This is a genomic window from Maribacter sp. BPC-D8, from assembly GCF_035207705.1.
Lineage (GTDB): Bacteria > Bacteroidota > Bacteroidia > Flavobacteriales > Flavobacteriaceae > Maribacter.
The window spans coordinates 2767983-3229355 of the sequence record NZ_CP128187.1 but is presented as its reverse complement, the minus strand read 5'-3'; the positions used below and the strand labels follow the sequence as shown (position 1 = coordinate 3229355).

Sequence of the window (461373 nt, the reverse complement as noted above, 5' to 3'; positions counted from 1 at the left end):
AACTACGTTCTTACCTTGTACATCACCAATTAACTCCATATGTGAAATTATATTGGCTTTCGCTCTTTGTTTGTAACAAACAACAACATCGCTATCTAATGCTTTAGAATATGCGTAGGCTCTTTTTGAACCACCCATATCTGGTGAAGCTATAGTAAGGTCTTTTAAGCCTAAGTTTTTTAGGTATGGTAAAAATAACGTAGATGCGAAAAGATGATCAACAGGTTTTTCAAAGAACCCTTGTATCTGATCAGCATGTAAATCCATTGTAATAATTCTAGTAGCACCTGCTGTTTCTAGCATTTTAGCAACTAATTTTGCTGCAATAGGTACTCTGGGTTTATCTTTTCTATCTTGTCTAGCCCAACCAAAGTATGGCATAACTGCTGTAATGTGACGTGCAGATGCTCTTTTTGCGGCATCTATCATTAACAACATTTCCATCAAATTTTCAGGACCAGGGTGTGTAGAACCGATAATAAAGATTCGCGTTCCGCGAATAGATTCTTCGAACGATGGCTGAAACTCCCCGTCACTGTATCGGGAAAAAGATATTTTACCTATTTCTGCACCGTAAGCCTTAGCGATTTTCTCGCCTAAGATTTTACTTTGTGTACAAGCAAATATTTTCGGTTGTGGAACTTGGTATGGCATGTCTTTCTTGTTGTTTTCCAAACAGTTGCTTCAATAAAGTATTGAGGTCTTTGTTTTTAAGGAGGTGCAAATTTAAAAATTAAATTCGGTTGCTAATGCATAAATCTTGATATTTTTGGTGTTGGAAAGAAAATAATTATTTAGTTTTGCAGTCCTGTTTTACAGGATGCCGTTTCTTAACGGTAAAATATGCTCGAGTGGCGGAACTGGTAGACGCGCTGGATTCAAAATCCAGTTCTTCGGAGTGCGGGTTCGATTCCCGCCTCGAGTACTTCTAAAATCCCTAATAATCTAATATATAGATTGTTAGGGATTTTTAATTTGAATTTACCACAAAAAATATTCTAGTTTTGATTAGCGTTATTTTTTATTTTTTTTACTTAAAGGTCTAGTGTCAATCAATTTATGATCTGCTATGAATATAATATTGTTATATCAAGTTTGAGGTTTATAGAATCAATAGAATTGTTAAAATAGTACCAGCCGTATTGTTTTAATTATTAATATTGCACTAAATGAAGAAGTTAGCTCACAAATTTGTATCTGTTTTAATGGCAGTTGTAGTTCTTTTGACTACAATGTCATTCAGTGTAGATATGCACTATTGTGGCGATATGTTGGTAGATTTTTCAATCGTTGAGCAGGTTAAGTCATGCGGAATGGAAAAAGTAGAGACTGACTGTGAGAATTTAAATATCACGCAGAAGTCTTGTTGTACAGATACACAATTAATTGTGGAAGGTGCCGATAACATGAAAGTTTCGTTTGATCAACTTTCTTTTGATCAACAGATATTTATTACTTCATTTACATATTCTTATTTAAATCTTTTTAAAGGAGTAGCTTCTAAAAAGATTTCTTTTAAGGATTACCCCCCTCCGTTTGTCAAACAAGATGTGCAAGTGCTGCACCAGACTTTTTTAATTTGATTTATTAAATAGTTCCGATCTCTATCGGAAATTGAGCCCAGCAGGTTATCTGTTTTGGGCAAGTTTTGTTGTTTTAGTTTTAAACCTCAAAACTTTTCATTCAACTATTTAATATCAATGATATATGCTAAATAAAAGCATTAAATTTCTCATAGAAAATAAATTGGTTGCTGTACTGTTACTCTCACTTTTTGTGTGTTGGGGTATAGTAAGTACTCCTTTTAATTGGAATACCGGCATTCTACCGTCTAATCCGGTTGCTGTAGATGCAATACCAGATATAGGTGAAAACCAACAAATAGTTTTTAGCAAATGGGCAGGTAGGTCTCCGCAAGATATAGAAGACCAAATCACCTATCCTTTAACAACCACCCTTTTGGGAATACCTGGTGTTAAAACTATTCGTAGTTCATCTATGTTCGGCTTTTCTAGTATTTATATCATTTTCGAGGAAGATGTTGAATTTTACTGGACTCGAAGCCGCATTCTAGAAAAAATAAATTCCTTGCCAAGTGGTTTGCTACCCGATGGTGTAAACCCCACATTAGGACCTGACGCTACAGGATTAGGGCAAATTTACTGGTATACTTTAGAAGGTCGAGATAAGGATGGTAATGTCACCGGAGGATGGGATTTACAAGAACTTAGAAGTATTCAAGATTACTATGTAAAGTATGGGTTGGCTTCTGCTGGTGGTGTTTCTGAGGTAGCGTCTATTGGCGGGTATGTTCAAGAATATCAAATAGATGTTGAGCCAGAAAAAATGCGTCAATATGGTATTGGCTTAGGCGATGTCGTTAAGGCTGTTAAGCAGTCTAATCAAGATATTGGTGTACAGACTCTAGAAATGAATCAAGCGGAATATTTGGTTCGTGGCTTAGGTTATGTAAAATCTATTTCAGATTTAGAAGATGCTGTGGTTACTTCAAAGGACTATACTTCTATACATATCAAGGATATTGCAAATGTTCATTTAGGTCCTCAAACAAGAAGAGGTCTTTTAGATAAAGAAGGTGCTGAAGTTGTAGGTGGCGTTGTGGTTGCTAGATATGGTGCCAATCCATTAGAGGTAATTAATAATGTAAAAGAACAGATTGTAGAAATTTCATCGGGTCTACCCTCAAAAGTTTTGAAAGATGGACGTACATCTCAGTTAACGATTGTCCCTTTTTATGATCGAACAGAACTTATTCAAGAAACCTTACACACGTTAAACGAAGCGCTTACGCTAGAAATTCTTATTACTATTCTTGTAATTATAGTCATGGTGTTCAATCTACGTGCATCTATACTTATTTCGGGTTTATTACCTGTAGCGGTATTGATGGTTTTTATTGCCATGAAACTGTTTAATGTAGACGCTAATATTGTCGCATTATCTGGAATTGCAATCGCCATAGGTACTATGGTAGATGTTGGGGTAATACTCGCAGAGAATATGATTCGGCATCTAGAAGATGAGAAATTGTGCTTTCAAGCAAATGGTGTAGAATATACAACCAATGAAATTATATATAACGCAACCGCCGAAGTTTCTGGGGCAATATTGACAGCTGTTCTAACTACGATCATTAGTTTTTTACCTGTATTTACAATGGTAGGTGCAGAAGGTAAACTTTTTCGTCCGCTAGCATTTACCAAAACCATGGCGTTAACGGCATCTTTGGTAATTGCACTTTTCTTAATACCACCAATCGCTGCATTTCTTTTTAGAAAGAGAAATTTAAAAGCAGCTACGACATATGTTATTAATGGATTATTAATAATTCTAGGTTGTATTGCCATTCTTTATGGCTATTGGTTGGGTTTATTGTTAATTGCTTTTGGTGCTGTGGCTTTTTTAAAGATCAGGTCTTTTATTTCATCGAAACAAGCGAATTTGATAAACATCGTACTATCAACGTTAGCGATTGTAGTCTTACTTGCAGAATATTGGAGACCCCTAGGGTTTAATCGAAGTATAATCATGAATTTGATTTTTGTTTCTATTATTTGCTTTGGTCTATTGGGTGTATTTACAGTTTTTAAAAAGTATTATGACCAAATTCTTCGTTGGGCTTTAGAGAACCGACTTCTGTTTCTAACAATACCTACGGTTGTTTTAATACTGGGCGTTCTTATTATGAGAAATACTGGGAAAGAATTTATGCCTGCTCTTAATGAAGGCTCCTTTCTTTTAATGCCTACTTCTTTACCGCATGCTGGTGTTGAAGAAAATAAGCGTGTACTACAACAACTAGATATGGCTGTTGCGAGTATTCCAGAAATAGAGACTGTGGTTGGTAAATCTGGTAGAACAGAATCTGCACTTGACCCAGCTCCTTTATCTATGTATGAAAACATGATTCAGTATAAGTCTGAATATATGAGAAATAGTAATGGAGAAAGACAACGTTACAAGGTAAACGATGACGGATTGTTTGTTCTTAAGCATGACAAGTACATCATTAACCCGAACAATGATATAGATGATGATGTAAATTATGAACCTTCAAAATTAAAAACAATAGCCACTAATAGGGATTTAATTGCTGATGACGACGGAGAATATTATCGAAACTGGCGACCAGAAATAAACAGTCCAGATGATATTTGGAATGAAATAGTTAGGGTAACCAAATTTCCAGGAGTTACATCTGCTCCAAAATTACAACCTATTGAAACTAGACTTGTAATGTTACAGACCGGTATGCGAGCTCCTATGGGTATTAAGGTTAAAGGTCCCGACTTAAAAACTATTGAAGATTTTGGATTACAATTGGAAACCATTTTAAAAGAGGTTCATGGTGTAAAAAAACAAGCTGTTTTTGCAGATCGTATCGTTGGTAAGCCATATCTGCTTATTGACATTAAAAGAAAGCAATTAGCCCGTTATGGATTAACAGTAATGGACGTTCAAGATGTTTTACAAGTAGCTGTTGGCGGTATGTCTCTTACGCAAACAGTAGAAGGTAGAGAACGTTACGGAGTAAGAGTTCGTTACCCCAGAGAATTAAGGTCGAACCCAGAAGATTTGAAAAATATATATGTTCCAATTAATAATGGAACACAAGTACCTCTGGGAGATCTTGTAGATATAAGATATGAACAAGGACCACAGGTTATTAAAAGTGAGGACACTTTCTTAATAGGTTATGTCTTGTTTGATAAATTGGATGGTTTTGCTGAAGTTAATGTCGTAGAAAGTGCACAAGCTCGAATTGAGCAAAAAATTGAAAACGGTAGTTTAATAGTTCCGCAGGGCATCAGTTATCGCTTTACCGGAACCTATGAGAATCAACTAAGGGCAGAGAAAACACTTTCAATAGTAGTGCCTATGGCCCTGTTAATTATTTTCTTGATTTTATATTTTCAGTTTAAATCGGTAGCCACATCATTAATGGTGTTTACAGGAATCTCTGTTGCCTTTGCAGGTGGTTTTATTATGATCTGGTTATATGGACAAGATTGGTTTTTTAATTTTAGTTTATTCGGAGAAAATCTACGGACACTTTTTAATATGAAGACCATTAACCTAAGTGTAGCTGTCTGGGTTGGTTTTATTGCGCTGTTTGGCATTGCTACTGACGATGGTGTAGTTATGGCCACCTATCTCACCCAAACATTTGATAGGGAAAACCCTACTGATAAAACAGGAGTTCGACTAGCAACTTTAGAAGCTGCAGGTAAACGTATTCGTCCTTGTTTAATGACTACCGTAACTACCATATTGGCACTACTGCCTGTACTAACATCTACGGGAAAGGGAAGTGATATTATGATACCGATGGCTATTCCCATATTTGGAGGAATGATCATAGATATAACCTCTTATTTCTTAGTTCCTGTTCTGTATAGCTGGAAAAAAGAGTACGAACTTAAAAAAGTGAACAAATGAAAAATTTAAGTCTAATTATAAGCTTATTCTTTCTAACTGCATTTGTTAATGCTCAAGAGTTACAATCGTTGATTGAAGAGGCTATTCAAAATAATCCGGAAGTACGGTCATTCGACATTAAATATGCTATTGCTGAAGAGAAGATTAAGGAGGCTAATTGGCTTCCAAATACAGAGTTTAGTTTAGGTTATTTCGTAAGTGAAACAGAAACTAGGGTTGGTGCCCAACGTGCAAGAATAGGGGTAAAGCAAATGTTGCCTTGGTTTGGTACGCTAAGCGCACGCGAAAATTATGCTAGCTCAATGGCTGAAGCGGAATATATTGAAGTTACAATTGCGAAAAGAAAATTGGGATTATCAGTAGCTCAATCTTACTACAATTTATATGAGTCAAGCACCAAACAACTAATTTTAGAAGAGAATATTCAACTTTTAAAAACTTATGAGCGCTTGGCTTTAACATCTGTAGAAACAGGTAAAGCATCTGCGGTTGATGTCTTACGTTTACAAATTCGCCAGAATGAATTAAAACAGCAAAAAGAGATATTGTCAGAAATATTTGAAGCAGAAAAAGTAGCTTTTAATAATTTGCTTAATAGAGATATCAATTTTGAAATTAGTTCGGTAGTTCATTTAGAATTGCCAGAAGAAAATGAAGTCTTTGATATAGATGTACTTTCCTTAAATCCAGAATTATTAAAATATAATAAACTGTATGAATCTATAGTTCAATCAGAAATGGTGAATAAGCGAGAAAGTTTACCTACAATTGGTATTGGGCTAGATTATTTGCCAGTAAGTGAGCGCGCAGATATGGTAATTGCAGATAATGGTAAAGATGTTATAATGCCTATGGTCTCCGTTTCTATTCCCCTATTTAATAGCAAATACACTTCAATCTCTAAACAGAACGAGCTTCGACAAAAAGAAATAGAGTTTCAAAAAAATCAACGGTACAATATACTAAATACTACTTTTTCTAAAGCGCTTTCTCAACGTAACCAAGCTCAAATAAAGTATAGAACCCAGTCTAAAAATTTAAAACAGGCTAGGGATGCAGAAGATATTTTAATTAAAAATTATGAAACGGGAACTATTGATTTTAATGACCTGTTGGATATACAAGAGTTACAGTTAAAATTTCAATTAAATCAAATAGAATCAATTCGATCTTTTTATACCCAACAATCAATTCTTAACTATCTAATTCAATAATAGAAATTAAAAAACTACATAAAAAATAAAAATATGAAATCAGTAAATAAAAGTATAGCTACGATTGCATTAACTACCATGATGATAGTGACAATCTCTTGTAAAGATGAGAAAAAAGGTAACGAAGTTTCCTCAGAAGAGATAGAAATGAATGATGCAAAAAAAATGTCTATGAGTGCTTCAGAAAAAGTAAAGGTAGAAACTATTCTTTCAGATTACTTTAACCTTAAAGATGCATTAGTAGATGATGATAACGATAAAGCCAAAACTTTAGGCAATACACTTGCTAAATCATTAGGTAGTCTTGATCAGTCAAAGTATTCAGAAAATAAACTAGAGAAATTAGCAGGTATTATAGCAGATGCAACGGTACAATCTAAGCATATTTCAGAAACTGATATAGTAAAACAGCGAGAGCACTTTAAAATTTTAAGTAAAGACTTAACTAATATGGTAGCGTTTACAGGAACAGAAAACACTTTATACCAACAGTTTTGCCCAATGTATGATGGTGGTAGTGCTTGGTTGAGTAAAAGCAATAATATTAAAAACCCGTATTACGGCAGTAAAATGCTTACCTGTGGGAAAGTGCAAAAGGAAATCAATTAAATAGTATTGTTGAAACGATTTGTAATTAAAAATATGATGAGTTTAAAAGATACTACAGACTAAAGTCCTGATGTAGGAAGTAGAGTTATATGTTAATGGTTAGTGTTTAACCACTTCCTTACTCAGGCTTTTATTGTAGGCGATATTTTATGGGTGAAAGCAATGATTGCATATCATTCAATTGCCATTTTAACAAGTGAACGAGCAGATATACAAGATCCTAAAGTAAAAAAAAATGGCTAACGATATTATTAAAGCTCAGAAACGTAAAATTGAAGAAATGAAGGTGTTGATTCAACACTTCGAAAACCAAAAATAGTATGAAAAAGAATATTCTTTACTTAGGTATTGCAGCGGTCTTAGGGCTACTGTGTGGTTATTTGATATTCCACAATAATTCAGATTCTATCAATGCAGAAGTGACAAATGATCATAACCATTCGGAGGTTTCAATTAATGAAATGTGGACGTGCTCAATGCATCCACAGATTATGTTGCCAGAGTTTGGTAATTGCCCTATTTGCGGGATGGATTTGATTCTTGCTGATGTTGGTGGGGAAGTTCTTGCTGTCAATGAAATAAAGATGACCGCGAATGCAATGGCATTAGCAAATATTGAAACTACCATTGTAGGAAATCTTGCAGACGGTGACAGCGATAGAATTATTTCACTTTCAGGAAAAATTGCTGTAAACAAAGAGACCAATGCTGTTCAAGCAAGCTATTTTGATGGTCGTTTAGAGCGTTTGAATGTCAACTACGAGGGACAAAAAGTAAAGCGAGGTCAATTATTAGCAACAATTTACGCACCTAACCTCGTTGCGGCGCAACAAGAGCTTCTTACTACAGCATCATTAAAAGAATCTCAACCAGCATTGTATAATGCGGTTAGAAATAAATTGAAACTTTGGAAGCTTTCAGAGAGTCAAATAAACGCTATAGAATCTTCTGGAAAAGTTCGCGATAATTTTTCCATTTACGCTACAGTTTCAGGAACAGTCTCAGAAGTAATGGCAAAAGAGGGAGACTATGTAAAGCAGGGTCAACCAATTTTAGAAGTAACCAATTTAAATTCTGTTTGGGCGGAGTTTGATGCTTACGAAAATCAAATTTCTAATTTAAAAGTTGGTCAGAAAATTAAGGTATTAAGTAATGCCTATACTAAAGAATTTGAAGCGACAATATCATTTATAGACCCTATGCTGAACAATGCAAAACGTACGGTGACAGTAAGAGCTATTCTTAAAAATACAGAAGGCTTGTTCAAGCCTGGCATGTTTGTAACGGGTAAACTTACTAGAAAAGTGGACATTAATGATGAAATGATAAGCGTTCCTGCAAGTGCTGTGATGTGGACAGGAGAAAGATCATTGGTTTATGTAAGAACAAATCCAAATGAGCCAGTTTTTGAAATGCGAGAAGTAACTATTGGTAACCGAAACGGTGAAAATTTTACGATTTCAAAAGGTTTGCAAAATGGAGAGGAGATTGTTACTAATGGTACGTTTACCATGGATGCTGCAGCACAGCTACAGGGTAAAAAATCTATGATGAATAAAACGGGAGGCAAGATAATGACTGGTCATGAACATCATATGGGCTTAGAGTCAACAAATGATGAAATGGAATCATCTTATAGTATGAAGATGGAATTGCCAGAAACTTTTCAAAATAATTTTTCAAAATCATTAAATGAATATTTGAAAATGAAAGATGCCTTTGTGGCGGGTAATACAACACAAGTTGCATCATTAGCAAAAGTGGCAAGTTCCAAATTCAAGACATTATTAGTAAAAGACTTAGGAGAAATGGAGAAAGCGCATTTACAAAAAAGTATAGAAATGTTTAATGCTATTGGCAATAGTGTAGACATAGGCGAACAAAGAAATTACCTAGTGATTTTGAATGAGAATGTTGTTGCTATTGCAATGAATCTTCAATCGTCTTCAGAACCGATATATGTTCAAGAATGCCCAATGGCTAATGAAAATAAAGGTGCTAGATGGCTAAGTATGGAAAAAGAAATTAGGAATCCATATTATGACAGTGGTATGTTGACTTGTGGTAGTGTTGTAAGTGTAATTGAGTAATCTTTCAAAAAAATAAAATTAGAATCGCTAATGCGATAGCATACTAGTAGATGAAAAAAATAATTAAAGAATTTATTGGAGCATTTTTGGTTAAGTTACAACCCGAAAAAGTGGAAACATTAATAAAAAAAGGTATAAGCTTTAATGTCAAAAATGAACTTAGTTTAAGTGAACGTTTCATGCGTTCGGCACTTTTGAAAAATGCTGAAAAAAATCAAGATTTCAACATGTTGGCAGAGTATCATGAAAATTTTTGGAAAGAAACAGGTAGAAAATATTTTTCTGAGAAAGAGAATGTATTAAAAGATTTTTTTCTTCCCAATTGTTTACCTGTATTTGAGAAGCTTCATGATATATTAAAAGATACTCATAAAGAGTTTCATACCATGGTTGAAATTGGCACAGGAAATGGGGATGTTTTGGATTACTTGAGCTCTAAATTTCCACAGATTGAAAGATTTGTTGGAATTGACTTAAGCGTTGAGCAAATTAATTTCAATCAAAAACTGTATGATGAAAACATTAAAATTGAATTTGTAGCGGCAGATGGATTTGAATGGATTAAAGAAAATGGAACCAATAACATGATAATCTTTACCTCAGGTGGTGTCCTTGAATATTTTTCAGAACAACGATTACAGAAATTCTTTTCTTATTTAAACGAATTAGGATTTTCCATCTTTATTGCTATTGAGCCCATTGGAGCAAATATTGATTTCACAAAGAATCCAAATTCTCAACCTTATGGTGTGGAGCGATCATTTTCTCATGATTATTTACGACTTTTTAAAAATGCGGGTTTTAGTTTATGGCACGAGTCTAAGGCGCCAGGTAAAATTCATGAAGATCATTTTGGAATTTTCGGAGTAATGAATACTTGAGCGTTATTGTTTAAAATAACATGGAGGTTGGTGCTTAATATATAATGATAGTTCAAATAACTATAATGTGTTGTGAAAAACAATGATAAAACTATCTTAGCAAGTAATTCTTTGATCAAGCGATTAACTCATAATAATAGGTAACAAGTACCAAACTAGAATTAGAAATTTACTGATGATTACAAAAATGATTAATTTTTTAAAAAAGTACGAAATATGGGTGTTTTTAGCACTCGCGCCTTTACTTAATTTTGTTATTACTTATTTGAAAAGTAAGGGGGTTATAGAATTTTTTCCATATACAAACGGTCGCTTTTACGCACTAATGTTCTTATTGCTTTTTATTGTAAAAATTACAAAAGGTAATGAAGGTATAAAGAATTTGTTTAGACCTATGCTAGTTTGGAAAGTGCACCCAAAGTGGTATCTATTTAGCTTACTATTCGCATTTACCATAGGTTTAATGACATTGGTAATTGTAGCTTTTTATAATGGAGACATGTCCATTCTAGATTTCGAAATTTATATACCTAGCTTAAAATTCACTTTGTTTCTTTTGTCTTGGGCATTTCTAGGTGAAGTGGTATGGATAGGTTATGCATTTCGTGAACTTTCGAAAATCACTAAACCATTTTACGCAACTCAGGTTATCGGCTTTGTATGGTCTTTATGGTGGTTACCTTCCGTTTTTATTAATGTCGGAGTAATAGAAGATTTGCCAGTATGGCCATTATTTTTAAATATGATGGGAGCTGCTGGTATGTGCGCTATTGTATACTCAAAAACTAAAAGTGGAATATGTGTGTTGGTAATACAATCGATGTTAAATATGTCTCTTGTTTTGTTGCCGATTTCACCAGATGCGGGTGACTATACTTATACTGTATTTGCAGTTCTTTATTTTGTGGTCATGTTGATTTTCATGTATTTTATGCCGCCGAAGTTAAATTTTGAATCGTCGAATAAATTAAATAAGGCTTAAAAAATAAATTACCTGCCTATATATTATCTAGACAGGTAATTTATCAGCTTTTGTATTTTGCTTCTTTTTTAATTTATCATTAGCCTTTAATTGCTTCATAATACTCTCAGCTAAAAACTTCGCTAAGTTAACGGGTACTGCGTTACCGATCATTTTATAGCCGGCCGCTACTTTTTTGTAGTGAAAGGTAAAATCATTGGGAAAAGTCTGTATTCTAGCACATTCTCGTACGCTTAACCTTCTGTATAAATCTTCTTTACCTGGTACAAATACGCGAACATCCTTTTCAATAAGCTTCATCTTTGGTGCCTGCGGATGTATAGGCGCATGTCTGCCACCTGCTTGTATGGTGAATGATTGTTCGTCCCAATTACGAACACGATTTCTAGACATGTACATGGTTGAAAAACCACCGATCATATACTCGTGATTGGGAATAGTACACTTTTTGCCGTTCGTATTATTGAATTCTAGCGCAGGTATTGCCGCATCCTTTAAGTCTGAAATGGCTGTTTCAAGAGTGATTTTAGGGAAAGTCTCAGTCGGGAATTCATATTTAAAATTCAAGTCTTTTCTAATGCCTATAAAGAAAACTCTCTTTCTGTCTTGTGGCACATTGTAGTCAGATGCATTTAGCATTTGAAAAGAAAGGTCATAACCTGTACCAGCGTTTTTTAAAAGATTCTTAATACCATCAAGTGCTGTACTGTGTTTGCCAATAAGCATTCCGCTTACGTTTTCTGCTAAAAAGAATTTGGGCTGCTTTGCTTCCAGTATTCTAATAAAATCATAGAATAGCTGTCCTCTTTTATCTTGAATACCTCTAGCTGCACCAGCGGCGCTCCAACTTTGACATGGTGGTCCGCCAATGATTCCGTCACAATCGGGTACATCATCCGCAGGTATATCAACAATACTTCTTTTGTCGAATGTAGTATTGGGGTGATTCTTTTCATAAGTCTCCCAAATATCTTTATCATATTCGTTTGCCCAAATCACATTAAAACCAGCTTGTTCAAAACCAAGATCTAGTCCGCCTGCTCCAGCAAAAAAGGATACTATATTCATTTTTTTACGCTATTCTATATTATTTAAATTCTCTGAAAGTTTTTAGAAAACACATCACATGAAGGCAAAAATACATTTTAGAATTTCAAATTGCTTTTAAATCAATCATCTATTTTACTCGATAATTGAGATTTAAATGCTCAGATGCGTACGTCTAAATATTAATTATGTCTTCAAGTTAATACCTCGTTGGCTTGCCCCGAAGTTAATTACTTGTATGGTTTCCTTCTTACGTTTAATACTGGCGACATTTTTTTCAAAAGCCTTTATGGTACTTTCATCTTTAATGACAAGATGCATACCTACTTCGCAATGTATTCCGCTATAGCTTAAATCTGGCATATTCGTAAATTGAGTGATATTCACGTTGTCTAGATAAATAAATTGAGTGGGAGTGAAATTATAAGAACAGTAAATTAGCATATTATCAATGAGTATGAATTTTGAATGAATGTGCTCATTTACAAAGTACTCAATATTCTCAGAACGCTTGACCTGACTGTAGAATTGCTGAAAACTATTTGTGTTCGCAGGTCTTCTAAATTTCATCTCTTTAAATTTCTCTGCATCTTCGGTTAAAGGTGCAAAAGTCTGTGATAAAAAAGTGACTTCTATCCCTTTGTTCGCCATGGTAATTACATCGCCTAATATACCTTTTCGAATTTCACTTTTATTGATAGTAGCATGATGCTTAGCATTGAATTTGTAATTAAACGCTGCCAAATGCTGGGCGCAAACTATAATTCTTTCTTTTGCTGCTACTATATATTCTGATAATGTTTTTTCTAGAATATTGGCAGAATTGTCATAAAATGGTGCAGTAATAAATGCCGAATTTGAAAACTTATATTCAAGTTTCTTACATGTATTACATGTGGTGTTTAAAGACGTTTTGTAATCTTTAATAGCAACTGAATTACTGATCAAATTCTTGTAAAACGCTTTTATGTTTCCCTCATAATTTGGTTCGTCTTCTATACAAATCATAGATTCGTTTTTTACCAAATCTCGTACTGCTAAATTTGACGAACTCATTAAAGCTATATAGCCACTTTTCTTTTTAATGTAAGCCGATTTAATATGTAAAGAATAGGGTAGAGAGCCTCTTGAGAATTTTTTTACGCGGGCACTGCGTACATATAAATGAGGGAACATATATAAATTAAAGTTTTCGTGCGATGTTGATCTGTACATCTCCCCATAAATTTTTCTTGCTAAATTATACTTGGTCACACTTTTGTCTGACTTTTCTCCTGTTGCAAGATTTTCTAGAAATTTAGGTTTGTTATTATCATAGCCTTCTAAGGGTATTGTAATAACATTTACGATAATGCCATCTGCTGCTACCTGTTTCAAATAGTCATGCAAATGTTGGTTGTTGTACAAATACCAAGAAATATTGATTTCTTCAATATCACCTCTTTGCCCCTCAATAGTTTCTATAAACTTTTTAAGCAATAGTGGTGAGCCGCCTTGCTCATAAAAATCAAATCGATTCTTATAATTATCAGGTTCATCAAAGAAAGTTTTAAATGGCATTTATGCTAATAATGGTTAAGCTACCTAATCGTGTTTGTTTTAGGTTGTGCTTTAAAGATAGGCATCTGTTTCTTTTAATGCTCATGTTTTGAACAATTGAGGTGGGTGTAAGTAAATTATCAAATCATTTTTTACAGTAGAAAAAGGGACTGATAAATAGTTCATAAAATAAAATGGGCGCATCAATTTTAGTACTACTTTCGGCCTTTATTTTTTAAAGGGTAATGCATTGATTGTTAGTGGTAAAAAAGACTATATATCAAAATTATAAATGGATCAATATATTTTTTATTTAGGTTTTATTGTAGCAGCATATGCTGTGATCGCTAATGATGTTATACAGACCTTAGGTACGTTTATGACATCTAACGCAAATGTGAAATGGTGGCTTTTATGGGGTTTTGCAGGCTCTATTTTAACGGTTACTTTGGTTTATGGCTGGTATATTAATGGTGGTGATGTTTCTTATGGTAGGTTGTCGAATATTCCGCTACCTGATCCAATGCCATGGTGGTATTTATTAGCACCGATCTCTTTAATGGTAATTACCCGGTTCGGTATACCTGCGAGTACTACGTTTATGATTTTAAGTGTTTTTTCATCGAGTCAATTGATAGAAAAAATGATTCTTAAATCGGTATTCGGATATGCACTAGCCTTCGTTGCCGCATTTGTGTTGTATCTGTTTTTGACGAAAAAGTTTGAATCTCCGGCTTCTATTCGATTAATGGATAAGAAAAAGCAGCGTCCTTATTGGATCGTTGCGCAATGGTTTTCAACAGGTTTTCTTTGGTCGCAGTGGTTAATACAAGATTTTGCCAATATTTTTGTATTTCTGCCGAGGCAATTATCACTTTACGAATTAGTATTTTCCTTAGCGCTCATTTTGCTTATTATGGCATATATATTTAATTCGAAAGGAGGCAAGATTCAAGGTATAGTCAATCAAAAATCGAATACGCAACATATTCGTTCGGCAACTATAATAGATGCTTGTTATGCGTTGTTATTGTTCTTTTTTACATCAGTGAACACCATACCTATGAGTACCACGTGGGCGTTTATTGGAATTTTGGCGGGTAGAGAAATTGCTATAAGCTACCGCCTAAAGAAAGGTGAATTGAAGAAAACCTATAAAATGTTGGTCAATGATTTTGCCAAAGTAAATATGGGTCTTTTCGTGAGTATTCTAATTGCTTATCTAATTCAGTTTATGAAAGGATAAATTACTTTACACTAATCAATACCGCCTCGCAACTTTTTAGGTCGGAGTTCAAAACAATATTTTCAGATTTTTCACCATCAGATATTTCTACCGAAACCGTATTTGGTGGCGAATCGCCTAAATTATGGGCGTAAAGGAATAAATCATTAGATTTTGTCGGGTCAAGTTTAATCTTGAATTCCTTTTTCCAATAGGTTAAGTAGTACTTTTTAATTACTTGAACGCCGTTCAGATAAATAGATACAATATCGCCATCTTGTCTGCCGTGATCCCATATTTTTATAACAATATCTTCAGAGCTGAACTCGAATTCTTTGGTGTATGAAATTTTTCTACCATCGAAGCTATCTCTAACTTCAGGTTTGCTTTCAGTTGTAGGTTCAGGCTTGTTTTCGGCTTGGGCGATTGCAGTTCGCTTAGGTGCTATTTTCTCTTTTGCTTTTTTCTTTGCTTTCGACCTAGACTTCTTATTTTTCGGGGTTACTGTGTTGGCATTTGCCAATTGCTGTTTTTTCTTTCTTTCGTCAGATGCTACGTTTATAATCGAAAAGAACGGAGTTGCCTTTTTAGCAATATTGAATTTGTCATCGGGGAATAATTCTATGGCAACTACTTGGTATCTATTGCCAGAGCCAATGTTTTTTGCCAATTCTATTCCGTCTTCAAAACCATCATTCTTAAAAGAACCAAGCTCTTGCACTACCATTTCATTACGTACTAGAAAAAAACGAATGGACTTGCTAGTATCTATTTTTACGGTATTCCACTGCAAAGCAATTTTGTCGGGAATATTCCAGACAGTACTTTCGTTTGGGGAAACGATATTTATGGTAGCAATATCTTGCGCAAAACTAATAGTAGATACTAGCAATAGGGCAGATAAAAATATAAAATGAATTTGGCGCATGTGTACTGTATTATCTTAAAGATAGTATTAAACGATTCTTGTTTAAGACCTCTATAATCTACAAGATATATGACACTAAACGAAAATTTATGCCATTTTAATATAATAGCAAGAGCCTTTTAATTCATTTAGGTCATATTAATTTTTTTTCAAGAGCTGTTTTACTAATTATATAATACTTAGGGCTATTATTTTTTAATGTTAAAAAATGGAAATAATCCTAATAAATGGAAATATTCCATAATTTAGCTATCCCGATTTTTCAGAGGGATAGTTATGAGCAAGACAATACTTCATATAGATTTAGATACTTTTTATGTATCAGTAGAACGACTCAATAATCGTGAGTTGCAGAATAAGCCTTTATTGGTAGGCGGTACGGGAGACCGTGGCGTGGTAGCGGCATGTAGTTATGAAACCCGCGGATTCGGAGTGCATTCGGGTATGCCCATGAAAATGGCGCGCGAACTGTGTCCCGATGCTGTTGTAATTCGAGGTAATGCGGGTGACTATAGTAAGCACTCAGATGTGGTGACGGAAATTATAAAAGAGTACGTACCGGTATTCGAAAAATCGAGTATCGATGAGTTCTATGCAGATCTTACCGGCATGGATCGCTTTTTTGGCTGCTACCAGTATGCTTCTCAAATGCGAAAGAAGATTATTCGAGAAACGGGACTCCCCATTTCCTTCGGATTATCAGCGAATAAAGTGGTGTCTAAAGTAGCCACGAACGAGGCGAAACCAAACAATCAGTTGAAGATAGATGAGGGATTGGAGAAACCTTTTTTAGCACCATTATCGATTAAAAAAATACCGATGGTGGGTGATAAAACCTATCAGACCTTACGGAATCTTGGTTTACGACAAGTGCGTAGCGTGCAAGAGATGCCTATGGAGGTCATGCAGCGGGTTTTGGGCGCTAATGGCGGAGTAATATGGAAACGTGCCAATGGGATAGATAATACACCTGTGATTCCGTTTTGCGAACGAAAATCTATCTCTACCGAACGAACTTTTAATAAAGATACGATTGATGTAAATAGACTACGTGGTATTCTCATTGCTATGACCGAAAACCTGGCATATCAATTACGACGTGGAGATAAGCTAACTGCTTGTATTTCAGTAAAGATTCGATATTCAGATTTTAATACCTACTCAAAGCAAATGCGGATTCCTTATACTAGCGGAGACCATATTCTAATACCTAAAATTCTAGACCTGTTCAAGACCTTATATAACCGTAGGTTATTAGTGAGGCTAATTGGTATACGTTTTAGTCATTTGGTATCTGGTAATTATCAAATCAACCTTTTTGATGATACCGAAGAAATTCTAAGCCTCTATAATGCAATGGATAATATTAGAAAACGCTACGGAGAAAAAAGTGTATTACGAGCATCGGGCATGGGAGCAAAAACAATTGGTAGAATGCATAACCCTTTCAACGGATTACCACCTGTTGTGTTGGCGCATAGGAAGATGTAATCCCCCTAGCCCCCGAAGGGGGAATGAAATGTTGTTGGTTGTTCGTTGTTGGTTGTTGGTTGATGGTTGTCAGTTGTTGGTTGTTTGTTAAGGATGAAAAACGCTTAGGGTATAAACGTCTTCACGAGGAGGCAAGACGAAGTGATCTGTTGAATCGGGGTAACAATGATAATCCTTAGTACTCATTTTCGGCAGATTGCTTCGGTGAAAAAACCTCGCAAAGACGAGATCCGTTCACTGAGGGTAGCGGAAGTGAATTACTGAGTTAGAAAAGAGAATATAGAAAATAGAGAAGAGAGAAAAACGCATCGCGCCGAGCGCCACACGCGAAGCGCAAAAAAAATAGCGTATAGCGCGTAGCGTCAAGCGAACAGCGTACTGTGCAAAAAAAAACGAACAACCGACAACCATCAACTGACAACCAACAACGAACAACCAAAAAGAGGAGGCAAGACGAAGTGATCTGTTGAATCGGGGTAACAATGATAATCCTTAGTACTCATTTTCGGCAGATTGCTTCGGTGAAAAAACCTCGCAAAGACGAGATCCGTTCACTGAGGGTAGCGGAAGTGAATTACTGAGTTAGAAAAGAGAATATAGAAAATAGAGAAGAGAGAAAAACGCATCGCGCCGAGCGCCACACGCGAAGCGCAAAAAACAAACAATAAAAAAGCGCACTGCGCATAGCGAACAGCGTGTCGCGCCCAACGCCACATGCGAAGCGCAAACACGAACAACCAACAACCAAAGACAAAGCGTATAGCGCGTAGCGTCAAGCGTTCAGCGCAAAAAACCAACAACCAACAACGAAAAAAGTGTACCTAAACAACCACACATACTACAGCCTTCGCTACGGGACTTTCTCCGAGATAGAGCTTTTGCAATTAGCGAAGGCACATGGGGTAACGCAATTGGTATTGACAGACATTAATAATACATCGGCTTGTTTAAACTTTGTTCGTAAAGCACCTGAATATGATGTGCGACCTATTTTAGGTATCGATTTTCGAAACGGAGTAGAGCCTTGCTTTGTAGGGGTAGCAAAGAATAATGAGGGATTTCTAGAACTCAATAATTTCTTATCGCATCACATTCATCAAGACAAGAAAATACCAGATACCGCTCCAGATTTTAAAGAGGTGTTTGTTATTTATCCCTTCGAGAAAGTGTTGGAGAGTGAAAAGAAAGTCTTTGCTGAACATGAGTTTATAGGGGTTTCTGTAAATGAGCTAAAACGACTCCGGTTTTCAAAATTGTTAGAGCAGCGCGATAAAATTGTATTGCTACAGCCAGTCACGTTCAGGAACAAGCGCGATTTTAATGCACATCGATTACTGCGTGCCATAGATAACAACACCTTATTGAGTATGTTATCGGTTACCGAACAGGCACGTGATGATGAACATATGTATGCGATACCAAACTTGGCGGCGCATTTTTCTGAACATAGTTTTATTCTAGAAAATACCCAGCAGTTGATGGATGCCTGTTCCATTCATTTCGATTTTACTACAGGGCGAAAACCTCAGAATTTAAGTAAGTATTTAGGCAGTACCAAAGAGGATGAGGTTTTTCTAGAGCAGTTATGTCAAGAGGGATTGCCCAAGCGTTACCCAGAAATTGACCAGGCTGTATTGGATCGCTTAGCGAAAGAGCTGTATCTCATTAAAGAGATGAATTTTGTCTCTTACTTTCTTATCAATTGGGATATTGTCACCTATGCCCGAAAACAGAATTTCTTTTATGTGGGTAGGGGTAGTGGTGCCAATAGCATTGTGGCATACCTGCTTTTTATTACCGATGTAGACCCTATGGAGCTCGACTTGTATTTTGAGCGATTTATTAATCTGTACCGTGTGAATCCGCCCGATTTTGATATTGATTTCTCGCATCGGGACAGACCTGTAATGACGGAATATATTTTTAATCGTTTCGAAAATGTGGCACTGTTGGGTACCTACGTTACTTTCCAATCTCGGGGTGTAATTCGTGAGCTTGGTAAGGTTTTCGGTCTGCCAAAAGATGAAATAGATTTGTTGTGCGATGGTAATATTCAGGAAAGCAGGTTAGATACTATTTCAACTTTAGTATTGAAATACACACAGCTGCTACATGGTATGCCTAATTACCTGAGTATACATGCAGGCGGAATTCTAATTACCGAGAAACCTATTCACTGGTTTTCGGCGACCAATATGCCTCCAAAGGGATTCCCCACCACGCAGTTCGATATGATTATCGCTGAAGATGTCGGTATTTTTAAGTTCGATATTCTTGCCCAACGCGGACTCTCGAAAATAAAGGAGACGCTTGATATTTTAGAACGTGACCGTCCCGAGGAATTTGCCAAGTTTGATATTCATGATATCAAGGCGTTTAAGAGAGACCCTAAAATCAATAATTTGGTGAAAACGGCGCAGTGTATGGGTTGTTTTTATGTGGAGTCTCCCGCCATGCGGATGTTATTGAAGAAGCTGGAAGTTGATACCTATTTGGGTTTGGTAGCTGCAAGTTCTATTATTCGCCCGGGAGTGTCTAAAAGCGGAATGATGCGCGAGTATATTCTTCGCCATCGTAACAAGGGTAGGGCAGAGGAGCTGGCACACCCAGTGATGCTAGAAATTATGCCAGAGACTTACGGAGTAATGGTCTATCAAGAAGATGTAATAAAAGTAGCCCACCATTTTGCAGACCTAGATTTAGGAGAAGCTGATGTATTACGACGCGGTATGAGTGGTAAGTTCCGTTCGCGAGAGGAGTTTCAGAAAGTGCAAGACAAGTTTATGGATAATTGCCGTAAAAAAGGATATGCCGAGAAACTCATTACCGAGATTTGGGACCAAGTAGCGAGTTTTGCAGGCTATGCTTTTGCTAAAGGGCATTCTGCATCGTATGCCGTAGAAAGTTACCAGAGTTTGTTTTTGCGTGCCTACTATCCGTTAGAATATATGGTGGCGGTGCTTAATAATGGTGGCGGATTTTATAGACCCGAATTCTACGTACACGAAGCCCGTATGTTGGGTGCAACAATTCATCCACCATGCGTAAATAGAAGTAATTCGGGAAATCGTATTTATGGTAAGGATTTGTATTTAGGATTAGGCTATTTGCGGGAATTAGAACAAAGGGTGATGGAGCGTATTTTAAAAGACCGCTTCGTGAAAGGTGATTTTATATCGTTGGAAGATTTTTTGGACAGACTGATAATCTCCATAGAGCAAATCAGTATTTTAATACGGATTGATGCATTCCGATTTACGGATACCAACAAACACGAACTCCTCTGGAAAGCACATTTGTTCTTAAACAAAACCAAAAAAATAGACCACCCAAAATTGTTCGTACCAAAACAACAACATTTTGAAATTCCGTCATTATACAGCACTAATTTAGAAGTTGCTTTTACGCAGTTAGAATTGTTTGGTTTCAGTTTATGTAGTCCGTTTGAACTTTTAGAAGAGGTGCCATTTAATAGTTCCGGCAGTAAAGATTTCGAAAAGTATCTGAATAAAAATATCGATATCTACGGATATTTGATTACCGTAAAAAGCACGAAGACCCATAAAGGCAAAGCAATGTACTTTGCGACATTGTTAGACCAACAAGGGCAAGTTTTTGATGCCGTACTATTTCCGCCAGTAGCAGAGAAATATATGTTTAGGGGAAGAGGAATTTATCGGTTCTACGGTAAAGTGGTCAGTGAATTCGGTTTTTTAAGTATAGAGGTTATTAAACTAATAAAACAAGACTTCATTCAAGATCCAAGGTATGCTGATATGAAGACTAGTGCAAAGGTTTTTGATAAAAAGAGAACTGGAGAGAAGAAAATAGAAAATAGAAGTTAGAGAATAGATAAAAGAACAACAGAAAATAGGGTATAGAAAATAAAGAAGAGAGAAACTGCTATGCGCAATGCGCAATGAGCTTTGCGCAGATTACACGCTCAGTGCGATAACCATTAACCGACAGCCAACACTTGTGCTGAGCGTAGCCGAAGTAACCAACAACCAAAAAGCGTATAGCGTCCAGCGTTTAGCGCACAGCGCAAAAACCAACACTTGTGCTGAGCGTAGCCGAAGTAACCAACATCAAAAAGCATCAAGTACATAACCTAATATCCAAAATAGCAGTAAGAACACAAAAAAGGTTCCAATACAACCACATTTACCTCCGCCTATTTTCTTTGCACCGTACCAGGCACCAAAGAATTGTATTAATTTTTTCATGATGGCAATTTACGAGTTTGTTTGGTTGTTATTGGAGAGAAAAGTAGCTCATAAAGTAGTGTTGGTGTTTAACCGTCAAAATATGAGAGTAACTACTAATTAATGTTTTTATATATAATACGAACTGAAATAATATTCAAACACATTTTTATTAAAAAAATACAAGATCGCATATCTAAATTACTCTAAATATTAACTGCTAAAATTTTTGAATATGAGTTTTGTTTTAGTTGATTCATGTATGGTAATTCTTCTCAAGTGCCTTATATAGCTATAAAAGTCTCAGTAAGTGGTTAGTTTTAAAGTAAGTTTAATCTTGTTAAAATAATATTTTAATGCAGTATTTCGTATTAATCATGCAGTTTGTCGAATACAAACAATAAAGATGGTTGTTGCGTTAAGAAAAAGAAAAAATAAAGAATACTTTTGTGTTAGAACACTAACAAAACCATTAAGTATTAACCCTCTTTTTTAAAGATGGTTATAGTATTTTGTATTCAATATCTAAATGCACTTGTGTTTTTGGTCTAGTTGTTTATGCCCTTCCCTCGGGGGGATGATAATAGACAAAATAACGATTATGATTTACGATTTATTTAGCAACATTTACTTTTTAGCATTCTTTTCAATTGTTTTCTCACTTTTAGTGTCAATGCGAATATATCCGGTAATTATATATTTAGCACATAAAAAGAAATTGATGGACGATCCTATTGAACGAAGTGGTCATGTTAATAAAACAGCAACACTTGGCGGTATAGGTATGTTTATAACCTTTTCATTAGCTATTATTTTACTTGGTATTCTTACCAAGCTTAATCAAGAAGATTTAATAAAGTTATTATCGATATTAGGTGGTATAATTATACTTTTATTTCTTGGTATAAAAGATGATTTATTAAATCTCTCCCCTAAAAAGAAATTTGTTGGGCAAATATTTTCTGCTGCGCTAGTTGTTTTATGTACAGATGTTCGAATAGAGAGCTTTTATGGAATGTTTGGTGTGGGTGATTTGCACTATGTGTTTTCGGTAGTTTTCTCCATATTTATATTTGTGTTTATAATTAACGCCTTTAATTTAATAGACGGCATAGATGGTTTGGCATCTTCTGTAGCTATTATTGTGAATACCTCCTTTGGTGTTTATTTTGCAATGAACAAAGAATACTTATTTGTATTGGTCAGTTTTAGTTTAATTGGTGTATTACTGGGTTTTTTACGATATAATTTGTCTCGTTCACGTAAATTATTCATGGGAGATTCTGGGTCTTTGTTTCTTGGTTTTCTGTTGGCATATCAAGCCATATCATTTTTAAGTGTTAATGAAATGGAACAAACAGCATATACTGTCTCTAATGCTCCTATTATGGTTTTAGCAATATTGGCGTATCCAATTTTAGATACGGTTAGGGTATTTATTATACGAATAAATAATGGTAAAAGTCCATTTTCAGCAGACCGAAATCATATACATCACCGTCTTTTGGATAATGGTTTTTCACATATTAAATCGACCTTAATAGTCGCTATTTGTAATATTTTTGTAATTCAAATAGCATTTGTTTTAAGCGATTTGTATTTAACAGTACAACTATATATAATTAGTGTAGTATTGCCACTTATTTGTTTATTTCCATTCTTACTGGTACAACGCAACGGTAAAATTAAAATAGAGATTCCTAAATTATAATTTTATATATCAAAGTTATCTTATTTATAGTATTTCAAAATTAATGTGTAGAGTTAAAGAACGAAATTAAAGTTTTGGAAAAATCAAAATCATCATTATTTAGTAGGTTCGGAATTAATTCTGATAGGACAAAGAATATTGTCAAACATATGGGGTGGTCTACTCTATATAAAGTTGGAGGTATTGTTTCTGGATTTTTAATAGTTCCCTTAACGATGAATTATTTAGATAAAGAAAATTATGGTGTCTGGCTTACGTTAAGTTCATTTGTAATTTGGTTTTCTTTTTTTGATATTGGTTTAGGTAGTGGTCTTAGAAATAAATTTGCAGAGGCAAAAGCAAAAGGTGACTTGGAATTGGCTAAGACCTATGTTAGTTGTGCATATTTTACCATTGGTTTCATTAGCTTATGCTTAATTGTTTTATTTATAATTTGTAATTTTTTTATCAAATGGTCTACTGTTTTTAATACTACTACGGAATTGGATGATGATTTGAGTATTTTAATGCCAGTAGTTTTTGTTTTTTTTGGACTGCAATTGGTAGTTAAGTTAATTAATACTATTTATGCTGCGGATCAACATCATTCAATTTATCATAAAATAGAATTTGCTACAAAAGTTTTGTCACTTTTAATGGTTTGGGTGCTTCTTAATTTTCAACCAGGTTCACTTTTATTATATGGTGTTATTTTTTCAGCTATTCCTGTGTTGATTTTATTGACACTTAATTTTATTTCTTTTTCATCAACTTATAATAAATATAAGCCATCATATAAATACTTTAAACTAGAATATTTAAAGGAAATTACTGGGATTGGTTTAAACTTTTTTATTATTCAGATTGCTTTTATGGTTCTTATGTCAACTGATAATTTTGTTATCACTCAAATTTTTGGACCTGAGGAAGTGGTCCCTTACAGTATTGCTCAAAAATATTTTTCCATACTTTTTGTTGCTCATACGGTTTTAGTATCTCCTTATTGGTCATCTATTACAGAAGCCTATGTTAATAATGATATAAAGTGGATAAGAAACTCTGTGAAAAATGTTCAAAGAATTTGGTTGATGTTCCCTGTTTTGATGTTGATTATGGTTTTATTATCAAATTGGTTTTATAAAATATGGGTTGGGGATGAAGTTGTTGTTCCCATAGAGTTGTCATGTTCTATGGCGTTGTTTGTTTTGTTATTAACATATCAGTCTATTTATATTCAATTTTTGAATGGAACAGGCAAGATTCGCCTGCAAACTTATATTAGTTTTGTAACTATGACCTTAAACATACCGTTAAGTATATTTTTAGCTAAAACTTTAAACTTTGGATTAAGTGGGGTGGTCCTAGCTTCTTGTGTGATGCTAACTATTCCACTCATATTTTATCAAATACAGTATGAAAAAATTATTTTAAATAGAGCCAAAGGGATTTGGAATCAATAGAAAAATAGCAGAATTTTTACACCATTAAAATATGGTGATAAACTCAAAGATTTTATGGAATTTTATCAAAGTTATAAAGCTAAATATCATTTTTCATTAAATTTTTATAGCCTTTTTTTATTGATAACCTTTATTCCTGATTTTATAGGGCTGCCTGCTTCTTTATTTACTAATGGAATTTGGTTAATAAGGGCAGTTATGGGGTTTTGGTTAATTCATAAGTTTAAAAAGAAAATCTTTATACTTAACTGGGGAGAGAAGTTGTTTTTATTCGTGACATTCGTTTATTTTCTGAATATAGCTATTGATGTTTTTTTGCAAAATTACCCAATTGATCTAGGTAGTCCAATCGATTTGATAGGTTTCTTTTTATGTGTTTTAGTTGCGTTTTCATTTAGATATGAAGATTCTTTTTCAACAAAATCATCTTATTACTTCTTTTTATTTACACTTGCCTTAGGCTTACTAATTGCTTTTTTTGTTGCCATACCTAGTCCACCACCATTAATTGGTCGTTTCGATGCAAATTCAACTGTAAATACAATTAATTATGGTAAAATGGGATGTTCAATGGCTATTGTGGCTATTTATGGATACAAAAATTATAAGTTTAAGTTTAGTTTGTTGATATATCCTCTTTTGGTTTTACTAGGGATAGTTTCTATTATGCGTTCAGGGTCTCGTTCGCCTGTGGTGGTGCTATTGTTAGTTGTTGTTTTCTATGTTCTTTCCGATTATAGTTTTTTAAAAGGTTTGTTCATAGTCTTTTGCTCTTTTCTAATTCTATGGTTCTCTATTGGCGTTATAATTCAATTATCAGAAATGATAGAAAGTGATATAGTGACAAGACTATTGGCTTCAATAGAGAGTGGAGATTCAAGTGGTAGAGATGGGATATATTTAAACGTTTTAGGTAAAATTAAAGATTCTCCGATTTTTGGAAGTTTCTATTTAATCTCGTCAGGAATAGGAAAGGGCTCTTATCCACATAATTATTTTCTGGAGGTATTTATGACTACAGGATTGATTGGAGGTATTCCATTTATAGTTATGGCATTATTATCATTAATAAAATGTTTTCAACTTTTACGATATAAACATGCTGCTGGTTGGATAATATTATTATTTCTTCAATCTTTTTTTTACGGGATGTTCTCGTCAAATTTATTTAGTGCAGAAGATTTTTGGGGTTTATGTTTTCTTGTGTTGTCGATAGATTTAATAACAGCTAGAAATAACTTTAAGGTGAATAATAAAGTAAAAATAATTTGAAAACTTTAATTGAAATTTTAATTAAGGTTTTGTTTTAAATTTTAGTTCAATATGAAAGTAAAAGAAAGTTTCGTTTTTCAAACTGACTCAGAAGAGATTAAATCTGTTTATGAAAATAATAATAATTACGTAATAGAAATTGATGAATCACAACCAAAAGAATATTGTATAATTTATTTCAGTAGTAATAATATTTACTATCCTAATACTCAAGAGGTATTTGATAAAGAAATTGTTGATAATAATAAATTTGAGTGGTATGGAACCAGAATAAAAAAAGGGCACAAACATATTTTGTTGAGGGATATTAAAAAGCAATGGTATTTAACTGGTGTAAACAGTAAAGTAAATAACCCTGTTGCTTTATTAGATTTTTTAAAAGAGGAAACCAAGGGATATTCTGTAATAACAATAGGCAGTTCTTCTGGAGGTTTTGCTGCCGTATTATATGGTCAGCAATTGGGGGCAGATATTATATATTCATTTAATGGGCAGTTTGAAGTAAATTCTCTTTTAAAAAGGTCTAGTGAAATGATTGACCCTATAGTTTTTAGAGAGAATGAAAATAATTTTTTAAATTCTTATTATGATGTGCTTCCTTTCATTAAAAACCCTAACACCATACATTATTTTTGTTCTAGAAATAGTTCTTGGGATAATGAACAATTTTTGCATATAAGCCAACTACCATTAAATATTTACCATTTTAAAACAGGTCATCATGGAATACCTTTCGTCAAATCTATATTACCAGTTATTTTAAACTTGCCTGTTGAAAAATATGATTCGTACATAGGTAAAAAAATGAATCCAGTTCTTTTTTCGATTCGAGTTGGAGGATTAAAACTGACTTTAAAAGGTTTGTGGCAGATTGTCAAACAAGTTATTCAAAGGAAATTTAAAGCTTAATTGCCATTAAAAAAATATAATTTAAGAGTCATTATGAATGAAATCAGTCCTGTGCTTCTATTTTCTTATAATCGTTTAAATGAATTAAAAGCAACTGTTAATAATCTTAAATCTGCAAAATTAGCCAATGAAACAATTCTTTATTTGTTTTCAGATGGTCCCAGATCTTTTAAAGACAGTGAGTCTGTTGAACAGGTTAGAGATTTTTTAAAATCTATAGATGGTTTTAAAAAGGTCATTTATAAATTTTCAGAATCTAATAAAGGGTTAGCATCTTCAATACTAGATGGTGTTTCTGAAGTTTTAGAAACTCATAATACAGTTATTGTTTTGGAAGATGATTTATTGGTTAGCTCGAATTTTCTTGAATACATGAATAAGGCGTTAAATTATTATGAACATAACGAAAACATTTCTTCCATTTGTGGTTTTAATAATACTATAAGTGTAAGAAAATCTAAAGAATATCCGTACGATATGTTTTTTGCAAAAAGAAGTTCATCTTGGGGATGGGGAACATGGAAAAAGAAATGGATTGGGATAGATTGGGAAGTTAAAGACTTCAGTGAATTCTCTCAAAATAAACCAGAAATTAAAGAATTTAATAGCTGGGGTAGTGATATGTATAGTATGCTTAAACGTCAACAAAATGGTGAGGTTGATTCTTGGGCTATTCGTTATAGCTACCATCAGCATAAGAATAAATTATGGAGTGTTTTTCCATTGGTTTCAAAAGTTAAGAATATTGGTTTTAATGATAATGCGACAAATACAAAACAATCTAATAAGAGGTATGATGTGCATTTAGATATAACTTCTGAAATCGATTTTAATTTTATGAAAGAGATAAAATTAAATCAAAATATCATTGCTGAATTTAAAGCTTTGAATAGTATTAAAAATAGAGTGAAATATAAAGTGTTAAACTTTTTTCGATTTCAATAAACTAAAAACAACTCATTATTTTATTTAAAATATGCGACAGAATAATTCTAATACTATCGAGAAACAGTTAATAAAGCCTTCGATACTTTTTATTATGCATTTACCACCGCCTATACACGGTGCGGCTGTTGTTGGTAAAATGATAAAAGATAGTGAATTGATTAATGGTCCGATAAAAGCAACATATATAAACTTATCAACTTCAAACACTTTAGAAGAAATAGGGCACAAGATATGGTCGTCGACTTTGTGGTTCTTAAGTATTGTTTTTAAGATAATTAAACATCTTATTTTTAATAAGACGGACTTATGTTATATAACATTAAACGCTAAAGGACTGGGTTTCTATAAAGATTTTATCATTGTTATTTTTCTAAAGTTATTTAGAAAAAAAATTCTCTTCCATTTTCATAACAAGGGGGTAAGTGAATATGAAAATCGCCGAATTGACAGGTTTTTATATAAAATATGTTTTAAAAACACAAAAAGCATTTTGTTAACACCTTTGTTGTATCATGATTTGGCTTCTTTTGTAGATGAGAAAGATGTTTTCTATTGCCCAAATGGTATCCCTGAAATTTATAGTAATAATATACCTACAAAGTTTAAGAATAACCAACCGTGTACATTTCTTTGGTTATCTAATATGATGATTAATAAAGGTGTCGTAACCCAATTAAAATCTTGTCGTATATTAAAGGAAAAAGGAGTTGATTTTAAGTTTCATTTTGTAGGTGCCTGGTCAGATTTTACAGAAGATATGTTTAATGAAACTGTTAAAGAATTTGATTTAGAAGGAATGGTGTTCGCTCACGGTAAAAAATATAATGAAGATAAAATAGATTTTTTCTTGAATGCAGATGTTTTTGTATTTCCGACCTATAATGACACCTTCGGTTTGGTTATTCTAGAAGCTATGCAAGCAAGTTTGCCAGTTATCACCACTTTTGAAGGTGGTATACCAGATGTAGTTGAAGATGGAGTAACAGCTTTTTTAGTTCCAAAAAAGAATGAAGAGGATTTAGCGAAAAAAATGGAATTATTAGCAAATAATCCAGAATTACGTCAACAAATGGGTAATGCTGGTAGAGTGAGGTATGATAAAAATTTCACACTTGAGGTTTTTGAAAAGAGATTTTCAAAAATTTTAAAAAGTGCAAATAAATAGATTATAGTTGTCAATATGAATATAGTAGAAAGATATTACTGTAAAAGAAAATTTTATCCGATGATGATTTTCTTGTTTAATTAAAATTATCCTAACTAAGATTTAAGATAAAATAAGAAATAATAAGAATTGAAAATGAAAAATGCTCCCGTTGAACTAGAATTTGATTCAGAAAATAAGGAATTGACATTTAAAAATTTACTTAAAAGATATATTAATTTTTGGCCTTGGTTTTTGGTAAGCTTTATACTTTGCTTGTCGTTAGCTTTTTTATATCTACGTTATGCCAACGTAATTTATTATTCTTTTGCGAAAATTAAAATCACAGATGAAACTAAAGAACTTAATGTTTCGGCAGATGCATTGTCTATGCTTGGTAGTAATTCTAAAATAAATATTGACAATGAAACTGAAGTACTGAAATCATTTAGAATTCTTAGTCAAGTTGTAAATGAGTTAAATTTAGATGTTCTTTATTTTAAAAAAGGACATCTTAAAAATAATCGAAGCTCGGAACCTGCCTTTAGTATAATTAAGGATATTTCTGAAGACAGTTTAAAAAGACCAGTGTTGTTTAATATTCATATTGATACTGATGAAATAGAGGTAACAAATGATGATGATTTTAAACGGCACATTTCTTTTTCTAACTTAGATTCTGCATTAGTTGGACTGCCATTTCGTATAAAGTTATCTTCTGGTTTGAACTATGAAGATTTTGAAAATACCACGTATAGGGTAGAACTGCATTCTAAAAAAGAAACTGTTTTAAGTTTAGCTAGAGATTTACAAGTGGCAAGAACTTCAAAGGATAGTGATATTATTGAATTAGCCTTAAAAGGGCAAAATCCAGAACTTTCTGAAGCAATTTTAAATACTGTAATAGCTAAGTTTAATCAAGATGGTATTTTAGATCGTCAACAAATATCACGCAGAACAATTGACTTTATAGATGAACGATTTTTATACCTCTCGACTGAATTGGACTCTATTGAAGGTGGGAAACAAGATTTTAAACAGGAGAATAATTTATCTTATATAGAGGCGGATGCTGAAGTATCTTTAGACCGGAAATCCGAAACTGAAAACAATGTAGCTAATTTGGAAACTCAAATTTCACTTTCAGCGCTATTAAAAAGATCTGTTATAAACCAAGGAGCATTTGAGTTATTGCCCGTGGATGTAGGTTTGGAAAATTCTGGTCTTAATAATATTGTAAGTCGATATAATGATTTAGTACTTCAAAGAAATAAATTAAAAGAAAATGTAGGTGAGCAACATCCCAGTCTTATGACTATATCCGCACAATTAGACAACGCTAAGGTGAATGTTATAAAAACTTTAGATATTTATGATACTCAATTACGAACTTCATTAAAGCAACTGAATCTAGAACAAAGTAGGGTAAATAGTGTTTTTGCTCGATTACCAGAAAAAGAGAAAAAACTTCGTTCTATTGAGCGTCAGCAAAGTATTAAAGAAAACCTTTTTCTATTGCTATTACAAAAACGGGAGGAAGCAGCTATAAATTTAGCAGTTACCGAACCTTCCATAAAAGTTGTAGATTATGGATTAACAAATAGTATTCCTGTTTCGCCAAATAAAATCATACTACTAGGGGTTTCCGGCTTGTTAGGTTTGTTTTTGCCTTTTGCCTTTTTATATGTGCGATTTGCTATTGATAGTAAAATTCGTAACCGACAGGATATTAAATATGTATTACCTAATATTCCTTTTTTAGTTGAAATACCACATTTTAAAGTAGAAAAATTATTTAATGGAATAAACGATCGTTCTCCTTTGGCTGAGTCTTATCGTATTTTGGCAACAAATATTAATTATTTGTTGCCAAGGGAAAAAAATATATCAAGTAATGTCATCTATGTGACTTCCGCCGTTTCAGGAGAAGGTAAAAGTCTTTTATCTTATAACCTTTCTGTAGCATATGCTAGTGTTAATAAAAAGGTGTTATTGGTTGGTGCAGATTTACGAAACCCTGAACTACATAATTATTTAGGAATGAACATTAATTCAGTTGGTCTTACTGATTATTTATTGGACGCTAAAATGAATTGGAAAGATTATATACACTCTGGTGTGCAAAAGACCACTAATCATCATGTTTTATTAAGTGGAAGTATCCCTCCAAATGCTCCTCAATTATTATCTAGTGATGCTTTTGCAGATTTTATAACAGATGCCAAAAAAGTTTTTGATATAATAATTGTTGACACAGCTCCTATTATTCCTGTAACTGATACTTTGCTAATATCGAATTTTGCAGATGTAACCTTGTTTGTTACACGAGCAGGATTTACTGAAAAAGAAATTTTGCAAGAGGCAGTAGAACTTAATAGAAATGGAAAACTTAAGAATATGGCTTTTGTACTAAATGATGTCAAATTCGATTTGCGAAAAAATTATAATTATAATTATTCTGGAACATCTAAAAATTAAATTAAATGGAAATGTTTTTTAGTTTACGAAATGTGTTTCTTGTTTTGATTGCTGTTTTATGGAGCAATCTAGCTTACACTCAGATTAAAATAGGTGATAATTTACAAAACCTAAATTCATCTTCTCTCTTGGAACTTGAAAGCTCTACTAAGGTATTTGTAATTAATAGAATGAATACAACTCAAATGGAGCTTTTAATACCATTAGAAGGCGCAATAGTTTATAATACAGATATAAAATGCCTACACTATTTTAATGGGACTAATTGGAATAACTTGTGCCATGACTCTAACAATAGTTCCCTTTCAATTACAGATAATGGTAATGGTACTTTTACGGTTGACAATGGAGAGAATCTTCCGTTTAGTTTTGACGGCGCTAGTGAATCAATAACAACATTAGGTTCAAATGGAGACAATACCTATACTTATGTCAATGAATTAGGCGTTGAAACTATCATTGATTTGAATATATCTCAAACTACCTTACTCTCTACCTTAGAAAATAATGGTGATGGTACATACACTTATACTGATGAAGAGGGTAATCTAACAATTATTGATTTAAATGGGTCACAATCTTCCATAATCTCTACATTAGTAAATAATGGTGATGGCACTTACACTTATACTGACGAAATAGATAATCAAACCACCATAGATTTAAATAATAATCAATCATCTGTAATTTCTACTTTGGTAGATAATGGAGATGATACTTATACGTATACCGATGAACAAGATATTGAAACTACTTTTGACTTGAGTAATAATCAATCTACTGTGGTTTCTACTCTAACGGATAATGGTGATGGGACTTATACTTATACAGATGAAGAAAATACCCCTACTACCTTTTTTGTAGGAAATATTAATGGACGTCATTTTGGAGATGCTGGCTCTATTTTTTTTGCGAATGATACTACCGGTGACCCTACTCAAGATAACAATAATTTATTTTGGGATAACCAAAATAAAAGACTTGGAGTTGGCGTTTCAGCCCCTTTGAGTACCTTACATGTTAATGGTACTACAAGGACAAATAGAATTAATAATGGTATTGGTACTGCTAGTTTTCCTGGATATCACTTTAGTGTAGCCTTTAACTCTGGAATGTTTGCATTGTTATCTGGTGAGGTAGGGTTTTCTGTATCAGGTAATGAATTAATGAGGCTAGGTCAAAATCAACGAGTAGGTATTAATGTTCAGGCACCACAAGCAACACTTCATGTAGGTGGCAATTTGATAGTAGATGGTACAATTACTACTTCGAGTGGTACATATAAAAATAATGCAGAATCTAATGTAAATACAATTCGAAAATTGATCAAGAAAAAGGAGGCAGTTTCAATAGTAGATAACACATTAATAATAACTTCAACCGTTGAGCAATTAGTCATGCCAAGTGCCTTAGCTTCAAATCTAGGACATATTTTTATGTTTAAGAATTTAAAAAATATTCCCGTTCGGATTAATCTACAGTATGTAGATATGAAAGGTAATAAATTAAGCTTTATACCTAATAATGATGTTATATGGTTACAAAGTGACGGAAGTGAATGGCAACAAATTAACTGATTTTTATTTGGTTGATTTATCTAAGAATTGAATATAACAGATTAAAAGCTGTTTAAGATTTAAATAAATAATAACCATTTGGTTTTTAATTATATAAGAAACACTAAGCTTGCAGGTGAAATAAAATGTGAAAGATTTAATAATTTACTACAGTTAGCTTAAATTAATGTTCAACAGCGCAGCTTATTCGCATATCGGCGCTTATTAAAAGACCCCCTAATGAGAATTTTAGATTATAATATTGTTACCAAATTACCTAAATTACCTTTACACAACAAAGTTGTTATTAATACAATAAATCCTCATAGTTATTGTGTAGCAGAAAAAGACCCTTCTTTTAAAAGTGCATTATTAGCCTCTGATTTTTTGTTGCCAGATGGAATTGGTATTGTGTGGGCAGGTAAAATGTTGAAAAATAAAAAATTCAATAAAATTGCTGGCTATGATATTTTTGTACACTTGCTTGCTTATTTAGAAAAAACGAAAGGAACATGCTTTTTTCTTGGTGCATCAAATGAAACTCTTAGTTTGATTGATGCAAAAGCGAAAATTGAATATCCAAATATTAGAATAGGTTCTTATTCTCCGCCTTTCAAATCAGAATTTACTGTTGATGATAGTTTGGAAATGTGTAACCAAGTTAATGAGTTTGGTCCTGATGTATTATTTGTTGGTATGACGGCACCAAAACAGGAAAAATGGGTAGCTGACAATAAAAATGATCTTGATGTACAAATTACATGTTGTATAGGAGCTGTATTTGATTTTTATGCTGGTACAGTAAAAAGACCTTCTCAGTTTTGGATTAATATAGGTTTAGAATGGTTGCCTCGTTTTTTAAAAGACCCTAAGAGGTTAGCGAGCAGAAATTTAGTTTCTACACCTAAATTTATTGTTGAAGTTCTTAGTTTAAAATATTTTGGTAAGCATTTTATTAACTAATGTTGATTAAACTTTAAAGTTTTTGTATTTCTAATTCTGCCATTTCACCAAATTTATTGCGTTTTTTAGTCTGTAAGCTTTATTGCTCGTACAGTCGGTATACTAAATCTCTAAATCTTAAAAGTGTGCTAAGCCAGTAGAAATGTATCTTAAGTCAACATTAGCTTGGATAGAATTCTGAATTATGTTCTGTTTGAATTATTTTTGATTAAAATTATAAATATATGGCTTCAGGTTTTTTTGCAATTTTAGATGATGTAGCAGCACTTTTAGATGACGTTGCTGCTATGAGTAAAATAGCCACTAAGAAGACGGCTGGTATTTTAGGTGACGACTTAGCCGTAAATGCAGAAAAAGCTTCAGGTTTCGTTTCTCAGCGCGAATTACCGGTATTATGGGCCATAACCAAAGGGTCGTTGCTCAATAAAATTATAATTCTGCCTATCGCCTTTCTATTAAGTGCTTTTCTACCCTGGGCAGTAACTGTAGTTTTGGTGCTTGGTGGAATTTACCTTGCTTTTGAAGGTGCTGAAAAAATTCATGAATTCTTTGTGCCTCACGAGCATGCACATATCTCTTTGGAAGAGAAGGTTTATACTGAAGAAGAAATTCTGGCACTAGAAAAGACCAAAGTGAAATCTGCTATAGTTACCGATTTTATATTATCCATAGAAATAGTAATCATCGCTTTAGGTGCTGTTATAAAGGAGCCTTTAGTTACCCAGATTGCTGTTGTATCGGTTGTGGCCTTACTAGCTACGGTAGGTGTATATGGCATTGTTGCCCTAATTGTACGTATGGATGAGTTTGGTACACGGTTAATTAACCTAAACGAAGAAGAGAATAGTATTTCTGATAAAATAGGAAGGTTCTTTGTTAATGCACTACCTAAAGTAATTAAAGCATTATCGGTTATAGGAACAATAGCGTTACTATTAGTTTCGGGCGGAATATTTGTCCATAATATAGACTTCTTTCATCACCTGCTTCCGAATGTTCCTAGTATGTTGGTAGAGTTTGTAGTGGGGCTAATTGTAGGTTTCGTGGCACTATTACTTTTTAATGGCGTTAAAAAGCTTTTTAAAAAGAAGTAATTAATATGCTCTAGCCTCGCCTTTTATTGCGTTATAAATTGTTAAGAATACAATTTTGGCATCTAAAGCAAGCGACCATTTTTCCATATAAAAAATATCATATCGTACTCTATTAACGATATCTGATCGATCAACAATTTCACCTCTGCAGCCTTGTATTTGTGCTAAGCCCGTAATGCCTGGTTTTAGAAAATGGCGAACTAAATATTTATCTACCGACCCTTCATATTCTTGGGTGTGAATTACCATGTGTGGTCTTGGACCAACAACACTCATATCCCCCATTAAAACATTGAAAAATTGAGGTAACTCATCTATACTGGTTTTTCTTAAAATTTTGCCCAATTTAGTAACTCTGACATCACCTTTGGTAGCCATTTGAGTATCGCTCGTAGTACTTTTGGTCATAGATCTAAACTTATAACACCAAAACACATCTCTATTGACCCCGTGGCGTTGTTGTTTAAAGAACAAAGGTCCTTTAGATTCAATTTTCATGAAAATATAGACTATCGGTGTTAACCATGACAGCACAAATACAATCGCAAAGCTTGAGACCAGAATATCGAAAATGCGTTTTATTAAATTTGAGTAGTCTAAATCTAATGGTGAAGCCCTTAAGTTCAAAATAGGGACACCTCCATATAATTCTAACGACATAGCTTTTGAAAAAAGCTCTTTATTATCTGGAATGATTTTTATTCGTTTAAGACTATTATCGGCAATTTTCATTACATACTGTATTTCAGCCTTAGATAATTTAGAAGCCATACAGTAGACTTCTTCTACATTGTTTTCGAAAATATAGTTGAAAGAGCTTTCTATATCCCCTAAACAAGTAGGGTGATCTGATTTTACATTATCAAAATAGCCCATATACCGATACCCGTATTCTGGATTATCGAAAATGTGTTTTAATTTTTGCAGGTTTTTGTCTTTACCAATAACAACAACTCTAGTACTATTAAATCCTTTCGCTCTATATAATTTTTTAGACCAATAAAATAATACCCTAAACAAAGTCAGTAGAAAACAGATTTGCATATATACCAATGATAGGTAGACAGGTGTGTACGAGTGCATGCCCAAAAACACGAAAGAGGTGAAATAGACCAAACCATAAATAACAAACAATACAACAAAAGTTTTAAGATTGGTCATAAAACCATCTCTTCTAGCCGTAGGATAGAAGTTTAAGCTATACGTGGTTATAAGCCATGTAAGATTATAATAAAGTATGCTATAACCATTAAAATAGGTATCGGGTATATAGGCATATAGTGTTATGTTAATTAACAGTATATGCACCACAAATGATAATGGTATTATGAAATTCGATCTCTTCATTTAAGCTTTTAGTAATGGTTGGTCAAAGAGCTAATGATAGGTTATTAATGTTGACCTATAGCTTTACAGCTGCAGGTCAACGTTAAATTTAAGGTTGATAGAAATCTGTAGGTAAATAACTAATTAATTCTTAGCGGTATACCAAGAATATACTTGTTCTATTCCTTGTGATAAAGAAACGGTGTGTTTCCATCCAAGGTCATGTAATTTTGAGGGATCTGTTAATTTTTTTAGTGTACCATCTGGTTTTTCGGTGTTAAAATATAATTCACCTCTAAAACTGATTTTCTGCTGTATAAGTTCTGCTAAATCTTTAATAGTGATATCTACTCCGGTACCAATGTTGATGTGTGTATTGCGTACTTCTTTGGTGTCTTGTGAATAGCAATCTTTGAAATCTCGCTGTTCCATTAAGAAGACACAGGCGTCTGCCATGTCTTCGCTCCATAAAAACTCTCGCATCGGTTTACCTGATCCCCAAATTTCCAAGTAAATTGTGTCATCTTTTCGTTTAATACCGTACTTGTCTAAAACAGCAAGTATTTCTTTTTCAGATGAATTTCCATTCACTCCTTCAATAGGCAAAGCATTTAAATCTTCAGCAATGGCATTCCAATCATTATTTTCCAAAGCCTTACCTAAATGCATCTTTCTAATTAATGCCGGTAATACATGCGACTTTTCTAAATCGAAATTATCATTAGGACCATACAGATTGGTAGGCATCACAGAAATAAAGTTTGTGCCGTACTGTAAATTGTAACTCTCGCACATTTTTATACCTGCTATTTTAGCAATGGCATAAGGTTCATTCGTATACTCCAAAACATCGGTCAACAAATAATCTTCTTTCATCGGTTGCGGACAATTTTTAGGATAAATACAAGTACTACCTAAAAAGAGTAATTTTTGCACCCCATGAACATAACTTTGATGAATAACATTATTTTGAATCATTAGATTCTCATAAATGAAATCTGCCCTATAGGTGTTATTCGCAACGATACCGCCAACTTTGGCAGCTGCAAGAATAACATAAGATGGTTTTTCAACCTCAAAAAAGGTTGCAACATCTGTGGGGTTAGTCAAATCTAATTCTTTATGAGTTCGGTAAACTAAATTCGAATACCCTCTACTTTCAAGATTCTTAACTATTGCACTACCCACAAGACCACGGTGACCCGCGATATATATTTTAGCTTCTTTATTTAACATTTGGTATTATTTACCTATGATTATAAGAATTGATATTGACAATTATTTATTCAAAATAATTATAGGTTACATAACCACCTTTTTTCAAATATTGATCTTTTTGCATCAATTTTAAATCATTTGTCATCATGTCTTTTACCAAACCTTGTAAGTCATATTCAGGGATCCAGCCTAATTTAGTATTTGCTTTTGTTGCATCACCAATTAATAATTCAACCTCTGTTGGTCTAAAGTATTTAGGGTCAACAGCAAGAATTTCTTTTCCGATTTCAACTTGTATATCTGGGTTAGAACATGATTTAATATATCCTTTCTCTTCAACACCTTCACCTTTAAACTCTAGTTCAATACCCATTTCTGCAAACGCCATTCTTACGAATTCACGAACAGGAGTAGTTTTACCAGTTGCAATTACCCAATCTTCTGCCTCTTCAGCTTGAAGAATCATCCACATCATGCGAACATAATCTTTAGCATGACCCCAATCTCGTTGTGCATCTAAATTACCTAGGTATACTTTATCTTGTAAGCCTAAACCAATTCTTGCAGCTGCTCTTGTTATTTTTCTAGTAACAAAAGTTTCTCCTCTAATAGGCGATTCATGGTTAAAAAGAATACCATTACATGCGAACATGTCGTAAGCCTCTCTATAGTTTACTGTAATCCAGAATGCATACATTTTTGCAACTGCATAAGGGCTACGTGGGTAAAACGGAGTAGTCTCTGATTGAGGCACCTCTTGCACTTTACCGTATAATTCTGAAGTGGATGCTTGGTAAATTCTAGTCTTTTTCTCTAAACCTAATAAACGTACGGCATCTAAAATTCTAAGTGTACCCAAACCATCTGCATTACCAGTATATTCTGGAACTTCGAATGAGACCTGAACGTGGCTCATAGCCGCTAAGTTGTAAATCTCATCTGGCTGAATTTCTTGTATTAATCTAATAAGATTAGTACTGTCTGTCATATCACCATAATGAAGTACAAAATTTCTGTTCTCAATATGTGGGTCTTGATAAAGATGATCAATTCTGTCCGTATTGAACATAGACGCTCTTCTTTTAAGACCGTGTACTTGATATCCTTTTTTTAATAAAAATTCGCTTAAATAAGCGCCGTCTTGACCTGTGACTCCAGTGATTAATGCTACTTTCATACTATTGTAAAATGGATTTATAAATGTTTTTTTTTCAATTTCAATTTTAACTATTACCAAGTATCATAGTTTTATACAATACTCTAAATAATAGCGTAATAGTTTACAAAATTAAACGATTTTTTCTTAATTAGTATAACTAGATTATTGAAGGCAAAAGCTCAATTTTACCATTAACGAGATAACAATAATTAAAGTATCAGAAGTCATTAAGATTAAATGTAAATATTCTTAATCTTGTAACTATGGTTAATGGTTGTGCTGCAAATTTAGGACATTATTTATGTATTACAGATCAATGCAAACAAACCTTAGACCAATTAATGATATAATCGTTGAACTGTGTTTTTGATCTATTTTCATAATTGTAAAGTGTTGTAATCTTACTATATATGGGATTTTCTGGTTGATGATTTATTAAGTTAATGTGTGGTATTATTACTCCTTTATTTTTTTAGGTCATAGGATGTGGCTGATTTTAGTTGCCAAGTAATCGCTTTGTAGCCTTCGTCTTACTTGGTCACGTGGTAATTGTTGAATTTAACTAATTAACAAAGTCAATGGATTATTTATGGTTGAAGGGATTGAAAATTTACGGTTCTAAATGAACTTGTAGATTGTATAACAAGGAGCTTCTTTAAATTGGAATCTGTAAAGTCAAATAATCATTTTGATATTATCATTTTAAAAGAAATTTTGTTAAATTTTAGTAAAATTCATACAAAAGTGGTGTAGATATTAATATTTATATTAAGTTTATTTAATCAAAGCTTAATGAATAATTTTAGTCTATTTGAAATAGTACTTGAGCTCTGATTTATAATATTTATTGTTTTTCCCCGTTATTTTGTCAACTTAAACCACCATACGATGATATCTAACATTTTAAACGGGAAGCTAACATTTCCTTATCAGAAGAAAAAGTTAGTTTCTCTTGAAGATTGCTACATGCACCTTAAGCCTTATTTTAGCTTAAAGAAAAGTGCGAAGAGTAACGAAACCGATAACGTATTGGTTCGTGAAAAATCTAAGAGTGCACAAGTTAAAAATGCATTCAACGCCATTGAGCAAAATCAAATTTTGTACGCCAAAATTATGACCGAAAGGTTGTTGAAAGTTTAGGTGATTAGAAGATGAGAATGTTTTCTTTATGAAAGTGTTTTCTATTTTAAACAAGTAGTGCTCAATTGGTACTTAATATAAAGTGTAGTAATGAATTTTATTGATTCATTACTATACTTTTTGTGTTTTAAAATTAAATGTAATGGCTATTAAAGTTTGCCATTTTTAGCCAATCGGTACACGTCTAAAAGTTTAAAAATCACCATAAAATTTTGATTTTTTCTTCCAATTTAAACACACATCTAATATTCGCTACAGATCAGCGAAACTAAATTTCTATTCTATAGATTAATAATATATTTATAGCACAATGTTATAATTGTAAATTTTTAATCGCAGCCATGATGATGATCGTTTAATGAATTCAACATCTTTAATTTGTTTTTAAATAAGTAGTAAATACTTGATTAAAAGGAATAAAGAAACTTTAAATTATAAGATCTTTGTGACTGTTGGTTCCCCTAAATTTTGAATTGCATTAACCTATATTATTTAAAAAACTTGGAAGTACTAACACATTTTAACCCTTTTGAAGGTCCAGAGATAAAGCATATTCTGCACACTACAGATGCGCAAGAAGAGATTTGGTATTCTTGTTATTTTGGTGGTGACGATGCGAATAAAGCGTATAACCTCTCATTGACTATTGAGTTTGAAGGTAATTTAGATATTACCGCCTTGCAATGGTCTGTTGACATGCTTATTAGTAGGCACGAAGCTTTACGTTCTGTATTTAGTCCCGATGGAAAATTTATTAATGTATTTGCTTCCATCATAGCAAACTTAGACTTACAAGATTACTCAAGTCTGTCGGCTGAAGAGAAGGAAGCTGCCATAAAAAACTATACCAAGAACGATACTGGTAAAGCATTTGACCTAACCAAAGAACCCTTAATACGATTTGCCGTTCTTAGAACTGAATCGGATAAATTTCAGTTTATAATGACTACACATCATATTGTATGTGATGGTTGGTCTTTAGGTATTATCATGCAAGAATTAGGCGCTTTGTATTCTGCAAAGGTCAAAAATGTAGCTCATAATCTTCCTGATGCTGTACCATATACTGAATATGTGGCGCATCAAAATGAAATAAAAATAAGTCCTGAATTCAATCAAACCGAACAATACTGGTTGAATGTCTTTCAAAACGATATTCCGATAACTAATCTTCCGACAGATTTTAAACAGATAACGAAGAGAACCTATAACGGTGCGCGTATCAATCAGTTATTAGATAAAAATGTAGTAAAAGGTATTAAGCAAACCGGAATTAAAGGTAACTCTAGTTTGGTACTTACCTTAATGGCGGCTTTTGAAATTTTGCTATATAAAATTACCGAACAAGAAGGTATTGTGCTTGGGTTGCCTGTTGCAGGGCAATCATCAATGGGGGCAAAGCATCTTGTTGGGCATTGTGTGAAGTTGTTACCGATGAAAAGTAATCTAGATATTAACGACAGTTTTATAGATTATTTAAAGAAAAGAAAATCTGCCAATTTTGATGCTTTCGAAAATCAAGAATTGTCATTTGGTAGTTTATTGAAGAAGCTTAACATTCCTAGAACTCCTGGTAGAGTGCCATTGGTGCCGGTAGTTTTTAATGTGGATATGGATTTGGACGATGGCGTTACTTTTGAAGGACTTTCATATCAATACCATAGTAATGAACGAGAATATGAAACCTTCGAATTATTCTTAAATGCAACAGGGTCGAAAGATAATATAGTGTTGGAGTGGTCGTATAATACCAACTTATTTAAAGAAAGTACTATACAGGCTATGGGCGAAACGTTCAATACTATTTTAAATAAATTGATTGAACAGCCTAATGCTAAATTATCTGAAATACTAAATAGATCGAACGAAGATAGTATCGTAACGGGAGTGTCATTAGATTATCCAAACACTACGCTTCATGAGTTGTTATATAAGCAGGCTACAAGCACACCAACTGCAATTGCATTAGAATTTAAAAACGAGAAGGTTACCTATGCAGAGTTGCAGCGAAAAATAAATAGTACTGCTGTGTACCTGTGGGAAAAAGGCATAAGAACCGGAGATACAGTTGCTATTTCATTGGATAGATCACCTGAGTTAATTGCGACGTTATTTGCAATTCTTCAATGTGGAGCTAGATATGTGCCTATAGATACCGGCTACCCTGATAATCGAACCTTATTGATGATTTCAGATGCTAAATCGACGTTCTTTATTTGTGACAAATCAAAACAAGCACTTGAGCATGGTGTCAAAACGATTTTCATTGAAGAATTAAGAATCAAAACAAACGAAACTAGTGAAACCATAATTGATGTAAATGTGCCTTCTGATGCAGGAGCATACATTATATATACTTCTGGATCTACCGGTAAGCCAAAAGGAGTTCAGGTAACACATAATAATGTTGTGAATCTGTTGTTTTCGATGGGCAAAGAGCCAGGTATTACACCAAATGATAAGATATTCGCAACTACCACTATCTCTTTTGATGCCATGGTGATGGAGATTTTCTTGCCATTGGTTCACGGTGCAAGTGTGGTATTGGTCGATGAAGAAACACGAAAAGATGGACACCTTTTATTACAAAAGGCAATTGAAGATAACATTACGGTAATTTGGGGAACACCAACCATCTGGCAAATTTTATTAGATTCTGGTTGGAAAAAACCATTGCATATAAAAGCACTTATTGGTGGTGAACCAGTTTCTAAAGCACTTTCATTAAAGTTATTAGAAAAGGTTGATGAAGTTTGGAATATTTACGGACCTACGGAAACCACGGTGTGCTGTATACTTACAAAAATTTCAGATCAAGATGATCCGATTACCATAGGGAGACCTATTGCAAATACCAATATTTATATTCTAGATACCAACGGTAAACCAGTGAGAACTGGTGAAGTTGGAGAAATCGTAATTGCTGGCGATGGTGTAACCAATGGGTATTTAGGTCAACAAGAACTTACCAATGAACGTTTCGTCAACAATACTTTTAAAGCGGAAACGACCACTAAAATGTATTTATCGGGAGATCTAGGTAAACTTTTACCTAATGGTCAAATTGAATGTTTAGGTCGTAAAGATGGACAGGTTAAAGTTCGCGGACATAGAATTGAACTTGGCGAAATTGAGCATTCTTTAAATAAACTGAAAGGAATTCAATCAGCTGCTACCGATGTTAGAAATAATGCTTTAAAAGCATATATAGTTTATAATGGTAACGAATGGGATACAGATGTTGCGCTTTGGAAAAAGCAATTAGCGGCGGAGTTACCCGTTTTTATGCTACCTCATGACTATATTAAATTAGATAAACTGCCCGTAACGATCAACGGTAAATTAAATAGAAAAAGTCTACCAGATGATACGCATATCATCACTACTAAAGAGGAGCGTGTTCAACCTTTTACCAAAGCCGAAAAATTAGTTTCAGAGGTTTGGAAAGAGTGTTTGTTTTTAGACAACGTTAATCTAAACGATGATTTCTTTGAATTAGGTGGGCATTCGTTAATTGCTGCAAAAGTAATGACTAGGCTAGAAGAGAAATCTGGTCAGCGATTACCTTTATCTTCTTTGTTCGAATATTCGACGGTTAAAAGTCTGGCTAGTTTATTAAAAATTGAGGAGCATACCGTAACCTGGGATTCTTTAGTGCCAATTCAAAAAAACGGATCTAAAACACCGCTATTTATAGTTCACGGTGCAGGGTTAAATATACTTTCTTTTAAAACTTTAAAGGATCACATGGATGCTGATCAGCCTATTTACGCTTTTCAGGCGAAAGGACTAGACGGTAAAGAAGATTTGTTACAGACGGTCGAAGAAATAGCAGCACATTATAATGAAGCTCTTTTGGCAACACAGCCAAAAGGACCCTATAAGTTGGCGGGTTATTCTTCTGGGGGTATTATCGCCTATGAAATGGCAAAACAATTAATGGCAAAAGGAGAAGAGATTTCTGCTTTAGCACTTTTAGATACCTACGCATATGCCCATTATGGCAAGAGTACCAGTTTAGGCAAAAAGATGGCTTATTTTAATTATTTAGCGAATAAGACCCTACATGTTTTAAAGCAATTATCAAGTGTAGAAGGATTTAAATATAGAATTGGAGTCACTAAAGCTAACTTGAAGAAATTGTATTTAAGAGTAAAGAAAGATAAAGCTGCAGTATCCAAAACGGATTATGATTGGGAGTACGAAAGCCGAATTATTGAGCATAATAAGGTTGTCGATAAATATCATTTACAACCATTGGCTATAAAGGTCGACTTATTTAGAATTGAAGATGTTATTGATTATACGCACGATAGCGTAAATCTTGGCTGGAAATCTTTTGCAGAAAACGGAATTGAGCTACATTATGTACCAGGTGACCACCTGAGTATGTTTTATCCGCCAAATGATAAAGTCTTGGCTACAACGCTGCAAAAGGTTCTTGATGACAATAGTAAGGGCTAATATTGTAATTAGTCAAAGTTTAAGCATTTATACCGAAGTAAAAATTACTTCGGTATAAATGCTTTTATGCATATAGTAAGAGAACAATTTCTGCTATTTTTTGACGAAGAAAACTGCTTCTCATCTACCAATAATTACCGGTATTTTTAAAATTTATTTTGGTATCGAAGAACGTTATTTTTTTCTCGACGAAATTTTAGAACAGAAAAAAATATTGAATGGCATAATTAATAACAGTTTTTGTTGTATAAAACTGAAAACCAGTTAATTAACTTATTTTTATATTCAGAGTTCTACTTTTTTGCTACTTGTTTGAAACAGAAATGTTTATGATATTTAGTAATTTTACTGCATTGTTTATTTACATTATTTTATACAGGAACTTTAATTGAAAGTATTCGTAAAACATTAATGAATTAAAATTTTTATTTAATTATTAAGTTATTCATATAGCGTTTTAAAACGATTATGATATTCCTTTTGAAAAACAAGTAAATAACAACCCTACAAGTCTATACCTAATTATCATTTTATAATGGAAGCCAAAAAAGTGAATTTAATAACCGATTCTACAAAAGCCTATTGGAAGAATGTTTTATTAGATGATGTAAAATTACTAGACCTGCCGAGTAGAAAGCTTACTGTAAAGAATAGCGATGGTCAAGGGTCGTTGTTGCGTACCCGATTTTCTGCTGATGTCACTAGTAAAGTAAAGGTTAGTTTAGCTGACGATAATAAGATTGAAGTATTTTTAATTACGGCATTAAGTGTTCTTTTACAGCGATACACGAATCAAATTGATATTGCATTTGGTTTAACTATCGATGATAACGACAATGCTCATAATAAGCTATCGCTATTTAGAAATAGCATAGATCCTACTGCAGACTTTACTACTTTAAATAATCAAACAAAAGAGATACTTGCTTTACATAAAGCGAATCCATACCCGACCGATAAATTTTTAAAAGATTTTAATCTAGTAAAGGACAATGGTGAAAATGCAGTTTTAGATTTTGTATTAGCGATAAATTCTAAAAAAGACGCGGCTGCTGTTTCAAAAGACAACGATGCTACAGATTCCATTAAGTTTATAGGTACGGTTGAAACTGATTCTAATATTAAGCTTGTATTGAATATTGCTGATGAGCATATCAAATTCGACCTCGTTTTTAATGAGAATGTTTTCGAAAAAGATTTGATTGAACAGTTTATGGTGCATTACAAGCAAATTGTGCCGCTTTTAATTGAACAACCATCAACAGCAGTAGGTAGTATTAATATTCTTTCAGAAAAAGAGCAATCTATAGTATTGAATGAATTTAATACCCCTTATGCGACATACCCAAAAGAGAAAACTATTGTTGATCTTTTAAATGAACAAGCAGTTGAAACTCCGAATAACATAGCGGTTGTTTACGAAGAAAATTCGTTAACCTATGATGAGCTTCATAAACTATCGAATCAATTTGCCGACTATCTTATTAAAAAACATGGCGCAACCAAAGGTGATTTTGCTTGTTTAATACTGGAGCGTAGCGAATGGTTGATTGTAAGTATGATGGGTATTATAAAGGCAGGGGCTGTATATGTACCTGTAGATCCAAATTACCCAGAGGAGCGAATCGATTACATTAAAGAAGATAGTAATTGCGATTTCACGATTGATGCAGCGGCAATAGAAGAATTTAAGGCAACTCGCGATACCTATTCTACTGAAGAGATTAAAGACATCACACTAGAGCCAAACGATTTAATATATATCATTTACACTTCTGGTACTACGGGTAAGCCTAAAGGTGTACAATTAGAGCATAGAAATATTGTAAGTCTGTTCGTTAATGATGATCAGTTTTATGATTTTAATGAGAACGATGTGTGGACCATGTTCCATTCGTATTGTTTTGATTTCTCGGTTTGGGAAATGTATGGGGCATTGTTATTTGGGGGTAAGCTAATCATTCCTTCAAAAGAGGTGATTAAAGATCCTTATGAATTTATGTCTTTAGTGATAAAGGAAAAGGTGACGATTTTAAATCAAACACCATCTTCCTTTTTGAATATTATGGGTAGTCTGCCTTCAGGTGCTATCGATTTAAACTTACGATATGTCATTTTTGGCGGTGAGGCACTATTTCCTAAGTATCTAGAAAAATGGTATCGCAAATTTCCAAGTATTCAGTTTGTAAATGGATATGGTATTACAGAAACGACCATATTTACAACCTTTAATATTATTGATGATGAAGATATCAAAACCAATATTTCTAATATTGGTAACTGTATATCAACATTATCTTCTCATGTTGTAAATACCAATAACCAATTGCAACCTATAGGTGTTATAGGCGAATTATGTATTTCTGGGCATGGTCTCGCAAGAGGTTATTTGAATAGACCAGAACTGACCGCTCAGAAGTTTATAGATAATCCTTTTGCGCATGGAGAAAAAATGTACCGTTCTGGGGATTTAGTAAAAAGACTTTCTGATGGTACTTTAGAGTATATCGGTAGAATAGATCACCAAGTTAAGATCCGTGGGCATAGAGTAGAATTAGGGGAAATTGAATCTTCTATTGATGCTATTGCAGGGATAAAACGTACGGTGGTATTGCCTAATACAAATGAAGAAGGTGAAACCAGGTTGGTTGCCTATCTTTTAGCTGACGGTGAAAAACCTGAAATAAGTAGTATTAAGCAAGAACTTTTTGATACACTACCAGAATTTATGATGCCTACATTTTTCATGTGGGTAGATGAGTTTCCGACTAATTCAAACGGTAAAATCGATAAAGAAAAATTACCAGAGCCAGAGTATCTTAGGTCATCATCTGATGTAATTTTTAGAAAACCTCGTACTAAGACTGAAAAAGGTCTTGCCAGTATTTGGGAAAAAGAACTAAAAGTATCGGGTATAGGTTTAGACGATAACTTCTTTGAAATGGGCGGTACTTCTATTGTAGCGCAAAAAGTGGTCAACGCCATTATGAAAACGCTTCAAGTTAGAATACCGGTAACCAAATTATATCAGCATACTACGATTTCTACGCTTTCAGAATTTATGGGCGGAGATAAGAAAACAGTATTGTTTTCTAGTAAGCGAAAAGTAAAAAATAAGTCTAACGATGTTGCCATTATTGGTATGGCAGGTAGGTTTCCTGGTGTCAATACCATTGATGAATTTTGGGATGTCTTAAAAAATGGAAAAGAAACGATTTCATTTTTCACGAAAGAAGAATTAGATCAAAGTATTCCAGCATCTTTACGAAATGATCCTTTATATGTTGCTGCAAGGGGTGTTGTGCCATCTGCAAAAATGTTCGACGCCCGTTTCTTTGGTTTAACGCCTAAATTGGCAGAAGCTATGGATCCCCAACAACGTCTATTTTTAGAATTGGCTTGGGAGGCTCTTGAAGAATCTGGTCACTTGCCAGAACATTATACAGGTAGAGTAGGGGTTTATGCTGGTGCAGGTACAAATACCTATTATAAAAAGAATGTACTGCCAAATAGTGAAGTTGTAGAAACCATTGGCCAGCTACAGTTAGATACTGTGAACGAGAAAGATTATGTGGCTTCAAGAACTGCGTATCAATTAAATCTAAAAGGTCCGGCAGTTAGTGTGCATTCGGCATGTTCTACATCATTATTGGCGATTGCCGAAGCAGCAGAATCTATACGAAACGGTCATTGCGAAGTTGCCCTAGCGGGTGGTTCTAGTATTACCGCTCCTATTAATAGCGGACACCTTTATCAAGAGGGTTCGATGCTAAGTACAGATGGTCATTGTAGACCTTTTGATGCTCAAGCAATGGGAACTGTTTTTAGTGATGGCGCTGGTGTAATCGTTTTAAAGAATTTAGAGGAAGCTAAAAACGACGGAGATATTATTTATGGTGTCATTAAAGGCGTAGGTATAAATAACGATGGTGGTGGCAAAGGTAGTTTTACGGCACCAAGTGCAGAAGGTCAAGCAAATGCTATTAAAAGTGCTATCGACGATGCCAATATTTCACCTGATACCATTAGCTATGTAGAAGCACATGGTACGGCGACTCCATTAGGGGACCCTATAGAAATAGAAGGTCTTAATCTCGCTTTCGGTGAGCAGTCAAAAAAGAATTTTTGTGGCCTAGGTTCTGTAAAGAGTAATATGGGGCACATGACTGCAGCAGCAGGTGTTGCCGGTCTAATAAAAACAATTTTAGCCTTTAATCATAAAGTAATTCCACCTTCATTAGGTTTTGATAAACCTAACCCTGTAATTGATTTTGAAAATAGTCCTTTTTACGTCACCAATACATTAACTCCGTGGGAAGTTGAAGGTCCGAGAAGAGCAGGTATAAGTTCATTCGGTGTAGGTGGTACCAATGTACATGTTGTGGTTGAGGAATATGAAATGGAGGCGAAGACTTCTAAATTTCAACGTCCTTTACAATTATTGCCTATTTCTGCAAAAACAGAAACTAGTTTAGCCGGATTCGAAACCGTACTTAAAAAACATATCGATGCTAAACTAGATCTTAATTTAGCTGATGTTGCGTCTACCTTAAGTACTACAAAAGCTAGTTTTAGCCATCGTAGATTTATTTTAGCGAGTGATACAAAAGACGCTTCTGCGTTTTTGATTGATAACAATCTAAAGGCTACACAGTCATCGGTTGTAAAAAACGTACCGAGTGAGATTGTATTCTTACTTCCTGGTCAGGGTTCCCAGTATTTAAATATGGGTAAAGACTTATATGAAGGGGAAAGCGTTTTTAGAGAGGCTGTTGATATTTGTTCCGATTTACTGTTAGATACTATAAAGGTAGATATTAGAGAAATCATTTTTCAGGATGCAAGTTCTGAAGATGCAGAAAACAAATTACGTGATACCCGTTATACACAACCTGCATTATTTACCATAGAATATGCGCTTGCACAATTGTGGATGAGTTGGGGAATTCAGCCTACCGTTTTATGCGGACATAGCCTAGGGGAATTTGTAGGTGCCCATTTAGCAGGAGTTTTCAGTTTAGAAGATGCATTGAAATTGGTTTCAATGAGAGGTATTTTGGTAAGCGGACTTCCAAAAGGGAGTATGCTAACCGTTAGAATAGATCAAGAGTCTCTTGAGCAAATGCTACCAGATACATTATCTATTGCTGCTGTAAATTCTGCAAAGCTTTGTGTGGTTTCTGGCGAAGATGATGAGATCACGAAATTCAGTGAGCTTTTAAAAGAGCAGAGTTTACCATACCGTTTAATTGCTACCAGTCATGCCTTTCATTCATCTATGATGGATCCTATTTTAGAGGAATTTGGTGATGTGGTTAAAAAAATTAATTTAAACATTCCTGAATTACCAATAATATCTACCGTTACAGGCACTTGGCTTACGAATGAAGAAGCTGTAGATCCTGTATACTGGACAAACCATTTAAGAGATACCGTACGTTTTTCAGATGCTATGGATACCATAGTAAAGTTAGAAGACGTTGTATTGTTAGAAGTTGGTCCTGGAAATACGCTTACCACTTTAAGTCGTCAGAACAAAGGCGCAAAAAATATAAAATCTTTAGCTTCTTTACCTATCCCGAAAAAAGATGAGAATTCTTATCACGGGGTATTGAAAGCTTTAGGTCAATTATGGCTAACTGGTCTTACTGTAGATTGGAATGCCTTATACATAAACCAAGAAAGGCAAAAACTTAGATTACCAACTTATGTTTTTGACCGCAAACCATGCTGGATCGACCCGGTGGTATCTATTCCTAAAGAAAGAACCCATTTGAATGCCGATCAGCCGATAACTAGAATAATAGAAAAACCAAAAAGTGCCGCACCAATGAGAAACGTCTCTATTTTAAATAAAATTTCAGAGCTAATTTCAAATTCATACGGAATTGAGCTTGAAGTTGCCGACAAAGACAGCAGCTTTCTAGAATTAGGATTAGATTCTTTGATTCTAACACAAATGGCAATTACTTGTAAAAAAGAATTTAAGATTCCGATTACATTTAGACAGCTAAATGAAGATATCAATACGCCTGAGCTTTTGGCGAATTACTTAGATAAGAATTTGCCAGCAGAGTTTATGGCGCCACAACCGGTTGCAGAAGCAGCTCCTCAACCAGTTGCCGCTTTTAATCAAATGCAACAAGTTGTTCCTGCTAATTATAATACTTCGGCTACGAACCAAACGGCTATTGGCTTAATAGGTGAGCAGCTTAACTTATTAAGTCGTCAACTTCAGTTATTACAAGGTAATACTGTAGCTCAAGCTCCACAACCTGTTGCTGTTCAAAAGCCTGTGCCAGCAAAAGTGGTGAACGGGTCAGCTAGTTTAGATGCTCGTTCAGAACAAGAAAAGCTTGAACATAAAAAACCGTTCGGTGCTTCACCAAGAATTGAGAAGAAATCAACTGGTTTAGATCAGGCACAATCGCAGTATTTAAAGGACCTTACAATAAAGTACAATACCAAAACTATTGGTAGTAAAAATTACGCTCAAGATAATAGAGCAAAAATGGCAGATCCTAGAGTAGTATCTGGTTTTAAGCCATTAACCAAAGAATTAGTGTATCCCGTAGTGATCGGTAAATCTTCGGGTAACCGCTTATGGGATGTAGATGGTAATGAATATATAGACGCTTTAAACGGATTTGGGTCTTGCTTTTTTGGATATCAGCCCGATTTCATTAAAAAAGCGATGCATGACCAAATTGAGTTGGGTTATGAAGTTGGACCACAACACCCATTAGCGGGTGAGGTTTGTGAACTTCTATGTGAATTTACAGGTCATGATAGAGCTGCATTATGTAACACAGGGTCTGAAGCGGTTCTTGGTGCTATGCGTATTGCACGTACGGTAACAGGGCGCTCGCTTATTGTTGCATTTACAGGTGCTTACCATGGTATTAACGATGAAGGTATTGTAAGAGGTTCTCAAAAGAAAAAAACATTCCCAGCTGCTGCGGGTATACTTCCTGAAGCAGTTCAAAATATGTTAATTCTTGATTATGGAACAGACGAAAGTTTGCAGATCATAAAAGAAAGAGCACATGAAATTGCTGGAGTGCTTATAGAACCTGTTCAAAGTCGTAGACCAGATTTTCAACCCGTAGAATTTATAAAGAATGTTAGAGAAGTAACAACTGCTGAAGATATTCCATTTATTTTCGATGAGGTTATTACCGGTTTCAGAATGCATCCAGGTGGTGCGCAGGCATTATTTGATGTAAAAGCCGATTTAGCAACTTACGGTAAAGTTATTGGTGGCGGAGTTTCCATTGGTGCTATTGTAGGTAAAAAAGAGTATATGGATGCGCTTGATGGCGGATTTTGGCAATATGGTGATGACTCATACCCTGAGGTTGGGGTTACCTATTTTGCAGGTACTTTTGTTCGTCATCCTTTAGCATTGGCTTCTGCAAAGGCAGTCTTGCTTCACATGAAAGAACAAGGTCCAAGTCTGCAGGCAAATGTATCTGCTATGACAGAACGTATGGCAAAAAGCTTGAATGCTACTATTGAAAAAGACGGACTCCCAATAGAAATTACTTATTTTGGTTCTCTATGGAGATTGAAATTCAAGAAAGAGATACCGCATTCAGAATTGCTATTCGTTAGTATGCGTGAAAAAGGAATTCATATTTGGGACGGTTTCCCTTGCTTCTTGACCACTGCATATACGAGTGATGACGTTGATTTCTTAATGAAAACACTATTGTCTTCAATAGACGAATTGGTGGCTGTAGGTATACTTACTAAAGAAGGTATAAATGGTAATCACGTGGTTAGCTCGCAATCTTCTTTTGATAAACTAAATACGCCTCCGGTACCTGGTGCACGTTTGGGTAGGGATGAAAAAGGCCAACCAGCTTGGTATGTAGCAGATGCTAGCCAAGAAAGTGGGTATATGAAAATTGATATTTAAAATAATAAAATTTTAAAGCTGAGATTGCCTCTATAAATGACACATCTATTATTTACGTATTTAACCGATGACGGTAACGATGCTTTTTTTGCGGATGCAGAGCATATGTTCTCGGAGGAGTTTGTACGTAAATATTCAAAATATAAACGTTGGCAAGATGCGAAATCGACCATATTGGGTAGGTTGCTTTTAGCTTACGGATTAAAGAATTTATATCAATTAGATATAGATAACCTCAAGATGAATTTCTCAAAAGATAAAAAGCCCTTTTTAGAAAACTCATCTATTCAATTCAACATTTCACACGCTAATGATGTAATTGTTTGCGCAATTACATCGGTGGGTGATATTGGTGTTGATGTAGAGAAAATCAATGCTATCCCTATTGAAGATTTTAAAGATCAATTCTCACCATCAGAATATAAAACTATACTTGGCGCGCCAAAAGTATTAGAGCAGTTCTATACCTATTGGACCCAAAAAGAAGCTGTAGTCAAATCTAACGGGTCTGGCTTGCATATACCTTTACAATCCTTTGAAATCAGCAATCAATCTACATTCATCGCTGACCAGCCCTATTATCTAAATGAAATCAGTATAGATGTTGACTACAAGTGTCATATAGCAACACAAAGCTTAATTCATGAAGAAGATGTCACGACAATAAGCTTAAAATCCGCATTACTTACCGATTTTGGGTCAGTAAATAGCTTAAAGTCTTTTCGATAACGGCGGTAAACATCGTATGTGGCCGATAAAGTGTTCTCCTCTTTATTTAATCTACACACTGATACGGTTATAATTACGTTATTTCTTTATTACGACGATTTTATAAACTAGGATATCGGAATTAAGATGAAACAGATTTTTGTTTGAAGTAATTTTGAACCTTACCATGTTTAATAACTATAAGCGTCAAATTATTTTATTTATGAAAGCTATTTTTTCCCCATTTAACCTAAAAAAGACAAGAGTAAACATACTTAAATACTCTTTGTTAGTATTAGTTGCAGTACAAATATCGTCTTGTGGTAGTGCTAAGAAGTCTTCTTACTTCAATGAAGTAGGTAACAATTCTTTTGCCACTTATTTTGAACCACTAGAACCGATATTACAGAAGAACGATTTGTTAAGCATAAACATTACGAGTTTAAATGCAGAGGTAACAGAGATGTTTAATCTAGCCAATAACGCTGGTGGTGCACAATCTACAGGGTATTTAATCGATCAAGATGGTTTTATACGTTTCCCGGTCTTGGGTAAAATAGAAGTTTCTGGGTTGACCAAAAAAGAACTAAGAGAATATATTCGAGAAGAATTGATTTCGAAAAAATTATTAATGGAGCCGATTGTAGATATTCGATTTTTGAATTTCAAGGTTTCCGTATTAGGTGAAGTAAATCAGCCTGCAGTATTTACCATTCCGAATGAGAAAGTAACTTTATTGGAAGCTTTAGGTATGGCTGGTGATATGACTATTTATGCACAGAGAAACAACGTATTGTTGATCAGTGAAGAAGACGGAGTTAAGAGTACAAAAAGAATTGATTTGACATCAGACGAATTATTTACTTCTCCGAATTACTACTTGAGACCAAATGACATTGTTTATGTTCAGCCTAATGATAGAAAAGTAAGAAACACGTCTAACGCTGCCCAATGGTTTTCAGTTATACTAGGTTCTTTATCATTAGCGGTAATCTCTATTTCTACTTTCAAGTAAACGCAACAATATATCCTTATAAAAAAGAGTTTACTTAAAACTTAAGGTGATATAACCAATCTAGATTGGTTGTGTGTACTGTAGCTTAATTACCATATAAAACTGAATGTAATGACTGAAAAGGAATATTTCGATTCACAAATGTCTTCTAAAGAAAACGGAGAAAATTTTGATTTGAAAGCACTGTTGACCAAATACCTTAAATCATGGAAATTTTTTCTAATTTCTTTGATCGTATTTTTGGCTTTAGCTGTGGCTGCCTTGCAATTTGTACGTACATCTTATGATGTTACTAGCAAAATACTATTAAAGAACGAAACAACGACTATTGATGCATCGGGTAATAACTTGGTGAACAATAATCCGTTTAGTAACTCTGAAAAGGTAAATAACGAAATAGAAGTACTTACTTCTGTGCATTTAATGCGTTCTGTGTTAGATAGTTTGTCGTTACAAGCCAAGGTCATAGCTCCTGATGTTTTTCCTGAGACAGAATTATATGGTTCAGAACTGCCTTTTAAGATCGTTGTTGACACCTTATTTCCACTTGCTTATAAAACTACTTTAAAAATCAAAATTGAAGGTGCAGATAGCTTTAGTATTACCGAAGAATTCGAAGATGCTTTAACAGATTCTAGTTCTTCAAGTTCTTATGGCTATAACACCTATAATTATGGTTATAAAATTGAAAAACCATACGGCATTTTTCATGTTGTTAAGAATGTAGAAACAACTTCAAAAGATGTTGAGTTTGTTGCCGAATTTAGAGATATTGATGAATTGGCACATGACTATGTGAAAAAGGTATTAAATATTTATGTAGTAAATAAAGATGCTTCGGTTATAAATATTGAATTGAAAGAATCGAACCCAGAGAAGGGTGAAGATATTATCAATGGTCTAGTTGAAATGTACGGTTATAAAGCATTTGTAGAAAAGAATGCTGTAGCATTAGAAAATGTAAAATTTATTGATAATCGTTTAAATACACTTTCTACAGAGCTTAGTGAAGTAGAAATGAATGTGGCACAGTTTAAAACAGAAAATGAACTTGCCAATGTTGAGTTAGATGCGAATTCTTTTTCAGAACAAGAAATTGATTATGATCGCAAATTAGCAGACTCTGAAATTGAGTTGAAAGTACTGAGTTCAATAGAACGTAATTTAAAGAGGGGCGATAATGAATCGACTATAAACTCTTTAAATGTTTCAAGTTCTAACCTTACGTATTTAATTGATAGTTATAACAAATTACAGATCGATAGAAAAAGTTTGCAACGAACAGTGCCAGAGAATAACCCTAGAATGGTCGATATTAGAGATCAATTATCGCAATTAAAGCGTAATATTCTGGGTAGCCTTTCTACATCTAAACAAAGCCTACGTAGTACTATTGGTAGTATTAAAAATAGGTCTGATCAATTTGCGGAAAAGAAACAAAGAATACCTGCAATGCAGCAACAATTACTTGAAATAAGTAGAGAACAAGGAATTAAAGAAAACTTGTTTTTATACCTACTTCAAAAACGAGAAGAGGCAGCATTAATGGTAGGTGCGAAGCAAGATAATTTTACCGTTATCGATAAAGCGATTACCGATTACGAATCTGGTTCGCCAAGTAAAAAACTATTTGTATTAATAGCCTTATTAATGGCTTTAGCCTTACCTATAGCTATTATTCACTTAAGAGACATTTTGAACACTAAAGTGAAAGGCAAGAACGATATTGAGAAAAGAACAAGTGTACCTGTAATAGGTGAAATTGCCCATAATACATCTGGTAAAAATTTAATAGAAAAAGGAGAAGAGGTAAGTGCCTTGGCTCAAGGTTTTCGAATGATGAGAATGAATTTAGATTTTATTCTTTCGAAAAAGAAGGTGCAGACTGTTTTAGTTACCTCTGCAATTAAAGGAGAAGGTAAAACATTCTTTTCTTCTAATATGGGAGTAGCCTTAGCATCATCAAACTCTAAAGTGGTCATTTTAGAATTAGATAAGCACAATCCAGAATTAATAGCCACGCTTGGTGAAACCAAAAAGGAATACGGAGTTACTAATTATCTTAATCAACCTTTTAATACGATTACCGTAAATGATCTTTTGATTCCGGTGAAAGACAATGAGAACTTATTTGCCATTGGTTTGGGTTCAGAACAGGTTGACGGACTAGAATCATTCAATTCTAAGAAAATGGAAACTTTGATGGCTCAGTTGAGACAAGAGTTCGATTACATTCTAATCGATTCTGCACCAATTGGCAAGTTGGCAGATACCCTTGCGCTTTCAAAGTATACAGATTGCTGTCTTTATATGGTACGTGCAAAACACTCTAAACTAGAAGACTTAAGTATAATAGAAGACGTTAGAATAAATAAAAAGTTCAAGAATCCGATGGTGGTGATGAATGATATTTCTACTAAATAAATAGTAGTAAATCTATTGCCATAAGCACACGTAAAAAACCAGAATGAATTTATACTACCTTGTAGTTTTACTTTTCCTGCTATTTTCTTCTAAAGCCAATTTTTTAGTTGAATCTAATGTTGCATGGTTTGGTCTAGAGGTGTTTATGATATTTGTTGCCTTTCATTTAAAAAGGTTCAAGAAAAAAGATGTTCAGTTTTTTCTAGTCAGTGCTGGTATCTTTTTTATTTATATTTTGGTTCGGTTTAAGTTGAACAAATTACCATCTGATTATTTTACTAGTGATGTATTTTACTTTTTTAAGTACGTATTAACATCGTATTTGTTTTGTGTTATATTAAGAGAGAAGGCGCTGTACTATTTGGTAAAAGTGATTTCACACCTAGCTATTGTTTCTCTTGTTTTTTACGCACTTCAAATGTTCCAAAATGGTGCTATTGTTAAAGCAATCGGTACTGCCTTTGAAAGTATTACGGTGAATGATGGGTCTTTTAGGTATACTAATTTTATATTCTTCACTTTTGATGATATTCATTATTATAGAAATTCAGGCTTCTGTTGGGAACCTGGTGCTTTCGGTTCATTTTTGACTTTAGCGTTATTATTCAATTTCTTAATAAATGACTTTAAGTTGAATAAAGAGGCGTTTATAATCACATTGGCGATTTTAACGACAGTATCAACTACAGCATATTTAGGTGTATTTCTTTTATTTTTCTTAAGATATAGAGTATTGAACAAGGGAAGTAAAATGGCTATCATCATATTTGCAGTCATATTTGCACTTGCTATACCGAATGTGCCATTTTTAGGTGAGAAAATAGTTGAAATTTATGATCAAGATATTAGAGATTTAAAAGAGCTTGAGCAACTATCAAAATATTATGATAATGTAGAGAGACAAATTCCATTAAATAGATTTGCCAGTGTTATTTTTCTTTACGAGCAATTCGATTGGAAATTGTTTTTAGGGGTAAGTAACCAGTACGACGAGTATTATATTAATGAATATAATGTCAATATTTCTAATGGAATAATGGATTTCATTACCAAGTTCGGAGTCGTAGGCCTTTTTGTTTTGTTGTATCGTTTTGGAACGGTTTGCAAGGTCTATCTACGAAAAACTGAATATGTTGCCTATTCCATATTGATATTGCTTATTCTAAGTTTTGGTGAGCCTATATTAATGTTGCCAATTTGCGTCATATTTATATTTTTGCCAACATTTAAAAATCAAGATTTTTCAGTTTTATCCTTTAATTACAGATCAAAATATTTAGAATTGCAAAAACCTAATAATATATAATGATAAAAAGGTTTAATTCCATAAGGGTAATTATTCAATCTTATTTCCAAGGAAATTCTAGGACTAATCTGTTGATTAAGAATGTTTTCTCCTCGTTGATATTAAGAGGTTTGGGTACGGCTATAAACTTTTTGTTTGTACCCTTGGTTATAAATTTTGTAAATGCTGAACGTTACGGTATTTGGTTAACCTTAAGTTCTGTATTAACCTGGTTTACCTTGTTAGATATAGGTTTTGGTAACGGATTGCGAAATAAGTTTTCTGAAGCTGTAGCCATTGATGATATTAAAGAACAACGAAAATTAATACATACTACGGCAGCAGTATTAATATTAATTTCCACCATCATATTTATCTTAAATGTAGTATTTACGGATCAAATAAAATGGGATGAATTTCTAGGTGTAGATGCGTCATACCGAGTTGAACTACAACAGTTGATTTTTCTTTTAATATCCTTCTTTAGTTTACAATTTATATTTCAAATTTATAACCCTATACAGTTTGCCCTTCAAAAACCGGCAATGATTGCGCGAACTATCTTATTAGGTAATGTGCTTGGGTTAATAGGTATTCTTTATTTAAGAGAATTTTCTGAGCCTTCATTATTCAATTTAGGTTTTGTAGTAATGGGTAGTAATGTACTTTCTATATTTTTATTTACTGCATATTTCTTTTTGGTTCAAAGACGAGATTTAATACAAAAAATAGAAAGACCTACTACAGATACTTTAAGCTCTATATTTTCTCTTGGTATTAAATTTTTCTTTTTGAACATTGCATATATGGTGCAGTTTCAAACTAGTAATTTTTTAATAAGTAAATACTTCTCACCAGAGAAGGTAACGGAGTTTAATATTGCTTTTAAGCTGTTTAGCGTTGCTTCTTTAGTATTTGGTATCATATTGAGCCCCGTGTGGAGTTCGGTTACCAATGCCCAAGTAAATAATGATTATAGGTGGATACGGAAACTAATAAATAAGCTGCTATTAATTTGGGCTGTTATTGCTGTTGGTAGTCTCATCGTATTATACTTTGCACCAACTATTTATAATTTATGGATTGGTGATATTATTACCATACCATTTATAACCTCATTAGGGGTTCTGTTAATCGTATTATCTAATTGCTTTTCATCAATATTTATTAGTATTCTAAACGGTATGGGTAAGGTGAATCTGCAATTTTATATATCCATATTTATAATCATATTCTTTGTGCCGTTAGCGTATTATTTGTCGGTAGACATGGGTTACGGTATTTTTGGAATATGTATGGCAATTGTAGTAACCAATGTCAATGGGCTAATAGTAGCACCATACCAAGTGTATGTTGAAATGAAAAAAAATCGAAAGTTACCAGCTTAGTAAGTTGAAATAAATTATAGATGATGTCAATTAAAGAAAAAAAAATAATAACTGTTTTGCTTACGTGCCACAATCGTAAGATGAAAACTTATAGCTGTTTACAAGCACTTTTTAATTGCCCTTTAGAAGATGGTTTTGAATTAAAGGTATTCTTGGTAGATGATGGTAGTACCGATGGTACAACTGAATATTTAAAAGGAAAATTTAATAACCTTAACATAATGCAAGGTTCAGGAAATCTTTTTTGGGCCGGTGGTATGCGAGCTGCCTGGAAATTTGCCAATGAAAACGAAAAAAATACAGATTATTATTTACTATTAAATGATGATACGATTGTTTTTGATGATGCTTTGACAATATTGTTTAATGACTTAAAAATAATCAATGAGCCTAATAGTATTATTGTGGGATCTACTCAAAATCCAGATACTAAAAAAATAACATATGGAGGTCATAAGATTTTAAACAGGTTACTTTTTAAAGGAAGAATGGTTATACCTAATAACAAATTTCCGCAGAGATGTGAATTGGGGAATGCCAATATTATGTTGGTTCCTAATGTGGTTTATGAGCAAGTAGGTTCTCTGTCAGAAAATTTTATTCATGGTATAGCAGATTATGATTACACTTTGCGAGCTTTGCGCAAAGGTATTTATACTTATGTTTCTAGTCAGGTTATTGGGTATTGTAAATATGATCATGGGGTGAATTGGTTGACTCAGAAAAGTACCCTTAAAGAAAGGATAGCTTATTTGTATAGTCCTAAGGGATTATCCTATAAAGAATATTTACGATTTGTAAAGAAACACCTGCCATTTCATTTCCCTATTGCTTTTGTATTGTTGTGGATTAAAACATTGTTTCCTATTATATGGCAATTATTTAAAAATAAAGACTATTTAAAATGAAAATGACCACACCACAAGCACCCGTACTTTTTATCATTTTTAATAGGCCTGAGCAAACACAAAAGGTTTTTGAAATGATACGAAAGGCGCAACCTAAAAAACTTTATGTTGCGGCCGATGGACCACGAAATAATGGTAAAGACGATCAACGTTGTAAAGAAACTAGAGCGATTATAGGTTTAGTGGATTGGGACTGTGAGGTCAAAACACTGTTTAGAGATGAAAACATAGGTTGTGGCTTAGGACCAAAAAGAGCAATCGATTGGTTCTTTGAAAATGAAGGAGAAGGCATTATACTAGAAGATGATTGCTTGCCATCAGAAAGCTTTTTTAAATTCAGTTCAGAGCTGTTAGAAAAGTATCGAGATAATAGCCAGATAATGCATATTGGAGGTTCTAATTTTCAGAACGGATGGGTTTCTGATTCAGATTACTCGTATTACTTCTCTAATTTCAGTCATGAGTGGGGTTGGGCTAGCTGGAGAAGAGCTTGGAAACATTATGATTATGAGGTGTCAACGTATCCAGAGTTAAAAAAGAAAGGGTACTTTGATAAGTACTTTTCTAATTTCATTGAGAAAAAATACAGACTTAGCAAGGTTGAAAAAACAATCAATGCAGAAGAAGTTACATGGTGGGATTATCAATGGGATTATACCAAATTGATCAATTCAGGATTATCAATTATTCCGCATAAAAACATGATTCAAAATTTAGGTTTTGGGGAAGATGCCACACATACAACAAGTGCAAATGATAAAAGGCAAGAGAATAAAGCATCTGATATTAGTTTTCCACTAGCCCATCCTAATTTTATTATAAGAGATGGTAAAGCTGATAGAAGATATTTTAAAAAGTTTTTTATAACAACTATTCTACGTAGAAAAATATTTGCTTATCTCAGAGTACCTGGTTATACAAATTGGGGTTAATGTTTATGAAATGGATTAATTACCTGAAGTACAGCCAAAATCAAGAACAATAGGGTCTCTCGGTTCGAAATCGATATCGTCCCTGTAGTCAACAACTTCAAAGCTATATTCTGGCCAAATAATATTTGTAGGGTTACATGACTCATAAACCAGGCAGTCAATTATTTTATTACCACCAGTAGTTTCAAAAGCTGCAAATATTAATGAGTTAGATTCTGGTAGGCCTCTGCCTTGACCTAATTCGCCACATATAATTTGCTTCGCACGTAATCTATTAAAGGTTACATTGCCAGAACCTTCAACAGAAGATGCAACACCGTTGCCCATCTCTAAAAAGTCAACATCTTCAACAAGTCCGCCCGTGCCACCACGTGCACCTTCGGTATTCTGATCTTCGAACATTACACCAACACCCCTAGGGCTATTGTTACCGACAATCAAACCTTTTTTGATCTGTTGTCCGGCACTTTTGTAAATACTAATGTTGTCTTCGGTCCAAGCAACATCACGGTCGTTGATTACCGAAAAATTCTCTAATAATCCTCCAATACATTTATCGTATTGCACTAATTGCCCTCTAGGAAAAGGACCTCTCATATTGTGACCTTCAATATAGGTCAATACAGATGCATCGCATTGATCTAACCGAATACCTGTAGAGCCATCTTCTACTTTTACATGTGTAATTACTAAATTCTCAGTATCAAATCCTTCAATACAATTTCTAGTGGCATCAGGTAAAGGACCACTAGAAGGAGCATTTGTATATTTTATGGAACAGTTTTCAATAGTTAAATTATCTGCCTCAGCGAATTTAATACCCATATAGGCGCCAGTGTATTCAATAATGCAATTTGATATGACGACACCGGTAAAGCCATTAATTTCTATACCATGTTGATTAGATGTTTTTATATGGAGGTTTTCTATTCGCTGGTTATTTTCAGTGACAATTATCGGACCTGATTCTTGACGATTGCTAGCACACGGGGTTTCTTCAATTTCGGGTTCTACAATCTCAGTTTCAGCAATGGTTGGTACTACAGTATAGTTTTCTTCTGCTCCATTTTCAGAAGTTACAGTATAGGTAACTTCTCCACTAAAATCTTGTGGAGTATCTGTATCGGGTACGACCGTTGTAGCCGAATCAACGGTAATGTTAGGTTTAAGTTGAAGCGTAGATATGTTATTGGTATCAATTTCAACATATATAAGATTTGTTTCTTCATCGATAACACCTATAATATCTGAGGTCAAACCTATATTATCAATTGATTGTATGCTAAAATTAGTAATTTGAAGAACTGGAATAAAAATAGATTCTTCTGTAGCCGCATCTTTAATAATAGATTCGCTAAGAATATCGTGATCCGACGAACAAGATCCCAATTGCAGTAAAGGGAGTACTAATACCATTAAAAAAAGTATTGAAGTATTGAAGTACATAGGTTGAAGTCTAGTTTTAGCCATAATTCTAATTTTTTCACCAAACCATGAATACATAAATTCTAGTTTAGTTTGAATGCCTACTCCTTTTAGATAACTAGGTTTTTTATTTTATGTTGTCTTTCATATTGTAAGTTCGATTAACGGCTTATTATTGTAAATAGGTCACGTACAATATTTTCTTGTACAGTTTAAGTATTTCGTAAGAAAACACATCAAATAATTATAATTAGATATTTAAATATGGTATTTTATGGTCATATGTCTTTATTTTACACCATGTTATCGTAAGTAATCTATAATTTTGAGTTAATTATTTTATTTTTGTAGAACCATTAACCCCCGTGGTAATTACTATTTTTTTTGTGGAACATTTTTTCAATTTGTTCTATTCAAAACTATAGATTCAATTACTGTTTTTTAGAAAATTATGAGTAGTACAGCAGTTGATTCAGAAGTATTATGCCTAGGTTATCCGGTTTACAATTCTACATTAGAGAATTTACCGGTTAAATCCAAGTTATTGGTAAGTACTATAAATCAATACTCCTTCTGTATATCAGAAGAAGACGCTGTATTCAAAAATGCTTTGTTAGAAAGCGATGTTATACTGCCAGATGGTGTCGGTATTGTCGCTGCCGCTAAATGGCTTAACGGGGCTTCCGTTAAAAAAATAGCTGGTGCAGATTTTCATGATTTTCAATTAAAGAGATTAAATGAAATACATGGTTCTTGTTTCTATTTAGGAGCATCAGACGAAACACTTTCAAAAATTGGGGAAAGATTAAAAAAAGAATACCCGAATGTTAGCTTTGCGAGCTACTCTCCACCATATAAGCCAACCTTTACAGATGAAGATACAGCGGCAATGATCGAAGCTGTAAACAGTTTTAAGCCAGATGTCTTGTTCGTGGGTATGACAGCACCAAAACAAGAAAAATGGAGTCATGCCAATAAAGAAAATCTAGATGCTAAAATAATATGCTCAATAGGGGCTGTATTTGATTTCTATGCTGGTACTGTAGAAAGACCAAATAAAATTTGGCAAGATTTAGGGCTAGAGTGGTTAGGTCGTCTACTAAAAGAACCTAAGCGTATGGCGAATAGATATATTTACTATGGTGCCGTATTTACTAAATATTTGGTGAAAGCTAAGTTTGCGCCAGAGAAGGAAATTGGAGCTACGGTTCAATAATAATTAGTAATTATTTTCTACTATTTTATCGAATGAAGTAATGATGTAATTTGCTGCAGTTATTTTGCTGCTTTATAATACATGGTTAGCTGCGTATTATTCTTGAAACGGAGTAATGCATTATTTCGTTCTTCTCTAATATTCTTAAATCTTTTTTCTTTAGACCATGCCACTATCATTATTTTTTAAGTGGTGATTCAGTATTTGTTTGTCTTTTGTATAATATTTTGGCTATAAAATTGAAGTAATGAGAAAAGTGTATGCATGTAGTCTAAAAAGCTATAGATAACGTATTAATTGTATTAGTTTAATCGTTTAGATTAAAATTTCAATTAATTAAGTTAATTGCATTCATAATATTACCCTTCAATGAAATGTAGTCAGATACTATCTATACGCTCCTTTATTGTGATTTATGCTATATTTTTACAAATATCTTGCGCAAAAGATGCTGATTTATTGTCGGAGTACGTGATTAATGATATTGCTGAAAATTCAGAAAACCAGATTCCAAAGGACACTATAAAAATACCTAGCAATTTTGATTGGAACAACATACCTGATGATTACGCAAACTCGGTATTTGAAATTAATGACCACTTTGATTTAAATGGTGAAGTTATTGAGCTACCTGCTAATGTAACTTTGTATTTTGATGAAGGACAACTTGAAAATGGTACAGTAGAAGGAGATGATACACTTATTGCTTCTAGTTCGAGTGAACCTATTATAGAAGAGGTAATTTTAACTGGTACTTACGGTAATGAATATGTTAGGCCCCATTGGTTTGGAGCAGTAATGGATGGTGTTACAGATGATAGAGATGCTTTTGTAGAAACCTTAGCTTATGCAGATTCTTTAGGGCTAAAGGTTTTAATAGATAAAGATATTTTTTTAGATGTTGAGGAAACAGGGACAAAATCTATTTTTCTAGAAGATAATACCTGGATTGAAGGCGCAAATGATGCTCGTATTATTGTTAATAATTTGCTTTCACCGGCGTTCATAATCGCCTTAGCAGAAAATATTACCATTAAAAATATCACTATTTTCTATGATCAAAGTTATGATGCTAATTTTGGGTATGATAATCAAATGACTATAGCGAATACTACACAACTTAAAAATTATCTAGTACAGAATCGTGGATTAGTTTTTAATAATCAAAGTCCTATTTGGCGAGGTCCAGTAAACTTTAGGTATACTGTATTACTAGACGCAGCAAGAAACGTTTTATTCGAGAATGTAAACATGTTATCAAAAGGAACCACTGCTAATACTTTTATGGTCGGTGCAATAAAATTGAAGGAAGAATATAGTGCCAATCAGAATATTTCAAATAATTCAGACCCAACATCAATTTGTAGTAATATCAATTTAAAAAATTTGGTAATTGATGGGGCGATTATGGGTATACAGGGTATAGTAGATAATTTAACTTTAGATGGTTTAAAGGGTTATAGATATTCAGATGTACAAACTTTTAATGGCGTTTTGGTGGGGGGACTTGATTATTGGATGCCACCACCGCATTTAATTTATTTAAACAGTGATAATTCAGAAAATCATATATGTAAGAACCTAACGATACTAAATACCACTGACTATGGCAATTACGTTGGGACTTCAAATGTTAGAGAAGAAATAAGTGGTTACTGCAACTCTTTAAAATTAGTTGATTTTATTGAAAATGTGGTTGTAGATAATTATTCTTCTTATAGAAGAGATGGTTTGGGTGATTGGGGAGGTATTACTAATGGTGTTTTTAGTAATATATATGCAGAAAGTACGATTGATATCTTTAATCCTAATTTCAAGTTTAATTCTTTAAGATATTTAGGTCCATTGAATAATATTTCAATTAATAATATGACCATAAAAGATAATTCAGAATCTATTGAAATATATCCAATGGATTATGCTGTTGGCGATTACGTTTCAATGGATGGTGTACATGTAGTAGTTAAGGGGTTAAATAATGAGGAAGCTGGTCTTTTTGGAATTAGCGGCTCAAATAATACAGTCGCGAATTCTACATTAACTATTGAAAAACATACAAGTATAAATGATTATAGTGCTGTGGTCTTTCATGATTTAAACACGCTGAACGAAGGAAGTGATAATTTTTATGATATTCAAGTAAATGGGTGGAGGGAATTGGAGTCAAGTCCAATGAAAAGAAGTGTTCAGGTCATACTTGCCAATAGTGTCAACCTTAATAATAATTATGCTAAAATTACTGATATTAATAATAATTATATTATTGAACAAACCAACTCTTTAAGAAAAGATATTTGGACACTAAGTGAAACTATAATACTTGGTTCAGGAAATAGCCTAATGTTGAATATGACAATACCAGGTGGGTATTCGTTAGATAAATTGGTTGTTCATACTTTAGAGGATTTAGCAATTGGCACCAAGATATCTATGGGAACAAGAAGTTCAAATAAAGAAGATTTAATAACATTAATTTCTGAAAAAGTTGGTGTTGTTTCGGTAGATATTGATGATGCAAATTCATTTGAAGGTAGTAGTAATATCTATTTATTTGCTAACCAAGATTTTAATAATACAGGTAAAATACAAGTCACAATTAATTTGGTTCGTTCAACGCAGTATTAATCTAACGTTTGGTTAAAACTTAATTATTTTAATATAATTCATACGCTTTGGGATTAGCTATTACAAGTTATTTTTTTGAGAAAAAATATATTAAGGATTTACTATAGTTTTCAATTCACTTATCATTATTTCAGCTAGCTTTTTCTGACCGCTATTACTTAAATGTATAGCATCTCTATAATCAGCATCTATAAAATTATAATCTAGTTCCTTTAGTATTTTTACGTCGTTCTTATTAGCCCATTCTAAAATTAAATTTCCTTGAGTATTATACTTTTTATTTTGTAATTCTGATTTTTCGGCATGTAAATAAATTGTTAATGGCAAGTCTAAATTTATTGAAATTAACTTTAATTGGTCGAAGCCAGGATTAAAATTAAATCCATTTTTTTTAATGCCTTGAGTAGCTTGTTCATCTGGATCTAATTTCGTCTTTTTAGAAAAAATTTTGGAAATTCTTGGATTGATATAACGGTCTAAAAGTTCTCCCCAAGCTAATTTATATTGTTGTTCTGGGTAAGAGATGTGATTACCGACTACTGGTTGAAAATCCATAACGTCAAATGCATCATGGCTGCTAACTACTAAAAGCATAGCTTTTGCGTTAAATGTGCCGTATTTTTCTAGATATGCCGAACAATTGTCTGGTCCCCAACTACCCGATGATATATTTAATATTTGTAGGTTTGGAAGCTTCTCGCTCACTATTGAAGTAGCAATACTATCTTGATCAGACTGTACTCCACCAAAAATTACAGAATCACCCAAACCTAATATTTTGGTTTTATTAGGATTTATTTCTTCACTACGTTGAGAAAAAGTATTGAAACTATATGTATTTCCGAATCTTTTTCCGCTTTGATTTGGTGCCGCAATGTATTCAAAAGATTCATCTGAGATATATAGGGGTGCATCGCAAAAACCTAAGAAAAACCGCAAGCTAAATTCAATAGTTATACCAATGATGATAGAAATAAAAATTATTTTGTATAATTTTTTCATTTGAGTTTAAAATTAAATTCATGAAATAATCGGATTTGAAAAGGAATAGATTTTTAATAGTTTACAAGTTTCAAATGCTACTACCTTAAATTATTAGTATAGTATTAAATTTGATTTTTCTATTTCCATCGATTATTATTGTTATTTGTTGGCCGATGCGTAACTACTTTTTTTGACTCTAAATCATTAACGATTATAGAGCCAACGGTAACTACTGTATCTATTCCAATAGTAATGTTAGGCCCAATAAAACAACACGCCCCGATCCAGCATCCATCTTTTAGTTCAATAGGGCCATTACGGTATGGCATATCTGGCTTTCTATAATCATGATTTCCTCCGCATAGAAAACTGCGTTGCGAAATACATACATTGTTGCCAATTTTAAGTTGTTCAAAATTTAAAAGAAAAGCCTCCTCGCCTATCCAAACATTATCCCCAATTTCTAATTTCCATGGAAAATGAATATTTACTCTAGGTTTTATAACTACACCCTTACCTATTTTAGCACCAAATAATTTTAAAAGTGATACCTTAAAAGAACTGGGGTAAGGTAAAGCAGATAAAAAAAAGGATACCTTGATTAAATACCAAATAATTTCTTTTATTTTGCTCGCACCGCGTTCTAAGCCAATACTAGCGTCGAAATCGTTTAATCTAACCTTTGATTTACTAACTTCCATATTTTCTTTAAGAAATTGAATCATGAAGTTTTTTAGCAGCCTGCTTTATAGTGTAATGCTTTGAAAATACATTTTCAGCATTTTGAGACATTTTATCTTTTTCACTAACACTTAATTGAAACCATTTCTTTAATAAATCATAAGTTTCTTTACCTGTATCCTCTTTTACAATGCCTCCATTACCGTTTTTAATTTCGCGCCAAATATTTACTTTGTTACTTATTAATACCGGTTTTGAACAAGCCAAAGCTTCAACCACCGCAATACCGAAATTTTCTTGATGACTAGGTAGAACAAACACTTCACTTGTGTAGAAAGCACCCCATTTAGCATCTCCACTTAACATGCCAGGGAACAAAATGTTTTTTGATTTAGAAGCAAGTTTCTGCATTGCTATGCCATAAGATTCTTCTCGACCTGGACCTGCAATAATTAGTTGTGGAATACTCTCTATTTCGTGTTCTAATTGCAAATAGGCCTCAATTAATAAATCGACTCCTTTCTTTGTATGAATCCTACTTAAAAAAAGCAAAAAAGGCTTACCGTTCCAATTCGGTACTTTCGAAGCAAAAGTTTCACGCATTGTTGGTTTAAAATTTGGAGGCGATTGAATGCCATAACCAACATTGAGTTCTTGTTTAGGTAGATAATTAGGAAAGGTTGTTTTTGCTAGTAATAATTCTTCTTCACAGGTAAATAGAACTCCATCGGCGCTATTGATGACATTCTTTTCAAAAAACTTCCAATAGAAATCGTTGCGTAATGCTTTTAATTTACGGGATTCTGCTTTTTGAAAATAAGGGTCTAACATACCATGTGGCATTACGTATAGATTTGGTGTCTCTTTTCTTGCTTTTTTAAATTCTATAAAGACTTTTATTGCCGCATAACTATGATAAGACCAAAGACCATGAACTATTATTTTATCATAGTTTTTAAAATTAATATTGAGCCAAGATAATAAGTCTTTATTATATTTCCATGCAGTTTTAGCCTCACCCAAAGCGTATATAGGAAAACAATCCTTGCCAAGGTAATCTGAATTAGGATTGTCTAAACAAATTACATCATTGGTGATTCCTAGTTTTTGTAATTCAGGTATGGTATTTCGTATACCTTGGCACATGCCTCCATTCTCTGGTTGCATACTAGATATAATTTGAAGAATTTTCATATTTCGTTCAAGTTTCTATATAATGTTATGTATTGTTGACTAATATTCTCAATAGAAAATCGTTTTACATTTTCTAAACCTTTTATAATTAACTCGTTTTGTAAATCATAATCTTTCAAAACTTTAGAATAAGCATCTCTCATGGAATTAACATCCCACGGATTGAGAAATACTGCGGCATTACCAGCGATTTCTATAATTGGTTCTATATTTGAAGTGATAACTACCCTTCCTGTTTGTTGACCTTCAATCACAGGCATACCAAAACCCTCATATACAGATGGAAAATTTACAATATCACATTTCAAATATTCCTCCCTAATTTCTTCATCAGTAAGGTCGTATTGGTTAGAATAGTCAATATTGTATTTCGTTAAAAGTTTGATTTGGTTATCTTTTAATTTTTCGATAACTCTTAAGTGGCAACTAATACCTTCCAAAGCTTCAATTGTTCTTTCTAAATTTTTATTCCAGCCAGTACCAATATGAAGAATGATAGGTTTTTCAGAATTGAATGGTTTTTTTGAACAAGTAAAAATCGGGTCAATTGCATTGTGAATAACAATAATTTTGTCCGTATTAATTTTACTAAGTATATTTTTCTTCGTTTGGTTGGAAATACAAACTACTTTATCAGCTATTTTTATTGGTAAATAGAGCCAAAAAAGCCATTTGTAAAAGTGTTTGACAGGGTTTTTTACATTGTCTAAAAATACTAAATCATGTATGGTTAATACTGTTTTCACCCCTATCAAAGCCATCAACACATCATGTATATGACCTGTAATGTGATGTATGGTATGCTTGTTTCTTTTTCTATAAACAAAAAGATTATTTTTAATTACATCCCACGGCATAGAACCTTTGTTCGGAACTTCAATTATGGTGGTATCTTCCGTTTTAGAAATTTCCGTAATGATTGTTCTAAATACACGGTGTATTGAATGACCTACATGAGGATGTCTGAAAAAATATTGAATCTTCATTAGGGTTTTAAGTTTTTTGTGCTAATTGTGTATTTGTTATTTTTATTTTATCCCAATTAAGATCACTAAAACAAGGACCTTGGGTCGCTTCTGAAAACTTAATGTCATTACTATAGCCATTCCATTCCATTACCACAGGTTGATTGTTGCTGTCTATTATAACATCCCAGCCTATTGCTTTTACCATGGGCATTTTTTTATGTAGTGATAAAACTAAATTAACACAGGTTTCAAAGTTCGGTATTTCTTTGTCTGAAAAAGTAGTTTTGCTATCAGGATAAGTTTTAATCTGATGCCAATTAGGTAAATACCCTAATTCGTAAAGTTTACCATCTATCATTTCAATAGGTATTCTAATATGATTAACAGATTGCACATGGGTATCACCACTTCTTCCTAATCTTAAATACGCTGCTCTTAGACTGATATCGCCACTTATTTCAACTACCGTGGTTAAACGAATAGTTGCTACAGATTTAGATGTATAGCTGTTAAAAAACTCATGTTGTTTAATAAATTTTTGAATTACAAAATCACCTAATTTATTGAGCTTGGAAATATTAAATTTATATTTAGTGAGTACATAAATACCCTTACCTTGATAGGTTGTATCTAGCTTAACAATGACTATGTCAGTATCAGCAAAAAATATTTTTTGAATATCGGTTTCTGGAATTTGGGAATAATTTGTGTCAAACCAAGTACCATTAATAAAATAACCAAGATCTGGACTTATGTTCTTGTCAAATAAGCGATTTGTTAACGGTTTTAACATAGAAACTCTCCCATAGGCACCCTGTATTTTTGGTATAACAACCTTACCATAAAAATTATCAGGAATCCAGCCTTCCTTAAATTCCCCTGTAAAATGGCTATACACGTAAAGCCATGGTGCAAAGCCTTTCCACCCCAATACTTCTATAGCATAGTTGTCAGCTTTTTTTTTAAGTTCAATGGGGAAGTTGCCTTTTTCTTCCTTTAAGCTGGTAAGTATGTCATAAGCTATCTTAGTAGAAATTTTATGGTAACGTAAATTCTCTAATTTTTTAATACTTGTGGCAGCTATTTGTTTAATTAAGGTCACAAAATTTTTATTTTAGGTCGCTAATGATAAGAGGGAATTTTTTACCGATCTGTTGTACTCTCTCTACTTTTTCAGTACTGACTTTTATTTCTTTTCTAGAACGTTCTGTTAAAAGTTGAGCCATATTTTTTATTTCTTCAACATGTGTAAATTGCTCTCTAGGCACATATTTTATACAAACAGCGTAATCTAAATTTTGGTGTAATTGAATTTCCTTAAAGTGTTTCATAAAACTATTGAACATAGCCATTAAATGCTCCCCTTTAATATTTAAGCCTGTTGGGGTTTGAATGTGTACAGCTCTACGGCCTTGAACATTTTGCATTAAGGGGAAAGGTTTGGTACAACTACATTTTTCGATTAAATATTTTCCTTCATCTCCTATTTCATATCGTATGAGTGGGAATGCATAATTGGTTAGGTCAGTTAATAGAATTCTACCAGAGGTATTAGATGGCACTGGTTGGTTGTTGGCATCGACAAATTCTATATGAACGGTGTCTTGCATTATATGTAGCCCATTTTGCTCAGGACATTCTGCCGCAATGAGCATAATTTCAGTATTACCATATTGGTCACATACGGGTGCGCCAAAAGCTTTTTCCATTAGTTCACGCTGAGCCTCAAAAAGAGGTGCTGAGGTGACCCAAACCATTTTTGGTGGATGAATCTTTATATTATTATCAAGAAGATACAAAGCAAATTCAAAAACTACATCAACATAACCTTGGATTAAAGTAGGCTTTATTTTGTTGAGTTGAGTAACGAATTTTTCTAATTGCTTTTTACTTGGGTTTGCTGCAGCTAAGAAAACTCTTTTTGTAGGCCACCACATGATGGTATTTGTGAAACGTTCCCATAACGGTTTTTTAAACCGATAGATAAAGGCTTGATTCTCCCATGGTTTAATCCCCCACCATTCCAAAATTCGCCATCTAATCGGTGTTTCTGGGTGTCTTTTGTCATGTAAAATAGTTAAAGATGGTCCAGTACTACCAGAAGTGCTAACTTTTTTACACTTGCTTAAGGTTATGTTGTCAGCCTTAATATGTTTGAAATTAAATTGTATTTCTTCTCGTGTCAATGGAGGCAATTGTAAGAAATCAGTTGTCGTTTGTAGCCCTGTTTTTAAATTTTCTAAATGCGCATACTTCTCTTTGTAAAAACTAGAATTTTCTATGGCATGTTTAACGAGTGCTTGTCGTTTTTCGAAATTATAATTTTCAAGGTCATTTTCTTCTAAAGCTTTTACCGTTTGCTTGTATAAGCTAGCTAACCTAGGGTTTAAAATCTTGGTTTTTAGAGAGAAAATTATTTTAGAAAAACTATTTCGCATAGTATTAATATTTATAATACAACCTGTTAATTATAGAGATTTAAAGGGGGAGTTATGAGGTTTAAAATAGTATAAATCAATACTTATAATGCTAAACTTCTTAATTATTAAAAGTAATTTAACAGCATCTAAAATATATTATTAATTATGCACTTAGCATAGTTAATCGATGAAATACATTATTTAATGATTTTTTAAGCAGTAATTTTTTTATTGAAATTGTTCATAACAGTATCAATGGCTAAAAACTGTTCTGCATATGTACGAGCAGCTCTTTTAATATCTTGATTATCTAGCTCTCCCAGACCTATTAAAATACCGGTATCTAAAGCTTCTTGATTTTCTGGAGCAACTAAAATACCCATCCCATGTTTACTAACCACTCGGTGTAGGCTAGAGTTAGGGTTTGCTGTTATTAAAGACAAACCACCTACGGCAAGTATCGTGGTTAATTTTGAAGGCATTACCAAATCACTTGCTTTTTCTTTCTGAATGACTAAATGTAGATCGGCAATATTTAAAAATTTATTAAAACATTCTTTGGGCTGTAATGGTGTGAAATGAACATTGTTTAAGTTCAAGCTTTCGGCTTTTTCTTTTAGAACCTCTTTATAAGGTCCTGTTCCACAAATTATAAATTGCAATTGATGATGAGATGCTAGATTTTTAGCAGAAGTTAATATGGCATCTAAACCTTGTTTTTCTCCTATTCCTCCAGAATATAGCACAATATAGTCTGTAGATTTAAATCCGAATTCTTCTTTTATTTTAGAGGTATCCTCAATAGGGTAAAAGTTTTTAGTTTCTGTCCAATTCGGGAAAAATGAAATTGGTTTTTGTGCTTTACGTTCAATTCTTTCGATCATACCATCAGAGATGCTGCTAATCATATCTGTATTTCGGTAAATATATTTTTCAATTTCGTATAAAGCTTTTAAAAGTTTTGGAGACTTTATCATACCAAGATCTTGTGCGGCTTCAATTTGCATATCTTGAATATGGTGTATATGCATGGCGCCTTTAATTTTCTTATAGAAAACACCCAATAAACCAAATTGAAAAGAAGGAGCAACTGTAATGATTTTGCTATATTTTTTGGTAAATAAAAGTGGAATACCCACTAAAAAAGCAGAAAGTGAGAATGAGGTGTCTAATAGCATTCGTTTAGCGCCACTCGGCTTGTTAGGTACATACATGGGGCAACGAATTACTTTTAGCTTACCACCAGATTCGAAATGTGTGACCTCTTTCTTATACCAAAAACGATTTTTTCGATAAGGCTCTTGAATTTTCCAATACGGATAATAGGGGTAAGAAGTAAGAACAGTACATTCATGTCCTTTTTCAGCTAACCAATGCATCATTTCCCCAGAATATTTTCCAATCCCGGTCAGTTCGGGAGAAAAATTATAACCAACAAATAAAATACGTTTTGTATTAGGTTCTTTCATGATAGGTTTTTAAAATTTTTGTCACGGGTACTAGGTCTAGTTAAATTTTCATCTGCCTAGATCTTTGATTATTGAAAGATTCGATTTGTAATTAAAGGGTATGGATCTTTATTTTTATAAAAAAGTATGGCGCTAGGGAACTAAGCTGTAATACTTTTGTAGAATGTTTCTATTTGATTTAGAATCAAGTTTCTACTAAATTTTTCGACCTGATTTAAGCCTTTATTTATGATACTATTATTTTCTTTTTCGGTTAAATTTAAACTCGACTCTATTACCTTAGCCGATTCGATTGCCCACGGCAGAACGCTTTCTGGTGCCGGGCAACGTTCAATATAAATTGCAGCATCGCCACCAACTTCATTCATGGGGGCTTCATTAGTAGTAATTACGAGACAGCCAGAGGCCATGGCTTCTGCAACAGGCCATCCAAAACCTTCCGTGAGAGAAGGAAAAAGGAATAAACTACAACCTTGGTAAGCTTTTAAAAGCAATTCATTTTCAACTCTAATTAAAAAGTGAATGTCTTGTTTATACGGTGATAGTTGATATTTTTTAAGGATTATCTCAGATGGCTCGTAACCAATCATCAATAGCGGTTGTGATTTTTTTGTTTGTTTTCGCCAGGCGTCATATAATGTGATAACACCAGTTCTATTTTTGTAAAAATCATTACCCCCAACATGCATTAAATACCCATTAGTAACATCGACATCTAAAAACTGACTCACATAATTTCTAGCCTCTAATACATTTCCAGTTTTGAACATTGGGTCAAGGGCATTATATACTTGTTCAATGTTTTTCGGTGTTTTATGTAAAAAATAAGTTAATTCTTTCTGCGTATTTTTCGAGATGCAGATAAAATTATCTGCTTTTGAAAATCCCTTGCGAATTAGGTTTTGATATATTTTACCTGTCCAACTTATTGGGTTTTCTTTCATTAATCCCAAAGAAGATTTTAAAGCGATAAAATCATGGCAGTGTACTATATGATTTTTTTTTTTAAAAATGGCATCCACATACCCAAGGCTTGATCTGTAACTACATATAGGGTGGATTTTGGTTGGCTATTAATTTTTTTTTTAAGGTAAATAGGAAATAAGATAAATGTATCTACATACCTAAACCATTTTTTGATTTGTTTGGGTAAATTACTTTTACCTAAAATGCTTTTTGGCGCCCAGACATCAACAGTATGACCTTTTGATTTAAAGCCATGACTTAAAAAATTAGTATAACGGTGTATGCTATACCCTCTAAATTCTTTATGGTGGGTTAAAAATATGATTTTCATTTAAGTGATATGGCGTTTATCAAAATATAGATTTTATAAGAGTTCAATTTGTCAGGCTTTTCTATTAGTTAACCCTACTTCTTATTCTTGATATATTTGCGTCAAAAAATTTAAGTGCTAACTTGATGATATAAAAAATCAGTAAATAAGTGATTATGCCTTGTAAAAAATCTCTTAAAATAAACATAAAATCCGCATATATTCCTTGAGCATTTCTAAACATGCCGAGAAAATTAAAAACCCCTATTAAGGCAAAGGGAGCATATTTTATAGATGAAGTTGTGAAATATACATAACAGTTCAGGAGTTTGAATACAACTAAAAAGGCTAAAAATTGAATTGGAAAATACCAGAAACCAAAAGTTGCTAACCCATCTCCCACATGACTAGTTACTCGATACCAGCCAAATCCGCTACCATATAGAAGATCACCTCTGGAGAATTCTTTTTTGGTTTTATCTATGTACAACCCAAAATATTGGAGAACTGGTGTTGGTAGTAAGGCCAATAAACTTTCTTTAAGACCAATTTGCATTTGTTTATTGTTATACCCTCGTTTTTCTGCGTAATACAATGTTTCGTCAGTAATACGCATATTAGCGTAACGTGCTAACATAAAATTATCAACATACATTTCTGTCCAACCTTGTTGGTAAGTAATAAACTGTTGACCTTCTTCCTTATCTTTATTAGCTTTTAATCTTGACATCAACTCATCATCAAATACGGTGTCTATAGTTCTTTGAAAAAGTTCCAATTTATTCACCTTTGATCTAATATTTCTATTATAAAGCATGGCTAATGAGATATTGGAAAGTAAGTTTAAAATCGAGAATAAAATAATACCAAAAACTACAATTTTGGTTTTTGAAAGGTACTGGGTAAACTTTAAATTTTTTGAGATTAAAAACAAGAAGAATAATAAAGCGACAATAGCCATTGGCGTTATAATCGCTTGTCTACTGTTTGATGCAATATTGATAATGAATATCGCCCCCAAATAAAGCCATAAACTTTTTTTACTGTTATATTCCAAATTTGTAAGTGATGGAAAAATTAAACAAAGGGGAGCGTACATAAGATAATTTAAACCTAATAGGAACTTACCGCCAACATCACCGTATTCTGTACTTTCATTTAAATTATAGATTCTGATTATTACACCGATTATACCCATTACCCAAAGGGTAGCTGGCGTTGTTTCGAAGAATTTTAATCGATACAAACTTTTTTGAATAATATTATTTTCAGGATTCTTTAATGTAGGCTGACAAGCCAAATAAAAGGCTAGTGATGAAATAGAAAATAAAATAATTTCGTAAATAAAGGTTTGAAAAGGTCGTTCGAAACCATAAGATATTGGCTTTCCTTCTGCAATTGTTGCTATTATTGGTAAATACCGATACATAAACATGGAGAAATACATGCAAAATGCAAATGGAAATAAACGGATATATTTCTCTTTTAAAAAAAAAGAAAAGATCCAAAAACTTATTATTGCCATGACACATCCATAGAAATTTGCCAAAGTTGGAAAGAATATAATTTCTCCAATTATGGCAATAGCCAATATTACTGCTAGACTTTTTTTTAACTGTCTTAAAATATGTATAGGTTGACTACCCATTAATATTTATTATCTCTAACATTTTTTTAATAGTATTTTCATTTGAATAACCAGAAGTTAAACACCTCTTTAAGCCGGCATCGGCTATCATTTTTCGTTCATTTTCATTAGATAAGTAAAAATTACATAATTTCAAAAGTTCTTTATCTGACGAAAAGTAAACTGCTTCTTTATTTTCTTTAAATAATTCTAAATGCTCTTCAGTACGTTCTGCGGCCATAAAACCTCCACAAGCAGGTATTTCCATAGTACGTGTGGTTTGTTGATCAAAATTCATTTTTCGTAAAAAACATAAGGATATTTTGAAAGCACCTAATGCCTTAGAGTAATCCTCAGAAAATATGCTCGGTAAAATGATAAGATTACTTGAGGCATTTTTATAATCATTCCACTTGCCATCCCCAAATACTTTAACTTCTATACCATTCTTAGCTAAGTATAATATACTGTTGCAACGTTCTTCTTCCCAAGAACCGACAAAACCGACATCTCCACCTAATCGGTCAAAATCTTTTGAGGTTAATTTTCTTGGGTAATGAAAAGTATCTTCATACATATTGTGGATGAACTGAATGTTTTTTGCGCCCAGCTGCTTCATATCATTTAAGATGTACGACTTGTTGGTGAAAATAAAATCATAATATGGAATACATTGGAGATAATTTCTACTTTGATTATGGCGTAAAGCCATATTGTCAGGAGAGTAACTTACAATTTTTGTGTTTGGAGAATATTCCTTTATGAACTGCAAAGTGTTTTTGTTAATTGTAACTCCTTTGTCTATCCAGACTACGTCATAGGATTTTTTAGACACTAACTCCATTATTTTTTTATTTGCCTGGGTGCCGTCAGGTAAATTGATTGGTAGACCTTTTTGAAATAAATGATAAGCGATTCGAAAAAGAAGATTAATTTTTTTTGTTCCAGCTTCTACTTTATCGATTTCATCTGCATATTTATCCAATGCCCAATGACGATGTAAAGAAGTATTGCTAATATTTTGAAACCAACCAACAGATAATATTTTCATATAAGTTAGTTGTTAAGCTTTGTTAAAGATGATTCTATATCATTTAATACATCAATACTTAAGCTTAAATCCCCATTTAAAAAAGTATTATATATCTTGTCTTCTAAATTAAGATCATATATTCTACGTATATTTTTTGCCAATATTTTAGCTGGTTGACCAGCTAAAATCATATAATCTTCATTTATCGCACTATAATTTTTGTTAGTAATTGATGAATTTGCAATTATTGTAAACGGCTTAGTAATTGTACCCTTAGAAATAGTAGTTCTGTTTCCAATCCAATTATAATTACCAATTATAATATCCTCGTCTCTAATATTTAAATTCTTTTTTTCTATGTTATATGTGTAATGAAAATTTGAATCAATAACCTGTGATTCAAACCCAATTCTTGAATAGTCTCCTATTAATATCTTTTTAATAGATACTAATTTAACAGAGGCTCCAAAAAAAGTTTCTTTCCCAATAATTAATTCTGCACCGAGACCTGTTCTTACTAAAAAATCACAGCTAAATTCGCTATTACCTTTAAAAATTAATCTCGAGTTAAGTTCTAAAATAATAAGAGAAGCACCTTTAACGGTACTTAAGTATTCCTTATTCATACCCATTTTAACCATTCCCCTTTTTATTTCACAGTTCTTGAATTCAACATTTCCTTTTAATATATAAGTATCTACCCTTCCATAGATGAAAACTGGTAATTTAATAGCAATTTTGAAAGGCATAGTTCTAAAATTAAACACTAAGGTTTTAATAAGATTAAGTTTAGAGTACTCAAGCTTGTAAAGAACGCTGTCAAATAAATTTATCAGAATATTCATGACTTATTAATTATTTTTTGTGAATTTTTATTTGACAACCAGTTTTAAATAAATGTTTCTTATATCCTTTAAGCCGAAAACCACTAATTCTTTTACAGTCAAATGCATAACTCTGCAACTGTTTGGTAAAACCCATAAGAGTAGAATTAGATCTAATGATACAGTTCCTATAGCTGCACCAATTAAACCATAATAATTGGCAAAAATATAAGTCAAAATAACCGATACTATAGATGTAATTAAACCAAATATTGCTATTTTTTTCGGTTTATTAACTGCGCCATATACCATTTCTGCTGTCCACCATATAGCGTTAAATAGCATGCCGGAAATAAATATATACCACAATGTATTAGAAATTTCTAGTTGGTTATGCGTCCAAATATTATAAAACCAACGACCAAAAAACAAAAGGAATATAAATCCTATAAATGACATTATGAAGACACTTAAGATTGCAACTCTAAAAATCTTTTGAGCTATTTTCCAATTTTCCTGACCAAGTTCAAATTGTAATTCAGGGTAAACTGTTCCTTTAATCATAAAAAATATTTGATTTAATGATCGGCTCAATGTTCTAACTGTATTGAAAATAGCAACTGATTCTGGTCCTAAAACTATACGCACTACAAAAGTGGTTCCTTGAAAATATATTACTTGCCACACAGGTGACATTAAGTAACTTAGTCCTTTTTGAATAATTTCTTTTTTTATTGAGTTATCATAAATACCATGGTATTCATGAGCTAAACTGAGTATTTGTTTTCCTTTTAAATAATAAAAAATGTTAAAAAAGAATATAACTATGAGTTGAGATAAAGCGAATTCTATAACACCATAGCCAAGAAGTAAAACTATTAACCCTAGCCCCAAATTTAGACTTGCTTTAATCGTTAATAAGTTTATACTTAATGATGCTCTTTGAACAGATCTATAATATGCTTCAATTAATTGAGTATAAAAATTTAATAGACGAGCTAAAATTAAAATGGTGACAGCAATAATTGCTTCGTGCTTATTTATTAAAGATTTTTCAAATACTTGAAAATAGTTTAAGACAAAGATTACCAAACCGCTAATTAACATGGCGCTAATTACCATTATGCTTATAATAGTCATCCCGGTTCTATTAATGTTTGATGCTACTTGCTTTTTTCCAGCGGCATAATTTAAAACAAAACTATTAGCAGAGGCGGTGCCGAAACCTAAGTCAGAAAAAGCAATAACGGACGGGATTATGGTAAGAGTAAGCCATTCTCCGTAATAGGCTGCTCCCCATGCAGTAATGAAAAAAGGGACTAAAAATAATTGCTCTAAGACCCTGATCAACTTTTGTAAAATCGATGCTAAGCCATTACTTAGAATTCTATTTTTTAAGGACATTTATAACTTTTATATATGCTAAGATTTCATTTAAGGCCTGATTGTTCTTTGCTAGTTATAAGTTTCTTTGGGCTCGGTCTCATTCAATAAAATCATACAGTTGTTAAGCTTCTTATTTTTATAAATGTTATCTACAATACCAATATGCTCTTTTTTAGTAAAATCTTTACGAACAACATAAATGGTGCAATCTACAAATGGGTTTAAAGCATAAGCATCAGATACTAGACCAATTGGTGCGGTGTCTATTATAATTCTGTCAAATTCATTTTTTAACTCATTAATTAAACCACCTACGCGCTCATGTAATAAGATTGTGCTGATTTGGCCTATAACGATGCCAGACCCCATTAATTTTAAATTTTCAATACCGTTATAGTTTTGAAATAATGAATTTTTATCGATACCTTTTTTAATAATGAAATCGGTGACTCCAATTTTTTCATCCAAATTAAAACAACTCATTAAAGTGGGTTTTCTTAAATCGAATGAAAGTAAGGCAACTTTCTCGCCGATGGAAGCTAGTGATAAAGCTAAATTGGAAGCAATAAAAGTTTTTCCCTCACCCTTTACGGATGACGTTATCAATATAGTCTGAATCTTTTGGTCTTTTTTCGGATATTCTAGATTAAATCGTAGAAGCCTGAACAATTCTAAAGTGTGCGATTGCTTTTCTCGTTCTTCTTGTTTGGCTACAATTAATTTAGAACCTGTGTGTTTAGAAATTTCTCCAACTACAGGTGTTACCGTAAGATTGTTGATTTCTTCAATGGAAGTAATTTTCGTGTTGAACGCATTTTTAAAATATATCGTGGAAATCGGTAAAAAAAGACCTAGTAACAAACCTGCCAAATAGGTTAACTTTTTATTTGGACTTATTGGGTAGATACCAGATTTTGGGCGATTAACGACCCTTGTTGAAGATGCTGGCACTGCCAATGACAAAACCTCTTCCTCTCTTTTTTGCAAAAGATAAAGATATAACCCCTCTTTAGTACTTTTGTCTCGACTAATATCTAACAATTGTTTTTCCATGCCGGGTACTCTTGCTAATTGCGCGTCATACCTATTTGCATTATCTTGTAAATTACGCTTAGCCAAAGAAAGACCGTTTTTTGAACTTTGAACATTTCTTAATATAGACTGGCGAAGATTTGAGAGATTGGCATCAAGTTTTACAATCATTGGGTTAGAGATAACCGCAGATTGGGATAAATTTTGTCGTTCTACTAGCGTAGAATTGTAAGTGCCTATTTGGTCGGTAAGTGTTCTGTCATTAATTGAAAATCCGCCGCCAATAGAATTTTCAATGGTACTGTTTAATAATGTTTGTTCAATTTGACTTAAAATGTTTATTTGACTCTGATAGTCGGAAGCTTTTTCTTTATAATCATTTGCTTGCTTTATATAAGTATCTGCATTACTAGCAACGTCTGTAACTTCATTTTGAGTTTTAAAATCTACCACCGATTTTTCAACATTTTCAATTTCACCAGATAATAGTTTTAACCGGTTGTCAATAATTTGAATAGTATTTTCTGCTAGTTCATTCTCGTATTTTATAGTCCTTTTTATATAGGTGTCAATTAATTTTGAAAGAATGTCTTCGCCTTTTCTTTTATGTGAAGAAACAAAGGTCATTCGAAGTAAACTGCCCGTATCATTATCTGGATAAACACTTAGATTTTTTAGGAATAAATTGACCAACTCTTCTGTATCTAACAATACAAATTTTAAGGTACTAAAATCTTTTAAACTTCTAACTTCAGATTTTTTTAAAACTGTAAATGTGCCGTAATTGGTAGTAACGGTTTCACCAAAAGTATGTGTACTGCTAATTTTTTGTTTTTCAAATTCGGTACTTAACTCATAGGTTGTTTCGTCAATGAAATTTAAATCAATGAATAGGTTATAAGGTATTATTTCGGCATTTTCATCGACCAATATTTGTACAGGTACATCTTTACCATATATTTCTACATCTTTAACGCTCCCTTTATGATAAAAATTAATATTAAAAAAATTATCTGTTATAACCTCTTCCATGATACCAGAAGAAGTGATAATCCCAATTTCATCTTCTAAACTTTGAGAAGTTTTAATTAAACCAAAATCTCTAAAGCTTTCAATATCCCCAGTGTTTTTCCCAGCACTGCTGTTTTTAAGGAAAATGGTACTGTTAATTTCATATTGGTTTACTGCTTTATATCTTAAGTACAGAAAAACAATTGCCAAACAGGTGATAATTGAAATGGTAATTAGAAGCCAGTATTTGGAATAGGATTTAAAAACTTGACCTAAATTGTTATTCTCAGAAGTTTTTAAATCAAAATTGATATCATTCATCTTTATGGGTATGTCTTTTATAGTTGCTTTTTAATGCAAACTTAGAATTTGTGTTGGTATAATGCAGAAACTAGTTTTTATGCATTAGTTATTTGTAGATAATAAATGTACTGAAGTTTTGAGTAATTCTAATACGCATTCTTATCAGCAACAAAGATATTGGTAACGGTGCGAATTATTATTTGAATATCTAATAGAATAGACCATTTTTCCATATAAAATATGTCGTAACGAACTCTATTTACAATATCAGATTTATGTATAATTTCTCCTCGATATCCTTTTACTTGTGCCAAACCGGTAATACCAGGTTTTAAGAAGTGGCGTACTAAATATTTTTCTACGGATGTTTCGTATTGTTTGGTATGTACCTCCATATGGGGTCTTGGACCTACAATACTCATGTCTCCCTTTAAAACATTAAAAAATTGAGGTAGCTCATCGATACTGGTCTTTCTTAAAATTCTACCCAGTTTGGTAATACGCATGTCATTTTTTGTAGCCATTTTGGTGTCACTATCCTCGTTTTTAGCCATGGATCTAAACTTGTAGCACCAAAAGGTATTCTTGTTTACGCCGTGTCTTTTTTGCTTAAATAATAACGGTCCTTTTGAATCTAACTTCATTAAAATAAATATGATTGGAACCAACCAAGACAGCACAAAAATTATGGCAAAAGAAGAAAATATGATATCAAAAATTCGTTTGAGAAGGTTTGAGTATTCTAAATCTAATGGAGATGCCCTTAAGTTTAAAACAGGTACAGAATCATATAACTCAATAGACATAGCCCTTGAGAACAACTCTTTATTATCTGGTATTATTTTTATTCTTTTTAAGCTATTATCAGCGATATTCATGAGGTGTTTAATCTCGTCTTTACTTAAGCGAGAGGCTAAACAATACACTTCTTCGACATTATTCTCAAAAATATAATCATAACTATTTTCTATACTGCCCAAATACGTGGGACTGTTAGATGCCGAGTTGTCAAAATACCCCATGTATCTATACCCATACTCGGGAATATCAAAAATGCGTCTTATTTTCTTCAGGTTTTTATCTCTGCCAATAACGACAGCTCTTGTAGTTACATATTGTTTACGGCGTATGATATTTCTAGACCAGTAAAACAAAACTCTAAAAACGGTCAGTAATAAACAGATGGTCAAAAAAACCTGTACTAAATAACGAGCAGAATAGGGGTAAGGCGCTAGAAAAACAAATGAGCTAAAATAGATTAATCCAAATAATAAAAACAAGGTTAAAAAATTCTTGAGATTAATACTGAAATTCTCTCTTCGTGCTGTAGGATAAAAATCTAGGGCATAGGTAATACAGAACCATGAAATATTATAATATAGAATACTGTATATATTAAAATAGGTTAGCGGTGTAAGCACATATAGCGTGATATTAATAATTAATATGTGCGCTATAAACGATAAGGGAATTACAAAAAATGATTTTTTCATTACACTTTTTTGTTATGATAATTGGTGGTTAAATTAGAAAGTTGATTTCTTAAAAAGAGATTAAAATGTGTTGCAAAATTTTATTCAGCAATACGACTTATTTAAAATGAAAATCTAACTCGTTTTAATAATTTATACGCAACTGAGCTTAGAAATTGAAATAGCGCTCCGCATGGTCAGCCACATTATACAGGACTAACTTCAGGTTTAAAATCAAAAATCGACGCCTACCTAAGACATCTAAAAATTTATACGGGGGAGGTAATATTCTATAGCAAACATAGGTTGCTAAAAGTTGCATTCCAAAATTTAATGTTAACGAATCAATAAATTATGAATTACTTAAATTAATGTGAAATATAAGTAATTATTTATATTAATAGTAGGCGGCAATTATGGTCTTCTAATTTGAATTATTAAAAAGCAAAGAAGCGTATTAGAGAATATTGTGCTGGTTGATGGTTTTATGGAAGAAGAGCATGTGAATTTTATATAAAAAAGTCGTCGTAGGAATAATATGATGCAAAATGAAGTAGGCTATTATAGCAATCGTTTTTAAATAAGAGGTAGTTATTTTGTGATTTAAGGTTAGACGAGGTCTTTTATCTTCATGTTAAGAACTACACCCATACCTTCTAAAACTAATCGAACTCTTTTCTTTCCTATTTCAATAATCTCTGCCTTTTGGTCTTTAAGAGTTCCATATTTTATAGAGACTCGGTCTCCGGTTTCTAATTTACTAAGGGTATAATTTTCTACCTCATCATTAGTTAACCACTTTTTTAAAGTTTCCATCTCAATATCACGCACTACGGCAGGTTTGCCTAGCCAGTAAAGATATCGTACAACTCCGGGTACATCAAAAACTTGTTGTCTATCCGATTCTGAAATATTTACAAATACGTACGATTTAAATAAGGGTACTTCAATCGTCTTTTTGCGATCGCTCCATTGCTTTACTTCTTTGATCATTGGGCAATAGACATCTACCTGATAAGTCGATAACCTTTCGGCTACCTTCTTTTCATTTTTTGGTTTAACATAAAGTACATACCAATTCTTTGACATTGGGTCTAAAAGTAGATTCTGTAATAAGGTAACACTCTTTTTGCTTTTCTAGTATTTACAAGTACCCTAAAATATGAATATCATAAAGGTTTACCGCGTTTTTATAGCTTAAAATGTTATGCCTTTGTTGTTTTAATCGGAATAAAGAAATCGTCATTTTATTTTTATGTAAGAAAAATATTACTTAATTTATACTATTATTACATTTCGGTCGTTTTATATTAAACCTCAAAATCTTATCGCCTTATGTTTTTAAACCTATTTAAGTCTAGTTCTAACGAGAAGAATACACAGTCTCTTTCTAAAAGTTCTGTTTCTAACGAATTGAATTCTTTATTGAATGATTTAACGATAGATAGTACAAATAAACATGATCATAAGAAAGTGGTTAGTGCTGTAAAAGAAAAAGCTACAGCCGTAGTTTCTTCATTAGAAAGACAAATTGAAGAAAATCAGATTATTTATGCTAAAATAATGCAAGAACGAATGATGAGGACCCGAAGAAAATTGGTCTAAATAAATACAGACAAATAATTAAAACATCTTTTTTTAATGTAACTATTTAAATTATAGTCAATTAATAGTTATTAATAATTTTAATACAACTAAGGGAATATAAATTTCAAAATTTCATTGGATTTTTAAATGCGTTTTTTACAAAATGCATAATTAAATGCGTCAAATGGGCAAATTTAATCGATGAAAAACTACAAATAGTCGCAAATAACAACAGAATACCCCGCATCTCACAACAATTATATTGATATAAGACATTAAAAGTTAAATTTTGCTAGATAGTGATTGAACTTATTTACGAAAGCTTTTTAAGTATTTAAGAATAAATGAAATCATTAGAGCAAAGTATAACTCAATGATGTCCAAACTTACTAAACTACTTTTTTCATTATTCCTGTTGATGGGCTTGACTAGCTTTTCAACTGCTAATGATATATATATTAATAGCATTTTAACGCATACGGTTTTAGATGAAACCTATGATGATGCTTTAGATGTACCTCCTACTTTTTCAAATTGCCCTCCTTCAGATGTGATCGTCTCATATACTGTAGATGAATGTGGTGCCGTTGTAACTTGGACACCCCCAACTGCTTCTGCAGATGCAGTAAGTGTTACTAGTAATTATAGTCCGGGTGATTCTTTTCTACCTGGTACAACAGCCGTTATTTATAGAGCAGAGGATGCTACCGGTAATGTTACGGTATGTACTTTTAATGTTATTGTTGAAGATGATCAAGATCCTGTTTTTGAAACTTTTCCAAGTGATGTAACCTTAACTGCTGATCCAAATACGTGTACAGCTGCTCATACTTGGGCAGAGCCTACGGCTTCAGATAACTGTCCGGCTGGTGAAGGTGAAGCTCCGGTACTACAAGATTTTGAAAACGCCATTAACCAATGTTACACTTTTACTCGTTCTTCAATTGAAGGTGGCGGTGTAATAAACGGATCAAGAAATTTAGTTTCTACAGGTATTTCTAGCGGTACTTTTTTTGCTAGTTCAATGACTACCCCTGTTTTTTACTTTAACGGATTTGGAGAAATTACTTTTTCGCATAGTATATCAAGTACTAACAATTCTCCTTCTATTCATTTGGACGTTTTAGATGAAAATGGAACTACAATCACTTCTAGCTACTTTTCGAAAACATATACCACAACAGGTGTACAACAAGAAATCATCCCGTTTAATCTAGTAGGTAATTATCAAATTAAGATTCGATATTCTTCTACTTCTTTATTTAACTCAGGAATGGAGGCTTATTTAGATGATTTGCTTATCCCTGGAACTATTGTGACCAACATTAACGATACCAGTTGTGAAATTGCGGATTATGTAATTTTTAGAACTGATGGTACGGGACTTGATAGTGGTGATCAATTTGATATTGGTACTACTACGATACGTTATACGGTTAGGGATGCTTCTGGAAATTTCGTGGAAAGATCTTTTAATATCACTGTAGAGAATGATGTTAACCCGCCTTCAGGTACAACTGAATATATGTATTGTGAAGGAGATACACCTCCTGAAATGTCGGTATCTGTTGATGTTGCAGGTGGAGAAACGGCTAACTGGTACGATGAATATGGTACTTTGGTAGCCACAGGTGTTACTACATATACGGCACCTGCTACAGGTGAATTTTATAGAAATTATCTAGTGTATTCACAAAATGCCAATGGGTGTACAAGTGAAAACTTTTTGTCAATAGATTTATATCAGATACCTAAACCACCTACTCCGGTGGCTGATGGTCCAATAGAATATTGTGTTGGTGAAACGGCGACAGCTCTTACAGCTACAGCATTATCTAATCATACTTTAAACTGGTATACGGTTGCAACGGGTGGTACTGCTGCTGCAACGGAACCTACACCGAGTACAGCTGCTGCTGGCACAACATCTTATTATGTAAGTCAAACAGATGATTCTACTTCTTGCGAAAGTGACCGTACACAAATAGATGTTATTGTTTATGCCATACCAACGGCTCCTGTAGTGAATTCTCCTGTTGACTACTGTATTGGTGATAAGGCTGGTGAGTTGAATTCTCATGCTACGGGTACAAATTTAAGATGGTATGATGCTGCAACTGGTGGAAACGAAATCGCAGGTACTACTATTCCAGATACTTCAACTGTAGGGCAACAATCTTTCTGGGTAACGCAATCAACGGTTAATGGAACGGCTAATTGTGAAGGTGGTAGAACCAGATTACTTGTAAATGTTTATGATGCACCTGTTGTAACCACGCAACCTACAAATGAGGCTGTTTGTGAAGGAGGTTCGGTTACGTTTGATGTAGCGGCTTCTGGTTCTGGTGTAATTCAATGGCAACTTTTTGATGGCACTAATTGGAATGATTTAACGAATACGGCTCCACATAGCGGAGTAACGACAAATACACTTACGGTAGCAAATGTAACTCTTGCAATGAGCGGTAACAGATATCGTGCAATAGCTAGCAGTCCGGCAGCAAGTTGTTCTGATGCTACTTCAGACGAAGCTATTTTGACAGTGAATACAGCACCACCTGTACCAACAAGTGGCGGCGACATTACGGAATGTGAGCAAGATCCTATACAGACTTTAACTGCCACGGCAACACCACCATCAGGAGCGAGTATTATTTGGTACGATGCCCTTACAGGAGGAAATGTAGTGGCGAGTCCGACATTGCATGCTGTTGGAACAGTAACTTATTATGCAGAAAGTAATGATACCGTAAACGGATGTCCAAGTGTGGGTAGAACTGCGGTGATCTTAACTATACAACCTGCACCTGTAGCACCAACTAGTGGCGGCGATATTACAGAATGTGAGCAAGATCCGATACAAACACTGACGGCAACGGCAACGGTGCCTTCTGGTTCTACTTTAGTATGGTACGATGCTGCCTCTGGCGGAAATGTAGTTGCTAATCCAGAATGGAGTAGTGTCGGAACAGAAATTTATTATGCCGAAAGTCAAGATGATGTAACTAGCTGTCCTAGTGTAACGAGAACAGCAGTTTCGCTAACCATTCAACCAGCACCAGCTGCACCAACTAGTGGAGGGGATATCACGGAATGTGAACAAAATCCTATTCAAACATTGACTGCAACGGCTTCGGTACCTTCAGGTTTTACAATGACTTGGTATGATGCCGCTAATGGTGGAAATGTAGTTGCTAGTCCGGAATGGAGTGCTGTTGGTTCAGTAACCTATTATGCAGAAAGTCAAAACAATACTTCAGCTTGTATTTCGCTTTCAAGAACCCCAGTAACATTAACCATTGATGCGATACCTGATGCTCCAATTAGTGGAGGTGATCAAATAGAATGTGAAGGTAATCCAACACAAACCATGACCGCTACGGCAACGGCACCGGCAGGTTTAACTGTTGATTGGTATACGGCGGCAACTGGCGGGAGTATAGTTGGTAGCCCTACTTTAAATGCAGTGGGTACGGTAACTTATTATGCGGAAAGTAGAACTACGAGTAGTGGTTGTATAAGTGAGACAAGAACAGCAGTGGTATTAACCATGAATTCAACTCCGACGATTGCAATTACCCCAAGTTCGCAAACCTGTTCTGCAGATTTAACGACCTATTCGGTTTCTGTTGATGTCAATAGAGGTACGGTGACTTCTACGGAAGGAACGGTAACTGATAATGGAGGGAATAACTGGACAATATCGGGAGTAACTTCTGGAAATAATATTACTGTTACAGTAACCGATGCAAATACTTGCTCGGAAACTATCAGTATAAATGCACCAAATTGTGCCTGCCCAACAGTAAACGCACCAACTAGTGGTGGTGATCAAACGGAATGTGAGCAAGACCCTATACAGACATTAACTGCTATGGCAACACCACCTGCGGGTGCAAGTGTTGTGTGGTATGATGCTGCTTCGGGTGGAAATATGGTTGCAAGTCCTACATGGAACACCGTTGGTTCAATTACGTATTACGCAGAAAGTGTTGACGATGTAAATGCATGTACAAGTACAACAAGAACAGCTGTTAACCTTACAATACAAGTAGCTCCTACTGCTCCAATAAGTGGTGGAGATCAAACAGAATGTGAAGCTTCACCAACGCAAACTTTAACAGCAACAGCAACCTGTGCGGCTGGAACTTCAATTGTATGGTACGATGCGGCAACTGGTGGTAACGTTGTTGCGAATCCGGAATGGAGTACTATAGGAACTGAAATATTTTATGCCGAAAGTCAAGATGATGCAACAAGTTGTGTAAGCCATTCACGTACTGCGGTAAGTTTAACTATTAATCCTATCCCGACTGCTCCAATTAGTGGAGGAGATATAACGCAATGTAAAACATCGCCAATTCAGACTTTAACCGCTATGGCAACTGCCCCTGCAGGTTCAAATGTAGTTTGGTACGATGCTGCTACTGGCGGAAGTGTGGTTGCAAGTCCGACGTGGAATACCGTAGGAAGTGTTACTTATTATGCCGAGAGTGAAAATTCGACCACTTCATGTGTGAGCGAAAATAGAACACCGGTACACTTGACCATTCAAGATACTCCGGATATTACAATAGCAACAGCTGCAACTTGTGCAGCGGATCTATTGACCTATTCAGTTTCAGTAGATGTTAGCGAAGGCACGGTAACTTCCACAGAAGGTACGGTTACAGATAATGGTGGAAATAATTGGACGATTTCAAATATTACTTCTGGTACCGATATTACATTGACGGTGACGGCACCAAATACATGTGTACAAACTTTAGATATTACTGCTCCTGATTGTGCTTGTCCGGTAGTCGATGCTCCAGTAAGTGGAGGAAATCAAACGGAATGTGAAGAAAATTCGATTCAGACATTAACAGCTACGGCAACACCACCAACAGGTGCAACTGTAGTTTGGTATGATGCCGCAACTGGCGGAAATGTTGTTGCTAGCCCGACACTAAATGCTGTAAATTCAGTTACATATTATGCTGAAAGTCGTGATAATGTAACAAACTGTGTAAGCGGAACAAGAGCGGAAGTTGTTTTGACTATAAATGCTACACCAACCGCTCCAATTAGTGGAGGAGATATAACGGAATGTGAATCATCACCTATTCAGACTTTGATCGCTACAGCAACTGCCTCTGCAGGTTCAAATTTAGTTTGGTACGATGCTGCTGCTGGCGGAAACGTAATAGCTAGTCCGATTTTAGATACTGTTGGTTCGGTAACCTATTATGCGGAAAGTGAAGATAACACAAGCTCTTGTACAAGTTTTACAAGAACACCGGTACATTTGACTATTCAAGATACTCCTGATATTACAATCGCAACTGCAGCAACTTGTTCGGTAGATCTATTGACCTATTCAGTTTCTGTAGATGTTAGTGAGGGCACGGTTACCTCGACAGAAGGTACGGTTACTGATAACGGTGGAAATAACTGGACGATATCAAATATTACTTCTGGGAACGATATTACATTGACGGTTACGGCACCGAATACTTGTGCACAAACTTTAGATATTACGGCTCCTGATTGTGCTTGTCCGGTAGTTGATGCTCCGGTAAGTGGAGGTGATCAAACGGAATGTGAAGAAAATCCGATTCAGACATTAACAGCAATGGCAACACCTCCAACTGGTGCTACGGTAGTATGGTACGATGCCGCTACTGGCGGAAATATCGTTGCTAGTCCGACACTAAATGCTGTAAATACGGTTACATATTATGCTGAAAGCCGTGATAATGTAACGAATTGTGTTAGCGGAACAAGAACCGCAGTGATGTTGACTATAAATGCTACACCGACTGCTCCTGTAAGTGGAGGAGATATAACAGAATGTGAAACATCACCGATACAAAGCTTGACTGCTACAGCAACTGCTCCGGCAGGTTCAAGTGTAGTTTGGTTTGATGCCGCAACTGGCGGAAGTGTAGTTGCTAGTCCGATTTTAAATACTGTTGGTTCGGTAACTTATTATGCGGAAAGTGAAGATAATACCAGTGCTTGTCCAAGTTTTACAAGAACACCGGTAAGCTTGACTATTCAAGATACTCCTGATATTACAATCGCCACTGCAGCAACTTGTGCAGCAGATCTATTGACTTATTCAGTTTCTGTAGATGTAAGTGAAGGCACGGTAACTTCAACAGAAGGTACGGTTACAGATAATGGTGGAAATAATTGGACGATTTCAAATATTACTTCAGGGAACGATATTACATTGACGGTTACGGCACCAAATACATGTACGCAAACTATGGCAGTTACAGCACCTGATTGTGCTTGCCCTGTAGTTGATGCTCCAATAAGCGGAGGAGATATAACGGAATGTGAAGAAAATCCGATTCAGACATTAACAGCTACAGCAACACCACCAGCGGGCGCTACTGTAGTATGGTATGATGCTGTAACTGGCGGAAATGTAGTGGCCGACCCTTCTTTAAATACAACAGGTACAGCAACATATTATGCTGAAAGTCGTGATAATGTAACAAACTGTGTAAGCGGAACTAGAACGGCAGTAATGTTGACTATAAATGCGACACCTACTGCTCCGATTAGTGGAGGAGATATAACGGAATGTGAAACATCACCAGTACAGACATTAACTGCTACGGCAACATCCTCGGTAGGTTCAAGCGTTGTATGGTATGATGCCGCTACCGGCGGGAATGTAGTCGCTAGTCCGATTTTAAATACTGTTGGTTCGGTAACTTATTATGCGGAAAGTGAAGATAACACAAGCTCTTGTACAAGTTTTACAAGAACAGCGGTAAGCTTGACCATTCAAGATACTCCTGATATTACAATCGCCACTGCAGCAACTTGTGCAGCAGATCTATTGACTTATTCAGTTTCTGTAGATGTTAGCGAAGGTACGGTGACTTCGACTGAAGGTACGGTTACTGATAACGGTGGAAATAACTGGACGATATCAAATATTACTTCGGGTACCGATATCACATTGACGGTTACGGCACCAAACACATGTACACAAACTTTAGATATTACTGCTCCAGACTGTGCCTGTCCTGTAGTCGATGCTCCTACAAGTGGAGGAAATCAAACGGAATGTGAAGAGAATCCGATTCAGACATTGACCGCTACGGCGACACCACCAGCGGGTGCTACGGTAGTATGGTATGATGCTTCAACTGGCGGAAGTATAGTAGCCGATCCATCTTTAAATACAACAGGTACAGCAACTTATTACGCCGAAAGTCGTGATAATGTAACGAATTGTTTAAGTAGTACTAGAACGGCAGTTGTTTTAACTATTGAAGCTGCTCCAACAGCTCCAACTAGTGGCGGTGATCAGGTAGCATGTGAGCAAAATCCTATTCAGACATTGACTGCAACAGCGACTGCTATTGCAGGTTCAAATGTAGTTTGGTATGATGCTGCAACTGGCGGGAATATTGTTGCAAGTCCTACGCTTAATACAGTGGGTACAACCATCTATTTTGCACAAAGTGAAAATACTACAACATCTTGTACTAGTTTGTCTAGAACAGCAGTTTCCTTAACTATTGAGGCAGCACCGACTGCTCCAGTTAGTGGAGGAGATATAACGGAATGTGAAACTTCTCCAATCCAAACTTTAACGGCAACAGCATCTGCTCCTGCAGGTTCAAGCGTAGTTTGGTACGATGCCGCTACGGGAGGAAATGTAGTTGCTAGTCCGATTTTAAATACTGTAGGTTCGGCAACCTACTATGCGGAAAGTGAAAATAATACAAGCTCTTGTACAAGTCTTGCAAGAACACAGGTAAACTTGACGATTCAAGATACTCCGGATATTACAATCGCTACGGCAGCGACATGTGCTCCAGATTTATTGACCTATTCAGTTTCTGTAGATGTTAGCGAAGGTACAGTAACTTCTAGCGAAGGTACTGTAGTTGACAACGGCGGAAATAATTGGACGATATCAGATATTACATCAGGAAATAATATAACATTGACCGTTACGGCACCAAATACATGTACACAAACTATGTCGGTTACGGCACCTGATTGTGCTTGCCCTGTAGTTGATGCGCCAATAAGTGGTGGCAATCAAACGGAATGTGAAGAAAATCCTATTCAGACATTGACCGCTACGGCAACACCTCCCGCAGATGCAACTATAGTATGGTATGATGCGGCAACTGGAGGAAATATAGTTGCTGACCCATCTCTGAATACGGTAGGCATGGTATCTTATTTTGCCGAAAGTGTGCAGAATGTGACCAACTGTTTAAGTAGTACAAGAACTGAAGTGGTCTTAACCATTCAAGCAACTCCGCCTGCACCAATTAGCGGAGGTGACCAAACGGAATGTGAACAGAGTCCGATGCAAACACTTACGGCAACTGCAACTGCGCCATCTGGTTATAGTATTGTTTGGTACGATGCTGCAACTGGCGGAAGTGTAGTCGCTAGTCCGATTTTAAATGCTGTAGGTTCAGTAACTTATTATGCTGAAAAAGTAGATGATGCTAGTTCTTGTACAAGTTTTACTAGAACGCCTGTTAGCTTAACGATAAATGCTTTGCCAAATGTAATAGCTAATGCATCGATTACTACTATAAATGCTGGTGAACCAGTTACCTTAAGCGGGTCTGGTGCTACATCATACGTTTGGGATAATAGTGTTACCGATGGAGATACTGTTTATCCTTTAGTAACTACAACATACACGGTTATCGGTACAGATGGCAATACTTGTGAAAATACTGATAGTGTAACTATAACTGTGAATGCTACTTCAGATATTGAAATAGTGCATTCGGTAGATGTTACAAATCCTAATGTGGGCGATACTGTTACGTTTACCTTAACTGCGACCAACAACGGACCTAGTGATGATACGGGCGGAACTGTAATTAACGATTTGCTTCCCGCAGGATATACTTATGTTGGCGATACAGGTAGTGCTGCTAATGGTATCTATGATTCTGCAACTGGAAACTGGACTTTACCTAGTTTGTCTAACGGTGCAAGTGTATCGGTAGAAATAGCGGTTACAGTGAATGCCCCTACGGGTGCGACAAACGAATATCTGAATATTGCACAAGTAACTTCGGCAACAAATTACGATTCTGATTCTGTACCTAATAATGATGACGGAGATCAAAGTGAAGATGATGAAGCATCGGCATCTATTGTGCCTCAGGTGGCAGATTTAGAAGTGACAAATACAATTTCACAACCAAGTGCAAATCCTGGTGATGCATTGATAATTATTGTTGATGTTCTTAATAATGGTCCTGATGATGTAACCAATGTCAGTATAGAAAATGTTGTTCCGGTAGGCTTTACGGTTACAGGAATAAACGACGGTGGTACGCAAAGCGGAAACAATATTACTTGGTCCGGATTAACGATTGCAAATGGAACAACCGCTACAATGACCTTTAATGTTGATGTAAACAATCCTGTAAATACTACTGATGAATACTTAAATACGGTACAGGTTATTGCAGTGGATCAGTTTGATAATGATTCTACTCCTAATAATGATGATGGTGATCAAAGTGAAGATGATGAGGATAATGTGGAGTTAAGATTACAATCAACAGATTTAGAAATTATAAATACTGTTACACCAGGTACAGGTAACCCAGGTGATGTGTTAACGTTTACTGTTGAGGTTGTCAATAATGGAACCGATGATGCCACGAATGTTGAGGTATCTAATATGATACCTTCCGGATTTACAGTGGTAAATGTAAATGACGGCGGAGTGCAAACGGGTAATGAAATTTTATGGACAGTGTTGAATGTTCCTAACGGTACAACTACCACATTAACATTTGAAGCTTCTATTAATGTACCAACAAATACCGCAGATGAATATTTAAATACGGTTCAAATTGTAAATGTAGATCAGTTAGATCCAGATTCTACACCGAATAATGATGATGGTGATCAAAGTGAAGATGATGAAGATAATGCTGAAATCGTTTTAATTCCGGCAGATTTAAGTTTGGATAAAGCATTAAGTTCAGCATCTAATCCTGCTCCGAATTCTGGAGATACGGTGACTTTTGAATTGACCTTAACAAATGACGGACCTGGTATTGCTACAAATGTGAGTATTGAAGATACTTTACCTAGTGGTTATACTTTGGGTACAGTAAATAACGGTGGTAGCGTTTCTGGAAATGTGATTACATGGAATTTTGCAAACGTGCCTGTAGGTATACAAGTGGTGAGCTATGAGGTGACTTTAAACACACCTAACAATGTTGTAGATGAGTATACCAATATCGCACAAGTAATTTCATCTGATCAATTTGATCCGAACTCAACTCCTAATAATGATGACGGAGATCAAAGTGAAGATGATGAGGTTAGCCATATGATAAATGCGCCAACGGTAGATCTAGAAATAATGAAGTCCGTAGATAAAGAAGAAACTTTCTTTGAAGATACAGTGGTATTTACAGTAACTGTTATGAATAACAGTACTTACGCAGCTACCAATATCGGAGTAGAAGATGTGCTTCCGTCAGGTTATGAGTTTATTGCTGCGACAGCTACCGATGGTGACTATAGTGAAACAACTTCCACTTGGGATATTCCTAGTATAGCAATTGGTGCAACAGCATCTTTAGAAATGACGGTTAACGTAACAGATGTTGATGATTATACCAATGTAGCAGAGTTAATTTATGTGGATCAAGTAGATCTTAATATAGATAACGATAGGGCAGAAGCAACACCATTAGTCACTCAGGCAAAATGCTTTACCGTTTTCAACAAGTTTACACCGAATAACGATGGTTTTAATGACGTGTTTTTTATAGAGTGTATTGAGAATTACCCGAATAACAATGTAAAAGTGTTTAATAGATGGGGTAACCAAGTATTTGAAATGGATAACTATGATAATACATGGGATGGCACCTCTATGGGTAGAGCAACGGTTAGTGCATCAGAAAAACTACCTGTAGGTACATATTTCTATCTAATCGATTTCGGTGATGGTTCAGAGCCAAAAACAGGTTGGTTATACATAACAAGATAAAATTTTAAAATAGGTATGAAGCTTAGCTTATACATAACGATAATAATAGTAGTTCTAATTGGTACTGCAGAAGGATTCGCTCAACAGGATCCGCAGTATACCCATTATAACTATAATACAATGACCGTTAATTCGGCATATACTGGGTCTAGAGGTAATCTAGCTATAATTTCATTATATCGAAATCAATGGGTAGGTGTCGAAGGTGCTCCAAAAACACTGACCTTCGGTATAGATTCCCCAATTGGTAAATATGATGGTGTCGGACTATCAATCGTACAGGATGAAATCGGACCATCATCTGAAACCTATATAGATGGTAATTATGCTCATCAACTAGTTGTAAACAGAAAGGGAGATAAACTTGCTTTCGGTTTAAAAGCCGGTGTTCGATTTTTAAGTATAGATTGGAGTAAAGGATTGTATAGAGATGAGGGTGATGTATTTTTAAACGAAAATGTAAACGGAAAGCTGTTACCGTCTATTGGTGCAGGGGCTTTTTATTACACTAGAAATGCTTATATAGGGCTATCTACGCCAAATATTTTAACAAACACGCATTATGATGAAATACAAGAAGCAGAGTCTGTAGAGCGTATTCATATATTCTTAATAGGTGGTTACGTATTTGATTTAAATCCTTTTTTGAAGTTCAAACCTTCATTTTTTGTAAAACATGTTGTAGGTGCACCACTTTCTGCAGATGTATCGGCAAACTTCTTAATGAACGAAAAATTAACCCTTGGTGTAAACTATAGATGGGATGATAGTGTAAGTGCACTTTTTGGATTGCAAATTACACCACAGTTAAATATGGGTTATGCCTATGATTTTTCTACCACCCAATTAACGGCATATAATTCTGGTACGCACGAAATCTTTTTAAGATTCATGCTGAAATCTAGTAATAGAATAATTAAGTCACCAAGATTCTTTTAAACTATACAGTGTAAATTAAGAAAAGCTCTCAAGAAATTGAGAGCTTTTTGTGTTTAGTGTCTAGCCTTTGGCGAGACAGGTATTCTAAGCTATTTTTTAAAGTTCGTTTTTTGACTAAAAAGCCAAATTAAATACTGCCGATTTTGTCTTTTTCAATATTTCTCTTTTATAAGAGCTTCTTTTTTTGAATCTAATTTTTCTGCATATACCAGTTTCCATGGTCCTTTGTTTTTGGTGTATGTTGTTTTGCCTTGATTATGTTGTTCCAGTCGCATTATATAATCTGTAGAATACCCTTTGTAATAGACGTCATGTGAAGAAGAATAAATAATGTATACGTAGTGATTAATCATAAAACAAGAAAAACTCTATAAACGAAAAAAGCTCTCAATTTCTTGAGAGCTTTTAGCGGTCTGGCTCTCGGCTGAGCCGAGACAGGCAGTTACTCGAACCCGCGACCCTCTCGGCTGAGCCGAGACATGTATTCTAAGCTATTTTATATAATTCGCTTTTTCACTAAAAAGCCAAAGTAAATACTGCCGATGTTGCCTTTTTAGCATTTTCTCTTTTATGAGCGCTTCTTTTTTTGAATCTAATTTTTCTGCATAGACCAGTTTCCATGGTCCTTTGTTTTTGGTGTATGTTGTTTTGCCTTGATTATGTTGTTCTAATCTTAGTATATAATCTGTAGAATATCCTTTGTAATAGACATCGTGTGAAGAAGAATAAATAATGTATACGTAGTGATAAGTCATAAAACAGGAAAAACTCTATAAATGAAAAAAGCTCTCAATTTCTTGAGAGCTTTTAGCGGTCTGGCTCTCGGCTGAGCCGATACAGGCAGTTACTCGAACCCGCGACCCTCTCGGCTGAGCCGAGACAGGTATTCTATGTTATTTTATAAGGTTCGAGTTTTGATTGAAAAGCCAAAGTAGATACTGTCGATGTTGTCTTTTCAACATTTTCTCTTTTATTAGAGCTTCTTTTTTAGAGGCTAGTTTTTCTGCATATACCAATTTCCATGGTCCTTTGTTTTTAGTGTATGTTGTTTTGCCTTGATTATGTTGTTCCAATCTCAGTATATAATCTGTAGAATACCCTTTGTAATAGACATCGTGCGAAGTAGAATAAATAATGTATACGTAGTGATAAGTCATAAAACAGAAAAAAGTTTATAAACGAAAAAAGCTCTCAATTTCTTGAGAGCTTTTAGCGGTCTGGACGGGACTCGAACCCGCGACCCCCTGCGTGACAGGCAGGTATTCTAACCAACTGAACTACCAGACCGTGGCGTTTAGCGAGTGCAAATATATGTAGTTATTTGTATTGCGCAAACATTTTTTTTACTTTTTTTTCAATCTAGAGAAATTTATTTCTTTCTACGAGAAAAGTATTGAGCACCGTTGAGAAATCTCGGTGTATATCGATGTCCACATATTTAATTTTATACTGGGCGCATTTCATTTTTATGTCAGATAAATAAGCGGTAATACGTTCATTATAAGCTTCTTTAATATTGTCTGCATATAAGTCTAAATGTTCGCCGGTTTCTACATCGACAAATCTCTTCGGTGTATTTTCAAAATTGAAGAATAATTCACGCTGTTTATCCATCGGGTGAAAAAGTACGACATCATGCTTATTATATTTCAAATGACGGAGCGCTTCGAACAATTCATCATCATTTTTTTCGGTTTGAAACATATCTGTAAATAGAAAAATGAGACTTCTGCGCTTAATATTTTCTGCGATTTGATGTAAATAGGTATAAGTATTTGTCTCTTTTGGCGGATTTTTAGCCATACCAACCGCGCTTAATTGAGCTAATAACATTTGAAAATGACGCTCGCTTCCTTTTTCTGGTGCGTAATAATTATAACTATCAGAATAAATACTCAACCCAACGGCATCACGCTGCCTTTTAAGCACGTTCATTAACGCAGCAATTGCTAAGACGCTAAATCCTATTTTGTTTAAAGAATCGATGCTTAAATTATCTACCTGCGGATAATACATAGATGCAGAATTATCTAAGATCATGTGACACCTTAAATTCGTCTCTTCTTCATATCGTTTCGTATAGAGCTTATCCGTCTTTGCAAAAAGCTTCCAGTCTATATGTTTGGTGCTTTCGCCATTGTTGTAGATTTTGTGTTCGGCAAACTCCGCAGAGAACCCATGAAACGGACTCCTGTGTATTCCGCTAATAAAACCTTCTACCACTTGGTTAGCGAGAAGCTCTAGGTTAGAGAATAAAGATGATTTATTTAATTCTGATTGTAGATTCACACTTCTAAAGATACTAAAGACGGTTAAACTTTATGGATGCGAGGAATTAAAATTATCCCAAATAAAAAATCCTGCTAAAAGCAGGATTTTTTAAATTTTATATTCCCCCTTTGGGGGTTAGGGGGCTTTTACAAAGCTGCGTCAATAGCATCTGTATAAACTTTCTTAGGTGATACACCTACTTGTCTGCTTACAATTTCACCGCCTTTAAAAACTAATACAGTAGGTATATTACGTACCCCGTACTTGGCTGCGAATTCTTGATTTGCATCAACATCAACTTTACCAACAACAGCTTTGCCGTCATATTCAGTACTAACTTCGTCGATGATAGGACCTACCATACGACAAGGACCGCACCATGCTGCCCAAAAATCTACTACTACTGGTTTATCGCTTTTTAAAACTACCTCGTCAAAAGTAGCATCTGTTATTTCTAATGCCATCTTAATATCTTTTATTGATTATGCAAATTTAGTCAATTATTCTTCTGTTTCCTTACAGGCTAACAATTCGTTTTGCCTATTCAGGTATCAAGCTAATTTATCAATTTATATAGTTCATTTCTTACATTGTAACGCTAAATAAAAGTTAAGCTTAACTACCGTCTAATGCAAAAACTACTTTTTCACTCGTTATAAATGATGTAAACTGCTTTAATTCAGTTTAAAGTGAACGTCTTGTTTTTCTAAAAGTTGTAATAACTCGGTCGAAATATTTACTTTTTGTTTTCTACTATTTAAAGTTACCTTAATTTTTTCTTGCATTTCATAAACGATAAAGTTGACATTGTGCTCTCCTTTATGATTGGTAAAGGTGTCTTTTAATGTGCGCACATTCTCTTCTTTTAGATTTGCAATGTTCAATTTTATGGTAAGTTTTTTGGCATATGTTTCCATAACTTCTTGTAATAGCATGAAGCTATTGAACTGCACTCTCGGGTCTCCTTTTTTACCGGTATCCTTATTCATCCATCCGTCACGAACAAATAATTTCACGTAGGCAAAGGAATTGATCATTAAGAAATGTCTGAATTTTAAATACTCCTCACCAAAAATCCGGAATTCATAAGAGTCCGTATAATCTTCCATGGTAAATGCTGCCCATCCTTTTCCGTTTTTAGAAACTCTATGCTGCACATCTGTAATTACAGCGGCAAACGTAAGTTCTCTGTTTACGTAGGAAGGTAAATCATGCACACAAGCTATATTGGCATTACAAAATGCCTTTACTTCGGTTTTGAAATCATCTAACGGGTGACCAGAAATGTAAATACCTACTACTTCTTTCTCGCGACGTAGTTTTTCCATAGTGCCCCATTCTTCACAAGGTGGTACCTCAGGTTCTGGTATTTGTACTTCGCTGGCATCGCCAAATAGACTTACCTGGCTAGAATTCTCGCTTTCTTGAAATTTAGCACCATACTTAATAGTCTTCTCTAAAAAGGTGACTCCGTCTCCTTCATTATGAAAATACTGTGCTCTATGCGTATCACCGAAAGAATCAAAGCCACCGGCAACTGCTAAACTTTCAAATGCTTTTTTATTGGCGGCACGAAGGTCTATACGTTTCGCAAAATCAAAAACCGATTTATATTCTCCTTCTTCTTTTCTGTTTTCGACTATGGTTTCAACAGCACCACGACCAACACCTTTTACGGCACCCATTCCGAAACGGACAGCACCAGCATCGTTCACGGCAAATTTGTAATACGATTCATTTACATCTGGTCCCAATACCTCTAAGCCCATTCGCTTACATTCTTCCATGAAGAAGGTAACCTGTTTAATATCATTCATATTATTACTCAATACCGCAGCCATATATTCGGCAGGGTAGTGGGCTTTACAATATGCGGTTTGGTATGCAATCCAAGCGTAGCAGGTAGAGTGAGATTTGTTAAAGGCGTAGGCTGCGAATGCTTCCCAATCTTTCCAAATTTTCTCCAGTTTATCAACGGCATGTCCTTTAGCTGAAGCTTGTTCAATGAACTTAGGCTTCATCTTATCTAATACATGCTTTTGTTTTTTACCCATCGCCTTACGCAAGACATCGGCTTCACCTTTTGTAAAGTCCGCCAACTTTTGCGATAACAGCATCACTTGCTCTTGGTATACTGTAATACCATAAGTTTCTGCTAGGTATTCTTCGTTAGCATCAAGGTCATATACAATTTCTTCGGTACCATGTTTACGGGCAATGAAACTTGGTATATATTCCATCGGACCAGGACGATACAAGGCGTTCATGGCAATTAAATCTGCAAAAACGGTGGGTTTTAACGCCCTCATGTGTTTCTGCATTCCGGGAGATTCATATTGGAACACCCCAACTGTTTCCCCTCTTTGGAAGAGTTCGTATGTTTTTATATCATCTAGCGGAAAATTCTCTGGGTCTAATTCAACACCGTGTTTCGCTTTCACGATTTTAACGGTATCCTTAATTAAGGTCAGTGTTTTTAATCCCAAGAAATCCATCTTCAACAATCCTGCATCTTCCACAACCGAGTTATCGAACTGAGTACAGTACATCTCAGAATCTTTGGCAAGTGCTACGGGTACGAATTTGGTAATATCATCGGGAGTAATAATAACCCCACAGGCATGAATACCGGTATTACGTACAGATCCTTCTAGAATATAAGCTTGGTTTAAGGTTTCTGCTTCGAGACCATCGCCCTCAGAAATTGCTAAAAGCTCATTTATTTTTTCTAAATCTTCTGACCTAAATTTTGATTTTAATATCTTTTCATCGACCCCAATAATCTTTTTTAGCTTAGACATATCGGGTATCAACTTCGCCATGCGATCGGAATCTTGCAAAGGCAAATCTAAAGCACGAGCCGTGTCTCTAATGGCGGACTTGGCAGCCATGGTACCATAAGTGATAATCTGTGCTACTTGATTTGAACCGTATTTGTTGATCACATAGTCCATTACACGACCACGCCCTTCATCATCAAAGTCAATATCAATATCGGGCATACTTACACGATCCGGATTTAAGAAACGCTCAAAAAGTAAGTCGTACTTAATAGGGTCTAAATTCGTGATCCATAAACAGTAGGCAACGGCAGATCCCGCAGCAGATCCACGACCGGGACCTACGGAAACATCCATAGCTCTTGCTGCTCTAATAAAATCTTCCACAATTAAGAAGTAACCTGGGTAACCAGTTTTCTCAATTACTTTAAGCTCAAAGTCTAGTCGCTCATCAATAGATGGTGTTATTTCGCCATATCTTTTCTTGGCGCCTTCATAGGTGATATGACGTAGAAATTTATTCTCACCACGTTTACCGTTATCTAGTTTATCTTCTTTAAACTGAAATTCTTCTGGAATATCGAAAGCAGGTAACAATACATCACGAGCTAATGTAAAGGTGTCTACTTTGTCTACAATTTCTTGAATATTGATGATAGCTTCAGGAATATCCTTAAAAAGCTCTTTCATCTCATCAGATGATTTAAAGTAGTATTCTTGGTTCGGTAGTCCGTAGCGATAGCCGCGACCACGACCTATTGGTGTAGCTTGCTTTTCGCCATCTTTTACACATAAAAGGATATCATGTGCATGTGCATTTTCTTTCTCTGCGTAATAAGTGTTGTTGGTGGCTACTAGTTTTACATTGTGCTTTTTTGCAAACTGAATTAATACTTGGTTTACACGATCTTCATCTTCTTGACCGTGGCGCATGATCTCAATGTATAAGTCATCGCCAAAAGTCTCTTTCCACCAAATCAACGCCTCTTCTGCTTGATTTTCACCAACGTTCAATACTTTGCTCGGTACCTCACCATATAAGTTACCTGTCAATACCATGACATCTTCTTTGTACTGCTCAATAACTTTCTTATCGATACGAGGTACATAATACTTACCCGAAACGAATGCTATAGAAGACATTTTTGCAAGGTTCAAATACCCTTGTTTGGTCTTGGCAAGCATTACTATCTGATACCCGTTGTCTTTTTGCGATTTGTTGGTGTGATCTTCACAGACTTGAAATTCGCAACCTATAATAGGTGTTATTTCTTGTTCAGGTTCCGGTAGTTCAGTTAAAGGTTCTTGCCCTTCTTCTAAAGTGCCGTTTTGTGTAGCTTCGAATAGTTTTTGGTTTGCTTCATTTCTAGATACTACACCTTTGTTATGGTTTAGTACTCCGTTTACGAAATGGAAAGCACCCATCATATTCGCATGATCCGTCATGGCAACTGCTGGCATTTTAGCTTTTGCGGCAGCAGCAACTAAAGCAGGTACACTTATAGTTGATTGAAGGATGGAAAACTGGGTGTGATTATGTAAATGTGAAAAATTTGCGTTTTCTAATGTCGCTAAATTCTCTTCTATTTCTTCTTGAGAAACTCCGCCAGTATCTTTGGCCCAAAGTGCATCGGCTATTTTCTTCGATGCCTTTTTTAGGTTAATATGTTTAAGACCGATAAGTTCAATTTCTTTCGGATTCGCCTCAGAGAAATTCTTAAAATAATCTGGCTGAACATCTAACTGTTCTTTTGTATACTGTTGCTTACGAATAAGCTCTAGAAAACAACGGGTAGTTGCTTCAACATCGGCAGTTGCATTATGCGCTTCGCCAAATGGCTCACCAAATAAATATTGATGCAGTTCTGTTAATGTAGGTAGCTTGAATTTACCACCTCTACCACCAGGAATTTGACAAAGTTTTGCGGTGTGCTCTGTACAAGTATCTAAAATGGGTAATTCTTGTAGCGGATTTTCAACACCTAAACGGTGAAATTCAGCACCCATAATATTTAAATCGAACCCTACATTCTGCCCAACCACAAATTTTGTTTTAGACATGGCAATGTTGAATTTCTCTAACACCTCAGATAGAGAAATACCTTTTTGCTCTGCTAGCTCAGTAGAGATGCCGTGAATTTGTTCAGCATCATAGGGAATGTTGAATCCGTCTGGGCGAACCAGATAATCTTCATGCTCAATGCATTTTCCCATTTCGTCATGCAACTGCCAGGCTATCTGAATACAACGCGGCCAGTTGTCAGTGTCGGTAATAGGGGCATTCCATTTTTTTGGAAGACCGGTGGTTTCGGTATCAAAGATGAGGTACATAGCGAATTTTCTGTGTGTTAAAAAGCGGTCAGTTACTTGACCTAAAAAGTGCATATAAAATTACAAAAAAGGAGGTGTTTGAAAAAGTAGAATTGCAAAGAGTTATTAACGGGTGAATTTATAGGCATATATTAGTGTATACTTTATTAGATTCTATTTTTTGTAAAAAAGGGGTGAGTAGCTTTAGTTGTTAGTATTCGCTGAGGTTTTGAGAGTGTTTCTTTATTTTTGCATCGGAATTGAAATGAAATCTTTTTATGGTTATTTAAATAACTATTATTCATGATTGTCATTTCGGTATTTTAAATTATATTTGCAGCCGCTTTCAGATTAGCTTTGCTCACTGAGTGCGAAAGAGTTAAAAAACTAGAATTAATAATCAAGGGTCGGGCACCCTACAAATTAATGTGATATGCCAGTAAAAATTAGATTACAAAGACACGGTAAAAAAGGAAAACCATTCTATTGGGTAGTTGCTGCAGATGCAAGAGCTAAAAGAGATGGTAAATTCTTAGAGAAATTAGGTATCTACAATCCTAATACAAACCCTGCAACAATCGAACTTAATATCGATAATACAGTACAGTGGTTGCAAAATGGTGCACAACCTACAGATACAGCTAAAGCTATTCTTTCTTATAGAGGTGTTCTTTTAAAGCATCACTTATTAGGTGGTGTTCGTAAAGGTGCATTAACTGAAGAGCAAGCTGAAGAAAAATTCAATGCTTGGGTTGTTGAAAAAGAAGCTTCTATTGCTAACAAAGTTGGTGGTTTAGATAAAGTAAAAGCTGATGAAAGAGCTGCTGCTTTGAAATTAGAAAAAGAAGTAAACGATAAGCGTGCTGCTGATGCTGCCGCTGCTGCTTTACCAGAAGTTGCTGAAGGTGAAAACGCTGAAGCTGAGGTAGAAGCTGTTGAAGCTGCTGGCGAGCCAGAGCAAGTTGTTGAAACTCCAGAAGCTCCGGCTGCTGAAGAAGATAAAGCTTAATTTTTAAGAAACGATGCGAAAGGAAGAATGTTTCTACCTAGGTAATATCGTTTCAAAATATAGTTTCAAAGGTGAGGTGCTAGTAAAACTAGATACCGATGACCCCGAGATATACGAAAACATGGAATCAGTATTCGTTTCTTTAGGAAACAATCTGGTTCCATTTTTTATTAAAAAATGCCGACTTCATAAATCGAACTTACTACGTATAGATTTTGAAGAAGTGAAATCAGAATCTGATGCTGATCGCATTATGAAATCTGGACTCTATTTACCCCTTACCATGTTACCCAAACTTACGGGTACCAAGTTTTATTATCACGAAGTTATTGGCTTTACAATGATTGATGCTGTTCATGGTGATATTGGTATTGTACAAAGTGTAAACGATACTACTGCTCAAGCTTTGTTCGAAGTTGAAAAAGAAGATTTCCAATTGCTTATACCTGTAAGTGATGATATCATTACCAAAATAGATCGCGAGAATAAAAGTATTTTCGTGAAGACCCCAGAGGGCCTTGTAGATTTATACCTTTCGTAAATTACCTGCTATATTCATTGTTAATTTAATAGGTACAACCTTTATATTTTATCATTATGATAAATTTTGTTTTCATTTTTATGAATTCTAGTAGTATCTAGCTTCTTTACTTCGTTATTGGTCGAATTTTAACTGTTATTATATGGTAAAGTTTGTAAGTTCAATGCAGTTATTAAAAACCTGCACCAATGACCAAGAACTCCATCAGTAACTCACTCGGTTTTATCACTATAGCACTTGCTTGCTGTGTATTGTTGAGTTGTTCGTCTAAATCTGAAAAAACAATCGCATTAAACGATAGTGCCGGTCTAAACAGTGTTCCCGAAAAAATCGATTTTACGTTTCATGTAAAACCAATATTATCTGACCGTTGTTTTATATGTCACGGTCCAGATAAAGACGCTGTTGAAGGAGACTTTTCGCTTCATTCTCCCGAAGAAGCTTATCGAGCTTTAGGGGATCTTAAAGATCACTTTGCTATAGTGCCAGGCGATGTTTCTAAAAGTGGATTAATTGAACGAATTAATTCAGATGACTCGAATCTCATAATGCCTCCGCCAGAATCTAATTTGGTATTAGAAGATTTTGAAAAGAAGATTCTAGAAAAATGGATAGAGCAAGGCGCGGAATATAAAACACATTGGGCATTTATTCCACCAGCACCACAAGAAGTGCCGGAAAATGATATGGAATGGGGGAATAATGAAATTGATGCTTTCGTTTTAAATAAGTTGACCGAAAAGAATATGACCCCTAGTGATCGGGCGAGTAGCGAGAAATTGTTGCGTAGAATTACATTCGATTTAACTGGACTTCCACCAACTTTAAATCAATTAGAGAGATTTGCTGCTGATCCTTCTCAAAAGAGGTATGAAGGAATTATAGATTCATTATTGTTATCTGTAGACTATGCAGAAAACATGGCAGCAGAATGGATGGATATTGCGCGGTATGCCGATACGCATGGGTATCAAGATGATTTTGAGCGTACCATGTGGCCTTGGCGAGATTGGGTAATTCATGCGTTCAAAGAAAATATGCCGTATGACCAATTTGTCACTTATCAACTAGCGGGAGATTTATTGCCAAATGCGAATTTAGAACAAATATTAGCTACCGGTTTTAACAGAAATCATAAAATTACAGCTGAAGGCGGAGTGATTCCGGAAGAATATCGGGTTGAATATGTTGAAGATAGAAATACTACATTGGGTACAGCATTTTTGGGGCTTACCCTTGAATGCGCGCGTTGTCATGATCACAAATATGACCCTATCAGTCAAAAAGAACATTTTCAATTCTATAGCTTCTTTAACAATATTCCTGAGAAAGGGTTGTTGGCAAACGCTGCAGAATTACCAGAACCATATATAAAAGTTACTTCGAAAGAAGTTGATGACATCCTCGGCTTCATTAATCTTGAAAGTAGTGATATGAAAGAGGTGCCAGTAATGGTGATGAAAGAAATGGACCAGCCGAGGTCTACCTTTATATTGAAAAGAGGTATTTATGATCAATATGGTGATGAAGTTTTTCCTGATACTCCTTCGTCTATTCTTCCCTTTGATGATTATCCGAAGAATAGATTAGGATTGGCACAATGGCTTTTTGAAGATAAACATCCACTTACGGCAAGGGTTGCAGTCAATAGGTTGTGGCAGCGAATGTTCGGTAGTGGTATTGTGGCATCTTCGTTTGATTTTGGTAATCAAGGGTCGTTACCTACACACCCAGAGTTGTTAGATTTTTTAGCTATTAAATACAAAAATGAAGGTTGGAATACGAGAGAGATGCTAAAATACATAGCCATGTCTGAAGCGTATCAACAAGAGACAAAATCAACAAAAGAGAAATTAGAACAAGATCCGGAGAATAAGTATTTGGCACGTGCATCGCGATTACGTTTATCATCTGAAGCGATTCGTGATCAAGCTTTAGCATTTAGCGGATTGTTGAATAAAGAAGTTGGTGGACCAAGTGTAAAGCCCTATCAGCCTGAAGGTATTTGGGAAGAAACCACCGGTGGTGGTGGTGGAAGTACCGCATCATATACTTTAAGTGAAGGTAAAGATGTCTATAGAAAAAGTATTTATACATTCTGGAAACGTACCGTTCCACCACCAAGTATGATGACTTTTGACAGTAGCTCTAGAGATTATTGTTCTGTAAAAAGACAAGAAACTAACACTCCGCTACAGGCTTTGGTATTACTTAATGATCCTCAAATAGTAGAAGCGGCAAGAGTGGCAGCGGTAGGTGAAATGACTGCGCACCCCAATTCTGAAAATGAGCAGATAAAGACCTTATTCTATAAAGCAACCTCGCGATTACCAAATGAAGTTGAGGAGCAGTCGCTAGTTGATTACTATACCGAAATGTTGGGTAAAGTAGAGAGCGGCGAAATCTCGGTAAGTGAATATTTAAGTATCGGTAGAAGTGAAGTGCCTGCAGAACTGAATAAAGAGAAACTGGCGGCAATGACTTTAACGGCACACACAATTTTAAATTTAGACGAAACTATAAATAGAGGCTAATTATGAGCGAGAAGAAAATAGTTGAGGAACGTTCTCTAATTTTAAACAGACGATCTTTTTTAGGAAAGGCAGCAATGGGAGTCGGTGGAATAGGCTTAGCATCATTAATTGGTAATAATCTATTTAGAAAAGGAGAAAACGGATTGTATACTGCCGATAGCGGACCAGCTGGAGTAAAAGGAGTATTAGATTCTTTGCATCATCCATCGAAAATAAAAAGAGTTATTTATCTTTTTCAAAGTGGTGGACCATCGCAATTAGAATTGTTCGATTATAAACCTCTTTTAAATCAGCGTAGAGGTGAAGATTTACCAGAGTCTATTCGAAACGGGCAACGTTTAACGGGTATGACTTCCGGTCAAGATAAATTCCCGCTTGTAGGTTCTAATTTCGGATTTCAAAGGCATGGTAAAAACGGCACGTATATTAGTGACCTTTTGCCTTATACTGCTAAAGTTGTAGATGATATTTGTATAGTAAAATCGATGTATACCGAAGCGATAAATCATGATCCCGCAGTTACTTTCTTTCAGACAGGTTCTCAACAACCGGGTAGACCAAGTATTGGTTCATGGTTAAGTTATGGTCTTGGTAGTGAGAATGAAAACTTGCCGGCATTCACGGTTTTATTATCAAGAGGTTCGGGTAGACCAAACGGACAGCCATTATACACCAGACTTTGGGGTAACGGATTCTTACATTCCCTTCACCAAGGTGTGCAGTTTAGAGCGGCAAAAGATCCTGTTTTATATTTAAATGACCCAAAGGGGACTACGGCAGATGTCAAAAGGTCTATGCTAGATAAATTGGCTGAACTGAACGATCAGCATTATCAAGAATCTAATGACCCAGAAATACAAAGTAGAATTGCTCAATACGAAATGGCATATAGAATGCAGACTTCGGTACCAGATGTAATGAATACCGAAGGTGAGCCAGATTATATTTATAAAATGTACGGGTCAGATGCCAAGATTCCGGGTACGTTTGCGGCAAATTGTTTGTTAGCTAGACGTTTAGCAGAAAAGGATGTCCGCTTTATTCAATTGTACCATATGGGTTGGGATCAACACGATAATTTACCCGGTGCTATTCAAAAACAAGCAAAAGATGTAGATCAAGCTTCGGCAGCTTTGGTTGCCGATTTAAAACAACGCGGTATGCTAGAAGATACTTTAGTTGTTTGGGGCGGAGAGTTCGGAAGAACAAACTATTCTCAAGGTTTGCTTACCGATACCACCTACGGTAGAGATCACCACCCGAGATGCTTTACCATGTGGATGGCCGGTGGTGGTATTAAACCTGGTATTGTTTACGGTGAAACTGATGAATTTGGATATAATATCACTGAAAACCCAGTGCACGTGCATGATTTTCAAGCAACGATGCTGCATCAATTAGGTATTGATCACGAGAAATTTACCTATAAATATCAAGGTAGACGTTTTAGATTAACCGATGTAGAAGGCAAAGTAATCAAAGATATTTTATCTTAATGGAGAGAAGAACTTTTATAAAAAATACTGCAGCAGCGTCAGCAGGCTTATTGACCTGCTCTTCTGTGGGTGCAAATTTATTAGCATATAAAGATGCCATTATTGGGCATGGTAGTCATCAGTATAAGATTGATTTAAATTGGGGTGCGCTAAATCCGAATTACTACCCGGTGAACGATTGCCATGAAATGGTACAAGATTCTAAAGGGCGAATTTTATTATTAACGAACCACACCAAAAATAACATCATCGTTTATGACCGTTCAGGCAAGTTATTAGAAACTTGGGGTACTGATTATCCGGGGGCTCACGGGTTGACATTGAATGTTGAAAATGGCGAAGATTTCCTTTATATATCAGATAATACGCGTCATGAAGTTATTAAAACAACTATAGATGGTAGGGTCGTACAGGTTTTTACCTATCCGAAGGAATCAGGAAAATATACCTCTAAAGACCAATACATACCTACCGAAACTACCATTGCCGAAAACGGAGATGTGTATATCGCCGATGGTTATGGTGCACAATATATAATGCGTTACAATGCTAAAGGCGAGTTGTTACAAACTTTTGGTGGTAAAGGAGATGCAGACCACCTTTTTAATAATGCCCACGGAATTTGTATTGATACGAGAGGAGGGAAAAGTCCGGAGCTATTAATAACTGCCAGACAACAGAATAAGTTGAAACGCTTTACTATGGATGGGAAATTTATTGAAAGTATAAATTTGCCGGGAGCATTTATTTGTAGACCTGTAATAAAGGGTGATAACGTGTATTTGGCAACCATTTGGTCTGGCGATGGATCTGATGGCACTGGCTTTATTTCCATTTTAGATAAAGACAATAAATTGATTTCTGCACCAGGTGGATGCACTCCTGTTTATGAGAATAATGTGTTGAAGCCAATGTATCAATCTATCAAAATATTTACGCATCCACATGATGTGTGCGTAGACGATGATGATAATTTATATGTAGCGCAGTGGAACTCAGGAAAAACATATCCTATAAAATTGAATAGAATATGATGAAGCGAACTATTTTTTCTCTTTTTACAATGTTGTTGAGTCAAATAGTAATATCTCAAAATGCAGCAACAGAAATGTTTCAGTTGGCTTCACCGAAAATGATTGTTTCCGCTGTTTTTTTCGATTCATTTACGACACTCGAAATTACCAAAGACTTACCTAATTCGGTTATAAAATATTCGTTGGATGGAAGCGGAGTGAATCAAGACTCTAAAGTTTATAATGAGCCATTAAGAATTGATAAGAGTGTTGTAATAAAGGCTGTCATGTATCATCCTGATTATTTAGAAAGTGACGAGGTGCAATTAGAAGTAGTTAAAATTGCCAAGAAAAGTGCGATTAAATCACTTGTATTGAATCAGCAACCTAGTGAAAAGTATTCTGGCTTGGGAGCTGCAGGGTTAATGGATTTAAAGAAGGGAAGTGCGCAATTTGGCGGAGATAAACAATGGTTGGGTTACCAAACTGATAGTGTTTCGGCTATGCTTCAATTAGAAAGAAATAGTGAGGTGTCACAAGTAGTGCTTAGCGCTTTGACCAATCAATCGAACTGGATTTTCGCTCCCGGTAGAATTGAAGTTTTTTATGATGGAAAATTAATTGGAACTGAAACCTATTCTAAGAGTGAAATAGAAGCTTCAAATGGGGCTACTTTTTTGACTGTGCCTGTAATGAAAGGGACGTACAATACTCTTAATGTGGTAATATACCCACTAAGCGGAATTCCAGAATGGCATCAAGGTAAAGGCACTACGCCGTGGTTGTTTATAGACGAAATTATAATTCAATAGCATGATTCAATTAGGAATACAAATAGGGCACCTACATCCGCTTTTTGTTCATTTGCCCATCGGTATTATTATGATGGCATTTTTGCTTGAAGTATATAGTCGATTTATTGCAAAAAAATCGTTCGATGAAATCATTGAATTTACATTATTGGTAGCAGGTGCTACGGCGATATTGTCATTGGGCACGGGTTGGCTATTGGGTGAAGAAAGTGGGTATGATGTAGATTCTCTTTTTCTGCACCGTTGGATGGCAGTATCTTTTACAGTAACTACAGTTTTACTATATTTCGTAAAACGGAGTAAAATTACCTGGTTGAGTAAATCTTATATTTCGTTGTTTCTTGTTGTTTTAGGCTTAATAAGTTTAACAGGACATTTTGGAGGTAATATGACCCATGGCGAAGATTATTTGTTCTTGGAAGAAAAGGAAGAACTAGTAATTACAAATATTCAAGAAGCGAAGGTATATGCCCAAATAGTACAACCAATTTTTGATGATAAATGCGTGAGCTGCCATAATGCAAACAAAGCAAAAGGTGGTTTGGTAATGAATTCTCCCAATGAGCTATTGAAAGGTGGTGATAATGGCGGATTTTTAGATACGATCGCAGGTCAAGAGCGATCTATGTTTTTAGAGCGTGTGCATTTGCCTTTAGAAAATGAAGACCACATGCCACCGAAAGGGAAGGTTCAATTAACAGATAACGAGAAGATACTGTTGGAATGGTGGCTGGAAAATAAAAATTGTTTTGAATGCAAGGTGAACGAGCTGCCAAGAGAAGGAAAATTAGCTGCAATACTAACTTCTCTTGAGCAAGATACTTCTGCATTGGCTGTTCTAGCCAAAGACGCCGTAGAGATACCAAAAGAGTGGTTGCAAAATATTAGGGGTGCGGGTATACCAGTACAGACTCTATCTGGAAAAAATCATTTATTGGCGGTGAATATGTCGAGTATGGATTCTATTACGGAAGACATGTTAGAGGCTCTAGAGGAATACGCTCCTAATATTGTAGAAATGGATTTCGGATTTAGCAATTTCAGCGATGAGTTAATGTCGCAATTAAAACCTTTTAAAAATTTACTGAAATTGAAGCTACAGCATACTAATGTAACTGATGCTATTGCCGATGATTTGTCTGATTTTGAACTATTAGAATCACTGAATCTTTATGGTACAGCAGTGACCGACAAGTTAGTTCTTGAACTTAAAAAGAATAAAAAACTTCAGAGTATTTATTTATGGAATACAAGTGTTTCTACAGATGGTTTAACGCAACTTCAAACAAATAACCCTGGGTTAACCATACAGCAAATTGGGGCAGATGTCTTTGAAGCAACTATTTTAGACCCACCTACGATAATAAGTGATGTTAGTTTTTTTAGTGATCATCTCACTATTTCAATTGAAAGCCTTTTTGAGGGCACCGAAATATACTATACCATTGATGGCTCTACACCAACAGAAGCTTCTTTGAAATACGATGCTGAAATTACTTTGCAAACCACTGCTAATGTAAAAGCAATTGCTGTAAAAAAGGAGTGGAAGCCAAGTGTGATAGCCGAGCGTACGTTCATTAAGAATAACATCGCTTATAATAATGTCAATTTACTGACCATACCAAATGAGAAATATGCTGGTCAAAAAGGTAAAACTTTAATCGATCAAAAACGGGGTTCTACTAACTTTGTTGATGGCAATTGGCTAGGTTTTGAAGGTAAGCACCTCAATGCAATTGTTGAGTTAAAGGAACAGAATAAAATATCAAAAGTATCAATTGGTGCTTTATCGGCACCCGCAAGTTGGATATTCTATCCTAAGACATTAGTAGTGTCAGCCTCTAAAGACGGAGTGAATTATAAAGAAATTGGAAGAAAAGAATTGGGTGAAGAAGAACCGAATGCAGAGGTGAAGCTTACTTTTTTCGATTTAGAGGTTGCACCTACTAACGCTAAATATGTAAAATTACAAATACAGAGTCCGTTGAAAAACCCAGCTTGGCATACAGATCCAGGTGGTAAAAGCTGGATTTTCATTGATGAAGTAGTGCTTAATTAATCGCCTTTGCAAATATTTTTTTATTGTTAATTCAGATAGCTAAAAAAACCATATGACTTCTAAATTGAACTACTTGCTGTTGTTATCTTGTTTGATAGGTCAATATATCATTGGTCAAGAAATTGAAGTCAAAGAAGAAGTTTCTCCGAATATTATATTAATTTTTACTGATGACCAGGGTTATAATGATGTTGGTGTTTTTGGAGCCGATGATATTGATACTCCCAATCTTGACCAAATGGCTAGAGATGGAGCAATGCTGACTAATTTTTATGCGGCTCAGGCGGTTTGTTCAGCTTCAAGAGCTGCGATACTTACCGGTAGTTATCCTAATCGTATCGGTATTCATAATGCGTTTATGCCTAATAGTAAAAAGGGTTTGAATCCAAAGGAAACTACACTTGCAGAAATGCTAAAAGCTAAAGGCTATGCCACGGCAATTTTTGGTAAATGGCATTTAGGTGATGCAAAGGAGTTTATGCCAAACAAACAAGGTTTCGATGAGTACTTCGGAATTCCGTATTCGAACGATATGTGGCCATTGCATCCACAACAAGGACCTATTTTCGATTTTGGTCCATTGCCGCTATATGAAAATGAAAAGGTGATTGATACACTTACCGATCAAACGAACTTAACGACAGAAATTACCGAACGAAGTGTTGATTTTATTGAACGAAATAAGAACAATCCGTTTTTTCTATATGTACCACATCCACAACCTCATGTGCCTTTGTATGTATCTGATAAATTTAAAGGAAAATCGAATAGGGGACTTTATGGTGATGTTATTATGGAATTAGATTGGTCTGTTGGTGAGATCATAAAGGCAGTTGAAAAGAATGGATTGACGGAAAATACCATTATTATTTTTACTTCGGATAATGGACCTTGGTTGGCTTATGGAAATCATTCTGGTAGTGCATATCCGTTTCGTGAAGGAAAAGGAACCGGATGGGAAGGCGGTCAGCGAGAACCTTTTATTATTAAGTACCCAAAAGAGATTAAAAGCGGGATAACTATTGATGCGCCACTTATGGCAATTGATATTTTACCTTCTTTGGCAGAGGTTACCAATGCAAAACTACCTGATGAAATAATTGACGGTAAAAGTGGTTGGTCTTTATTTACGGGTAAAACAGATGAGAGTCCGCAAGAAGCTTATTTCTTTTACTACAGGGTAAACGAGTTATTCGGTGTACGCTATGGTAAATGGAAATTGTATTTTCCACATCGGTACAGAACCATGAACGGTCAAGAACCTGGTAAAGATGGTTTGCCTGGTGAGTATAAAATGGTGGATTTAGCTGAGATCGAATTATACGATTTAGAATCTGACGAAAGCGAAACAACCAATGTTGCAGCAAGTAACCCTAAGGTGGTCGCTACTATTCAAAAGTTAGTAGATGAAATGCGAGTACGACTGGGTGATTCTTTAAAAGACATGGAGGGACTGGAAACTAGAGCTCCTGGAATTATTGATTAGTTATAATTTTTAAATGAGAATGAAATCACTTCTTGTTTAATTCAAAAAACTGAAGCGCATCATTATTGTTACCTACTAAAATATATTCTTTTTTGCCATTTGATAAAGGTGTTATCTTTTTGGCATCCTTAGCAGCATAAAACCCTATTTCAGAACCGCGTTGAGCGGTAAAAGCACCTTTTCCATTGCCGAGTAAAAGAATACCTGTTCCTGCGTCGTTTCTCGGGGTTTCTATTTCTGAAACATATAGATTGCCTATTCCTAATATATCAAGTGCTCCATCACCGTTAAAATCCCTAATAAGCATATCGTTGAGGTTAGATAGCTGTGCTAAATTTGGTAGGTTGCTGATTTTAAATTGACCGTTTCCGGTATTCTCAATATAAACTGAAGCAAATGTATCTGTGTAGTAGTGAAGTGAGTTCTTCAATTTTTCCTCTCCGTAAACATCTTTCAGCTCCATAGATGCAAACGCATCGTACTTGATAATTTTTTTCTTCAGATCTGGCACTTGTTCCGAAGAACACGAAAACCCTCGTAGCGGGTAATGTTTTTCTTTGTTGTAATACCCCAGAACGATATCGCTGTTGCCGTTGGCATCAAAATCATTATAATAGACATCAAAAGGTTTGTCTGTGCTCGTTTTGTACTTGTAATTAAGACCTAGATTACCTGCGATGTAATCCATGTCGCCATCATTGTCAAAATCACCTTGTTCTATACTAAACCACCAGCCGTTTGTTGCGTCGAAATCTCCAACATCAATTTTGGTGAATTTTCCATCATTATTCTCAAAAACGGTTATCGGCATCCATTCGCCAACAACAATTAAATCTAAATCTTGGTCGCCATCATAATCACTCCAAATGGCGTCTGTAATCATACCAATATTTAATAATTGCGGAGATAGTGATTCTGTATTGTTTGATAATTGTCCGTTGTCATTTATAAGCAACATACTAGAAGACGGATTCGGGTATTGCTGTGGCGTATGTCTTCCGCCAACAAATAAATCGATATCACCATCACCATCATAATCTGCAGCTTTTACAACTGACCCACTAATTCTATCGGCATTGAGTATCGCACCTTTTTTAAAGGTGCCATTACCTTCATTTAAATAGATTCTGTCCGTATAATGGAAATCATTTTTTGGGTATTCATTACCGCCACTTACTACATACAAATCTTTGAATCCGTCGTTATTGATGTCAACAAACAGCGCATCAACATCTTCATAGCCTGCTTCTTTTTGCCAGAAAGCAGTCTGACTTTCTTTAAAATTACCATCTTTTTGTTGTACGAATAGGACAGGAGCTTGGTTTGCTGCACCACCAATATAAAAATCATTTAGACCATCGTTATTAATATCTCCAGTAGTTAATGCCGGACCAAATTGCGATAGTTTGTGTGGAAGTAAAACTTGCTTTTCAAAATCATCAAAGCTATTTTCTTGATGTTTAAATTGAGCAGGGAAAGTCGTTGTTCTATCTGCAAAAAGATAGGTGTCAGATTTTTCAGTTTTAAGCGTAGTAGATTCAGAATCATTAGAAGAAATTTCTAAAAACTGATTTGCTTTAATATTCTTTTTAATAGTAGTATTTCCGTTAGGCCACAGAATGCTAATGCTATCTACTTTTGTTAATGAGTTTAGGCCAAAATGAAGAGCAGATTCACTTGTTGAATAAATGCCACGTACGTTTGTAGATTCTAAAGTTTGAACACCTTGTTTAGTGTAAATGTTTACTCTAGCGCCAAAAGTTGGTTTGTTAGCTTCATCTTTTAAAGTGATTCTTAGAAAGTTCTTATCTGATTGAATTTCTGAATTGTTACGATATAGGAAAGCCTCGTTGTTAATGTTATTGGTAACTAAGTCTAAATCGCCATCATTATCAAAATCAGCATAAGCAGAACCGTTAGAAAAAGACTCATCATCTAAGCCCCATTCATTGGAACTGTTTTCAAATTCTAAGTCGCCTTTGTTCTTATAAGCATAATTTTTTAATGGTTGGGAAGGAACCATGTTAACTGCTTTTTCAAGATTGACGATATCCCAAATGCTTTTTACATTTTGAGCGTTCGGATTCTTTTGAAGCCATTGAGCTCTGGTCGTATTTATGTAGTTCGCCACATTTTTATCGGCATCGGTATTTCTAATATCTCTTAGGAGTCCGTTAGTGACATAGGTATCTTTAAGTCCGTCATTATCAAAATCAGCAATAAGGTTAGACCAGCTCCAATCGGTTGCTGCCATACCTGTAAATTGAGCTATGTTGCTAAATGTTTCATTACCATTATTCAATTGTAGTGTGTTGTACATATACTGGAAACCACCACCATCTTCGACCACTTTCCAGAAAGAGCCGATATTCATTCCGCTCATGTTCGATTTTAGTCTAAAGTTGTCTTCAGAAACCATATCTAAAACAAATATGTCTAAGTTTTGGTCATTGTTTATATCAGCAATATCAACACCCATACTATAATATGAGGTTTGTTTTAAGGCGCTTTTTTCAATGCTTGAAAATGTTCCATCTTGATTGTTTAGAAATAGAAAATCTGGAGCATAAAAATCATTTGCAACATAAAGGTCTGGCCACCCATCATTATTTATATCGCTAGCTGAAACTGCATTTGGGAATCCGGTTTTATTAATTCCTGCCTCTTCCGAAACATCTTGAAATGTATCTCCGTTATTTTTATAAAGTTTTAAAGAATATTCAGGTATTAGAAGATTGTTGGCATCATGATATTTAGATAGACTACCTGGGTTTGGTGGTTGAGTTAATAGGAAAAGATCTAATAATCCGTCTTTATCATAGTCTAAGAAAGTAGCATGCCGTGTTCTTTCTGTATTTGCTATCAGAAATTCTTCAGCCTTTTCTTCAAAAGTGCCATCACCCTTATTGATGTATAGTAAGTTTCTACGCCATTCGGGATTTTCATCATAAAGCTCTCTGCTTACATAAATATCTAAATGACCATCATTATTAATATCTGCCACAGTTACCCCTGTAGACCAACCATCGAAATTTTTAATTCCAGCTTTTTCTGTGATATCCTCAAAAGTTAAATTGCCTTTATTAAGGTATAATTTATCGGGAACCATATTGCCTGCAAAGAAAATATCATCTAGTCCGTCATTATTGAAATCACCAACACCAACACCGGCACCGCCATAGAAATTTGCATAAGCGAATATATTCTTATCCTTGTCGTCTTTAATAATATTATTGAAATCAATACCAGTTACATCTGATTTAAGTAGCGTAAATAGTGTGTTGTTGTTCTCAATCTTTTTAGGCGCTTTTTCGCAACATAAAAACAGTAATGCACAGAAGTAAAATAAATGCCTGATTTTCATAATTACAAGATACTATTTTAAACAAAAAAAAGGAGAGTTTCCTCTCCTTTTCAAACTCAATAAAAATTAACTCAACTATTATGAGAGGTTTCACTCAAAAACCAAACTTAATTATTGTTACTGCACATCCCACCAAACTCGTGTGGTAAGAACATCAGGACCTTGTATAGCGATTGCAGCCGCATAGTTATCCGGATTTGTGCTTTGCTCATTTTCAGAATATGTAAGTCTTCTCGGTATAGTACCGTTGGTAACGTTACCAGGGTAATTTACAGGTGTAAGAACAGGGAAACCAGTTCTTCTCCAGTTAGAGAATGTTTCATATTCATTTAAGAATGTAGCAGCCCAATATTGGGTGTTTATTTGTTCTAAGGCGTTAGTAGAATCATAAGGATTAGCCGTTAGGTAATCTGCGATATCAACATCAGCGATAGTGCCATCAGCACCATAAAGCGATAAATGCTTCATCGCTGCAGTAACACCATTATTGTAGTGTGCTTCTGCATCACCTGCAAGACCCCATCTTACATTAGCCTCTGCTAACATGAATTCTACTTCAGCATAGGTTTGAAAGATCATAGGTGCAATTTCAGACGTGATCAATAATCTATTTGGTTCTGAGTATGCTTGAACATTTTCTTCGCCAGTTAAATCATTCAGTAAATCTGAATCTAATCCATTTGGTAGACCAGCTTGATTGGCTGGGTCAAGTCTTTCTGCCGGAGTTCTTAAAATTGCATTTCCTTCAGCATCTTCTTCGCCTGTATTTTCTGGTAAAGAAGCTAGCACTGTAAGTCTTGGGTCACCTGCATCTTTTAAGAAATTAATGAATGTATCACTCATTCTTGGGTTGCTGTCTGCAGTAAAAACTTCACCTATACCATTTTTGTTATCAGCATCATGTTGAAGATAAAAGATGTCTTCGTTAGAAGTCATAACACCACCAGCGATTGCTTTTGCTGCCCAAGCTTGAGAAGCCGTTGGGTCAACTTTAATCAATCTAAGACCTAAGCGCAACATCAATGAGTTTGCTAGTTTTTTCCATTTTGCTTGGTCACCGTTATAGATAACATCAGCAGCACCAAAATCAGATGTTCCTGTACCTAGAGCAGCAGAAGCTTCTTCCAATTGATTTAATAAATCAGGATATATTTCACTTTGCAAATCATACTTAGGTAGATAAATACCTTCGATAACTGCTTTTCCTGCTTCGCTATAAGGAACATCACCATAAAGATCTGTAATTCTTGCATATGTAAAAACACGTAAGATTTTTACAATAGCTTTCATCTCTTCAGGAGCTTCTTCCTCTTCTAGCTGTAATGTTAAATCTTCAATTGATTTTACAGCATTACCATAATATCTATCAAGTAATGAAGAAGCGTATCCTTTGTTCCAAGTATACTTGTCGCCACTCCAATAACCTGCAGTTGTAGCAACATGTTGCATCATTGTAGATTGATAGATCATTCCTGCTCTCCAGTTATCATATCTTTCGCTAGAGATAAACTTCATTACCGCAGTTAGCTTGTTGCCAGCTGCAACTTGAGTAGGCTTGGTAGGATTGACATTTAATTCTTCAAAGCCGTCGTCACATGCACCAACAGAAAGTAGTGCGAACAGTAGTATGTATATTGATTTTTTCATAGTTCTCTTTTAAAACTTTACATTGATAGTTAGACCGTAACTTCTAGCAGACGGAACCCCGAAATATTCTAAACCTTGCGAGTTTCCTGCAGTGTACGCACTTTCTGGGTCAATATTATCAACACTTTTTTTGATGTAAAATAAGTTTGATGCAATCAGCGATACGTTAACATTGGTTAAGAATACATTTTCCAAAGCTTTCTGAGGTAATGAATACCCAATGCTTAATTGTCTGAATTTGATATAATCAGAATCTTCAACGAACTCTTCTGCGATATCGTTTATTTCACCGTAGTATGTTGAAAGGTTTTCTGGAGCTACAGTAGTTGTAAATGGCTGACCAGTTGCTTGGTCAATACCAGAAACAGTTAAGCCACTTTCTCTACCTTCTAAAGTGTTTTTATGTAAACCTGATCCATAAAGAATGGTGTTGGTACCAGAGAATATCTGACCTCCAAATTTACCATCGATCAAGAAGTTCAAATTGAAGTTCTTATAATTAAATGAATTTGTAAAACCAAGAGTTAATGGAGGTACACCTTCGCCTAGTATTTTACGTTCACCTTCTACTGCTCTAGGAACCCCGTCTCCATCAATTTCATAAACGATAGTACCATTATCATCACGCTCGTAAGATACGCCAACGATAGTTCCATAAGTTTCACCAACGATATGTGTAATTCTAACGTTCTGTGTTCTTGGTTCATCTAAATTAACATCAGAATTAACATCATCAGTTGCTTCAACTAAACCTCGATTGTAGGCACCATTAATTGTCGTATTCCATGTAAAGTCATTTGTTTTGATAGGAGAACCACTAATTAAAAATTCAACACCTTCATTTGAAACCTTACCTAAGTTGGCACTTGCTCCAGAAAATCCTGAATAAGATGAAGTTGCTACATCAACAATATCATTAGTCGTTTCATTACTGTAGTAAGCAACGTCAAGTGAAAGTCTGTTGTTGAAGAATCTCATATCTAAACCTATTTCAGTTTCACTTTTACTAAAGGCTACTAAATTAGCATTTGGTACTGTGCTTCCTGAAATCCTTCCTAATGGTTGACCTGCAATAGGGTTTCCGAAAATCTCGTAAGTTAAAGCTAAAGAGTAAGGGTTTTGTGCACCACCTGCAACTTCAGAATAACCACCTCTAAGTTTTAAGAAACTTACAAATGAAGGTAGGTTAAGTGCGTCTGATAGAATTAAACTACCATTAACAGAAGGGTAAAAGTCATCGTTTGGCGTAGTTTTTCCAGGGAAAGATAAGGTTGAGAACCAGTCATTTCTGCCAGTAAAAGTTACATATGCCCAGCGATCGTAAGATAATTCTAGTGAACCATATACTGATCCAATTTTTCTTTCTGAATATTCTCTACTACGAGACTGACTAACTGTATTGCCTATATCTTCTAAACCAGGAACAATAAAATCATTACCACCTAAGAAAAGGTTTTCAGATTTAACGTGGTTATTGTTGGCACCAACAAGAGCAGAAATAGCAAATTTGTCTGTGATATCTTTTTCAGCAGCTAATATTAAATCCGCATCAACTTGATTGTATCTTCTTTCTTCTTCATTGATACCACCTAAAGGTTTGTATGCAGTACCAAATGGTTCTGCAGATGTTCTTCTAATAACATCATGATCAATACCGATTCTACCGGTTAAAGAAAGCCAGTCTAAAATGTCATAACGTAATGATGTAGATGCTATAATTCTATTTCTTACATCTTCATTATTGAAATTATTTGCTGCGAAATATGGATTGGTAGAAAATGTATTCGTGCTAAAACCTCTTTCAGAACCATCAGGATTTGTTGCTGGTTGTAATGTTGTTACATCTATGTTACCTGGTAATAATGCAACAGAGAAATTGGCGTTACCTGGAGAATCTGAAAGTCTAGGTCTATTTTTAACCTTTTCTATAATGTATTTTGCATTTACGCTACTAGTCAATTTTTCAGCTAAAATTGCGCTTGAATTTATAGAGAATGATTTTCTGTTTAATCCTGCATTTGGCAGAACGTCTTCATTCGTTAAGTCTGAAGCAGACAATCTATAGGTCATGTTTTCAGAAGCATTTGTTATTGCGACTGTATTAATGAATGTAGAACCTGTTCTGTAGAATTTATCTACATTGTTTCCAGTATAAGAGTATGGTCTAGAAACGCCATCAAATTGTATAGAGTTTGCTCCGTCAAAAGCTTCACCCCAAGAAGAACTACCTGCGTCTAAAGCAGCAGTTTGTGTTGCTGGTCTTTCGCCTCTAATACCTTGACCGTAATCTTGTTGAAAATCTTGTAAATCTGTGTTTACTCTATCAAAAGTTACAGAACTACTAAATTCAACTCCGAAACCTTCTTGGTCTTTACCGGATTTAGTAGTCACTATAATTACTCCACCTGCGGCACGAGAGCCGTAAAGCGCAGATGCTGCACCACCTTTAAGAACAGAAATAGATTCGATGTCATCTGGGTTCAAACTAGAAATACCATCACCACCATCAGATCCACCCCATAAACTGGCAGAACCATTATTTCCGTTACCTATAGGAATACCATCAACTACATAAAGTGGTTGGTTGTTACCGGATAATGAACTTGCACCTCTAATTACAACTCTACTAGAACCAGCAGCACCTGTTGCATTTTGTGAAATGTTTACACCAGCTATTTTACCCTGTAACGAGTTAATTGCATTTGGTGTTTTAATTGTTGCGATTTCGTCAGCATCAACCTCTGTTAATGAATACCCTAATGCTTTGGTTTCTTTACGAATACCTAAAGCAGTTACAACTACTTCATCTAATTCGCTAGCATCTTCGTCAATTGAAGCGTTTACTGTTGATCTACCATTGACAGCAACTTCTTTAGTTTTATACCCTAAAGATGAAAATACTAAAGTTGCATTTGTGTCAACGTTAATTACGTAATTACCATCAAAATCGGTAGAAGTACCATTCGATGTGCCTTTTTCAACAACGTTTACACCCGGCAAAGGTGATCCTGTATCGTCTGTGACAATACCAGATACGTTTTTATCTTGACCGGTTACTCCTTGAAAAAACAGCAGTAACGTAATGGTCAAAAAACTTAAGAATTTTTTGTTCATAAATGATTGAGTTTAGTTAGTTGAATATAATAAGGTATCAAGTTGATCTATAATCTGTTGAATGATGAAAAATTTCGACAAATAACTATTGTGAAAAGCTTAACAACGTGTTAACAAAAAGTAAAACTTTAGAAATGAAACAATAATTAAGGTTTTTGTGAAGCTTTAATTACTTGCCATTGTTCGTCGGTTATAGCTGGTCCGTCAAAGAATGATACTCCGTTTGCACCATTGCTTTTTGCTTGATGAATAGCTTCTGTTAATTGCTCAACGGTCATTTCTGGCACATAAATACCGGTATGTAATTCTGTATTTCTGCCTTCTAAATCTTCAACTCCTTGTTTAGTGGCGTACCCGATCCAATCAATTTCTTCGTTATAGAAAACATTATAGATCATCGGTAATACAGCATCTACCTGCCATTTATCCCATCTTTGGCGAACCATATGATCTGCCATCTCTGGATAAGGAAATACAGCCGCAGTTAATAATTTACCATTTTCATGGGTAATTTTATAAGCTTCGTCTACAATCGCTTTGACCTTATTTAATCTGAAATTTTTCCACTCCATATCAATCGCAGGATTACTAAAGTCATTCGGATTTTTATGATGTTCTTTTTCGAATTCAGCCGTACATACATCGCAATAGCAGAAGTCATATTCTGGTAGTTCAGTTTCTTGTTTCAAATCATATTTTGGTAACAGCCCAATAGGTAAAAAGATGTCTGAGTATCTGATATAATCTAAATGAAAACTAGCTACACCTTCAACTTTGGATAATCCTTCTATTAAGCCTAGAATGTGTTCGCGAGATTCTTTTCTAGTTGGGCAAAGCCACTTGTAATAACCTACATAAGGTGGTTCGTCAAAGCAAGATTTACCATCTCTACTTACCGCGTACCATTCTGGGTGCTGTTCTGCGACTTTATCACCAGGGCGATTCATGGTAAACATCCAAGCGTGAACTTCTAGATTATGTTTTTTGGCAATTGGTACAAGTCTAGCTAATAGTTCTGGGTCGCCGTATGTGTTAATTAAAATTGCATCTAATCCGTTATCGCCATACTTTTTAAATTCCTCGTCAAATGAGGCATCGGTTCTGGTTTTTTCAGCAGTGATCCAAGTCCAGAGTTTAAATTTCCCTTCTTTAGAAATAGAGTTATCATTGGTAGTTTCGGTAGCTGTTTCTTTCTTCGTTTCACATGAAATAATAAAGGCGAAAATGAAAAAAATTAAAAATTTAGTTGGTTTTATCATGGTAGGTTTCAAATTTTCCGTCGGTATGTATGATTAATTTATTGTTCGTGAACGGACTTTTTACCCAAAGGTCAAAGCCGAAATTATTCTCTTCTAAAACAGCAGCTATTGCCTTTTTTGCTATTGTTTTAGGCTCGTGTTGTAGCTGTCCGTTTTTTAAAGTCCACTTCTTTTTGTCGCTATTTTCATTCTTAAGATTTCTATACAATTCATACATGTACCACTTAATATGTTCATCTTCAGGTATTATATATTCGGTGATATTAGAGTCTTTGTTGAAATAAACATAACCCCATCGTTCTGGTTCGTGCATATTTATGACTTCTTGCGGTGACCATACCCAGTTATATTCTGGTAGAAATTTACCTGCACTATCTCTTTTTCGAGAATACTTGCCGTTTTGCACTTCGAAATCCCAATTCACTCTCGAAAAATTTATTCTCCAAGATTCATTTTCTGGTACATGAGGTTTTCCGCCAGGTGCAGTGGTGAACGACCATGGTATTGCGATTTCTATAGACCAACCTTCATCAATATCAGAAACATTGTTTAAGGTGCCGTTTACCTGTACTGCTGTTTTTATTCCTTTAAAATCCCATCCATCAGTTATATGTCCGTTGTTTCTGTAAGGTTTAGATAGGTAAAGATCCCATATGGTATTTAAGGCGTTCATTTCAAATTCGTAGTAATTATGAGTGTCACCATCTGGGTCAATAAAGATTTCAAAATCATTATTGTAAAATATTATGGTGTCTTTTTGTTTTAAAGTTCCCCAAACATGTGGTTCTTTTAATTCAGCAAAAAAATAGATATTGGTATCGTCCCAAAGCATTTTGAATTTGGTTTCATAAGTTGGCTTTTTAATACCTTCAATATCTATAAAGTTGCTGGACCAAGATGTTTTTTGCCATGAAGACTCATCCATTTTTCCATCTACTGTAATGTTTTCTGTAGTATTTTGTGCTACGTAAGTAAGAGGTGTTTTCTGAGCTGCCATTGATATGGCACCTAGGTATAGTAAAAACAATAATAGGGCAACTGCTTTTTTTGACTTTATTGATTTCTTATTGACAATTGCCATAATCTTATTTTTAATGTAGTAATTAAATTTTTGCTAACATTCGCTATATCAATTATTGCGATATTTAGATTTAAAGGATATTAGGTAAGTCAATCCTTTTACTTTAATTTGTTCTACCCTTTGGGTGTTTTTAATATTATAAGTCGATTCGAATTGGCTATTAATCTCATTTTAAAGTGAAATCATGCTCTTGTTGTTTTTAAGTACATTTAGCAACGATTAATATTTACCTATTCGAAACAGTCACGTTGAATATTTTCAAAATAATGGTTAATCCGAATAATTTTAGCCTAACAACTAAAGATTGATGCTCAACGTCAAATTAAGTCAATAAAGCAGAAGTGTATTTAGCCTATGGATATTAGATTGAGAAAGTTTTTAAATAGGCCTAAATTCTTCGGAACCAGTGAAATTAAACCCTGGCACCACATTTTATTTTGGTCGGTCTACTTCGGATTTAATACTTTTCGTTGGACCTTCATTCACGACGATTTTCTACTTTCTTTACGTACCAATTTAATAGGTTTTCCTATACACATGTTTTTGGCTTATTTGAATGCCTACTACTTAATGCCAAAGTTCATTTATACTAAAAAATACGTTCAGTATACGATATATATATTATTGGCTTTACTCGTAATGCTCTTATTCAAATATAACCTTACCTATTATTTGGTGAGTACAGATGTTATGCCAGAAGCAAACGAAATTATAGATACACTTACTATTGGCTACGCAGTACAAACTATGATAGGTGAGGTGTATGTAATATCTTTTTTTACAGCGATTAAACTTACGGTCGATTGGCTTAGAGAAAGTAGTAAACTACATGATTTAGAAAAGAGACAATTAAAAACAGAACTCCGTTTTTTACGTTCTCAGGTTTCTCCACATTTCTTTTTTAATACCTTAAATAACATATATTCTTTAACGCTAGAAAAATCTGACCAGGCGCCCGAGGTTATTTTAAAATTGTCTGAGCTAATGCGTTATTTATTGTATGCAACAAAAAAGCAACGACAAGATTTAACTAGCGAAATTAATTGTATTAGAAATTACATAGATTTGGAACGTATTCGTTTCGATGACTCTTTGAAGATTGATATGAATATTTCAGGCGATCTTGTTAATTGTAAAATACCGCCAATGTTGCTTATTCCTCTTATAGAAAATTGCTTTAAGCATGGGGCAAGTAAGAATATTGGGGAAATGAAGATAAAAATTGATATAAAGGTGGAAGATGGTTTTATGGACTTTAAAGTGTCCAATTCTATACCTAATGTTAATAAAGAGTATGTTTATCCTGTAAAAAGAGGTGGTATCGGTCTCTCGAATGTGAAAAAGCGTTTAGAGTTAGGGTATGGTAAAAATGATTATGATTTACAGATATTCGAAGAGGATAAAATGTTCAATGTTTTTTTAAAGCTTAAGGTGATATGATTTTGAAAGTGATAGTTGTAGATGATGAACCGTTAGCAGTAAAGGTGCTTAAAAACTATATAGAGAGAGTTAAAGAATTGCAGTTAGAAGGCACCTTTTCAAACGCCTTGGATGCATCAACTTTTTTAAGAGACCACCAAGTTGATATCATGTTCTTAGATATTAATATGCCCTTTCTTGACGGATTGGAATTCTTGAGTACGTTACATAAAAAGCCATTTGTTATTATGACTACGGCACATGAAGAGCATGCATTAAAAAGTTTTGAGCTTGAGGCGATAGATTATTTGGTGAAGCCTATTTCATTACCTAGATTCTTTAAATCTGTAGACCGTGTAATTGGTTTAAAGAAAGGTTCAGATAATGGTTCGTCAGATAAAGACGAGAAACCATCAATTTTCGTGAAGGTCGATAAAAAGAAGCTTCAGAAAATATACCTTGAGGAGATAATGGTCATAGAGAGCTTAAAAGATTATATAAGAATTATTACCCCAACCGCTAAATATATCATCCATAGAACACTAAGTAGTTTTACAGATGAACTACCAGGCGATAATTTTCTTAGAATTCATAGGTCTTACACTATTGCCGTAGATAAGGTTAGTGTTGTTGAAGGTAATAGTGTTGAAATTGGTGGTATTAGATATACTATTGGTAGAAGCTACTTGGCAGATGCCAAAAGTAGAATATTAAATGATTTAACGGATTAGGATTTTTACTGTGAGCGAGCCTTTTAAATTTAAACAGTTCAGTGTCAACCAAGATCGCTGCGCCATGAAAATTGGTACAGACGGAGTTCTTTTAGGTGCTTGGGCAAATGTCGAAAACAACCCAGAATCTATTCTTGATATTGGTGCTGGTACAGGTGTTATTTCTTTAATGTTGGCACAACGTTGCTTTGCAGAGGTAATGGATGCCATAGAGATTGATGCAGATGCCTATGAGCAATGTGTAGAGAATTTTGAGTTATCGCCATGGGGCGATCGATTATACTGCTACCATGCCGGTTTAGATGAATTCGTTGATGAAATCGAAGACCAATATGAATTGATTGTTTGTAACCCACCTTTTTATGCTGAGACGGTAACTTCGGGTAATCTACAGCGAGATCAAGCACGACAAAATGAGTTTCTTCCCTTTAATGAACTTTTAGAGGGTGTTTCGAAATTACTAACCGAAAACGGACAATTCGCTACAATTATTCCTTTTAAAGAAAAAGAGGCATTTGTACATATGGCAGCAGACTTAGGTTTGTTTCCAAAAGAATGTCTTCATGTAAAAGGGAACCCGACTTCAGAAATAAAACGTGTGTTATTGGCGTTCTCTAGAGAAGAACAAAAATGTAAGACTACCGAGTTGGTGATTGAAACAGAACGGCATGTCTATACTGCTGAGTATGTGGACTTGACTAAAGAGTTTTATTTAAAAATGTAACTTTAGTCTTGCATATTGTTATATTTCTTTATTTATCTTTGATAAAAGCATTGTTATGAGACCAGATTTATTTGAAGCACCAGATTATTACAATTTAGATGATTTACTTTCTGAAGAACATCTGTTAATTCGCGATGCCGCACGCCAATGGGTGAAGCGCGATGTATCTCCAATTATTGAAGAATATGCTCAAAAAGCAGAATTCCCAAAGCAGATTATAAAAGGTCTTGCTGAAATAGGTGCTTTTGGTCCATATATTCCTGAGGAATATGGTGGTGCAGGTCTTGATCAAATCAGTTACGGACTCATCATGCAAGAAATTGAGAGAGGCGATAGTGGTGTTCGTTCTACGGCATCGGTACAATCGTCTTTAGTGATGTACCCTATTTTTACATACGGTACAGAAGAACAACGTAAAAAATACTTACCAAAATTAGCATCTGGTGAATGGATGGGTTCTTTCGGGTTAACCGAACCTAACCACGGTTCTAACCCTAGTGGTATGGAGACCAAGTATAAAGATATGGGTGATCATTATCTTTTGAACGGAGCTAAACTTTGGATATCAAATTCACCTTTCTGTGATATTGCCGTTGTTTGGGCAAAGAATGAAGAAGGACGTATTCATGGTTTAATCGTAGAGCGTGGGATGGAAGGCTTCACAACGCCAGAAACGCATAATAAATGGTCTTTAAGAGCTTCTGCAACAGGAGAATTGATTTTTGATAACGTAAAAGTTCCGAAAGAAAACCTTTTGCCAAATAAATCGGGATTAGGGGCGCCGTTAGGTTGTTTAGATTCTGCAAGATTCGGTATTGCTTGGGGTGCGATCGGTGCAGCGATGGATTGTTATGATACGGCATTAAGATATGCAAAAGAGCGTGTGCAATTCGGTAAGCCTATTGCAGCTACACAATTGCAACAAAAGAAATTGGCAGAAATGATTACCGAAATTACCAAGGCGCAATTATTAGCGTTTAGATTAGGGCAGTTAAAGAATCAAGGTAAAGCGACTACTGCTCAAATATCAATGGCGAAAAGAAATAATGTTGAGATGGCTATTAATATAGCTCGTGAAGCAAGACAGGTATTAGGTGGTATGGGTATTACCGGTGAATACAGTATTATGCGCCATATGATGAACTTAGAAAGTGTAATTACCTATGAAGGTACTCATGATATTCATTTATTGATTACGGGTGCAGATATTACAGGAATGCCGGCTTTTCAATAAGGTAACATTTTGATATAATTTTCTTAACATAGAATAAAGAACGTACATATACCTTTGAACAGCGCGAGTAAGATGTGTGCATGTTTTTTGGATAAAAGCTTAAGCCGATGGGAGCATCGGCTTTTTTATGCGCTTAATTCTTGTGAGATAAAAACTGAGAAAACCATCTCCCCGATTCTTTCATCGTTCTCTTTAGTGTTTTAAAGTCGATATGTACCAATCCGAATCTTGGATGGTAACCTTCTGCCCATTCGAAGTTATCTGTAAATGTCCACACGAAATATCCGTGAATATTTAAGCCTTCTTGTTTTGCTTTTAGTACTTCGCTTAAATAACGTTGTAGAAAATTTAATCGGTCTGTGTCAGTTATAATTTCTCCTTCAATGGTGTCTTTAAAAGCAGCGCCATTCTCTGTGATGATTATTTTTTTAATCTGCGGATACTCCCCGAATTTCTTGATCATATTGTAAATACTTGGTGGGTACACCTCCCAATCCATCAAGGTGGTTTCTACATTTCGTTTGCTAGCTTTTACAATCTTAGCTTTTATGTAGGGTACCAAAAGACTGTATTTTACTTTTTCGCGAGTATAATTTTGAATTCCGATAAAATCAAAATCGAATATGCAATCTTCCATATCGGTCGGTTGAATGTAAGGTTTTAGTTTTTTTAGAATCGGTGCTTCATTTGTGGGGTAGCCTAAGCCTAGAGCTGGTTCTATAAATAAACGATTGAGTAATGCATCGACCATTATTGCAGTTTTTTGATCTCGCTTATTCTGTCTGTACGGGGTAATTTGCGAGCATGAAAATGTAGTACCTATTTGAGCATCAGGCACTAATTTTCGAAGTATTCGACCGCCTGCTGCTTGACAAAGAACTGCGTGGTGTGCGGCGGGTAGAAAATTCTTTAGTCCTTTCTTGCTGGGCGCATGCACACCTAAAAAATATCCAGCTCCTGTAAATACCATTGGTTCGTTCAAGACCATCCAATGTTTTACTCGGTCGCCAAAAGCATTGGCACAGACTTGCGTGAATTCTGAAAACCAGGTTATGATTTCCCTATTTGTCCATCCTCCTTTATTTTCTAGTATCTGAGGTAGATCCCAATGATATACGGTCACCCAAGGGGTGATTTCGTTTTCTAGGCAAAAGTCGATCACCTTATTATAAAAATCTACACCTGCGGCATTTATGGTTCCGACGCCATAAGGTAAAATTCTGGTCCATGATATTGAGAAACGGTAATTATCAATATTCATGGACTTCATTAAAAGAATATCTTCTTTGTACTTATTATAAAAGTCGCAAGAGACATTTGCGTGGTCTCCGTTATGAATCATTTTCGGGGTTTCGGTAAACTTGTCCCAAATGGATCGACCTTTGCCGTCTGCATCATGACCGCCTTCAATTTGATATGCTGCAGTCGATACGCCCCATGTGAAATCTTCACCAAAATCTGATGCATTCAAAAGGGGCTCTTTTTGTTCTTTCAATTGAATTGGGCTTTTTTAGCGAATTACTAGAGATGCTTCTAGAAGTTTTGAAACGATTTTATCTGTAATGTCTGGGTAATCTACTGGGATAGTAGTATCAGTATTCAGCCAATGTTTCAGTTTAGCCAAGTGCTTTTTTTTGAGCGATTTAATTACAGGCACTCCCATTTTTGACAATGCTGCGGCATTACATTGCTGTTCGTATTGCCCTTTCATGGGTATTACCAGCAGTTTCTTTTGCATGAAAAGACTTTCTGCAGGGGTTTCAAAACCGGCTCCACATAAGACACCTTTACTTGATGCCATGCTTTTTACAAAGGCTTCATTGGTAATGGGTTTTATATGAATATTATTGCTGAAATATTCATAAGTGCTGTGCTTTGAAAAAACCTCCCATTTTACTCTTTTCATCTTGCTTAAAAAGCGCAATAATTTTTCATCACTATATGAGGGTAAATAGACTGTATAATGCTCGCCGTTTGATACTGTAGCAGAACGAATATCGTTTCTTATTATAGGTGTGTATATGTTTGCTTCGTACGATTTAAAATGAAGTCCGAATTGATGGCTTGTAGGGGCATAATTATTTAATATCCATTTTCCTAAGCTATCATTTTTTTTGGGTTTTGGTGCTTTGCTAGATATAACGGCAGCTTGGTGACTAAAACTATAGCAAGGTTTATTTTTTAACTTACATGCCCATGCCGTTACGGGTTCAAAATCATTTATGATGAGGTCGTATTCTTCTACAGGTATGCTTTTAATTTCTTTCTGTAAACGAAGGGAGTTTGCTCTGTAATAGGTTTTCCAGACATCTACACCTCCTTTTTTGCCGAAGATGAAACTTAGTCCTTTTAATTGATATTTAATAGGGTAGGGCAGCTTAATGTCTGCTTGTATGCCACTCACCAAAATATCTAAAGAAATATTGTGTTTCAAAAGCGCAGGGATAACGTCTCGTGCTCTGCTTAAATGTCCGTTGCCGGTACCTTGTATTGCGTATAGTACTTTCATTTGGTCTGTTGGGTCATTCCACTAATTCTAAACTCTTCTAATAGGCTTTCAAAAAGCTCTGCCTTTTCTAAGACAAAGGTTTCTTCTTTACTATCTTCTTGATGGTCAATTACGAGTTGGTCTTCTAGGTAAGAATATAGTTTCCACTTTCCTTTGTGGTATTCAAGTGCTGTTAAATTTTCAATCCAGTCTCCTGAATTTAAATAGGTGACCTCACCCTTATCAGTTTTTATTTTACGAATTTCTGGTTGGTGAATATGTCCGCATATCACATAATCATAACCATTTTCTATAGCGATATCGGCAGCAATCTGCTCAAAGTCGTTAATAAACTTAACGGCAGATTTTACACTGTTTTTTATCTTTTTAGACATAGAAATGGGACCTCTACCTATTTTCTTGCTAATGAAGTTAATACCTCTATTTAGTAGAATTAAAGAGTCGTACCCTTTCGCACCAAGCTTGGCAACCCATTTACTATGTTGCATGGTAACATCAAAAACATCACCATGAAAAATCCATGCTTTTTTCTCGTCAAGCGGAATCACTATTTTATTGACAATACTTAATGACCCCATGTTATTACCAGAAAATTTACGCAACAGTTCATCATGGTTACCTGTAATATAATGTACAGGTACACCTTTGGCAACCCACTCTAATAAAAGCTTAATTACCTTCATGTGAGATTTTGGAAAATAACGTTTGCTAAATTGCCAAATGTCAACAATATCACCATTAAGAATTACTTCTTTTGGCTTTATAGATTTCATGTATTTTAAAAGCTCTTTAGCGTGGCAGCCGTATGTTCCTAAATGAACATCAGAAATGACTACAATGTCAACTGGTCTTTTTTTCATAAAATGATTGGAGGTTTTTATCTGAAGATTTTGAAATATTAAATAGGGGTAGATTGACCTCCAACTTGTCATTATATGCAAGAAGGACATTTGAGAAAACGGTCAATTCAATAGATTTCATGTACTGAAACATATGACCGTAAAGTTTCAAAAAATAAGAGAATAACAAGGTTACTGCTAACTTATTTTTGAGTTACCAGATTGTTAAGTATTTGAATGTCAGTGAAATATTAGTTAACTATTTCTTTACCAATCTCACCTTAACTGACTTGCTGATAGGTGTTTTGCTTCGGTCAGCAAAATGATTGTAAGGCACTAATACATTGGTTTCAGGAAAATAAGATGCCAAATTACCTGATGGTATATTGTAAGGTACTACCTTAAAGTTATGAGCAGTTCTAATCTGATCATCATACGTGCTGGTCATATCAACTACATCTAGTTTTTTGAGTCCGATGGCTTTCATGTCATCAATATTCATAAAAATCACCCGTCTTGCATTGTATACACCTCTATAGCGATCATCTAAGCCATAAATGGTCGTATTGAATTGATCATGTGAGCGTATGGTCATTAACATGTACTCATCTTTAGCCAATTGGTGACCTGGTAATTTATTGACCGAAAACTGTGCTTTTCCGTTAGGTAGCATGCTAAAATCTAACTCACGTACATTGTTTGGTAAGTAGTAACCTGCACCTACAGAACGTTCTTCTGTTTTGCTAAACCCTTTGGCAACTTGATCTATCTGTGTTCTGATCAATTCATAGTCATTACCAAGAGCCTTCCAATTCATAGAATGACCTTCACCGAAATATGCATGTCCCATATTGGCAATAATCTCTGGCTCGCTCATTATAGTATCAGCAGCGGGTTTTAGAATTCCTTTAGAGCGTTTTACACGGCCCATGCTGTTTTCTACCGTAAAATGACGTGGTTTGCCATCTTTCATGTCTTTCTCTGATCTACCTATGGTAGGGAGAATAAGGGCTGTTTTACCAGTAATTAAGTGTGTACGATTCAATTTGGTACTTACCTGTACCGTAAGGTCGCAATTTTGAATACCCTTGGCGGTATATTCAGTGTCAGAAGCTGCCATTAAAAAGTTACCGCCTAAACACATAAATACTTTAGCCTTGCCTTCATACATAGCTTTCAGCGTGCCTACTACATCTAAACCTTCGTGGTCTGGCGGTGTAAAACCTAAATGTTCTTTAATACGTTCGTTCATTGCCGTGTCAACAAAATGCTGAATACCAACACTACGATCGCCTTGTACATTACTATGACCACGTACTGGGCATGTGCCAGCATTTGGTTTGCCAATGGCACCTTTAAGTAATAGAAGATTTATATATTCTCTAATATTTTCTACTCCATTTTTATGCTGTGTAAGACCCATTGCCCAACACACAATAATTTTAGATTTGCTAGCTAATAATGCTACAGTTTCATTAATTTTTTCTTCGGATACGCCAGTTTGCGCCAATAGTTCTTCGGATGAATAATTTTTAAGGTCGGCAATTAAAGACTCATAACCATCTGTATATTTTTCAATAAAAGCGTGGTCAAAAACATCTTTTGATTGTTCATCTAAAGCAACCAATTTCTTTAAGATCAATTTCACCAAAGGGATGTCTTGATTGATATTGACCGGCAAATGAATATCTGCCATATCTTCGCCACCACCGATCCATCCGCCAAGATGCTGCGGATTTTTAAAATTTACTAATCCAGATTCCTCAAGCGGATTTATACTAATTACCTTACCGCCATTCTTCTTGCATTTTTCTAACGCAGATAACATTCTAGGGTGATTGGTGCCTGGGTTTTGACCAGCTATTAAAATAACCTCAGCTTCGTATAGATCTTCTAGAGTTGTAGATCCTTTACCAATACCTAAAGTTTCACCTAAGGCAACGCCACTACTTTCATGGCACATGTTAGAGCAGTCGGGTAAATTATTGGTACCTAAAGCACGGGCAAACATACCATATATGAATGCTGCTTCATTACTTGATCTTCCTGAAGTGTAGAAAATAGCCTCGTCTGGGTTATTTAATTTTTTTAATTCTGATGCGATTAAATCAAAAGCTGCTTGCCAAGAGATAGGTTCGTAATGAACACTGCCAGGTTTTAAAATCAAAGGTTCTACTAAACGCCCAAATTTGTTTAGTTCGTAATCAGTTAATTGAGACAATTCTTCAACTGAGTTCTTTTGAAAGAAACTTGCGCCGATTTTTTCTGTAGTAGCTTCATCGCCTAAGGCCTTAGCCCCATTTTCGCAATATTCAGCTACAGGAGATGGATGTTCTGGATCTGGCCATGCACAACTAGGGCAATCAAAACCGTCTTTCTGATTCATGCTCAGTAATGTGCGCATGGATCGTAAAACGCCCATTTCTTTAAATGTATGTTTTAAAGCTTCACGAACACCGAGATAGCCTGCGGCATGTGTAATCGGGTCTTTTATTTCAATATCAAAAAATTCTTCTGACCCTCTAAATGAGACGTTGCGTTCGGTTTTTGCATCCATACACTAAACTTAGTAAATGTATAAGAAACCACAGCAATCAAATTCATTAAAACTACCTTAAAATTGATGAGAAATATTAGATTTTAGCTCAACTTAGGGTTTGGGTAATTATCAGATTGATCTTCAATTGTATTATCAAGACAGGTGAAATCTTTTTCTAATAGTAAGTAAAGTTCGTTGCCAGAAGTTGTTTTTATAGTATGGTCATAGGTGATGATATCATTTTCAAACCAAACCTTACCTGTTGTTTCTGGCATTTCTAAAGTAACTCGATTGTTCTCAAAGCTAATTCGTAATTGATTGGTGTTACTTTTTAGAATAACTCCGTAACTGAAGACTTGACTTCCAAAATTAGTACTGTCGTAAATCTCGCCGTTTGTAGAGAGCGATTTCACTTCTGATTGGGTTAGTCGAAACCTAACAGAATCACCTTTTATTCTAATTTTCATAGCTATAAATTGAGTTCACAACAAAAATAGACCATCTCACAACAAAAAATGAGTAGTTGACATCAATTTGTTTCTAATAGTTAACCTTACCTGTACATTTACAGTGTTATTAAAAACGAATTAAAAATTTTTCATTTTCATATAGTGTTCTCGTAAAAGAGTCCGGTCTGTTAAGATCGGACTCTTTTTAGTTTATGTCGTTTTTGAACATAAAAAAACCCATTAAATAAATATCTAATAGGTCTTACTTTATAATAATGAAAGTCTTATTTCCAAATAGGAGCAGGGTATTTACCTGAATCAGATTTTTCTTTTAAACTACTCATTGCTTTTTCTTTATCACTTGCATACGTAACACCAAACCAGTCTCCACCAGAAGGTATACATTTTACTTCGATCTCTTTTGCTTGAAGCATTTCTTGTATCATTAAAGGAATGTACAATTCGCTTTTAGCAATACGGTCATCGTCTTTCAAGAAAATTCTGAATTCAGATTCTATTTTATCAAAGATAGAAGGTCTGCATACCCAAAAATTCATACTAGCTTGTTCATCACCAGTAAATTCTAGGTTAGTATCCTCATCAAGAATATTGTTCTCCTTTTGAACCAATTTTAAACGCTCTTGAACGGAAACTAAATTATCTCCGTTTACTTCACACACACCTCTAGAAACAGAACCGTGCTCAGATAAAGTGTCTTTTAAAGTGTACCCTAAAAGTGCATAAGCTTCATCATTAGATTTCATGAAGTCAGCAGCTTTTTTGTAGGCAGATTGTCCGTAAAAATCATCAGCGTTAATAACTACAAATGGTCCGTCGATTACTTTTCTTGCGGTCCAAACTGCATGTGCCGTACCCCATGGTTTCTTACGCTCACCAGTAAACGTAACTCCGTCAGGTAAATCTGTAAGTTCTTGGGCAAGAACATTTAACTTTATAGTACTTGGTATTCTTTTAGAAAGATGCTCTTCTAAAAAAGAAACGTTCTCTTTTTTGGTGATAACTACAATTTGCTCGAAATTATTTTGGATGGCGTCATAAATGGCAAACTCCATTAAAAACTCACCATTAGGACCTAAATCATCAAATTGTTTAAGCTTTCCATATCTACTACCGCTACCGGCAGCCATTAAAAGTAATGTCATAATTTTCTGTATTTACAGCGCAAAAGTAGCGAATGTGATTAAAATTCGTACAAATTATCGGTTGTAACCTCATTATAATTGATGATAAGTTAATATGGGTCAGTAAGTTTTTATAAATTCAGAGTTCATAAAATTCACATCACATGGCATCAAGAAGAAATTTTATTAAGAATACATCAATAGCTGGTATGGGGCTATTTGCAGTACCTGGTTTTGCCCATAATAGTTTTAGTGCTGCCGATAAACTTAATGTTGGTCTAATAGGTGTAGGCTTGAGAGGTACAAACCATTTACAGAACCTGTTGCTTAGAAAAGATGTGAATGTTACCGCTATTTGTGATGTTGATACCGATAGAATAACTATTGCTAAAAATCATATTGCCGATGCTAAGGGTAAAGCCCCAAAAGTATTTGGAGCAAATGAATTAGATTATAAGAACCTTTTGGCTTTAGCAGATGTAGATGCCGTAATTATTGCTACACCTTGGTTATGGCATACCCGTATGACGGTCGATGCTATGGAAGCTGGTAAATATGCTGGTGTAGAAGTATCTGCATCCAATACTTTAGAAGAATGCTGGGATCTGGTGAATACCCATGAGCGTACAGGTACACATATGATGATTTTAGAAAATGTGAATTATCGTAGAGATGTTTTGGCGGTGCTGAATATGGTAAAGCAAAATATATTTGGAGAAATGGTGCATTATAGATGTGGCTATCAGCATGATTTGCGACATGTAAAATTCAATGATGGTAAAACCGCTTATGGAAAAGGGGTGGAGTTTGGTGAGAAAGGAATATCGGAGTCTAAATGGCGTACCGAGCATTCAGTAAAACGAAATGCAGATGTATACCCAACCCATGGATTAGGACCTATTGCAGTGATGGCAGATGTCAACCGTGGTAATCGTTTTATGTCAATGACATCGCATGCATCAAAAGGTATTGGGTTGCATAATTATATAGTGAGGGAAGGTGGTGAACAGCACCCGAATGCAAAAGTGAAGTTTAAACAGGGTGATGTTATTACCTCCACTATTGATACTGCCAACGGAGAAACGATCATCATTACCCATGATTGTAATTTGCCAAGACCTTATTCTTTAGGATTTCGAGCGCAAGGTGCCAACGGACTCTGGGAAGTAGACGGTAGTCGAATTTATGTGGAAGGAAAATCTGAACCACATCAATGGGATGATGCACAGCCCTGGCTTGATACCTACGACCACCCACTTTGGAAAAAATATGGGGAATATGCCTTAAATGCCGGTCATGGCGGAATGGACTTTTTTGTATTGAATTCGTTTGTAGAATCAGCAAAGCCAAACATTGCTCCGCCATTAGATGCTTATGATGCTGCGGCATGGAGTGCGGTAACACCACTTTCAGAACTTTCTATTGCGAATAATGGTGAGCCTCAAGATTTCCCTGATTTTACTCGGGGTCTTTGGATGAAAAGAACACCTTATAATTGGATGAAAGAAACCTATTAAGGCTTAGCTTGCTTTGGCTTCGTTTAAGGTTTTCTCTTCTTCGTAGTTGCCCTTTGCAATGGTCATATTAGATTTTCTTTTTAATAATTTAAGTGAAATCTTACGTTCTCTATCTGCTCTAAAACTGGTAGCTTTAAGAATGTCTGGGGCAAAGGAGATTGCTAAAATAATTGAGCCTAAACCAAGTAACGTAACCGGATTTATAAAGTAATCGCTAAAAGAGAAAATGCCTATAATTAGTAGCGTTGAAAAGGGTAGTGAACATGCTAAAATGTTTAATCCGAAGTTAACATCAAAAGTAGGGTTGGGTTGTTCGTCCTTATCTTCTATTGACTGAATTGCACTCATATGGGCAAATGGCCAGAAGCTACATGCGCTTTGAGGAAATACCACTAATAGTAAAATCATTGCCGGAGTCAAAGCGGGTATGGCGTAAGCAAAAAGTCCGCTCAATAAAAATGCAAGTCCCATTCTACGAAAGAGCATAGAAATTATCAACTTGAACTCTCCTTTGTTTATTCTAACGGCCATACCAATAAATAGCAGTACTAACGGCGTCATTAAATCTTTAATGCTTAAAGCGGTGTTTTGAAAGAAGGTGGGTAAAGAGGAAAGGTCCAGACCGAAGCCTAACATTAGTAAACCTACTACGATTACGATGTTTATAGGTTCATTGATCAGAGAAATAAAAAGTCCTTTTAATTTGGCAGAAGAAGATTCCTGTTTCTCTACAACAGCATTTTTTCGATACCAGTGCATGGCTAGCATGTAAAGAAGTATCAGAACAAATATTTTATTTCCAATATCTGCAAGTGCGGCTAAAGCTAAGGTATCATCACCTAAGTAAGCCACAATAAAAGGAAAGCATGAAAGACCAGGTGCAGTAGATGGTAAAAGCATCATCAAGGTCCGTTTTTTACTTTTTTCCTCGGTATGTAAAGACGCTGCCAAAAAGTATTTGGTCGCCAATAACATCAAAAGATTAAAAGTTAATGCTGCTAATGGAAAAACTAATAAGGTTCCATTAAGTTCTATTTTTAAAAGGGCTACGAATATAGTAGCTGGTAACGCCACACTTAGAATAAGGACTTTAACACCTTTTAAATCTTGCTTGGCTACCTTCTTTTGTAATAATACACCAAGACCAATAATTAGTATTAATTCGAGGGTTTTTTGTAGTGCAAAATTCATTCTTAGAGTAGTTTCTTATTTCTAAATGGCAGTAAAGAATCATTGTATAGTCGCTAGGAGTTGAAGTCAGAGTTATTGTGTCAAGGCAATTATCTAATCTTTCAACTCCTGGACTAATTCAATTTTATACGAGCACTTTTTCTAGTGCAGTTGTAAATAGTTTCATTTCATCCATAGTACCCATACTTACACGACACCAGTTTTTTCCGTAGATTTCAAATGCTCTTACGCCAACACCTTCAGATGTCATTTTTTCTAAGAAAGGTTTACCGTCCATTTCAATTGGGAAAATGATAAAACTTGTAGAGGAAGGCACATATTCGAAACCTAATCGATCTAGATTTTCATATACATACTCTCTACACTCTTTATTTAGTTTTCTAGTTTTATCTTTAAAGGCAACATCTTCCATGCTAGCCATTGCAGCATATACAGATGGTAGTGAGATACCCATGCCGCCACGGGTAATTTTCTGGATGATATCTAATGTTTCTGTTTGTGCAACTACATAACCGACACGTAAACCAGCCATACCTTGAATTTTAGAAAAAGTACGTGCAATGATTACATTTTTACCTTCGTTGATAAGTGAAACCATACTCTTTTCTGCAGCATCGTCTAAAAAACCAAGATAGGCTTCATCAATAAAAATCGGAGTCTTTTCAGATACACGAGAACAGAAATCAATGAGTTCTGCATGATCCGTCATACTACCTGTTGGATTATTAGGGTTACAGATATAAATCAATTTCGTATCATCATCAACGGCAGCTTCCATTGCTGCTAAATCATGAGACCAATCTTTTTTAAGTGGAATGGGTTTCCATGTTGCGCCTGTAGCTTCCGCGACTTTAATCAGTGACATGTATGCCGGGTCTGCAGAAACAATATTTCCTCCATTTTGAAAGAAGACCATGGCTGTTTTTTCTAGTAAATCAGATGACCCAGGACCCATCATAATATTCTCTTGCTTGACACCTTCTTCAACTGCAATTTTATCCATCAACTGATACAACTCTTTCCAAGCATAACGGTTTCCTTTTGGTGCATATTCTTGCATAGCAGAAACGGCCATAGGTGATGGTCCGTATGGGTTTTCGTTTGCGTTTAATTTCGCCGCAAGCTCTAGAGGCTGCGTTGGTACATATGGTAAATACTCTTTGAAAAACGGAGTGTAAGGAATGTTTCCTTTTGCATCTACCGTAATAGGTTGCGACGGAAAAGCTCCATAGGTTAAATAAGGAGCTGCCATTACACCTGCTGCGGTAAGAACACCTCTTTTAAGCCAATTTCTTCTGTTTACTGTAGTTTTCATATGTGTTTAAGTTTGAAATGTTGGAAAAGGAATACTTCTAAAAAGAATAAAAGACGATTTAACAGCGATCTTTTTTATTCGTAGAACACCTTTATTTTACTGCTTTAAATATTGGTATTACTGTATAGACAATATTATCGATTGTTGAAGAATTATAAAAATGAGACTGTATTATAAGGGGTTATAGATGAGATGGTTAAAGGTTTATTTATTGAAATATCACCATTATTAAATTAAAAAAATGGTGATATTTCAATTTTTTATAAGCCTTGATTGGTTATTATGGTGATGTGTTATTATTTCAATGAAAACTACTTTTTATACTATTGATAATTTGATTAGCAAATAATAAACAATACTTCATTTTTTGGTTATTTTATTGCCATATTATTACTAAAAATTAGATAAGTATAAATTAAATTTGTTAAAAAGGGTTAAATCCCTACAATAGTTCAATGAAAATTCAACTTTTATTGAAATAGTCATTTAAACGATAAGCACAAATGAGGAATAAATTAGACCAAGTTGATTTTAATATTTTAAACATTTTAGCTGAAAATGCGCAGACTCCATATACAGACGTAGCCAAGAAATTGATAGTTTCTCCGGGTACGGTACATATGCGAATGCGAAAGATGCGAGAGATGGGTTTAATTACTGGAGCGACCTTAAGTTTAGATTATGCTAAAATGGGTTGGAAGATGACTATTTTCTTAGGAATATTCTTGAGTGAAATTAGCCTGTTCAAAAAGGTGATGAAGCGGTTAAACGAAATTGAAGAGGTGGTTAAAATACACCACGTAACCGGTAAGTACGACATCTTTATAAAAATGCATGCTAGAGATAGTTTTCACTACAAGCAAGTGTATCAAGATGAAATTCTTAGTATTTCAGGTATACGTGGTATAGAATCTTTTATATCAATTGAAGAGAATTTGGAACGCCACATTCAATTCGTAGAAGTAGAAGAAGATTAATTATAGTAATTTCATTTCGGTCGGATTCCAGTCTACGGGCTGTTTTCTTGAATAACTCTCATTTGCCAATAGTGCCGCACCTGCAGCTCTTAATCCGAATTTTGGATCTTGTATTACTTTCCCATTATTTCTTATACTCGTAAAGAAATTAAAGAAGTGATCATAATGTGCTCCTTTATAATCCCTCGGTGCTTGCCAAGTAGTTGTACCTGTAGCTAAGCTACTTGCTCTAGTATCTAATTTTTTAGAAGCGTATTCCGCTCTTATTTTAGCTTGCATGTCTTCTGTAAATGATATCATAGAATATCCGCTAGGTTCCATACCTAATTTAGAGCGATTTACAGTAACCGAATTCTGACCTATTTCCATTTCGCCTTCGGTGCCAATTAATTTGAATCCGCCACCACCGCCACTACCTGCGATGAAATTGATACGAAAAGCGGCATTAAAAGGAGCATGGGTTGCTGTTTTTGGATAATCATAAAGTGTAATGGAAACATCGGGTACGTCTCTACCGTCTTTCCAATAACGGAGTCCACCAGTTGCCAAAGCTCTGTTCGGTCCGTCTGAACTTATTACATAGTTTAGGGTAGAGAATGCATGTACGAATAAATCTCCGGCAACACCGGTACCATAATCTTGATAGTTTCTCCATCTAAAAAACCGATTGTTATCAAATGGTACTTTTGGTGCGCTCCCCAAAAAGGTATCAAAATCAACAGTCTTAGAATTGGCATCTGTAGGTATTGGATATTGCCAAGCACCTTCCGCAGAATATCGATCATTGTACATATCTAACATCACAATATCGCCAATTGCTCCATCTTCATAAAGTGCTTTGGCTTTTTCATTACCGAGCGATGACATTCCTTGACTACCAATTTGACATATTTTACCTGAATCTTTTTGAGCTTTAATAATCTCTTGACCTTCATTGAAGTTTTGAACCATTGGCTTTTCACAATACACATGCTTGCCTGCTTTTAGAGCAGCTACGGTTATAGTTTGGTGCCAATGATCTGGTGTTGCTATTAAAACGGCATCAATATCTTTTCTATTTAAAATTTCTCGGAAATCTCTTGTTACAAAAATATCTTGTCCCCAAAGCTCTTTTGCTCGGTCAAGTCTGCCTGTATATAAATCACATGCGGCTACTAATTTTATACCAGCAACTTGTAAAGCTGCTTGTGTGTCATAAATACCTTGAATACCTGTGCCTATAAGAGCTATGTTAATTTGGTCATTTATGCCAAAGTCTTGAAAAGAATAATTTCTATGTAAGAGCTGAGTTTCATTTTTTGATGCTGCAAGAAGAAATGGAGTTGTACTTAATGCGGCAGAGGTAATTGAAGCTCGTTTAATAAACGACCTTCTAGAATTCTTTTTTGTCATGATGGGTAAGCGTTGAAATTAGTTGTTGTTGTAAGCTATTAAAAATACCAATTAATTATGGTCTTAGGTATATGCAGTTGAAGCATAATCTTAGAATCTCTTAATTCCTAAAGTCGACGCTACATAATTTATGGTCATTCACCTGTATAATTGACCAATTGGCAACATTTATGATTTAAATGGCACTAAATTTTTCTAGAACAACGTAATTTTGCATTCGCTTAAAAAAACAAAATTGTTGAAAGATATACTTATAGCAGCACTTTGGAGTATCTCCCCATTAGGAGAGGCTAAAGTTGGTATACCCTATGGTCTTCTACAGGGTGGTAATATTTATGTGGTCTTTATAGTTTGTTTTTTAGCTAATGTTATGGTGTTTCCTATCATGATGTTTTTCTTAAACACCGTAAATAGGTATTTACTTAGGTGGCATTTTTATAAGAAGAATGCATTATTCGTTGCAAGACGAGCAAAAACAGGTTCTGGGAATCAGATTAAAAAATACGGATTTTACGGACTCATTTTTTTCGTAATGTTACCCGTACCAGGTACTGGTGTATACGCTGGTAGTATTGCTAGTTATCTTTTTAAGATAGAAAGAAAAAAAGCCTTTTTAGCAAATACCATTGGTATATTTTTATCTTCTTTAATTGTTTGGGCAACTACTTTGTTGACCATGAAGGGTATGGCGTAATAACTGAACGCAAATTTTTTTATCCTTTTTTTTTGTGAATAACTATACCCGTAAAAAATTTCATTAATAAGCTTTGCCTTTTAAATTTGTAGCTTTTTGAAGCTATGGATACCCTTAATATTGGTGATAAATTATATAATGTCGAGCAGAATGGTTTTAACGATTTTGCCAGATATTCTTTCTCTGAAGTTGTTCGACTTACCGAAACCCTAGCGGTTTTGAAAAACGGAGTACGTCTTATTAATAGACCAAAACAATCGTACATTATAGAAGATGTTGGCTATTCTGTGAATAGAAATAAGGGGTCGCATTGGCATATTGTTTCTTTAAAAGCAATTAGAAACGCCCAGATAGAAAATGAAAAAATAAGAATTCATGACTGGTTTGAAGAGAAACAATTTACCCTGAAAGAAAAGCAACATATCTATAAGATGTTCAAAACTGAAGAAGGTCAATAATATTCAGAAAGACTTTAGTTGTTACAAGAAATGAACAGACCGTTTTTTTATTTGAAAAGCTTTATTACCTTTACAGCGTTGTGTTGTGTCTCAGAGAAATTTGAGGCAATTGTGTTTATCGAATTTAATCGATAGAACCCAATGAAAGGCTTTCCATTAAGGGAGGCTTTTTTTGTTTTTACCCTATAGCTTATGAATTACGTAATGAACCAAAGAGGCAGCTAGTTTTGCAGTCTGGTCATCAATATCATAATTAGGGTTTAATTCTACTACATCTAAACCAAGTAGTTTACCCGACTCAATGATCAATTTCAAACTTTCTAAAACAACATCTGGATAGAAACCCATTGGCGATGCCGCACTTACACCTGGTGCAAAGGCAGATGAAAATCCGTCAAGGTCTATTGTTGTGTATATATAATCTACATCTTCCATAAATTGAATAAGCCGTAGTTGCACGTGCTCTAAATAATTTATGCTGAAATGTTCTTGAAGTAGATAGTTTACTTTTTTTGATTCGGCAAAGTCAAACAATTCTTTAGTGTTCGCATCTTTTCGAATACCCAGAGCCATATACTTTATTTCCTCATTTTTGGCTTCTTGTTCTACTGCAATTTGATAAAAAGGTGTGCCTGAATTATTGCCATTGGTATTTGCTCTTAAATCGAAATGGGCATCGAAATTTATGATGCCTAGTTTTTCGCCACTTTTTAAATGAGTAGCTAGACCGTTATAATTTCCGTAGGCAAGATCATGACTGCCGCCTAGTATAATAGGGATGGTTTTATTTTCAATCAAAGTGCTTACGCTCGAAGATAAGTCTGCTTGTAATTTTTCTAGATTTTCATCTTTACATTCTAAATTTCCGAAATCTATTAATTGGGTATTAGGTTTAAGGTGATTAGCCATTTTGCCCAATTGCTTACGAATAGCATCAGGACCCATAGCTGCGCCAACCCTGCCTAAATTTCTCTTCACCCCTTCATCACTGCTATAGCCTAATAAAGCAATGGTTTTGGTGTCTGAAGTTATAACAGGCTCGTAAATGCTTGAGAATTGTACTTTCTCGTGTAAATAGAGCTGCTTCTTAGAAGAACGTCCTTTCCAATTTTCTTTATTCGCTAACTTATAGTTTGGCATATAATCCTTAAAATTTAATGGAATTATAAAATCTTGAATTTCTTAAAATTCGGGGGAACATTAAGATTTTACATTATTCTGATAACAGAACGAAAAAGTAATACTAATCTTACATTTTTGAAATGTTAAAAAGTGATTGAGTTAATTTTTAAATCTACAATACAATTATAACCATCTTAAAATAAGTCATCTAAAAGCTTGTTGTCAACCAAATTTGGTATGGTAACTTTTAATGTTTTTGTTCGCTCCATTTCGCGTTGTAAGGCAAACATTGCCTCTTTATTCCTCGCCCAGCTACGTCTTGCAATTCCGTTGTTTACATCATAGAAAAGCATATTTTTCAATTTTCTTTCGGCATCTTTAGATCCGTCTAGAACCATTCCGAATCCACCATTGGTGACTTCTCCCCAGCCAACTCCGCCACCGTTGTGTATAGAAACCCAGGTTGCACCTCTAAAACTGTCGCCAATAACATTATGTATAGCCATATCTGCAGTAAATTTACTTCCGTCGTAGATGTTGCTTGTTTCGCGGTAAGGTGAATCTGTACCACTTACATCATGGTGGTCTCTACCTAATATGATGGCATCACTTAATGCTCCATTTTCGATTGCCTCATTGAATGCCAGTGCTATTTTTGCCCTGCCTTCTGCATCGGCATATAAAATTCTAGCTTTTGAACCTACGACCAATCTATTTTGTTCGGCTTCAGATATCCATTTTATATTATCTGATAGTTGTTGCTGAATTTCAGCCGGAGCATCTTTTTTAATTTCCTTTAGAACACGTAATGCAATGGCATCTGTTTTCTGTAAATCTTCTATTTTTCCTGAAGAGCATACCCAACGAAATGGTCCGAAGCCGTAATCGAAACACATGGGGCCTAAAATATCTTGTACATAAGAAGGATACTTGAAATCTATTTTGTTTTCTGCCATAACATCGGCACCTGCTCTTGAAGCTTCCAACAAAAAGGCATTTCCGTAATCAAAGAAATAAGTCCCTTTTTTGGTATGTAGGTTTATAGTATCGGCATGTCTGCGTAACGATTCTTGAACTTTTGTCTTGAAAGCTTCCGGATTCTGATTCATCAGTGTATTCGATTCCTCAAAAGATAATCCGGCAGGGTAATAGCCGCCTGCCCAGGGGTTGTGTAATGAGGTTTGATCAGAACCGAGGTGAATGAATATGTCCTCCTTAAAGAAACGTTCCCAAACATCAACCACATTGCCTATAAATGCAAGTGATACCACTTCGTTTTTAGATGTGGCTTCTTTTGTTCTTACTACTAAAACATCTATATCATTAATCAATTCATCTACCCACCCTTGTTCATGTCTTTTCTTTGCCGCAAGCGGATTCACCTCTACGCAAATAGTAATGCATCCGGCAATGTTACCAGCTTTTGGTTGTGCACCGCTCATTCCGCCTAAACCTGCAGTTAAGAATATTTTTCCATTGGGATTTTCATCCGTTTTTAACACCTTTCTAAAAGCGTTCATAACTGTAATCGCTGTGCCATGAACAATACCTTGCGGACCAATGTACATATAAGAACCCGCAGTCATTTGACCATATTGGGTTACGCCAAGCGCATTGTACTTTTCCCAATCGTCTTGTTTTGAGTAATTCGGAATCATCATTCCGTTCGTTACCACAACTCTTGGAGCTTCTTTTGATGAGGGAAACAACCCCATAGGATGACCAGAGTAGATATGTAAGGTCTGCTCGTTAGTCATTTCTGACAAGTACTGCATGGTCAACAGATATTGCGCCCAATTCTGAAATACAGCACCATTACCACCATAAGTAATGAGTTCTTGTGGATGCTGTGCAACGGCAGGATCCAGATTATTTTGAATCATGAGCATAATTGCCGCAGCGTGACTCGTTTGTGCGGGATATGCTGATATAGCTCTTGCATGCATCTCATAAGAGGGTTGAAAGCGATACATATAAATTCTACCATACGTCTGTAGCTCTTCGGCAAATTCAGGAGCCAAAACAGCATGCCAGTCCGCCGGAAAATAGCGCAACGCATTTCTAATCGCCAATTGCTTCTCTTCTTTAGAAAGTATCTGCTTTCGGTTTGGCGCGTGACTAACCGCTGAAGAACGTTCCTTTTTTAGAGGCAATTCAGTAGGTATCCCAATCTGTATTTGTGCTTTAAAATCCATCTTTAATTTTTAAATAAATTAATTTGATTTTGGATATAGAAGTTTATTTTCCAACAACCAACAACCAACAACCAACAACCAACAACCAACAACGAACAACTACTTATGTCTATCAAAAACCAACTCCCCATTTTTCCAAACCATACATGGCTTTAGATTCCCTTGATTGTATAATATATCTTGATAGTTATCTGAATGAAATACGGCTAGGTCAGCTAGTAATCCCGCTTCTAATTTTCCTCGGTCGGTCAATTTCAAAGCTGCTGCTGCTCTAAAAGTGATTCCTGCTAGAATCTCGGCATTACTCAGTTTTTGAAATGTTCCAAGAATACTAGCTTGTGTCAATAAATCACCCATAGGTGCAGATCCAGGGTTATGATCACTCGCGATTGCAAGTGCCGCACCTGCATCTAGCAATTTACGTGCTGGAGTAAAATCGCATCCTAAACCGATTGAAGCACCTGGTAGTGCAACAGATATAGTATCGCTTTGTGCTAATAATGCTATTTCTGTATCTCCGCTTGCCTCTAAATGGTCTGCACTGATTGCATTAAAATCAACTGCTACTTTACTGCCACCTGCAGAAAATTGGTCTGCATGCACGGTAATATCAAAATTCATGTCGGTAGCTTTTGAAAAATATGCCTGTATATCATCTGCAGAAAAAGCGCTTTGTTCAATGAACGCATCAATACGGTGTGTTAGGTTTTCTTCTTTAAGAATGGGGAATAACTCCTCACTTATCATTTTTAAATACTCATTCTCTGTTCCCTCAAAATCTTTAGGTAACATATGCGCTGCAAGGCAAGTAGAAATCAATTCTGGTAATGCTTGTTCATTGGCTTCTTTAATTGCGCGAAGCATTTTCAACTCTTCATCGACAGTTAATCCGTAACCACTTTTAACCTCTATTGTTGTTGTTCCGTTTTTAAGATGACGATTAGCTCTTTTTATGGTATTTTTAGTCAGTTCTTCTATTGTGGATTTTCTGGTTTGGGTAACAGTATCCCAAATACCACCTCCGGCATGTGCAATTTCTAAATATGATTTTCCTGCATTTCGCATGGCGTAATCTTTAGCACGAGATCCACCAAAACAAATATGTGTATGAGCATCAACGAAACCGGGTACACAAACATGGTTGCCATTTAATAGGGTAATATCTACATCAGGATATTTTAATTTTAAGTCCTCAAAATTACCTGTGGCTGCGATGAGGTTGTCTTCGATTAAAATTCCGCCGTCAACAATCACTTCAAGTTCATGATCAGAAATGGCTCCTTTAAGCTTTATTCCCGTCATGGGTATGATCTGTACAAACGGACCTATAAGTGTTCTTTTTGTCATTAGATTAGTAGTTTTCGAACTCTTCTGAGTGTTTTGTCTTTAAAGATATGTTATGTTCTGCTTGTACACGGTCTATAACTTTTAGTATTGTTTGATTTTTAATCATGGCAATACCCTTTTCAATATCATCAGAAAATACACGGTCTTTACTAGCGAAAGGCACTTGCTCACGTACTGCATTATGTACTTCGTCTAAATAAATACCCGATTTTAAAGGTTTTCTAAATTCAAAAGCTTGGGCAGCGGTCAGTAATTCAATTGCCAATATCTTCTCAACATTACCAATAACCTGTAACGCCTTTCTACCACCAATAGACCCCATACTTACATGGTCTTCTTGACCTAAAGATGTAGGAATACTATCTGCGCTTGACGGAAAACAAAGTCCCTTATTTTCACTTGCCAAAGCTGCGGTGGTATACTGCAAAATCATGTATCCGGAATTGATACCAGTATCGTTCATGAGTAGTTTTGGTACACCGGGACTATTACCTTCTAAGGATAAATAAATGCGACGGTCAGATATATTACCGATTTCAGATGCCGCTAAACAAGCATAATCCAAAGCCATTGCTAATGGCTGACCGTGAAAATTACCACCACTAATGGTCAATTCTTCATCAATAATTACTGGATTGTCGGTAACCGAGTTTAATTCAACTTCTAATAATTCTTTAAGGTGTAACCATGCTGTTCTTGAAGCACCATGAACTTGCGGAATACAACGAATGGAGTAGGGGTCTTGTACTTTTTCGCAATCTACATGGGCTTCCATGATTTCAGAGCCTTTCAATAATTTTTTTACGCGTTTTGCTACATGTACATTCCCTTTAAAAGGGCGCAGTGCATGAAGCTCGTTATAAAATGGTTTTACAGAACCTTGCAAACCTTCTATCATCATAGCGCCAATGACATCTGCCTGAGCTAGAATAGAATGTAATTGAGCTACCACTTTTACGGCATGTGCTGCTATAAATTGGGTGCCGTTTATAAGTGCTAGACCTTCTTTTGGTCCAAGAGCGATTGGTGTTAATCCTGTTAGTTCAAAAAGTGTTTTCGTGGTTATGGTTTCATTCTTGTATTCTACCTTACCTAAACCAATAAGTGGTAGAAATAAATGGGAAAGCGGAGCCAGATCACCAGATGCACCAACCGATCCTTGCGATGGTACTACAGGTATAGCATCATTATCGATATGCCAAATAATTCTTTTTAAAGTGTTCAGGGCAATGCCCGAATAACCTTTTGCCAATGATTGTGCTTTAAGAATGAGCATCAATTTTGCAATGTCTTTAGCGATTGGGTCACCAACGCCTACACTGTGACTTTGAAGTATATTGGTCTGTAGAATATTAGTTTCTGACTTAGAAATCTTGGTTGTACATAACGGACCGAACCCTGTATTTATACCATAAACAGGATCACCTTTATCTACAATGTTCTGTACAATTTTCCAGCTTTTAGTTATTTTGTCCTCTGTAGCTTTAGACAATATGGGGATAATTTCACCATGAACAATTTGCATTGCTTTACCGGCCGTTAGCCAATCTTCACCCAATTTAAACGTCTGTTTACTCATAGCTTTCTGTCTTGAATATTCTAATTAAAATTAATACCTATTTTTGATACTTGGTAATATCAATTTTGTCATTAATCGATAACTATGAGTAATCAAATAGAATTACGTCATTTAACCTACTTTCTAGCGGTAGCGCAAGAACTGCACTTTAGAAAGGCTGCGGAGAAGTTGTTTATTTCTCAACCGGGACTCAGTAGACAGATAAAGCAGATGGAAGAGATTCTAGAAACTCAACTGTTTGAGCGAAATAAGAAAAAAGTTGCTTTAACTCCTGCAGGGCACTATTTAAAAATGGAGGTGGAATATATTTTTAATCATCTTGAAAAAGTTGAGCGCCAATTGAAATTGGTGGGCGATGGTAGTAGCGGCGAGTTGCGAATCGGATTTTTAGGTTCGGCTATGCAGCAAGTGATTCCAGAATTATTATTGGGAATAAAAGAGAAATATCCGAAGGTGAAAACATCTTTAGAAGAGCTATCAAATTTTGCCCAAGTAGATGCAGTATTAAATGATCAATTAGATATGGGTTTTGTACGTGTGTCTAGAGTACCGAGTACCTTAGAAATGAAAACGGTTTTTACCGATACCTTTTCTTTAGTGCTACCAGAAAGATACCCGATGCTGACAAGGGAGTTTGACGGAATGCAGCGATTTGCGAATGAAGATTTTATTTTATTCAGTCAGGCATATAGTCCGCTGTATTATGAAACGATCATGAGTATTTGTCAAGATGCAGGTTTTGCACCTAAAATCTCACATAAATCTGTTCATGCACATACCATATTTAAGTTGGTAGAAAATCATATGGGTATTGCCATTGTGCCTACATCATTGCAAAACGGATTTCAAATGCGAGTGAAGTTTGTGGAGTTAAAAGATATACCCCAGCGAGCAGAATTATCTGTTATTTGGAAAAAGGAACATACCAACCCTGTTCTCAAGAATTGTATGGAGTTGTTGTTAGAGGATAAGTTTTAATACTTGTCTAACATAGAATGAGGTTTTCAAATCTTAATTTTACTTTGATTTAGAAAAGAGAGAATAGAAAAGAGAGAATAGAAAATAGAATAGAGAAAATAGAGCCTGCTGCGCTTAGCGTATTGCGCACAGCGAACAAACGAAAATTATGATATTAGATATAATTAAAAAGAGACGCTCGGTATTTCCGGTTCAATATAATGATACTCCAATTGCGAAGGCAGATATAGAAAAGGTTTTAGAAGCGGCTAACTGGGCACCTAACCATAAGTGTACAGAGCCATGGCGTTTTAAGGTGATTCAAGGTGAAGCAAAAGGTAGGCTAGGTAATTTCTTATCTAAAAAATATGAAGAGCTTGATCCTAAGCCAAAAGCAATGAAGATTAAAAAATTACAGGAAAACCCAAAAATGGCGGGTGCAATTATTGCCATTTGTATGCAACGAGACCTAAAAGAATCTATACCAGAATGGGAAGAGGTTGCAGCAGTAGCTATGGCTGTTCAGAATATGTGGTTACAATGCACCGAAATGGGTATTGGGTCGTATTGGTCTTCACCGGGACTCATAAAACACATGGGTGAGTTTTTAAGCTTAGCCGATGGTGAAAAATGTTTAGGATTTTTCTACATGGGTAATTTCGATGGTGAATTGACCGACGGTAAACGCGAGCCTATTACAACTAAAACCGAATGGATAACGGAGTAATTACTCCATTAATTAAAGAAAGGAAATAGGGCGCTACTATGCTCCCAAGCTTTTGAAATGAATAGTCCGAAATAGACAATAGCGACCATAAATTTCAAAAAAGTACCTGTTAAGAATCCTAAAAAAGAACCAAAAGCCGCTTTCGTAGCGGTTTTTTTATCCGCCTTATTCAGTAATTCTCCAACTAAAGCACCCACAAAAGGCCATATGATAATTCCGAATGGTCCTAGAATAGGGAATATTAAGGCAACTAATAAACCAACTGTAGTACCGATAACTCCCCATTTTGTACCGCCAAATTTTTTGGTACCTATGGCAGGTATAACGTAATCTAATCCAAAAACTATTAAAGCTATAGCTAGTGTAATACCTAGAAACGTCCAATTCATGGTAATGGCGCTGGTAGAATATAATAATAGTAAACCTACCCAACTAATTGGTGGTCCGGGTAAAATAGGTAAGAAGCTCCCTAAAATGCCCACGAGCATTAAAATGAATCCTAGTACTAATAAAAATATATCCATTGTAAATAGTAAGTGTTGCTTATAAGACTAATATAGGTTGCATTTGTTACATGAGCAGATATCTAAATTAATTTTTTTCAACTATAAAATTAGTTTAAACTAAATATTTAGTTATATTTGACCGTAGAACTAAAAGATTAGTTGAATGAAACAGTTGACAAAAGCAGAGGAAGAAGTAATGATTGTGTTATGGGAATTACAGAAATGTAATGTAGCATCGATCATTGAGAAATTACCTGAACCAAAACCGGCATATAATACCGTTTCTACAATTGTTCGAATTTTAGAAAGCAAGGGTTTTGTGGATCATGAGCAAGTAGGTAAAGGGTATTTATATTTCTCTTTGGTGAAGAAATCAGATTACAGCAATCAGTCCATCAACAAATTAGTAGACGGCTATTTTCAAGGTTCATTTAAAAGTATGGTGTCATTTTTTATGAAGAAGAATGATATGAGCCTGTCGGAATTGGAATCGGTATTAAATGAAATTAAAAAGGAAAAACCATGATACAATACATTTTGGAGTGCATCGCCTTTCAACTTCTTTTCTTGGTTATTTATGACTTTTTTCTAAAGAAAGAGACCTTTTTTCAATGGAATCGGGTGTATTTAATCGGAACATTTGTTTTGTCTTTGATATTACCTTGGATAAAAATAGAAGCTTTTAAGCAGCAAGTGCCACCAACGTTTGCCCAATACCCGGAGTATTTATGGGGATTACAAAATACAGATGTAGTAGTACAGGTTCAAAAATCAACGGGTTGGAATGTTACTTGGCAAGAAGGAGTGCTGTATGGCGGAATGCTAGTGGCATTGTTGTTATTCGGATTAAAAATCAGACAATTATACCTATTAAGAAAAAGCGGAGAAAAGATTTCTTACCCTTTATTTACTCAGGTTGTTATAGCAAACAGCAATATTGCTTTTTCATTCTTTAAATCCATTTTTATTGGAGATAAAGTATTGAAGATGAAGCACGATACCATAATCGCCCATGAATTGGTGCATATAAAACAAAGGCATACGTACGACTTGTTATTTTTTGAGTTTATGAGAATTGTAGGCTGGTTTAATCCGTTAGTGTACGTATATCAAAATCGTATTTCAGAATTACATGAATTTATTGCCGATGCTCAAGTATCAAAAGAACATAAAACGGATCATTATGAGCAGTTATTGGCTCAGGTTTTTCAGACCGAACATATATCATTCATCAATCAATTTTTTACACAATCATTAATCAAAAAACGAATAATCATGTTACAAAAATCAAAATCAAAAAAAGTCTGGCAGTTGAAGTATTTACTATTATTGCCAATGGTACTGGGGATGTTGTTGTATAGTTCGTGTGAAATGTATAAAAATACTTCTGACGGTCAAGGAATCACAAGAAATGATGAGCTTTTAATTGCAGAGGTAAAGGCTAAAATAGAAGAGGATGATTTGGGTATGCATTATTTATATAATTCTAGTTTAGCTGAAAAACGTCGGGATATGAATCAAACTTTTACTAAGAATGAATACTTTCTTTATGAGGTCTTGCAGAATAAAATTTTAGAAGAAGAATTGAAAAGTTATATTAAAAAAAATCCTGATGAATCTATAAAATTAGCATTGGTTCAACCCTCTACAGAGCTGTATAATGATTTTGTAAATCAAAGAAAAGCGTACAAATTAATTGATGTTAACCTAAAAGCATCAGTTAAAGCATTTGAGAAAGGTATTTTTTATTATAATAATAATTTTAAGGTGTATCCATCAGATTATTTAGAGTTTAAAGTAAAAAATACCGCAGAATTAAGTTCTAATGAATTACAAAAATTTAATGAATTGTTGATTGGTTTAGAAAATGAATCGTATCATTTAACGAACATTATACTTCATGATGATCAGAATTCATTTTTAATAAAGACCAATATTAAAGATTTAATGAAAAGTAAAGAATCATCTGATATTCAGTTTGTATCTGAAGAAGGTTTTAGCGATTTCGATAATGTAGATGTTCCTTTTGCCGTAGTTGATGAAGTTCCGGTTTTTCCTGGTTGTGAAGATGCAGATGATAAACGTGCTTGTTTCAATGAAAAAATGCAGCAACATATTGGAAAACATTTCAGTTATCCGCAGGCTGCTCAAGATGCTAATATACAGGGGCGAGTAAGTACTATGTTCATCATTTCTTCAGAAGGTACTATTGAAAATATTAAAATGCGTGGTCCGGATAAGCTATTAGAAGACGAAGTGGCTCGTATCATAAAAAGTTTACCAAAGATGATTCCTGGTAAACAATCTGGTAAAGCTGTAAATGTTCCTTTTTCTATTCCTATTCAATTCAAATTAGATGATAGTGATAGTTCTTCATTAGATGAAAAAACATACATGAATGAGAATGATGTTCCTTTCGCTGTAGTTGATGAGGTTCCGATTTTTCCTGGTTGTGAAGATGCAGATGATAATCGTGCTTGCTTTAATGAAAAAATGCAACAACATATTGGTAAATATTTTAATTATCCAAAAGCAGCTAGAGATGCGAATATAGAGGGTAGAGTTAGTGCTATGTTTTTAATTACTTCAGAAGGCGCTATTGAAAATATTAAAATGCGTGGTCCAGATAAATTATTAGAAGATGAGGTAGAACGCATAATAAAAAGGTTGCCAAAGATGATTCCTGGCAAACAATCTGGTAAAGCAGTAAATGTTCCTTTTTCCATTCCTGTTAATTTTAAGTTGAAAAGTGAAAGTACTAATGAAAAGGCTATTAATTTAAATAGTAATGATAGTAAGGGGTCTATTTATTTAATTAACGGAGAAGTGGTGGAAAAGCATGAATATGACAAAATGGATGCTGATAAAAATTCAATTGAAAGGATTTTACATTTGGGACCCGAAGCTTCCATTAAAAAATATGGTAAAGTTGCCGAAAATGGATCTTATGAAATTATAACTAAAAACAATAATAGTACAGCCAACATGGTTTCTGAAATTTCGAAAGAAAGTGAGTTAGAACCTATGTATTATGTTGATGATATAAAAATAACTAAACTAGAAATGGAAGCTATTGATCCAAATACAATAGAAAGTATTTTTATTTTAAAAGATGAAAAAGCTATTGAAAAGTATGGTGAAGTGGGTGAAAATGGAGTAGTTGAAATTAGAATTAAAAAAGAATAATTGAAACTATTTTTTATTTCAATACTACTATTAGTACTGTTTAAAGCCGAAGCGCAATCTTCGGCTTTAGCTGTTGCCGATAGTTTATACACTATTGGTAATTATTCAAAAGCGATTAATGAGTACTCTAAAGTAGGCGGAGTCTCTTCTGCGCTACAAATTGCAAGAAGTTATAATGCTGTTGGTAATTATGAGAAGGCAATTACTCAATATCAATACGTGGTCGATGAAGATGTTGAAAATCAACTCGCGCAATTTGAACTTGGGAAATTATTGCTGAAAGTAAATAAGTTTGAAGAGGCAAAATCTGTGTTTAAAAATTTGTCTAATCTCAATACGACTAACCCTGAGTTTCAGTTTTATTTGGGGGAAGTCAATCGTCATCTAGATATAACAGATGAAAGTATAAAGCAATACAAAAAAGCAATTAAATTAGATAGTACGCATCTTAGAAGCCTGTTTCAGCTCGCTAAATATTACACCATAAAACAAGAGCGCGACAACGCATTAACGTATATTTTAAAGGGATTGAATTATTATGAGAATGACGTATCCTTAATAAATTTACATGCATTGGTGCTATTCAACGATGCTCAATTTGAGAAGGCGATTCCGTTATTTGAACGCGTCTTAGAACTTGGGGAAGATAAAAACTACGTCTATGAAAAACTAGGAATTTCTTATAACAAGAATTGGGAATTCAAAAAAGCTAAAGAAGCTTATGCTATTTTATTGAAAAGAGATGATACTAATTCACAAACCTATTTTGATTTAGCCAGTGTTTATCAAAAAGAAAGCAAATTAGATAGTGCCAAGATTTTCATTCATAAGGCAATGGCTGTCCAAAAACCTATTTTTGCGAATGGCTATAATCAATTGGCATATATCGCCCGTGAGCAAAAAGATTATATAACAGCATTCAAATTCTTTGAAATGGCTCACCAAGAAGATGTGTCAAATGCTCGTATCTATTACAATATAGCCACTACTTATGATCAATTTGGTACTGATTTGCAGAAGAAATTAGGTTATTATGAGAATTTCTTAAAGCACTATCCGAACGAGCATCCTTTCTATTACGAAACTGCGAGAAAACGAATCTCAGAGTTAAAGGAGGAAATCCATTTTGCTAAAGAATAAACTCATCAAAAAAATCGTAATTTCACCAGTAGAATAGGTGTAATGAAACGAGTTGTATTTTTTCTTTTGATGCTGCTGATAAGTTCATGTTCGTTCTTTGAGTCTAAACAAAAAAGAACACAAGAGCTTATTGATGAAGAATTACGCCATATCGATTGGAACAGTGTAGATTCTTATCCGTTTTTCTATACTTGCGATGAAGCGGTTACTAAAGAGCAACAGAAAATTTGCTTCGAAGAAACCCTAATTTCCCATTTTCAAGAAACCTTAAATGATTTTGAATTTACCTTGACCGATAAGGAAAGTGAAACGGTTGATGTTATTTTTGTGATAGATACCCTAGGCAGAATTAATGTAGCTACTATTGAAAAGAACGCATTGGTTTTAAATCAAATGCCAGAATTTGATGGTGTAATTACGCAAAGCTTAAAGAATCTTCCTAAACTTGCACCCGCTTTAAAAAGAGGAATTCCTGTGAATACTAAATATCGAATTCCGGTTCAATTAAATACAAACTAAGCATTTTGGCGAACGAGAAAATAATTTTGGGTATTGACCCAGGCACAACTATTATGGGTTTCGGACTCATAAAAGTGGTGGGTAAAAAGATGGAGTTTCTTCAAATGAACGAATTGCTTCTTCAAAAATATAACGACCCATACACAAAACTAAAGCTCATTTTTGAGCGTACCATAGAATTGATAGATACCTATCACCCAGATGAGATTGCTATTGAGGCTCCTTTCTTTGGTAAGAATGTACAGTCTATGCTAAAGCTTGGTCGTGCACAAGGTGTTGCCATGGCAGCGGGATTATCACGTCAAATACCTATTACAGAATACTTGCCCAAAAAAATTAAAATGGCAGTCACTGGAAACGGAAATGCCAGCAAAGAACAAGTTGCTAGAATGCTACAAAGTGTATTAGGGTTAAAAACACTACCAAAAAACCTAGATAGCACTGACGGATTAGCTGCTGCCGTATGCCATTTTTACAACCAAGGTAGAATTGACGTAGTCGGTAAAAGCTACTCTGGTTGGGATGCTTTTGTAAAGCAGAATGAGAAAAGAGTGAAAAAGTAATGTTCAATAAACATTAAACAATTACCAATAAACAATAATTAATTAGCAATGAATAATGAAAATCCTCTTTTGAGTAAATCTTATGATTTTGCTTTGCAAATTGTTAAATTATATCAAGAACTAACGAAGAATAAAAGAGAGTATGTTCTATCGAAACAACTATTGAGAGCAGGAACTTCTGTAGGTGCGAATATAGCAGAAGCTAATGGTGCGATATCAAAAGCAGATTTTTCTGCTAAGATTTCAATAGCTTATAAAGAAAGTTTAGAGACTAAATATTGGTTAAACCTTTTAAAGGATTCAGGATATATTGAATTGTCAATTGCGAATGGTTTAATAGAAAAAGCTGATGAACTTTCTAAAATTATGTTCGCTATACTTAAATCCACAAGAATTAAAAAACAAGCATAATTGTTAACTGATTATTGCTAATTGCTAATTGAACTCATGAGCGGAATCTACATCCACATCCCATTTTGTAAACAAGCTTGTCACTATTGTGATTTTCATTTTTCGACCACAATGGGGAAGAAAGATGCGATGGTAAATGCATTGTGTAAAGAACTGGAGCTGCGCAAAACGGAGTTTTCTGGGGAAACTGTTGCTACGATATATTTTGGCGGCGGTACGCCGTCCGTTTTGGAGATTAAGGAGATTGAGCAGTTGATAAGTACGGTTAGTGAACATTATGATGTTGTAGATAATCCGGAGATTACCTTAGAGGCGAATCCTGATGATTTATCCGAAGAGAAAATACTGCAACTGGTAGCTAGTCCGATAAACCGATTGAGTATCGGAATTCAATCTTTTTTTGAGGAAGATTTAAAGCTGATGAACAGGGCACATAATGCTCTGGAAGCCGAGAAGTGTTTGCAATTGGCGAGTCAGCATTTCGATAATATTTCTATCGATTTAATTTATGGAATGCCAAACATGACCTTAGAACGCTGGAAGCAAAATATTGATAAGGCACTTGGGTTTGGTATTCCGCATATCTCTAGTTATGCTCTTACAGTTGAACCAAAAACGGCACTTGCCAAATTTGTGGAAAATGGATTGATTACTCCCGCTACCGACGAAGAAACACAGGAGCATTTTAACCATTTGAACAAGACTTTATTGGCAGCAGGCTTCGATTGTTATGAGATTTCCAATTTTGGGAAGCCTGGGTATTACTCCAAAAATAACTCCGCCTATTGGCAGCAGAAAAAATATATAGGTATTGGTCCATCTGCACATTCATTTGATGGTGTACGCAGAGGATGGAATATTAATAACAATCCGAAATACATAAAATCCATAGCACAAAATATTTTACCTATGGAAGTTGAGGTACTTTCTGCTACCGACAAATACAACGAGTATATAATGACGGGCTTACGGACTATTTGGGGAGTTTCATTATCTAGAATTTCTGATGAATTCGGACCTAAATACAAAGAATATGCACTAATGCAAGCCGACAAATTTATAGAAGAGCATTTGCTTTTTGTAGATGGTGATATTCTAAAAACCACCAAAAAAGGCATGTTTTTAGCCGACGGCATCGCCGCAGATTTGTTTATGCTGAATTTGAAATAACGAACTGTCTGAGTTAAATTAAAACGTGCTGTCAGTTCGAGTGATTTTTCATTGAAGAGAAACGGAAATGAAAAATTGTATCGAGAACAGGTTTGGAACACGCAAGCTTCTCGATACAAATGTCCTCGTGCCTCAAAAATTCATTAGAAGTGACATGAGTACTTGTAATAATCTATCTGCCAGAGTTAAAGTAAAACGGACTGTCAGTTGGAGTGATTTTTTATTGAAGTGGAACGGAAATATAAAATTGTATCGAGAACAGGTTTGGAACACGAATACCTCTCACTTCTACAATCTTTAATTATAACCGCCCAAAAAGTTGTAATTTTCTTATCTCAAAGCTACCATGTAAATTGAGTGTAAATACAATGAAAACTACCATAACCCATAATTCTAAAGAGTACAAGATAGACCTATCTAAACCCTTAGACATTTCTATAGCCATTACCAATAAAGACGATAATGTAAACGCTTGGTATGTTAAAGCCCCGACTATAGAGCCTCATAGAGAAGCCAATTTTACTGGGAGTATAGCAGCTGGGTCAAGTACTAATTTTTATGATATTTCTTTCAATCCGCATTCGCATGGTACGCATACGGAGTGTGTTGGGCATATATCTGCTGAGCATCAGTCTGTAAACCAAAATCTACAACAGTTTTTCTTTTTGGCTAAGGTGATAACTATTACTCCATCCGAGGAAAATGGAGATGCAGTAATCACGAAAAAACAACTTCAAAATGCCATAGGTAATCAAACTCCGACAGCGTTAGTTATACGAACCTTACCTAATGCTTCGTCAAAACGAAATAGACAGTATTCACATACGAATCCGCCATACATATTAAAAGACGCTATGGTGTTTATAAGGGAATTGGGTGTAGAACATTTGTTGATAGACCTACCTTCTGTCGACAAAGAAAAAGATGATGGTAAGCTTTTGGCGCACAAGGCATTTTGGAATATCAACGGCGATGTTCGACTTGGTGCAACTATCACAGAGTTTATTTATGTGCCAGATGCGATTGTTGATGGTTCGTACTTTTTAAACTTACAAGTAGCACCTTTTGAGAATGATGCTAGCCCAAGTAGACCGGTACTTTATAAAATAGAATAATCATGAAAAATGTTTTGAAATTAGAAGAGCTAGCCTTAATGATTCTTGGCATTTTTATGTTCGGCTTATTAGGCTACCAATGGTGGTGGTTGCCTGTTTTAATACTGGCTCCAGATATTTCTATGTTGGGTTATTTACTAGGTTCAAAATTCGGTGCAGTTTGTTATAACATCTTTCATCACAGAGGTATAGCCATACTTTTATACTTTGTTGGTATCTGTTTTATGTTGCCTATAATGCAATTAATAGGTACAATTCTTTTTATACATATAGCCATGGACCGTATCTTTGGCTACGGACTTAAATATGATAAAGGGTTTAAGTTTACTCATTTAGGAGAAATAGGAAATAAAAATGGATAATATTTTTGATACCATTCTTGGTTTAGTTTTAGGTGCAATAGGCATGTATTGGCTTTTCAATTTTTTTAAAGGAAAGAAAAGTAAAGAGATAACAACGCACCAGTCTACCGTGTTATTAGAAAAAATGAAAAGCGTTTGCAAGTTGATCTCCGTAGAAGGTGAGTTTGCCGAAATCTACAAGTATGAAAATGTAAAAGATTTTCTAAGCATTGTAAGTAGCAAAAAGAAAGCGCTGGTGGTTATAAAGGCGAAAGCGCATATTGGTTATGATTTAAGTAAGCTTTTAATGCATACCGATGAAAGTAAGAAGATAATTATACTAGATAATTTTCCGCAGCCAGAAGTATTGAGTATTGAACCTGAGCTGGAATTTTACGATGTAAAAAGCGGATTTTTTAACTTTTTCGCTCCAGATGATCTTACGAAATTAAATGCAGAGGCTAAAGCACATATACGTGAAAAAATTCCGGAAAGCGGCTTGATGGATACAGCTAGAAAAGAAGCTTTACAGACCGTTTTGATTATGGAGAAAATAGTAGAAACTATTGGGTGGAAACTCGATTATTCTGCACTTAAAATTCCGCAAAAACAAATTGAGGTACTTGAAAAATAACAATAAACAACTCAAAATAGAAAATGAAAAACGTAATTTGTATCCTTGTATTAACACTAATGACCGCAGTAACTTTTGGTCAAAATGATAAAGAAATGACTGAATTCGATTCTAATTATTCTCATACCGTATTTTTCTGGTTGAAAAACCCAGATAATCAAGCAGACCGTACCACTTTTGAAACCTCTTTACGTAAGTTTTTAGATAACTCTGCGTATGCTAAAACACAATTTATAGGGAAGCCACCAAAGGCTAGTAGAGACGTTGTTGATGGTTCATTTACGTATTCTTTGATTGTAAGTTTTGACTCTGCAGAATCTCAGCAGGCATACCAAGACGAAGCTCCGCATAAAGTTTTTATTGAAGAGTCAAGTGCCCTTTGGACTAAAGTAATCGTCTACGATTCTACCAGTATCTAAAGAATACCATGATTTTTTTAAAAGGTACTTTTAATGATATTGAACGAATTGCCAATTTACACACGGTAAGCTGTCAACAGAATTACCGCGCGTCTTTTAGTGCCGATTATTTAAAGCCATAAGTATGAACGTTGAAGAATACCGGGAATATTGTATTTCTAAAAAAGGAGTAACAGAATCCTTTCCTTTTGATGAGGTTACCTTGGTATTTAAGGTGATGGGCAAAATGTTCGCTTTATGCGGATTAGAAAATGTGCCGTTACGCGTTAACCTAAAATGCGACCCAGAAAGAGCCATCGAACTACGTGAAGAACATGATGGTATTATAGAGGGTTGGCACATGAGTAAAAAGCATTGGAATACCGTATATCTTGAGCAAATTTCTAAAGACCTCACAAAAGAGCTTATTGACCATTCGTATGATTTGGTGGTTTCTAAATTGACTAAGAAGGTGAAGGCGGAGTTGGAAGCACTATAGTACTAGGTATCTAAAACCTTGTATAATTAATAAGAAAAGTCTGTTCCCTCACTCAAAACCACCATTCACTCATTCTAACTTTTCTTTAGCGGTCAAATTTCAGTACTTAATAGTGTCTAAAACCACTATTCATGAAAAACCACAGATCTCCTCAAGAAGTAAATGCCGGTTCTATGGCAGATATTGCTTTTCTATTACTCATTTTTTTCTTGGTTACCACATCTATAGAAAATGATGCGGGACTAAACCGTATAATGCCTCCTGAAAATAACGATGTCATTGTCGATATCAAAGAGCGAAACCTTTTTGAAATTAGTATAAATGACGCTGACTTAATAATGGCAGAAGGTGATGTTATAGATTCTAAAAATCTTCGAGAGAAAGTAATTGCATTTATCGATAACGGCGGGTTTTTAATGCAAGAAGAAGGGTATTGCAATTATTGTAAAGGAAATAGGTTGACAGATTCATCTGAAAATCCTGAAAAAGCCATCATTTCTATAAAGGCACAACGAAATACAAGCTATCCGGTTTATGTAGCTGTACAAAATGAAGTGATTGCAGCTTATAACGACTTGCGTAATAGAGAAAGCTTACGATTGTTCGATACCCCTTATGAAACTATTTATTCTGATTATTATAATGAAGAGATTAGTGAGGACCAAAAAGTGCAATTAAAAGAACGTCTTGAAATTATAAGAGCACTTTATCCGCAGAAAATTCTAGAACCAGAAACCGTAAATAACTAAGACCATGATAAAATTCAACAAGTATCGATCTAGTAAAAGCTTGCCGCCCGTATCAACAGCATCATTACCTGATATCGTTTTTATACTGCTCTTTTTCTTTATGACGGTTACCGTTATGAAGAACCAAAACTTATTGGTAGAGAATACTTTGCCAACCGCAACTGAAACTGAAAAATTGGATAAGAAAGACCGAGTTATAGAAATTTATGTGGGTAAGCCTACTGCTGAAGCCAAGACCAATTTAGGCGATGAACCCAGAATTCAAATGGATAATAAATTTATTACCGTAGATGAAGTCGGCGATTATGCCTTGCAAGCATTATCATCAATGCCAGAGCATTTAAAAAGTGTGGCAACAGTTTCTATTAAAGCAGATGTGGGAGTGAAAATGGGTATTATAGAAGACCTTAAAAGCGAACTTCGTTTGGTGAATTTGTTGAAAATAAACTATACCACTTATGAAGGTGCTGCTGTAGATAATTTATAGAATGAAATGAGTGTTTTTAAATCTGCTTTCCATTTATAGAAACCACTTTCTAAGGTTATCTTTGCCTTTTCTATAATAGGTTGATATTCATGAATAATTTAGAGGAATTTTATACCCAACGCGTACAAAAGTTTGATGCGCTTATTGAAGCTTTAAATAAGAAACTCTTTTTATTTAGCACGCTACGGTTACTGATATTTTTAGGTACTATCGCTGCACTTTATTTTGCTTCAGTAAATGCAAAATATGTGGTTGCCGTGCTATTTGTAGGTATACCATTATTCTTATTTTTAGTAAGTAAGTACACGAATCTAAAACTACAAAAAGCTAAAATTGAAGAATTAAGAAATATCAATACGGTAGAGCTGCAAGTACTAAAAAGAGACTTTTCTAAATTACCTAATGGAAAAGAATTTGCCGATGACATTCATTTTTTCAGTCAAGATATAGACTTGTTTGGTGAAGGATCTTTTTATCAAATTTCAAATAGGACAAAACTTGCCGAGGGAAGCCTTTTATTAGCCGATATCTATAAAGAGAATACCATAAACGACATTAAAGAAAAACAAGAAGCTATCGCCGAGATAGGAGAGAAGGTTGATTGGAGACAAGAGTTTTCTGCGATGGCGGCACTGACCGAAACAGAGACTTCTACTCATACTATTGCTAAATGGTTAAAGAATTACGAGTCTTTTGTGCCAAAGGCAATGAAGTTTATTCCTCTTGTATTTTCAATTATTTCAGTGGCTATCTTTGTGGCTTACTTTTTAGATTACCTACCAGAATCTGTGTTGATTACGTGGTTAGTTCTAGGTATGATAATTGTTGGGTTATTCACTAAAAAAGTGACAAATTTAGGACAGAGTGCTACCAAAATGAAATCTACCTTTGACCAGTACAATCAGCTATTGGCAATGATAGAAACGACTGATTTTACATCAGATCTATTAAAAAAACAAAAGGCTAACATTTTAAGTAATGGCGAGCATAATTCTAAGGTTCTAAAGAAATTCGCATCACTTTTAAGTAACCTTGATCGAAATAATAATCTTCTCTATTTAATTTTTGCAAACGGATTTTTCCTTCGCTCATTAACCGATTGCCTAGCCATTGAAAAATGGATTGAGGCGCATGGTAAGAGTGTAGAGATTTGGTTTAATACTATCGCATTTTTTGACGCTTATAGTAGTTTAGGGAATTTTGCTTTTAACCATCCGAATTTTACATATCCGACGATTACTAATGACGGCGTGGTATTGAAATCTAAAAATGCAGGTCACCCGTTATTAGATCCTGCGAAAAGTATATTGAATGATATTACTATTGATGGCGGACAGTTCTTTATAATTACTGGTGCAAATATGGCTGGTAAGAGTACTTTTTTAAGAACGGTATCGCTGCAGATAATGATGGCAAATGTTGGGCTTCCTGTTTGTGCAGAATCGGTCAGTTATTCGCCTATAAAGTTAATTACCAGTATGCGTACCACAGATTCATTGACAGATGATGAATCGTACTTCTTTTCAGAATTAAAACGACTTCGGTATATCGTAGATGAAATTCAGACGGATCGTTATTTTATTGTTTTGGATGAAATCTTAAAAGGAACAAATAGTACCGATAAGGCGTTAGGTTCGAGAAAATTTGTAGAACGCCTAGTGAAAAGTAAATCTACCGGAATAATTGCTACGCATGATCTTAGTCTTTGTGAAGTTGCCGATGAATACGAAGCGGTTAAAAACCATTATTTTGACGCAGAGATTATAGACAACGAACTGCATTTCGATTATACGTTTAAAAACGGAATTTGCCAGAATATGAACGCTTCTTTTCTCTTAAAAAAGATGGGGATTATTGAATAAAACTTTTTTATTCTTAGATTTAAGGTTGTAATCATTTTCCGTCTTTTTTATGCATAGAATTTCGCTTTTATTCTTCATACTGTTTTCTAATATTCTTCTTGTTCAAACTGAATTTGGCGACAATTTCGTTAAGGATAAATTCTTAAAATATTTTGAATTACCTCGAGAGTCTGTATTTCTTCATACTAATAAAACGACTTATATAGCTAATGAAGAAGTATGGTTAAAAGGTTATGTGTATAATAGGCATAATAGTAAACCATTTAGTCAAACTACTACGGTTCACGTGGGGTTGTATAATGTTGATGGTAAGAAATTTAATGACTATCATTTTAAAGCTGAAGATGGTTATTTTAAAGGGAATATCGCCGTAGATTCAATGCTTTCAAGTGGTGAATACTATCTTCGTACAAGCACAAATTGGATGAAGAATTTTAAAGAAGATGATTCCTTTGTACAGAAGATTACCATTTTAAATGAAAAGTCAATTGAAAAGGGAAAATCTGTAAAAGAATATGATATTCAATTTCTGCCAGAAGGCGGTAATTTAGTTGAAGATGCGCCTGGGGTGATGGGTGTGAAAGTAACAGATATTAACGGTTATGGCGTAAGAATCGTAGAAGGGTCTGTATTTGATACTGATAATGCACAGGTGGCAAGATTTTACACTTCAATTTTTGGTTTAGGGAAATTCAACTTTAATCCGAAAGCGGGTACGACTTATGTTGCAAAAATCGAATTTAGCGATGGTAGTGTGCAAACCACTACACTACAAAAACCTTCTAAAGCAGGTGTCTCTTTTAGCGTAAAAAATGTCGATGATAATCGGTTTATTATTAGCTTAACGACCAATGCTGCGACAAAAGAGGTAATTAAAGAACAACAGTTTTATTTATTGATACATAAAGATGGTCATGCAAATAGAATACCCATTACTTTCCCCAAGAACAAACTATTTGTATCGAAGGTTTTAAATAAAGAAGTGCTCAATAAGGGGATGAATATTTTAACGCTGTTTAATCCAGATGGTAAGCCGATAGCAGAGCGATTAATATTTAATCATTCAGACCTTTTAGATTCACAATTAGAAGTTAGTAAGTTATCTACTGAAGAAGATTCGTTGAGTATTCAAGTTAAACTTCTTGATGCTAGTAAAGGGTTACAAAACTTAAGTGTATCTGTATTGCCAGAAAAAACAATTTCGAACAATAATCAAAACTCAATTTATAGCGCATTCTATTTAAAACCTTATGTAAGAGGATTCATTGAAAACCCTAGATATTATTTTAGAGATGTTACTGAAAAAAAAGAGAATGACTTAGACTTATTGTTAATGACCCAAGGTTGGTCTAAATATGATTGGAACGATATTTTTAAAGGACCTCCTGGTCAATTTTATGAATTTGAAAACGGAATAGATTTAGAAGGAACTATTTACAGTAAAGGGGTTACATCTGAAGATAAACTCTTAGTTAGTTTTCCAGATGGGCGAAGTAGGTATTTAGACATTTTAGACAATAGATTTTTGATTCAGAAGAATTTTCCAATAAAGGGTGAGGGCTTAGATTTTACGCTCATTGTTAAGAATGGAAAATTGGCGAAACCAAATATTGGTTTGAATATGAAGTTAGGGGCAATCCCCGATGCAATGGATGCTATTTGGAAAGAAAAAGTAAAATTTGAAAATGACGATGGTTCTAACGAAGTCAATGCGCCAGATTTAATTTCTACTGATAATACCATAAGTTTAAATGAGGTTACTGTTGTTGAAGATAAGATAAAAGCAACGGTAGAAAGCAATGTATTTATTCCTAAGTACTTAAGAGGTAAGATGACCGAGGTTACTGAAGATATAGAGTTTAGTTTTCCGTTAATAACTGAGATTATAGCTTCAAGAGGGTATTACGTAAGAGAAGAGTTGAGTTTTGGTAGTACAGATCGACTTATCATTAGAGCAAGAACAGTACAATCTTTCATCTCAGGTAACGCGCTACCAGTTCCTGTTATTTATTTAGATAATGTAAGATTGACGACTCTCGATATTTTATATCGAATGCCTACAAAAGATGTAGAAAGTTTTTTAATTGATAAAACAGGGGCAGGTGAGGGAGCAAGAGGCGCTGGTGGTGTAATTCGTATTTACACCAGAAGATTACCAAGAGATTACAATGATCAGTATGGTAAAGATGAAAATGTTTTTAAGTATATATTAAAGGAAGGATTTGAACCTGTTAAGAAATTTTATACCCCTAAATACACTTCATATCTTTCTAATGAATTTGAAAATTTTGGAACTATACATTGGGTGCCTGAATTGAAAACCAATGAAAATGGTATCGCTACTTTTAAAATACTGAACACCCTGCAGAATAATATCAATTTTTATATTGAAGGCATGAGTGCAGAGGGAAATTTAATTTCAGCAGAGCAAAGTCTTATAATCGAATGATATTTTAAATGGATTCATTAACACAAATTGTACTTGGCGCAGCCGTTGGCGAAGCAGTTCTTGGTAAAAAGGTCGGTAACAAGGCAATGCTTTATGGGGCTATTGCTGGTACTATACCCGATTTAGATGTCATAACACGTTATTTTCTTGATACGGTTACAGCTACGGAATGGCATAGAGGTTTTAGTCACTCCATTTTCTTTTCTGTACTCTTCGCTCCTGTATTTGGGTGGTTGGTTTGGAAGATTAATAAGAAAGAATCGGCTACTTGGAAAGAGTGGTCTTGGTTAATGTTCTGGGGATTATTTACGCACCCGTTATTAGATGCTTTTACTACGTGGGGTACGCAATTGTTTTGGCCCTTTAAAACAAGATTGGCGTTTCAAAGTGTTTTTGTGATAGATCCTTTGTATACGGTTCCGTTTATTATCTTCTTGATACTGGCTATGTTTCAAAAACGCACTGCTGTAAAACGTAGAAAATATGTGCAATTGGGTCTGGTCATTAGTAGTGCTTATTTACTGTTGACCTTGGTCCTAAAAGGAATCGCTTTTCAGAAATTTGAGAAGGCGCTTGATGAGCAAGGTATTTCGTATACTGAAATGAATACAAGACCTGCGCCTTTGAATACTGTGCTGTGGATGGCTAATATAGACACTGAAGATGCCTATTTAATGGGCGATTATTCTTTTTTTGATAGCCAACCAATTTCATTTATATCATATCCTAAAAATCATGACTTATTAGGGAGATGGGCTACGAATGATAAAATTGAACGACTGATAAAAATAACCGAAGGCTGGTATACCATTACCGAAAAAGAGGGGCAACTGTATTTTAATGACCTAAGATTCGGACTCATTAGCTTAAACGAAAATGAAAGCCAATTTGCATTCAGTTATAAGTTAGTGCCAGATGGTGATGATTTAATTGTAGAAGAAAGACCGAAGTTTAAAAGAGATGCAAAACGGTTAATGGCTGCTCTGTGGCAACGTATGTGGGGGAATTAATGAATGGAGGTTTTGACTGCGCTCAACCAAACATTCAAATTTCTTTAAATTGTAATCTAAGTAGCTATACAACGTTAGCTTAGTTTCTTAAAATGGATAACCGATAGCAAAGTTCAGCGTCATGTTGTTATCTGCATTTCCGAAGAATGGCACATTCCAACGTTCGTTTTTGTCCAAGTATGGTATACGTAATGGAGAAGCCAAATCTAAACGAATTACAAAACTTTGAATATCTAATCGCACACCAAAACCTACACCTGCTGCTACTTCACTTAGCCAATCTTTCTCAAATTTGCCATCTGTAAAAAGTGCTTCAGACGAAGTACTAATAGATTCGTCATTTAAAAGGTCAGAATAATCTCCCGTTAGCCATACGTTTCCTGCATCAACAAAAAAGGCACCTTTTAAATAAGAGAATAACGGAAAACGATATTCCACATTAGCTTCTAATTTTAAGTTACCAGATTGGTCATAATAGTCTGTGGTGTCATCTTCTGTATCCGGATAAAAATTACCAGGTCCTATAGATCTAATATCAAAGGCGCGTACACTGTATGGACCGCCAGAATAAAATTGCTTAACGAAAGGTAAGGTGGTGCTATTGCCATAAGGTACACCCCAACCGGCGTATAGTCTAGATACCAAAGTGCGTTCATTTTTCCATCTTAAGTAAAGCCGTAAATCGGCATCTACTTTTGCATACTGCGCATATTCCGAGCCAAAAATAGTATTTGAACCACCACTGAATAAGCTTAAGGCATTTCCTGCCAAATCAAAATTTGTAGAAAAATAAATGGGTTTTTCTTTATTTAGATTAGATACTTCGTCATAGGTGAAACTATATAACAGACCTGCTATAAAGCGCTGTTCAAAACTTTGACTTAAATATTCATTATCATCTAAAATTGCCTGAAATTCATTGGTCACATTAGATAGTCTAGAATAGTTGATACTGATTGGATCTAATGTATGATATACATATTCGTTTTCTTTCCAGGTGTACCCAAAGCTACTATTTACAGAACTTAGGGTAAACAAATCACTACGCTGTAAAAAATCAACCCCAACAGATATTTTAGTTTTAGGTACCGCGTATTTAAATCTTTTTGGAGAGAATGGTATGGATCTCGGTATAATCAAATCGGCACTTAAACCACCTGCAATACTACTTAAATTAGAATCGCTGTTAGATAGCTGTAATTCATAAGAAAAATCTGCCGAGACACTGAAGGTTTCACCACCGTTGAAAACATTTCTGTTGGTATGACTCAATAAAATACCAGGACCGGTGTAACCGTTAGATCTAGAAACGGCTTGTATTTCTGCTCTTATGGATCGCTTGGTTAATGGGGCTAAATAGATTTCTGCTGCTAAAGAACCGGCATTACCGTCCGTTGCAGTGGTGTCAAGTTCCGTGTATTGTATATTTACGTACTTATAACTACCTAAAGCAGATAATCTACTACTAGTTAGTTTAGAATTATTGGCATTGTAAAGATGACCTTCATTAATTAATAGATAAGATTTTAATAATTTTGGTTTGAAATAAAACCTGTCCTGTATGAAATCTATACTGCCAATTTGGGTAACATTCTCTTTCGTTAAAGGTATACTGTCCGCTTCTATACTATAATTTGGATATACTGAAATGGAATCGATTCTATAGGGTATAGAGGCACGCAATGGTACTTCTTTTTTGAGTCTAAGGAATAAATCAAACTTTCTATTCTTGTATTGGTTGGTATCTGCTTCAAAGATTAACAGGTCTTCTTGACTGTTGTAAAAGCCTTTTTGCTTTAACCCATTATTTAGGCGTACTCTTTCGGCTTTTAATAAATCCAAATCAAAACGGTCTCCTTTTTTTAATGCTGTTTTCGGCAGCATTTTTATTATTTCCTTATACATTGGTAAGGTGTCAGATTCCAATTTATAATTTTCAAGAACGTAGGGTGCCGGTAATTTGGCAGAATAATGAACAGATGCAAATTTATCCTCAATTACCGTTTCAGATTCAGATTGACTATAGAAAAACCCGTTATTATCAAGTCTGTTCAATATTAATTCTTCTACGCGGTCAGGGTTTACATCTGAAAAGTATACAGGTTCTTCACCGAAAGATTTATTGAGAAATTTATATAAGAACCCTGGTTTTTCTCGCTGTGCTTTATAATGAAAAAACAAGGCAGGTTTCATACCCAAAAACTTGGTGTTTGGGCTGGGCTCAATGAGATTAAGTAATGCTGATTTTACTTCTTTTTCGTCTTTAAGTTCACTTTCAGAATTTAATTCAAGGGTAGCTCCAGTATACAATTGCTCGCCTTCTGGTATATATTTTTCTATACCACAAGAATAGGCGAATACTAATGCTGCGCAAAGTATAGCACGATATGTAAATTTTCTATTTTTCAATGTCCTCTTCTTTCTTATCTTTTTTTGACCCTTCTTTGTTAGAATGTTTTTTTCTTAACGGATTGAACAGTTGACTGAATTTGTTGAATTCACGATTAAAAATAAAGGCAATTCCGGTAATGATCAATTGCCCGTCTATAATATTTTGATACTCTTGTTTTCTAAAACCTTTAAGCCTATAGGTACCTTTTTCGTTAAGCAAATACTCTAATGTTACATTGCCAATTAATGGTGTTTCGGTCTCACTAGATGAGGCACTACCTTCTACATCTACGGCACTACCAGCTGTAACTATCAACCTGTCATTAAATAGCTTTTTACTAGCGCTAATGTTTAGCTGCGTTCTACTTTCTGCAGTACCACTTTCATAATCTTCAAAACTGTCCAAATCAAAACCAAGCTCAAAACCGGTATTGCCCAGTAGTTTACTGGAGATGGAAGTTAGCTCATTTGATAGTACTTTGTTTACATTGTTCTTGGCAATAGATATAGCGCCGCCGCTACTACCATCACTACCTGAAGTTGGGTAAAAACGGTTCAGGACCAAAAGCGAGAATACCTGTTTGTTCAATTCAGATTCCTGTTCGTTCAATTGTTGTACTCTACTATATACGGCACCACCATTATTACCTTGTTCGCTCTCGGGCATGTCTAAAGCAAATGATATTTCGGGTTGTGTTAGCTGTCCGTCAATATTGAGGTAAACCAAAAAATCTGCTGCCTGTTGGTATGTGCCAGAAACACTGCTGTCCGAACCATAACTTATAGATGACATTAACGAAGAGGCAGAAGTTTCTATTTCATAAATAGCGGTAACATCCATTTTAGCGTCATAAGGATCACCGCTCCAAATAATACTACTTCCTTTCTGTAATTGAAACTCGCGGCTCACTAGATTATATAAGCTTGTTCTGTAGAACCCAGAGGTTAATTCTAATCTGCCCGAAAGGCGAATATCTTGATTGGGGTCTATATTTAAATTCAGTGTTGCACTACCAGATGCCTGTAGTTTATCTTGTGTTTTTTCATCAAGAACAATAGTAAATTTAGCTTCGTCACCAATTTCTAATATGGTATTGATATCCATACCTGCGAAAAAGGAATTGGTTGCTTCCTCATCCGATCTTGTTCGGATAGCATCAGGGTTTTCTCTATTTACAAAAATGACTACACCATCACGTTCCTGAATATCCAATTGATCTTGAGGTACTATGTAGGTGAGGTCGGTAACATCTCGTACACGTAGTTTTCCGTCTATAACCGGTAATTTCAAATCTCCTTTTACGGTAACGTCTGCCTGAATACTGGCAGTACCATATACCAGTTCATCATCTCCTCTTTTAGAATCTAACACCCTAAATTGATCGGTTTTTACCGAAAGATCAAAACCTGGGTTCGCAAAGCTTTCGGTAATGATATTGCCGTCTACAGTTAATGTACTCTGGTTGATGTCGCTTATAGTAAATGAATTGAAAGTGATGTCATTTTGATCAATATCTATAGATTGATTGTCGATGGTAAAGGCAGATTTGTAGGCGTTTAAGCTTAAACCGAATTCATTAAAATTTATTCTACCAGAATATTTAGGCTCGGCAAGAGAACCTTTTACCAATAAGCTTCCATCTAAATACCCTTTGGCATTTGTTAATTGTTCATTAGAAAACCCTTGAAGGATACTGGCTTGCAGCTTTTGAATATCAAGTTCCATATTTAAATATGCGGTATTCTCTTTAGAAGTATAGTCTCCTGTTAAGGTAAGATTGGCACCACCATCTTTCATTGCCAAATCAAAATCATATTCTGATAAGGATTTAGAAGATGCGTCTAAGGTTAAGGTGCCTAACGAATTTTGAAGTACTTGAAAATCTTTGATATTTATATTTGCAACCAGGCCAGAGGCTGTATACGGATTAAGAATGACAAGGTCACCTTCTACTTTGCCACTAGCCAATGCTTCATCTGGATTGAAAAAGCTAAGAAAAGTCTGCAACTGAAAGTGTTCAAATAGAACGGCAATATGTTCCCTCTTTATTTTCGGAAACTTGTTTGATATTTCTAATTTTTGAGCATTTCTGGTCAAGACAACATTTTCAAAGTCCGAATATGCATCAGCTATGACTATGTTATTTTCCTCAGGTATTTCCCATTGCTTTTTATTTAATATCAAATTTTCAGGGTCAATATGAAGTTTTATAGTATCCCTTTCAAATGTCAATCCCGATCCTATGTGCATTACCTGTACAGTGTCGTTCTTAGAAGTAAAGTCTAGTTGTAATTCTTTATTTTTAAGGCTTCCTTCTAAATACGTCTGCTTTAAATGTATGGGTTCATAAATTAAATCTGCCAAACCAGCAGAGAACTTTAGGTCTACCGAATCACCTTTTATATAAGCGTTTAAACTGTCAACAGAACTACCTGCGTATGCAATGTGCGGTACTTTTACTTCGGCAGATATCTTTCGCTTTTTAGAATTGAAACTAGCATCTATATTTACGGAGTCTAAGTCTTTAACTCCATTAAAAAACACTTTAGATAAAACGGGAGTAGGTATAATGGCAAGTGACAGTTTTGCATCGATATCGTCCTCAGCTTCAAACGTAGTATCATCTGTTGAGAAATAATGCTCTAGTTGTTTTTTTAAGGCAGCGTTAATACGATTTGGAGATGCATTAGATGCCAATAGTCCGTTCAAGAAATTGCTTTGTATAGAAACGTCAGTAATTGAATCTTCAATATGGGCTTTTAAGGCAATGGTAGAAATTTGATATTGTTTGTTATTTGCAATTGTAATGCCGTCTTCAATAGTCGTATTTATAGTAAAATTAGATGGCGAGCCTTTGTAGTCTCCAATAATATTTGCTGCAATTTTTATGTTTTGTTTTGTAATAGCAAGCTGTTGTAAATCTGCACCAATGATATTTGAAGTAAACGTAATGTCATTTTCTTGTGATGAAAGAGCCATAGTGGCATTTGCTTTCATATTCAAATTTGGGTCGTTGATATTTGCTGTTATATTACCATTTCCATCTTTCAAAATACCGTTAATGACAACCTCTTTATAATCATATCCGCCATAATTAAATTGAGAAATATTGCCATTAATCGTAGCATCGATATTACCAACTTCAGTACCTGACCCATTACCTTTTACGTTTAATGATATTTCACCTAATTGGTCATTTTGTAACAGCTTTCCTAATTGCAGACTATCAACAGAAATTTGACCATTAAATTTCATGGTGTCATCAAAATTTACAAGAGCATTTATCGTTGCAGATCCTTCTGGTATTTTAATATTAATATCAGGCTTTACCCACGTTGTACCTCCAGATAAATTACCCGCTGCGAGTATAGTTTCTGGGATGGAAATTCCTAATTCTTTAGACGATATTATTTTGTCAATAGCCGATTTAGTGCTGTTAAGGCTAATATTGTTCAAATTGTAGGTTAGCGAATCTATATTGGTAAGATTGCTGATACTACCTTTTGCAGTCAGTTTTGTATCTTTTCCCCATTGTAGATTTGTATTAAAATCATTGACTTTATCTAGGCTACCGATAGCCTTTAGGTTGCCGGTAATAGGTTTTGCAGCCAAAGAATCTAAATACTGATTTTGAGCAAGCTCTGGGAGTAACTTCAGTACATCTTCTAACTCTAGGTTAAGATTAGATATCTCTGCTGATAAGTTAGTTTTTTCGGGGTTTTTTATTGCCCCTTTTAAGGAGTTAAATTGAATAGCTAAGTTGGCATTCGCTGAGCTTTGGTTCATATGAAAAACAAGATCCTGAAGAGATGCTTCGGTATCTGATAAACCTACCTTAAAAGCCAATTGATTTAAGCGAATACCACTCGGTTCTGAAAAAGAAAACTTAGAAACATCGGCATTAAATTTCTCTGGTTGGTATGTTAGATTTTTAGCTAACAGTTCAAAGTTTTGAATTTTAAATGCATCAGGATTGAAAGTATCTGAATTACTAACATTGCCATTTAAAGAGTAACTAAATGTGTTTTTCGCAATGTTAATATCGTTCGCTGCAATGATAAATTCTGGCCATTCAAAAGCTGAATTCTCGGTTGTGTCGTCTTGTACAACTTCTTCACTTTTTATTTGAATAGCAATCTGCGAATCTTGAAATAAAAGGTCATCTGTTTCATATCTGTTTTTAGAAACATCAGCGAGTATATCTGTTAGTTCAATAGTGCCTAATTTTAATTGAGTTTGTAAGCCATCTGGTTGGCTGTTGTAGTTGACAGCTACATTTTCAACTTTAAAATCTTCTACCTTTATAAATGGTAGCGCAGTACTTGTAGTATCTTCTGTAACCGGAAATGGGTGTGTTTGATTATAGGTGAATTGGGTATTGTTTAGATTTAATTCATCCAAAGAAAACTTCATTTTTTCTAAATCAAATTCAGAAACAGCTACATCTAGTTTACCAAGTAGGAGGTTTATATCCGTTCCTAAATAAGTATCGTTATACTTCAGCTTCCAATCGGTCAAGTCTAAATTACCTACATCAATATTCATGGCTTCTGAAGCAGGTGCTGTACTATCTGTTGGCGTCGTTAATGCATCAATAAGAAAAGTGAAATTAAATTCGTCGGGATTATCGTCTCTACTGATATTGGCAACCACACCGTTTGAGGTAACATCATCTATCGATAATGAATTTTTAAAAACAATGGGGTAAATAGGAATATCTGCTTGAAGGGATTTTGAATAGAATAAAGTATCACCTTTTTTGTCTTCTAGAAATACATTTTCTACTTGAATGTCGCCTGAGAATGTAAGATACAATTTGCCAACTGCTACCTTAGTATTCGTTTTGTCTGCTATATAATTAGTGACTTTAGTTACAATGAAGTTTTGAGCCCAGGGAGTTCGAACTACTAAAATCAAAATAAAAAACAGCAATAACACACCAAGGATAATTTTACCCAGGAGCTTTAAATACTTTTTGAATTTTGAATTTGTGTGGGTCATATGGTAAACACTAAAGGATTGAATTCTAACGTTCAATTTTCAACTGAAATGTTACCATTCTAGTTGTGCCATAAAACCTGTAGCAATTATAATTAACAATACGATTATGATAACGAGGTTGTAAAACCTTCTTTTCTTTTTCTTGGATTCTTTAAATGATGCCATTAATATGCAAAGTTAAGACTACCAATGTATAAATTTAGCTTATTTGCTACGAAGATTATCGGTAAAAAACATAATGTATTATATGTTATAGGGTTCTAAAGCCTAGAATTTAAAAGATGAAAACAGTTCGTCTATACACTTTGTTATTTGGTCTATACATATTAGCGCTTAGTCAATATCTATAAATTTAAAAAGCTTTAACTAAATACCTTTGAAGTGTAATTAACGATTAGCAAACAATATCATTTAAACTGAATCTTATGAAAACTGTTTCAAATTTTAAAAAATGTTTAGGTTATTTTGAATCAGCGAACCAAGATGAAATTTTTGAAATCAACAATTTTAATATTACAAATTCAGAATTGATACTAGAAGCTATGGCAAAATAATAGTGTTCAGGTAGTTCCCCCAAATCACCAAAGACCAATAGAAATATTGGTCTTTTTCTATTTTAACCCTTTGGTCTGAATTCTATGAAAACTATCTGCTTGCAGACGTAGCAGTTCTTCTGCCTTTTTCTTTTTGTAGCCGAATAGCTCTTCTTCTCCTTTTAAGTCTTCATATATTTTCTGATTGATTTCACTATCAGTTGACGCAATTAGTTTTCGTTGCGCCAGTTTTTGCTCGACCCAAGTAGAAAGAATGCTTTCTTCCTCTTCTAACTTAATATCATATTCCCCTTTAGGGGCAAGTAGCTTAGCTATTATTGGTGAAGTTTCTATAGCTAAAAACAACAGGAATATAAAGAACGATGGTAGCCATGGTAATTCGTCTAAGGCAGTAATTCTAGCCATTAATCCGTCGAAACCGTCTATTATAGGTTGCGAATTTTTAACCACTTCGGCATATTCATTATCTAATACGGCAATTTGAGATTCTATCGCCGATACTTTTTCATTATTTGTAGTTTTTAGTGCTTGTAATTCCGCAAGTGCAGCATCATGCTTATCTCGTTTTTCGGCATAAACAGGACCTTTGCCTAATAACTTTGTGCCGGCAGTACCTTCCGCTTCATTGATGTAAATATCATAAAGTGCATTCGTCTCTGTTTCCTTTATTGAAACTTCATATTTTAATGCAGCAATGTCATTATTTAATTGTTCTACTTTCGGAGTGTATTGCAGTGCAAGTTGGTCTTTATTGGCTAAGGTCAGTTCATTCTTTTGCTCTAATAATACCTGATTGATTTCTTTCTCGAAAATTTTCATTTCCAAAGGTTTTGAAATCACAATGGCAATAATAACCGCAAGAATAATACGCGGAGTAGCCTGTAAAAATTCTTGACCAAAGTTGTTTCTCTTTTTAATAGTAGCAACAATAAAACGGTCTAAATTGAATATCAATAATCCCCAAATGAAACCAAAAAATACCGCAGCATAAACATTATCAAAAACAGTAAAAAGTGCATAGCTACTAGCAATAAATGCCATAACTGCAGTAAAAAATACGGTAGCACCTATGCCAGCATACTTGTTTTGCTCACCTTTAGAGCATGTTTTTAAAAGTTCGGAGTCTGCTCCTGAGCAGAGAATAAAGAAGTCTTGTATCATGATGATTGATTTGATTCTTACACACTTAATAGTGTATAAGTTGATGATGATGTATACTGGGTGAACGTAACTTTTTCACTTTTGGTACGCAAAAAGCCCTCGTAAAGAGGGCTTTAACATATGTTTGACGTTGTTGTCATTCGATTGTTACAGGTTCTTTGGTAATTCTTACTTCTGCCTGCCCATTTTTCTCTCTAGATTCTATATTTAACTCTTTATTATTTTTTAGTAAATCAATGGCGCTATCAGAAGAGATTTCATTTCCTTCGAATAAAAATGTAGCTCCTTTTTTTGCCATGCTAATAGCATAATCTAATGGTGAAGGTGGAGTAGGAGGTGAGGGTGCAATCGCACTTGAAGGTTTTACTAACGTGTATTGAGTATGCGTTGTTGATGGGATACCATTTATCGCTTTAGTGTCAAGAGTTATGTGGTCATATGGATCCTGATTTTTAATTATTTCTTTAAGTTGGTTACTAGCATAGTTAGTCGTGTTTAGTGTTTTTGGTGCATCGGGTGAGCGAGGCGGTGCAGGGAAATTTAATGATGACTCTATAAGTGTTTCTGGTTCTTTTGGCGCTGGTGGTGGAGGAATGTTACTTTTTTCTCCTTTTGCCACTTTAGGTGCCATTGGAGCAGGTGGTGGCTCCGGGAAATCAGGGAATGGGGCTGCGGAGGTTTTTTGTTTAGCAGACATTAATCCGTAGATATATGTTAGCTGATCAACATCAGATTTCATGATGCGAATATTTCCTCCCTCAGATATCATGTTGTTATAACTTGTTGCAAGGGAATTGTATTTTGATATTTGAACCGAAGTTGCTGTACGCGCTACTTTATTGGTTTTAGGGTTGTATTCCTGTATATCAATAGTAGCTGCTCCGTATGCAATTAATTCTTGCTCTACTTTTGATATGACTTCTTTAGGGCTGTCAGGTACAACCTTTATTATAGTTTTTACAAATTGCTTTCTCTCGTTGATAGTTAAATGAGAGTTTATTTTAGATAAATAGTTCTGTAATTTTTTTAATTCAACCAGATCATCTTGTACAAGTAATTTTCCTTCTTTATTGATGTTTACTGTTATCTTAGGTATGGTAGTTAGCTGTTTCTCTTTTTTGGTATAATGATTTCCTCTTGAGTCAACTAATTGATTATTTTCAATTCTAAACGACCAATCTTCATAACCATAGGTGAAATAATAACTGTTTCCGCGTTTTTTAGGATAATAACGAACAGGTTTTTTGTTTCCTTTTAAGAGATCAAAAACCATATAAATATCTTGTTCGGAAACAATTAGTTTAGTGTTATTTTCTTCGTTTATCCAAGTGCCATTTAATTTATTTCTTAAGCTTTTTTCTTTACGGATATACTTTTTGTCATCAAAGCTGATAGTTCCTTTTGCTGAGCTTAATTCAACCTTTGTTTTATTGTCACTGACATTAGGGATATAGTAATAATTATCATTTATTTTTTCAAAATAAACTGTGTTATTCTGCGCTAACCCCCAATATAGATTGTCTTTTTCTTTTTTGATATTAAATATTTCTAACTCGTTATCTGCATTTAACCAATCTCCTTGTAAAGTAAAAGCTTCGTTATTATTTACAGGTTTGTCCATGAAAACAGTAATACTTTTCGTGTTTAGCTTTCTCAATTCTTTTGTAACAATATCTGTGAATTCTGAATTGATATTCTCTGTAGAATAAATTTGCGCTGATAATTTGTTGTTCTTAACCGCCAATGGAAATTCTGCCTTTATCTTTTCATTTAGTTGTGACAATTGAACTTGTTGGTCATTGAACCAAATTTGGTTTTCATTCTTTACTTCTATCCACACTATTTCTAGTAATGGTTCATGGTTATCATCGGTTTTAAGCTCATTAAAAACATTATTCCTTCTTATTCTTTGTGCCTCATCTATAGTTTTACCATGATATTCACTTGGTTCAAATCCGTTTTTACCAAGAATATTTGTAGTTCTTTCACTAAAATGTTCAATGTTAGAAATTCCGATTGCCTTTAATTGTGACTCAACTTCCTCAATTAATTTATACTGATTTTCGTCATAAAGAATATGAGCTGTCAGATAGTTTTTAGTAATATATGGACCTGAATTTTGATTGATTCTTACTACTTCTGTAGAAAGGTTTTTTAATGTTGCTGGTTTATCGTTGATTAATAAATCTCCAGTTTTTGTGATTTCAATATTAATGTCTTTAATCGTGTTTTGCGATACCACATTTTTTTGACTAAATCCGTAGAGCATTAAAGCTAATACTGGCAGTAGCAATAAGCTTCGTAACAGGATACTCTTTTTTGATGTTTGTTTTTTCATGATGATGAATCGTTTTTTGACCTGCCCGTATGGGTTACCAATATTGAAGGTTTTTCCAAATACGGTCAGGCGAGTTGATGAATAATTTATGGCATTTGCGATACCAACTGATTGATGGGTGTTAAAGCTGTCGTTTGATAAGTACGACAGTAATGTATTTTGATAGTTTAAATGGTCTTCTTGACCATTAAGTACGGCACTATCTGCTAAGAATTCATGGTTTAGTTTAATTGTTTTTTTAAATGCATAGATTAACGGATTGAACCAAAATACCACTTGCAATACTTCAAGAAAAAGTACATCTAAACTATGCCTTTGTATAGCATGGGTTTCTTCATGCAGTAGTACAGAATTAGGTATACTGTTGGTCTCAAGTTTTTGCTTGTTTAGAAAAATATATCGTAAAAAAGTATGCGGAGGCAGTTGTTCTTTTAATAGTATTCTATAGATAGCACTATGTTTGGTTTTTGGGTTGTTACGAATACGTTTCCAGATTTTAAATAGGTTAAACATAAAACGAAATCCGAATCCGGCGGCTCCTAATCCGTAGAGAGTCCATAGTATTAAAGACCAATTCATGGGTGATTCTTTGACAACTTGAACTACAGGTGAAATTTCTGTTTGTTGACCAATGGTTACAACTTGAGTAACTGCAGTGGTGGGTTTTATTTCAACATATTCCGTAAAAACTATTTGAGGTATTATAAAAGAAGTGATGACGGCGGTTAATAGAAAATATCTTTTAAAATGGTGCATGCTTTCTTTCTCCAATAGGAGTTTGTAGAAGAGCAGAAATATGCTCATACATGCGGCGGATTTTAAAAGGTAAATTACCATAATTACTTCTTTTCGATTTCTACGTCTATTAGCTTTTTCAATTCTTCTAACTCAGCTTTACTTAAGTTGGTTTCTTGAGTAAAAAACGATGCGAACTGACTAGCGCTATCATTAAAAAAGTTTTTAATGAGTCCGTTAACGTGTTTAGAGAAATAGTCTTTCTTTTTTACTAGCGGAAAGTATTCTCTACTTCTGCCAAAGCTTTTATAATCAATAAACTTTTTGTCTGCCATTCTTTTTAATAAAGTGGCAACAGTCGTCGTCGCGGGTTTTGGCTCTGGGTAAGCATCGAGCAAATCTTTCATGAACGCCTTTTTTTGCTTCCATAGAATATTCATTAATTCTTCTTCCGATTTGGATAGTTGCATTTTCTATAAGTTTAGAGTATGTTCTACAAACATAGAGCAAATATTTTAATTCTACAAATGTAGAGTAAGTTTTGTATTTTTGCCTTAGGGATGGTAATGAAAAGCCAGCATTTGCTTTTTAGCAAAGCGTACTTGTAATGTATAGCCCGACCCCAATTCTTTGGGGAAAGGTCCAATTGACCCACTTAAAAGATGTAAATTCGTATTATAAAAATAATGAATAATGAGTGTATTAGCTGATTTGGAAGCACGTAGTGGCTCCACTTGCGAATTATGTACGGGAACCAATAATTTAGAAGTTTTTGAAGTAGAACCAGTTTCTATTAGCGGAGTCGATTCTAGTATTTTAGCATGCGAAACATGCCGAACGCAAATTGAAGATCCTGAGCAAATGGATGCAAACCACTGGCGTTGTCTTAATGACAGTATGTGGAGTGAGTATGATTCTGTGAAAGTTGTGGCTTGGAGAATGTTATCTAGATTAAAATCTGAAGGTTGGCCTAAAGATTTATTAGATATGATTTATTTAGAGCCTGAGGCTTTGGTGTGGGCAAAAGCAACAGGCGAAGGTTTAGCTGAGGCTGACAAGATTATTCACCGCGATGTAAACGGAGTAATTTTAGAAAATGGCGATAGCGTTGTTTTAGTAAAAGATTTGAAAATTAAAGGATCTAGCCAAGTTGCTAAACAAGGTACTGCAGTACGAAGAATTTCATTAGATCGTGAAAACGCAGAATATATAGAAGGTAAAGTAGGACCTACAATGACGGTTATAATTACCAAGTACGTTAAGAAATTATAGTTGTTAGTTGGTGGTTCTTGGAATCAATTTATCATCAACAAATTTTCTTTATATAATAAAACAAACGTCTTTGCTCGCAAAGACGTTTGTTTTTTAATTTATAGTCAACTGTCAACTGTCAACTGTCAACTGTCAACTGTCAACTGTCAACTGTCAACTGTCAACTGTCAACTACTTCTTAGTCATTTCTGTAAAATACTCATAGAAATAAGGGATGGTCTCAATTCCTTTAAAGTAGTTCCATACGCCGAAATGTTCGTTAGGGGAGTGTATGGCATCACTATCTAATCCAAAGCCCATAAGTATGGTTTTGCTTTTTAGCTCTTGCTCAAATAAAGAAACAATAGGAATACTACCACCACTACGTTGCGGAATCGGTTTTTTACCAAAGGTAGTTTCATAAGCTTTTGAAGCTGCTTTGTAAGCAATGGTATCAATAGGGGTTACATATCCTTGTCCGCCATGATGAGGTTTTACGACCACTTTTACACCCTTTGGAGCAATAGCTTCAAAATGTGTTTTGAATAAATCGGTAATTTCTTTCCAATCTTGATTAGGAACCAATCGCATAGATATTTTTGCAAATGCCTTACTAGCTATAACCGTTTTTGCACCTTCGCCAGTGTATCCGCCCCAAATACCATTAACATCTAATGTTGGTCTAATGGAGTTACGCTCATTGGTAGAATATCCTTTTTCGCCGTAAACAGAATCAATATCTAAAGCCTCTTGGTATTTTTCAATACTAAAAGGTGCTTTTGCCATTTCTGCGCGTTCTTCAGCAGAAAGTTCTTCTACCTTATCATAAAAACCAGGTATGGTAATATGATTGTTCTCGTCATGTAGACTGGCAATCATTTTAGTTAAGATGTTGATAGGGTTTGCAACAGCGCCACCATATAATCCGGAATGTAAATCACGATTTGGTCCTGTAACTTCTACTTCAACATAACTTAGTCCGCGTAAACCTGTAGTTATCGACGGTACATCATTGGCGATCATACCTGTATCTGATATTAAAATAACATCGTTTGCCAACTTTTCTCTGTTTTCAGCGACGTAGATGGCGAGGTTATTACTACCAACTTCCTCTTCACCTTCAATCATGAATTTTACATTACATGGTAGTTGATTGGTTTTTACCATCAGCTCCAATGCTTTTACATGCATGTACATTTGACCTTTATCGTCGCAAGCTCCACGGGCGAATATGGCACCTTCTGGGTGTTTCTCTGTTTTTTTAATTACAGGTTCGAATGGTGGTGAATGCCAAAGATCAATTGGATCAGCCGGTTGAACGTCATAATGACCGTATACAAGTATGGTCGGTAAATCAGTATTTATAATTTTTTCACCATAAACGATTGGGTAACCTGCGGTTTCATGAATTTCAACAATATCGCAACCTGCTTCCTCTAATCTGGTTTTAACCGTTTCGGCTGTATCTAACACGTCTTGAGAAAAGGCGGGGTCTGCGCTAACAGACGGGATCTTAAGTAGTTCGATAAGCTCATTTAAAAATCGGTCTTTATTTTCCGATAGATAATTCTTTACGTTTTTCATGTACTATTTTGTGTAACTTTTGATAAAAGTACAAAAAGCGTAATTTTTAAATAGCTAAAATTTAGAGAATTGATTTTTTGCGTTATATTTGCAGCCCGATAATCACATATCGTGATTTAGGAAAGTATGCAGGCGTGGTGGAATTGGTAGACACGCTAGACTTAGGATCTAGTGCCTTGCGGTGTGAGAGTTCGAGTCTCTCCGCCTGTACAACGAGAAGCCTCTTGAGAAATCAAGAGGCTTTTTTTATGGAGTAAATCTATTGAAGATTCTATTCGGAGAGATGAGAAGTTTATCTTGAGCGCAGTCGAAGGGAGTCTCTCCGCTTGTACAACGAGAAGCCTTTTGAGGAATCAAGAGGCTTTTTTTATGGAGAATTTTTAATGAATGTTATTTTACGGAGAGATGAGAAGTTTATCCTGAGTGAAGCTAAAGGGTCTTTTCTAGATTTGCAATAACGAACCTTAAATTTTATATATTTCGTAATAAATGTCGAGTATATTTATTATATTATAATTTTAAACAGGATACTACAGGATACTTGTAAGTTTTGAAACTGATAGTTTAGCTAATAGAACAAACGTGTCAATTAAAATAGTCTTGTTAAACGATGCTAATTTTTAAACTACTAAATAGCATCAACTGTTGAGTTATTATTAATACAATCACCACTTGTTTTATAATTATTATGTTACCCGGTTTATATTCAGGAGCTAGTAATGAACTTAAAAATTTGAATAACTAACAACTTAAAACTTAATTAATTATGACTAAACTCAAAATGACATTCATTGCATTGATTGCAATGTTAGGGCAATTTGCCTACTCACAAACATCGACCGTAAGCGGTGTTGTTTCTGATGAAACCGGAGCCCCCCTTCCAGGAGCCTCAGTGGTGGTATCAGGTACGACAAACGGTTCTCAAACCGATTTTGATGGAAACTTTGCACTAGCTAATGTTCCTTCAGACGGTACTTTAACTATTAGCTACATCGGTTATCAAACACAAAAGGTGCAAGTAAATGGTCAATCATCGATCAATATAGCTATGGAAATAGATGCTCAGGCTTTAGACGAGGTTGTGGTCGTTGGTTATGGTGCTCAAAGTAGGGCTGCGGTAACCGGTGCAATATCCAGTGTTAAATCTGAAGATCTCAATGCAGTGCCGGTTGCAAATGCTACCGAAGCATTACAAGGTAGAGCTGCAGGTGTATCTGTAGTAAATACAGGCGCACCAGGTTCTGAACCTTCTATTACGATTAGAGGTCTAGGTACTTTCGGTAACAACTCACCATTATTTGTTGTTGACGGGGTTATCGTAGGTAACCTTTCCGGTATCAACCAAAACGATATTGAAACTATCAACGTACTTAAAGATGCCTCTACCACTGCAGTATATGGCGCACAAGGTTCTAACGGGGTTATTCTCGTCACTACTAAAAAAGGTAAAAGCGGTAAGACTCAATTATCGTTCAATGCCCATACTGGTTTTCAACAGAATACACAACGATATGATGTGTTGAATACCGAACAATATCTGCAATATGCTAATGAAGCTTTTGGTATCGTACCAAACACTCCATCGTCTACATCTGGTGTGAACACGAACTGGCAAGATGAAATTTATACTTCGGGACTTATTAGAAGCTACGATATGGCTGCTTCTGGTGGTAGTGATACTAGTAACTTTAGAATATCTGGTGGATATTTTGAAAGAGAAGGTATCATTATTGAAACAGGGTTTCAGAGATATTCTTTTAGAGCTAATAGCGATTTTACTTTCGGTAAATTGAAATTGGGACAGAACTTATCCGTTAATTTCAACAAACAGAACCCAGATCCAACAGGTGGTGTAGGTGATCGTTCATTGTTAGAGCATGCGATCAAAGCCGCTCCGTATTTATCAGTATACAACCCTAACAACCTAGGCGGTTTTCAAGGACCTAACAGTGCCGGTGACGGACAAGATGCCGAAAACCCTGTTAGAATATTAAAGCATGGCAATGCCATTAATAATACTTTTGCATTAGTAGGTAACATTTTTGCCGAATATGCTATCATAGATGGCCTAACATTTAAATCGCAAGTAGGTCTAGACTATTATAAAGGTACCAGCGATAGATTTATACCATCTTATAACGACGATAGCTTAGGTGGTACGCACCAACAGGCTTTTGCATCTATTACCAAAAACACTTCTGCAGGTCAGACAATAATTTTCACCAATAGTTTAACCTATAACAAAACTATAGCGGATGTTCATAATTTTGAGGCTTTATTATTAGCTGAAAAATTTGAAAGTCAGGGTACTAGTTTAAACGGAAGCAGTAGAAATACAGTCTCCGATAATATAGATGAACTATCTAATGAAGATTCTAATTTACAAAGTACATCGTTCGAGTATAACAGATTGGGTTTCTTAGGAAGGTTAAACTACAACTATGATGACAAATACATCGCGGCGGTATCTTTAAGACGTGATGCTTCTTCTAAATTCGGTACCAACAACCGTTGGGGCTGGTTTTCTTCTTATGCATTAGGTTGGAACATTGCCAAAGAAAATTTCTTGGTTGATTCTAACGTAAGTACCTTGAAATTAAGAGGTAGTTTAGGGTATTCTGGAAATGATAGAATCTCTAACTATTTATATAGTGCAACATTGGTCAATGATTTCCTTTACCCGATCGCCGGTTCTAATGCCGTTGGTACTACTGCATTCGGTTTGGCAAATCCTGACTTAAAATGGGAGGAAACAAGACAATTGAATGTTGGTCTTGATTTTGGGTTTGCAAACGATAAATTCACAGCTGCCCTTGAATACTACGAAAACCAAAGTGATGATTTATTAATTAGGGTACCTACTTCTACCTCTTTAGGTATTAACGAAGGTAGCCAAGTTAGAAACGTAGGTTCCGTAGAAACAACTGGTTTTGAATTAAGCTTAGGCTACAATGATTTCGAAGGAGATTTTAAATGGTCCGCTAATTTAAACTTATCTACAAGTTCAAACGAAGCTATTTCTTTGGGTGGTGTTGATGAACTAAATGGAGGAACCTTTGAATCACAACAAATTACAAGAGTTACCGAAGGCGAATCGTTATTTCACTTTTTCGGATTAGTTACCGATGGTATCTATCAAAATCAAGCTGAAGTAGACGCGGTGTTTACAGCGAATCCTGGTCAAACTACGGTACAGCCTGGTGATATTAGATTTAAGGATTTAAACAATGATGGCGACATTACTTCTGAAGATAGAGATATCATCGGTAATCCGTTACCAGATTTTACGTATGGTCTAAACCTAAGTGCAGATTACAAAAACTGGGATTTCAATATGTTCTGGACAGGTATCTATGGTAGAGATCTTTACAATACCAATATCTATGATTTAGAAGGTATGCCTAGATTATTCAACGCAGGTGTTGCCGTATTGGATAGGTGGACACCAACTAACCCGTCCACTACAGTACCAAGAGCTGGTGGAGCGCCACAGAACATTCAATTATCCGATCGTTTTGTAGAAGATGGTTCTTTCTCTAGACTTAAAAACCTAACTATTGGGTACACACTACCAAATGATGCTTTTGGTCAAGAACTATTCTCTAAATTCAGAATATATGTTAGTGGCCAGAACTTGATTACCATTACAGATTACTCTGGTTTAGATCCTGAAGTAGGTAATGGCGATTTATTCGAATTTGGTATCGATAGAGGTGCCTACCCTCAGCCTAAGACCTATTTAATGGGGTTACAAGTATCATTTTAATTGCTAAAAAGAAAAGAAAGATGAAAACAACAAAAATAATTTTTTCAATGTTTACGCTCTTCACCGCCATGGTGATCATAAACGGGTGTAGTGAAAATGACCTGGAGCTAGTCAATCCTAACGGATTGTCTCCAGAGACATTTTTCAAGACAGAAGCTCAGGTGCAGTCATCGGTAAATGCTGCATATGCAAACTTGCAGACCAGAGGTCTGTACTCTAGGCACATGTTCTTCTCACAAGATAATATGTCTCATGAGAATGATGGGAACCCTCAACTAGAGGCTGATAAAAGACAGTATTTAGACTTCTCTTTTGATTCTAGTCACGGACCAATTGCCGATTACTGGGAAAGTTGCTATAGAGGTATCAATAAAGCGAATTTTGTTATTGGTAACGAAGAAGCGATCAACGAAATTGAAGAAGCGACAATGAGCAATGCTACCAAACAAAAGTTTTTGGGCGAGGCCAAATTTTTACGTGCGCTATACAACTTCCTATTGGTTACCAGGTTTGGTGATATGCCTTTGATTACAGAAATACCGACCACCACAGAAGGTATCGCCAAATCGCCTGCATCAGAAGTCTATGCATTGATTATTTCAGATCTACAAGCTGCTTCTACAAGCTTATTGAATAAAAGCAATGAAGATAACGGTAGAGCTACCAAAGGTGCCGCAATCGCCCTATTAGGTAAAGTATATCTGTTTTTAGGAGAGCATTCCTTGGCCTTGGCCGAGTTCAATAAACTATCTGGGTACTCATTGGAGCCTAACTATTTTGACAACTTCACAGAAGAAACGGAACATGGTGTAGAATCTATATTTGAAATCGAATATGACGATGCTCTCGGGGCAGGTGCAAAATGGAACTCATCCGTTACAGGTGCAGGTCCGAACGAAGCGACTTTTAGAGGTCAGGAATATGGCTTTAACGATTGGTTCAATGTTTTTCCTTCAGATGATCTTTTAGATGAGTTCGAAGCTGGCGACGCTAGATATGCCGATAGCTTTTATTCTGTTGGCGACACCTTCGGTGGTGGCACGGTAACCGCAGAAATGCTAACAGCAGGAGATGAGAGACGCGCAGGCTGGAAAAAGTATCAGAACTACTACAAAGATGCCAATGAAGATCAAGAGTCCGGTATCAACTTTAAATACTTACGTTATGCCGATGTTCTTTTAATGATGGCCGAATGTGAAAATGAGGTAGGTACGCAAGATGATGCCGTAGACCTTATCAATGAAGTTCGTGAAAGAGCTAGTCTTACCGACCTGCCAAACGGACTTTCTAAAGCTGCAGTTTTTGAAGCTATCGTTCATGAAAGAAAAGTTGAATTAGCTGGTGAGCAAGTTCGTTACAACGATATTTTAAGATGGAACTTAGTATCTACCGAATTAGCGGGTACTAATTTTCAAGTTGGTAAAAACGAATTATGGCCAATACCGGATAGAGAAATAACCTCTAATGAAAATGTATCGGCTGCAGACCAGAACCCTGGTTTTTAAGATAATATTGTTAAGTTAGTTTAGTTGAATTTCAAAAAGCAGCATATTTACATATGCTGCTTTTTTTTAATACATAATACAAACTTTTTAAAGCTTTCAAAATTGTCCTGTTCATTAATATTTATTATGAACGTTTCCAAGGCAAAGTATTAGAGGGGTAAAAAGGCGCGGATAATGATTATTACGCAACTGGTATACCTTGATTTTGCTTGATTAAGAATATTCTCTTATCACTTCTTCATCAGTATCTACAAAATAGTCAATCGTCTTTACTTACTATTCTACAATAAAAATGATTTTTAAAAACCATAATTTAAGGATTTAAAGAGGCCTCATTATTTATTATTCTGATTGAAAATCAAGAGATTTCCTTTATTTTGAGTCACTAGAAATAGATTTTTATTATTGCTGTTTTTTATTGTAGTAATATTTTTTGCATCCTCAGTAGCTAAAAACCCACTCTTTTCAGTTGGAATAATTTTAAAACTTCCCTTTCCGTCACCTTTTAAAAACACTCCATTTAAGGCGTCTAAACGTCCAATAAAAATTTCATTTCCATAATCATTTCCTACCAGTATCATATCTTTTAAACCGTCGAAATCAAAGTCTCCAGCTAACATATCATTTATTGGAGCAAATTGTGCCTCAATAGGTAGCTCGGATATTTTAAATTTTAAATCACCTAAATTTTCAATATAAATACTCCTATCATAGTTGCCTGTTAATTGCATAACCCCTTCAAGTTCTTTTGAAGTAAACATGTTTTCTTTTGTAGCTTTTGAAAAATCTTTATAAAAATTAAATTTTGACCTAAACAATGGACTTTGCTTTGATAAATCTCCCCAAAAGTTTGCTGGGTATGATTTATAGTCACCCTCTTTATTTAATAAGTATGTAAATAAAACAGGGTCTATACTACCATTTGCATCAAAGTCTTTGGCTATTAAATTAACCGGCTTTTCTTTTGTAGGCTGAAAGAAGTTATTTCTACCCACATTACCAACTACCAAATCATCATCACCATCGTTGTCAAAGTCAGCGACCAGTATGCTCTCCCACCAACCATACAAACCTTTGAAATCAGGGATTTCCTGTTTTACAAATCCGTCGTTTGTATTCCTAAATAGAAATATTTCAGTTAATTCTCCAACAACTATTAAATCTAGTAACCCATCTTTATCTACGTCGGTCCAAACTGCATCGGTTATCATACCTAAGTTATCAATTTCGGGCAGTAGGCTTTGCGTAACATCAACTAAAGTTCCGTTTTGGTTTTGCAAAAGATAACTATCATCCGAAAGTGGAAACTTACCCGCAGGAGTTCTTCCTCCAACAAATAAATCTTGATAACCATCATTATTAAAATCGGCAGTTATTGCCACAGAGCCATTACTGGTAACTAATGGAGATTTATTGATCGACAAGCTAAAATTACCTTTTCCGTCATTTATATATAATTGATTATTATACCTACTCAAATCTCCAGAAAACTCATAACTGCCACCAACTAGATACAAGTCTAAATCTCCATCATTTTCTAAATCAAACAATACCAGATCCTCTTCTTCTCTCATTTTATCTGCAATCTCTTTAAAGAGAGGTCTATTCGTAAAAGTACCATTGCTTTGTTGTTCAAAAATAATTGGGGAATAACGGGAAGAACTTCCTATTATAAAATCTTGATAACCATTACCATTAATATCTCCTGTAACTATACTTGGTCCATTTTGAGATAATTTATGCGGCAAAGTTCGTTGAATACTATAATCATTGATATCATATTCTTCATGCACATATTTAACACCAAGGCTATCACTAATTTCACTGAATAGTTTTTTAGAACTCTCTTTCATAAATGGAAATCCTATAGCTACATCTGGACTAGCTTTTGTATCAGCATAATCAATCTCAACTAAGGTATCTTCAGTCAGGTTCATAATCTCCTGCAATTTACCATCGGGCCATAATACAGTTATTGCCTTAACTTTGGCTGGACCTAAACCAAAGTGAATTTTAGGATCTACAGAAGACATATATCCGCGTGTTAAATGATGTTCGTAAAATTGAAATTCACCATTGGTAAGTGAAACTTTAATTTTTGTTCCAATACCTTGAGAATTATTTTTAGGTCCATTTAGCTTTAGTTGAATACTATTTGTTTTTTGAATTGTATTTTCAAAAACAAATGCTTCATCATTTATATTATTAACTACATAATCTAAATCACCATCATTATCTAAATCTACAAATGCGGCACCATTTGAAAATGATGGTATTTTAAGACCCCAATCTTCACTTACATTATCAAAGGTTAAATCTGCATTATTTTTATATGCATAATTAGTGACTTTAACAATAGGAATGGAGTCTAGCATTTTTATCTCATCGAGAAACTGCGACATCTCTAATCTAAATTCTCCAAAATCCATATCCGTAATGTCTCTTGGAAAACCATTTGTTATAAGTAAATCTTTATTACCATCATTATCAATATCGGCAAATAAAGGCGACCAACTCCAATCTGTTTTTGAAATTCCTGCAAGCATCCCGATCTCGCTAAAAGGGGTTGAAGAACCATTCCCCAATTGTAACATATTTCTACTATATTGATATTCAAACCCAAACCGCTCGTTGAAAAGGTAGTTCATGTAATTATTACTAGCGTTGTTGGTTTTCATACGCTCATTAGTTTCGCCAAGCATATCTAATGTTAAGATATCTAAGTAGCCATCATTATTGAAGTCTGAAATATCTGACCCCATACTAAACTTACTTTGATGCTTTATATGATGTTTTATATCATTTGTAAACGTACCGTCTTGATTGTTTATATATAATAAATCGTTGGTTAAATAATCATTAGTTACATAAATATCTGGCCAACCATCATAATTTAAATCAGAAATTGCGACACTTAAACCATAACCTTCAAAACGAATACCTGCAGCTAAAGTTTTGTCTGTAAAACTGCCATCGCCATTATTATGATATAATCTGTCGTTACTTATTGCCGTTCCATCTTCAATTTTTTTTCTATAGGTGTTTGGTTGATTATGGGCCTCTTCATTATTTACTATGTATAGGTCTAAATAGCCATCTTTATCATAATCAAAAAATGTCGCTCCCATGGCATTACCAGTATCTGCTATTCCATATTCTTTAGCACGTTCTTCAAAATTTAGTTCGCCCTTATCATTAAGCCCATTATTAATAAAAAGTAGGTTTGCCTTTCTTTCTATTGGATTCTCCATTGCAGAACACACATAGATATCTAACCAACCATCAGCATTAATATCTACGACGGCTACAGCGGTATTCCATTTGTTTTTCGCCTCTATATTCGCGCTAGCAGACACATCGGTAAATTTAAAGTTTCCGGAATTTAAATAGAGTTTATTTGTTACTTGATTACCTGTAAAAAATAGATCAGGTAGCCCATTATTATCAAAATCTCCTACAGCTACGCCACCACCGTTAAAAAGGTATTCTTCGGTAATGATATTAAAACTATCTGTTTCTACGATTGTATTATTAAACGTAATACCTGTTGTTACTGAAGGTAATTGCTTAAAAAGTGTTTCTGACTTTTTGGTATTACAAGAAGATATTGTAAAAAGTATAATTAAGGAAAGCGCAAATGAGTTTTTCATATAAAATATTAAGATAATAATTATACTGATTTAATAGAATCAACGTAACATAATAAAATTACAACCTTAAATTTTAAATAAGGATGTAGAGAACCAATATAAAACAGCGTATTTAGATACATTAGAGCGTTTTTATTTATTTCTAGAAAGTGAAATAATTCATCAACAACTCTTAGTATTAAGTAGGAATGTAACTTAGGACTTAATGCTCTACTTTAAAGATAATTTGTTCAGAAATTTTCGGGCATAATCCTTCTGATATTTTATAAATTACCTTTCTTCAATAATATTTCGCCGTTGTCGGGTACAGCTTTTACCAAAGCATATTTGTTGCTATTGTATTGTATGATTTCACTTTCGATTTCGTTTCCGTTCTGGGTTGTAGATAGCGATACCCAATTATTCGCTAAACGAACTTTTACAGTTAATGGGTAGTTGTAAATATCATCTCTCATTTCATCTTTTAATGTGATATGAATTTGAGTTTCAGAAACGGAATTTACATTAATAGAATGTGTTGCATATTCTTGAGCATATTTTGCAATATCAGGAAAGGTTCCTATCCATAACTTATCCTCTTTTTCTTTTAGGTAATTGAGAAATTCTACTGTTTTGATTTGAGATTCTTTAGTAGAGACTTCATGAAAATGAGTGCTGCCCCAACCTCTGTAATAATTTTTATTCTCTAATGTTGATGTCTTGTTTAAGAGCGGTAAAATATAATGGTTGCGCGTACTGTCGTTTTGATAAATATGGGGATTTGAAATACTTCTTACTTGTTTGAAATTAATTTGATTTGCAGTGTTCAACCTGCCAATAACCCCTCTGCTAGCTATAAAGTGCTTACTAGCTTCATTTTCATTGCCTTCACCCCAAGGGTATGCGTACGTCAAGCATTCTTGATTTTCAATATGCTCTTCAATTTTTGTTTTTGTTCGATTTAATCTGTCATTGTACTCTTTTAAAGAAGGGAAATCAATGCCTTTGGTTTTGTCTTCATACCAGTTTCTATCATCATGACCTTGAATAGCATTTCCTGTTTTTGCAAGCTCATTGAATAATGTCCAATTCTTTACATTGTATTTTTCTTCAGCTTCTGTTATAACGAACCATGTGAAATTAAATGAGAATTTTTTCTGTTGTTCGATCCAAAAAGGAATATCCTTTTCATAGTTATCGTCAATGGTAATGCTAAACGCACTTAGTTTATCATCATTCCATAGAGAAACAGATGCATCGCCAATATTTTGTGCCCAAATTTTATCGGTTAGATTGAATCTAGGTGTAGTTGCTTCTTCAAGAATAAAATTATCTTGACCATGAGATGTTATTACAAGTAATAAAAAGACAAATAGCGGTGCTGTATTTTTGATTTTCATTTCTGCTCTCCGTATTTAATTCAACGTTGAAATTATAGGCTGTTTCCTATACCAATTAATAGTGTGGATAAAATGATTACAGAAAGGCCGAGCCATAAAGTACGCATGGTTTTTTTAGAGACACCTTCCCACTCTTTGAAATAAACCCCCCAAAGTGTGCTGAAAATGATGATGAATGCCATGTGTAAAGACCAACTTGCAAATTCATATTTTTCGCCTAAAAATGTAGTGCCCATACCATAGAAGAAAAACTGAAAATACCAAGTAACACCACCAGCTATAGCTAGCAAATAGTTTTTGGGTTTGTTAGGTATATTTTCGTCTGTAAGTTGACCAAAAGTTTTATTCTTAATACCTAAAACAACTGTCCAAACGATATTAGTTAATAAACCACCCCAAAGGATCCAGACAATAACAGGATTGTTTTGAAATATATTCTGGACTCCGACTTTTAAAGCCTCATCTGCAATTGGTTTGCCTGCGGCGAGACCAAAAGCAAAACAAGCACTCAAAATACCTGAGATGATAGCAATGACAATACCTTTAGAAAGATTGAATTCTGCAACAGCAGCCTGTTGTTGTTCTATATTTAAATTTTTCTCTTTTAAAATTCCGGCTTTTCCCGCAATTGCAATGCCGAAAAGTGTTACTAATACCCCTATCAATACCATAATACCGCCGGGTGTTTCTAATAACTGAAAAAATGTACCAGAATAGATTGGTGGTATTAATGTGCCAAATGCTGCGGTGAAGCCTAAGACAACGGCCATACCTAAGCCTATGCCTAAATAACGCATAGATAAACCAAAGGTTAATGCTCCAATACCCCAAAGAACTCCAAAAACGAAGGTGTAAAGTTTAGTTTCAAAATCTGCAGCAAACAAAACATCAAATAAATTTGGGACAGTAAACCAAGCCATTAGTATTGGTGCTATTAGCCATGCAGCAATACCTAATACAAACCAAGAAGTTTCCCAACTCCACTTTTTTATTAATTTAAAAGGAATGTAAAAACTACCTGCGGCAAAACCACCAATTGCATGTAAAATTAAACCTAGTAATGCGCCCATAGTTTTTTAATTTTTATGCCGCTTCATAATTTTTGTTCAAAACTGTCTTAGCTTTTTGTAATTCTTCTTTTGTAAAAGAATCAGCTTTCGAAGCAGATACGGCACCTTCAAGTTCATGAATGTTTTTTGCGCCAGATAAAGTAGTGGTTACACCATTTTGGTCTAAAACCCATCGTAGTGCAGCTTCTGGCATATTATGAATATCGTTCTTAATTAAGAATTTAAAAGCTTCAACTTGGTCAATTCTTTCAGCAAGTTGCTCACGAGAATAACGAGCATTTAAAGTACCTTCTTTAAAAATGGTGTCTTTTTTAAATGCACCAGATAAAAAACCATTGGCAAGACATTCTCTAGCGAAAACGCCAATATTAGCTTCGTGTAATTCATTAATTAGCTTTTGTGATTCTCTGTTCATTAAGCTAAGTACAACTTGTACAACATCTATTTTATTTTCATTTGCCCATTGTCTGGCCATATTTTCGGTTTGTTCGAACATTGAAACTGAATGTCCCATAAAGCGAACTTTGCCTTGCTTTTTTACATGTTCGACACCTTCCCAAACATCATCATTTATTTCATCGGAAGAGAAAGGAGAATGAAAAAAAAGTACATCTATATGGTCGGTCTGCAAACGTTTTAAACTTTCATCAACAGAATCTATAATTCGTGATTTGTAAAATTGCGAAGCACCATTTTTAATACAAGGATTTCTGCCAAATTTTGATGATATGAAAACTTTATCCCTTTTGCCTTTCAAGGCTTTTCCTAATACGATTTCAGCAACACCATCTTGCTTGTCTGTTCCATATTGTGGTGCTGTATCAAATAGATTAATGCCCATGTCAATGCCAGCATGAATTGTTGCGATACCATCTTTTTCGGCAACGCCACCGTAAACATTGTTTCCGAAAGCCCAGGTACCCAAACCAATCTCACTTACATTTAATCCAGTACGACCTAATATTCTTTTTTTCATTTTAACAATATGTTTGCTTTAAGTCTTCTATTTTTTTTGATGCGTTCAAAACAAAGGTTTTTGCTATTTGCTCACCAAGTTTTTTATTAGCTAATCTTGGATCTTTACCAGATACGGCATCGTGCTCTAAAGTTACCTCTCTGTCTTTCGGTAAATTATCAAGAGCTACTGTCTGCGGTTCGTAATACAATTGTAAAGATGTCTCGCCTAAAGCAGAATGATTTGCCTCTAGTAACTCATTAGGCAATATGTCAAACTCTGCCAATGCCCAGATATAGCAATCTGTTTGCTTTTTATTATACTTTTCGGCTACATCTTTTAAAATATCTAGATGAGGCTGACCGGCATGACCAGATAGTAACACAACTATTTTGAATTCTTGAGAGATTAATTGTTCTAGATATTCTTCGCAAATAGAGCGTATTAATTGCTCAGAAAACTCAATAGAATGTTTAGGGAAATTTACACCCGGATATGACTTTATTAAATTAGCGGCTAAACTTATAGGCGGAAAAACTAAACCGCCAGAATCCTTTGCCAAATCAACACATAAATGATATGCTTTATGGGTGTCCAACCCTGTAGGATTGTGATTGCCATGATATTCTATTGCCCCCCAAGGTATATACGCAATTGGAGATTTTTTGAATATGGCTTCTATTTGTATAGGCAGCATTCTATCAAAATGCCCCCAATTCGCATCGTCCATTTTTAATCTCTGTTTTTATGATATATTAATGGGTTCTGCTCTTCGTTATTTAAAATATCCCCAATTTTTAATGACTTGAAATAATCGTCTGGTAATACATTTTGTTTTCCATTAAAAACAGCGCCATCTGGCATATATGCACACGTCATTGCTTTTCTTGTTCTTGGCGTCATGTTTACACCTGCCGCATGTATTGTTAAGCCGTTATGAAAAGTGCAACTACCAGCTTTTATTACCGCAGGTTGCGGGTCTTTTGATCCGTATTTAGGGTACGAGTTAAAAACATCGCCCATATTAGAACCAATGCCAGGTTCTACAAGCTCGGTGTCTTTATTGGAGCCAGGCATAAAATATAAACACCCATTTTGTAATGTTACATCTTCTAAAGCTACCCAAATGCTTAATGCTTCTCTGTCATTAAAAGACCAAAACGGAGTATCTAAATGCCAAGAGGTAGGGTTACCCCAAGGTTGTTTTACTAGAGATTGGTCATGCCATATACGAATACCATCTGCTTGCGAAAGATCTGCCGCCATCTTACCTAGTCGCTTGTCGAGCATCAAATTTTTAACACCTTCATCTGTCATCCATAAGTTGATGATTTGGTCAAAAACTTTACCAAAGTATTCTGCATCTTTATTGATTCCGTCAGAATCGCCGGTTTTCACTTCTGAATGAGGAAATTTTCGACCTTGTCTTTTCGTGATGGCCAAATCAATAGTGTCTTTCCATAATTTTACTTCATCTTCATTTAAAAAGTCATCAACGATTAAAAATCCGTCTGTGCGATAACTTGAAATTTCTTCTGCCGTTAAATTATATCTCATAACTCGGTAATTTTGGAATTTTAAATATTGGTTCTGGTTTGTTAAACAATACTAGAATAATTTAGTAGTTGCTTCATCCTGTGCTATCCTGTAATATTTTAAACAATTTAGATTACATAGAGTTGCGGTCAATTAGGTTAAATGGGTTTTTAATTTTACTCACTTTAGATTCTAAAATCAACTGAGCAGCCGATTTTCCCATATTTTCAAAATCGGTAGATATTACTGTTATTCCTAAAAGTTCTTTTAAAGGAGTGTCATTATATGAGATGATGCCAATATCTTCTCCGATAGACATATGGTCTTCGCGAACTTGATGAACCAAATTCACCAAATCGGTTTCTTCAATTGTTATATAGAGATCTCCCTTTTTTAATATCATGTCGTCATAAATCTCATTTAATATTTCAAAATCAAGATTATTCTCTGCACAGAATTTTCTAAATCCAAAAACAATGCGTTTTGGGTAGGGGTATTCTATTTTTTCAGGGTATACCAATAAAAGTTTTTTATACTTTTTAATTTTATCAATTCCATCGTTTAATGCATTGTAAATGTCGTTTTCAAAATCTTGATATACCTCAGAATAATCACCCTTAAGAGCGATTTTATTATTATCCATTATTATTAATTTCTTCTTTGGTATATCGTTTAATTTATTAATTATAGATTCAGAAAAACTTTTGTGTTTAAGTTGGTCAGATTTAAAATGAGGCATAACCAGATAGTAATCGTACGCACCCTGGCTTTTGTCTAGTAAATTCAAGAACAAAGATTCGTTACAGTGGTAAATAAATAAGTCTGTGTGTACATCGCTGCCCAAAGAGTTTATAAATGAGTTGTAAATTTTCATTTTATAAGCGCTCATTTTGTTGGTAAGAAATAGCACATTAATTTTAGAGATTAACTGTGTTCTTGATACAAAGTAACCTTTGCCTCTAACAGAGGTTATAATTTTTCTTTCTTTTAAAATTTTGTATGCTTTTTCAACGGTATCTCTTGATAAAAGAAACTCTTCACTAAACATATTTATAGATGGTAACTGTTCGTCTATAACTATAGATCCAGTAGCAATACCATCAATTATTGAATCAACAATTTGTCTATATTTAGGTTTTCTTGACTTTCTGTCAATTACTATTTTTCTAAATGTTATCATGAAAATGGGGTTGTCGAATTATTGTTTACAGAGGGTAATTTAGCTGACAGTATTACTAACTAAAGCAATTATTCATTTAAAATACGCAATGATTTTGCTTAAACAAGGGTAAAATAAATATTTAAAACAAGAGTGCTAATTTACAGTATAGTACAGGATGCTATATTGGTTACTAACTTTTAGCTTAGCTAGCTAATCTAACGATAATACTAATTATTTAAGTAAAATTCATGAGTCATATATCTGAGAATTTAAAGTATGTTGATTATTTATGGGACCACAAGAAAGCCGCCGAATTAGGTGATGATCAAGTTGCCTTATTCCTTTACCGTTCAAATATTTTAGGTGCAGATTTAAGAATAACGAACTACGGTGGCGGAAATACAAGTTGTAAAACCATTGAAAAAGATCCGTTGACAAATGAAGAAGCTGAAGTAATGTGGATTAAAGGTTCTGGTGGCGATATCGGTACCTTGACTAAAGCTGGCATAGCAGGTCTTTATACAGAGAGACTGCGAAATTTAAAGAATGTATATGGTGGCCTAGAAGATGAAGATCGTATGGTTGGTCTATTCAATCATTGTATTTATGATCTAGAAAGTAAAGCACCATCTATTGATACGCCTTTGCATGGCTTATTGCCATTTAAGCATATAGACCACCTACATCCAGATGCTTTGATTGCGGTTGCTGCAGCAAAGGATAGTGAAAAGGTGACCAAAGAAATATGGGGAGATACCATGGGGTGGGTGCCTTGGCAAAGACCTGGATTTGATTTAGGGCTTCAACTAGAAAAATGTCTGAACGACAACCCCGGAATTCGTGGAATTGTATTAGGTAGTCATGGACTTTTTACATGGGGCGATACTTCTTATGAATGTTATATAAACAGTCTTGAAGTTATTGAAATGGCTTCTGAATACATAGAGAAAAAGATCGCCGATAACGGTAGCGTATTTGGTGGTCAAAAGATAAAAAGCCTTGCCAAAGAAGATCGATTAGAAAAAGCAGCGCAATTAATGCCCATGCTTAGGGGACTTTGTTCTTCTGAAAATAGAATGATTGGTCATTTTAATGATAGTGATGTTGTTTTAGAATTTATAAATAGTAATGATTTGGAGCGTTTGGCGCCAATGGGTACCTCATGTCCTGATCATTTTCTTAGAACTAAAATACAGCCCTTAGTATTGAAACTGGATCTTAATGAAGATTTTTCAAATACAGCTGGGGTACTCGCGAAATTACACCCGGCATTTGAGCAATATAGAAAAGAATATAATTCTTATTATGAGAACCATAAGCGCGAAAATAGCCCTGCTGTTAGAGATGCAAATCCGGTTATAATAATTTATCCTGGTGTTGGTATGTTCAGTTTTGCGAAAAATAAACAGACTACCCGTGTAGCTAATGAGTTTTATGTAAATGCTATAAATGTAATGCGCGGTGCAGAGGCACTTACGGCGTATACATCCTTACCAAGACAAGAAGCTTTTGATATTGAATATTGGTTGTTAGAAGAAGCAAAATTACAGCGTATGCCAAAAGAACAGCCTTTATCGCGTAAAGTAGCTCTGGTTACTGGTGCAGGTGGCGGTATTGGTAAAGCTATTGCTGATAAATTAGCTCAAGAAGGCGCTAACGTAGTGTTGACTGATATTGCGGAAGATAGACTGAAAGAAGGCGTTGCAACGTATGCTAAAGATGTAGCAAGCTATACGGTTTGTGATGTAACAAAAAGTGAATCTATAGCTGAAGCTTATAAAAAAGCATGTTTAGAGTTTGGTGGTGTAGATATCGTTGTTCATAGTGCAGGTCTTGCTATTTCAAAACCTTTAGAAGAAACTACAGATAAAGATTGGGATATACTACAAAACGTACTGGTAAAAGGTCAGTTCGAACTTGCAAAACAAGCTGTAGGTATTATGCGAAAACAAAGCTTAGGAGGCGATTTTGTTAGTATTGCCAGTAAAAACGGTCTGGTTTCAGGTCCAAATAACGTTGCTTATGGAACAGCAAAAGCAGCCCAACAACATATGGCAAGGTTATTAGCAGCTGAATTAGGTGGTGATAAAATACGTGTAAATACGGTAAATCCTGATGGGGTTATTGTAGGTAGCAAAATATGGGAAGGTGATTGGGCAGAAGGTAGAGCGAAAGCTTACGGAATTACCGTAGATGAGCTACCGGCGCATTATGCTAAAAGAAATCTTTTAAATGAAATTATTTACCCTAAAGATATTGCAAATGGTGTATTTGCATGCGTAGGTATTTTAGATAAAACTACCGGAAATATTATTAATGTAGATGGTGGTATGAGTAATGCCTTCGTAAGATAATTTAGTTTGTTCTTACTTCCATGGGTCATTAGGGTTAATTCGCTCATGGAAGTATTTTTTCAAAATCAAGAAGTTTATGAGAATAGATAAAAATCAACTTGGTGATGTAAATAGAAAAGACATCATTGAGCATAATGAGCATTTCGATTTTTTAGCTAATAAATTGACTAAAAATGGTACCAATGTTGATGCTATAATTAAAAAAATTGAAGAATTTCAGATAGCGATACCGAGCTGGGCATTAGGTGCTGGTGGTACTCGTTTTGGTCGTTTTGGTTTTCAAGGCGAACCATCTAGCCTAGAGTTGAAAATTGATGATGTCGGTATTATTCATTCTCTCACGCAAAGTGCAGGTGCCATATCATTACATATTCCTTGGGATGTTCCTCAAGATTATAATGCAATAAAAGACTTGGCTAAATCTCACGACATCATATTTGATGCCGTCAATTCCAATACTTTTCAAGACCAAAAAGATTCAAAAGAAAGTTATAAGTTCGGGTCACTGAGTAACACAAGCAAAGCTGCACGCGAACAGGCAATAGCACACAATATTGAAGTTATAAAAATCGGCGACAAACTAGGCTCAAAAAGTTTAACCGTTTGGTTGGCAGATGGGGCTAATTTTCCTGGTCAGAGTAATTTTCAATCTGCATTGCAAAATACGGAAGATAGTTTAAAGGATATTTACAAAACACTACCTGATGATTGGAAAATGTTTATTGAATACAAACCTTACGAGCCTAATTTTTATAGTACGGTAATTCAAGATTGGGGTACCTCATTTATGCTTGCAAATGCCTGTGGAGAAAAGGCATATACCTTAGTTGATCTAGGGCATCATTTACCGAATACCAATATTGAGCAAATAGTTTCTACCTTAATGTTAAAAGGAAAATTAGGTGGTTTTCATTTTAATGATAGTAAGTATGGCGATGATGACCTTACTGTTGGCAGTGTTAAGCCTTACGCCTTATTTTTAATTTTTAATGCCTTAGTTTATGGGATGGAGAATAATCCTCAAAATCCATATCCTGCATGGATGATAGATGCTAGTCATAATATTAAAGATCCTTTAGAAGATTTAATTCAGTCTTTAGAAGCTATAAAAGAAGCATATGCAAAAGCGTTGCTTGTAGACCAGAAGCTTTTAACGACCGCACAATTAAATAATGATGTTGTAAAATGTCAAGAGATACTTCAAGCTGCCTACCGCACAGATGTGCGACCATTACTTGAGAAGGCTAGGCTAAATAAAGAAGGTGCGTTAGATCCTTTAAACGCTTATAGGTCATTGCAGGTAAGAGAAAATTTAATTAAAGAAAGAGGTGCTGATTCAGTGGCGTCAGGACTGTAATTATACTCTAATGAAAATAAAGGTAACGGCTGTATTCGATATTGGAAAAACGAACAAAAAGTTCTTTCTTTTCGACGAATCTTTCAGAGAGATTCATCGCGAGTATATACGTTTTGATGAAATTGAAGATGAAGACGGTTATCCTACCGAAAACCTAGAAGCTTTGAAAAATTGGGCTGTCGCCATTTTTGATAAAATGCTAGATTCTAAAGAATATGAGATTCAAGCTTTAAATTTTTCTTGTTATGGGGCTAGTTTGGTGCATATTGATGAAAACGGCAAGCCACTTACACATCTTTACAATTACCTGAAGCCTTTAAAAGATGGGGTTTTAGATTCTTTTTATGAAACTCACGGTACAGAAACTCAAATTTCTAAAGTAACTGGGTCACCAAAATTAGGAATGCTAAATGCAGGAATACAATTATATTGGCTAAAGTTAGCCCAGGCAGAGGTCTTTGAAAAAATTCAATATTCGTTACATCTACCCCAATATTTAAGCTACTTATTTACAGGTATTCCCGTAAGTGAGTATACAAGTATAGGCTGTCATACCATGTTATGGAATTTTGAACAAAAAGACTATCACGATTGGGTATACAAAGAAGGTATTGATAAGAAATTGCCTCCTATTCAATCTTCTTGTAAAACAACATTGGTTAATTATAAAGGACATCAAATTAATATAGGTAGTGGTATTCATGATAGCTCATCGGCACTAGTACCATATAATCGTAGTATTACCAAACCATTTTTATTGGTTTCTACAGGTACATGGAGCATTTCTATTAACCCTTTTAATGAGGGGATGTTAAGCTTAAATGATATTGAAAATCGTTCGCTTTTTAACATGCGAGTAGACGGAAGTGCTGTTAAAGTTTCGCGACTATTTTTAGGTAATGAGTACAAGGTCCAAGTCAAAGTATTATCTGATTATTATAATGTGCCTTATGACTGTCATAAAAAAGTAAAATTCGATCAAGATATCTTTTTAGAAATCAATAGAAATTTTACTCATATGTTCAAGTGGTTTACAATGTATTCAGAACATATGCCTAATAAAACTACAATTTCATACGATAGCTATGAATATGCTTACCATCAATTACTTTTAGAATTGGTTTTACTTCAAGAGAAAAGTATTAAAGCTGCTATTGGAAAATCTAAAATCAAAAAACTTTATATTGACGGTGGTTTTAGTGATAATGAAGTGTATATACAAATGCTTTCACAGTCTATGAATAAAATGAAGCTTAGAACTGCAAATTCTTCGCTTGGTTCTGCCCTAGGTGCTGCAATCGTTATTTCAGACAAGATGTTAGAGCCTAAATTTCTTAAAAATAATTACGCTGTTAAAAAACACGTGCCACTCAATTTAAAATAGAATTAGTTATGGCTATGAATTTCAACTCAGACTATCCGTCAGTAGACGATTTGCGGTCTAAGGCAAAATCAAGAATTCCGAAGTTCGCTTTTGAATATTTAGATGGCGGCTGTAATGAAGATGTAAGTCTTACTAGAAACACATCTGATATTCGAAAGGTTCAGTTACAACCACGGTATCTTAGAAATAATGGTACCTCTAGTTTAAAGACGAAAATAATGGGGATGGAGTTCGATGCTCCTTTTGGTATAGCCCCCGTCGGACTTCAAGGTCTCATGTGGCCGAATACTCCGGCTATTCTTGCTGAAGCAGCACATAATCACAATATTCCGTTTATACTAAGTACAGTTACAACCATGGATATTGAAAAAGCAAGCGAGCTCACAGAGGGCAATGCTTGGTTTCAATTATATAACCCCGTAGATGACGCTATAAGAGATGATATTATCGATCGTGCCGAAGCTGCAGGTTGCCCTGTTCTTGTTTTATTATGTGATGTACCTACTTTTGGGTATCGCCCGCGCGATTTTAGAAATGGGTTGGCACTACCACCAAAAATGTCAATAGCAAATATTCTTCAAATTTTAGGAAAACCAAGTTGGGCATATAATACCTTAAAATATGGTCAACCTACTTTTGAGACATTGAAACCATATACGCCAGAAGGGCTAGATTTAAAGCAGCTAGGTGCTTTTATGGATAAAACTTTTTCAGGTAGATTGAATGAAGAGAAAATAAAACCGATTAGAGATAAATGGAAAGGAAAACTAGTTTTGAAAGGAGTTGCTTCTGAACAAGATACTCAAGATGCCATACGTATGGGTTTTGATGGGATAATCGTTTCTAATCATGGGGGAAGGCAGTTAGATGCAGCTCAATCGACAATAAATTCGCTTCAAGAAATTACAGCTAAATATAGCGATCAAATAGAGATTATGATGGACAGTGGCTTGCGCTCTGGCCCTGATATTGCGCGTGCCATAGCTAGTGGTGCTAAGTTTACCTTTATGGGTCGTTCTTTCGTTTATGGAACTGGTGCGTTAGGTGACAAAGGCGGTGATCATACTATCGGTATGCTAAAAACACAGTTTAAACAGGTTATGGATCAGTTATGTTGTGAGCGTGTTGAAGATTTACCAAAACATCTTATATAACTTTGCTTCTATAATGAATTATAAAAGAGAAGCCTCTTGAGAAATCAAGGGGCTTTTTTTTATGGTTTAGATTTAATCAACTTTCGTCTTTACTAAATAACACAGTCATTATTTCTTAGCCTTGTAAGTTTTTAGTATTATTTACATCTAATGCAATGGTAATGCTAACAGTATAGAAAAAAAATAATATGGGCTTCGAAAAAGTAACTTTTACAAATTCTCAAGGTAAACAATTGGCTGCACGGTTAGAGTTGCCTACTAATCAAGAAGCGCACAGTTATGCGATTTTTGCACATTGTTTTACCTGTAATAAAAACTTTTCTGCAGTTCGTAATATCTCAAGGGCATTAGTAAATAAAGGTATCGCCGTACTTCGGTTCGATTTTACGGGTTTAGGTGATAGTGAAGGTGATTTTGAAGAAACCAATTTTTCATCTAATGTTTCTGATCTAATACAGGCAGCTAAATTTTTAGAAGATAATTATAAGGCTCCTTCTTTGTTGGTTGGGCATTCATTAGGTGGTGCTGCAGTTATTTTTGCCGCTTCGAAATTAGAATCGGTATTGGCTGTCGCAACTGTTGGGGCACCATCTTCTCCTGCTCATGTGCAGCATTTATTTAAATCTAGTGTTGAAGAAATTAATGCGAACGGTAAAGCAAAAGTGAATATTGGTGGTAGAGATTTTACCATTAATAAAGATTTTATAGATGATATTGAGTCAAAACCTATGGAGTCTGTGCTTAAGAACATGAGAAAACCTTTCTTAGTTATTCATTCGCCACAAGATGCCATAGTCGGTATCGAAAATGCGAAAGAATTATACAGCTATGCACATCATCCTAAAAGCTTTGTGTCTATTGATAGGGCAGACCATCTATTAATGAATAGTGCGGATTCTACTTATGTTGGAAATGTAATATCTGGTTGGGCAGAACGTTATTTAGATATTCCGAAGAAAGCGGTTTTAAAGACTTCTCATCAAGTGGCGGTAAGTATCGGTAATGAAGGCTTTACTTCTGAAATTGTTTCGGGTAATCATTTGTTAATAGCTGATGAGCCAATAGATTTTGGCGGTAATGATTTCGGACCATCACCCTATGATTATTTGGCTTCTGGTTTAGGTGCTTGTTCGGCAATGACCTTAAGAATGTATGCGACCCGTAAAAAATGGGATTTGCAAAAAGTAATCGTGCATGTAGACCATGGCAAGGATCATGCGCCAGATTCGGAAAATGTTTCATCTGACGGAAAAAAAATTGATACTTTTAAAAGGGAAATAGAAATATTCGGAAACTTAGATGATAAGCAACGACAAAGGTTGTTGGAGATAGCCGATAAATGTCCTGTACATAAAACGCTTTCGAAAGGTGCTTTGATTATGACAGAATTAATATAAGATGATTAAAAATTAGAACTATGAAACAAGCAATTTGGAATAATAAGGTAATAGCAGAAAGTGATGCAACTGTTGTAATAGAAGGGAATCATTATTTTCCGCCTAGCGATATTAAAAAAGAGTTTTTTAAAAGTACAGAAACTCATAGTATGTGCCCTTGGAAAGGAATTGCTTCTTATTACGATGTAGAAGTAAGCGGTGAAGTAAATAAAGATGCGGCATGGTATTACCCAGAAGTTTCAGAATTAGCAAAAGGTATTAAAGGTTATGTTGCATTTTGGAAAGGTGTTGAAGTGAAATAGAATATTAGTTTTAGATTTAAAAAGGGTCAGCCAATAGCTGACCCTTTTTTGTGTTTATTAATGATATGATAATCAATCTAAAATTCTTTGATAGTTTTAATCCAAGTTTATCTATACCTGTAACAAAACTATTACTCGCATTAAATACCTTATATTTAAATCCAACAAATTTTGATGTTCCTTTAAATGATATTGAAATCTTTATATACTTTAATTTTTCTTTTTACCCTTAGTCTTTCGGCACAAGAACTACCGCCTATTCAAAATTTTACCCCAATAGAATATAATGCAGGTAATCAGAATTGGGGAATAGGTCAATCTGAAAATCAAACATTATATATTGCTAATAATAGTGGTCTACTAGAATTTAATGGTACATCTTGGCAGTTGTATCAGGCTCCGTTAGGGACACCTGTTAAATCAGTAGTTTCTATAAAAGATAAGGTTTATACTGGTAGTTATATGGAATTTGGTTACTGGAGTAGAAATCAATCTAGTGTTTTAAATTACAACTCGCTCTCATCAAAATTACCAATACCACTTATTGAAGATGAAGATTTTTGGAATATTACTCCATATAAAGATTGGGTGTTGTTCCAATCTTTAGACAGAATATATATTTATAATTCCAACTCCGGTTCTTTTGAGATTATAGAAGCAAAAACTACAAGCGCAAAAATCTTTGAAATACGGGGTAGAATATTTTTTCAAATAAAAAATAAGGGGCTTTTCACTCTCGAAAATGGGCAACCGGTTTTAGTATCAGATGATGTTATTTTTCTTAATACTGGTATAGTTGGCGCATTTTCTTTGGGCGATAAAATTTTAGTAATTACTGATCAAGGGGAGTTCTTTTATCTTAATGGGAGCAATGTTGAAAAATGGAATATCGCCGCAGATGTTGATTTATCTTCAACAAAAATATACAGCAGTTTACTTTTAGATGATGGTTCATTTGTATTAGGAACAATTTCAAAAGGTATTTATCATTTCAATAAAAATGGGGAATTAATAAGGCGTATTAATCAAGAAAAGGGACTGAACAATAATACCGTATTGTCAATATATCAAGATTTTGACCATAATCTTTGGCTTGGTTTGGACAATGGCTTAAGCGTATTGAATTTAGATTCTCCATTTAAAGAGTACACTGACCATTTGGGCACTTTAGGAGTAGTCTATACCGCTAAAAAAATGGCTGGTAAATTATATTTAGGAACAAATCAAGGATTGTTTCTTAAAAACAATGCTGGTGATACAGATTTTAAATTGGTAGCGGGTACAGAGGGACAGGTGTGGATGTTGAAAGAAATTGACGGTACTTTATTCTGTGGTCATCATAATGGCACTTATGTAATCGAAGATGATAAAGCAACCCATATATCAAAATACCCGGGTACATGGGATATTCAACCCTTAAAATCAAACAGAGAACTTTTGATACAGGGTAATTATGAGGGCTTAAGTGTGCTAGAACGAAAAAATGGTACTTGGAATTATAGAAATAATATTGAAGGATTCGACAGCTCTAGTAGGTTTTTTGAATTTGTAGATGAACACCAAGTGCTAATAAATCATGATTTCAAAGGAATTTTTGATGTTACCATAGATAGTGCCTACACTAAGGTTTTGAATATGAATCAAATTGAATCAAAAGGTATCGGTTCGAGCTTATTAAAGTATCATGAAGATATTGTTTATGCCACTATTAATGGAGTGTTTAAGTACTTGCCTAAAGAACGCACTTTTAATAAAGACTCATTACTCACTACTAATTTTTTCACAGGTAATGATAGCATTGTTGGTATACTTCAATCTACCAATAATACAGAAAGGCTGTGGGGTTTTACAAATGATAATATTATAAGTCTATCTACAGGACTTTTAAGTGAAAAACCATTAAAGACAGAGGTATCAATACCAAAATTTTTTAGACGTAGTATGGGCGTTCTGGGTTTTGAATCTGTTGTTCATTTAGAGAATGAACTTTATTTAATTGGTATATCCAATGGTTATATCACTTTAGATTTAGGTAAAATCACACAAAGAGAATATCAAATTAGTTTAAACGAGGTGTCAATAAAATCATATGATACACCTAAAGCTCCTGTTATTCTGCAAGATGATGATGAGTTTAAATATTCTCAAAATAGTTTAGGCTTTGATTATAACGTTACTGAATACAATAAGTATACAGAGGTTTATTATCAATATAAGTTAGATGGTCTTTATGGGGATTGGAGTAATTGGTCTACCTCTTCTGAGATTTCTTTTGATAATTTACCATATGGTCATTATAATTTTCAGGTAAGGGGAAAAGTTGGTAATGAACTTACAAGTAATGTAGAAACGTATAATTTTATAATTCAACGACCTTGGTATATTTCATATTGGGCAATTATAAGTTATATAATATTAGGGTTTTTACTTTCAATTCTAATTCACAGAATTTATAGAAATTATTATAAAAAACAGCAAGCACAACTTATAAAGGATAACAGCAAACGTTTAAAACGTAAAAAATTAAAAAACCAAAGAAAGATAGTTCAGATAAAAAATGATCAATTACAAGAACTTATAGATAGTAAAAACAGAGAATTAGCAATCTCTACGATGAGTATTATTAAGAAGAATGAATTTTTAAATGCTATTAAAGACAAGTTGAAGTCCAGTGGTGGTATTCCAGAAATAAAAGCAGTAATCAGAACAATCGATAGAAATATTAATAACGTTGATGATTGGAAGTTTTTTGAGAATGCATTTAATAATGCAGATAAAGATTTTTTGAAAAAGGTAAAAGATAAGCATCCAGAATTATCAGCAAATGATTTGCGATTATGTGCATACTTGAGATTAAATTTATCTTCTAAAGAAATTGCGCCACTTTTAAATATTTCGGTAAGAAGTGTAGAAGTGAAAAGATATCGTCTACGTAAAAAAATGAATCTTTCTCGTGAAGCTGGTTTAACCGACTATATCATTAACCTTTAAGTTCCACTACATCTATTTCATTTACCACAACATTACCACAACATTCTTAAATTTCATTACTAGTTAACAAATTTCATCATGCTATTGATAAATTTAGGTAACCCTATATTTTATTACGATAATCTCTTTTATTACACGATTTTTTTGAATTGTATGTTTTTTGTAGGGGTAATAATTTAGAAATTCATAATGTTCTGATTTATATTGCGATAACGATTATTCTTATCTGAACACAACAAAGAGAAGGTGTAAGGTTAAGGGTAGTTTCTAAATCAAATAATTAACTCTAACAAAAAATTTAACTATGAAAAAATTAAAGTACATCATGGTATCCCTATTTGCAGTTTTAATGAGCTGTGACGGAGATGACATCGATATTCCTGCATCAGTACTACCTTCTAATCTTACGGTTAGTGCTCAAAATATGGGTGGTGGTGTTGTAAACTTTACGGCATCTGCTACAAATGCCAATTATTATCATTTTGATTTTGGTGATGGTAGTTCTGCATTGGATACTTCTGGTGAAGCATCAAAAACTTATGACATGATTGGTGACAATACGTATACCGTTACTGTTACTGCTGGTTCTACCGAGGGAAAGAAAATTTCAGAGACTATAGATGTATCTGTTTCTATTGCCTTTTCTGATCCTGAAACGGTAGCTTTTTTAACCAACGATAGTTCTAAAACTTGGTTTTTGGCGGCAGCACAACCTGGGCATTTAGGATTAGGTCCTGCAAGAGAAGGTATTGATGGTGATTGGTGGTACCCAAAATGGTATTCAGCTTCAGCATTTGAAAAATGTGGTTCTGATGATTCTGATTGTTTATGTGATGATGAACTTACATTTTCTGTAGATGCTACCGGTGTGTTATCTTATACCTTGGATAATAAGGGGCAAACTTATTTTAATGTGGGACATAAAGCAGTCGTAGGTGGTGCTGCAGATATGGATTTCTGTTATGATTTTGATACTACTGGGTCAAAGTCTGTAGTTCTTTCAGAAGTTACAGGAAATGTGCCTGAAGATCAAACTACGGGAATTCAAATGAGTTTTTCAGATGGTGGATTTATGGGATACTATGTAGGGTCATCTACGTATGAAATACTTTCTATTAGCGATACCGAATTATATGTTAGAACTTATGATACAGAAAATGCTGATTTGGCATGGTACCATAAATTTAACGCTACAGCAGCTGTTGAGGGTGGCGATGAAAGTTTAGAGACCATTTATACCAACTTGGTTTGGTCAGATGAGTTTGATGTAGACGGTGCTCCAAACCCTGCTAATTGGGGTTATGATCTTGGCGCTGGTGGCTGGGGTAACGGTGAAGCACAAGAGTATACTGATGCTGCTGATAATGTTATTGTAGAAGATGGTGTATTGAAAATTACTGCTAGAGGTTCTGGTGCAGTTGGTGGTGCGGTTCATTATTATGATGATATTACTTTGATCGCTACTGGTGGTGAAACTTTATCGGTACAGGATTTTGAAAGTAATGTACCGGTATTTACAGATTTTGGTGGAGCTTCAACTGCTGTAATTGACAATCCTGATGCATCGGGTGTAAATACTTCTGATACAGTAGCGGAGTCTACAAAGAATAGTGGAGCCGAAGTTTGGGCAGGTTCGTTCTTTGATATTACCGCTCCTTTAGACTTAGCAACATATTCAAGTATGAATATTAATACTTGGTCTCCTGCCACTGGTGCAGTGGTTAGATTGAAAATCGAAAATCAAGCAAATTCGGATGAGTTTTTTGAAGTAGATGCAACTACATCTGTGGCAGAGTCTTGGGAGACATTATCTTTTGACCTTAGTGGAGCTCCGGCATTCAATTATGATAGAGTAGTACTATTCTTTGATTTCGGAGTTAGTCCTACAGGAGGTGCGGCATATACGTCTGCTAGAATCAAATCTGAGAATCTATTTGAGTTTGCATACGGTAGAGTTGAAATAAGAGCTAAACTGCCGTCAGCAGGTGGTACATGGCCTGCATTATGGGCATTAGGAGCTAACTTCGATGAAGTTGGATGGCCTGCAACTGGTGAAATTGATATTATGGAGCACGTTGGTAATAATAACAATACGGTAAGTAGTGCTTTGCATTATCCTGGTAATTCCGGTGGTAATGCGGTTGTAGGTACAACACCAGTTGAAACTGCCACTTCTGAATTCCATAACTATACGGTTGAATGGACACCTGAAAGTATCAAATTTGTTGTTGATGATCAACTAATTCATAATAGTTTTGTGAACAATGCGACAACTCCTTTTAATAGTGATTTCTTCTTGATTATGAATGTGGCAATGGGCGGTACACTTGGCGGTGCTATCGATCCAGCATTTACAGAAGATACCATGGAAGTGGATTATGTAAGGGTTTACCAATAAAATAATTATAGATTAAAAGAAGCCGTCAAATTTATTTTTGACGGCTTCTTTTGTTTATATTTTATAACGTTAGGAGTAAAATAATTTACTGAACTGTAATTAATTATAATGTAAGAGAAGATTTAAGTTAATTCAGCATAGAAACTTGAGAATATCCATGTTTTGCATTGATCTACTTTAGATAACCTTTGTATTATAAAATTGTTAATTATCTAAAGAATGAAAAATAATAAGGTTTATCCAACCATATGGCAAACAATGCCGTTTTTACTTGATGTTCTGGATATTAGGAAAAGAAGGAAAAAGGCAAAATCAAGATTAATCAAGTGAAAATATTTAATGATGTAATCGTATAACTTTATAAAACAAAAAATGCCCCTTTTTAAAGGGGCATTTTTTTAAAGTAATTTTTTTTCAATAAGGGTTTTGGTATTAAAAGATTAGACAATCCCCAAAAGGGCTAAAAAAGCTCCAACAACAACAACTGCTAAAAATGCATGCATTGCAATTACGAGCACGGATAGATAAGTTTCTACTCCGGTTTTAAATGATAAATTGTTCATAACATTACCTACTTTAAAGTTACACTACTAAAGTTAGTTGAATTAAGCAACAATTCCATATAAAATGTTGTAAAACTCTCGTAATTAGCTGTATAATCCTACTTCTTAGTGGTTTAGGGTTTTTAAAATGTGTATTTCAACCTTGAAAAAGGTATCTTGTCGATATCTGAAATTCAACACTTCGTAAACCTTCACTATCCATTGTAGCATTTGTCGGTAATATTATAGTAGGATCTATTTAATTAGATTAAACCAATCTGCTACTCCTGCTAAGGGTACTGATAAAAGTATTATTACCAAGCAGGTAATCATTAATTTAAGAAATCCGTTGAGTATTTTAACTCCTGAAGTTAGTTCTTGTTCCATAATCATTGTTCTATTGTTCTGTTGTCAATATGGTAGATCTAACCTAAAGTGCTGTCAAATAGGAGTATAAAATCGATTAACGTATAGAAAATATCTGTATAAAGTATGTTTTCTATACAATAACTGATAGTTATGAAAATGATTTATTAAATAATATAGCAGGGGTTAACTGATAATTATTCAATTATTTAAGGTTAAAACTGAATTTAATTCAGAAATAATACGTTTGGTTGCGCCGGCCTTTTCTTTGATGTAGTCTGTATTGATTTGCCCGATTTTTAATCTGTAGTCATGATGCTTAAAGCACTTGTCTACAAGCTCTTGAAATTCACTATTGTTTTTTACAGAAATGACTCCGCCTAGTTGTACTAATTCTTCCGCCTCGGCAAACCCTTTAAACTGCGGACCGATAATTACGGGTATACCAAAAACCGCAGGCTCTAATGTATTGTGTAGGCCTGTAGCAAAACCGCCACCTACATATGCGATATCTGCATAGCTGTAAATTTTGGTTAAAAGACCAATGGTGTCAATGATTAAGACATCACTATCTTCTAAACTGCTATGTTCTAATTCTGTAAAACGAACAACCTTTTTATTTATAGATTGAATTATTTCTTGAATATGATTGTCTTTAATAGTGTGCGGCGCTATAACAAACTTGATTGGGTGTATATTGTTATTGATGTATTCTATGATTATTTTTTCGTCTTCCGCCCATGTGCTTCCGGCAACAAAGCAAAATTGGTTATTCTTAAAACGCTTCATGAAATCTAATTCATTGTCACGTTCTACTATTTCACTTACTCTGTCAAAACGAGTATCTCCGGCAATGGTTACATTAGTATATCCTACGGAATTTAATAATGTTTTTGATTTTTCATTCTGTACAAAAAAGTGTGAGAAGTTCTGTAATGCGCTGCGCATAAAACCACCATACCACTTAAAATAAGTTTGGTTTTCTTTGAATATTGCTGAGATTAAAAATGTGGGTGTATCAGCTTTTTTTAACGCATTTAAGTAGTTGGGCCATATTTCATATTTAATAAAAATGGCGATATCGGGGTGTGCAGCCGTTAAAAAAGAATTTACTTTCCTCTTCGTGTCCATAGGTAGGTAGCAAATAACATCAGCAATTTTGCTATTCTTTTTTACTTCGTACCCTGAAGGGGAGAAAAAGGTAAGTACTATTTTATATGTAGGGTGATGAATTTTTAATTGTTCAATAACAGGCAAGCCTTGCTCGTATTCACCTAACGATGCTGCATGAATCCAAATAACTTTATCTTCTATTGAAATAGATTTATTAATTAAAGAAATAGTTTCTTTTCTTCCATTTACAAATAACGATAGTTTAGAATTCACCAATGCCAATACCTTTAAAATGGCAGATGCGCTTATGACGATAAGGTTATAAAGAAAGTACAAACTGATGCTTTTGGGCTAAATTACGTTTCTTCCATAAAATTAGTGTCGTCTGTTTCGTATTTTTGTATGACTTCATGTAATTACAACAGATGAAAAAAATACAAATGGTAGACCTAGGTGGTCAATACCAAGAAATTAAAGATCAAGTAAATACTTCTATAACTCAAATTTTAGAAACGTCGGCATTTATAAACGGACCAGAGGTTCATGCTTTTCAAAAAGAGTTGGAAGATTATCTTCAGGTTAAGCATGTGATACCATGTGCCAATGGTACCGATGCCTTGCAAATTGCAATGATGGGTTTAGGTTTGAAACCAGGCGATGAGGTTATTACGGCAGATTTTACTTTTGCTGCAACAGTAGAAGTTATTGCATTGTTACAATTGACTCCGGTTTTGGTAGATGTTTATCCAGATACCTTTAATATTGATATAGAAGCTATAGAAAAAGCGATAACACCAAAAACGAAAGCTATAGTTCCCGTTCATCTTTTTGGTCAATGTGCCAATATGGATGCGATACTTGAGTTGGCTAAAAAACACGATTTGTTTGTTATTGAAGATAACGCTCAGGCGATTGGAGCAAAATATCTTTCTAAAGATGGTTCAAAACATATGGCAGGTAGTATGGGTCATGTTGGTGCTACATCTTTTTTTCCTTCTAAAAATTTAGGGTGTTATGGCGATGGTGGTGCAATTTTTACCAATGATGATGAGCTAGCACATACTTTACGTGGTATTGTTAATCATGGTATGTACGAACGTTACCACCATGATGTAGTTGGTGTAAATTCAAGATTAGATTCTATACAGGCAGCAGTGTTACGAGCTAAATTGCCGAAGTTAGATGGGTATTGCGATGCAAGAAGAAATGCTGCCCGTGCATATTCAAAAGCATTTGAGGGTCAGGAACATATTATTACTCCGGTAACGGTAAATAATTGTGAAGGCATTTGCGATGTCTGCGATTGTCATGTTTTTCATCAATATACTTTGAGAATTACAAATGGTAAAAGAGATGAACTAGGACAATTTTTAGCTAAAAATGAAGTTCCTTTTGGTGTCTACTACCCAATTCCGTTACACAAGCAGAAAGCTTATCTAGATGATCGTTACAAAGAAGAAGATTTTCCGGTAACGAATCAATTGGTGACAGAAGTACTGTCTTTACCGATGCATACAGAATTAGATGAAGAACAGATTAACTATATAACGGAGTTAATTATCGGGTTTGTTAATGGGTAGTGGTGTATTTTTTTAAATTTGATAACGTTCAAACAGCATTATAAATGAAAGTATTAGTAACAGGCGGATTAGGTTTTATAGGCTCGCACACAGTAGTGGAGCTTCAGAACAAAGGGTTCGAAGTGGTCATTATAGATGATTGCTCTAACTCTGATGAAAATGTACTTGATGGTATTGAAGCTATCACGGGTAAAAAGCCGCTTTATGAAAAGTTAGATTTAAAAGAAAAACATAAGGTTGAAGACTTTTTTCAACGCTATCAAGATGTTGCAGGTGTTATACATTTTGCTGCATCTAAGGCTGTAGGTGAAAGTGTTGAGAAACCATTGTTATATTATGAGAACAATATTGGTACGTTGGTCTATGTATTAAAAGAGCTTTGTAAAAAGAACAAGGCTAGTTTTATTTTTAGTTCTTCTTGTACGGTTTATGGTCAGGCAGATAAAATGCCGATTACAGAAGATGCACCTGTTAAGGTTGCAGAATCGCCATATGGTAATACCAAGCAAATGGGCGAAGAGATTATTGCAGATACCTGTAAAGTTACTCCTAGTTTAAATGCAATTGCATTACGTTATTTTAACCCAATGGGTGCACACCCAAGTGGAGAGATTGGTGAATTGCCAATAGGTGTTCCGCAAAACTTGGTGCCATTTATTACCCAAACTGGTATTGGATTAAGAGATCAGTTATCTGTTTTTGGTGATGATTACCCTACACCAGATGGCACATGTATAAGAGATTATATCTATGTAGTAGATTTGGCTAAAGCCCATGTGGTTGCTCTAGAGCGTTTGCTGAACGGAAAAAACGAATCTAATTTTGAAGTTTTTAATGTAGGTACCGGTACTGGTAGTTCTGTATTAGAGGCTATAAAAAGTTTTGAAAAAGTTTCTGGCAGAAAATTGAATTATAAAATAGTTGATAGAAGACCTGGTGATATCACTAGTGCTTACGCAGATACAACAAAGGCTAATAAAGTGTTAGGCTGGAAAGCAGAATATACTTTAGAAGAAGCCATGAATTACGCGTGGATCTGGGAACAGAAAATACGTGACTGATTTTTTCAGGTTTAACGATATAAATAAGGGGAAATATAGCTATATTTCCCCTTATTCAATTTAAAGACCACCTCTTATGAAAAAATCATTATTTCTTCTTATGCTTCTGTCTTTTACAGTAGCTACAGCTCAAAATACATATCTTCAATGCGGTAAAATTGTTGATGTGGAATCAGGTAAAATAATGTCTGAGAAAACAATCATTATTTCAGGTAATAAGATTACAGAAATTAAAAATGGTTATGTAGTTGGTAGTGAACAAGATCAGGTGGTAGATTTAAAATCTAAGACCGTTTTACCAGGTTTTATAGATATGCATGTTCATATTGAAAGCGAATCAAGTCCGTCAAGATATTTAGAGGCTTTTACCATGAATGAAGCCGATATTGCATTTGAATCTACAGTTTATGCAAAAAGAACATTAATGGCCGGCTTTACAACCGTGCGTGATTTAGGTGGTTCGGGGGTAAATATTGCACTTAGAAATGCTATTAATAAAGGTATTGTAGTTGGTCCGCGTATTTTTACAGCGGGTAAAGCACTTGCTTCTACAGGTGGTCATGCAGATCCAACTAACGGTAGAAGTAATGAGTTAATGGGTGATCCAGGACCAAAAGAAGGAGTTGTTAATTCTCCGGAGGATGGTAGAAAAGCCGTTCGTCAACGTTATAAAGAAGGTGCAGATGTTATTAAAATAACGGCTACTGGCGGGGTTTTAAGTGTTGCGAAAAGCGGTCAAAATCCGCAGTTTACTATCGAAGAAATAAAAGCTATTACTGAAACAGCTAATGATTATGGTATGCTTACGGCAGCTCATGCACATGGTGATGAAGGTATGCAAAGAGCAATTTTAGGAGGAATTAAAACTATTGAGCACGGTACATTAATGTCTGAGGAAACGATGGAGTTAATGATTAAGCATAATACCTTTATGGTGCCTACAATATCTGCAGGTCAAGAAGCAGCTAGATTGGCGAAAATACCTAACTACTTGCCACCTGTAGTAGCTAAGAAAGCTTTGGAAATCGGACCTAAATTAAAAGCAACATTCGAAAAGGCATATAAAAAAGGTGTGAGCATGGCTTTTGGTACAGACTCTGGGGTATCACCTCACGGAGATAATGCAAAAGAGTTTGTTTATATGCACAAAGCAGGTATGCCTATTATAGAGGCATTACGTTCTGCTACAATTACAAATGCAATGCTTTTAGGTGAAAAGGAATTAGGTCAAATTAAAGAGGGCTATATAGCTGATATTGTTGCTGTAAATGAAAATCCTTTAGATAATGTAGAAACATTGACAGATGTAGTTTTTGTTATGAAAGAGGGGGTTGTGTATAAGCAATAATATCTCAAATTACTTTCTGTTTGGTGGAGTAAAGAATGTAGGTGTGACATGAAGTTAAATGTTGATAATAGTGAGCAATTAATGCAGGTTGCTATTGGTGATTCTCTTTTTGATAAATTGAAACATCAGGTAGAGAAAGATTTTGTTCTTGCTAATATTCCCCTGCAAATACCTGAAACAATTGGGCATTCTGAGTTTATAACGCTTATTCGTGAGAAGGTATATTATTTAATGATGGAGCATTTTGCTGAATATCTAAACTTAATGTACATCATAGATATTCCAGAAAGTGCATTTCATAATATTGAAATCACCGATACTGTTGATGTAGCGGATCAGATTACATTATTAATTTTAAAGCGAGAGTATAAAAAAGTGTGGTATCGCAATCGATATCAATAATGTTGTTCTACACTTTTATATATACTCCTTTTTTATCCATAATATAGCCAACAAGCCAGCAGGTAAGCATAATCCATAAGGCAAATAGCAGCGAGCCGAAATAGTCTCCTGCTGTGGCGATGAATATATTGTCTGCAATCCAATTATAAGCGTTTGTGCCTTTCATAGTGATCTCTGCCAAACTGATAATGAACAGTTCTGATAATAAATAAATGAATAGCGTATTTCTGCCAAATACTTCAAAGAAATAAGTCCATTTTCCGGGTTTAGACATATCTAATAGATAGATTAAAACAGCTATTACAAATATGTCAATTCCACTAGTTAACAATACAAAAGAGCTTGACCATAGTTTTTTGTTGAATGGGAATATTAAATCCCAAGCAAATCCTACGATAATTAAAAGACCGGCAGCCATAATGAGTTTGGCAATGGTTTCGAAATTCTGACCACTCTTTTGAATGAATTTACCAGTAAAGTAGCCGGCAATAACATTTACTATGGCAGGTAAGGTGCTTAGTAATCCTTCAGGGTCAAAAGCAACACCGCCATTACCATGGTACATATGGTCTGCGCCAATAAGAAATTCGTCAAGTTTTAATACTGCATTACCTGTCAACGACAAGTCGCCAAAAACCAATAATATAATATGATACCCCACTAAAGCCAGGGCGCTAAAAATTAGAACAGATTTTGTTTTAAAATAATGAAGTAGAATTGATGCAAATAAGTAGCATAATGCAATTCGTTGTAATACTCCAAATATTCTGGTTTCGGCAATTGGTTTTAATCCGCCATCTTCAAAAAATGGAAACCAATACATTAAAAAACCTAGTAAGAAAATTATAGAAAAACGTTTAAAGACCTTCTTTAAAAAGGCACCACTACCTTCAGCTTCGTATTTTTTCATACTAAAGCTCATGGCATTACCGACTACGAACAAGAAAGTAGGGAAGACTAAATCGGTAAGTGTGAATCCGTTCCAGACAGCATGTTTTAAAATTCCAAAACTGGTATCGCCATTTCCGGGGGAGTTAACAATAATCATTAGGGCGACATCCATCCCTCTAAAGACATCCAGCGAAAGATATCTATTTTTAAGTGTACTCATTGTGGTTGGTTTGGTACTATGAAAGGTAGTGAATTTTAGAAATAAACACGTACAAACGGCATTAGTGCATTACCATAAATACTTTTATTATCATTATAGAGTAAATCGTATCGAAGACCAACTGTTACATTTCTTGTGCTATAACCGGCACCTATAAAGAATGCTGGTAACCAATAATTATCTTCTACGTCGATTGTTTGGGTGGCAATTGTTCTGTTAATTCTTAGTTGCTCAAATTCGGCTGACATTTGAATTTGTGGTATGGGGTTAAAAAGAGATAGAACACTACCGCCATAAGCCAAAAATTTGTCTTCATCGAACTTTGCGTAATTGAAGCTTAAACTTGCGCCAGATGCAAATTGGTCATTAAATTGATATATCGCACTTGGCGAAATTGAACCATTGAAGCCATTATTTGTGAATCCTAAGCCAATACTTCCGCCAAATCTAACGTTATCCAAAAAAGCAGAAGTATTATTTGACGATTGAGCTAGTGCTAAAGTGATATTAAATGTTGCTAACCCTATAAAAATTAATTTTTTTAAGCTCATATGATAATTTTGTTTTAAAGTTTCATTTTTTTCAATAATACATGGCATTCTATCGTTAGATATTGTAAATGTTGTATTTTTGTTAGAAATTTATTCTAAAGATACAGAAAGTAATTCATGGATAAATATTCCTTTTTGAATACCGCTCATACCTCTTTTTTTTCAGAGATATACGATAAGTATTTAGTGAATCCGGATAGTGTAGAGCCAAGTTGGAGAGCCTTTTTTCAAGGTTTTGACTTTGGTATGGAAAGTTCAATTGATGAACTTGAAATTGATGAGAATCGAACTACAGTTTTAGTAAACGGCAACAAAAGTGAAATGCCAGAATCTCTACAAAAAGAGTTTCAGGTAATTCGTTTAATTGACGGTTATAGAAGCAGAGGTCACTTATTTACGAAAACTAACCCGGTACGTGAGCGAAGACATTATGAGCCTACATTAGAGATTGAAAATTTCGGACTTTCAACGTCTGATCTTGAAACAGTGTTTAATGCTGGTGATATAATTGGTATAGGTCCAAATTCGTTAAGAGAGATTGTTAGGCATTTACAAAGTATCTATTGCGATGCTATTGGTGTTGAGTATATGTATATACGAAAGCCAGAGCGTGTAAAGTGGATACAAGATTGGATCAATGTCAACGATAATCATCCGAATTTTGAGGCTGATAGAAAAAAACATATTCTTAAGAAGTTAAATCATGCTATTTCTTTTGAAACCTTTCTACATACTAAATATGTAGGGCAAAAAAGGTTTTCATTAGAAGGTAATGAATCTTTGATACCTGCCTTAGATGTAATTGTTGAACGCGCAGCAGAAATGGGTGTTAAGCAATTTGTTATGGGTATGGCTCACCGTGGTAGATTGAATGTGCTGACCAATATTTTTGGTAAATCTGCAAAAGATATCTTTAGTGAGTTCGATGGTAAAGATTATGAGCAAGAGATTTTTGACGGTGACGTTAAATATCACTTAGGCTGGACCTCTGATAGAAAATCTGACAACGGTAATAAAATCAAAATGAACATTGCTCCAAACCCTTCTCACTTAGAGACTGTTGGTGCAGTAGTTGAAGGTATAGCTAGGGCTAAACAAGATGCGCATTATTATGATGATTTTTCTAAAGTATTACCTATTGTAGTACACGGTGATGCTGCTATTGCTGGTCAAGGTTTGGTCTACGAAGTAGTTCAAATGGCAGGTTTAGACGGTTATAAAACTGGTGGTACCATACATATAGTGGTGAACAATCAAATAGGTTTTACTACAAACTATTTAGATGCTAGAACATCTACCTATTGTACAGATGTTGCCAAGGTAACATTGAGTCCGGTATTACATGTAAATGCTGATGATGCAGAAGCGGTAGTTCATGCGTCTCTTTTTGCATTAGAATATAGAATGCGATTTGAAAGTGATGTATTTATAGATTTACTTGGATATAGAAAGTATGGGCATAACGAAGGTGATGAGCCACGTTTTACTCAGCCAAAATTATATAAAGCAATTTCAAAGCATAAGAATCCTAGAGATATTTATGCAGAGAAATTGATGCAAGAAGGTGTTATTGATAATACCTATGTTGCTCAATTAGAAAAACAATACAAGGACTCTCTAGAAGAGAAATTGGAAGATTCTCGAAAAGAAGACAAAACTGTAATTACACCGTTCATGGCAGATGAATGGAAAGGTTTTGAAAATGTTCGTGAATGGGAAATGATGGATCCTATAAAGACCACATTTGCTAAAACAAAACTTGATAAAATTGCCAAAGTAATTACAGCTTTACCTACAAACAAGAAGTTTTTGCGTAAAGTTGAAAAACTGGTTAAGGATCGCTACAATATGTACTTTGAAGCGGATAAACTTGACTGGGCTATGGGAGAGCTACTGGCTTATGGTAGTTTGTTAGAAGAAGGTTTCGCGGTACGTATGTCTGGACAAGATGTTGAACGTGGTACTTTTTCTCACCGTCATGCGGTAATGAAAGTAGAAGAAAGTGAAGAAGAGGTTATTTTGCTAAATCAGTTATCTGAAAAGCAAGCTAAATTTCAGATTTATAATTCACTTTTGTCAGAATATGGTGTGGTAGGTTTTGATTATGGTTATGCCATGGCAAGCCCTAATACATTAACTATTTGGGAAGCGCAATTTGGAGATTTCAGTAATGGAGCTCAAATTATGATCGACCAATATATTTCTGCTGCTGAGGATAAGTGGAAACTTCAAAACGGACTGGTAATGTTATTGCCACACGGGTATGAAGGTCAGGGTGCTGAGCACTCTTCTGCTAGAATGGAGCGTTACTTACAATTGTGTGCGAAAGATAACATGTACATAGCAGATGTAACTACACCTGCACAAATGTTCCATATTCTTCGTAGACAAATGAAAGCTAATTTTAGAAAGCCGCTTATCATTTTTACTCCTAAAAGTTTATTGAGACACCCTAAAGCTGTATCTAAAGTATCAGATTTAACTAATGGTGGATTTCAAGAGGTGATAGATGATGAAGCTGCGGATCCTAAGAAAGTAAAAAGCTTAGTTTTCTGTACAGGTAAATTCTATTATGATCTTTTAGCAGTACAAGAAGAAAATAAAAGAGAAGATGTAGCTTTGGTAAGAGTGGAGCAATTGTTTCCTGTGCCAGAAGAGAAAATGAAGGCAGCAATTGCGAAATATAAAAATGCAGATGATATTGTATGGGCACAAGAAGAACCTAGAAATATGGGTGCTTGGAGTCATATGTTAATGCATTTTAGTGAAACTCAGAAATTCAGAGTTGCATCTAGGCGTTTTTACGCCGCACCTGCAGCTGGTAGTTCTGTTCGTTCTAAAGCGCGTCATCAGCAAGTTATAGATTACGTTTTTGACAAGACAAAGGACAATATGTCCAAACCTAAAAAATAATATAACATATCAAATTATAGAAAGAATGATTCTAGAAATGAAAGTCCCTTCGCCGGGAGAGTCTATCACAGAGGTGGAAATTGCGGAATGGTTAGTTGAAGATGGGGATTATGTAGAAAAAGATCAGGCAATTGCCGAAGTGGATTCAGATAAAGCTACTTTAGAATTGCCGGCAGAAGAAAGCGGTATAATTACACTAAAAGCAGAAGAAGGTGATGCTGTTGCGGTAGGTGCTGTTGTTTGTTTAATAGATACAAGTGCTGCTAAACCAGCAGGTGCGACAGATGCATCTAGTGCTCCGAAAGAAGAGAAGAAAGAATCGCCTAAGACAGAGAAAGCTCCTCAACCTGCTAAAGCAAAAGAAACTTATGCATCTGGTGTTCCTTCGCCAGCGGCAAAGAAAATATTGGATGAAAAAGGAGTAGATAGTAAATCTGTTTCTGGTTCTGGTCGTGATGGTAGAATTACTAAAGAAGATGCAGTTAGTGCTGTGCCTTCTATGGGGTCGCCAACTGGCGGTAACCGTGGTGAGTCTCGCTCAAAACTATCAATGTTGCGTAGAAAAGTTGCCGAAAGATTAGTGGCTGCAAAGAACGAAACTGCAATGTTGACTACTTTTAATGAAGTAGATATGAGTGCTGTTTTTGAACTTAGAAATAAGTACAAAGAGGACTTTAAAAGTAAGCATGGTGTTGGACTAGGATTTATGTCCTTTTTTACAAAGGCTGTGGTTAGAGCATTAGAGATGTATCCTGCTGTTAATTCTATGATTGACGGTAAAGAAATGGTTTCTTATGATTTCTGTGATATTAGTATCGCGGTTTCTGGACCAAAAGGATTAATGGTGCCCGTTATTCGTAACGCTGAAAACTTAACATTTAGAGGTGTTGAAGCTGAGGTTAAAAGATTAGCGATTAGAGCACGTGAAGGTGAAATTACTGTTGATGAAATGACAGGTGGTACATTTACTATTACTAATGGTGGTGTATTCGGTTCTATGTTATCTACACCAATTATCAATCCGCCACAAAGTGCTATTTTAGGTATGCATAATATTGTTGAAAGACCAATTGCTCGTGATGGAGCTATTGCGATCGCACCTATTATGTATGTTGCAGTTTCTTATGATCACCGAATAATTGACGGTAAAGAATCTGTTGGTTTCTTGGTAGCTATAAAAGAAGCTTTAGAAAATCCTGAAGAATTGTTGATGGATAATAATGTAAAGAAAGCTTTAGAAATGTAAATTTTCTAATTTTTGATATATGTGAAAAGCGTTGGGTAATCTCAACGCTTTTTCTTTTTTAAATAGATGCACTTTTTATTGTAATCTATAATTGCCTTCGATTTTTTAAGAATATCAGCTCCTATTATTCCGTCTACTGGTTCTGCATGATGTGCAGTTAAAGCCTCATTAACATGTTTTAAGTCGAATAATACAATCTCTAGCTTTTTATACCGCCAAGAGTTTAGTGTAATCGTATTCTTTTTGGAGACCAGCGTCTCCATATTGGTTGCACCCGCGCCTGCAGCTTTGATTATAGATTCTTCAGAAATTAGTTTAAAATGGTCAATGCGGTCCATGCCAATACAAGTATTAGAAGCTCCTGTATCTAAAATAAACCGTCCAGGTACAGAATTTATCTCTGCATATATTTCAAAATGGTCGGTAGCAGTTAAAACTAAGGGTATGCGCACGTAATCTTTATCCTTCAAAAATTTTTTGAGGGTACTCATAATTCATTTTTTTCAAAGATAAGCCTATTTTTGTGGCATGATAATAACCGATACGCATACACATTTATATAGCGAAGCTTTCGATGATGACCGAAAAGAAGCAATACAGAAAGCCATTGATTTAGGAGTAGAACGTTTTTTTATTCCTGCTATAGACTCTACCTATACAGAAAGTATGTTGGCTTTAGAAAAAGAATTTCCGGGTCATATGTTCTTAATGACAGGCTTGCATCCCACGCATGTGAAAGAAAATTTTGAAGATGAGCTAGCGCATGTTGAAGAAATGTTGGGTAAGCATACCTATTATGCGATTGGAGAAATAGGGATTGATCTGTATTGGGAAAAGAAGTATTTGAAAGAACAGCAAATTGCTTTTAGAAAACAAATACAAATAGCGAAGAAGCATAAATTGCCTATCGTTATTCATTGTCGAGATGCTTTTGATGAGGTTTTTGAAATACTAGAGGAGGAGAAAGGAGATGATTTAAGAGGAATTTTTCATTGCTTTACTGGTAAATATGAGCAGGCAGAAAAAGCGATATCATATAATATGAAGTTGGGTATTGGTGGTGTAGTGACTTTTAAGAATGGTAAAATCGATACATTTTTAAAAGAAATAGATCTTAAGCATATTGTACTAGAAACCGATTCGCCGTATTTGGCACCTGCTCCTTATAGAGGTAAGAGAAATGAAAGTGCTTATATCGTTAATGTGCTTGAGAAGTTGGCAGACATTCATGGTGTACCCAATGAGCAAATAGCTATAGAGACTACGAAGAACTCTAAAGAAGTTTTCGGAATTTAATAATCAACTTAAAGTCAAAGGTTTGAGCATAGATAAAAGAGATATCTTATTAATATACACAGGTGGTACTATTGGTATGATGAAAGATTATACCTCAGGAGCTTTAAAAGCCTTTGATTTTTCGCAATTGTTGAAAAATATACCTGAGCTAAATCAATTAGACTGTACCATATCTAGTTTTTCTTTCGAGCACCCCATAGATTCATCTAATATGAATCCTACGCATTGGGTGACAATAGCTGATATTATTACGGAGAAATATAATGAGTATGATGGTTTTGTAGTATTACATGGTAGTGATACTATGAGTTATACAGCTTCTGCTTTAAGCTTTTTACTTGAAAATTTAACAAAACCTGTAATATTGACTGGTTCGCAATTACCAATTGGAGATTTGAGAACCGATGCCAAAGAAAATTTAATAACTGCCATACAAATTGCTGCTTTGTATAAAAAAGGTAAGCCAGTTATACAAGAAGTCGGACTCTATTTTGAGTATAAATTGTATCGTGGTAATAGAACTACGAAGATAAATGCAGAGCAATTTCAAGCTTTTGCGTCATTAAATTACCCTCATTTAATTGAATCGGGAGTGCATTTGACCGTTTTTAATGAATATTTATTCCCTCAAAAAAGAAAATTAACGTTAAAATCTCACAGAAATATGGACGATAATGTGGCTATTTTGAAAATATTTCCGGGAATTAACAAAAATGTTATCGATGCAATTTTGCAAACTGAAAATTTAAAAGCGTTAGTTTTGGAGACATATGGTTCTGGAAATGCGCCGATGGAAGAATGGTTTTTAAAGAAATTAAATAATGCAATAAATAAAGGTATACATATTATTAATGTAACTCAGTGTTCTGGCGGTGCCGTTATGATGGGGCATTATGAAACCAGTTCTAGACTTAAGAAAATGCAAGTTATTAACGGTAAGGATATTACAACTGAGGCTGCTATTACAAAGGCAATGTACTTGCTTGGTAGTGGTGTCTCTCATGAGTTGTTCAAAACTGTTTTTGAGACTTCTTTACGAGGAGAGATGGTGTAAATTTAACAGTGGTTTAATTTTTTAAACTAATATTTTTTTTGTTATTTGCCCACCCTTAAAAAAGGTATCTTAGAGAGGTGGCCGAGTGGTCGAAGGCGCACGCCTGGAAAGTGTGTATACCCCAAAAGGGTATCGAGGGTTCGAATCCCTTCCTCTCTGCAAGTAAGTTTTACTTTTTTTATATTGTTTTTTTTTTATCTTTAACCCTATTAACTAACTAATTTAAGTTCAGAAAAATGAAAAAATTATTCCCAAGCCTAGCAATTGCTGGGGCATTTGTAGCAGGTACAAATATGGCAAGCGCTAAAGTAGCCGCAGTAGCTTTATTACTTCAAGACGCAACTCCAGAAGCAGAGAGAGGTTTTACTCAAATGTTAAAAGAAATGTTTATTACTGGTGGTGCCGGCTTTATGGGTATCGTTCTTTTATGTTTGATTCTTGGTTTAGCAGTTGCTATTGAAAGAATTATCTATTTAAACATGGCAAGTACTAATACTGCTAAGTTGAAACAACAAGTTGAAGACGCATTGGCATCTGGTGGTGTTGAAGCTGCAAAAGAAGTTTGTAGAAATACAAAAGGTCCTGTTGCTTCTATTTACTATCAAGGTTTAGATAGAGCTGGTGAGAGCATCGAGTCTGCTGAAAAAGCGGTTGTTGCTTATGGTGGTGTTCAAATGGGTCAATTAGAGAAAAACGTTTCTTGGTTGTCTTTATTTATCGCTATTGCTCCAATGCTTGGTTTCATGGGTACGGTAATCGGTATGATTCAGGCTTTCCAAAAGATTGCTGCAGTTGGTAACTTAAGTGCATCTCTTATTGCAGGTGATATTCAGGTTGCATTATTAACAACTGTATTTGGTCTTATTACGGCTATTATCCTTCAAATTTTCTATAATTATATCATTGCTAAAATTGATAGCATCGTTAATGATATGGAAGACTCTTCGATTACTTTAATCGATATGTTGGTGGATCACAAAAAATAAGTATCACTTTTAATACCTAAAATATTATGCAAAAAATTGTAAAAATAGCATTGGTAGTAATAGGATTACTTGGTGCAGTACTGTGGTTCATGCTTCCTGAAAGGGATATGCCTGCTGCTGAAGCAGCTCAAAGTGGTGCTATGAACTTTATGTTTATGATAACTTACTTCCTTTTGGCTGTTGCCGTTATAGTAAGTTTAGTCTTCACCTTAAAAAACCTATTCTCTAACCCTCAAGGTTTGAAAAAAACTTTGTTTGTTGTTGGTGGTCTTTTATTGGTAGTTGGTATTTCTTATGTTATGTCAAGCGGAACGGACGTTGCTCCTGAATTTGCTTCAATGACAGATGAAAGTACAGTGAAGAATATAGGAATGGGATTAAATGTATTTTTTATCCTTACTATAATTGCAGTATTATCTTTGATAGTGCCAGCTGTAAAAAACATGTTTAGTAAATAATAAAATAAAGAACTATGGCTAGAAGAGCAGGAGCACCAGAAGTTAGTGCGGGTTCAATGGCGGACATAGCTTTCCTTTTACTTATCTTTTTCTTAGTAACAACTACTATTGAAACAGATGCAGGTTTGGATCGTATGTTACCACCAATGGAGCCACCTACGGAAGCACCACCAATTATTAAGCAAAAGAACATTTTTACGGTTAATATTAACCGAAATGGTCAGTTGTTGGTGGAAGATGAGATTCTTTCAATAGATAAATTGCGTGAAAGAGCAATGGCGTTTTTAGATAACGGTGGAGCACCGTCAGGAAGTCCTGATTATTGTAGCTACTGTAAAGGAAAGCGTATTGCTGAATCTTCGGATAATCCGACAAAGGCAATTATCTCTTTAAAGAATGATCGTGAAACAAAGTATGGTACTTACATCACAGTTCAAAATGAATTGGTAGGGGCATATAACGATCTTAGAAATAGAGAAGCTAAGCGTTTATTTGGTAAAGATTATGTGGCTATGGAAGCTGAGTATTTAAATCCTGAAACTGAAGATTCTGTTAAAGAAGAATTGAAAGAAAAGGTACAAAAAATACAAGGTTTGTTTCCACAGAAATTATCTGAAGCTGAAACTTCAAGCGAATAATTAATAAATTAAAAGTAACACTATGTCAAAATTTGCAAAGAAAAAAGATGGAGAGATACCAGCGGTATCAACAGCTTCCCTTCCTGACATTGTATTTATGCTTTTGTTTTTCTTTATGACGGTAACCGTTATGAAGGATAGTTCCTTGAAAGTTGAAAACGTACTTCCGAACGCTAGTGAAGTTAAGAAATTGGAAAAGAAAGATCGTGTAATCTATATTTATGTTGGTAAGCCAACTAAAGAGTTCGAGAAAACTTTTGGTACTGAACCAAAAATCCAATTAAATGACAAATTCTCTAGTCCTTCAGAAGTTGGTGATTATATTTTGATGGAAAGAGCTAAAAAGCCTCAAGAAATTCAGAATGTATTGACCACGGCACTTAAGGTTGATAAGAACGCTAGTATGGGATTGATATCCGATATTAAACAAGAGTTAAGAAAGGTAAACGCTTTAAAGGTAAATTATACTACCTATGAAGGTGATGCTTTCAATAATCTACAATAGTTAGTTAAGTAGAATATTACATTTTCAAAACGCTTCAAATTTATTTGAAGCGTTTTTTATTTCATTAACTTTACTTCATGCGTTTTGCCATTTTATTTTTATTAGTAGTTCTGCAATCTAATGCTCAAGTAGTTTCAGATAGTATTTCAGATACACGGTATTTTGAAGATCAGTTTTATGTTGGTCTATCGTATAACTTTATATTGAATCATCCTGAAGGTTCTAATCAACGTAACCTCTCTTATGGTCTACAAGCGGGTGTAATAAAAGATATTCCTTTAAACAGAGCAGGAACAAAGGCTATAGGTATTGGAGCAGGCTTGGCCTTGAATAGTTATTATTCAAACTTAGTTGCCGATATATCTGGTGATGATATTACGTATAGTATAAATGATGATATTACTAGAAGTAAGTTAGAGACACACCTAGTTGAGTTTCCTTTAGAATTTAGATGGCGAAATTCCACTGCAGAAGATTATAAATTCTGGCGTGTCTATGGTGGTATTAAGGCTGCTTATATTGTAGGAGCTCGTTCAAAATATGATTTAGGTGATATTAGTGAGGGATTCAAAAATACAGACTTAACTAAATTTCAATACGGGCTTACTTTAAGTTTTGGTTATAATACTTTTAATCTTCATGCGTATTATGCCTTAACTGAGCTTTTCGATGGTAATGCTTCGGTAAATGGTGAGGTATTGCAATACACACCATTGCGTATAGGTCTTATTTTCTATATTCTATAACCAGAATCTTACAGTTAACAACTGAGATAATAGTCCTATAAAAAGACCGATTACAACTTCAATACCGGTATGTGCTTTTAGATATAGTCTGGCAGTTATGATACTTCCTGTACATACAATAAGCAAACTGATGGCAATAATAAGATTGATTTCAAAATGTATGCTTAAATTAATGAGATACATTAAAAGACCACTTATACCAACGGTATGTAGGCTAGTTTTAAAATTGAATAATAGTAATAGTATACAGGCTACAGTTGCGCCTAATAACCCTGTAAAGTAAAAATAAAGCTCACTTACGTAATTGTTTGGAATGACTTTATAAAGGATTAAAAGAAGTATTGATGCGTGAATATAAAGCGGGTATTTTCTTTCTTGAATGGAGTCTAGCGTAATGGAGTGTACCAAGCCCAAATTCTTCAATATTAAAAAGGTTATTATCGGAATAATAACGGTTAATATAAAAATGGGTAATATACTCGCGCTTTGAATTTCTAATGGGGTAAATTTTGGAGTGATTAGAAAATAGGCAACAGTACCACCTATAGGAATAAATAGCGGGTGAAATAAGTAGGAGATAAGATTAGAGAAAATCTTCATTAAATTTCTTTTCTCATACGTGCAACAGGTATACTTAGCTGCTCTCTGTATTTAGCTACTGTTCTTCTAGCAATAGGATATCCTTTTTCCTTTAAAATAGCAGCAAGTTTGTCATCTGTTAAAGGCTTTTTCTTTGTCTCGTTTTGAATAACTGTTTCTAAAATCTTCTTTATTTCTTTTGTAGAAACATCTTCTCCTTGTTCATTTTTCATTGACTCAGAAAAATATTCTTTTATCAACTTGGTTCCATAAGGGGTATCTACATATTTGCTATTTGCTACCCTAGATACTGTTGAAACATCCATTCCTATTTCATCTGCAATATCTTTTAGAATCATAGGTCTCAAATTACGCTCATCTCCTGTCAGAAAATATTCTTTTTGATATTGCATAATTGAGTTCATTGTAATAAACAGGGTTTGTTGGCGCTGTCTTATAGCATCAATAAACCATTTAGCAGCGTCTAACTTCTGCTTAATAAACATCACGGTGTCTTTTTGGGACTTAGACTTATCTTTAGCTTCTTTGTAGCCTTTAAGCATATTACTATACTCTCTAGATACATGTAGCTCTGGTGCATTTCTACCATTTAGTGTAAGCTCCAATTCGCCTTCGGTAATTCTAATGGCAAAATCAGGTACTACATGCTCTACAATTCTGTTGTTTCCAGAATACGAACCACCTGGTTTTGGATTTAATTTTTCAATTTCTCCAATTGCAGCTTTTAACTCGTCTTCGGTAATATTATGCTTCTGAATTAATTTTTGATAGTGCTTTTTAGTAAAGTGTTCAAAAGACTTTTTAAGAATTGCGGTGGCAAGCTCAATACTTGGGGTAATTTCTTTACGCTCTAGTTGTATGATTAAACACTCTTCTAAAGATCTAGCGCCCACACCAGGTGGGTCTAACTCTTGAACTATAGAAAGTATTTTTGTAATTGTTTTTTCATCAGTGTAAATGTTTTGGGTAAAAGCCAAATCATCCATAATATCGGCGATAGGTCTACGTATATATCCGCTTTCATCTATACTGCCTACTAGAAACTCGGCAATGTTCCACTCGTCATCTGTAAGATAAACGGTATTCAGTTGATTTATTAGATACTGATTGAAAGAAGTACCTGCGGCGTAAGGCACACTTTTTTCTTCATCATCTGTGCTATAATTATTCGCTTTGGTGCGATAATCAGGAATTTCATCATCACTTAAATAATCATCGATATTGATGTCTTCAGTGTTAATGGTTTCGTTGTCAGCTGCTTCATCGTAAACTTCATCATACTCATCATTCGTATTTTCTAAGTCTTCTTTACCTGTTTCTAAAGCCGGATTTTCCTCTAATTCTTGATTGAGACGTTGTTCAAAAGCCTGCGTAGGCAATTGAATCAGCTTCATCAATTGAATTTGCTGTGGAGATAACTTTTGAGATAATTTAAATGATAGGTGTTGTTTCAGCATTACTTTATTCTAGTACTGGTAAAAGTAACTAAATCCGCTTAGAATTCGGCATTCTGTGGCGTTCTTGGAAACGGAATTACATCTCTAATATTACCCATACCAGTTGCGAAAAGAACTAATCGTTCAAAACCAAGACCAAAACCACTATGTTCTGCAGTTCCGAATTTTCTTAAATCTAGGTACCACCATAGTTCTTTCTCGTCTATACCCAATTCTTTGATTTTCTCTTTCAAGACATCTAAGCGCTCTTCTCTTTGTGATCCACCAACGATTTCACCTATGCCTGGAAATAAAATATCCATAGCTCTTACGGTTTTTCCGTCTTCGTTTAATCGCATGTAGAAAGCTTTAATTTTTGCTGGGTAATCAAATAATATTACCGGACATTTAAAATGCTTTTCTACTAAGTAACGCTCATGCTCGCTTTGTAGATCTGTACCCCACTCTTCAATTGGGTAAGTAAATTGTTTCTTTTTATTAGGCTTACAGTTTTTAAGAATATCAATAGCTTCAGTATAACTCACTCTTTTAAAGTTGTTATCTGCCACGAATTTTAATTTTTCAATTAAAGGCATGTCGCTACGTTGCGCCTGTGGTTTGCTTTTTTCCTCGTCTATCAATCTCTTTTCTAAAAACTCTAAATCTTCTTGACAATGCGTCAATGTATAAGAAATAACGTTTTTAATAAAGTCTTCTGCAAGGTCCATATTGGCATCTAAATCGAAGAAAGCCATTTCTGGTTCGATCATCCAAAATTCAGCTAAATGTCTAGATGTATTTGAATTTTCGGCTCTAAATGTAGGTCCGAATGTATAAACTTTACCTAATGCCATTGCATAAGCCTCTGCTTCTAATTGACCAGAAACTGTTAAGTTGGTTTCTTTTCCGAAGAAATCTTCTTTGTAATTTACATCCCCATCTTCTGTAAGTGGAGGATTTTTCTCATCTAATGTAGTAACACGAAACATTTCTCCTGCACCTTCAGCATCTGATCCCGTAATAATAGGAGCGTGGAAGTAGTTGAAACCGTTTTCTCTAAAATAGCTGTGAATAGCAAAAGATAGGGTAGACCTAACACGCATAATTGCAGCAAAAGTGTTAGTTCTAATTCTTAAATGTGCCTTTTCTCTCAAAAACTCTAAAGAGTGCTTTTTTGGTTGAATAGGATATTCTTCTGGATCAGCAACGCCCAATACTTCTAAAGCGCTTACTTGAATTTCTACAGATTGACCACGACCTTGACTTTCAACAAGTGTACCTGTGATTTTTAATGCAGCACCAGTATTTACTTTTTTTAATAATTCTTCATCAAAATTTTCAAAATCAACTACACATTGAATAGTGCCTAAAGTAGATCCATCGTTTAATGCTATAAAACGATTGCTTCTAAAGGTTCTTACCCATCCTTTAATAGTTACTTCTTGTAGTAAGTTTTTACTTGCTAGTAATTCTTTTATTGTTGCTAAACGCATGATGTTGAATTGAAAATTAAAGTCCCAAAGATAGGATTTTGTTAAAAAATAGAGGGTTTAAAAAGCGATATAAACAAGGGTTAAATAATTTTATTGGTTATTATTTTCATCTTGTGGTAAAATATCTATTTGCGGCTTTTTAAGTGTTTGCTTATTTGCTATACTTTTTTCTAATGATAATAGTAAAGAAGGTAACAGAATTAAATTAGCCAACATCGCAAGTAATAGCGTTGCAGAAACTAGTGAACCTAGTGCGACCGTACCACCGAAATTAGAGATTACAAAGACAGAGAAGCCGAAGAATAATACTATAGAGGTATAGAACATACTTACGCCAGTTTCTCTTAGTGCATTGTAAACCGATTTTTCTATTCGCCAGTTATTTGCCGTAAGTTCTTGCCTATACTTCGCGAGAAAGTGTATGGTGTCATCGACCGAAATACCAAATGCAATACTAAAAACTAATATAGTAGATGGTTTTATAGGTACGCCTACAAAGCCCATTATACCAGCGGTTATGACTAAGGGCAATAGATTAGGTATCAATGAAATAACAATCATTCTGAATGACCTAAATAAATAAGCCATGAATAATGCAATTAGGCCGATCGCCAAAGCAAGAGACATAATTAGATTTTTAACAAGATACTTTGTTCCTTTTAAGAATAACAAAGCACTACCAGTCATGTAAACGTTGTAACGCTCTGCAGGGAATATTTTCGTGATATTCTCTTGTAACCGCTGTTCTATTTCTTCCATGCGGCTGGTGTTGACATCTCGCATGAAGGTGGTTATTCTAGCTGTTTGGCCAGTGCTGTCAACAAATGATTTTAATAAATCTCCATTATCACCAGATTTACGGGCAACATCCATAATGAATGTATTTTCTTGACTAGTGGGTAATTGATAATATTTTGGAATTCCATTATAGAACGCCTGCTTAGAATACTTTACCAAATTCACGACAGATACGGGAGTTGAAAGTTCTGGTATTTCTTCTATAACCTCCCCAAGCTGATTCATACGCTTTAGAGTCACAGGTTTTAAAACACCTTTTGGAGCTTTTGTATCTACAACGATTTCAACGGGCATAATACCTTTGAACTCTTTTTCAAAAAAGCGAATGTCATGAAAAAATTCAGCATTCTTCGGCATATCTTCAATAGGGCTGCCTGATATTCTTATCTGATAAATACCAATAATACTTATAACAAGTAGAGAAATAGAAACAATATAAACAGTAATTCTTCTATGTCTTACAATACGTTCCATCCATTGAACAAAGGCATCGATCCATTTTTTGTTTAAGTGTTTTAAATGCTTTGTTTTTGGTAGCGGCATAAAGCTATAAACAATAGGGATGATAAGTAACGATAATACAAATATGCCTAAGATATTAATAGAGGCAACAATACCAAATTCTTTTAATAACGTACTATCGGTTACAATGAAAGTAGCAAAACCCGATGCTGTTGTAATATTTGTCATCAACGTCGCATTTCCAATTTTAGAAATAACGCGTTGTAATGAAAGTGCCTGATTACCGTGTTTCTTTACTTCTTGTTGGTATTTATTTATTAAGAAGATGCAGTTGGGTATGCCTATAACAATAATTAGAGGCGGTATAAGTGCTGTAAGAACCGTAATTTCATATTGTAATAACCCAAGCAAACCAAAAGCCCACATTACGCCAATTATCACTACACACATAGAGATGATTGTAGCTCGAATACTTCTAAAGAAAAAGAAGAAAATTAATGAGGTAACACCAAGAGCGGCCAGAATAAATTTACCGATTTCATCAATAATATTCTGAGAATTCATTGTCCTTACATAGGGCATGCCAGATATGTGAACATCTAAATTTGTCTCTTCTTCAAACTTTTTAACTAGGGTATTTACATCTTGTAAAATAAAGTCTTTTCTGACCGAGGTATTGACGATGTCCTTATCTAGATTAACAATAGTTCTTATTGTTTTGCTTTCTTTATTATATAGAAGGTTGTCGTAGAAAGGGAGGTCGTTAAATAAATGATTGGTGATACTGTCTATTTCCTTTTTAGTCTTTAGTTCGCCGTTTATTAAGGGGCGCATTACAAACTCTTGCTTTTCGTTATCTTTAATTAACTCTTTTAAATTGTCGGTTGAGATAACAAATTCTACCTCTGGAAATGCAGCAAGTTGTTTACTTAATTTATTCCAACGGTTAAAATTTTCAGGTGTAAATAGAGCACTGTCACGTACGGCAAAAACGACTGCATTACCTTCTTCACCAAATTTGCTAAGAAAATCTTGATATTGAATATTTACAGGGTGGTCATCTGGTAGTAGGTTTGTCTGCGAGCTTGAAAAACGCATATATTGCCATTGCCATCCCATGAAAATGGTAAATGCGGCAATCAAGAGTAAAATTAGGATTCTATTTCGTAGAATTATGTTTGCCGTTTTAGGCCAAAATCCCTTCGTTAGTTTAGCTACCATAACTGTTTTTGCAGGTCGCAAAGGTAACTATTAGCTACATCTGTTCCTAAATTGAAAAGTTTAAATTTTTTACAAAAAAATAAAGCTACCTATCTAGGGTAGCTTTATATGATAATTATAAATCTTTCGATTATACTTTCATTATTTCCGCCTCTTTTTTATCCAAGAAATCTTCAATTTTTTTTGAAAAAATATCAGTTAAATCTTGTACATCGGCAGTGGCATTTTTTTGAAGGTCTTCAGAAATATCTAAATCCTTAATTTCTTTATTTGCGTCTTGTCTTGCACTTCGTACGCCAACTTTTGCATGTTCTGCTTCTGCCTTAGCTTGTTTTGTAAGCTGTATTCTACGCTCTTCGGTCAATGGTGGAACGTTGATGATAATCAGATCGCCATTGTTCATAGGGTTAAAACCTAGGTTCGCGTTCATTATCGCTTTTTCAATTTCTTGAAGCATGTTTTTTTCCCATGGTTGAACAGAAATAGTTCTACCGTCTGGGGTGTTCACATTAGCTACCTGAGATAACGGAGTTTGTGATCCATAATAATCAACCATTACAGCTGATAACATTGCAGGGCTAGCTTTACCGGCTCTAATCTTTAAAAATGCGCGTTCTAAGTGAGCTATAGCGGCGTTCATGCCTTCTTTTGTAGCGTCTAAAACAAATTCTACTTCTTCGTTCATATAATAAGTATATTACTATCGCAATAACATAAACTATACCAATATTTATAGGTTGACCGTTGTTCCAATATTTTGGCCGTCAACAATTTTTAGTAAGTTTCCTTTTTTGTTCATATCAAAAACTACGATAGGTAGTTCATTTTCTTGGCTAAGGGTAAAAGCTGTGGTGTCCATAACCTTTAGTCCTTTTTTAAGTACTTCTGAAAAAGATATAGTATCAAATTTCGTAGCGCTTTTATCTTTTTCTGGATCAGCAGTGTAAATACCATCTACACGTGTACCTTTAAGTATTACATCAGCTTCTATTTCAATAGCGCGTAATACGGCTGCAGAATCTGTTGTGAAATATGGGTTACCAGTTCCTCCACCAAAGATAACAACTCTTCCTTTTTCCAAATGCCTCATCGCTTTTCTTCTAATGAAAGGCTCGGCAACTTCGTTGATTTTAATGGCAGATTGTAATCTGGTTTGTACACCAGTCATTTCTAAAGCACTTTGTAATGCTAAGCCGTTAATAACCGTTGCTAGCATACCCATGTGGTCACCTTGAACTCTGTCCATGCCAGTCGAAGCAGCTGCTAAGCCACGAAAGATATTTCCTCCGCCGATAACAATGGCTACTTCTATGCCTTTTTCAACTACTTCTTTAATTTCTTCTGCATACTCGTTTAGACGATTAGAGTCTATTCCGTATTGCTTTTCACCCATTAGGGCTTCACCGCTTAGTTTTAGAAGAATTCTTTTGTAGTGCATCTTAATTTTTTATTTGCCATCAAAAATAATGAAAATATTTGATGGGTACGTTCAATATTTAATTGAACCATTACTTAATTCGCTAAGTTTGGGTCGTAACATATTATCTATCTTTGATATCATTGATGTTTAAATATTCACTTATGAAGTTTTTTATGAAGAAAAATGTTTTAATTATTGCTTTTGCCCTAATATTAAATGCCTGTGGGGCAGGTAAGGCGCTTTTGTCGGTAGAAAATAGCCCAGTTGTTACTTCTATAGATTTGGTAAATGTTGTTGACGACAAGGTTCAGGTGGTTGTAAACCCTGGTGCGTTTACTACTTCTACGGTGTTATTCAGAATACCTAAAACTGTCCCGGGTACGTATAGTTCAGATAATTATGGACAATATATTGATGATTTTGAGGCTCTTGATTATAAGGGTAATTTATTAAATAGCACGAAACTTGATGATAACACTTGGAGTATCACTGGCGCCGTTCAATTAGAAAAGGTGCAATATTGGGTTAATGATACTTATGACACTGAGAATGATGTTGAAGATGCGGTTTTTTCGCCTGCAGGTACTAACATTGCCGAGGGAAGTAATTTTATGCTTAACCTTCACGGATTTGTGGGTTATTTTGACGGATTTAAAGAAATACCGTATACTATACAAATTAAAAAGCCAGCTGATTTAATTGCTACTACGACACTTTCAAGTGAGGTAGGTGAAAAGATTGATCCGCTTTTAGATGCTTTTACTGCTAAGCGTTATTTTGAAGTGATCGACAACCCTATAATGTATGCTAAACCAAATACAGAAACTTTTGAGATTAATGGTATTACAGTAACACTTAGTCTGTATTCTCCGACTGGCGTTTATAAAGCGGCAGATTTAAAAGATAGAATGGTTGCTATGATGGGTGCTCAAAAGAAGTTTTTGGGTGATGTCGATAGTACAAAAGAATATAATATTTTATTATATATGTCTGATGTTAATATACCAGATGCTCATGGTTATGGAGCTTTAGAGCATCATACTTCTACAGTGGTTATATTGCCAGAGGCAATGGATGTTGGTCGATTAGAACAAGCTATGGTAGATGTGGTTTCTCATGAGTTTTTTCATATTGTTACTCCGCTATCCGTTCATTCTAAAGAGATTCAGTATTTCGATTTCAATGATCCAAAAATGTCAGAACACTTATGGATGTATGAGGGTACTACAGAATATTTCGCCAACCTGTTTCAGATTCAGCAAGGTCTAATTTCTGAGGAAGATTTTTATGAGCGTATGCTAGGTAAAATCACTAATTCTAAATTTTATGATGATAGTATGTCTTTTACTGTAATGAGTAAAAATATATTAGAACAGCCTTATGAGCCTAATTATGCCAATGTATATGAGAAGGGCGCTTTAATTAATATGTGTCTTGATATTATTTTAAGAGAAAAAAGTAATGGTGAAAAAGGGATGCTTTGGTTAATGAAAGAATTATCTAAAAAATACGGTACCGATATTCCTTTTGAAGATGAAGCTTTGTTTCCTGAAATCGTTTCTATGACCTATCCAGAAGTAGATGTGTTCTTTAAGGAACATGTAATTGGTACTACGCCTATTGATTATGATGCCTTTTTTGCTAAGGTTGGTTTAGCTATTAAAGATGTTGAGGAGCCTACTGGTTACTTTTTTGATGGTCAAGTGCCATATATGGATGTGGATGTTCAAAATGATAGTGTCGTGTTTATTCGTGAAAATATTGAATTGAATTCTTTCTTCAATGATTTAAAATTAAAAGGCGGTGATATTTTTAGAACTATAAATGAACAAGAAATTAATTTAGAAACACTTCGTCCTATAATAGGGGAGAGTTTTGGTTGGACTCCAGAAAGTGTTGTTAGTATGACTGTTGAAAGAGATGGTGAAATGATTTCTGTTGCTGGACCTGTTGGTCAACCGGTAAAGCAGGTTAAGAAGATAGTTGCTTTAGAAGGCGTTACTGAAGAAACAATAGCCTTGCGAAATGCCTGGTTGAAGAATTAGGTAATAGCTAAAATATAATGAAATAAAAAAACCGTCTACTTTTTACAGTAAGACGGTTTTTTATTGAGTTAGTTGTATTGTAATTAACCTACGCTTACACGTTTAAAATCTAAAACAGAAACATCACCATGAGATTCAACATATTTAGCTACGTTGATTTTCTCATCTTTAATGAAGTTTTGGTCTAATAAACATTGTTCTTGGTCCAAAGTAGTATTGTCAGATATGAATCTTTCTAATTTACCAGGAAGAATTTTATCCCAAATTTGCTCTGGTTTACCTTCTGCTTTTAACTGCGCCTTAGCATCTTCTTCAGCTTGTGCAATAACTTCTGGAGTTAATTGCGCCATAGAAATGTACTGAGGTACGTTTTTAAGCGTCTTGCCTAAACGACCTAGTTCTTCGTTATCTTTTTCAATAACAGCAATTCTAGCTTCTGTTTCAGCTGCAACAAATGCAGGATCAAAATCTTTATAAGATAATGTAGTTGCGCCCATTGATGCAACCTGCATAGAAACGTCTTTTGCTAATACATCAGCAGTTTCAACTTTTGCAGAAAGACCAACTAAAGCAGCAATCTTGTTAATGTGAACGTAAGAACCAACATAAGGTGCTTCTAATTTTTCAAAAGCTGTGATTTCTAATTTTTCACCAATAACACCAGTTTGCTCAACTAATTTTTCAGCAACTGTCATACCTCCAAAATCAGCAGCTAAAAGCTCTTCTTTAGAGTTGCAGTTAAGTGCTTTTTCAGCTAATTGGTTAGCAAGAGTAATAAAGTTCTCGTTTTTACCAACGAAATCGGTTTCACAACCAAGTACTATAGCAACACCAACAGTTTCGTCAGAATTTAACTTAGCAATAGCAGCACCTTCAGAAGAATCTCTGTCTGCTCTTTTTGCTGCTACTTTCTGTCCTTTTTTACGAAGCACTTCAATAGCTTTGTCAAAATCACCTTCGGCCTCAACCAAAGCGTTTTTACAATCCATCATTCCAGCGCCAGTCGCCTTTCTTAATTTATTTACTTCTGCGGCGGTAATTTTTGCCATTTTATTTTCTTTTAGTATACCCGTTTTAATGGGTTGTTCTTAGATTTATTTATATCAAAAATAGAATAACTTATTCTACACCACCTTTAGTGTTGTCTTGCCACTCTTTAAGCTCATCCCATTTACCATCAGCAGCCATTTTAGCTTGTTTTGGCCAAGAAGTAGGATCTAAATGAGCCATTCTTGAACTTGCTTCTGTTAAGATTTCTTTGATTTTTTCAGCTTCTCCTTTAGAAAGGTCAGCGAAAGTAGTAATACCTGCAGCAACTAATGCTTCAGCAGCTTTAGGTCCGATACCTTCAACTTTAGTTAAATCGTCAGCTTCAACTTTAGCAGCTTTAGCAACTACTGGTTCAGCCTTAACTTCTGGCTCAGCTATCACTTCTGGTTCAGCTTTTTCTGGAGTTGGTTCTGGCTTTTCAGCAGTAACCTTTTTCTTTGGAGCTTTATCTTTTTTCTCAGATTTACCTTCAGATGCGTCACCTTTTTCAGCCTTACGTTCAGCAAGACCTTCAGCAACTGCATTTGTAACTTCTGTCATAATGATGTCAATTGACTTAGAAGCATCATCATTAGAAGGTATAAGGTAATCTACATCTCTAGGGTCACAGTTGGTATCTACCATTGCGAAAATAGGAATGTTTAATTTTTGAGCTTCTTTAACTGCAATGTGTTCTCTCATTGTATCAACGATGAACAATGCACCTGGTAAACGAGTCATTTCAGAAATAGAACCTAAGTTTTTTTCTAATTTTGCACGCAAACGGTCAACTTGCAATCTTTCTTTTTTAGATAGTGTAAGGAAAGTACCATCTTTCTTCATACGATCGATAGTAGCCATTTTCTTAACAGCTTTACGAATTGTAACGAAGTTTGTTAACATACCACCTGGCCATCTTTCTGTGATGTAAGGCATGTTTACTGCTGCTGCTTTTTCGGCAACGATATCTTTTGCTTGTTTTTTGGTAGCTACGAAAAGTATTTTTCTACCTGATGCTGCAATTTTGCTAAGAGCCTCATTGGTCTCGTCTAATTTTGCAACAGTTTTGTAAAGGTTGATTACGTGAATACCATTACGCTCCATGTAGATGTAAGGAGCCATGTTCGGATTCCACTTTCTTGTTAGGTGACCAAAATGTACACCTGCTTCTAATAATTGTTTTACTTCGACTCTCGCCATTTTAAATTTAGTTTACGTTCTTATGAATTAGCAATGATAAAGTGGTATTTGCATGAGCAAAAGCCTTCATCATTTAGATGCTAAACTAATCTTACCCTTAATTTTAAGTGATTAAAGGATTTTTAATTGTCCCCAAAAGGACTTTCAATGAACTTGTTAATACTCTGGATTATCCAGTTTGATAAAATATAAAAATAGGCACCCAAAAAGGATGCCTATTAATCTTGTAACTCGAATTAACGTTTCGAGAATTGGAATTTTTTACGTGCTTTCTTCTGACCGAATTTCTTACGTTCAACCATTCTTGGATCTCTAGTTAAAAGACCTTCTGGCTTCAAAATAATTCTGTTCTCAGCATCAATCTCACACATTGCTCTAGATAAAGCAAGACGAATAGCCTCTGCTTGACCAGTAATACCACCACCGTAAACATTTACTTTTACGTCGTAAGTATCTAAGCTTTCAGTTAAAGTGAAAGGTTGTTTTACTTTGTATTGAAGTGTTGCAGTTGGAAAGTATACACTTAAATCTTTGTTGTTAATAGTGATATCACCATTACCATCAGAAAGATATATTCTCGCTACAGCGGTCTTTCTACGACCAATTTTATGAATTACTTCCATCTTATTTAATGTCTTTTAAATTAACAACAGTAGGTTTTTGAGCTTCCTGACCGTGTACTGTACCTGCGTAAACTTTTAGGTTTCTGAAAAGCTCAGCACCTAGTCTGTTCTTAGGTAACATACCTTTGATCGCTTTTTCAAGAATACCTTCTGGATTTTTATCCAATAATTGTTTTACGGTAGTAGAACGTTGACCACCTGGGTAGCCAGTATATCTCAAGTAGGTTTTATCAGACCACTTGTTTCCTGAAAGAACAATCTTCTCTGCGTTGATAATAACAACATTATCACCACAATCTACGTGAGGGGTGAAACTTGGTTTGTGCTTTCCTCTTAACAAATAGGCGACTTTAGAAGCCATGCGTCCTAATGTTTCTCCTTCGGCATCTACCAATAACCACTCTTTGTTGACAGTTGTTCTGTTGGCCGAAACGGTCTTATAACTTAATGTATCCACTACTGCTATTTTTAACTATTATTTTAATCAATCCCTAGAAAGGGGCTGCAAATCTACAATTATTAAGTTGAATTGCAAATACTTGTTTCTTATTTTTTCACATTTTTTCAATAAATGCGAAATCTTTCTACTTTACTACTATTGAGATACTGTTAAACTTATTGATTTTATTACTATTTCTGTAACATTTACAATTCTTTAATGTCTCTTCTAATATTAAAACAATCAACCAAAGAACTTACGATTATGGGTAAATGCTTATTCAATAGTATCCTATTTCTTTTACTATCAGCGACAGTAGTGGCTCAAAACGATTCTGTAAAGGTACAAAGGGAATATAATACTGTGCAACTTTCATTAGGTAATGAAATTACTATTGATGGCGAATTGTCTGATAAAGCATGGGAAAATATTATATGGGATGATGATTTTACTGTTTTTGAGCCAAATAATGGTAAAGAAGCAAGTCAGCGAACAAAATTTAAAATCGCATACGATGCTAAATTTCTTTACGTAGGTATTCGTTGTTATGATAGTATACCTGATAAAATAGAAAAACGACTTGCTCGAAGAGATAATTTTTCTGGAGATTGGATAGAGATTAATATTGATAGTTATAATGATAAAAGAACCGCTTTTTCATTTAATGTTTCGGCAGCAGGGGTAAAGGGTGATGAATTTATTTCTCGAAATGGTGATTTTTGGGATGCCAGCTGGAACCCAATTTGGTATACCGCTTCAAATATTGATGAAGAAGGATGGACCGCAGAAATGAAAATTCCGTTTAGTCAATTGAAGTTTGGTGTTGCTGAAGAACAGGTTTGGGGACTTCAAATTCACAGAAGATATTTTAGAGGAGAAGAACGCTCTATTTGGCAGCCAATTTCTTTAGAAGCACCTGGTTGGGTAAGTGAATTTGGTAGGTTGAACGGTTTAAAAAATATTGAACCGCAAAAACAATTAGAGATTCAACCGTTTTTAGTGAATCAGTTTGATAGCTATCCATCTGAAGCCGGCAACCCTTTTAGAGATGGTAAAGATTATATTCTCAATGCAGGTTTAGATGCTAAAATCGGGCTGACGAATGACTTGACGCTAGATTTAACGGTCAACCCAGATTTCGGACAAGTAGATGCTGATCCAGGTGCAATTGCATTAGACGGATTTCAAATATTTTTCGAAGAACGAAGACCTTTTTTTATTGAAAACAAAAATATATTCGACTATGAGTTTGCTGATGGTAACGACAATGTTTTTTATAGTAGAAGAATAGGTAGAAGTCCGCAAGGGTATGCAGATATTACAGATAATGAATTTGTTGATCAACCTACCAATTCTACAATACTTGGCGCGGCAAAATTTTCTGGTAAGACAAAAAACGGATGGTCTTTGGGCTTGTTAGAAAGTGTTACTGGTAAAATGTACGCAGACATCCAAGATGTTGCTGGTAATAAAAGATCAGAACTAGTAGAGCCTTTAACCAACTATATTGTGGGTAGAGTGCAAAAAGATTTCAATGAAAGAAATTCTTATTTAGGCGGCATATTTACTGCAACTAATAGAAATTTACCTGATCATCTTGAGTTTTTAAGAAGTGGCGCATATACTGGTGGTTTAGATTTTAAACATAATTGGAAGAATAGAAATTATTATGTTGAAGGTAATATAGTAGGTAGTCACGTTACGGGTAGCGAAGAAGCAATAGCACGAACACAAAATAGTATTACTCATTTATTTCAAAGAGTAGATGCGGGTCATGTTTCTGTTGATGAAAGTAGAACATCACTTACGGGTACAGGCGGAAAGTTAGAAGTAGGTAAAGCAGGCGGTGGAAATTGGAGGTATGATGGCGGAGTCATTTGGCGCTCACCCGAATTGGAACTGAACGATATCGGATTTTTAAGACAGGCAGATGAAATAAAACAAACGGCTTCAGTAAGTAGATTGTTTATAAAACCTACTAATTTTTATAGAAAAGCCAATATAGAGTTAAGTCAGAATTCTACTTATGATTTTGAGGGTAATTACAATAGAATTCAATATCAATTTGAAGGCTTTATAAATTATAAAAACAATTGGTGGACAGAAGTTGGTGCAGCCCATAAACCACGTATATTTTCTAATACCGTACTTCGTGGCGGACCACGTTGGCGCTGGTCTGACGAGAATTTTGCATATCTATTCTTCGGTTCTGATAGTAGAAAGAAATTGAGTTTTACCCTAGGTTATGTAAATAGCCAGGCAGCCGAAAATAACTTCTCGTTAGCACGTTATGTTTTTAGGTTGTACTATCAACCTTTCGATGCTTTCAACCTGTCTATTTCTTCTGAATTTGAAGAGAATCCGAATAAAACGCAGTACGTTACCGAAACCAGTTTTAATGGCGATGCGAGATATATTACCGGCAATATTGATCAAAAAACCTTTAGTACTTCTATTCGTTTTAATTATAGTATAAACCCGAATTTATCTATTCAGTATTATGGTGAGCCATTTATTTCTAGAGGTACATATACCGATTTTAATTATGTGAACAACCCTATTGCAGAAAAGCTGAATGAGCGGGTAACCTTATTTTCAGACAATCAAATTTCGCAATCTACTAGTACTGATAATTATTTAATAGATGAAGATTTTGACGGAACTACAGATTATCAGATTGAGAATCCAGATTTTTCATATGTTCAGTTTAGATCAAATTTGGTGCTTAGATGGGAATATGTGCCTGGTTCAGAAATCTTTTTGGTATGGTCGCAAGGCGTTGTGGGGGCAGGGAACCCAAGTGAAACATTAGGTAGAAATTTTGATCAACAAATTTTAGGTCAGAAGAAAGATAATACGTTTTTGCTGAAAGCAACCTATCGGTTTATACTGTAAGCACTTGTTTTTATTAGCTAGCAGTTTGTGTAGGTATGAAATAATAAGTTGATTTTTTCGTTTTTATGCTTGTACAACCAAAAAAACTAAACAATGTATAAACGTATTTTACTTAGTGCAGCTATGGTGTTAGCCTTAGTTTCTTGTAGCTCTGATAAAGATGAAACTGAATCGGAAGCGGAAATTAATAAGACTGCCATAGTTGGCACATGGGATGCTACTGAACTTACTATAGATAATGAAACAGCAAGTGATGATGTTAAGTTTGGAAAACAAATTTTAGATTTCCTTTCTAATAAAGATTGCTACATTATTACATTACAATTTAATGAGGATCTAAGTGCTATAGCATCTAATTCTGCTAATTATGTAGAAGTTAACGCTACGGCAGATGGTTTAGATATTCCTTGTCCAACAGAATCTGATACAAACGCAAGTACCTATACTTTTGATGGTGAAACTGTAACGACGATAGATGAAGATGGTGAAGAGTTAGCTATTGGTGTCACTATAGAAGGCAACGTAATGACAGTTGATGCGGCAGATCTTGATATTCCTAATTTCTCTGAAGACGGACAATTGATTTTTGTGAAGCGATTATAATAGAGCTAAAATGATATTTAAAGAATTGACCCTTGCATTTATTGTGAGGGTTTTTTATTGCTTGATAAATTTAGCTTTTACATTTTGATGCTCTGATTGTATCGTAATCATGTATAAACCTTTCTCAAGATTGAAAACGGGTATGTTAAGCGAGTTTCTTTTAATATCCCATTGGTGATAGATAATTTGGGTTCCGTAGCTATCTCTGATGCTTATAGCCGCATTCGAATCATTTTTGAGTCCTAAGACATTAATAACATTCGTTGCCGGGTTAGGAAACACTTTTATGGTACTTTCCGCATCTTGTGCGCACAACTGTGTTGCACTAAAGATGATGAAAAGTAATATGAGAAAAATGCGTTTCATAAAATATAGCGTACCTCATAGTAGAAGTACGCTATATGCTAACGTTTATAAAATACCTTTTCGTCTTTCTTTAAATAAACTTTAACTTTCTAAAATGTGAAATAGGTTCTACTGGTAGATGTATTGTCATTGCTATCTTTAGATACTATTTCAACAATATATTGCTCCTCAGCTGTAATATTGTAAGTGGTGTTTTCATTAGTCGTATTCTCAAGAATTAATTCTAAGTTACCTGAGGTACCGATATACACATCATAATTAACCAAATCATCATCTAAATCTTCACCTACCCAAGAAACGATTACCGTACCATCACCATTATCTGAAATACTAATTTCTGCAGGAAAAGGAGCAAAGTTCTCAGTACTTGTGCCTTCTGAATAGAAGTTCCATGAATCACTCGGTAGTGTTTTTGAACCCAAAATAGCAGTTACGCCCCATGAAAATTGAGTGCCTTTAGGCAGACCTACAGCAAGTGATGTTGTAGTTACAGTTCTTGTGTCGGTAGAATTTGTTTCTTGATTGGTAATTTCTAGTTCATAAGAAGTTGCATTGGTTGAGGCTGACCATTGAAATTCTATATTTATCCCATCGGTACCATTGTCTTCACCCTCCGTGCAAATTAAATTATTGTCAGGGAAAACAAGATTGAAATCACCTAATACTTTTTCTTCAGGTGTCGTTGGGTTATCACTATCCTTGCCTCCGCAAGAAGTAACTAGTAGTATCACAAAAATTAATTTTATAGCTAATCTCATTTTTTTACAAATTTTAAATTGATTTCTTTATCTCCATCTGCAATTGTTAACATATAGATGCCAGGAGAAAGGTTAGAAATATTCATTTCTAATGTGCCGTTATTTATTTGTCGGCTTTCTTGTAGTGATGTGACTCCGCTTATGTTTGATAAGATAACTTGAACATTATTCATTATGTCTAAGCCTTCAACTCGTAACATATCAGCCACCGGGTTTGGAGTTAAAATAGCATTACTGATAACCACATTGTCAATAAAAACACCTTGGCAAATTTTATCGGTTTCTATAGAAATAACATTAGCTCCTTTATCTAGCGGAAATGATAATTCCTGATTATCAATATTGTCAACTTCAAAGGTGTATACTTTGTCATTTACCAAAACCTCGTAATTTTTACTGCCAGAAACTACAATACTTGCTTTTTTAGCGGTGTGGTCTATAACGGTTTTACCAGAAATAAATTCTTCGGGAGTTTCAATATTCAAACTGAATTCAACATTGGGTGCGCCAGCTAATCGACCGATTTCTGAATTAGCAATAATGTTATATGAACCCGGTTCCAGATCAGTAACCATAAGTGTACTTCCGTTTTGTTGCGTATAATTAGCAGAAAAATTATTCGGACCTGTTATCACTAATATATGTGTTTGATTAACTTTAAACTCAACAGTAAGCATCCCGTTTGCGGTGTCAGGGCAAGAAGTGCTCGTAGCTTTTGCAGTAAAATCATCTGGTTTTGGTACTAAAATGTCTTGATAGCTACAACCAGTAGCACCAGTTACTGCGCCAATTGGTGTATTCTCACAAACATCAAGGTTATTAGGTACGCCGTCATTATCATCATCGTTATCGGATAATTGATTTTCAGAACAACCAAATCCATTTACACTATCACCATTAGGGGTGTTAGGGCAAATATCAATTGTATTATCAATACCGTCGTTGTCGTCATCTATTTGACTTGCGGCACATCCACTTTCGTCAACATAAAAGCCTGGGCTGGTATTTGGGCAGGAATCATTAGAGTTTTTAACACCATCGTTGTCATCATCGGCTTCACCATCGACGCCATTAATATTAATGGTAACCAAATTTCTGTATAATTTTAAGGTTGGAATGCTAGAATTAATTATTACACAGTCATAAGTGCCAATATCAGTCACTGTAGATGAATTTACAGTCAATGTCGCATTTGTTTCATTTGTTAGATTAATGCCATTTTTGCGCCATTGATATTGATTATTTGGATGTGATGCAGAGGGAATGATTAAGTTTATTGGTGCACCAAGTTCAATATTTAATTCTTCCACATTCTCTAAATTTTCCTGTGGACTCAAATTAAATGAAACGTTATTTGAATTTTCAACCGTATTAACTAAATTATTAAAAACAAAATTATTATTCCTAAGGAAAACATTAGGGGAGTCGCTCGAGCTAAATACTGGCACGTTGCCCGATAGATTACAATTGTCGCATCCAAACCCCCCTAATAGTGGTAATGCTCCAATTCCGTCAGGAATTTCACCAGTAATATCATTATATGAAAGTCCTAAAGATGTTAACTTAAGTAAGTTGCTGATTTCATTTGGTATTGTGCCTGTAAGTTCGTTGTTGTCAATCAATAATCTCTCTAACTGTGCAAGATTTCCAATTTCTGTTGGTATTACACCTGAAAAATTGTTATAATTTAGCCAAATGTCTTTAATAGAGTTTAGGTTGCCAATGCTCGAAGGGAGACTACCGCTTATTTCATTATGATCTAAATAGATTTCTTCTAATGTAATAAGATTGCCAATTTCTACAGGTAAGTCTCCTGTTAGGTTGTTTTCTTTAAGTCTCATAGTTGTTAATGCTGAAAGATTACCTATGGTCGATGGAATGCTTCCTGTTAGATTATTGTAACTTATATCTAGTTGCTCAAGATTTGTGAGGTTACCAATCTCTTCGGGTATTGAACCAGATAAATTGCAATGGCTAAGCCGAATTTCTATTAATTGGGTTAGATTCCCAATTTCTGGCGGTATATTTCCTGTAAAATGAGAGCCGGTTATCCTTAAGTAGCGAAGCTTTGATAGGTTTCCAATTTCTGAAGGTATTGTTTGTTCTAGTTCAGTAGAAAGTAAGTTTAAATCCGTTAGTTCGGTAAGGTTTCCAATTTCTACCGGAATTCCTCCAGTTATAGCATTACTTCCTAGAATTAATTTCTGAAGATTTAGCAAGTTGCCTAGTTCAGGAGGAATATTACCTGTTAATTGGTTGTTGAAAAAGTTTAATTCTATTAATGTGGTTAAATTACTTAAGGCTGAAGGAATAGATCCGGTCAATTGATTATATCCAATATCAATTTTTTGAATAGAGTTTAAATTGCCAAGTTCTATTGGTATTGTACCTTGAAGGTTATTGGAGCCAAGGTTCAAATTTTCTAAATCTGATAGATTCCCTAATGAACTAGGTAGATTGCCTTCTAGTTCGTTTTGAAATAAAAAAAGGCTTTTTAATTTATTAAGGTTGCCAATTTCGGCTGGTATACTTCCAGTTATATTATTTCTAGTAATTCTAAGATAATATAATTCAGAAAGGTTCCCTATTTCGCTTGGTATTTCTCCTATTAAATTATCAGAGTCTAAAATTAATGATATAACCCTATTTTCTGAGTTTAACAATACACCTGCCCAAGTGCTGATATCCGCATTTAAATCCCAGGGTGTTGTCCAATTATCACCACCTGTGGCGTTATAAAGTGCAACTAAGGCATCTCTGTCAGTGTTGGTTGCTGTGTTTTCACCCAAAACTTGTAGATTGTCAACTATTATTGAGCTTGCAGGACTAGTATTGGCTCTAAACATTAATTCAAAAGCATAATCTTCTTCGATCTCAGTATTAAAGTCAAAAGTATATGTATGCCAAGCACCGTCACTTACTAGAGGAATAAATTCATGAATGTATTGTATAGTATAACTTCCTTCGTCTTTAACAATATCTAAATAAGCACTTAGATTGTTTCCGGCTTCTGTACTAATCTTGTAATCAAAAGTAAATGTATGGTTAGCGTTTGGTGTCAAAGCTATATCGCTAGTGTTCCATGTGCTAAGTATGGTTTGATTTACTAAAGTGTTGTTTAGGTCCAAGTCTAAGGAAAAGTTACCTTCTGTGGTATCAGTACTTTTAGAAATACCGTTTTCGTTAGCAATACTCCAACTATCGGGTGATTCTGGATTTCCTGACCAACTTTCAAAGCTGGCATTTTGTAAGTAATTAGTTTGTGAAAACCCTGTAATTGAAGACAAAAAGAAAACAGCCAATAGCAGCCTAGTGTAGTTTTTAATCATAGTAAAATATGGTTAGCAAAACACTAATATAAATATTAGCGTTTTGTTAACAGAATATTTTCGTCAAAATACTACAATTGTTTCTTACAATGTGTGGTTTTTATATTACAAATATGGCTGTTAATGTGCAACCAACCAATTCTCACCCAAGCCAACCTCAACATCTAAAGGAACTGCAATTTTATATGCATTTTCCATTTCAGATTTAATGAGTGATTGTAATTCTTCTAATTCTGGTTTGTAGATATCGAATACCAATTCATCATGTACTTGCAAAAGCATTTTAGACTTGTAATTACCTTTTTCTAGTTTGTTATGAATATTGATCATGGCAATTTTAATGATATCTGCAGCACTACCTTGTATAGGTGCGTTTACGGCATTTCGCTCTGCAGCACCACGAACAATGGCGTTACTTCCGTTGATGTCTTTTAGATATCTTCTTCTACCTAAAACGGTAGATACATAGCCATTGTCACGAGCAAAATCAACTTGCTCGCTCATGTAATTCCGTAGCTTTGGATAGGTCTTGTAGTAGGTGTCTATTAATTCTTTCGCTTCTTTTCTTGATAAGTCGGTTTGGTTACTTAAACCAAAGGCAGAGACACCATATATAATACCAAAGTTTACCGTCTTGGCATTACTACGTTGTTCTCTAGTTACTTCTTCAAGCGGAACATTAAATACTTTTGATGCCGTAGATGCGTGAATATCCTCTCCATTTTTAAAAGCTTCTATCATTGTAGTCTCTTCACTTAAAGCAGCAATAATACGCAGCTCTATTTGTGAGTAATCTGCTGCTAATAAAGTATAATTCTCATCTCTTGGTACGAATGCTTTTCTTACTTGTCTACCGCGTTCTGTTCTAATAGGTATGTTCTGTAAATTCGGATTGTTACTACTTAATCGACCTGTTGCGGCTACAGTTTGCATATAATCTGTATGTACTCTTCCTGTAGATGGTTCTACCTGTTCTGGTAGCGCATCTACGTAAGTGCTTTTTAATTTAGCAAGACCTCTATAGTCTAATACATTCTGAATGATTTCATGGTCTTTTGCCAAATACGATAACACATCTTCTGCAGTGGAATATTGACCTGTTTTTGTCTTTTTAGGTTTGGCTACTAATTTTAATTTATCAAAAAGTATTTCGCCTAATTGCTTTGGTGAACCAATGTTAAATTCCTCACCGGCAACTTCGTATATTTTCTTTTCTAGATTGGCGATATCATTGTTTAAATCTTCTGAAAGTGAATTCAAGAATTCTTTATCTAAGTTGATGCCCTCCAGTTCCATGTCTGCCAATACACGTAATAACGGAATTTCAATTTCTTGAAATAATGTCTCTGTGTTGGCTTCTTTTAATTCTGGTCTAAAATGTTGTGCAAGTTGATAGGTAATGTCTGCATCTTCAACAGCATATTCCGTTTGTTTTTCTAACGGAACATCGCGCATGCTCAATTGATTCTTTCCTTTTTTACCAATAAGTTCTGTGATAGAAACCGGAGTGTAGTTTAAATACGTCTCTGCCAATACATCCATATTATGACGCATATCTGGATTAATGAGATAGTGTGCCAACATGGTGTCAAACAAAGGTCCTTTTACATCAATATTGTACTTATCCAATACCTTAATATCGTACTTAAGGTTTTGACCTATTTTTTCGATTGCTTCAGCTTCAAAGAAAGGGCGTAGCTCTTCTAAAAGTGCTTGTACTTCTTCTTTATTATCAGTGAAGGGAATGTAATATCCTTTTGTAGCTTCCCAAGAGAAAGCAATACCAACTAATTCTGCTGTCAAAGGATCTAAACCTGTAGTTTCGGTATCAAAACAAACTGAGGTTTGCTGCATTAAGCTTTTTAAGAATAATTTCATCGCCATACCTGGGGCAACGCTTTGGTAGGAGTGTGCGACATCTGCAATCGTCTTTCTGCTTGAGAAATCTTTTACGGTTGCGCCAGAATCTGCGGGACTTCCGAATAATGAAAACTGCCCTGATCCAGCATCCTGTATTTCTTTTTTGGCTGCTGGTTTACTAGTAGTCTCTGTAGCAACTTCTTCAACTTCCGTAGAAAATAATTTTATAAACTGATCTTTTAATCTTCTAAACTCAAGCTCTTCGAAAATTTTCTGAACTCCTTCGGCATTTGGTTCAGACATTTCATAATCACCAGCGTTAAAAGTGACATCGACATCTAAGCAAATAGTCGCTAATTTTTTAGATAGAAGTCCTAATTCTTTATTAGCTTCTACCTTTTCTTTCATTTTGCCCTTAAGCTTGTCTGTATTAGCCAAAAGACCTTCCATAGAATCGAAATCGGCAATAAACTTCTTTGCTGTTTTGTCGCCAACGCCTGGCAATCCAGGGATGTTATCGCTAGCATCACCCATCATTCCCAAGTAATCAATAACCTGTTCTGGTCTTTCAACGCCGAAACGCTTTTGAATTTCTGGAATACCCCAAATTTCAATACCATTACCCATTCTTGCTGGGCGGTACATGAAGATATTTTCAGAAACCAATTGTCCAAAATCCTTATCTGGCGTAACCATAAAAACCTTGTATTCTTCTTTCTCGGCTTGTTTTGCCAAAGTACCTATAATGTCATCTGCTTCCCATCCTTCTTTTACGACTACAGGTATATGCATTGCCTTTAATATGTCTTGTATATAAGGTACGGCAATACGGATGGCATCGGGAGTTTCTGATCTGTTGGCTTTATACTCGGGGAACAATTCTGTACGTTCAGCACTTCCTCCTTTATCAAAACAAACCGCTAAATGATCAGGTTTTTCACGACGAATAACATCGAATAAAGAATTCATGAATCCCATAATTGCTGAGGTATCCATGCCTTGAGAATTTATTCTAGGGTTTTTTATAAGTGCGTAGTAACCACGAAAAATTAGTGCGTATGCATCTAGCAAAAAGAGTCTTTTTTGATCTGCCATTTTTGAGTATTGATTGTAAAACGTTAAAAGTACAAATTGATACGGAAACATTAAGGGAGATTGCCCTATTGCTTCCGTATTAAATCAAGTTAAAGAAGTGTATTAACTTTTTAAATAACTTTCTGAAGGATTGTTTACATGACCTTCTTTAGTATAAGTTCTATATGTAAACCCTGGGTGAATGCAATAACCGCCTGTTTCACCTTTTTTATTAATTGCGATAAATCCGATTTGAAAATCTTGCTTATCCTTATTTTTAGCGATGATGCGTTTTACACCTTCTTCGCATGCTTCTTGCGGCGATTTGCCTTGTCGCATTAATTCTACGATTAAGAAACTACCAACAGTTCTGACCACTTCTTCACCGACACCTGTTGCAGTAGCGCCACCAATTTCATTGTCCACGAATAGTCCAGCTCCAATAATGGGGGAGTCACCAACTCTACCTGCCATTTTATATGCCATTCCGCTAGTAGTACATGCGCCTGCAATATCACCATCGGCATCAATTGCTAACATACCAATAGTATCGTGATTTTCAATATTGATGATGGGTTTGTACTGCGATGTTTTTTTCCACTCTTCCCAAGCTTGTTTCGATTCTTCGGTAAGCAAATCAGTTTTTTCAAAACCTTGTTCGTAGGCAAACTGTTCGGCACCTTTGCCGGCAAGCATTACATGTGGAGTCTCTTCCATCACTTTTCTAGCAACCGAAATAGGGTTAGCTATATTTTGCATAGCAAGTACAGCACCACAATTACCATCTTTGTCCATAATACAAGCGTCTAAAGTAACATTGCCATCTCTGTCTGGTCTACCGCCATTACCTACAGTGCTATTGTTTAAGTCATTTTCTTCGACCATTACACCTTGGTGAACTGCATCTAGCGCATTGCCACCTTTTTCTAAAACTTCCCATGCTTTAGCAGTTGCATTTCCAAAATCCCATGTGCAAATTGCTATCGGTATAATTCCAGCTTTGCTGCTTACTATATCTGTAGTTTTGTCTTTAAATGAAGCTAATAACGGTGCCGATACTATTCCTGCAGCCGCGGTAGTAGAATTTCTTAGAAACTTTCTTCTTTTCATGGGTTTGGTTCTTTACTTTTAGTGACCTTAAATATAGCAATATGATAGTAGAAGTTTGTGCTAATTCTTTAGAATCTGCCTTAGTTGCCGAACGTGCTGGTGCAGACCGTATTGAGCTATGTTCAGAATTGGCAGTTGGCGGGTTAACACCTTCTTACGGATTGTTGAAGGCTGTGAAAGCACAAGTGAATATTCCGGTTCATGTGTTGATTAGACCACGTAGCGGAGATTTTACCTATACGATTGATGAATTAAATATCATGCTTTCTGATATTGAATTATGTGTTGAATTAGGTTTTGACGGAATTGTATCTGGAGCTCTTTTGAATGATTTTTCTTTGGATGTTGCGCAGACGCAAAAACTGAAGACTGCGGCTGGTAATTTAAAATTCACCTTTCATAGAGCGTTTGATTGGATCAAGAATCCGTCGGAAGCATTATGCCAACTTGAGGCAATGCAAGTAGATTATATATTATCATCTGGTCAACAGAAATCTGCTCCTCTAGGTATTGATTTTTTATCCGAATTAAAAAGGAAAACCAAGTCTATTCAAATTATGCCCGGTTCAGGTGTTAATGCCGGTAATGTTGCTAGTTTTAAAAATAAAGGATTTAGTGCGGTTCATCTATCTGGTACAGCTATGATGCAAACCTTGGCTAAAAAACCTATTATCTCTATGAATTCAGAGAGTTTTTTAAGTAATGATCATATTGCAGTTACGCAATTAGAAAATATTAAAGCGGTAGTTGCCAAGGTTAAATAAAATGCAAATGGGCACGCATACCGCTGTTATACAGATATCTTTGTAAAAAAATTAATCATGATACGTTGGGTTCTTTTTGTTATAGGTTATGTTGCTTTGAGTTTTTATGTGCTTCAGGCATTGAAAACCATTACCAAACAACCGTGGTGGTCTTGGATCTATATTGCAATCTCTTTGGTTGTTATGATCAATTTTATATATCAATTCTCTATTGGTGAAGAAACAGGTCGTGTTTTAAGTATACCTAAAAGTTATGCTTTCGGGTTTTTATTGACCATGTTGACTTTCAATATCATTACTATTCTGTTTTTGTTCTCTGAAGATATGTATCGCCTAATTTCTGGTTTATATCAAAAGTTATATGGTGAAGAAAAACAATTCGGATTACCTGCTAGAAGACGATTTTTAAGTTTACTCGCTTTAGGTATTGCTGCAGTTCCTTTTGGTGCGCTATTGTATGGTATGTATAAAGGTAAATACAACTTTAAAGTCTTGAAATACGATTTAGAGTTCGATGATTTACCCGATAGTTTTGACGGCTATCAGATTACTCAAATTTCAGATATACATAGTGGTAGTTTTGATGATAGAAAGATGATAGAATATGGTATTGACTTAATCAATAAGCAAAAAAGTGATGTTTTGTTGTTTACTGGTGATATGGTCAATAATATGACTTCTGAAATGGAACCATGGGCAGATTTGTTCAGTACCCTTGAGGCTAAAGATGGCAAGTTTTCAGTTTTAGGAAATCATGATTACGGAGATTACATCCCTTGGGATACAGAAGAACTAAAACATCAGAATTTAGAAGACTTAAAAACACTGCAAAAGAAAATGGGTTTTGATCTTCTGCTTAACGAGCACAGGTACTTGCAAAAAGGAGATGATAAAATTGCATTGGTAGGAGTGGAGAATTGGGGTAAAGGTGGATTCAAAAAAGCGGGTGATCTTAAAAAAGCGGCTTCAAAGATTAATGCCGATGATTTTAAAATATTGATGAGTCATGATCCATCGCACTGGGAAATGGAGGTAATACAAGATGCTTATCATTATCATTTAACTTTAAGCGGACATACCCACGGTATGCAATTTGGTATCGAAATACCTGGATGGATCAAGTGGAGCCCTGTGAAATGGAGGTACCCTTATTGGGCAGGTATCTATAAAGAAATGGGTCAATTTATTAATGTAAACAGAGGTTTTGGCTTTTTAGGATACCCAGGTAGGGTAGGAATTTGGCCTGAAATCACCGTAATAACACTCAAGAAAAAGGCGTTAACATGATTTTAACCCTTTTAGAGCGTTACAATTGGAATGCTAAGACTAGTATTTTAACAATTTTTATTACATTTGGATAACTAAGAAAAGCATTTTTTATGTCCAAATTTGGTGAGCTAATAGATTTAAAGGTACCCGTTCTACTTGATTTTTATGCAGAGTGGAACGAACAGTCGACTGCAATGCATTCTGTATTAAGAGATGTGGCCGCTGCCTTAGGTAATAGAGGTAAGGTTATAAAGATTGATGTGGATAAGAACAAAGAGCTTTCTCAAGCGCTACGTGTTAAAGGTCTACCTACACTTATGATTTATAAAAAAGGTGAAATGGTATGGCGACAAAGTGGTGAGCAAGATGCTACTACGCTAATGGGTATTCTGAAAGAATACGTTTAAACTATCACAATTTTAAAATAAAAAAAAGCTTTGAGTGGAGACTCAAAGCTTTTTTATTGTGCATTATTTTCAACAGCATCTTTTATTCTATGATCTCGGTTTTGGTATTGTCTGGTAGAATAGTATCAGATACTGGTACCGTATCCATCATATCTGGATTGGGCTGTTGCATTTCTTCACGCATGTCCATATCATCTTCATCTTTGTAGAAGTGTTGAAACTTGTCGATGTACTCGTTGAATATCAATGTTTCTTTCTCGGCCATATCTTCATTATCATTAGTGATAATGATATCTATATTACGTCTGTATGCTTCCATATCTGCGATGATATCATCAATATTGCTGTATTGTTCGTCTAAACTTGTAGAAGCATAATACTCTAATCTTTCTTGGTACTTCTTTTTTAGTTTTTCGAAGAGGGCACGTGCTTTATCGCCTTCGCCAACTTTATAGTAACCGTCTATAAAAGGTTCTATTAATGTGTAATACCCAAATTTGTCAACTGGCATATTGGTTAACGATATTTCGATAATATCTTTAGCCCTGTCCATTTTGTTTTCTTTGATCAACGCCTCTGTCAAACGAGCCAAGTTTCCTCTAAAAGAAACACTTTGAATACGTGTTTGAGTATCATGGTAAATGTCACCACCTGCATTGCCCCAATCCCATCCGGTAACGATATCATACATTAGGTCTGTATCGATACGACCAAGTTCAAATGCGTTAGGTCTTTCTGTACGAATAGGTACTAGTTTATATGCTAAGCCATCTAGTTGAAGGTAATCTTTCATCCAAAGGTATTCAGCATCGTCAAAACTACCTCCAGAGAAGTATAAAGGTCGTTTCCAGTCATTGTTCGCTAAGATATCTAGCATCATCATGCTCTTCTTCGTTATTGCGCCTGGTAGGTCAATATCAATATATTCTACAATAAGGTCGGCATCTTTTTCTTTAACCAAGCCGCTGCTCAATACATTTTGTTTGTTTACAGGAACCCTAATTTTATTGGTAGGGTAGTAGACCATGTTTTGAGTATCTTCAGAATACTGACTTAGGTCTGCTCCGTTTTGTTCAAATAAATATTTAAGTTTTGTTCTAGGTTTGTCACTATCGATCCAGTTGATGAAATCTTTAATTGGCCATCTGTTTTCTGTAATACCTTGGTGGTATAAGACATCTCGTGATCCTAATCTATATTTCTCGTGTGTAATTTGAGAAGGTATTGGTGCGCTTTCATATGCAGCAACCTTCATTTGATCTACATACCAATCTGTTTCAAAAAGACTGGTACAGACAATACGTACGTCGGTTCTATAGTTCTCAATTTCTTGTGCATACCAAATAGGGAAGGTGTCGTTATCTCCGATGGTGAATAATATAGCGCCAACATCTTCTTGACATGAATCTAAATATGCTTTTGCAGATGAATTTGCAGTGAATCTGCCCGATCTATCATGGTCATCCCAGTTTTGTACAGCCATTACTGTTGGTACAGCAAGTAAAGTGACGACAACTACTACAGGTGCTAATATTTTAGGCGTAATCCAATCTTTAAAACTATCATAAAGTCCGTATACTCCTAAACCTATCCAAAGGGCAAAAACATAGAATGACCCTACTAATGAATAATCTCGTTCACGAGGTTGAAAAATACCTGGGTTGGTGTAAAATTGAATAGCCAAACCAGTAAATAGGAAGAATATGAGCAATACCCAAAATTGCTTTTTGTCTTTTGAGACCTGAAAAACAATACCGATAATTCCTAAAATTAAAGGCAAAAAGAAATAGGTATTTCTGCCTGGGTTGTTTTGTATATCGCTAGGTAGGTTATCTTGACTGCCTAATCGCATGCTGTCAATCGCATTTATACCACTTAACCAGTTACCATTTTCATTGTAACGACCTTGAACATCATTTTGTTTTCCAACAAAATTCCACATGAAATAACGCAAGTACATATAGTTGAATTGAAATTCTACCATATACTTTACATTGTCCCAAACGGTTGGTGGCTGTACTTCTATGTACTCATCAAAACGCTTTAAAAAGCTAATGTATTGGTCAGCGCCGATGTCACCATTTGCAAAACCTATTTTAATTTGTTTTGCTGCTTGTCTTAATTCTAGATTTGGCTGGGTGATTTTGAAATCTAATGCCCCAAAGTAGCGCATGTAGTTTTCTGCATTTTGTGAGCTCCACATTCTAGGTAGCAGGCCTTGGTGTTTTGGATTAGGACCTTGAACAGCATCTACATATTTGTTTACAATAATATATTTGCCAAGCGCATAATCTTTCTCATACTTTGGTTTGCCGTCTTGATCTTCACCCGCAGGTGCAAACATGTCTGAATAATAGGTACCGTAAACAGGGCTATCAACACCTGGGTACTGCTCTCTATTGTAATATGCTAAAAGTGCTCGTGCATCTTCTGGATTGTTCTCATTGATAACAACCTTGGCATTTGCTCTAATCGGTAACATTAACCAAGATGAAAAGCCTAAGAATAAAAACATCATACAAAGAACAATAGTGTTCCCTGTTCTGTAATTATTTTTTCGTGTATAGTTTAGAGCAAAGTAAAAAGCTGCTATGAATAGTAAACCAATAATAATAGATCCAGAGTTAAATGGTAGTCCAATACTATTAATGAAGAACACTTCTCCCCAACCGAAAAGTTGAAGAATATAAGTAAGAGAAAATTTATAGACCAACATTAAAATGGCAATAACTATAATGTTTGCCAGTAAAAAGTTCTTTACAGTAGTCTCTTTGTAGGTTTTAAAATAATAAAGTAGCCCAATTGATGGTATTGCCAAAAAGCCCATAAATTGTATACCGAAAGTAAGACCTACCACGAAAGAGATTAATACGATCCATTTGTTACCTCGCGGATCATCTAGATTATCGACCCATTTTAAACCCATCCATAGTAATAAGGCCATTATAAAACTTGCCATGGCGTACACTTCAGTTTCTACGGCATTAAACCAAAAACTATCAGAGTAAGTAAATGCGAGAGATCCAACTAAAGCACTACCAAATACGGCAATTGCTTTACTGTTAGTTAACGGACCGTCATTATCGATTAGTTTTCTGGTGATATTTGTAATCGTCCAGAACATGAATAAAATGGTAAAAGCACTTGAAACACCAGACACTAGGTTGACCATCATTGCAACTTGGCTAGGTTCTAAAGCGAACATGGCAAAGAATGCACCTATCATTTGTAGTAAAGGAGCTCCTGGTGGGTGACCCACTTGAAGCTTAGCAGCAGTTGCTATATACTCGCCCGCATCCCAAAAACTGTTAGTGGGTTCTACGGTAATGTAGTATGTAATAAGTGCTATGAAAAATACGGACCATCCTAATATAGTGTCCCACTTGTGGTAGTTCTTTGAAAACATGAAGCTTGGGTTAAACCTAAGTGGCGAATTTACTAATTAATATAGAAAGGAATGAACTATTTTTATAAACCTTTAACATGGGTAAAGTAGATTTTTTTCATTTTTACTTAAAAAAATGTTTGGTGAAACAAAACTTTGTTTTAAATTTGCAGCCTCTTAAAAAGGTATTGGCCCATGGTGTAATGGTAACACTTCGGTTTTTGGTACCGTCATTCAAGGTTCGAATCCTTGTGGGCCAACTAAGAGAACATAGAAAATCCTGATATCATTTGATATCGGGATTTTTGTTTTTATGATTTATATCATTTTATTTGAATTTGAACTGTAAGACCTTCGCTATTCATGCATGTTTAAAAGTTGAATATGTAGAAATGATGAGCTGTATGTAAGTATTTTTGTACATTTAGTCCGATAACGTTACAAATTCATCGGAAAAGAAACCATTTCGATTATGTTATTATTTACTTTGGTACCCTAAAGAACTTAACCCTATGAAACTCTCTCCAAAAGTTTTAAAGATATTATTGATTGTTGTTTTACTTGGATTTGGAATCGGATTCTACATGCAAGACGTAAAACACGAAGAAAGTACTGCCCATGCTTGGAAGGCGAATCGCTATAATTTAGATCGCTTTAATAAGATTATGGAGTACAATAATAAAATGAACTCTTCTAACTGGAGAGTATTAAAAGATAGTATCGATCAGCAGTTAGATACTCTTATGATACTTCGTTTTCGTAAAGAAGTAGATAGTTTAGAAGAATCTGAACCACAGGCGTACAGTGAACAAGTTGAAGTGCACGCTTCATTTATGCCGCAATAACTCTTTCAATTTTTGTTGTGATTAAGACAGATTTGTAATCCGTCTTAGTGAGAATCCTCAGGGCTTATTTGCTCAGGAGCGTCATTTTTAGGTTCGATAAGTTCTTCACTTTCCGACTGCCTAATTGCATCTTCAGCTAAATTTCTTTCTGCAATCTCTTCGTCAATTTCATCTAACATAGTGCCCATTTTACGTTTATCCCGAATCATGGCCCATGTCATTACTAAGCTTGTAGCAATTATAACGAACAGTAGAATACCAGATTCGAAACCTTCAATTTGTGCCTTCATCGGTATGGCGTAGAATAACAATACCGTAATCAATCCTCTTGGGGCAATAAATAATTGCGGCAGCATGTCCTTGCCAACAAAAACAATGAGTACCAAAAAGCGTATTATATAGATAGATGCTATTATAAGTAAGCTAACAATTGCTACGTTAACGCTTAACAGTGATGATAATACAATAGTAATACCAAATATTACAAAGAAAAAAGTACGAACTACAAATGCTGTTTCGAGAGTGACAATATGTAGTTCGTGGTAAATTTGTTGCATTCGTTCGTTTTCTAGAAAAATCTTTGTTTTCCCAGGAAAGAACAAATTCACATTCTTAACGATTAACCCAAAAACAAGTATAATGATTAAAGAAGATAAGTGCATTTTCTTTCCAATAGCATAAAGAAGTAGTAGCACCGAGATAAGTAAGAATAGCTTGGCTTGGCTTTTAATACGTTGAAAGACTAGTATAATGGCGTAGCTAGCGACCAAAGCAATAACTATGGTGACGACCAGGTTTATTCCAAAACCGACAACCCCAGTATCTTCTGCGGGGTCAAGTTTTCCTGTTAAAAAGTAAAACATCATAATACCCATGATATCAGAAAAGGTACTCTCGTAGATGTGGAATTCTTTTTTTTCCTCGCTTAGTCCGCCAACGCTAGGTATAATTATAGCACTAGATAATATGGATAACGGTGTAGCGTATAACCATGCAGATTGCATGGTCATATTAGGTATGAATTGATTTAGAATTAAAGCGGCTACATAAGCAGAGCCAACTAAGCCAATTAGGGCGATTGCCATAGATTTTAAAATTGGCCATAGTTTTTCTTTCTTTAATTCTAATTCTAAAGCAGCTTCTAAAACAATCATTATAAGACCTACGGTGCCAAGAATTTCTAATGAACCTTTGAAATCTGGTATTTCTGGGATAAAAAATTCAAGTCCTATTTTGATTAGAATACCCAAGACAATAAGCATGAGTACAGCCGGTATGTTGGTTTTTTTAGAGATGCCGTTAAAAAAGAAAGACAATACAACAATTAGTGATGCACCTATAATTAGGTTGTAAGACGTAAGAATTTCCATTAATGTTATTTTGGTTGGTGTTAGGCTAAAAATAAGATAATTTCTAAAAGCGTTTAATTTTTGTTGTATTTATTATTTATTTTGATTGTTTTCATATTGAATGAATTAGGTGTAAATAGACTATTGTAGGAAATTAAATTTATTGTATATTTGCAAAGCTGAAAGGATATAAAAGTATTCATGAGGGGACAATTAGTCCCCTCTTTTATTACTTATTATTTATGCTAAAGGAAAAAGTAAAAGAATTATTGGAACAAGGTCTTCAAGAAGATCCCTCCCTATTTTTAATCGATTTCACTATGGGTGCTGATAATAGCATTCATGTGGTAATAGACGGTGACCATGGGGTTACGGTTAGTGATTGTATAAAAATAAGTAGGGCTATTGAAAATGATTTAGATCGTGAAGAACACGATTTTTCCCTTGAGGTTGCCTCTGCAGGTGCAGCGGCTCCGTTGGTTTTGCCTCGTCAATATGTTAAGAATATTGGTAGAAAACTTGAAGTTCGTACAAATGACGATAAGTTTGAAGGAAATTTGACCGCCGTAAATGATAATTCTATTATTTTGGAGTGGAAAGCTAGAGAGCCTAAGCTAATTGGTAAAGGAAAAGTGACCGTTCAGAAAAAAGAAGAAGTAAATTTTTCAGATATTATTAAAGCAAAAGTTGTATTAAAATTTTAATTGTAATTACCAATGGAAAATATTGCGTTAATTGAATCTTTCTCAGAGTTTAAGGACGATAAGTTCATAGACAGGGTAACATTGATGGCCATTTTGGAAGATGTTTTTAGAAATGCGCTTAAAAAGAAGTTTGGTTCAGATGATAACTTTGATATCATTATCAACCCAGATAAAGGTGATTTAGAAATTTGGAGAAACCGTATCGTTGTAAACGATGGTGAAGTTGAAGAACCGAATGAAGAAATTTCATTAACTGCTGCTCGTAAAATTGAGCCAGATTTTGAAGTTGGTGAAGATGTATCTGAAGAGGTGAAGTTGATTGATTTAGGAAGAAGAGCTATTTTGGCATTACGTCAAAATCTTATTTCTAAAATTCATGAGCATGATAATACAACTATTTATAAGCACTTTAAAGATTTAGAGGGCGAAATATATACGGCAGAGGTTCATCACATTCGTCATAAAGCTATAATTTTGTTAGATGATGAAGGTAATGAAATAATCTTGCCAAAAGATAGACAGATACCTTCAGATTTCTTCCGTAAAGGTGATAATGTTAGAGGTATAATCGAAAGCGTAGAATTAAAAGGAGCAAAACCTTCTATTATAATGTCTAGAAGTTCACCTAAATTCTTGGAGCAATTATTCTTTCAAGAAATTCCAGAGGTGTTCGATGGTTTAATTACGGTTAAAAAAGTAGTAAGAATACCAGGGGAAAAAGCGAAGGTTGCTGTAGACTCTTATGATGATCGTATTGATCCGGTAGGTGCCTGTGTAGGTATGAAAGGATCGAGAATTCATGGTATTGTTCGTGAATTAGGTAATGAAAATATCGATGTTATTAACTGGACAGCTAACCCTCAATTGTTAGTTACTAGAGCATTGAGTCCGGCAAGAGTTTCTTCTGTTAAGTTGAATGATGAGAAGATGACAGCGCAAGTTTACTTAAAGCCAGAAGAGGTTTCTAAAGCTATTGGTAGAGGTGGGCATAATATTAGATTAGCTGGTCAATTGACTGGTTATGAGATAGATGTATTCCGTGAAGGAGTAGAGGAAGATGTTGAATTGACAGAGTTCTCTGATGAAATCGATGCTTGGATTATAGAAGAATTCAAGAAGATCGGATTTGATACAGCACGTAGCGTCTTAGAACAAGATGTTAACGATTTAGTGAAGCGTACAGATTTAGAAGAGGAAACTATTTTAGAAGTTGTGCGTATCCTAAAAGAAGAATTAGAAGATTAGCTATATATTAGCACTTAAATAAAAGAACGGGAATCAGTATTTATGGCAGACAATGCAAAAATAAGGCTTAATAAAGTTCTTCGTGAACTTAATATTTCCTTGGATAGGGCAGTGGACTTTCTTAACGGAAAAGGACATGATGTGGAAGCGAGGCCTACCACAAAAATTTCCGATGATGTTTATCAAGTTTTGCTTGACGAGTTCCAGACGGATAAGAGTAAAAAGGTAGCTTCAAAGGAAGTTGGCGAGGAGAAGCGTAAGGAGAAGGAGGCAATTCGAGTTCGATTAGAAAAAGAACAAGAAGATCGTCGCTTATCCCGTGAGCGAAGAAACGCTGAATCTGAAGAGAAAGCTTTGGTTGGTAAGGTTGAACTTTCCGGACCTAAAATGGTCGGTAAAATAGATCTTAATCCTAAGAAAAAAGTTAAGGAAGAACCTGTTAAGGAGACTCCGAAAGCTGAGGAAAAGGTTGCTCCGAAAGTGGAGGAAAAAGCTGTGCCTAAGGTTGAGGTTAAAGAAACTAGAAAGGTTGTTTTACAAGGACCTAAGATAGTTTCTCAACCGGTGAAGAAACCAGAGGTTAAGAAAGAAGAACCTAAAGTTGAAGCTCCGAAAGCGGCTGCGCCTAAAGTTGAAGAGACTAAAAAGCCAGAAGTTAAAAAGGAATCTACTAAGGTAGAGCCAGTAGCTGAAGTTGCTCCAGAACTTGAAGCTCCGAAGACTATTGAGACTCAATATCAGAAATTATCAGGTCCGAAAATTGCGGGAGAGAAAATCGATCTTAGCAAATTTGAGAAGCCTAAGAAAAAGAAGGAAGATAAAAAACCTGCTGCTGGTGCTGTTGATCGTAAAAAGCGACGTAGAAGAATTGTTACAAAAAATCCTTCTGGTCCTGGTCAAAGTAGAAGTACCGGTAATACTGGTGATAGAAATAAAGGTAGAGGAAGATTTGCACCTGTTGCAAAGGTAGAGCCTACTGAAGAAGATGTTCAAAAGCAAGTACGTGAAACTCTAGAAAAACTTCAAGGTAAATCTAAGAAGGGTAAAGGGGCTAAGTACAGAAGAAGTAAAAGAGATCAGCATCGTGAGCAAACTGAGAAAGATCTAGAACAACAGGAATTAGAGAACAAAGTACTTAAAGTTACTGAGTTTGTTACAGCAACTGAGGTTGCAACTATGATGGGTGTTTCTACGACTGAAATTATTTCAGCTTGTATGTCATTAGGATTAATGGTAACAATGAATCAGCGTTTAGATGCTGAAACATTATCTATTGTAGCTGATGAGTTTGGTTATGAGGTAGATTTCGTTACTGCTGATATTGAAGAAAGTATAGTTGAAGAGGTTGATGCTCCTGAAGATTTAAAATCAAGAGCGCCTATTGTTACTGTAATGGGTCACGTGGATCACGGTAAAACTTCTTTATTGGATTATATCCGTAAAGAAAATGTTATAGCCGGTGAAAGTGGTGGTATTACACAACACATTGGTGCATATGGAGTAACTCTTGATAATGGAGAGCGTATTGCTTTCTTGGATACACCGGGTCACGAAGCGTTTACCGCGATGCGTGCAAGGGGTGCTCAGGTTACAGATATTGCAATTATTGTAATAGCGGCAGATGATGATATTATGCCACAAACGAAAGAAGCAATTAGTCATGCGCAAGCTGCTGGTGTGCCAATCGTTTTTGCAATAAACAAAGTAGATAAGTCTACAGCTAACCCAGATAAGATTAAAGAAGGTTTAGCACAAATGAACTTATTGGTTGAAGATTGGGGTGGTAAAATACAATCTCATGATATTTCTGCTAAAACTGGTTTAGGTGTTAAAGAGTTATTGGAGAAGGTTTTACTTGAAGCAGAATTGTTAGAGTTAAAAGCGAATCCAGATAAGCAAGCTACAGGTACTGTAGTAGAAGCTTTCTTAGATAAAGGTAAAGGTTATGTATCTACTGTATTAGTACAGTCGGGTACACTTAAAATAGGTGATTATGTATTAGCTGGTACCACTAGTGGTAAGATAAAGGCAATGCAAGATGAAAGAGGTCATAGTGTTAAAGAGGCTGGACCGTCTACACCAATATCTATTTTAGGTCTTGATGGTGCTTCTCAAGCAGGTGATAAGTTCTATGTGTTAGAAGATGAACGTGAGGCAAAACAAATTGCTTCAAGAAGATCTCAATTACAACGTGAGCAGTCTGTTAGAACGCAACGTCATATAACCCTTGATGAAATCGGACGTAGAATTGCATTAGGTGATTTCAAAGAGCTTAATATTATCCTTAAAGGTGATGTTGATGGTTCTGTTGAGGCACTTACAGATTCTTTCCAGAAATTATCTACCGATGAAATTCAAGTAAATATCATTCACAAAGCAGTTGGTCCTATTACAGAATCAGATGTGTTGTTAGCTTCAGCTTCAGATGCTGTTATAATTGGTTTTAATGTAAGGCCAATGGGTAATGCTAAAGCAATCGCTGAAAAAGAAGAAATTGATATCCGTATGTATTCTATTATATATGCAGCGATCAATGATCTTAAAGATGCGATGGAAGGTATGTTGTCTCCAGAAATGAAAGAAGAGATATCTGGTACTGCTGAGATTAGAGAGACATTCAAGATATCTAAAATTGGTACCATTGCAGGTTGTATGGTAACTAGTGGTAAAATCTTTAGAAATTCTAATATTCGATTGATACGTGATAGTGTTGTAATATACACTGGTACATTGACTTCTTTAAAGCGATTTAAAGATGATGTTAGAGAAGTAGCAAAAGGATATGACTGTGGTCTTCAGATCAAAAACTATAATGATATCATTGAAGGTGATATCGTCGAAGCATTCCAAGAGGTTGCAGTGAAGAAGAAATTGAAATCTAAATAGGATTTTAATAGAAGAGTTTTTTAAATCTCTTTAAAAATAAAGCAAAAAAAAATCGACCTATTTGGTCGATTTTTTTGGTTTTAATAACATGGCATCAGGATACTTAATTCGAACCTCATTAAACTTTCGTTCTGCATCTAATTTAGAAGTGAATCTACCGACTCTAACTCTGTAAGTAGGTGAGTCGAAATCTATTTTAGAAGACAAATCTGGAAAATCTTCCTCAACATTTGCTTTTATTCTTTGTGCTTTGGCGTAATTTCCAAAACCAACCTGTATTCTATAATATTCATTATTGCTTAGAGAAGATTTATAGATTTCTAGCAATTGGTCAATCTTTGGGTTTTGTTCAATGTTCACATTTGCACCTTGCGCATAGCTAAATTGAGCAAAACAAGCAAAAACCACTATGGTACTTAGAATTTTCATAACCTATTTTTAATTTTATTTTCGTTATTGACAAAAGTAATTTATTAAGGATCAAACAAATAAATCAGGATCTATTTAGAATATTTCTAAATTGTAAATTATAGATACATTAACATTTTCCAAATAAAGACTATGTCGTATTTTTGTCTTCGATTTAGGCATTTGGTGGATTGTAATTGGTTTCATCTATGACCAAAATCATGCCAAGATTCCGATAGAAATATTCGATAATATGAAAAAGGTTCCAAACCGAAATCAGTTTTCTAAAATTTTAGGTTTATCCCTAATAGTTTTTTTGCTTTTTGCAAGTCCGTTAACAGCACAGGATGCTCCTGCTGCTGACGAAGCAACTACTGAGGTAGCTGCTGGTGCTGGAGATGCAAAAAATGGTAAAGCATTGTTCAATCAGAACTGCGCGGCTTGTCATGCGTTGAATCGTAAGATGACCGGACCTGCATTAGAAAATGTAGAAAGTAGATTAAGTGAAGATGAAGGCTTAGGTAAAGATTGGTTATACGCTTGGATTAAGAATAGTCCTGGTGTTATCAAATCAGGAGATGCTTATGCTAACAAGCTTTATGCAGAGTACAATCAAGCGGCAATGACTGCTTTTCCAACATTATCAGATGGTGATATTGATGATATATTAGCTTATACCGCTGCTGCTCCGGCTGCTGCGCCAGCTCCTGCAGCAGGTGATGCTCAAGCTGCTGCTGCAACTACAGGTTCTGCTGGTGTTTCTAACGAGGTTATATTAGGTGCTTTGGTGCTTGTGTTTGGTTTGTTGGTGGTTATGTTGTTGTTGGTGAATAAAACGTTACAACGTATAGCTCAGGCAAACGGTATTGTTCTTGAGAAAGACAATGCTGCAAAAAGAACGCCTATTTGGAAAGCATTCGCTCAAAATCAATTTTTGGTTTTGGTTACTGCAATTATCTTATTGTTGGGTAGTGCGTATTTCGCGTACGGATGGATGATGCAAGTTGGTGTTGATCAAGGTTACGCGCCTATTCAGCCAATACATTATTCTCATAAGGTTCATGCTGGTGATAATAAAATTGAATGTAAGTATTGTCACTCTTCAGCTAGAGTTTCTAAGACATCAGGTATACCGTCATTAAATGTATGTATGAACTGTCATAAGTCAGTTTATGAGTATACTGGTAATCCTGAGGGTCCTTCTCAAGAAGATTTAGAGAACGGTTACACAAACGAATTCTATACTGGTGAGATTAAGAAGTTGTATAAAGCAGTTGGTTGGGATGAAGAAACTCAAGGTTACACTGGTGAGAGCCAGCCTGTAGAATGGGTTAGAATTCATAACCTTCCTGATTTTGCTTATTTCAATCACTCACAACACGTTTCTGTTGCTGGTGTTGAATGTCAAACTTGTCACGGTCCTGTAGAGGAAATGGAAATTATGTATCAATATTCTCCATTAACAATGGGTTGGTGTATTGATTGCCATAGAGAAACAAACGTGAAAGTTGAAGGTAATGAGTACTATGAGAAAATTCATGCTGAGCTTTCTAAGAAGTACGGTGTAGAGAATTTAACAGCTGCTCAATTGGGTGGACTGGAATGTGGTAAATGTCACTATTAATAATAATTTAAAGAAGCTAATTACAGATAATACGTATGGCATCAAACAAAAAATATTGGAAAAACGAGGCGGAGTTAAATCCTAACGATTCCATTGTTGAGGCGCTAAAGCAGAACGAATTTGTAGAGCAGATTCCTGTGGATGATTTCTTGGGTGACAAGGAAACTTTGTCTTCTACAAGTACAAATCGTAGAGATTTCTTGAAGTATGTTGGGTTTAGTACCGCAGCTGCTTCTTTAGCAGCATGTGAAGGTCCGGTTGTAAAATCGATTCCTTACGTGGTGTTACCAGAAAATATAGTTCCAGGAGTTGCGAATTACTACGCAACAACTATTGCTAACGGATTTGATTTTGCAAGCATATTAATTAAGACACGTGAAGGTCGTCCTATTAAAGTTGAGAATAATACCTTGGCTAAAATTGGAGGTTCTGCAAATGCAAGAATTCAAGGTTCTGTTCTTTCTTTGTACGATAGTACTAGATTGCAAGGACCATTGGCTAATGGTGAGCCTGTTGAATGGGATGTATTGAATGCAGCAGTAAAAGCTAAAATGAGCGGACTGAAGGGTTCTGCTAAAAAAATAGCTGTACTTACGCAAACATACGCTAGTCCGTCAACGGATCGTTTAATGTCAGATTTAGTTGCAGCCAATGAAAATGTTGTTCATGTTACTTATGACGCAATTTCTGAAGATGCTGCCTTAACTGCTTTTGAAAATAAATATGGAGAGCGAGCTTTAGCGGATTACGATTTTGAAAAATCTGGACTTATTGTTTCTTTTGGAGCAGATTTTATTGCTGATTGGCAAGGTGGCGGATATGATGCCGGTTATTCTAGAGGACGTGTGCCGAAGAATGGTAAAATGTCAAGACACGTACAGTTAGAGGCGAATATGTCATTAACTGGTGCGAATGCAGATAAGCGTGTGGCTATGAAGCCAAGTGCGCAGAAAGTCGTTTTAGCTAAATTATACGGAAAACTAAATGGTACTTCGGTAGGTGGTAACACTTCTGAATATGATGCATTAGTTGATTCTATAGCTGTAGAAATTAAGAAGGCAGGTTCTAGTGCGGTTGTTGTAACTGGTTTAGATGATGTTAATGCTCAGGCGGTCGTTTTAGCTATTAACGAAATGTTAGCTAGTAAGGCATTTGATGTTGCTGCACCTAAATATGTTAGAAAAGGTAGCGTTAAAGCTGTAAATGCTTTAATTGCCGATATGAAAGCAGGTAGAGTTGGTGCTTTGTTGATGGATGGGGTTAATCCTATGTATTCTTTGCCAAACGCTGCTGATTTTAAAGAAGGTTTGTCTAAGGTGGATCTTACGGTTGCTTTTTCAACAAACTGGAACGAGACTACCGAAGCTGTTCAGTATGTTGGGTCTACAAATCACTACTTGGAGTCTTGGGGTGATGTTGAAATTAAAAAGGGGCATTATAGTTTAATGCAACCTACAATTAAAGAATTATTTGATACAAAGCAGTTTCAAACGGTAGTTTTAGGATTACTAGGAAGCGAGCAAACGTATTATGATTATATAAAAGATACTTGGTCTTCTTCTATTCTTAACGGAGCTAGTTGGAACCAGGCATTGCAAGATGGTGTTTTCAGTGCAGACACTATGGTTGTTAATGCTGAAGGCGCTACACAAAATGTATCTGCTGTTGTAGAAGATGCTACTGAGGTTGTTACTAATACTTCTATGGCTTCTGCTATTCGTAGTTTAGCAAATACTACCAGTGACGGTATGGAGCTTACTTTATATTCAAAAGTAGGTATGGGTGATGGTCAGCAAGCAAGTAACCCTTGGTTGCAAGAATTCCCTGATCCAATTACAAGAGTATCTTGGGATAATTATGTTACCATTTCTAAGGCTGATGCTGTTGAGCTAGGTGTAGAGAATGTAAATGTCGCTAATGGCGGTATGGATGGTAACTATGTAAAGCTTACTGTAAATGGAGTAAGTGTTGATCAAGTTCCGGTTGTAGTTCAGCCAGGTCAAGCAAAAGGTACAGTAGGTCTTGCTTTAGGATATGGTAAGAAAGTAGGATTGAAAGAAGATATGCAAACTGGGGTGAACGCCTTTGTTTTGTATGACGGTTTCAGTGCTACGCAATCTGTAAGTGTAGAGAAAGTAGCAGGTAACCATGAGTTTGCTTGTATTCAATTACATAAAACCCTTATGGGTAGAGGAGATATCATAAAGGAAACAACTTTAGAGATATTCAATACTAAAAATCATTCTGAGTGGAATGAGGTTCCTATGGTTTCTTTAGATCACCAAGAAGTTCCTGCAACTTCTGTTGATTTGTGGGATAGCTTTGATCGTACCATTGGGCATCATTTTAATATGTCGATCGATTTAAATGCTTGTACCGGTTGTGGTTCTTGTGTTATCGCTTGTCATGCTGAGAATAACGTACCAGTTGTTGGTAAGGCTGAAGTAAGAAAGTCAAGAGATATGCACTGGTTGCGTATCGATAGATACTATTCTTCAGAAGAAACTTTCGAAGGTGATAATGAGAAGAAAGATGGTTTTGATGGTTTATTTGGTGATGCTGGTTCATTAGGAGGTTTCGGTGAGTTAGAAGATCCTTCTGCTAATCCTCAGGTTGCTTTTCAGCCTGTAATGTGTCAACACTGTAACCATGCGCCTTGTGAAACTGTTTGTCCTGTTGCGGCAACATCACACGGTAGACAAGGTCAAAATCAAATGGCTTATAACAGATGTGTAGGTACAAGATATTGTGCAAACAACTGTCCTTATAAAGTGCGTAGATTTAACTGGTTCTTGTATAATAACAATGACGAGTTCGATTTCCATATGAATAACGATTTGGGTAAAATGGTATTGAACCCAGATGTAAATGTTCGTTCTAGAGGTGTTATTGAAAAATGTTCTATGTGTATTCAAAAAACACAAAAGACTATTCTTGATGCTAAAAGAGATGGGCGTGTTATTGCTGACGGAGAATTCCAAACAGCTTGTTCTTCAGCATGTAGTAATGGAGCCATTGTATTTGGTGATATTAATGATGAGAAGAGTAAAGTAGCAGAATTAAAAGCGAGTGACCGTATGTACCACTTATTGGAGCATGTAGGTACTCAACCAAATGTTTTCTATCACGTAAAGGTTAGAAACACCAACGAAGCATAAACAATAGTAGAAAGTAATTATAACAAAAGTCTATGGCGTCGCATTACGAAGCACCTATACGTAAACCCCTAGTTATTGGGAACAAAGGCTACCACGATGTAACTGTGGATATTGCCGCTCCAGTAGAAGGCAGAGCTAATAAACTCTGGTGGTTAGTTTTTTCCATTGCCTTAGTGGCATTTCTTTGGGGAGTAGGTTGTATTATTTATACGGTCTCTACCGGTATCGGTACTTGGGGTCTTAACAAAACAGTAAACTGGGCTTGGGATATTACCAACTTCGTTTGGTGGGTAGGTATCGGTCACGCCGGTACTTTGATTTCGGCAGTATTATTATTGTTCCGTCAGAAATGGAGAATGGCAATTAACCGTTCTGCAGAGGCAATGACAATTTTCTCTGTTGTTCAGGCAGGTTTGTTTCCAATTATTCACATGGGTCGTCCTTGGTTGGCTTATTGGGTACTTCCAATTCCAAATCAATTTGGTTCATTATGGGTAAACTTTAACTCACCACTTCTTTGGGATGTATTTGCGATATCAACGTACCTATCGGTTTCATTGGTATTCTGGTGGACAGGTCTTCTTCCTGATTTTGCGATGATTCGTGATAGAGCGGTTTTACCTTTTCAAAAGAAGATATACAGTTTATTAAGTTTCGGTTGGACTGGTCGTGCTAAAGATTGGCAGCGATTTGAAGAAGTATCATTGGTTCTTGCGGGTCTTGCAACACCTTTAGTATTATCTGTACACACCATTGTATCTTTTGATTTTGCTACTTCGGTAATACCAGGTTGGCATACAACTATCTTTCCACCGTACTTCGTAGCAGGGGCAATCTTCTCTGGTTTCGCAATGGTGAATACATTGTTGATTATAATGAGAAAGGTATGTCATTTAGAAAACTACATTACTATTCAGCATATTGAGTTAATGAACATTGTAATTATGTTAACGGGTTCTATTGTAGGTTGTGCCTACATTACAGAGCTGTTCATGGCGTGGTACTCAGGTGTTGAGTACGAACAGTACGCTTTCTTGAACAGAGCAACCGGACCTTACTGGTGGGCATACTGGTCAATGATGACTTGTAATGTATTCTCTCCACAGTTTATGTGGTTTAAAAAATTAAGAACTAGTATCATGTTCTCTTTCTTTATTTCTATCGTGGTAAACATAGGAATGTGGTTCGAAAGATTCGTGATTATCGTAACCTCTTTACATAGAGATTACCTTCCATCTTCTTGGACAATGTTCTCACCAACATTTGTTGACATCGGTATCTTTATTGGTACTATAGGTTTCTTCTTTGTATTGTTCTTGTTATATGCTAGAACATTCCCTGTAATTGCACAGGCAGAGGTAAAATCTATCTTGAAAGCATCAGGTGAAAAGTATAAGACATTAAGAGACTCTGGTAAGCCGATGTATCAAATTACAAAGTTAAAGGCTGAAGTTAAGGAACCGATTACCGATGATGTTTTAATGGGGGAAGTAGTTCCTACTGTTGGAGATAAAGTTGGAGTATCTGATTTGTTAAGTGCAGTTGGTACTTTTGATGCAACTACACAAGAGGCAGATGATTTGAAGAAAGTTAAAGGTATCGGCCCTCAAATGGAAGCTACTTTGAATGAAATAGGAATTTACACATTTGCTCAAGTAGCTAGAATGACCGAGAGTGAATATAATTTGTTAGATTCTATAACAGGTTCTTTTCCAGGAAGAGCACAACGTGATGACTGGGCAGGACAAGCAGGAATTTTATTAAATAACAAAAGTTAAATATGGCATCTAAAGTTATACACGCTTTTTACGATGATGATGATGTGCTAATGCTTGCCGTTAAAAGGGTTAAAGCAGCAAAGCTTCATATTGAAGAGGTATATTGTCCTTTTCCTGTACACGGATTAGACAAGGCAATGGGATTGGCTCCAACAAGATTGGCTATAACAGCTTTTATATATGGTTGTATTGGTCTTATTGTAGCAACTGTTATGATGAATTATATCATGATCGAAGATTGGCCTCAAGACATTGGTGGTAAGCCAAGTTTTAGCTATCTAGAGAACTTACCCGCATTCGTTCCAATTATGTTCGAATTAACGGTTTTCTTTGCAGCCCACTTAATGGTTATTACTTTCTACCTAAGAAGTAGATTATGGCCTTTTAAAGAAGCTGAGAATCCGGATGTAAGAACTACGGATGATCATTTTTTAATGGAGATTGAAATCCATGACAACGAGCAAGAATTAAGAGATTTGTTAATTGATACTGGTGCAGTTGAAATTAATATATCAGAAAAAAACAGTCATTAAATATGAACAGTTTTAAGAAATTAGCAATACTATTCGGTTTAGCTATTGTAGCGACTGCATGTAAGACTGAGGGTTCAAGAAACTATCAGTACATGCCTAATATGTATGAGTCTGTTGGTTACGAAACTTATAGTGAAGTAGATTTTTTACCAAGAGAATCTGAGGCTATGTTACCACCGGCAAATACTATTAATAGAGGTTGGTTGCCTTACGAAATTGAAAATTCTCCAGAAGGTAAAGAATTATCAAGATTGCAGAGTAGTCCATTAGATTCAATGAATGTTGAAACTAACTTGGCTAAAGGTGGTCAATTATATACTATTTACTGTGCAATTTGTCACGGTGATAAAGGTGATGGTAAGGGAACACTTGTAAAAAGAGAAAAGATATTAGGGGTGCCTAGTTACGCAGACCCAGTAAGAAACTTGACAGTAGGATCAACATATTATACAATTCATTACGGATTGAATTCAATGGGTTCTTATGCATCTCAAATGAATACTGAAGAGATGTGGCAAGTATCTGAATATGTAATGACACTGAAACAAGATTTAACCAAATAATAGGTAAACAATACTATGTATACGTTTTCAAATAGACTTAAAATAGCTTCCTTCGTTCTAATGATAGTAGGTGCATTAGGAATCCTTGGAGGATTTGTTATGGCTCCTGGAACTATAGCAGAGGCGAAAGAAATGGTTGCAAGTCATGACGGAGGTCATGGTGATGCCCATGAAGTAGAGGCTGAACATGCAACGAAAGAAAATGATCATGCTGTTGCTGAAGCTCATGGCGAAGAACACGATTCTTCTCATGATCAGCATTTGTTGGATCAATTACAGAATAGACCTTGGGCGGCATTATATGTTGCAGCATTTTTCTTTTTTATGATATCATTAGGGGTGTTGGCATTTTATGCTATACAACGAGCTGCGCAGGCAGGTTGGTCTCCTTTGTTATTTAGAGTGATGGAAGGGATTACTGCTTACTTGGTTCCTGGTGGAATCATCGTATTTGTAATATTGCTTCTTTCTGTACTTCATATGAATCACTTATTCATTTGGATGGATGAATCAGTAGTTGCTCATGATGCATTACTTCAAGGTAAAGCTGGATATTTAAATCCTACGTTCTTCTTGATTAGAGCTGCTATTTTTCTAGCGGGTTGGATTGGATATAGAGAGTATTCTAGAAAATTATCAATTGCTCAAGATGCATCAGATGATAATTCGAACTTTAAGTTGAATTTTAGAATATCTGCAGGTTTCTTAGTATTCTATCTTATCTCTGAGTCTATCATGTCTTGGGATTGGATTATGAGTGTTGAGCCACACTGGTTTAGTACATTGTTCGGTTGGTATATCTTTGCTAGTATGTTCGTATCGGGTATTACCGTTATTGCAATGGTAACTATCTATTTGAAATCTAAAGGTCATTTGCCAGATGTTAATAATAGTCACATTCACGATTTGGCTAAATTTATGTTCGGTATTAGTATCTTCTGGACATACCTTTGGTTCTCTCAATTTATGTTAATATGGTATTCTAACATACCTGAAGAGGTAACATATTACATCACTAGAATTGCCGATTACAGATTACCTTTCTTTGGTATGGTGGCTATGAACTTCTTGTTCCCGGTTCTATTATTGATGAATAGTGATTATAAGAGAATCAATTGGTTCGTAATTTTAACAGGTATTGTAATCCTTGCAGGTCATTATATGGATATCTTTAACGCCATTATGCCATCTACTGTTGGTGATAACTGGTACATTGGTATACCTGAAATTGGTTCTGTATTGTTTTTTGCAGGTCTATTTATATTCTGGATTTTTAGAGCTATTTCAACACAACCGCTACAACCAAAAAGAAATCCTTTTATTGAAGAAAGTAGACACTTTCATTACTAGTAATTAAGTAAGTATAACATTTATATATACAATGACGACATTATTAACTTTAGCTGTACTTGTTCTTGTAGCCATTGCCATTTGGCAATTGACTAAAATATTCGAATTATCTCAGCTTAAAACGGAACAGCACCAAATAGCAACGGATAGCGATAATAAGAATAACGGATATATGTTATTCGCATTCTTGGTATTCATTTACGGAATTACAATTTTTAGTTTCTGGAAATACGGTAAGTTTTTACTGCCTGATGCTGGTTCTGCCCATGGAGAGGAATATGATAGCTTGATGTTAGTATCGATGGTTATTATATTTATAGTACAGACATTAACACAAGCATTATTACATTACTTTGGTTATAAGTATGCTGGTAAAAAAGGTCAAAAAGCATTGTTTTACGCAGATAATGATCGTTTAGAGTTTATCTGGACAATCATACCCGTAATTGTATTAGCTGGTCTTATTCTTTGGGGATTATATACATGGACAACCATTATGGATGTTAATGATGAAGATGATCCTTTGATAGTTGAACTTTATGCACAACAATTTAACTGGACTGCTAGATACGGTGGTGGAGATAATGTTTTAGGAAGTGCTAATGTAAGATTGATCGATATAGATAAAGCAAATGTATTAGGTTTAGATGAAGCTGATACGTATGCACACGATGATGTTATTGTTAAAGAATTGCATTTACCAGTTGGTAGAAAAGTGAATTTTAAAATGCGTTCACAAGATGTATTGCATTCTGCTTATATGCCTCACTTTAGAGCACAGATGAACTGTGTACCAGGTATGATTACTGAATTCTCGTTTACACCTATTTACACAACTGAGGAGATGAGAATGAATCAAGATGTTGTGGATAAAGTGAAGAGAACTAATAAGCTACGTGCAAAGAAAGCTGTTAGAACAGGCGAAGCAATTGACCCTTGGGAGTTTGATTATATCTTACTTTGTAATAAGATTTGTGGAAAATCACACTACAATATGCAGATGAAGATAATTGTAGAAACTGAAGAGGAATATAATGAATGGATGAAAGGTCAGTCAACATTTGCTGAGATGGTAATGAAAGACGAGTCTAGTCCTGCATTTAATACGGTAAGTTCAGTTTCAATAGGAGAGTAGTTTTTATTCTCAAGTCAACAAAGCTATAATAAGAAAATTAATAAAAATAAGATTACGATTATGTCAGCAACAGCACATGCACATGTAGATGATCACGCACACGACGATCATGGACATCATCATAAAGAAACTTTTGTAACAAAGTATATCTTTAGCCAAGACCATAAAATGATTGCCAAACAATACCTTGTAACAGGTGTATTGATAATGGGTTTTATTGGTATTGCGATGTCTTTATTATTTAGAATGCAATTGGCTTGGCCAGGTGAGGCATTTCCAATATTTGAAGCCCTTTTAGGAAAATGGGCTCCAGGTGGAGTTATGGATGCCGATGTTTATTTGGCTTTAGTAACTATGCATGGTACTATCATGGTATTCTTTGTTCTTACTGCTGGTTTAAGTGGTACGTTTAGCAACCTGTTAATTCCATTGCAAATTGGTGCCCGAGATATGGCATCTGGTTTCTTAAACATGGTATCATTTTGGTTGTTTTTTCTTTCTGCGGTTATAATGGTTATCTCATTGTTTGTTGAGGCTGGTCCTGCAGCTGCTGGTTGGACAATCTATCCGCCATTAAGTGCATTGCCAATGGCTCAACCAGGTTCTGGATTAGGTATGACATTATGGCTTACTTCAATGGCCATATTCATAGCATCATCTCTATTAGGATCTTTGAACTATATTGTAACAGTTATAAACTTAAGAACTAAAGGAATGTCTATGACAAGATTGCCTCTAACTATTTGGGCTTTCTTTGTAACGGCTATTATTGGGGTTGTTTCTTTCCCAGTTTTATTGTCTGCTGCTTTATTATTGATTATGGATAGAAGTTTTGGTACTTCTTTCTTCCTTTCTGATATATTTATACAAGGTGAAGTTTTACATTATCAAGGTGGTTCTCCAGTATTATTTGAACATTTATTCTGGTTCTTAGGGCACCCTGAAGTATATATTGTGATTTTACCAGCTATGGGATTAGTATCTGAGATTATGGCTACTAGTGCACGTAAGCCTATATTTGGTTACCGAGCTATGATTGCTTCTATTCTTGCAATTGCTTTTCTTTCAACAATTGTATGGGGTCACCATATGTTTATCTCTGGTATGAATCCATTTTTAGGCTCTGTATTTACATTTACAACTTTATTAATTGCGATACCTTCTGCGGTAAAAGCTTTTAACTGGATTACAACACTCTGGAAAGGTAATTTGCAATTAAATCCTGCGATGTTGTTTTCTATAGGTTTTGTATCAACGTTTATTACAGGTGGTTTAACAGGAATTATTTTAGGAGATAGTACATTAGATATTAATGTTCATGACACTTATTTCGTAATTGCTCACTTCCACTTAGTAATGGGTATTTCTGCCTTGTATGGTTTGTTTGCAGGTGTGTACCATTGGTTCCCTGTAATGTTCGAAGGAAAGCTTTTAAATAAGAATCTAGGTTATGTACATTTTTGGGTAACTGCTGTTGCTGCTTATGGTGTATTCTTTCCAATGCATTTTGTTGGTATGGCCGGTGTTCCAAGAAGATATTATGAAAACACAGCGTTTCCAATGTTTGATGAGCTTGCAGATATACAAGTATTAATGACTGTATTTGCTATTATAGCTGGTGCTGCGCAATTAGTGTTCGTTGCAAACTTTATCTATAGTGTATTCTATGGTAAGGTTGGACCAGTAAACCCTTGGAAATCTAATACGTTAGAATGGACTGCTGAGCAGAAACATGTTCACGGTAACTGGGCTGGTGCTATACCAGAAGTTCATAGATGGTCTTATGATTATAGTAAGGTTGATGATAATGGCGAGTATATAATTCCAGGTCAAGATTATATTCCACAACATATTCCGTTACAAAAAGACGAAGAAGAAATGAATCATTAAGCTTCATTAAGTTATATAAAAGCCCAACTAGTAATAGTTGGGCTTTTTTTTGCAATCTTCTTAAGATATTGCTAAGTTGTTTTATTATTACATAAAATTAAATACCTTCAATTTTTAAATAGAAGTTTAGATTATGAAAAAGTTCGCCCTACTTGTTATTGTATTGTTTGTTTCAGTTAATGTTTTTTCTCAACGAAAACCAAAGATAAAGGGGAATAAAAATGTCATTGAAGTACGAGAAGATTTAGAACCTTTTACAGCGATTGAATTAATTGATGATTTGGATATTGTAATTCAGAAGGCTACAACTGAAGGTTATGCTTTAGAATTAGATGATAATTTATTGGATGTGCTTAAGTTTAAAGTTGACGATGGTGTTCTTAAAATATCATCATTTTATAATATCACATCAAAGAAGAAACTTGAAATCACTATTTTCTTTCAAGAATTAAGTAGTATTAAAATGCTTAACGGCAAAATTAGCATGAAAGATGTTATTTCTACCAATCGTCTAAGAGTACAAACTTTTGGTACTTCTAGATTAGAACTAAACGCTACAGCCGATATCATGGATATTACAATGGAAGAAATAAGTTCTGGTGATTTTAATATTGCAAGTGATTCTTTGAACATAACATTAAAGGATAGAATAGATGTAAAATTATATTCTACTGGTGCTAGCAATAATATCTACATGTATAAAAATGCTTCTGCAAAAGTGGAGGGTAATGCAGATTATTTGATGGCGAAAATGTATGGTAATAGTTCTTTAAAAGCAGCTGACTTACAAGCAAATTATGTGCTTCTCGTTACTGAAGATTCGCCAGATGTAGAAGTAAGAGCGCTGAAAACTTTACAACTTAGTTCAAAAGGAGGTACTAGAACAAAACTATATGGTGAACCACAAATTACCATTTTAGACTTTCTAGATACCTCGCGATTAGAAAAGGAGCGAAACTAATTTGCTATAGGTGCTGTCATTAAATGCTCAGGTATACCAAAACCATCAACAAGACTATTTAGATGTGGTCTTAGCTCAGTACATAGACGTTCAACACGTTGGCGTATAGCTTTTGATTTTGTTCCGCTTATATAGCCTTGTTCTAAATACCAAGACGCATCTTTTCTTATAGCGGAAAGTGCATACAACGTTCCTAATTTTTCAAATAGGGCTTTGTATTCTGGGTCAGTAATTGTGTTTGTATGCTCTATAAATGATTTATAAGCCAGTTCAGCACTATAAGCCTTACCAAGTGTCATTAGATGAGTTTGAACCTTTAAAAATGCTTGATAGGACGGAATACCTTTTTTAATATAACCTCTAATACGCATGGCAATAGTATAGGTCAGTCTTCTAGTTCTGTGCTCAAAGGCATGCACATGAAACTTTGGGTTGTATAAATGGTCTTTATCTGTCTTGTTCGTGTATAACGGATTTATGGTAGAAAGCTTATCGCTCAATTGCGAACTCAATAATTTTAATACGGTTGAAAAACCTGCGCTATTAAATTCAGCTTTAAAATCTGAAAGTACACCTTTAGCTGCTAGTTGTAAGAGTACATTGTTGTCGCCTTCAAAGGTGGTGAATATATCTACATCGCCTTTTAGATCTGCAATTCTGTTTTCTAACAGATAGCCTTTTCCACCACAGGCTTCACGACATTCTTGAATAGCGTCATTAGCATACCAGGTAATAATAGATTTAAGTCCTGCTACCTGCGTTTCAACTTGCCTTTTATCTGGTTGAGATTCATCGCAGTAAAGCGTCATCATTTTATCTAATGTAATGTGATATACATATGCACTTGCAACCAGCGGAGTTAGACGTAATTGATGTGATGGATAATCCATCAATAAGTCTTCCTGTATTTTTACGCTATCATTAAATTGTCTTCTTTTTAAGGCATGTTTGATAGCTACTGTCAACGCATATTTGGCGCCGCCTAAACCTGCTCTCGCAACACAAATTCTACCGCCCACTAAAGTACCTAACATGGTAAAGAATCGTTTGTTCGGATTTTTAATTTCTGAGTAGTATTCTCCATTACCTAAAATAGTACCGTACTTATTCAGTAAATTTTCTTTCGGTACCTCAACTTGATTAAACCAAATTTTCCCATTATCAACACCATTAAGACCAAGTTTATAGCCATTGTCTTCAACTGTTATGCCTGGTAGTAGCTCATGTTTTTCATCTCTAAGAGGAACTAAAATCGCATGAACACCTTCATTTTTACCGTTAATAATAAGTTGGGCAAATACAGATGCCATTTTTGAATGTATAGCATTGCCAATATATTCTTTATTGTCATTTTTTCCAGGCGTATGTATGACAATAGTTTCTGTTTTCTTATTGTAGGTTGCTGTAGTTTTTATTCCGCGAACATTAGACCCATGTCCTGTTTCTGTCATGGCAAAGCATCCTAATAATTCAGCTTTCCCTGTATCGGTTAAATATTTATCATGATGTTTTTTGGTTCCCAGTTTTTGAATGCTTCCTCCGAACAATCCAAATTGTACGCCAAATTTTATAGCTAAGCTTCCGTCTGCCCACATCATATTTTCAAAAATGGTCGCATAACCCTCCATATCATTGGTGCCGCCATATTCTTTTGGGTAAGCCATTGCGCCGTATCCATTGTCAGCTAGAAATTCTACTTGTTTTAAAACATGATTTCTAAATTCTTCTTTGTTACGTCGAACTTCCCATGAAAAAATCGGGTCGTTAAGTACAGATCTAAAAGAATCTATAGCTTCTGCATGTTTTCCTTTTAAGATGGAGTCTATAACTTGTGCCGAATATTGTGAAGACTTTTTTTCTAAATCAATATGGACCTCAAATAAGTGATTGTAATGATTGGGTTGAATGCCCAAGTTTATTTCAATCTCTTTAATTTGATCATTGAACAAGATGTTATTATGATAATGCGATGTTACTTTTTGACTAAATGCCGTAAGCGGATATGTTTCATGCTCTACCAACTTTACATTGCTATTGATAATCAATTGTTTCCAATACTTAAATAACTCGTTCTTTGGTGGATTTTTGACATTCATCCATGCTTTAAGTTGTTTTTTATCATCGCCAGATAATGTGCTATCGTTAGAAATAGCATTCTCAATAACATTTAATTCTGATGCCGACAATAGGTCATCTGACCAGATAATATAAAAGACCGGAATATATTGTAAAACTTGTGCAGTGTAATTTTCTTTTGTCATGCCATGAAATTACAATTTTTAGTTAGATTTCTTATATGTATTTAACGCTTCATTTAGGTATTCTGATAAATTCAATTAGCTACTAGTTTCCGAGTAAAGTTATCTCGTGTTTGTCTATCTTTGTTAGTGTATGAACGAGTATTTAGACCCATCTACTGATGGTTTCTCTAGTGAGGAACTAGACATTGAAAGAGCATTAAGACCTATAAATTTTGACGATTTTACAGGTCAAGAACAAGTGCTTGAAAACCTTAAGGTATTTGTGGAAGCTGCAAATAGAAGAGGAGAGGCATTGGATCATACCTTGTTTCATGGTCCCCCCGGTTTGGGTAAAACTACGTTGGCAAATATTCTTGCAAATGAGTTGGGTGTTGGTATCAAGATTACATCAGGACCGGTTTTGGATAAGCCTGGTGATTTAGCAGGACTGCTTACCAACTTAGATGAACGAGATGTTTTGTTTATTGATGAAATTCACAGATTAAGCCCTATTGTAGAAGAGTATTTATATTCTGCAATGGAAGATTATAAGATTGATATCATGTTAGAATCTGGACCCAATGCGCGGTCTGTTCAAATCAATTTGAATCCGTTTACTTTAATTGGTGCAACCACTCGTTCAGGATTATTGACAGCACCAATGCGTGCGCGTTTTGGTATTCAAAGTAGGCTACAATATTATTCTACCGAATTGCTTTCGACTATTGTTGAACGAAGTGCAGAAATCTTACGTGTACCCATTACTCAAGATGCAGCCATAGAAATTGCAGGTAGAAGTAGAGGTACGCCTAGAATATGTAATGCGCTATTAAGAAGAGTGCGTGATTTTGCAGAGATAAAAGGAAATGGTTCTATTGATATGGAAATTTCAAAATTTAGCTTAAAAGCACTAAATGTAGATGCACATGGGTTAGATGAAATGGATAATAAAATTCTAACCACTATTATTGATAAGTTTAAAGGCGGACCTGTTGGTATTAGTACTTTAGCAACGGCTGTTTCAGAGAGTTCAGAAACTATTGAAGAAGTTTACGAACCTTTTTTAATTCAGCAAGGGTTTATTATGAGAACTCCTCGTGGTCGTGAAGTAACCGAATTGGCTTACAAACACCTCGGAAGAATAAAAGGAGGAATTCAACCTGGCTTATTTTGAGTATCGACATAAAACATAAATGGACAAATAGTATTAAAACCGAAGCCAAACGCCTCGGTTTTTTATCATGCGGTATATCCAAATCAGATTTTTTAGAAGAAGAAGCACCTAGGTTAGAAAAGTGGTTGAATAAAAATATGAATGGCGAAATGAGCTATATGGCAAATCATTTCGATAAAAGATTAGATCCTCGATTGTTGGTTGAAGGTTCGAAATCGGTTATTTCTCTACTATTAAATTACTACCCGGAGGAAACGCAAACCGAGGATTCTTACAAGATTTCAAAATATGCATATGGTCAAGATTATCACCATATTATCAAAACAAAACTTAGACAGTTACAAGAATTTATTACTGAGGAAATAGGCGAGGTTAATGGTCGCGCTTTTGTAGATTCTGCCCCGGTTTTAGATAAAGCCTGGGCAGCAAAAAGTGGACTGGGGTGGATTGGTAAAAACAGTAATCTACTAACCCAACAAGTAGGTTCATTTTATTTTATAGCAGAGTTGATAGTTGATTTAGAATTAGAATACGACCATGCGGTAACCGATCATTGTGGTACCTGTACCGCTTGTATAGATGCCTGCCCAACACAAGCAATAGTAGATCCATACGTGGTTGATGGCAGTAAGTGTATTTCTTATTTTACGATTGAGTTAAAAAATGAACTTCCAAACGAAATGAAAGGCTCTTTTGATGATTGGATGTTCGGCTGTGATGTTTGTCAAGATGTTTGTCCTTGGAATCGATTTTCGAAACCACATAATGAACCATTATTCAATCCGAATCCAGATTTGCTCAGCATGACCAAAAAAGACTGGGAAGAAATTACTGTCGATGTCTTTCAAAAAGTGTTTAAGAAATCTGCTGTGAAGCGAACGAAGTTCGACGGACTCTCAAGAAATATTGAGTTTTTGAAATAATTGAAACTTCTCAATCGTTTTCGTTCGTTTTTCTGAATAGTAATGCATTAGAACAGTCTTAATTATATTATATTGGTAGTCGTTCAAATTTACGTTTTCCGAAATAATTCCAAAGGTTTTGTGAGAATGTGAAAAATTATATACCATTTAAATAACTTATCTCTTACATGAAGTTCAATAAACCTAGTCTTAGTTTCTGGCAGATATTTAATATGAATGTTGGTTTTTTAGGAATCCAATATAGCTTCGGGTTACAGCAGACAGCTATTAACCCTATCTTCTTATACCTAGGTGCTTCGGAAGAAATGATACCGATATTGAATATTGCAGGGCCTATTACAGGTTTGATAATACAACCTATTATTGGTGCAATGTCAGATAAAACATGGTCAGAACGTTGGGGTAGAAGAAAGCCTTATTTCTTGATCGGGGCAATTTTGGGTAGTTTATGCCTATTCGCTTTTCCAATGAGTCCCGTTTTATGGTTTGCTGTTGGTTTACTTTGGATATTGGATGTTGGTAATAATGTGGCTATGGAGCCTTACAGGGCTTTTGTTGGGGATAAATTACCTGAGAAGCAATTAAGCTTTGGATATCAGATGCAAAGTTTATTTTGTGGTCTAGGTGTTTTACTTGCGACAGGTTCAATCATATTATTTAAAAACCTTTTTAGTGAGAACTTAGAAGAAGTAGGTTCAATTCCTGGATGGATATATTATTCTTTCTTTATTGGAGCATTTTTGTCTTTAACGACTGTTCTTTGGTCTATTTTTAAGACTCCTGAAATTCCACCTACTGATGAAGAGTTAATAGAAATCAATACATTCAAAAAAGGAAAGCCTAGTCCATTAGTTCAATTTGTAACCGTTTTACTAGTTATTGCTACGGTACCATTAGTGCTTGGTTATGGTTTAACCTATGTGTTTCCTTCTTTAAATGAAAATTATAATTTACTTGTTCTATTAATTATAATCATAGCAGGTTTTTGGCTTTGGTTTTTATATGTCAAAATTAAAAGTAATCCTGAAAGCAAATTTTTTAAAAAATTCGGAGAATTATTACTGCCTTTTATGGAGACTTCAGAAGCGGTTAAAGAGATGCCCAAATTTATGTGGAAAGTCGCTTTGGTGTATTTATTTCAATGGTATGCATTATTTATATATTGGCAGTTTTCTACGCCTCTTTTTATAAAAACAATGGGTTATTCTATTTCAGAAGCTGCATCGCAAGCCGCAACCATGAGTTTGACATATAATGCAGTTACTATGGTGGTTGCATTGGTCTTAGTTCCGTTGTCTCTAAAATTTGGAAACAAAAATGTTTATGCTTTGAGTCTTGCAGGTACTGCTTTAGCATTGTTTTGTATTCCTTATATATCAGATCCTTGGTTGGTTTTGTTGCCAATGGTGCTTTTTGGTGTTGGTTGGGCAGCAATGATGGGTATACCATATACAATGGTTTCTAAAGTAGTACCGCAAGATAGACGTGGAGTGTATATGGGTATTTTGAATATGATGATTGTGATTCCAATGTTCGTGCAAACTGTTACTTTTGGACCTATCTATAAATATCTACTGGGAGGAAACGCTATTAATGCCATATTATTTGCAGGTGTATTTTTTGTTATGGCAGCATTTTTTGCTATGCGTTTGAATGTATCAAGTGAGGAAGAGGGAGTTGATTTGTAATAGGAGATTTTATTTTGCGATATATATCAAAGAACAATTTATTTTGTTTATATAAATACCGATTCGCTTAACGCTTTCTTACAGAATACCTTTAAATTTGTTTTTTTAAATAGAAGAGTATGAGCAATGAAAAGCTAAGAAGAGAAGCACTTATTTATCATGCAAAACCACAGCCTGGTAAAATTAAAATAGTTCCCACAAAACCTTATAGTACACAACGTGATCTAGCTTTGGCTTACTCGCCGGGTGTGGCAGAGCCATGCTTAGAAATAGCAAAGGATAAGGAAAACGCATACAAATACACCTCTAAAGGTAATTTAGTTGCTATTATTTCTAATGGTACTGCTGTATTAGGATTAGGAAACATCGGTCCGGAGGCATCAAAACCTGTAATGGAAGGTAAAGGTCTTCTGTTTAAGATTTTTGCAGATATAGATGGTATTGATATTGAAATCGATACGGAAGATGTAGATAAGTTTGTTGAAACTGTAAAGATGATTGCGCCAACTTTTGGTGGAATTAACCTTGAGGATATAAAAGCTCCTGAAGCTTTTGAAATTGAACGCAGATTAAAAGAGGAGTTAGATATTCCTGTAATGCACGATGATCAACATGGTACTGCTATTATTTCTGCAGCGGCTTTGTTAAACGCCTTAGAGATTTCTAACAAGAAAATGGACAATGTGCGCATCGTTATTAGCGGTGCAGGTGCTGCGGCTGTTTCATGTACTAAATTGTATAAAGCATTTGGTGCCAAGGCAGAGAATATAGTAATGCTTGATAGTAAAGGTGTCATTAGAAAAGATGCCGATAATTTATCCCCAGCAAAGAAAGAATTCGCTACCGATAGAAAAATAAATACGCTTGATGAAGCAATGGTTGATGCCGATGTATTCGTTGGTCTATCTATAGCAAATGTAGTAACTCCGAATATGTTACTATCAATGGCTAAGAACCCTATTGTGTTTGCAATGGCAAATCCGGATCCAGAGATAGCTTATGATTTAGCAGTTGCTACCAGAAAAGATATTATAATGGCAACGGGACGATCTGATCATCCTAATCAAGTAAACAATGTACTTGGTTTTCCATTCATATTTAGAGGCGCCTTAGATGTTAGAGCTACGGCTATAAACGAGGCTATGAAAATGGCAGCAGTAAAAGCTTTGGCAGATTTAACAAGACAACCAGTGCCTGAGCAAGTGAATATAGCTTATGGCGAAACAAGATTAACTTTTGGTAAGGAATATATTATACCTAAGCCTTTTGATCAGCGTTTAATTTACGAGATACCACCTGCAGTAGCTAAAGCGGCAATGGAGAGTGGTGTTGCGAAGGCGCCAATAGAAGATTGGGATAAATATAGAGAAGAGCTTATGCTTCGTTCTGGTAACGATAATAAGGTTGTTCGATTATTACATAGTAGAGCACGTAGTAGTGCTAAGAGAATAGTATTTGCTGAAGCTGATCATTTAGATGTTTTAAAAGCGGCACAAATAGTTCATGAAGAAGGTATTGCTATTCCTATTCTTTTGGGTAGAAAAGATATTATTCTTGAATTGAAGAAAGAGTTGGAGTTCGATGCTGATTTGGTGATTATTGATCCTATTTCAAAAGAGTTCGACGAACGTCATATTCGTTATGCTACTAAATATTGGGAAAGTCGCAAACGAAGCGGTGTAACTTTTTACAGTGCAAAAATAAAAATGCGCGAGCGTAACTATTTTGGTTCGATGATGGTTCTTGAGGGTGATGCAGATGGTATGATTTCTGGTTACTCAAGAGCTTATCCTACGGTAGTAAAACCAATTTTAGAAGTTATTGGTAGAGCAAGTGGAGTTAAAAAAGTAGCAACGGTGAATATTATGATCACCGATAGAGGACCATTATTTTTAGCGGATACCTCAATTAATATAGAGCCAAATGCAGAAGAGCTTGCAGATATTGCACAAATGACAGCGAATGTTGCTGCTAATTTTGGTTTTGATCCTGTATTGGCAATGTTAAGCTATGCTAACTTTGGGTCTTCAACGCATCCTAATGCTAGAAAAGTTAGAGAAGCTGTTCGTATTCTTCATGAGACTAAGCCTGATTTGGTAGTTGATGGTGAAATACAAATGGATTTCGCTTTGAACAGAGAACTTCATGAGAGTAAGTTCCCATTTTCTAAACTAGCGGGTAGAAAAGTAAACACCTTAATATTTCCGAATTTAGAATCGGCGAATATTACCTATAAACTTTTAAAGGAATTGAACAGAGCAGAATCTATCGGTCCGATTATGGTCGGATTAAGAAAAGCGGTTCATATTATGCAATTGGGTGCCAGTGTAGATGAAATAGTAAACATGGCGGCAGTAGCTGTAATTGATGCTCAAGAGCGTGAAAAGCGCAAGAAAGCTAAAGGTTCAAAATAATATTTAATTAAATAATAACTCAAACAGGGAAATTGGTAGACATACTTCTTTCCCTTTTTAATTTTAAAAAACCATGATACATCACTTAAGAGGAAAACTAGTAGAGAAGTACCCAACTCATGTTATTATCGAATGTGGTGGTGTGGGCTATTTTGTAAATATTTCTTTAAACACTTTTTCAAAGCTGCCAGAGCAAGAAAATATCTCAGTTTTTACGCACCTTCAAGTGAAGGAAGATTCTCACACCTTGTTCGGGTTTGTTGAAAAATCTGAACGTGAAATTTTTCGATTATTACTATCTGTTTCGGGTATTGGATCAAGTATAGCTAGAACCATGCTTTCATCTATGTCTCCTTCTCAGGTAAGAGATGCTATTGCTAACGGCGATGTTGCATCAATACAGGCAGTAAAAGGTATAGGAGCCAAAACTGCACAACGTGTAATTTTAGATCTTAGAGATAAGGTCTTAAAAGTTTACGATATAGACGAACTTTCGCTAAGTATAAACAATACAAATAAAGATGAAGCGTTATCTGCTTTAGAAGTTCTAGGCTTCGCACGTAAACAATCAGAGAGGGTTGTCGATAAAGTGCTTAGTCAAGATGCTTCTCTAAGTGTCGAGAATATAATTAAACTCGCGCTCAAAAATTTGTAATAAGTTTGAAAAACGAGGTAACTAAATTTCTTAAAATTTCTTTTAAGCACATCTTTGTATTCTTTATGTTTTTAGGTTCCATAACTACTGTTGTGGCGCAAGAAACAGAAGAACAGGAAATTGATTCGGTAAAAACAGGATATGATCTGGGTAGAATTCTAATTGAGAATCCAGAAAGTATTGTGTCGAAGTATATTTATGATCCTAAACTTGATCGATATATCTATAATGAGAGTGTGGGCGATTTTAATATCGGATATCCTGTAATTCTTACACCAGACCAATATTTTAAATTGATTAGGGAAGAAGGAATAAAATCATATTTCAAAGAAAAATCTGATGCTTATTCGGGTAAAAAAGAAGGTAGTGAAGAAGCTCGTAAAAACTTACTTCCTAACTTTTATGTGAATAACGATTTCTTTTCTACCATTTTTGGGGGTAATACTATCGAGATAATTCCGCAAGGATCTGTTGCGATGGATTTAGGTGTTATCTGGCAGAAAAATGATAATCCTTCTTTATCACCAAGAAACAGAACGAATCTTTCTTTCGATTTTGATCAACGTATTAGTCTTAGTATGCTGGGTCAAATAGGAGAGCGTTTACAAGTAACCGCAAATTATGATACAGAAGCAACTTTCGATTTTCAGAATATTGTAAAGTTAGATTATACGCCAACAGAAGATGATATTATACAATCTATAGAAGTTGGTAACGTAAACATGCCACTTAACAGTTCGTTAATTTCTGGTGCACAGAGTTTATTTGGTGTAAAAACGAAACTGCAATTTGGTAAAACTTCGGTAACCGCTGTTTTTTCTGAACAACGCTCACAAAACAATACAGTAGTTGCACAAGGTGGTGGTACATTAAATGATTTCTCTCTTACGGCTTTGGACTATGATGAAAATAGACACTTCTTCTTAGCACAGTACTTTAGAGATAACTATGATGAAGCACTTTCTTCTTATCCTTATATAAAAAGTCAGGTACAGATAACCCGTATAGAGGTTTGGATTACCAACAGAACACAGCAGACCTTGAATGTGCGTAATGTTGTGGCTATTCAAGATTTAGGTGAATCAGATATTACGAAGACCAGAGTTGGTCAGAGTAACGGTAGTGGTGGCGGGTTCTTTAATGGTCCTGCAGATTTAAGACCTAGAAACAACGCCAATGATTATGACCCCGCTTTAATACTTACTAATAATGGTGCGTTAAATGATAATATTAGGGAAATCGCAACTGTAGAAAGCGGATTCAATGCCGGTAGTTTCGCAGGCGGGTACAATCCTAATCAAGGTTTTGATTATGCCTATTTAGAGAATGCTAGAAAGTTAGAGCAAGGTAGAGATTTCGATTTCAATACTCAGTTAGGTTATATTTCATTAAACCAACGTTTAAGTAATGATGAAGTTTTAGGTGTTGCGTATCAGTACACATTTCAAGGTCAAGTATACCAAGTTGGTGAATTTGCAAATGGAGGTATTGAAGCTACAACGGTTACACAGACTGTAAACACAGTTATCGAGAATAATACCTTAATTCTTAAACTTCTTAAAAGTAATATTACCAATATCACTGATCCTATTTGGGACTTGATGATGAAGAATATTTACGCAACTGGCGCGTATAGTTTAAGTGAGGAAGATTTTAAAATGAATATTCTATATTCTGATCCTACTCCAAGAAACTATATTACTCCTATAGAAGAAGGTCCGGGATCTGGTTGGCCTGAAGGTTTAGAAGAAAGTATTCTTTTAAATGTCTTTAATTTAGATAGATTGAATGTCTATAATGATATTCAACCGGGTGGTGATGGTTTCTTCGATTTTATAAGCGGACAAACTATAGATGTGCAGAATGGTCGCATCATATTTACCACGGTAGAACCTTTTGGGGAATCTTTGTATGAAAAACTACAGAATGGTAACAGCGGTCAGTACAATGTTACTTCGGGTTATAACGCCAACCAAGAGCAGTATGTATTTAGAGATATGTACTCTTTAACTAAAACAGCGGCACTTCAAGATCCTGAAAAAAATAAATTCATATTAAAAGGTTCTTATAAATCAGAAGGTAGTAATGGTATTTCTATTGGTGCTTTTAACGTACCTCAAGGTTCGGTAACGGTTACTGCAAATGGTAGAACTTTACAAGAGGGTATCGATTATACGGTAAACTATCAATCGGGTACAGTACAAATATTAGATCCAAGTTTAGAGGCTTCTAATGTGCCTATCAATATATCGGTAGAAAACAATGCTGTATTCGGACAACAAACACGTCGTTTTACGGGTGTAAATGTTGAACATCAATTTAATGAAAAATTTGTTTTGGGCGGTACATTGTTAAATATGAACGAACGACCGTTAACGCAAAAATCAACTTACGGAGTAGAATCTGTAAATAATACCATATTCGGATTAAATACTAATTTCTCTACAGAGGTACCTTTCTTGACCCGTATGGTTAATAAGTTACCAAATATAGACACCGATGTACCTTCTAATATTTCTGTTAGAGCAGAAATGGCAGCTTTAATACCTAGTTCACCTAAAAATGCTGATTTTGAGGGGGAGACTACGACATATTTAGATGATTTTGAAGGAGCACAGGCACTGATAGATATTAGAGCGTCTCTTGGGTGGTCTCTTGCTAGTATGCCATTAGAATTTGGTAATTCTGATCAAAATTTTGGTAGTTCGCCCGAAGATTTAAATAACTTATTAAACGGTTATGGTAGAGCTAAGTTATCTTGGTATACCATTGATCCAATATTCTTTACCACACAAAGACCTGCTGAAATTAGCGATGATGATATTTCAACAAATGCTACGCGTAGAGTTTATATCGATGAAGTTTTTCCTGAGACCGATGTTGCTCAAGGGCAAACGCAGGTACAGTCTACTTTAGATATGGTGTATTACCCGACCACTAAAGGTCCGTATAATAACAATCCTGATTTTGAAACTCAAGCACCAACTAATAAATGGGGTGGTATGATGCGTTCATTAAGTAGTACAGATTTTGAACAGAGTAATGTTGAATTCGTTCAGTTTTGGGTAATGGACCCCTATGTTGATGGTATTGCAAATGGTGCAGGTGAATTAGTTTTTAACCTTGGTAATATTTCTGAAGATATTTTACGTGATGGTAAAAAACAATATGAAAACGGATTGCCTGGTGTAAATAGTAACGATTTTGTTTCACCTACTTCTTGGGGTGAGGTACCAGCAACACAATCATTGGTGTATGCTTTTGATGCCGATGAGAATAATAGAGGTTTACAAGATATTGGTTTTGATGGTTTAGATGATATTCGTGAAGCTGATGTGTATACTAATAACGGTGGTGAAGATCCTGCTTTAGATAACTACGGGTATTACTTAAATAGAGAAGGTAGTATTCTGGATAGATATATAGATTTTAATAACCCTCAAGGTAACTCACCGGTTACCGTAACTAATACAGATAGGGGTTCTACAACGTTGCCAGATGTGGAAGATATTGATAGAGATTTAACCATGAATACGGTTAATAGTTATTATGAATATCGAATTTCAATAAAGCCAAATACTACAATTAATGACGAGTATGTAACCGATATTATTGAAGGTACAGCAAGCGGCGATATTAGAATACCTAACGGCGATGATGTAAATTACCGTTGGATCCAATATAAAATTCCGTTAAGTGACTTTACCGATGCAGTAGGTGGTATTACAGATTTTAGATCTATTAGTTTCATGCGTATGTATATGACTGGTTTTAATAGTCCTACAATTTTACGTTTTGCTACATTAGATTTAGTTAGAGGAGATTGGCGTACATATACTAGTACTTTACAAGATAAAAATATTGATAGCGATCCATCTGATGATGGTACTACATTAGATGTAAATACGGTAAATATTGAAGAAAATAGTAGTAGAACGCCAATACCTTATGTATTGCCACCTGGTGTTATTAGAGAGCAATTGAATAATAATAATACCATTATTCGACAGAACGAGCAATCTCTTTCGTTGACGGTATCTAATTTAGAGTCCGAAGATTCACGAGGTGTATTTAAAAATTTGAATGTTGATATTCGTCAGTATGAGAAAATGAAAATGTTCATACATGCCGAAAAAATTATAGATAGTGATTATGCAGATACTTCTACACCTTTAGTTGGTTTCTTGCGTATGGGAACAGATTTTACCCAAAACTACTATCAAATAGAATTACCATTAGAGTTTACGCCATTTACTGCGGTTGCAGATGATGAGGTATGGCCAGAGAATAATGAGATGAATATTCTACTTAGTGATTTAACGAAAGTAAAGTCGCAATGGATTGCCGATGGTGATTTAAGTGATGTTCGTTTCTTTGAAATTGAAAATGGCGAAGTTGTGCCTGTGGGTGAGTTCGATGTTCGTACGCCTGGTAGAGTTCGTATTGGTATAAAAGGTAATCCGTCTTTAGGTAGTATACGTACTATGATGGTAGGTATAAAGAATCAAGATATTTTACCGGCAAGAGGTGAGGTTTGGTTCAATGAACTTCGTTTAGCAGGTTTAGATAATAATGGTGGCTGGGCTGCAATTGCTGCGATTGATGGTAATATTGCCGATTTTGCCAATTTTAGTGCCACTGGTAGTAAAAGTACTTCTGGTTTCGGTTCTATAGATCAAATGCCAAATGAACGTGCTCGTGAAGATGTTATTTCTTATGACGTAGTTACCAATGTTAATGTCGGACAATTGCTTCCTAAGAAATGGGGAATTCAATTACCGTTCAATTACGGAATTTCAGAGCAAATGATTACTCCCGAGTTTGATCCTGTATATGATGATTTAAAGCTAGAAGATAGAATTGCGGCAGAAACTACCCAAGAGGGTAAAGACGAAGTATTAGAACAGGCTGAAGATTATACAAAACGTACGAGTATCAACTTAATTGGCGTTCGTAAGGATCGTGGCGAAGAAGCAGATGCTAACTTTTACGATGTCGAAAACTTTACATTTAACTATAGCTACAACGAAACCGATCATAGAGATTTTGAAATTGCCGAGTTAAAAGAGCAAAATGTGAATACTGGTTTTGTGTACAATCACAGTTTTGAGCCGGTAGAAGTTGCACCGTTTGCTAAAAAGGATTCGCTTTTTACAGGTAAATACTGGAAATGGCTAAAAGATTTGAACTTAAATTTATTGCCTTCTAATATTGGTGTAACCTCTAATATTAATAGACAGTTTAATGCACAACGTTTTAGAGATGTGTATACTGAAGGTGAAGATAGAATTTCATTACCAGAGTTACAGCAGCGTAATTATTTATTCAATTGGCAGTATGCTATCAACTATAATTTGACAAAATCGCTACGATTAAATCTTACTGGTTCGAATAATAATATTGTTAGAAATTATCTAAACGAAGATGAGCCTTTAGAATCTGTAGATAGAATTAGAAATGAGCTTGACTTGTGGGACGGCTTTTTTGATGTTGGTGAGCCGAATAGACATTCTCAACAAATGCAGCTAAATTATGAAGTGCCTTTTTCTAAGATACCTGCTTTAGATTTTATAAGTACACAATACTCGTATACCAGTAATTTTGACTGGCAAAGAGGAGGTGATGCATTGTTTGAAGTAGCTGGTGAGTATATTAATACGGTACAGAACGCAAATACGCATACAATAACATCGTCTTTGACCATGCAAAAGTTCTATGACTTAATCGGACTTAAAAAGCGTAAATCTCCAAAAGCGTCTACTACAGGACCAATACGTAGAGATAAATCGGGTGCATTATCTGAAGATCAAGAGAAAATTAAAGGGAAGACCAGTGATTTATTTAATACGGTTGTAGATGTCGTTACTATGGTGAAACGATTAAACTTTAATTATAGTGAGAATAATGGTACCGTGCTTCCTGGGTACACGCAATCTGTCGGGTTTGTTGGTACAACTAAACCAACTATAGGTTTCTTGTTCGGTAGTCAGTCAGATGTTAGGTACGAAGCGGCTAGAAATGGTTGGCTTACGGGGTATCAAGAATTCAACGAGCAATTCATCCAAAGAACAAATAAACAATTGAATATTACCGCAACTGCGCAACCAACAAAAGATATCACAATTGATTTGGTAGCAGACAGGCAATATTCTGACAGTTATCAAGAGAACTTTAACGTGGTTGATCAAGAGTATAACTTACAATTAGGTAATAACTACGGTAGCTTTAGTATTTCTACGATGATGATTGGTACTGCTTTTGGTAAAAGTGATGAATTTGATTCAAGTACTTTTCAAGAGTTTCAAGATAATAGAATTACGATTGCAAATAGAATAGCAGTCGAACAAGGTATACCTGTCGATGCGAATGGTGAGTTTCCTGAAGGATATGGAAAAACACAACAAAGTGTTTTGTTACCAGCGTTCTTTTCGGCATATACTGGGCAAGATGCTAAACGAGTAAACTTAGATACGTTTAGAGATATTCCAATACCGAACTGGAGTATTAAGTATACTGGTTTAATGAAGAGCAAATGGTTTAAAAAGAAATTCAAACGTTTTTCTTTAAGTCATGGGTATCGTGCATCATATAGTATTAACTCATACCAAACGAATTTAGAGAAGGTGCAGTTGGTTAATGACAGGAAATTAGATCCTACTATTGAACTTATAAATGCTGAAAATGGAAACATTTTACCAGATTTGATTTTAAACAATGTGGTATTAACGGATCAATTCAACCCATTAATTCGTGTAGATTTTGAAATGAAGAACTCTGTTAGTATATTAGCAGAAGTAAGAACAGATAGAGCATTATCATTAAGTTTCGATAATGATTTAATGACCGAGATCAATGGTAAAGAATATACAGTTGGGTTAGGGTATCGTTTTAAAGATGTAAAATTTGTAACCAATATTGGTGGTAATAAAACAAGATTGAAAGGTGATCTAAACTTGAAAGCCGATGTCACCTTAAGAGATAATATTACCATTATTAGAAATTTAGACATCAATAATAATCAAATAACTTCTGGTCAGAATTTAATGTCGTTGAAGTTTACTGCCGATTACGCTTTAAGCAAGAACTTAAATGCATTGTTCTTTTACGATCATTCGTTCTCACAATTTGCAGTCTCGACAGCTTTTCCACAAACTACTATTAATACCGGATTTACAATTCGCTACAATTTTGGTAACTAATACCGCTATTTGGTAAAAGTTCGTTACCTGTTTTGTGTACCCTTCTTAAACATATGATAACATTGGTAAATGTTTTGATAACCTAAGTTGAAAACTTTACATTTGCCGAAGTAAAAAAATAATAAACTATTATAATGAATATACCAGCTGAATTAAAATATACGAAAGATCACGAGTGGGTTAAGATTGAAGGTGATATTGCTACTGTAGGTATTACAGATTTCGCACAAGGTGAATTAGGTGATATTGTTTATGTAGAAGTAGATACCCTAGATGAAACGTTGGATCGTGAAGCTATTTTTGGTACTGTAGAAGCGGTAAAAACTGTTTCTGACTTGTTCTCTCCTTTATCTGGTGAAATCGTTGAGTTCAACGAAGCACTAGAAGACGAGCCAGAAAAAGTAAATTCTGATCCTTATGGTGATGGTTGGATGGTGAAAATTAAATTTAGCGATGCTAGCGAATTGGAAGATTTGCTAAGTGATGCTGCATATAAAGAGATAATAGGTGGTTAAAAACACTATTTATAAAGTACTTTTCATAAGCTGGATGATGTTTGTAACATTTTCCAGCTTATTTTCTTTTTCGGGAATTGGTACCTCAAGGTTCAATATTCCACATATGGATAAGGCTGTTCATTTTACATTTTACGCTGTAATGGTAGTGTTGGGTTACTTGGCAATACCTAAGAGTAAAGAGCAGGGTGTTGGTAGGTCTAAGTTATTGTGGTACATTGTTTTATTTGCTGTACTGTACGGCATAATTATTGAAGTATTACAGCATGTAGCTACCGCTGATAGACATGGTGATCCGCTAGATGCGCTTGCAAATTCTACCGGAGCAATTGTTGGAATGTTGGCTGTTAGATTTATATTTTTTCGGGTGCCCTCGTTAAAATGAAAATTTTAGTTGCATTTTTATGGATTAATTAGTTAAATTAGCAATCACTAAATTGAATATATATGGAACCTAAAAAGAATCCAAAGGCGGATTTAACAAAGAACAGCAGTCTTTATTTCGTTATCGGTTTATTCGTGGTAATGCTATTTACTTTCGTAGCATTTGAATGGAAAACGTATGATGAGGTAAATGATTATGATATTTCTATGAATGTGGATGATCTTTTAGATGAAGAGGTTCCAATGACAGAACAAATCAAAACTCCACCACCTCCACCGCCACCAGCTGCACCTGAAATTATTGAAGTTGTAGAAGATGAAGAAGAGGTTGAAGAAACTGTAATCGAGTCTACTGAGACTAGTCAAGAAGAAGAAATCGTTGAGGTTGAAGATATCGCTGTTGACGAAATTGAAGAAGATGTAGATGTACCTTTTGCAGTTATTGAAGATGTACCTGTTTTTCCAGGTTGTGAGAACGAGAGCGATAAAAGAGCTTGTTTTAACAAAATGATTCAAAAGCACATTGGTAAAAACTTCCGTTACCCAGAAATTGCTCAAGAAATGGGTGTTCAAGGTAGGGTTAGTGTAATGTTCGTAATTCAAAAAGATGGTAGTATCGGTAACGTTAGAATGCGTGGACCAGATAAAAACTTAGAAAAAGAAGCTGCGAGAATTATTAGTAAATTACCTAAAATGACTCCTGGTAAGCAAAGAGGTAGAGCAGTACGTGTTCCTTTTAGTATTCCAATTAACTTTAAATTACAATAGTATTTATTTACTGTTTTAATCATATAAAAAATCCCGAGCAATTTGCTCGGGATTTTTTTTGCGTTTAATCTCTATTAGAAATCATTTTTTAAACTGGTGTAGAAAATAGTTCTCATTCGTTCAGGGCTTATGAATCCTGTTCCAAAATTATTATCGTATTTAGAAGATATTGACGAATTTTTTTCTACTTCTTCCAGGGTATCTCCAGAAGCTATAGCTTTAAGAATATTCTCTTTAATCGTTTCTAGCATATCAACATAAGCAATAAGTTCTAGCTTGTTTGATGATCTACCGTGACCAGGGATAATTATAGTTTTGTCATCTATTAACATCAAAGCTCTTTTTATAGCATCGATATAGCCATTTAAACTACCACCATTTTTTAAATCCATATATGGGTAACGTTCCGAAAAATAGGTATCACCCATGTGTAGTACATTATTTTTCATAAAATAAATCATTGCGTCACTATCGGTATGGGCATTGTGCACATGAAATGCCATGATAGTTTCATCTGCTTCAAAAATATTCAACTCTTCAGAGAAACTTATTTCTGGTAGTATTTCAGAGCCTAATTCAGGTTTTTCTTTTAATCTTTTAAGAAGATCTTTTCTGACATTGTCTTGAGCAATTAATGTGGTTGTACTTGAATTAAATTCTGCATTGCCGCCTGTGTGATCTCCATGCATGTGTGTGTTGAATAGATATCGTAAGGGCTTATCTGTTATACTTGCTACTGCTTTTTTTATTTTCGGACTTAATCGTGCAAATTGATCATCTATCATAAAAGAATTTGTGTCATTGACATATAACCCGATGTTTCCTCCTTCTCCGGTAAGCATATAAACTTCACTAGTAAGCGTGTCAATTGTGATAGTAACTTCTTTCTCTTGGCTCCAACTAATAGAGTGAATTAGAAATAATGCAATAAGTAAGTTTAAACGTTTCATTTTTAAGTGTTAAAGTGTTAAATCATTGACTTTCAAATATACTAGAAATAAAGGTTTAAGGTTGCAGAAATATAGTAGGGGAGTTATCTTTGCAGACCTATTTAAAAAATATGAAAACGGCTGTTGGTTCGGAAAAAGAAGGTGCATTTGCATTGATTTTTGCCGATTTTAAGGAGATTACCAAAGCTAGATTGGCTATTAGTGTCGTTTTTTCTTCGATAGCAGGTTATTTTTTAGGTGCTTACGAAATACAATGGTTTCAAGTTTTGCTTCTTGCCTTTGGTGGGTATTGCATGGTTGGTGCTAGTAATGCGTATAATCAAGTTATAGAAAAAGATTTAGACGCATTAATGAAGCGTACTAAAAATAGACCTATACCTACGGGTCGTATGTCTGTTAATACGGCAATGACTCTGGCAATTGTACTAACATTGGTTGGTATATTATCGCTCTATCTTTTGAACCCTAAAACAGCAATGTTTGGGGCAATTTCTATATTTCTATATACTAGTGTTTATACACCTCTAAAGACAATAACTCCGCTTGCAGTGTTTGTAGGTGCAATACCTGGGGCAATCCCTTTTATGTTGGGTTGGGTTGCTGCCACTGATGATTTTGGTATAGAACCGGGTACGTTATTTATGATTCAATTTTTCTGGCAGTTTCCGCATTTTTGGGCATTAGGCTGGATGTTGGATGATGATTATACAGCTGGTGGATTTAAAATGTTACCTACAGGTAAGAAAGACGGAGCAACGGTATTACAGATAATAATGTATACTATTTGGATGATGGCAGTTTCGATAATTCCGGTTTTTGGTATTACGGGTAGACTGCAGTTGTCGGTCGTAGCTGCAGTATTAATCTTTTTGATGGGAGCAGTGATGTTAGGTTTTGCTTTTCAATTGTATAGAAAAAGAGATAATGTTTCGGCAAGAAAATTAATGTTGGCAAGTGTCAGTTATATTACACTGATGCAAATAGTTTACGTAATAGATAAATTTTTAGCTTAATTATGGATTTAACACAAGGTACGGCGGCAGAGAAAAATGCAAGAGCAAAGAAGATGATGCTTTGGTTTGGTATTATCAGCCTATTAATGGGTTTTGCAGGGTGGACAAGTGCTTATATTGTAAGTAGTTCGCGAGAAGACTGGTCTAGCGACATTACGCTACCAAATTCTTTTCTATATAGTACTATAGTTATCATTATTAGTAGTCTTAGCTATATGATGGCAAAGAAAGCAATTAGTGAAGGTGAAAATGCAAGCGGTACTAAATGGCTATTGGCGACGTTAGGTTTAGGAGTACTTTTTATTTTTCTACAATTTTCGGGTTTTTCTCAATTAGTATCAGAAGGGTATTACTTTACAGGACCTACAAGTAGTATAAAAGTATCTTATGTCTTTTTGATTGCGATGGTGCATGTAGTGCATGTTGTTGCGGGTATGATATCTTTATTGGTGGTGTTGTACAATCAAAACAAAGGAAAATATAGTAAAGAGAACTATTTAGGTGTTACCTTAGGGGCAACATTTTGGCATTTTTTAGATTTATTATGGGTCTATTTGGTGTTATTTATGTTCTTTGTGAAATAAATAGTGCATCAAAATTAGTTTTGAGTCAAATTGCGTTTTTAAATAGTTCAAAAAAATGTAAATTTGCTAAAGTTTTATTAAAACGATAATTAGTATATGAATTCTACGGTGACTACGGAAACGGAAACAAGCGTATGGGGTGGTGGCAATCAGCCTCTAGGAGCAAGCTACGGCAAATTAATGATGTGGTTTTTCCTTGTATCGGATGCGTTAACTTTCTCAGCATTTTTAGCAGCATACGGCTTTTCAAGATTTAAATTTATTGAAACATGGCCAATAGCGGACGAAGTGTTTACACACGTTCCTTTCTTTCATGGTAATTACCCCATGATTTATGTTGCGTTTATGACTTTTATTTTAATTATGTCATCGGTAACGATGGTATTGGCAGTTGATGCAGGTCATAAAATGAAACAGAATGCAGTAACATGGTACATGTTCGCTACTGTAATCGGAGGTATAATCTTCGTTGGTTCTCAAGCTTGGGAGTGGGGTACTTTTATTAAAGGTGACCATGGTGCATTAGAAACTAAAGGAGGTAGAATATTACAGTTCGTAAAGGCTGATACAGGTGAAAGGGCTTCATTAGCAGATTTTGCAGCTTCTATACCAGATGATAGAGTTATTCACGAAAGAAAGAATGGACTTTGGTTTTTTCAAGAACCAACATTAACTAGTGTTTCACTAGCAGAGGTGGTTGAAGGGTTTAAAGCTGATTCTAATATTTTGATTAGAACTGAACAAATCAACGAAGAAGGTGAGAAGACACTTCTAGATAGAAAAGCCTCTTTGGCAAAACTGGCAGAAGCAACACAAGTTGTTGAAGGTGCTAATTTGATTCATAATGAATATGGAACCAGACTTTTTGCTGACTTCTTTTTCTTTATTACAGGTTTTCACGGTTTCCACGTATTCTCGGGTGTAGTAATTAATATTATTATTTTCTTTAATGTTATCATTGGTACTTACGAGAGAAGAGGTCATTATGAAATGGTTGAAAAAGTCGGATTGTACTGGCACTTTGTAGATTTAGTTTGGGTATTCGTATTTACCTTCTTCTACTTAGTATAATCCAATTAAGAAAAAACAGCATTACTGAAAATAGAATTTTAGATTAAAGTAAAATGGCAGACGGACATAAATTAGAAATTTTTAGAGGACTTGTAAAGTTCAAATCTAACACACAGAAAATCTGGGGAGTATTAGCTTTTTTAACGCTTATAACTGCAGTAGAAGTAGTGTTAGGTATTGTTAAACCGGCATCATTAACCGATACTCATGTATTGGGTATGAAGTTAATCAACTGGGTTTTTATTATATTAACCTTAGTTAAGGCATATTATATCGCTTGGGATTTTATGCACTTACGTGACGAGAAGTCTTCATTAAGAAGAGCGATTATTTGGACACCAGTATTTTTGGTTATTTATTTAACATTTATTCTTCTAGTAGAAGCCGATTATATTTATAATGTATATAAAGATGGCTTTGTAAGTTGGAACTTCTAAGTTATAATTAACAGTATTAAGAGACGGTTTTATAACCGTCTTTTTTATTTTTGTATAGTTTGTAATTTATTGATTATATCTATTGTGACTTATTAAATGGTTTCAATAACTATTCTTCCTGATTTATGAAAAAGACCTTTGTTCTTGTTGTCTTATTTGTGCTGCCAATTGTGGCATATTTATTCTTTGCTTCTGGTGTAACCAATTTTGGAAAGCTATCGCAGCTAACAAAAAATGTTCATGAAATAGATTTTTCTGATGAAGCTAAATTCAAAGGTAAAATCACTATACTAGGTTTCTTGGGTTCAGATGTTGAAGGTAGAAAGGGTAATGCATTCAATATAAATCAAAAAATATACAAACGCTTCTACGAGTTTAAGGACATCCAATTTGTTATGTTAGTTGCTAAGGATACGGAAGGTGAAGTCGAAGCACTTAAAACGGAGCTTGCTACCCTTGCAGATAATGATAAGTGGAATTTCGTGTCTGCTAACGATACTCAAATTAAAGACCTTTTTAATAGTTTAAAAACTGACATAGTATTAGATGCTAAAAACAGTACGTCATATGTTTTTATTATTGATAAAGACTTAACATTAAGAGGTAGGTCAGCTGATGAAGATGATGGTACTAAATATGGTTTCAATTCTAACTCCGTTTCAGATCTGAATAATAAAATGATTGATGATGTAAAAATCGTATTAGCCGAATACAGACTTGCATTAAAAAAGAATAATACTGATCAATCTAAATAATGAATAAGAAGTATACATACGTTTGGGTTTCGCTAATTGTTCTAATTTTTGGCATTATTGTAGTGCCAAGAATAGTAGAAAGATTGTCTTCTGGTTCTGTTGTTGAGAACGATCGTTTAAATGTTTCTGGTAAAAAGAGTAGCGAGAAGCTTGGCTATATACTGTTAGATGGGAAACGAAGAAAAGTACCTGCTTTTGAATTTATAAACCAAGATAGTGTTGTTGTTTCTGATAAAGATTATTTGGGTAAAGTATATGTTGTTGATTTCTTTTTTACCAGATGCCCAAGTATCTGCCCCGTAATGACAACTAACTTAGTAGGTGTTCAAAAGCATTTTAAAGATGCCGATGACTTTGCAATAGCATCTTTTAGTATTACACCAGAGTTTGATACACCACAGGTGCTAAGAAGCTATAAAGAGAAATATTTGATTCAAGATAAAAACTGGAATCTAATGACCGGTGATCATGATGGTATATATGAATTGGCAAATGCAGGTTTTAATATTTTTGCGGCTGAGATGCCAGATGTTCCTGGTGGGTTTGAACATTCGGGTTTATTTGCCTTAGTAGATAAAGATGGTTACCTACGATCAAGAATAGATGACTTTGGTAACCCGATAGTGTATTATCGTGGTGCTATTCTAGAAGAAAAAGGAGTTAATGATCATGGTGAAACGGAAGAAATAGGGATTCTGAAAATTGATATTCAGAAATTGTTAGAAGAATAAGTTAGGAGTATGCAAGGGACCGTTAAAGACGAGAAAAAGTTTAATAAATTAATTGCAGTTGTTTCTGTGATTATACCAATAGTAGTAGCAATTCTTTTTGGTGTTAAGTTGCCTAATGTTGAGCCACTTTCATTTTTACCTCCAATCTATGCCACTATAAATGGAATTACGGCTGTACTACTGTTAGTAGCTGTCTGGGCTATTAAAAATGGTAATCAAAAGTTACATCAGAATTTAATGACAACCAATATTGCTTTGTCTTTACTATTTCTGATGATGTATATAGCGTATCACATGACATCAGATTCTACTAGTTATGGGGGTGAAGGTGCTATTAAATACTTCTATTATTTTATTTTAATTACTCATATCGTACTTTCTATTGCATTAATTCCTTTAGTGCTGAGAACTTATGCTATGGCATATTTAAAGAAGTTTGAAGATCACAGAGCATTGGCAAAGTATACATTCCCTGTTTGGTTGTATGTTGCCGTTACCGGTGTTGTAGTTTATTTAATGATATCTCCGTACTATGCATACTAAACAAATATTATTATTGGTAGTAGTTTTCTTTCTGTTGATTCCAATAGATGCTGAAGCGCAATGTGCAATGTGTAGAGCGGTCTTAGAAAGTGAATCTTCTGGTAAGGCAGCTGAAGGCATTAATAATGGTATCGTTTATTTAATGGCTGTACCTTATGTTTTAGTAGCTGGTCTTTTCTATTTTATCTACAAAAAGATGAGGCCTTAAATCTTTTTTATAGTTTTTTTACACAAATAGTGTAACATTCTTGCTTTTGGTTAGTCTTATGATTGTGTGATAGTTGTATCGCATTCATCAATCAATCAACCTAATCAATCAATCTTATGTTCGACTTAGAACGTTGGCAAGAAATTTTCGATACTATTCGCAAGAATAAGCTACGCACATTTCTAACCGGACTTTCCGTTGCTTCAGGTATATTCATTCTAGTTATTTTATTGGGTTTTGGTCAAGGCATGCAAAATGGTATCGCCAAAGAGTTCGAACAAGATGCTGCTACCAGTGTTTGGGTCTGGCCAGGTGTTACCACTATGGGCTATAAAGGTATGAACCCAGGTAGACCAATTCAATTTCGTAATGAGAATTACGACATGGCGGGTGTATTATTTGAGGATCAAATAGAAAATAAATCGCCAAGGTTATTTGTTCGAGGCGTATTCGTAAACTACGGTAGTGAGTCTTTAGCTTATAACGTTCAAGGTGTTTCTGATCAATTTCAATTTATCGAAAATGAGTTTATGACCTTGGGGAGGTTCCTCAATCAACAAGATGTTGATGCTAAGGCTAAAGTGGCAATCATCAGCAATAAGATCAATCGAGAAGTATTTCATGCGTTAGAAAGTCCGGTAGGGGAGTTTTTAGATATCTCTGGCATCCCTTTCAAAATTGTTGGTGTCTACGGCGATATTGGTGGTGAACGAGAAGAAGACCGTATTTATATACCTGTAAGTACTGCACAACAGGTTTTCAATGGCGCTGATCATTTAAATAATCTTTCCTATACATTACCTCCTGTAGAAGATTTCGAAACCGCCGTTGCACAATCTATCAAATTTAAGAATGAATTAAAATCGTATTTGCAAAAAGCACATACGGTGGCGCCAGAAGATACGAGCGCCATTCAAGTATATAACCCTATGGAAGAGGCCAAGCGCTTTTATGCACTAATGGGGGGTATCAAATTTTTCTTTTGGTTTGTAGGGGTTTGTACCATTATCGCTGGTATTGTTGGGGTGAGTAATATTATGCTCATTGTAGTGAAAGAACGCACCAGAGAAATAGGTATACGAAAAGCGTTGGGTGCAAAACCATGGTCAATTGTTGGTATGATTTTGCACGAAGCAATTTTTATTACGGCAATAGCGGGTTTCACAGGACTCATTTTAAGTATGGGGCTGCTCGAAATTGTGGGACCACATGTAGAGGTAGATTATGTGTTAAACCCCTCAGTGAATTTCAATGTCGCCTTAACCACTGTATTTGTATTGATTTTTGCAGGAGCAGTAGCGGGATTTTTCCCTGCCTGGCGAGCGGCTAAAATTCATGTGATAGAAGCATTAAGAGACGAGTAGTAAAAAATAAAGAAGTATAACTAAATAAGATAGAACCATGTTCAATAGAGACCGGTGGAAAGAAATCTTAGAAGTATTATCTAGCAATGTGTTTAGAACATTGGCTACTTCTTTTGGTGTGGGCTGGGGTATTTTTATTCTAATTATTCTACTTGCTGCGGGCAAAGGTTTGGAAAATGGCATTCGTGCCGATTTCGGAGATATCGCTACCAATACAATGTTCATGTGGTCTCGTAATACGACCATGTCATATAAAGGATTGCCAAAGGGAAGACGTTTTAATTTTAAGCAAGAAGATGTACAATCTATAAAAGATAATATTCCTAATTTAAGATTCATCTCTCCCCGAAATCAATTAGGCGGATTTGGTGGGGGTAATAATGTGGTACGCGGTTTAAAAACTGGTGCATTCAATGTCTACGGAGATTATCCAGAAATAATACGGCAAGAACCTATGACCATAACATCGGGTAGGTTTGTAAATCATAATGACATTCAAGACAAAAGAAAAATTGCGGTAATAGGTGTTGGCGTAAGAAATGAACTTTATGATCGAGGTGAAAAAGTTCTAGGAACCTATATTAAAATTCAAGGAGTCAATTTCATGGTAGTAGGTACCTATCAAAAGAAAGATGATGGCGGTGGTGAAGAAGGTCAAAAAGAAATCTATGTCCCGTTTACTGCATTCTCGCAAGCTTTTAATATGGGTAACGATGTCGGATGGATGGCGATAACTGCGCTAGATGGTAGTTCCATTTCTAATCTCAAAGAGAAAATTGTAAATGTCGTTAAGGAGAATAGAAAAATTCACCCCGATGATAAACGTGCCGTTGGGTATTTTGATTTATATGAACAGTATAATCGCGTAGAAAGTCTGTTCGGTGCATTACGTTGGGTAGCCTACTTTGTAGGGGTGCTCGTACTATTGTCCGGTATTATTGGGGTGAGTAATATTATGCTCATTGTTATTAAAGAACGAACTAAAGAAATCGGAATTCGTAGGGCTTTGGGCGAAGCACCATGGTCTATCAAAAAACAAATTTTAATGGAATCTATTTTCCTCACGATCATATCGGGTATGATAGGCATTGTCTTCGGTGCGGCATTTATTTATGGCGTTAACGCGGTGCTAGACTCCGTAGGTCCTGTAGACATGTTTGTAAACCCTAGTGTAAGTTTGGGTGTGGTAGTGAGTGCCCTGGTTATTTTAATATTTTCCGGCTTGCTAGCGGGATTCATACCTGCACAAAGTGCCATCAAAATAAGACCAATTGAAGCTTTAAGAACAGAATAAAATTATCATCAAAATACAACCAATCAAAAAATGAAAAAGTCAACAACAATTATCATCCTGCTTATTATAGTGCTTGCCTTTGGCGGGTCAATGTTCTATTTGTATTCAAAAAATGCAGAAGACCCAGTGGTGTATCAAACAGAAGAACCTTCTAAGCAGACCATTATTAAAAAGACGATGGCAACGGGTAGTATTCTTCCGTTAGAAGAAGTGCTTATTAAACCGAATATATCGGGAGTGATAGAGAAGATTTTCGTGGAGGGTGGCGATTATGTAAAATCTGGCGATTTGCTGTGTACTATTAAAGTGGTACCTAATCTAAGTTCTTTGAATGACGCCAGAAATAATATTAATGAAGCTAAAATTAACCTAGATGATCAATTGCGTAATTTAGATCGTCAAAAAGGATTGTTTACCAAAGGGGTAATTTCTAAAGTAGACCTAGAGCGTGCTCAGTTAAGCTATGATCAGTCGAAACAATCTTACGCAGCTGCTAATAAAAGATATGATATAGTAAAAACGGGTACTACTTCTGGTTTTGGTAATGCTGCAAATACACAAATTAGAGCAACGGTTAGTGGTATGGTGCTAGAAGTACCCGTAGAAGTAGGTAATCAGGTTATTGAAAGTAATAACTTTAATGAAGGTACTACCATAGCTGCTATTGCAGATGTAGATAAAATGATTTTTGAAGGTAAGGTCGATGAGTCTGAAGTGGGAAAAATTAAAGAGAATCTGCCTTTAGAGATTACCGTTGGTGCCATTGAAGATAAAGTGTTCGATGCTGTTCTAGATTATATAGCGCCGAAAGGAAATGAAGAGAATGGTGCTATACAGTTTGAAATTAAAGGAACCCTTAAAAAACAAGACTCCATATTCATTAGAGCAGGTTTAAGTGCCAATGCATCTATAATTTTAGCTCGAGCAGATAGTGTTTTAGCAGTAAAAGAAGCTTTGGTGCAATTCGATGATAAAACCAAAAAACCTTTCGTAGAAATCGCAACTGGTGATCAAGAATTTGAAAGACGAGATATTGAATTAGGCATCAGCGATGGTATTCATGTTCAAATAAATTCTGGCATTATAGAAGGTGATAAAATTAAGGTATGGAACGAGGTAGTGCCCGATGAACTAGCCGAGAACGAATAAATTAAAAAAAGTATTAAATTGATGTAACAAATTTAACACTGCATAGTCTAATGAATAGGCAGTGTAAAAATTGTTCAAAACAACAACCAACATGATTCAAATTAAAGATCTTCATAAGTCCTATAAAATGGGCAAGAATTCTCTTCACGTTCTTAAAGGAATAAATTTTAATGTTGAAGAAGGGGAGTTAGTAGCTATCATGGGCTCTTCTGGTTCGGGTAAATCTACCTTATTAAATATTTTAGGTATGTTGGATAGCTCTGATTCTGGAGAGTATATTTTAGATAATGTTCCTATTAAAGATTTAAACGAAACTAAAGCTGCTAGATACAGAAATAAGTTTTTAGGTTTTGTTTTTCAATCGTTCAACCTTATCAATTATAAAAGTGCGGCAGAGAATGTAGCCCTGCCACTATACTACCAAAAAGTACCGAGAAAAGAACGTCAAGAAAAAGCTTTAAAATATTTAACCCAAGTGGGTCTTAAAGAATGGGCTGGTCATTTGCCTAGCGAACTTTCTGGTGGTCAAAAACAACGTGTAGCCATAGCTAGAGCTTTGGCAGCTGAACCAAAAGTATTACTTGCCGATGAGCCTACAGGTGCATTAGATAGTAAAACATCTTATGAGGTGATGGACTTAATACAGAAAATTAACGACCAGGGTAATACTATTTTAATAGTTACTCACGAGCCGGATATTGCTGATATGTGCAAGCGTATTGTGCATTTGAAAGATGGCGTAATTATAGAGGATAAGAAAATAGAACAAGTAAGAGCCGAGCAATATGTTTGATAGAGACATTTGGCAAGAAATATACCATAGTATAAGCAACAACAAGCTTAGAACTTTCCTTACCGGGTTTTCGGTAGGTTGGGGTATATTCATTTTGGTATTGCTTTTGGCTTCTGTAAAGGGAATGCAAAACGGATTCACACTTCAGTTCAGTGACGATGCTACCAACTCCATTTTTGTGAGAACAGGTACTACTTCTTTAGCTTATGGTGGGTTTGAAGCTGGTCGAAGAATTCAAATGACAAATGATGATATTGAATACATCAAAAGAAGTTTTCCTAACGACGTAGAGTATATTAGCCCGAGAGTATATCAAAATACATCGGCACGTTATAAGAGCGAAACGGGTAGTTATAGTATACAAGCAGTTTACCCCGATCACCAAGCTATTGAAAAGACTATAGTGAATAAGGGTCGATTCATAAATACTAATGATTTAATGAATGCCTCTAAAGTTGCCGTTATCGGCAGAAAAGTAGAGGAAGATTTATTCAAGAACGAAGATGCCATAGGTAAGTTTATAGAGTTCAACGGACTGCCGTTTAGGGTAATTGGCACTTTTACTGATGATGGTGATGATAACGCAGAGCGAAACATTTATGCACCTACCAGTACATATCAAAAAATGTATGGGCAAACAGATCACATTGATCAGATTGCTTTAACCTATAATCCTAATTACGATTTAACCGAAGCACTTGCTTTTTCAGATCGATTAGAGAATGTTTTTAGAAGGCGTTTTAAAATTGCACCCAAGGATCAATCAGGAATTAGAATCTTTAACTACGCAGAGGTTTTTGAAGATATTAGCAACTTTACAGGAGGTCTTGATATCGCAGTAATTATAGTGGGTCTTTTAATATTATTATCTGGTATTGTAGGTATCGGTAATATTATGGTGTTTATAATTAAAGAACGTACAAAAGAGATTGGTGTTCGTAAAGCTTTAGGTGCAGAGCCGTGGTCGATTATAAAATTAGTCTTGTTTGAATCTGTTTTTATAACTGCCTTATCTGGATTTATAGGATTAGGAATTGCAACAGGATTATTAGCGGCTATCGGTCCGAGTATTAAAACAGGTGCTTTTGCGAATCCGTCGGTTAGTATGTCAATGGTTGTAACCGCAACCATAATTTTGATTGTAGCAGGCGTTCTAGCAGGATTGATTCCTGCAATGAAAGCGGCAAGAGTAAAACCAATTGTAGCATTAAGCGATAAATAATATGTGGATATTTGATAGAGATTTATGGTCAGAGATTTTTGCCACATTAGGTAAGAACTTGTTTCGTACATTTTTAACCATGTTAGGGGTTATTATAGCGATGATAATTCTTGTGCTATTATTAGGTGGCGCAAACGGAATGAGCAACGGCTTTCAGAAAATATTCGCTGGTACGGCGTCTAACAGTCTGTTTGTATGGAGTCAAAGTACATCTGAACCTTATAAAGGATTTGAAAGAGGACGCAGAATTCAATTTAAACTCGAAGATGCGACCATTCTTAAAGAACAGATTCCAGAAATAGAAGTTCTTGCCCCAAGAATAGAATTGGGTAATCATAGAGGTGTGGTTACAGTGTATAGAAACGGATTAACTAGTGGGTCGGCGGTGTATGGTGATTATCCGAATGTGGATGAAATCATGAAGAAGAAACTGGTAGAGGGCAGGTTCTTGAATGAAAATGACATGACCGAGTCTAAAAAGGTTTGTGTTATTGGAGAAGAAACCTATAAGCTTCTATTTGAAAAAGGTGAAAATGCGATAGGGGAAGATGTTCGTATTAACGGAGTGTTTTTTAATATTGTCGGGATATATAAGCCGAACCAAAATATAAATATTGACGGTGAGAATTCAGTGTATATTCCATTTTCAACATTTCAAAAAGCTTTTGGATCCGGAGATAAAATGGGATGGATGGCAATTTCGGTTCAGTCAGATACTAAAGTGCCTGTGGTTGAGAGTCAGATAAAACGCCTGTTGAAAAACAAGTATGATATCAACCCCATAGACGAACGCGCAATTGGTAGCTTTGATATGTCTGAAGTCTTCAATAATGTATCTGCATTTACCGGTGTATTACAAGGCGTGTCATTCTTCGTCGGAATTTTGACCTTACTGGCAGGTGTAATCGCTATTAGTAATATTCTTTTAATTACGGTAAAAGAACGTACTAAAGAAATAGGTATTAGACGTGCTTTAGGCGCAACACCAAAAGTGGTAAAAAGACAAATTGTACTAGAGTCAATAGTAATTACGGTATTTGCGGGCTTTGTCGGTTTTGCAATTGCAATAGGGTTTCTGGCAATTGCGAATAATATGATAGGCGAAAATAGTGATATGCCTTTTTATAATCTTATGATTAGTATACCACAGTTTTTAGGTTCTTTTATTTTAATGGTTAGTCTGAGTGTTTTAATCGGATTGATACCTGCGAATAGAGCTATTAGAATAAAACCAATTGACGCATTAAGAGAAGAGTAACAGACCAAACAACAAAAGAATAAATAACAATCAAATAGTTGAGCATGAACAAGTATGTAAAGTACGTATTAATAGGAGTAGCAGTTATTGGGATACTGGCTGCAGTAGTCTATTTTTTAAAGAAAAATAGCACCCCTTTAAAAACATATGAAACTGAAACCGTTGAAAAAAGAGATATTACCAATAAGGTAGTTGTTACCGGTAAGGTTATACCACAAGATGAAATTGAAATCAAACCTCAAATTTCTGGTATTATACAAAAGGTGTATTTAGAAGAAGGTGTTCAAGTAAAAGCAGGAGATTTAATAGCTACTATAAAAGTGGTACCTAATGAGCAGTCATTAAATCAAGCTCGCGGTAGAGTTAATAATGCCAAAATTTCTTTAAGCAATACGAAGATTGAATATGACCGTAATAAAACACTTTTTGATAAAGGGGTAATTTCTAGTCAAGATTTTAATGCATTGCAATTACGATTTGATCAAGCAAAGCAAGAACTGCAAAATTCTCAGGCAGATTACCAGATTATTAGAGTTGGTTCTGCAGGTGGTTCTTCTAGTGCAAATACGAATATTAGAGCGACGGTAACTGGTACCTTATTAGAAATACCTGTAGAGGTAGGTGATCAGGTTATTGAAAGTAATAATTTCAATGACGGTACTACCATTGCTTTTATTGCAGATATGTCTAAAATGATTTTTGAAGGTGAAGTTGATGAGGCTGAAGTAGGTAAACTTAAAGTTGGTATGCCATTAGAGATTAGTATGGGTGCTTTACAAGATGAAAAATTCAGTGCAAAATTAAAGTTTATTGCACCTAAAGGTGTGGAAGAAGAAGGCGCTGTTCAGTTTAAAATTGAAGGAGATTTGGTAGTGTCTGATAGCACTAATATTAGAGCAGGGTATAGCGCAAATGCAGCCATTGTTTTAGAGGAGAAAAAAGATGTGCTTTCTATAAAAGAAGCTTTGTTACAGTTCGATAAAGAAACTAATAAGCCTTATGTAGAAGTGGAGACTGGTGATAATGAGTTTGAAAAAAGAGAACTTGTACTAGGTGTAAGTGATGGTATCGACGTAGAAATTATATCTGGAATCGATGAAGACTCTAAAATAAAAATCTGGAACAAGTTAGAGGCTAAGAGTGAAGATAATGGCTCGGATGAGGATTAAGAATAATCAATCAAATCAAAAAACGAATCGAGCAACCTAGATATAGGTTGGTTTAAAAAAGAATAAAATGAAAGTAAAAATCACAGGATTACTACTGATATTTTCTGTTGTGCTAGGTATGGCGCAGCAAAAGAGATGGACTTTAGAAGAGTGCGTATACTATGCTGTAGAGAATAATCTGACAGTTAAGCAGTATGAGTTAGATTTAGAAAATGCCGCATTAGATAAATCTGATGCAATAGGAGCATTGTTACCAAGTTTAAATAGTTCTATAAGTGCATCTGCAAATACAGGACTTGCATTGGATCCCACTACCAATAATTTGGTGTCTGCAACGATTTTTTCAGCTTCGGGAAGTATGACTTCATCAGTTACACTTTTTGATGGTCTTCAAAATTACAATAGAATTGAAAGAGCCAAATTAACTGCGATTAGTAGTCAATATAGATTAGAGGATGGTAAGGATGATATTAAGCTAAGTGTCGCTAATGCCTATTTAAATGTTTTAGCTAATAAAGAATCTTTAAAAGTTTTTAAAGCGCAATTGGTCATTACCGAACAAGATTTAAAACGTACTAAAGATTTAGTAGATTCTGGTGTTTTGCCTAGTGGCGATTTATTACAAATAGAAGCTACTGCTGCAACGCAAGAACAGCAAATGATCAATGCTCAAAATTTAATTTTGATTTCAAAAATTAGTTTGGCGCAATTAATGAGCATTTCAGACTATGAAAATTTTGATATTGCAGAAGAAGAGTTTGATATTCCACCGTCAGATATATTGAACAATTCTGCAAAGGTTATTTTTGATAAAGCTTTAACCTTTAGAAATGACATTCAGTTTGCCTTGACAGGAGTGGAATTGGCTGAAAAGGACTTAGAGATAGCTAAGGGTGCCAAGTACCCTAGTGTAGGTGCATTTATTAATTATAATACTAGATATTCCGATCAAAATAATGATCCATTTACTGGAGAGGCAATTCCATTTAAAGATCAGCTATATATTAATGATGGTATCTCTTATGGAGCGCAAATGAACATTCCTATTTTTAACGGATGGAGTGTTAGGAACAATATAAAGCGGTCACAAATTAGTATTGATATCGCTCAAATTGAGTTTGAAAGAACAAAGTTACAGTTAGAGACTGATGTAAACCAAGCCTATGTAAATGTGACTAATTTTTTTAAAGCATTTCAAGCAGCAGAAAAAACGTTGGAGGCTAGAACTCTTGCTTATCAATATTCTAAAGAACGTTACGATGTAGGGTTGATGAATGCATTTGAGTTTAGCCAATCACAATCACTCGTTGATAATGCAGAAGCTGATTTAATACGTTCTAAGTACGACTATATATTTAGATTAAAAATATTAGAATTCTATTTCGGTATTCCTATTTCTCTAGAATAGTATAAAAGAGAATATAATTTAAGAGCCTGTAACATTTTCATGTATACAGGCTTTTTCATTTTACAGTAAGTAATACCTTTGCAACATGGGCGTAATATTAAATCTAGAAACATCATCAACAAATTGTTCGGTATGTGTTGCCAAAGACGGGGTTATCCTTTCAATGAAAGAATTAAATTCTGCAAACTATTCACATGCGGAGAAACTGCATATATTCATTGAAGAGGTAATGAAAGAGGCTTCTTTGAAAATGGAAGATTTAGAAGCTGTAGCAGTAAGTAAAGGTCCGGGTTCTTATACGGGACTCCGAATTGGTGTTTCGGCGGCAAAAGGCTTGTGTTATGCATTGGGTATCCCGTTGATTTCCATTTCTACATTGAAAAGTATGGCATCCCAAGTGAAAATTAAGAAAGATGAAGTATTAATACCTGTTTTAGATGCGAGACGCATGGAAGTATATTCATCAGTTTTTGATGCTGAACTCATTGAAATAAGAGAAACTAAAGCTGAAATAATCGATGAGTATTCTTTTCAAGACTATATCAATAAAAATCATGTTCATTTTTTAGGTAGTGGAGCGGAGAAGATAAAAGAATTATTTCCTTTAGAAACGATAACTTATCATTGTGAAATAGTACCATCAGCAAAAGAAATGGCAGCTATTTCATCTGATAAATATAATATAGGTGACTTTGAAGATGTGGCTTATTTTGAACCGTATTACTTGAAAGATTTTGTGATGCTAACCAAGAAATCGAAAGCATAAAAGTGATGTAAAATAAGAAAGCCCTTGAGTAGTCAAGGGCTTTCTTATTCGCTGTGAATTATAAATTAACTTTTCATCTGCGTAACCACTCTTTGTGGGAATGGTATTTCAATACCTGCAGCATCAAAACGATATTTTACCTCTTCTAATACAAAGAAATGCGCAGCCCAAAAATCGGTATTGTTTGCCCAAAAACGTAAGGTCAGGTTTACCGAACTATCTCCTAATTCACCTACATATACTTCTGGTGCTGGAGTCTTATGTATGGTTTCATGCTCATTGCAAATAGCTAAAAGAATTTCTTTAGCTTCTTTTATATTCGAGGTATAACCAATGCCGACATCAATTTTATCTCTTCTAGTATCCTGAGCGTTATAATTTGTTATTGTATTGTTAGATAGTTGACCATTTGGTATTATCGCAATTTGGTTACCGAAGGTGCTTACTTTGGTAGTGAATATTGAAATCTCTTTTACCGTACCGTCTACACCTTGAGCAGAGATAAAATCTCCTATTCTAAATGGTTTAAATAATAAGATTAGAACTCCACCAGCGAAATTTGCTAGTGAACCTTGTAATGCTAAACCAATAGCCAAACCTGCAGATGCTAAAATAGCAACCAAAGAACTTGTTTGTACTCCTAATTGGGTAATTACCAATACGAAGAGTATTATTTTTAAAGCTATACTGATAAAGCTCTGTAAGAATGTTTCTAGTGCTAAGTCATAGTCTTTTGTTGCGAAAAATTTACGTATCATTTTATTTATGAAACGTATAAGGTAGGTGCCGGCAATTAATAAAAATATTGCCCATAATACACTTGGTAGTACCGCCCATAGCCAGGCTATCGCATTATCTGCATGCTCTTGCAGATTCATTATTTTATCCATCATAACTTTTATTTGTTTAAACTGCTAATTCGACCAGTAACTTGTAACCTATAATTGATATGAGGCTGAATAATTGTTAAGTGATAGATGAAACGAGATCTAAAGCTTTGCTAGGTTCTTCTACGGGCATTTGACAGCTACCGTGATTACAAACGTAGATGAGCGTTTTGTTCATTACATACCTATTCATTAACAAAGGTAAGTTGCTAGTTTTAGCATTTGAAGCAGCAAATATAGCGTTTGGTAGATAGTTCTTCATGAGGGTTTTGCATATGAGTTCAAAGTTTTCACCGATAACGACCAATTCATAGAAATTCTCACTCATTAGCTGTGCTAAGTGAAGCCAATTGGCATGATTTTGCGGATTCTCAGTGATAGATGATTTCATAGTTTTCATCATTTGATGCAAACGAATATCAAAATTATCTTCAGGAAAATACTTGGAGAGTTTGTGCAGATTATGTGCCATCATTGAATTAGAAGAAGGAATAACATTATCTGCAACTTCTAGAGTCTTTCTAATAAGATTGTCTTCGTTATTAGATGTAAAAAAGAATAGTCCCGTATCAGTATCTGAGAAATTTTTAATCACATATTTTGTTAATTCTAAACTATAATCAAGCCATTTTTCATCAAATGAAACTTCATATAGCCCTATGAATGCATCAATAATAGAAGCATAATCTTCTAGAAAACCATGAATAGTGCTTTTTCCATTTTTGAAGTTGCGGTATAAACCACCATCTTCGGTGGTCATATGCTTTAAAATAAAGTTAGCATTATTAATAGCAAGGCTTAAATACTTATCGTCTTCTAAATATCTGTAAGCATCTGTAAGTCCTTTTAATGTCAACCCATTCCAAGAGGTTAAAATTTTGTCATCTAATCTTGGTTTATTTCTTTTCGCCCTTTCAATTTTTAATAAAGAAAGGCATTTAGAGATGATTTGTTGTAATTCTACTTTTGTAATAGAATGATTCATTGCAATAGCTAAAGCTTCTGAATCTCTAATCAATACATAGTTGTCGTCTTCCCAATATCCATAAGAGTTAACACTGAAGTAATCAGCAAAAACAGGGTAATCGTCTTTTAACAGTTCTTTAAGTTGGTCTTCTTGCCAAACATAAAATGCACCTTCTACTAACTTGTTATCATCAGTTAAACTATCAGCATCTAAAGAAGAATAAAATCCGTGACTTTTATCTAGTAGTTCTTCTTCTATGAAAGTGATACTTTTTTCAACGACACTTTTATAGAGCTCATTCTTGGTATTAGCATATGCATTTGCGTAAAGACTAATTAACAAGCCGTTATCATATAGCATTTTTTCGAAATGCGGTACATGCCATTTAGTGTCTACAGAGTATCTAGAGAATCCGCCGCCAACATGATCAAATATGCCGCCCCAGGCCATTCTTGTTAGAGTAGTGTTTACATATTCATTTACAGTATTGTCTTCTTTTGCGTGCGAATAGTATTGTAAAAAGTTGAGGTTGGTAGGCATCATAAATTTTGGTGCCCGTTTGTATCCTCCTAAAAAGGTGTCGAAGTATTTGGCCCAATCACTAACCATCAGATCAATTTCAGAAGCCTCCATTAAATCTTGATTTTCATTTTTAGTGATAGCATTGATTTCTTTTAACCCTGTTGCCATATTTTCGGCATACCCAATAATCTTATTAGGGTCATCAACATAAAGTTGTTGAAGTTGATTCAATACTTGTATCCATTCTTGTTTTTTAACGAAGGTTGCGCCCCAGAAAGGTCTGCCATCGGGTAGCGCAAGAATATTTAAAGGCCATCCGCCACTACCTGTCATCATTTGTAATGCATCCATATAAATATGGTCAATATCTGGTCGTTCTTCCCTGTCCACTTTAATATTTATAAAATGGGCATTCATAGTTTTGGCAACTTCTTCATCTTCAAAACATTCATGTTCCATAACGTGACACCAATGACAAGCGGCATAACCAATACTAATAAGTATTAGTTTTTGCTCTTCTTTTGCTTGTTTTAAAACTTCATCATTCCACGCTTCCCAATTAACAGGGTTATGTGCGTGCTGCAGTAAATATGGACTGCTTTCTTTAATTAGATTATTAGTATGCTTTTGTGGGGTAGGCATTGGGTGTATTTTAGTTTTAAAACAAAAAAAGCGCCATTTGGCGCTTTTAATCCTGTAAGGTAATTGTTATTTCACTTCAAAAGTGATTTTCACATTTACTCTGTAATTTTTGATTTTTCCGTCTTCAACAGTAGCACTTTGCTCGTTGATGTAAACCGACTTAATATTCTTTACTGATTTAGATGCTTCAGAAACTGCTTTTTTCGCTGCGTCTTCCCATCCGTTGTCAGAATTTGCTAATATTTCGATTACTTTTAAAACTGCCATAATTAATGATTTTTAGATTTATTTAAAGTTACAAAAATTGAAGGCAATGTTTAATTCATTTCAATGATTAATTAACCGTTAAGCGCAACTACCTCATTTACTTTGTCTCCCATCATATTTTTTAGCATCGTTTCAATACCGTTTTTCAAGGTAAAAGTTGATGATGGGCAACCACTACATGCCCCTTGTAAAATTACATTAACCGTTTTGGTTTCTGCATCGTATGATTGAAACATAATATTACCACCATCACTCGCAACGGCTGGTTTTACATATTCTTCTAAAATATCAACTATTTCTTGAGAGGTTTCATCAAGATCGATAGTGCTTTCTGCAGATACAGTTTCAGATACTTGCGCTTCTACACCAATTGCTTTTGCATTATCGGCAACAATTTCTTTGCCGTCGGCAATGAAATTTCTAATTACTTCGCGCAGTTCAATATTAATATCGTCCCATTCTGCAACTTCATACTTAGAAACAGAAACATAGTTCTCGTCAATAAACACTTGTTTTACGTACGGAAACTGAAATAGCTCCATAGCCAACTTAGAATCTCTTGCTTCATCAATGTTCTTGAATTCGAATGCCGATGCTACAATTTTCTTGCTAGCCACAAACTTCATTGTAGATGGGTTGGGTGTCACCTCAGCATAAACAGTTACCGGTACAGGTTTGTCCATGTCTTCTTCAATGACTATGGGTTCTCCTGCATTTAAATACTCAACTAGCTGTTGTGCAACTTCATCTTTTACATCTTCCCACTGAACAATATCATAACGTTCTAATCCGATGAAATCACCAGAAATGTATACCGTTTTTATAAACGGTAAATGGAATAATTGCTGAGCTAAAGGTGAGTTTTTGGCATCATCAATATTCTTGAATTCGTAATTTTTTCGTTGAACTAATATGTGATTAGTTTCGAACTTTAATATATTTGGGTTATTGGTCTTAACGACCGTAATTGAATACTCTTTCATTTCTCAGTAATTTTATGCAAAAATACAAAGGAAATCTTAGTTTGCACCTACATAATAATGTTGAGGTTAACCCGTTATACACTTTATATTAGTGAAACTAAACCTTAGTTTTAAAGTCCCAAGATGAAATACCACTTACTTCTATTGTTTACCGTACTTATGATTGGATTGAAATCTAATGCGCAAGAAGGTATTCCAGTATATTTTGATTATTTATCTGACAACTATTATTTAGTTTTTCCTTCAATGGCCGGTATTGGTCAGGGAGGTAAGATTAGAGCCACTGCAAGAAAACAATGGTTCGATGTCGATGATGCACCAAGTTTACAGACGATAAATGCTCATTTTAGATTAGGTGATTCCCCTAGTGGTATTGGTGCAATCATATTTAATGATGCTAATGGCTATCATTCTCAAACAGGATTAAAATTAACATATGCTCACCATTTAAGAATGGGCGGCGATGATGTAAGGCAGTTGAATCAACTTTCTTTCGGATTAAGCGCAACCATTTTACAAAGCAGTTTAGATGAAACTGAATTTAGGTCTGTTACACCAGACCCTGCGGTTTCAGGTATAAAATTAAGTTCGTCTTACACTAATGTTGATATCGGTATTTCATATAACTATCAAGAATTTTATACGCATTTTGCAGTTACTAATGCATTAACGGGTAGTAAGAGAAATTTATATTATAGAGATAGGCAAGATAACCCTGAAGAGTTGGTTATTGATAATATTAGACGTTTTTTAGTTTCTACGGGTTATGTTTTTGGAAGAAGTGAATGGCAGTTTGAACCATCTATCTTATTTCAAATGACTGAATTTACTAAAGAGAAAAGTTTAGATATAAATGCTAAGGTTTATAAAGATGTAGATTTTGGTCGTGTTTGGGGCGGACTCTCATATAGAAGAAGTTTTGATGGAGCACAATTTCAAGATGGAGCTTCTTTTGGTGAACAACGTTTGCAATTGGTTACTCCGATTGTTGGTGCTAATTTCAAAAACTTTATGGTCTCTTATAACTATTCTTATCAAATTGGAGATATCCGTTTTGATAATGGTGGGTTTCATCAAATTACCTTAGGTTATGATTTCGGTCAAAAAGAACGTAAGTACGATTGTTACTGCCCAGCAGCAAATTAAAAAGGTCTGCCCATAATTGAGCAGACCTGGTTTTTTATTATTCCCAACTGTAATTTTTCGTTTTGGCTTGCTTTTTTATTGCTTTAATCATAGCGTTTTCAAGCTCTCCTGATTTTTCATCTTTTTGATGTCCAGAAATATAAGCTAGTCGTTTCCTGTTATATTCTTGTATCTCTTTTTGAATTTCTTCTCTTTCATTCTTTTTGTCATCTACATACTTTTTTATCTCTTTTTCATTTTTGCCTTGTAGCTCTTCTGGTAACTCATCGTTTTCCACAGAACTTATTTCGAATTCGGCATCATCGTAGGCGTCAACCAAATCCCATTTTTTATTATTGTAAAGTCTAGAACTTTTGCTCACCGCTCTTTTCACGGCAACGGCTTCTTCCATCTCTAATGCATTATTGTCTTGTACTTCTTGTGCTATATATTTTGATTTACCCATAGACCCATAAGAAACGTACGTAGTATTCAATCTTGAATTCAGTTTTATAATGATATCGTCATAAGGTGTGTTGATATGTACTACTTCTTTATTGTGGTCTATAGCCATATATTCTCCACCCGTTAACGATGCTCCATTTTTCCAGTCGGTATTTATTCCCAATTCATAATTTCCGCAGAAAATAGTATTTACAACCACATCTTTCTCATTGGCATTTGCTAATGCAGTTCTGTAGTTATATCTACCTTGATTGAAAGGTTCGTTGCCGGCTATGAAAATCATTCGCAGTAAATCCGGATTCTTATTCCATGGTAATTGGTGTAAAGATGTTTGCAGTACTTTACCACAGTATTCTTCACCACCATTGGTAGTTAAAGAAAATAGCTTTTCTGAAATCTCGTCTAAATCGCTACTAAAACCTAATACTTGCTGAATATATCCTTCGTTAGCAGAAAGATTATCATTGCCATATTGGTATAATGCAATTTGTAAATTAGGTCTGGTGTCATTACCGCATTTTGCATAACTAAACTCATTTACAATATCCCAAAGCTGAGATTTTGCTTGGTTTATTAGTCCGTCCATACTATTGCTAGTATCTAATAACAGGGCTATTTGAACCGTGTTCGTTTCCTTAGGTTCAATTGGTTCAATTGGTTCAATTGTTTCTGTAGCCTGGGCAATCAATTCAATAGGTTTTTTCTTATTGTTAGTATTACATGCGAATATGGTAGTTAAAGTAAGAAGTGCTATGCCGAATGATCCAAGTTGCTTAATCGTTTTCATTGTTTTTTGTTTTAAATTCAATGCTAAACTAAATGCAAAGTATTTCTCTGAATAACGAGAATGAGCGAACTGTCCGTTTCACTTAGTAAAGTGGTATGTAGAGTTTGTAAACCCGTGAAATGGTTGTTTAGATTAGGGTGTTTTAAGTAATACGTATTTTTTAGTGCCACAATAATCAGCTAAGTTTACCGTAGTAATAACAGATGAAAAATTATAGTGTCTATATCGTAATATGTTTTCTTTTAGGATGGAGCGCACTTCATTCTCAAAGGCAAAACGATGCCCTAAGATTTACTTTAGAGGGTAGGGTAGAAGTTAGAAATACTGGAAAACCAATATCGGGTGTTTCTATTTCTAATGATATGGGAGACTTTGTGATTACTAATGCATTAGGGGAGTTTGAGATTAGAACTAGAATTGGTGATCAGCTAGTAATAGAACATGATGATATTGAAACCCTACGGTACGATGTACAGAAGAATGATGATGTTTTAATTTTAGTTGAAGATCTTGAATCTTCACCAATTAGCAGTCGATCTAAATCATTACCTGATATAGCTGTCAAACATCAGCAGTTATTAGATTCGGCAGAAGAGTATAAAGCTCAAGATATTGAAAGAAGTATTGACTTAGTAGCACAATCAATTTCAATTTTAGGTAAACGAGGGCGAAAGAAAGAGCTGGCAAGGTCACTTTCTAAACTCGGTGAAATCTATCAATATCACAAACAATTAGATCTGGCTATTGATAATTACGAAGATGCTTTAGAAAATAATAAGACGATTTCTACTTCTTTGCTACTAGCTAAGGCATATAACTTAACGAATAGATTTGACGAAAGCTTAGGGTTATTGAATCCGTTATTAGAAATTAAGTCTATGCCACCGCACCAAAGTGTAGTACTTTATGAATTGTTAGGTGATGCTAAAAAAGGAAATGGTAGAACACAAGAAGCTTTAGACTTGTATAATAGAGGGTTGTTGATTGCCGATAAGAATCAGATTACATCAAAAATGATTGATCTAAATTCTAAAATAGGTGATACCTATTCTTTAGGAAATCAGAATATGGAGGCTGAAGCTTATTATGATAGTTCGTTAGAACTTGCAAGTCAATCAGCACCTAAAAGAGCGTTGCAAGAGAAAGAAAAGGTTGCAGATTTTTATAACACCAAAAATAGATTCAACGAAGAGATTACTATGCGTAAAAGTAGTCTTCAAGAATTAAAAAAGCTTAATTCGCCCAACGCAGGTGTAAAGAAATTAGAATTAGGCGACACCATTACATCACAGCGTATTAACTATAAAATTGCGAATGCGTATATCTCTCAAGATAAGTACAACGAGGCTATTCCTTTTTTAGAGAAAAGTATTGTTGAAGCAGATTCAGATGATGATTTAGTGGTTCAGAAAGATGCTACTAGAAAGTTGTCTGAAGTGTATAAGGTAAAAGGTGATTTTACCAAGGCATTAGATACTTACCAAGCATATGTGGCTTTAGTAGATTCATTATATGTACGTAAAGAACAAGAAATTTCTAGAGCTACCAGATTTAATCGTGAAATTGCAAATGCAGAAAACCGACTTACAGGTTTAGAGCAAGAAAGAGAACTTTCGCAAAGTAAATATGATCTTGCGCTTACAGAGCAGGAGTTGGTGAAAGAAAGTAATAAGCGACAGCAACTGGTAATTTATTCGCTCATATTCGGACTCCTATTAACCTTGCTGGCGGCTTTTTTCTTTTATCGAAGTAACCAACAACAAAAACTGGCAAATAACTTATTGGCATTGAAATCGTTGCGGTCGCAGATGAATCCGCATTTTATTTTTAATGCGTTGAATTCGGTAAATAACTTCATTTCAAAAAGCGATGAACGTAGCGCAAATAGATATTTAAGCGATTTCTCAAAGTTGATGCGCTCTGTATTAGAAAATTCTGAGGAAGATTTTATTCCGTTGGAAAAAGAATTGCAGCAGTTAGAACTTTATATAAAACTAGAGCATTCTAGATTCGAAGATAAATTTGATTACCAGATAGCTGTTGATGAGAATGTACAGGTTAATAAGTTTCAAATTCCACCAATGTTGTTGCAGCCATATATTGAAAATGCTATTTGGCACGGATTAAGATATAGAGAAGAAAAGGGTGAATTGTTGGTGACTGTTAAAGAGAATAGTGCAGATTCTATTATAATCAGTATTACTGATAACGGTATTGGACGAAAGAAATCTGCAGAAATTAAAACTCAAAATCAGCGAAAACAAAAGTCGAAAGGAATGGGCATCATTAAAAAACGAGTTGCTATTTTAAACGATATGTATACTGATAAGGTAGCTATCAAAATTTCAGATTTACAGTCGGATGGTTCAGGAACTAAAGTCCTATTCATTTTAAAAAGAGAAAAATGAGCTTAAACGCAATTTTAGTAGAAGATGAGGCAAATAGTAGAGAGATATTAAGAAATTATATTGCTAAATATTGCCAAAGTGTAAACTTGTTAGGCGAGGCTTCATCAATTAAAGAAGCCTTGGTCTTAATTGAGAGTAACGACTTAGATCTGGTATTTTTAGATGTAGAGATGCCTTTTGGTAATGCTTTTGATTTATTGGATCAATTACCAGATAGAACTTTTGAAACTGTTTTTGTTACTGCCTATGATCATTATGCAAAAGATGCATTAAATAATCATGCCGCATATTATTTGACAAAACCTATCAATATAGATGAGTTGGTAAATGCAGTTGAATATGTAGAAGGTGTTCGTGAAAAAGAAGCAAGTTTAGAGGGTGAGGTTTTAAGCACAAAATCGAACGGAGTAGAAGGGAAGTTAACATTGCCACAGCAAGACGGATTTCAAGTATTAAATATTGCCGAAATACTGTATTGCAAGGCAGATGATAATTATACCGAAATCTACTTGTTGAATAAGAAGATTTTGGTCAGCAAAACATTGAAATATTTTGAAGATGCATTAACGGATTATCCATTTGCACGAGTACATAAATCTTTTTTAGTAAATGTAAATGAGGTGGTAAAGTACAGAAAAGGCAAAGGTGGTAGTGTGGTAATGTCCAACGGAAAAGAATTGATGGTTTCCGCATCAAAAAAGAAAGATTTTCTATCCTATTTTAATTAAAAGAATTACAATGATAAAAGCTGTTAGAGGTAAAGAACCCGTTATAGGTGAAGATTGTTTTATTGCAGAAAATGCAACCATAGTAGGTGAAGTAACTATGGGTAAGCAATGTAGTGTGTGGTTTAATGCAGTATTACGTGGTGATGTTCATTTTATTAAAATGGGCGATAAGGTTAATGTTCAAGATGGTGCCGTAATTCATTGTACCTATTTAAAATCTCCTACCACAATCGGTAATAATGTTTCTATTGGGCATAATGCTCTTGTTCATGGGTGTACCATACATGATAATGTGCTAATTGGTATGGGTAGTATTATTATGGATGATTGTGTAGTAGAAAGTAATAGTATTATTGCTGCCGGAGCTGTACTGACAAAAGGGACGCATGTGCCATCTGGGAGTATTTTTGCAGGTATGCCCGCAAAGAAAATAAAAGATATTAGTCCCGAATTAAGTTCTGGTGAAATCAATAGAATTGCCGAAGCTTATACCATGTATTCTGGCTGGTTTAAAGAATAGATGAGAATCCAAATATACAATTGGGTATGGCAGTCTATCTAAAATACGTATTTTTGACCCACCAAAACTAAAAGTTATGAACGCGTATGTTTTTCCTGGGCAAGGTGCTCAATTTGTCGGAATGGGTTTAGATCTATATGAAAAATACCCTATTGCAAAAGAGTTGTTTCTTAAAGCAAACGATATACTAGGCTTTGAGATTACTGAGGTAATGTTCAGAGGTACTGCCGAAGGATTAAAAGAAACTAAGGTAACTCAACCAGCTATATTTCTTCATTCTGTTATTCTAAGTAAAGTGATGGGAGATTCATTTAAACCAGATATGGTTGCGGGTCATTCTTTAGGTGAGTTCTCTGCCTTGGTAGCAAATAATACCTTAAGTTTTGAAGACGGATTAAAATTAGTTTCGCAACGAGCTTTGGCAATGCAAAAGGCATGTGAACTTAAACCATCGACAATGGCTGCCGTTTTAGGTTTGGAAGATGCTGTTGTAGAAAAAGTATGTGCAGAAATTTCAGGCATTGTTGTTGCTGCAAATTATAACTGTCCGGGTCAATTGGTAATTTCTGGAGAAGTATCTGCAGTAGAAGAAGCCTGTGAAAAATTAAAAGAAGCGGGAGCTAGACGTGCTTTAATGCTACCTGTTGGTGGCGCTTTTCATTCTCCATTTATGGAGCCTGCTAGAGAAGAATTAGCTGCGGCAATAGCTAATACTACATTTTCTACGCCTAGTTGCCCTATATACCAAAATGTGCCTACCACTGCGGTAAATAGTGCAGATGAAATTAAAAAGAATTTAATGCTGCAATTGACTGCGCCAGTAAAATGGACGCAAAGTGTTCAGCAAATGGTAAAAGATGGTGCTACGGTTTTTACTGAAATAGGTCCTGGTAAGGTATTACAAGGGTTGGTAAGAAAAATTGAACCTTCTGTAACTACACAAGCTCCAGAGTTAACAGACTAACCATTGTTTCCTTAATAGTACCATTTAACCTATAAATCCTTTTTTCAACTGTTTGTGAGGGGTTTACCTTGATTTTTTTGTAATATTGAGACCCTCATTTTTGGTTATGGATTTAGAACATCCTCCAGCCTTACTGTTGGGAATGATAAAGAATGCTATGAAAATAAGTATATATAATAATTTTTTGACTTCTAATATTAGTAGGAGCTTAAAGAAATTCCTTTTTGTTTTTGGATTCCTTTTTTTAGGCGCCTTTTCGCAAAGCGCCTCTGGTCAAACAGCTTACATAGAAAATCTTGTAAATACCAAAGAGGGTAGTTTGATACGAGGTGAATTCAGAGTTGGTCTTAGGTCTGGTGTTTTCTCTGGGACTAGAACCATAAATTATGAGGTTTTAATAAGTAGTACCGCTACGGCAGGGCTTGATTATTTAGCTTTAAGTGGTTCCATGCCAGTTACTTCTGCTTTTTTAAGTGGAGGTACTAGTACGGTATATGTAATTGCTTCAGCCCAGGATCTTCTTATTGAAGGGGATGAAACGGTTATTGTTAGATTGGTAACCAATCCTTTATCTAACTATTCTATAGATCCTAATAGTGATGAAGCGACAGTTACAATTGCTGATGATGATTTTGTGACCCTAAGTATAAATGATTCTTCAGCAGATGAAGGTGATGGTCTAGATTTTACTATAACTTCAAATCAACCTGTACAATATGACTACGAGGTAGAAGTTGAGTTTTCTGGAGGAGATGCTATAGGGGGGGGTCCCGGTATTGCTCATCCTCAAGATTACAATAGTACCTCTCAAACAATAAAGATTTTGGCAGGTTCTACTTCGCAAACGTTTTCAGTACCAACCGGCAATGATAATGTTATAGAAGATGATGAAAGTTTTGGTGTTCAAATAGTAAGCGCTAGCAATACAAATGTAAATATTGGTGCGGCCTCTAAAGGTACTATAGTTAACAATGATTTTGCAGGCGTTAATGTAAGTGCTATTAGTGGTGATACAGGTGAAGATGGCACAACAGCTACTTTTAATGTTACTTTAGATACCCAGCCAACGGCAGCGGTTACAGTTGCTTTGACAAGTAATAATACAGATGAAGGTACCGTTCCTGCTTCTGTTACTGTGCCTATAGCAAATTGGGATACTGGCGTATTAGTTACTGTGACAGGTGTTGATGATGCAGATGTAGATGGGAATATATCATACTCTATTATTACCGGAAACGTTACTTCGTCAGATGCTAATTACAGTGTTTTAACAGGTGGCAATGTTGCAAATGTTCCTGTTGTAAACAATGACAATGATATTATTTTCGAAGTTTCTGTTGTTTCAACGATTGCTACAGCTAATGAAAGTCCGGTTTCTAATGGTATTTTCACAATAAGTTTAGATGAAAATAATACAACCGGCGCACCGGTAGTCGTAAATTATAACATAGCTGGTAATGCAACATCAGGTTCAGATTTCACGGCATTAAGTGGTACTGTTTCAATACCGAACAATGCTAGTTCAGTGGCTGTTAACCTAGTTCCAATAAATGATACTGCTATTGAAGATAATGAAAGCGTAATCTTAACAGTTGCTGCAGGTACAGGCTATACAATAGGTTCGCCAAATAATGCAACAGTTTTTATTGTAAGTGATGATACTAACGTTGCACAAATTACAGCTTCAGATGGTACGGCTGCAGAAAGTAATGGCGCTGTTTCTCCTGGGGAATTTACAGTGAGTTTAAGTGCGCCAAATAATACAACAGGTCCAATTATAGTAAACTATGTAATAAGTGGTACTGCAGGTAATGGTGTTGATTATGCAGCTATAAATGGTAATGCTGTTAGTATACCTGTTGGAGAACAAGAGGCTAAAATAGAAATTTCACCAATCAATGATGCAATTCAAGAGGGGGCTGAAACAGTAATACTGACTTTAGCTGCAGGTACAGGTTATATTTTAGGTCCTGCCATTACTCGAAATGCTACTGTTCAAATTAGTGATAATGATCAAGCGACATTAACAATCTCTAACGGTTCTTTAAATGAAGATGATCCGGATGGTGAAATGGAATTTGATGTAGTTCTTGATTTGGCAGTTGTTGGTGGTACAACAGTTACCTATTCTTTTATCGATGATACTGCAATAAATGGTACAGATTATACAGGTACGAATGGTTCATTGACTTTTACAGGTACAGTGAATGAAACAAGTACAATAACAGTACCAATTAATAACGATGCTATTTTAGAAAATACAGAAACGTTTACAGTACAGTTAGGGTTACCTACCAATAATGTACAACGTGCAAATAGCGGTACAGCCATTGGTACAATTCAAGATGATGACAACTGTGTTGCTGCACCGACCTTAGATACAACTGTTTCAAATATCTATTGTGTTGAGACAGCTGGAGATGCTTTTTCAGCCAATTTATTTGATTTTACAAGTAGCGCAGCTCCTGCGGGAACTGTTTTAACATGGAGTAGAGTTTCTAATCCTTTAAACACAAACTCTCATTTAACTGTAGCAGAAGCTCAAGATGTAGATTTACCAGCTTCTTATTATGGTTTTTTCTATGATGCAGCTAATGATTGCGCAAGTGGAACTATTGAAGTTCAGATTGTTAGAAATGTATTGCCACAATTGGTAACCATTAATGATAATGAGCGTTGTGGTCCGGGTACGCTGCTTTTAAGTGTAGTGCCAACTGCCGGTGCATCTATTAATTGGTACGACGCTATAGATGCGGTTACACCGATTGCAATGGGTGAAACATATACAACACCTTCCTTGAATGCTACAGCTACTTATTATGTAGAAGCTACAGAAAATGGATGTACTACCGAAAGACAACCGGTTATCGCAAGAATAGGTTCTCAAGCTTCAGCCGGAACGGCGCAAAATGGATCTATATGTAATGTGGCTGAAAACGGACTTACAGCTATAGATTTAGATACGAGACTAAATGGAGCTGACCCTGGGGTTTGGGTGTTTGTTTCTGGTCCGCAAAACGATGTGACTATTAGTTCTACGAATGTTGTAGAATTCGTAGATTTTGCTTCTGGTGCTTATATTTTTAGATTTACGACAACAAATTCTACTGCACCATGCGAGAATCCTACTGTTGATGTAACTATAAACGTTAGCGACTGTGAAACCGATGATGATGATGACGGTCTTCTAGGTGGTCAAGAAGTTGTGTTAGGTACAGATTCTAACGATGCTGATACCGATGGTGATGGTATTGAAGATGGAGTTGAAGTTGGTGATGATATCGCTAACCCTTTAGATGAAGATGGTGACGGAATTATCGATGCCCTAGATTCTAATACTGCAGATGCTGATAATGACGGAGTAAATGATCAACAAGATCCTGCTAATAATAATCCATGTATACCTAATCGATTCAATGGTAGTTGTGATACCGATGGTGACGGAATTTCAGACTTAGATGAGCAAACTAATGGTTCTGATCCTGATGATCCTTGTGATCCTGTGGCTACGCCTAATTGTGATGATCCAATTGATTTAGAGGTGTTGAAATCGGTAGATAATATTGATGCTTTAATTGGTGATACCATTATATTTAAAATATTGCTTACTAATTTATCGGACAGAACTGCAAGAGCTATAGTTGTTGGGGATCTTTTAGAATTAGGTTTCGATTTTGTTTCTGCAGATGCTCCTGAAGCTACCGATTATGATGAAGTATCCGGTAATTGGACTATTTCAGAACTTGCAGCAGGTATTTCTTTAGAACTATCTATTACAGTAGTAGTGGCAGAACAGGGTCCTTATACAAACACTGCTGTATTGCTAGAATCTATTCCTTCAGATAATAACCCTGAAAATGACGAAGCAACTGTAGATTTAAGTACAGAGGCTCCAGAAGGTGTCGATCTTAAAATTGAGAAAGAAGCTCGCCCAGATAAAGCCTTGGTGGGTGGTGAAGTAGAATTTATTATCCGAGTTACCAATATTTCTGAATCTGATGTGGTAACCGATATTATTGTAAATGATTTAATAGCAATTGAAAACGGATTTGAATTTGTTTCTGCTGAGTCAGATTTTGGTGGTACGTATGACGAAGCTTCTGGTAATTGGAATATTCCTTCTTTGAATAGAGAAGAAACAGCTACGTTAAGAATTATTGCTAGAGTTCCTGCAATGGGTACATATACGAATACGGCAAATATTGTGAGGTCAACACCACGTGATGGTAATACAGAAAATAATGAGGCAACCGTTGAGGTCGAGGTAATTCAGAAGAGCCCTGCAGATCCAGGTTTCCTGTTCAATCAATTCTCGCCTAACGGTAATAATCAGAATGAGGTTCTTCGAATTAATAGAACTTTGACAGATCCAGATACTGGTGCGCAAGTAGAGGTTAATTTGCAATACAAAATAAAAATTTACGATCGTTACGGAAATCTTGTTTTTGAAACTGAAAAAGTAAATGATGGCGATGTTTGGGATGGTACTTATGAAGGTAAAGAATCGCCAAAGGGAACTTATTTTTATATCATGAATTATAGTGTTAATAATCAACCTGCAATATTAGACAAAGGTTGGATACAGCTTATTAGATAAAATAAATTATGGATTATAACTTTTATAAATCGAGTTATACTATTGCTTTAGTACTATTTTCTCTGTTAAGCTTTAATGCATTTTCACAGAAAGAACCTCAGTACACCCAGTACATGTATAATATTGGTAGTTTTAACCCGGCTTATGTTGGTACGGTAGAAAATCCTGAATTTTCTGGATTGTACAGAGCGCAGTGGATCGATATACCTGGTGCGCCTAGAACGTTTCGTTTTGGTGCTAACTTGCCGTTTAAAAATGAAAAAGTAGGTTTAGGTATTAATATCGTAAATGATGAATTAGGTCCTGCTACGCAGACCTATGCCGATATTTCTTATTCTTATCAGATAATGGTAACCGATGAAACGAAATTGTCGTTCGGTATTGATGCCGGTGGTTCATTTTTAAATGTTGATTTTTCGAAAGGTACGTTTGAGAACCCAGGTGAGAATCTGAGCGAAGAGATGCTAAGCAAATTCTACCCAACGGTAGGTGCTGGTGCTTTCTTATATTCAGAAGATTGGTACTTTGGTGCTTCTGTGCCTAACTTTTTAACCGAAGGGGTGTACAATGACGAAATTGCATCGGTAGTAGAAGATAAACTTCAATTCAATTTTATAGGTGGTTATGTTTTTGAACTTTCAGATAACCTGAAATTTAAACCTGCCTTTTTGGTGAATACTATATCGGGATCGCCGGTTAATGTGAACTTATCGAGTAACTTCTTAATTTCTGATGTGGTTACTGCTGGTGTTTCATATCGTTTAGATAACGCATTTAGTGGTTTAGCAGGTTTTCAAATCTCTAATACCTTATTTGCAGGGTATTCGTATGATTACAATACAAATTTACTTGGTGAATTTAATAATGGGTCTCATGAGATTATCCTTAAATTCTATTTAGGTAGAAAAGGACCTTCGAAATCTAAGGGAAGTAGTGATAATAATGCAAAAGGTAAACCAAAACAAGTTGATTCACCTCGATTCTTTTAAAGAGAACTAAAATGAAATTTAAATTAATCATAGTATTACTAGTTTTTGTACCATTTCTAAGTACGGCTCAAGACAAAAAATCTAAAGCCGATAATCTTTTTTATGGATATCAATACGAACAAGCCATTGTAGCCTATCAAAGTGAAATGCAAAAAGATTCGTTAACTAATCATCAGTTATTGAACCTTGCAGATTCTTATTTTAGTACAGGTAGCTATGATAGTGCTTCTGAACTTTATTTAGAGGTTAACAAGAACGATACGATAATGTCTGTCAATAGATTTAATAAAATGTTGCAGAGTCTTTCTAAAAATTCAGAAAGAGATAGGGTGAAAACCTTTTTAAGGTCTAAAGCCGATAAGTTATCTCCAGAGCTTTTAGAAAATGCAGAGTTTAATTACAGTTTATTAGAAATTCCTTCTAATACAGATAATAGTAGCATACGAGATTTAGGGGTGAATAGTGCGCAGGGTGATTTTTCGCCGGCATTTTATAAGAATGGTATACTTTTTAGTAGTAGTAGAGGTCGCAATACTAAAAATGTTTATAAACCAACGGGTGAGTCGTATTTAGACATCTACTTTGCAAGATTGGGTTCTGATAATAATTTGGTTGATGTAGAAGCTTTTAAAGAAATTCCTGCAACTGACTTTCATAAGTCAACTCCTTATTATTCTGAAAAACTAGAAACGTTTTTTTATATCCTATCTAACGAAGAAGATGGTGAACTTAGGTATAATGAGAATGGTAAAAATGCATTGGCAATAGGTACGCTCACTAAAAATGACAGGTTTAGATTTATATTAAAAGATTTAAGTACTTCTTTTTATTACCCTTACTTTGATGATGCTACTGAGCGATTATATTTTGCGGCAAATTTTGACGATAGCTATGGTGGTACCGATTTGTATTATGTGTACACGAATAACGGACAAATAATGTCTGCGCCTATTAATTTAGGACCTAGAATAAATTCACCAGGTAACGAGATTGCTCCTTACGTTTTTGATGGTAGTTTATATTTTTCTTCGGATATTTTTTATGGTCTTGGAGGGATGGATATTTACAAATCTAATATGTTGCCTAATGATTCGTATACCATACCGGTAAACCTTGGTGACGGAATTAATTCGACAGCAGATGATTTCGGATTCATTATTCAAAATGTAGAAAACACAGGATTATCTGGATTCTTTGCTTCTAATAGAGCTGGTGGTAAAGGCGGAGATGACTTATATGGTTTCGAGCTTAAAAATGCACCAGGATTAAAAACTTTTGCCTTAGGTGGTAAGGTGGTTAATCTTAGAAATAAAGTAGGATTAAAAGGTGCTCAAGTAAGATTATTGAACCAACAAGGTGATATTCTAAAGGAAGTTTTAGCAGGTAATGATGGTAGCTTTAGAGTAGAAGTGCCATGGATGTCTCAAGTAACCATACAGGCTATGAGTGATGGCTATTCTATATTCTCTACTACATATTCTGAAGAGGGTATGGAAGAAATTCAAAATACGGCTTATAATATGGGTCTTTCAAGAATGGAAGACTTGGTAACACAACGAGAAGACAAGACGGTATTAAAACTGAATAAATTTTATTTCGATAAAGGAAAATCGGTTTTAAACGCTCAAGTAGAAGAGGAGCTTAAGAAAGTTGTAGATGCTGTGGCGCGTTTTCCTCAAATGAGATTAAGAATACAATCACATACAGATACTAGGGGCAGTACTTCGTCTAATAAAAGATTATCGCAACAGCGAGCTGATGTTATTAAGAACTATCTTTTGAGTAATGGTTTGAATTCAAGCAATATTATTGAAGCAACTGGTTACGGTGAAGAGACGATTGTTAATAATTGCGTTAATGGTGCTTACTGTTTAGATTTTCTTCATAAGCAAAACGAACGTACTTTATTTGTCGTAGAGTAATTGTTGCCTATTTCTATATCATTATTAAAAAATAATGATATAGAAATAATAGAGGGCGAAACCAGACAAGAATAAAATTCCTGCATAGGTAAGTAGTTTTAATTTCTTACCTGGGCGAAATTTAGGGTCTAGGTCATCGCTGGTTACATTTTTTAAATTCATATAACCTACAATCGGCGCGACTACGAAAGAAACGAATGTAGCCAAGGCAACCAAATTTCCCATATTTGCACTAAACGCTGCAATAACTACAAAATTAATTAGGGTCAAAGTGAATACGCCTGCGGCGTATGCTGTTTTTGTTCTATACCATGTAGTTTTTGGTTTTAATAGCGATATGATATCTAAGCTGACTCTAGCTAAAGCATCATGTGCGGTCATACAAGTACTGAACATCGTGGCAAATGCAGAAATGGCTATAAACAGATATGCCCATGAGCCAATATGTTGTGTAAATAACCGCACTACTTGGTCAGCGAAACTTACTGCATTATTACTGAGTTGTATGTTAGTTCCGTATAACGTATACCATCCTATTATCATAAAAAAGACAGCTAATATGGCTGTAATGGAATACCCGATATTAAATTCTTGTAAAGATTCTTTTAGGCTAGGCTTGTCTTGAGTTTTCCATTTTTCAATACTCCATAAGCTGATCCAACTAGATGCTTCTACGCTGGTAGGCATCCATCCAATTAATCCTATTAAAAATAGAATTCCTACTTCATTAAAAATGGGTAAGGGTTTAAAGTCTGGCACATGGCTTACTGGTCCTTTTGCTAGAACTAAAATTGTAGTAACTAATAACGCAACAAAAAGTACACTGACCACGAATTTTAAACTGATTTCCAGGAACTTGTATTTTCCGAAAATGAGTAGCACACTAATGATTAAAAATAAACTTAGAGCAACCATGGCAATAGAACCATGCCCAATGCCGAATAGATTTATAAATAGACCGGCTGTAACCGTATATAAAGCCGCTAGTATGGTGAAAGTGGTAATGAAGCTAATTATAGCATAAAACCATAAATATCCTTTACCGCGATTTAAATAGCCCTCTATTAAGGTTTTATTGGTAACGTTGGTATATCGAACGCCGAACTCGAAGAAGGGGTATTTTAATATGTTAGCTAAAATTATAGGAATAATCATCAGCCAGCCATATTGCGCCCCAGCTTTGGTAGATAAAACAAGATGAGATGTACCTATGGCCATACTTGCAAACAGAAGTCCCGGACCTAAGTTTTTGAGTATCGTTTTTAAATTGAGCATTTTAATTAGTTTTGGTCGGTGCTCTTAAATGTAGTGTATTTTATTGTAGCGAATTTAGCGACCTATTTTATTTCTATAGGGGTACCGTAGAATTTTGGTTGGGTGTTTAATATCATATCAATAAACACTTTTACCCGAGCTAAATATTCTCTTATTTGAACTTTTAGCCCTTGAGCTGTAGAAACATCTTTAGCATTGAAACCAATTGCTTTCAAGCCTTTTTGCTTTGCAATATAAATTGCTCTTTCGTTATGGAATTTTTGAGAGATAACGGTTACGTCATCTAAACCAAAAATAAACTTAGCCCTGAACATAGAATCTAAAGTTCTAAAGCCTGCATAGTCTAAGAAAATAACCTCTTCTGGTATACCAGCTTTTACTAAGTCTTTCTTGAAGGTGTCGGGTTCATTGTAATAGATGCTACCATTGTCTCCGCTAACTAATATAAATTTAATCTTACCTGCATTGTAGAGTGCTTTGGTTGCGTTTATACGATAAGTGTAATATGGATTAGGAGAACCGTTGGTTAAGCGATTAGAGGTGCCTAAAACGAGACCGACTCTATTAGCTGGTATTAATGCTACGTCTGAATACGTTTTGTCTTCTGCGGTACTTGAGATAATACTATTACAGGCAAATATGATTAGAATTAACGCTAATAGTAATAACCCTGATATTTTTAGTATTTTTTTCAGCATGCATTTGTAATGATAACTAAAGTTAATGAATAACTGAAGACTTCAATTTGAAAAGTATATAAAATAAAAAACCCTTGAAAATCTAAAGATTAACAAGGGTTTTAGTACTCGAGGCGGGAGTACCCTTGTTTTTAAACGTCCTTAAATCTTTTTAAACTCTTAGGTACTACTGTATATATTATTACTAAATTGGGTTAAAATTTATTTTAACCGATTTAAATATGGTTTGGTTGCCCCTTTTGTAGCCCTATTTAATCAGTTTTAATCTAAAACAAGATTAATGCAAGTTACATTTCATTTAAGGAAAGACAAAATTGGAAAAGGAGGTTTGGCACCTATTCGCATGGTGGTGGCTTCAAATGGTTTTAAAATCTTCAAAGCAGTAAAGAATGTTAAATCATCTGTAGCTTCATGGGATAAGAAAAAAGAACGGGTAAAGAGCCCAAAGGCAAATGAGCCTTATAATAATCATATTGAGTATAATAAGATTATAGATGACTTAGATAGTAAGTTAAAAACATTGAATAGATATATTCTTTTAAATGAAATAGTACCAGACAAAACATTCATTTTAGAAAAGCTTAATTCTGAAACAAAAATTGAATTAACACACTCGTTTATTTCTTCATTTGATGAGTTTATAGATTTGGGCAAGCTTACAAAAGCAGAAAGAACTGTAAAATCTTATACCACAGCCAAAAATTTCTATGAAGGATTTGAAGCTTATACAGGATATACTTTACGATTTGAAACTATTACCAATGAGTTTTTTGAAAAGTTGCAGGAATATTGTTTTACAGTAAAAAATACAAAGAATAATTACTTCGCTAGATTGGTTACTACTTTGAAGACTTTCATGAAATGGGCTTTAGAGAGAGATTATCATAGTAATATTTCATTCTTAAAATTTAAAGCTCCTGAAGAAGAAATTGAGGTTATATATCTTACTTATGAAGAATTGATGTCGCTTTACAATTTTAAATTTGACTCTGATTCATTTAGTCGAACTCGTGATATGTACTGCTTCGCATGTTTTACCGGTCTTAGGTTTTCGGATATTAGAAATTTAAAGACTTCTAATGTTTATGAAAATGAGATTAAATTTAATATCCAAAAGACCAAAACAGTTGATCATACAATACCATTAAACAGTTTCGCAAAAGCTATTCTAGCTAAATATAAGGGTACGCTCAATGAACCGCTACCTGTTATTAGTTCTCAAAAGTTTAATAAGAAGATAAAAAAGGTTTGTGAAAAAGTTGAGATTAACACACAAACTACTACCACAAGATTTGTAGGTAGTAGAAAAATAGAGCATACACAGCCTAAGTGGAAATTAATAACTAGCCATACGGCTAGAAAAACTTTTGTGACAAATAGTTTAGTTTTAGGTATGAAAATACCTGTGCTTAAGTCTATTACCGGGCATAAAAAAGAACAAAGCTTTAGAAGATATGTAAATATTTCTGAGAGTTTAAAGCGAAGTGAAATGGATAGTACTTGGGATAAAAAGGAATAGGAGTAACGATTAAATATCAAATATGGAAACCAAATTAAAAATAGAGTTGATAGAGAATAATTTGTCTCGAATGGGATTGGTAGACCGATTTTTCTATTTGGTTAATGAATTATACGTTGAATATTTCAGAGCATTGAATCTTGTAAATCCTATTGTAAATTGGGAATATTTTAAATTTGATGATTCATGGGAGGAAATTGATGTAGATGAAAATTTTATTATCGAAAATTCGATATCGTATAATTTTTTACAGTCTTACGGTGATACAGAAATTAAATCATTTATACTATCCCAGATTAAATTATTGACACCTATTTTAAAGCAGAAATTTAGCTTTGAATTATCCTATTTATATAATCGAAACCATTCTAAAAATTATTATTTGTCAGGTAATCCCGAGTTTTTATTGTTAGCTCCATTTTTCTTTGATGAATCTAGTCTTAAGTCTGTTTATATACATGAGCTTGCAATAAGTGAAGTAGAGGAAAGAAAATATTTACTAAAAAAATATGAAGCTGCTATTTCAGAAATTAAATACAGGTTAAAGTCCAATCTTGTTTGGGATGCGGGCTTTGAAGACAATAGAGCTGCGATTGTTGATGAGATAGTTTTTCCAGAGCGAAGTGTTATTGGTTTAAACAGTCTTACTTCATTTTTAAAGGAACTTGCTGAAACACCACTAAATAAGATTTCTTATACATTCAACCAAAATGAAGCAGATGAAGAAAAATTGGTGCTAATTGGTTTGCATCCTGAGGTTTTAGTAATACTATTTAGCCAAATTCTTAAAAGAGAAGAAACAACCTTAATTCGTAATTTCGTTGCACATAGTTTTAATTACAATTTTAAAAAATACTCATTTCAAAAAGATATAACTAAAGAAGTATTATTTCTGAATAGTAAAGAAGATACAATAGTTATTTGTAAAACTATTCTACTTCTTACCGCGCTAAACTTCATTCAACCTGAAGGTGCATCATTTATAAAACGAGTTTTAATAAATGCTCTTAAAAAACAAAAGAAAAATACTAGAATTTGGCTTAGTGATGATTTAAGAAAATATATTTCTGAATGGATGGATTTAGGTTTAAATGATTTAGTTAAGGATATTGGGTTTGAATCTAAAGAGGAGTTTTTAAAATATATAAAGAATTGAGTCATTTTAATTCCAGTTTTAGGATATAGGGAAGTTCCCTATTTTGGACGGGAATTATATCGTAAGAACTTGTAAGATTCTTCTTAACTGATTATTTTAGAACTCTTTTAATTTGAATAGTATGATAATTAGCCATGAGGAGTTTCAAAAAGCTAGAAGAATAAGCAGGGCTATTCAAGAATATCTAGAGCAAACTGGCTTGCATGGTATTAGAAGTACTGATGTTTATCCTTTACTAGCAAGAAAAGGTTTAATTCAGAAGGACAGGCATAATGGCGCTCATTTTAGAAAATATTTAATACGCCTTCATAAGAGAGGGATGTTGAATCTTATTCCTCAATGTCAGGGAAGTAAAAACAAATCGAAGTTTTATGAGTGGCGGTTTTACAGTGTACCTGACAGCAAAGTAATATCTAATACGAAATCGGTAAATGCTGACAATCCTATTATTCCAGATATAAAAGAAGCTGAAATAGATGATTTGATTTTAAAGTCCAAATCACATATAGATAAGTTACCTAAAATTGATGAGTCTATCTTACCGCCACAGGCAATAGAAATAAGGAAAACTTACCCTAGAGCTTATGAAAAGTGGACAGAAAGAGAATTTGATATTATGATAAGAGCTTTCATGAAATTTAAGAATAGTGATAAAGTTTCTGTGTTGTTGAGGAGACAGCCTAGTGTAGTTAAAAAAACAATTAAATTAAGATTACGACAAGGATAAGATACGATAACATGTATTTTGTAACTTCAGGTTACTAAATAAATAATTAAAACATTGCTATGGAAGAAAAATTTAATGGTAACCGCAGTAAATTTTCTAGAGAAAATCTTAAACTTTTTGATGATATAGCATGTTTGGATATCAATTATTGTCAGTGTTATGCAGTTGAAGATGTCCATCCCGATTTTGCACTTTGCAGTAAATGCGAATTGGTAGTTCCTGGTACTAATGAGTCAGAAATTAAATCCTTGGTTAGTATTACAGGAAACTATAATCTTTTAAAGCAGAAAGAATAAATAATGCCAATACATTCAGTTGTAAACTGAAAGTATTATTTATTAATGATAGGCTTTCGATATAGCAAAAAAAAGGGGTCATATGACCCCTTCATCTTTCATTGAACTATGTTTCTCTCTATTTATTACTATGCTATCGACAAATCTTATGTCGAAGTAATTACAGGCTATTTCTAGTTTTTTACTAACGGCAATATCTGCTTTTGAGAATCTTGTTTGACCGCTATATTTATTAGAAACTATCAATTTCAAACTCTTCATTCAGATAAGCATCAATTAATTCCTCAATCTCTAAATTTGGATTTGTAATGAAATTCACGAGTAAATAGGATAATCCAATTGCTCTTACCATAGGCGCTCCATTAGTGTCCGCCAAAGAAGGTCCATCTGTTGTTCGTCCCAAAAGTGTTTTAATGTAGTTATTCAGCAAATTTGCAGGGATTTGCAAATTGGTCATATTATTTCTGTGTTTTATAATATAGCAAATTCCAGCTTGAAAGGTCAAATTCAAGTCCGCAACAATTTTTGCTAAATTGAAATTCTGCGCAACTGCCGTTAATGCAATGTCTTTCTGAACCCTTACATTTCCATTTAAATCACCAGACCATTTGTAAAATGATACAGCAAAATCGTAGGATTCCATATTTATACTTCCACTATTTATTACTAATTGCGAATAAGTTAATAAATTTCGCATGGCGTGGTCGGGTTCGCCGATTGATGTATAAATTTTCGAACAATTTTTATAAATATCGGGATTCAATTTATATTTATTAAATGCTTTTCCGTAATAATTTAAGGCTTGTTCTAAATCTCCGTTTCTTTTATGCTGAACTCCTATCTGAAGTAGTTCAGCACATTTTTCTTTTTTGTTCATAGTTTGGTTTAAATTGCTCACAACGGTTAGTTTTGATATACATTGTTATCTGCTTTTTTTCCTTTCGTTACTGTTCATTTTCAACGTTAAAGTACGTTTTCGCAAACTCTGAAATTCGATTATGTCTTTCCGTAATTTCGGTTTCTGTCCATTGATTTTTTTCTCTAATCTCTGTATAACTTGAAAGTGCAGTATCTTGGAATAATTCGCTTTTTTTCTTAAACGACTTGTTTGAAAATTTGCTGTTTTGACTTTGTGTCAATAGTGCTAAATTACCCGCAAGTTGTAAAAAATTCTTTCTAAATTCTTCCGTATATTCTATGTCTGCTGGGTTTTGCGGTGTTATATGTTCAATTGTGTAACTATTATAAAGTTCCTTGTCCAATAACGCACCTGAACGATTTTTAATTCTTAAACTGTTTTCGTATTGCCACAAAACATACTTGATTGTATTACGATTGTAATGCCATTTTTCATTGTCAAAGTAGTTTGGGATAATATTTCTAAATCTATCTCCGTCATTCCAATACCACTTAAAGCCGGTTTCAGTTACATTCTTAATATCTTGATATAAATTGTCAATATTATAAATGTCTTTTTGGTTAAAATATCGTTTTGCGAAATTTGGCAAATGATCTGTTCGGTAGTCGCCAAGTTTAAGTTTGAAACACAGAACTTCTAATAATTTTAAAATTTTCTTGAAGCTGTCGCCTGATACTTCGCCTTTGTAAAAAAGTGTCAGTAAAACCAATTTCCAATTCGCTTCGTTACCTACAAAAAATAGATTCGTAATATTTGATTGGTTTTTGTTGCTCACAATACTTTTCGCACTATGCGCTAATTCTACAAAGCTTTCAAAAAACAATTTAATCCATTGAGATTTATTCTCTACTTTCTTAAGCGTTTCTTTTATGGCTTCAATGTTACCGCCAATATTGAAAAACAAATTGCAATAATTATCTAAAAGCTCGTTTTCTGTGAAATAACCTTCAACTGCTTCAATGTATCTGTATGTTTTTGAAATTATGCTTTGAATTTCTGCAATGTCATTATTCGCTTGATTGTTGTCCGAACTTTGAATGTAAATCTGGTGCATTAAATATGCTTTGATAACTTCAAATCTTGAAAGTTCTTTTCCCCGATTATTTTGGTATTCAAAAACTTGCGTTGCTTCAACCTTGTTAGTGATATAAAAAGTGCTTATTACCGCATTTTCTAATGTTTGTTGAATTAAGTTTAAATTTTCTTTCTCTAGTTTAGACAACTCTGTTTCAAAGAAATTAAAGGCTTCTATAATTCGTTTTTGAGAAATCGTTTCTGTATCGTCAATGGCAGAAACTAAATGCTTTTGAGTAACTTTTTTGAAAATTACTTGGTCGTCATCAATAGTTTTGAAAACATCTGTTAAATAAGTTTGCCTTATTTGCTCAACATTTTCTCCTTTTAGGATTTTGATTTTGGCAAGTGCTGAAAGGAACAAAATTGTTGTTGTAAGTCTTTGTTGTCCGTCAATTATAAAAAGAGTGTTTCCATCTTTTTCAAAAAGGATTTGTCCCAAATAATATTTTTTACCTTTTTGTTCTAAAAGGTCTTCGAGAAATTGAGAACATTGTTTATCTCCCCAACTAAACGCACGTTGATAAGCTGGAATTCGAACATTCTCAGAATTTTTAAAAAGCTGTTGTATGCTTTCTGCGGTTCTGTTTTCAAGTGTTGTTTTTGATTGCATATTCATTAGGCTGCTCTTGTTCCTGTCTTTTTACACTTTTTATCATATGTGTAAATCCAACTTCCCCTTTTTAAGTTAAACGAGTTTCCTGCTGCATTTTTAAAACTTCCTGAAGAGCTTGATAACGTGGCGATTTTCTTTCCATTTTCGTCAAAAGTGTAGTACCAACTACCTTTTAGAAAAACTATAAAGTCCATTCCTATACCCATTAGATCTCCTTGAGAAGTGGATATAGTTGCAGATTTTTTTCCATTACCGTCGATTATGTATAACCAACTGCCTTTTTCTTGTACGTCTGATATTGCCATATTTTTTTATGTTACTTACTCTAATCGGTTTTCAGCTTTCTCCCGTTTTTTTCATATTTCAGATAACGGCTCTGCTAAGTTTAATGCGGAAGTAAGAAAACTATTTGTTACCGTCTGCGCTTGAAGCTAAAGCTTATTGTTTATTTTTTTTTCTTGTCTAAAGCTAAAAAGTATTTTTCGTTGTAGAAAATGTAAAAATGAGTAGTACCACAATCAACAGCATTTTGTAAAAATTCATAAATGGCTTGTCCATCTTCTGCTATTTTCAAAATTGAAGGTAAATAACCAGCTATATCCGTTTTGTGTCCGTGATACATTTTAAAGAAATTTTTGATAGTTTTTTTGTCATTTTCGTTGTGATAAATCCCTATGAAATTTTCGTTATAGTTTGAGTCTTTTCTTTCAATCTTTTTTACTTTGGTCTTGTACCAAAAGCGAAATGATTTTGCACTTTTTATTTTCATTCAATTTAGCAGTTGTCAAAGTTATAAAGTTCTGTTTCTGTTGTGCGATTGGAGCAAAAGCTAATGTGTTGCAAAGCGTTGGTTTGCTACGTGTTTTAAGTACCTAATTTGATAAGTAGGAAGAACTAGTAATAAATTGCAAATGGCGTTAGGCTCAGTTTTATTAACACGAATAATTATTGATTTTAGTTATGTATAATATTAATAATCAATTTTTTAATTTATTAAAAAATTACAAAATTAATTTGTATCCCAGTTAGTACCACCACACTTCGTACATTTATATTTATTATTTGTAATCCATTTAACAATTTTATCCTTGTACAAAAGCATACCGGTTCCGCCAGCAATCATAGCTATTACTATAGGCATAGCTAAACCAGTTCCAGCAAGTAGATAAGTTGTCCAAGCAAAGTATCCTCCAATAGGTAATGCACCACCGATAATTTTTACGAATAAACCTGTGTTTACCTTCTCCAGATTTTTACAATTACGACATTCAATCTTCATATTTTTCTTTTAATTTTTAACTAAAATAACTAGTTTTAATTAATCTTTTTTTTGAAATGCTTTCTTAAGTTTCTTTATTCATTTCCTCTTGCGTTTCGCAAACTGTACTTGAAATTTCAATATATAACTTTGTTATATATCCTTTCAATAAAAGAGATGTATGACACATTTTTCATGTTAAATTCCAAATTGGCGCAGACTAAAATGCTCTTTTAATATATTTGGTTAGTAATTTTATAATAGGAAAATTATATGCTAGTTAAAAAATGATAAACTTTACTGGTTCATTCTAGAATAAAAAAAGGGTCATATGACCCTTTCATCTTTCATTGAACTATGATTCTCTCGAGTGATTACTATGCTATCGACGAATCTTATGTCGAAGTAATTACAGGCTATTTCTAGTTTTTTACTAACGGCAATATCTGCTTTTGAGAATTTGGTTTGACCGCTAGGGTGATTATGAACCAATATTATGCCTGTAGTAGGTAACATTATAGCATCTCTGACAATAGCTTTTATTGGTATTAAACAAGCTATGTCTGTACCAGAGCTTGCATGGTGTACGTTGATGACTCTGTTCTCATGGTTTAGATGAATTACCTTGACAACTTCATGGTCGTCCATTACATGGTCAAAGTAAGGTCTAATAAAATCTGCGGAGTCTTCTGAACTAGAGATTTTTTCTGCTCGCTGCTTAGTTCGTTTGTAGTTTACGGTTAACTCGCCTACCAAATTCTTGTAAATGGTCACTTTTTTCATTTTAAATGATTTTTAGATTGAACAATATTTGCGCAATCCCAAGTGGTAGTAAAATTTCAGCTCTAAAGGAAACGGAATAAATAAGAGCGAATCTTGAGCCTGGTTTATGCCGTAGTCTTTTGATGGGAATATTTTGCGTGCTTATCTTTGTGTAGATGTTGTTATTATATTATTTTCTTGCCCTTGGAGGATATTCAAAATGTTTTCTAGGTATTAGTTATTAAGTTTAAATTACAATTGTCTAAAACTAGAATATGATTGAGATTACTAAGGAAATTTTTGATAAAGCATTTTCTGGATTCAAAATAATAGTTGAAGAAGGCTCAAAAGTAGGGCTGACTGATTTTAAAACTAATCCTTTTGTGATCGAGAATGAAAACTATAAATATGAAGTTCTAAAGCAAGCAAAAGCTAAGCTTTTGACTAAAACTTGGAAGGAAAATGAAATAGGAAACGGTAGAATATTAGAGGCCGTAAAAAACTCGATTCAAACCGATATTATTTATAATTATAAAACTCATCAAAACAACCTTATTGATTGGAGGAAAAAAGATAATTTTAAAAATCTAAGTACATCTAAAGAAACTGAAAAGTTACTTTTTGACTTTTTTAAAAGTAAAATTAAAGATGAAGTTTCCTTTTCTAAGTTTTCAGACTTGGGGTTTTCATATCAATTAATAGCTTATCTATTTTTTATTAAGAATCCACAAAAATATCTACCCATATCTCAAAAGAAATTTGACTTAATCTTTAGCTCATTAGGTATTGATTTAAAAACTAGTTACAATATATCCTGGGAAAATTATGTTGAGTTTGTAAATATTATAAAACAATTTCAAAATCATTTAAAAAGTAAATTCTCTGAAATTGAGTTAATAGATGCTCATTCATTTTTATGGATTTATTTACACCGATTGCGAAACCCAGAATATAAAAAGCCAGCTGTCATTGAAGTGCAAAAGGTTGTTGTCGAAAAACAGAAAATACTTGACAACTATCAACCAAGATTGCCGGTTAATATTGATGATTTAACTGAGCCTGAAACGGAAATTGATTATGTTGAACAGCTTAGAAAACAAATAGAAATCGGGAATTTGGCGGAGGAGATAGTTCTAAATGATGAAATACAATTTCTAAGCTCTATTTATCCAGAGTTGGCTAATCAGGTTCGTTCGGTTGCGAATAATCCAAAATTAGGTTTTGATATAATCAGTTTTGAAAAAGATGGAACTCAGAAACAAATTGAGGTCAAAGCAATTTCAAAAGGCAATTCTTATAAAAGTTTTATTATCACAAAAAATGAGTTGCAAAAATCAAAAACCTACCCTAATTATTACTTGTATTGCGTTTCTGAACTGGAAAGTCAAAAACCGACAATTTTAAGATTAAAACATCCTGATTTTGAAAACGAAAATCTTTTTAAGTCAGAACCATTAACTTTTAGGATTACCTTCGAATAGTAGTAGAATAATATTTATTTAAAACTATGCTAAAAACGATTTGTGTTGATATGGATGATGTAATGTGTGATTACACAAACACATTCAACAATCAGTTAAAATTAAACCCTGTACAAAAATTTCCACAAAGTGTTCAAGGTTTTTTTGAAAATTTACCAGAGATTGAAGGGGCAATTGAAGCTGTGAAGCATTTGAACTCTATAGCTGGTTTTCGAATTTATATACTAACAGCACCTTCCGAAAGAAATCCGCTATGCTACACTGAAAAAAGAATATGGATAGAAAATCATCTTGGTTTTGAGTATGTAAGTAAACTTATTATTTCATCAAACAAAGGATTGATAAAAGCGGACTATTTAATTGATGATTACATTGAAGGAAAAGGTCAGGAAAATTTTGAAGGCACCTTACTTCAGTTCGGTTCAAACAAGTTTCCTGACTGGAATGCAATTTTAGAATATTTTCAATAAAAATCAGTTACCCCTATTTGCTAATTCTTATTTATTAAATAAAGGTCGCTGTCTTGGAATTTGCTTTTCTTTATCTCTTTGCATACAGCTTTCTTTAAAATCTCTTAGTCCACCTTCAAAAGCCAATCTGTCTGCTTCTTCATCTCGTTCTCTTAGTAATCTGTAATCAGTTTGCCAACATTTAAACCCTTCTTCATGTTGGTCTAAGTAATCAAAATCTTCAAAATCAAATTTGTCTATGTAGCTCATTTTCTGGTTTTATGTTATTAATATTTATTTTTTAGTTATTTGAAAATAGCAGTAAAGAGGCAGACTTATGAAATATGAAATTAGCCAAAAAATGCTAGGTTCAGATGAAAGCCTTATTACTAATGGTGAAATTATCCAAAGCATAAACAATGCTCTTCGTACTATAGCTGTATTTAATATCATACTATTAAGCTTTAAGTGGTTAAATGTTAATCAAACAATGTCTTTGCCACGTTGTTTATTGCTATATAATTATTGTCTAAATCAAACTGGGTTATTGCATTTGATAGTTTTCTAATATTCTGGGCATTATAATTTTCTTTTTTAGCCTTTTCTTTTTTCAATTGTATATGTTGATTGTGAGACTTTTTATCACCTATTACGGAATAGAATTCACCAGGCTTTAGTTTTAGCAGTTCATTACTAGTCACCGTATACCTTTGTTGTATACTTTCAGCTTGACCATTATTTATTTTTATATCGCCTACAGTTAAAAAATCAGATGATTTTCCTTTACTTTTAGTTTTGAACACTTTATCATATTTTCCAAATAGTTCTGATATCTGTTTCATAGATTCTACATTGGTAGTTCTGCCATAAAATTGTGATCCTAGATTACTAATAATTGTTTGTGCTTTTTCTTTACCATATTTATCAAGTATCTGTGTATAATCTTGAGTAGTAAATACAGTAGCAATTTTGTTGCTCCTTGCGGTTGCCGGTATTTGCTCAAATTCAGGAATGAATAAGGTTGGTGCTTCATCAAGAAAAATGGCACTTTTATGTCTATCAGCCACATTCATCTTTTTTAAACAGTTGTTTATAATCATAGATATAAGTGGAGCGTAAAAGCTTGGCAAAGTTGAATCATTGACGATACATAACCGATTAGGACTTTCAGGGTTGTTTAATTCTGGTGAGAAGTCATTGGCAGATAAAATATAGAATAGCTCTTTAGAGGTGAATTTTGCAAGGCTACCTTGCAGAGATCCTATTACACCTGCTACTTGTTTCTCGGCTTTCAATTCAATTACATTTTTAAGAGAAGATATATAGGGTAATGCCTCAAATTCTGTGCTTAATTTCAAAATTACCTTAGCAACACTATTATTTGCTAAACCTGCTATAATATGAGGTATGGTACAATAGTTTGGTTTATTGTTTTTCAGAAAAATTACAATCGATGTAAAGAGGTTGATGGCTTCATCTAAGAAGTAATTATTAGTCGTTTGTTTAATTGAAGCCGGATTAAGATTATAAAATAATGTTTTGGTCAATTCAACCACTTCAGCAGTATTTCTAATATATTCTGGATTTAAGGGATTAAACCGATCACTTAAGAAGGGTTCTTTAAAATTTAGTGTATTGAATTGATTTATATTTTGAGCTTCCATTACTTCAATTGCAAAAGGTGTAAGTTCCCCTTTGAAATCATATATGATAAAAGCAAAATTGTTTTCGATACATTGCTTCATCATTGGTTTTAATAAACTCTCTGTTTTACCGCTTCCGGCACCACCTTGAATATAAATTCCTGCAAAGGGATTTTTAATTTCTACATTTCTTTTATTAGTAGGCAAGATGATACTATAAGTGTCATCGATCTTGCGCTTACTCTTAATTTTTGAACGTAAAAAGCTAAATACTTTAGGTCTGTAAAAAAGTAATGAAAGCTTTACGATGCTTATAGTTATTGCGAAAAATGCATACCAATCTAAATCTATGTTGAATAGTAAGCCTAAATCTAAAGTAGAGGGTATAGATGCAATACAGAGTACGAGGTAAAATTTGTACAACCATTTAGTTTTCCAATTCTTAAATAGCCTGAACGTTAACAATATGCTTATGATATAAGAGAATACTAGGTAAGATGTTATTTTACCGAATGGCGTTGAAATGAATTCATTTAGCCTGCATAATTCATAGGCTACATCCATATTAATTATATAGAGAAATGAGTTCTTTATAAAACTAAAGAGCGCAAATGTTGCTCCTATCATTATGATACCTAAGACGGCTTTACCTAAGCCTGAAGTTTCTTTGTTTGCTTCTGAAAGTGACATATTTTTATGTGTTTTAAATTCCTAATTCGTTTTGTGAGTTTTTTGCTTTGGCTATTTCATTATCCTTCTCGATTGTTTTTATGACTTTGGCTTTTTCTGAAGGATTACCATTTTTTAAAATATTTTGATTTTGAAATTTTTCTATTTCCTGTCGCTTATATTGAAACTGTTGGTCAAAGGCTTTTTCATTGGCTTGAATCCAGTCTTTTCTATCAAATCCAACTTGGTATTCATTGCCTCCTATTTTTCTAGTTTTATTACGTTCATTAGCCATTGGCGAAAGTTTTAGTTTTTGGGTTTTATCTTTTCTAGAGACAATAAGATGAACATGGCTTTGCAACCCTTTTTTATACTCGCCAGATTTAACTTTACCCTGCTGCACTTCTTTATCTGTACCCTTATATTTTCTCATGTGCTCAACCTTACCATAGTAGACCAAATTTTTCCCTGATTCTAAACCTTTGTCCTTACGGTTAAAATTTTTCGCATAATTGTCCATAACCTTTCTTCCATATTCTTGTATAGCTTTATTATAGGCTTTGAATTCTTTTACGTTTAAATCTTTGATGTTCTCGATATTTCTGCCCGATACCATCTTTGCTATTTGCTGCTGTTCTTTTTCACTGAAATTGATTGTTGGAGCGAAAAATTTAGCGTCCTCTTTTCCTAATTTTTTTTTATTATTATCAATACTTGAGATGACATCTGTATGACTGACATCAGATTTTTCATGAGTAAAAAACTGTTGCTTCATCGATTCAATTTTCATTTTCTTGTCCTGGTCTTTTTCCTGGTCCGACATCTTGTCCAATTCCATGTTTTCCTTTTCTAAATAGTTGGCTAAACTTGAACAAGAGCCAGTATTATTTCCTCCAGATGAGCTATGTACTTTAGATATTGGCATGACTATTTAAGTATCGATTGCACTCTGTTCAGTAAGCCCGTTTTATTTTTAGAATCTAAAAACAGAACTACCTCTAAATGCACCTGTCTTTGCTTTCTAATTTCCATTAGAATGTTATCGAGCTTGTCATTCGTTTCGTTGAGTTTAGAGGTTAAAAAATCTCTTTCTGCATGTACACGATCATCATTAGATTTATGATAATGGTAAATGTCGGCTCGCATAGGTTTCAAAATATCTCGTTCTTGAACCTTTAAAAAAGAGACAATTCTATTGTCTAATTTTTTAACCAATATGGACGGATTATCCTTTAATGGTTCGTTAGGATTGATGCCAGTTTTTTTGAAAAATTGAATCATAGAACCTACTAATTGTCCGAAATTAGAATTGAATTGAACTACCAATTTAGAAAGGTCTTTATGGGCGATTTCATTAACTAAGATGCTTTTTTTAGACATGGTTTATATTTTAAAGTGCTTATAATCAATTGTATAGATGCTATTTTATAAATATTCTATAAATGGTTATATGAATTAATAGAATTAAATATCTGAATATGAGATGTTTAGCCTCGCAGAGCAAGTCGGAGACAGGGGTATCGCCCCTGTCCGACTTGCTTTCTTTTTAAGAAACCTCCACCAAGTAGTCATTCACATCTTTGAAGGGTTCATATGTAGAAGAGCAATCTTGGGCGAAAGAATATTTTTCCTTTATAAGATTGGTTGTTCTTTTACCGGCATCATCGTTATCTAAATAGCAATCGATATCGCTATATTTAGATAAGATCTTCCAGCAATTTTTAATCTGTGAAATAGAATTTAAAATCAGATAATCTTCGTTTTGGTTGGTTTGGAAAAGTAGTTTGTAGGATAAGAAATCTAAAAAGCCTTCGAACAGAAGCAGCTTTTGATTTGCATTATTAAAGTGTGTTATTCCCTTGTTGCCCAGGCAACCTTTAAAATATTTATTGCGTATTTCATAACCACCTAAATCGTTTTTAAAAGCTATTGCAAAATAGGTTTTGTCATTTATGGTGTAATGAATTTCTTTGCAATAGGTTAATGCTACTCTAGCATTAATACGTCTCATAATCAAATACCATAGTAAGGCATCATTTTCTAATTCTATGACCTTTTCAATAGTGTGATTTGGTGTCAAATCTTGTGCAACAAAAGTTGGCTTTTGAAAAGAAAAACTATTTGAATTACTCAGGAATTCTAATGTCTCTTTTATAGTGTAGCCAGAAATTTTAATAACCAAATCTATTACATTACCACCGACACCTTCGCCGTGATCATACCATCGGTTTAGTTTTAAGTCAACTTTAAACGATGGTGTTTTCTCGGACCTGAACGGACTAAGAAACCAACATTCCTTTTCTTTTGTTTTTTTAGGATAAAAACCAAGTCTTTGTAGCGTATCTATAATAGAAATATCTCTAGCTGTTTTACAGTCTAGATTATGATGTTTTTCATTTTTCATGATTAATAGTGTTTTAAATTAAAATTGAGGTTTTGATGATAATTGTTGATATTAGCAGTATGAATGGGTTTCGCCCAGTTCAACATAATTTCATCAATCAACAAAAAGCCCTTTTTTCTTCATCAGTATTATTTTGATGATAGTTTGATGATAAAATGATGACGATGTATTTATTTGATTTTCAATGACTAAAATCACTCTATCATCATTTCATCATAAATTCTAAGTATATAGTCTTTCTTAATTGTGAAGTATCTCCCTTTACGATCTATCTGAACAAATTCACCATAACTTGTATATTCAAAACCTTGATAAGAATTAGCATTGTCAGAAGGTATTAGGTTCCATTTCTTTTTTAGAATCTTTCGAATATCATTCATGGAAAAATGCTTTTTGCGTGACTTGCCTAAATTCGAAACAACTTCTCTAGGTGTTGCTTTTAATTGATCTTCGGCAAATGAGTCAAACAGCTCGTAGAACAAGAATATCATTTCACGTTCTATTTCATTGTTATTAAGCCATACCAGTTTTTGTAATGCTTCCGTCTTAAGCTGCTTAGGTGTAAACCACATACGGGTAGTTTTAGGCGTGCTAAAGGGTCTATCGATTAAGTATTGAAGAAAGGCAGGTATTTCTTTGTATAGTTTGTTTAGGTACTCTGTGTCTTCCGTTTCAAACGGAATAACCTTACGAACCCAAAACCGTATCTCGTCACTATCTATAAGAATGAAGGTGTCTTCGTTGTTGCTGCATAAAATGAATTTGCCAAAGAATTCAATTTCTTCTCTGTCCTTTCCTTTAGCTTCCACTTTATCCTTATCGGTAGTAGAGAGATATTTAAGCCTTTCGGTAATTTCCTTTTTATCAAAAAAGACTTCATCTACAGCAATTATGGTTTTACTTGCCCAATCGGCATTGAATTGACTAGAGAAACTATCACCTTTTATATAGGTCATGTTCTCACCGAATATGGCTTTAAGCCATTTAATAAATGTGCTTTTTCCAGTACCTCGTTCTTTACTTACTAGGCAAAGTATAGGTAGTATTTGAGTGGGCTTCATGAAAATGAGCTTCAAATAGTCCAAACCTAATTCTTGCTGCTCGCCAAAGATGTGCTTTACAAAATCTAAAGATTTCTCTACACTACCTTTTTTCGGTTTTTGTGGCAACTCATGATAAGTATTGTAAAAGGTACCTAGTATTTGCTGGTAGTTCAAATGATCGGGTATGCAGCAAAAACCATCTAGCTTGGGTATATCAGATAAAAATACCTTACCGTGATCGGCAATAATAGTATCCTTGTTCCATCGAACCATGACGGGTACGGTGTCACCAGATATTAAAGGTCTCTCAATGTGTTTGTGATAAACAGTTCCAATTCTTAAATAGGGTGCTTTCTTTTTCATAGCACTCTATTTTCTTGCAGACTTAATTAAACTGTTGTTCTTTCTTGCCAAAGCAAGAAGTTCACTTTTAGAAAAAAAGATGGATCTGCCTATTTGAAAATAGGGCACATGCCCTTTTTTCTTCCAAGATATTAATGAGGTTACGGAAATACCTAGAAACTGAGCAGCTTCTTTTTGTGATAGGCGGTCTTCTTTAGGTAAGTTAGAATTACTTTCAATGATTTCTGTTTTACGAACTTCATCTATAACGAGACGAACGGTTCGTTCTAAATCTTTTTTATTGAAACCAAATAGAATAGAGTTTGACATAATTGAACTTGTTTTAGTGTTATACTTTACAAAGGTTCAATCTATTTAGAGTAATTAAAACCCAACTCAATGTGGGTGGGGGATTGGGGGGAAGAGCAACATGAATTATTAAAATTCAATTATAGGCATTACGGTTTTCCGTAATGTATTTTGGTTGTAAAGGAATATTTTAGTTCTCTATTACATAATAATTATGAATAAAATATTGTTAGTATTATTCGGCATTTTAATTATAACAAGTTGTAAAGAAAGAAAATCTAATACTCAACATAATTCAGTTAATGAGTCTGTTTACAAGGATTCTGATGAAGATGAAAGTGACATCTGGGATGGTTCTTATTGTGCAGAAATTGAATATTATAACCCAAACACAGGTAATTATTCTAATTATACATTGATAGTTGATGTCAATGAGAATAAATTAGAACAGATAAATTTCCCGAACGGTGGTTATCTCGATGATTTTTACTTAGTGGAGTTTGACGATGATGGTTATACCGAATTTACATCTGATAAAGGATATGATTATGAAGTACAAATTGTTGGCGATTCAGCTAACTGTTTTGAAAATGTACCTATGGCTTCTCAATGTAATGGTATTACCGATGATGGAGACCAATGCGAGAATCTGACGGATAATTCTAGTGGGTACTGCTGGCAACACGAAGACCAAGAATAATATTTTTAATGAAAATTACCAAATCAACCATGCAATCAAATTATTACAAAACTATTCTATTATTACTTTTTATGTCACAAGTGACTATAGCACAAAGTCTTTCCTTGAGTGACATTGAAAATATTTGTTCGAAATCTAATTGGGAAAATGTAAATCAATTTTTAATGAATAAAAATTGGGAATACTATGAGTCTGAAAAAGGAGATACTGATAAATATAGTACAATCACTTGGTCTTATAATAAGAATTATAACGATGCTGCAGAAGCCTGGTTCTATTTATTTACTTATGAAGGTTTTCCAAGTAAAATCCGATATTCTGTTTTCAACAAACCTTCATATACAGCAATTCGGAATTCTCTTAGTGCCAAAGGATATAAGCTTAAAAATAGTGAGATAGAAGATGACGAATTAATATCAACCTATACCAATTCTAAATATTCGTTAACAATTACAACACAAAAAAGAGAAAAAGAAAATGATTTTGGTGCAGATAAAAGTATCACTGCATATGATTTTCTTTTAGTCTTAAAATCTAGTATTTATGACCCGGATAATGGGAAAAAGATATATTATTATTCAAATGGTGAAAAGAAATTAGAATATTCCTTAGTCAATGGAAAAATGGAAGGTATTTCTAATGTGTATTATGAAAATGGTCAATTGAAAAAAACTGGTACTTACAAAAACAATTTGGCAAATGGTAATTTTATAGAGTACAATGAGGAAGGTCTTAAATTATATGAATATAAGCAGTTGAATAATAAAAAAAATGGAAATTTAATTGCATATGAAGATAATAAAATATCATATACAGTAAATTTTGTCAATGGCAATTTCCATGGTAAAAATATTGAATATTATTATACAGATGATACCGATAAACTGTATACGAAAATTATTGGGAATTATATAAACGATGAAAAAAGTGGTCTTTGGAAGACAATTTTTATAGATGAAAATAACGTAGAAACTGTCTTAAATAAAATTACTTATGAAAATGGTGTAAAACAGGGATTTGCCCAAGAGGTTAGTGGCGATAGTCTAATATTGTCAAGATATGTTAATGATGAGTATAATGGTAAGTATAAGATTTATCATGATGTTTTAAGAAGTTTGCTAGGTGGTGTAATTGAGACTGATACTACTAAAATGACTTTGGTTACTAAAGGACAATTTTCTAAAGGAATTAAAAATGGATATTGGAAGTATTATCATGTTACAGGGGGATTGGATAAAGAGGGCTCTTATATAAATGATAATTTGGAAGGGGAATGGAAATATTACCATCCTACTTACTACAATAAAGAAGAAGACAGGCATGAAGATTATTCCGAAGAATTATATTTAATTGAAACCTATAGAAATGATAAGCTAAATGGCATATCAAAAAGGTATTCATATTTAAACAGGGAAGAAGTTGAATGTTCGGAATTAAATGCAAAAAATCAGTCAGCTGAAACTTGCTATAAAAGGGTTTATAAAAAAGTATTGGAAACCAGAACTTTTAAAAATGATGAATTAGATGGGCCATATGAAAAAAAGAATGCTTCAAATATTGTCATCGAAAAAGGAAATTATAAAAATGGTTTAAAAGAAGGTAGATTTTATATGCGATTTGATGAAATTGATGAAAATAACATAATGTCGCCATACTATATGGAAGGAACATTTGTAAATGACATTATCGAAGGAGAATGGATTGCATATTCAGAAAAAGGAATCATAGACAGAACAATGAATTTTAAGGATGGGGAGTTACATGGAAAAAGTACCGAATGGTACAGTGAAAATAAACCCAAAAAAATTAATATGTTCGATTCTGGAGATCTTGAGGAACTGACCGTTTTTGATAATACCGGTAATTACCCTGAAGCTAAGTTTGAAATATTGCATAAAGGTTTTAATGGCTACAAATGTCGTTATACGAAATTCACAGCTTCGGGTAGTGAATCTCAGGTGTATTCCGTAAATGATGAGGAAGACATCGATGAGGATGATTTTGATTTACAATTTTTTCTAAATATTGAAAATGGTAAAGCTTATAAAAATGGGGATTATGTAGTGAACCTTCCTAGTACAGAACCATTGATAGAAGGATTATATAGTGAAGGGGTCGAAGCTGATAAATGGACTTATTACTATTATAGCCAACATGTCAAATTGCAATACGATTATCATTCTTCGAACGAAAAGTATTATACACTTGACGATAAACCTTATTCAGGAGATTTTGTGCTATTAGATGATGAAAAAGGAACTAAAGAAATTAGGTCCATTAAAGATGGGGTCAGAAATGGTAAAACCGAAATTATTGATAATAGGTCTGGTAAATCAATAGAGAAGGTTAGGTATAAAGACGGTATAATTAAATAGGCTATAATAGCCAATGTTAAACGTTATCCTAAGCAATAGCCTATATTTATGCTCTAATCGTAAATTAGATTATCAGTCTTAAAATTTGGCTCATATATTTATAACTCATTTAAATTTTAATACACTTTTGAAATTAAATTATGTACTTAATCAATAAAGAGCAAAATAGAATTTCCAAATTAAAACAGATGACTTTTTCTGAATTGAAATTTAGAGAAAGGGATCATCTTCAAGAGTGGATAGCCAACAACCCATCTTCATTAGGCGAGGAACTTTTAATAATTCAAAAAGAGTTTAATGGTTTCAATGAAACGAATGAGAGATTAGATTTGCTGGCATTAGATAAGCTTGGTAATGTAGTAATTATTGAAAATAAGTTAGATGATTCGGGTAAAGATGTTACTTGGCAAGCGATTAAATATGCGAGCTATTGTGCAAGTTTAACTAAGCAAGATGTAATAAAGATATACCAAGATTTTTTAGGTTCATCAGCAATTGCATCTGAGAAATTAACCGATTTTTTTGATGGTAGAGATATTTCAGAAATTGTTTTAAACCAGGGTCTAAATTCACAACGGATTATTTTGGTAGCAGCTAATTTTAGAAAAGAAGTTACTTCGTCTGTATTATGGCTTCTAAATTTTAAGGTCCGTTTGCAGTGTTTTAAGGTTACTCCATTTGCTTTCAATGAGCAGCTGTTTTTAAATGTTGAGCAAATACTGCCAACAAAAGAGACAGAAGATTTTGCGATAAGTATTTCAACAAAGGCACAGGAAGAAATTGAAGTTCAAGAGACACTTAAGAATAGACATCAATTCAGACTTAAATTTTGGGAAAGTTTTATAAACTACAGCAATACGAAAAACAATCTTTTTTCAAATAATTCACCAACAAAGGAAAGTTGGATTGGCAAGGGTATGGGAATGAGTGGTGTTAGCTTAAATCTTGCGGTTAGTGGTAATTATTGTAGAAGCGAAATTATTTTTAACAGGGGTAGTCAAGAAGAGAATAAAGACCTGTTTGATTTTATTTATAAGATGAAAGATAAAATCGAAAGTGATTTTGGTGACCAATTAATTTGGGAACGAATGGATGAAAATGTTACTTGCAGAATTAAGTATCAACTAGATGGTATGAGTTATTTTGAAGAAGCAGATTGGGCTACTATGAATGAGTATTTAGTAGATGCTTCAGTAAGAATGGAAAATGCTTTTAAAGAACCAATTAGAAAATTGAATGCTTACGCCAAGCTTAGATAAAATTTAAAGCAGACTGTAACTGGAAAGTATCAATTAACGGATTAATGACAAAGAGTAACAAATGGATATTGTAAAAGAAGCAGACATAGAATATGGATTGGTAGGTAAACTACAAGACCTAAAATATACCTATCGCCAAGATATAAGAGATAGAAAAGCTTTAGAATTAAATTTTAGACAGAAGTTTGAAGCCCTAAATAGAGTAAAATTAACGGATGCAGAATTTGACAAACTACTTAATGAAATAATAAATCCAGATGTATTTAAAGCTTCTAATCATTTAAGAAAACGAAATACATTTATAAGAGAAGACGATACGCCATTACATTACACCTTAGTAAATATAAAAGATTGGTGTAAAAATGATTTTGAAGTTATTAATCAGCTTCGTATGAATACCCAAAATAGCAATCATAGATATGATGTTATTTTATTGATTAACGGAGTGCCAGTTGTACAAATTGAGCTAAAAACTTTAGAGATTAGTCCTAATCGTGCAATGCAACAAATAGTAGATTACAAAAATGATATTGGCAATGGATATGCCAATTCGTTGATGTGCTTTATGCAATTATTTATAGTCAGTAATAAAACAAGAACCTTTTACTTTTCTAATAACAATAATAAACACTTTGCTTTCAATGCAGACGAGCAATTTTTACCTGTATATACTTTAGCAAAAGAAGACAATTCTAAAATAAACCACTTAGACGATTTTACTGATAAATTTTTAGCTAAATGTACCTTGGGCGAAATGATCAGTCGCTATATGGTGTTGGTAGAAACCGAGCAAAAGATATTGGTAATGAGGCCGTATCAAATATATGCAGTAAAGGCTATTGTAGATTGTATAGAACAAGATAGAGGTAACGGTTATATCTGGCATACTACAGGAAGTGGAAAAACATTAACATCATTTAAAGCATCTACACTTTTAAAAGATAATGATGCCATTGAAAAATGCTTATTTGTAGTAGATAGAAAAGATTTAGACAGACAAACAAGAGAAGAGTTTAATAAATTTCAAGAAGGTAGTGTAGAAGAAAATACCAATACAAAAACATTGGTAAGAAGAATGCTTTCTACAGATTATGCAGATAAGGTAATTGTTACAACAATTCAAAAATTAGGCTTAGCCTTAGATACCAAAAACGACAAAAATTATATAGAGCATTTAGAACCATTAAAGGATAAACGAGTAGTTTTTATTTTTGATGAGTGTCACCGTTCACAATTTGGTGAAAACCATAAAGCTATTGTAGAATTTTTTCCAAAAGCTCAACTATTCGGTTTTACCGGAACTCCTATTTTTGAGGAAAATGCGACCTATAAAACGATTGAAGGAGAAACAGCGTCTTACAAAACAACAGAAGACGTTTTTCAAAAAGAATTACACGCATACACCATTACCAACGCAATAGAGGACAAAAATGTATTGCGTTTTCATATCGACTATTTTAATATCAAAGGTCAACAAGACTTAAAGAGTTTAAGTCATAAAATGGCAGTGATCGATGCGATTCTAAAAAAACATGATAAAGCAACCCATTACAAGCGGTTTAATGCCATTTTAGCAACGTCTTCTATTTCTGATGCAATTGAATATTATCATTTATTCAAACAAAATCAACGAGAATATGCCGAGATTAACCCTGATTATCGACCATTGCAGATAGCCTGTGTATTTTCGCCACCTGCAGAAGGTAATACAGACGTAAAGCAATTACAAGAAGATTTGCCACAAGAAAAAGCAGATAATGAAATTGAGCCTAATATAAAAAAAGCAGCATTAAAAACCATTATTGCAGACTACAACACCCAATACAATACAAATCATAGAATTGCAGATTTTGATTTATACTATCAAGATGTGCAGCAACGTATAAAAGATCAAAAATATACAAACAAAGATTATGCACACAAAAATAAAATTGATGTGTTAATTGTTGTAGATATGTTATTGACAGGTTTTGATTCTAAATATTTGAATACCTTATATGTTGATAAAAATCTAAAATACCATGGTTTAATACAAGCTTATTCACGTACCAATAGAGTTATAAACGATACGAAACCTTATGGTAATATTTTAGTGTTTAGAGATCAAGAAGAAGAAGTAAATAAAGCAATGATTCGTTTTTCTGGTGCTAAAATAGAAAAAGCAAAAGAAATTTGGCTGGTGGAGGCTGCACCTAAAGTTATTGAAAAGTACAAAGAAGCTGTAGAGCAACTTACCAAGTTTATGGAGGCAAAAGGCTTAGCTTGTTCACCTTCAGAAGTGAATAATTTAAAAGGAGATGAAGCACGTGCTGGTTTTATAAATGCTTTTAAAGAAGTACAGCGCTATAAAACACAATTAGACCAGTATACGGACTTGAACGATACTCAAACAGAAACTATTGAGGTGTTATTACCAAATGAAGATTTGCGTTCTTTCAAATCTGTGTATTTAGATACTGCCAAAAGTTTACAAGCAGCACAAGCTAAAGGCGGTGACCAAGCACCCGAAGATGTACAGCAATTAGATTTTGAATATGTACTCTTTTCTTCTGCCATTATAGATTATGATTATATTATAGGGTTAATAGCAACCTTCACGCAAGACAAACCTTCTAAAAATAAAATGACACGTGAAGAGTTGATAAACCTGTTAAGTTCCAGTGCCAATTTAATGGAAGAACGTGAAGATATTATTGCGTACATAAACAGCTTAAAGGTTGGGTTTGGGTTAGATGAAAAAGACATCCGCAAAGGCTACCAAAAATTTAAAGACGACAAAGCAGCCAAAGAAATACAAACCATTGCAGATAAACAAGGTATTACAGCTTTAAGCCTAAACGCTTTTATTGATGAAATATTAAACAGAATGATTTTTGATGGCGAAAAACTAACCGATTTATTAGAACCTTTAGACTTAGGTTGGAAAGACAGAAGCATAAAAGAGAAAGATTTAATGGAAGACTTAGTACCATTATTAAATAAACTAGCCCAAGGGCGTGAAATAGCAGGGTTAAATGCTTATGAATAAAGAAAAACAAAAGATGATTCCTGAAGTGCGTTTTCCAGAGTTTAAGAATGATGGAGAATGGAAAATCGAACCATTTAATGATGTCTATAATTTTAAAATAACTAATTCTTTTTCAAGGGAAAAATTAAACTATGAAAAAGGCAACGTAAAAAATATACATTATGGAGACATACATACTAAGTTTTCATCACATTTTGATATTACACAAGAATGTGTTCCATATATAAATTTAGATATTACTCTAGAAAAAATAGATAAAGATAATTACTGTCAGGAAGGTGATTTAGTTATTGCAGATGCTTCTGAAGATATAGATGACATAGGTAAAACCATCGAAATAATAAGCCTAAATCAAGAGAAGCTTCTAGCAGGTTTACATACTTTTCTTGCCAGACCAATTGATGATAAAATTAAATTAGGCTTTGGAGGACATTTGTTTAAATCTAATGGTATTATAGCTCAAATAAAAAACGAAGCTCAAGGAGCTAAGGTATTGGGTATATCTAAAGGTAGGCTTGCTAATTTGGATGTTTATTATCCTGATAGCGATATTGAACAACAAAAAATAGCCAATTGTTTATCCTCATTAGATACTTTAATAACAGCAGAAGTAGATAAATTAGAAAATTTAAAAGACCACAAAACAGGTTTATTACAACGACTGTTTCCTGCAAATGGAGAAACCAAACCAGAATTTCGTTTTCCAGAGTTTGAGAAGGATGGAGATTGGGAAGAGAAATTGTTAGGAGGCATTTCAGAAATTACTACAGGTACTTCGAACCGTCAAGACTCAACAGAAGAAGAAGGAAAATATACCTTTTTTGATAGGTCGCAAGATATAAGAACTAGCAATAGATTTTTATTTGATGGAGAAGCGATTATAGTAGCAGGTGAAGGACAAGAGTTTAAGCCAAAGTATTTTATTGGAAAATTTGATTTACATCAAAGAGCGTATGCTATTTTGAATTTTAATAATAAAACAATCGGCAAATTTTTATACTATTCAATATATAAAAATAGAAGTTATTTTTTAAGATACGCTGTTGGTTCAACAGTTAAATCTTTAAGACTTCCAATTTTTGAAAATATGCCTACGTTAATATCTTCTAACCCAAAAGAGCAACAAAAAATAGCAGATTGTTTAACTAGTGTAGATGATTTTATTGAAGCACAAAAAACAAGAATAAAAGTCTTAAAAAACCATAAAAAAGGTTTGATGCAACAATTATTTCCAAACAGTATATAAAATGAATTTTACAAATTTAACAGAAGTTGCAACACACTTTAGAAATGACTTAATTGGAAACCAGGTAAAAGAAAGAGATTTTATTTTATTTTTTGCGCATAATGGTATTGGTAAAACAAGATTGTCCATGGAGTTTAAAGAACTAGGTAAAACAGCAAACCCACCAAGAGATACGTTATATTTTAATGCATTTACAGAAGACTTATTTGTCTGGAATAATGATCTAGATAATGACATCAATAGAGAATTAAATTTAAATACAAATTCTGCTTTCTTTAATGGATTACAAGAGCTTGATATGGATACTAAGATTGTTGCTTTTTTCCACAATTATGCAGACTTAGATTTTGATATTGATTACGAAGAAGGAAAAGTAATATTTTCGAGAAGTATTATTGTTAATGGTCATGAAACAACAGTTGAAAACATCAAAATTTCAAGAGGGGAAGAGAATTTATTTATATGGAGTTTTTTTCTTGCTATCTGCCAATTAGCAATTGATGAAGATGAATCTTATGATTGGGTTAGATATATTTATATTGATGACCCAATAACTTCTTTAGATGAAAATAATGCGATTGCTGTTGCTTGTGACTTAGCAAATTTATTAAAAACTGAGGACATTAAAACTAAATCTGTAATATCTACTCATCATAGTCTTTTTTTTAATGTAATGTTTAATGAAATGGGTAGGAGAAAAAAGCATATTGCATATCATTTAAATTCAATAGATTCAGATAATTATATATTAACAACTACTGGTGACACACCATTCTTTCACCATATTTCGACTATTTCAGAGTTAAAAAAAATTATAGATTCAGAAAGTTCATTATATGAATATCATTTCAATGCTCTTAGAAGTATATTAGAAAAGACAGCTAGTTTTTTTGGTTATGAGGATATTAAAGAATGTTTAACAGGTTTTGATGGGGATACCGACCAGTTTAATAGAGCTTTAAATCTTTTTAGCCACGGTAAATATTCCTTATTTAGTCCAGAAGAAATGAATGAAGAATATAAAACTCTATTTAAAAAAGTGTTTGAAGCATTCACAACTAAATATAAATTTAATTTTCCTGAAATTTTAAGTTAGGAATCAGTAACTGTAACATAATGACAGCAAAACAAAAACAAGAACAATTAGGTAAAGCACTTTGGGATATAGCCAATGATTTAAGAGGTGCAATGAATGCAGACGATTTTCGTGATTATATGCTATCATTTCTCTTTTTACGTTACTTATCTGATAATTATGAAGGTTCAGTAAAAAAAGAACTTGGTTCAGATTACCCTGATTTAGAAGAACAGGATAAACGTACGCCGCTTTCAGTTTGGTATGAAGCTAATACAAATGATATAGAGCCTTTTGAAAAACAAATGCGTAGAAAAGTACATTATGTTATTGAGCCAAAATATTTATGGAGTAGTATTTCGGAATTGGCAAGAAAACAAGATGAAGACTTATTGCGTGACTTACAAAAAGGGTTTAAACATATCGAAAATGATTCTTTTGAAAGTTCTTTTAAGGGTTTATTCTCAGAAATCAATTTAGATTCAGAAAAACTTGGAAAAACCTATACAGAAAGAAATAAAAAGCTGTGTAAAATCATTCAAAAAATATCAGAGGGTATTGCAGACTTTTCAACAGATAGTGATACATTGGGCGATGCCTATGAGTATTTAATTGGAGAGTTTGCAGCAGGTTCAGGTAAAAAAGCAGGAGAGTTTTATACACCGCAGCAATTATCTACAATCCTATCAGAAATTGTAACCTTAGACAGTCAAAACCCAAAATCAGGTAAAAAGAAAAAACTAAATAAAGTACTAGATTTTGCTTGTGGTTCAGGTTCTTTGCTGTTAAATGTAAAAGATAAAATAGAAAAAGCAGGCGGTACAATTAGCAGAATTTATGGGCAAGAAAAAAATATAACAACATACAACTTAGCACGTATGAATATGTTGTTGCACGGAGTAAAAGATTCAGAATTTGAAATATTTCATGGGGATACCTTAAAAAACGAATGGAATCTATTAAATGAAATGAACCCAGCTAAAAAAATAACTTTTGATGCTATTGTAGCCAATCCACCATTTAGTTTACGTTGGGATGCATCAGAAGCAATGGGAGAAAATTTCCGTTATAAAAATTATGGTTTAGCACCAAAATCGGCAGCAGATTTTGCATTTTTATTACACGGTTTTCACTTTTTAAGTGATGAAGGTACAATGGCTATTATTTTACCTCACGGAGTTCTATTTAGAGGTGGTGCTGAATCTAGAATTAGAACTAAATTACTGAAAGACGGAAATATAGATACTGTAATCGGTTTGCCTTCTAACTTATTCTTTTCAACCGGAATACCTGTATGTATCTTAGTTTTAAAGAAGTGTAAAAAGGATGATGATGTACTCTTTATAAATGCAAGTGAGCACTATAAAAAAGAAAAACGACAAAATATTTTACGTGATGGTAAGATAAATGGTGTCATAGACCCAAAAGAAGAAAATGATATTGAAAAAATCATTGATACATATCAAAATCGTCCAGATGAAATAGAACGTTATGCACGTAGAGTTTCAATGGCGGAAATTGAAAAAAACTATTACAATCTAAATATATCGAGATATGTAAGTACCGCTTCAGCTGAAAAGAAAATTGATTTAAAAGTAGTTAATGATAAATTGGTCGATATTGAAAAAACAGCTGCTAAAGCATTAAATGAGCATAATGGATATTTAAAGGAATTAGGACTGAAAACAATTTAAATTTCCAACTAATTTTTTTTGTCAATTTTTCATAATCATATTAGTAATAAATAATGGATAACCGAAAATGGTTAAAGTATTGGCGTAAGAGTTTAATAGATTCTTTAAAGGCAGACATCGATATTAAAAACCAAGAACATTTCGAAATTGAAAATTTTGAAATTGACCATCCAAATATCCATAATTTAGAGCGACTTGCAGAACTTATGGATTCTGAAGAAAAAGCATTAAATAAAAAGAAAGGTATACTCAAAGACGATTTCGAAAACTGGGTCAGTTTAAATGAAATCGAAGTTTTAATTGCTCCGATTAAATTGGTTCAAAAAGAGCAATATAAAGTGAATGACAGAAACAAATTCCCTTTTTGGTATGCGGTAAAAGTGAATAGGGAAGGTGTGCAAAGCGTTCCAGAAGAAATAGCACCGTTCTACCAACGCAAGTATTTAGAGCCACAAGCAGATGAAAAAACGGAATTTATTTTTTCATCAGTTGATAAAGTAAATCAGAAGAATAATGTTAAAAGGGAAGATTTAAATACATACCAACTTTACATTGATTATTTAAAGAAGAATTTTACTAGTGTTACTGATCAAGAATTTGATAGCTATACTTGCGATAACCACAAAACACTGAACAATGCAATTGTATTAATGCCCAATGCGCAAATTGGAGCTGCTCAAAGTATTATTGCCTTGTATGATAAAATACTAAAGAGTAAAAATCAGCCTGAGCTATTGTCAACATTTATTGATGTTGAAAACGACATAGAAAAAGAACCACTTAACGTTACTGATTTTATAAAGGCAAATCACCTGTATTTAGGGCAGATGGGTTATGAATTTCCGATATCTATTTCGCAAAGAAAAAGTTTATACACGCTGTTAAATTCCGACGATAAGGTTTTTGCAATTAATGGGCCACCAGGAACAGGAAAAACAACCTTGTTACAAAGTATAGTAGCCAATAAAATAGTAGAGACAGCTATTGAAGGCGCAAATGCTGCGATTATTTTAGCTTGCTCAACTAACAATCAGGCGGTAACAAATATTATAGAGAGCTTCTCTAAATCAAATACTAAAGATGGTCCTTTGCAAGGAAGGTGGCTTCCAGACGTTGATGGCTATGCAACCTATTTACCTGCTAGTGGTAAAACGGAAGATGAACTAAGAGGTATTAACTATAAAAAATTAGTTGGTGGTGGTTTGTTTGGTGATATTGAAAATGAGGAATTTGTTGGAAGAGCTATAGATTTCTATTTGGAAAAGAGTGAGACTTATTTTGGTAAAAATCTAAATATACCCGATACCCTTTTAAAACTTCAATCTGAAATAAAGGAAATAAAGAACACTTTAATTCATTCGAAGGAAAAGTGGGAAAACTACTTAAAAGGAGAATCTCTTTTTAAGTCGCTAAAAGTAAATGAAGAGGAGAAATTCTTTTCTGATAATTTTTTATCGGCAGATCAGTTACGAGACTTGGCAAGGTCATTGCAAAAATCAGAACATGCTATTTTAAGTTATTTCAATTCTGAATCTATATTTAGAAAGTTGCTCTGCATTCTTGGAATTAAATCATCATTAAGAAGTCGGCAGAATGAATTAAATATTATTTTGAGAGATTCTATTCTTGAAAATAGAATCAAAGATTATTCTAAAAACTCGCTATTAGAACAATGTAATGCCACTATTGAAACGGTTAGAAAAATTACTAAACTAACTACTGATTGGGAAAGTTTTAAAGAGAGAAATGATATAAACGGAAACCCACCTAGAAATAAAGATGAGTATTGGGATTTAGAAATGCTCAAAATTAGAAATAAGGTGGCTCCAAATTGTTTTTATGACGAGTTAGATGTTAGTATACGGCATAAGGCATTTCAACTAGCTATTCATTATTGGGAAGGAAGATATCTTCAACGATTAGAAAGTGACTTAAGGGATCCCAACTTCACTAAAAAAGGTAAAGCAACGGTAATAAAGAGATGGCAAAGACATGCGATGTTGACTCCATGCTTTGTAAGTACCTTTTATATGGCTCCTAAGTTTTTTAGTTATTTCAAGTTCTTGCAGAAAGATGACAATGGTAAGAATATTTTTGATAATCCGGCTCTATTCAATTTTGTGGATTTACTACTAGTTGATGAATCTGGTCAAGTAACACCAGAAGTAGGTACTGCAATTTTTTCATTGGCAAAAAAGGCGGTAGTTGTTGGTGATGTAAAACAGATTGAACCTATATGGAATATATCTAATAAAATTGATGTCGGAAATTTAAAGAACAGTCAGCTCATTGCTGATTACGATGATCAGATTTATGAAACACTTTTTGATTCAAAGGGATATTTAGCTTCAACTGGTAGTATAATGAAAATGGCTCAAAACGCGAGCAGTTTTAAAGAAGCGGATTTAGAAGAAAAAGGAGTTATACTACAAGAACATAGAAGGTGTTATGATGAGATTATTAATTATTGTAATGAGTTAGCCTATAATGGTCTATTAATACCGTTAAAAGGTAGGTCTGGGAACGACTTACTATTTCCTCCCATGTACTGCATACATGTGGAAAGTAATTCGGTTACAAAGAATACCAGTAGGCAAAACTACCAAGAGGCGGTAGAATTGGTAAAATGGTTGCTATTAAATAGAAATAGCATTGAAGACAAGTATAAAGTAAAGATAGAAGAAGCTGTTGGGGTAATAACCCCGTTTACAGGTCAAAAGAATGTTCTAAGAAGCTTACTAAAGCAAAATGGTATAAATACTAGTATTATGAAATTAGGAACCGTACATGCCTTGCAAGGGGCAGAACGACCTATTATTCTTTTTTCAATGGTTTATGGTAATGGTGATTCTGGAACAATGTTCTTTGATAGGGATAATAAACCTAATATGTTGAATGTTGCAGTTTCTAGAGCAAAGGATAATTTTATAGTCTTTGCCAATACCAAAATTCTAGATAAGAGTAGTAAGAGCCCGTCTGGCATCTTAGCGAATCATTTAAAATACGAGGATAATAGTTTGTCTTAGTTAAGGGAAACTATACTGCTTAAAAATTTTTTCACGCCTTTATTGCTGAATAGTTGCCCTAAAGGTTGCCCTATAAAATAAAAAAACCCCTGAAATCAGATGATTTCAGGGGTTTGTGGTACTCGAGGCGGGACTTGAACCCGCACGCCCCAAAGAGCACAGGATTTTAAGTCCGGCGTGTCTACCAATTCCACCACTCGAGCATACTTGGCTTTGAAAAAAATGTTGATCGGCAACATCTTCTGAGCGAAAAACGGGATTCGAACCCGCGACCTCCACCTTGGCAAGGTGATGCTCTACCCCTGAGCTACTTTCGCAAATTTTTAAGAACGTGCATCTGTTAAAAGATGCGGCTGCAAATTTAAAACAATTCTGTAAAAACCAAAGTAAAAAAGTGCAAAAGAATTAAAAAATTTATGAAGTAGCCTTTTTACCCTTGGTTAACAGCCTTTTAATCTCATTTAATTTCATCAATGCTTCTACCGGAGTTAGTGTATCTATGTCTAAATTCGTGATTTCGTCCTTAATTTCTTCTAATAAGGGGTCGTCTAAATTGAAAAAACTCAATTGCATTTCGTCAGAATCACTTTTTAATTTGTCTTTGACATCTTCACTTACGTGTTTATTTTCCAACTTTTTCAAAATTTTATTTGCCTTCTGAATTACTTGTTGGGGCATGCCTGCCATTTTAGCTACATGTATACCAAAACTATGTTCACTACCACCGGGAACTAATTTTCGTAGAAATAAAACCGTATCCTTTAGCTCTTTTATAGCAACATTATAGTTTTTAATGCGATTGAAGGTGTTGGTCATCTCATTAAGCTCATGGTAATGGGTGGCAAACATTGTTTTCGCTCTTGCTGGGTGCTCATGTAGATATTCAGAAATTGCCCAAGCAATCGATATACCATCATAGGTACTTGTGCCACGACCAATTTCATCCAATAAAACAAGACTTCGCTCAGAGAGATTATTAAGTATAGATGCCGTTTCATTCATTTCTACCATAAAAGTAGATTCGCCCATTGAAATATTGTCACTAGCACCAACGCGAGTGAATATTTTATCTACAACACCAATTTTAGCCGATTCTGCGGGTACAAAGCTTCCCATTTGTGCAAGAAGGACAATTAATGCTGTTTGTCGTAATAAGGCAGACTTACCGCTCATATTCGGGCCGGTAATCATTATAAATTGTTGATTGGATCTGTCTAGTTGTAAATCGTTGGCAATATACTGTTCGCCTAAAGGCAGTTGTTTTTCTATAACCGGGTGCCTTCCGTCTTTTATTTCTAAATCTGTAGAGTCATTTAAAGAGGGGCAGTTGTATGTGTTTTCTTTTGCAAGTTGTGCAAAACCACAAAGGCAATCTAATTGAGCAATAAGGTGTGCGTTATTTTGTACAGGGGCAATGTACTCTTGCATCCATACGACCAATTGAGAAAATAATTGTTGTTCTAAAGTTGAGATTCGGTCTTCTGCTCCTAGAATTTTTGCTTCGTATTCTTTAAGTTCTTCTGTGATATAACGTTCTGCATTTACCAAAGTTTGCTTACGCGTCCATGTTTCAGGTACTTTATCTTTATGGGTGTTTCTAACTTCTATGTAATATCCGAAGACATTATTAGAGGCTATTTTAAGGGATGTTATGCCTGTTGCGGCAGTTTCCCTTTCAAGCATTTTGTTTAGATAGTTTTTTCCTGAAGTTGCTAATCCTCTAAGCTCGTCTAATTCTTCAGAAAATCCTTTTGCGATCGTACTTCCTTTTAAAATATTTACAGGTGCTTCTTCGCTAAGCATCTCTTTTATTTTAGCGCGTAATAAATCGCAAGATTGTATTTGGTCTCCTGTTAAAGCTAGTGACTCGTTTTTAGATGAGGTGGCTAATTGCTTTATGGGAATTAAGGCTTCTAAAGAATTTTTAAGCTGTACTACTTCCTTAGGGTTTACCTTGCCTGTAGCGACTTTAGAAATTAACCGTTCCAAATCGCCCATTTGTTTAATATGATGCTGAAATTTTTCTAAAACAACTTCTTCATCATGTAAGAAAGAAACAATTTGTTGTCTCCTTTTAATTTTTTCTAAATTTTTAAGCGGTAAGGCAAGCCATCTTTTAATCATTCGACCACCCATTGGTGAGATGGTTTTATCAATAACATCTAAAAGTGTTACAGCATTGACATTGGTAGAATGGTAAAGTTCTAGATTTTTAATGGTGAACCGATCCATCCATATATAATCATCTTCAGCTATTCGTTGTAATTTAGATATATGCTGTAATTGGCGATGTTGTGTTTCACCTAAATAATGTAAAACCACACCCGACGCAATAACACCGCAGGTTAAATGATCTACGCCAAAACCTTTTAATGTATTGGTATTGAAGTGAGATGTAAGATTTTCTAGGGCGTAATCTTCTTGAAAAACCCAGTCTTCTAAGTAAAACAGGTGATGGTTTTTGCCAAATACCTCTAAGAATTCTTTTTTATGCGCTTTGGATATTAAAATCTCATTAGGTGAGAAATTCTGTAATAATTTGTCTATTTGCTCTTCGCTACCTTCTGAGGTTAAAAACTCACCGGTAGAAATATCAACGAACGCAATACCTATTTTCTTTCTTCCGAAGTGAACGGCACATAGAAAATTATTAGTCTTAGAGTTTAAGATATCGTCGTTCATTGCCACACCTGGGGTAACCAATTCGGTCACACCTCTTTTGACAATAGTTTTTGTTTGTTTTGGATCTTCTAACTGGTCGCATATTGCAACGCGCTGACCTGCTTTTACCAATTTAGGTAAATAGGTATTTAGAGAATGATGCGGAAAACCAGCTAATTCGGTTCGCTCGCCACCATTATTTCTATTGGTTAGAATAATACCTAATATGCGAGAAGCCTTTACTGCATCTTCACCAAAAGTCTCATAAAAATCGCCTACTCGAAATAGCAATAATGCATCAGGATACTTGGTCTTGATGGTATTATATTGCTTCATTAAAGGTGTTACCTTTTTTGTCTTGCTTTTATCCGCCACTTTATCTTTATCTCATTAATTTTGCACCTTCACGAAAGTATGGTTTAATCTCTTGAATTTTAATCATTGTTGATATTTGAGGATAAGTTTATAACCAGTTAAACTAATGAAATTGATCAGTAAAGTATGAGAAAATTAAGAAATGAGGAGTTAGATAGAATTGATGTGGAAGGGTATAAGCTTGCCGGTAAATCTCCCATAATTATTGTTCTTGATAATATAAGAAGTTTAAATAATATTGGATCGGTCTTTAGAACTGCCGATGCTTTTTTGATTGAAAAAATATACTTGTGTGGTATTACTGCTAAACCGCCTCATAAAGATATTCATAAAACGGCATTGGGTGCTACCGACAGTGTCGATTGGGAGCATGTTGATGATACGATGGTTTTAGTCGAAAGATTAAAAAAAGAGGGTTGTCATATTATATCCGTAGAGCAAGCAGAAAATGCAACGCAGCTTAACGAATATATGCCTGCCAAAGATAAAAAGCAGGTGCTTATTTTTGGAAATGAGGTTAAGGGTGTTGCCCAAAATGTGGTAACTGCTAGTGATGAGGTTTTGGAGATACCGCAATTCGGCACCAAGCATTCATTGAATATTTCTGTTAGTGTGGGTGTTGTAGTGTGGGATTGCTGGAGTAAATTAAACGCATAAAAAAACCTGGTCGTAGACCAGGTTTTTTAGTATAGTTTGAGTTAGTTAGTTGCACGTATGCTTTCACAATAAAAGATTTTCTTTTCATTTACGCAAGAAATAATGCGATTTATTATTGTCATGTATTGGCTAATGCAAAGTCTTCAATCTTAGTTAAAACAGTTTCGTAATCACTTTTGTGACTCACAAAATCAAGTTCGCTCACGTCTATAATCAATTGATTTTCTTTAGGGTATGTTCTTAGGAAGTCAAAATAACCACGGTTAATTTTCTCTAGGTAGGTGAGTTCTATATTCTGTTCATAGTCCCTACCACGTTTCTTTATTTGCTCTAGTAATCTTTCTGTTGTTTGATACAGATAAACGTATACTTTGGGCTTTTTAACTTCTTTGTACATAAAGTTAAACACCTTTCTGTAGAGGTCAAATTCATTTTGTTGTAGGGTAACCTTGGCAAATATCAATGATTTATAAATATCATAATCACTTACCATAAAGCTCTTAAAAAGGTCTAATTGATTTGTGTCTTCTGTAAATTGCTGATAACGGTCTGCTAAAAAAGACATCTCTAGAGGGAAAGCATACCTCGCTTGATCCTCATAGAAATTAGGTAAAAACGGATTCTCGGCAAATCGTTCTAAAATCAATTTTGCATTAAAGTCTTCAGAAATTTTAGTTGCCAATGTTGTTTTACCTGCTCCAATATTTCCTTCAATGGCAACATACTCCAAGCTAGCAAAAAATGTATGCCTGCTTTTAAAAAGTCTTTTTATTTGTTTTGTTATGGTGCTTTTGTCCTTACATTCTTGCAATAAATTTCTTGTATCCTTATTTAAAATAGGGTGATAGAATTGCGGAGTAATATCAGCAAGTGGTTTCAGAATAAACTTTCTGTCTTGCATTTTAGGGTGCGGTACAGTTAAGTTGGTAGTATTTATTACCTCCTTTTCGTAATAAATGATATCAATGTCTAAAGTTCTGCTCTGGTAATTATTTCCTTCACTTCGTTCTCTTCCAAAATCGGTCTCTATCGATAATAATTTAGCAAGTAAGTCTTCTGGGGAAAGCAATGTCTGTAATTCTAAACAAGCATTCAAAAAATCTTCACCCTCAAAACCCCAAGACGGAGTTTCATAGACAGCAGAAACCTGTCTAATTTCGCCGGTTATTTTGCCGATTTCGAAAATAGCTTTTTGTAATAATAATTGACGGTTGCCTAAATTACTGCCAATAGATAAGAATGCTGTTTTGTATACTCCCATAATGTTGGGACAAAATAACTAAAACATATCCACATTAGTTATCTTTGTTCACTATTAAAATAAAGATTTAAATGAATTTTTTAAGAAATTTTCTTGCTTCCATATTGGGATCTCTGTTTGCATTCGGTATCATGTTTGTAATGTTTTTAATTTTTGTGAGCTTGGTTAGTAGTGGTGAAGATACCGTTGCAATTGAAGACAACTCTATTCTTGAGTTACAATTACAAAGACAAATATCTGATTATACGGGTAGTGACGAATTAGATCCTTTTGCAGGTATTTTTGAAGAGTCGCAAGGACTGGATGAAATAATACAAGCTATTGAGGTAGCGAAAAATGATGACCGTATAAAGGGAATCAGTATTAACAACAATTTCATAATGGCAGGTTTGGCACAAACACAAGCTATTAGAAAATCATTAGAAGATTTTAAGGCTGAAGGTAAATTTATTTACGCATATGCAGATTTTTTTATGCAGCGTGATTATTATTTGGCTAGTGTGGCAGATTCTATTTTTATAAACCCTGTAGGGGTTTTAGATTTTAAAGGTTTGTCTACAGAGGTGCTTTACTATAAAGAACTGCAAGAGAAATCTGGAATTAAAATGGAGGTTATTCGTCATGGTAAGTATAAAAGTGCTGTTGAGCCTTATTTAGAAAATAACATGAGTGAAGCAAATAGAAGCCAATTAACTTCTTTATTGCAATCGCTTTGGAATTCTATGATTGTAGATATTTCAAAAACACGATCTATTTCTGAGTCAGATTTAAATATTATAGCAGACACTTTAGGAGGTAGAACTCCTAAATATGCAAAACAGTCAGGATTGATTGATGATGTTGTTTTTTATGATGAGTATGAGAGTAAACTGGCAAATGCTCTAAAAATTAAGAAAGACGAAGACATTAACTACAGCACCTTAGATGACTATGTAAAGTATTCGAATAAGAAGAAATTAAAATCTGGTGATGATAAAATTGCCATCGTTTTCGCACAAGGTGAAATTTTATATGGTGAAGGTGGTCCGAATATTATCGGTCAAGGTATTATAAACGAAGCATTGATTAAAGCTCGTGAAGATGAAGATGTAAAGGCGATTGTTCTACGTGTAAACTCGCCAGGCGGGAGTGCTTTGACTTCAGATATTATTTGGAGAGAAGTTGCACTTGCCAAGAAAGTGAAGCCTGTAATAGTATCAATGGGTAATGTTGCTGCATCTGGTGGTTATTACATTGCTGCTGGTGCAGATAAGATTTTTGCTGAACCAACTACCATAACTGGTTCTATAGGTGTATTTGGTACTGTGCCGAACATGACTGAATTAGCTGGTGATATAGGTATTAATGCAGAGCAAGTAGGTACAAATAAAAATGCTGTCGAGTATTCGCTTTTCGAGCCAATGCAAGAAAGTTTTAAAAATCAAATTCAAGAGAGTATAGAAGAAACCTACCAAACATTTCTACAACGAGTATCTGAAGGTAGAAATATGACCATGGCGCAAGTAGATAGTGTAGCACAGGGTAGAGTTTGGAGCGGTACCGAAGCTTTGGAAGTTGGTTTGGTAGATGAGTTAGGTAATTTAGATGATGCTATTGAAGCGGCTGCTGAGTTAGCTTCTTTAAGCTCATACGGAATTAAGAAGTTTCCGAAATATAAAAGCGGATTTGAGCGCTTTATGGAAGATTTAGAAGGCGCTAGTCTTCAAATCAAAGAAAATTTATTGAAAGATGAAATAGGCGATGAGGCATATAAAGTGCTAAAGGAACTGCAATCTTTTAAAGAGCAAAAGGGTATACAGGCTAGAATGCCGTTTGCATTAGATATTAAGTAATATATGACCTTAAAAGATAGAAAATTAGCTCAGCGTATTTATCTGTATTTAGGGGCTTTATTTATCACTTCTTTAGTGGTTTCTAACCTTATATTTCAAAAGTTCTTTTATTGGAATCCCTTCGGGGATTTCACCGTTTTTGGGGTTTCACTTTTTGAAGTGTCCGTAGGTATTTTACCTTATCCCATAACTTTTCTAATAACAGATCTTATCTCAGAAATATATGGTAGAAAAATGGCAAACCAGATTGTCACCGCCGGTATTTTTGCATCTTTCTTTTCTATGGGTATTATATTGTTGGCAGAAGCTGCTCCGGCAATTTCTTCATCACCTTTAAACGATGAAACGTTTAAGCAAGTTTTTGCACTGTCGCCAATAGCTGTTTTAGCTTCTATGATTGCATATTTGCTAGCGCAGTATGTAGATGTGGCTATTTATCATTTCTGGAAAAAATTGACCAAAGGCAAGTATTTATGGTTACGTAATAATTTTTCGACATTCTTATCACAATTTCTCGACACGTTTACCGTTGTGGGGTTGTTATGTGTCTTCAAAGTATTACCGTGGGAGCTTTTTTTCGGTCTCGTAGTAAGCGGATTTATTTTTAAGATTTTTATAGCATTTATAGACACCCCTTTTCTCTATTTCTTCGTATATATTATGAGAAAACGTTTTAATCTAAAGCCAAATGAAGAATTGGACTTAGATGTGTTAGATTAACAACAGTAAACAATACAGTATAAAAGTATACTATGGGTAAGAAAATATTAAAAATTGTAGGGGTATTATTAGTCTTGATTATTATAGTTTTAATTGCGGCTCCTTTCTTCTTAGAAGCTAAAATAGGAGAGATTATAAAAAGTAATGTCAATCAGAATGTTAATGCCACATTAGATTTTTCTGAAGCTAATTTAAGTTTGGTCAGTAGTTTTCCGAACGCAGAAGTGGAGTTTAAAGATGTTGTGCTATTAAATAAAGCTCCTTTTGAGGGAGACACCTTATTTAAGGCTAAAAACTTAGACTTAACCATGGGTATTATGCAATTGTTTAAAAGCGAGGGTGATGCTATAGCTATTAATAATATCAATTTAGATGGCGCATTCATTAATGTTGTCGTTGATAAAGAAGAAAATGCCAACTATGATATTGCAAAACCTTCAGAGCCAACTGCGGCTGATGAAGAATCTAGCTCAACCGATGGTTTTAATTTAGACTTACAATCTTATGAAATAACCAATACTAGAATTTATTACACCGATAATTCAACGGGTATAACCTTTAAATTAGATAATTTTCAGCATAAAGGAACCGGAGATTTGTCTTTGGCTACTTCTGAGCTAGATACGCATACAGATGCTCTTATATCCTTGGAAATGGATAGTGTTAATTACTTGAATAGAAACACGATTAAGCTAGATGCACTTGTTGGTATCGATTTAAATGAGAGCAAATATTCTTTTTTGAAGAATGAGGCGTTAATCAATCAGTTGCCATTAGTGTTTGATGGTTTTATTAAATTAAATGAGACCAGTCAAGAAATTGATTTGACATTCAAGACTCCGTCTTCAGATTTTAAAAACTTTTTAGGGCTGATACCAGAGGTTTATTCTAAAGACATTGAAAATGTTACTACTACAGGTGACTTTGCAGTTAACGGTAATTTTAATGGTATTGTTGATGAAACACATATTCCTAAATTTCATGTTGATTTAAAATCGGATAATGCATCATTTAAGTATCCAGATTTACCAAAAGCGGTAAGTAATGTATTCTTTGATATTCAATTGAATAATAAAACGGGTATTGTAGAAGATACTTATGTTGATGTAAATAAAGCTTCTTTTATGATAGATGAAGATAAATTCAATCTTACATCACACATAACAGAGTTAATGGGTAATACGAAAGTTAAAGCGCATATTGACGGTGCTATGAACTTGGCTAATATTTCGAAAGCTTACCCAGTACCTGCAGAGTATGATTTAAAAGGGTTGTTGAAGCTAGATATTACTACAGCTTTTGATATGCAGTCTGTAGAGAAAGAACAATATGAAAAAACAAGTACTACGGGTGATTTAAGTGTAACCAATTTTGAATACAATTCAGAAGAGTTGGCAAACCCTGTAAAATTCAATGCAGCTAGTTTAACTTTCAATCCTAAGACTGTCACTTTAAATCAATTAAATGGTACAACAGGTACCACAGATTTTGATGCTACAGGTACTATAAACAATTTGTTAGGGTTTATGTTTAATGATGAAAAAGTTGAGGGTAATTTTAACCTGAAATCTAATTCTTTTGCTTTAAGCGATTTTATGGTTGCTGAGGTAGAAGCGCCTACAACTACAAATGAGAGTAAGTCCACTTCTGGTGGCGCGGTACAAGAAGAAAAAATTAAGATTCCATCTTTTTTAGATGCGACCATTAATGCAGATGCTAAAAAAGTATTGTATGATGATATTGTGTTAAGTGATGTAAAAGGAGTTTTGAAGATAAAAGATGAAACTGCTACGCTAAGTAATATGACTGCAGGTATGTTTGGTGGTAAAATCGGCTTTAATGGCGATGTGTCTACAAAGAATGAGACGCCTACTTTCAATATGAAATTAGATTTAAATCAACTTGGTATTCAAGAAACATTTGCTTCTGTTGATTTGTTTAAAGCTATAGCGCCAATTGCGAAAATGTTGAAAGGTAAATTAACCTCAGACATTTCTCTATCAGGTAATTTAACCGATGATTTAATGCCAAATTTATTGTCATTAACCGGTGAGATGTTTGCTGATTTAATGACAGAAGAAGTTAATACAGAAGAGGCACCTGTATTAAATTCATTAGTTTCTAACTTAAATTTTATTGATTTAAAACAGCTTAATTTAAAAGACTTGAAAACCTCGTTATCTTTTAAAGATGGTATCGTGGTTGTAAAACCTTTTACTTTAAACTATAAGGATATTGCCATAAATGTTGATGGTAGCCATTCGTTTGATCAAAAATTGAATTACAAAGCTACTTTACAAGTGCCTGCAAAATATTTAGGTTCGAATATTACAAAGTTGATTGCTAAAATAGATGATCCTTCTTTGGCTGATTTAACGATACCTGTTGTCGCTAACATTGGTGGTCTTTATAATAGTCCTAAGGTTACCACAGATATGAGTTCTGGTGTTAAGCAATTAACTTCAAAGCTTATTGAGGTTGAAAAACAAAAGCTTATAGCTAAAGGTACCGATAAGGCGAAAGATTTAATTGGTGGTTTAATTAGTGGAAATAAAACAACGACAGATTCTACCAGCCAAAAAACGAATGACACTAAAACAGCTGCTAAAGATATTCTAGGCGGAATCTTATCTACTAAGAAAGATACTGCCACTACCAAATCTATTAAGAAAGATTCTACTCCTGTTAAAACAGAAGAAGCTGTAAAAGAAAAGGCAAAAGATATCTTAGGTGGCTTATTCGGTAAAAAGAAAAAAGATAGTACTAACTAATAGTTAAGCCTACGTAATAACCTTCGCTGCCTCTTACATTGAAAACGGTGTTGTCTTCAAAGATGAGGTATTGACCTTTAATACCTTTTAATTTACCCTTAAAAGTTGGTGTTTTAGTTAGGTTCAAACTTTTTACTTTGGTCGGATACTGTAGTACCGGAAATTCTAATTCAGTTTCTTCATTAGAATCTAAAAAATAGGGTAGTGCCTCTTCAGGTATATATTGCTTTAGCTTATCGCGCCATTCTTGAAGATTTTCATCGACAACTGTATTAGTAAGCATAGTGCGCCAATTTGTTTTATCACCGACATGGTCTTTTAGGGCAACTTCAGTTATGCCGGCTAAATATCTGTTTGGTACTTCTACGATTTCAATAGCTTCATGAGCGCCTTGGTCAATCCAACGTGTTGGTATTTGTCCTTTTCTGGTTACACCGACTTTTACATTGCTAGAATTGGCTAAGTATACAATATGTGGTTGCAATTGCACCTTTTTCTCATATGCTAAATCTCGGTCTTCTTGATCTAAATGCGCTTTGCTTAACTCGGGTCTCATAATCCAATCTCCTGCAGATGGTATTTCAAAAAAACATGTTTTGCAAAAACCTTGTCTGTAAATGGGGCGGTCATTGCCACAATTTAGACATTGATGCTTAATGAATTCTATTTTTAATGTTTTATCCAGAATTTGATTTACATTCAAAAAGTCAGATTCGAACAACATATAATATTGAATCGGACTTCCTATTTCTGTCTGCATTTTTCTAAGTACTCCCTCGTATTGCATTTAAATCTTGCTTATTGAATTATCATTTGAAAATGATAGCTAGATGCGCTATTTTTAACAATACAAAGATACCTATAAATGCCAATTACCCTATTTAATTCAATTGCCTCTTGGTTGCTAAAAAAACGTTACCATCAAATCGAGCTTTTTTTAAAGTATCCTGATGAGGTTCAAGAAGAGGTTTTACTTCAATTGCTTGAATTTGCAGAAGATACAGAGGTTGGTAGAACCTATGATTTTGAGTCGATTAAATCGTACAATGATTTTAAAGAACGTTTACCTATAGTTTCTTATGAAGAAATTCAACCAATTATAGAACGTACTAGAAGAGGTGAGCAAAATCTGTTTTGGCCTACCAAAGTAAAATTGTTTGCGAAAAGTAGTGGTACAACAGACGCCAAAAGTAAATTTATACCTGTTAGTGGCGAGGCATTAGAAGATTGTCATTACAAGTCTAGTAAAGATTTATTGTGCCTTTATTTAAATAACAACGAAAACTCACAGCTTTTTACAGGAAAGAGTTTGCGACTAGGTGGTAGTAAAGAGCTCTATGAGGATAATGGCTCGTTATTTGGAGATTTATCTGCTATTTTGATTGATAACATGCCATTGTGGGCAGAGTACAGTAGTACGCCTAGTAATAAGGTTTCGTTAATGAGTGAGTGGGAGAGTAAGCTTATGGCTATCATTCACGAAAGTGTTCAAGAGAATGTTACGAGTTTGGCCGGTGTGCCTTCTTGGATGTTGGTATTATTGAATAAAGTACTTGAAGAAACGGGTAAAGAGCATCTCTTTCAAGTTTGGGAAAACTTAGAGGTATACTTTCACGGAGGTGTAAACTTTAACCCTTACAAAGAGCAGTACAAAAAAATACTTCCGAATAGTAATTTTAGATACTACGAAATCTATAATGCATCTGAAGGCTTCTTTGCTATTCAAGATAGAAACGGAGCTGATGATTTGTTATTGATGTTAGACTATGGCATTTTCTATGAATTTATTCCGATGGATGTTTATGGTACTTTTAGTGAAGAGGCAATACCCTTGTGGAGTGTGGAGTTAGGTAAAAATTATGCTATAATCATTACTACGAACTCAGGATTGTGGAGGTATAAAATTGGAGATACGGTTCGGTTTACGTCTAAAAGTCCATATAGAATTAAAGTAACAGGTCGAACAAAGCATCATATAAATGTATTTGGAGAAGAGCTTATTATAGAGAACGCTGAAGAAGCTTTAAAGATCGCGTGTTCAAAAACGGAAGCCGAAATAATGGATTATACTGCCGGACCCGTCTTTATGGAGGGTAAAGAAAAAGGTGCCCACGAATGGATTATGGAGTTTAGAACCTTGCCACAAGATTTTAGTGCATTTGTAGAAATATTTGATAACGCATTAAAATCTCTCAACTCAGATTATGAAGCTAAAAGATTAAATAATATTACCCTAAACGCGCCATTAGTACACATTGCACGTAAGAACTTATTTTATGATTGGCTAAAGTCAAATGACAAGCTTGGTGGTCAGCATAAAATTCCGAGATTGTCAAATAAGAGAGATTATTTAGAAGAGCTTTTGCGAATGAACAAGTAAATAACTCTATTCACACTAATTATTAGCCTAATCACAACAAACTTTTATATATCCTTAGTAGTAGTTATACATTTGTCTTAATTAATGTAGTTTTTGCCTTACATCAAAGTTGTAGTTGTTTTTTGTCTTACTTATTTACGATAAAATGGACTACATCGATATTTTTAAGCGTGTAAACAATTAAATGGTTGTAAGTGCAGTTATTATTTCAACTTGCAGAAGTAAAACTTAACCAAAACTATAAATACTATTATTATGGCAGACAAATTAGTGATCGTTTCCGATATGTGGGGTGCTAAGAAAGGACTATGGATTACTTCATACTTAGGGTATCTACAACAGTATTTTGATATAACTTTTTATGATAGTCAACAACTGGCTAATTTAGATATTCTCATTCAAACAGAAGAGAACGTACATAATGCTTTTATAGAAGGTGGTACAGATACTGCTGCTGCACATTTATTGAAAAAAGAAACAGAAGCTTGCTATTACCTTGCTTTTAGTACTGGGGCTACCATAGTTTGGGAAGCTGCTAAGAAAGGTTTGCCTGTTAAGTCTTTATACGGTGTTTCGCCTACAAGAATTCGTAGAACGAATGATAAGCCTAATGTGCCTTTTAATTTGGTGTACGGTGCTAACGATGCATTTAAGCCAAGTGAAGAATGGGGAAGTAATTTAGGGGTTGATATGGAAGTATTACCTAATTACGGACATACATTATATACAGATGAGAAAATCATTCAAAAAGTATGTATGGATCTATTACAAGAAGTAACGCAAATTACACCACAGATTAAAAAAGTGGTTTGAAAATAATATAAATATTGAATATAAAAAAAGCGAAGATTTAAATCTTCGCTTTTTTTATATTCAATATTTTGATAAAGTATTATGAAACTGCCTTTAGTTTTTTAATGGTATCGTGAGATAGCATTTCTTCGGCATATGGTTTTGTGACTTTGAATTTTGTGTCACCAGTACTTGGCATCTCGAACATTGCGTCAGTAAAAATAGCTTCGCATAAAGATCTTAATCCTCTTGCTCCAAGTTTATACTCGATTGCTTTTTCTACAATATAATCTAAAGCTTGATCTGTAATGGTGAAAGTAATGTCATCCATTGCAAACAACTTCTCGTATTGTTTTATAATCGCATTCTTAGGTTCGGTTAAGATAGCTCTTAATGTCTTCTTGTCTAACGGATTCATATGTGTTAAAACAGGAAGTCTACCAATAATCTCAGGTATAAGTCCAAAATCTTTCAAATCTCTAGGTATGATGTATTGCAATAAATTGCTGTCATCTAAAAAATTATCAGATTTAGAAGCGCTATACCCAACAGCTTGCATATTCAAACGTTTTGTAATAGCACGCTCAATACCGTCAAAAGCTCCGCCGGCAATAAATAAGATATTTTCTGTATTAACTTCAATAAATTTCTGGTCTGGGTGCTTTCTTCCTCCTTTTGGTGGAACGTTTACTACAGTACCTTCCAATAATTTTAGAAGTCCTTGTTGTACACCTTCTCCAGATACATCTCTTGTAATTGAAGGGTTATCACCCTTACGAGCAATTTTATCAATTTCATCAATAAAAACAATACCTCTTTCAGCTTTTTCAAGATTGTAATCTGCCGCTTGTAAAAGACGGGTAAGAATACTTTCTACATCTTCACCAACATAACCAGCTTCTGTTAATACAGTAGCATCAACAATCGCTAATGGTACATTAAGTAATTTGGCAATGGTCTTAGCCATAAGGGTCTTACCGGTACCGGTTTGCCCTACCATAATAATGTTACTTTTTTGAATCTCTATATCATCTTCTGCTGATGAAGGTTGTAATAACCTTTTGTAGTGATTGTAAACCGCAACAGACATTACTTTTTTGGTACGCTCTTGTCCTATAATAAAAGTGTCTAAAAATTCCTTAATTTCTTGAGGTTTCTTTAAAACAAGTTCAGAAGAAAGATCGTTGGTCTTTGTCTGTTTTGACTCTTCGGCAACAATACCGTGAGCTTGCTCAATACAGCGATCACAAATATGCGCATCTAACCCAGCAATCAATAAATTGGTTTCTGGCTTTTTTCTACCGCAAAATGAACACTCTAAATTTTCCTTTGCCATTATCTATCTTCTCTATTCTATTCCTTAACGATCAAAAATCGTTTTTGGTTTAAAATTCATTAATTTATTTGATTCAATTAGTCGGATTTACTTCTTCTCCCTTACCAATATTTCATCAATCATACCGTATTTAAGAGCTTCATCAGCTTTCATCCAGTAATCACGGTCACTATCTTCACGAACTTTCTCAATATCAGTACTAGAGTGTTCTGCTATGATTTGATATAGTTCTTCTTTTAACTTCAATATCTCTCTAGCTGTAATTTCAATATCACTAGCTTGACCTTGTGCACCGCCCATTGGTTGGTGAATCATAACACGAGAGTGTTGAAGACCACTACGTTTTCCTTTTTCACCTGCGCATAAAAGTACTGCACCCATAGAAGCTGCCATACCAGTACAGATAGTAGCAACATCTGGCGTAATGAACTGCATAGTATCATAAATACCTAAACCTGCATATACACTGCCACCTGGTGAGTTAATATAAATTTGAATATCTTTTTTAGCGTCAACACTTGCTAAAAACAATAGTTGTGCTTGAATAATATTGGCTACTTGGTCATTAATACCTGTGCCCATGAAAATGATGCGGTCCATCATTAAACGTGAGTAAACGTCCATTGCAACAATATTCATAGAACGCTCTTCAATAATGTTAGGCGTCATGTTCGTTGGGTACATGCTGCTCATTATAGAGTCGTAGTAAGTGCTGCTAATGCCTTGATCGTTTATAGCGAAATTCTTGAATTCTTTTCCGTAATCCATAAATTGTATGTCTATATTTTAGAGTAAAAAAAGGTGCCGAAAATTTTATTTCCGGCACCGTAAAGATACTTAATTTATTGTTTGGAATTTATCCGTAAACTTCTTTCACGAAATTTTCATAGGTAACTTCCTTTGTCTTAAGATTTGCCTTTTCTTTGTAAAGATTCAATAATTTTTGACTCATCAATTGTTCTGATAGTCTTTTTACTTCATCTTGGTTACCAAGAACTCTTGCGGCGATACTGTCTAATTCTTCTTCTTTAGGATCTAATTGGCCAAATTGTGCCATTTGAGAACGAATAAATCCTTTTGAAAATTCTTTCAATTCATCGAACTGAACTTGTAGTTCATTATCGCGAATTATTTTACCTTCAATTAACTGGTAGCGTAATCCTTTTTCCGATTTTGCATACTCTTCAACAGCTTGCTCTTCAGATAACGGCTCTTCACCAGTCATTTGAATCCACTTGGTTAAGAAACCGGTAGGTAATTCAAATTTTGTGTTGTCAATGAAATATTCTGTAACGTCGTTCAATAATTTTTGATCAGACTGTTGCTCAAATTGCTTTTCAGAATCTTCTTTGATACGCTCTTTTAATTCCTTTTCAGTTTTCACGCTGTCTGGACCAAAAAGTTTATCGAACAATTCTTGATTTAATTCAGCAGCTTCTCTTTCGTTAATTTCAGAAATGGTGAAAGTAACTTCGGTATCTAATGCTTCAGCTTTTTGTTTGTCAACACCTAAAGCGCTAGATAACATATGATCTTCAGTGAATAAACCTTTTGTTTTCAATGTAACAACATCACCAACTTTTTTGCCTTTTAATGCATCTAAAGCTTTTTTACTTTTCAACTTGTCAGTTTCAAGTAAAGATTTGTTGTCAATTTCTTCAGCTTCATTCGTAAATGTACCGCTTACTTCATCATTCTTGCTAACAACATCTTTAGTTACAAGTTTACCGTATTGCTTTTGAATACGCTCAACTTGCTCGTCGATCATTTTTTTGTCGGCAACAATTTTATATTGAGTAATAGGTTTTTTAGTTTTCAAAGAAACCTCGAAATTAGGAGCTAGACCTAATTCGAATTCAAAAGCCAATTCATCTTGATCCCAGTCAAAATTGTCTTGCTGTTTTGGTAACGGGTTACCTAAAACGTCTAACTTTTCTTCAGTTAGGTATTTATTAAGATTGTCTTGCAACAATTTGTTTACTTCATCAACCAATACAGCTTTACCATATTGCTTTTTAATAAGACCCATAGGAACTTGGCCTTTTCTAAAACCAGGAATATTAGATTGCTTCTTATAATCCCTTAAAATGGTATCTACCTTATCTTGGTAATCTTCTTTTGTGATAGCAACTTTAACTACTGCATTTAAATCGTCTATCTGCTCTTTCGTAATATTCATTCCTTATTATCTATTTGCATGTATAAAATGGGATGCAAAAATACTACATTTTGCAAAGTCAACCAATTTTTTAAAGTATTGAATTTCAAATCACAAGCAACTACGACTTGTCATCTTTTAGCAGTGTAAAAAAGATTGATTGTAAAAAAGATAGCAAGAGGCTAAAAATCAATGCCCACCAAATGTTACCAACGGCAAAACCATCAATAAGTTTATCTGCCAATAAAATAATTATTGCGTTGATGATTAATAGAAATAAACCAAAAGTAATTACGGTTACGGGTAGCGTTAGAATAACCAATATTGGTTTAACAAGAAGATTTAAAATGCTTAATACAACAGCTACGATTACAGCGGTCATAAAGCCATCTACAGATACGTTTGGTAGCACATTCGCTAAGATAATTACAGCAACGGCGCTCAATAGAATTCTTAAAATTAGTTTCATGGGTCTTAGTTTTAAATTAGTATAGTTATTTATCCTTTATTGAAAAAGGTAAGTGATTTTTCGAAAAATTGCTCTGGGTTTTCAGCATGTAACCAGTGTCCGGCATTATCTATAGTTTCTACAGTTGCTTTTGGAAAATGACGGTGTATAATTTCAGTGTCATTTTTAGTGACATATTCAGATTTGTCTCCTCTTAAAAACAACGTAGGTCCGTTAAAGCTATCTGTGCTATTGATGTTGTCTCCAATTTCTTCCATCTTCTCGCTCAGTACCTCTAAATTGAATTTAAAACATAGTTTCTTATCCTCATCTCTGTCGAGATTTTTCAACAAAAACTGACGTATGCCTGCATTTGAAATGTGTTGCTTTAATTGTTCGTCGGCATCTTTTCTCGATTTCAAATTTGTGGTATCGATGGCATTTAAACCATTAATGATTTCTTGATGATGCGGCGGATAATATTTTGGTGCGATATCGGCAATAAGCAATTTGTTAACACGCTCAGGGTATGTGCATGCAAATTGCATAGCTGTTTTACCGCCCATAGAATGGCCAATTATAGCAGTGCTTTCGATATTATGTTCGTCTAAATAATTCAGAAAATCATCTGCAAGTATATCGTAATTGAAATCTGGAGAATGAAAACTTTTGCCGTGATTTCTTTGGTCTATTAAGTGAACGCAAAAACCATTTTCTGCATATAAAGTACCTAACGTTTTCCAATTATCTAACATGCCTAGAAATCCGTGTAAAATACACAAGGGTTTTCCTTCTCCTAAAATTACTGAATGTAATATCTGTTTCATTTTAATCTGTGTAAATACATGTTTACAACATTGTCAAGGCCTAAGTACAATGCTTCACTAATAAGTGCGTGACCGATAGATACTTCTAGTAAGTTAGGGATATTTTTAGCAAAATATTCAATGTTGTCTAAACTTAAATCATGACCAGCGTTTATGCCAATACCCAATTCGTTTGCGCGTTTGGCGGCTTCAACAAATGGTTTTATAGCTTCTTCTTTATTTTGAGAATAATCGGTTGCGTAGCTTTCAGTATATAATTCAATTCTATCAGTACCGACTGCTTTTGCACCTTCGATCATTTTTGGGTCTGGATCTACAAAAATAGAAGTGCGAATACCGGCATCTTTAAAGGTTTTAATGACATCGGTTAAAAATTCCTTGTTTTTAATGGTGTCCCAACCGGAGTTCGAGGTAATTGCATCAACAGAATCGGGTACCAAGGTTACTTGTTCTGGCTTCACTTCTAGTACTAGTTCAATGAATTTAGGAACGGGGTTACCTTCGATATTAAATTCGGTGGTTACCGTTTTTTTTAAATCTCGTGCATCTTGGTATCTAATATGGCGTTCGTCTGGTCTTGGATGAATAGTGATCCCTTGTGCTCCAAAACCTTCTAAATCTTTAGAAACCTTAAGTAAATCTGGAACATTACCGCCACGGGCATTTCTAAGAGTTGCAATTTTGTTTACGTTAACGCTAAGTTTTGTCATTATGTCTTATTTACCTTTTAAGAGCATCAAAAATACAAATAAGGCACGCCTTTTGATATTATTAATTGTTATTTTGCGTTATATATAGCCTATGCATATTCAAGAACATATTATTACGAACTTACCGGTATTCGATATTAAGGATACTACTGAGAAAATTCTAGAATTTTTTCAGGACTCAACCTATTCCCATATTGCTATATTGGAGGATGGAAGGTTTTTAGGACTTTTCTCTGAAATAGATGCCGATGGGTTACAGTCAGATGCTAAAATTGAGGAGTTTCGATATGAGCTGCAAAGTTTTTTTGCACGTAGAGATACCAATTGGTTAGATGTGTTAGAGATTTTTGCACGTAATGAAGCTAATTTGCTTCCTGTAATTAATGAGAAAGAAGAAGTTACTGGTTACTATTGTTTAACCGATATTGTTTCTGAATTTATTGATACTCCGTTCTTTACTGATCCTGGTAGTATTCTGGTAGTGGCAAAAGGAGCTAAAGATTACTCTTTTAGTGAAATTGCTCAAATAGTTGAAAGTAATAATGCCAAGCTTTATGGTGGTTTTATTACTGATACCCAAAACGATATTATTGAGGTGACATTAAAAATTACGGCTAATAATTACAATAAGGTAGTGCAGACTTTTAGACGATATAATTATAATATTGTATTTGGAAATAGTGATGATGAGTTTCTTGAAGATTTAAAGAATCGTTCAGATTACTTGGAAAAATACCTTAATGTTTAATATGAAAGTAGCTGTATACGGTCAAACTTATCAAGATAATGCCATTGAATATCTCATTGAGTTATTAGATGAGTTAAGTAAGGTGTCTGCCGAAGTTTATATTGAAAAAGATTTTTACGATTTATACAGAGCTAAAAATACTGCCCAAACATTTTCAACATTTACAATCGATGAAGGTTTAAATGCCTCTTTTGATATGTTCGTTAGTTTTGGTGGCGATGGTACTATACTAAGGGCTACAACTTTTGTGAAAGATTTAGGTATACCAATTGTTGGTGTAAATACCGGTAGGTTGGGTTTTCTTTCCACCTTTAAAAAAGAAGATGTTAGAAAAGTAGTTCGAGAGTTTAAACAAGGTGCTTATACTGTTGTAGAACGCAGTTTGGTTCAATTGAATACGAAAGAACTTGATGTCGAATTCGGAGATCTTAATTTTGCATTGAACGAAATTACCGTAAGTAGAAAAGATACGACCTCTATGATAACGGTCGAAACATTTTTAAATAACGAGTACTTGACTTCTTATTGGGCTGACGGATTGATTATTTCAACCCCAACAGGGTCAACAGGGTATTCTTTAAGTTGTGGTGGTCCGGTAATTGTGCCAACAGCAAAGTCATTGGTTTTGACACCTATTGCACCGCATAACTTAAACGCAAGACCTTTGGTAATTTCAGATGATACCGTAATTCGGTTAAAAGTATCTGGTAGAGAAGAGAACCACTTGGTTTCTTTAGATTCAAGAATAGCATCATTAGAAAATGGTCAAGAAATAACCATAAGTAAAGCTCCCTTTACTATTAAAATGATAGAATATACTTCAGAAAGTTTTTTAAAGACCCTAAGAAATAAGCTTCTTTGGGGTGAGGATAGGCGAAATTGAGCCGACTTTTAAACAATAAATGCCCTTAATCACTGTTTATCTTTTGAGAACATAAAAATTATTGCGTTTTCAGTTTTAAATATAATATCTGCAATAATTGTAAAATCTATTTTATGCGTTACATAACGTTGTTAGTATTGCTTTTTTCACTGTCGGGTTTGCAGGCGCAGACGTATGAGGTGGGTATTTTTGCTGGTGGTGCCAATACAATTGGTGATGTTGGTAAAACAGATTATCTTTTGCCTTCTAATATTGCTTTTGGCGGATTATTTAAATGGAACATAAGCAAAAGGTATGCGTGGCGAGGTAGTCTAACCTATGGTAAGTTTACTGCAGACGATACAAAATCTAGTTCAAGTGCAAGGCAGCAAAGGGGTTATGTAGTTGATAATTCTATTTTAGAAGGTTCTGTTGGTTTAGAATTTAACTTTGTAGAATATAACTTGCACAAACTTGGTCCGGCTTTTACACCTTATTTATATACGGGTCTTACCTATTTTAGGTATGATTATCAGTATTTTAATGGCGGTGTTCTACAAGATATTAATCAAAGAGAAGGAAGTTTTGCAGTGCCAATGACTGTTGGTTTTAAATATCGTATCAATCAGTTTCTTATTTTTGGGGGCGAAATTGGAGCTAGGTATACTTTTACAGATAACTTAGATGGTAGTAACCCTGAAGGTTCTAACTTTGAGGAATTTCAATTTGGTAATATTTTTAGTGATGACTGGTATGTATTTTCTGGTTTAACCCTAACTTATACCTTTGGTAGAAAACCTTGTATGGATTGTTTTGAGTAATTTTTAAGATGAGTGATATAAACGATATTGATAAACTGAATGTTCCAAAGCACCTTGCTATTATCATGGATGGTAACGGTAGGTGGGCAAAAGAACGTGGAAAACTAAGAGTTTTTGGTCACGAACATGGTGTAAAAACGGTTAGAATTGTCGTTGAAGAATGCGTTCAACTAAAGATTGAATACCTTACATTATATACTTTTTCTACAGAAAATTGGAACAGACCAAAGATAGAAGTGCAGACACTTATGCGCTTATTGGTGTCTTCTTTGAAGAAAGAACTTAAAACTTTTAACAAAAACAACATTCGTTTAAATACTATTGGTAACATAGATGCGCTGCCTTCTAAGGCGTATAGAGAGTTGGTCGAAGTAATGGATCAAACAAAGCAAAACACAGGCATGACGCTTACTTTGGCTTTGAGCTATGGGGCTCGAGAAGAGCTTCAATCTATGGTGAAAGAGATAAGTACCAAAGTTAAAAATAATATAATTTCAATTGAAAACATTGACCAAGAAATTATAAATAGCCATCTTTACACGCATGATTTACCAGACGTAGATTTGCTTATCCGTACTAGTGGAGAACATCGGATCAGCAATTTCTTATTATGGCAAATAGCGTATGCAGAGTTATATTTTATTGACGTATATTGGCCTGATTTTAGAGAGCACCACTTGGTGGAGGCCATAAAAAATTACCAGAACAGAGAACGAAGATTTGGAAAAACAAGCGAACAACTCACTTAAAGATATGACCAGGTTCATATCCTTGAACCACTTTTTAACTACACTTTTATTTCTAACTACCTTTATTGCCGCCGCACAGGATGATACCTATGAGGATGGCAAAAGCTATATTTTAGGGGGTATAGACGTTACCGGGCTGCAAAGTTATAACGAGCAGACCGTAAAAACGTATACAGGTTTAAGAGTAGGTCAACCTATTACATTACCAGGAGAACAAATTAGTGAAGTCATTAAAAAACTGTGGGGTCTTGAGCTTTTCAGTGAAATAGACATCTTTATTACCAATATTGAAGAAAACACCGTTTTTCTTGAATTGAACATAATAGAGCGCCCTACGTTGACTAACGTAAAGTTTTATGGTGTTAAAAAAGGTAAGGTAGAAGGCTTAATTAAGGATACCGATCTTAAGAAAGGAAAGAAAATTACCGAAAGTTTAATTTCCAACTCCAAAAATTACATCACTAACAAGTATAAAAAACAAGGCTATTTAAATGCTGATGTTACAATAGCTACTTCTAAAGATACTATTGAAGGTAACACCCGTAATATGGTGGTTAACGTCAATAAAGGTGATAAAGTAAAAATTCGCGATATCATATTTGAAGGTAACGAACAGTTATCTGACAAAAAATTGCGTAAAGCTTTAAAGAGCACCAAGCAGAAAAAATTAGGTCGTTTCTGGAAAAAATCAAAGTACATTCAAGAAGATTACGAAGAAGATCTTAGTTTATTGGTTGATAAATTTGCTGAAAACGGATACCGCGATGCTCGTGTAATTTCTGATTCTATTATTAAGATTGATGAAAACAACATCGACTTAAAGATAAAAGTTGAGGAAGGTGATAAATACTACTTTGGTAATATTGATTTCGTTGGTAATACGGTTTATACGGATCGTCAATTGAATCGAGTTTTAGGTATTAAAAAAGGTGATACCTATAACGGTGTATTATTACGTGAAAGAATTGCAGATAATTCTAAGCCTGACCCAAGTGATGTTACAAGTTTGTATCAAAACAACGGTTACCTATTTTCTACTATTAACCCAGTAGAGATGTCGGCTGCTAATGATACTATCGATTTTGAGATTAGAATTATAGAGGGTAAAGAGACTTTCTTAAATCACGTTACCGTATCTGGTAATGATAAAACGAATGACCACGTTATTTATCGTGAACTACGTACAAGACCAGGTCAGAAGTATAATAAGGCAGATATTATTAGAACTATTCGTGAATTAGGGCAACTTGGTTTTTTCGATGCTGAACAAATTACACCAGATGTTTTAAACGCGAACCCGAATGAGGGTACGGTAGATTTAGCTTGGAATTTGGTTGAGTCTGGTTCTAGTCAAATAGAATTGCAAGGTGGTTATGGTGGCGGTGGTTTCATTGGTACATTAGGACTATCTTTTAGTAACTTCTCTATTCAGAACTTATTTAAAAAAGAAAAGTACAAGCCAGTACCTATGGGTGATGGTCAAACTTTTGCTTTACGTTTACAGGCGAGTCAGACCTATAGAGTATATAGCTTAAACTTTGCAGAACCATGGTTAGGTGGAAAAAAGCCAGTACGTTTTAATTTAAGCATGTCTAGAACACAACAGTTTGCAGCATCTTATGGGAACAATGGTGATATTGATATTAATAAAGATCAGCAGTTCTCAATTACAGGTGTAACTGCAGGTTTGGCTAAACGTGTGCAATGGCCAGATGATTTCTTTACCATATCTCACTCGCTTAGTTACCAGTTATATGATTTTAGAAACTATAACATCGGTCTATTTAACTTTGGTGATGGTAAGGCAAATTCATTGGCATATACCTTTGGTATTTCAAGAAGTTCTCAAGGGCCTAGCCGTATATTCCCGATGTCGGGATCTACGTTTGAGTTGTCAGCTAAATTTACACCGCCTTGGTCTTTATTCAGTAATAAAGATTTTAGAGAATTAAAGAACAGATCTGAAGAACTTGAACAGCAGAAAAATGCTGTTGGATTAAACGCAACTGATCAAGCTGAATTATCAGCTGTCGATCAAGATCGTTTTAGATTGCTTGAATATTATAAAGTAAAGTTTAAAGGAGATTGGTACACTACATTGGTAGATAAATTGGTGCTTCGTAGTAATGCTGAATTTGGCTTCTTAGGTAGTTATAACAGTGCTGTGGGTAATGTGCCTTTCGAAAGGTTTTATGTTGGTGGTGATGGTATGGGTAACTTTACATTAGATGGTAGAGATGTGGTACAACTTAGAGGGTACGATAACCAGACGATAACACCATATGCACCCGGAGCTACTACACCAGATGGTGCTTTGATATACAATAAATTCTCATTAGAATTACGTTATCCATTAACATTGAAGCCTTCTGCGTCTATTTATGGACTCGCATTTTTAGAGGGTGGTAATTCTTTCAACAATTTTCAAGACTTTAATCCGTTTGAATTAAAACGATCGGCCGGTGTGGGGCTGCGTATCTTTATGCCAGCATTTGGTTTGTTGGGTATTGATTTTGGTTATGGATTCGACGAGGATCTTTTACCACAATCTGCTGGGCAAGGTGCACATGGATGGGAAACTCACTTCATTATTGGTCAACAGTTTTAATTTTCATTGAATTATTATAATCGTGCTTAGTGCTAATCCTTTAGTTTTAAAAGATTTAGTAATTTTGGCACGATATTTTCTATAGGATTAAACGACATTAACAATGAGTACAAAAACAAAAGTTCTATTAATAGTTTCGGTCATCTTCATGACAATACAGGTTTTTGCCCAAAGAGGGGTGAGAATGGCCTATGTAGATATGGAGTACATTTTACAAAATGTAGATGAGTACAGAGAAGCAACCGAGCAGTTAGCAACTAAAGTACAACGTTGGAAAGTTGAAGTAGAGCAGAAGCAAAGTGTTGTGGAGCAGATGAAGAAAGATCTAATGGCTGAGAAAGTGCTATTGACTCCAGAGCTTATTGCAGAACGCGAAGAAGAAATTCAAATTTTGGAACGAGAAATGATCGAGTACCAACAAGATCGTTTCGGACCACAAGGAGATTTAGTATTGCAAAAGAGAAGGTTGATACAGCCAATACAGGATCAAGTGTTCAATGAAGTACAAAAAATTGGCACGAATAAAAAGTATGATTTTATTTTTGATAAATCTGCGGATGTTGTAATGTTGTATTCCGAAAAAAGACACGATATCAGTGATTTAGTCTTGAGAGGTATTGCTAGAACAAGAAAAATTAGCAAACCAACTAAAAAATCAAATGATCGTAGTAGATTAGATGATTTTGATGACGAAGAGGAAGAAGTTGTAAGTGAAGCATTGCAAGAGCGTTTAGATAAAGCGACTGAAGCAACTGAGACAAGAGAAAAAAGTGCGGCCGATGCAAAAGCCGAACAATTAAAATTGCGAGAAGAGCGTAAGAAAGCGTACGAAGAAAGAAGAAAGAAGTTGTTAGAAGAGCGCGAAGCTAAAAAGCAAGAGAAATTAAAAGAAAGAAATAGCGATACCGAAAAAGATGACAATAGCGGTACTATTTAAATAGGTTTAACAACCATAAAAATTAACACTCAATTAGAATTAAAATTACACTCATGAAACAAGTAAAAAAAATTGCGGTAGCCTTATTGTTGTTCGTAGCAACGACAAGTTTTGTAAATGCCCAAAGTAAGGTAGCTCATATAGACGTTACTCAATTATTATCTGCAATGCCAGAAATGAAATCTGCAGAAGCTGAGCTTAAGAAATTACAAGAAACTTACAATGCAGATATTGAAGGTTCAATGACAGAGTTACGTAATAAGTACACACAGTACCAAAACGAAGCAGCAGCGAAGTCTAAAGAAGAGAACGAGAAAAGAGCAATAGAATTACAAGGTTACGAAAAGAATATTGGTGAGGCTCAACAAAGAGCTCAACAAGAATTTCAAAAGAAACAAGCTGAGTTATTCGCTCCTATTTCAGAAAAAGCTAAGGCGGCAATTGAACAAGTTGCAGCAGCACAAGGTTTTGACTACGTTATCGATGCGCAAGCAGGTGGTGGTCTAATCGTAGCTAAAGGTAAAGACCTTTTAGCTGATGTTAAAAAACAATTAGGTTTCTAATAAGATCCTGATAGTATAAAAGAAAAGCCATCTATTTAGATGGCTTTTTTTATGCTTTTATTTTTCTTTTAATATTTGTCCAGCGTAGATTTTTGATGAATTTACCTTCTTCTGTGGTTACTAGGTAAGAGGTGTTATTTCGACTGGCTTGTATGTAACCAGACATATTGTTCCAGAATGATTTTACAGATTTATTTTTTATTGCCATTTTCAAAGAAGCAATACAGGTGATTACGAATCCATAACGCATGGTGTACATTGCCTTGCCTTGTAACCTTTTCGCTTTAGCGTTATATGCTTTTCCTGTAGGTCTTAGGTGTTTTACTTTAAGTGTTACATCAGTTTGTATATTGAAGTCATTAAACTTGGCTAAGAGCTCGTCTACCGTATCCCATCCCATTGCATTCTTCAATCCTTCTATTGCTTTAAAACAAGCTTTAGAATAGGCTTTAATGGCACCTCGAACATGGTCTTTATCCATTGGGTGATTCAATATCCATTCTCCAGCGTTATTTTGTTCATAAATGAATCCGCCGCAAATACCTAAATTCTTATTTTTTTTGAAGTGCTGACTAATTACCTTAAAGTAATTGGGCGGTAAAATGATATCGGCATCTAATTTTACAATAACATCATAATGGTCATCTAATACTTGTAATCCTTTGTTGAAAGCATTAATCACTTTGCTGCCGGGCATATGCTGTGTAGACGAAGTAGTGTTCAGTTTTTGAAACAGACTGTTTGCTGTACGGTATTCATCTATGATGTTCTCTGTGCGATCGGTAGAATTATCATTAACTAAAATAACTTTTTTAGGCGCTAGTGTCTGTAGTAAAATAGAGTCTAAAGTACTTTTTAAAAAAGCCTCTTCGTTGTGTATAGGAATAACTATGTAGTAATCCATTTTAAATATAGTCTCTTATTTTCTGGTAGCGTAAACAATATAATACCTCGGTGTAAATAAACGTAGAAAAGGTCTGAAGCCTATTTTTTTTACTGGATGAGCCCATTTCTTAGAATCTTGAATTTCCCATCCGGCTTTTTCTAATAACCAGTCAAATTGCCAATCTTCAAACTCATGGTAATGCCTGTCCCATTTATCGGTTTTGCTTCTATAGGCAGCAGAAAACCACAATTTTAAAGGTATGCTAGCAACTAACTTAGTAGCCTTGGTATTTGAAAGTAAATTCAGGGGCGCTAAAAGGTGTTCAAAAATTTCGAATGCAGTAATGACATCTGCATCGGTATTCGTTACTGTACTATAGTCGATATCTAAATCTTCACCTTGGGTATTCTTTACTGAATAACCATCTTCTACCATGATTTTGGTAAACGGATTTTCTACACCTAAATCTAATATAGATTCGTTGGCGTTTATATATTTACGTAAAAAATGAAGTGTGTGTTCGTAACGTTTGTTTGGAAAACTATTTTCGTACATGTTTAGATTCTGTATACCATTGCATTGACGTTCATTCCGGCGCCAACACTAGCAAAGATAACAACATCTCCCTTTTTAATTTCCTGATTTTCTAATTTACCGTCCTTTACTAGGTCAAATAAAGTCGGTATTGTAGCAACAGAGCTATTGCCTAGCTTTGAAATACTCATAGGCATAATACCTTCGGGCATTTCTTTGCCATATATTTTGTAGAAACGTTTTACTATCGCCTCATCCATTTTTTCATTTGCTTGGTGAATAAATATCTTTTTCACCTCATCAATCTTAATACCGCTGTTATCTAAGCATGACGCCATAGCAGATGGTACATTGGTTACTGCAAACTCATAAATTTTTCTACCTAGCATTTTTATGTAGTAAGCCTTTTTCTCGTCTTCTTTGTTATAAGATTCTCCAAAGAAGAGAAAGTTGGCTTCATCGTTTGCATAGGTTGCAGATTCGTGCGCTAATATTTCACCGCCGTCGGCAGAGCTTTCTAAAATTGCAGCACCTGCACCATCAGAATATATCATAGCATCGCGATCATTATCGTCTACAATTCTTGATAAAGTCTCAGCGCCAATAACCAAACATTTTTTAGCAATACCACTTTTGATGAATGCATTGGCTTGAATCATACCTTCGAGCCAGCCTGGGCAGCCAAAGATTAAATCGTAAGCAACACACTTCGGATTCTTAATCTGTAATTGGTGTTTTACTCTAGTGGCTAAACTAGGTAGTGTATCGCCTTGAATATAACCCTCTTTTAAGTCCCCAAAATTATGAGCAACAATAATATAGTCTAATGTTTCTTTGTCTATGTTGGCATTTTCAATTGCCTTTTCGGCAGCGAAAAATGCTAAGTTAGAAGTGGTGTATTCTTTGGGAGCATATCGCCTTTCTTCAATACCGGTTATGGCTTTAAATTTCTCAATAATAACCTCGTTATCATGATTGAAAGATGTGCCGTCTATATTTAAAAAATTATGGTTATTAAAATCTGTGTTAGAAATTTTTAAGTCAGGAATATAGCTTCCTGTTCCCGTAATTGATATGCTCATTGTAATTTTTTGAATTGTGCCCGACAATTTAAGCAAATTATAAAAATATTATATGCATGCATAGTAAATTTTACGATGCTCAATGCACATTTCTTAATATAGGACAGATTAAAAAAGCCTTTTCGAATTGTCGAAAAGGCTTGGTACTATGGCTTTAGAGCTGTTATTCAGTTTCCATATACGCCTCAATTGGTGCGCACGTGCAAATTAAATTACGGTCTCCATATGCATCGTCAACTCTACGTACCGAAGGCCAAAATTTATTTTCGGCAATGTATGGTAATGGGAAAGTTGCTTTTTGTCTTGAGTATGGAAATTGCCAATCATCTGTTGTGGCCATTTCTAATGTATGCGGAGCATTTTTAAGTACGTTATTTGGCTCATCAGCATTAGATTCATCTATTTCTGCTCGAATAGAAGTCATTGCTTCGCAGAACCTGTCTAACTCAGCTAAATTTTCACTTTCGGTAGGCTCGATCATCACCGTTCCTGCTACTGGAAAAGATACCGTCGGGGCGTGAAATCCGTAGTCCATCAATCGCTTTGCAATATCGGTTACTTCAATACCATTTTTCTTGAAAGGTCTACAGTCCAAAATCATTTCATGGGCTGCTCTCCCTTTTTCACCTGTATATAATACATCAAATTTACCTTCAAGCTTATGTTTGATATAATTGGCATTAAGAATGGCAATTTTTGTCGATTGGGTAAGGCCGTACTCACCTAACATTTTAATATATCCGTAAGAAATAAGGCAAACCAAAGAGCTACCCCACGGTGCTGCAGAAATTGCTGTAATAGCATCTTCGCCACCGGTTGTTATTACCGGGTTGCTTGGTAGAAAAGGAACCAATTGTGGAGCAACGCATATAGGACCAACACCTGGTCCGCCGCCACCATGTGGTATCGCAAAAGTTTTGTGTAGGTTTAAGTGACAAACATCTGCACCAATGGTCGCAGGGTTTGTTAAGCCAACTTGTGCATTCATGTTGGCACCGTCCATATAGACTTGACCACCGTGATCATGAATTAATTTTGTAATCTGCTTTATAGATGATTCAAATACACCATGTGTAGATGGATATGTTACCATCAACGCAGCTAAGTTGTCTGAATGTAATTTTGTTTTCTCTTCAAGGTCTGCAACATCAATATTTCCTTTATCATCTGTCTTAGTTACAACAACTTTCATACCTGCCATTACAGCAGAAGCCGGATTGGTACCGTGTGCAGAAGAAGGAATCAAGCATATGTTTCTATGAGATTCTCCTCTAGATTCATGATACGCTCTAATTACCATCAACCCTGCATACTCGCCTTGTGCACCAGAATTGGGTTGCAAAGAAGTGTCTGCAAAACCAGTAATAACCGAAAGATCTTTTGCTAGTTCTCTTAGAATAGTTTGGTATCCTTCTGCTTGATCAACTGGTACAAATGGATGAATATTTCCCCAATTAGAAGAGCTTAATGGTAACATTTCACTAGCCGCATTTAACTTCATGGTACAGCTACCCAAAGAAATCATGCTATGATTTAGAGCTAAATCTTTACGTTCCAACTTTTTAATGTAACGCATTAATTCGGTCTCTGAATGATATGAATTAAACACCTTGTTCTCCATGAAAGAACTGCTACGCTGAATATTACTTGGTATTGAAGTTGCGTTTAATAAACTGGTAACTTCTGTTGCAGATTTACCAAGAGCCTCTGCGAATATGGATATAATCTGATTAAGGTCATTTAAAGAAGTAGCTTCATTAACTGCGATTGAAATGGTGTCATTATCTACATAGTAGAAATTAACTTCATTTGCCTCTGCAATTGGGCGTACTTTTTTAGCATCTGCTTTGACGGTTATCGTATCGAAATAAGCAGCGTTAATTTGGTATAGTCCTAAATTTTCAAGAGCATCAACTAACGTGACTGCAGTGGCATGAATTTTTGAGGCTATGTATTTTAATCCTTTTGGACCGTGATATACTCCGTACATACCTGCCATTACAGCTAATAACACCTGTGCCGTACAAATGTTAGATGTGGCTTTGTCTCTTTTTATATGTTGTTCCCTAGTCTGCAAAGCCATTCTTAAAGCAGGCTTGCCATCGGTATCTTTTGTTACACCGATTATTCTACCAGGTATATTTCTTTTAAATTCTTCTTTAGTAGCAAAGAATGCTGCATGAGGACCACCATAACCCAACGGAATTCCGAAACGCTGTGTAGTACCAACAACTACGTCCACACCAAAATCTCCAGGAGGAGTCAAGAGTACTAAACTCATGATATCTGCAGCAACAGCTACTTTGATGTCATTTTCTTTTGCTTTAGCTACAAAACCGGCATAATCATATACTTGCCCGTATTTGCCAGGATATTGCAATAAAGCCCCATAAAAATCAGTACTGAAGTCAAATTCTTCATGGTTGCCGATCACCAATTCGATACCTAAAGGAGTCGAACGGGTTTTTAAAAGGGATAGTGTTTGTGGTAAAATCTCTTCTGAGACAAAGAACTTAACAATATTGTTCTTTTTTTGATCACGACTTCTTACATCAAAAAGCATGGTCATTGCTTCTGCAGCAGCTGTACTTTCATCTAAAAGCGAAGCATTTGCAAGTTTCATTCCTGTTAAATCTGAAACTATGGTCTGAAAGTTTAATAAAGCTTCTAATCTACCTTGGGCAATTTCAGCTTGATACGGAGTGTAAGCGGTGTACCAACCCGGATTTTCAAGAATATTTCTTTTAATTACTGACGGTATCAAACTTTCGTGATAGCCTAAACCGATATAAGTTCTAAAAACTTTATTTTTTTTAGATAACGCTTCTGTGTGTGCAAGAAACTTATGCTCACTCATTGGTGGATCTAATTTTAGGGGCTCTTTAAGGCGAATATGTTCTGGTATGGTCTCAAAAATAAGCTGTTCCAGATTTTCAACACCTACCGTGTTGAACATGGTATTTAAATCTTCATCCCTAATGCCGATATGGCGTAATGCAAACACGTCAGTCTTCATAGATACTATTGTTATATAATGTGTAAAATTACCACTTTTATGTGTTTTAATTAGTGCTGTAAGCTGTTGATATCTTGAAAGTTTTTAACCAAAACAAGAGGTTATAAACACTTTAACTACTTTTGTTTAATGAGCATAATCAAAAAGATTTTTGATTTTTATCTTGATGCCAGTATTCATGTCGCATTGGCGATATTTAGCTTGGTTCATGTAACTGCGCTGATCTTAAACATAAATGTACCCTTAGAACTCTATTTTTTTATTTTTTTCGGTTCTATTAGCTGTTATAATTTTGTAAAATTTGGAGTAGAGGCAGAGAAGTATATTCTTGTCGCCAATACCTATCAAAAAAATATTCAATTTTTCAGTTTTGGATGTTTGCTTGTTGCCGGTTATCAGTTGTTTTTTCTATCGGAAAGAGTATTTGTAGGTCTCTTTATTCTAGCTGCAATTACAGGACTTTATGCATTGCCTGTTTTGCCAAAGAGTAAAAATTTTAGAAGCTTTAGCGGATTAAAAATTTTAATCGTCGCAGCTGTTTGGGCGGGGGCTACAGTGATATTACCCGCTATTTCAGTTTTAGATGATATTTCTTGGAATGTAAAAGTCGAGGCGCTACAACGTTTTCTATTTGTGCTGATTTTATTGGTGCCTTTCGAAATCAGAGATTTAAAATATGATAGTGCAACCCTAAAAACTCTGCCACAAAGAGTAGGGGTAAAGGGTGCTAAAATGATTGGATATGGTTGGGCGATACTTTTTTATGCTGCCACTTTTTTGAAAACAGATTTAGATACTGCCCACATTATTGTGAAAACAATTCTATTCTTAGTATTAATTTTGATGATATTTAAAACAAAATTAGATCAAAAGAAATACTTTTCATCTTTTTGGGTAGAAGCAATTCCGTTATTTTGGTGGTTGCTTTTTATTATAAGTAAGAAGTATTTTATTTTGCTTTAGAAAAGGTTTCTTTCATTTTTTTCTTTTCTTCTTCAGACAGTACAGCAAGTCTAGCTTGATTGCAAAGAGAAGTTAACTTAGTGTTGTCTTTACTGTGTTTTGCACAGGTTTTACACATAAGTAAATGAAACTTTAATTTTATTTTATCCCAACCAGAAGCTTCTTCGTATTGGGCTTTATCGCAAATATTTGCTGCCTTTTCACATGAAATCATCATAACTAAAACCAATTTTGATTTAAACAACCCATTAAGCCAGTTCTGGCTCTATGTATCATTACCCAAAGGTTAGACGCATTAATTCCTAAAGCATTACAAATATCTTCAGTTTCCATTCCTTCAATAGTTTTCATGGTAAAAACTTGAGCTTGCTTTTTAGGTAATTTAGAAATGCAATTTTGAATGGCAAGTCCTAATTCTTCGTTTTCAAGAGCGTCATTTTCAAAATTACTATTAGGGTCGGCAATGCGTTCTTCTAGCCAATCTCCTTCAGCATCGGTCTGTGAGCTATAGCTCATGCGTACCTCTGCTTTTCCCTTTTTTGAATTAATTTTGCGATAGTGGTCAATGACCTTACGTTTGAGAATTGCAATTAACCATGTTCGCTCTGCTGCATCACCTTTAAAATTTTTAGCAGATTTTAGCCCAGCTATAAAAGTATCTTGTACAAGGTCTTTTGCGATTTCTGCATCGCTTACTCTAGTTACTGCGTAGTTAAATAGATAATCTGCATAGAGATCGACCCACTTATCAGGATTTAGGTTGTTTATTTCCATTTTTTATTCTGCACTTCAAAAGTAATTGAATTTTAGCTATTATGTTTACTTTTGATTCTAAACGCTATTATCATGAGAAATATACTATTCTTTCTGCTGCTTCTTGTTGCTCAGTTTGCTACAAGTCAAATAGAGTCAAAGCCGATTTCTGATTTTATTAGTTTTGATGAATCTGCAGAGGTATTGTTAGATGTAAGAACGCCAGCAGAGTTTGATGCAGGGTGTATAGACGGAGCCGTTAATATTAATTGGTTATCAGATGAATTTAATCAGCAAATAAAAGGCATGGATAAAAGCAAAAAAATCTTTGTTTACTGTAAAATGGGAGGTAGAAGTTTAAAATCTCAAGAACGGCTGGTAGAACTTGGTTTTAAGAATGTAGTGAACTTAGAAGGCGGGTATGACGCTTATTCTAGTAAATAGTATAAAGTAAATTTATTTTTAGGTGTTTATAATTCTGCTAAAATTTTTGTCAATTGATTGTCTCTTATCGGTTTAACGATGTAGTCTGATACTTCTTTTATTTTTTTTGTCTTTTCAAAATCTACCAAATCTACAGATGAAGAAAGAATATAAACGGTTATTTTTTTGGTAGCTTTTGCTATTAACTTAATATATTCATCCATAAACTTATACCCATCCATTACTGGCATATTAACATCTAAAAAAATAACATCTGGTAATATGATGTCATTATCAATATTTTTATTAAAAAAATTCATTGCTTCAGCACCATCGGTAAATGGCATGATGTTGCTAACAGATTTGTGAGCCTGTAATGTGTGAAGTATAGTATATTGAAAAACCTCGTCATCGTCTATTACGCAAACTTGAATATTGTGGTCCATCTTTTTTAATTTAAAATGATAAAAAATGTTGTGCCGACGCCAACTTTACTTTTTGCCGAAATCGAACCACCCATAGCTATTATTTGGGCTTTTGTCAAAAATAGCCCTATGCCTTTTGCATCTGGGTGTTTATGAAATACTTTATTAAGTCCGAATAATTTATGGCCGTTACTTTTCATATCTATACCGAGTCCATTATCTTCAAATTCTAATGTTATTCTTCCGTTTATTGTATTTGAGGTAATTGAAATTTCTGGTACTCTATCTTCGGATCTGTATTTCAATGAATTACTTACTAAATTAAGAAAAATACTTTCTAAATAGATAGGATTGTATTTTACATTTTTCGCTTTAGAAAAATCACATTTTATATTGGCCTTACTTTCTATTAATTCGGCAGCTAATATTTCTTTGGTTTTTAACAGTGTTTGTTCAAAACAAAGTTCTTGAGTAATCTCAACGGCTGAGTGTTTTATTGATATCGTTTCTATTAAGGCGTTAAGCGTTTCTGTCAAATGGTCTATTACGATTTCAAATTTTCCAAAAATTTCTATTTTTTTACCCTCATTTTTGGTGCTTTTATAAAGGCTCAATAATGCATTAAGATTGCTTACCGGTGATCTTAAGTTGTGTGATGTAATGTGATTAAATTCAGCAAGTTGTTTGTTTTTAGAAGTTAAGTTTATAGTTGATTTTTCTAAACTTCTATTGGTATCCAATATTTTTTGTTGTGCTTCTATTTGTTCTGTAATATCTTGACTAGAACCAATTAATTCAATAACATTACCTTCTTTATCAAGTATGATCTCGCCAATTAATTTAATGGTTTTAATTGAATTGTCATTTTTTACTATCCTGTGATGAAATTTATCGAACTTTTTTGTTTCAATAATTCTTTGGCTAACATCAATTACCTTTTCGCGATCGGCAGGGTATACTTTTTTTAAATAGGTTTTAAAATCTGGTTTTGCTCCTGGTTCAAAATCTAAAATCTTCAATAAATTTTCAGATTTCTCCATGACATCGTTTATGATATCCCATTTCCAATAACCTATGCTAGATAATTGCTCTGCAAAATTTAAAAGTTGATTTTTTTCTAATAAATCTTGTTCTCTTTGAATACGATTTGTGACATCTTGTGCGGTACCGATAAGTTCTTGAACATTTCCTTTGCTATCAATAATAACTTCTGCCAGTAGCTCTAAAGAGCGAACTTGTCCGTTATTTAAAATAATACGATATGCTAATATGGTATTGCTAACTTTAGTACTAACTATAGTTTCTATTTCTTTTGTTAAGTTGTCTATATCATCTGGATGTATTCTAGAGAGAAATAGATCCATATTTATTGTTCGGTCTGGCTCTATATCATATATTTTATAAAGATTGTCTGACCATGTAGATACGCCCGTATTCGGGTTCCATTGCCAAGACCCCATCATGGCCATTTCTTCAGCAAACGATAGTAATTGATTTTTCTCTTGAATTAGTTGTTCTGCCTCTATACGGTAAGTAATATCTTGAGAGGTTCCCTTTAATAAAATAATGTTTCCAGCTTTGTCTGTAATTACTTCCCCAATTACTTCTAAAGTTTTAATATCACCATTTTGAAGTTGTATTCGAAACCTTGTTTTTGTAAACTTTTTGTTGCTTAAAATTTCTTGTGTTAATTCTTTTAAGTGATCTAAATCATCTGAATGTATTTGGTTGTAAATGATCTGTAAATCTAGTTGCGTTCCTATTTCAATACCGTAAATTCTATAATGATTATCTGACCAATTTGCTTTGTTGGTATTCGGGTTCCACTGCCAAGAACCAATATTGGCAATTTTCTCTGCAAAATTAAACTCTTGGTTTTTTTGTAATAATGCTAGTTCCTTCTTTTTTACTTGAGTAATATCTTGGCAGGTGCCAGACATCTCTAGAACTTCCCCTTTATGGTCAAGAATTATTCTACCGACAGATTTTATGATTTTAATACTGGCGTCGTCGAGTTGAATTCTATAGGTAGATTCTAAAAACTCTCCAGTTTTCATCGCTGTTTTAAGGTTGGTGAGTACTATTTTTTTATCTTCTTTATGTACGTAATTGATGTAAGTTTCGAAAGTTAAAGGCTCCTGTTTATTGTGCCCATATATAGCATGTAAATTATCGGACCAAAAAACCTCGTTAATAGGTGTGTTCCAATGCCAATAACCAATCATAGCCATCTTTTCAGCAACATTTAATTGTTGATTTTTTTGAATAAGCTGTTGATCTCGCTCTGTGCTTTCTGTAATATCTTGGCAGGTGCCCATCACTGTTGTAACCTCGCCGTGCACATCGGTTATAACCTCGCCAATAGATTTCATGGTTTTGATGTTGCCATCTTTTAATACAATACGATAATTTGAATCAGGAAAATGCTTTGTATTTAAGGCTAGGTCAAATTTGGCAGCTATTTTTTCTTTATCATCTTTATGAACATGCTCTAAAAATATACCGAAGGTTATAGGTGTTTCTATATCGTGTTCGAAAATATGATACAAATTGTCTGACCAATGTAGTGTGTCTGTGTTTATATCATATTTCCACGAGCCGGTATTTGATAATTTCTCAGCGTATTCTAATTGCTTTTTTAATATATAAGTATCTGTGGTTTTCTCATTAGTGTTGGTGATATCGGTAATGAAACCATGTAGACTAGTGCATTTATTGTCATTATTAATTGCATGTGTAGTAATATGTAGAAAATGAGAATTGCCTTTAGGGGTTATAATTTCATATTCCAATTCAAAAGAAACCCCTTTTGATAAGGCTTGATTGTGTGCTTTTAGAAGGTTCTCTTTATGAATACCTTCTTTGCAGTTGCCGTAAATACTTTCTGTATCGGGTATATGTGTTTTTTGAACTTGATGAATTTCTTTCAGAACATCGTTCCAATGCACTTCATTAGTAGCTACTTCAAATTTAAATACACCTATATTATTAATGCTATTCGAGGTAGCATCAATTTGGTCTGTTTGAAGAAGAGTGTTCTCTTTACTCATTTTGTTCAAGAGTTTAATAATTAACAAGTGAAAACAAAACGGGGAAGGTTTTGAATGTAAAGTTGTTTTGTGGCTAATTAGCTACAATATAATTAATATTTATTTGATTTGCAGAAGGTTTAAAGGATAATTGATATCTAAAGCCAGTTGTTTCAATGTCTGAACATTTATTTTTCGTAATGCGTACAAGGATAATATGAAGGTGGAATTTAGGGTTCACTTAAGGGATGTTACTTTTATTTGTTCTCCATAGATGTTTAACCACATATTTCGCAGTGATTTCGGAGTTTATTTGAAAGGATTTTAATCTGGAAGTAACTTTTAAATGTAATACCTGGTCATTATAAAATGTACGAGTTGAAATTAACCTAGGAAAGAATGATGAGTAGGTAAAAATAGAGTATTAAATTATAAATGCTATTCGCCAATTTAGTTCTTAAAAAAAATAAATCTTAGGGTCGGTATCGTAATGGGTATACTATTTTAATGGACTATGTAGTTTTTTATGTCTTGTACTAAATTAACCTGATATCGAATTTGAATTGTATTCATAAGTCAATATCAGGTTGTTTTTAATTTTATTTAGAGATTGTTAGATGATTCTAAAATTTTACTAATTCAATAACCCAGCTCTCTCTAGCAATGCCTCAACTTTTGGTTCTGCTCCTCTAAACCTTTTATATAATGTCATTGGGTTTTCAGTACCGCCTTGCGAAAGAACGTTGTCTTTAAACTTAGTTGCAACTTCTTTATTGAAAATACCTTCTTCTTTAAAGAATGCAAAGGCGTCTGCATCCAAAACTTCTGCCCATTTATAGCTATAATATCCTGATGAATATCCGCCTTGAAAAATATGAGAGAATGCGGTGCTCATGCAAGTTTCCGGAGTTTCTGGGTAAAGGCTTGTGTCTTTGAAAGCCTCATCTTCATGTGCTTTTACATTGGTAATGCCTGTTGGGTCTATACCATGCCAAGACATATCTAATAATCCGAAGCTTAATTGACGTAAGGTTTGCATGCCTTCTTGGAAGGTGGCAGATTCTTTTATTTTTTCAACCAGTTCCATAGGTATGGTTTTTCCGGTTTCATAATGCTTTGCAAATAATTCTAATGCTTCTTTTTCATAACACCAGTTTTCTAAAACCTGACTTGGCAATTCTACAAAATCCCAAAAAACAGATGTTCCAGATAGGCTAGGGTAGGTGGTGTTTGCCAGCATACCGTGTAGCCCATGTCCGAATTCATGGAAAAGCGTTGTTACTTCATTAAACGTTAGTAATGAAGGCTTACTTTTTGTTGACGGAGTAAAGTTGCATACGTTTGATATATGCGGACGGACATTTTCTCCATTTCGCTTCCATTGCGATTTGTAAGATGTCATCCATGCGCCACCTCGTTTTCCTGCTCTAGGGTGAAAATCGGCATAAAATAATGAAATGAAGTTTTTATCGGCATCATAAACTTTATAAGTTTTTACCTCGTCATGATATTTTTCAATGTCGTTAACTTCTTCAAACTGTAAATCGAATAATTTTTCCGCTACTTTAAAAACACCGTTAATAACATTTTCTAATTTGAAATATGGTTTCAGCTTTTCGTCATCTAAGTTGAATAACTCTTGCTTCAGTTTTTCAGAATAAAAACTACTATCCCATTTTTCTAAGCGGTCAATTTTATCTAGTTTTTTAGCGAAATCTTCTAATTGCTTGAACTCACGTTCTGCAGCTGGCTTCGCTTTTGCTAGTAATTCATTTAAGAAAGAATGTACTTTCTCTGGAGTCTCTGCCATTCGTTCTTCAAGAACGAAATTTGCATGTGTTTTATACCCTAAAAGATTAGCTCTCTCAAAACGTAACTTGGCAATATCAAGAACGTTTTCTTGGTTGTCTAGTTTATCATTATGAAATGCTCTACTGCCAAATGCCATTGAAAGTTCTTTTCTTAACTCCCTATTTTTGGCGTACTTCATAAAAGGAATATAGCTTGGGTAATCTAAAGTAATCATCCAACCATCTTCTTTACCTTTTGAAATCGCCAACTGTGCAGCAGCTTCTTTTTCACCTTCTGGCAATCCGTCTAAATCAGCTTCATCCGTAAGGTGCAATTGGTATTTATTGGTTTCGGCCAGTACATTCTCGCCAAAGGTCAATTTCAACTTGGCAAGCTTGGCATCTATTGTTCGTAAACGTGTCTTTTTCTCTTCAGATAAATTGGCTCCGTTTCGGCTAAAACTCTTGTATTTTTTATCTAAAAGTGTGTTTTGTTCTACCGTAAGGTCTAAAGTATCCTTTTGGTCATAAACTGCTTTTACTCTTTTGAATAACGCTTCGTTTAATGTAATGTCATTTCCAAATTCTGATAATAACGGAGAAACTTCTTGAGCTATTTTTTGAATTTCCTCATTTGTTTCTGCGGAATTCAAGTTGAAAAATACGCTTGAAATTCTATCTAATTGCTGACCTGAAAACTCTAAAGCTTCTATCGTATTTTCAAAAGTAGGAGCCTCTGTATTATTTGTAATGGCATCTATTTCTGCTCGTGCATCTTCTATAGATTGTAAAAATGCGGGTTTAAAATGCTCATTTTTAATTTGTGAAAATGGAGCGGTATCAAAAGGGGATAATAATGGATTCATATTTCAAGTTCAAGATCAAGTGTCAAATTCAAGACCACTCAAATAAATTAAAATTAGTTTTACTCGATAATCGAGATTTAAATGCTCCGACGTTTCAGTCGAAATCTAAATAAAATTTTCAATTCAATGCTTTACGGCTTGTTCCGAGGTTGTTTACTAACTATTTACCGTTCACGGCCTTTGCGCCATCGATAACTTTTTGCTTCAGACCTTCTTTGTAAAGAATAATTTTGTCCAAAACACATTTGTCAAAACTGCCAATAATTTGTGCAGCTAAAATTCCTGCATTTTTTGCGCCATTAAGTGCAACAGTAGCAACTGGTACGCCGCCTGGCATTTGAAGAATGGATAGAATAGAATCCCAACCATCAATAGAATTACTACTTTTTACAGGAACGCCTATTACAGGTAACGGAGACATAGAAGCCACCATGCCTGGTAAATGAGCTGCACCGCCAGCACCGGCAATAATTACCGTATACCCATTAGTGTGTGCATTTTTACTGAAATCGAACAATTTTTCTGGTGTTCTGTGGGCAGATACAATATCTACATCGACCTCTATATCAAAACCCTTTAAAATATCTATGGCATCTTGCATTACGGGCATGTCACTTGTACTACCCATTACTACGGCTACTTTACTCATGTTTTTTATTTTGAAATCACTTGAATTGTTTCCTTTACTTTTTCGGCAATCGCTCTCGCTTTACCTAAGTCATCGTTAACAATGGTTACATGACCCATTTTACGAAATGGTCTTGTTTGTGCTTTTCCGTATATATGCGGCGTAACACCTTCCATTGCTAAAATTTCTTCTATATTTTTATATACAACATCACCGGTATGACCTTCTGCACCTACTAAATTTACCATAACACCTGCAACTTTACTATCTGTGTTACCTAGAGGTAAGCCGAGAATACTACGTATATGTTGTTCGAATTGATTGGTGTAACTAGCCTCTATACTATAATGTCCGCTATTATGTGGTCTTGGTGCTACTTCGTTCACCAATATTTTATCATCTACTGTCTGAAACATTTCTACAGCCAATAAACCGGTTAGTCCGATTTTTTCAGCAACCTTTAATGCCAGTGCGCGTGCTTTTTCAGCCACTTTTTCATCTATACGTGCAGGACAAATAACGTATTCTACTTGGTTGGCTTCTGGGTGAAATTCCATCTCCACAACTGGGTAGGTTTTAATCTCTCCTTCAGTATTACGAGATACGATAACTGCTAATTCGTTTTTAAACGGAATCATAGTTTCGGTAATGCATTCTCCCGCAGGTAATCCTTTTAAATCGTCTAAACAGCGAACAACTTTTACTCCTTGTCCGTCATAACCGAATTGGGCAACTTTCCAAACAAAGGGAAATTGTAAGCCTCCGTTTTCAATACTATCTTCAATTTCACTCAAATACGCAAAACGCTGAAAATCGGCAGTTGGTACGTCATTGTCAACGTAGAATAATTTCTGTTTTGCTTTATTTTGAATAATGCGCAACGCTTTTGGTTGCGGGTATACTTTTACGCCTTCATCTTCTAATTTCTCTAATGCATCAAGATTTACATTTTCAATTTCTATGGTCAACACATCTACATCTTTACCAAAATTGTAAACGGTGTCAAAATCCAATAGACCGCCTTGAATGAATTCATTACACGACATTCTACTTGGTGCTTCAGAAGAAGGGTCTAAAACTTTGGTGTAAATATCCCATTTTCGTGTTTCATACAACATCATTTTACCGAGTTGACCACCACCTAAAATGCCTAATTTAAAACCTGAAGAAAAATAATCCATATAATTGTTGCTTTGGGCAGTTGAGAAAACGCCTTAAGTACTACAAAAATACGGTTAAATCTTAGAAACCAATTCCTTTCTAATCAAAAACACAAGGCAATACCTTATCTTTGCAAACCTTGATAATTTATGAAAATTGATACAAATTCACGACAAGTTTTTTAAACCTTATCTCAGCGAATCTGAAATTTTGCAGGCTGTAAAAACGGTTGCAGATAAAATTGCCGAAGATTATAAAGATGAGACACCCATTTTTGTAGGTGTGTTGAATGGGTCTTTTATGTTCGTTTCAGATTTGATGAAAGCCTATGAACACCCTTGCGAAGTTTCTTTTGTAAGACTTAGTTCTTACCAAGGCTTAACATCTACAGGTATTGTAGAGACATTGTTAGATGTACCAGAAAATATCGAGGGGCGTAGTGTCATTATTTTAGAAGATATTATTGATACAGGGCGTACCTTGCAGAAATTGGTGCATTTATTTTCTAAAACCAAGGTTAAAGAATTTAAAATAGCCAGTCTTTTTTATAAGCCAGATGTATATAGGGGCGAATATGCCATCGACTATTTTGGCTTGGCAATACCCGACAATTTTATTGTTGGTTATGGTCTAGATTATAAGGAACAAGGACGAAATTTAAAAGAAGTATACCAATTAAACCAGAAACATATGATTAATCTTGTACTCTTTGGTAAGCCAGGAGCCGGCAAGGGCACACAAGCACAATTTCTAAAAGAAAAATATAATTTAAAGCATATTTCTACCGGAGATGTATTTAGATTCAATATCAAAAACGGAACGGAGCTGGGTACTTTAGCTAAGTCATATATTGATAAAGGAGAGCTAGTGCCAGATGAGGTAACGATTAAAATGTTACAAGAAGAAGTGGAGAAGAATGCTGATGCCGACGGATTCATTTTTGACGGTTTCCCTAGAACTGCTGCACAAGCCGAAGCTCTTGATAATTTCTTAGAATCTAAAGATATGGGCATCAATGCAACTATCGCTTTAGAGGCAAATGACGAGATTTTAATTGATCGTCTTTTAGAAAGAGGTAAAGTAAGTGGTAGAACAGATGATCAAGATGTAGCTAAAATTAGAAATCGTTTTGATGAGTACAATGCAAAAACTACTCCTGTAAAAGAATTTTACGAGGCTCAAGGTAAGTTTCATAGCGTAAATGGTATTGGCTCAATAGCTGATATTACCGAACGCCTAACGAAAGTAATCGAAGGCTTAAAATAATATCGATTTTTTACGGCAACTTGTTTGCTGTAATTTTTTGAACTGAAAGAATAACAATGACCGAAGGTAATTTTGTTGACTACGTAAAAGTGGGTTTGACTTCTGGTAAAGGAGGCAAGGGATCTGTGCATTTGCACCGTGAAAAATTTATTACCAAAGGTGGTCCTGATGGTGGTGATGGTGGTCGTGGCGGACATATAATTGTTCGAGGTAACGAGAACCTTTGGACCTTAATTAATTTTAAATACACAAAACATTTTAAGGCTGGTCATGGTTCGCACGGTAGTAAAAGCCGAAGTACTGGGGCTGATGGCGAAGATGCTTACTTAGATGTGCCATTAGGTACGGTAGTAAAAGATTTTGAGACCAAAGAAGTACTTTTTGAAATCACCGAACATGGTGAAGAAATAATTTTACTTAATGGTGGTATGGGTGGTCGAGGTAACTGGCACTTTAGAACCTCTACAAACCAAACACCTAGATATGCTCAACCTGGTATGGATGGCTTAGAAGGTGAGTTTCTATTAGAGCTTAAAGTATTGGCAGATGTTGGTTTAGTAGGTTTTCCTAATGCAGGTAAGTCTACTTTATTATCTGTGATAACTTCGGCAAAACCAAAAATTGCCGATTACGAGTTTACAACCTTGAAACCGAATTTAGGTATTGTCGAATACCGAGATTTTAAGAGTTTTGTAATGGCAGATATTCCTGGTATTATCGAAGGTGCTGCAGAAGGTAAAGGTTTAGGTCATTATTTTTTAAGACATATAGAACGTAATGCGAACTTATTATTTTTAATTCCTGCAGATAGTAAAGATATCAGCAAAGAATATGAAATTTTACTAGATGAGTTACGTCGCTACAACCCAGAGTTATTAGACAAAGAGCGTCTTATCTGTATTTCTAAAAGTGATATGCTAGATGATGAATTGATGGATGAAATGCGAGAAGAACTGAATAAAGATTTAAACGGTACGCCTTTCATGTTTATATCATCTGTAGCGCAAATGGGTATCGTAGAATTGAAAGATAAGCTTTGGGCAATGCTTAACTCTTAATCGAATACCTTCTCAAAAACATATATTACTCTTTTATTTTCTTTAAATTTAAGAAAATACAATATCATGAGAATCCTTTTTTTTAGTGTTGTACTATTAGTTTTAACTTCTTGCGGATCAGCGAGGGTTAATTATGATTACGATGATCAGACCGATTTTACATCATATGCTACCTATAACTATTTTGGTGATATGGAAACTGGTCTAAGTGAATTGGACGAGAAAAGGTTAATGGATGCCATGGATGCTACTTTGGGCGAAAAAGGATTTATGTTCGCTGAAGAACCAGATATGTTCATTAATATTAAGAGTACTGTATTTAAAGCACAATCTGCGAACAACGTAGGTGTTGGTCTTGGTGGTGGTAATGGTGGTATTGGTGGCGGAGTTTCAATTGGTATTCCTGTTGGCGGTCCAAAAATGACCAGAGAATTAAAGATTGATTTTGTTGATTCTAATAAAGATATGTTGATTTGGCAAGCCGTTAGCGAAAGTCCGTTTCGCGAGGGAGATACACCTCAAGAAAAGTCAGAAAAACTACAAGTTGTAGTCGATAAGATATTCAGCAAGTATCCGCCAGAATAGCGTTATTTTACTTTAATGACATATGTAGCAATCAGTTGGTCTTCGACTGAAATATGAACGTCGTACAGCCCTTTCTTTTCAAAGTGTTGTACTAAGCTGATTTCACCTTCTTTCTTTATAATATTCGAATTTCCATTTTTTTGATTCCCACCTTTGTTCAGTAATAGCTGGGTATTTCCAATAAAATCTTTTGGTACTTTTAGTGTAAAGGTAACCGACGTTCCTTTTTGAATAGTGTTATGCATTGCTGCTGGGGCAATAGGAATTATCGGTGCTAAAAAAGCTTCTTTGTAAATAACGGGTCCCGCAATAAAAGCATCTAAGCTTTCCTTATTTACGGGTTGACTTTCTTCTTTTTGTATTGGAAAATGATTTTTCGCAAATAACTCAGTATCCGCAAGAAAATATCCGTCGAAATAATCTTGCTGAAATAATGGTGTGCCGTTAATAACCATTGTTTGCCCAGCAGACCAAGTAGCATCACACAGATACCATTTGTCATTTATTTCAATACGGTTCCAAGAATGGTTGGGAGCACTACCTTCTTCTAATAGTAAAGTAGGTGTACGCCCGTAGCCATCAATAATATCACAATTAAATCCAGCAAGAGTTGCCATTTCTTTTACCAAGTATGCATAACCGGTACAGGCAGTTTTTCGATCTTCTAATAAACTTTTAAACACTTTTGGTGTAATACTTGTATTCCAATCTAAAAAGGCTTGCTTGTCTTTAGCAAACCTTTTTCTCTTGGTGCTTATTTTTACATAAGAAGAATAATCATTGGCAATGTTTGTGCTGATCCATGTGTATATCGACCTAAATTTTTCTACATCAGTTTCTAATGATGTGGTCAAATTATGAGTAAGTACTGGTAAGTTTTTTAAGCTTGCATCTTTATAATAATGAGCGATGCTATCTGCTGTTTTAAAATCGATATGATTAAAATCTGAGCGTTGAGCAAAACTCATTATTGAAAATAAGAGCGTTGAAAGGAGTATGAAATTTTTCATTATTTGAAAATATCTCCAATCTTTTGAAAAATATTTCTTTTACTAGTGTAAGTGCCATCTATTACAATATCACCCATCAAAACCATATCGTATTCATCAAAAGTAATATTGATATCTATGTTAGAATTTCCGTTTGCTGCTACTTTGTAAGTCTTGGTTTCATAACCTATAAAACTAAGTACTAGAATATCATTTTCTGCTAGTTGTTGCGGGAATTCAAACTTACCATCAAAATCTGTTTGTGTACCTACTGTAGTTCCTTTCAAAACTACATTTACACCAGGTAATGGTTCATTTGCTTCATCGACAATGGTACCGGTTACGGTGTGTTTTTCTTGAATAACTTCAACATATGAAATATCGCCCATAATATCTGTAGAAACTACTTCAATAGGTGGTTCTATACTTGCGGTTTCTTGACCTTTAACTTCTGTAGCGCACAGGGCAAGTAGCGAAAAACTCATCATTGCAATTCCTTTATGTAACATAGAATTTGTCATAGTATGCATAGTATTAGTTTCATATGTTTTTAGTTGCGATGCCTTGAACATACCACATGTTTTTTTATTGTCTGAGCTTAGATAACTTACAATTTCACTATCTGATAACTTAGTAAAATCAATAACCTCTTTTTCACAGCTCTGGCAAAAACCGCCTTTTTCAGTTTTACTAAAATTAGTGAAATTTTCTTTGCATGGTTCTTTTACGTCAATTGTTAATGTGCTTTTCATAATTCGGTTTTTTTATTAGTACACCTCTAAAGTATAAGGAACACTGATCTTATAAAATGCATAATGAGTGTAGTGGCACTTTCAATGAGTTAACGCGATTTTAAATTTATAATGACATTTTGAAATAACTTTTTCTGATGTAATATGGTAGACTTCAAATGTTAATGTTAGTATTTGTGAGTGAAAAAAAACGTATTGAAAGTAAAATCCTGTTATTTTTGTAACAAAACTCAAAACGAGCGTCATATAGATCGACACGTTAAAAACTAACTCACACAAAATGAAAAAGATTTATTTTCTTGCTGCCGGTTTGGTAGCTTTAGCTTCTTGTAAAGAAGAACCGAAACCTACTGCCGAAGTAGAAACAATACCTGGTATCGTTCTATCGAACATGGATACCACTCAAAACCCTAAGTCAGATTTTTATAACTACGTAAACGGAAACTGGATGAAGTTTACCGAAATACCAGATGATAGAACTAGCTGGGGTGGTTTCAGTGTACTTCGTAAATCTACCGATGACGATGTATTAAAAATATTGGCTACTGCGAAAGAAAGTGGAAACTACGCTGCAGATACTGATCAAGCGAAAGCTTTGGCAATTTTTGATACTAAGTTAGATTCTGCTGCTAGAAATAAAGCAGGCATTACGCCATTAACATCGGCATTTGAAGCAATTGCTTCTGTAAAGAATTTAAAAGATTTACAAACAGTATTGGCAACCAATGCAGCTGTATCTTCTCCGTTCTTAAACATTGGTGCTGGTGCAGATTTAAATAACAGTAGCATGAACGCTGTGTATTTAGGTGCTAACGGATTAGGGTTGCCTGACCGTGATTTCTATTTAGAAGAAGATGAGAAGTCTGTTGAAATTCGTGAAGAATACAAAAAGCACGTCTCTAAAATGTTACAGAGATTAGGTGATTCTGAAGCTGATGCAACGAAAGCTGCAAATAAAATTTTAGCTTTAGAAACGCAATTGGCAGAACCTCGTTTAAATAAAGTAGAACGTAGAGATGCGAGAAACTACAATAACCCTAGAACAATTGCCGAGGTTGATAAAATGATGTCTACTATAGACATGAAGAAACTTATTTCTGATTTAGGCATTACTAAAAAGTTCGATACACTTTTGGTTACTCAATTGAGATATACAGAGGCTTTAGACAAGTTCTTAAAAACTACTCCGATCGAGGATATCAAAACTTTGGTAAGATGGGATACTTTTAATAGTGCTGCCGGAAAATTAACGACTGATATTGAAACTGCAGATTGGGAATTTTATAGCAAATACCTTAGAGGAGCAAAAGAACAACGTGCTGCAGACGAGCGTGCATTGGCAACAGTAAACGGTACTGTTGGTGAAGCTTTAGGTCAATTATATGTTGATGCAAAGTTTCCGCCAGAAGCAAAGGCAAATGCTGAGTTGATGATTGCAAATGTTATCGATGCTTTTAAAGAACGTATTTCTGTTTTAGATTGGATGAGCGATTCTACAAAAACAAAAGCAATTGAAAAGTTAGATAAATTTACAGTGAAGATTGCTTACCCAGATAAATGGGAAGATTATTCAACTATGGAAGTTTCTGCAGACAAGTCTTATTTTGAGAATATGACTGCTGTTAACAAATGGGGAGAGTTAAAGAACTACTCTGAAATTGGAGAGCCTGTTGATAAAACAGAATGGGGAATGTCTCCACAGACTGTAAATGCATACTTCAATCCTTTGAACAACGAGATTGTTTTTCCTGCTGCGATCTTACAACCACCTTTCTATAACTATACTGCTGATGAAGCTGTAAATTACGGTGGTATTGGTGCTGTTATCGGTCATGAGATTTCTCATGCTTTTGATGATAGTGGTTCTCGTTTCGATGCTGATGGAAATCTTAAAAACTGGTGGACAGATGCTGATTTAGCTGCATTTACTGAAAGAGCTGATGCTTTAGCGGTACAGTACGATAGCGTAATGGTTTTACCAGATGTTTATGTAAACGGTAAATTCACCTTAGGTGAGAATATCGGTGACTTAGGCGGACTGCTAGGTGCTTATGACGGACTTCAGAAATACTATGCTGAAAATGGTCGTCCTGAAGATGTTGATGGCTTTACAGCTGAACAACGTTTCTTTATGTCTTGGGCTACAGTTTGGAGAACGAAGAGTAGAGATGAGGCTTTAAGAACTCAAATTAAAACGGATCCACACTCTCCAGGTATGGTTAGAGCAACACAACCTTTATTAAACATTCAAGAGTTTTACGATGCTTTTGATATTAAAGAAGGCGATGCTATGTACTTAGCTCCTGAAAAGAGAGTTCATATTTGGTAAACTATTTTTTAGTAAAAGACGAAAGGGCGCTACATTGTAGCGCCCTTTTTTTGTGTTTTAACTCGTCTTTGCGAGGAGCTTTTTTGCGACGAGACAATCTGTCTGTTGTTGGTTACGATTAAGTTTTAATCAGCCCATAAACAGATTACTTCACTTCGTTCGTAATTGGGTTAATTTTCCACCGTTACACGAACTCCTTCACTATGACTGCTAAATTCTGGTGCATACATACTTTGTATGGTGGTAATGCCATTACTGAAATCGCCAGCATTATTTACACGTACATCATATTCAAACACATAAACTCCTTTAGGTAAATAGTCAAAGAAGAAATTGGTGCTAGCATCTTTAGTGCTTTCGTAATACCCTAAGCCATCTTGCCACTTGTATCTTGAAATTACGTTTACAGGTTCAAAACCAGCAGCACGCATATCTTTCATGTGTATGAATTCCATATCTCGGTCGGACCTCAGTTCAATTCTAATCTTAACCAAATCGCCTACTTTTAACGTAGTGTTGTCAGTCACTTCAGAAATTACTTCGCCAGAATCTGTATTCTTTTTCAAGAAGATTTTTTTCTTTAATTTCAACGGAGTCTCAGCACTTGTAATTTTATCTAAGTCCTCAAAATATTGCCAGTACAAAGCTCCCCAAGCAATTCCGTTGCCTTTTTTGCTGATTTGTACCTCACCCATTTTTGGTTGAATTTCAGTGGTATTCCAAGATGTTTTAAAGTAGCCAGTTCCTGCTTCGACCTTTACATCTTCTAATGTTGAAGGGTCAATCTTTTCTCCGCCAATTAAAACTTCAACTGCATCTGTAACTGATAACCACTCGCTGCCTTGTAATAATAAAGCGTAAACAGCTTCTGTTGTTGCTTTGGTGGTACTCCATTGATTGGTCTGCTTATTTTTAAGTAACCATATTTTAAGATTATCAACCGTTTCAATATCGGCAGGGCGAATTTCAGAAAATGCTTCAATCAATAAAGCTTGTGTTTCTATAGGTGCCTGATACCAATACCATGAGCTAGTATTACTCTTCCAGTACATACCCAATTCATCGCTGGTAATGCTATTCTCTTCCAATGCACGTAGAATTTTGGCAGACGTTTTAGCGTCATCCATCCTATGCAATATTAAAGCAAGCATTCCCTGTGCATACAAACCTCTTTTGGTCCAATATTTCTGAGCTTGTTTTAAATAGTAACCGGTTATCTCATCTACTTTCTTAGAGGTTTTAATATCCTTAAAAAAGCTTCGCATGTATAAATAATGAACCTGATACGCACTTAAATGATCATCGTTAATATTCGATGTATGTTTCTTCATTTGCTCGTATTCTTTCACAAACTCAGCATCTAAATATGAAATTGCATTTTCAATCATTTTAGGTTCGTTGCTGTTGGTAGCCGAAGTAACCAAATGATTCAAATGACCCATACCCGAAATGATATGTTGGGTGATGTATCTGTTGTCTGGTCCGCCATTGAACCAAGACCAAGCTCCACTTAGATTCTGATTTTGAGCTAGCTTATTTAAAGCTGATTGCTGCTCGTTTTTCATCTTGTTCAAATTGAATAATAATCCGATTCTTTTCTTTTGTTCGGTTTCAGATTGTGCATCGCGTAACCAAGGTGTTTCTTGAATTAATAGGGATTTCAATTCCTCGTTCTTTTCTAGATTACTTAGTAGGGCATCTGAATTTGCCCATTGGTCAAACACTTCACGAATTCTTGGGTTACTGTTCGCTATATGGCTAGCCAATGAATTTGCGTAATACCTTGAGAATATCTGCTCGCTACAATCATACGGATACTCCATTAAATAGGGCAATGCCTGTACTGCGTACCAAGCTGGGTTAGATGTCATTTCTAAAGTCAGCTTGTGGTGTTTCAGCGTAGTCGATGAGGTGTTTTTTAGCTTGTCTAAAATAAAGGTCTTGGTCTGATTGCTACGAATCCACATAGGTAACGTTTCCGTTACCAAGGTTCTGTTTGATAATACGGGCAACATGTTTTGCTCGCCATCAGAGAAATCACCTGCTTTTGCAATGATTTTATATTGGACTGATTGCAACCCTTCCGGAATATTCAATCTCCATGATACTTGAGTATTCCCCATACCATCAACTTCAAAAGCGGTTGTGGCTATTGTATTAGAAGCCTCTAACAATTGAGTTGATATATCTAGACCAGTTACTGCATCGGTCAATTCTAATTTCGCCTGACCAGAAAGTAGTTTTTCTGTTAGATTAGATATTTTACTGCTAATGCTAATCTCATCGCCTTCACGTAAAAATCGTGGTGCATTTGGTGTTACCATTAACTCTTTTTGAGTTACCGTAGTAAGATTGGTTATCGTGCTTTCCAAATCTTTGGTATGTGCTAAGAGCTGCAAATTCCAACGTGTTAATGCTTCAGGTGTGGTGAAGTTGAATGATACGTTCCCTTCTTTATCTGTTTGTAATAATGGAAAGAAAAAAGCGGTTTCTTGTAGGTTTTTACGAATGGTAACCGAACCAAAATCTTCTTTCTCTTTCTCGGGTTCAGTTAAGGCTTCGGTAATTTCTATACCTGCTGCTCTGCCTTCTAATTTACTTTCTATACTTGCATTAGAATCTTCAAGCATCACGGCTTCTTCTAACTCAGCACCATCTGACATCATGGATTTTCTTAAAGGTGCTGAAGACCTTTTGTACTTGGCCCTTGGTTCATAGAAGTTTCCGTATGAACGAAAATCTAACCCGAACGATTCGAAAGAATCAAATCTTAGACTTGGGTAGCTCATGTCTTCATGAAGCGAAAATGTATAGAAGCTACTTGTCGAAAAGCTGTTATGAGCGTTCGTTCTAATTCGTGAATAGTAATTTGGTCTATGAAATGGATAAAAGCTCCAAGAATGAGGGCTAAACTGATCTAAAGAGGCATCATACATACTTGCTAACAACTCAGCGCTTACTTTTTCACCTTCCGGACCTTTGATCTTAAAAGACCAAGTTTCATCAACACCCGGAGCTATTTTATCTCTAAAGGTCGTTGTCTCTATTTGTAAATCGCTAGAAGGGTAGGGAACAAGAATATTATGAGTGTTCCATTCAAAATAATTGGCGAATGCATAACCGTAAGTAATTACAAATCCGCCTAAATCATTTTCGGTAACAGGTACCGATATGGTTTTTGAATTGTTGTTCAACATAATTAACTTTTCGTCAACTATGGTATTACTTTTTTCAACCCTTACATAAATATTCAAATCTTCAGCACTTGAAAGAAATGTTATTTGCGCTTTGTCTCCGACTTTATATTGCCCTTTATCTGTTTTTATTTGAAACAATTGGTTGTCGGCTAGCGTGTGTTCATTACCAGTAAAGTTGATAATGGCGATATCTTTTACGGCTTGACCAAATTTATCTTTTGAGTTTAATTCTAACCTGTATTTGCCAGATTCCCAATTCTTGGTTTTACCGAAATTGATTTCCTTAGAATTTTGGGTATTGAAGTTAGATTGCCAAACCATTTTACCTTTTTTCCAATTGGCAGAATTGTCTTCGTCTTCAAAAGCATCATGCGGATAAAGTTTCAAGAATTCATCTTTTGAAAAACCTTGGTAATCTGGAGCAGCCCATTGTCTTGGGCGTATGACGTTTTCAGGTGCCTGTAATTTGTATAATTTCACCTCGCCTGTTGCCGCAACAAATTCTCCATTTAAGTTTCTGCTGGTAATCGTAAAGCCTGTATCCTTCAGGGTCTTGTCAATGGACTCCTGCACTACTAAATTTATGTTTAGCGCATGATAGCCAACTGCAACATTCGTAACTGTACTTCTGGTTTCTCCATTAATATCGGTTACATCTGCTGTAACTTCATAATTAAAAGTAGGCAGGTTTTCTTTCTCAATACTATTATCGGGTATCGCCTTAAAATTTATTTTATAATTACCTGCTGCATCGGTAACAGTTTCACCATGTTCAATTTCTTGAGAAGAGCCATTAAAATAAGGTCTAAACCAATAATACCATCTTGGTAAATTCACCACTCTTTTTACACGGTAAACTACTTTTGCATCTGAGATGGAACTACCTGCATATGCGGTTGCTTTACCTGTCACCGTTATACTATCATTAACTTTATAGGTCTCTGTAACTGGTTCAAAATTTGTTTCGAATTTAGGTCGTTTGTACTCCTCAACTGAAATACTGGTATGCTCGTTTAAACCATATTTAGTTGAAGAAATGCGAATAGAAAAATTACCTGTGAGTCCGGAATTTGGTAAAATAAATTCACCCGAAATAGAACCATAATCATTGCTGGTCAACGCGAGAGTTTCTAATTCTTGTCCATTAACATCTGCAAGCGTAACTTTAATTTTAGCGTTTTCTAAAACTTTAGATACGCCTTTATCTTGGCTAATGGCAATACCCTTAAAATATATGGGCTGACCTGGTCTATAAATACTTCTATCCGTAAATAAAAAGCAAGAATAGTTAATTCGCTCTTCATTTTGAGCATAACCTCTATTTACGTAATACTCGCCAAAATATGCAGTTTCGCTATCTTTTTTTACGGTTATTGAAACTTCGTTCCAACTTTCTTCATTTTTTTCGATAGTGATGTTGCCATTTTTATCTGTGGCAAACGTTTTACGTTTTATCGGTTCATTATAGCTTTTTCGATACCTTAAAATAACTTCTGCACCAACAATAGGTTTGCCGTTATTGCGATTAATTACTTGGTAGAACTGATGTGTTAGGTTTTGTGTTTCAATTACCGCTAAATTGGTTACTTGAACAGTGGTGAAGCTAAATGAATTTACTTTTTTATCGCCAGATTCTGCCACTATCACATAATTTCCATTTTCTAAAGCAGGTATGGAGATTTCAGTACTATGCGTTTGATAATCGTTTTCTGTTTTTAAAGATGCCGACCAAGTTTTAGCAACAGACAGTTTTTTTATATAGTCTTGTTTCTTATTGTCTTGATATAATTCTTCAAGCTCTTTTAATTGTTTCTGGGTAATTTGAAAAGCCTTTAACGACAAACGCTCCATATTTTTATAACTAACCAATAGTCTGCTTACCGTGTTGGTTGGTATGTGCTTTTCTGAAGTCAGTTGAATAGTGGTATTATGAATTTCAGATTTTAATACCATGCATTTTTGTGCACCTAAACTTTTAGGAAATCTAGCAATTACATCATCGCAAAGTGCAATGGCTTCTTTTAACTTCCATTGATGTTCTTTATTCGTTTTAAGATCATAGGTGAATCCAAATTGTTGGTACTGAAGTGCAATTTCAAAGGTGTATAAGCCCGATAGCGGACTATGTTTTATGTTTTCAGCTGAATTCTGTAGCACCTCAAGAAATAGATTGTCTTTGTTATCGAAAGTGGCGTTTTGGTGAATAAAACGCAGTCGCTCTATATCTATCAATACTAACGGACTCATATCTGGATTGCCAAAATGAAATGCTACTAGTTGTTGGTAAATTTCAAGTGCTCTAGACTGTAATGACAGGTTTTGACCATCATCAAAATTTAAAAAGCTAGCAGTGTATGCTTCGCATAAAATTGCTTCATTGTCAATTTCAAAAGCATCTGCAGGTTTATTGATACCATTTTCGCTTGTAGTATAAAAGTCTAAAGCGGTATGCGCAAGAAGGTCAAATAACGTAGGTCTGTACTTTCGATTTTCTTCATACTTTTCTAAAATTTCATCAAAATCTGAAATAGAAAGTTGCTGAGTAGTACTAGCATTTTCTAAGGATGCAGTAAAATGATAATCTATTTCTTTAAAAATCGTATCTAAATCCCAAGTTCTAAAATCTACAGAATCAATCTTAACATCTGTTTTGGTTCTGTTATTAAATTTATATCTGTTTTGCTGGTAGTATTGCCAGTATAAGTTTGCTAAATAACTATGAAGGATGCTTTTCGTTGCATTATCTGCAACTGCTATTTCTGATTTGAAATCATTAACGATAGTTAAAATGGCATCTTCTTCAAGTTTATTAATAAAACCAGATTTATAAAGAAGGGCTTTTATGGTCTGCACTTCATTTTTTCGTTTTTTGCCTTTTGAAAGATAGCTTCAGCTTGTTTTAATGCCGATTTGCTCAAGTTTTCCATCTCTGAATCGAGAACTTTATCCCATAGTGAATCATAAGAATTTTGCTCTTGGGCATTGCCAAATTGTGTGGACATAAAAAGGATTAAAATTAGATATAGATTTTTCATCATAGTAAAATTACAATACAAAACTGTGCCAAGGTAATTTTATATGCAATGAAAAATGAGTGAAACGTACTTTTGGTTGAGGTAATTAAGGTTGTAAGAAATTAGAGGTAATGATTTCATCAAGAATAAGGCAATGTAATTCGCTAAAATTAAAATTGACGGTTTATGAAAAGTAATAATTACAGATTGGTAGGTCTGTAGATACGCTAAGTTATTTATTGTTTGATATTACTATTGTTCAGCACCAAAGAATTAATCTATAGTTTGGTGCACGTTGAATCCGTCAAAGTAATTACCAGCTTGTAACGAAACGGTTAAGGTTCTTTCTAAACCTGTGTTGTTTGGTGTTATGGAGACATGAATTTCTTTTGCATTTTTTCTTTCTATGATAAAGTCTTCCGTTGATATCACGAAATCTAATTGTGTAGTATCAATATCAGAAATATCATAATCTGAATCATCATTCAGTATTATTCCAGCAACCCACCAAGAACTACCTTTTGTTGTTATGAGAACTGTATTTGCTTCGGCAGAAATTGTAATATTATTTTCTGAAAGCTTAATATTGTCGTCCCATTTGCCATCAACATCACTAGTCTCACATGATACGAATATGAAAAGGAAAAATGGAATAACCGCTAAAAGTTTACTCATACTAATGGCATTACAATGTTGTCTTTTATTTGCCAATTAATCGTTTTCCATTAATGGCTATGTGCGTTTTCTTCTTATTCAAAAAACAAAAAGAAGTAGTGACTTCAGTACCATCGTCGTATATAAACCTAGCTGCATAACCTGATAGGTAATATCTACCGCCCGATTTTTTATTGGAAGATGTAGATCCCCTAACATCACCAGTTGCATTAGCAAAACCTGTTTTAGAATGTGAAAAGCGACCATTAGGTTGAAAACACCACGAACTAGCATTACCAACAGTACTGCCACCACCATAACCACTGTAACTCGAAGAGGTTATTTTGCCATAGCAACCATTAAGTTTTAAGTCTTTAGAGGCGGGTTCAGTTAGCCAATCTCGAGCTTCATCAAATTCGGTTTTATTATATTTCTTTAGTTCTAATTCGTTATTGCGCATTCGCCATTGTCCCCATCTTTTCGGATTTTTTCTTTTAGATGCCGCAACACCTGCAGAAAAGGTGTACCCTATATCACTCGTAAACGTTCCGTCTTTAAAGAGTGCTATTACATTACTAGTGGTACCCACCATACCAGTAGATTGCATACCTGTTCCCAGTAGACCTCTTAGTTCTACCAACCCATCGGGAGCTTTGCCTGGTGATAATGAGGTTTCGGATATTTCATTGATAGCGGCTTCTTTAGTAGTAGTTTGGGTAGGTGCAGTATTTACTTTGTTAGAAGCAATACTTTTTTTGTCGGTTGCCGTAGTCTGTCTAGTTACCATATCGGCTTTTATGTCAACTAAAAGAGCCTCTAATCTAGTACCATATTTCAGTACAGTAATAAGATCGTTTGAAATGATAAGTCTAATCAAGAAATTACGACCATCTTCTAATTTACCACCTTGGTAAGCGACTTGCATGGTAACACCTTTGTCGTCTTTGTAGCTATTGGTAATGCCGTAATCTTCTTTTTCAGGTTTTACAACCCACTTTTTAAGTGGCTCACCTATTGCCTTTTGCTTTTCTTTTGCAGTTTCAAGCACCCAATTTTTTAAATCTTCATTTGGAGTTTCTGTTGGACCATATGCGTAAACGTCAAACGTTTTTCCGCTCTTTAAATCACTAGGTGTATATATTTTGATATCTTCTTGAGTAGTTGTATCCCATTTAGATTGGGCAGATATTACGCCAACATAAGCTAACGAGATACAGAAGAGGAATAGTTTTATAGTTTTCATGGTTAGTCGAAATGGTAAACAAGTTAATAGTCCTTAAAAATAGTTGAAAACGAACAGTTAGCGTCAACTATTTTTAAGGATAATGCCTATCACTCAGTAAAATAAAATTGGTAAGGATATTATGAATAGCTACTCTTTTTGAATTTTCGGTAACGGTCAATTAAAGAATATCATTATCAAGGAACATCGATAAAATACTTTTCAGTCAATGGTTCATCTTGCCAAAAGGCAAGCTCAAATGTCCAGTAGGGCTTGTCTTCATATAATAAATGGTAATCGCCCCAGGTATATTGAAAAGCATAGGTTTCTTGCTTTTCTTTACTATACACTGTACCAAAAAGATAAGCGCTAGATGTACCGCTAACTCTATTGGTGTGTAGTTCTATTTTATCTATTTGTACCGGTGTTCCAATTGGTATTTCGGCAAGTACCTCTAAATCAGAATTCATACCAAAACCATTTCCATCTTCTAAATGATAGCTATAGTCTTCATATCTAGGTAAATCATAATTTAAAATTAGGGTAGGTCTTTTCGTAGTTAATTGCTGGCTTAAAATTTCTGAAAATGGTTTCTCAGTAGCTACATCTCTGTATTTAGGTCTCGTAAGTATATAGAACAGTAAGGTAACAGTACCAATGACCAGCACTAAAAATATTCCGCAACCAATTGCTATTTTTTTCATTTTCTATTAAGATATAAAGCAGTTGTTATTGTGCTGTTTTTAGTTCTGGATGTTATTGGTAATTTAATATTTTTTGAGACTTAAATACATTAAACAACACTTTAATTAGCATAACCTTTTTACATTGAAATAGATAATTGAGGTTTTGATTTGATTTTAAAAATCATCTAATTTTGTGTTTGTTTTGGCTAACTTAAGTACATAAGCTCTCTTTTGAGCTTTAGTCATATTTTGCATAGAGTCTCGGTAGTCAATGTTAATAGCTATTTGTTCATTACTATTGATTTTGGCTTTTATATACTTTGAAAGTGTAAATCTTTCCGTATCAAAATCCACATTGAAAATTTTCATACGATTTACTTTGTATAAACTATCAATAATATGATTGTTCTTATTTAGGTTGATATTATAGTTCAATTCAGCCAGTTGCTTGTAAAGAGAGTCTCTATCTATTTCTTTAATATTAAAAACATCATTTTTATTACTAAGAGTATGCTTTCTGTAATAATAAAAAACTCTTTTTGTGAATGGGAAAATGATATCTCTATATTCTAATTTCAGCCAGTAGGGTTCATCTTCGTATTGTTTTTTTGAATCATTATAAAGCCTGCCTAATTCTACACCGTCTTTATTGTATAATAAGTTTGGTCTGTAATCTCTATCATTTTCATCATAAATTCTACCAAGTTCTAATGATTGATATCTATTATTATATACCGTAATTTCATAAGGTATAAATACATTGATGCTGTCTCTAAAAGGTTTTACTTTAAAGCCTAAACTTAATGCCTCTGAATTTTTAACTGCAAATGGAGGGTTTAAATAGTTGTATGAAATAATAAGGAGTAGTACTATCGATATAAAAATTATTATTTTTTTAATCATTATTTTAATACTATTTGACTATTAGTGTTACTAAAGTAGTACGTTCATTTTTAATGCCTATTATCACATAAAATTCTAATAGGTAATTCATTATTATCTAAAAACTGAATTTGAGAACAACCAAAAGACTCCCACATAAACCCAAATACAACAGGTGGTTTGTTCTTAAATAAATTGCCGATATATTGATAGTTTTCTGGGTATTCTGACGCTACATCTGCTAGGCTTAGGTCAGCCTTACCGCTTGATTCCCCTTCTTCTTGATAAATATCAAAAGACTCTTTTGTCTGTGTATTAATAATAATTAAATCAGACCAATTTGAATAGTCTGTATTTGCCTTTACAAATGCACTTATGTTTTTATAATTTGATGTGTAGGGTTTAAAAACAGAATCATTCACCAAATCTTCAGAGATTATCTGTTTTTTAAGATTGCTGTCAATTTGCTGTTGATTCATTTTCTTGAAAATTAAGGGTTGTAGTCCTTTTTCAACAAAAGGATTTTCTTTTCCTATTACAGCAAAACCGCTATAACCTGCCTTGCCTAAATTAAAACCAATTTGATAGTCATGACTATAATAATCTTCTGTTTTGTACTCATCTTTTACGCTCGAATAAATACTTACACATGCCATTAATGGTATGTTTTTAATCGGAAGTCTTTTAACTAAAGTTGATGCTAAGTCGTAAATGAATAATGTATCGCTGTTAGCATAGTTCATTCTTTTAAAGAATTCTGTACGTTGTTTTTGACTAAAGTGTATCGTGTCTTTTCGTAAATCTTTCTTGTCAATGAAATTTTCGGGCATGTGAAAACTTTCAGATACATTAACAAATGCTAGTCTTATATCTATTTCTTTAGAGGGCTGAAGAATATCTCTATAATAGGCTTCAGCATAGTATAATTTAGTTCTTGATCTTCTAGGCTCGTGGTCAGATAAATAATAATCAAAAACATAAACGGTATCTTTTAAATGTTTTAGGGCAACCCATGTACCTTCAACTTCTTGAGAATTGTCTGTAATAGTTTCTGTTTGCTGTGTACTAAAAAGGTATTCTACTTTATCTCTCCATTCAAATTTTCCTACGACTTTACCTTTAGGTTTGTCTCTGTAGTTTAAGCCAGACTCTGCAATTATAAATTTATATTTCTTTGTAGTTTGAGTAGGCACTGTGGTAGACTTCTTTACACTATCAACTTCTTTTATAGTATTCTCTGGTGCAACTTGGTTTTGGTTGTTGCCCATGTTTTGGTCTTTAGCATCTTCTTTACAACCAAATGTTATACAAAGTGTAAATAGAAGTATAAGTTGTAAATAGTTTTTCATTTTTTTTATTTAGTGAAAATGGCAGCTATGATGGAGTTTTAATAACGCAGTTTATTTAATTAAAGTGAGTTTGGTTAAGTAATTAGTAGAATTTGAGATTAAGTAATTGAATAGTCGCCTTTGTTTTAAAATAGTGTAATGGGCATTTACTTATTTGAATTTCCTGTTATTTTAAAGCGTAATAGCAGCTTTGACTATAAAGATGGCTAAGATTTTTATCATTAATCCACTCGTATTTCGATTTCATGAATTTTGCAAATTGAGAAAATTCCATAAAACTAATTTCCTTTTTACCTTTTACAGGATTATTACTCACGTAATCATGAGCACATTTATTTACTTTTTTACATAACTTGTTGCAGAAATCTAATTCTGATGTAGTCAATTCGAGATTTTCATTTCGTAACCTTTTTTGTATGTCAACTAGCCAATTTTTTCCAAATTCCATAGAGAAACTCAGTCCGCTATTTAATGTGCTCTTAGATAATTCCATTTTTAGAATTGATTAATGATAAAGATCTGTAATTTTTTAATGGAGACTAAACATGTGAGATGCCCTATTTTTGATCAACATCTTCGTCATCTTCAGTAGAAATATAAGACCATTTTATTTTTAAACTATCGATAAGATTATCAAATCGATGTTTATTATTTGTTCCAGTAAAAATGGCAGTGCAATTTTCTTTTTCGTCAAAACTTAGGCTTATAACTTCTTTAAAGTCGTTGGTATACATTTTTTGCTTGTTACAACTAATCTCTTCTATTTCAGTCCAGCTCATTTTGATTGTTCTGACTACTTCTGGCTTAACGGTTTCAAAACTGTTCGTATTAAATTTTAGACCGCCAAGCGTTCCATTAACGATTGCCATAAGAAGTAAAAATAATTCGGTTGTATTGGCTTCTAATTGCCAATCGGGTAATTCATTTGAGCCGTAATTACCCCAAACCGGCGGATTGTCAAGTTGCAGGTCTGTATGCTTGATTCCCCAATTAACTACAGATTGGTTTTCTTCATAAAACATTAAATACATGTCATTAGAAAACCCTATTTCAGTAGGTTTAAATAGATTGTTGTGAGCATTATTTATGCTCGTATTTTTACCTAAGGTCAAATAATATGCTCTAAGTGTTTCTGGAAGATTTAATTTTAATCTTGTTTCAACTTCAGCAAGTTCAACTTCTTCGTAACCAAAAGAATTTATACCTTCATCTAAATTAAAAAGTTGCTTTATTTTTTGTGAAATAGTCATTTGAAATAATTTTTAATGGGCTACAAAATGCTTTTATCTGAAGTAGTGTTTATAAAACTTATTTCCACTTTTCTATTAATGCTAATACGCCTTTTTTAATACCGAGATAAAATTCATCATTTTTAAATTCGGGTATTATTTTTTCTTCAATTACTTTTTTACAAATTTCGTCGGTTAATATTAGTTCTGTTCCGGTACCGGTTGCAATGCCTATTTGCCTGCAAGGTTTACAAAGAACAATTGTTAAACCGTTATTCTTTTCGGCGGTTCCTACTCCCCAAGTTTGACCTAGATCTGTTGCGTATCTGTGAATGTTGTCATAAGGTTTTATGCTATCAATAGTTACTACCACAATTTGTCTCGTTGTTTCAATATCGTAATCATAAAGTATTTTTGATAATTCGGCACGTTGAGGTTCTGTAAAGACTTCTCCGTAATCATTTATAATTCCGATTGATTCAGGCAAAGTAGGCTTTGTCGTTTTTGAAATTTCAATTTTCTTTTCAGCTGTCTCCGATTCTTGTGCATTTCCTTTACAAGAAAGAAAATTTACAGTTAAAAAAAGGATGAATATTCTAGTTGCGATTTTCATTTATGTAATGTTTAGGCTTGTTGGTCTGTTTTCTAGGGGTTATTTTGCAGCGGTATTTTCTGTTATTCTATATTCGCAACCTAAGTTTTTTAATTCTTGTTCTAATTCTTTTATTCTTAAAATAGAACAAGATTTTTCTACAGAAATAGGTGAGTTTTTAATGTGCTTTAAAATTTCTTTCAGCTCAATTTTGTGCTTATTTTTTATAAACAGTATTATTTTAGATTTGTTACTTCCTAAACTGGTAATTTCAATATCATAGGTTTTACTGTCACACGTACGAAATTCTTTTCCTGCAATATTTAAAGCCGCTGCTATTTCATTTGCCGGTAAAATAGTATAATAGTATTCGTCATTAAATAAGTCTAAAAATAACAACTGAAAACCGGTATCAGAAAGGCTATTGTCTAATGCTTTAAATAGTAAATCTATATACTCGCCACGCTTTATAGATTCTTGGTCTAGAGTCGCTTCAAACACTTTTAGATTCCACTTAAAAGTAGGATGGTCATAGGTTTTTAATATGTTGGTTAAAGAAGCTTTTACTTGTCCAGGATATTCTTCTCCGCTCCAATCAGCAGAATATATTTTATTTAGAAATCCACCATAAATAATTAAAAGATATTCGGGATATAAATAATCTTTCAGCTCAGCAAAGTCTTCTTTGTCGAACCATTTTAATAAGATTTTCTCATGCTTTAATTTGAAAAGGTCAAGGTCTAAGGCATAGTCATTATAAAAAGATTCAAAATCTGAAAATCTTTCTTTTAAGATTAGTTTAGAAATTTGTTTCAAATCACTATCCATAAAGGTTGGTTTTAATTACTGATAAATGGGGTTGAATTATTGTAGTTGTAAGGTAATAAACTAGAATGAAATTTTGGTTCTGATTTATCTTCTTGTAGAGGTTTCTATTACTTCTATTTTCTTTTCTAATGGAATTTGAATTGATTTTGTCACAATTAATATAATTCCAATAGACCATATTATGAAAACGATTACGATCAGTTTTTTGAATAATAGTTTTGAATTACTCTTCATTAAGATTGGAACTAAAAAAATAGATACGCCAGCATTCCACATAATAGAAAATAAGAGTAATCCTAAAATAGAACCATTAAGGCCTTTTATTAAAATAGAATCAGAATTATTGTTAGGGTTTATGTAGGCGACAATTTTTTTAGCGTCTTTTAATTTTAAATATAGATTATGATGGTCGTCAACGCCATTCATTCCATAGCCATAAGCAATTTTATTATTTTGATATTTTACATTATCAATTATATATTCATAAGTAATTTTAACTCTGTATGATGATGCACCATCATAGTTTTCATGGTCAAATTCAAGACTTTGTACTTCGGCGTTTGTTTTGGCCCAACTATTCGTCTTTTTAGAATTGTATAAATTAAAAATGCTTAGGCATAACGTGACAAGCCCAATGATTACAAATGGACTTAAAAATATAATAAGACAGCCTCTACCTTCGTTGTTTTTCTTCATTTAAGTTGAAATTGTATGGTTTTATCTGGTCCATAAAAAGGGTAGGGGCGAGTATTGAAAATTAAAAAATATGTTTTTATATGAAGATTTTTTAGTTAGAACTTTAAGCAAATTGTTAGTTGAATGTTTGATTCATATTAAAAAAACCTCTAATCGCATTATATGTATTCCCTTCATTCAAGCTAGAAATGGATGGTGAAAGTGTATTACTTAGATTCCAATATAATTTTGCGATCTCATCCCAAAAAATATCAATTTCGTCAATTTCTTTAATTGCAGATGAAACAGGTTTGTCTATTAATTCATGCTCAAGTGAGAGCGAACCATAGTCTTCAAATATAGTTTCGTCTTCTTGCCAATGACTTCTATTAATTTTCCCGTTTTCAGAATTAATCCATCTTGTGGTACTTACCCATGGATCAATGAAAAAATAATTGACTTCTGTTTTAAGATTCTCAGATAATTTCTGCGTTATTAATTTTATTAAATCAAATTCCCAAATATTGAATACCACGTATGTCCATTCCGTATTTGACTCTATTATTAAAAATTCGGTAGCATCTTTATAAAGCGAACTCCAATTATGTTCTTTATCAAAAATTAATTCTTCTGTATCTGATAATTCTAGTGTATTGGCAATTAATTTAATGTCGTTATGCTTAATGCATAAATGATGAATACCTATTGTATGTATGAGTTCACTCATAGTTTTATGACGTATCGATGTTGTGTTAGCGCTTATTTCTCGTAATACTTATATCCGATTTCATTTATACTGTTTTCAACCTCCTTTTTATCTTCCAGTTTATGTAATAAGAATACATATTCATCTGACTGCGTATCAATAAAACTCATTTGAAATCCGTTTTGCTTTAGTGATTTGTTGAAATCTTCAAAAACATTGTCGAAAGATACAGATGCGTTTTTACCATAATCCCCAGGGTTAGGTAAATCAAAAGATACATTGAAATTGTCATTTAAAGCCGATTTCAAAACCCATTCTAAATCTTCGATATCAGCTTTCCAATCTAATCTTAAAATGAATGAATTATCATTTTGTTCTAAAAAGTCTATTACAAAATTTAAGGTGGTAAAATATTCAAGGTCTTTGTCGTAGTTTTTAAGTGTATCAAAAAACTCAATTACATTTTTCTCTTTTGAGTTCATGCCAAGGCATATTTTTGCCAGTGCTTGATAAGCTTCTTTTACGGACTTATTTAATAAAGGTTGGTTTTCCTCAACTTTTACTTTGTCCTTTTTCTTATTAATATTAATTACTGCCTTTTGTGTTGTGGGCAACAATTTTTTAAGCTCTAAAAGAGTGTTCTCTATTTTTTGAATGATTTTGGCATCTTTAACCTCTGAATGTAAATCTGGTATTTGAAACCATTTTACTGTTTTACCACCACTGCATTTACGAATTTCTATTTGATCTTGAATTTTAGCGATAAAATAAAATTCAGAGGGGAAAGTATTATCATTATTATCATAGAAAATTAATGCTTTTGGTAAATAGAAGTTCCCCTCTGTGGTGTTGTAATTAATACCGTCTCTTGAAACACCAACAGTTTTAAAAGTATTATTTTTTGATTTTATTAATCCAAAAAATGAACTAGTTGAAATAGGTTTAATATCATATCCGTTAGTTTCAGTATTTTCAAATATTAGGTCGAACAATTTTACATTGATAACTTCATTTTCAAAAGCATGACCGCTTAGTCTTTCTTCGTGATAATATATTCTTGCCATTAACTATTTATTTTAGAATTATAGCAATCGTTATAAGTTACTATTATTGCGTAAATGAAATTAGTAACTTTTAGTTTAGAACTGAATTAAAAGAATTGACGGTGTTGATTGAATTCTAATTTTATTTAGCAATTGAAACTGTATAAGCTATAGCTATTACCAACGATTGTTTTTAGTATTTCAATTACTCCCAGTAATATTTAAATATTAAACTTTTATAATTCGGGTATTCTTTTTTAGATATAATTATTTGTCCATAAAAGGATAATGCTATTCCAACTGATGGACAAGGTTCGTTGGGTGCCGCCCAATTTATCATGACCATGTTGTTTTCTAATTCGGTCGATATTTCTTGGGGTATAGCACCAAAACAACCACCTCCAACATTAAATAAATAGACCGCATTATTTTCATAAAACTTCTCTGATTCTATATTTTCAGTTACTAAACCAATTTTCACAGCCTCTTCGTATGTGTCGATTAGTTTATTACTATGATTTCTACCAATTATAAAATCGATTTCTTCAAATGGTAATTTTATAGCACTTTCTTGAGCACTCAATTGATTAGCGTAGAAGAACAAAGTAATAAAAACCAGAGTTACACTTCTATTCTTTTTTAAAAGTCGTTTCATATTTTATTTTACTGCAATATTAGTTAGATAGGTTAATTGCTGAATCTCAAATTTTATATCACTTCGGCACGATCTAAAGAAAAAACTTCTTTCCCAATTTTATTTAGTTTTTCGATTATTGTATCACTACCATTATCAACAATATGCTGTCTTTCTTTTTCGGATATTGGTACCATCCATAGAAAATTTGTTTTTGAGTTTCTATACTTTTCAATATTGGGTTCAGGTAAGATGTTAAGTTGACTGGTTAGAAGAACAAAGTTCAATTTACTTGAATTTAAAGACAGAAATTCAATGGTATGCCCTTCTCCCAAAAAAGTAATATTGTGCCAGGGTATCGTGGTTTGGGCACTCATCCATCCTCCAATTTGTTGCACTGCCTCGTCTGTAATTGGTGAATTTAGAAGAAAGCCAAATTCTATTCTATTAGCATCGAAACGATTTTCGGTATACATTTCAACTACTGGCATTGGTATTAGAGAAAGACCTACTGTAGCAAATACCGTTTTTGATTCTCCTTTCTTCAAATAAAGACCTTTTGGTGGCCATTCATTACCATCTATAGCAAAGTAGTTATCTTGCTCGCCAAAGATTTCATCGTACGTATCAAGTATTTTTGGCTGTAGTATATTGAAAGGGCTTTGTTCTAAATCCCAAGCGTCCCAAAATTCTTTTGATGCATGAACTCGATCATATAAGGCATTATTGTCAGAAAGCTCCCAAGCAAAATCACCTTGACCTTTTGCTTCTTTTGCATATCCGTTAAATCCGTTTTGACCTGCCCAGCTTGGTATGATCGAAATAACTTCACCGTTTAATAAAAGCGCAGCGCCATCACCTTCTTCTAACCAGATGATACTGAGGTCGTCTTTATTCAGTTTTTCTGAACCATTAGGGTGTATACAGAATTCTTCTGTCTGCATTGGTGGTACCCCTTGCTCCATTAATGCTGTTTCTAGCTGTTGAGGAGCTTTTTTTAGATTTCTCACCCAAGAAGACTTAACACCGAAGTTAGATCCCTCAGCACCCCATAAATAAAAGTATACCGTTCTATTGTCTTGTTCTACAATAGCGGTTACGGGGCAAGAAGGTGATTGTAGTTCTATAAGTACTTCTGCTTCTTGAATTTCAGTTTCTTTAGATGATGATTTTTTTTTCAGAAAACCCATTTTATTTTTTAATTAAATTTGACAATTGGTGTATGAAACGTGGTGTGTAAAAGACAGTTGTATACTGTTCGTATACAGCTATTAAGTTATGATTTTTACTTGTTATAACGATAATGACCGATAATTTTATAGTCAAAGAGACAATCAGCCAAAACTTGTCCGCCCCCAATATTGTGCACGATTAAATTGCGCTTTCCGTCGTTTGATTTTTTATCGACTACAATACCAATATGCGTAATAGCTCCTCCTAAATTCCAACAAACTATATCGCCAGGTAAATAATCATTTGGGTTGTTAGAAATCGGTTTTTCGGCACCTTCTCTTTTGAAAAAGGTCATCAAATTAGGCACTCTACGATGATCAATATTTCGGTCAGTAGTTTTGAGTCCCCATATTTTCGGATACACATTAAAGTTAGATTTCATATCTACATGAACTTCTTTCTGTAAGTCAACTCCAACTTTTCTGTACGCACGAATTACAACATCTGTACAAACACCTTTGTCATTGGGTACATCTCCGTTTGGGTAATCAATAGAAAAGTAACTTGGGTCATACGTTACCTGTTGTTCCGTTAATTCAAGCGCACAATTAGCCAAATCGGTTTGCTCAATTATTGTTTGAGAAAAACAAAGGTTGAGACTGAATAGTAAAAGTATTAAAAGTGATTTTTTCATAGTTATAAATACTCTGAATATAAGAAATGTACTGCAGTAGCTCGGTATAGTCATTCGGTTTTTTCTTTATTCGGTTATGAAAAAGTAACTAATTTTCAATTGATTGAAAAGGAGCGGAGTAGTGTAAGCGGAATTAGTTACCACCTAATTTCTTTAAATATTTAAAGTGAGAATAAATTGCATTGATGATGCTTAATTCATTGTAAGGCATAGAGAACTTAACCGCTGCTTTTTGTATTTCTGGTGTTATAATAGTATACAGGGTATGTGGTAATTTCGGAAACAAATGGTGCGCAGCATGAGAGTTGAAACCACCAAAAATAAAGTTCGCAAATTTACTAGTAGGGTGGTAGTCAAGCGATACAGAAAGTTGGTGTTCGTGATAGCAGGTAGGTAAAAATCCGTTTTCATCATGCTTTGGAAAACTAGTTTCTGTAGTCAAATGAGAAATAATTAATGTTAGTACAAAAAATATTGAAATTACCCCATGCATTATAAAGAATGAGATTAAGATTTTGGCTAGCCCAACTTCTAAAAAGTAATACGGAATCACTATTATATATACTAGATAAAGTAGTTTCAAAAGAATTACGGCTGCAATAAACCTTTTTGAATACACCAAGTCTTTCATATTAGCCACCTCTTTTTTAGAGAGGTAGATAAAATCTTTAACAAAGATCCAATGCAGCGTGTAAAGGCAGTACAAAAGCGGAGCATAAAAATGCTGGAACTTATGATTCTTTTTTAGGGTGTGCGAGTTCGATAATCGAATGAACGAGTTGTTGTCTATATCGGCATCACAGCCATCTACATTAGGGAATAAATGATGCGAAGAAAGGTGTCGTTTTTTCCACAAAGTAGCATTCACCCCTTGTAGATTAAATATTAAAAAATGAGTAATAGCATTATACTTCTTATTCGTAAATAAAGTGTCATGTACGGCATCGTGCGATGCATTAAAGGCTAGTAATATTCCAGAAAGTCCAATTAGCGTATATGTTGTTATTAGTAGCGAAAATGAATTAGCTACTACATCGGTAAATAGAAATGCATAAAGCCCCAGAAAGGTTAAAAAGTAAAAGAAGAATTTTGCTTTTAAAACCCATTTACTTTTATCAATTACTTCGTCGGTTAGTATGACAGAAATGTTTGCGTTTAGCTCCTTAAAAAAAATAGAATTTGAAGGTTTGAACTTAATTTTCATCTGTATATTAATTTCCTAAAACGTTTAACTAAAGTTAATGTAAATCAATAATAATTTGAACTAGTAAGACTTGGACTTAGGGTTTTTATCAGAATGGTTTTAAAATTTTGTCGTTTTTATGAGCGTCCCTTTTACGTTGTAGTACTTCCACTTGCCAATTTGATTTCCATTATGGTATTTGCCTTTACTTTCTAGTTCTCCATTTTCGTGATAGGCTTTAAATTTACCGGTTCGTCTACCGTTGTCGTTATAATCCCCAATTTTCTTTAATTGACCGTTTTCGTGGAAACTCTTCCATTCTCCAATGCTTTTATTCTCAATATAGGTGCCAATCGTTTTTAATTTACCGTTGTTGTGGTACCATCTCCATTCTCCTGTTTTACCTCCATTCAAATATTTTCCAATTATCCACAATTCACCATTTGTATTATACCGTTTAGATTCTCCGCTTAGCTTTCCATTCTCGTAGAATTCTGAACTCGCGAGTTGTCCGTTTTTGTAATATGATTTCCATTCATCAATTTTAAGACCGTTTCTATATACTCCGATTGCTTCTAACTGTCCATCATCTTCATACCATTTCCATTCTCCTTCTGCCTTATCGGGTTTTTCATAAGTTCCAATGTATAAGAGTTGTCCATTTTTATGAAATTCTTTCCATTCGCCTATTTTTTGTCCGTTTATATAATTTTCTAATTTTGATAGTTGATCTTTTGAATGGTAATATTTCCATTCCCCAGTTTTGTTACCATCGGTATACATGCCTATTTTTATTAGTATACCATCATGTCTATATTTTTTCGATTCACCATTTCGTCGTCCTTTTGCCCACATTTCTATACCAGATAAGGTTTTGTTTGACAAATAGTCTATCCATTCTCCAGTTTGCTTATCGTTTTCATATGTTCCAACTGATGATAACTGCCCGTTTTTGTGAAATGATTTCCATTCGCCGGTTTTTTGATTTTTTATGTCATATTGACCTTGCCTGCGAACCTGACCATTATCGTAATAGGTAATATCTTTCCTTTGGGCATACACACCAATTGAGGTAATTAAGGCTAAAGTTAGTATGACTATTTTTTTCATTTTTTACTCGATAATCAAGATTTAAATGTTCCAACGCTTGGGTCGAAGTATTAATTATGTTTTCAATTCAATGCCTGGCGGACTTGCCCCGAGGTTATTTACTATTCATTTTTTCTGCGCTATTCGCTAGAATTCATACGATTTAAATAGTACTGACTAAGATTTATATACAGGTAATTTGGTACATGTATAGTTGTATGATATGGTTTCATTATCATTTCTTTGAACTGTAGACAGGAAACTTCAGTACAAATAAGAAAATAGAAAAACCGATGGCGAACGATCCAAAAACCCATCCAAGTTTATGTCCATTTTTATTAGTGTATAGTCCTTTTTTTGGTCTAATTATTACTGGTTGAATATCTGATAAATTTTCTTGACGCTTTATTGCATTGATAAACCCATCTCTATCAATAGAATGAGGCACTATTTCAAAATAATCGGCTTCATAGAATTTATAGTTTTTAAAATCTTCAATAGCTTGCTTAAAAAAAACCTGATACTTTTCTTCCTTTTCTTCTGGTTCTAGCGATTTACTTATTTGTTCATGCATTTCTACGCCATACCAATATTTGAACTTATTTTCTGCACTCTCCACTTTTAAAGGATACACAAAATAGGAGTCGAAATTCAATTTTCGACCATATTTTCCGCTTGTTCTAAATTCTGTATGTGAACTGCCATAGTCTCTATCAATTTCAAAATCATTGATTTTTAAATAGCTGGCATTAGGGTTAAAAGCCTCTTCAATAGTATTTATTTCTGCCAAACTACCAGTTGCGGTTTTCAAATAACTGTTTGAAATTATCATCATTGCAGTCATGGTAGCCCAGGCAATAAATTTAAATAGAAGTGGTGCATCGCTACCTTTTCTATTAATTTTAAGGACTTTAAGTTTTGGTGTAAGCCAAATCGTTATTGGTATCCAAGGGAAAATAATAGGCACCCACATATCAAAAATATCTTCTTTAATATGTAAGATGTTTGAGTTAATAGTAAAGACCCACCTAAAAAGTAAAACGAAAAATGTTGATGCTACTACAACAAAAAGAAAAGTTGGAACAATGTGTTTGAATTTGGTAGCGTAATTTTTCATTCAGTGGTATGTGTAAGCTGATTTTGATTTTATAATTTCAAAATCCATTAGTCTATGCAGATTTTGATAGTAAGATTACTACTCGTTTAATATATAGCTTTGGTAATTTTAAATGGAGTTAAGATTTATCTAAAGATTCAAATAATTGTTTTAAAGGTATTTTTATTGCTTCTTCTTCAGCATATTCAGTAAATAGCAATAGATCATTTGTTATCTTAAAAGTTCTCATACCACCTTCGTCAGTTCCATTATTTTGTGATGGTTCAAACTTTAAGTGACCAATTTTCTGTGTCTCGATATTTATAATTTCAATGAAATAGCCATTAACAGGAGGAACATCATGATGAATTATTAGATACTTATCTATTAATTGCACCTGATTTATAGAAGGCCAGCTACGTCTATCTGGTGCGCCAGTAACAAGATCATCTGATATAAATGCCCACTTGTAAGTAGCTCCTTTTTTGACAAAAACAGTGTGTGCTGTCTTAAATATTTTATAGGTATCGTTTTGAGCAACAGGGGTTAAGCTGTCTAATTTTATTATTTGATGACCAGTGTAATAGGCTATATATTCTTGATTTTTTTCAGTTACCGTAGGGTTTTTATTTTTAAAGTCTTCTGATTGTAAAGAAAATTCAAAGCTGTCGATATAATAAGAAGCAGGGATCTCTAAAATATTTGGCTGCCAAGCGGTTTTAGGGTTGGCAATAATATCAAAATAAGGATGGGATTCTAGTATTTGTACATTAGAATTTCCACTCAGTAACCATTTTAAAGAGCTGTCAATATGTTCTCTTTTATTAGGTAGTGACCTCTCTTTTATGGCCTCTAAAAAAAGACTGTTCTTTTTTAGATTTAGGTTTTTAGGTACTTTAATTACATTAGTATAACTAGAATAACAACCGTCGTTGTTAAGTGCAAATTTCTCTTTCGTTTTGCCATCGATTATTGACACCGTTCTACCTGAACAAGCACTTCCCATTTCTCTAAAGTCGATAAGCGTATCAACAATTTTGTCATTATTAAAATCTTTAATAATGGTATCGCTGGCATATTGTCCAATTAAATTTTGATGTATACCAAATAAGATTAAAACTATAAGACTAATTTTTTTGATCATTTTATATAATTATAAGAAGTGTTTGTTAATAGCCCACAACGCATTTTATAGTCGGTTATAAGTTAATTTAATAAAGAATAACCGAATAGAAAGTAGTAAAGATGCTAAGTATCTAAATAGCCATTTTATGGCTATAGCTTAATTATATTTTTTTTCAGAAATTACTTTATCGTTTTTGTATTCTATTTCTTTAGAAACTTTACCGTTTAGCTTATAGAATTTCCACAAGCCTGTTTTTTCATCATTGGCATACATACCTTCGCTTTCTACAGTACCAGCTTCGTTATAAGTTTTGCCTATGCCATTTTTATGACCATCGGCGAAAGTGAATGTTCTATCTAGCATATCATCATCATTGTAATATTTCCATTCGCCTGCCTTATATCCTATTTTATATTGCCCATCAATAGTAAGTTGACCCGTTTCTGAATATTCTTGAAACAAACCATCTTTATAGCCGTCTTTAGAATTTACAATTTCTTTTTTATTTCCATTTTCATAAAACGCTATTTCAGATTTTAAATAACCTTCTAAAAATTGTTTTTCACTGAGTATTATACCTGAAGGATTATAATATTTAGAAACACCATCTAATTTATTATTCTTGTATGATTCTATAACTGCAACCTTCTCATTAGTATGGTATTCTTTTTTAGTATAGTCTTTAGGGGCTGTATAGGTTTTCTCCCAAATTAACCTATCATCTTCCGTTTTCTGAGACCATGCACCGGTTGGCTCGTTAGCTTTGTAATAACTAGTTTCTATTAAATTGACACCTTTGGCTGCATCTCGTAAGTTAGATACCCATTTTCCTTCTTTTAAATCGTTTTTGTAAATCTCGGTTCTTATCGGTTCACCTTTTTTATTATAGGTTTTCCACTCGCCATCTTTTAACCCGTTCTTATAATTGAAATCTTCATTTATTTCACCATTCGAATAATAAGAAATACTTTTTCCATTTGCTTTGCCTTCTTGATCAAAGTTCATCTCTTGTTCAAGGTTTCCAGAAAAATCGTAATCTTTTTTTGCACCTATCATCTTTCCGTTTTTAAACGTAACGTCGGTGTATGCTCCGCTGTTTTCGGCTAGTTTATAACTTCCGTTTAAAAATTTTCCTTCAGATTTAAATAGGGTCTCTTTGCCAAAACGTTGGTTTTCCACATCGTTCCACATAAGGTATGTTTCTTGGGCTTTAATGTTTGATGCTAGTAAAAGAAAAACGATAATAATATGTATTCTCATAATTTGTTTTTTAATAGTTGTAAATGGTTTTTGGTTCGTTTGGTTGAATTGAATAATCTCTTTTTAGAAATTCGGTCTTTATATAAAAGTTATAATTTTATAGTAATAGTTTAGCTATATGTTAGCTAACGATTTTGAATGCAATTAGTTGTGTCGTCTAAGCTTTGATTTAGTAGGGGATAAGTGCTGTTAGTTAGATTTAGAACTTTCTAACATTACTCCGTTTTCAAATGTTGCAATTTCTTTAATTTCTCCATTTTTATTATATAGAATCCACTTTCCTGTTCTTTTTCCATCTTCATAGGTACCAACTGAAGATAATTTTCCATTATCGAAATAACCTTTCCATTTACCAGAAGTGTTTCCGTTTGTAAACTTACCAATACTCTTTATTTTTCCATTGTTATGGTAATCTTTCCATTTTCCTATTGGTTTACCCTTGTCATATTGGCCAACTTCTTTTAAAATGCCGTTTTGGTAAAATACGTTCCATTTACCTTGAAGTTTTCCGTCTTTTAATACTCCGATTTCTTTTAAATTTCCATTAACATAGTAATTTTTCCATTCGCCGATTTTCAATCCGTTATTAAATGCCCCAACTTCTTTTAGTTCTCCGCTGTAATGATAAAACTTCCATTCATTTGCTGGCTTTCCATTTTCGAATTCAGCGTATACACTTAGTTTACCATTGTCAGAATAGGCTTTCCAAATACCTACTTGTTTTCCGTTTTTATATTCTCCAATTTCTTTTACCTGACCATTTGGGTGGTATGTCTTCTGTTCTTGAGCAGCCAAAGTATTTAAAATCAAAAAATAGAATAAAAAGAATACTATATTTTTCATGAATAGATTTTCATTTTTTAATGTTTGCTAATGATTTAGTTCAAGTGCTTGATAAAGAGATTAATCGAAATTTTTTACGGAGTATATTATAATATTTTCATTTTCAAATATTGCGATTTCAGTACATTCGGATTTGGTTCAAATATGAATTTTCTAATAGGATATACTTTGAAAACGATTTCATTTTCTGAAATCCAAAAATAATCATCGGGGTTTGGTGATACCGCCCAACTTTTGAAACTAACACTTAGCATTTGCTCTGCTTCATTGTTTATATTTTTTTTGATAATACTTAAAACGGTAGACTCATTATGTTGGTAGGTAGCCGTGTCAGTGAACATGTTTAATAAAATCATACCACTAGGAGAGTAATTAGGAAGACCAGATGACATAAAACTTTTAGAACCATCTTTTCTGTTTATCAAAAAATAAGCAGGTTGCTCAAAAAATTCTAATAAAAGGTAAGAATCAAAATATTCAATTTCCCCTACGTAACTATAGGTAGTTGTGTAAGCTTCAATTGGCGTGTCTTTAAAATGTATAGAATCTTTTTTATGATCTATTGGTAAATAAAACTCACCAAATTCATTAATTTTTATATTCGATTTATGTGTAATCTCGTACTTGTTAGGTATTTTAAAATCTTTAATATTTTCATCTACGAATTCAAGACTAATAATTTTTTTCAGCGCTTCATTAGAGAACTCCGCATTTAGTTGATTGCCGTTAGATACATTATACGGAATAGATTCATTTTTTGAATAATAGCTGCTATAGGGCTCTTCGCCCGAAATGAATCTAGTTTCTTCAGGGTACCTTATTTGTATTGTTTCATCATTTTCAGTAAACGAGAAGTCATAAAAATAATACAAACAAGACTCCGGAATTTCACTACTATTATCTTGCCCAAAAATACTTTTAGAGATAATCAGAAATGTAATTAATGCTATTTTTTTCATATAGTTTTTTATATGATGGTAATGGTTCATTATATGAAACGCAGCGTATAAAAAGATATTACATAGTGTGTTATACAGTCTTCGCATATGAATACCGAGTCATAATAAGATTTACACAGCTTCATATTCTTCACACATAAAAATATTCAAAATCAACAAGGTGTTTTTCTAGCTATCCTACACAACTATTACCATATTGAAAATTATGAAACTTAAAAGCTGTATCAATAGATTCTTGGTATATTCGAACCTATGGATCAAACACATGACGAAAGAACAAAAAGAGAAGGCTTTGTTACTGTTACTGGAGCAAGACAGCATAATCTTAAAGACGTAAGTTTAGAAATACCGCGCGATGCTTTGGTCGTATTTACCGGTATTTCTGGTTCGGGTAAATCGTCTCTTGCCTTTGGTACTTTATATGCCGAGGCTCAAAGAAGGTATTTGGAGTCTGTATCACCATACGCACGCCGTCTTTTTCATCAAATGCCAATACCTGAAGTTGATGAGATAGATGGTTTACCGCCTGCTGTAGCCTTACAGCAACAGCGTGGCTCTGGCACCACACGGTCTTCTGTTGGTTCGGTGACTACCTTGTCTAATTTGTTGCGCATGTTATATTCTCGGGCAGGTGATTACCCGCCAAATCAGTCCATTTTGTATGCAGATTCATTTTCAACCAATACTGCAGAAGGTGTTTGCCCAGAATGCCATGGTCTTGGTAGTGTTTACCAAGTAACAGAAAAGAGTATGGTACTTGATGATAGTTTAACCATTAGAGAAGGTGCTGTAGCGTCTTGGCCAAAAGCTTGGCAAGGTAAAAACCTCCGCGATATTTTAGTTACACTTAATTATGATGTTGATATCCCTTGGAAAGACATTCCGCAGAAAGACCGCAACTGGATTCTATTTACAGACGAAACACCAAAGGTTCCGGTATATCGAAATCTAAATCGCGAAGAAGTGCAAATTGCGCTTAAAAACAAAAGTGAACCCAGTTATATGGGTACTTATTCTGGCGCAAAGAAACTGGTGCTGTACACCTTTGCCAATACGCAAAGTACCTTAATGAAAAAGCGTGTATCTAAATATATGATCAGTAGCGAATGCCCAACTTGCCATGGTAAACGCTTACGCCCAGAGTCGCTTTCTGTAACATTTGTTGGCTATGATATTGCCGATATCTCTAGATTACCTTTAAAACAGTTACAGTCCATTTTTATTCCTTATGCAAATGGTTCAGCGCCCGGCTTAGCTAAATTGGCTGAAAAGCACGAAGAGAAGGCACTGGTGGCACAACGTATCGCCGAAGACCTTGTGGCAAGGGTTGACGTTTTGTTGGAATTAGGACTAGGTTATTTGTCTTTAGAACGAAGCACACCTACATTATCTGCAGGTGAACACCAACGTTTACGATTAGCAACCCAAGTACGTAGTAATTTATTCGGAGTAGTTTATGTACTAGATGAGCCTTCTGCAGGTTTGCACCCAGCAGATACCGAAGCTTTATTGAAAACTTTAGACCGATTGAAATCAAGCGGTAATTCACTTTTTGTGGTGGAGCATGAATTAGATGTGGTACGCCATGCAGATTGGTTGGTAGATGTTGGGCCCGATGCTGGCGAGGGTGGTGGTGAAATTTTGTATAGTGGACCTCCTGCGGGATTAAAAGATATTTCAAGATCTAAAACTAGAATGCATCTTTTTAATGACCAGCCTTATAAAAAAAATAAACCACGCAAACCTGCGGGATGGCTTAGCTTAAGCGGAGTCACCAAAAATAATTTAAACGATGTTGCCGTTTCTTTTCCTTTAGGGGCATTAACAAGTGTTACGGGTATTTCTGGTTCAGGAAAAAGTAGTTTGGTGAGTCAGGTTTTAGTAGAACTTATGTCTGCCCAACTAGGTAACAGCGCAGCTTCTGAAAAAGAGGAAGAGGAAGACCTCTTAACACCAGAAGTTATAGAAACACTTGGTGGAGAAATCACCGGAGGTTCAGAACATATAAAACGTATGGTTGTGGTCAATCAGAAACCAATTGGTAGAACACCACGTTCTAACTTAGCAACCTACACTGGTTTGTTTGATGTTGTGCGAAAATTATTTGCTACCACAAAATTGGCAAAATTACGTAAATACCAAGCAGGTCGTTTTTCATTTAATGTTGGAAAAGGGCGTTGCCCTAATTGCGAAGGTGAAGGTGCTGTAATGGTAGAACTCTTATTTCTACCCAGCGTTTATGCGCCTTGCCCAGTTTGCGAAGGCACACGTTATAATCCAGAGACTTTAGAAGTTACGTATCATGAAAAAAATATTGCCGAGGTTCTTAGTTTAACCGTAAACCAAGCAGCTGATTTTTTTAAAGATGATGAGCGGGTAATGCGCCCCTTAAAAGTATTACAAGAAGTAGGCTTGGGGTATTTGCGCTTAGGGCAACCAGCAACTGAACTTTCTGGTGGTGAAGCACAGCGTATAAAACTGGCAAAAGAACTTCAACGCTTAAACCGAGGAAAAACCCTTTATATTTTAGATGAGCCAACAACAGGCTTACACCCAACCGATGTTGAAAAATTACAATTACAATTGGCAAGATTAGTTGATGCCGGTAATACAGTAGTTGTAGTGGAGCACGATATGCAAGTAATTGCAGAAAGTGATTGGGTTATAGATATGGGCCCTGGTGCAGGAGAAGAAGGTGGTAATGTGGTAGTAGCAGATATACCCGAAAAAGTAGCGAAAAACAAAAAGAGCAAAACGGCACTTTATTTATCTAGAACACTAAACGGCTACGCTTAATTTGTTATTTTAATTTATAATAAAGATTTTTAGAAGTTAGCCTGGTCAAAACGTGCTATGCTTAGATTGGTTTAAATTTTAAATTAAATCATAAAAAAAAGCAAGCAAGTTTTGACCACGTTTACGAGACATATAAACTCAATTATTCAGGTGTTTTTTTATATGACTTTTCAGTGTTCAGTTGTAATTTTCCATCAACTAATTCATAGTAGTTTGCAATATTGACTTCACCTTCTTTATAAATATATTCATTGTAATATTGAGTAAACTGATCAAATTGAAAAAGGCGGCCATTGTAAGGTTCTCCATCTTTAAAATTGATTTCTACAGTTTCACCAGTGAATGGGTTTATAGATCTTTCTAGAACTACAACATCATTAACAAAGGTTTGTTCTGCTAGTAATTCATTTCTATAAAATACTTTTTGAATACCTTCTCTTTTACTGTTTTTGTAGTTGGTGTATACAATTATTAAAAGCTGGTGCGAGATATCTAAACCATCTATAATCTTAGAACTCGAACTGTCATATATACCAGTGCCTATAAGTTCGTCGCCTTTATTGCTCATCCAATATATGGTGTCTTTTTCTATACCGTATATTCGTGTTGCAAGCTTGTTGAAATAATTTGGTGCATCGAATTCTACCATTTTAATCAATTTACCTTTTTCGTAAAATTCTTTGTAATAGCCACCCATATTTACCCCTTCATAAACGGTACCATCTACATACTCGGTTGTGTAATCTATTTTACCATTTTCTAGGTAAACAGTTCGTAGGCCGTGTAAAATGCCTTTTTTATAATTTACTCTATCAGAAATTTTGCCATTAGCAGTATAAAATACATTTTCCCCTTCTAATGTTTCTTCTTCCAAATTAGAAAAATAACCTTCCATTTGTAAGTTACCATTGATGTAATAATCTTTGATATGAAAAAGGGAGTCATTCTTTTTTTGAAGTATTCTATAATATTGAGCTTCTTCTTTAGTGGTTGTTTTCCAGTCTTTGTTAAAATAAATTTTAGATTGACTGTTGACATGTTGAGAGATAGCAAAATATGATAGTATAACTAGTAAAAATTTAAGGTTGTTTATTCTCATTTCTTGATAGATTTATTTTAATCTCTAAGGTTTAGATTTTCCCTATTTTATGGGCTGCTTGGTGGTTATTTGTTGAAAGGTTTAGACAGTATGGCAATTTGTACTTCATTACCTTTTTAGATATTTTTTTTGATTTTTGCTAACTATAATTTTATGGTTCATTATGTAAATAGGTACACTCGTTTTTGGTTCATCAGTAACTTATACACTTGGCTTAGATTAAAGAAGAATTTGTTTGTTTTGCACCTCAGTTCTTTGTTGTATGCCTTTTTTATTTATAGTAGTAATACCAATTGCTTTCATAGTTGTTGTCAAAATTCTCTTTACTATCTAAATGAACATTGAAATAATCTTTCTTAAAATATCCAAATTCATCATAATTCTGTAGTAGTTCAAAATACTGTTCAGACCATTTTTTATGCGTTTTCGAATATTCAATGTTTTTTAGTTGTTCGTCGGTATAAAAGAAATATGTTACTCCGGAAAATCTTTTGGCAATTTCCCATAATTCATCATTATTTAAAGCGTCCTTTAACTTTTTTATTTCTTTATCAGGAATACTAAGATTCGCCTCCATTTTGGCAATTGATTCAAATTCAGTAAAGTAAACATATAAGTTGTCGGTTTTGCGTTTTAGACCAAAAAGTGTTTTTAGGAAACTAGGCTTAGATTTATTTTTATCAATTGTTGTAAACTCCTCAAATTTATTTGCAATTTCCTTTTGTTTGGCTTTGTCAAAATTATAGGTTCTATTATCCATAAATTTCCCCTTGTCTCTTGCGTGTTCAAGACAGATTTGAAGTCTGGGATGAGCTTTGTTATTATGAATGTAATCAAAGAAAATGTTCAACGTTTTGACTTCATATTTTTGGTCAATCCATTCAGCAAGTGACTCAAATTCTTTATTTATTTTTGAGATTCCTTGTTTTATTTTTTTAGCAGACTTATAGTCCTTGTCAGAAGGCATTATCATAATTTGTTCATCTGCTTTTTAAATGTCACGTCCTAAAATACGGCTACAGATTAATATTAGTTTTAAGCGGCATATTGATGCACGTAATTAGGTGTTTTATAATCTAAAGATAAATGCAATCTTTTAGAGTTGTATAGTTTGATTGCATTTTTGGCTGCTTTTTTAGCATGTACCACGCTGGTAAAGGTTTGGTCAAGATAAAATTCATCTTTTAGAATACCGTTTACCCTTTCTGCTAGGGCGTTTTCATAGCAATGGTTTTCTTCAGTCATACTGATTTTAATTTTCTTTCTTTTTAGTATTTGGGTATAGACATTACTGCAATATTGAATACCTCTGTCCGAGTGATGAATAAGGTGGTCAATGTTTTTGGCATTGTAAATAGCCTTATTTAAAGCTCTGACACAACCTTTTAGTTCTAGGCTATCACTTAGGTCAAACCCAACGATTTTACGTGAGTACATGTCTGTAATCAATGCTAGGTAACAGAATCCTTTAATGGTTCTGATATAGGTTATATCGGAAGCCCAGACTTGATTAGGTCTATTGATTTTTAAGTCTTTTATAATATTGCCATACTTGTAAAACCGGTGATATGAATTGGTGGTTCTAGAGGAGTACTTCTTTCTTCTAATGAGCAATCGATTTTCTCTTAGGATACGGAACAGCTGGTCTCTACCTACTTTAAGGTCGTACTTATAAAACTCATCTTTTAATGATCTCATGAGTTTTCTGGTACCTTCACGAGGTAGTGTTCTTCTACTTTCCCGAACAAGTTCGATTATATCCTGTTCTATCTGTTTTTTGATAACAAAACGTTTTTGAAATTTGTAATAGGCATCTCTTTTCAGATCAAAGGCATTACAGATAGTACCAATTGAATACAGCCTTTCATTACGGTTTATCGGTGCTACTTTCATCAAGGCTTTATGTTTAAGTTTTTTTTAATTCCTCAACATCTCTATAGCCCAGGTTCTCAGCAGCGACCTCGAGATAGCTATCGGTCACCAGTTTGTCCAGGTCCTTTTTAATAAGAAGGTCCTTAAGTTGCTTTAGCTCTTTTTGCAGGGCTTTGATACGGGAAAGTTCATCGTCTGTTTGCACGGTTACACGGGTGTTCATTAGATCTTTACGATCGTACTTTTTTATCCATACGTTTATAGTACTGGATTGTATACCGTAAGTTAATGCAATTTGTCTTTTGGAATGGTTTCCTTTGGTTAGTTCTGCCAATACCTTGAGCTTAAAGCTCTCACTATAGCGTTTTACATATCCATCATTTTTATACATATACTTGAAGTGTTTTGTATACATATTTCAGGACGGGTCAAAATGGCATACAACGGTCTGGCTATGAACAGTACGGGAGCAAACTAGCGTTTGCTTTCCGCCACGCACAAAGCGAAATCTTTTGGTTTTGCCCGCCCGTACCGAAGGGGTACATTCGGGCGGCTTTTTCTTTTTTTCTTGTCCAAAGCGAAATACCAAATATCTTTAGAACTTAACAAACATGCCCAAGGGCTTATAGGTAGCACATCATACTCGAATTAATTTTAAACCCTGTTGTAAGGCGTTTTAGATCAAAATTATTCATGCTACTAATTTTTATTCTCAAAGTTTTGCAACACTTTCTGTGCTAGTATTAATTGTACTTACCCATCACCTAGTAAAGGGTCTTAATCTATTCTTTTGAGAAGATAGACTATAGTTTTTATGTTCAAAACCGAGAACACAATTAAAAACTATAAGACTGTTTTTGTTTTTTCTTACTGGTTATTAAGATGAATAAATATTGGATTCTCCATTTCCGTTTTATATGCCTCCAATACAAATGGATTTTTTTCTATACGAGCATCTTTCCAATCATGCCATTGAAAACCAATTTTGTTAGACCAATACACCCAATCCCAATTGATGTAGCAAGATGCTTTTATTCCCGGGTTATCATATAACATCTTGAAATAAGGTTTAAACCATTTATTCCAGGAAATTTCACTGTCTAAAACCCCAACGTATCGTGGTGTAGATTCACCTATCATTACTGGTTTTTTTTGAGTATGAGCAGCATCATAAAAGTTTTTCAATTCAATATTTAAAAACTCTTCTGGACTAAAAATATCAATACCCCACCAATCTACATATTGGTCACCAGGATAATATGCCATTAATTTTTCAAGACCTATAAAGTCTGCAGAACCACCACCCGAGCACCAAACCGTAGCCGATTTTATGTTTTTTTCTTTGAATGCCTTAGAAATAGCAATAAATACCTTTTTATAACTTTCAGATGAATACCCATTCCAATCGCCCTCAAACTCATAACCAATTCTAGTAAAGGATGGTCTATCTAATTTCAAAAGCGCCATATAAAATGTTTCCAATTGAGCATCATATTTTCCGTTGGCAACTTCATTGTCTAAACCTGCCCCTGTATCCTTACCGCCAGTAAATGCTAAACCTATCTGAGGCATGATCCCATTCGGTAAGCTGTCTAAAACACGTTTTAAGTCTTCTCCCCAAGTTTCGATCTTTTTTACTGGTGCGGTTATATTAACATAGGTCATGTAAATTATTGGCAGTTTATCATGACCAACGGCATCCACATAATCCTTAAATCCGATTTTGTCTTGACCAGCACCATGATAAATTCCTTTTTCGGGTTCGTATTTAGCATGGTAAAACTCACGGTCAATCTTAGTATCTTGACCATGAAGCTTTATAACTAGTAGTAAAAAAAGTAGGGATGTAAACTTCATAATTTTTTTATATTATTTATATTATTTCTTTTCTATTTCCACTTTTAAACCCTCTAGAAAACCATAATAGGCTGGTTTAGGTTTTAAATCATCATCATAAATAGTAGGCCAATCTTTCATATTAAAAAAACCTTTAATCCAAGAATCTCTATCTGTAAAATCCCAAAATGTAATCCCAAATTGCTGTTCTTTCGGAACTATGCTACGATACATTAGAACTAGATTTTTATATTTTTCAGCCTGTGCTAGTTTCATTTCATTAGTAATCGAACTATAATTTTCAATACCACCTAATCTTTCGTCGTTGTGGGAATTAAAAATAATATCGACTTCAGACAAGTGAATTTGCAAACCTGTTTCAGCCGCTTTTTCTAATGAATAAGCAATGACTTCATTTGGAGTATCCATGCGGATATGCATTTGAAAACCAATGCCATGAATAGGTACTCCCTCTTTTTTAAATTTTTCGACCATTTTTAAAACGGCATCTAATTTTGAAGTATCACGCTCAATATTAAAATCATTATAAAACAACACGGCTTCAGGATCTGCTTCATGGGCATATCGAAAGGCATTTGCAATATATTCTTTACCCAAATTATTGTACCAGAATGTTTTTCTATAGGCACCACCTTTAGATTCAAACGCTTCGTTAACCACATCCCATCCTGCGACTTTTCCTTTGTATCGACCGACATATTTATGAATATAATCTTTCATAAATTCTCCTAACCATAAGCTATCGTTAGCACCCTTTTCTTCTACCCATTTAGGTGTACTACTGTGCCAAATAAGATTATGACCAAAAAGACGTTGGTTGTGCTTGTTGGCATAATACAATAGGGTATCGGCCTTTTTCCAATTAAACTCGTTTTCAAAAGGTAAAATCGACCGCATTTTCATATCACCAGTAGCTGTAATACTATTGAAATTTGAAATCTGCAAAGCCATTAATGCTTGATCATTGATCAATTTGTTGATATTAATTGCCGTACCAATTGGAAATTCTGAAACGTCTTTTAAACCTGCTTCAGCCGTAGTTTTTTGGTTTAAACTTTTACAGGCTGTAAAAGTAAACACAATTAAGGCGACAAGAATAATTACAATTTGAGAACAACTTCGTTTTTTATATATCATGTTATTTATCTTTTGGTATAGTTACTGATCCGCTAACAATTGTTTCTGATCCGACGTTTTTCTTGATAGAAAATGCTTTCGAATTTTCAAGAATATCTTTTCCTTTCAATTTGGGAGCGAATATAATGCCTCCCCAACGGCCACGAGTAAATTCTGTTCCATCAGTACCCACTGTGGCAACTACCGTTACTTTATCGCCTTTTTTGAATTCAATGTTTTTCCATAATTTGTTGTATTTTATGCTTTCTTCGAAGGAATTTTTACTCAAAGGAGCGGAATATTTACCCACTTCGTTTCCGTTTACTAACATTTGAAAACCTGATTGCCCATCATTTTCTCCAACACCAATAAAAATGATATCGTACATCCCATTTTCAAAAGGAAAATCTGTTGATACTGCAGCCTCTTTATATTTTTCAGGATTTATGGCAAGCCATGCATTATCCAAATAAAAATTGGTATTTTTAATAGGAAAATCAATAGCTTTCATGATTTTCGTTCCATTCACAGTTTTTGCAATTTCATCTATATAAGAAAGAGCTGTAGCTTGTTTCTTTATTTCTGCATAACCTTTTCCATTAGGTATATAATCAATGTCTTTAGTTAAAAGAAACTTATCTAGTTTGACACCATCTTCTCGCATACTAAACTGAATATCGTGTATCCCCGCTTTTTTGATATCCAAATAAATTTGTTTTGCAACACCACAATGTATAAGTTTTGTACGTTGTGCGCTTCCCCAAGTCCACTCATTTTTTCCTTCGCACCATTGCATGCGTTGACCGTGTTCTGGCCAGTTTTCATCAATTCCTACATGTAAGCCATTATCTTCTGCACCCATACTAAATATTCTCGCCCAAACATAATACCGGCCAGGACTACTGATGTTTACTTTATAATGAAGAATACCCATTTGACCTGCTTCATTTGAAAAATTTTCACCTGCAATTAGCTCATCTTCAGCAGTGACTCTTGTGTCGGGTAGAATTTCTAAATAAGTATTGTTACTTGCGCCAAGGTGATATTTTTCATCTTCATCTCTCGCCATTTTAGTTGCTTCAGTTGATGATTTTCGGTACCACTGTCTGATTTTACTTTTGCTTTGTTTATAAAAATGTTCGGCTTCAACAGTAATAATTTCGTCGTTTCCTTCAAAAAAAACATTTTCGTTTATAGTTGGTTCTTCGAGCTGTTGTGCTATACTACCTAAAGAAATTGATAGAAATCCTGCTAATACAATATTGATTTTTAACTTCATAATATTCGATTAATTTTCTGGATATATGAAAGTGATAAATTTAATTTTCATAACTGTGCTTCTTATAAGTTAAATTATTGATATGATGATAAATTTATCATCCATTAATTTATCATTACAGCAATTTTGAAGCAGATACTATGAAATTTGTGGCAAATATGGTTTTGTATTATACTGCTACCTATTGATCTGACTTGAATTATCATTTTTTAAAGGAATAGCCGCATAGATTTGTAGTTTTTATCTATATGACTTAGTCTCAAAGATTTTACCGCCGATTTAAAAAATGACAATAGTGTATCGGTTAACTTAATTCTGTATTTCAGTTATATTAAGGGTACGTACTACGAGACAATGTAATTATACCTTTATTAATTTCAAAGGCTGCATACAAATCTTCATTTCGATTTAGCTCAATAATAATTTGATTAATCTTAAGTTGACATACCTCTTTAACTTTGTCGTTATCTAAAATAGCTACACCATCCTTATAAATATGGACTAAATTCCAATCACTTATAATTTAGGATTGTTTCTTACTATTTCCGCATGACACGAGTATTAAGAATACATACAGTTAGAATAATATTTTAAGCTTTTTCATATGGAGTTTAAAGAAATGCTTTTATGAACTTTTCTGGTTTGCCAGCGGCAAGTTTTATCGTGTTGCGGTGGCAAGGAAACTTTTCGTTTCCGTCTGCCGATGCAGCTAAAGGGTATTGCCCGCCCGTACCGAAAAGGCACTTTCGGGCGGGTTTTGCTTTTTCTTTTTTGTTCCAAAGCTAAATCCATTCCCGATAGCTATCGGGATTAGTGTATTTATAAATATACACAAACCATTCGTTTTTGCCCTTAAGTCCGTATTACGTTTAGGCTTTGTTGTCATTAGTTTTTTTCCACTTCGATTCGAGAGCCTAAGTGTATTTCAAAGGATTTTCCGTAATCATGCTCCGTTTTGAAAATTCCGCTGTATGCGTTTCTTTCTTGAGTTAATTTAATTTCATGGTGAAATCCACCATTTTTTAAAATTAGAGTATCTCCAATTATTACAGATGTTTTTCCATTTGAATTATAGCCAGCAAATACAAATTCCTCTTTATGTATTGAATTCAGTTTATTTGTATTTCCGTAATGCGGTATTTTTCGGATAGTCAAACTATCGAACACATATTTATCTTTTATTTGAAATACAATATTTTTCAGCGAATCATTTCGTTTTTTTAACTCCTCTATTTCAGCCTCGAACTTTTCCGTCTGATGACTATTTTGACAGCCAAAAATAACAATTGGTAATAGGGTAAATATGATTAGTTTCTTCATTTTCAAAATTAATGACAACGGTTATGAATAAGAATAGTTGCGTGTTTGAGGGCGAGGATTTTCCGAAGGTAAATCAGCAGCAGCAAACAAAGCAACTGACTATGGTTTAGCTAAAAACAGCAATTTTTTATATACCGTGTTGCGCAACGTATTTTAATTATATATTTAAGTTTTGAGTCATACTATTCCTATTTTGAATAAACTTAGCTTTACTCTCAGTAAAACATTTCTTTACCTCTTTTTTAAATAGATAATAACTTTCAATGTTAATAGGTTCATTTGACAGATATTTACCTTTAGTAAAATATTCGTAAAAATTTTTTTTTATAATATCCGTTGCATAGGATTTTATAGTTTCGATAGGTAAGTTCATTTCAGAAACTCTTTTTTTACAATACTGAAAGACTTCTGGTTTATATTCTTTACCAGATTCAATTATTTCAATTAGTTTAATTGCATCTAATTCTCCGTAATATTTTTCTAAATCGATCATTTATTAGGTATTGAGTATGTTGCACAACGTTTTGTGTATGGAACGTAGCGTATACAAAGACGCTAATTTTTCGGACTAACACAAATCCGAATTTTTATATTTTCTTTTAACTTATCAATCTTAAAAGCCAAATTTAAAAATTTGGCGGACTTCGTAAATAAACACAAACCTTTGGAGCTAACACAAAAGCCCTATGTTTTTTTATACCTAGTTAGCAATAGTTAATTTTCTACTTCTATATTTGTTTTCAAGTAATCGAATATCTTTTGTTTCTTTTTATTTATAAGTTTTTCCTTATAAGTTTTTATAAAAAGAGTGTTATTGTCTTTCCATTTTATTTCTTCTACAGCCCAGTCTTCAGAAGTATGACTTTTAAATTCAGTTAAATATTTTTTAGGATTGTTTTTATTAAACTCATCTACTTTAATAATTCCAATAAAACATCCTTGAAATTCATACATATCATTATAGTTATATACTAAATATTTTTTGTCAAGTGAAGTTATTGGTTGCTCAATAGCTCCATCTCCGGGAGATATGATATCATATTTATTATTTGAAATACTATCAATTAAAGTAAGTTCACTAAAACCTAAATAATCTGCAATGTAATTGGTTTGTATTGCATAGAACTTAAGTTTGGGATAATACCCGACATATTCACTTCCACTCCAGCTTCCATTTTCTTTATAGTCTTTATAAACTTTAAATTTCAAATTTTCACTCTTTGTTTTAATAAATAAGAACGAATCATTTTTTCTTATTTTCGGTAATATGTTTTTTTGGTTAGATTGAACATTGTCAAATTGATTTTTGGTAATTTTTGAAAATTTCAAATTAGGTAAATTTTCATAAACTCTCATTTCCCCAACTTTAATGTTCTTTTGAGATGAAATAGTATTTAAATTTTGAGTTATTTTTTCGTTAGATAAATATCCATCAAATACATAAACGGTGTCTTTTCTCCATATAAGACCAACCCATTCTCCTTTTTTTTTCTCATTTTCGTCTTTAATTGTTTCGAATATAGAAGTGTGTTTAATTATGTTTACTTTTTCACCATATTTAAATTTTCCAATTATTTCTCCATTTGGGTTTTTTCTATAGTTTAATCCAGATTCAGCTATAACATACTTAAATTTAATATCCTCTTCTTTTTTTTGTTTTTCATTTAAGGTTATTTCATTTTTTATTGAATTTTCTTTGTTGTCAGTTTTACAACTGAACAATAGAATTATTATAATAAATGAGAAAGATTTTTTCATAATTATTGCTAGCGACTGAGCTAAGCGTAGTGCGGTGGTAAGGAAACTTTTCGTTTCCGTCTGCGCTCGTAGCCAGAGCTTTTTGTTTTGTGATTATTTTTTCTTTTTTAATTGCCAAATCCAAAAGATTTGGCGGACTTAGCAAGTACACCCAAGCCTTTAAATATAGTATTTTATGCCCTATTTGCTATAGCCATTGTTACCAAAAGTATTTTTCCGCTATATTATTCGGAACCAGCCCAGCCTGTGGCAAATTGAAACATAATAAACAAATAGACAAGTATGGCAAAAAATACTATTCCTAAAACGAAATATATTTTTGCGTAAGTAGAGTTTCCATCTTTCTTTCTGATTTCACGAAAGGTTAAAACAATCATCAAGATTAATAATAGACCAAAAACAACTCCGCTAATCATATTTTTTTAATCTGTATTATGAAAATTCCGTCCAAGTGAAGTCCATTTGCACAAACTTTTTAAGAAACCTATTAGTTTTTATTCGTTCTGCTTAAACACTATTTCAAAATCTAATTTATCTGGAATTTGTAATTCTTTGCGCTTAATTTCAAATTGTTCCCGAACCATTGAAACTGATTGACTGGGTCCAAATTCTCGTATTTTATCAATTTCTATTATGTGATAAAATATTAATTCTCGATTCATTTCATTATTTGAATTTTTCGGATGAGTTTTTACAATTATAAATTCATTGTCATTACCGATAGCAAAAACAGTTTCAGGTACTAATAAATTTCGAATACTAGTATTGTCAAGAGAATGCCAAATACTTAATTCATCATATTCATTTATAGCAGTTAAGAAGATATTGTCGGAAATTTTTTCCTCCACTAATCCAACACCAAAAAGACAAGATTGTAATGTGAAAATTAAACAAATGAGGAAGAAAGTTTGTGCTTTATTCATTGATTCAATTATTTTCAAAATGTGGGCTAACGGTTGGTATATGAAACGTAGCGTGCAAATAGACGCTGATTTTTCGGATTATATACGAGCCAAATTTTTTAATTTCTTTTTATCTTATCTTCTCAAAAAGCCAAATTAAAAAATTTGGCGGACTTTGCAAATACACACAAACCTTTCGGAAAGCTCGTAATAGCTATGTTTTATATACGTTGTTGCCAATAGTTTTTTATTCCGATTTTTCTTTTATCTCTTGTTTGTAAAATGAATCCCAAAAAGTTTTATCATATTCCACTCGATTTAAAACGGTTTGTTTCTTTTCACGCCATTCGTATTCAATTTCCTCAACGTTTTTTAGTTCAAAGTCAAATAAATATGAATCTCTCTCAAAAACTCCATAATTTTTGTTGTTTTCCTTGTCAAGGGTTTCGTTATATCTACGATTAAAATATCTTGTAGCATAAAATTTGCCATTACCTTTAATGTCTGAATAGTAACAAATGTTTTCTTCTTTAATAGTAGTTGAAACTATATTTTTATAACCTTCATATCCTTTAAAGTGTTTTTCAATTTCGTCCTTATTTAAGCTAGTTTCCCAGTTTTCAATAACTTTTACTATTGTAAAATTTTCTTTATCAATATATACTCTGCCAGAGTATTCTGTTGGATATCCTTTGTTAGTATAATTCCATTTATTTCTTTCTGTTTGAAAAGCTATTATATATAATCCATCTTCAATTGGGTTATCCGATTTCACAAAGTTTAGTTTGAATTTCTTATACTTTCTCTTGTGAAGAATATTAGCATAACGAATTGCATTTTGTCTATAAGAAAAAAACTGTGACGAGTATTTATAATTTTTTGGATTATTGTTTTTATTCCATTTTATCTGCTCAACTCTTTGTGTTATTACAAAAGGTGATAAATAGCCTTGGTCATTATCTTTTGTTATTAACTCTAAATCTAATTCAGTTATGTCATTTTTATTTACTAAAACATTACCATATCTGTAAAAATTAAAAGGTTCAGTAGGATGATTTAGTTTTTTGTTAGAAATCGCTTTCTTTAATATTGTTTTTGGGGATAAATAACCAGTAATTACAACTTCGTCTAATTCTTCAAATTTTGGTTTTAAATACGTTTTATCGTTTAGTTCCCTTAGTGAAATTGTTTTCGTTTCAAAACCTATTGACGAAATAGCCACAGTTGCACTTTCAAGTACTGTTTTCTTAATTGGTAACTCGTAAAAACCATATTCATCTGCTACTCTATAGATTTCTTCTTTTTTTAAGATTAAGGTAGCAAATGGAATAGGTTCATTATTTTCTTTGTTAACTAACTGTCCTTTGAGTATAACTTTTTTACCTATTTCTATTCGTCCTATTTTTTTGCCTAAAGCTACTTGTTTACTAGAAACAGTTATGCTGTCTGTTATTGTCTCTAATTTGGGTAATGTTGCATTTTGAAAAAATATATAACCATCGTGTAATTGGTCTAATCTTGCATTTGTGAAATCAATGAAATTTAGCAGTCTTGTAGATTTTGATGATTTCATTCCTTCTTGATTTGATGTTACAAATAAATATGGAATTTTATAATTGCTCAACTCATCTTCAAACGATTTACTTTCTAGTGGTGTTGAATGCCATTTTTTTGTGCCATTATCAAAAAGCGAATCGTTTGCGTGAATTGTTGCTAAACTATATGATTTTTCTTTTAGTTCTTTATGAATGTAAGAACCCATTGAAATAAATTCTTTTGCAATTGGTTTTGTAATACTTGAATTATCATTTATAATATGGACATTATCTGCCCAACAAATAAATTTTTCATTAGGATTTCTTTTGATATAACTTAATAGGTTGTCAGCCATTTGTTTATCTCTGATATTGTCATTTTCATTGCCGAAATCTGTGGTAAGGATTTCTTTTTTATTGTAAAATGCGTCTTTTGAAGAAGCTGAAAGACTTTTAGTAAATTGTTTCCAATAATAATTTGTTTCATCGGAATCTAAATTTTCAATTTGCTTAATAATTCTGTTAATCTCTTTTTCGTAAACTTTATACTTTATATCATCTTCCTCAATTGTTACATTTTCTAAAACTCCTTCTATGATAATTCCTAAATCATCCTCGTCTAATTTTAAAGTAATATGCTGACTTTCTAAATAATCATAAAAATCTTCTACAAATTGTGAAGTATTAATGACTTGTGAGTCAAAGCCGATAACTTTTAAATTGTTTTTTTCTATATAGTTTACTACTCTTTGAAATTCTAATGTACTAGACCAAACTCCCCAAATTGCGTTATTAAATTCTTTGGAATTAAAACCGTTTTTGTTCATTTTCCAAATGTCGTACATTGAAGATTCCATTGCGATAGTTGTAAATCCTAGTTCTATATGAAGATATTCTAAAACTCGTGCTTTCATCTCAAATATATTTCCATACATATGAGTTTGTTCCCCAAGCATTACAAGTTGTTTTCCTTGTAATTCATTTTTTAGAAATGCTAAATCTTTGTATTCTTTTGATTCTGGCGGAAGAAGTTCTATCGTTTTTAATTCTTGTGATTGAGCTATTGTCAAAAACAAGCAAGAAATTAGAGTAAAAATTATTTTCATTTATTGTAAACTATCTTAATGTTTTAATTCTTGTTCGTCGGTTGGTCAAAATGTCACGTCCTAAAATACGGCTACAGATTAATATTATTTTTAAGCGGCATATTGATGCACGTAATTTGGTGTTTTATAATCTAAAGATAAATGCAATCTTTTAGAGTTGTATAATTTGATTGCATTTTTGGCTGCTTTTTTAGCATGTACAACGCTTGTAAAAGTCTGGTCAAGATAGAATTCATCTTTTAGAATACCGTTGACCCTTTCGGCTAGGGCGTTTTCATAGCAATGGTTTTCTTCTGTCATACTAATTTCTATTTTCTTTCTTTTTAGTATTTGGGTATAGACGTTACTACAATATTGAATACCTCTGTCGGAGTGATGAATAAGGCTGTCAATGTTCTTAGCATTGTAAATAGCCTTATTTAAAGCTCTGACACAACCTTTTAGTTCAAGGCTATCACTCAGGTCGTATCCAACGATTTTACGGGAGTACATGTCCGTAATCAATGCCAGGTAACAGAATCCTTTTATAGTTCTGATATAGGTAATATCGGATGCCCAAACCTGATTAGGCCTATTGATCTTCAAGTCTTTTATAATGTTATTATACTTGTAGAATCTGTGA

The 461373-nt window shown here is 34.4% G+C and carries 350 protein-coding genes, 7 tRNA genes and 1 pseudogene (2 of these 358 running past the window's edge); 187 read left to right on the top strand and 171 right to left on the bottom strand.

Going from position 1 to position 461373, the window contains the following annotated elements; all coding sequences use genetic code 11:
• Positions 1-654: the 5' portion of a ribose-phosphate pyrophosphokinase gene (locus QSV08_RS14180; protein ID WP_324028377.1), read on the bottom strand. 288 nt of this gene lie to the left of the window's left edge; only the first 654 of its 942 coding nucleotides appear in the window; its start codon is at positions 652-654; the stop codon falls past the left edge of the window.
• A gap of 191 nt (positions 655-845) precedes the next feature.
• Between QSV08_RS14180 and QSV08_RS14175 the strand changes: the two genes are divergently transcribed.
• The 9 genes and pseudogenes from QSV08_RS14175 (at position 846) to QSV08_RS14135 (ending at position 11236) form a co-directional block, all read left to right on the top strand.
• A tRNA-Leu gene (locus QSV08_RS14175) sits at positions 846-925 on the top strand.
• A 244-nt stretch (positions 926-1169) separates the two neighbouring features.
• On the top strand, positions 1170-1583 hold the full coding sequence (locus tag QSV08_RS14170; RefSeq protein WP_324024168.1) for an HYC_CC_PP family protein: 414 nt from the start codon (positions 1170-1172) through the stop codon (positions 1581-1583).
• 124 nt (positions 1584-1707) lie between these two features.
• A complete protein-coding gene (locus QSV08_RS14165; protein WP_324024166.1) occupies positions 1708-5460 on the top strand; it encodes an efflux RND transporter permease subunit in 3753 nt (1250 codons plus the stop codon).
• Positions 5457-6674 carry a TolC family protein gene (locus QSV08_RS14160; RefSeq protein WP_324024165.1) on the top strand — a complete coding sequence of 406 codons (1218 nt, stop codon included), beginning with the start codon at positions 5457-5459 and terminating at the stop codon, positions 6672-6674. Before QSV08_RS14165 ends, QSV08_RS14160 begins: the two co-directional genes overlap by 4 nt.
• Before the next feature lie 33 nt (positions 6675-6707).
• The gene (locus QSV08_RS14155; protein ID WP_324024163.1) at positions 6708-7283 is read left to right on the top strand and encodes a DUF3347 domain-containing protein; all 576 of its coding nucleotides are present in this window, start codon (positions 6708-6710) and stop codon (positions 7281-7283) included.
• Positions 7284-7406: 123 nt separating this feature from the next.
• Positions 7407-7602: pseudogene (locus QSV08_RS14150) on the top strand (DUF305 domain-containing protein); the annotation flags it as partial.
• 1 nt (position 7603) lies between these two features.
• On the top strand, positions 7604-9373 hold the full coding sequence (locus QSV08_RS14145) for an efflux RND transporter periplasmic adaptor subunit (protein WP_324024162.1): 1770 nt from the start codon (positions 7604-7606) through the stop codon (positions 9371-9373).
• 50 nt (positions 9374-9423) lie between these two features.
• Positions 9424-10254 carry a class I SAM-dependent methyltransferase gene (locus QSV08_RS14140; RefSeq protein ID WP_324024160.1) on the top strand — a complete coding sequence of 277 codons (831 nt, stop codon included), beginning with the start codon at positions 9424-9426 and terminating at the stop codon, positions 10252-10254.
• 187 nt (positions 10255-10441) lie between these two features.
• Positions 10442-11236: a type II CAAX prenyl endopeptidase Rce1 family protein gene (locus QSV08_RS14135; RefSeq protein WP_324024158.1), complete on the top strand. Its 795-nt coding sequence runs from the start codon at positions 10442-10444 to the stop codon at positions 11234-11236.
• Between the two features lie 27 nt (positions 11237-11263).
• Here QSV08_RS14135 and QSV08_RS14130 read toward each other — a convergent pair whose 3' ends face one another.
• Entirely contained in the window at positions 11264-12304 is a 1041-nt protein-coding gene (locus QSV08_RS14130) for a DNA cytosine methyltransferase (RefSeq protein WP_324024156.1), read from the bottom strand.
• 165 nt (positions 12305-12469) lie between these two features.
• Complete coding sequence (locus QSV08_RS14125) at positions 12470-13843, bottom strand: hypothetical protein (protein ID WP_324024154.1); 1374 nt, start codon at positions 13841-13843, stop codon at positions 12470-12472.
• A gap of 271 nt (positions 13844-14114) precedes the next feature.
• Between QSV08_RS14125 and QSV08_RS14120 the strand changes: the two genes are divergently transcribed.
• Positions 14115-15068 carry a hypothetical protein gene (locus QSV08_RS14120; RefSeq protein ID WP_324024152.1) on the top strand — a complete coding sequence of 318 codons (954 nt, stop codon included), beginning with the start codon at positions 14115-14117 and terminating at the stop codon, positions 15066-15068.
• Between the two features lies 1 nt (position 15069).
• Here the strand turns inward: QSV08_RS14120 and QSV08_RS14115 are convergent, their stop codons facing one another.
• Positions 15070-15975, bottom strand: coding sequence for a hypothetical protein (locus QSV08_RS14115; protein WP_324024150.1), 906 nt, complete (start codon positions 15973-15975; stop codon positions 15070-15072).
• Positions 15976-16251: 276 nt separating this feature from the next.
• Here QSV08_RS14115 and dinB point away from each other — a divergent pair, with 276 nt between their 5' ends.
• Complete coding sequence (gene dinB, locus QSV08_RS14110) at positions 16252-17466, top strand: DNA polymerase IV (RefSeq protein ID WP_324024148.1); 1215 nt, start codon at positions 16252-16254, stop codon at positions 17464-17466.
• A gap of 815 nt (positions 17467-18281) precedes the next feature.
• Positions 18282-21311 (top strand): DNA polymerase III subunit alpha, encoded by a 3030-nt coding sequence (locus QSV08_RS14105; RefSeq protein ID WP_324024146.1) that lies wholly within the window; start codon positions 18282-18284, stop codon positions 21309-21311.
• A gap of 243 nt (positions 21312-21554) precedes the next feature.
• Here the strand turns inward: QSV08_RS14105 and QSV08_RS14100 are convergent, their stop codons facing one another.
• Positions 21555-21692, bottom strand: coding sequence for a hypothetical protein (locus QSV08_RS14100; protein WP_324024144.1), 138 nt, complete (start codon positions 21690-21692; stop codon positions 21555-21557).
• A 580-nt stretch (positions 21693-22272) separates the two neighbouring features.
• Here QSV08_RS14100 and QSV08_RS14095 point away from each other — a divergent pair.
• The 10 genes from QSV08_RS14095 to QSV08_RS14050 all read left to right on the top strand — a co-directional run bounded on the left by QSV08_RS14095 (position 22273) and on the right by QSV08_RS14050 (position 35185).
• Positions 22273-23382: a glycosyltransferase family 4 protein gene (locus tag QSV08_RS14095; protein WP_324024142.1), complete on the top strand. Its 1110-nt coding sequence runs from the start codon at positions 22273-22275 to the stop codon at positions 23380-23382.
• Between the two features lie 74 nt (positions 23383-23456).
• Positions 23457-24821 (top strand): lipopolysaccharide biosynthesis protein, encoded by a 1365-nt coding sequence (locus QSV08_RS14090; protein ID WP_324024141.1) that lies wholly within the window; start codon positions 23457-23459, stop codon positions 24819-24821.
• Between the two features lie 54 nt (positions 24822-24875).
• Positions 24876-26093 (top strand): O-antigen ligase family protein, encoded by a 1218-nt coding sequence (locus QSV08_RS14085; RefSeq protein ID WP_324024140.1) that lies wholly within the window; start codon positions 24876-24878, stop codon positions 26091-26093.
• A 51-nt stretch (positions 26094-26144) separates the two neighbouring features.
• Positions 26145-27002, top strand: a complete 858-nt coding sequence (locus tag QSV08_RS14080) for a hypothetical protein (protein WP_324024138.1) — start codon at positions 26145-26147, stop codon at positions 27000-27002.
• 33 nt (positions 27003-27035) lie between these two features.
• Positions 27036-27947 carry a glycosyltransferase gene (locus QSV08_RS14075; RefSeq protein ID WP_324024136.1) on the top strand — a complete coding sequence of 304 codons (912 nt, stop codon included), beginning with the start codon at positions 27036-27038 and terminating at the stop codon, positions 27945-27947.
• Between the two features lie 31 nt (positions 27948-27978).
• Positions 27979-29115, top strand: coding sequence for a glycosyltransferase family 4 protein (locus tag QSV08_RS14070; RefSeq protein WP_324024134.1), 1137 nt, complete (start codon positions 27979-27981; stop codon positions 29113-29115).
• Positions 29116-29250: 135 nt separating this feature from the next.
• A complete protein-coding gene (locus tag QSV08_RS14065) occupies positions 29251-31572 on the top strand; it encodes a GumC family protein (protein ID WP_324028376.1) in 2322 nt (773 codons plus the stop codon).
• Between the two features lie 5 nt (positions 31573-31577).
• A complete protein-coding gene (locus tag QSV08_RS14060) occupies positions 31578-33149 on the top strand; it encodes a hypothetical protein (RefSeq protein WP_324024132.1) in 1572 nt (523 codons plus the stop codon).
• 219 nt (positions 33150-33368) lie between these two features.
• Positions 33369-34091 (top strand): WecB/TagA/CpsF family glycosyltransferase, encoded by a 723-nt coding sequence (locus tag QSV08_RS14055; protein WP_324024130.1) that lies wholly within the window; start codon positions 33369-33371, stop codon positions 34089-34091.
• A gap of 224 nt (positions 34092-34315) precedes the next feature.
• Positions 34316-35185 (top strand): DUF808 domain-containing protein, encoded by an 870-nt coding sequence (locus QSV08_RS14050; protein ID WP_324024129.1) that lies wholly within the window; start codon positions 34316-34318, stop codon positions 35183-35185.
• Here QSV08_RS14050 and QSV08_RS14045 read toward each other — a convergent pair whose 3' ends face one another.
• The 3 genes from QSV08_RS14045 to gmd all read right to left on the bottom strand — a co-directional run bounded on the left by QSV08_RS14045 (position 35186) and on the right by gmd (position 38906).
• Positions 35186-36532, bottom strand: a complete 1347-nt coding sequence (locus tag QSV08_RS14045) for an exopolysaccharide biosynthesis polyprenyl glycosylphosphotransferase (protein WP_324024127.1) — start codon at positions 36530-36532, stop codon at positions 35186-35188.
• A 123-nt stretch (positions 36533-36655) separates the two neighbouring features.
• Entirely contained in the window at positions 36656-37747 is a 1092-nt protein-coding gene (locus tag QSV08_RS14040; RefSeq protein WP_324024125.1) for a GDP-L-fucose synthase family protein, read from the bottom strand.
• Positions 37748-37793: 46 nt separating this feature from the next.
• A complete protein-coding gene (gmd, locus tag QSV08_RS14035) occupies positions 37794-38906 on the bottom strand; it encodes a GDP-mannose 4,6-dehydratase (RefSeq protein WP_324024124.1) in 1113 nt (370 codons plus the stop codon).
• Positions 38907-39776: 870 nt separating this feature from the next.
• On the opposite strand from gmd, the gene QSV08_RS14030 reads away from it, so the two are divergent.
• The 10 genes from QSV08_RS14030 (at position 39777) to QSV08_RS13985 (ending at position 61073) form a co-directional block, all read left to right on the top strand.
• Positions 39777-40028: a hypothetical protein gene (locus tag QSV08_RS14030; RefSeq protein WP_324024122.1), complete on the top strand. Its 252-nt coding sequence runs from the start codon at positions 39777-39779 to the stop codon at positions 40026-40028.
• A 501-nt stretch (positions 40029-40529) separates the two neighbouring features.
• Positions 40530-44492, top strand: coding sequence for a non-ribosomal peptide synthetase (locus QSV08_RS14025; RefSeq protein ID WP_324024120.1), 3963 nt, complete (start codon positions 40530-40532; stop codon positions 44490-44492).
• A 535-nt stretch (positions 44493-45027) separates the two neighbouring features.
• Complete coding sequence (locus QSV08_RS14020; protein ID WP_324024118.1) at positions 45028-52413, top strand: non-ribosomal peptide synthetase/type I polyketide synthase; 7386 nt, start codon at positions 45028-45030, stop codon at positions 52411-52413.
• Between the two features lie 36 nt (positions 52414-52449).
• A complete protein-coding gene (locus tag QSV08_RS14015) occupies positions 52450-53142 on the top strand; it encodes a 4'-phosphopantetheinyl transferase family protein (protein WP_324024116.1) in 693 nt (230 codons plus the stop codon).
• Positions 53143-53344: 202 nt separating this feature from the next.
• Positions 53345-54136 carry a polysaccharide biosynthesis/export family protein gene (locus QSV08_RS14010; protein ID WP_324024114.1) on the top strand — a complete coding sequence of 264 codons (792 nt, stop codon included), beginning with the start codon at positions 53345-53347 and terminating at the stop codon, positions 54134-54136.
• A 111-nt stretch (positions 54137-54247) separates the two neighbouring features.
• A complete protein-coding gene (locus tag QSV08_RS14005) occupies positions 54248-56560 on the top strand; it encodes a GumC family protein (RefSeq protein ID WP_324024112.1) in 2313 nt (770 codons plus the stop codon).
• A 43-nt stretch (positions 56561-56603) separates the two neighbouring features.
• The gene (locus QSV08_RS14000; RefSeq protein WP_324024110.1) at positions 56604-57866 is read left to right on the top strand and encodes a hypothetical protein; all 1263 of its coding nucleotides are present in this window, start codon (positions 56604-56606) and stop codon (positions 57864-57866) included.
• The gene (locus QSV08_RS13995; RefSeq protein ID WP_324024108.1) at positions 57866-59233 is read left to right on the top strand and encodes a lipopolysaccharide biosynthesis protein; all 1368 of its coding nucleotides are present in this window, start codon (positions 57866-57868) and stop codon (positions 59231-59233) included. The genes QSV08_RS14000 and QSV08_RS13995 overlap by 1 nt, the downstream gene beginning before the upstream one ends.
• Before the next feature lie 20 nt (positions 59234-59253).
• Positions 59254-60141 (top strand): glycosyltransferase family 2 protein, encoded by an 888-nt coding sequence (locus tag QSV08_RS13990; RefSeq protein WP_324024106.1) that lies wholly within the window; start codon positions 59254-59256, stop codon positions 60139-60141.
• Positions 60138-61073, top strand: a complete 936-nt coding sequence (locus tag QSV08_RS13985; protein ID WP_324024104.1) for a nucleotide-diphospho-sugar transferase — start codon at positions 60138-60140, stop codon at positions 61071-61073. The genes QSV08_RS13990 and QSV08_RS13985 overlap by 4 nt, the downstream gene beginning before the upstream one ends.
• A gap of 15 nt (positions 61074-61088) precedes the next feature.
• On the opposite strand, the gene QSV08_RS13980 is transcribed toward QSV08_RS13985, so the two are convergent.
• Complete coding sequence (locus QSV08_RS13980; RefSeq protein ID WP_324024102.1) at positions 61089-62576, bottom strand: right-handed parallel beta-helix repeat-containing protein; 1488 nt, start codon at positions 62574-62576, stop codon at positions 61089-61091.
• A gap of 373 nt (positions 62577-62949) precedes the next feature.
• On the opposite strand from QSV08_RS13980, the gene QSV08_RS13975 reads away from it, so the two are divergent.
• Both QSV08_RS13975 and QSV08_RS13970 read left to right on the top strand, forming a co-directional pair.
• The gene (locus QSV08_RS13975; RefSeq protein WP_324024100.1) at positions 62950-63714 is read left to right on the top strand and encodes a WecB/TagA/CpsF family glycosyltransferase; all 765 of its coding nucleotides are present in this window, start codon (positions 62950-62952) and stop codon (positions 63712-63714) included.
• Between the two features lie 408 nt (positions 63715-64122).
• On the top strand, positions 64123-66339 hold the full coding sequence (locus tag QSV08_RS13970) for a hypothetical protein (protein WP_324024098.1): 2217 nt from the start codon (positions 64123-64125) through the stop codon (positions 66337-66339).
• A gap of 90 nt (positions 66340-66429) precedes the next feature.
• On the opposite strand, the gene QSV08_RS13965 is transcribed toward QSV08_RS13970, so the two are convergent.
• From QSV08_RS13965 to QSV08_RS13890, 16 genes are all read right to left on the bottom strand, one after another.
• The gene (locus tag QSV08_RS13965; protein ID WP_324024096.1) at positions 66430-67341 is read right to left on the bottom strand and encodes a hypothetical protein; all 912 of its coding nucleotides are present in this window, start codon (positions 67339-67341) and stop codon (positions 66430-66432) included.
• A gap of 119 nt (positions 67342-67460) precedes the next feature.
• Positions 67461-68048, bottom strand: coding sequence for a WcaF family extracellular polysaccharide biosynthesis acetyltransferase (locus QSV08_RS13960; RefSeq protein ID WP_324024094.1), 588 nt, complete (start codon positions 68046-68048; stop codon positions 67461-67463).
• The gene (locus tag QSV08_RS13955) at positions 68032-69198 is read right to left on the bottom strand and encodes a glycosyltransferase (protein ID WP_324024092.1); all 1167 of its coding nucleotides are present in this window, start codon (positions 69196-69198) and stop codon (positions 68032-68034) included. Before QSV08_RS13955 ends, QSV08_RS13960 begins: the two co-directional genes overlap by 17 nt.
• Entirely contained in the window at positions 69195-70184 is a 990-nt protein-coding gene (locus QSV08_RS13950; RefSeq protein WP_324024090.1) for a glycosyltransferase family 4 protein, read from the bottom strand. Before QSV08_RS13950 ends, QSV08_RS13955 begins: the two co-directional genes overlap by 4 nt.
• Positions 70185-70191: 7 nt before the next feature.
• On the bottom strand, positions 70192-71268 hold the full coding sequence (locus QSV08_RS13945) for a sugar-transfer associated ATP-grasp domain-containing protein (RefSeq protein ID WP_324024088.1): 1077 nt from the start codon (positions 71266-71268) through the stop codon (positions 70192-70194).
• Positions 71269-71275: 7 nt separating this feature from the next.
• Positions 71276-72604 carry a phenylacetate--CoA ligase family protein gene (locus QSV08_RS13940; protein ID WP_324024086.1) on the bottom strand — a complete coding sequence of 443 codons (1329 nt, stop codon included), beginning with the start codon at positions 72602-72604 and terminating at the stop codon, positions 71276-71278.
• 194 nt (positions 72605-72798) lie between these two features.
• A complete protein-coding gene (locus tag QSV08_RS13935) occupies positions 72799-74055 on the bottom strand; it encodes a WcaI family glycosyltransferase (protein WP_324024084.1) in 1257 nt (418 codons plus the stop codon).
• 140 nt (positions 74056-74195) lie between these two features.
• Positions 74196-74999, bottom strand: a complete 804-nt coding sequence (locus tag QSV08_RS13930) for a glycosyltransferase (RefSeq protein WP_324024082.1) — start codon at positions 74997-74999, stop codon at positions 74196-74198.
• A 44-nt stretch (positions 75000-75043) separates the two neighbouring features.
• The gene (locus QSV08_RS13925) at positions 75044-75352 is read right to left on the bottom strand and encodes a hypothetical protein (protein WP_324024080.1); all 309 of its coding nucleotides are present in this window, start codon (positions 75350-75352) and stop codon (positions 75044-75046) included.
• A 64-nt stretch (positions 75353-75416) separates the two neighbouring features.
• Positions 75417-76979 carry a hypothetical protein gene (locus QSV08_RS13920; protein WP_324024078.1) on the bottom strand — a complete coding sequence of 521 codons (1563 nt, stop codon included), beginning with the start codon at positions 76977-76979 and terminating at the stop codon, positions 75417-75419.
• Positions 76972-78009 carry a CgeB family protein gene (locus tag QSV08_RS13915; protein ID WP_324024076.1) on the bottom strand — a complete coding sequence of 346 codons (1038 nt, stop codon included), beginning with the start codon at positions 78007-78009 and terminating at the stop codon, positions 76972-76974. Before QSV08_RS13915 ends, QSV08_RS13920 begins: the two co-directional genes overlap by 8 nt.
• A 5-nt stretch (positions 78010-78014) precedes the next feature.
• A complete protein-coding gene (locus tag QSV08_RS13910; protein WP_324024074.1) occupies positions 78015-78740 on the bottom strand; it encodes a hypothetical protein in 726 nt (241 codons plus the stop codon).
• A 123-nt stretch (positions 78741-78863) separates the two neighbouring features.
• Complete coding sequence (locus QSV08_RS13905) at positions 78864-80219, bottom strand: lipopolysaccharide biosynthesis protein (protein ID WP_324024072.1); 1356 nt, start codon at positions 80217-80219, stop codon at positions 78864-78866.
• Between the two features lie 51 nt (positions 80220-80270).
• On the bottom strand, positions 80271-82565 hold the full coding sequence (locus QSV08_RS13900; protein WP_324024070.1) for a GumC family protein: 2295 nt from the start codon (positions 82563-82565) through the stop codon (positions 80271-80273).
• Positions 82566-82693: 128 nt separating this feature from the next.
• A complete protein-coding gene (locus tag QSV08_RS13895) occupies positions 82694-84040 on the bottom strand; it encodes an undecaprenyl-phosphate glucose phosphotransferase (protein WP_324024068.1) in 1347 nt (448 codons plus the stop codon).
• Between the two features lie 588 nt (positions 84041-84628).
• The gene (locus QSV08_RS13890; protein WP_324024066.1) at positions 84629-85108 is read right to left on the bottom strand and encodes a UpxY family transcription antiterminator; all 480 of its coding nucleotides are present in this window, start codon (positions 85106-85108) and stop codon (positions 84629-84631) included.
• A 246-nt stretch (positions 85109-85354) separates the two neighbouring features.
• Between QSV08_RS13890 and QSV08_RS13885 the strand changes: the two genes are divergently transcribed.
• From QSV08_RS13885 to QSV08_RS13875, 3 genes are all read left to right on the top strand, one after another.
• A complete protein-coding gene (locus QSV08_RS13885) occupies positions 85355-85624 on the top strand; it encodes a hypothetical protein (protein WP_324024064.1) in 270 nt (89 codons plus the stop codon).
• Positions 85625-85979: 355 nt separating this feature from the next.
• Entirely contained in the window at positions 85980-96617 is a 10638-nt protein-coding gene (locus QSV08_RS13880) for a gliding motility-associated C-terminal domain-containing protein (RefSeq protein WP_324024062.1), read from the top strand.
• Positions 96618-96632: 15 nt separating this feature from the next.
• Entirely contained in the window at positions 96633-97556 is a 924-nt protein-coding gene (locus tag QSV08_RS13875) for a type IX secretion system membrane protein PorP/SprF (protein WP_324024060.1), read from the top strand.
• 152 nt (positions 97557-97708) lie between these two features.
• On the opposite strand, the gene QSV08_RS13870 is transcribed toward QSV08_RS13875, so the two are convergent.
• From QSV08_RS13870 to dnaE, 7 genes are all read right to left on the bottom strand, one after another.
• Positions 97709-97909: a GIY-YIG nuclease family protein gene (locus QSV08_RS13870; protein ID WP_324024058.1), complete on the bottom strand. Its 201-nt coding sequence runs from the start codon at positions 97907-97909 to the stop codon at positions 97709-97711.
• 138 nt (positions 97910-98047) lie between these two features.
• Complete coding sequence (locus QSV08_RS13865; RefSeq protein ID WP_324024056.1) at positions 98048-98311, bottom strand: GIY-YIG nuclease family protein; 264 nt, start codon at positions 98309-98311, stop codon at positions 98048-98050.
• Positions 98312-98449: 138 nt separating this feature from the next.
• Entirely contained in the window at positions 98450-98713 is a 264-nt protein-coding gene (locus tag QSV08_RS13860) for a GIY-YIG nuclease family protein (protein WP_324024054.1), read from the bottom strand.
• A gap of 56 nt (positions 98714-98769) precedes the next feature.
• A tRNA-Asp gene (locus tag QSV08_RS13855) sits at positions 98770-98843 on the bottom strand.
• A gap of 72 nt (positions 98844-98915) precedes the next feature.
• The gene (locus QSV08_RS13850; RefSeq protein ID WP_324024052.1) at positions 98916-99845 is read right to left on the bottom strand and encodes a DUF58 domain-containing protein; all 930 of its coding nucleotides are present in this window, start codon (positions 99843-99845) and stop codon (positions 98916-98918) included.
• A 128-nt stretch (positions 99846-99973) separates the two neighbouring features.
• Positions 99974-100291 (bottom strand): thioredoxin, encoded by a 318-nt coding sequence (trxA, locus tag QSV08_RS13845; protein ID WP_024481982.1) that lies wholly within the window; start codon positions 100289-100291, stop codon positions 99974-99976.
• A gap of 210 nt (positions 100292-100501) precedes the next feature.
• Positions 100502-104938 (bottom strand): DNA polymerase III subunit alpha, encoded by a 4437-nt coding sequence (gene dnaE / locus QSV08_RS13840; protein WP_324024048.1) that lies wholly within the window; start codon positions 104936-104938, stop codon positions 100502-100504.
• 412 nt (positions 104939-105350) lie between these two features.
• Between dnaE and QSV08_RS13835 the strand changes: the two genes are divergently transcribed.
• The 8 genes from QSV08_RS13835 to QSV08_RS13800 all read left to right on the top strand — a co-directional run bounded on the left by QSV08_RS13835 (position 105351) and on the right by QSV08_RS13800 (position 115867).
• Positions 105351-105926, top strand: a complete 576-nt coding sequence (locus tag QSV08_RS13835; RefSeq protein WP_324024046.1) for a 30S ribosomal protein S16 — start codon at positions 105351-105353, stop codon at positions 105924-105926.
• Positions 105927-105939: 13 nt separating this feature from the next.
• Positions 105940-106467, top strand: a complete 528-nt coding sequence (rimM, locus tag QSV08_RS13830) for a ribosome maturation factor RimM (protein ID WP_324024045.1) — start codon at positions 105940-105942, stop codon at positions 106465-106467.
• 188 nt (positions 106468-106655) lie between these two features.
• Positions 106656-109001, top strand: a complete 2346-nt coding sequence (locus QSV08_RS13825; protein WP_324024043.1) for a PSD1 and planctomycete cytochrome C domain-containing protein — start codon at positions 106656-106658, stop codon at positions 108999-109001.
• Between the two features lie 2 nt (positions 109002-109003).
• The gene (locus QSV08_RS13820) at positions 109004-110497 is read left to right on the top strand and encodes a DUF1501 domain-containing protein (protein ID WP_324024042.1); all 1494 of its coding nucleotides are present in this window, start codon (positions 109004-109006) and stop codon (positions 110495-110497) included.
• A complete protein-coding gene (locus QSV08_RS13815) occupies positions 110497-111531 on the top strand; it encodes a 6-bladed beta-propeller (RefSeq protein WP_324024039.1) in 1035 nt (344 codons plus the stop codon). The genes QSV08_RS13820 and QSV08_RS13815 overlap by 1 nt, the downstream gene beginning before the upstream one ends.
• A complete protein-coding gene (locus tag QSV08_RS13810) occupies positions 111528-112322 on the top strand; it encodes an FN3 associated domain-containing protein (protein ID WP_324024037.1) in 795 nt (264 codons plus the stop codon). Before QSV08_RS13815 ends, QSV08_RS13810 begins: the two co-directional genes overlap by 4 nt.
• A 1-nt stretch (position 112323) precedes the next feature.
• Entirely contained in the window at positions 112324-114381 is a 2058-nt protein-coding gene (locus QSV08_RS13805; RefSeq protein WP_324024035.1) for a chitobiase/beta-hexosaminidase C-terminal domain-containing protein, read from the top strand.
• A gap of 52 nt (positions 114382-114433) precedes the next feature.
• Complete coding sequence (locus QSV08_RS13800) at positions 114434-115867, top strand: sulfatase (RefSeq protein WP_324024033.1); 1434 nt, start codon at positions 114434-114436, stop codon at positions 115865-115867.
• Positions 115868-115892: 25 nt separating this feature from the next.
• Here the strand turns inward: QSV08_RS13800 and QSV08_RS13795 are convergent, their stop codons facing one another.
• The 5 genes from QSV08_RS13795 to QSV08_RS13775 form a co-directional block, all read right to left on the bottom strand.
• The gene (locus QSV08_RS13795) at positions 115893-119231 is read right to left on the bottom strand and encodes a VCBS repeat-containing protein (RefSeq protein ID WP_324024031.1); all 3339 of its coding nucleotides are present in this window, start codon (positions 119229-119231) and stop codon (positions 115893-115895) included.
• Between the two features lie 117 nt (positions 119232-119348).
• The gene (locus tag QSV08_RS13790; protein WP_324024029.1) at positions 119349-120878 is read right to left on the bottom strand and encodes a SusD/RagB family nutrient-binding outer membrane lipoprotein; all 1530 of its coding nucleotides are present in this window, start codon (positions 120876-120878) and stop codon (positions 119349-119351) included.
• Between the two features lie 9 nt (positions 120879-120887).
• The gene (locus QSV08_RS13785; protein WP_324024027.1) at positions 120888-123992 is read right to left on the bottom strand and encodes a SusC/RagA family TonB-linked outer membrane protein; all 3105 of its coding nucleotides are present in this window, start codon (positions 123990-123992) and stop codon (positions 120888-120890) included.
• Positions 123993-124138: 146 nt separating this feature from the next.
• Positions 124139-125251, bottom strand: a complete 1113-nt coding sequence (locus tag QSV08_RS13780) for a family 10 glycosylhydrolase (protein WP_324024025.1) — start codon at positions 125249-125251, stop codon at positions 124139-124141.
• Positions 125235-126332 (bottom strand): carbohydrate-binding family 9-like protein, encoded by a 1098-nt coding sequence (locus tag QSV08_RS13775; protein ID WP_324024023.1) that lies wholly within the window; start codon positions 126330-126332, stop codon positions 125235-125237. Before QSV08_RS13775 ends, QSV08_RS13780 begins: the two co-directional genes overlap by 17 nt.
• 354 nt (positions 126333-126686) lie before the next feature.
• On the opposite strand from QSV08_RS13775, the gene QSV08_RS13770 reads away from it, so the two are divergent.
• The 4 genes from QSV08_RS13770 to QSV08_RS13755 all read left to right on the top strand — a co-directional run bounded on the left by QSV08_RS13770 (position 126687) and on the right by QSV08_RS13755 (position 130440).
• Positions 126687-127772, top strand: coding sequence for a sensor histidine kinase (locus QSV08_RS13770; protein ID WP_324024021.1), 1086 nt, complete (start codon positions 126687-126689; stop codon positions 127770-127772).
• Entirely contained in the window at positions 127769-128482 is a 714-nt protein-coding gene (locus tag QSV08_RS13765) for a LytR/AlgR family response regulator transcription factor (protein WP_324024019.1), read from the top strand. The genes QSV08_RS13770 and QSV08_RS13765 overlap by 4 nt, the downstream gene beginning before the upstream one ends.
• Positions 128483-128546: 64 nt before the next feature.
• Positions 128547-129206 carry a tRNA1(Val) (adenine(37)-N6)-methyltransferase gene (locus QSV08_RS13760; protein ID WP_324024017.1) on the top strand — a complete coding sequence of 220 codons (660 nt, stop codon included), beginning with the start codon at positions 128547-128549 and terminating at the stop codon, positions 129204-129206.
• 55 nt (positions 129207-129261) lie between these two features.
• Positions 129262-130440 (top strand): acyl-CoA dehydrogenase family protein, encoded by a 1179-nt coding sequence (locus tag QSV08_RS13755; protein ID WP_324024015.1) that lies wholly within the window; start codon positions 129262-129264, stop codon positions 130438-130440.
• Between the two features lie 133 nt (positions 130441-130573).
• Here QSV08_RS13755 and QSV08_RS13750 read toward each other — a convergent pair whose 3' ends face one another.
• From QSV08_RS13750 to QSV08_RS13725, 6 genes are all read right to left on the bottom strand, one after another.
• Entirely contained in the window at positions 130574-131935 is a 1362-nt protein-coding gene (locus QSV08_RS13750) for a GH1 family beta-glucosidase (RefSeq protein WP_324024013.1), read from the bottom strand.
• 15 nt (positions 131936-131950) lie between these two features.
• Positions 131951-132949, bottom strand: coding sequence for a glycosyltransferase family protein (locus tag QSV08_RS13745; RefSeq protein ID WP_324024011.1), 999 nt, complete (start codon positions 132947-132949; stop codon positions 131951-131953).
• Entirely contained in the window at positions 132946-133809 is an 864-nt protein-coding gene (locus QSV08_RS13740; RefSeq protein ID WP_324024008.1) for a UDP-2,3-diacylglucosamine diphosphatase, read from the bottom strand. The genes QSV08_RS13745 and QSV08_RS13740 overlap by 4 nt, the downstream gene beginning before the upstream one ends.
• 238 nt (positions 133810-134047) lie before the next feature.
• A complete protein-coding gene (locus tag QSV08_RS13735) occupies positions 134048-136345 on the bottom strand; it encodes an FdhF/YdeP family oxidoreductase (protein WP_324024007.1) in 2298 nt (765 codons plus the stop codon).
• A gap of 83 nt (positions 136346-136428) precedes the next feature.
• Positions 136429-136794: a DUF7009 family protein gene (locus tag QSV08_RS13730; protein ID WP_324024005.1), complete on the bottom strand. Its 366-nt coding sequence runs from the start codon at positions 136792-136794 to the stop codon at positions 136429-136431.
• Positions 136795-137060: 266 nt separating this feature from the next.
• A complete protein-coding gene (locus QSV08_RS13725; RefSeq protein ID WP_324024003.1) occupies positions 137061-137939 on the bottom strand; it encodes a nucleotidyltransferase family protein in 879 nt (292 codons plus the stop codon).
• Positions 137940-138082: 143 nt separating this feature from the next.
• On the opposite strand from QSV08_RS13725, the gene QSV08_RS13720 reads away from it, so the two are divergent.
• Positions 138083-139435 (top strand): Gfo/Idh/MocA family protein, encoded by a 1353-nt coding sequence (locus QSV08_RS13720; protein WP_324024002.1) that lies wholly within the window; start codon positions 138083-138085, stop codon positions 139433-139435.
• A gap of 3 nt (positions 139436-139438) precedes the next feature.
• Here QSV08_RS13720 and QSV08_RS13715 read toward each other — a convergent pair whose 3' ends face one another.
• Both QSV08_RS13715 and QSV08_RS13710 read right to left on the bottom strand, forming a co-directional pair.
• Positions 139439-140626, bottom strand: a complete 1188-nt coding sequence (locus QSV08_RS13715) for an AEC family transporter (protein ID WP_324024000.1) — start codon at positions 140624-140626, stop codon at positions 139439-139441.
• Between the two features lie 124 nt (positions 140627-140750).
• Positions 140751-141941, bottom strand: coding sequence for a pyridoxal phosphate-dependent aminotransferase (locus QSV08_RS13710; protein WP_324023998.1), 1191 nt, complete (start codon positions 141939-141941; stop codon positions 140751-140753).
• A 503-nt stretch (positions 141942-142444) separates the two neighbouring features.
• On the opposite strand from QSV08_RS13710, the gene QSV08_RS13705 reads away from it, so the two are divergent.
• Positions 142445-142918, top strand: a complete 474-nt coding sequence (locus QSV08_RS13705; protein ID WP_324023996.1) for an Lrp/AsnC family transcriptional regulator — start codon at positions 142445-142447, stop codon at positions 142916-142918.
• Here QSV08_RS13705 and QSV08_RS13700 read toward each other — a convergent pair whose 3' ends face one another.
• Positions 142919-144310: a Gfo/Idh/MocA family protein gene (locus QSV08_RS13700; protein WP_324023994.1), complete on the bottom strand. Its 1392-nt coding sequence runs from the start codon at positions 144308-144310 to the stop codon at positions 142919-142921.
• Positions 144311-144545: 235 nt separating this feature from the next.
• Here QSV08_RS13700 and QSV08_RS13695 point away from each other — a divergent pair, with 235 nt between their 5' ends.
• Positions 144546-145004, top strand: a complete 459-nt coding sequence (locus QSV08_RS13695; RefSeq protein ID WP_299325369.1) for a COG2426 family protein — start codon at positions 144546-144548, stop codon at positions 145002-145004.
• 104 nt (positions 145005-145108) lie between these two features.
• Positions 145109-145462: a pyruvate kinase gene (locus tag QSV08_RS13690; protein WP_324023991.1), complete on the top strand. Its 354-nt coding sequence runs from the start codon at positions 145109-145111 to the stop codon at positions 145460-145462.
• A gap of 183 nt (positions 145463-145645) precedes the next feature.
• Here the strand turns inward: QSV08_RS13690 and hutG are convergent, their stop codons facing one another.
• The 4 genes from hutG to hutH form a co-directional block, all read right to left on the bottom strand.
• Positions 145646-146602, bottom strand: coding sequence for a formimidoylglutamase (gene hutG, locus QSV08_RS13685; RefSeq protein ID WP_324023989.1), 957 nt, complete (start codon positions 146600-146602; stop codon positions 145646-145648).
• Positions 146603-146778: 176 nt separating this feature from the next.
• Positions 146779-148779: a urocanate hydratase gene (locus QSV08_RS13680; RefSeq protein WP_324023987.1), complete on the bottom strand. Its 2001-nt coding sequence runs from the start codon at positions 148777-148779 to the stop codon at positions 146779-146781.
• 99 nt (positions 148780-148878) lie between these two features.
• Positions 148879-150126, bottom strand: coding sequence for an imidazolonepropionase (hutI, locus tag QSV08_RS13675; RefSeq protein ID WP_324023985.1), 1248 nt, complete (start codon positions 150124-150126; stop codon positions 148879-148881).
• A 4-nt stretch (positions 150127-150130) separates the two neighbouring features.
• The gene (gene hutH / locus QSV08_RS13670; protein ID WP_324023983.1) at positions 150131-151705 is read right to left on the bottom strand and encodes a histidine ammonia-lyase; all 1575 of its coding nucleotides are present in this window, start codon (positions 151703-151705) and stop codon (positions 150131-150133) included.
• An 84-nt stretch (positions 151706-151789) separates the two neighbouring features.
• Between hutH and QSV08_RS13665 the strand changes: the two genes are divergently transcribed.
• Positions 151790-152683, top strand: a complete 894-nt coding sequence (locus QSV08_RS13665) for a LysR family transcriptional regulator (RefSeq protein ID WP_324023981.1) — start codon at positions 151790-151792, stop codon at positions 152681-152683.
• 148 nt (positions 152684-152831) lie between these two features.
• Positions 152832-153389 carry a nitroreductase gene (locus QSV08_RS13660; RefSeq protein WP_324023979.1) on the top strand — a complete coding sequence of 186 codons (558 nt, stop codon included), beginning with the start codon at positions 152832-152834 and terminating at the stop codon, positions 153387-153389.
• An 8-nt stretch (positions 153390-153397) separates the two neighbouring features.
• Here the strand turns inward: QSV08_RS13660 and QSV08_RS13655 are convergent, their stop codons facing one another.
• Entirely contained in the window at positions 153398-153913 is a 516-nt protein-coding gene (locus QSV08_RS13655; protein WP_324023977.1) for a DUF456 domain-containing protein, read from the bottom strand.
• Positions 153914-154058: 145 nt separating this feature from the next.
• On the opposite strand from QSV08_RS13655, the gene QSV08_RS13650 reads away from it, so the two are divergent.
• The 17 genes from QSV08_RS13650 to QSV08_RS13570 all read left to right on the top strand — a co-directional run bounded on the left by QSV08_RS13650 (position 154059) and on the right by QSV08_RS13570 (position 170428).
• Positions 154059-154421, top strand: coding sequence for a BlaI/MecI/CopY family transcriptional regulator (locus QSV08_RS13650; protein ID WP_324023975.1), 363 nt, complete (start codon positions 154059-154061; stop codon positions 154419-154421).
• A complete protein-coding gene (locus QSV08_RS13645) occupies positions 154418-157081 on the top strand; it encodes an energy transducer TonB (protein ID WP_324023973.1) in 2664 nt (887 codons plus the stop codon). Before QSV08_RS13650 ends, QSV08_RS13645 begins: the two co-directional genes overlap by 4 nt.
• Positions 157082-158221, top strand: coding sequence for a tetratricopeptide repeat protein (locus tag QSV08_RS13640; protein ID WP_324023972.1), 1140 nt, complete (start codon positions 157082-157084; stop codon positions 158219-158221). It abuts the gene before it with no gap.
• Between the two features lie 42 nt (positions 158222-158263).
• The gene (locus QSV08_RS13635; protein WP_324023970.1) at positions 158264-158740 is read left to right on the top strand and encodes a hypothetical protein; all 477 of its coding nucleotides are present in this window, start codon (positions 158264-158266) and stop codon (positions 158738-158740) included.
• A 5-nt stretch (positions 158741-158745) separates the two neighbouring features.
• Positions 158746-159303 (top strand): crossover junction endodeoxyribonuclease RuvC, encoded by a 558-nt coding sequence (gene ruvC, locus QSV08_RS13630; RefSeq protein ID WP_324023968.1) that lies wholly within the window; start codon positions 158746-158748, stop codon positions 159301-159303.
• A gap of 48 nt (positions 159304-159351) precedes the next feature.
• Positions 159352-159714: a four helix bundle protein gene (locus tag QSV08_RS13625; protein WP_324023966.1), complete on the top strand. Its 363-nt coding sequence runs from the start codon at positions 159352-159354 to the stop codon at positions 159712-159714.
• Between the two features lie 36 nt (positions 159715-159750).
• Positions 159751-160884, top strand: a complete 1134-nt coding sequence (gene hemW / locus QSV08_RS13620) for a radical SAM family heme chaperone HemW (protein WP_324023964.1) — start codon at positions 159751-159753, stop codon at positions 160882-160884.
• A gap of 368 nt (positions 160885-161252) precedes the next feature.
• Positions 161253-161999: a cyclase family protein gene (locus tag QSV08_RS13615; protein ID WP_324023963.1), complete on the top strand. Its 747-nt coding sequence runs from the start codon at positions 161253-161255 to the stop codon at positions 161997-161999.
• Between the two features lie 2 nt (positions 162000-162001).
• Positions 162002-162361: a DUF4260 domain-containing protein gene (locus tag QSV08_RS13610; RefSeq protein WP_324023961.1), complete on the top strand. Its 360-nt coding sequence runs from the start codon at positions 162002-162004 to the stop codon at positions 162359-162361.
• Positions 162354-162974: a DUF4230 domain-containing protein gene (locus QSV08_RS13605; protein WP_324023959.1), complete on the top strand. Its 621-nt coding sequence runs from the start codon at positions 162354-162356 to the stop codon at positions 162972-162974. The genes QSV08_RS13610 and QSV08_RS13605 overlap by 8 nt, the downstream gene beginning before the upstream one ends.
• A gap of 95 nt (positions 162975-163069) precedes the next feature.
• On the top strand, positions 163070-163393 hold the full coding sequence (locus QSV08_RS13600; RefSeq protein WP_416382062.1) for a Dabb family protein: 324 nt from the start codon (positions 163070-163072) through the stop codon (positions 163391-163393).
• A 124-nt stretch (positions 163394-163517) separates the two neighbouring features.
• Positions 163518-163871, top strand: coding sequence for an MmcQ/YjbR family DNA-binding protein (locus QSV08_RS13595; protein WP_324023956.1), 354 nt, complete (start codon positions 163518-163520; stop codon positions 163869-163871).
• 131 nt (positions 163872-164002) lie between these two features.
• Positions 164003-164620 (top strand): ExbD/TolR family protein, encoded by a 618-nt coding sequence (locus tag QSV08_RS13590; protein WP_324023954.1) that lies wholly within the window; start codon positions 164003-164005, stop codon positions 164618-164620.
• 4 nt (positions 164621-164624) lie between these two features.
• Positions 164625-165107 (top strand): ExbD/TolR family protein, encoded by a 483-nt coding sequence (locus tag QSV08_RS13585; RefSeq protein ID WP_324023952.1) that lies wholly within the window; start codon positions 164625-164627, stop codon positions 165105-165107.
• An 89-nt stretch (positions 165108-165196) separates the two neighbouring features.
• Positions 165197-166969: a MutS-related protein gene (locus QSV08_RS13580; RefSeq protein WP_324023951.1), complete on the top strand. Its 1773-nt coding sequence runs from the start codon at positions 165197-165199 to the stop codon at positions 166967-166969.
• Positions 166970-167018: 49 nt separating this feature from the next.
• Entirely contained in the window at positions 167019-169418 is a 2400-nt protein-coding gene (locus tag QSV08_RS13575; RefSeq protein WP_324023949.1) for a hypothetical protein, read from the top strand.
• An 8-nt stretch (positions 169419-169426) separates the two neighbouring features.
• A complete protein-coding gene (locus tag QSV08_RS13570; protein WP_324023947.1) occupies positions 169427-170428 on the top strand; it encodes a metal-dependent hydrolase in 1002 nt (333 codons plus the stop codon).
• Between the two features lie 87 nt (positions 170429-170515).
• On the opposite strand, the gene QSV08_RS13565 is transcribed toward QSV08_RS13570, so the two are convergent.
• On the bottom strand, positions 170516-172837 hold the full coding sequence (locus tag QSV08_RS13565; protein WP_324023945.1) for a BamA/TamA family outer membrane protein: 2322 nt from the start codon (positions 172835-172837) through the stop codon (positions 170516-170518).
• The gene (locus QSV08_RS13560) at positions 172827-177737 is read right to left on the bottom strand and encodes a translocation/assembly module TamB domain-containing protein (protein WP_324023943.1); all 4911 of its coding nucleotides are present in this window, start codon (positions 177735-177737) and stop codon (positions 172827-172829) included. The genes QSV08_RS13565 and QSV08_RS13560 overlap by 11 nt, the downstream gene beginning before the upstream one ends.
• A gap of 509 nt (positions 177738-178246) precedes the next feature.
• Between QSV08_RS13560 and QSV08_RS13555 the strand changes: the two genes are divergently transcribed.
• Positions 178247-178375: a hypothetical protein gene (locus QSV08_RS13555; RefSeq protein ID WP_324023941.1), complete on the top strand. Its 129-nt coding sequence runs from the start codon at positions 178247-178249 to the stop codon at positions 178373-178375.
• Positions 178376-178432: 57 nt separating this feature from the next.
• On the opposite strand, the gene QSV08_RS13550 is transcribed toward QSV08_RS13555, so the two are convergent.
• From QSV08_RS13550 to QSV08_RS13540, 3 genes are all read right to left on the bottom strand, one after another.
• On the bottom strand, positions 178433-179536 hold the full coding sequence (locus tag QSV08_RS13550) for a DUF4407 domain-containing protein (protein WP_324023939.1): 1104 nt from the start codon (positions 179534-179536) through the stop codon (positions 178433-178435).
• A 136-nt stretch (positions 179537-179672) separates the two neighbouring features.
• Positions 179673-182678 (bottom strand): M56 family metallopeptidase, encoded by a 3006-nt coding sequence (locus tag QSV08_RS13545; RefSeq protein WP_324023937.1) that lies wholly within the window; start codon positions 182676-182678, stop codon positions 179673-179675.
• 35 nt (positions 182679-182713) lie between these two features.
• Positions 182714-183079, bottom strand: a complete 366-nt coding sequence (locus QSV08_RS13540) for a BlaI/MecI/CopY family transcriptional regulator (protein WP_073242260.1) — start codon at positions 183077-183079, stop codon at positions 182714-182716.
• 223 nt (positions 183080-183302) lie between these two features.
• Here QSV08_RS13540 and QSV08_RS13535 point away from each other — a divergent pair, with 223 nt between their 5' ends.
• Positions 183303-183881 (top strand): PhnA domain-containing protein, encoded by a 579-nt coding sequence (locus QSV08_RS13535; RefSeq protein WP_324023934.1) that lies wholly within the window; start codon positions 183303-183305, stop codon positions 183879-183881.
• Positions 183882-184052: 171 nt separating this feature from the next.
• Here the strand turns inward: QSV08_RS13535 and QSV08_RS13530 are convergent, their stop codons facing one another.
• Positions 184053-185444, bottom strand: coding sequence for a dipeptidase (locus tag QSV08_RS13530; RefSeq protein ID WP_324023933.1), 1392 nt, complete (start codon positions 185442-185444; stop codon positions 184053-184055).
• A 128-nt stretch (positions 185445-185572) separates the two neighbouring features.
• Between QSV08_RS13530 and QSV08_RS13525 the strand changes: the two genes are divergently transcribed.
• From QSV08_RS13525 to QSV08_RS13515, 3 genes are all read left to right on the top strand, one after another.
• Positions 185573-185654: transfer RNA gene (locus QSV08_RS13525), tRNA-Leu, on the top strand.
• 556 nt (positions 185655-186210) lie between these two features.
• Complete coding sequence (locus QSV08_RS13520; RefSeq protein WP_324023931.1) at positions 186211-189210, top strand: SusC/RagA family TonB-linked outer membrane protein; 3000 nt, start codon at positions 186211-186213, stop codon at positions 189208-189210.
• 20 nt (positions 189211-189230) lie between these two features.
• The gene (locus QSV08_RS13515; RefSeq protein WP_324023929.1) at positions 189231-190715 is read left to right on the top strand and encodes a RagB/SusD family nutrient uptake outer membrane protein; all 1485 of its coding nucleotides are present in this window, start codon (positions 189231-189233) and stop codon (positions 190713-190715) included.
• A 335-nt stretch (positions 190716-191050) separates the two neighbouring features.
• Here the strand turns inward: QSV08_RS13515 and QSV08_RS13510 are convergent, their stop codons facing one another.
• From QSV08_RS13510 to QSV08_RS13480, 7 genes are all read right to left on the bottom strand, one after another.
• Positions 191051-194365 carry a VCBS repeat-containing protein gene (locus QSV08_RS13510; protein ID WP_324023928.1) on the bottom strand — a complete coding sequence of 1105 codons (3315 nt, stop codon included), beginning with the start codon at positions 194363-194365 and terminating at the stop codon, positions 191051-191053.
• A gap of 263 nt (positions 194366-194628) precedes the next feature.
• On the bottom strand, positions 194629-195744 hold the full coding sequence (locus QSV08_RS13505; protein WP_324023926.1) for a polysaccharide deacetylase family protein: 1116 nt from the start codon (positions 195742-195744) through the stop codon (positions 194629-194631).
• 32 nt (positions 195745-195776) lie between these two features.
• Positions 195777-196814, bottom strand: coding sequence for an L-rhamnose/proton symporter RhaT (locus QSV08_RS13500; protein ID WP_324023925.1), 1038 nt, complete (start codon positions 196812-196814; stop codon positions 195777-195779).
• Positions 196815-196827: 13 nt separating this feature from the next.
• Positions 196828-197790 (bottom strand): aldo/keto reductase, encoded by a 963-nt coding sequence (locus tag QSV08_RS13495; RefSeq protein ID WP_324023924.1) that lies wholly within the window; start codon positions 197788-197790, stop codon positions 196828-196830.
• 1 nt (position 197791) lies between these two features.
• A complete protein-coding gene (locus QSV08_RS13490; protein WP_324023922.1) occupies positions 197792-198499 on the bottom strand; it encodes a creatininase family protein in 708 nt (235 codons plus the stop codon).
• Positions 198500-198501: 2 nt separating this feature from the next.
• On the bottom strand, positions 198502-199326 hold the full coding sequence (locus QSV08_RS13485; protein WP_324023921.1) for a phytanoyl-CoA dioxygenase family protein: 825 nt from the start codon (positions 199324-199326) through the stop codon (positions 198502-198504).
• A 112-nt stretch (positions 199327-199438) separates the two neighbouring features.
• Complete coding sequence (locus QSV08_RS13480; protein WP_324023919.1) at positions 199439-200485, bottom strand: GntR family transcriptional regulator; 1047 nt, start codon at positions 200483-200485, stop codon at positions 199439-199441.
• Between the two features lie 230 nt (positions 200486-200715).
• Here QSV08_RS13480 and QSV08_RS13475 point away from each other — a divergent pair, with 230 nt between their 5' ends.
• From QSV08_RS13475 to QSV08_RS13440, 8 genes are all read left to right on the top strand, one after another.
• Complete coding sequence (locus tag QSV08_RS13475; protein WP_324023918.1) at positions 200716-202821, top strand: bifunctional aldolase/short-chain dehydrogenase; 2106 nt, start codon at positions 200716-200718, stop codon at positions 202819-202821.
• Between the two features lie 76 nt (positions 202822-202897).
• Positions 202898-204178: a sugar isomerase gene (locus QSV08_RS13470; RefSeq protein WP_324023916.1), complete on the top strand. Its 1281-nt coding sequence runs from the start codon at positions 202898-202900 to the stop codon at positions 204176-204178.
• A gap of 10 nt (positions 204179-204188) precedes the next feature.
• On the top strand, positions 204189-205562 hold the full coding sequence (locus QSV08_RS13465) for an FGGY family carbohydrate kinase (protein WP_324023914.1): 1374 nt from the start codon (positions 204189-204191) through the stop codon (positions 205560-205562).
• 8 nt (positions 205563-205570) lie between these two features.
• Complete coding sequence (locus tag QSV08_RS13460) at positions 205571-206716, top strand: alpha-hydroxy acid oxidase (RefSeq protein ID WP_324023912.1); 1146 nt, start codon at positions 205571-205573, stop codon at positions 206714-206716.
• Positions 206717-206904: 188 nt separating this feature from the next.
• Complete coding sequence (locus QSV08_RS13455; protein WP_324023910.1) at positions 206905-208113, top strand: alpha/beta fold hydrolase; 1209 nt, start codon at positions 206905-206907, stop codon at positions 208111-208113.
• Positions 208114-208133: 20 nt separating this feature from the next.
• Positions 208134-208415 (top strand): DUF427 domain-containing protein, encoded by a 282-nt coding sequence (locus QSV08_RS13450; protein WP_324023909.1) that lies wholly within the window; start codon positions 208134-208136, stop codon positions 208413-208415.
• 186 nt (positions 208416-208601) lie between these two features.
• On the top strand, positions 208602-211406 hold the full coding sequence (locus tag QSV08_RS13445) for a helix-turn-helix and ligand-binding sensor domain-containing protein (RefSeq protein WP_324023908.1): 2805 nt from the start codon (positions 208602-208604) through the stop codon (positions 211404-211406).
• 304 nt (positions 211407-211710) lie between these two features.
• Positions 211711-213804 carry a glycoside hydrolase family 16 protein gene (locus QSV08_RS13440; protein ID WP_324023906.1) on the top strand — a complete coding sequence of 698 codons (2094 nt, stop codon included), beginning with the start codon at positions 211711-211713 and terminating at the stop codon, positions 213802-213804.
• Positions 213805-214601: 797 nt separating this feature from the next.
• On the opposite strand, the gene QSV08_RS13435 is transcribed toward QSV08_RS13440, so the two are convergent.
• A complete protein-coding gene (locus QSV08_RS13435) occupies positions 214602-214733 on the bottom strand; it encodes a hypothetical protein (protein ID WP_324023904.1) in 132 nt (43 codons plus the stop codon).
• A 180-nt stretch (positions 214734-214913) separates the two neighbouring features.
• The gene (locus QSV08_RS13430) at positions 214914-216161 is read right to left on the bottom strand and encodes a 3-deoxy-D-manno-octulosonic acid transferase (RefSeq protein WP_324023902.1); all 1248 of its coding nucleotides are present in this window, start codon (positions 216159-216161) and stop codon (positions 214914-214916) included.
• An 89-nt stretch (positions 216162-216250) separates the two neighbouring features.
• On the opposite strand from QSV08_RS13430, the gene QSV08_RS13425 reads away from it, so the two are divergent.
• The 4 genes from QSV08_RS13425 to QSV08_RS13410 all read left to right on the top strand — a co-directional run bounded on the left by QSV08_RS13425 (position 216251) and on the right by QSV08_RS13410 (position 220216).
• Positions 216251-217405: a DegT/DnrJ/EryC1/StrS family aminotransferase gene (locus tag QSV08_RS13425; protein ID WP_324023900.1), complete on the top strand. Its 1155-nt coding sequence runs from the start codon at positions 216251-216253 to the stop codon at positions 217403-217405.
• A gap of 44 nt (positions 217406-217449) precedes the next feature.
• Entirely contained in the window at positions 217450-218466 is a 1017-nt protein-coding gene (gene galE, locus QSV08_RS13420; protein WP_324023899.1) for a UDP-glucose 4-epimerase GalE, read from the top strand.
• Positions 218467-218542: 76 nt separating this feature from the next.
• Positions 218543-219814 carry a metal-dependent hydrolase family protein gene (locus tag QSV08_RS13415; RefSeq protein ID WP_324023897.1) on the top strand — a complete coding sequence of 424 codons (1272 nt, stop codon included), beginning with the start codon at positions 218543-218545 and terminating at the stop codon, positions 219812-219814.
• Between the two features lie 48 nt (positions 219815-219862).
• Positions 219863-220216, top strand: coding sequence for a hypothetical protein (locus QSV08_RS13410; protein WP_324023895.1), 354 nt, complete (start codon positions 219863-219865; stop codon positions 220214-220216).
• A gap of 7 nt (positions 220217-220223) precedes the next feature.
• Here the strand turns inward: QSV08_RS13410 and QSV08_RS13405 are convergent, their stop codons facing one another.
• Positions 220224-221327 (bottom strand): acyltransferase family protein, encoded by a 1104-nt coding sequence (locus QSV08_RS13405; RefSeq protein WP_324023893.1) that lies wholly within the window; start codon positions 221325-221327, stop codon positions 220224-220226.
• A 35-nt stretch (positions 221328-221362) separates the two neighbouring features.
• A complete protein-coding gene (locus QSV08_RS13400) occupies positions 221363-221878 on the bottom strand; it encodes an alpha-ketoglutarate decarboxylase (protein WP_324023891.1) in 516 nt (171 codons plus the stop codon).
• A 117-nt stretch (positions 221879-221995) separates the two neighbouring features.
• Here QSV08_RS13400 and QSV08_RS13395 point away from each other — a divergent pair, with 117 nt between their 5' ends.
• Both QSV08_RS13395 and odhB read left to right on the top strand, forming a co-directional pair.
• The gene (locus QSV08_RS13395) at positions 221996-224791 is read left to right on the top strand and encodes a 2-oxoglutarate dehydrogenase E1 component (protein WP_324023889.1); all 2796 of its coding nucleotides are present in this window, start codon (positions 221996-221998) and stop codon (positions 224789-224791) included.
• A 25-nt stretch (positions 224792-224816) separates the two neighbouring features.
• Positions 224817-226037 carry a 2-oxoglutarate dehydrogenase complex dihydrolipoyllysine-residue succinyltransferase gene (odhB, locus tag QSV08_RS13390; protein WP_324023888.1) on the top strand — a complete coding sequence of 407 codons (1221 nt, stop codon included), beginning with the start codon at positions 224817-224819 and terminating at the stop codon, positions 226035-226037.
• 41 nt (positions 226038-226078) lie between these two features.
• On the opposite strand, the gene QSV08_RS13385 is transcribed toward odhB, so the two are convergent.
• A complete protein-coding gene (locus QSV08_RS13385) occupies positions 226079-226528 on the bottom strand; it encodes a retropepsin-like aspartic protease (protein ID WP_324023886.1) in 450 nt (149 codons plus the stop codon).
• A 37-nt stretch (positions 226529-226565) separates the two neighbouring features.
• On the opposite strand from QSV08_RS13385, the gene QSV08_RS13380 reads away from it, so the two are divergent.
• From QSV08_RS13380 to QSV08_RS13345, 8 genes are all read left to right on the top strand, one after another.
• The gene (locus tag QSV08_RS13380; RefSeq protein WP_324023884.1) at positions 226566-227333 is read left to right on the top strand and encodes a TatD family hydrolase; all 768 of its coding nucleotides are present in this window, start codon (positions 226566-226568) and stop codon (positions 227331-227333) included.
• A 22-nt stretch (positions 227334-227355) separates the two neighbouring features.
• Positions 227356-228387, top strand: coding sequence for an asparaginase (locus QSV08_RS13375; RefSeq protein ID WP_416382005.1), 1032 nt, complete (start codon positions 227356-227358; stop codon positions 228385-228387).
• Positions 228388-228458: 71 nt separating this feature from the next.
• Positions 228459-228546, top strand: a tRNA-Ser gene (locus QSV08_RS13370).
• A 77-nt stretch (positions 228547-228623) separates the two neighbouring features.
• Positions 228624-229373: a MotA/TolQ/ExbB proton channel family protein gene (locus QSV08_RS13365; protein ID WP_324023882.1), complete on the top strand. Its 750-nt coding sequence runs from the start codon at positions 228624-228626 to the stop codon at positions 229371-229373.
• Positions 229374-229399: 26 nt separating this feature from the next.
• Positions 229400-229831, top strand: a complete 432-nt coding sequence (locus tag QSV08_RS13360; protein WP_324023880.1) for a hypothetical protein — start codon at positions 229400-229402, stop codon at positions 229829-229831.
• A 14-nt stretch (positions 229832-229845) separates the two neighbouring features.
• The gene (locus QSV08_RS13355; RefSeq protein WP_324023878.1) at positions 229846-230469 is read left to right on the top strand and encodes an ExbD/TolR family protein; all 624 of its coding nucleotides are present in this window, start codon (positions 229846-229848) and stop codon (positions 230467-230469) included.
• Positions 230470-230491: 22 nt separating this feature from the next.
• A complete protein-coding gene (locus QSV08_RS13350; protein ID WP_324023876.1) occupies positions 230492-230974 on the top strand; it encodes an ExbD/TolR family protein in 483 nt (160 codons plus the stop codon).
• A gap of 77 nt (positions 230975-231051) precedes the next feature.
• Positions 231052-231720, top strand: a complete 669-nt coding sequence (locus QSV08_RS13345; protein ID WP_324023874.1) for a porin family protein — start codon at positions 231052-231054, stop codon at positions 231718-231720.
• Here QSV08_RS13345 and QSV08_RS13340 read toward each other — a convergent pair.
• From QSV08_RS13340 to pyrH, 6 genes are all read right to left on the bottom strand, one after another.
• Positions 231715-232320 carry a hypothetical protein gene (locus QSV08_RS13340; protein ID WP_324023872.1) on the bottom strand — a complete coding sequence of 202 codons (606 nt, stop codon included), beginning with the start codon at positions 232318-232320 and terminating at the stop codon, positions 231715-231717. The genes QSV08_RS13345 and QSV08_RS13340 overlap by 6 nt on opposite strands.
• Entirely contained in the window at positions 232320-233777 is a 1458-nt protein-coding gene (gene rpoN / locus QSV08_RS13335) for an RNA polymerase factor sigma-54 (RefSeq protein WP_324023870.1), read from the bottom strand. The genes QSV08_RS13340 and rpoN overlap by 1 nt, the downstream gene beginning before the upstream one ends.
• A 38-nt stretch (positions 233778-233815) precedes the next feature.
• Positions 233816-235249: an asparagine--tRNA ligase gene (gene asnS, locus QSV08_RS13330; protein WP_324023869.1), complete on the bottom strand. Its 1434-nt coding sequence runs from the start codon at positions 235247-235249 to the stop codon at positions 233816-233818.
• Between the two features lie 90 nt (positions 235250-235339).
• Positions 235340-237730 carry an efflux RND transporter permease subunit gene (locus QSV08_RS13325; protein ID WP_324023867.1) on the bottom strand — a complete coding sequence of 797 codons (2391 nt, stop codon included), beginning with the start codon at positions 237728-237730 and terminating at the stop codon, positions 235340-235342.
• Positions 237731-237860: 130 nt separating this feature from the next.
• Positions 237861-238415, bottom strand: a complete 555-nt coding sequence (frr, locus tag QSV08_RS13320) for a ribosome recycling factor (protein ID WP_324023866.1) — start codon at positions 238413-238415, stop codon at positions 237861-237863.
• A gap of 45 nt (positions 238416-238460) precedes the next feature.
• On the bottom strand, positions 238461-239168 hold the full coding sequence (gene pyrH / locus QSV08_RS13315) for a UMP kinase (protein ID WP_324023864.1): 708 nt from the start codon (positions 239166-239168) through the stop codon (positions 238461-238463).
• A 143-nt stretch (positions 239169-239311) separates the two neighbouring features.
• On the opposite strand from pyrH, the gene QSV08_RS13310 reads away from it, so the two are divergent.
• Entirely contained in the window at positions 239312-241195 is a 1884-nt protein-coding gene (locus tag QSV08_RS13310) for a peptidase M61 (RefSeq protein ID WP_324023863.1), read from the top strand.
• An 83-nt stretch (positions 241196-241278) separates the two neighbouring features.
• On the opposite strand, the gene tsf is transcribed toward QSV08_RS13310, so the two are convergent.
• The 4 genes from tsf to rplM all read right to left on the bottom strand — a co-directional run bounded on the left by tsf (position 241279) and on the right by rplM (position 244504).
• Positions 241279-242244, bottom strand: coding sequence for a translation elongation factor Ts (gene tsf / locus QSV08_RS13305; RefSeq protein WP_324023861.1), 966 nt, complete (start codon positions 242242-242244; stop codon positions 241279-241281).
• A gap of 70 nt (positions 242245-242314) precedes the next feature.
• Positions 242315-243424 carry a 30S ribosomal protein S2 gene (gene rpsB / locus QSV08_RS13300; protein ID WP_324023860.1) on the bottom strand — a complete coding sequence of 370 codons (1110 nt, stop codon included), beginning with the start codon at positions 243422-243424 and terminating at the stop codon, positions 242315-242317.
• A 236-nt stretch (positions 243425-243660) separates the two neighbouring features.
• Positions 243661-244047 (bottom strand): 30S ribosomal protein S9, encoded by a 387-nt coding sequence (rpsI, locus tag QSV08_RS13295; protein WP_324023858.1) that lies wholly within the window; start codon positions 244045-244047, stop codon positions 243661-243663.
• 1 nt (position 244048) lies between these two features.
• Positions 244049-244504: a 50S ribosomal protein L13 gene (rplM, locus tag QSV08_RS13290; protein ID WP_324023856.1), complete on the bottom strand. Its 456-nt coding sequence runs from the start codon at positions 244502-244504 to the stop codon at positions 244049-244051.
• Between the two features lie 246 nt (positions 244505-244750).
• On the opposite strand from rplM, the gene QSV08_RS13285 reads away from it, so the two are divergent.
• Both QSV08_RS13285 and QSV08_RS13280 read left to right on the top strand, forming a co-directional pair.
• Positions 244751-247381 (top strand): DUF5916 domain-containing protein, encoded by a 2631-nt coding sequence (locus QSV08_RS13285; protein WP_416382061.1) that lies wholly within the window; start codon positions 244751-244753, stop codon positions 247379-247381.
• Between the two features lie 93 nt (positions 247382-247474).
• Entirely contained in the window at positions 247475-247984 is a 510-nt protein-coding gene (locus tag QSV08_RS13280; protein ID WP_324023853.1) for a hypothetical protein, read from the top strand.
• Between the two features lie 54 nt (positions 247985-248038).
• On the opposite strand, the gene QSV08_RS13275 is transcribed toward QSV08_RS13280, so the two are convergent.
• The 5 genes from QSV08_RS13275 to QSV08_RS13255 all read right to left on the bottom strand — a co-directional run bounded on the left by QSV08_RS13275 (position 248039) and on the right by QSV08_RS13255 (position 256481).
• Positions 248039-248350, bottom strand: a complete 312-nt coding sequence (locus QSV08_RS13275) for a T9SS type A sorting domain-containing protein (protein ID WP_324023852.1) — start codon at positions 248348-248350, stop codon at positions 248039-248041.
• An 89-nt stretch (positions 248351-248439) separates the two neighbouring features.
• Complete coding sequence (locus QSV08_RS13270; RefSeq protein WP_324023850.1) at positions 248440-249108, bottom strand: hypothetical protein; 669 nt, start codon at positions 249106-249108, stop codon at positions 248440-248442.
• Entirely contained in the window at positions 249105-252437 is a 3333-nt protein-coding gene (locus QSV08_RS13265) for a T9SS type A sorting domain-containing protein (protein WP_324023848.1), read from the bottom strand. The genes QSV08_RS13270 and QSV08_RS13265 overlap by 4 nt, the downstream gene beginning before the upstream one ends.
• 120 nt (positions 252438-252557) lie before the next feature.
• Positions 252558-255392, bottom strand: a complete 2835-nt coding sequence (gene polA / locus QSV08_RS13260; RefSeq protein ID WP_324023846.1) for a DNA polymerase I — start codon at positions 255390-255392, stop codon at positions 252558-252560.
• 102 nt (positions 255393-255494) lie between these two features.
• Complete coding sequence (locus tag QSV08_RS13255; RefSeq protein WP_324023844.1) at positions 255495-256481, bottom strand: isoaspartyl peptidase/L-asparaginase family protein; 987 nt, start codon at positions 256479-256481, stop codon at positions 255495-255497.
• A 41-nt stretch (positions 256482-256522) separates the two neighbouring features.
• Here QSV08_RS13255 and QSV08_RS13250 point away from each other — a divergent pair, with 41 nt between their 5' ends.
• The 3 genes from QSV08_RS13250 (at position 256523) to QSV08_RS13240 (ending at position 258921) form a co-directional block, all read left to right on the top strand.
• Complete coding sequence (locus QSV08_RS13250) at positions 256523-257245, top strand: copper homeostasis protein CutC (RefSeq protein WP_324023842.1); 723 nt, start codon at positions 256523-256525, stop codon at positions 257243-257245.
• Positions 257246-257302: 57 nt separating this feature from the next.
• Positions 257303-258532: a metallophosphoesterase gene (locus tag QSV08_RS13245; RefSeq protein WP_324023840.1), complete on the top strand. Its 1230-nt coding sequence runs from the start codon at positions 257303-257305 to the stop codon at positions 258530-258532.
• A 92-nt stretch (positions 258533-258624) separates the two neighbouring features.
• Positions 258625-258921: a thioredoxin family protein gene (locus QSV08_RS13240; RefSeq protein ID WP_073242336.1), complete on the top strand. Its 297-nt coding sequence runs from the start codon at positions 258625-258627 to the stop codon at positions 258919-258921.
• Between the two features lie 82 nt (positions 258922-259003).
• Here the strand turns inward: QSV08_RS13240 and QSV08_RS13235 are convergent, their stop codons facing one another.
• Entirely contained in the window at positions 259004-262327 is a 3324-nt protein-coding gene (locus QSV08_RS13235; protein WP_324023837.1) for a DUF2723 domain-containing protein, read from the bottom strand.
• Positions 262328-262495: 168 nt separating this feature from the next.
• Between QSV08_RS13235 and QSV08_RS13230 the strand changes: the two genes are divergently transcribed.
• Positions 262496-262566, top strand: a tRNA-Gln gene (locus tag QSV08_RS13230).
• 252 nt (positions 262567-262818) lie between these two features.
• Positions 262819-263151 carry a hypothetical protein gene (locus QSV08_RS13225; protein WP_324023835.1) on the top strand — a complete coding sequence of 111 codons (333 nt, stop codon included), beginning with the start codon at positions 262819-262821 and terminating at the stop codon, positions 263149-263151.
• Between the two features lie 44 nt (positions 263152-263195).
• On the opposite strand, the gene QSV08_RS13220 is transcribed toward QSV08_RS13225, so the two are convergent.
• Complete coding sequence (locus QSV08_RS13220; RefSeq protein ID WP_324023833.1) at positions 263196-264521, bottom strand: cation:proton antiporter; 1326 nt, start codon at positions 264519-264521, stop codon at positions 263196-263198.
• Between the two features lie 221 nt (positions 264522-264742).
• Here QSV08_RS13220 and rimP point away from each other — a divergent pair, with 221 nt between their 5' ends.
• The 3 genes from rimP to infB are packed head-to-tail and all read left to right on the top strand — an operon-like array spanning position 264743 to position 269335.
• The gene (rimP, locus tag QSV08_RS13215) at positions 264743-265204 is read left to right on the top strand and encodes a ribosome assembly cofactor RimP (RefSeq protein WP_324023831.1); all 462 of its coding nucleotides are present in this window, start codon (positions 264743-264745) and stop codon (positions 265202-265204) included.
• Positions 265205-265216: 12 nt separating this feature from the next.
• Positions 265217-266449, top strand: coding sequence for a transcription termination factor NusA (gene nusA, locus QSV08_RS13210; RefSeq protein ID WP_324023830.1), 1233 nt, complete (start codon positions 265217-265219; stop codon positions 266447-266449).
• Between the two features lie 42 nt (positions 266450-266491).
• Positions 266492-269335, top strand: a complete 2844-nt coding sequence (infB, locus tag QSV08_RS13205; RefSeq protein ID WP_324023828.1) for a translation initiation factor IF-2 — start codon at positions 266492-266494, stop codon at positions 269333-269335.
• Positions 269336-269392: 57 nt separating this feature from the next.
• Here the strand turns inward: infB and QSV08_RS13200 are convergent, their stop codons facing one another.
• Positions 269393-269764 carry an SPOR domain-containing protein gene (locus QSV08_RS13200; RefSeq protein WP_073242347.1) on the bottom strand — a complete coding sequence of 124 codons (372 nt, stop codon included), beginning with the start codon at positions 269762-269764 and terminating at the stop codon, positions 269393-269395.
• A gap of 232 nt (positions 269765-269996) precedes the next feature.
• Between QSV08_RS13200 and QSV08_RS13195 the strand changes: the two genes are divergently transcribed.
• The 9 genes from QSV08_RS13195 to QSV08_RS13155 all read left to right on the top strand — a co-directional run bounded on the left by QSV08_RS13195 (position 269997) and on the right by QSV08_RS13155 (position 282735).
• The gene (locus QSV08_RS13195) at positions 269997-271367 is read left to right on the top strand and encodes a c-type cytochrome (RefSeq protein ID WP_324023826.1); all 1371 of its coding nucleotides are present in this window, start codon (positions 269997-269999) and stop codon (positions 271365-271367) included.
• Between the two features lie 35 nt (positions 271368-271402).
• Entirely contained in the window at positions 271403-274525 is a 3123-nt protein-coding gene (locus tag QSV08_RS13190) for a TAT-variant-translocated molybdopterin oxidoreductase (RefSeq protein WP_324023824.1), read from the top strand.
• A gap of 32 nt (positions 274526-274557) precedes the next feature.
• Positions 274558-276303: an NrfD/PsrC family molybdoenzyme membrane anchor subunit gene (gene nrfD, locus QSV08_RS13185; protein WP_324023822.1), complete on the top strand. Its 1746-nt coding sequence runs from the start codon at positions 274558-274560 to the stop codon at positions 276301-276303.
• A 2-nt stretch (positions 276304-276305) separates the two neighbouring features.
• Positions 276306-276836, top strand: a complete 531-nt coding sequence (locus tag QSV08_RS13180; protein ID WP_324023820.1) for a DUF3341 domain-containing protein — start codon at positions 276306-276308, stop codon at positions 276834-276836.
• Positions 276837-276838: 2 nt separating this feature from the next.
• Positions 276839-277399, top strand: a complete 561-nt coding sequence (locus tag QSV08_RS13175) for a c-type cytochrome (protein ID WP_324023818.1) — start codon at positions 276839-276841, stop codon at positions 277397-277399.
• Positions 277400-277414: 15 nt separating this feature from the next.
• A complete protein-coding gene (locus QSV08_RS13170; protein ID WP_324023816.1) occupies positions 277415-278749 on the top strand; it encodes a quinol:cytochrome C oxidoreductase in 1335 nt (444 codons plus the stop codon).
• A 31-nt stretch (positions 278750-278780) separates the two neighbouring features.
• On the top strand, positions 278781-279884 hold the full coding sequence (locus tag QSV08_RS13165) for a cytochrome c oxidase subunit II (protein WP_324023814.1): 1104 nt from the start codon (positions 278781-278783) through the stop codon (positions 279882-279884).
• 60 nt (positions 279885-279944) lie between these two features.
• The gene (locus QSV08_RS13160) at positions 279945-281774 is read left to right on the top strand and encodes a cytochrome c oxidase subunit I (protein WP_324023812.1); all 1830 of its coding nucleotides are present in this window, start codon (positions 279945-279947) and stop codon (positions 281772-281774) included.
• Between the two features lie 133 nt (positions 281775-281907).
• The gene (locus QSV08_RS13155) at positions 281908-282735 is read left to right on the top strand and encodes a GIN domain-containing protein (protein WP_324023810.1); all 828 of its coding nucleotides are present in this window, start codon (positions 281908-281910) and stop codon (positions 282733-282735) included.
• On the opposite strand, the gene QSV08_RS13150 is transcribed toward QSV08_RS13155, so the two are convergent.
• Complete coding sequence (locus tag QSV08_RS13150) at positions 282732-284996, bottom strand: acyl-CoA dehydrogenase (protein ID WP_324023808.1); 2265 nt, start codon at positions 284994-284996, stop codon at positions 282732-282734. The genes QSV08_RS13155 and QSV08_RS13150 overlap by 4 nt on opposite strands.
• Positions 284997-285126: 130 nt before the next feature.
• Between QSV08_RS13150 and ruvB the strand changes: the two genes are divergently transcribed.
• The 9 genes from ruvB to QSV08_RS13105 all read left to right on the top strand — a co-directional run bounded on the left by ruvB (position 285127) and on the right by QSV08_RS13105 (position 300695).
• Positions 285127-286149 carry a Holliday junction branch migration DNA helicase RuvB gene (gene ruvB, locus QSV08_RS13145; protein ID WP_324023806.1) on the top strand — a complete coding sequence of 341 codons (1023 nt, stop codon included), beginning with the start codon at positions 285127-285129 and terminating at the stop codon, positions 286147-286149.
• A gap of 2 nt (positions 286150-286151) precedes the next feature.
• Positions 286152-287072 (top strand): tRNA epoxyqueuosine(34) reductase QueG, encoded by a 921-nt coding sequence (gene queG / locus QSV08_RS13140; protein ID WP_324028374.1) that lies wholly within the window; start codon positions 286152-286154, stop codon positions 287070-287072.
• Positions 287073-287239: 167 nt separating this feature from the next.
• Complete coding sequence (locus QSV08_RS13135; protein ID WP_324023803.1) at positions 287240-288760, top strand: MFS transporter; 1521 nt, start codon at positions 287240-287242, stop codon at positions 288758-288760.
• A gap of 119 nt (positions 288761-288879) precedes the next feature.
• Positions 288880-291174, top strand: coding sequence for an NADP-dependent malic enzyme (locus tag QSV08_RS13130; protein ID WP_324023801.1), 2295 nt, complete (start codon positions 288880-288882; stop codon positions 291172-291174).
• 73 nt (positions 291175-291247) lie between these two features.
• On the top strand, positions 291248-291829 hold the full coding sequence (gene ruvA / locus QSV08_RS13125) for a Holliday junction branch migration protein RuvA (protein WP_324023799.1): 582 nt from the start codon (positions 291248-291250) through the stop codon (positions 291827-291829).
• Between the two features lie 65 nt (positions 291830-291894).
• Entirely contained in the window at positions 291895-299028 is a 7134-nt protein-coding gene (gene sprA / locus QSV08_RS13120; protein ID WP_324028373.1) for a cell surface protein SprA, read from the top strand.
• A gap of 134 nt (positions 299029-299162) precedes the next feature.
• Positions 299163-299543, top strand: a complete 381-nt coding sequence (gene gcvH / locus QSV08_RS13115) for a glycine cleavage system protein GcvH (RefSeq protein WP_324023797.1) — start codon at positions 299163-299165, stop codon at positions 299541-299543.
• A gap of 34 nt (positions 299544-299577) precedes the next feature.
• Positions 299578-299928 carry a VanZ family protein gene (locus QSV08_RS13110; RefSeq protein ID WP_324028372.1) on the top strand — a complete coding sequence of 117 codons (351 nt, stop codon included), beginning with the start codon at positions 299578-299580 and terminating at the stop codon, positions 299926-299928.
• A 62-nt stretch (positions 299929-299990) separates the two neighbouring features.
• Positions 299991-300695, top strand: a complete 705-nt coding sequence (locus QSV08_RS13105) for an energy transducer TonB (RefSeq protein WP_324023795.1) — start codon at positions 299991-299993, stop codon at positions 300693-300695.
• A gap of 74 nt (positions 300696-300769) precedes the next feature.
• Here QSV08_RS13105 and QSV08_RS13100 read toward each other — a convergent pair whose 3' ends face one another.
• Entirely contained in the window at positions 300770-301645 is an 876-nt protein-coding gene (locus QSV08_RS13100; protein ID WP_324023793.1) for an MBL fold metallo-hydrolase, read from the bottom strand.
• A 110-nt stretch (positions 301646-301755) separates the two neighbouring features.
• Between QSV08_RS13100 and cyoE the strand changes: the two genes are divergently transcribed.
• The 17 genes from cyoE (at position 301756) to tsaB (ending at position 317410) form a co-directional block, all read left to right on the top strand.
• The gene (gene cyoE, locus QSV08_RS13095; protein WP_324023792.1) at positions 301756-302658 is read left to right on the top strand and encodes a heme o synthase; all 903 of its coding nucleotides are present in this window, start codon (positions 301756-301758) and stop codon (positions 302656-302658) included.
• A 2-nt stretch (positions 302659-302660) separates the two neighbouring features.
• Positions 302661-303242 carry a cytochrome c oxidase subunit 3 gene (locus tag QSV08_RS13090; protein ID WP_324023791.1) on the top strand — a complete coding sequence of 194 codons (582 nt, stop codon included), beginning with the start codon at positions 302661-302663 and terminating at the stop codon, positions 303240-303242.
• A 96-nt stretch (positions 303243-303338) separates the two neighbouring features.
• On the top strand, positions 303339-304313 hold the full coding sequence (locus tag QSV08_RS13085; protein ID WP_324023789.1) for a cytochrome c oxidase subunit 3: 975 nt from the start codon (positions 303339-303341) through the stop codon (positions 304311-304313).
• 53 nt (positions 304314-304366) lie between these two features.
• The gene (locus QSV08_RS13080) at positions 304367-304750 is read left to right on the top strand and encodes a cytochrome C oxidase subunit IV family protein (RefSeq protein ID WP_324023787.1); all 384 of its coding nucleotides are present in this window, start codon (positions 304367-304369) and stop codon (positions 304748-304750) included.
• Positions 304751-304875: 125 nt separating this feature from the next.
• On the top strand, positions 304876-305505 hold the full coding sequence (locus tag QSV08_RS13075; RefSeq protein WP_324023785.1) for a hypothetical protein: 630 nt from the start codon (positions 304876-304878) through the stop codon (positions 305503-305505).
• On the top strand, positions 305505-306236 hold the full coding sequence (locus QSV08_RS13070; protein ID WP_324023783.1) for an SCO family protein: 732 nt from the start codon (positions 305505-305507) through the stop codon (positions 306234-306236). Before QSV08_RS13075 ends, QSV08_RS13070 begins: the two co-directional genes overlap by 1 nt.
• A 9-nt stretch (positions 306237-306245) precedes the next feature.
• Positions 306246-306779, top strand: a complete 534-nt coding sequence (locus QSV08_RS13065) for a DUF420 domain-containing protein (protein WP_324023781.1) — start codon at positions 306246-306248, stop codon at positions 306777-306779.
• On the top strand, positions 306769-306987 hold the full coding sequence (locus QSV08_RS13060; protein WP_324023780.1) for a hypothetical protein: 219 nt from the start codon (positions 306769-306771) through the stop codon (positions 306985-306987). The genes QSV08_RS13065 and QSV08_RS13060 overlap by 11 nt, the downstream gene beginning before the upstream one ends.
• A 116-nt stretch (positions 306988-307103) precedes the next feature.
• The gene (locus tag QSV08_RS13055) at positions 307104-308351 is read left to right on the top strand and encodes an ABC transporter permease (RefSeq protein WP_324023778.1); all 1248 of its coding nucleotides are present in this window, start codon (positions 307104-307106) and stop codon (positions 308349-308351) included.
• Between the two features lie 37 nt (positions 308352-308388).
• Positions 308389-309645 carry an ABC transporter permease gene (locus QSV08_RS13050; protein WP_324023775.1) on the top strand — a complete coding sequence of 419 codons (1257 nt, stop codon included), beginning with the start codon at positions 308389-308391 and terminating at the stop codon, positions 309643-309645.
• Positions 309646-309675: 30 nt separating this feature from the next.
• Positions 309676-310794, top strand: coding sequence for an efflux RND transporter periplasmic adaptor subunit (locus tag QSV08_RS13045; protein ID WP_324023773.1), 1119 nt, complete (start codon positions 309676-309678; stop codon positions 310792-310794).
• Positions 310795-310885: 91 nt separating this feature from the next.
• On the top strand, positions 310886-311587 hold the full coding sequence (locus QSV08_RS13040) for an ABC transporter ATP-binding protein (RefSeq protein ID WP_324023771.1): 702 nt from the start codon (positions 310886-310888) through the stop codon (positions 311585-311587).
• Positions 311580-312809 (top strand): ABC transporter permease, encoded by a 1230-nt coding sequence (locus QSV08_RS13035; protein WP_324023769.1) that lies wholly within the window; start codon positions 311580-311582, stop codon positions 312807-312809. The genes QSV08_RS13040 and QSV08_RS13035 overlap by 8 nt, the downstream gene beginning before the upstream one ends.
• Before the next feature lies 1 nt (position 312810).
• Positions 312811-314067 (top strand): ABC transporter permease, encoded by a 1257-nt coding sequence (locus tag QSV08_RS13030; RefSeq protein WP_324023767.1) that lies wholly within the window; start codon positions 312811-312813, stop codon positions 314065-314067.
• 44 nt (positions 314068-314111) lie between these two features.
• Positions 314112-315236 carry an efflux RND transporter periplasmic adaptor subunit gene (locus tag QSV08_RS13025; protein ID WP_324023766.1) on the top strand — a complete coding sequence of 375 codons (1125 nt, stop codon included), beginning with the start codon at positions 314112-314114 and terminating at the stop codon, positions 315234-315236.
• Positions 315237-315303: 67 nt separating this feature from the next.
• Entirely contained in the window at positions 315304-316644 is a 1341-nt protein-coding gene (locus QSV08_RS13020; RefSeq protein WP_324023765.1) for a TolC family protein, read from the top strand.
• A gap of 85 nt (positions 316645-316729) precedes the next feature.
• Positions 316730-317410: a tRNA (adenosine(37)-N6)-threonylcarbamoyltransferase complex dimerization subunit type 1 TsaB gene (gene tsaB / locus QSV08_RS13015; protein WP_324023764.1), complete on the top strand. Its 681-nt coding sequence runs from the start codon at positions 316730-316732 to the stop codon at positions 317408-317410.
• A gap of 65 nt (positions 317411-317475) precedes the next feature.
• Here tsaB and QSV08_RS13010 read toward each other — a convergent pair whose 3' ends face one another.
• The 4 genes from QSV08_RS13010 to QSV08_RS12995 form a co-directional block, all read right to left on the bottom strand.
• Positions 317476-318300 carry a mechanosensitive ion channel family protein gene (locus QSV08_RS13010; protein ID WP_324028371.1) on the bottom strand — a complete coding sequence of 275 codons (825 nt, stop codon included), beginning with the start codon at positions 318298-318300 and terminating at the stop codon, positions 317476-317478.
• Positions 318301-318376: 76 nt separating this feature from the next.
• On the bottom strand, positions 318377-320428 hold the full coding sequence (locus QSV08_RS13005; RefSeq protein ID WP_324023763.1) for a thioredoxin domain-containing protein: 2052 nt from the start codon (positions 320426-320428) through the stop codon (positions 318377-318379).
• Positions 320429-320494: 66 nt separating this feature from the next.
• Complete coding sequence (locus QSV08_RS13000) at positions 320495-320695, bottom strand: dodecin family protein (RefSeq protein WP_027064938.1); 201 nt, start codon at positions 320693-320695, stop codon at positions 320495-320497.
• A 71-nt stretch (positions 320696-320766) separates the two neighbouring features.
• Positions 320767-321678, bottom strand: a complete 912-nt coding sequence (locus tag QSV08_RS12995) for a NifU family protein (RefSeq protein ID WP_324023762.1) — start codon at positions 321676-321678, stop codon at positions 320767-320769.
• A gap of 123 nt (positions 321679-321801) precedes the next feature.
• On the opposite strand from QSV08_RS12995, the gene QSV08_RS12990 reads away from it, so the two are divergent.
• The gene (locus tag QSV08_RS12990) at positions 321802-322824 is read left to right on the top strand and encodes a type IX secretion system membrane protein PorP/SprF (RefSeq protein ID WP_324023761.1); all 1023 of its coding nucleotides are present in this window, start codon (positions 321802-321804) and stop codon (positions 322822-322824) included.
• A 37-nt stretch (positions 322825-322861) separates the two neighbouring features.
• Here QSV08_RS12990 and QSV08_RS12985 read toward each other — a convergent pair whose 3' ends face one another.
• Complete coding sequence (locus QSV08_RS12985; RefSeq protein ID WP_324023760.1) at positions 322862-324055, bottom strand: VWA domain-containing protein; 1194 nt, start codon at positions 324053-324055, stop codon at positions 322862-322864.
• A 203-nt stretch (positions 324056-324258) separates the two neighbouring features.
• Here QSV08_RS12985 and QSV08_RS12980 point away from each other — a divergent pair, with 203 nt between their 5' ends.
• The 7 genes from QSV08_RS12980 (at position 324259) to QSV08_RS12950 (ending at position 336183) form a co-directional block, all read left to right on the top strand.
• The gene (locus QSV08_RS12980) at positions 324259-326463 is read left to right on the top strand and encodes a histidine kinase (RefSeq protein ID WP_324023759.1); all 2205 of its coding nucleotides are present in this window, start codon (positions 324259-324261) and stop codon (positions 326461-326463) included.
• Entirely contained in the window at positions 326460-327191 is a 732-nt protein-coding gene (locus QSV08_RS12975; RefSeq protein WP_324023758.1) for a LytR/AlgR family response regulator transcription factor, read from the top strand. The genes QSV08_RS12980 and QSV08_RS12975 overlap by 4 nt, the downstream gene beginning before the upstream one ends.
• Positions 327192-327201: 10 nt before the next feature.
• Positions 327202-327711 carry a gamma carbonic anhydrase family protein gene (locus tag QSV08_RS12970; protein ID WP_324023757.1) on the top strand — a complete coding sequence of 170 codons (510 nt, stop codon included), beginning with the start codon at positions 327202-327204 and terminating at the stop codon, positions 327709-327711.
• Positions 327712-327787: 76 nt separating this feature from the next.
• Entirely contained in the window at positions 327788-328675 is an 888-nt protein-coding gene (gene fabD, locus QSV08_RS12965) for an ACP S-malonyltransferase (RefSeq protein WP_324023756.1), read from the top strand.
• A gap of 157 nt (positions 328676-328832) precedes the next feature.
• Positions 328833-333272: a Calx-beta domain-containing protein gene (locus tag QSV08_RS12960; RefSeq protein ID WP_324023755.1), complete on the top strand. Its 4440-nt coding sequence runs from the start codon at positions 328833-328835 to the stop codon at positions 333270-333272.
• Between the two features lie 8 nt (positions 333273-333280).
• On the top strand, positions 333281-334261 hold the full coding sequence (locus QSV08_RS12955; RefSeq protein WP_324023754.1) for a type IX secretion system membrane protein PorP/SprF: 981 nt from the start codon (positions 333281-333283) through the stop codon (positions 334259-334261).
• Positions 334262-334272: 11 nt separating this feature from the next.
• Positions 334273-336183 carry an OmpA family protein gene (locus QSV08_RS12950; protein WP_324023753.1) on the top strand — a complete coding sequence of 637 codons (1911 nt, stop codon included), beginning with the start codon at positions 334273-334275 and terminating at the stop codon, positions 336181-336183.
• A gap of 24 nt (positions 336184-336207) precedes the next feature.
• Here QSV08_RS12950 and QSV08_RS12945 read toward each other — a convergent pair whose 3' ends face one another.
• Complete coding sequence (locus QSV08_RS12945; RefSeq protein ID WP_324023752.1) at positions 336208-337458, bottom strand: NRAMP family divalent metal transporter; 1251 nt, start codon at positions 337456-337458, stop codon at positions 336208-336210.
• 62 nt (positions 337459-337520) lie between these two features.
• Positions 337521-338156, bottom strand: a complete 636-nt coding sequence (locus tag QSV08_RS12940; protein WP_324023751.1) for a SanA/YdcF family protein — start codon at positions 338154-338156, stop codon at positions 337521-337523.
• Between the two features lie 280 nt (positions 338157-338436).
• Between QSV08_RS12940 and QSV08_RS12935 the strand changes: the two genes are divergently transcribed.
• From QSV08_RS12935 to QSV08_RS12920, 4 genes are all read left to right on the top strand, one after another.
• Positions 338437-339675 carry a site-specific integrase gene (locus QSV08_RS12935; protein ID WP_324023750.1) on the top strand — a complete coding sequence of 413 codons (1239 nt, stop codon included), beginning with the start codon at positions 338437-338439 and terminating at the stop codon, positions 339673-339675.
• A 22-nt stretch (positions 339676-339697) separates the two neighbouring features.
• Positions 339698-340831 (top strand): hypothetical protein, encoded by a 1134-nt coding sequence (locus tag QSV08_RS12930; protein WP_324023749.1) that lies wholly within the window; start codon positions 339698-339700, stop codon positions 340829-340831.
• A 121-nt stretch (positions 340832-340952) separates the two neighbouring features.
• The gene (locus tag QSV08_RS12925) at positions 340953-341558 is read left to right on the top strand and encodes a hypothetical protein (RefSeq protein ID WP_324023748.1); all 606 of its coding nucleotides are present in this window, start codon (positions 340953-340955) and stop codon (positions 341556-341558) included.
• Positions 341559-341617: 59 nt separating this feature from the next.
• A complete protein-coding gene (locus QSV08_RS12920; protein ID WP_324023747.1) occupies positions 341618-341854 on the top strand; it encodes a hypothetical protein in 237 nt (78 codons plus the stop codon).
• A 78-nt stretch (positions 341855-341932) separates the two neighbouring features.
• On the opposite strand, the gene QSV08_RS20835 is transcribed toward QSV08_RS12920, so the two are convergent.
• The 7 genes from QSV08_RS20835 to QSV08_RS12890 all read right to left on the bottom strand — a co-directional run bounded on the left by QSV08_RS20835 (position 341933) and on the right by QSV08_RS12890 (position 346504).
• Positions 341933-342115, bottom strand: a complete 183-nt coding sequence (locus QSV08_RS20835; RefSeq protein ID WP_416382002.1) for a JAB domain-containing protein — start codon at positions 342113-342115, stop codon at positions 341933-341935.
• On the bottom strand, positions 342087-342731 hold the full coding sequence (locus QSV08_RS12915; protein ID WP_324023746.1) for a tetratricopeptide repeat protein: 645 nt from the start codon (positions 342729-342731) through the stop codon (positions 342087-342089). The genes QSV08_RS20835 and QSV08_RS12915 overlap by 29 nt, the downstream gene beginning before the upstream one ends.
• Positions 342732-342798: 67 nt before the next feature.
• Entirely contained in the window at positions 342799-344460 is a 1662-nt protein-coding gene (locus QSV08_RS12910) for a DUF262 domain-containing protein (protein WP_324023745.1), read from the bottom strand.
• A gap of 5 nt (positions 344461-344465) precedes the next feature.
• Positions 344466-344768, bottom strand: a complete 303-nt coding sequence (locus tag QSV08_RS12905; RefSeq protein WP_324023744.1) for a hypothetical protein — start codon at positions 344766-344768, stop codon at positions 344466-344468.
• A gap of 140 nt (positions 344769-344908) precedes the next feature.
• Positions 344909-345232: a hypothetical protein gene (locus QSV08_RS12900; RefSeq protein ID WP_324023743.1), complete on the bottom strand. Its 324-nt coding sequence runs from the start codon at positions 345230-345232 to the stop codon at positions 344909-344911.
• 240 nt (positions 345233-345472) lie between these two features.
• Positions 345473-345742, bottom strand: coding sequence for a hypothetical protein (locus QSV08_RS12895; protein WP_324023742.1), 270 nt, complete (start codon positions 345740-345742; stop codon positions 345473-345475).
• Between the two features lie 306 nt (positions 345743-346048).
• On the bottom strand, positions 346049-346504 hold the full coding sequence (locus QSV08_RS12890; RefSeq protein ID WP_324023741.1) for a JAB domain-containing protein: 456 nt from the start codon (positions 346502-346504) through the stop codon (positions 346049-346051).
• Positions 346505-346758: 254 nt separating this feature from the next.
• On the opposite strand from QSV08_RS12890, the gene QSV08_RS12885 reads away from it, so the two are divergent.
• Both QSV08_RS12885 and QSV08_RS12880 read left to right on the top strand, forming a co-directional pair.
• A complete protein-coding gene (locus tag QSV08_RS12885; RefSeq protein WP_324023740.1) occupies positions 346759-347964 on the top strand; it encodes a DUF3883 domain-containing protein in 1206 nt (401 codons plus the stop codon).
• A 26-nt stretch (positions 347965-347990) separates the two neighbouring features.
• Positions 347991-348434 (top strand): 5' nucleotidase, NT5C type, encoded by a 444-nt coding sequence (locus tag QSV08_RS12880; RefSeq protein WP_324023739.1) that lies wholly within the window; start codon positions 347991-347993, stop codon positions 348432-348434.
• 27 nt (positions 348435-348461) lie between these two features.
• Here QSV08_RS12880 and QSV08_RS12875 read toward each other — a convergent pair whose 3' ends face one another.
• The 7 genes from QSV08_RS12875 to QSV08_RS12845 all read right to left on the bottom strand — a co-directional run bounded on the left by QSV08_RS12875 (position 348462) and on the right by QSV08_RS12845 (position 354844).
• Positions 348462-348683, bottom strand: coding sequence for a hypothetical protein (locus tag QSV08_RS12875; protein ID WP_324023738.1), 222 nt, complete (start codon positions 348681-348683; stop codon positions 348462-348464).
• A 209-nt stretch (positions 348684-348892) separates the two neighbouring features.
• Positions 348893-350746, bottom strand: a complete 1854-nt coding sequence (locus tag QSV08_RS12870) for a type IV secretory system conjugative DNA transfer family protein (protein ID WP_324023737.1) — start codon at positions 350744-350746, stop codon at positions 348893-348895.
• A 13-nt stretch (positions 350747-350759) separates the two neighbouring features.
• A complete protein-coding gene (locus tag QSV08_RS12865; RefSeq protein ID WP_324023736.1) occupies positions 350760-351650 on the bottom strand; it encodes a DUF5712 family protein in 891 nt (296 codons plus the stop codon).
• A 2-nt stretch (positions 351651-351652) separates the two neighbouring features.
• A complete protein-coding gene (locus QSV08_RS12860; RefSeq protein ID WP_324023735.1) occupies positions 351653-352105 on the bottom strand; it encodes a BfmA/BtgA family mobilization protein in 453 nt (150 codons plus the stop codon).
• 166 nt (positions 352106-352271) lie between these two features.
• Positions 352272-353129: a toprim domain-containing protein gene (locus QSV08_RS12855; protein WP_324023734.1), complete on the bottom strand. Its 858-nt coding sequence runs from the start codon at positions 353127-353129 to the stop codon at positions 352272-352274.
• Positions 353130-353323: 194 nt separating this feature from the next.
• Positions 353324-354535 (bottom strand): primase-helicase family protein, encoded by a 1212-nt coding sequence (locus QSV08_RS12850; RefSeq protein WP_324023733.1) that lies wholly within the window; start codon positions 354533-354535, stop codon positions 353324-353326.
• A gap of 6 nt (positions 354536-354541) precedes the next feature.
• A complete protein-coding gene (locus QSV08_RS12845) occupies positions 354542-354844 on the bottom strand; it encodes a helix-turn-helix domain-containing protein (protein ID WP_324023732.1) in 303 nt (100 codons plus the stop codon).
• A gap of 193 nt (positions 354845-355037) precedes the next feature.
• On the opposite strand from QSV08_RS12845, the gene QSV08_RS12840 reads away from it, so the two are divergent.
• The 8 genes from QSV08_RS12840 to QSV08_RS12805 all read left to right on the top strand — a co-directional run bounded on the left by QSV08_RS12840 (position 355038) and on the right by QSV08_RS12805 (position 369226).
• Entirely contained in the window at positions 355038-355523 is a 486-nt protein-coding gene (locus QSV08_RS12840; protein WP_324023731.1) for a hypothetical protein, read from the top strand.
• Between the two features lie 8 nt (positions 355524-355531).
• Complete coding sequence (locus QSV08_RS12835; RefSeq protein WP_324023730.1) at positions 355532-357898, top strand: toxin-antitoxin system YwqK family antitoxin; 2367 nt, start codon at positions 355532-355534, stop codon at positions 357896-357898.
• Positions 357899-358038: 140 nt separating this feature from the next.
• Positions 358039-359157 carry a DUF4268 domain-containing protein gene (locus tag QSV08_RS12830; RefSeq protein WP_324023729.1) on the top strand — a complete coding sequence of 373 codons (1119 nt, stop codon included), beginning with the start codon at positions 358039-358041 and terminating at the stop codon, positions 359155-359157.
• 67 nt (positions 359158-359224) lie between these two features.
• Positions 359225-362185, top strand: coding sequence for a type I restriction endonuclease subunit R (locus QSV08_RS12825; protein ID WP_416382060.1), 2961 nt, complete (start codon positions 359225-359227; stop codon positions 362183-362185).
• Entirely contained in the window at positions 362178-363431 is a 1254-nt protein-coding gene (locus tag QSV08_RS12820) for a restriction endonuclease subunit S (protein ID WP_324023727.1), read from the top strand. The genes QSV08_RS12825 and QSV08_RS12820 overlap by 8 nt, the downstream gene beginning before the upstream one ends.
• Before the next feature lies 1 nt (position 363432).
• Positions 363433-364527: an AAA family ATPase gene (locus QSV08_RS12815; protein ID WP_324023726.1), complete on the top strand. Its 1095-nt coding sequence runs from the start codon at positions 363433-363435 to the stop codon at positions 364525-364527.
• A 20-nt stretch (positions 364528-364547) separates the two neighbouring features.
• Positions 364548-366200 (top strand): type I restriction-modification system subunit M, encoded by a 1653-nt coding sequence (locus QSV08_RS12810; RefSeq protein ID WP_324023725.1) that lies wholly within the window; start codon positions 364548-364550, stop codon positions 366198-366200.
• A gap of 53 nt (positions 366201-366253) precedes the next feature.
• Positions 366254-369226 (top strand): DEAD/DEAH box helicase, encoded by a 2973-nt coding sequence (locus tag QSV08_RS12805; RefSeq protein WP_324023724.1) that lies wholly within the window; start codon positions 366254-366256, stop codon positions 369224-369226.
• Positions 369227-369342: 116 nt separating this feature from the next.
• On the opposite strand, the gene QSV08_RS12800 is transcribed toward QSV08_RS12805, so the two are convergent.
• The 3 genes from QSV08_RS12800 to mutS all read right to left on the bottom strand — a co-directional run bounded on the left by QSV08_RS12800 (position 369343) and on the right by mutS (position 372223).
• Positions 369343-369429, bottom strand: a tRNA-Leu gene (locus tag QSV08_RS12800).
• 42 nt (positions 369430-369471) lie between these two features.
• A tRNA-Gly gene (locus tag QSV08_RS12795) sits at positions 369472-369543 on the bottom strand.
• Between the two features lie 97 nt (positions 369544-369640).
• Positions 369641-372223: a DNA mismatch repair protein MutS gene (gene mutS / locus QSV08_RS12790; protein WP_324023723.1), complete on the bottom strand. Its 2583-nt coding sequence runs from the start codon at positions 372221-372223 to the stop codon at positions 369641-369643.
• A gap of 165 nt (positions 372224-372388) precedes the next feature.
• Between mutS and QSV08_RS12785 the strand changes: the two genes are divergently transcribed.
• Positions 372389-372919 carry an RNA methyltransferase gene (locus QSV08_RS12785; protein WP_324023722.1) on the top strand — a complete coding sequence of 177 codons (531 nt, stop codon included), beginning with the start codon at positions 372389-372391 and terminating at the stop codon, positions 372917-372919.
• Between the two features lie 118 nt (positions 372920-373037).
• Here QSV08_RS12785 and folK read toward each other — a convergent pair whose 3' ends face one another.
• The gene (gene folK / locus QSV08_RS12780; RefSeq protein ID WP_324023721.1) at positions 373038-374180 is read right to left on the bottom strand and encodes a 2-amino-4-hydroxy-6-hydroxymethyldihydropteridine diphosphokinase; all 1143 of its coding nucleotides are present in this window, start codon (positions 374178-374180) and stop codon (positions 373038-373040) included.
• A 71-nt stretch (positions 374181-374251) separates the two neighbouring features.
• On the opposite strand from folK, the gene sppA reads away from it, so the two are divergent.
• The 3 genes from sppA to QSV08_RS12765 are packed head-to-tail and all read left to right on the top strand — an operon-like array spanning position 374252 to position 379503.
• Complete coding sequence (gene sppA, locus QSV08_RS12775) at positions 374252-376012, top strand: signal peptide peptidase SppA (RefSeq protein WP_324023720.1); 1761 nt, start codon at positions 374252-374254, stop codon at positions 376010-376012.
• Positions 376013-376015: 3 nt separating this feature from the next.
• Positions 376016-376732 carry a queuosine precursor transporter gene (locus QSV08_RS12770; protein ID WP_324023719.1) on the top strand — a complete coding sequence of 239 codons (717 nt, stop codon included), beginning with the start codon at positions 376016-376018 and terminating at the stop codon, positions 376730-376732.
• 32 nt (positions 376733-376764) lie between these two features.
• Positions 376765-379503 carry an AsmA-like C-terminal region-containing protein gene (locus tag QSV08_RS12765; protein WP_324023718.1) on the top strand — a complete coding sequence of 913 codons (2739 nt, stop codon included), beginning with the start codon at positions 376765-376767 and terminating at the stop codon, positions 379501-379503.
• Here QSV08_RS12765 and QSV08_RS12760 read toward each other — a convergent pair.
• Entirely contained in the window at positions 379496-380290 is a 795-nt protein-coding gene (locus QSV08_RS12760) for a DUF2797 domain-containing protein (protein WP_324023717.1), read from the bottom strand. The two genes, QSV08_RS12765 and QSV08_RS12760, sit on opposite strands and share 8 nt — an antisense overlap.
• A 78-nt stretch (positions 380291-380368) precedes the next feature.
• On the opposite strand from QSV08_RS12760, the gene QSV08_RS12755 reads away from it, so the two are divergent.
• The gene (locus QSV08_RS12755) at positions 380369-381883 is read left to right on the top strand and encodes a GH3 auxin-responsive promoter family protein (RefSeq protein WP_324023716.1); all 1515 of its coding nucleotides are present in this window, start codon (positions 380369-380371) and stop codon (positions 381881-381883) included.
• Positions 381884-382138: 255 nt separating this feature from the next.
• Positions 382139-382696, top strand: a complete 558-nt coding sequence (locus tag QSV08_RS12750) for a hypothetical protein (RefSeq protein WP_324023715.1) — start codon at positions 382139-382141, stop codon at positions 382694-382696.
• 79 nt (positions 382697-382775) lie between these two features.
• Here QSV08_RS12750 and clpX read toward each other — a convergent pair whose 3' ends face one another.
• The 6 genes from clpX to QSV08_RS12720 all read right to left on the bottom strand — a co-directional run bounded on the left by clpX (position 382776) and on the right by QSV08_RS12720 (position 388154).
• The gene (gene clpX, locus QSV08_RS12745) at positions 382776-384011 is read right to left on the bottom strand and encodes an ATP-dependent Clp protease ATP-binding subunit ClpX (protein WP_324023714.1); all 1236 of its coding nucleotides are present in this window, start codon (positions 384009-384011) and stop codon (positions 382776-382778) included.
• A gap of 87 nt (positions 384012-384098) precedes the next feature.
• Entirely contained in the window at positions 384099-384779 is a 681-nt protein-coding gene (clpP, locus tag QSV08_RS12740; protein WP_324023713.1) for an ATP-dependent Clp endopeptidase proteolytic subunit ClpP, read from the bottom strand.
• An 88-nt stretch (positions 384780-384867) separates the two neighbouring features.
• Positions 384868-386190, bottom strand: coding sequence for a trigger factor (gene tig / locus QSV08_RS12735; protein WP_324023712.1), 1323 nt, complete (start codon positions 386188-386190; stop codon positions 384868-384870).
• Between the two features lie 100 nt (positions 386191-386290).
• Positions 386291-386638 carry a phage holin family protein gene (locus QSV08_RS12730; RefSeq protein ID WP_073242464.1) on the bottom strand — a complete coding sequence of 116 codons (348 nt, stop codon included), beginning with the start codon at positions 386636-386638 and terminating at the stop codon, positions 386291-386293.
• Between the two features lie 29 nt (positions 386639-386667).
• Positions 386668-387444 carry an alpha/beta fold hydrolase gene (locus QSV08_RS12725; protein WP_324023711.1) on the bottom strand — a complete coding sequence of 259 codons (777 nt, stop codon included), beginning with the start codon at positions 387442-387444 and terminating at the stop codon, positions 386668-386670.
• Entirely contained in the window at positions 387441-388154 is a 714-nt protein-coding gene (locus QSV08_RS12720) for a pyridoxine 5'-phosphate synthase (protein WP_324023710.1), read from the bottom strand. The genes QSV08_RS12725 and QSV08_RS12720 overlap by 4 nt, the downstream gene beginning before the upstream one ends.
• Positions 388155-388245: 91 nt before the next feature.
• Between QSV08_RS12720 and QSV08_RS12715 the strand changes: the two genes are divergently transcribed.
• The 7 genes from QSV08_RS12715 (at position 388246) to QSV08_RS12685 (ending at position 395442) form a co-directional block, all read left to right on the top strand.
• Positions 388246-388902 carry a CBS domain-containing protein gene (locus QSV08_RS12715; RefSeq protein WP_324023709.1) on the top strand — a complete coding sequence of 219 codons (657 nt, stop codon included), beginning with the start codon at positions 388246-388248 and terminating at the stop codon, positions 388900-388902.
• Between the two features lies 1 nt (position 388903).
• Positions 388904-389785, top strand: a complete 882-nt coding sequence (locus tag QSV08_RS12710) for an NAD kinase (RefSeq protein ID WP_324023708.1) — start codon at positions 388904-388906, stop codon at positions 389783-389785.
• 113 nt (positions 389786-389898) lie between these two features.
• Positions 389899-390585 carry a DUF6089 family protein gene (locus tag QSV08_RS12705; RefSeq protein ID WP_324023707.1) on the top strand — a complete coding sequence of 229 codons (687 nt, stop codon included), beginning with the start codon at positions 389899-389901 and terminating at the stop codon, positions 390583-390585.
• Between the two features lie 8 nt (positions 390586-390593).
• Positions 390594-391334: an isoprenyl transferase gene (locus QSV08_RS12700; RefSeq protein WP_324023706.1), complete on the top strand. Its 741-nt coding sequence runs from the start codon at positions 390594-390596 to the stop codon at positions 391332-391334.
• Between the two features lie 4 nt (positions 391335-391338).
• Complete coding sequence (locus QSV08_RS12695; protein WP_324023705.1) at positions 391339-393942, top strand: BamA/OMP85 family outer membrane protein; 2604 nt, start codon at positions 391339-391341, stop codon at positions 393940-393942.
• A 103-nt stretch (positions 393943-394045) separates the two neighbouring features.
• Positions 394046-394879 carry an OmpH family outer membrane protein gene (locus tag QSV08_RS12690; RefSeq protein ID WP_324023704.1) on the top strand — a complete coding sequence of 278 codons (834 nt, stop codon included), beginning with the start codon at positions 394046-394048 and terminating at the stop codon, positions 394877-394879.
• A gap of 53 nt (positions 394880-394932) precedes the next feature.
• Positions 394933-395442, top strand: a complete 510-nt coding sequence (locus QSV08_RS12685; RefSeq protein WP_073242480.1) for an OmpH family outer membrane protein — start codon at positions 394933-394935, stop codon at positions 395440-395442.
• 49 nt (positions 395443-395491) lie between these two features.
• Here the strand turns inward: QSV08_RS12685 and QSV08_RS12680 are convergent, their stop codons facing one another.
• From QSV08_RS12680 to gcvP, 4 genes are all read right to left on the bottom strand, one after another.
• Positions 395492-396346 carry a glycosyltransferase gene (locus QSV08_RS12680; RefSeq protein ID WP_324023703.1) on the bottom strand — a complete coding sequence of 285 codons (855 nt, stop codon included), beginning with the start codon at positions 396344-396346 and terminating at the stop codon, positions 395492-395494.
• 15 nt (positions 396347-396361) lie between these two features.
• Positions 396362-396883, bottom strand: coding sequence for a methyltransferase (locus QSV08_RS12675; protein WP_324023702.1), 522 nt, complete (start codon positions 396881-396883; stop codon positions 396362-396364).
• 2 nt (positions 396884-396885) lie between these two features.
• On the bottom strand, positions 396886-397944 hold the full coding sequence (locus QSV08_RS12670; protein WP_324023701.1) for a 3-oxoacyl-ACP synthase III family protein: 1059 nt from the start codon (positions 397942-397944) through the stop codon (positions 396886-396888).
• 163 nt (positions 397945-398107) lie between these two features.
• Complete coding sequence (gene gcvP / locus QSV08_RS12665; RefSeq protein WP_324023700.1) at positions 398108-400960, bottom strand: aminomethyl-transferring glycine dehydrogenase; 2853 nt, start codon at positions 400958-400960, stop codon at positions 398108-398110.
• A 129-nt stretch (positions 400961-401089) separates the two neighbouring features.
• On the opposite strand from gcvP, the gene QSV08_RS12660 reads away from it, so the two are divergent.
• The gene (locus tag QSV08_RS12660; protein ID WP_324023699.1) at positions 401090-401923 is read left to right on the top strand and encodes a hypothetical protein; all 834 of its coding nucleotides are present in this window, start codon (positions 401090-401092) and stop codon (positions 401921-401923) included.
• On the opposite strand, the gene QSV08_RS12655 is transcribed toward QSV08_RS12660, so the two are convergent.
• Together QSV08_RS12655 and QSV08_RS12650 are read right to left on the bottom strand one after the other, a co-directional pair.
• Entirely contained in the window at positions 401910-402140 is a 231-nt protein-coding gene (locus QSV08_RS12655) for a hypothetical protein (RefSeq protein WP_324023698.1), read from the bottom strand. The genes QSV08_RS12660 and QSV08_RS12655 overlap by 14 nt on opposite strands.
• 2 nt (positions 402141-402142) lie before the next feature.
• Positions 402143-402697: a sigma-70 family RNA polymerase sigma factor gene (locus QSV08_RS12650; protein ID WP_073242491.1), complete on the bottom strand. Its 555-nt coding sequence runs from the start codon at positions 402695-402697 to the stop codon at positions 402143-402145.
• Positions 402698-402769: 72 nt separating this feature from the next.
• On the opposite strand from QSV08_RS12650, the gene QSV08_RS12645 reads away from it, so the two are divergent.
• Positions 402770-403120, top strand: coding sequence for a rhodanese-like domain-containing protein (locus QSV08_RS12645; protein ID WP_324023697.1), 351 nt, complete (start codon positions 402770-402772; stop codon positions 403118-403120).
• Between the two features lie 26 nt (positions 403121-403146).
• Here the strand turns inward: QSV08_RS12645 and QSV08_RS12640 are convergent, their stop codons facing one another.
• The 5 genes from QSV08_RS12640 to QSV08_RS12620 form a co-directional block, all read right to left on the bottom strand.
• A complete protein-coding gene (locus QSV08_RS12640) occupies positions 403147-403545 on the bottom strand; it encodes a response regulator (RefSeq protein WP_324023696.1) in 399 nt (132 codons plus the stop codon).
• Between the two features lie 5 nt (positions 403546-403550).
• Entirely contained in the window at positions 403551-406574 is a 3024-nt protein-coding gene (locus QSV08_RS12635; protein ID WP_324023695.1) for a PAS domain-containing sensor histidine kinase, read from the bottom strand.
• A gap of 613 nt (positions 406575-407187) precedes the next feature.
• Positions 407188-409209, bottom strand: coding sequence for a M3 family metallopeptidase (locus tag QSV08_RS12630; protein ID WP_324023694.1), 2022 nt, complete (start codon positions 409207-409209; stop codon positions 407188-407190).
• A 160-nt stretch (positions 409210-409369) separates the two neighbouring features.
• Positions 409370-409858 carry a 5-(carboxyamino)imidazole ribonucleotide mutase gene (gene purE, locus QSV08_RS12625; RefSeq protein ID WP_324023693.1) on the bottom strand — a complete coding sequence of 163 codons (489 nt, stop codon included), beginning with the start codon at positions 409856-409858 and terminating at the stop codon, positions 409370-409372.
• Between the two features lie 5 nt (positions 409859-409863).
• A complete protein-coding gene (locus tag QSV08_RS12620; RefSeq protein WP_324023692.1) occupies positions 409864-411018 on the bottom strand; it encodes a 5-(carboxyamino)imidazole ribonucleotide synthase in 1155 nt (384 codons plus the stop codon).
• A gap of 136 nt (positions 411019-411154) precedes the next feature.
• Between QSV08_RS12620 and QSV08_RS12615 the strand changes: the two genes are divergently transcribed.
• From QSV08_RS12615 to QSV08_RS12605, 3 genes are all read left to right on the top strand, one after another.
• Positions 411155-412264 carry an adenylate kinase gene (locus tag QSV08_RS12615; RefSeq protein ID WP_073242506.1) on the top strand — a complete coding sequence of 370 codons (1110 nt, stop codon included), beginning with the start codon at positions 411155-411157 and terminating at the stop codon, positions 412262-412264.
• Between the two features lie 56 nt (positions 412265-412320).
• Positions 412321-413322, top strand: coding sequence for a GTPase ObgE (gene obgE, locus QSV08_RS12610; protein WP_324023691.1), 1002 nt, complete (start codon positions 412321-412323; stop codon positions 413320-413322).
• A 66-nt stretch (positions 413323-413388) separates the two neighbouring features.
• The gene (locus QSV08_RS12605; RefSeq protein ID WP_324023690.1) at positions 413389-413907 is read left to right on the top strand and encodes a DUF4136 domain-containing protein; all 519 of its coding nucleotides are present in this window, start codon (positions 413389-413391) and stop codon (positions 413905-413907) included.
• Between the two features lie 2 nt (positions 413908-413909).
• On the opposite strand, the gene QSV08_RS12600 is transcribed toward QSV08_RS12605, so the two are convergent.
• A complete protein-coding gene (locus QSV08_RS12600) occupies positions 413910-414917 on the bottom strand; it encodes a transglutaminase domain-containing protein (RefSeq protein WP_324023689.1) in 1008 nt (335 codons plus the stop codon).
• The gene (locus QSV08_RS12595) at positions 414917-415648 is read right to left on the bottom strand and encodes a carboxypeptidase-like regulatory domain-containing protein (protein WP_324023688.1); all 732 of its coding nucleotides are present in this window, start codon (positions 415646-415648) and stop codon (positions 414917-414919) included. The genes QSV08_RS12600 and QSV08_RS12595 overlap by 1 nt, the downstream gene beginning before the upstream one ends.
• A gap of 280 nt (positions 415649-415928) precedes the next feature.
• On the opposite strand from QSV08_RS12595, the gene QSV08_RS12590 reads away from it, so the two are divergent.
• Positions 415929-417977, top strand: a complete 2049-nt coding sequence (locus QSV08_RS12590) for a M13 family metallopeptidase (RefSeq protein ID WP_324023687.1) — start codon at positions 415929-415931, stop codon at positions 417975-417977.
• A gap of 170 nt (positions 417978-418147) precedes the next feature.
• Here the strand turns inward: QSV08_RS12590 and QSV08_RS12585 are convergent, their stop codons facing one another.
• From QSV08_RS12585 to QSV08_RS12470, 24 genes are all read right to left on the bottom strand, one after another.
• On the bottom strand, positions 418148-424027 hold the full coding sequence (locus tag QSV08_RS12585) for an alpha-2-macroglobulin family protein (protein WP_324023686.1): 5880 nt from the start codon (positions 424025-424027) through the stop codon (positions 418148-418150).
• Positions 424015-424176, bottom strand: coding sequence for a hypothetical protein (locus QSV08_RS12580; protein WP_324023685.1), 162 nt, complete (start codon positions 424174-424176; stop codon positions 424015-424017). Before QSV08_RS12580 ends, QSV08_RS12585 begins: the two co-directional genes overlap by 13 nt.
• A 285-nt stretch (positions 424177-424461) precedes the next feature.
• Positions 424462-424863 carry a BACON domain-containing protein gene (locus QSV08_RS12575; RefSeq protein ID WP_324023684.1) on the bottom strand — a complete coding sequence of 134 codons (402 nt, stop codon included), beginning with the start codon at positions 424861-424863 and terminating at the stop codon, positions 424462-424464.
• Positions 424864-424888: 25 nt separating this feature from the next.
• Positions 424889-426085 (bottom strand): hypothetical protein, encoded by a 1197-nt coding sequence (locus tag QSV08_RS12570; RefSeq protein WP_324023683.1) that lies wholly within the window; start codon positions 426083-426085, stop codon positions 424889-424891.
• A gap of 176 nt (positions 426086-426261) precedes the next feature.
• Complete coding sequence (locus QSV08_RS12565) at positions 426262-426768, bottom strand: hypothetical protein (protein WP_324023682.1); 507 nt, start codon at positions 426766-426768, stop codon at positions 426262-426264.
• Between the two features lie 156 nt (positions 426769-426924).
• Entirely contained in the window at positions 426925-427653 is a 729-nt protein-coding gene (locus QSV08_RS12560) for a hypothetical protein (RefSeq protein ID WP_324023681.1), read from the bottom strand.
• A 50-nt stretch (positions 427654-427703) separates the two neighbouring features.
• Complete coding sequence (locus QSV08_RS12555; RefSeq protein WP_324023680.1) at positions 427704-428981, bottom strand: hypothetical protein; 1278 nt, start codon at positions 428979-428981, stop codon at positions 427704-427706.
• A 166-nt stretch (positions 428982-429147) separates the two neighbouring features.
• A complete protein-coding gene (locus tag QSV08_RS12550) occupies positions 429148-429474 on the bottom strand; it encodes a hypothetical protein (protein WP_324023679.1) in 327 nt (108 codons plus the stop codon).
• 64 nt (positions 429475-429538) lie between these two features.
• Positions 429539-430231, bottom strand: coding sequence for an SMI1/KNR4 family protein (locus tag QSV08_RS12545; RefSeq protein ID WP_324023678.1), 693 nt, complete (start codon positions 430229-430231; stop codon positions 429539-429541).
• Between the two features lie 58 nt (positions 430232-430289).
• Entirely contained in the window at positions 430290-430823 is a 534-nt protein-coding gene (locus QSV08_RS12540) for a TPM domain-containing protein (protein ID WP_324023677.1), read from the bottom strand.
• A 39-nt stretch (positions 430824-430862) separates the two neighbouring features.
• Positions 430863-431630: a DUF6630 family protein gene (locus tag QSV08_RS12535; protein ID WP_324023676.1), complete on the bottom strand. Its 768-nt coding sequence runs from the start codon at positions 431628-431630 to the stop codon at positions 430863-430865.
• 84 nt (positions 431631-431714) lie between these two features.
• Positions 431715-432326, bottom strand: coding sequence for a DUF3592 domain-containing protein (locus QSV08_RS12530; RefSeq protein ID WP_324023675.1), 612 nt, complete (start codon positions 432324-432326; stop codon positions 431715-431717).
• Positions 432327-432441: 115 nt separating this feature from the next.
• Positions 432442-433032, bottom strand: a complete 591-nt coding sequence (locus QSV08_RS12525; protein ID WP_324023674.1) for a hypothetical protein — start codon at positions 433030-433032, stop codon at positions 432442-432444.
• Positions 433033-433064: 32 nt separating this feature from the next.
• Positions 433065-434075, bottom strand: a complete 1011-nt coding sequence (locus tag QSV08_RS12520; RefSeq protein WP_324023673.1) for a DUF6630 family protein — start codon at positions 434073-434075, stop codon at positions 433065-433067.
• Between the two features lie 184 nt (positions 434076-434259).
• Positions 434260-434709, bottom strand: coding sequence for a hypothetical protein (locus QSV08_RS12515; RefSeq protein WP_324023672.1), 450 nt, complete (start codon positions 434707-434709; stop codon positions 434260-434262).
• A gap of 53 nt (positions 434710-434762) precedes the next feature.
• Entirely contained in the window at positions 434763-435878 is a 1116-nt protein-coding gene (locus QSV08_RS12510; protein ID WP_324023671.1) for a suppressor of fused domain protein, read from the bottom strand.
• A gap of 95 nt (positions 435879-435973) precedes the next feature.
• Positions 435974-436555 carry a DUF1287 domain-containing protein gene (locus tag QSV08_RS12505; protein ID WP_324023670.1) on the bottom strand — a complete coding sequence of 194 codons (582 nt, stop codon included), beginning with the start codon at positions 436553-436555 and terminating at the stop codon, positions 435974-435976.
• Between the two features lie 133 nt (positions 436556-436688).
• On the bottom strand, positions 436689-437759 hold the full coding sequence (locus QSV08_RS12500; RefSeq protein ID WP_324023669.1) for a fatty acid desaturase family protein: 1071 nt from the start codon (positions 437757-437759) through the stop codon (positions 436689-436691).
• 99 nt (positions 437760-437858) lie between these two features.
• Positions 437859-438848, bottom strand: coding sequence for a toxin-antitoxin system YwqK family antitoxin (locus QSV08_RS12495; protein ID WP_324023668.1), 990 nt, complete (start codon positions 438846-438848; stop codon positions 437859-437861).
• Between the two features lie 214 nt (positions 438849-439062).
• Complete coding sequence (locus QSV08_RS12490) at positions 439063-439944, bottom strand: hypothetical protein (RefSeq protein WP_324023667.1); 882 nt, start codon at positions 439942-439944, stop codon at positions 439063-439065.
• A 118-nt stretch (positions 439945-440062) separates the two neighbouring features.
• Positions 440063-441067, bottom strand: coding sequence for a hypothetical protein (locus tag QSV08_RS12485; RefSeq protein WP_324023666.1), 1005 nt, complete (start codon positions 441065-441067; stop codon positions 440063-440065).
• Between the two features lie 138 nt (positions 441068-441205).
• Entirely contained in the window at positions 441206-442309 is a 1104-nt protein-coding gene (locus tag QSV08_RS12480; RefSeq protein ID WP_324023665.1) for a toxin-antitoxin system YwqK family antitoxin, read from the bottom strand.
• A 189-nt stretch (positions 442310-442498) separates the two neighbouring features.
• Positions 442499-443152 carry a toxin-antitoxin system YwqK family antitoxin gene (locus tag QSV08_RS12475; RefSeq protein ID WP_324023664.1) on the bottom strand — a complete coding sequence of 218 codons (654 nt, stop codon included), beginning with the start codon at positions 443150-443152 and terminating at the stop codon, positions 442499-442501.
• Positions 443153-443238: 86 nt separating this feature from the next.
• Positions 443239-444111 carry a hypothetical protein gene (locus tag QSV08_RS12470; protein WP_324023663.1) on the bottom strand — a complete coding sequence of 291 codons (873 nt, stop codon included), beginning with the start codon at positions 444109-444111 and terminating at the stop codon, positions 443239-443241.
• 252 nt (positions 444112-444363) lie between these two features.
• Between QSV08_RS12470 and QSV08_RS12465 the strand changes: the two genes are divergently transcribed.
• Entirely contained in the window at positions 444364-446907 is a 2544-nt protein-coding gene (locus QSV08_RS12465; protein ID WP_324023662.1) for an excinuclease ABC subunit UvrA, read from the top strand.
• A gap of 142 nt (positions 446908-447049) precedes the next feature.
• Here QSV08_RS12465 and QSV08_RS12460 read toward each other — a convergent pair whose 3' ends face one another.
• From QSV08_RS12460 to QSV08_RS12400, 13 genes are all read right to left on the bottom strand, one after another.
• Complete coding sequence (locus QSV08_RS12460) at positions 447050-448006, bottom strand: toxin-antitoxin system YwqK family antitoxin (RefSeq protein ID WP_324023661.1); 957 nt, start codon at positions 448004-448006, stop codon at positions 447050-447052.
• A gap of 271 nt (positions 448007-448277) precedes the next feature.
• Positions 448278-448973 (bottom strand): hypothetical protein, encoded by a 696-nt coding sequence (locus tag QSV08_RS12455; RefSeq protein WP_324023660.1) that lies wholly within the window; start codon positions 448971-448973, stop codon positions 448278-448280.
• A gap of 68 nt (positions 448974-449041) precedes the next feature.
• Complete coding sequence (locus tag QSV08_RS12450; RefSeq protein WP_324023659.1) at positions 449042-449899, bottom strand: IS3 family transposase; 858 nt, start codon at positions 449897-449899, stop codon at positions 449042-449044.
• A 13-nt stretch (positions 449900-449912) separates the two neighbouring features.
• Positions 449913-450293: a transposase gene (locus QSV08_RS12445; protein ID WP_233268404.1), complete on the bottom strand. Its 381-nt coding sequence runs from the start codon at positions 450291-450293 to the stop codon at positions 449913-449915.
• A gap of 452 nt (positions 450294-450745) precedes the next feature.
• Positions 450746-451735, bottom strand: coding sequence for a hypothetical protein (locus tag QSV08_RS12440; RefSeq protein WP_324023658.1), 990 nt, complete (start codon positions 451733-451735; stop codon positions 450746-450748).
• Between the two features lie 21 nt (positions 451736-451756).
• A complete protein-coding gene (locus QSV08_RS12435) occupies positions 451757-452872 on the bottom strand; it encodes an endo-1,4-beta-xylanase (RefSeq protein ID WP_324023657.1) in 1116 nt (371 codons plus the stop codon).
• A gap of 1 nt (position 452873) precedes the next feature.
• Positions 452874-454130, bottom strand: a complete 1257-nt coding sequence (locus tag QSV08_RS12430) for a hypothetical protein (protein WP_324023656.1) — start codon at positions 454128-454130, stop codon at positions 452874-452876.
• An 885-nt stretch (positions 454131-455015) separates the two neighbouring features.
• Positions 455016-455450: a hypothetical protein gene (locus QSV08_RS12425; protein WP_324023655.1), complete on the bottom strand. Its 435-nt coding sequence runs from the start codon at positions 455448-455450 to the stop codon at positions 455016-455018.
• A gap of 157 nt (positions 455451-455607) precedes the next feature.
• Positions 455608-455943 carry a hypothetical protein gene (locus tag QSV08_RS12420; protein ID WP_324023654.1) on the bottom strand — a complete coding sequence of 112 codons (336 nt, stop codon included), beginning with the start codon at positions 455941-455943 and terminating at the stop codon, positions 455608-455610.
• Between the two features lie 221 nt (positions 455944-456164).
• Positions 456165-457208: an SH3 domain-containing protein gene (locus tag QSV08_RS12415; RefSeq protein WP_324023653.1), complete on the bottom strand. Its 1044-nt coding sequence runs from the start codon at positions 457206-457208 to the stop codon at positions 456165-456167.
• Between the two features lie 494 nt (positions 457209-457702).
• Positions 457703-458131, bottom strand: a complete 429-nt coding sequence (locus tag QSV08_RS12410) for a hypothetical protein (RefSeq protein ID WP_324023652.1) — start codon at positions 458129-458131, stop codon at positions 457703-457705.
• A gap of 226 nt (positions 458132-458357) precedes the next feature.
• Entirely contained in the window at positions 458358-460751 is a 2394-nt protein-coding gene (locus tag QSV08_RS12405) for an erythromycin esterase family protein (RefSeq protein ID WP_324023651.1), read from the bottom strand.
• 90 nt (positions 460752-460841) lie between these two features.
• On the bottom strand, positions 460842-461373 hold the 3' portion of the coding sequence (locus tag QSV08_RS12400; RefSeq protein WP_324023650.1) for an IS3 family transposase. It continues 326 nt past the right edge of the window; only the last 532 of its 858 coding nucleotides appear in the window; the start codon falls outside the window, past its right edge — the gene reads right to left on this strand; it ends in the stop codon at positions 460842-460844.

Bases quoted from the DNA above. Each gene is read 5' to 3' on its own strand.
- QSV08_RS13545 (WP_324023937.1), bottom strand. From the start codon at position 182,678: ATGAGCATATTTCTGCTCTTCTACAAACTCCTATTGGAGAAAGAAAGC.
- QSV08_RS12850 (WP_324023733.1), bottom strand. From the start codon at position 354,535: ATGAAAAAGAAAGCACCCTATTTAAGAATTGGAACTGTTTATCACAAA.
- QSV08_RS12810 (WP_324023725.1), top strand. From the start codon at position 364,548: ATGACAGCAAAACAAAAACAAGAACAATTAGGTAAAGCACTTTGGGAT.
- QSV08_RS13165 (WP_324023814.1), top strand. From the start codon at position 278,781: ATGACGACATTATTAACTTTAGCTGTACTTGTTCTTGTAGCCATTGCC.
- QSV08_RS13940 (WP_324024086.1), bottom strand. From the start codon at position 72,604: ATGCGAAATAGTTTTTCTAAAATAATTTTCTCTCTAAAAACCAAGATT.
- QSV08_RS13955 (WP_324024092.1), bottom strand. From the start codon at position 69,198: ATGAAAATTCTTCAAATTATATCTAGTATGCAACCAGAGAATGGAGGC.
- QSV08_RS13265 (WP_324023848.1), bottom strand. From the start codon at position 252,437: ATGATTAAAAACTACACTAGGCTGCTATTGGCTGTTTTCTTTTTGTCT.
- QSV08_RS13950 (WP_324024090.1), bottom strand. From the start codon at position 70,184: ATGAAGATTCAATATTTTTTCAGACATCCTCATGTAGGTCATTCAATA.
- QSV08_RS13255 (WP_324023844.1), bottom strand. From the start codon at position 256,481: ATGAAAAGAAGAAAGTTTCTAAGAAATTCTACTACCGCGGCTGCAGGA.
- QSV08_RS14055 (WP_324024130.1), top strand. From the start codon at position 33,369: ATGAGAATTTTAGATTATAATATTGTTACCAAATTACCTAAATTACCT.
- QSV08_RS12925 (WP_324023748.1), top strand. From the start codon at position 340,953: ATGATAATTAGCCATGAGGAGTTTCAAAAAGCTAGAAGAATAAGCAGG.
- QSV08_RS13730 (WP_324024005.1), bottom strand. From the start codon at position 136,794: ATGAAAATTAGAATAAAAGGTGATTCTGTTAGGTTTCGACTAACCCAA.
- QSV08_RS13540 (WP_073242260.1), bottom strand. From the start codon at position 183,079: ATGCAACTATCCAAATCGGAAGAAGAATTAATGAATATTCTATGGAAG.
- nrfD (WP_324023822.1), top strand. From the start codon at position 274,558: ATGGCGTCGCATTACGAAGCACCTATACGTAAACCCCTAGTTATTGGG.
- QSV08_RS12645 (WP_324023697.1), top strand. From the start codon at position 402,770: ATGAGAAATATACTATTCTTTCTGCTGCTTCTTGTTGCTCAGTTTGCT.
- QSV08_RS13480 (WP_324023919.1), bottom strand. From the start codon at position 200,485: ATGATAACATTTAGAAAAATAGTAATTGACAGAAAGTCAAGAAAACCT.
- QSV08_RS13885 (WP_324024064.1), top strand. From the start codon at position 85,355: ATGTTTTTAAACCTATTTAAGTCTAGTTCTAACGAGAAGAATACACAG.
- QSV08_RS13345 (WP_324023874.1), top strand. From the start codon at position 231,052: ATGCGTTTTGCCATTTTATTTTTATTAGTAGTTCTGCAATCTAATGCT.
- QSV08_RS12495 (WP_324023668.1), bottom strand. From the start codon at position 438,848: ATGAAAAAAATAGTCATACTAACTTTAGCCTTAATTACCTCAATTGGT.
- QSV08_RS12895 (WP_324023742.1), bottom strand. From the start codon at position 345,742: ATGAAGATTGAATGTCGTAATTGTAAAAATCTGGAGAAGGTAAACACA.
- QSV08_RS14065 (WP_324028376.1), top strand. From the start codon at position 29,251: ATGAAAAATGCTCCCGTTGAACTAGAATTTGATTCAGAAAATAAGGAA.
- QSV08_RS13405 (WP_324023893.1), bottom strand. From the start codon at position 221,327: ATGAGTACACTTAAAAATAGATATCTTTCGCTGGATGTCTTTAGAGGG.
- QSV08_RS13040 (WP_324023771.1), top strand. From the start codon at position 310,886: ATGATTCAAATTAAAGATCTTCATAAGTCCTATAAAATGGGCAAGAAT.
- QSV08_RS12425 (WP_324023655.1), bottom strand. From the start codon at position 455,450: ATGAAGAAACTAATCATATTTACCCTATTACCAATTGTTATTTTTGGC.
- QSV08_RS13820 (WP_324024042.1), top strand. From the start codon at position 109,004: ATGAGCGAGAAGAAAATAGTTGAGGAACGTTCTCTAATTTTAAACAGA.
- QSV08_RS12785 (WP_324023722.1), top strand. From the start codon at position 372,389: ATGAGAAAATTAAGAAATGAGGAGTTAGATAGAATTGATGTGGAAGGG.
- QSV08_RS13130 (WP_324023801.1), top strand. From the start codon at position 288,880: ATGAGCAATGAAAAGCTAAGAAGAGAAGCACTTATTTATCATGCAAAA.
- QSV08_RS14125 (WP_324024154.1), bottom strand. From the start codon at position 13,843: ATGCCATTTAAAACTTTCTTTGATGAACCTGATAATTATAAGAATCGA.
- rpsB (WP_324023860.1), bottom strand. From the start codon at position 243,424: ATGGCGAGAGTCGAAGTAAAACAATTATTAGAAGCAGGTGTACATTTT.
- QSV08_RS13160 (WP_324023812.1), top strand. From the start codon at position 279,945: ATGTCAGCAACAGCACATGCACATGTAGATGATCACGCACACGACGAT.
- QSV08_RS12455 (WP_324023660.1), bottom strand. From the start codon at position 448,973: ATGCCTTCTGACAAGGACTATAAGTCTGCTAAAAAAATAAAACAAGGA.
- QSV08_RS13965 (WP_324024096.1), bottom strand. From the start codon at position 67,341: ATGAAAAAATTATACAAAATAATTTTTATTTCTATCATCATTGGTATA.
- QSV08_RS12975 (WP_324023758.1), top strand. From the start codon at position 326,460: ATGAGCTTAAACGCAATTTTAGTAGAAGATGAGGCAAATAGTAGAGAG.
- QSV08_RS12410 (WP_324023652.1), bottom strand. From the start codon at position 458,131: ATGAATAAAGCACAAACTTTCTTCCTCATTTGTTTAATTTTCACATTA.
- QSV08_RS14000 (WP_324024110.1), top strand. From the start codon at position 56,604: ATGAATTTATACTACCTTGTAGTTTTACTTTTCCTGCTATTTTCTTCT.
- QSV08_RS13605 (WP_324023959.1), top strand. From the start codon at position 162,354: ATGGATAATATTTTTGATACCATTCTTGGTTTAGTTTTAGGTGCAATA.
- QSV08_RS13380 (WP_324023884.1), top strand. From the start codon at position 226,566: ATGATAATAACCGATACGCATACACATTTATATAGCGAAGCTTTCGAT.
- QSV08_RS13135 (WP_324023803.1), top strand. From the start codon at position 287,240: ATGAAGTTCAATAAACCTAGTCTTAGTTTCTGGCAGATATTTAATATG.
- QSV08_RS12820 (WP_324023727.1), top strand. From the start codon at position 362,178: ATGAATAAAGAAAAACAAAAGATGATTCCTGAAGTGCGTTTTCCAGAG.
- QSV08_RS13910 (WP_324024074.1), bottom strand. From the start codon at position 78,740: ATGCCTTTCAAAATTGCTATTAAATTACCAGTTTTCATCTATGGAAGG.
- QSV08_RS13455 (WP_324023910.1), top strand. From the start codon at position 206,905: ATGGGCTTCGAAAAAGTAACTTTTACAAATTCTCAAGGTAAACAATTG.
- QSV08_RS12575 (WP_324023684.1), bottom strand. From the start codon at position 424,863: ATGAGTAAACTTTTAGCGGTTATTCCATTTTTCCTTTTCATATTCGTA.
- QSV08_RS12680 (WP_324023703.1), bottom strand. From the start codon at position 396,346: ATGGATTACTACATAGTTATTCCTATACACAACGAAGAGGCTTTTTTA.
- QSV08_RS13150 (WP_324023808.1), bottom strand. From the start codon at position 284,996: ATGACAAAAGAAAATTACACTGCACAAGTTTTACAATATATTCCGGTC.
- tsf (WP_324023861.1), bottom strand. From the start codon at position 242,244: ATGGCAAAAATTACCGCCGCAGAAGTAAATAAATTAAGAAAGGCGACT.
- QSV08_RS12700 (WP_324023706.1), top strand. From the start codon at position 390,594: ATGAGTGATATAAACGATATTGATAAACTGAATGTTCCAAAGCACCTT.
- QSV08_RS12715 (WP_324023709.1), top strand. From the start codon at position 388,246: ATGCATATTCAAGAACATATTATTACGAACTTACCGGTATTCGATATT.
- QSV08_RS13350 (WP_324023876.1), top strand. From the start codon at position 230,492: ATGTCAAAATTTGCAAAGAAAAAAGATGGAGAGATACCAGCGGTATCA.
- QSV08_RS13030 (WP_324023767.1), top strand. From the start codon at position 312,811: ATGTGGATATTTGATAGAGATTTATGGTCAGAGATTTTTGCCACATTA.
- QSV08_RS13810 (WP_324024037.1), top strand. From the start codon at position 111,528: ATGATGAAGCGAACTATTTTTTCTCTTTTTACAATGTTGTTGAGTCAA.
- QSV08_RS12540 (WP_324023677.1), bottom strand. From the start codon at position 430,823: ATGAAAATCGCAACTAGAATATTCATCCTTTTTTTAACTGTAAATTTT.
- QSV08_RS13765 (WP_324024019.1), top strand. From the start codon at position 127,769: ATGATTTTGAAAGTGATAGTTGTAGATGATGAACCGTTAGCAGTAAAG.
- QSV08_RS13760 (WP_324024017.1), top strand. From the start codon at position 128,547: ATGAAAATTGGTACAGACGGAGTTCTTTTAGGTGCTTGGGCAAATGTC.
- QSV08_RS12435 (WP_324023657.1), bottom strand. From the start codon at position 452,872: ATGATATATAAAAAACGAAGTTGTTCTCAAATTGTAATTATTCTTGTC.
- QSV08_RS12465 (WP_324023662.1), top strand. From the start codon at position 444,364: ATGGATCAAACACATGACGAAAGAACAAAAAGAGAAGGCTTTGTTACT.
- QSV08_RS13985 (WP_324024104.1), top strand. From the start codon at position 60,138: ATGAAAATGACCACACCACAAGCACCCGTACTTTTTATCATTTTTAAT.
- QSV08_RS13325 (WP_324023867.1), bottom strand. From the start codon at position 237,730: ATGGTAGCTAAACTAACGAAGGGATTTTGGCCTAAAACGGCAAACATA.
- QSV08_RS13050 (WP_324023775.1), top strand. From the start codon at position 308,389: ATGTTCAATAGAGACCGGTGGAAAGAAATCTTAGAAGTATTATCTAGC.
- QSV08_RS12710 (WP_324023708.1), top strand. From the start codon at position 388,904: ATGAAAGTAGCTGTATACGGTCAAACTTATCAAGATAATGCCATTGAA.
- QSV08_RS12430 (WP_324023656.1), bottom strand. From the start codon at position 454,130: ATGAAGTTAAAAATCAATATTGTATTAGCAGGATTTCTATCAATTTCT.
- QSV08_RS13700 (WP_324023994.1), bottom strand. From the start codon at position 144,310: ATGACAAAAAAGAATTCTAGAAGGTCGTTTATTAAACGAGCTTCAATT.
- QSV08_RS13770 (WP_324024021.1), top strand. From the start codon at position 126,687: ATGGATATTAGATTGAGAAAGTTTTTAAATAGGCCTAAATTCTTCGGA.
- QSV08_RS12845 (WP_324023732.1), bottom strand. From the start codon at position 354,844: ATGTCAAACTCTATTCTATTTGGTTTCAATAAAAAAGATTTAGAACGA.
- QSV08_RS13575 (WP_324023949.1), top strand. From the start codon at position 167,019: ATGCATAGAATTTCGCTTTTATTCTTCATACTGTTTTCTAATATTCTT.
- QSV08_RS12910 (WP_324023745.1), bottom strand. From the start codon at position 344,460: ATGCAATCAAAAACAACACTTGAAAACAGAACCGCAGAAAGCATACAA.
- QSV08_RS13190 (WP_324023824.1), top strand. From the start codon at position 271,403: ATGGCATCAAACAAAAAATATTGGAAAAACGAGGCGGAGTTAAATCCT.
- QSV08_RS13665 (WP_324023981.1), top strand. From the start codon at position 151,790: ATGAGTAATCAAATAGAATTACGTCATTTAACCTACTTTCTAGCGGTA.
- QSV08_RS13410 (WP_324023895.1), top strand. From the start codon at position 219,863: ATGAAGTTAAATGTTGATAATAGTGAGCAATTAATGCAGGTTGCTATT.
- QSV08_RS13650 (WP_324023975.1), top strand. From the start codon at position 154,059: ATGAAACAGTTGACAAAAGCAGAGGAAGAAGTAATGATTGTGTTATGG.
- QSV08_RS13400 (WP_324023891.1), bottom strand. From the start codon at position 221,878: ATGAGCTTAAAAAAATTAATTTTTATAGGGTTAGCAACATTTAATATC.
- QSV08_RS13785 (WP_324024027.1), bottom strand. From the start codon at position 123,992: ATGAACAAAAAATTCTTAAGTTTTTTGACCATTACGTTACTGCTGTTT.
- QSV08_RS14100 (WP_324024144.1), bottom strand. From the start codon at position 21,692: ATGAAAAAATTAATACAATTCTTTGGTGCCTGGTACGGTGCAAAGAAA.
- sprA (WP_324028373.1), top strand. From the start codon at position 291,895: ATGTTTTTAGGTTCCATAACTACTGTTGTGGCGCAAGAAACAGAAGAA.
- QSV08_RS20835 (WP_416382002.1), bottom strand. From the start codon at position 342,115: ATGAAGAGTTTGAAATTGATAGTTTCTAATAAATATAGCGGTCAAACA.
- QSV08_RS12875 (WP_324023738.1), bottom strand. From the start codon at position 348,683: ATGAGCTACATAGACAAATTTGATTTTGAAGATTTTGATTACTTAGAC.
- QSV08_RS12490 (WP_324023667.1), bottom strand. From the start codon at position 439,944: ATGAAAAATTACGCTACCAAATTCAAACACATTGTTCCAACTTTTCTT.
- QSV08_RS12555 (WP_324023680.1), bottom strand. From the start codon at position 428,981: ATGAAAAACTATTTACAACTTATACTTCTATTTACACTTTGTATAACA.
- QSV08_RS13005 (WP_324023763.1), bottom strand. From the start codon at position 320,428: ATGCCTACCCCACAAAAGCATACTAATAATCTAATTAAAGAAAGCAGT.
- QSV08_RS13535 (WP_324023934.1), top strand. From the start codon at position 183,303: ATGAGTGTATTAGCTGATTTGGAAGCACGTAGTGGCTCCACTTGCGAA.
- QSV08_RS13240 (WP_073242336.1), top strand. From the start codon at position 258,625: ATGTCCAAATTTGGTGAGCTAATAGATTTAAAGGTACCCGTTCTACTT.
- QSV08_RS13655 (WP_324023977.1), bottom strand. From the start codon at position 153,913: ATGGATATATTTTTATTAGTACTAGGATTCATTTTAATGCTCGTGGGC.
- QSV08_RS12590 (WP_324023687.1), top strand. From the start codon at position 415,929: ATGAAAAAGATTTATTTTCTTGCTGCCGGTTTGGTAGCTTTAGCTTCT.
- QSV08_RS12525 (WP_324023674.1), bottom strand. From the start codon at position 433,032: ATGAGTGAACTCATACATACAATAGGTATTCATCATTTATGCATTAAG.
- QSV08_RS13795 (WP_324024031.1), bottom strand. From the start codon at position 119,231: ATGAAAATCAGGCATTTATTTTACTTCTGTGCATTACTGTTTTTATGT.
- QSV08_RS13110 (WP_324028372.1), top strand. From the start codon at position 299,578: ATGATGTTTGTAACATTTTCCAGCTTATTTTCTTTTTCGGGAATTGGT.
- QSV08_RS13355 (WP_324023878.1), top strand. From the start codon at position 229,846: ATGGCTAGAAGAGCAGGAGCACCAGAAGTTAGTGCGGGTTCAATGGCG.
- odhB (WP_324023888.1), top strand. From the start codon at position 224,817: ATGATTCTAGAAATGAAAGTCCCTTCGCCGGGAGAGTCTATCACAGAG.
- QSV08_RS12855 (WP_324023734.1), bottom strand. From the start codon at position 353,129: ATGAAAAATGAAAAACATCATAATCTAGACTGTAAAACAGCTAGAGAT.
- pyrH (WP_324023864.1), bottom strand. From the start codon at position 239,168: ATGCACTACAAAAGAATTCTTCTAAAACTAAGCGGTGAAGCCCTAATG.
- QSV08_RS12560 (WP_324023681.1), bottom strand. From the start codon at position 427,653: ATGATTAAAAAAATAATAATTTTTATATCGATAGTACTACTCCTTATT.
- QSV08_RS13625 (WP_324023966.1), top strand. From the start codon at position 159,352: ATGAATAATGAAAATCCTCTTTTGAGTAAATCTTATGATTTTGCTTTG.
- cyoE (WP_324023792.1), top strand. From the start codon at position 301,756: ATGAAAACGGCTGTTGGTTCGGAAAAAGAAGGTGCATTTGCATTGATT.
- QSV08_RS13990 (WP_324024106.1), top strand. From the start codon at position 59,254: ATGATGTCAATTAAAGAAAAAAAAATAATAACTGTTTTGCTTACGTGC.
- QSV08_RS13035 (WP_324023769.1), top strand. From the start codon at position 311,580: ATGTTTGATAGAGACATTTGGCAAGAAATATACCATAGTATAAGCAAC.
- QSV08_RS13995 (WP_324024108.1), top strand. From the start codon at position 57,866: ATGATAAAAAGGTTTAATTCCATAAGGGTAATTATTCAATCTTATTTC.
- tig (WP_324023712.1), bottom strand. From the start codon at position 386,190: ATGAATATTACGAAAGAGCAGATAGACGATTTAAATGCAGTAGTTAAA.
- QSV08_RS12460 (WP_324023661.1), bottom strand. From the start codon at position 448,006: ATGAGAATAAACAACCTTAAATTTTTACTAGTTATACTATCATATTTT.
- QSV08_RS12960 (WP_324023755.1), top strand. From the start codon at position 328,833: ATGAAAATAAGTATATATAATAATTTTTTGACTTCTAATATTAGTAGG.
- QSV08_RS12600 (WP_324023689.1), bottom strand. From the start codon at position 414,917: ATGAAAAATTTCATACTCCTTTCAACGCTCTTATTTTCAATAATGAGT.
- QSV08_RS12955 (WP_324023754.1), top strand. From the start codon at position 333,281: ATGGATTATAACTTTTATAAATCGAGTTATACTATTGCTTTAGTACTA.
- QSV08_RS14045 (WP_324024127.1), bottom strand. From the start codon at position 36,532: ATGAAGAGATCGAATTTCATAATACCATTATCATTTGTGGTGCATATA.
- QSV08_RS13555 (WP_324023941.1), top strand. From the start codon at position 178,247: ATGAAAACTGTTTCAAATTTTAAAAAATGTTTAGGTTATTTTGAATCA.
- rimP (WP_324023831.1), top strand. From the start codon at position 264,743: ATGCTAAAGGAAAAAGTAAAAGAATTATTGGAACAAGGTCTTCAAGAA.
- QSV08_RS13060 (WP_324023780.1), top strand. From the start codon at position 306,769: ATGCATACTAAACAAATATTATTATTGGTAGTAGTTTTCTTTCTGTTG.
- QSV08_RS13890 (WP_324024066.1), bottom strand. From the start codon at position 85,108: ATGTCAAAGAATTGGTATGTACTTTATGTTAAACCAAAAAATGAAAAG.
- QSV08_RS12605 (WP_324023690.1), top strand. From the start codon at position 413,389: ATGAGAATCCTTTTTTTTAGTGTTGTACTATTAGTTTTAACTTCTTGC.
- QSV08_RS12750 (WP_324023715.1), top strand. From the start codon at position 382,139: ATGGCAGACAAATTAGTGATCGTTTCCGATATGTGGGGTGCTAAGAAA.
- nusA (WP_324023830.1), top strand. From the start codon at position 265,217: ATGGAAAATATTGCGTTAATTGAATCTTTCTCAGAGTTTAAGGACGAT.
- galE (WP_324023899.1), top strand. From the start codon at position 217,450: ATGAAAGTATTAGTAACAGGCGGATTAGGTTTTATAGGCTCGCACACA.
- rimM (WP_324024045.1), top strand. From the start codon at position 105,940: ATGCGAAAGGAAGAATGTTTCTACCTAGGTAATATCGTTTCAAAATAT.
- ruvB (WP_324023806.1), top strand. From the start codon at position 285,127: ATGAACGAGTATTTAGACCCATCTACTGATGGTTTCTCTAGTGAGGAA.
- QSV08_RS13980 (WP_324024102.1), bottom strand. From the start codon at position 62,576: ATGTATTCATGGTTTGGTGAAAAAATTAGAATTATGGCTAAAACTAGA.
- folK (WP_324023721.1), bottom strand. From the start codon at position 374,180: ATGGGAGTATACAAAACAGCATTCTTATCTATTGGCAGTAATTTAGGC.
- QSV08_RS12920 (WP_324023747.1), top strand. From the start codon at position 341,618: ATGGAAGAAAAATTTAATGGTAACCGCAGTAAATTTTCTAGAGAAAAT.
- QSV08_RS14015 (WP_324024116.1), top strand. From the start codon at position 52,450: ATGACACATCTATTATTTACGTATTTAACCGATGACGGTAACGATGCT.
- QSV08_RS12630 (WP_324023694.1), bottom strand. From the start codon at position 409,209: ATGAATCCATTATTATCCCCTTTTGATACCGCTCCATTTTCACAAATT.
- QSV08_RS13530 (WP_324023933.1), bottom strand. From the start codon at position 185,444: ATGAAAAACGTAAAGAATTATCTATCGGAAAATAAAGACCGATTTTTA.
- clpX (WP_324023714.1), bottom strand. From the start codon at position 384,011: ATGGCAAAGGAAAATTTAGAGTGTTCATTTTGCGGTAGAAAAAAGCCA.
- QSV08_RS14130 (WP_324024156.1), bottom strand. From the start codon at position 12,304: ATGAATATAGTATCCTTTTTTGCTGGAGCAGGCGGACTAGATCTTGGT.
- QSV08_RS13180 (WP_324023820.1), top strand. From the start codon at position 276,306: ATGGCATCTAAAGTTATACACGCTTTTTACGATGATGATGATGTGCTA.
- QSV08_RS14085 (WP_324024140.1), top strand. From the start codon at position 24,876: ATGGAATTTTATCAAAGTTATAAAGCTAAATATCATTTTTCATTAAAT.
- QSV08_RS13920 (WP_324024078.1), bottom strand. From the start codon at position 76,979: ATGGGTAGTCAACCTATACATATTTTAAGACAGTTAAAAAAAAGTCTA.
- QSV08_RS13725 (WP_324024003.1), bottom strand. From the start codon at position 137,939: ATGACATTACTTTTAATGGCTGCCGGTAGCGGTAGTAGATATGGAAAG.
- QSV08_RS14120 (WP_324024152.1), top strand. From the start codon at position 14,115: ATGGATCAATATATTTTTTATTTAGGTTTTATTGTAGCAGCATATGCT.
- QSV08_RS13170 (WP_324023816.1), top strand. From the start codon at position 277,415: ATGTATACGTTTTCAAATAGACTTAAAATAGCTTCCTTCGTTCTAATG.
- QSV08_RS13660 (WP_324023979.1), top strand. From the start codon at position 152,832: ATGATATTAGATATAATTAAAAAGAGACGCTCGGTATTTCCGGTTCAA.
- QSV08_RS13025 (WP_324023766.1), top strand. From the start codon at position 314,112: ATGAACAAGTATGTAAAGTACGTATTAATAGGAGTAGCAGTTATTGGG.
- QSV08_RS12770 (WP_324023719.1), top strand. From the start codon at position 376,016: ATGACCTTAAAAGATAGAAAATTAGCTCAGCGTATTTATCTGTATTTA.
- QSV08_RS13280 (WP_324023853.1), top strand. From the start codon at position 247,475: ATGTATAAACGTATTTTACTTAGTGCAGCTATGGTGTTAGCCTTAGTT.
- QSV08_RS12970 (WP_324023757.1), top strand. From the start codon at position 327,202: ATGATAAAAGCTGTTAGAGGTAAAGAACCCGTTATAGGTGAAGATTGT.
- QSV08_RS13225 (WP_324023835.1), top strand. From the start codon at position 262,819: ATGAAACTCTCTCCAAAAGTTTTAAAGATATTATTGATTGTTGTTTTA.
- QSV08_RS12670 (WP_324023701.1), bottom strand. From the start codon at position 397,944: ATGAGCATATCAATTACGGGAACAGGAAGCTATATTCCTGACTTAAAA.
- QSV08_RS14115 (WP_324024150.1), bottom strand. From the start codon at position 15,975: ATGCGCCAAATTCATTTTATATTTTTATCTGCCCTATTGCTAGTATCT.
- QSV08_RS13825 (WP_324024043.1), top strand. From the start codon at position 106,656: ATGACCAAGAACTCCATCAGTAACTCACTCGGTTTTATCACTATAGCA.
- QSV08_RS13975 (WP_324024100.1), top strand. From the start codon at position 62,950: ATGAGTAGTACAGCAGTTGATTCAGAAGTATTATGCCTAGGTTATCCG.
- QSV08_RS13815 (WP_324024039.1), top strand. From the start codon at position 110,497: ATGGAGAGAAGAACTTTTATAAAAAATACTGCAGCAGCGTCAGCAGGC.
- QSV08_RS12935 (WP_324023750.1), top strand. From the start codon at position 338,437: ATGCAAGTTACATTTCATTTAAGGAAAGACAAAATTGGAAAAGGAGGT.
- mutS (WP_324023723.1), bottom strand. From the start codon at position 372,223: ATGAAGCAATATAATACCATCAAGACCAAGTATCCTGATGCATTATTG.
- QSV08_RS13580 (WP_324023951.1), top strand. From the start codon at position 165,197: ATGAATAATTTAGAGGAATTTTATACCCAACGCGTACAAAAGTTTGAT.
- QSV08_RS12675 (WP_324023702.1), bottom strand. From the start codon at position 396,883: ATGTACGAAAATAGTTTTCCAAACAAACGTTACGAACACACACTTCAT.
- QSV08_RS13590 (WP_324023954.1), top strand. From the start codon at position 164,003: ATGAAAAACCACAGATCTCCTCAAGAAGTAAATGCCGGTTCTATGGCA.
- QSV08_RS12510 (WP_324023671.1), bottom strand. From the start codon at position 435,878: ATGGGTTTTCTGAAAAAAAAATCATCATCTAAAGAAACTGAAATTCAA.
- QSV08_RS14075 (WP_324024136.1), top strand. From the start codon at position 27,036: ATGAATGAAATCAGTCCTGTGCTTCTATTTTCTTATAATCGTTTAAAT.
- QSV08_RS13585 (WP_324023952.1), top strand. From the start codon at position 164,625: ATGATAAAATTCAACAAGTATCGATCTAGTAAAAGCTTGCCGCCCGTA.
- QSV08_RS13395 (WP_324023889.1), top strand. From the start codon at position 221,996: ATGGATAAATATTCCTTTTTGAATACCGCTCATACCTCTTTTTTTTCA.
- QSV08_RS13790 (WP_324024029.1), bottom strand. From the start codon at position 120,878: ATGAAAAAATCAATATACATACTACTGTTCGCACTACTTTCTGTTGGT.
- QSV08_RS14050 (WP_324024129.1), top strand. From the start codon at position 34,316: ATGGCTTCAGGTTTTTTTGCAATTTTAGATGATGTAGCAGCACTTTTA.
- QSV08_RS12830 (WP_324023729.1), top strand. From the start codon at position 358,039: ATGTACTTAATCAATAAAGAGCAAAATAGAATTTCCAAATTAAAACAG.
- asnS (WP_324023869.1), bottom strand. From the start codon at position 235,249: ATGCGTTTAGCAACAATAAAAGAATTACTAGCAAGTAAAAACTTACTA.
- QSV08_RS12755 (WP_324023716.1), top strand. From the start codon at position 380,369: ATGCCAATTACCCTATTTAATTCAATTGCCTCTTGGTTGCTAAAAAAA.
- QSV08_RS13875 (WP_324024060.1), top strand. From the start codon at position 96,633: ATGAAGCTTAGCTTATACATAACGATAATAATAGTAGTTCTAATTGGT.
- QSV08_RS13360 (WP_324023880.1), top strand. From the start codon at position 229,400: ATGCAAAAAATTGTAAAAATAGCATTGGTAGTAATAGGATTACTTGGT.
- QSV08_RS14155 (WP_324024163.1), top strand. From the start codon at position 6,708: ATGAAATCAGTAAATAAAAGTATAGCTACGATTGCATTAACTACCATG.
- QSV08_RS14160 (WP_324024165.1), top strand. From the start codon at position 5,457: ATGAAAAATTTAAGTCTAATTATAAGCTTATTCTTTCTAACTGCATTT.
- QSV08_RS12580 (WP_324023685.1), bottom strand. From the start codon at position 424,176: ATGTCCACACAATTTGGCAATGCCCAAGAGCAAAATTCTTATGATTCA.
- QSV08_RS13310 (WP_324023863.1), top strand. From the start codon at position 239,312: ATGAAGTTTTTTATGAAGAAAAATGTTTTAATTATTGCTTTTGCCCTA.
- QSV08_RS13865 (WP_324024056.1), bottom strand. From the start codon at position 98,311: ATGACTTATCACTACGTATACATTATTTATTCTTCTTCACACGATGTC.
- QSV08_RS12475 (WP_324023664.1), bottom strand. From the start codon at position 443,152: ATGAAAAATATAGTATTCTTTTTATTCTATTTTTTGATTTTAAATACT.
- QSV08_RS13100 (WP_324023793.1), bottom strand. From the start codon at position 301,645: ATGAAACGTTTAAACTTACTTATTGCATTATTTCTAATTCACTCTATT.
- QSV08_RS12905 (WP_324023744.1), bottom strand. From the start codon at position 344,768: ATGGCAATATCAGACGTACAAGAAAAAGGCAGTTGGTTATACATAATC.
- QSV08_RS12685 (WP_073242480.1), top strand. From the start codon at position 394,933: ATGAAACAAGTAAAAAAAATTGCGGTAGCCTTATTGTTGTTCGTAGCA.
- clpP (WP_324023713.1), bottom strand. From the start codon at position 384,779: ATGGATTACGGAAAAGAATTCAAGAATTTCGCTATAAACGATCAAGGC.
- QSV08_RS13445 (WP_324023908.1), top strand. From the start codon at position 208,602: ATGATATTGAAATCTTTATATACTTTAATTTTTCTTTTTACCCTTAGT.
- QSV08_RS14135 (WP_324024158.1), top strand. From the start codon at position 10,442: ATGATTAATTTTTTAAAAAAGTACGAAATATGGGTGTTTTTAGCACTC.
- QSV08_RS13860 (WP_324024054.1), bottom strand. From the start codon at position 98,713: ATGACTTATCACTACGTATACATTATTTATTCTACTTCGCACGATGTC.
- QSV08_RS12620 (WP_324023692.1), bottom strand. From the start codon at position 411,018: ATGGATTATTTTTCTTCAGGTTTTAAATTAGGCATTTTAGGTGGTGGT.
- QSV08_RS13080 (WP_324023787.1), top strand. From the start codon at position 304,367: ATGGCAGACGGACATAAATTAGAAATTTTTAGAGGACTTGTAAAGTTC.
- QSV08_RS13935 (WP_324024084.1), bottom strand. From the start codon at position 74,055: ATGAAAGAACCTAATACAAAACGTATTTTATTTGTTGGTTATAATTTT.
- ruvA (WP_324023799.1), top strand. From the start codon at position 291,248: ATGATACATCACTTAAGAGGAAAACTAGTAGAGAAGTACCCAACTCAT.
- QSV08_RS13470 (WP_324023916.1), top strand. From the start codon at position 202,898: ATGAGAATAGATAAAAATCAACTTGGTGATGTAAATAGAAAAGACATC.
- sppA (WP_324023720.1), top strand. From the start codon at position 374,252: ATGAATTTTTTAAGAAATTTTCTTGCTTCCATATTGGGATCTCTGTTT.
- rpoN (WP_324023870.1), bottom strand. From the start codon at position 233,777: ATGCTGAAACAACACCTATCATTTAAATTATCTCAAAAGTTATCTCCA.
- QSV08_RS13275 (WP_324023852.1), bottom strand. From the start codon at position 248,350: ATGAAACGCATTTTTCTCATATTACTTTTCATCATCTTTAGTGCAACA.
- QSV08_RS12420 (WP_324023654.1), bottom strand. From the start codon at position 455,943: ATGATCGATTTAGAAAAATATTACGGAGAATTAGATGCAATTAAACTA.
- QSV08_RS14095 (WP_324024142.1), top strand. From the start codon at position 22,273: ATGATTTACGATTTATTTAGCAACATTTACTTTTTAGCATTCTTTTCA.
- QSV08_RS12515 (WP_324023672.1), bottom strand. From the start codon at position 434,709: ATGAAACGACTTTTAAAAAAGAATAGAAGTGTAACTCTGGTTTTTATT.
- QSV08_RS12655 (WP_324023698.1), bottom strand. From the start codon at position 402,140: ATGATGATTTCATGTGAAAAGGCAGCAAATATTTGCGATAAAGCCCAA.
- polA (WP_324023846.1), bottom strand. From the start codon at position 255,392: ATGGCAGATCAAAAAAGACTCTTTTTGCTAGATGCATACGCACTAATT.
- QSV08_RS12890 (WP_324023741.1), bottom strand. From the start codon at position 346,504: ATGAAAAAAGTGACCATTTACAAGAATTTGGTAGGCGAGTTAACCGTA.
- QSV08_RS12485 (WP_324023666.1), bottom strand. From the start codon at position 441,067: ATGATCAAAAAAATTAGTCTTATAGTTTTAATCTTATTTGGTATACAT.
- QSV08_RS12640 (WP_324023696.1), bottom strand. From the start codon at position 403,545: ATGGACCACAATATTCAAGTTTGCGTAATAGACGATGACGAGGTTTTT.
- QSV08_RS13440 (WP_324023906.1), top strand. From the start codon at position 211,711: ATGAAAAAATTAAAGTACATCATGGTATCCCTATTTGCAGTTTTAATG.
- QSV08_RS12635 (WP_324023695.1), bottom strand. From the start codon at position 406,574: ATGAGTAAAGAGAACACTCTTCTTCAAACAGACCAAATTGATGCTACC.
- QSV08_RS12950 (WP_324023753.1), top strand. From the start codon at position 334,273: ATGAAATTTAAATTAATCATAGTATTACTAGTTTTTGTACCATTTCTA.
- QSV08_RS13615 (WP_324023963.1), top strand. From the start codon at position 161,253: ATGAAAACTACCATAACCCATAATTCTAAAGAGTACAAGATAGACCTA.
- QSV08_RS12940 (WP_324023751.1), bottom strand. From the start codon at position 338,156: ATGCTGAAAAAAATACTAAAAATATCAGGGTTATTACTATTAGCGTTA.
- gmd (WP_324024124.1), bottom strand. From the start codon at position 38,906: ATGAAAGTAGCATTAATCACTGGAGTCACAGGTCAAGACGGCGCTTAT.
- QSV08_RS13490 (WP_324023922.1), bottom strand. From the start codon at position 198,499: ATGGACGATGCGAATTGGGGGCATTTTGATAGAATGCTGCCTATACAA.
- QSV08_RS13175 (WP_324023818.1), top strand. From the start codon at position 276,839: ATGAACAGTTTTAAGAAATTAGCAATACTATTCGGTTTAGCTATTGTA.
- QSV08_RS13055 (WP_324023778.1), top strand. From the start codon at position 307,104: ATGTTCGACTTAGAACGTTGGCAAGAAATTTTCGATACTATTCGCAAG.
- QSV08_RS13435 (WP_324023904.1), bottom strand. From the start codon at position 214,733: ATGGAACAAGAACTAACTTCAGGAGTTAAAATACTCAACGGATTTCTT.
- QSV08_RS13740 (WP_324024008.1), bottom strand. From the start codon at position 133,809: ATGAAAAAAAGACCAGTTGACATTGTAGTCATTTCTGATGTTCATTTA.
- QSV08_RS13105 (WP_324023795.1), top strand. From the start codon at position 299,991: ATGGAACCTAAAAAGAATCCAAAGGCGGATTTAACAAAGAACAGCAGT.
- QSV08_RS12690 (WP_324023704.1), top strand. From the start codon at position 394,046: ATGAGTACAAAAACAAAAGTTCTATTAATAGTTTCGGTCATCTTCATG.
- QSV08_RS13800 (WP_324024033.1), top strand. From the start codon at position 114,434: ATGACTTCTAAATTGAACTACTTGCTGTTGTTATCTTGTTTGATAGGT.
- QSV08_RS13960 (WP_324024094.1), bottom strand. From the start codon at position 68,048: ATGATTCAATTTCTTAAAGAAAATATGGAAGTTAGTAAATCAAAGGTT.
- QSV08_RS13905 (WP_324024072.1), bottom strand. From the start codon at position 80,219: ATGTCCTTAAAAAATAGAATTCTAAGTAATGGCTTAGCATCGATTTTA.
- QSV08_RS12545 (WP_324023678.1), bottom strand. From the start codon at position 430,231: ATGACTATTTCACAAAAAATAAAGCAACTTTTTAATTTAGATGAAGGT.
- QSV08_RS14020 (WP_324024118.1), top strand. From the start codon at position 45,028: ATGGAAGCCAAAAAAGTGAATTTAATAACCGATTCTACAAAAGCCTAT.
- QSV08_RS13010 (WP_324028371.1), bottom strand. From the start codon at position 318,300: ATGGATAAAATAATGAATCTGCAAGAGCATGCAGATAATGCGATAGCC.
- QSV08_RS13460 (WP_324023912.1), top strand. From the start codon at position 205,571: ATGGCTATGAATTTCAACTCAGACTATCCGTCAGTAGACGATTTGCGG.
- QSV08_RS13570 (WP_324023947.1), top strand. From the start codon at position 169,427: ATGGATTCATTAACACAAATTGTACTTGGCGCAGCCGTTGGCGAAGCA.
- QSV08_RS12870 (WP_324023737.1), bottom strand. From the start codon at position 350,746: ATGTCACTTTCAGAAGCAAACAAAGAAACTTCAGGCTTAGGTAAAGCC.
- QSV08_RS12450 (WP_324023659.1), bottom strand. From the start codon at position 449,899: ATGAAAGTAGCACCGATAAACCGTAATGAAAGGCTGTATTCAATTGGT.
- QSV08_RS13200 (WP_073242347.1), bottom strand. From the start codon at position 269,764: ATGAAAATTCTAAGTACCATAGTGGTTTTTGCTTGTTTTGCTCAATTT.
- QSV08_RS13925 (WP_324024080.1), bottom strand. From the start codon at position 75,352: ATGAAAATCATATTTTTAACCCACCATAAAGAATTTAGAGGGTATAGC.
- QSV08_RS13645 (WP_324023973.1), top strand. From the start codon at position 154,418: ATGATACAATACATTTTGGAGTGCATCGCCTTTCAACTTCTTTTCTTG.
- QSV08_RS12500 (WP_324023669.1), bottom strand. From the start codon at position 437,759: ATGAAAATTAAGTTCAAACCTTCAAATTCTATTTTTTTTAAGGAGCTA.
- QSV08_RS13385 (WP_324023886.1), bottom strand. From the start codon at position 226,528: ATGAGTACCCTCAAAAAATTTTTGAAGGATAAAGATTACGTGCGCATA.
- QSV08_RS12805 (WP_324023724.1), top strand. From the start codon at position 366,254: ATGGATAACCGAAAATGGTTAAAGTATTGGCGTAAGAGTTTAATAGAT.
- trxA (WP_024481982.1), bottom strand. From the start codon at position 100,291: ATGGCATTAGAAATAACAGATGCTACTTTTGACGAGGTAGTTTTAAAA.
- QSV08_RS13930 (WP_324024082.1), bottom strand. From the start codon at position 74,999: ATGAAAGAAAACCCAATAAGTTGGACAGGTAAAATATATCAAAACCTA.
- QSV08_RS12995 (WP_324023762.1), bottom strand. From the start codon at position 321,678: ATGAAAGAGTATTCAATTACGGTCGTTAAGACCAATAACCCAAATATA.
- QSV08_RS12880 (WP_324023739.1), top strand. From the start codon at position 347,991: ATGCTAAAAACGATTTGTGTTGATATGGATGATGTAATGTGTGATTAC.
- QSV08_RS13520 (WP_324023931.1), top strand. From the start codon at position 186,211: ATGACTAAACTCAAAATGACATTCATTGCATTGATTGCAATGTTAGGG.
- QSV08_RS13805 (WP_324024035.1), top strand. From the start codon at position 112,324: ATGATTCAATTAGGAATACAAATAGGGCACCTACATCCGCTTTTTGTT.
- QSV08_RS13425 (WP_324023900.1), top strand. From the start codon at position 216,251: ATGAAAAAAATACAAATGGTAGACCTAGGTGGTCAATACCAAGAAATT.
- dnaE (WP_324024048.1), bottom strand. From the start codon at position 104,938: ATGTACCTCATCTTTGATACCGAAACCACCGGTCTTCCAAAAAAATGG.
- QSV08_RS13780 (WP_324024025.1), bottom strand. From the start codon at position 125,251: ATGATAAAACCAACTAAATTTTTAATTTTTTTCATTTTCGCCTTTATT.
- QSV08_RS13900 (WP_324024070.1), bottom strand. From the start codon at position 82,565: ATGAATGATATCAATTTTGATTTAAAAACTTCTGAGAATAACAATTTA.
- QSV08_RS13880 (WP_324024062.1), top strand. From the start codon at position 85,980: ATGATGTCCAAACTTACTAAACTACTTTTTTCATTATTCCTGTTGATG.
- QSV08_RS12595 (WP_324023688.1), bottom strand. From the start codon at position 415,648: ATGAAAAGCACATTAACAATTGACGTAAAAGAACCATGCAAAGAAAAT.
- QSV08_RS14140 (WP_324024160.1), top strand. From the start codon at position 9,424: ATGAAAAAAATAATTAAAGAATTTATTGGAGCATTTTTGGTTAAGTTA.
- QSV08_RS12535 (WP_324023676.1), bottom strand. From the start codon at position 431,630: ATGGATAGTGATTTGAAACAAATTTCTAAACTAATCTTAAAAGAAAGA.
- QSV08_RS13715 (WP_324024000.1), bottom strand. From the start codon at position 140,626: ATGAATTTTGCACTACAAAAAACCCTCGAATTAATACTAATTATTGGT.
- QSV08_RS12990 (WP_324023761.1), top strand. From the start codon at position 321,802: ATGAAATACCACTTACTTCTATTGTTTACCGTACTTATGATTGGATTG.
- QSV08_RS13000 (WP_027064938.1), bottom strand. From the start codon at position 320,695: ATGGCAGTTTTAAAAGTAATCGAAATATTAGCAAATTCTGACAACGGA.
- QSV08_RS14060 (WP_324024132.1), top strand. From the start codon at position 31,578: ATGGAAATGTTTTTTAGTTTACGAAATGTGTTTCTTGTTTTGATTGCT.
- QSV08_RS13510 (WP_324023928.1), bottom strand. From the start codon at position 194,365: ATGAAAAACTCATTTGCGCTTTCCTTAATTATACTTTTTACAATATCT.
- gcvP (WP_324023700.1), bottom strand. From the start codon at position 400,960: ATGAAGACTGACGTGTTTGCATTACGCCATATCGGCATTAGGGATGAA.
- dinB (WP_324024148.1), top strand. From the start codon at position 16,252: ATGAGCAAGACAATACTTCATATAGATTTAGATACTTTTTATGTATCA.
- obgE (WP_324023691.1), top strand. From the start codon at position 412,321: ATGACCGAAGGTAATTTTGTTGACTACGTAAAAGTGGGTTTGACTTCT.
- QSV08_RS13690 (WP_324023991.1), top strand. From the start codon at position 145,109: ATGGATACCCTTAATATTGGTGATAAATTATATAATGTCGAGCAGAAT.
- QSV08_RS12930 (WP_324023749.1), top strand. From the start codon at position 339,698: ATGGAAACCAAATTAAAAATAGAGTTGATAGAGAATAATTTGTCTCGA.
- QSV08_RS13270 (WP_324023850.1), bottom strand. From the start codon at position 249,108: ATGAGATTAGCTATAAAATTAATTTTTGTGATACTACTAGTTACTTCT.
- QSV08_RS12660 (WP_324023699.1), top strand. From the start codon at position 401,090: ATGAGCATAATCAAAAAGATTTTTGATTTTTATCTTGATGCCAGTATT.
- QSV08_RS13340 (WP_324023872.1), bottom strand. From the start codon at position 232,320: ATGAAGATTTTCTCTAATCTTATCTCCTACTTATTTCACCCGCTATTT.
- QSV08_RS13250 (WP_324023842.1), top strand. From the start codon at position 256,523: ATGATAGTAGAAGTTTGTGCTAATTCTTTAGAATCTGCCTTAGTTGCC.
- QSV08_RS13835 (WP_324024046.1), top strand. From the start codon at position 105,351: ATGCCAGTAAAAATTAGATTACAAAGACACGGTAAAAAAGGAAAACCA.
- QSV08_RS12725 (WP_324023711.1), bottom strand. From the start codon at position 387,444: ATGAAACAGATATTACATTCAGTAATTTTAGGAGAAGGAAAACCCTTG.
- hutG (WP_324023989.1), bottom strand. From the start codon at position 146,602: ATGCCAAACTATAAGTTAGCGAATAAAGAAAATTGGAAAGGACGTTCT.
- QSV08_RS13680 (WP_324023987.1), bottom strand. From the start codon at position 148,779: ATGGATTTTAAAGCACAAATACAGATTGGGATACCTACTGAATTGCCT.
- QSV08_RS14070 (WP_324024134.1), top strand. From the start codon at position 27,979: ATGCGACAGAATAATTCTAATACTATCGAGAAACAGTTAATAAAGCCT.
- QSV08_RS12720 (WP_324023710.1), bottom strand. From the start codon at position 388,154: ATGACAAAACTTAGCGTTAACGTAAACAAAATTGCAACTCTTAGAAAT.
- QSV08_RS13485 (WP_324023921.1), bottom strand. From the start codon at position 199,326: ATGAGATATAATTTAACGGCAGAAGAAATTTCAAGTTATCGCACAGAC.
- hutH (WP_324023983.1), bottom strand. From the start codon at position 151,705: ATGAGTAAACAGACGTTTAAATTGGGTGAAGATTGGCTAACGGCCGGT.
- QSV08_RS13735 (WP_324024007.1), bottom strand. From the start codon at position 136,345: ATGGATGCAAAAACCGAACGCAACGTCTCATTTAGAGGGTCAGAAGAA.
- QSV08_RS13365 (WP_324023882.1), top strand. From the start codon at position 228,624: ATGAAAAAATTATTCCCAAGCCTAGCAATTGCTGGGGCATTTGTAGCA.
- QSV08_RS12550 (WP_324023679.1), bottom strand. From the start codon at position 429,474: ATGGAATTATCTAAGAGCACATTAAATAGCGGACTGAGTTTCTCTATG.
- frr (WP_324023866.1), bottom strand. From the start codon at position 238,415: ATGAACGAAGAAGTAGAATTTGTTTTAGACGCTACAAAAGAAGGCATG.
- QSV08_RS13895 (WP_324024068.1), bottom strand. From the start codon at position 84,040: ATGAAAAAATCATTTTTTGTAATTCCCTTATCGTTTATAGCGCACATA.
- QSV08_RS13550 (WP_324023939.1), bottom strand. From the start codon at position 179,536: ATGATACAAGACTTCTTTATTCTCTGCTCAGGAGCAGACTCCGAACTT.
- QSV08_RS14010 (WP_324024114.1), top strand. From the start codon at position 53,345: ATGAAAGCTATTTTTTCCCCATTTAACCTAAAAAAGACAAGAGTAAAC.
- QSV08_RS13870 (WP_324024058.1), bottom strand. From the start codon at position 97,909: ATGATTAATCACTACGTATACATTATTTATTCTTCTTCACATGACGTC.
- QSV08_RS13495 (WP_324023924.1), bottom strand. From the start codon at position 197,790: ATGAAAAAAAGAATATTAGGTCGTACTGGATTAAATGTAAGTGAGATT.
- QSV08_RS13070 (WP_324023783.1), top strand. From the start codon at position 305,505: ATGAATAAGAAGTATACATACGTTTGGGTTTCGCTAATTGTTCTAATT.
- QSV08_RS14165 (WP_324024166.1), top strand. From the start codon at position 1,708: ATGCTAAATAAAAGCATTAAATTTCTCATAGAAAATAAATTGGTTGCT.
- QSV08_RS12815 (WP_324023726.1), top strand. From the start codon at position 363,433: ATGAATTTTACAAATTTAACAGAAGTTGCAACACACTTTAGAAATGAC.
- QSV08_RS14145 (WP_324024162.1), top strand. From the start codon at position 7,604: ATGAAAAAGAATATTCTTTACTTAGGTATTGCAGCGGTCTTAGGGCTA.
- rpsI (WP_324023858.1), bottom strand. From the start codon at position 244,047: ATGGAAGTAATTCATAAAATTGGTCGTAGAAAGACCGCTGTAGCGAGA.
- QSV08_RS12445 (WP_233268404.1), bottom strand. From the start codon at position 450,293: ATGTATACAAAACACTTCAAGTATATGTATAAAAATGATGGATATGTA.
- QSV08_RS13285 (WP_416382061.1), top strand. From the start codon at position 244,751: ATGGGTAAATGCTTATTCAATAGTATCCTATTTCTTTTACTATCAGCG.
- QSV08_RS13220 (WP_324023833.1), bottom strand. From the start codon at position 264,521: ATGGAAATTCTTACGTCTTACAACCTAATTATAGGTGCATCACTAATT.
- QSV08_RS12505 (WP_324023670.1), bottom strand. From the start codon at position 436,555: ATGAAAAAATCACTTTTAATACTTTTACTATTCAGTCTCAACCTTTGT.
- QSV08_RS13505 (WP_324023926.1), bottom strand. From the start codon at position 195,744: ATGAAAATCAAAAATACAGCACCGCTATTTGTCTTTTTATTACTTGTA.
- QSV08_RS12565 (WP_324023682.1), bottom strand. From the start codon at position 426,768: ATGAAAAAAATAGCAATTGGTTGCGGAATATTTTTAGTGCTGGTCATT.
- QSV08_RS12860 (WP_324023735.1), bottom strand. From the start codon at position 352,105: ATGTCTAAAAAAAGCATCTTAGTTAATGAAATCGCCCATAAAGACCTT.
- QSV08_RS13045 (WP_324023773.1), top strand. From the start codon at position 309,676: ATGAAAAAGTCAACAACAATTATCATCCTGCTTATTATAGTGCTTGCC.
- QSV08_RS13775 (WP_324024023.1), bottom strand. From the start codon at position 126,332: ATGGCAATTGTCAATAAGAAATCAATAAAGTCAAAAAAAGCAGTTGCC.
- QSV08_RS13915 (WP_324024076.1), bottom strand. From the start codon at position 78,009: ATGAAAATATTATCTGTTGGTTGGTTTCAAAATATTAGCAATACTTCT.
- QSV08_RS13635 (WP_324023970.1), top strand. From the start codon at position 158,264: ATGAAACGAGTTGTATTTTTTCTTTTGATGCTGCTGATAAGTTCATGT.
- QSV08_RS12885 (WP_324023740.1), top strand. From the start codon at position 346,759: ATGATTGAGATTACTAAGGAAATTTTTGATAAAGCATTTTCTGGATTC.
- QSV08_RS12470 (WP_324023663.1), bottom strand. From the start codon at position 444,111: ATGAAAAAAATAGCATTAATTACATTTCTGATTATCTCTAAAAGTATT.
- QSV08_RS12835 (WP_324023730.1), top strand. From the start codon at position 355,532: ATGAAAATTACCAAATCAACCATGCAATCAAATTATTACAAAACTATT.
- QSV08_RS12900 (WP_324023743.1), bottom strand. From the start codon at position 345,232: ATGAAAATAAAAAGTGCAAAATCATTTCGCTTTTGGTACAAGACCAAA.
- QSV08_RS13450 (WP_324023909.1), top strand. From the start codon at position 208,134: ATGAAACAAGCAATTTGGAATAATAAGGTAATAGCAGAAAGTGATGCA.
- QSV08_RS13195 (WP_324023826.1), top strand. From the start codon at position 269,997: ATGAAAAAGGTTCCAAACCGAAATCAGTTTTCTAAAATTTTAGGTTTA.
- QSV08_RS13745 (WP_324024011.1), bottom strand. From the start codon at position 132,949: ATGAAAGTACTATACGCAATACAAGGTACCGGCAACGGACATTTAAGC.
- QSV08_RS13465 (WP_324023914.1), top strand. From the start codon at position 204,189: ATGAAAATAAAGGTAACGGCTGTATTCGATATTGGAAAAACGAACAAA.
- QSV08_RS14005 (WP_324024112.1), top strand. From the start codon at position 54,248: ATGACTGAAAAGGAATATTTCGATTCACAAATGTCTTCTAAAGAAAAC.
- tsaB (WP_324023764.1), top strand. From the start codon at position 316,730: ATGGGCGTAATATTAAATCTAGAAACATCATCAACAAATTGTTCGGTA.
- QSV08_RS12480 (WP_324023665.1), bottom strand. From the start codon at position 442,309: ATGAGAATACATATTATTATCGTTTTTCTTTTACTAGCATCAAACATT.
- QSV08_RS14080 (WP_324024138.1), top strand. From the start codon at position 26,145: ATGAAAGTAAAAGAAAGTTTCGTTTTTCAAACTGACTCAGAAGAGATT.
- QSV08_RS14040 (WP_324024125.1), bottom strand. From the start codon at position 37,747: ATGTTAAATAAAGAAGCTAAAATATATATCGCGGGTCACCGTGGTCTT.
- QSV08_RS13600 (WP_416382062.1), top strand. From the start codon at position 163,070: ATGACTGAATTCGATTCTAATTATTCTCATACCGTATTTTTCTGGTTG.
- QSV08_RS13065 (WP_324023781.1), top strand. From the start codon at position 306,246: ATGCAAGGGACCGTTAAAGACGAGAAAAAGTTTAATAAATTAATTGCA.
- QSV08_RS13610 (WP_324023961.1), top strand. From the start codon at position 162,002: ATGAAAAATGTTTTGAAATTAGAAGAGCTAGCCTTAATGATTCTTGGC.
- QSV08_RS12980 (WP_324023759.1), top strand. From the start codon at position 324,259: ATGAAAAATTATAGTGTCTATATCGTAATATGTTTTCTTTTAGGATGG.
- QSV08_RS13515 (WP_324023929.1), top strand. From the start codon at position 189,231: ATGAAAACAACAAAAATAATTTTTTCAATGTTTACGCTCTTCACCGCC.
- purE (WP_324023693.1), bottom strand. From the start codon at position 409,858: ATGAGTAAAGTAGCCGTAGTAATGGGTAGTACAAGTGACATGCCCGTA.
- QSV08_RS12760 (WP_324023717.1), bottom strand. From the start codon at position 380,290: ATGCAATACGAGGGAGTACTTAGAAAAATGCAGACAGAAATAGGAAGT.
- QSV08_RS14030 (WP_324024122.1), top strand. From the start codon at position 39,777: ATGATATCTAACATTTTAAACGGGAAGCTAACATTTCCTTATCAGAAG.
- QSV08_RS13755 (WP_324024015.1), top strand. From the start codon at position 129,262: ATGAGACCAGATTTATTTGAAGCACCAGATTATTACAATTTAGATGAT.
- QSV08_RS13595 (WP_324023956.1), top strand. From the start codon at position 163,518: ATGAACGTTGAAGAATACCGGGAATATTGTATTTCTAAAAAAGGAGTA.
- QSV08_RS12530 (WP_324023675.1), bottom strand. From the start codon at position 432,326: ATGAAGAAAAACAACGAAGGTAGAGGCTGTCTTATTATATTTTTAAGT.
- QSV08_RS14170 (WP_324024168.1), top strand. From the start codon at position 1,170: ATGAAGAAGTTAGCTCACAAATTTGTATCTGTTTTAATGGCAGTTGTA.
- QSV08_RS12865 (WP_324023736.1), bottom strand. From the start codon at position 351,650: ATGCCAATATCTAAAGTACATAGCTCATCTGGAGGAAATAATACTGGC.
- QSV08_RS13085 (WP_324023789.1), top strand. From the start codon at position 303,339: ATGAATTCTACGGTGACTACGGAAACGGAAACAAGCGTATGGGGTGGT.
- fabD (WP_324023756.1), top strand. From the start codon at position 327,788: ATGAACGCGTATGTTTTTCCTGGGCAAGGTGCTCAATTTGTCGGAATG.
- QSV08_RS12730 (WP_073242464.1), bottom strand. From the start codon at position 386,638: ATGAAACTAATTTTAAGAATTCTATTGAGCGCCGTTGCTGTAATTATC.
- infB (WP_324023828.1), top strand. From the start codon at position 266,492: ATGGCAGACAATGCAAAAATAAGGCTTAATAAAGTTCTTCGTGAACTT.
- QSV08_RS12915 (WP_324023746.1), bottom strand. From the start codon at position 342,731: ATGAACAAAAAAGAAAAATGTGCTGAACTACTTCAGATAGGAGTTCAG.
- QSV08_RS13415 (WP_324023897.1), top strand. From the start codon at position 218,543: ATGAAAAAATCATTATTTCTTCTTATGCTTCTGTCTTTTACAGTAGCT.
- QSV08_RS13075 (WP_324023785.1), top strand. From the start codon at position 304,876: ATGAAAAAGACCTTTGTTCTTGTTGTCTTATTTGTGCTGCCAATTGTG.
- QSV08_RS12650 (WP_073242491.1), bottom strand. From the start codon at position 402,697: ATGGAAATAAACAACCTAAATCCTGATAAGTGGGTCGATCTCTATGCA.
- QSV08_RS13720 (WP_324024002.1), top strand. From the start codon at position 138,083: ATGGCATCAAGAAGAAATTTTATTAAGAATACATCAATAGCTGGTATG.
- QSV08_RS12570 (WP_324023683.1), bottom strand. From the start codon at position 426,085: ATGAAAACTATAAAACTATTCCTCTTCTGTATCTCGTTAGCTTATGTT.
- QSV08_RS12520 (WP_324023673.1), bottom strand. From the start codon at position 434,075: ATGGCAAGAATATATTATCACGAAGAAAGACTAAGCGGTCATGCTTTT.
- QSV08_RS12405 (WP_324023651.1), bottom strand. From the start codon at position 460,751: ATGAAAATAATTTTTACTCTAATTTCTTGCTTGTTTTTGACAATAGCT.
- QSV08_RS13235 (WP_324023837.1), bottom strand. From the start codon at position 262,327: ATGTTTTCAAAGAACTACCACAAGTGGGACACTATATTAGGATGGTCC.
- hemW (WP_324023964.1), top strand. From the start codon at position 159,751: ATGAGCGGAATCTACATCCACATCCCATTTTGTAAACAAGCTTGTCAC.
- QSV08_RS12440 (WP_324023658.1), bottom strand. From the start codon at position 451,735: ATGAAGTTTACATCCCTACTTTTTTTACTACTAGTTATAAAGCTTCAT.
- QSV08_RS12985 (WP_324023760.1), bottom strand. From the start codon at position 324,055: ATGAAAACGATTAAGCAACTTGGATCATTCGGCATAGCACTTCTTACT.
- QSV08_RS13500 (WP_324023925.1), bottom strand. From the start codon at position 196,814: ATGGGCGCATTACTAGGTTTAATTTTACATGCAATTGGTGGTTTTGCC.
- QSV08_RS12705 (WP_324023707.1), top strand. From the start codon at position 389,899: ATGCGTTACATAACGTTGTTAGTATTGCTTTTTTCACTGTCGGGTTTG.
- QSV08_RS13710 (WP_324023998.1), bottom strand. From the start codon at position 141,941: ATGAAAACTACAGTAAACAGAAGAAATTGGCTTAAAAGAGGTGTTCTT.
- QSV08_RS13020 (WP_324023765.1), top strand. From the start codon at position 315,304: ATGAAAGTAAAAATCACAGGATTACTACTGATATTTTCTGTTGTGCTA.
- QSV08_RS12945 (WP_324023752.1), bottom strand. From the start codon at position 337,458: ATGCTCAATTTAAAAACGATACTCAAAAACTTAGGTCCGGGACTTCTG.
- QSV08_RS12415 (WP_324023653.1), bottom strand. From the start codon at position 457,208: ATGAAAAAATCTTTCTCATTTATTATAATAATTCTATTGTTCAGTTGT.
- QSV08_RS12840 (WP_324023731.1), top strand. From the start codon at position 355,038: ATGAATAAAATATTGTTAGTATTATTCGGCATTTTAATTATAACAAGT.
- QSV08_RS13155 (WP_324023810.1), top strand. From the start codon at position 281,908: ATGAAAAAGTTCGCCCTACTTGTTATTGTATTGTTTGTTTCAGTTAAT.
- QSV08_RS13475 (WP_324023918.1), top strand. From the start codon at position 200,716: ATGAGTCATATATCTGAGAATTTAAAGTATGTTGATTATTTATGGGAC.
- hutI (WP_324023985.1), bottom strand. From the start codon at position 150,126: ATGACAAAAAGAACACTTATAGGTCCGTTTGTACAGATCATACCCATG.
- QSV08_RS12765 (WP_324023718.1), top strand. From the start codon at position 376,765: ATGGGTAAGAAAATATTAAAAATTGTAGGGGTATTATTAGTCTTGATT.
- QSV08_RS13245 (WP_324023840.1), top strand. From the start codon at position 257,303: ATGATACGTTGGGTTCTTTTTGTTATAGGTTATGTTGCTTTGAGTTTT.
- gcvH (WP_324023797.1), top strand. From the start codon at position 299,163: ATGAATATACCAGCTGAATTAAAATATACGAAAGATCACGAGTGGGTT.
- QSV08_RS13090 (WP_324023791.1), top strand. From the start codon at position 302,661: ATGGATTTAACACAAGGTACGGCGGCAGAGAAAAATGCAAGAGCAAAG.
- QSV08_RS13705 (WP_324023996.1), top strand. From the start codon at position 142,445: ATGAGGAATAAATTAGACCAAGTTGATTTTAATATTTTAAACATTTTA.
- QSV08_RS12695 (WP_324023705.1), top strand. From the start codon at position 391,339: ATGACCAGGTTCATATCCTTGAACCACTTTTTAACTACACTTTTATTT.